The sequence below is a fragment of the Achromobacter sp. SD115 genome, from assembly GCF_017355315.1.
Taxonomy (GTDB): domain Bacteria; phylum Pseudomonadota; class Gammaproteobacteria; order Burkholderiales; family Burkholderiaceae_B; genus Achromobacter; species Achromobacter xylosoxidans_B.
On sequence record NZ_JADIJM010000005.1, the window covers coordinates 1 to 343,373 of the forward strand.

At 66.9% G+C, this 343,373-nt stretch carries 303 protein-coding genes, 1 tRNA gene, 2 pseudogenes and 1 riboswitch; of the genes and pseudogenes, 140 read left to right on the forward strand and 166 right to left on the reverse strand.

Annotation, left to right across the window (positions count from 1 at the left end; genetic code table 11):
* Positions 1 to 18 precede the first annotated feature (18 nt).
* Positions 19 to 633, forward strand: coding sequence for an SCO family protein (locus IPU70_RS08625; protein ID WP_207466979.1), 615 nt, complete (start codon positions 19 to 21; stop codon positions 631 to 633).
* 132 nt (positions 634 to 765) lie between these two features.
* Complete coding sequence (locus tag IPU70_RS08630) at positions 766 to 1,017, forward strand: GlsB/YeaQ/YmgE family stress response membrane protein (protein WP_013393352.1); 252 nt, start codon at positions 766 to 768, stop codon at positions 1,015 to 1,017.
* A 70-nt stretch (positions 1,018 to 1,087) separates the two neighbouring features.
* On the opposite strand, the gene adeC is transcribed toward IPU70_RS08630, so the two are convergent.
* From adeC to IPU70_RS08645, 3 genes are read right to left on the reverse strand one after another with little or no spacing between them, the layout of a single operon-like run.
* Positions 1,088 to 2,554, reverse strand: a complete 1,467-nt coding sequence (gene adeC / locus IPU70_RS08635) for an AdeC/AdeK/OprM family multidrug efflux complex outer membrane factor (RefSeq protein ID WP_305827142.1) — start codon at positions 2,552 to 2,554, stop codon at positions 1,088 to 1,090.
* A complete protein-coding gene (locus IPU70_RS08640; protein ID WP_207466535.1) occupies positions 2,551 to 5,733 on the reverse strand; it encodes an efflux RND transporter permease subunit in 3,183 nt (1,060 codons plus the stop codon). The genes adeC and IPU70_RS08640 overlap by 4 nt, the downstream gene beginning before the upstream one ends.
* Positions 5,734 to 5,746: 13 nt before the next feature.
* Positions 5,747 to 6,931: an efflux RND transporter periplasmic adaptor subunit gene (locus IPU70_RS08645; protein ID WP_207466982.1), complete on the reverse strand. Its 1,185-nt coding sequence runs from the start codon at positions 6,929 to 6,931 to the stop codon at positions 5,747 to 5,749.
* A 272-nt stretch (positions 6,932 to 7,203) separates the two neighbouring features.
* On the opposite strand from IPU70_RS08645, the gene IPU70_RS08650 reads away from it, so the two are divergent.
* On the forward strand, positions 7,204 to 8,109 hold the full coding sequence (locus IPU70_RS08650; protein ID WP_207466984.1) for a LysR family transcriptional regulator: 906 nt from the start codon (positions 7,204 to 7,206) through the stop codon (positions 8,107 to 8,109).
* Between the two features lie 85 nt (positions 8,110 to 8,194).
* On the opposite strand, the gene IPU70_RS08655 is transcribed toward IPU70_RS08650, so the two are convergent.
* The 9 genes from IPU70_RS08655 to IPU70_RS08695 all read right to left on the reverse strand — a co-directional run bounded on the left by IPU70_RS08655 (position 8,195) and on the right by IPU70_RS08695 (position 17,869).
* Positions 8,195 to 8,926, reverse strand: coding sequence for a pseudouridine synthase (locus IPU70_RS08655; protein WP_207466537.1), 732 nt, complete (start codon positions 8,924 to 8,926; stop codon positions 8,195 to 8,197).
* A 37-nt stretch (positions 8,927 to 8,963) separates the two neighbouring features.
* Positions 8,964 to 10,463 carry a M81 family metallopeptidase gene (locus tag IPU70_RS08660; protein WP_207466539.1) on the reverse strand — a complete coding sequence of 500 codons (1,500 nt, stop codon included), beginning with the start codon at positions 10,461 to 10,463 and terminating at the stop codon, positions 8,964 to 8,966.
* A 33-nt stretch (positions 10,464 to 10,496) separates the two neighbouring features.
* A complete protein-coding gene (locus tag IPU70_RS08665; protein ID WP_207466541.1) occupies positions 10,497 to 11,132 on the reverse strand; it encodes an ANTAR domain-containing response regulator in 636 nt (211 codons plus the stop codon).
* Positions 11,133 to 11,134: 2 nt separating this feature from the next.
* Entirely contained in the window at positions 11,135 to 12,298 is a 1,164-nt protein-coding gene (locus IPU70_RS08670) for a transporter substrate-binding domain-containing protein (RefSeq protein WP_207466543.1), read from the reverse strand.
* A 61-nt stretch (positions 12,299 to 12,359) separates the two neighbouring features.
* Positions 12,360 to 13,076, reverse strand: a complete 717-nt coding sequence (locus tag IPU70_RS08675; protein ID WP_207466544.1) for an ABC transporter ATP-binding protein — start codon at positions 13,074 to 13,076, stop codon at positions 12,360 to 12,362.
* Positions 13,073 to 14,893, reverse strand: a complete 1,821-nt coding sequence (locus IPU70_RS08680; protein ID WP_207466546.1) for an ATP-binding cassette domain-containing protein — start codon at positions 14,891 to 14,893, stop codon at positions 13,073 to 13,075. Before IPU70_RS08680 ends, IPU70_RS08675 begins: the two co-directional genes overlap by 4 nt.
* A complete protein-coding gene (locus IPU70_RS08685; protein WP_207466548.1) occupies positions 14,886 to 15,719 on the reverse strand; it encodes a branched-chain amino acid ABC transporter permease in 834 nt (277 codons plus the stop codon). The genes IPU70_RS08680 and IPU70_RS08685 overlap by 8 nt, the downstream gene beginning before the upstream one ends.
* A 53-nt stretch (positions 15,720 to 15,772) precedes the next feature.
* Positions 15,773 to 16,939: a substrate-binding protein gene (locus IPU70_RS08690; RefSeq protein ID WP_207466550.1), complete on the reverse strand. Its 1,167-nt coding sequence runs from the start codon at positions 16,937 to 16,939 to the stop codon at positions 15,773 to 15,775.
* A gap of 39 nt (positions 16,940 to 16,978) precedes the next feature.
* Positions 16,979 to 17,869: a nitrilase family protein gene (locus IPU70_RS08695; RefSeq protein WP_207466552.1), complete on the reverse strand. Its 891-nt coding sequence runs from the start codon at positions 17,867 to 17,869 to the stop codon at positions 16,979 to 16,981.
* A 289-nt stretch (positions 17,870 to 18,158) separates the two neighbouring features.
* On the opposite strand from IPU70_RS08695, the gene IPU70_RS08700 reads away from it, so the two are divergent.
* On the forward strand, positions 18,159 to 18,779 hold the full coding sequence (locus IPU70_RS08700; protein WP_207466554.1) for a chorismate lyase: 621 nt from the start codon (positions 18,159 to 18,161) through the stop codon (positions 18,777 to 18,779).
* Positions 18,780 to 18,789: 10 nt separating this feature from the next.
* Here IPU70_RS08700 and IPU70_RS08705 read toward each other — a convergent pair whose 3' ends face one another.
* The 14 genes and pseudogenes from IPU70_RS08705 to IPU70_RS08770 form a co-directional block, all read right to left on the reverse strand.
* The gene (locus tag IPU70_RS08705) at positions 18,790 to 19,650 is read right to left on the reverse strand and encodes an oxaloacetate decarboxylase (RefSeq protein WP_207466556.1); all 861 of its coding nucleotides are present in this window, start codon (positions 19,648 to 19,650) and stop codon (positions 18,790 to 18,792) included.
* An 8-nt stretch (positions 19,651 to 19,658) separates the two neighbouring features.
* Positions 19,659 to 21,056, reverse strand: coding sequence for an FAD-dependent oxidoreductase (locus IPU70_RS08710; RefSeq protein WP_207466558.1), 1,398 nt, complete (start codon positions 21,054 to 21,056; stop codon positions 19,659 to 19,661).
* A complete protein-coding gene (locus IPU70_RS08715; protein WP_207466560.1) occupies positions 21,053 to 21,661 on the reverse strand; it encodes a cysteine hydrolase family protein in 609 nt (202 codons plus the stop codon). The genes IPU70_RS08710 and IPU70_RS08715 overlap by 4 nt, the downstream gene beginning before the upstream one ends.
* Before the next feature lie 9 nt (positions 21,662 to 21,670).
* On the reverse strand, positions 21,671 to 23,719 hold the full coding sequence (locus IPU70_RS08720) for a hydantoinase/oxoprolinase family protein (protein ID WP_207466561.1): 2,049 nt from the start codon (positions 23,717 to 23,719) through the stop codon (positions 21,671 to 21,673).
* Positions 23,716 to 25,376: pseudogene (locus tag IPU70_RS08725) on the reverse strand (hydantoinase B/oxoprolinase family protein). Before IPU70_RS08725 ends, IPU70_RS08720 begins: the two are co-directional and overlap by 4 nt.
* Positions 25,377 to 25,386: 10 nt before the next feature.
* Positions 25,387 to 25,887 (reverse strand): 3-isopropylmalate dehydratase, encoded by a 501-nt coding sequence (locus IPU70_RS08730; RefSeq protein WP_207466562.1) that lies wholly within the window; start codon positions 25,885 to 25,887, stop codon positions 25,387 to 25,389.
* Entirely contained in the window at positions 25,884 to 27,152 is a 1,269-nt protein-coding gene (locus IPU70_RS08735) for a 3-isopropylmalate dehydratase large subunit (RefSeq protein ID WP_013393331.1), read from the reverse strand. Before IPU70_RS08735 ends, IPU70_RS08730 begins: the two co-directional genes overlap by 4 nt.
* A 2-nt stretch (positions 27,153 to 27,154) precedes the next feature.
* The gene (locus tag IPU70_RS08740) at positions 27,155 to 27,865 is read right to left on the reverse strand and encodes an ABC transporter ATP-binding protein (protein ID WP_013393330.1); all 711 of its coding nucleotides are present in this window, start codon (positions 27,863 to 27,865) and stop codon (positions 27,155 to 27,157) included.
* Positions 27,862 to 28,617: an ABC transporter ATP-binding protein gene (locus tag IPU70_RS08745; protein ID WP_013393329.1), complete on the reverse strand. Its 756-nt coding sequence runs from the start codon at positions 28,615 to 28,617 to the stop codon at positions 27,862 to 27,864. The genes IPU70_RS08740 and IPU70_RS08745 overlap by 4 nt, the downstream gene beginning before the upstream one ends.
* Positions 28,610 to 29,581: a branched-chain amino acid ABC transporter permease gene (locus IPU70_RS08750; protein ID WP_207466563.1), complete on the reverse strand. Its 972-nt coding sequence runs from the start codon at positions 29,579 to 29,581 to the stop codon at positions 28,610 to 28,612. The genes IPU70_RS08745 and IPU70_RS08750 overlap by 8 nt, the downstream gene beginning before the upstream one ends.
* A 2-nt stretch (positions 29,582 to 29,583) precedes the next feature.
* Positions 29,584 to 30,456, reverse strand: coding sequence for a branched-chain amino acid ABC transporter permease (locus IPU70_RS08755; protein WP_059374344.1), 873 nt, complete (start codon positions 30,454 to 30,456; stop codon positions 29,584 to 29,586).
* A 2-nt stretch (positions 30,457 to 30,458) separates the two neighbouring features.
* A complete protein-coding gene (locus IPU70_RS08760) occupies positions 30,459 to 31,664 on the reverse strand; it encodes an ABC transporter substrate-binding protein (RefSeq protein WP_013393326.1) in 1,206 nt (401 codons plus the stop codon).
* 17 nt (positions 31,665 to 31,681) lie between these two features.
* A complete protein-coding gene (locus tag IPU70_RS08765) occupies positions 31,682 to 32,479 on the reverse strand; it encodes a GntR family transcriptional regulator (protein ID WP_207466564.1) in 798 nt (265 codons plus the stop codon).
* A 62-nt stretch (positions 32,480 to 32,541) separates the two neighbouring features.
* Positions 32,542 to 34,254 (reverse strand): sensor domain-containing diguanylate cyclase, encoded by a 1,713-nt coding sequence (locus IPU70_RS08770; protein ID WP_207466565.1) that lies wholly within the window; start codon positions 34,252 to 34,254, stop codon positions 32,542 to 32,544.
* A gap of 117 nt (positions 34,255 to 34,371) precedes the next feature.
* Here IPU70_RS08770 and IPU70_RS08775 point away from each other — a divergent pair, with 117 nt between their 5' ends.
* Positions 34,372 to 35,013, forward strand: coding sequence for a hypothetical protein (locus IPU70_RS08775; protein WP_207466566.1), 642 nt, complete (start codon positions 34,372 to 34,374; stop codon positions 35,011 to 35,013).
* The gene (locus IPU70_RS08780) at positions 35,006 to 36,112 is read left to right on the forward strand and encodes a hypothetical protein (protein ID WP_207466568.1); all 1,107 of its coding nucleotides are present in this window, start codon (positions 35,006 to 35,008) and stop codon (positions 36,110 to 36,112) included. The genes IPU70_RS08775 and IPU70_RS08780 overlap by 8 nt, the downstream gene beginning before the upstream one ends.
* A gap of 13 nt (positions 36,113 to 36,125) precedes the next feature.
* On the opposite strand, the gene IPU70_RS08785 is transcribed toward IPU70_RS08780, so the two are convergent.
* Complete coding sequence (locus IPU70_RS08785; RefSeq protein WP_207466570.1) at positions 36,126 to 36,662, reverse strand: YaeQ family protein; 537 nt, start codon at positions 36,660 to 36,662, stop codon at positions 36,126 to 36,128.
* 151 nt (positions 36,663 to 36,813) lie between these two features.
* Between IPU70_RS08785 and IPU70_RS08790 the strand changes: the two genes are divergently transcribed.
* Entirely contained in the window at positions 36,814 to 37,491 is a 678-nt protein-coding gene (locus IPU70_RS08790; RefSeq protein WP_207466572.1) for a LysE family translocator, read from the forward strand.
* Between the two features lie 80 nt (positions 37,492 to 37,571).
* Here IPU70_RS08790 and IPU70_RS08795 read toward each other — a convergent pair whose 3' ends face one another.
* From IPU70_RS08795 to ggt, 5 genes are all read right to left on the reverse strand, one after another.
* Positions 37,572 to 39,431 (reverse strand): dipeptide ABC transporter ATP-binding protein, encoded by a 1,860-nt coding sequence (locus tag IPU70_RS08795; protein WP_207466986.1) that lies wholly within the window; start codon positions 39,429 to 39,431, stop codon positions 37,572 to 37,574.
* A 17-nt stretch (positions 39,432 to 39,448) separates the two neighbouring features.
* On the reverse strand, positions 39,449 to 40,327 hold the full coding sequence (locus IPU70_RS08800) for an ABC transporter permease (protein WP_013393318.1): 879 nt from the start codon (positions 40,325 to 40,327) through the stop codon (positions 39,449 to 39,451).
* Positions 40,324 to 41,268 (reverse strand): ABC transporter permease, encoded by a 945-nt coding sequence (locus IPU70_RS08805; RefSeq protein WP_013393317.1) that lies wholly within the window; start codon positions 41,266 to 41,268, stop codon positions 40,324 to 40,326. The genes IPU70_RS08800 and IPU70_RS08805 overlap by 4 nt, the downstream gene beginning before the upstream one ends.
* Positions 41,269 to 41,408: 140 nt before the next feature.
* Positions 41,409 to 42,920, reverse strand: a complete 1,512-nt coding sequence (locus IPU70_RS08810) for an ABC transporter substrate-binding protein (protein ID WP_207466574.1) — start codon at positions 42,918 to 42,920, stop codon at positions 41,409 to 41,411.
* 36 nt (positions 42,921 to 42,956) lie between these two features.
* Entirely contained in the window at positions 42,957 to 44,585 is a 1,629-nt protein-coding gene (gene ggt / locus IPU70_RS08815; RefSeq protein ID WP_207466575.1) for a gamma-glutamyltransferase, read from the reverse strand.
* Positions 44,586 to 44,678: 93 nt separating this feature from the next.
* Between ggt and IPU70_RS08820 the strand changes: the two genes are divergently transcribed.
* Complete coding sequence (locus IPU70_RS08820) at positions 44,679 to 45,581, forward strand: LysR family transcriptional regulator (protein WP_207466576.1); 903 nt, start codon at positions 44,679 to 44,681, stop codon at positions 45,579 to 45,581.
* A 3-nt stretch (positions 45,582 to 45,584) separates the two neighbouring features.
* On the opposite strand, the gene IPU70_RS08825 is transcribed toward IPU70_RS08820, so the two are convergent.
* From IPU70_RS08825 to IPU70_RS08840, 4 genes are all read right to left on the reverse strand, one after another.
* The gene (locus IPU70_RS08825) at positions 45,585 to 47,756 is read right to left on the reverse strand and encodes a phosphocholine-specific phospholipase C (RefSeq protein WP_207466577.1); all 2,172 of its coding nucleotides are present in this window, start codon (positions 47,754 to 47,756) and stop codon (positions 45,585 to 45,587) included.
* Between the two features lie 35 nt (positions 47,757 to 47,791).
* Positions 47,792 to 47,974 carry a hypothetical protein gene (locus tag IPU70_RS08830; RefSeq protein WP_013393312.1) on the reverse strand — a complete coding sequence of 61 codons (183 nt, stop codon included), beginning with the start codon at positions 47,972 to 47,974 and terminating at the stop codon, positions 47,792 to 47,794.
* A gap of 18 nt (positions 47,975 to 47,992) precedes the next feature.
* Positions 47,993 to 49,999: an alkaline phosphatase family protein gene (locus IPU70_RS08835; RefSeq protein ID WP_207466578.1), complete on the reverse strand. Its 2,007-nt coding sequence runs from the start codon at positions 49,997 to 49,999 to the stop codon at positions 47,993 to 47,995.
* 186 nt (positions 50,000 to 50,185) lie between these two features.
* Entirely contained in the window at positions 50,186 to 52,132 is a 1,947-nt protein-coding gene (locus IPU70_RS08840) for a PhoX family phosphatase (RefSeq protein WP_207466579.1), read from the reverse strand.
* A 199-nt stretch (positions 52,133 to 52,331) separates the two neighbouring features.
* Between IPU70_RS08840 and IPU70_RS08845 the strand changes: the two genes are divergently transcribed.
* The 11 genes from IPU70_RS08845 to IPU70_RS08895 all read left to right on the forward strand — a co-directional run bounded on the left by IPU70_RS08845 (position 52,332) and on the right by IPU70_RS08895 (position 58,834).
* Positions 52,332 to 52,766, forward strand: a complete 435-nt coding sequence (locus IPU70_RS08845; protein ID WP_207466581.1) for a general secretion pathway protein GspC — start codon at positions 52,332 to 52,334, stop codon at positions 52,764 to 52,766.
* Positions 52,767 to 52,899: 133 nt separating this feature from the next.
* Positions 52,900 to 53,328 carry a type II secretion system major pseudopilin GspG gene (gene gspG / locus IPU70_RS08850; RefSeq protein WP_013393308.1) on the forward strand — a complete coding sequence of 143 codons (429 nt, stop codon included), beginning with the start codon at positions 52,900 to 52,902 and terminating at the stop codon, positions 53,326 to 53,328.
* Positions 53,300 to 53,788, forward strand: a complete 489-nt coding sequence (gene gspH, locus IPU70_RS08855) for a type II secretion system minor pseudopilin GspH (protein WP_207466583.1) — start codon at positions 53,300 to 53,302, stop codon at positions 53,786 to 53,788. Before gspG ends, gspH begins: the two co-directional genes overlap by 29 nt.
* Entirely contained in the window at positions 53,775 to 54,176 is a 402-nt protein-coding gene (gspI, locus tag IPU70_RS08860) for a type II secretion system minor pseudopilin GspI (protein WP_207466584.1), read from the forward strand. The genes gspH and gspI overlap by 14 nt, the downstream gene beginning before the upstream one ends.
* 2 nt (positions 54,177 to 54,178) lie before the next feature.
* Entirely contained in the window at positions 54,179 to 54,784 is a 606-nt protein-coding gene (locus IPU70_RS08865) for a type II secretion system protein J (RefSeq protein WP_207466586.1), read from the forward strand.
* A complete protein-coding gene (gspK, locus tag IPU70_RS08870) occupies positions 54,781 to 55,731 on the forward strand; it encodes a type II secretion system minor pseudopilin GspK (protein ID WP_207466588.1) in 951 nt (316 codons plus the stop codon). Before IPU70_RS08865 ends, gspK begins: the two co-directional genes overlap by 4 nt.
* On the forward strand, positions 55,728 to 56,720 hold the full coding sequence (gene gspL / locus IPU70_RS08875; RefSeq protein ID WP_207466589.1) for a type II secretion system protein GspL: 993 nt from the start codon (positions 55,728 to 55,730) through the stop codon (positions 56,718 to 56,720). Before gspK ends, gspL begins: the two co-directional genes overlap by 4 nt.
* Positions 56,717 to 57,304 (forward strand): type II secretion system protein GspM, encoded by a 588-nt coding sequence (gene gspM / locus IPU70_RS08880; protein WP_207466590.1) that lies wholly within the window; start codon positions 56,717 to 56,719, stop codon positions 57,302 to 57,304. The genes gspL and gspM overlap by 4 nt, the downstream gene beginning before the upstream one ends.
* 1 nt (position 57,305) lies before the next feature.
* Positions 57,306 to 58,058 (forward strand): type II secretion system protein N, encoded by a 753-nt coding sequence (gspN, locus tag IPU70_RS08885; protein ID WP_207466591.1) that lies wholly within the window; start codon positions 57,306 to 57,308, stop codon positions 58,056 to 58,058.
* 70 nt (positions 58,059 to 58,128) lie between these two features.
* Positions 58,129 to 58,431 (forward strand): type II toxin-antitoxin system Phd/YefM family antitoxin, encoded by a 303-nt coding sequence (locus IPU70_RS08890; RefSeq protein WP_013393300.1) that lies wholly within the window; start codon positions 58,129 to 58,131, stop codon positions 58,429 to 58,431.
* Positions 58,432 to 58,447: 16 nt separating this feature from the next.
* Positions 58,448 to 58,834, forward strand: coding sequence for a type II toxin-antitoxin system RelE/ParE family toxin (locus IPU70_RS08895; protein ID WP_207466592.1), 387 nt, complete (start codon positions 58,448 to 58,450; stop codon positions 58,832 to 58,834).
* Positions 58,835 to 58,837: 3 nt separating this feature from the next.
* Here IPU70_RS08895 and gspE read toward each other — a convergent pair whose 3' ends face one another.
* Together gspE and gspD are read right to left on the reverse strand one after the other, a co-directional pair.
* Positions 58,838 to 60,265 (reverse strand): type II secretion system ATPase GspE, encoded by a 1,428-nt coding sequence (gene gspE / locus IPU70_RS08900; RefSeq protein ID WP_207466593.1) that lies wholly within the window; start codon positions 60,263 to 60,265, stop codon positions 58,838 to 58,840.
* Positions 60,262 to 62,634: a type II secretion system secretin GspD gene (gene gspD / locus IPU70_RS08905; RefSeq protein WP_207466594.1), complete on the reverse strand. Its 2,373-nt coding sequence runs from the start codon at positions 62,632 to 62,634 to the stop codon at positions 60,262 to 60,264. Before gspD ends, gspE begins: the two co-directional genes overlap by 4 nt.
* Before the next feature lie 176 nt (positions 62,635 to 62,810).
* Between gspD and gspF the strand changes: the two genes are divergently transcribed.
* On the forward strand, positions 62,811 to 64,016 hold the full coding sequence (gene gspF / locus IPU70_RS08910; RefSeq protein WP_207466595.1) for a type II secretion system inner membrane protein GspF: 1,206 nt from the start codon (positions 62,811 to 62,813) through the stop codon (positions 64,014 to 64,016).
* 128 nt (positions 64,017 to 64,144) lie between these two features.
* Here the strand turns inward: gspF and IPU70_RS08915 are convergent, their stop codons facing one another.
* The 3 genes from IPU70_RS08915 to IPU70_RS08925 form a co-directional block, all read right to left on the reverse strand.
* Positions 64,145 to 64,483, reverse strand: a complete 339-nt coding sequence (locus IPU70_RS08915; protein WP_013393295.1) for a P-II family nitrogen regulator — start codon at positions 64,481 to 64,483, stop codon at positions 64,145 to 64,147.
* A 129-nt stretch (positions 64,484 to 64,612) separates the two neighbouring features.
* On the reverse strand, positions 64,613 to 66,670 hold the full coding sequence (locus tag IPU70_RS08920; protein WP_207466596.1) for an NAD(+) synthase: 2,058 nt from the start codon (positions 66,668 to 66,670) through the stop codon (positions 64,613 to 64,615).
* Positions 66,671 to 66,760: 90 nt separating this feature from the next.
* Positions 66,761 to 68,110, reverse strand: a complete 1,350-nt coding sequence (locus tag IPU70_RS08925) for a mechanosensitive ion channel family protein (protein WP_207466599.1) — start codon at positions 68,108 to 68,110, stop codon at positions 66,761 to 66,763.
* Between the two features lie 126 nt (positions 68,111 to 68,236).
* Between IPU70_RS08925 and argH the strand changes: the two genes are divergently transcribed.
* Entirely contained in the window at positions 68,237 to 69,655 is a 1,419-nt protein-coding gene (argH, locus tag IPU70_RS08930) for an argininosuccinate lyase (protein WP_207466601.1), read from the forward strand.
* 87 nt (positions 69,656 to 69,742) lie between these two features.
* Here argH and IPU70_RS08935 read toward each other — a convergent pair whose 3' ends face one another.
* The 3 genes from IPU70_RS08935 to IPU70_RS08945 all read right to left on the reverse strand — a co-directional run bounded on the left by IPU70_RS08935 (position 69,743) and on the right by IPU70_RS08945 (position 71,496).
* Positions 69,743 to 70,162, reverse strand: a complete 420-nt coding sequence (locus IPU70_RS08935; RefSeq protein WP_207466603.1) for a type II toxin-antitoxin system HicB family antitoxin — start codon at positions 70,160 to 70,162, stop codon at positions 69,743 to 69,745.
* Between the two features lie 76 nt (positions 70,163 to 70,238).
* Positions 70,239 to 70,424 carry a type II toxin-antitoxin system HicA family toxin gene (locus IPU70_RS08940; protein ID WP_119449491.1) on the reverse strand — a complete coding sequence of 62 codons (186 nt, stop codon included), beginning with the start codon at positions 70,422 to 70,424 and terminating at the stop codon, positions 70,239 to 70,241.
* Positions 70,425 to 70,587: 163 nt separating this feature from the next.
* Positions 70,588 to 71,496 carry a LysR family transcriptional regulator gene (locus IPU70_RS08945; RefSeq protein ID WP_207466605.1) on the reverse strand — a complete coding sequence of 303 codons (909 nt, stop codon included), beginning with the start codon at positions 71,494 to 71,496 and terminating at the stop codon, positions 70,588 to 70,590.
* 108 nt (positions 71,497 to 71,604) lie between these two features.
* On the opposite strand from IPU70_RS08945, the gene IPU70_RS08950 reads away from it, so the two are divergent.
* Positions 71,605 to 72,798, forward strand: a complete 1,194-nt coding sequence (locus IPU70_RS08950) for an MFS transporter (RefSeq protein WP_207466607.1) — start codon at positions 71,605 to 71,607, stop codon at positions 72,796 to 72,798.
* 75 nt (positions 72,799 to 72,873) lie between these two features.
* On the opposite strand, the gene IPU70_RS08955 is transcribed toward IPU70_RS08950, so the two are convergent.
* Positions 72,874 to 73,683: a helix-turn-helix transcriptional regulator gene (locus tag IPU70_RS08955; protein WP_207466608.1), complete on the reverse strand. Its 810-nt coding sequence runs from the start codon at positions 73,681 to 73,683 to the stop codon at positions 72,874 to 72,876.
* Positions 73,684 to 73,831: 148 nt separating this feature from the next.
* On the opposite strand from IPU70_RS08955, the gene IPU70_RS08960 reads away from it, so the two are divergent.
* The 8 genes from IPU70_RS08960 (at position 73,832) to IPU70_RS08995 (ending at position 82,088) form a co-directional block, all read left to right on the forward strand.
* Positions 73,832 to 75,532, forward strand: a complete 1,701-nt coding sequence (locus IPU70_RS08960) for an FAD-dependent oxidoreductase (protein ID WP_207466610.1) — start codon at positions 73,832 to 73,834, stop codon at positions 75,530 to 75,532.
* On the forward strand, positions 75,507 to 75,713 hold the full coding sequence (locus tag IPU70_RS08965; protein ID WP_088140018.1) for a DUF2783 domain-containing protein: 207 nt from the start codon (positions 75,507 to 75,509) through the stop codon (positions 75,711 to 75,713). Before IPU70_RS08960 ends, IPU70_RS08965 begins: the two co-directional genes overlap by 26 nt.
* A gap of 17 nt (positions 75,714 to 75,730) precedes the next feature.
* Positions 75,731 to 76,324 (forward strand): VOC family protein, encoded by a 594-nt coding sequence (locus IPU70_RS08970; protein WP_207466987.1) that lies wholly within the window; start codon positions 75,731 to 75,733, stop codon positions 76,322 to 76,324.
* 33 nt (positions 76,325 to 76,357) lie between these two features.
* Complete coding sequence (locus IPU70_RS08975; RefSeq protein ID WP_207466613.1) at positions 76,358 to 77,317, forward strand: MBL fold metallo-hydrolase; 960 nt, start codon at positions 76,358 to 76,360, stop codon at positions 77,315 to 77,317.
* A gap of 67 nt (positions 77,318 to 77,384) precedes the next feature.
* Positions 77,385 to 78,419, forward strand: coding sequence for a fumarylacetoacetate hydrolase family protein (locus tag IPU70_RS08980; RefSeq protein ID WP_207466615.1), 1,035 nt, complete (start codon positions 77,385 to 77,387; stop codon positions 78,417 to 78,419).
* A 12-nt stretch (positions 78,420 to 78,431) separates the two neighbouring features.
* Entirely contained in the window at positions 78,432 to 79,100 is a 669-nt protein-coding gene (gene maiA, locus IPU70_RS08985; protein WP_207466616.1) for a maleylacetoacetate isomerase, read from the forward strand.
* Positions 79,101 to 79,153: 53 nt separating this feature from the next.
* Positions 79,154 to 80,506 (forward strand): MFS transporter, encoded by a 1,353-nt coding sequence (locus tag IPU70_RS08990; protein ID WP_207466618.1) that lies wholly within the window; start codon positions 79,154 to 79,156, stop codon positions 80,504 to 80,506.
* A gap of 28 nt (positions 80,507 to 80,534) precedes the next feature.
* Positions 80,535 to 82,088, forward strand: a complete 1,554-nt coding sequence (locus IPU70_RS08995; protein ID WP_207466620.1) for a fumarate hydratase — start codon at positions 80,535 to 80,537, stop codon at positions 82,086 to 82,088.
* 70 nt (positions 82,089 to 82,158) lie between these two features.
* Here IPU70_RS08995 and IPU70_RS09000 read toward each other — a convergent pair whose 3' ends face one another.
* From IPU70_RS09000 to IPU70_RS09015, 4 genes are all read right to left on the reverse strand, one after another.
* On the reverse strand, positions 82,159 to 82,977 hold the full coding sequence (locus tag IPU70_RS09000; RefSeq protein WP_207466621.1) for a tRNA U-34 5-methylaminomethyl-2-thiouridine biosynthesis protein: 819 nt from the start codon (positions 82,975 to 82,977) through the stop codon (positions 82,159 to 82,161).
* A gap of 19 nt (positions 82,978 to 82,996) precedes the next feature.
* Positions 82,997 to 83,923, reverse strand: a complete 927-nt coding sequence (gene cnbCb, locus IPU70_RS09005; RefSeq protein WP_207466623.1) for a 2-aminophenol 1,6-dioxygenase subunit beta — start codon at positions 83,921 to 83,923, stop codon at positions 82,997 to 82,999.
* A gap of 189 nt (positions 83,924 to 84,112) precedes the next feature.
* Entirely contained in the window at positions 84,113 to 84,577 is a 465-nt protein-coding gene (locus tag IPU70_RS09010) for a MaoC family dehydratase (protein WP_013393278.1), read from the reverse strand.
* 27 nt (positions 84,578 to 84,604) lie between these two features.
* The gene (locus tag IPU70_RS09015) at positions 84,605 to 85,588 is read right to left on the reverse strand and encodes a tripartite tricarboxylate transporter substrate binding protein (RefSeq protein ID WP_207466625.1); all 984 of its coding nucleotides are present in this window, start codon (positions 85,586 to 85,588) and stop codon (positions 84,605 to 84,607) included.
* A gap of 144 nt (positions 85,589 to 85,732) precedes the next feature.
* Here IPU70_RS09015 and IPU70_RS09020 point away from each other — a divergent pair, with 144 nt between their 5' ends.
* The 3 genes from IPU70_RS09020 (at position 85,733) to IPU70_RS09030 (ending at position 90,227) form a co-directional block, all read left to right on the forward strand.
* The gene (locus IPU70_RS09020) at positions 85,733 to 86,635 is read left to right on the forward strand and encodes a LysR family transcriptional regulator (RefSeq protein WP_207466627.1); all 903 of its coding nucleotides are present in this window, start codon (positions 85,733 to 85,735) and stop codon (positions 86,633 to 86,635) included.
* 120 nt (positions 86,636 to 86,755) lie between these two features.
* On the forward strand, positions 86,756 to 87,919 hold the full coding sequence (locus IPU70_RS09025; protein WP_207466629.1) for a CaiB/BaiF CoA-transferase family protein: 1,164 nt from the start codon (positions 86,756 to 86,758) through the stop codon (positions 87,917 to 87,919).
* 298 nt (positions 87,920 to 88,217) lie between these two features.
* Complete coding sequence (locus IPU70_RS09030) at positions 88,218 to 90,227, forward strand: PEP/pyruvate-binding domain-containing protein (protein ID WP_207466631.1); 2,010 nt, start codon at positions 88,218 to 88,220, stop codon at positions 90,225 to 90,227.
* Positions 90,228 to 90,232: 5 nt separating this feature from the next.
* On the opposite strand, the gene IPU70_RS09035 is transcribed toward IPU70_RS09030, so the two are convergent.
* Both IPU70_RS09035 and IPU70_RS09040 read right to left on the reverse strand, forming a co-directional pair.
* Positions 90,233 to 91,210 (reverse strand): tripartite tricarboxylate transporter substrate binding protein, encoded by a 978-nt coding sequence (locus IPU70_RS09035; protein WP_207466633.1) that lies wholly within the window; start codon positions 91,208 to 91,210, stop codon positions 90,233 to 90,235.
* A 1-nt stretch (position 91,211) separates the two neighbouring features.
* Positions 91,212 to 92,495: an amidase gene (locus IPU70_RS09040; RefSeq protein ID WP_207466635.1), complete on the reverse strand. Its 1,284-nt coding sequence runs from the start codon at positions 92,493 to 92,495 to the stop codon at positions 91,212 to 91,214.
* Positions 92,496 to 92,584: 89 nt separating this feature from the next.
* Here IPU70_RS09040 and IPU70_RS09045 point away from each other — a divergent pair, with 89 nt between their 5' ends.
* Complete coding sequence (locus tag IPU70_RS09045; RefSeq protein WP_207466636.1) at positions 92,585 to 93,496, forward strand: LysR substrate-binding domain-containing protein; 912 nt, start codon at positions 92,585 to 92,587, stop codon at positions 93,494 to 93,496.
* A 53-nt stretch (positions 93,497 to 93,549) separates the two neighbouring features.
* On the opposite strand, the gene lpdA is transcribed toward IPU70_RS09045, so the two are convergent.
* Genes lpdA through IPU70_RS09065 form a run of 4 tightly spaced genes read right to left on the reverse strand, consistent with a single transcriptional unit; the run spans position 93,550 to position 98,566 of the window.
* The gene (lpdA, locus tag IPU70_RS09050) at positions 93,550 to 94,953 is read right to left on the reverse strand and encodes a dihydrolipoyl dehydrogenase (protein ID WP_207466638.1); all 1,404 of its coding nucleotides are present in this window, start codon (positions 94,951 to 94,953) and stop codon (positions 93,550 to 93,552) included.
* Positions 94,954 to 94,955: 2 nt separating this feature from the next.
* Positions 94,956 to 96,284, reverse strand: coding sequence for a dihydrolipoamide acetyltransferase family protein (locus IPU70_RS09055; protein WP_207466640.1), 1,329 nt, complete (start codon positions 96,282 to 96,284; stop codon positions 94,956 to 94,958).
* Positions 96,285 to 96,287: 3 nt separating this feature from the next.
* On the reverse strand, positions 96,288 to 97,331 hold the full coding sequence (locus IPU70_RS09060; protein ID WP_088140004.1) for an alpha-ketoacid dehydrogenase subunit beta: 1,044 nt from the start codon (positions 97,329 to 97,331) through the stop codon (positions 96,288 to 96,290).
* Positions 97,332 to 97,333: 2 nt separating this feature from the next.
* The gene (locus tag IPU70_RS09065; protein ID WP_013393267.1) at positions 97,334 to 98,566 is read right to left on the reverse strand and encodes a 3-methyl-2-oxobutanoate dehydrogenase (2-methylpropanoyl-transferring) subunit alpha; all 1,233 of its coding nucleotides are present in this window, start codon (positions 98,564 to 98,566) and stop codon (positions 97,334 to 97,336) included.
* 273 nt (positions 98,567 to 98,839) lie between these two features.
* On the opposite strand from IPU70_RS09065, the gene IPU70_RS09070 reads away from it, so the two are divergent.
* On the forward strand, positions 98,840 to 99,166 hold the full coding sequence (locus IPU70_RS09070) for a hypothetical protein (RefSeq protein WP_207466642.1): 327 nt from the start codon (positions 98,840 to 98,842) through the stop codon (positions 99,164 to 99,166).
* A gap of 57 nt (positions 99,167 to 99,223) precedes the next feature.
* Here IPU70_RS09070 and IPU70_RS09075 read toward each other — a convergent pair whose 3' ends face one another.
* A complete protein-coding gene (locus tag IPU70_RS09075; protein WP_207466644.1) occupies positions 99,224 to 100,102 on the reverse strand; it encodes a LysR family transcriptional regulator in 879 nt (292 codons plus the stop codon).
* A 55-nt stretch (positions 100,103 to 100,157) separates the two neighbouring features.
* Between IPU70_RS09075 and IPU70_RS09080 the strand changes: the two genes are divergently transcribed.
* Entirely contained in the window at positions 100,158 to 100,367 is a 210-nt protein-coding gene (locus IPU70_RS09080) for an NAD(P)-binding domain-containing protein (protein WP_207466646.1), read from the forward strand.
* Complete coding sequence (locus IPU70_RS09085) at positions 100,364 to 101,299, forward strand: DMT family transporter (protein ID WP_371818891.1); 936 nt, start codon at positions 100,364 to 100,366, stop codon at positions 101,297 to 101,299. The genes IPU70_RS09080 and IPU70_RS09085 overlap by 4 nt, the downstream gene beginning before the upstream one ends.
* A 99-nt stretch (positions 101,300 to 101,398) precedes the next feature.
* Here IPU70_RS09085 and IPU70_RS09090 read toward each other — a convergent pair whose 3' ends face one another.
* The 6 genes from IPU70_RS09090 to cadR all read right to left on the reverse strand — a co-directional run bounded on the left by IPU70_RS09090 (position 101,399) and on the right by cadR (position 106,695).
* Entirely contained in the window at positions 101,399 to 101,992 is a 594-nt protein-coding gene (locus IPU70_RS09090; protein ID WP_207466648.1) for a nitroreductase, read from the reverse strand.
* A gap of 86 nt (positions 101,993 to 102,078) precedes the next feature.
* A complete protein-coding gene (locus tag IPU70_RS09095) occupies positions 102,079 to 103,062 on the reverse strand; it encodes a tripartite tricarboxylate transporter substrate binding protein (protein ID WP_207466650.1) in 984 nt (327 codons plus the stop codon).
* 176 nt (positions 103,063 to 103,238) lie between these two features.
* Positions 103,239 to 104,054, reverse strand: a complete 816-nt coding sequence (locus IPU70_RS09100; RefSeq protein WP_207466652.1) for an enoyl-CoA hydratase — start codon at positions 104,052 to 104,054, stop codon at positions 103,239 to 103,241.
* Positions 104,051 to 104,794 (reverse strand): FadR/GntR family transcriptional regulator, encoded by a 744-nt coding sequence (locus IPU70_RS09105; RefSeq protein WP_013393262.1) that lies wholly within the window; start codon positions 104,792 to 104,794, stop codon positions 104,051 to 104,053. Before IPU70_RS09105 ends, IPU70_RS09100 begins: the two co-directional genes overlap by 4 nt.
* 84 nt (positions 104,795 to 104,878) lie before the next feature.
* On the reverse strand, positions 104,879 to 106,060 hold the full coding sequence (locus IPU70_RS09110; RefSeq protein ID WP_207466654.1) for a CaiB/BaiF CoA-transferase family protein: 1,182 nt from the start codon (positions 106,058 to 106,060) through the stop codon (positions 104,879 to 104,881).
* A 200-nt stretch (positions 106,061 to 106,260) separates the two neighbouring features.
* Positions 106,261 to 106,695 (reverse strand): Cd(II)/Pb(II)-responsive transcriptional regulator, encoded by a 435-nt coding sequence (gene cadR, locus IPU70_RS09115; protein ID WP_013393260.1) that lies wholly within the window; start codon positions 106,693 to 106,695, stop codon positions 106,261 to 106,263.
* 100 nt (positions 106,696 to 106,795) lie between these two features.
* Between cadR and IPU70_RS09120 the strand changes: the two genes are divergently transcribed.
* A complete protein-coding gene (locus IPU70_RS09120; RefSeq protein WP_371818892.1) occupies positions 106,796 to 109,258 on the forward strand; it encodes a heavy metal translocating P-type ATPase in 2,463 nt (820 codons plus the stop codon).
* A 12-nt stretch (positions 109,259 to 109,270) separates the two neighbouring features.
* Here the strand turns inward: IPU70_RS09120 and rtcA are convergent, their stop codons facing one another.
* The 4 genes from rtcA to IPU70_RS09140 form a co-directional block, all read right to left on the reverse strand.
* Complete coding sequence (rtcA, locus tag IPU70_RS09125) at positions 109,271 to 110,314, reverse strand: RNA 3'-terminal phosphate cyclase (protein ID WP_207466656.1); 1,044 nt, start codon at positions 110,312 to 110,314, stop codon at positions 109,271 to 109,273.
* A gap of 17 nt (positions 110,315 to 110,331) precedes the next feature.
* Positions 110,332 to 111,150 carry a nucleotidyltransferase domain-containing protein gene (locus IPU70_RS09130; protein ID WP_207466658.1) on the reverse strand — a complete coding sequence of 273 codons (819 nt, stop codon included), beginning with the start codon at positions 111,148 to 111,150 and terminating at the stop codon, positions 110,332 to 110,334.
* A 39-nt stretch (positions 111,151 to 111,189) separates the two neighbouring features.
* Positions 111,190 to 112,413: an RtcB family protein gene (locus IPU70_RS09135; protein WP_059374487.1), complete on the reverse strand. Its 1,224-nt coding sequence runs from the start codon at positions 112,411 to 112,413 to the stop codon at positions 111,190 to 111,192.
* 285 nt (positions 112,414 to 112,698) lie between these two features.
* A complete protein-coding gene (locus IPU70_RS09140) occupies positions 112,699 to 114,261 on the reverse strand; it encodes an RNA-binding protein (protein WP_207466660.1) in 1,563 nt (520 codons plus the stop codon).
* Between the two features lie 207 nt (positions 114,262 to 114,468).
* On the opposite strand from IPU70_RS09140, the gene rtcR reads away from it, so the two are divergent.
* Complete coding sequence (gene rtcR / locus IPU70_RS09145; protein ID WP_207466661.1) at positions 114,469 to 116,082, forward strand: RNA repair transcriptional activator RtcR; 1,614 nt, start codon at positions 114,469 to 114,471, stop codon at positions 116,080 to 116,082.
* Between the two features lie 60 nt (positions 116,083 to 116,142).
* On the opposite strand, the gene speG is transcribed toward rtcR, so the two are convergent.
* On the reverse strand, positions 116,143 to 116,727 hold the full coding sequence (gene speG, locus IPU70_RS09150; protein WP_207466662.1) for a spermidine N1-acetyltransferase: 585 nt from the start codon (positions 116,725 to 116,727) through the stop codon (positions 116,143 to 116,145).
* Between the two features lie 57 nt (positions 116,728 to 116,784).
* Entirely contained in the window at positions 116,785 to 117,699 is a 915-nt protein-coding gene (locus IPU70_RS09155) for a LysR family transcriptional regulator (protein ID WP_207466663.1), read from the reverse strand.
* A gap of 206 nt (positions 117,700 to 117,905) precedes the next feature.
* Between IPU70_RS09155 and IPU70_RS09160 the strand changes: the two genes are divergently transcribed.
* From IPU70_RS09160 to IPU70_RS09170, 3 genes are all read left to right on the forward strand, one after another.
* Complete coding sequence (locus IPU70_RS09160; protein WP_207466664.1) at positions 117,906 to 119,207, forward strand: MFS transporter; 1,302 nt, start codon at positions 117,906 to 117,908, stop codon at positions 119,205 to 119,207.
* Between the two features lie 23 nt (positions 119,208 to 119,230).
* On the forward strand, positions 119,231 to 120,724 hold the full coding sequence (locus IPU70_RS09165; protein ID WP_207466665.1) for a M81 family metallopeptidase: 1,494 nt from the start codon (positions 119,231 to 119,233) through the stop codon (positions 120,722 to 120,724).
* Between the two features lie 63 nt (positions 120,725 to 120,787).
* Positions 120,788 to 121,309, forward strand: coding sequence for a 2'-5' RNA ligase family protein (locus IPU70_RS09170; RefSeq protein WP_207466666.1), 522 nt, complete (start codon positions 120,788 to 120,790; stop codon positions 121,307 to 121,309).
* A 33-nt stretch (positions 121,310 to 121,342) separates the two neighbouring features.
* Here the strand turns inward: IPU70_RS09170 and IPU70_RS09175 are convergent, their stop codons facing one another.
* Together IPU70_RS09175 and IPU70_RS09180 are read right to left on the reverse strand one after the other, a co-directional pair.
* The gene (locus IPU70_RS09175) at positions 121,343 to 122,047 is read right to left on the reverse strand and encodes a riboflavin synthase subunit alpha (RefSeq protein ID WP_207466667.1); all 705 of its coding nucleotides are present in this window, start codon (positions 122,045 to 122,047) and stop codon (positions 121,343 to 121,345) included.
* 92 nt (positions 122,048 to 122,139) lie between these two features.
* Entirely contained in the window at positions 122,140 to 123,576 is a 1,437-nt protein-coding gene (locus IPU70_RS09180; RefSeq protein ID WP_207466993.1) for an aldehyde dehydrogenase family protein, read from the reverse strand.
* A gap of 250 nt (positions 123,577 to 123,826) precedes the next feature.
* Here IPU70_RS09180 and IPU70_RS09185 point away from each other — a divergent pair, with 250 nt between their 5' ends.
* Together IPU70_RS09185 and IPU70_RS09190 are read left to right on the forward strand one after the other, a co-directional pair.
* Complete coding sequence (locus IPU70_RS09185; RefSeq protein WP_013393250.1) at positions 123,827 to 124,630, forward strand: FadR/GntR family transcriptional regulator; 804 nt, start codon at positions 123,827 to 123,829, stop codon at positions 124,628 to 124,630.
* 18 nt (positions 124,631 to 124,648) lie between these two features.
* Complete coding sequence (locus tag IPU70_RS09190; protein ID WP_207466668.1) at positions 124,649 to 125,434, forward strand: 3-oxoacyl-ACP reductase; 786 nt, start codon at positions 124,649 to 124,651, stop codon at positions 125,432 to 125,434.
* A 49-nt stretch (positions 125,435 to 125,483) separates the two neighbouring features.
* Here IPU70_RS09190 and IPU70_RS09195 read toward each other — a convergent pair whose 3' ends face one another.
* The 5 genes from IPU70_RS09195 to IPU70_RS09215 all read right to left on the reverse strand — a co-directional run bounded on the left by IPU70_RS09195 (position 125,484) and on the right by IPU70_RS09215 (position 129,089).
* Positions 125,484 to 125,690, reverse strand: a complete 207-nt coding sequence (locus IPU70_RS09195; protein WP_207466669.1) for a hypothetical protein — start codon at positions 125,688 to 125,690, stop codon at positions 125,484 to 125,486.
* A 29-nt stretch (positions 125,691 to 125,719) separates the two neighbouring features.
* The gene (locus IPU70_RS09200; protein WP_207466671.1) at positions 125,720 to 125,965 is read right to left on the reverse strand and encodes a hypothetical protein; all 246 of its coding nucleotides are present in this window, start codon (positions 125,963 to 125,965) and stop codon (positions 125,720 to 125,722) included.
* Between the two features lie 224 nt (positions 125,966 to 126,189).
* Entirely contained in the window at positions 126,190 to 127,851 is a 1,662-nt protein-coding gene (locus IPU70_RS09205) for a cyclic peptide export ABC transporter (protein WP_207466673.1), read from the reverse strand.
* Between the two features lie 160 nt (positions 127,852 to 128,011).
* A complete protein-coding gene (locus tag IPU70_RS09210; RefSeq protein ID WP_207466675.1) occupies positions 128,012 to 128,530 on the reverse strand; it encodes a penicillin acylase family protein in 519 nt (172 codons plus the stop codon).
* 4 nt (positions 128,531 to 128,534) lie between these two features.
* Positions 128,535 to 129,089, reverse strand: a complete 555-nt coding sequence (locus IPU70_RS09215) for a penicillin acylase family protein (RefSeq protein WP_207466678.1) — start codon at positions 129,087 to 129,089, stop codon at positions 128,535 to 128,537.
* A gap of 22 nt (positions 129,090 to 129,111) precedes the next feature.
* On the opposite strand from IPU70_RS09215, the gene IPU70_RS09220 reads away from it, so the two are divergent.
* The 3 genes from IPU70_RS09220 to IPU70_RS09230 all read left to right on the forward strand — a co-directional run bounded on the left by IPU70_RS09220 (position 129,112) and on the right by IPU70_RS09230 (position 132,190).
* Positions 129,112 to 129,318: a (2Fe-2S)-binding protein gene (locus IPU70_RS09220; protein ID WP_242702398.1), complete on the forward strand. Its 207-nt coding sequence runs from the start codon at positions 129,112 to 129,114 to the stop codon at positions 129,316 to 129,318.
* A gap of 139 nt (positions 129,319 to 129,457) precedes the next feature.
* Positions 129,458 to 130,747 (forward strand): lysine N(6)-hydroxylase/L-ornithine N(5)-oxygenase family protein, encoded by a 1,290-nt coding sequence (locus IPU70_RS09225; RefSeq protein WP_207466682.1) that lies wholly within the window; start codon positions 129,458 to 129,460, stop codon positions 130,745 to 130,747.
* Between the two features lie 15 nt (positions 130,748 to 130,762).
* Entirely contained in the window at positions 130,763 to 132,190 is a 1,428-nt protein-coding gene (locus tag IPU70_RS09230) for an aspartate aminotransferase family protein (RefSeq protein WP_207466684.1), read from the forward strand.
* A 204-nt stretch (positions 132,191 to 132,394) separates the two neighbouring features.
* Here the strand turns inward: IPU70_RS09230 and IPU70_RS09235 are convergent.
* A pseudogene (locus tag IPU70_RS09235) lies at positions 132,395 to 132,802 on the reverse strand (transposase); the annotation flags it as partial.
* Positions 132,803 to 133,370: 568 nt separating this feature from the next.
* On the opposite strand from IPU70_RS09235, the gene IPU70_RS09240 reads away from it, so the two are divergent.
* Positions 133,371 to 135,632: a TonB-dependent siderophore receptor gene (locus IPU70_RS09240; RefSeq protein WP_207466686.1), complete on the forward strand. Its 2,262-nt coding sequence runs from the start codon at positions 133,371 to 133,373 to the stop codon at positions 135,630 to 135,632.
* Between the two features lie 304 nt (positions 135,633 to 135,936).
* Here IPU70_RS09240 and IPU70_RS33075 read toward each other — a convergent pair whose 3' ends face one another.
* The 9 genes from IPU70_RS33075 to IPU70_RS09285 all read right to left on the reverse strand — a co-directional run bounded on the left by IPU70_RS33075 (position 135,937) and on the right by IPU70_RS09285 (position 153,464).
* On the reverse strand, positions 135,937 to 136,422 hold the full coding sequence (locus tag IPU70_RS33075; protein WP_207466687.1) for a condensation domain-containing protein: 486 nt from the start codon (positions 136,420 to 136,422) through the stop codon (positions 135,937 to 135,939).
* The gene (locus tag IPU70_RS09250; RefSeq protein WP_207466688.1) at positions 136,422 to 144,341 is read right to left on the reverse strand and encodes a non-ribosomal peptide synthetase; all 7,920 of its coding nucleotides are present in this window, start codon (positions 144,339 to 144,341) and stop codon (positions 136,422 to 136,424) included. Before IPU70_RS09250 ends, IPU70_RS33075 begins: the two co-directional genes overlap by 1 nt.
* A gap of 4 nt (positions 144,342 to 144,345) precedes the next feature.
* The gene (locus IPU70_RS09255) at positions 144,346 to 149,658 is read right to left on the reverse strand and encodes a non-ribosomal peptide synthetase (RefSeq protein WP_207466689.1); all 5,313 of its coding nucleotides are present in this window, start codon (positions 149,656 to 149,658) and stop codon (positions 144,346 to 144,348) included.
* Between the two features lie 26 nt (positions 149,659 to 149,684).
* Entirely contained in the window at positions 149,685 to 150,662 is a 978-nt protein-coding gene (locus IPU70_RS09260) for a TauD/TfdA family dioxygenase (RefSeq protein ID WP_207466690.1), read from the reverse strand.
* Positions 150,659 to 151,357 carry a 4'-phosphopantetheinyl transferase superfamily protein gene (locus tag IPU70_RS09265; protein WP_207466691.1) on the reverse strand — a complete coding sequence of 233 codons (699 nt, stop codon included), beginning with the start codon at positions 151,355 to 151,357 and terminating at the stop codon, positions 150,659 to 150,661. Before IPU70_RS09265 ends, IPU70_RS09260 begins: the two co-directional genes overlap by 4 nt.
* A complete protein-coding gene (locus IPU70_RS09270; protein ID WP_207466692.1) occupies positions 151,335 to 152,087 on the reverse strand; it encodes a thioesterase II family protein in 753 nt (250 codons plus the stop codon). Before IPU70_RS09270 ends, IPU70_RS09265 begins: the two co-directional genes overlap by 23 nt.
* A complete protein-coding gene (locus tag IPU70_RS09275; RefSeq protein ID WP_207466694.1) occupies positions 152,087 to 152,335 on the reverse strand; it encodes an MbtH family NRPS accessory protein in 249 nt (82 codons plus the stop codon). Before IPU70_RS09275 ends, IPU70_RS09270 begins: the two co-directional genes overlap by 1 nt.
* Before the next feature lie 294 nt (positions 152,336 to 152,629).
* Positions 152,630 to 152,878, reverse strand: coding sequence for a DUF4880 domain-containing protein (locus tag IPU70_RS09280; protein WP_207466695.1), 249 nt, complete (start codon positions 152,876 to 152,878; stop codon positions 152,630 to 152,632).
* Between the two features lie 70 nt (positions 152,879 to 152,948).
* A complete protein-coding gene (locus IPU70_RS09285) occupies positions 152,949 to 153,464 on the reverse strand; it encodes a sigma-70 family RNA polymerase sigma factor (protein WP_371818893.1) in 516 nt (171 codons plus the stop codon).
* Between the two features lie 367 nt (positions 153,465 to 153,831).
* Here IPU70_RS09285 and xth point away from each other — a divergent pair, with 367 nt between their 5' ends.
* Together xth and IPU70_RS09295 are read left to right on the forward strand one after the other, a co-directional pair.
* The gene (gene xth / locus IPU70_RS09290) at positions 153,832 to 154,614 is read left to right on the forward strand and encodes an exodeoxyribonuclease III (RefSeq protein WP_207466700.1); all 783 of its coding nucleotides are present in this window, start codon (positions 153,832 to 153,834) and stop codon (positions 154,612 to 154,614) included.
* A 66-nt stretch (positions 154,615 to 154,680) separates the two neighbouring features.
* Positions 154,681 to 154,756: transfer RNA gene (locus tag IPU70_RS09295), tRNA-Ala, on the forward strand.
* A 103-nt stretch (positions 154,757 to 154,859) separates the two neighbouring features.
* On the opposite strand, the gene IPU70_RS09300 is transcribed toward IPU70_RS09295, so the two are convergent.
* Positions 154,860 to 155,573, reverse strand: coding sequence for an autoinducer binding domain-containing protein (locus IPU70_RS09300; RefSeq protein WP_013393228.1), 714 nt, complete (start codon positions 155,571 to 155,573; stop codon positions 154,860 to 154,862).
* 379 nt (positions 155,574 to 155,952) lie between these two features.
* Positions 155,953 to 156,909 (reverse strand): LysR substrate-binding domain-containing protein, encoded by a 957-nt coding sequence (locus IPU70_RS09305; protein WP_207466702.1) that lies wholly within the window; start codon positions 156,907 to 156,909, stop codon positions 155,953 to 155,955.
* A 122-nt stretch (positions 156,910 to 157,031) separates the two neighbouring features.
* Here IPU70_RS09305 and IPU70_RS09310 point away from each other — a divergent pair, with 122 nt between their 5' ends.
* From IPU70_RS09310 to IPU70_RS09320, 3 genes are read left to right on the forward strand one after another with little or no spacing between them, the layout of a single operon-like run.
* A complete protein-coding gene (locus IPU70_RS09310; protein WP_207466704.1) occupies positions 157,032 to 158,165 on the forward strand; it encodes an ABC transporter substrate-binding protein in 1,134 nt (377 codons plus the stop codon).
* Between the two features lie 26 nt (positions 158,166 to 158,191).
* The gene (locus IPU70_RS09315) at positions 158,192 to 159,406 is read left to right on the forward strand and encodes a thiolase family protein (RefSeq protein WP_207466706.1); all 1,215 of its coding nucleotides are present in this window, start codon (positions 158,192 to 158,194) and stop codon (positions 159,404 to 159,406) included.
* Positions 159,403 to 160,914, forward strand: coding sequence for a class I adenylate-forming enzyme family protein (locus IPU70_RS09320; RefSeq protein ID WP_207466708.1), 1,512 nt, complete (start codon positions 159,403 to 159,405; stop codon positions 160,912 to 160,914). Before IPU70_RS09315 ends, IPU70_RS09320 begins: the two co-directional genes overlap by 4 nt.
* A 47-nt stretch (positions 160,915 to 160,961) precedes the next feature.
* Here the strand turns inward: IPU70_RS09320 and IPU70_RS09325 are convergent, their stop codons facing one another.
* On the reverse strand, positions 160,962 to 162,413 hold the full coding sequence (locus tag IPU70_RS09325) for a sodium:solute symporter family protein (protein WP_207466710.1): 1,452 nt from the start codon (positions 162,411 to 162,413) through the stop codon (positions 160,962 to 160,964).
* A gap of 107 nt (positions 162,414 to 162,520) precedes the next feature.
* Positions 162,521 to 162,627: riboswitch (TPP riboswitch) on the reverse strand.
* A gap of 174 nt (positions 162,628 to 162,801) precedes the next feature.
* Here IPU70_RS09325 and IPU70_RS09330 point away from each other — a divergent pair.
* Positions 162,802 to 164,082 carry an LLM class flavin-dependent oxidoreductase gene (locus IPU70_RS09330; protein WP_207466712.1) on the forward strand — a complete coding sequence of 427 codons (1,281 nt, stop codon included), beginning with the start codon at positions 162,802 to 162,804 and terminating at the stop codon, positions 164,080 to 164,082.
* 47 nt (positions 164,083 to 164,129) lie between these two features.
* Here the strand turns inward: IPU70_RS09330 and IPU70_RS09335 are convergent, their stop codons facing one another.
* Genes IPU70_RS09335 through IPU70_RS09350 form a run of 4 tightly spaced genes read right to left on the reverse strand, consistent with a single transcriptional unit; the run spans position 164,130 to position 167,950 of the window.
* Positions 164,130 to 164,345 carry a hypothetical protein gene (locus IPU70_RS09335; RefSeq protein ID WP_207466714.1) on the reverse strand — a complete coding sequence of 72 codons (216 nt, stop codon included), beginning with the start codon at positions 164,343 to 164,345 and terminating at the stop codon, positions 164,130 to 164,132.
* Positions 164,345 to 166,249: a triacylglycerol lipase gene (locus tag IPU70_RS09340; protein WP_207466716.1), complete on the reverse strand. Its 1,905-nt coding sequence runs from the start codon at positions 166,247 to 166,249 to the stop codon at positions 164,345 to 164,347. Before IPU70_RS09340 ends, IPU70_RS09335 begins: the two co-directional genes overlap by 1 nt.
* Entirely contained in the window at positions 166,246 to 167,280 is a 1,035-nt protein-coding gene (locus IPU70_RS09345; RefSeq protein WP_207466718.1) for a DUF4105 domain-containing protein, read from the reverse strand. Before IPU70_RS09345 ends, IPU70_RS09340 begins: the two co-directional genes overlap by 4 nt.
* Positions 167,267 to 167,950: a MarC family NAAT transporter gene (locus tag IPU70_RS09350; protein WP_305827143.1), complete on the reverse strand. Its 684-nt coding sequence runs from the start codon at positions 167,948 to 167,950 to the stop codon at positions 167,267 to 167,269. Before IPU70_RS09350 ends, IPU70_RS09345 begins: the two co-directional genes overlap by 14 nt.
* A 153-nt stretch (positions 167,951 to 168,103) precedes the next feature.
* On the opposite strand from IPU70_RS09350, the gene IPU70_RS09355 reads away from it, so the two are divergent.
* Positions 168,104 to 168,742, forward strand: a complete 639-nt coding sequence (locus tag IPU70_RS09355; protein WP_207466720.1) for a TetR/AcrR family transcriptional regulator — start codon at positions 168,104 to 168,106, stop codon at positions 168,740 to 168,742.
* Here the strand turns inward: IPU70_RS09355 and IPU70_RS09360 are convergent.
* Positions 168,703 to 169,968, reverse strand: a complete 1,266-nt coding sequence (locus IPU70_RS09360) for an MFS transporter (RefSeq protein ID WP_207466722.1) — start codon at positions 169,966 to 169,968, stop codon at positions 168,703 to 168,705. The genes IPU70_RS09355 and IPU70_RS09360 overlap by 40 nt on opposite strands.
* A gap of 103 nt (positions 169,969 to 170,071) precedes the next feature.
* Between IPU70_RS09360 and IPU70_RS09365 the strand changes: the two genes are divergently transcribed.
* Together IPU70_RS09365 and hutG are read left to right on the forward strand one after the other, a co-directional pair.
* Entirely contained in the window at positions 170,072 to 171,025 is a 954-nt protein-coding gene (locus IPU70_RS09365; RefSeq protein WP_371818894.1) for a LysR family transcriptional regulator, read from the forward strand.
* Positions 171,026 to 171,143: 118 nt separating this feature from the next.
* Positions 171,144 to 171,947 carry an N-formylglutamate deformylase gene (gene hutG / locus IPU70_RS09370; RefSeq protein ID WP_207466725.1) on the forward strand — a complete coding sequence of 268 codons (804 nt, stop codon included), beginning with the start codon at positions 171,144 to 171,146 and terminating at the stop codon, positions 171,945 to 171,947.
* On the opposite strand, the gene IPU70_RS09375 is transcribed toward hutG, so the two are convergent.
* The 3 genes from IPU70_RS09375 to IPU70_RS09385 are packed head-to-tail and all read right to left on the reverse strand — an operon-like array spanning position 171,944 to position 174,629.
* Complete coding sequence (locus tag IPU70_RS09375) at positions 171,944 to 172,372, reverse strand: MaoC family dehydratase (protein WP_207466726.1); 429 nt, start codon at positions 172,370 to 172,372, stop codon at positions 171,944 to 171,946. The genes hutG and IPU70_RS09375 overlap by 4 nt on opposite strands.
* 22 nt (positions 172,373 to 172,394) lie before the next feature.
* Positions 172,395 to 173,639: a CaiB/BaiF CoA-transferase family protein gene (locus tag IPU70_RS09380; protein WP_207466727.1), complete on the reverse strand. Its 1,245-nt coding sequence runs from the start codon at positions 173,637 to 173,639 to the stop codon at positions 172,395 to 172,397.
* Between the two features lie 9 nt (positions 173,640 to 173,648).
* Complete coding sequence (locus IPU70_RS09385; RefSeq protein ID WP_207466728.1) at positions 173,649 to 174,629, reverse strand: tripartite tricarboxylate transporter substrate binding protein; 981 nt, start codon at positions 174,627 to 174,629, stop codon at positions 173,649 to 173,651.
* A 116-nt stretch (positions 174,630 to 174,745) separates the two neighbouring features.
* On the opposite strand from IPU70_RS09385, the gene IPU70_RS09390 reads away from it, so the two are divergent.
* From IPU70_RS09390 to IPU70_RS09430, 9 genes are all read left to right on the forward strand, one after another.
* On the forward strand, positions 174,746 to 175,711 hold the full coding sequence (locus IPU70_RS09390) for a LysR family transcriptional regulator (RefSeq protein ID WP_207466729.1): 966 nt from the start codon (positions 174,746 to 174,748) through the stop codon (positions 175,709 to 175,711).
* Positions 175,712 to 175,877: 166 nt separating this feature from the next.
* Entirely contained in the window at positions 175,878 to 177,059 is a 1,182-nt protein-coding gene (locus tag IPU70_RS09395; RefSeq protein WP_207466730.1) for an ABC transporter substrate-binding protein, read from the forward strand.
* Positions 177,060 to 177,144: 85 nt separating this feature from the next.
* Positions 177,145 to 178,002 carry a branched-chain amino acid ABC transporter permease gene (locus IPU70_RS09400; RefSeq protein ID WP_013393209.1) on the forward strand — a complete coding sequence of 286 codons (858 nt, stop codon included), beginning with the start codon at positions 177,145 to 177,147 and terminating at the stop codon, positions 178,000 to 178,002.
* Positions 177,999 to 179,015, forward strand: coding sequence for a branched-chain amino acid ABC transporter permease (locus tag IPU70_RS09405; RefSeq protein WP_207466732.1), 1,017 nt, complete (start codon positions 177,999 to 178,001; stop codon positions 179,013 to 179,015). Before IPU70_RS09400 ends, IPU70_RS09405 begins: the two co-directional genes overlap by 4 nt.
* Complete coding sequence (locus tag IPU70_RS09410; protein ID WP_207466734.1) at positions 179,012 to 179,767, forward strand: ABC transporter ATP-binding protein; 756 nt, start codon at positions 179,012 to 179,014, stop codon at positions 179,765 to 179,767. Before IPU70_RS09405 ends, IPU70_RS09410 begins: the two co-directional genes overlap by 4 nt.
* A complete protein-coding gene (locus tag IPU70_RS09415) occupies positions 179,764 to 180,471 on the forward strand; it encodes an ABC transporter ATP-binding protein (protein WP_207466736.1) in 708 nt (235 codons plus the stop codon). The genes IPU70_RS09410 and IPU70_RS09415 overlap by 4 nt, the downstream gene beginning before the upstream one ends.
* On the forward strand, positions 180,468 to 181,706 hold the full coding sequence (locus IPU70_RS09420) for a thiolase family protein (RefSeq protein ID WP_207466738.1): 1,239 nt from the start codon (positions 180,468 to 180,470) through the stop codon (positions 181,704 to 181,706). Before IPU70_RS09415 ends, IPU70_RS09420 begins: the two co-directional genes overlap by 4 nt.
* Before the next feature lie 31 nt (positions 181,707 to 181,737).
* Positions 181,738 to 183,267 (forward strand): AMP-binding protein, encoded by a 1,530-nt coding sequence (locus tag IPU70_RS09425; RefSeq protein ID WP_207466740.1) that lies wholly within the window; start codon positions 181,738 to 181,740, stop codon positions 183,265 to 183,267.
* Positions 183,264 to 183,992, forward strand: a complete 729-nt coding sequence (locus IPU70_RS09430; RefSeq protein ID WP_207466741.1) for a GntR family transcriptional regulator — start codon at positions 183,264 to 183,266, stop codon at positions 183,990 to 183,992. Before IPU70_RS09425 ends, IPU70_RS09430 begins: the two co-directional genes overlap by 4 nt.
* Positions 183,993 to 184,015: 23 nt before the next feature.
* Here the strand turns inward: IPU70_RS09430 and IPU70_RS09435 are convergent, their stop codons facing one another.
* The gene (locus IPU70_RS09435) at positions 184,016 to 184,984 is read right to left on the reverse strand and encodes a LysR substrate-binding domain-containing protein (RefSeq protein WP_207466742.1); all 969 of its coding nucleotides are present in this window, start codon (positions 184,982 to 184,984) and stop codon (positions 184,016 to 184,018) included.
* A 92-nt stretch (positions 184,985 to 185,076) separates the two neighbouring features.
* On the opposite strand from IPU70_RS09435, the gene cydC reads away from it, so the two are divergent.
* A complete protein-coding gene (gene cydC / locus IPU70_RS09440; protein ID WP_207466743.1) occupies positions 185,077 to 188,688 on the forward strand; it encodes a thiol reductant ABC exporter subunit CydC in 3,612 nt (1,203 codons plus the stop codon).
* On the opposite strand, the gene IPU70_RS09445 is transcribed toward cydC, so the two are convergent.
* Entirely contained in the window at positions 188,660 to 191,242 is a 2,583-nt protein-coding gene (locus IPU70_RS09445; protein WP_207466744.1) for a penicillin G acylase, read from the reverse strand. The two genes, cydC and IPU70_RS09445, sit on opposite strands and share 29 nt — an antisense overlap.
* A gap of 153 nt (positions 191,243 to 191,395) precedes the next feature.
* On the opposite strand from IPU70_RS09445, the gene IPU70_RS09450 reads away from it, so the two are divergent.
* A complete protein-coding gene (locus IPU70_RS09450; RefSeq protein WP_207466745.1) occupies positions 191,396 to 192,313 on the forward strand; it encodes a LysR family transcriptional regulator in 918 nt (305 codons plus the stop codon).
* A 46-nt stretch (positions 192,314 to 192,359) separates the two neighbouring features.
* Here the strand turns inward: IPU70_RS09450 and IPU70_RS09455 are convergent, their stop codons facing one another.
* Positions 192,360 to 193,787 carry an MFS transporter gene (locus IPU70_RS09455; RefSeq protein WP_207466746.1) on the reverse strand — a complete coding sequence of 476 codons (1,428 nt, stop codon included), beginning with the start codon at positions 193,785 to 193,787 and terminating at the stop codon, positions 192,360 to 192,362.
* A gap of 81 nt (positions 193,788 to 193,868) precedes the next feature.
* Between IPU70_RS09455 and IPU70_RS09460 the strand changes: the two genes are divergently transcribed.
* Positions 193,869 to 194,495 (forward strand): TetR/AcrR family transcriptional regulator, encoded by a 627-nt coding sequence (locus IPU70_RS09460; protein ID WP_207466747.1) that lies wholly within the window; start codon positions 193,869 to 193,871, stop codon positions 194,493 to 194,495.
* Between the two features lie 32 nt (positions 194,496 to 194,527).
* Here the strand turns inward: IPU70_RS09460 and IPU70_RS09465 are convergent, their stop codons facing one another.
* Positions 194,528 to 195,436, reverse strand: a complete 909-nt coding sequence (locus IPU70_RS09465; RefSeq protein WP_207466749.1) for a LysR substrate-binding domain-containing protein — start codon at positions 195,434 to 195,436, stop codon at positions 194,528 to 194,530.
* Positions 195,437 to 195,576: 140 nt separating this feature from the next.
* On the opposite strand from IPU70_RS09465, the gene IPU70_RS09470 reads away from it, so the two are divergent.
* The 6 genes from IPU70_RS09470 (at position 195,577) to IPU70_RS09495 (ending at position 205,223) form a co-directional block, all read left to right on the forward strand.
* On the forward strand, positions 195,577 to 195,972 hold the full coding sequence (locus IPU70_RS09470; protein ID WP_207466751.1) for a RidA family protein: 396 nt from the start codon (positions 195,577 to 195,579) through the stop codon (positions 195,970 to 195,972).
* A gap of 1 nt (position 195,973) precedes the next feature.
* On the forward strand, positions 195,974 to 197,131 hold the full coding sequence (locus IPU70_RS09475) for an NADH:flavin oxidoreductase (protein ID WP_207466753.1): 1,158 nt from the start codon (positions 195,974 to 195,976) through the stop codon (positions 197,129 to 197,131).
* 328 nt (positions 197,132 to 197,459) lie between these two features.
* The gene (locus tag IPU70_RS09480; protein WP_242702399.1) at positions 197,460 to 200,933 is read left to right on the forward strand and encodes a DEAD/DEAH box helicase; all 3,474 of its coding nucleotides are present in this window, start codon (positions 197,460 to 197,462) and stop codon (positions 200,931 to 200,933) included.
* A 202-nt stretch (positions 200,934 to 201,135) separates the two neighbouring features.
* Positions 201,136 to 201,642: a sigma-70 family RNA polymerase sigma factor gene (locus IPU70_RS09485; protein ID WP_207466755.1), complete on the forward strand. Its 507-nt coding sequence runs from the start codon at positions 201,136 to 201,138 to the stop codon at positions 201,640 to 201,642.
* A gap of 37 nt (positions 201,643 to 201,679) precedes the next feature.
* Positions 201,680 to 202,705, forward strand: a complete 1,026-nt coding sequence (locus IPU70_RS09490) for a FecR domain-containing protein (RefSeq protein WP_207466757.1) — start codon at positions 201,680 to 201,682, stop codon at positions 202,703 to 202,705.
* A gap of 115 nt (positions 202,706 to 202,820) precedes the next feature.
* On the forward strand, positions 202,821 to 205,223 hold the full coding sequence (locus tag IPU70_RS09495) for a TonB-dependent siderophore receptor (RefSeq protein ID WP_207466759.1): 2,403 nt from the start codon (positions 202,821 to 202,823) through the stop codon (positions 205,221 to 205,223).
* Here IPU70_RS09495 and IPU70_RS09500 read toward each other — a convergent pair.
* The 14 genes from IPU70_RS09500 to IPU70_RS09565 all read right to left on the reverse strand — a co-directional run bounded on the left by IPU70_RS09500 (position 205,213) and on the right by IPU70_RS09565 (position 216,752).
* The gene (locus IPU70_RS09500) at positions 205,213 to 206,202 is read right to left on the reverse strand and encodes a zinc-dependent alcohol dehydrogenase family protein (RefSeq protein WP_207466761.1); all 990 of its coding nucleotides are present in this window, start codon (positions 206,200 to 206,202) and stop codon (positions 205,213 to 205,215) included. The two genes, IPU70_RS09495 and IPU70_RS09500, sit on opposite strands and share 11 nt — an antisense overlap.
* A 61-nt stretch (positions 206,203 to 206,263) precedes the next feature.
* Positions 206,264 to 206,566 carry a helix-turn-helix transcriptional regulator gene (locus IPU70_RS09505; protein WP_207466762.1) on the reverse strand — a complete coding sequence of 101 codons (303 nt, stop codon included), beginning with the start codon at positions 206,564 to 206,566 and terminating at the stop codon, positions 206,264 to 206,266.
* Positions 206,567 to 206,618: 52 nt separating this feature from the next.
* Complete coding sequence (locus IPU70_RS09510) at positions 206,619 to 207,275, reverse strand: hypothetical protein (RefSeq protein WP_207466763.1); 657 nt, start codon at positions 207,273 to 207,275, stop codon at positions 206,619 to 206,621.
* A gap of 70 nt (positions 207,276 to 207,345) precedes the next feature.
* Positions 207,346 to 207,597, reverse strand: coding sequence for a hypothetical protein (locus IPU70_RS09515; RefSeq protein ID WP_207466764.1), 252 nt, complete (start codon positions 207,595 to 207,597; stop codon positions 207,346 to 207,348).
* Positions 207,598 to 207,693: 96 nt separating this feature from the next.
* On the reverse strand, positions 207,694 to 208,137 hold the full coding sequence (gene aac(6'), locus IPU70_RS09520) for an aminoglycoside 6'-N-acetyltransferase (protein WP_013393175.1): 444 nt from the start codon (positions 208,135 to 208,137) through the stop codon (positions 207,694 to 207,696).
* A 91-nt stretch (positions 208,138 to 208,228) separates the two neighbouring features.
* A complete protein-coding gene (locus IPU70_RS09525) occupies positions 208,229 to 208,999 on the reverse strand; it encodes an SDR family NAD(P)-dependent oxidoreductase (protein WP_207466765.1) in 771 nt (256 codons plus the stop codon).
* A 1-nt stretch (position 209,000) separates the two neighbouring features.
* On the reverse strand, positions 209,001 to 209,699 hold the full coding sequence (locus IPU70_RS09530) for an ABC transporter ATP-binding protein (protein ID WP_207466766.1): 699 nt from the start codon (positions 209,697 to 209,699) through the stop codon (positions 209,001 to 209,003).
* Positions 209,700 to 209,708: 9 nt separating this feature from the next.
* Positions 209,709 to 210,482: an ABC transporter ATP-binding protein gene (locus IPU70_RS09535; RefSeq protein ID WP_207466767.1), complete on the reverse strand. Its 774-nt coding sequence runs from the start codon at positions 210,480 to 210,482 to the stop codon at positions 209,709 to 209,711.
* Entirely contained in the window at positions 210,479 to 211,510 is a 1,032-nt protein-coding gene (locus IPU70_RS09540; protein WP_207466769.1) for a branched-chain amino acid ABC transporter permease, read from the reverse strand. Before IPU70_RS09540 ends, IPU70_RS09535 begins: the two co-directional genes overlap by 4 nt.
* 28 nt (positions 211,511 to 211,538) lie before the next feature.
* On the reverse strand, positions 211,539 to 212,459 hold the full coding sequence (locus IPU70_RS09545; RefSeq protein WP_207466771.1) for a branched-chain amino acid ABC transporter permease: 921 nt from the start codon (positions 212,457 to 212,459) through the stop codon (positions 211,539 to 211,541).
* Between the two features lie 19 nt (positions 212,460 to 212,478).
* Positions 212,479 to 213,654, reverse strand: coding sequence for an ABC transporter substrate-binding protein (locus tag IPU70_RS09550; RefSeq protein ID WP_013393169.1), 1,176 nt, complete (start codon positions 213,652 to 213,654; stop codon positions 212,479 to 212,481).
* A gap of 61 nt (positions 213,655 to 213,715) precedes the next feature.
* A complete protein-coding gene (locus IPU70_RS09555; protein ID WP_207466772.1) occupies positions 213,716 to 215,170 on the reverse strand; it encodes a 2-hydroxymuconic semialdehyde dehydrogenase in 1,455 nt (484 codons plus the stop codon).
* Positions 215,167 to 215,877 carry a class II aldolase/adducin family protein gene (locus IPU70_RS09560; RefSeq protein ID WP_207466999.1) on the reverse strand — a complete coding sequence of 237 codons (711 nt, stop codon included), beginning with the start codon at positions 215,875 to 215,877 and terminating at the stop codon, positions 215,167 to 215,169. Before IPU70_RS09560 ends, IPU70_RS09555 begins: the two co-directional genes overlap by 4 nt.
* An 11-nt stretch (positions 215,878 to 215,888) precedes the next feature.
* Positions 215,889 to 216,752: a VOC family protein gene (locus tag IPU70_RS09565; protein ID WP_207466775.1), complete on the reverse strand. Its 864-nt coding sequence runs from the start codon at positions 216,750 to 216,752 to the stop codon at positions 215,889 to 215,891.
* 138 nt (positions 216,753 to 216,890) lie between these two features.
* Between IPU70_RS09565 and IPU70_RS09570 the strand changes: the two genes are divergently transcribed.
* Together IPU70_RS09570 and IPU70_RS09575 are read left to right on the forward strand one after the other, a co-directional pair.
* Positions 216,891 to 217,604 (forward strand): GntR family transcriptional regulator, encoded by a 714-nt coding sequence (locus IPU70_RS09570; protein WP_207466776.1) that lies wholly within the window; start codon positions 216,891 to 216,893, stop codon positions 217,602 to 217,604.
* Positions 217,605 to 217,969: 365 nt separating this feature from the next.
* Positions 217,970 to 219,856, forward strand: coding sequence for an ABC transporter ATP-binding protein (locus IPU70_RS09575; RefSeq protein ID WP_207466779.1), 1,887 nt, complete (start codon positions 217,970 to 217,972; stop codon positions 219,854 to 219,856).
* 43 nt (positions 219,857 to 219,899) lie between these two features.
* On the opposite strand, the gene IPU70_RS09580 is transcribed toward IPU70_RS09575, so the two are convergent.
* Positions 219,900 to 220,523, reverse strand: a complete 624-nt coding sequence (locus tag IPU70_RS09580) for a LysE family translocator (protein ID WP_242702400.1) — start codon at positions 220,521 to 220,523, stop codon at positions 219,900 to 219,902.
* Positions 220,524 to 220,665: 142 nt separating this feature from the next.
* On the opposite strand from IPU70_RS09580, the gene IPU70_RS09585 reads away from it, so the two are divergent.
* A complete protein-coding gene (locus IPU70_RS09585) occupies positions 220,666 to 221,148 on the forward strand; it encodes an Lrp/AsnC family transcriptional regulator (protein ID WP_207466783.1) in 483 nt (160 codons plus the stop codon).
* Positions 221,149 to 221,178: 30 nt separating this feature from the next.
* Here the strand turns inward: IPU70_RS09585 and IPU70_RS09590 are convergent, their stop codons facing one another.
* The gene (locus IPU70_RS09590) at positions 221,179 to 221,853 is read right to left on the reverse strand and encodes a DJ-1/PfpI family protein (protein ID WP_207466784.1); all 675 of its coding nucleotides are present in this window, start codon (positions 221,851 to 221,853) and stop codon (positions 221,179 to 221,181) included.
* 90 nt (positions 221,854 to 221,943) lie between these two features.
* Between IPU70_RS09590 and IPU70_RS09595 the strand changes: the two genes are divergently transcribed.
* On the forward strand, positions 221,944 to 222,843 hold the full coding sequence (locus tag IPU70_RS09595; RefSeq protein ID WP_207467001.1) for an AraC family transcriptional regulator: 900 nt from the start codon (positions 221,944 to 221,946) through the stop codon (positions 222,841 to 222,843).
* A gap of 23 nt (positions 222,844 to 222,866) precedes the next feature.
* Here IPU70_RS09595 and IPU70_RS09600 read toward each other — a convergent pair whose 3' ends face one another.
* On the reverse strand, positions 222,867 to 223,589 hold the full coding sequence (locus IPU70_RS09600) for an SDR family oxidoreductase (protein WP_207466786.1): 723 nt from the start codon (positions 223,587 to 223,589) through the stop codon (positions 222,867 to 222,869).
* Positions 223,586 to 224,581 carry a tripartite tricarboxylate transporter substrate binding protein gene (locus tag IPU70_RS09605; protein WP_207466788.1) on the reverse strand — a complete coding sequence of 332 codons (996 nt, stop codon included), beginning with the start codon at positions 224,579 to 224,581 and terminating at the stop codon, positions 223,586 to 223,588. The genes IPU70_RS09600 and IPU70_RS09605 overlap by 4 nt, the downstream gene beginning before the upstream one ends.
* A 103-nt stretch (positions 224,582 to 224,684) precedes the next feature.
* Here IPU70_RS09605 and IPU70_RS09610 point away from each other — a divergent pair, with 103 nt between their 5' ends.
* The 4 genes from IPU70_RS09610 (at position 224,685) to IPU70_RS09625 (ending at position 229,454) form a co-directional block, all read left to right on the forward strand.
* Positions 224,685 to 225,725 carry a cyclase family protein gene (locus IPU70_RS09610; protein ID WP_207466790.1) on the forward strand — a complete coding sequence of 347 codons (1,041 nt, stop codon included), beginning with the start codon at positions 224,685 to 224,687 and terminating at the stop codon, positions 225,723 to 225,725.
* Positions 225,726 to 225,728: 3 nt separating this feature from the next.
* Positions 225,729 to 227,345, forward strand: coding sequence for an AMP-binding protein (locus IPU70_RS09615; protein ID WP_207466792.1), 1,617 nt, complete (start codon positions 225,729 to 225,731; stop codon positions 227,343 to 227,345).
* 2 nt (positions 227,346 to 227,347) lie between these two features.
* Positions 227,348 to 228,091 (forward strand): GntR family transcriptional regulator, encoded by a 744-nt coding sequence (locus IPU70_RS09620; protein WP_207466794.1) that lies wholly within the window; start codon positions 227,348 to 227,350, stop codon positions 228,089 to 228,091.
* A gap of 124 nt (positions 228,092 to 228,215) precedes the next feature.
* Entirely contained in the window at positions 228,216 to 229,454 is a 1,239-nt protein-coding gene (locus tag IPU70_RS09625) for an ABC transporter substrate-binding protein (protein WP_207466797.1), read from the forward strand.
* Positions 229,455 to 229,496: 42 nt separating this feature from the next.
* On the opposite strand, the gene IPU70_RS09630 is transcribed toward IPU70_RS09625, so the two are convergent.
* Both IPU70_RS09630 and IPU70_RS09635 read right to left on the reverse strand, forming a co-directional pair.
* A complete protein-coding gene (locus tag IPU70_RS09630) occupies positions 229,497 to 230,759 on the reverse strand; it encodes a Zn-dependent hydrolase (protein ID WP_207466800.1) in 1,263 nt (420 codons plus the stop codon).
* 11 nt (positions 230,760 to 230,770) lie between these two features.
* Positions 230,771 to 232,126 carry a dihydroorotase family protein gene (locus IPU70_RS09635; protein ID WP_207466803.1) on the reverse strand — a complete coding sequence of 452 codons (1,356 nt, stop codon included), beginning with the start codon at positions 232,124 to 232,126 and terminating at the stop codon, positions 230,771 to 230,773.
* A 99-nt stretch (positions 232,127 to 232,225) separates the two neighbouring features.
* On the opposite strand from IPU70_RS09635, the gene IPU70_RS09640 reads away from it, so the two are divergent.
* From IPU70_RS09640 to hutH, 6 genes are all read left to right on the forward strand, one after another.
* A complete protein-coding gene (locus IPU70_RS09640; protein WP_207466805.1) occupies positions 232,226 to 233,116 on the forward strand; it encodes a LysR family transcriptional regulator in 891 nt (296 codons plus the stop codon).
* Between the two features lie 220 nt (positions 233,117 to 233,336).
* Positions 233,337 to 234,428, forward strand: coding sequence for a DUF917 domain-containing protein (locus IPU70_RS09645; protein WP_207466807.1), 1,092 nt, complete (start codon positions 233,337 to 233,339; stop codon positions 234,426 to 234,428).
* Between the two features lie 10 nt (positions 234,429 to 234,438).
* Positions 234,439 to 236,127, forward strand: a complete 1,689-nt coding sequence (locus tag IPU70_RS09650) for a urocanate hydratase (RefSeq protein ID WP_207466809.1) — start codon at positions 234,439 to 234,441, stop codon at positions 236,125 to 236,127.
* Positions 236,124 to 237,464: an MFS transporter gene (locus IPU70_RS09655; protein ID WP_207466811.1), complete on the forward strand. Its 1,341-nt coding sequence runs from the start codon at positions 236,124 to 236,126 to the stop codon at positions 237,462 to 237,464. Before IPU70_RS09650 ends, IPU70_RS09655 begins: the two co-directional genes overlap by 4 nt.
* On the forward strand, positions 237,457 to 238,551 hold the full coding sequence (locus IPU70_RS09660) for an MBL fold metallo-hydrolase (RefSeq protein WP_207466814.1): 1,095 nt from the start codon (positions 237,457 to 237,459) through the stop codon (positions 238,549 to 238,551). The genes IPU70_RS09655 and IPU70_RS09660 overlap by 8 nt, the downstream gene beginning before the upstream one ends.
* Before the next feature lie 98 nt (positions 238,552 to 238,649).
* Positions 238,650 to 240,377: a histidine ammonia-lyase gene (gene hutH / locus IPU70_RS09665; protein WP_207466816.1), complete on the forward strand. Its 1,728-nt coding sequence runs from the start codon at positions 238,650 to 238,652 to the stop codon at positions 240,375 to 240,377.
* A 37-nt stretch (positions 240,378 to 240,414) separates the two neighbouring features.
* On the opposite strand, the gene IPU70_RS09670 is transcribed toward hutH, so the two are convergent.
* From IPU70_RS09670 to IPU70_RS09685, 4 genes are all read right to left on the reverse strand, one after another.
* Entirely contained in the window at positions 240,415 to 241,008 is a 594-nt protein-coding gene (locus IPU70_RS09670) for a 2-hydroxychromene-2-carboxylate isomerase (protein ID WP_207466818.1), read from the reverse strand.
* On the reverse strand, positions 241,005 to 242,342 hold the full coding sequence (locus IPU70_RS09675) for an MFS transporter (protein ID WP_013393141.1): 1,338 nt from the start codon (positions 242,340 to 242,342) through the stop codon (positions 241,005 to 241,007). Before IPU70_RS09675 ends, IPU70_RS09670 begins: the two co-directional genes overlap by 4 nt.
* Positions 242,343 to 242,387: 45 nt before the next feature.
* Positions 242,388 to 243,173: an aldolase gene (locus IPU70_RS09680; protein ID WP_207466820.1), complete on the reverse strand. Its 786-nt coding sequence runs from the start codon at positions 243,171 to 243,173 to the stop codon at positions 242,388 to 242,390.
* 131 nt (positions 243,174 to 243,304) lie between these two features.
* On the reverse strand, positions 243,305 to 244,180 hold the full coding sequence (locus tag IPU70_RS09685; RefSeq protein ID WP_013393139.1) for a LysR family transcriptional regulator: 876 nt from the start codon (positions 244,178 to 244,180) through the stop codon (positions 243,305 to 243,307).
* Positions 244,181 to 244,328: 148 nt separating this feature from the next.
* Between IPU70_RS09685 and IPU70_RS09690 the strand changes: the two genes are divergently transcribed.
* Positions 244,329 to 244,769, forward strand: a complete 441-nt coding sequence (locus IPU70_RS09690; RefSeq protein ID WP_207466822.1) for an NUDIX hydrolase — start codon at positions 244,329 to 244,331, stop codon at positions 244,767 to 244,769.
* A 34-nt stretch (positions 244,770 to 244,803) separates the two neighbouring features.
* Here the strand turns inward: IPU70_RS09690 and gcvA are convergent, their stop codons facing one another.
* On the reverse strand, positions 244,804 to 245,691 hold the full coding sequence (gene gcvA / locus IPU70_RS09695; protein ID WP_207466824.1) for a transcriptional regulator GcvA: 888 nt from the start codon (positions 245,689 to 245,691) through the stop codon (positions 244,804 to 244,806).
* Between the two features lie 123 nt (positions 245,692 to 245,814).
* Between gcvA and IPU70_RS09700 the strand changes: the two genes are divergently transcribed.
* From IPU70_RS09700 to IPU70_RS09715, 4 genes are all read left to right on the forward strand, one after another.
* Positions 245,815 to 247,242, forward strand: coding sequence for an amidase (locus IPU70_RS09700; protein WP_207466826.1), 1,428 nt, complete (start codon positions 245,815 to 245,817; stop codon positions 247,240 to 247,242).
* Positions 247,243 to 247,250: 8 nt separating this feature from the next.
* Positions 247,251 to 248,540, forward strand: coding sequence for an MFS transporter (locus tag IPU70_RS09705; protein ID WP_207466828.1), 1,290 nt, complete (start codon positions 247,251 to 247,253; stop codon positions 248,538 to 248,540).
* Between the two features lie 26 nt (positions 248,541 to 248,566).
* The gene (locus IPU70_RS09710) at positions 248,567 to 249,376 is read left to right on the forward strand and encodes an aminoglycoside phosphotransferase family protein (protein ID WP_207466830.1); all 810 of its coding nucleotides are present in this window, start codon (positions 248,567 to 248,569) and stop codon (positions 249,374 to 249,376) included.
* A 91-nt stretch (positions 249,377 to 249,467) separates the two neighbouring features.
* Complete coding sequence (locus IPU70_RS09715; protein WP_207466832.1) at positions 249,468 to 250,862, forward strand: GntP family permease; 1,395 nt, start codon at positions 249,468 to 249,470, stop codon at positions 250,860 to 250,862.
* On the opposite strand, the gene IPU70_RS09720 is transcribed toward IPU70_RS09715, so the two are convergent.
* Positions 250,841 to 251,752, reverse strand: coding sequence for a LysR family transcriptional regulator (locus IPU70_RS09720; RefSeq protein WP_207466834.1), 912 nt, complete (start codon positions 251,750 to 251,752; stop codon positions 250,841 to 250,843). The two genes, IPU70_RS09715 and IPU70_RS09720, sit on opposite strands and share 22 nt — an antisense overlap.
* Before the next feature lie 115 nt (positions 251,753 to 251,867).
* On the opposite strand from IPU70_RS09720, the gene IPU70_RS09725 reads away from it, so the two are divergent.
* Both IPU70_RS09725 and IPU70_RS09730 read left to right on the forward strand, forming a co-directional pair.
* Positions 251,868 to 252,611, forward strand: a complete 744-nt coding sequence (locus tag IPU70_RS09725) for an SDR family oxidoreductase (RefSeq protein ID WP_207466836.1) — start codon at positions 251,868 to 251,870, stop codon at positions 252,609 to 252,611.
* 346 nt (positions 252,612 to 252,957) lie between these two features.
* Complete coding sequence (locus IPU70_RS09730; RefSeq protein WP_013393130.1) at positions 252,958 to 253,842, forward strand: crotonase/enoyl-CoA hydratase family protein; 885 nt, start codon at positions 252,958 to 252,960, stop codon at positions 253,840 to 253,842.
* 24 nt (positions 253,843 to 253,866) lie between these two features.
* Here the strand turns inward: IPU70_RS09730 and pdeR are convergent, their stop codons facing one another.
* Positions 253,867 to 255,864, reverse strand: coding sequence for a cyclic di-GMP phosphodiesterase (pdeR, locus tag IPU70_RS09735; protein ID WP_207466837.1), 1,998 nt, complete (start codon positions 255,862 to 255,864; stop codon positions 253,867 to 253,869).
* 287 nt (positions 255,865 to 256,151) lie between these two features.
* The gene (locus IPU70_RS09740; protein ID WP_207466839.1) at positions 256,152 to 257,147 is read right to left on the reverse strand and encodes a tripartite tricarboxylate transporter substrate binding protein; all 996 of its coding nucleotides are present in this window, start codon (positions 257,145 to 257,147) and stop codon (positions 256,152 to 256,154) included.
* A 220-nt stretch (positions 257,148 to 257,367) separates the two neighbouring features.
* Here IPU70_RS09740 and IPU70_RS09745 point away from each other — a divergent pair, with 220 nt between their 5' ends.
* The 4 genes from IPU70_RS09745 to IPU70_RS09760 all read left to right on the forward strand — a co-directional run bounded on the left by IPU70_RS09745 (position 257,368) and on the right by IPU70_RS09760 (position 261,860).
* Positions 257,368 to 259,143 (forward strand): IlvD/Edd family dehydratase, encoded by a 1,776-nt coding sequence (locus tag IPU70_RS09745; RefSeq protein ID WP_207466841.1) that lies wholly within the window; start codon positions 257,368 to 257,370, stop codon positions 259,141 to 259,143.
* An 8-nt stretch (positions 259,144 to 259,151) separates the two neighbouring features.
* A complete protein-coding gene (locus IPU70_RS09750; protein WP_207466843.1) occupies positions 259,152 to 259,811 on the forward strand; it encodes a GntR family transcriptional regulator in 660 nt (219 codons plus the stop codon).
* A gap of 123 nt (positions 259,812 to 259,934) precedes the next feature.
* Positions 259,935 to 260,759: a class I SAM-dependent methyltransferase gene (locus tag IPU70_RS09755; RefSeq protein WP_207466845.1), complete on the forward strand. Its 825-nt coding sequence runs from the start codon at positions 259,935 to 259,937 to the stop codon at positions 260,757 to 260,759.
* Between the two features lie 303 nt (positions 260,760 to 261,062).
* A complete protein-coding gene (locus IPU70_RS09760; protein ID WP_207466847.1) occupies positions 261,063 to 261,860 on the forward strand; it encodes a class I SAM-dependent methyltransferase in 798 nt (265 codons plus the stop codon).
* Between the two features lie 34 nt (positions 261,861 to 261,894).
* On the opposite strand, the gene IPU70_RS09765 is transcribed toward IPU70_RS09760, so the two are convergent.
* The 9 genes from IPU70_RS09765 to IPU70_RS09805 form a co-directional block, all read right to left on the reverse strand.
* On the reverse strand, positions 261,895 to 263,553 hold the full coding sequence (locus tag IPU70_RS09765) for a TRAP transporter large permease subunit (RefSeq protein WP_207466848.1): 1,659 nt from the start codon (positions 263,551 to 263,553) through the stop codon (positions 261,895 to 261,897).
* A gap of 2 nt (positions 263,554 to 263,555) precedes the next feature.
* Positions 263,556 to 264,182, reverse strand: coding sequence for a TRAP transporter small permease subunit (locus tag IPU70_RS09770; RefSeq protein ID WP_207466849.1), 627 nt, complete (start codon positions 264,180 to 264,182; stop codon positions 263,556 to 263,558).
* A 74-nt stretch (positions 264,183 to 264,256) separates the two neighbouring features.
* A complete protein-coding gene (locus tag IPU70_RS09775) occupies positions 264,257 to 265,033 on the reverse strand; it encodes an ABC transporter permease (protein ID WP_207466850.1) in 777 nt (258 codons plus the stop codon).
* Positions 265,030 to 265,839: an ABC transporter ATP-binding protein gene (locus IPU70_RS09780; RefSeq protein ID WP_207466851.1), complete on the reverse strand. Its 810-nt coding sequence runs from the start codon at positions 265,837 to 265,839 to the stop codon at positions 265,030 to 265,032. Before IPU70_RS09780 ends, IPU70_RS09775 begins: the two co-directional genes overlap by 4 nt.
* The gene (locus tag IPU70_RS09785) at positions 265,836 to 266,861 is read right to left on the reverse strand and encodes an ABC transporter substrate-binding protein (protein ID WP_207466852.1); all 1,026 of its coding nucleotides are present in this window, start codon (positions 266,859 to 266,861) and stop codon (positions 265,836 to 265,838) included. The genes IPU70_RS09780 and IPU70_RS09785 overlap by 4 nt, the downstream gene beginning before the upstream one ends.
* Before the next feature lie 65 nt (positions 266,862 to 266,926).
* Positions 266,927 to 268,144, reverse strand: a complete 1,218-nt coding sequence (locus IPU70_RS09790) for a 2Fe-2S iron-sulfur cluster-binding protein (protein ID WP_207466853.1) — start codon at positions 268,142 to 268,144, stop codon at positions 266,927 to 266,929.
* Positions 268,145 to 268,149: 5 nt separating this feature from the next.
* Positions 268,150 to 268,977 carry a xanthine dehydrogenase family protein subunit M gene (locus IPU70_RS09795; protein WP_207466855.1) on the reverse strand — a complete coding sequence of 276 codons (828 nt, stop codon included), beginning with the start codon at positions 268,975 to 268,977 and terminating at the stop codon, positions 268,150 to 268,152.
* Complete coding sequence (locus tag IPU70_RS09800) at positions 268,974 to 271,376, reverse strand: xanthine dehydrogenase family protein molybdopterin-binding subunit (protein ID WP_207466857.1); 2,403 nt, start codon at positions 271,374 to 271,376, stop codon at positions 268,974 to 268,976. Before IPU70_RS09800 ends, IPU70_RS09795 begins: the two co-directional genes overlap by 4 nt.
* Before the next feature lie 23 nt (positions 271,377 to 271,399).
* Entirely contained in the window at positions 271,400 to 272,503 is a 1,104-nt protein-coding gene (locus tag IPU70_RS09805) for a TRAP transporter substrate-binding protein (protein ID WP_013393113.1), read from the reverse strand.
* A 403-nt stretch (positions 272,504 to 272,906) separates the two neighbouring features.
* Between IPU70_RS09805 and IPU70_RS09810 the strand changes: the two genes are divergently transcribed.
* Genes IPU70_RS09810 through IPU70_RS09825 form a run of 4 tightly spaced genes read left to right on the forward strand, consistent with a single transcriptional unit; the run spans position 272,907 to position 276,384 of the window.
* Positions 272,907 to 273,221, forward strand: coding sequence for a non-heme iron oxygenase ferredoxin subunit (locus tag IPU70_RS09810; RefSeq protein ID WP_013393112.1), 315 nt, complete (start codon positions 272,907 to 272,909; stop codon positions 273,219 to 273,221).
* A gap of 2 nt (positions 273,222 to 273,223) precedes the next feature.
* Positions 273,224 to 274,522 (forward strand): NAD(P)/FAD-dependent oxidoreductase, encoded by a 1,299-nt coding sequence (locus IPU70_RS09815; protein WP_207466859.1) that lies wholly within the window; start codon positions 273,224 to 273,226, stop codon positions 274,520 to 274,522.
* Positions 274,523 to 274,558: 36 nt separating this feature from the next.
* Positions 274,559 to 275,848: an aromatic ring-hydroxylating dioxygenase subunit alpha gene (locus tag IPU70_RS09820; RefSeq protein ID WP_207466861.1), complete on the forward strand. Its 1,290-nt coding sequence runs from the start codon at positions 274,559 to 274,561 to the stop codon at positions 275,846 to 275,848.
* A gap of 17 nt (positions 275,849 to 275,865) precedes the next feature.
* Positions 275,866 to 276,384: an aromatic-ring-hydroxylating dioxygenase subunit beta gene (locus tag IPU70_RS09825; protein WP_207466863.1), complete on the forward strand. Its 519-nt coding sequence runs from the start codon at positions 275,866 to 275,868 to the stop codon at positions 276,382 to 276,384.
* Positions 276,385 to 276,455: 71 nt separating this feature from the next.
* Here the strand turns inward: IPU70_RS09825 and IPU70_RS09830 are convergent, their stop codons facing one another.
* The 5 genes from IPU70_RS09830 to IPU70_RS09850 form a co-directional block, all read right to left on the reverse strand.
* Positions 276,456 to 277,076, reverse strand: coding sequence for an N-carbamoylsarcosine amidohydrolase (locus IPU70_RS09830; protein ID WP_207466865.1), 621 nt, complete (start codon positions 277,074 to 277,076; stop codon positions 276,456 to 276,458).
* Positions 277,077 to 277,107: 31 nt separating this feature from the next.
* A complete protein-coding gene (locus IPU70_RS09835; RefSeq protein ID WP_207466867.1) occupies positions 277,108 to 278,157 on the reverse strand; it encodes a 2,5-dihydroxypyridine 5,6-dioxygenase in 1,050 nt (349 codons plus the stop codon).
* A 30-nt stretch (positions 278,158 to 278,187) separates the two neighbouring features.
* Complete coding sequence (locus IPU70_RS09840; RefSeq protein ID WP_207466869.1) at positions 278,188 to 279,012, reverse strand: alpha/beta fold hydrolase; 825 nt, start codon at positions 279,010 to 279,012, stop codon at positions 278,188 to 278,190.
* Between the two features lie 20 nt (positions 279,013 to 279,032).
* The gene (locus IPU70_RS09845) at positions 279,033 to 279,995 is read right to left on the reverse strand and encodes an amidohydrolase family protein (RefSeq protein ID WP_207466871.1); all 963 of its coding nucleotides are present in this window, start codon (positions 279,993 to 279,995) and stop codon (positions 279,033 to 279,035) included.
* Positions 279,996 to 280,378: 383 nt separating this feature from the next.
* Positions 280,379 to 281,005 (reverse strand): NTP transferase domain-containing protein, encoded by a 627-nt coding sequence (locus IPU70_RS09850; RefSeq protein WP_207466872.1) that lies wholly within the window; start codon positions 281,003 to 281,005, stop codon positions 280,379 to 280,381.
* Positions 281,006 to 281,066: 61 nt separating this feature from the next.
* Here IPU70_RS09850 and IPU70_RS09855 point away from each other — a divergent pair, with 61 nt between their 5' ends.
* A complete protein-coding gene (locus IPU70_RS09855; RefSeq protein ID WP_207466874.1) occupies positions 281,067 to 282,056 on the forward strand; it encodes an XdhC family protein in 990 nt (329 codons plus the stop codon).
* A 25-nt stretch (positions 282,057 to 282,081) separates the two neighbouring features.
* Here the strand turns inward: IPU70_RS09855 and IPU70_RS09860 are convergent, their stop codons facing one another.
* Positions 282,082 to 282,549, reverse strand: a complete 468-nt coding sequence (locus IPU70_RS09860; RefSeq protein WP_371818898.1) for a MarR family winged helix-turn-helix transcriptional regulator — start codon at positions 282,547 to 282,549, stop codon at positions 282,082 to 282,084.
* 209 nt (positions 282,550 to 282,758) lie between these two features.
* A complete protein-coding gene (locus IPU70_RS09865) occupies positions 282,759 to 283,667 on the reverse strand; it encodes a LysR family transcriptional regulator (RefSeq protein WP_207466876.1) in 909 nt (302 codons plus the stop codon).
* 122 nt (positions 283,668 to 283,789) lie between these two features.
* On the opposite strand from IPU70_RS09865, the gene IPU70_RS09870 reads away from it, so the two are divergent.
* Together IPU70_RS09870 and IPU70_RS09875 are read left to right on the forward strand one after the other, a co-directional pair.
* Positions 283,790 to 284,752 (forward strand): 3-hydroxyacyl-CoA dehydrogenase family protein, encoded by a 963-nt coding sequence (locus IPU70_RS09870; protein ID WP_207466878.1) that lies wholly within the window; start codon positions 283,790 to 283,792, stop codon positions 284,750 to 284,752.
* Complete coding sequence (locus IPU70_RS09875; RefSeq protein ID WP_207466880.1) at positions 284,749 to 285,603, forward strand: 3-keto-5-aminohexanoate cleavage protein; 855 nt, start codon at positions 284,749 to 284,751, stop codon at positions 285,601 to 285,603. Before IPU70_RS09870 ends, IPU70_RS09875 begins: the two co-directional genes overlap by 4 nt.
* Before the next feature lie 16 nt (positions 285,604 to 285,619).
* On the opposite strand, the gene IPU70_RS09880 is transcribed toward IPU70_RS09875, so the two are convergent.
* The gene (locus IPU70_RS09880; protein WP_207466882.1) at positions 285,620 to 286,150 is read right to left on the reverse strand and encodes a hypothetical protein; all 531 of its coding nucleotides are present in this window, start codon (positions 286,148 to 286,150) and stop codon (positions 285,620 to 285,622) included.
* A 71-nt stretch (positions 286,151 to 286,221) separates the two neighbouring features.
* On the reverse strand, positions 286,222 to 291,468 hold the full coding sequence (locus IPU70_RS09885) for a YadA-like family protein (RefSeq protein WP_207466885.1): 5,247 nt from the start codon (positions 291,466 to 291,468) through the stop codon (positions 286,222 to 286,224).
* Between the two features lie 463 nt (positions 291,469 to 291,931).
* On the opposite strand from IPU70_RS09885, the gene IPU70_RS09890 reads away from it, so the two are divergent.
* The 16 genes from IPU70_RS09890 to IPU70_RS09965 all read left to right on the forward strand — a co-directional run bounded on the left by IPU70_RS09890 (position 291,932) and on the right by IPU70_RS09965 (position 305,256).
* On the forward strand, positions 291,932 to 292,840 hold the full coding sequence (locus IPU70_RS09890) for a LysR family transcriptional regulator (protein WP_207466887.1): 909 nt from the start codon (positions 291,932 to 291,934) through the stop codon (positions 292,838 to 292,840).
* 234 nt (positions 292,841 to 293,074) lie between these two features.
* The gene (gene napE / locus IPU70_RS09895; RefSeq protein WP_013393095.1) at positions 293,075 to 293,233 is read left to right on the forward strand and encodes a periplasmic nitrate reductase, NapE protein; all 159 of its coding nucleotides are present in this window, start codon (positions 293,075 to 293,077) and stop codon (positions 293,231 to 293,233) included.
* 23 nt (positions 293,234 to 293,256) lie between these two features.
* Entirely contained in the window at positions 293,257 to 293,574 is a 318-nt protein-coding gene (locus IPU70_RS09900; RefSeq protein WP_207466889.1) for a chaperone NapD, read from the forward strand.
* A complete protein-coding gene (gene napA, locus IPU70_RS09905) occupies positions 293,558 to 296,053 on the forward strand; it encodes a periplasmic nitrate reductase subunit alpha (protein WP_207466892.1) in 2,496 nt (831 codons plus the stop codon). Before IPU70_RS09900 ends, napA begins: the two co-directional genes overlap by 17 nt.
* Before the next feature lie 20 nt (positions 296,054 to 296,073).
* Positions 296,074 to 296,550, forward strand: a complete 477-nt coding sequence (locus IPU70_RS09910; RefSeq protein ID WP_207466894.1) for a nitrate reductase cytochrome c-type subunit — start codon at positions 296,074 to 296,076, stop codon at positions 296,548 to 296,550.
* 16 nt (positions 296,551 to 296,566) lie between these two features.
* Positions 296,567 to 297,205: a cytochrome c3 family protein gene (locus tag IPU70_RS09915; protein WP_207466896.1), complete on the forward strand. Its 639-nt coding sequence runs from the start codon at positions 296,567 to 296,569 to the stop codon at positions 297,203 to 297,205.
* A complete protein-coding gene (gene ccmA, locus IPU70_RS09920) occupies positions 297,192 to 297,866 on the forward strand; it encodes a heme ABC exporter ATP-binding protein CcmA (protein ID WP_207466898.1) in 675 nt (224 codons plus the stop codon). The genes IPU70_RS09915 and ccmA overlap by 14 nt, the downstream gene beginning before the upstream one ends.
* A complete protein-coding gene (gene ccmB, locus IPU70_RS09925) occupies positions 297,832 to 298,497 on the forward strand; it encodes a heme exporter protein CcmB (protein WP_013393089.1) in 666 nt (221 codons plus the stop codon). The genes ccmA and ccmB overlap by 35 nt, the downstream gene beginning before the upstream one ends.
* Before the next feature lie 7 nt (positions 298,498 to 298,504).
* Entirely contained in the window at positions 298,505 to 299,293 is a 789-nt protein-coding gene (gene ccmC / locus IPU70_RS09930; RefSeq protein ID WP_207466900.1) for a heme ABC transporter permease CcmC, read from the forward strand.
* Positions 299,290 to 299,460 carry a heme exporter protein CcmD gene (gene ccmD, locus IPU70_RS09935; RefSeq protein WP_207466903.1) on the forward strand — a complete coding sequence of 57 codons (171 nt, stop codon included), beginning with the start codon at positions 299,290 to 299,292 and terminating at the stop codon, positions 299,458 to 299,460. Before ccmC ends, ccmD begins: the two co-directional genes overlap by 4 nt.
* Complete coding sequence (gene ccmE, locus IPU70_RS09940; RefSeq protein ID WP_207466905.1) at positions 299,457 to 299,912, forward strand: cytochrome c maturation protein CcmE; 456 nt, start codon at positions 299,457 to 299,459, stop codon at positions 299,910 to 299,912. The genes ccmD and ccmE overlap by 4 nt, the downstream gene beginning before the upstream one ends.
* Positions 299,909 to 301,915, forward strand: coding sequence for a heme lyase CcmF/NrfE family subunit (locus IPU70_RS09945; protein ID WP_207466907.1), 2,007 nt, complete (start codon positions 299,909 to 299,911; stop codon positions 301,913 to 301,915). Before ccmE ends, IPU70_RS09945 begins: the two co-directional genes overlap by 4 nt.
* A complete protein-coding gene (locus IPU70_RS09950) occupies positions 301,915 to 302,436 on the forward strand; it encodes a DsbE family thiol:disulfide interchange protein (RefSeq protein ID WP_207466909.1) in 522 nt (173 codons plus the stop codon). Before IPU70_RS09945 ends, IPU70_RS09950 begins: the two co-directional genes overlap by 1 nt.
* Complete coding sequence (locus tag IPU70_RS09955) at positions 302,433 to 302,981, forward strand: cytochrome c-type biogenesis protein (RefSeq protein ID WP_242702402.1); 549 nt, start codon at positions 302,433 to 302,435, stop codon at positions 302,979 to 302,981. The genes IPU70_RS09950 and IPU70_RS09955 overlap by 4 nt, the downstream gene beginning before the upstream one ends.
* A complete protein-coding gene (ccmI, locus tag IPU70_RS09960) occupies positions 302,978 to 304,300 on the forward strand; it encodes a c-type cytochrome biogenesis protein CcmI (RefSeq protein WP_207466911.1) in 1,323 nt (440 codons plus the stop codon). Before IPU70_RS09955 ends, ccmI begins: the two co-directional genes overlap by 4 nt.
* Before the next feature lie 167 nt (positions 304,301 to 304,467).
* Positions 304,468 to 305,256 (forward strand): hypothetical protein, encoded by a 789-nt coding sequence (locus tag IPU70_RS09965; RefSeq protein WP_207466913.1) that lies wholly within the window; start codon positions 304,468 to 304,470, stop codon positions 305,254 to 305,256.
* Between the two features lie 132 nt (positions 305,257 to 305,388).
* Here IPU70_RS09965 and IPU70_RS09970 read toward each other — a convergent pair whose 3' ends face one another.
* The 4 genes from IPU70_RS09970 to IPU70_RS09985 all read right to left on the reverse strand — a co-directional run bounded on the left by IPU70_RS09970 (position 305,389) and on the right by IPU70_RS09985 (position 311,146).
* A complete protein-coding gene (locus tag IPU70_RS09970; RefSeq protein WP_207466915.1) occupies positions 305,389 to 308,571 on the reverse strand; it encodes a tetrathionate reductase subunit A in 3,183 nt (1,060 codons plus the stop codon).
* A gap of 61 nt (positions 308,572 to 308,632) precedes the next feature.
* Positions 308,633 to 309,667 carry an NrfD/PsrC family molybdoenzyme membrane anchor subunit gene (gene nrfD, locus IPU70_RS09975; RefSeq protein WP_207466917.1) on the reverse strand — a complete coding sequence of 345 codons (1,035 nt, stop codon included), beginning with the start codon at positions 309,665 to 309,667 and terminating at the stop codon, positions 308,633 to 308,635.
* Positions 309,668 to 309,686: 19 nt separating this feature from the next.
* Positions 309,687 to 310,457: a sulfate reduction electron transfer complex DsrMKJOP subunit DsrO gene (gene dsrO, locus IPU70_RS09980; protein WP_207466919.1), complete on the reverse strand. Its 771-nt coding sequence runs from the start codon at positions 310,455 to 310,457 to the stop codon at positions 309,687 to 309,689.
* Positions 310,458 to 310,606: 149 nt separating this feature from the next.
* On the reverse strand, positions 310,607 to 311,146 hold the full coding sequence (locus IPU70_RS09985; protein WP_207466921.1) for a DNA-deoxyinosine glycosylase: 540 nt from the start codon (positions 311,144 to 311,146) through the stop codon (positions 310,607 to 310,609).
* A 165-nt stretch (positions 311,147 to 311,311) separates the two neighbouring features.
* Between IPU70_RS09985 and IPU70_RS09990 the strand changes: the two genes are divergently transcribed.
* Positions 311,312 to 312,175, forward strand: coding sequence for a pirin family protein (locus IPU70_RS09990; protein WP_207466924.1), 864 nt, complete (start codon positions 311,312 to 311,314; stop codon positions 312,173 to 312,175).
* 47 nt (positions 312,176 to 312,222) lie between these two features.
* Here the strand turns inward: IPU70_RS09990 and IPU70_RS09995 are convergent, their stop codons facing one another.
* Both IPU70_RS09995 and IPU70_RS10000 read right to left on the reverse strand, forming a co-directional pair.
* A complete protein-coding gene (locus tag IPU70_RS09995) occupies positions 312,223 to 312,681 on the reverse strand; it encodes a hypothetical protein (protein WP_207466926.1) in 459 nt (152 codons plus the stop codon).
* On the reverse strand, positions 312,671 to 313,138 hold the full coding sequence (locus IPU70_RS10000) for a MarR family winged helix-turn-helix transcriptional regulator (RefSeq protein ID WP_207466927.1): 468 nt from the start codon (positions 313,136 to 313,138) through the stop codon (positions 312,671 to 312,673). The genes IPU70_RS09995 and IPU70_RS10000 overlap by 11 nt, the downstream gene beginning before the upstream one ends.
* Before the next feature lie 217 nt (positions 313,139 to 313,355).
* Between IPU70_RS10000 and IPU70_RS10005 the strand changes: the two genes are divergently transcribed.
* A complete protein-coding gene (locus tag IPU70_RS10005; protein ID WP_207466928.1) occupies positions 313,356 to 314,384 on the forward strand; it encodes an AraC family transcriptional regulator in 1,029 nt (342 codons plus the stop codon).
* Between the two features lie 12 nt (positions 314,385 to 314,396).
* On the opposite strand, the gene IPU70_RS10010 is transcribed toward IPU70_RS10005, so the two are convergent.
* The gene (locus tag IPU70_RS10010) at positions 314,397 to 315,005 is read right to left on the reverse strand and encodes a hypothetical protein (protein ID WP_207466929.1); all 609 of its coding nucleotides are present in this window, start codon (positions 315,003 to 315,005) and stop codon (positions 314,397 to 314,399) included.
* A 235-nt stretch (positions 315,006 to 315,240) separates the two neighbouring features.
* On the opposite strand from IPU70_RS10010, the gene IPU70_RS10015 reads away from it, so the two are divergent.
* The gene (locus IPU70_RS10015) at positions 315,241 to 315,870 is read left to right on the forward strand and encodes a hypothetical protein (RefSeq protein ID WP_207466930.1); all 630 of its coding nucleotides are present in this window, start codon (positions 315,241 to 315,243) and stop codon (positions 315,868 to 315,870) included.
* 12 nt (positions 315,871 to 315,882) lie between these two features.
* Here the strand turns inward: IPU70_RS10015 and IPU70_RS10020 are convergent, their stop codons facing one another.
* The 7 genes from IPU70_RS10020 to IPU70_RS10050 form a co-directional block, all read right to left on the reverse strand.
* Positions 315,883 to 316,200, reverse strand: coding sequence for a hypothetical protein (locus IPU70_RS10020; RefSeq protein ID WP_242702403.1), 318 nt, complete (start codon positions 316,198 to 316,200; stop codon positions 315,883 to 315,885).
* A 93-nt stretch (positions 316,201 to 316,293) separates the two neighbouring features.
* Positions 316,294 to 317,190, reverse strand: a complete 897-nt coding sequence (locus tag IPU70_RS10025; RefSeq protein WP_207466932.1) for a transporter — start codon at positions 317,188 to 317,190, stop codon at positions 316,294 to 316,296.
* Positions 317,187 to 318,797, reverse strand: a complete 1,611-nt coding sequence (locus tag IPU70_RS10030) for an NAD(P)/FAD-dependent oxidoreductase (protein ID WP_207466933.1) — start codon at positions 318,795 to 318,797, stop codon at positions 317,187 to 317,189. Before IPU70_RS10030 ends, IPU70_RS10025 begins: the two co-directional genes overlap by 4 nt.
* A gap of 26 nt (positions 318,798 to 318,823) precedes the next feature.
* Positions 318,824 to 319,351 carry a flavin reductase family protein gene (locus tag IPU70_RS10035; RefSeq protein ID WP_207466935.1) on the reverse strand — a complete coding sequence of 176 codons (528 nt, stop codon included), beginning with the start codon at positions 319,349 to 319,351 and terminating at the stop codon, positions 318,824 to 318,826.
* A complete protein-coding gene (locus IPU70_RS10040; RefSeq protein ID WP_207466937.1) occupies positions 319,348 to 320,589 on the reverse strand; it encodes a styrene monooxygenase/indole monooxygenase family protein in 1,242 nt (413 codons plus the stop codon). Before IPU70_RS10040 ends, IPU70_RS10035 begins: the two co-directional genes overlap by 4 nt.
* Positions 320,590 to 320,609: 20 nt before the next feature.
* Entirely contained in the window at positions 320,610 to 321,398 is a 789-nt protein-coding gene (locus IPU70_RS10045) for an SDR family oxidoreductase (RefSeq protein WP_207466939.1), read from the reverse strand.
* A gap of 183 nt (positions 321,399 to 321,581) precedes the next feature.
* Positions 321,582 to 322,502: a LysR family transcriptional regulator gene (locus tag IPU70_RS10050; protein ID WP_207466941.1), complete on the reverse strand. Its 921-nt coding sequence runs from the start codon at positions 322,500 to 322,502 to the stop codon at positions 321,582 to 321,584.
* 125 nt (positions 322,503 to 322,627) lie between these two features.
* Here IPU70_RS10050 and IPU70_RS10055 point away from each other — a divergent pair, with 125 nt between their 5' ends.
* From IPU70_RS10055 to IPU70_RS10065, 3 genes are read left to right on the forward strand one after another with little or no spacing between them, the layout of a single operon-like run.
* Positions 322,628 to 323,536, forward strand: a complete 909-nt coding sequence (locus tag IPU70_RS10055) for an NAD(P)-dependent oxidoreductase (RefSeq protein WP_207466943.1) — start codon at positions 322,628 to 322,630, stop codon at positions 323,534 to 323,536.
* Positions 323,537 to 323,579: 43 nt separating this feature from the next.
* Positions 323,580 to 324,539: a tripartite tricarboxylate transporter substrate binding protein gene (locus IPU70_RS10060; protein ID WP_207466945.1), complete on the forward strand. Its 960-nt coding sequence runs from the start codon at positions 323,580 to 323,582 to the stop codon at positions 324,537 to 324,539.
* A gap of 34 nt (positions 324,540 to 324,573) precedes the next feature.
* The gene (locus IPU70_RS10065; protein ID WP_207466947.1) at positions 324,574 to 325,155 is read left to right on the forward strand and encodes an amino acid synthesis family protein; all 582 of its coding nucleotides are present in this window, start codon (positions 324,574 to 324,576) and stop codon (positions 325,153 to 325,155) included.
* A 69-nt stretch (positions 325,156 to 325,224) separates the two neighbouring features.
* Here the strand turns inward: IPU70_RS10065 and IPU70_RS10070 are convergent, their stop codons facing one another.
* Positions 325,225 to 325,914, reverse strand: a complete 690-nt coding sequence (locus IPU70_RS10070; RefSeq protein ID WP_207466949.1) for a FadR/GntR family transcriptional regulator — start codon at positions 325,912 to 325,914, stop codon at positions 325,225 to 325,227.
* A gap of 174 nt (positions 325,915 to 326,088) precedes the next feature.
* Here IPU70_RS10070 and IPU70_RS10075 point away from each other — a divergent pair, with 174 nt between their 5' ends.
* The 7 genes from IPU70_RS10075 to IPU70_RS10105 all read left to right on the forward strand — a co-directional run bounded on the left by IPU70_RS10075 (position 326,089) and on the right by IPU70_RS10105 (position 333,072).
* On the forward strand, positions 326,089 to 327,657 hold the full coding sequence (locus IPU70_RS10075) for an amidase (RefSeq protein WP_207466951.1): 1,569 nt from the start codon (positions 326,089 to 326,091) through the stop codon (positions 327,655 to 327,657).
* A 188-nt stretch (positions 327,658 to 327,845) separates the two neighbouring features.
* Complete coding sequence (locus tag IPU70_RS10080) at positions 327,846 to 329,054, forward strand: ABC transporter substrate-binding protein (protein ID WP_013393058.1); 1,209 nt, start codon at positions 327,846 to 327,848, stop codon at positions 329,052 to 329,054.
* A 183-nt stretch (positions 329,055 to 329,237) separates the two neighbouring features.
* On the forward strand, positions 329,238 to 330,128 hold the full coding sequence (locus IPU70_RS10085; RefSeq protein ID WP_207466953.1) for a branched-chain amino acid ABC transporter permease: 891 nt from the start codon (positions 329,238 to 329,240) through the stop codon (positions 330,126 to 330,128).
* Positions 330,129 to 330,130: 2 nt separating this feature from the next.
* Positions 330,131 to 331,111: a branched-chain amino acid ABC transporter permease gene (locus tag IPU70_RS10090; protein ID WP_207466956.1), complete on the forward strand. Its 981-nt coding sequence runs from the start codon at positions 330,131 to 330,133 to the stop codon at positions 331,109 to 331,111.
* A complete protein-coding gene (locus IPU70_RS10095; protein ID WP_207466958.1) occupies positions 331,111 to 331,848 on the forward strand; it encodes an ABC transporter ATP-binding protein in 738 nt (245 codons plus the stop codon). Before IPU70_RS10090 ends, IPU70_RS10095 begins: the two co-directional genes overlap by 1 nt.
* Positions 331,841 to 332,575 carry an ABC transporter ATP-binding protein gene (locus tag IPU70_RS10100; RefSeq protein ID WP_013393054.1) on the forward strand — a complete coding sequence of 245 codons (735 nt, stop codon included), beginning with the start codon at positions 331,841 to 331,843 and terminating at the stop codon, positions 332,573 to 332,575. Before IPU70_RS10095 ends, IPU70_RS10100 begins: the two co-directional genes overlap by 8 nt.
* Complete coding sequence (locus IPU70_RS10105) at positions 332,575 to 333,072, forward strand: ureidoglycolate lyase (RefSeq protein WP_207466960.1); 498 nt, start codon at positions 332,575 to 332,577, stop codon at positions 333,070 to 333,072. The genes IPU70_RS10100 and IPU70_RS10105 overlap by 1 nt, the downstream gene beginning before the upstream one ends.
* 47 nt (positions 333,073 to 333,119) lie before the next feature.
* Here the strand turns inward: IPU70_RS10105 and IPU70_RS10110 are convergent, their stop codons facing one another.
* The 3 genes from IPU70_RS10110 to IPU70_RS10120 form a co-directional block, all read right to left on the reverse strand.
* On the reverse strand, positions 333,120 to 333,749 hold the full coding sequence (locus IPU70_RS10110; protein ID WP_207466962.1) for a bifunctional 2-polyprenyl-6-hydroxyphenol methylase/3-demethylubiquinol 3-O-methyltransferase UbiG: 630 nt from the start codon (positions 333,747 to 333,749) through the stop codon (positions 333,120 to 333,122).
* A gap of 151 nt (positions 333,750 to 333,900) precedes the next feature.
* Complete coding sequence (locus IPU70_RS10115) at positions 333,901 to 335,757, reverse strand: phosphoenolpyruvate carboxykinase (GTP) (RefSeq protein ID WP_207466964.1); 1,857 nt, start codon at positions 335,755 to 335,757, stop codon at positions 333,901 to 333,903.
* A gap of 145 nt (positions 335,758 to 335,902) precedes the next feature.
* Entirely contained in the window at positions 335,903 to 337,525 is a 1,623-nt protein-coding gene (locus tag IPU70_RS10120) for an acyl-CoA synthetase (RefSeq protein WP_207466966.1), read from the reverse strand.
* Positions 337,526 to 337,648: 123 nt separating this feature from the next.
* On the opposite strand from IPU70_RS10120, the gene IPU70_RS10125 reads away from it, so the two are divergent.
* The gene (locus tag IPU70_RS10125) at positions 337,649 to 338,374 is read left to right on the forward strand and encodes a TetR/AcrR family transcriptional regulator (protein ID WP_207466967.1); all 726 of its coding nucleotides are present in this window, start codon (positions 337,649 to 337,651) and stop codon (positions 338,372 to 338,374) included.
* On the opposite strand, the gene IPU70_RS10130 is transcribed toward IPU70_RS10125, so the two are convergent.
* Positions 338,338 to 339,249 carry an SDR family oxidoreductase gene (locus tag IPU70_RS10130; RefSeq protein WP_207466969.1) on the reverse strand — a complete coding sequence of 304 codons (912 nt, stop codon included), beginning with the start codon at positions 339,247 to 339,249 and terminating at the stop codon, positions 338,338 to 338,340. The genes IPU70_RS10125 and IPU70_RS10130 overlap by 37 nt on opposite strands.
* Positions 339,250 to 339,385: 136 nt before the next feature.
* Here IPU70_RS10130 and IPU70_RS10135 point away from each other — a divergent pair, with 136 nt between their 5' ends.
* The gene (locus tag IPU70_RS10135) at positions 339,386 to 340,180 is read left to right on the forward strand and encodes an enoyl-CoA hydratase/isomerase family protein (RefSeq protein WP_207466971.1); all 795 of its coding nucleotides are present in this window, start codon (positions 339,386 to 339,388) and stop codon (positions 340,178 to 340,180) included.
* Here IPU70_RS10135 and IPU70_RS10140 read toward each other — a convergent pair.
* Positions 340,177 to 341,055 carry a LysR family transcriptional regulator gene (locus tag IPU70_RS10140; RefSeq protein WP_207466973.1) on the reverse strand — a complete coding sequence of 293 codons (879 nt, stop codon included), beginning with the start codon at positions 341,053 to 341,055 and terminating at the stop codon, positions 340,177 to 340,179. The genes IPU70_RS10135 and IPU70_RS10140 overlap by 4 nt on opposite strands.
* A gap of 119 nt (positions 341,056 to 341,174) precedes the next feature.
* On the opposite strand from IPU70_RS10140, the gene IPU70_RS10145 reads away from it, so the two are divergent.
* Both IPU70_RS10145 and IPU70_RS10150 read left to right on the forward strand, forming a co-directional pair.
* A complete protein-coding gene (locus tag IPU70_RS10145) occupies positions 341,175 to 342,674 on the forward strand; it encodes an MFS transporter (RefSeq protein ID WP_207466975.1) in 1,500 nt (499 codons plus the stop codon).
* 26 nt (positions 342,675 to 342,700) lie between these two features.
* On the forward strand, positions 342,701 to 343,373 hold a 673-nt coding region (locus tag IPU70_RS10150; protein ID WP_207466977.1), incomplete at its 3' end, for a M20/M25/M40 family metallo-hydrolase.

Genomic DNA, 343,373 nt, shown 5'->3' on the forward strand with positions numbered 1-343,373 from the left:
CTACCGGCCCTTGGACTCATGCGACATCTCATTTCCGGCCGCGCCCTGCGCGGCCTGCTGCTGACCCTGTGCGTGTTTCTCGCTGCCTGCGGCGACAGGAACGTCGACTGGACCCTGTACAACGTCAAGGGACACCTGCCCGACCTGAAGTTCTCGCTGCCCGGCGCGGGCGGCAAGACGATCAGCAGCGACGACCTGAAGGGCAAGACGGTGCTGCTGTTCTTCGGCTACGCCAGCTGCCCGGACGTCTGCCCCACCACCATGGCGCAGTTGACGGCCGTGCTGCAGAACCTGGGCGACAAGGCCCGCGATGTGCGCATCCTGTTCGTCAGCGTCGACCCGCACCGCGACACGCCGGACATCCTGCAAGCCTACGTCAACGCCTTCAACAACAACGCGATCGGCGTGACCGGCGATGAAAAGCAGATCGCGGACCTGGCGCGCCGCTATCGCGTGGCCTACCAGATCGAGAAGCCGCGTCCGGGCGACGACGCCGATATGTACGAAGTCACGCACAGCCGCGGCGTGTATATATTCGACAAAGATGGGAAGGCGCGATTGCTGGCTTCGGACACCGACAGCATCGAGGCCATGACCAAGGATGTACGCCAGTTGATCGACCTGACCTCCTGAGCGTCAGCGGGGCGTCGCGCGGCGGAATGTTGCCTGCGCGCCCCATACACCAGTTGTTACAGCCGCTGCGCGCGGGGCATGAGTATCATCTAGCCACACTGCCCCCTTTTACTTCCAGCAAGGAGTACGCGCATGAGCATCATCATCATGATCATCGTCGGGTTCGTCGTGGGCCTGATCGCCCGCGCCATCATGCCCGGAGACCAGAACATGGGGATCATCATGACCACCATCCTGGGTATCGTCGGCTCGGTCGTCGCCGGCTTCCTGGGCCAGTCCCTGGGCTGGTACGCCCCGGGCGAACCCGCAGGCTGGATCGGCTCGGTCGTCGGCGCGATCGTCGTGCTGTTCGTGGTGGGCCTGATCGCCAAGAAGCGCGCCTGACGCCCTGCTGGATCAGGAATGCAAACGGGCCGATCTTTCGATCGGCCCGTTTTTTATTGCCCGCCCGCCCTTACTGCTGGGCCTGGGCGGTCACGGTGCGTTCGGTCCAGCCGCCGCCCAGCACCTTGTACAAGGTGACCAGGTTCGACAGCCTGGCCCGACGCGTATCGACCAGGGCCTGCTGCGCCGTGTACAGCGAGCGCTGCGAATCCAGCACGCTCAGGTAGTCGTCGATGCCTTGGCGGAAACGCTGGTCCGAGGCGTCGTAGGCACGCTGGTTGGCGGCCACCAGGAGCTGCTGCGCCTGGATCTGCTCGTCCAGCGTGCCGCGCCCGGCCAGGGCGTCTGCCACTTCACGGAAGCCGGTCTGGATCGACTTCTCGTACTGCGCGACCTGGATGTTCTTCTGCACCTTGGCCAGATCCAGGCCGGCGAGCAGCGAGCCGCCCGCGAAGATCGGCACCGTAATCTGAGGCACGAAGCTCCAGGCGCCCGAACCGCCTTCGAACAGGCCGCCCAGGCTGGCGCTGGCGGTGCCGGCCGAACCGGTCAGGCTGATGGTCGGGAAGAACGCCGCGCGCGCCGCGCCGATGTTGGCGTTGGCGCCCTTCAATTGGTGCTCGGCCGCGCGGATGTCCGGGCGGCGCGCCAGCAGGTCCGACGGCAGGCCGGCGGGCAGCGTGGTCGGCAGCATGCCGTCGTCCAGCCTGACCGCGTTGTCCAGCGCCGCCGTCATCTCGGGCGACAGCGGCTGGCCCACCAGCAGGACCAGCGCATTGCGGTCCTGCGCGGCCTGGCGCGTGTACTGCGACAGGTTGCGCTCGGCGGTGCGCAGCGACACTTCCGCCTGGCTCAGGTCCAGCGACGTCGACAGGCCCTGGTCATAGCTCTGCTGCGTGAGCTTGAAGGAATCCTGCTGGCTCTTGAGCGTCTCGCGCGTCAGGCTCAGCAGTTCCTGGTCGGCGCGCAGGGTCAGGTAGGCGTTGGCCACTTCGGCGATCAGCGTCAGCTGGGTCGCCGTGCGGGTTTCATCCAGCGCCAGATAGGATTCCAGCGCCTTGTCGCTCAAGCTGCGGATGCGTCCGAACAGGTCCAGCTCCCAGGCCGACATGGCGGCGCCGACCTGGTAGCTATGGCTGGTGGTGGCGCGGCCGCTGGCCGACAGGTCGGCCGGCGAACGCTGGGCCGATTCCTGGCCGGCGATGCCGACGCTGGGCATCAGGTCGGCACGCTGGATGCGGTACTGGGCCCGCGCCGCTTCGACGTTCAAGGCCGCCACGCGCAGGTCGCGGTTGTTCGCCAGCGACTGTTCGATCAGTTGTTGCAGCAGCGGATCCGAGCCGAAGAAATCGCGCCAGCCGATGTCGGCCGTCATCAGGCCGCCCGCGTCGGCGGGCTGAGCCGCCTGGTAGGCCGGGCCCGTGGGATAGGCCGCGTCGACCGGCGCGTCCGGCCGTTCGTAGGTGGGGGCCAGCGAGCAGCCCGCCAGGGCCGCCGCCAGGGAAACAGACAGCAAGGTTCTCATCGGGAATGTCATTGCGGTTGGCCCTCCGTCGAGACGCCCTGCGTGCCATTGGCGCTGGTGTCGTGCTCGTCGACGTTTTCGCTCATGCGCTTGACCTTGAAGACGCGCAGCATGATCACGAAGAAGGCCGGAACGAAGAAGATGGCCAGGAAGGTGCCGGTCAGCATGCCGCCGATCACGCCCGTGCCGATCGCGTTCTGGCTGCCCGAACCCGCGCCCGACGAGATCGCCAGCGGCGTCACGCCCAGGATGAATGCCAGCGACGTCATCAGGATGGGGCGCAGGCGCTGCCGCGCGGCGTGGATGGCCGACTCCGTCAGGCTGGCGCCCTGCTCGTAGTGTTCCTTGGCGAACTCCACGATCAGGATGGCGTTCTTGGCCGCCAGGCCGATGGTAGTCAAGAGGCCCACCTGGAAGTACACGTCGTTGGACAGGCCCCGCGCCAGGGTAGCGAGCAAGGCCCCGATGATCCCCAGCGGCACCACCAGCATCACCGCCGACGGAATCGTCCAGCTTTCGTACAACGCCGCCAGGCACAGGAACACCACGATCAGCGAAATGGCGTAGAGCGCGGGCGCCTGGGCGCCGGACAGGCGTTCCTCGAACGACAGGCCGGTCCATTCAAAGCCCACACCCACCGGCAGCTTGGCCGCCAGGCGTTCCATTTCCTCCATTGCCGCGCCCGAGCTGTAGCCCGGCGCCGCCTGGCCCTGGATGTTGTACGACGGCACGCCGTTGTAGCGGTTCAGCTTCTGCGGACCATAGCTCCAGGTGGCCTTGGCGAATGCCGAGAACGGCACCATGTCGCCGGCGTTATTGCGCACGTACCACTTGTTCAAGTCTTCCGGCAGCATGCGCGAGGAAGCCTCGCCCTGCGCGAACACCTTCTTCACGCGGCCGCGGTCGATGAAGTCGTTGACGTACGACGAACCCCAGGCAGTGGCCAGCGTGCTGTTGATGTCCGAGACGGCCACGCCCAGGGCGCGCGCCTTCTCGCGGTCGATGTCCAGCTGGTACTGCGGCGCGTCTTCGATGCCGTTGGGGCGCACGCCGCGCAGCACCGGACTCTTGCCAGCTTCGCCCAGCAACTGGTTGCGCGCGGCAAGCAGCTTCTCGTGGCCCACGCCGGCGCGGTCCATCAGCTGGAAGTCGAAGCCGGTGACGTTACCCAGTTCCATCACCGAGGGCGGCGGCACCACGAACAATTGCGCGCGGCGTTCGGTCTTGGCGAAGTGCGCGTTGGCGCGCTGCGCCACGGCGCCAGCCTTGAGGCGGGCGTCGCCGCGTTCTTCCCAGTCGCGCAGCTTGATGAACAGGATGGACGCGTTCTGGCCGCGGCCGCCGAAGTTGAAGCCGTTGACCGCGAACACCGAGGTGACGGCGTCCTTTTCCTCGTTCAGCAGGTATTTGGTGGCCTCGTCGATGACGGCCTTGGTGCTTTCGGCCGTGGCGCCGGCGGGCGTCTGGATCTGGGCGAACAGGATGCCCTGGTCCTCGTCCGGCAGGAACGCGGTCGGAATGCGGGTGAACATCCAGCCCATGGCGATGACCAGCGCCAGGTACACCACCATCAGGCGCTTGGTGCGGTTCAGGCCGCGAGCGACGGTGTTGGCATAGCCATGGCTGCTGCGGTCGAACATGCGGTTGAACCAGCCGAAGAAGCCCTTCTTGGAGCCGTGATGGCCCTTGGGAATGGGCTTGAGCAAGGTCGCGCACAAGGCCGGCGTGAACACGATGGCCACGATCACGGACAGCACCATGGAAGACACGATGGTGATGGAGAACTGGCGGTAGATCACGCCCGTGGAGCCGCCGAAGAAGGCCATGGGAATGAACACGGCCGCCAGCACCATGGCGATGCCGATCAGAGCGCCGGTGATCTGCGACATGGACTTGCGGGTGGCCTGCTTGGGCGACAAGCCCTCTTCGGCCATCACGCGCTCGACGTTTTCCACCACCACGATAGCGTCGTCGACCAGCAGGCCGATGGCCAGCACCATGCCGAACATGGTCAGGGTGTTGATGGAATAGCCGAACGCCGCCAGCACGCCAAACGTGCCCAGCAGCACCACCGGCACCGCCAGCGTCGGGATGATGGTGGCGCGGAAGTTCTGCAGGAAGAGGTACATCACCAGGAACACCAGGATGATGGCCTCGATCAGCGTCTTGAACACCTCATGGATCGACAGGCTGACGAAGGGCGTGGTGTCGTATGGGTAGACGACGTCCATGCCCGCCGGGAAGTAGGGCTTCAGGTTGTTGATGGTGTCGCGCACCGCCTGCGCCGTATCCAGCGCGTTGGCGCCCGGCGCCAGCTTGATTGCCAGGCCCGAGGCCGGCTTGCCGTTGTAGAAGCTGTCGATGGCATAGGTCTGCCCGCCCAGCTCGATGGTGGACACGTCGCTCAGGCGCACCTGCGAACCGTCGGCATTGACCTTGAGCAGGATGCGGCCGAAGTCTTCCGGCTTCTCCAGGCGCGACGGCCCGATGATGGTGGCGTTCAGTTGCTGGCCGCGCACGGACGGCAGGCCGCCGAGCTGGCCGGACGACACCTGCACGTTCTGTTCCTTGATCGCCGCCACGACGTCGACCGTGGTCAGGCCGTAGTTGACGAGCTTGGCCGGATCCAGCCAGATGCGCATCGCATATTGCGAGCCGAACAGCTGGAAGTCGCCCACGCCCTGCGTGCGGCTGATGGGATCCTGGACGTAGGAGGCGACGTAGTCGGCCAGGTCGTCCTTGGTCATCGAGCCGTCGGTGGACACGAAGCCCGCCACGATCAGGAAGTTCTTGGTGGCCTTGGTGACGCGGATGCCCTGCTGCTGCACTTCCTGCGGCAAGAGCGGTTGCGCCAGCGACAGCTTGTTCTGCACCTGGACCTGCGCGGTGTCAGGGTTGGTGCCCTGCGTGAAGGTCAGGGTGATGGACATGCTGCCGTCGGAGTTGCTTTCCGAGGAGATGTACTGCAGGCCGTCCAGGCCGTTCATTTGCTGCTCGATCACCTGCACCACGGTGTCCTGCACGGTCTGCGCGGACGCGCCCGGGTAGGTCACCGCGATGCCGATGGCCGGCGGCGCGATGTTCGGATACTGGGAGACCGGCAGCTTCAGGATGGACAGCGCGCCGGCCATCATCAGCACGATCGCGATCACCCATGCGAAGACCGGTCTATCGATAAAAAACTTTGCCATGCAAGGCTCCTGACTACTGCTGCTTGGCCGCCGCGGCGGCTGCTTGCGGCTGCTGCGCCGGTTGCGCGGCTGCGCTGGCTTCGGTGGCGACGACTTCCGCGCCCGGGCGCACCATCTGCAAGCCTTCGACGATGACCTTGTCGCCGGCGGCCAGGCCGTCGGTGACCAGCCACTTGTCGCCGACGGCGCGGTCGGTCTTCAGTTCACGCAATTCGACCTGGTTCTTGGCATTGACCACCAACGCCGTCGGAATGCCGCGCTGGTTGCGCGTCACGCCGCGTTGCGGCACCAGCAGGCCGTCGGCGGCCACGCCGTCGGCCAGGCGGGCGCGCACGAACATGCCCGGCAGCAGGCGGCGGTCCGGGTTGGCGAACACCGCGCGCAAGGTAACCGAGCCCGTGCCCTGGTCCACCGTGACTTCCGAGAACTGCAGCTTGCCCGGCTGGCTGTATTGCGACCCGTCTTCCAGGGTCAGCGTCACCAGCGCGGCCTGCTCGCCATCGGCCTTCTTCAACTGGCCGCTGGCCAGCGCGTTCTGCAGGCGCAGCAGCTGGACGGTGGATTGGGTCACGTCGACGTAGATGGGATCGATTTGTTGCACCGCGGCCAAGGCCGTGGTCTGGTTGGCCGTCACCAGCGCGCCTTCGGTCACCGCGGAACGGCCGATGATGCCGTCGATGGGCGACAGCACCTTGGTGTAGACCAGGTTGATGCGGGCCGTATCCAGCGCCGCCTTGGCCGACAGCACGTCGGCGGCGGCCTGGTCGCGCGCGGCGACGGCGTTGTCGTAGGTCTGCTGACTGACCGCGCGGGTGGCGACCAGCGGCTTGTAACGCTCGGCCAGCAGCGCAGCGGTCTTCTGCTGCGCCTGGGCGCGCGCCAGCGCGGCCTTCTGGCTGTCCAGGCTGGCCTGGTAGAGGGCGGGATCGATCTGGTAGAGCTGTTGGCCCGCCTTGACCTCGCCGCCTTCCGTAAAGAGGCGCTTCTGGACGATGCCGTTGACCTGGGGACGCACTTCGGCCACGCGGAATGGCGAGGTGCGGCCGGGCAGTTCGGTGGTCAGCGAAACGGGCTGCGTGGCGAGCGTCACGACCGTTACCTGGGGTTTGCCCGCCTGGGGAGCGTCTTGCTTCTTGCCGCAAGCGGCCAGCGTGAGAGCCGATGCCGTCAGCGTGACGACCGCCGCGCTGCGCCACATAGCGCTTTTCTTATCCATAGATTGCATTCCCGATTTCAACAAAAAAAAAGCCCGCCCCGGATCGCATGTTTGCGTTCCGCGCGCATCGATTGGGTGGATTTGCCTCGAACACGCAGGCTGGGCTTTGTCGCATTGCTGCATTGCAGAACTCGCATTCTGCGTTATCCCGCCCCAGAAACAAAGGGGCATGAAGAGAAAACATCATTCCAATTATGGGACAATGGCCTCACCATTGAATATGACAAAATTCCGCCATGAAACGCTTGCAAGGCATGGAACTTTTCGTCGAAGTCGCCAAGACGCGCAGCTTCAGCCGCGCCGCCGCGGTGCTCGGCGTGCCGAAATCGACGCTGTCCCGCCAGGTGGCCGAACTGGAGCGCTCGGTCGGCCTGCGGTTGCTCAGCCGCACCACCCGCAAGGTCGAACTGACCGACGCCGGCCGGCTGTACTTCGATCGCTGCCAGCGCATCGTGGCCGAGGCGCAGATCGCCCATGAGGAACTGCAGAAGCTGGTCGATACGCCGGCCGGGCCGCTGCGGGTCAATATGCCCGCGGATTTCGGCACGGACTTCCTGGCTGAATCGTTCATGGAATTTTCCCGCCGCTACCCCGACGTCACGTTTTTCCTGGACCTGGCCAATCCGGACCACGCGCAGCGCGTGTTCCAGACCTGCGATATTTCGATCGAAATCGGCGAACTGCCCGATTCGTCACAGATTGCGAGGCTGCTGGGCATGCTGCCGGCCCATTTATACGCCTCGCGCGAATACCTGGAGAAGCACGGCGAACCGCAGCATCCCAGCGACTTGACCCGCCACGAGTGCATAGAGTTCCGCGCCAAGGGCGCCGGACAGGTGACCCGCTGGCCCTTGACCGACGGCCACCAGCACATCGAATTCACGCCCGGCAACCGCTTTTCCGTCAACGGGGTAGCCATGGCCCGGCGCCTCGCGTTGCTGGGCGCAGGCATCGTGGTCCTGCTGGGCGACCAGTCCGCCGAACAGCAGTCCGGCCAGTTGCAGCGTGTGCTGCCCGATTGGCAACTGGGGCCGTTCCCGGTCTACGCGGTAACGGAGACGCGGCTGCTGCCCGCCAAGACCAGGATCTTCATCGAATTCCTGATGGAGCGCCTGGGAGACAGCGGGCAGGCGAAGAATACTCCTGCTTTCATGCAATAAGCCGGCGTCGGAAACAGACTGAAAAATTTAGGACGACCGACAACACCTGTCGGCAAATCAGGATAATCAGACCGCAGGAAAGCCCCTAGAAGCGCTCGTCCTCGCGCAGATAACGCCACTGCCCCAGCGGCAGGTCGCCCAGCGACACCCGCCCGATGCGCACGCGCTTCAGGCCTATCACCTTCAGGCCGACCAGCTCGCACATGCGGCGGATCTGGCGCTTCTTGCCTTCGCGCAGCACGAAGCGCAGCTGGTCGCTGTTCTGCCAGCGCACCTGGGCCGGCTTGAGCGCCTTGCCGTCCAGGGACAGGCCGTGGTTCAGCAGCGCCAGCCCGTTGTCGGACAGATTTCCCTGTACCCGCACCAGGTATTCCTTGTCCACGCTGGAATCTTCGCCGATCAGCTGCTTGGCGATGCGGCCATCCTGCGTCAGCACCAGCAGGCCTTGCGAGTCGATGTCCAGGCGGCCGGCCACGGCCAGCCCGTCCAGGTGCGCCCGCTCGAAACGCTGCGGCGCGCGATCGCCGGCGTAGCGCGAGCGGGAGTCGATCAGGGCCACGGCGGGCGTGTAGCCCTTTTCGGCCTGCCCCGACACGTAGCCCACCGGCTTGTTGATCAGGATGGTGACGCGCGAGGTCTGGCGCGCCTGCGCGGCGCGCTCCAGCGTGATGACCTGGTCGGGGTAGGCCCGGGCGCCCAGTTCGGACACCACCACGCCATCGACCCGGACCCAGCCGCGTTCAATATAGGTGTCGGCCTCGCGGCGCGAACACAGGCCACGCTCGGACATGAGCTTGGAGATACGTACTTTTTCCATGGCCGGTATTGTATGCGGACGCCATGCTGCCCCTGCCTCAGGCCGCCGGATGGTAGTCCGCAGGCGCCATGGGATCCAGCGGATGGAGCGGTGAGCTGCGGCGCCGATAGGGAAACAGCGCGAAATCCGAGCTCGTGACGCCCTCGCTGGCGCACTCCACCAGCGCCTGGGAGATGGGTTCGAATACCGGCCGGCAATACATGCGCGACTTCACCAGCACAAAGCGGGCCTGGCGTGGATCCAACCCCATGCTCTCGAACACGCCCAGGTCCCAGGGCTCGTGGGTTCTCTCGGTGATCACCAATTGCGCGGCGCCGATATCCAGTACCGCGCTGCGGCCCATGCATGCCGTCTGCCCCGTATAGGTCGGGCCGGTAATGACATATTCGCCATCGGTCACGGCCCGGACCACCCCGCGCAGCAGCACGGGCGCCGCCGGGCGGCCAATGGCGGGAATCGGCCGCTTGTTGCCCACCGGCAGCTCTATTTCACCGCCCTCTCCCGTCGCAGCCAGGGCCTCGACTGCCTCGGGGTCGCAATACAGCCCCGCGATGATGCCTGTCAGGCCGGCGTCGATTGCCTCCATCAGCACCTCCATGGTGTCGCAGGTGCCGCCAGACATGCAGTTGTCGCCATGGTCCAGCAGGAGCACGGGCTTATCCGCGCCGCGGGCCAGTTCCGCCGCGCGCGCCAGTGACTCGCGCAGGGGCTCGCTGTCGTAGAAGTAACCGTCGCGCTCGGCCCAGATGGCCTCTGCCATCTCGCTTGCGACCCGTTCCGCCTGCTCTTTCCCTCCCGAGCCCACCACGACCACGCTCAGGCACGGATAGGGAATGTCGGCCAGGGCGAAGCCCGCCAGCACGGAGACGCCCAGCGAGCCGTCCGCTTCCGCCCGCCGGGCGGCCTGCACCGCATTGCGCATGGCCCCCTGGGCCGTGGCGCTGCGCAGCGTGTGGGTCATCAGCGGCAACCGCCGCCACGCCATGACCGGGCGCGGGCCGCCGTTGAGCCAGTCATACAGGATGCGCCCGGCATGCTCGCCGGTCTCGTACATGTCCACGTGCGGATAGGTCTTGAAGCTGACGATCACGTCGGCGTTGGCCATCATCTTGGCTGTGACGTTGCCGTGCAGGTCCAGCGCCACCGCGATGGGCACATCCGGCGTGCGCCGCCGCAGGCGTTCCAGCAGGTCGCCTTCCCCGTCGTCGGTGGTCTCGGCCACCATCGCGCCGTGCAGATCGAGCAGGATGGCGCCACAGCCCCGCGCGCCGGCCACGATCGCGTCGCACAGCTGGCTATAGGCCTCCGCCGACACCCGGCCGCTGGGATAAGCGGTGGCGGACACCGGCGTGACCACGGTCGCGCCGTTGGCCTCGGCGATATCGATGAAGGCCGACATGGCCGTGCGCTTGCCCTTGTTTTCCGCGTAGGCCTGGGCGCCGAAAGCGGGACCGTCATTGCCGAACGCGGACAGCGGCGTGGGCACCGGCGAGAACGTATTAGTCTCGTGGTTCAGGCGGGCGATCATGACCTTCATTGTCCGGCTCCTCGGCATGCGCATTCAGTGCGTTCAGTTGTTCTGGGGCGGTCCTGGGCGCAAGGCCCCCAGGCCGAGTTTTTCCATGGCCTCGCTGGCCTCGATGATCATCGCGGCCACTTCCGCCACGCTCACGCGCAGGCCCGTCGCCCGGGTCCGCATGTGCTCATAGGCGGCGCGCTCGTCCAGGCGCTGGTGGTCCATCAGCACGCGGATGGCCTTTTCGACAACGCGCCGCGCCTTGATCGTGTTTTCCAGCTTGTTGATCTTGGACTGCTGCCGGCTTTGGAACTGCTTGGCCGAACGCGCCAGCACCAGCGTACTGAGCACGCCCGCCGAGCGGAACGGCCGTGTCAGCACGCCATGCGCGTTGGTCTTGAGCAGCTGTTTCAATGTGGTCGGGGTTTCGTACTCGGACAAGGCGATCAGGGTGGCCTCGACCTCGCTGGCGGTCCAGGCGGCGCTGTTGCGGCCGCACTGCGACACCTGGAAAAAGATGACGTCCACCCCGGCGGGCGGCCCATCCGGAAACGGCCAGTGCAAATGGATGCGGCAACCGATGCGCTTGAGCTGCTCGACCAGCAGATCGCGGTCCTCGCCCGGCGGATACACCACGGCGACGGCCACACTGCGCAAGTCCTCGTAGAGGCGGCGTAGGCTATGGTCCATGGCTATTTCAACCAAAACTCGTCCAACCCGAACGCGGTGAGGTACGGGTCTGGCTTCACCGGTTCGTCGCTTTCCCAGACGATGTCGAAGCGCCCGTCCTCCCGGCACACGCCGATGCGCGGCGTCAGCACGCTGTGATTGTTCTCCGCCAGCACGGACATCTGCCCGTCTGGCGCGTCGAACTGCACCTGGTGCACCGCCTGCACCAGCTTGCGGGTGTCCATGCTGCCCACGCGCTGCAAGGCGCGCGCGAACAGGTGCATCTGGCTGTAGCAGGTCTCCGCATAGACGCTGGCGGGATGATCGCCGAAGCGGGCGCGCCAGCGAGCCAGGAAATGCGCGTTGGCGGGCGTGTCCACCGTGTTGAAATAGGTCGCCGCAGTGATATGGCCGACGCAGCGCTGCGGCCCGATCTCCGCCACCTCCGATTCCGCCATCGTCAAGCTGGCGATGGGGATATGCGAGGCTGCCGTGCCCTCCGCCTGGCAGGCCTCGTGATAGCGCTGGTAGAAGCGCTGCGCGTCGGCGCCGATAAGGGTGGAAAACACCACGTCGGGCTGGATGCGGCGGATGTCCGCGACAACATCGTTGATTTCGCTGTCATCGCAGCCCAACGGCAGATAGGTTTCGTCCAGGATCTCGCCGCCGTGTTCCTCGACGGTTTCGCGCATGATGCGGTTGGTCTCGCGCGGATAGATGTAGTCCGCGCCCACCAGGAAGATGCGCGAACCGCAGTTCTGGATCAGGTAGGCCGCCAACTGCATGCTGCCCTGGTTGGGCGCCGCGCCGGTGTAGATGACGTTGGGCGAGTATTCGAAGCCTTCGTACACCGAGCCATACCACAGCAAGGAATTGCTGCGCTCCACCACCGGCAACATGGCCTTGCGGCAGTGCGAAGTGCAGCCGCCGAAGATGACGCTGACTTCATCGTCCAGCAGCAGGCGCGCCGCCAGGCGGCGGTACTCCTCGGCGTCGCTGCGCGGGTCATACGCCACCGGCGCCAACGGCCGGCCCAGCACGCCGCCCAGTTCGTTGATCTCTTCGACCGCCAGCACCGTGCCGAAGAAGTGCTGCGATTCCGTGGTGCCGGTGACGCCGCTGCGCGAATACAGCACGCCGATGCGCCAGCCTGGCCGGTCCGCGTCCTTGTCATGGAGCGTGCTCATGATGGAATCCTTGGGCAGGTACTACGCGCGTGCATCATGGAAAATTTGGGCCGGATGGCCTTCATACTTTGAGATGAGCAATGATATTGCCCGCAGCCCCGGGCGCGCCAGTCTCGCCTTCGTCGACGATGCTGCCCTGCTTGAGCACCAGGTAGCGGTCGGCCACGTCCAGGGCGAATGCCACGTTCTGCTCCACGATGAACATCGTCGTGCCGTGCCGTTCGCGCTCCCAGTTCAGCGCGCGGCCCAGGCGCTCGATCACCGAGGGCTGCAGCCCTTCCGTGATCTCGTCCAGCAGCAAGAGCGCGGGTCGCTGCATCAGCCCTCGCGCCACCAGCAGCATTTTCTGCTCTCCGCCCGACAAGGTGCCGGCGTGCTGGCGCAAGCGGGTCGTGAATACCGGAAACAGTTCGGCGATCTCGGCAAAGCGTTCATCGAAGAGCTGCTCGCGCGGCAGGCCCAGGCGCAGGTTGTCGCGGATGCTCAGGTCGGGAAACAGCGGCTGCTCCTGGGCCGCGTAGGCCACGCCGCAACGCGCCACTTCGTGCGGCCGCAGCCGGGTCGCGTCCACCCCGCCCACGCTGATGCGGCCCCGCTGCTTGGGCAGATAGCCCATGATCGTCTTGAGCAAGGTGCTCTTGCCCATGCCGTTCTTCCCCAGCAGGGCCACGCAGGTGCCGCGATCGACCGCAAGCGACACGTCGTGCAGCACCATGGCCCTCTTGTAGCCGCTGGACACCTCTTCCAGGCGCAACGCCGGCGCCGCGATGGTCGTCATTGCCCTGCTCCTTGCGCGGCCTGCGCGCTGCCGGCGTAGATGGTGCGCACCAGTTCGGACTCCACGACCTCGCGGAATCCGCCGTCCATGACGATGCGGCCCTGGTGCAGCACCACGATGCGCGTCGCGATTTCCTTGACGAAATCCAGGTCGTGCTCCACCAGCAGGCAGCACAGGCCGTAGCGGTGCGCCAGCGACGACAGCACGTGGCCTATCTGCAGGCGCTCGGCCTTGCTCAGCCCGGCAGTGGGTTCATCCAGCAGCACGATGCCCGGCTCCAGCGCCAGCACCATCGCCAGTTCCAGCGCCTGCTGTTGCCCGTGCGAGAGGTCGCGCGCCACGCTTTCCAGGCACTGGTCCAGGCCAGTCACGCGCAGCGTTTCCAACGCATAGGGCGGCAGATCCAGCGCGGGCGCGCGGCGCCACCACGACGGCCGCTCGCGCAGCGTGGTGGCGATGCGCAGGCTTTCGGCCACGGTCAGCGTGTCGAACACATTGGCGTTCTGGAACTTGCGGCCCAGCCCATGGCGCACGCATTGCTCCGGGCCATCGCGCCGCACCTCGTGGCCGTAGAGTTCCAGCCTGCCCTGCGACCGTTCGGCGCCGTCCGCAATGCAGCGCATCAGCGTGGTCTTGCCGGCGCCGTTGGGGCCGATCAGCCCGACCAGTTCGCCACCGCTGGCTTGCAGGTCTATGCCTTCCAGCACCTTCAGGCTGCCGAAGTGCTTGGACACGCCCGCCAGGCTCAAGGCGCGGGCTGAGCCGCCCGCTTGCCGGGGCGGCACGGCCCGTTCGCCCAGCACGGGCGTGGCCGCCTTCGCTGCCCGTCCGCGCCAGGGCGCCGTCAGCAGGGGCAGGAGCCCGCGCGGCAACAACAGGATCACCAGGACGAAGGTCACGCCCAGCAGCAGTTGCCAGACGAACGGCATGTTGCCGCTGAGATAGGAACCCGCGACATTGATGAGGATGGCTCCCAGCACCGGCCCCCAGATGGTGCCGCGTCCGCCCAGCGCCACCCAGATGATCAGCTCCGTGCCGAAGACGAAGCCCGTGAGCTCGGGCGCCACCACGCCGCTGAACGCGCCGTAGCCAAAGCCCGCAAGGCCGGCCACCGCGCCGCAGGCCACCAGCAGCGCAATGCGCCAGTGCGCGGTGTTCAATCCGAGATAGCTGCAGCGCGCCTCGTTGTCGCGCAGCGCCACCAGAATACGGCCGCCATCGCTGCGCACCACCACCCAGGCCAGCAGCGCCACCACAGACAAGCCGCCCGCCGCGATCACATACCAGGCCTCCAGGGACAGGTCGAAGGTCTCGTAGCCGGTCAGGCCGGACGACGATCCGGTAAAGGTCCCGCCAGATAGCACCAACTGCATCAGCACGATAGGCAGCACCAGCGAGATCACCGTCGCGAAGAACGGCGAAGCGCCGCGGTAGAACGACAGCCAGCCGGTCACCAGCGCCAGCAGCGCCGCGGCGCCCACGGCCGCCAGGGCGGCCAGGGCCGCTATCGCCGGCGAGAATCCGTAGTGCGTAAAAGCCAGACCCGCGGCATAGGCCCCCACGCCGAAAAAGGCGGACTGGCCGAAGGTCAGGTAGCCGGTGTAGCCCCACAACACGTCCACGGTCACCGCCGCCACGGCAAAGAACAGCGCCTTGATCAGCACGTTCAGCATGTAAGTATCGAACAGCCAGGGGCCCGCCGCCGTCAGGACCAGGCACAGCCCGGCCAGGCCCAGCAGGCTGCGGCTGCGCGCAGTCCGCGCCGAATCGGCGGCGCTGCCGGCCAGCGTCTGTTGAGTCAATGCGCGATCAGTCATGGGCGAATCCTTGGGGACGCAGGCGCAGCGTCAGCGCGGCCAGCACGGCGATGGTGACGCCACCCAGGATCGGGCTGACGTAGACGCTCACCAGCACCTGGCAGGCGCCGTAGACCAGGCAGGTCAGCATGAGCGCGGTAATCGAATGACCCGACACCATCACCAGCATGAAGGCGCTGACGAGCCAGGGCAGTCCCATGTTCGGATCGACACTGGACAAAGGCGTGATCAGCGCGCCGGCCAGCGCGCCCAGCCCCGCGCCCAGGCCGAAAGTGGTGAAGCGGATGCGCTCGGCGTTGATGCCCAGGCCGCGCGCCAGGTCCTCGTTCATGATCACCGCCCGGGTCCGCACCCCGAAGCGCGTGCCGCTGAGCAGCAGCGTCATCGCGGCATATATCAGCAGCGCCGCCGGCAACAGGAACAGCCGGTATGCCGAATACTCGATGCCCAGGAAGGACACGGCGCCATGGATGGGCGAATCCGCGAACTTCACTTCGCGCCCGAACGCCATCGTGATGAGCTGGCCGATCACGATGCCCAACCCCCAGGTAGCCAGGATGGCATCCAGCGGCCGCTTGTACAGCGGCTGCACGATCAGGCGCTCCACGCCCATGCCCACCAGCACGCCCACCGCCAGGGCGAACGGCAGCGCCAGCCAGGGATTCAGCCCCAGCTGCGTCACCACCAGGCTGGCGTAACTGCCCAGCGTGAGAATCGCGCCATGCGCGAAGTTGACGATCTTCATCACGCCGAAGATGATCATCAGCCCGGCCGTCACGATGAACAGCATGGCGGCCGTGCTCAGGATGTCCAGCAGCAAACCCATATCGGTCTCCAGCGCCGCCGGCATGGCCGGCGGCGCGTGTCATGACGCAATCGTCACTTCAAGTCGGGGCATTGCGCGCCCGGATCGACTTTGTCGAAGGTCTGCAGGATCTTGATGGAGCCGTCCTGCTGCACCTGGCCCAGGCGCATGGTCAGCGCCGCGTGGCGCTGGCGGTCCATGGTCACGGGGCCGCGCGGGCCGTCGAACGTGACCGCGCTCAGCGCCTGCACCACCTTGGGCGCATCGGTGCCGCCGGCCTTTTCGACCGCCGCCTTGTACAGGTAGAAGGCTTCATACTGCGGTGCGGAGAATTCGTTGGCGGTCTTGGCGTCGTTGCCGAACTTCGCCTTCAGGCCGTCCAGGAATTTGCGGTTCTGAGGCGTATCGATGCTGGTCAGATACGAGGCCGACATATACATGCCCACCGCCGTCTCGCCCATGGTCTTGGCGGTACCCTCGTCGATCGCCAGGTTGCCGTAGGGCATGGACAGGCCCGCCGCCTTGACCTGCTTGGCCAGGCTGACATTGGGGCCGCCGCCGGCTGTCGAACTGATCAGCGCGTCCGGGTTGGCTGAGCGTATCTTGGACACCACCGGCGTCCAGTCGGAGCCGTCGATCGGCAGGTATTCCTCGCCCACCACGCGCCCGCCCTGCTTTTCGATGTATTCCCGCGTGAACTTGAGCATCCCGCGGCCGAAGGCGTAGTCGCTGCCGACCAGGAAGAAGGTCTTGGCCTTGCGGTCCTGCATGAAGTGATCCACTACCGGCGCCACCTGCTGCTCGGGCACCCAGCCGTTCACGTGCAGCCAGCGGTTGCAGGAGCGTCCCTCGTAGAACGAGGTGTAGATATAGGGCACCTTGCCGCGCGACACGATGGGCAGCGCGGCATTGCGCGCCGCGCTGGTTTCCATGGCGATGATGGCGTCGACCTTCTTCTGGAACACCAGCGTGTCGTAGGCCTTCTGCGCGCCGACCGCGCCCGAGGCGTCGTCGGCAATCTCCAGCACGATCTGGCGACCCAGGATGCCGCCGGCCGCGTTGATCTCGTCGGCGGCCAGTTGCGAGGCCTGCACCACGCCAGGCGCGACCACGCTATTGGCGCCGGACAGGCCGACCGGCACGCCGATGCGCAGCGGTTCCGCGGCATGGACGCCGCCCGCGGCGGTAAGCAGTGCGATAAACGACAGGCGGATGCGGCAGCTATTGAATAGGCTCTTCATGGGTTTTCTCCTTGGGGGGAAACGGCCGGGGACCGTCGCTTAGCGTTGCCGCGGATTTGCGGCGGCGCCCAACTGCTCGTCATAGATATCGCGGCGCCTGTCGCGCAGCACGTGGTTGAAATCATTCAGTTGGCGCGCCCGGCGCGAGGCCGGCACGTCTATGGGCGCCAGCAGCACCTCCTCCTGATCGATGCTGGCCGGTCCCGCCGCCATCCAGCCCTGGGAACCCACGATCAGGCTGCGGCCCACGAAGGGCTGACCGCGCTCGGTGCCGACACGGTCGGCGCACACCACCGTCAGGCCGTTGCTGTGGGCGCCGCTCATGGTCAGCGCGTGGGCCATGACGGGTCCGTCGCGCGTCTGTCCCGGCATCGGCACCCAATTGGTCGGCACCGCCACGATGTCCGCGCCGCGCACCGCCAACAGCCGGTAGACCTCGGGAAACCAGCCGTCGTAGCAGATGGCCACGCCGATGCGGCCCAGTTCGGTGTCGAACACCGGCAAGCCCAGGTCGCCGGCCTCGAAGTACAGGTTCTCATCGCCCCACAGATGCAGCTTGCGGTAGGTACCCAGATAGCCCGCCGGCCCCGCGACCAGCGCGGCGTTATAGAGCCGCCCGCCCGCGCGCTCGGCGATGCCCGCCACCAGGTAGATGCCCAGACGCTGCGCCAACGCGATCCACGCCTGCGAGCTGGGGCCTTCCGGCACCGCTTCGGCCAGGGCATGGGCTTCCTCGCGGCTTTCGAACATGTAGCCCGTATTGGCCAGTTCCGGCAGTACCACCAGCCGCGCGCCCTGGGCCACGGCCAGCTCCACCAGTTCGGCGGAACGGGCGACGTTGGCGGCGACTTCACCAATCGCGGGCTCCATCTGCACGCTGGCCACCCAGGTCACGGAGGCGGGGGAACGATGCGGATCCGACGCTTGCATGCGAGCTCCATATTCAGAAATTGAAAACGAAAAAGCCCCCGACCACGCATTGCGTGCAAGTCGGGGGCTTCTATAGCCAAGACTGTATGTTCAGGCAGCAATCATTGCTGCGGGGTACTGCGAGCCGTTCTGGTCAATGTTGACCGTGTGCGAATGATAGGGAGACGCGGGTTCCTGGGACAATAAGTGCTTTCCCGGACGGCGGACAGGCCCGCGGGCCCGCGCCACCTGGCGCTGCGTCATTGCGACGCATTGGGCCGTTCCGCCCGGCTTGGCATAATACGCAGCCATGAGCAAACCCGCAGCACACCATCCCCCTCTTGCCTCAGGCTGGCTGGCCAGCGCGCCGCCCATCCTGCCCCCTGCCCCGCGCCATTGGCTGTTCCGCCCCGGCGCGCTGACCGCCGGTTTGCGCCAGGTCGGCCAGGTGCGGCTGCGCGTGCTGGCCGAGTACGCGGATGGCGCGCCGCCGGACGAAGCCCGGGCGATGGGCATCGCGCCCGGCACGCCAGTGTGGATCCGCGAGGTGCTGATGTCGGTGAACGGCGTGGACAGCGTGCCCGCCCGCAGCCTGACGCCGCTGCGCGCGTCCCACGGCGCCTGGCAAGGCATGCGCCGCCTGCTGACCCGCCCGCTGGCGGACATGCTCTACCACGACAGCACGGTGGTGCGCTCGCCGTTCGCCTGCCGCCGGCTGGCCGCGCCGGTGCCGTTCCATGCCACCGCGCTGGACGTGTTGCCCGCCGCGCAGCGCGATCCGGACGCCGGCCGCATCTGGGCGCGGCGCTCGGTATTCTGGCGCCAGGGCCAGCCGCTGCTGGTGGCCGAATGCTTCCTGCCTGCGTTCTGGCAACTGGTCGCCGACCAACCAGTGCCGCCGCTGGTGCCGCACCAGCGCACGCCGCGCTGAGGCGGCGGCCTCAGCCTTCGTAACGGCGCCCGCGCTCCAGCAGCTCGGGCGTGCCGATCACGGCGTTCAAACCGTCGAAATCCAGCATGCCTTCGCGCCACGGCGCGGTGGTGCCGTGCGCGCGCAGGCTGGCGTAGTAGCCCTGCAAGGTGTGCGCCACGGCGCGCGCCGTGCCGCCCGGGAAGATGACGATGCGGAACCCCAGTGCGGTCAGGGCATCGGCGCTTTGCACCGGGGTCTTGCCCCCCTCCACCATATTGGCCAGCAGCGGCACGCGCTGCGCAAAGCGGCTGCATGCCGCCTGCATCTGTTCGGGCGTGCGCAGCGCCTCGATGAACAGCGCATCGGCGCCGGCTTCCAGATACGATTCCGCCCGGTCCAGCGCGGCCTCCAGCCCTTCCACCGCCAGCGCATCCGTGCGCGCCAGGATCAGTGTCGACGCATCGGTCCTCGCATCCACCGCGGCGCGCAGCTTGCCGCGCATCTCGGCGGCGGGAATCACTGTTTTGCCGTCCAGGTGGCCGCAGCGCTTGGGAAAGGTCTGGTCCTCCAGCTGGATCATGGCGGCGCCGGCGCGCTCCAGGCCGCGCACCGTGCGCTGCGTGTTCAAGGCGTTGCCGAAGCCCGTGTCAGCGTCCACGATGACGGGCGTGGCGACCCGTTCGGTAATGCGGGCCAGCGTGTCCTCGACTTCGCTGTACGTGGTCAGGCCGATGTCCGAGCGGCCCAGCCGCGTGTATGCGATCGACGCGCCGGACAGGTACAGGGCGCCAAAACCCGCCTGTTCGGCGATCAGGGCGGACAAGGCGTCGTAGACGCCGGGAGCCAGCACGGCGCCGCCGGCCAGCTGTGTTTGCAGGTTTTGCTTCATGTCGATTCCTATGCGAGTTCGCGCCCGAGCAGGCTGGCGGCGGTCGCCGCCGCGATATGGCCGCCGGCGACCGCGCTGAGCAGGCCATTGCCGGAGAGATAGCCCGATACCTCATTACCCGAAACGCCGCGCGCCGCGCCGCCCGCGGCCAGCAAGTTAGGCAAGGCATTGCCCGCCTGGTCCAGCACGCGGCAATGCGCATCGATGTCCAGGCCGCCTTGCGTATGGAACAGCGCGCCCGTCACTTTGATGGCGTGGTACGGCGCTTGCAGCGCGCGCTCGAAGCGCCGCCCGTATGCGTCGGCGACGCCGGCCGCCACGCCATCCAGGGTCTGGCTCAACGTCGCTTCGTCGCAGCCGATCAGGGCCGCCAGCGCCGCAAGGTCCGCGCAGGTCTTGAGTGCCCGGCCTGCCTCGGCCTGCACAAAGTCCGGGAAGCTGCGCGCCAGCGCCAGCGTGCGGTCGTCGAATACGTTCCAGGCTAACCCGCCAGGCTGCGCCAGCACATGGACCGCAGCCTCGGAGTAGCCATGCGTCTCGTCGTGGAACCGGCGTCCGGCGCCATTGATCTGCACGCCGCCATCCATCATCACGGCCCAGGAAATCAGCGCGCCCTGGGGCGTGGCCCAGGAACCGTGGCCCTGGTAGCCGCCCAGGTCCGCCAGCCGCGCGCCCAACTGCGCGCCCCACTCGATGGCGCTGCCATCGTTGCCGGCATGGCCGCCGTAGACGGCCCCGCGCATGGCCGGAAGATGCTCGGCCACCATCGCCGCATTGCCGCCAAAGCCGTTGCAGGCCAGGATCAGCACGTCGCAGCCGATCACGTCGATGGAGCCGTCCGGCCGTTCGCAACCTACCGCCGTGATGCGGCCGTCCTCATCCGTCCAGAGCTGCCGCGCCAGGGCGCGGGTCAGCAGATAGGCGCCGGCCCCGGTGGCAGCGCGCTCCAGCGCGGCGACCAGGGCTGCGCCGGTGCGCTCGGGCAAGGTGTGCATGCGACGAGCGGTATGGCCTGGGTACAGGAAGCCATCCAGCACCTCGAACGCCAGACCGTGGCGCGCCAGGTTGTCGACGGCGGCCGCGGACGCGCCCGCGTAGGCGGCAACCAGATGCGGCGCGGCCGTGCCGCCGGTCTTGGCCTGGATGTCGGTGGCGTAGCGTTGCGCGTCGTCCTCGATGCCGGCGGCTCGCTGCGCGGCCGATCCGGCCGCCGGGATGAAGCCGGAAGACAATGCGGTGGAGCCGCTGGGCGCGGCGTCGCGCTCGATCAGCACGGTCTCGATGCCGGCGTCGGCCAACCGCAAGGCGGCGGTCAGGCCGCAGGCGCCGGCGCCGATGATGGCCACCGGCACATGCATCGCATCCGCGCCAGGCGCGGCGCCCCGCAGGACTTGCGGCGCGCTCACGAGGCCAGCCTGTCCAGGAAGTCCTGGCAGGACAGCACATCGGCCACGGTGCGCAGATCCGCCAGCGTGGCATCGTGCATGGCCGGCGTGGGCGCGGCGCAACCGTCGGACAGCACCGCCACGTGGTAGTCGCGCATGTGGGCATCGCGCGCCGTGCTGGCCACGCCGCCATTGGTGACGATGCCCGCGATTACCACGCTGGAGATGCCCGCGCGCCGCAGCACCCAGTCCAGCTGGGTGTTGAAGAAAGCGGAGTACGCCACCTTCCAGACCGACACGTCCACCAGGCCGTCGAGCTCGGCCACGTTGGCCTGCCCCTGGGAACCGGCCACGAAATCGCCCTTGCGCAGGAACGGGCGCAACTGCCGCAGGTGCGGAGAGATCATGGGTTCGCCATGCGCGTCCGGCCACAGCGTGAACTGGCTGGCCGCCACGAACCCGCCTCGCGCCTTGAGCTTGCGAGCCACCGGCGCAACCCGGGCGGGCAAGGCGCGCGCCTGCGGGCTGACGGCGCCTCCGCGGTCGTAGGCGCCGCCTGGCGCGAGGAAATCGTTCTGCAGGTCAATGACGACCAGCGCGGTACTGCGGGGATCAAAAGCGGTCATCGTGCGCTCCTATGCGGCCTGGCGGGCGATCAGCAGATTGCCCAGGGAATCGACCTGGCCGGCAAAGCCGGGCTCGATCCAGATCGTGGTGTCCGGCTGTTCCAGAATGGCGGGCCCCGCCACTTCCGCGCCCACCGGCAGGTCCAGCCGCGCATAGCGCACGGCGTCATGCCATTGCCCGCCGTGGAAGACGGCCTGCGTGCCCAGCGCATCCGGCATCTCGGTACTGGTCGGCGCCAGCAGCGCCAGATCGAACTTGGGCCGCTGGCCGATGCGTGCATAGCGCAGGTTCAGGATGCGCACCGCGATGCCTTCCAGGCTGCGGCCGAAGGCGGCGCGGTAGGCGCGCTCGAAAGCGGCGCCTATGCCCGCGCGGTTCAATTCGTCGCGGCCGATTTCCACCCGCACCGTATGGCTCTGGCCCACGTACAGCATGTCCAGCTCGATGCTCTCGCGGATGCCCTCGAAACCCACGCCGGCGGAATCCAGCCTTTCCTGGCAGGCCAGCGCCAGGCTGTCGATGCGCGCCAGCAGGTCGTCCGCGTCCAGCGCGGCCAGCGCCACGTTCAGGGTCTGCACGCCGTCGTGCCGCATGTCGGCCATGACGCAGCCCAGGGCCGAAGTGACGCCGGGATAGCGCGGCACGATGCCGCGGGCCGCGTCGACCTCGTTCATCATGGCGCAGACGTGCAGCGCGCCGCCGCCGCCGAACGGCATGTAGGCGAACTTGCGCGGATCGTGGCCGCGCTCAATGGAGACGACGCGGATCGCGCCCGCCATCTTGGCATTGGCCACGGTCAGGATCGCCTCGGCCGCGGCATGTACGTCCAGCCCCAGCGGCTTGGCCACATGCGCTTCGATGGCGGCCCGCGCCAGCGCCACATCCATGGTGGCAAGCAGCCCGCCGCCCAGCGGCCGCTCGGCGGCGATGCGACCCAGCAGCACGTTGGCGTCGGTCACGGTGGGCCGGGTGTTGCCCCGGCCGTAGCAGGCCGGGCCCGGCACGCTGCCGGCAGACTCCGGGCCCACTTGCAGCAGACCGCCCGCGTCCACGCTGGCGATCGAACCGCCGCCCGCGCCTATGGTTTCGATCTGGATCATGGGCGCGCGCACCACCATACCGAAGTCGATGGCCGTCTGCGCCGACAACGAGGCCTCGCCGCCCGCCACCAGCGACACGTCGAACGAGGTGCCGCCCATGTCGCCGCTGACCACGTTGGGAAAGCCTGCGGCGCGCGCGATGGCGGCGCAGGCGATGACGCCCGCGGCCGGGCCCGACAGCGCGGTACGCACCGGCACGTCGCAGGCCGTCTGGCGCGACATCACACCGCCGTTGCTCTGCACCACCAGCAGCTCGCCGCCAAAGCCGTTGTCCTTCAGATCCGATTCCAGCCGCGTCAGGTAGCTGCCGACCACCGGCTGCAACGACGCGTTGAGCACGGCCGTGGAGCAGCGCTCGAATTCGCGGATCTCGGGCAGCACCTCGGTGGCGGCGGTGACATTGCCGTTGGGCCAGAGCGCGCGCACGCAGGCCGCAGCCTGCGCCTCATTGACCGGGTTGGCATAGGCATTGACGAAGAACAGACAGACGGCGTCGCAACCCTGCTCCAGCAGTTGCCGGGCCGCGGCCTCGACCTGGGCCAGGTTCACCGGCGTATGCACGGTGCCATCCGCCAGCACCCGCTCCTCGACTTCCAGGCGCAGGTCGCGCGGCACGACCGGTTCGTAGTTGCCGCGCAGGCCCCAGGTCTGGGGCCGGTCGCGCCGGCGCATTTCCAGCACGTCGCGGAAACCCGCCGTGGTGATGATGCCGGTGCGCGCCACCTTGCGCTCCAGCAGCGCGTTGGTGCCTACCGTGGTGCCATGCACGATGGTGGCGATGGCGTTGGCCCCATCCGCCACGCGGGCGATGCCGTTCATGAAGCCGCGCGCTTCCTCGCCGCGCGTGGACGGCACCTTGACCACGCGGGCGCTGCCGCCCGCCTCGTCCAGCACGAATATATCGGTGAACGTGCCGCCCACGTCCACGCCTACGACCAAACCTTGTGCCGCGCTCATGCCGACTGCTCCTTCAGATTTCCACTTACGTAACCCATCTTGCGGTCGTGCTCGCGCGCCGCTTCGGATCGCGCGGCAGGATCGCCGTAGCCGCCGCCGCCGGGCGTTTCCAGGCGCACCCGGTCGCCGCGTTTGAGTTGTATGCCCAGCATCTTCGAACTCATGGGCGGGGTCTGCCAGCCGCCGTCCTGTTGGTAGCGGAAGACATTCAGCGCCGCTTCCTTGCCGCCGGCGATGCCCTTGGGCGCGCTCCTGCCGCGTTCACCGAAGATGAAGGCCTCGGCGCTGTCTTCCAGCAACTCAATTTCATAGATGGCGCCCAGGCCGCCGCGATGCGCGCCGTCGCCCGCCGAATCGGGACGCAGCGCCCATTGCGTGAAGCGCACCGGATAGGCCGCTTCCAGGATTTCCAGCGGTGGAATGGTGGCGGTGGAGATGGGTGCGTTGCCGTGGCTGAGCCCGTCGCCGTCAGAATGGCCGCCATGGCCGCCGCCAAAGAAACTGAACATCACCCAACGCTGGCCGCGCCGGGCTTCATCGCTGCGGTAGCCGGCGATCGACAAGGCATTGATGGTGCCGTAGGCCTGCGCCAGCGCGCGCGCGGGCTCGGCCTGGGCCATGGCGCAGAAGATCACGTCGATCATGCGCAGGATGGTCTCGGTATAGCCGCCGACCGGGCGCGGCCGGTCCGCCGAGATCACCAGGCCGTCCGGCAGCACCACGTCGACCGCGTCCAGCACGCCGGCATTGGCCGGCACGTCCGGGAACAGGTGCTTCAAGGCCACGTAGCAGGCCGCGATCGCGGTGGCGCGCGAGATGTTCACCGGGCCGGCGAGGTGCCCGTGAAATCCAGCGTCAGGCTGTCGCCCTGGATCTTGAGCTTGAGCGCGATGCGCAACGGCTGATCGCGCACGCCATCGTTGTCCAGCATGTCCTCGAAGGCGTACTCGCCGTCGGGCAGGCGCGAGATATGGTCGCGCATCAGGCGGCGGGCGCGTTCGCGCAGCGTGCCCAGGGACTCCAGCACGGTGGCGTCGCCGTATTCGTCGAGCAGGCTGTCCAGCCGGCCCGCGCCCAGATCCAGCGCCGCGAGTTGGCCGTTCAGGTCGCCCCACAGGCTGTCGGGCAAGCGGGTATTGGCCTGCAGGATGGCGAGCACGTCCTGGTCCAGCACGCCCGCGCGCACGATGCGCACCGGCGGAATCTGCACTGCCTCCTGCCAGCACTCGGTGGCGGCCGGGTTGTAGTTGCCCGGCACCGCGCCGCCCACGTCGTGCCAGTGGGCGGCCGACGCCAGGAAGCAGAACAGCTTGCCGCCGCGGAACACCGGCCGCACCAGCTTGAAGTCGTTGGCGTGGGTGCCGCCCTCGTAGGGGTCGTTGAACAGCCAGACGTCGCCGTCGACCATGCCGCCGCGCCCCGCCGCCGCCTTGGCCGCGGCCTTGACGGCAAAGGCCATCGCGCCGACGAACACTGGCAGGCCGGACTTGCCTTGCACCAGGGTGGCGCCCGTAGCCGCGTCGTACATGCCATGGCAGGCGTCGTGGGCCTCGGCGATGATGGGATTGAACGCGCTGCGGTAGAGCGTGGCGTCCATCTCGTCGGCAATCTGTTCCAGGCGGCCCTTCAGGACCGCGAGTGTGACGGGATCAAGCATGATGTGATTCCTAATGAGTCTTGCGCTGTTTCAGCAGATTCAGCAGTCCGCCCGCCTGCACCATTTCCAGCAGGAAGGCGGGCACGGTGTCGCAATGCAGTTCGGCAGGTACGCCCGCGGCGCGGCGGATGCGGCCAGCGACGGGATCCAGGGCGATGCGCTCGCCTTCTTGCAGGGTTTCGGCCTGCGCGCAGGTCAGCAGCAGCAGGCCCACGTTGAACGCGTTGCGGAAGTACAGGCCGTTGAAGGACGGCGCGACCACCGCGGCGATGCCCAGGCGCACCAGCGCAGCCGCGGCCTGCTCGCGCGAGGAGCCGATGCCGAAATTGGGACCGGCCACCAGCACATCGCCCGGCTGCACGTTGCCGGCGAACTCGGGCCGCACCCGCTGCAGGCAATGGCGCGCGATCTCGTCGATGCCGAATTTCATGTAGGCGCCTGGCGCCAGCGCGTCGGTATCGATATCCGCGCCCACGCGCCAGACGCGGTGCGTCACGGACTGCTTGGTCATGCCATGAACTCCCGGGGATCGGCGATGCGGCCGGCCACGGCCGAGGCCGCCACCGTGTAGGGCGAAGCCAGATAGACCTGGGCCGTCTCGGAACCCATGCGCCCCTTGAAATTGCGCGCCGTGGTGGCAATGACGCTGGCGCCGTCGGGTATCGACCCGCCGTAGCCCGCGCAAGCGCCGCAGGAGGTCGCCAGCACCTGCGCGCCAGCATCGCGCAGTACTTGCATCACCCCTTCCTGTTCGGCCTGGCGCTGGTCCTGCTGGCTGGCCGGCGCCACCATCAGGCTCATGCCGGCGGCCAGACTGCGGCCGCGCAACACGCTGGCCGCGGCGCGCAGATCCTCCAGCTTGGCGCCGGTGCAAGCGCCGATATAGGCCACCTGCACCGGCACGTCGCCATACTGGCCGACGTCGCGCGCATTGGCCGGGCTGTGCGGCGCGGCGACCTGCGGCGCCAGCGCCGCGGCATCGAAATCGTGCCACTCCGCCTGCGCCCCCTGGTCGCTGCGCCAGCGCGCCAGGTCGATTTCATCCGTGACGCCCGCCTCGCGCAGATAGGCCACGGTGGTCTCGTCCGGCGCGATCAGGCCGACCTGCGAACCCAGCTCGGCGCTCATGTTGGACAGGGTCATGCGTTCCTGCATCGACAAGGCACGCACCGCCTCGCCGCAGAATTCCACCGCCTGGTAGCGCCCGCCGTTCATGCCGTAGCGGCCTATCATGCGCAGCATCATGTCCTTGGCCGTCACGCCCTGGGACAGTTGGCCGTTCCAGCGCATCATCAGGGTCTGCGGCACCTTCACCCAGATCTGGCCGGTGACGGCCACGCCCAGCATCTCGGTGCTGCCGATGCCGAACATATAGGCGCCGAACGCGCCGCCCGTGGGCGAATGCGAGTCGCCGCCGACGCAGAACATGCCGGGCCGGATATGGCCATGCTGCGGCACCACCACGTGACAGATGCCGAGCGAGTCGTAGACATTGGGCAATCGCTGTTCCGCCGCCCAATCGCGCGCGATGCGCACAATGCGGCGCGACTCGTCGTCGGATTCAGGCACGTAGTGGTCGATGACCAGCACGATCCTCGACGGATCCCACAGCGTGGCGCCCAGCTCCTGCAGCATGGGCTGCAGGCGGCGCGGGCCGCTGGAATCGTGGAACATGGCCAGGTCAACCGCACAGGTGACGATTTCGCCTTCGGCGACGGAAGCACGGCCGCAGGCCGCCGCGATCAGCTTCTGGGCCAGCGTTTGAGGCTCGGCCATGGCTACATCCCAAGATAGGCCCGGCGCACGTCGTCGCTGGCCAGCAGTTCCGGGCAAGCGCCGCTATAGCGCACCGCCCCGTTTTCCAGCACGTAGGCACGCTGCCCCATTTCCAGGGACTGGCCCACGTTCTGCTCCACCAGCAAAATCGCCAGCCCCTCGCCATGCAGACGTCCGATCAGGCCGAACAGCTCTTCGACCATCAACGGCGACAGGCCCAGCGAGGGCTCGTCCAGGATCAGGAGGTGCGGCTCGGCCATCAGGCCGCGGCCGATCGCCAGCATCTGCTGTTCGCCGCCCGACATGGTGCCGGCCAGCTGCGCCAGGCGTTCGCGCAAGCGTGGGAAGATGTGCAGCACCTTCTCCAGGTTGGCCGCGCGACGCTCGCGCGCCCGGGTGAAGGAGCCCAATTCGAGGTTTTCGCGCACGCTCAGGTTGGGAAACACGCGCCGGCCTTCCGGCACCTGGATCAGACCGGCCTTGACCACGTCGCGGTAATGGCGGCCGATCAGATCCTGGCCCTCGAAGCGCACCGAGCCGCCCCAGGGCCGGCACAGGCCGCAGACCGTATTGTTCAGCGTGGACTTGCCGGCGCCGTTGCTGCCCAACAGCACCACGATCTCGCCCTGGTCCACCCGCAGGTCGACGCCGCGCAGCACTTCCATGCGGCCATAGCCCGCACGCAATCCCTGAACTTCCAGCAGCGCGCTCATGCCGGCGCTCCTTGCGCGGCCAGCCTGGCCGCCGCGCCCTGGCCCAGATAGGCCTCGACCACCGCCGCATCGCGGGTGACCTCGCCGGGCGTGCCCGAGGCGATCAGGCGGCCTTGCGCCAGCACCCACACGTGTTCGGCCAGGCTCATCACCGCGCGCATCACGTGTTCGATCATCAGCACGGTCACGCCGTCGTCGGCCAGCTTTTTCACCACCGGTATCATCTCGTCGATCTCGCTGGGGTTGAGCCCCGCCAGTACTTCGTCCAGCAACAGCAGGCGCGGCCGCGTGGCCAGCGCGCGCGCCAGTTCCAGGCGCTTGCGCCCCGCCACCGTCAGGTCCGCCGCCGGCCGGTCCAGCAAGGCGTGCAGGTTTACCCGCGCCGCGACCTCTTCGGCCGCTTCCAGCGCCTCGCGGCGGTTGCCCAGGCGCAGATGCGCGCCCACGGCGATGTTCTGGCGTACGGTCTGCGCGCCGAAGGGCTGCACGATCTGGAAGGTGCGCGTCAGCCCCAGCCGCGCCGATTCGTGCGGCGGACGGCCGGTAATGTCCGTGCCCGCGAAATGCACCGAGCCGGAACCCGGCTTGAGAAAGCCGGACAGCAGGCCGAACAGCGTGGTCTTGCCCGCGCCGTTGGGGCCGACCAGCGCGGTCAGCGAGCCCTGGCGCACGTCCAGGCTGACGTCCTGGACCGCCTTCAGGCCGCCAAAGGTGATGGACAGATTACGCGCTTGCAGCAGGATCTCAGACACGGGCGCGCTCCTTGGCACTGAACAAACGGCCCAGCGCCTGACCGCTGCCGGTGATGCCGCGCGGCAGGAACATGACGATCACGATGAGCACCACGCCGTAGATGACCATGCTGATGCCCGGCAATTCGCCAAACAGGTTGCGCGTCAGGTCGCTCAGGGCATGCAGGGTCACCGCGCCCAGCACCGGCCCCCACAGGGTGCCCAGGCCGCCGACGATGGCGCCGACCAGCGCCTCCACCGACACGGCCGAGCCAAACGCAATGCCCGGGTCGATGTACTGGAACACCTGCACGTAGAAGGCGCCCGCCGCGCTCATGAAGGCCGCCGACAGCGCGATGCCGCCGAGCTTGACCCGCAGCGGATTCACGCCGATGGCGCGCGCCGCGTCCTCGTTGTCGCGCACCGCCTGCAGGTAGGCGCCGAAGCGCGAATGGCGCAGCCATGCCGTGACCACCAGCGCCAGCAGCACAAAGCCCAACAGCAGATAGATGTAGCCGCGGCGCGAGCCGAACTGCATGTTGGCCACGCCTTCCTGCAGCGGCACCATCAGCCCCACCCCGCCCCCGGTGAAGGACACCGACAGCGCCAGGATGCGGAACACCTCGGCGAAGGCCAGCGTCACCAGCGCGAAGTAGGAACCCTTCAGTCCGTAGCGGAACGTCAGCCCGCCCACCGCCAGGCCGACCAGCGCGCCCAGCGCGATGGCCATGGGCAAGACCAGCCAGGGATTGATGCCCAGGTTCAGCTGGCCCAGCGCCTGGGCGTAGGCGCCCACGCCGAAGAACAGCGCGTGGCCGAACGATAGCTGGCCGCCGTAGCCGCCCAGGATGTTCCAGGCCTGCGACAGCAGGGCCGCATACAGCGACATCATCACGAAGGTCAGCGCCACGCCCGAGTTCATCAGTGCGGCGGCGGCGGCCAGCGCCGCGCCGAATAGCGCGATAGTCAAAAGATCCTTGCCCATGCTCAGCCCCTCGCCCCGAACAGCCCCTGCGGGCGAAACAGCAGCACCGCGATGAAGATCGCGAATATGCCCATCTGGCCCAGCGAGTCGCCCAGGAACAGGCCCCCGATGGACTCCACCACCCCGATCAACAGGCCGCCGACCAGCGCACCGACGAAACTGCCCATGCCGCCCAGCACCACGATGGTGAAGGCCACCAGCACGAAGCCGCCACCCACTTGCGGATTGACGTAGTAAGCCGGCAGCAGGAAGCAGGCCGCCGCGCCCAGGCAGGCCATGCCGATGCCGAACGACAGCGCGTAGACCTTTTCCACGTCTATGCCCATCAGCTTGGCGCCCTGCTTTTCCTTGGCCACCGCGCGGATCGCCCTGCCCAGGTCGGTGCTGCGGATGATCCAGAACAGCACCGCCGCCACTGCCAGCGCGCCGCAGAAGGCAATGATCTTGGGCAAGGCAATCATGGCCGGCCCGATCTCCACCGTGGACAGCGTGTAGGCGGTGTCGATGGTGCGCGTGTCCGACTTGAACCACACCAGCGCCAGGTTCTCCAGCACGATGGCCAGCCCCAGCGTCACCAGCAGGATGTTCTCGTCCTTGCCATGGCTGGCGCGGTTGATCACGTAGCGCTGCAAGGCATAGCCCAGCGCGAACATGCCGGCGACCACCAGCGGCAAGGCGGCGTAGGGATCGATGCCGAGGCGGTCCTTCAGCAGGTACACGGCGTACAGCGCCACCATCAGCGCCGCGCCGTGCGCGAAGTTGATGATGTGCAGCACACCGTAGATCAAGGTCAGGCCCAGGGCGATCAGCGCGTACACCGCGCCCGTGGTCAGGCCGTTGAGCACCGAGGAAAAGAGGATGGCGGGATCGAGCACGCTCAGGCCTTCAGCGGGAAGATGGCGTCCGCCTGGCGGTAGTCGGCCGGGATGACGACCTTGATGTCGCCGCCGATCACCTGCGTCAGCAAGGGCTGCGCGCCGGTGTTCTGGCCGTTCACGAACTGGGTCGGGCCGTAAGGCATGATGTGGTTCGAGAAGGTGCTGGAGGCCAGCGCGTCGATGATGGCGGCGCGGTCGGCCGACTTGGCGCGTTCCAGCGCATCGGCCAGCAGCAGCACCGAGGTATAGGTCATGAAGACCTCGTAACTGAAGTAGGCGCCCTTCTCCTCGACACGCGCCTTCAGCGGAGCGACGCGCGCGTCCTTGGGGTTGAACCAATGGTTGCAATCGAGAATGCCATTGGCGATGTCCGGAAATTCCTTCAGGAACTTGTAGCTGGAGGCCGCGCCGCCCAGCACCGAGTAGATCGCCTTGGGCTGCACCTTCTGCTGCTTCATGGCGCGCAGCAGCAAGGCGTATTCGTTGTAGTAGTTGGCCGGGATCACGATGTCCGGATTGAGCGACTTCATGCGCAGCACGATGTTGTTGAAGTCGCGGGTCGGGTTCGGGTGCTTGACCACGTCCTTGACCTCGAAGCCGTGCTGCGGCAGCGCCTTGGACAGCAACGCCGCGGTGCCGGTGCCGAACAGCGAATCCTCGTGCACGATCATCACGGTCTTGGCCGGCTTGCCCGCCGCGTCGTTGAGCGCCGCCAGGTCGGTAATGGCGCGTTCGCTACAGGCGCGGTAGCCCGGACCGAAGCGGAAGGTGTTCTTCAGGCCGCGCTCGACGATCTGGTCGGCCACGCCTACGTCCACCACGTGCGGCAGGTTGTACTTGGCGGCGGTCTGGGTGGTAGCCAGGCAGATCGCCGAGGCGTAGGCGCCGACGATGGCCGACACGCCCGCTTCGTTCATCTTTTCGACTTCGGCCGACCCCGCCTCGGGCCGCGACTGCGCGTCGCCCAGCATGGCTTCCAGCGGCGCGCCGCCCAGCGACTTGATGCCGCCGGCCTTGTTGATGTCCTCGATCGCCAGCAAGGCGCCCAGGCGGCATTGCTGGCCCGAATAGGCCAGCGCGCCCGTCACCGGATGCAGGATCCCGACCTTCACCGGCTTGGCGCCCTGGGCGCGGACCACCCACGGGGCCGACACCATGGCGGCGGCAGCGGCGGATTGATAGAGGAAAGTGCGGCGCGAATTCATGGGCGATCTCCGAGGGTTCAATGGAATTGGGCAGACAGCTCTTCGCTGACCCATACCTTGGCGTCGATGCTGCCGACGCGTGACAGCTGCAACTGATACTGATAACGGTCCGGCCGGTACAGGCCCTGCAAGAGCTGCACGGGCCGTTCGTTCACGTCGCGCACGATGCGCGTCACGGCCAGCAGCGCGGAGCCCACGGCCACGTCCAGATGACGGGCCACCTGGGCGTCGGCCAGGCGCGCCGAAATGGTCTGGGTGGCGCCGCCGAACTCCACGCCGGCCGCTTCCAGCAGCATGAGCAAGGGTTCGCGCTCCAGGTCTGCGCGGGTGAAGTCGGCCACGGCCTGCGGCACGTACGTGGTGATGTGGGACAGCGGCCCGGTCTCGGTGCTGCGCACCCGCAGGCTCTTGTGCACCGGCGCGCCGGGCGCGAGCTCCAGCGCCTCGGCCACCACGGGCGGCGCCGACACCAGGGTGCTGTCCAGCACCTGCACCGAAGTGCGCAGGCCCATGTTGACGATGTTTTCCAGCAGGCCGGTCAGATGCGCCTTCTGCGGCGGATTGGCCTTGGACCCGCTGACGGGATTCGGCGGCGCGCGCAGCGGCCAGGTGCCCAAACCCGGCCGGCGCGACACCAGCCCGTCGGCCACCAGCATCTCCATGGCCTTGCGGATGGTGATGCGGGCCACGTCGAACTGGTCGGCCAGCGCATGTTCGCCGGGTACTCCGTCCTGATCGAAACGCCCCTCCTGCACCTGCTCGCGCAGGACGAGGTAGATCTGGTGGTACTTCGGCAGCGGTAGTGAGGTTCCCATGACGGGAACTCTAGGAGTGTCCTAATGTACCGTCAATGGAACAAATGGCTTTGGCGGTTGTTCTATCGGGAAAACACTGAGGGCGCGGACTCTATGCGGTTGCGCCCGCGCTGCTTGGCGTAATAGAGGGCGCGATCGCTGCGGCTGAGCGCAAGCTCGGCGTCGGCGTCCAGGGTGTGCATGGTGGAGATGCCGATACTGACCGTCAACGGAATATGCCGGTCATCGCCCAACGAAAACGGCGCGGCCGCGATGCGCTGCTGCACCCGCGTGGCGAAGGCGTGGGCGCGTTCGATGTCGGTGTCCGGCAGCACCACGGCGAACTCCTCGCCGCCGATGCGTCCCACCAGGTCGACCGCCCGCAGCTGCGCCCGCAAGGTATTGGCGAAATGCTGCAGCACGCCGTCGCCGATGGCGTGGCCCCAGGTGTCGTTGATGCGCTTGAAATGGTCCAGGTCGCACATCAGCACGGCGGCGCAATCGCTGCCCTGCCGCTTGATCCGGGCCAGTTCCGCCGCGATGCGGGACATGAAGTGGCGGCGGTTCGGCAGCGTGGTCAGGGCGTCGGTGGCGGCGAGTTCACGCAGTTCGAAGTCGGCGCGCTTGCGGTCCGTGATGTCGGTCACGAAGCCGTGCCACACCACGGTGCCGTCGGCCCCCATGCGCGGGCTCGCGTCGCCCTGGCGCCAGCGCAGGCCCTGCTGCGGCAGGCAGACGCGGAACTCCATGTGCCAGGGCGTCTGCGCCGCGGCCGCGGCCTGCAGCGAGGCGTGGTAGGTGGCCAAGTCTTCAGGGTGGACGCGCTGCTCGATCGCCGCCGGGCTGGTGCGGACATCGTAGGGCGTCAGTTCGAACATGTCCCAGATGCCGGCGCTGACGTACAGGAAGCGCGACCCGCCCCCCGGCCGCTGGCCGCACTGGAACACCATGCCGGGCACGGCGTCGGTCAGGTTGACCAGCAGGTCCGCCGTGCGCCGCAGGCGCTCCGACATCGCGCGCATGGCGCTGATGTCGGTGGTGGTGCCCATCATGCGCAAGGCCCGTCCCTGCGCATCGCGGCTGACGACCTTGCCGCGGCTGCAGATCCACTTGTAGCTGCCGTCCTTGCAGAGGATGCGGTGCTCGACCTCGTAGCTTTCGGTCTTGCCCTCGAAATGCGCCTGCATGGCGGTGCGCACATAATCGGCGTCATCCGGGTGCAGACGCTTGTAGGAGTCTTCTATGCGGTTGGTGACCTCGGACTCGGCGTAACCCAACAGGGCCTTCCAGCCCTGCGAATAGGTGATTTCACCGGTGACGACATTGCGGTCCCAGATGCCCGTGCCGCTGCCGGCGATGGCCAGGGACAGGTTGCGCGCCTCGGTGCGCCAGCTGTCTTCCGCCGCCCGCTCCGCCGCCAGCGCCTGGCGTTTCTCGACGGCGGCGACGGCCAGTTCGGCAAAATCCTGCAGGGCGTCGAGGTCCTCATGGCTGAAGTCCCGTGGCTGGCCGTGCAGCAGACGGAACGTGCCCAGCCGGCGGCCATCGGCGGCGCGCAGCGGACTGTCCACCGAAAAAGGGAGGGATCCGGCCTCGGTTCCGGCCGCGGGCAAAGCGCCTGCCTGGGCCTGCCAGACGCCGTCGGCGTCGCTGCAGGCCACCAGCACCATGTCCACGCCGAAATGCCGCTGGGCGAGACGGGCGAGCCGGTCCAGGGGACCGTCGAGCCCGGTTTGCACATTTTCCGCGCCGCCGGCGGGCGCGCATGCAGGGGGAACGTCACCTGTTGCTGGCATGTCTGGACCTGACTCAACACTGGGTTCATCGACATGGCCATGCCGGTGGCCATGACTGACATTTTGTCACGCTCTGCACCAAAATAGCAGCATTTTGAACGATATGATCACCGGCCTATGGAACACCCTATCCCCGTACGCTCCGGCTGGCTGCAAGGCGCCTGGCTTCTGCTGCTGGCCTTCCTGATTACCCTCTACTGCGGCGCCGCCGGCGCCCAGGCGTTCGACCGCCAGGCGGAGAACGCGCGCTACCGGCAATGGCTGGAGGACTTCCGCGCCGACCTGCAGCGCCTGCGGCAATCGCCCGATCCGGCCAATGCCGACATCGACCGCCTGTTCGCGCAGACCATCGTGCCGGGCTCTCGCGCCACCCAGCTGGTCAAGACGCTGGCCGAGGCGCCCGGCGATTCCACCAGCGGCGAGATCCACTACGCCGGCTTCCAGCGCATCTTCCTGGCCGCCCTGGCCGATGCGGTAGTGGCGGGCGACGGCGGCGAATACCCGGAAACGCAGGCCAAGTATCAGAAACAAGTACTACGCGTGCGTTACATGCATGTGGACGGCGGCGGCCGGCTGGAGCCTTTCTTCAAGGACCCGGAAGTCTTCAAGCCCTACCGCCTGCCCGCTCCCGGCACCCTGGAGCGCGACGCCTACCCCTTCCTGCTGTTCGAGGACCATGACGGCAAGCTGCGGCTGGGCGGCGTGTCCAAGGAATTCTGGGATCTGCTGAAGTTCATGGACATGCTGCAATATGCATAAACGACTGGTCCTGATGCTGGCGGCCATTGCGCATGCCGGCCCCGCGCTGGCGGCCTGCGGCCCCGCATCCGTCGATTTCACCGCGCCGGTGGCGCTGAAGGCCGTGCCCGTCGCGGTCGGCCTGGGCGGCGACCGCGTGCTGCTGGGCCGCCAGGGCGAACGCGTTGCCGCCCGCAACCAGCCCGTCTGGGTCGAGGAAACCGGCGATCCGCTGCCTCGGACCTGGATGGACCAGGTCGACTGGTCCGCCTACCGGCTGGACAGCGCCCGACAGGCGCCCGCCAGGCTCTACTTCGACGGCGACGGCCGGCTGTGCCGCGCGGAGTCCTACGACCTCCCCCGGCGCGGCGACGGCGCGCCTTTCCTGTCGGGCGGTTACACGCTGGAGTACGACGGCGCCGGCGCCCTGACGCGCGTGGTCGAGTACGAACAGACCTCGGTCCGCCGGCCCGCCGCCTACGAGGCGAGCCGCCAGACCTGCCTGAAGCGCGACGCGCGGGGCGCGCTGACCGCTTTCATCAATGAGGCTTGCGACGACAAGCAGGAACCGGCCGCCGGCCGCTTCTACGCGCGCGACGCCGCGGGCCGCCTGCTGCGCGCCATCGATACCACCTCGCAGGGCGGCGCGTTCCAGGTCCAGACCTATGATGACCAAGGCCGGCCGCAGCAGCGCTATCTGCGTCGCTATTCCCCCGGGGATGGCGGCAAATCCTACGCCGATGTCGCGCACGCCTCCCGCGACTCCCGCCCTTATCCGCTACGCCGGGAAGAGTTGAACGAGCTGTCCACCGAAGTGCCGGGCAATGACTGGCGCATCGTCAGCATCGCCGATGAGGTGCCGCTGGACGACCCGGACATGCAGTCCTGGAATCCGGATACGCAAACCATCCTGGCCCAGGGTGTAACCGACGCGCAAGGCCGCTCGCCGCTGGCGCCGGACGTTCAGGCGCGCGTCTGGCAGGCCATGCGCGACCGACCCGGCAGGATCTTCTGGTATTCCGACATGATGAGCCGGGTGCTGCTGCTGCCTGCGATGGACGAGGCCCGCTGGCGCGCCTGCGCCGATCCCGCGAATCAGGCCGCCGACGCCTGCGGCTGAGGCGGCCGCTGGCCTAGCGCCAGGTTTCCGGCTCGACGCTGACCTCGCCCTTGTCGGCCGAGAAATACACCACGCCGTCGGAGATGTTGGCGTTCAGGCGCATGGTGCGCTCGGCCAGTTGGGCCAGGGCCCTGGTCTGCTCCGACGGCAGATTGACGACCTTCAGGTTGCGGGTGCGCTCCAGCTTGTTCTTCACGCCGTCCCACCAGATCTTGCTGGCGGAGCCGCCGTAGCAGTACACGATGACCTCGTCGGCGCGGCCGCAGGCGCGCAGGATGCGGCGTTCCTCGGGCTGGCCGACTTCGATCCAGAGCTTGACCGCGCCGGTCAGGTCCTTGATCCACAGGTCGGGCTCGTCGGTGTCGCTCAGGCCCTTGGTGAAGGCCAGTTCCTCGTGCGCATGCAGGGCGTAGGCGACCAGCCGCACCATCATGCGCTCGTCGGTTTCCGAGGGATGGCGGGCGACCGTCAGCGAGTGGCTGCCGTAGTAGTGGCGGTCGGTGTCGGCGACGTTGAGCTCGGCCTTGTAGATGGTGGCGCGCAGGGCCATGGCGTAAATCCGTTGAATGTGGCGAATTGCTGAAGGCCGCCATGATAACGCCTGCGGCGCCGCGACACTGGGACAGACGGCTGCGCGCGCCGCCCAGGCGGCGCTACACTGGCCGCCTGCGCCCTGCCGCGCCCGCCACCGGACCCCGCCCATGACCACCACCGCCGCCCTGCTCGCCTTTACCCTGGCCGCTGCCATCCTGACCGTCACGCCCGGCATGGACAGCGCCCTGGTGCTGCGCACCGCCGCCGTCGAAGGCAGCCGCCGCGCCCTCATGGCCGGCCTGGGCGTGGCCACGGGCTGCCTGGTCTGGGGCGCCGTGGCGGCATTCGGGCTGGGGTCGCTGCTGCTGGTGTCGACCCTGGCCTACGACGCGCTGCGCCTCTGCGCGGCGCTGTACTTGTTCTATCTGGGCGTGAAGCTGCTGTGGGGTACCTGGGCCGGGAAGCAGACCGGCAAACAGGCCGACAAGCAGACCTACAAGCAGGCCGCGCCCGATGCCGCCCGGCCCGCGCCGGCCGCGGCTGCCAGCGCCGGCGCCTGGTTCGTGCGGGGCTGCCTGACCAACGCCCTCAATCCCAAGATCGGGATCTTCTACATCACCTTCCTGCCGCAGTTCATCCCCGCGGGCGAGAATGTGCTGCGCTTCAGCCTGCTGCTGGCAGGCATCCACGCGGTGCTGGGCATACTGTGGTTTGCAGTACTGGTGGCCGCGACGCGGCCGCTGGCGCGCTGGCTGTCGCGCCCGGCCGTGATGCGCGGCCTGGACCGCATGACGGGCGCGGTATTCATCGCCTTCGGCCTGAAGCTGGCACTGGAGAAGCGCTAGCTTCAGCTCCCCGGGGACGCCCCCGCGCGCAGCGGCGCGGATGTTTCCGGTCGCCGGCTGGCCGCCAGCGACCTTGTGCCTCAGTAGCCCCCGATAGGATGGCGGGCCACGAAATGGCCCTCGCCCACCGCGACCAAAGGCTCGACCAGCGGATCGTCGCCCAGCTTGCGCATCGGGCTGGGGATCTCGTCGACCAGCAGCGAGCGCTCGCGATGGCGGCGCTGCGGATCGGCGATGGGCACCGCCGCCATCAGCTTCTTGGTATAGGGATGCTGCGGATTCTCGAAGATGGCCCGGCGCGGCCCGATCTCGACGATCTGCCCCAGGTACATCACCGCCACCCGGTGGCTGACGCGCTCGACCACCGCCATGTCGTGCGAGATGAACAGGAACGACACGCCCAGCTCGCGTTGCAGGTCCAGCAACAGGTTGACGATCTGCGCCTGGATCGAGACGTCCAGCGCCGATACGGATTCGTCGGCGATCACCACCTTGGGGTTCAGCGCCAGCGCGCGCGCAATGCAGATGCGCTGGCGTTGGCCGCCGGAGAATTCGTGCGGATAGCGGTCGATCATTTCCGGCAGCAGGCCGCACTTGTCCATCAGCCAACGCACCCGGTCCTGCGCCGCCTTGCCGCGCGCCACGCCGTGGATCAGCAAGGGCTCCATGATGGAATAGCCCACCGTCATGCGCGGGTCCAGCGAGGCGAACGGATCCTGGAAGATGAACTGGATGTGCTGGCGCAGCGTCTGCATGGCGCTGCCGCGCAGCGCGCCGATGTTCTTGCCGTCGAATTCGATGCTGCCGGCCTTGCTCTTGACCAGTTGCAGCAGCGAGCGCCCGGTGGTGGTCTTGCCGCAGCCGGACTCGCCCACCAGCGACAGCGTCTCGCCGGGATACAGGTCGAAGCTGACTTTTTCCACGGCGTGCACGCGCTTCTGCACCCGGCCCAGGATGCCGCCGGTGATGTCGAAGCTGGTGGTCAGGTCGCGGACCTTCAGCACCGGGCCGTTTTCGCGCCGCACGGTGGACGGCGCCGCGACGGGCGCGGAGGCCGCCTGCGGCGGGGCCTTGGCGTCGTCCACGCGCAGCAGCGGGAACGGCGCGGGCTCGTCCGTGCCATGCATGGCGCCCAGGCGCGGCACCGCCGACAGCAACGCGCGCGTGTAGGCGTGTTGCGGACGGGCGAAGACCTGGTCCGAGCCGCCCTCTTCCACCTTATCGCCGCGGTACATGACCAGCACGCGGTCGGCCACCTCGGCCACCACGCCCATGTCGTGGGTGATGAAGATCACGCCCATGTCCATCTCTTCCTGCAATTGGCGGATCAATTGCAGGATCTGGGCCTGGATGGTCACGTCCAGGGCCGTGGTCGGCTCGTCGGCGATCAGCAGCTGGGGCTTGCACGACAGCGCCATGGCGATCATGACGCGCTGGCGCATGCCGCCCGACAATTGATGCGGGTAGCGGTCCAGGATGGCGCGGGCCTCCGGGATGCGCACGCGCTCCAGCATGCGCAGGGTCTCGGCGCGGGCCGCGGCTGCGTCCAGCCCCTGGTGCAGCTGCAAGGCTTCGGCAATCTGGTTGCCGGCCGTGAAGCTGGGGTTCAGGGACGTCATGGGCTCCTGGAAGATCATGGCCACGTCCGCGCCGCGCACGCGTTGCAGCGTGCTGTCGGGCGCGTTGAGCAGGTCCAGCACGTCGCCATTGCGCCGGCGCAGCAGCATGCCGCCGTTGACGATCCGGCCGCCGCCGTATTCGACCAGGCGCATCAGCGCCAGCGAGGTCACCGATTTGCCGGAGCCGGATTCGCCCACGATGGCCAGGGTCTCGCCGCGGTCGACGTGAAAGGAGACTTTGCGCACCGCTTCCACGGTGCGCTCGGGGGTCTTGAAGCGCACGGTCAGGTCATTGACCTGGACGACGCGCTTGGGGTCCATTGTTGTTGCCATGGTGATTACTTTTCCTGACGCGGATCGAGCGCGTCGCGCAGGCCGTCGCCCAGCAGATTGAAGCCCAGCACCACCAGGAAAATGGCCGATCCGGGGAAGATCGACATCCAGGGCGCCTGGGTCATGAAGTTCTTGGCGGTGTTCAGCATCGAGCCCCAGGACGGGTTCGGCGGCTGCAGCCCCAAGCCCAGGAACGACAGGCTGGCCTCGGCGATGATGGCCGTGGCGATGGTGATGGTGGCCTGCACGATCAGCGGCGGCATGACGTTGGGGAACACGTGCCGGCCGATGATGCGCAGGTCGGACGCGCCCAGGGCGCGCGCGCTCTGTACGTAGTCCTCGTTCTTGACCGCCAGCACCTGCCCGCGCGTCAGACGGATGAACTTGGGCGCGGCCGAGACGCCGATGGCGATCATGGCGTTGGTCAGGCTGGGTCCGAGGAAGGCGGCCAGCGCGATGGCCAGGATCAGGAAGGGAATCGCCAGGAGCGCTTCGGTGGCGCGCGAGATGATGCTGTCAGTCCAGCCGCCGAAGTAGCCGGCGGCAAGACCAAAAGGCACGCCCACCGCCAGCGCGATCAGGACCGACACCAGGCCCGCCATCAGCGAGGCGCGGGCGCCGTAGACCATGCGGCTGAAAATGTCCCGGCCCAGCTCGTCCGTGCCCAGCCAGTAGGACGCCGAAGGCGCCTTGCGGATGGTGGTGAAGCTGGTCTGGAAGGGATCGTGGCTGGCGATCAGCGGCGCCAGGATGGCCAGCAGAACGAAGAACAGCACGATCCCCAGGCCCAGCATGGCGATGTGGTTGCGCTTGAATTTGCCCCAGGCGCGGTTGCGGCTGCGGGGCGGCGTGACGGCTGCGGCCGTTGCAGGAATTGCGCTCATGAGTGCCTCAGGCGGGGATTGACCAGGATGTACAGGATGTCGGCCAGCAGGTTCATGATGATGAAACCCACCGCCACGCAGAGCACCACGCCCTGCACCACCGCGTAATCGCGCGTGAAGACCGCGTCGACCACCAGTTTGCCAAAGCCCGGAATCGTGAAGACCTGCTCGGTCAGCACGGCGCCCGCCAGCAGTTCGCCGAACAGCAGCGTCACCAGCGTGACGATGGGCATCAGCGCATTACGCAAGGCGTGGCGCAGCACCACGCTGCGCGGCGACACGCCCTTGGCGCGCGCGGTGCGCACGTAATCGGCCGACAGCGCTTCCAGCATGGCCGAACGGGTATGGCGCATCAGATAGGCGGCGATGGCCGTGGACAGCACCAGGGACGGCATCAGCATGGTCTTGATCGACAGCCAGAAGTCCTCGGACGGCGACACGTAGCCCGAGGCCGGCAGCAGCTTCCACTGCACCGACACCACCATGATGAGGATGATGCCGAGCCAGAAGTTGGGTATGGACATGCCGGACAGCGCGGCGATGTTGGCGCCCATTTCGATCGGCTTGCCCTTGCGCACCGCGGCCAGGATCCCCATGGGGATGCCGATGATCAGCGCGAAGAACATGGCCATGGCGGCCAGTTGCAGCGTGACCGGCAGCTTCTGTCCGATCAGCGTGGTGACGGGAACGTCGGTGCGCAGCGATTTGCCCAGATCGCCCTGCACCACCTGCGCGGCCCAGGCGGCGTACTGCACGGGCAGCGGATCGTTGAGGCGGTATTTGTCCCGCAGGTAGTCCAGGACGGCCGGATCGCGTTCTTCGCCGGCCAGGGTCAGCACCGGATCGCCGGGCAGGATTTTCTGCAGCATGAAGACGATCATCGACACCAGTATCAGTGTCGGTATCGCGACTAGCACGCGGCGCAAGATGAGTTTAAGCATATGAGAAACCGTAAGACAGGAACGGCGGACGGGGCGCGCGGATCAAACCGCGGGACCCTGCCGCCGCAAACAACAACCGGACGCCAAGGCCTGTAGGCACTGGCGTCCGGCTGGCGCGGCGCGTGACTGCCGCGCCGCGATCACTTCTGCGCGTACGTCACGCCTTTCAGGCGGATCATGCCGTCAGGATAGGGAGTGAAGCCCTTGACCTTCTTGGCCATGGCGAAGGGCCAGGGCTGGTAGTAGTTATACACCCCGGGCAATTCGTCCTGGATGATGGTCTGCGCCTGGTCGTAGACCGCCTTGCGCTTGGTTTCGTCCGGCACGGTGCGGGCTTCGTTCAGCAGTTTGTCCACTTCCGGGTTGCAATAGTGGCCGTCGTTCAGCGCGCCCTTGCAGGTGACGAAAGCGTGGATGTTGCCGTCCGGATCGACCCGGCCCGACCAGCCCAGCATCACGACCTGGAAGTTGCCGCCGGCCGATTCCTTCTGCAGGGCCGCGTACTCGGTCGGGCGCAAGGACAGGTCGAAGCCCGCCTCGGACGCCATGGCCTGCACGATCTCGGCGATCGACGAAGTCGTAGTGTTGTTGCCGAACATGACCTCGGCCTTCACGCGGTCGAAGCCCGCCTGCTTGAGCAGCGCCTTCGCCTTGGCAACGTCGCGCTGGGTCGGCGGGAACTTGTCGCTGTGGTAGGGGCTGGCGGGCGGGAACGGCTGCTGCGCGGGATCGAAGATGCCGCCGCCGGCCACTTCGCTGATGGCCTTGCGGTCGATGGCGTACTGGAACGCCTGGCGCACCAGCTTGTTCTTGAACGGGTTGTCTTCGGCGCGCTTGCCGTTGGCCACGTTGAACATGAATTGCTGGAAGCCCAGGCCGGCAATCGGCGCGAAGGTCAGGCTGGCGTCGCTCTTGACCTGCGGCACGTCGGAGGGATTCAGGCGTTCCAGCATGTCCAGGTCGCCGGCGCGCAGGTTGGACAGGCGCACGGTGGTGTCCGGAATCGGCAGGAAGGTCACGCGCTTGAAGGCGAAGTCCTTGGCGTCGTAGTACTGGTCGAATTTCTCCAGCACGATGCGGTCGTTCTGGATGCGTTCGACGAACTTGTAGGGACCGGAGCAGACCGGCTTGCGGCCCACGGCGGCGACGTCGTCGCTGAAGGTCTTGGGCGACAGCATCATGCCGGCGCGGTCCGACAGTTGCGCCAGCAAGGTGGCGTCGGGTTTCTTGAGCGTCAGCACCAGCGTGGTGGCGTCAGGCGCATCGACCTTCTCCACTGAGGCCAGCTCGCCCTTGCGCAGGCTGTCCGGCAGGGACATGGCGCGTTCCAGGTTGGCCTTGGCCGCGGCGGCGTCGAACTTGGAGCCGTCATGGAACAGCGCGTCCGCGCGCAGCTTGAAGGTCAGCACCTTGTTGTCGGGGCTGAACGACCACGAGGTGGCCAGTTGCGGCACGAAGTGCAGCTTGGGATCGATGTCAACCAGCTTGTCGCACAGCGAGGTGAAGACGATGCGGCCCACATAGGTGCGCGCGCGGTGCGGGTCCAGCACGTCCGGATCTTCCTGCAGGCCGATCCGGATGTTCTGGGCGCTAGCCGCGCCGGCGGCCAGCGCCAGCAAGCTGGCGCCGAAGGTCAAGGTCAAGCGTTTCATTGTGTTTTTTCCCCTTGAGGCTGCAATACTGGGTGTTTAGAAGCCGACCGCCTGACCGTCGCGCCGGCTGTCGCTGGCGGCGACGTAGCCAAGCTCGTTGTCGTTTTCGGACATGCGCCAGATGAACTGGCCCGCGCCGAAATCCATGTACGGATCGTCGACCGACTTCAAAGCATGTCCGAGGTCTTTCAGGCCCGCAATGGTAGAAGCCCTCATATTGGTCTCGATGTCCAGCGTGAAATCGCGGTTGACCTTCCAGCGCGGGGCGCAGCAGGCGGCCTGCGGGTTCTGGTGGTAGTCCAGCATGCGCACCACGGTCTGCATGTGGCCTTGCGGCTGCATGTCGCCACCCATCACGCCAAAGCTCATGACCGGCTTGCCGCCGCGGGTCAGGAAGCCCGGGATGATGGTGTGGAAGGGACGCTTGCCGCCTTCGACCACGTTGGCCGACTTCGGATCCATCGAGAAGCCCACGCCGCGGTTCTGCATGCTGATGCCGGTGCCCGGCACCACCACGCCCGAACCGAAGCCCATGTAGTTGGACTGGATGAACGAGATCATCATGCCGTTCTCGTCGGCGGCGGTCAGGTAGATGGTGCCGCCGGCGTGCGGACGGCCCGCCTCGAAATGGGTGGCGCGGTCCAGGCGGATCAGCTTGGCGCGGCTGTCCAGGTAGGCGTCGGACAGCATCTGCTCCGGCATCACCTGCATGGAGCGCGGGTCGGCCACATACTTGTACAGGTCGGCAAAGGCCAGCTTCATGGCTTCGATCTGGATGTGCTGCGATTGCACCGAGTCCACCGGGATGTCGGCCATGTCGAAGCGTTCGACGATGCCCAGCGCGATCAGCGCGGCGATGCCCTGCCCGTTGGGCGGGATCTCATGCAGCTCGTAGCCGCGGTAGGACTTGGAGATGGGCTTGACCCATTCCGGGCGGTAGTTGCGCAGGTCTTCCAGCGTCATGGCGCCGCCGCATTCCTGGCTGAAGGCGGCGATGCGTTCGGCCAGTTCGCCTTCGTAGAAGTCGCGGCCCTTGGACGCGGCGATGCGGCGCAGCGTGTTGGCGGCGTCCGGGAAGCGGAAGTGTTCGCCGACCTTGGGCGCGCGGCCTTCGGGCAGGAAGGCCTGGGCATAGCCCGGCTGCGATTTCAGTTCCTCGGCCGCGGCGGCCCACTTGTGCGCCACCACCGGCGGCACGGCATAGCCGCGCTCGGCGATCTCGATGGCGGGTTCGAACAGCTGGTCAAACGGCAGTTTGCCCAGTTTTTCATGCAGCGCGGCCCAGCCGGCCACCACGCCCGGCACCGTCACGGCGTCCCAGCCGCGCTTGGGCTGGATCGCCAGGCCGTCGGCGCCCACGCCGTGCTTGCGCTTGAAGTATTCGGTGCTCCAGGCCGCCGGGGCCACGCCCGACGAGTTCAGGCCGTGCAATTCCTTGCCGTCCCAGACGATGGCGAAACAGTCGCCGCCCAGGCCGCAGGACACGGGTTCGACCAGGACGATGGTGGCGGCCGCGGCGATGGCGGCGTCCACGGCGTTACCGCCCTTGAGCAACATGCGCAGCCCCGCCTGCGCCGCCAGCGGATGCGATGTGGACACCACATTGCGGGCGAACAGCGGAATGCGGACGGAAGGATACGGGTTGCCCCAGTCGAAGGATTTCATGGCGCTAGTCTCATAACGGGTAAGCGGCCGAAGTTACTCCCGTGCTTTAATTAAATCAATTTGAAATTTTGTTCCGTCATAAAAGAGATTTTTGTGAGTACCATCCGCTTTCTGCGCACTTTCCTGGCGGTCGCGCACCACGGTTCCTTCTCTGAAGCGGCCGAACAGGTGGCGCTGACCCAGGCCGCCGTCAGCTTCCAGATGCGTTCCCTCGAAGCGGAACTGGGCCGCGAGCTCTTCGACCGTAGCGGCCGGCTCGCCATCCTGAACGCCGCCGGCCGGGAATTGCTTCCGGAAATCAAGCACTTGCTGGATCTTTACGACCGCATGCGGCTGCCGCGCACGGTGCCCGGCGAACTGGCCGGATCGGTCTCCGTGGGCAGCATCGTGTCCTGCATGGGCACCCTGTCCAAGGTCGTGTCCGGCATGAAGAAGCAGCACCCCAAGCTGGACGTGCGCATCCTGTCGGGCAAGGCCAGCGAGCTGGCGGGCAAGGTCGAGGACGGCGAGCTGGACGCGGCCTTCCTGGTGGAAGCCGGACGCAAGATGGCCAGCACGCGCTGGACCGCACTATATGAAGAGCAGCTGGTGGTGATCGCGCCGTGCTCGGCGCCCGGCGCGGACGCGCGCCAGGTGCTGGCGCAGAACCCCTTCCTGCGTTTTGACCGCACCCAGCGCACCGGCCTGCAGATAGACCGGCTGCTGCGGCGGCTGGGCGTGCCGCTGAACGAATTCCTGGAACTCAACGCCATCGAGACGCTGGTCGAGCTGGTGCGCCAGGAGGTGGGCGTGACGCTGCTGCCGTTGATCAACGGCTCCAATTGGCAGCACAGCCCGGAACTGCGGATTCTCACCCTGCCGCAGGACCTGGGGCCGATGTCGCGCGCCATCGGCATGCTGGAGCGGCGCGAGCATGCGCGCCAGGGCATCACGGCGGCGATCTGCGAAGCGTGCGCCCAGGCCTTCCAGGCGCGCGAACCGCAGACCGCCGCCTGAGGCTTACTGCGCCATCGCCGGGTCCGTCACCGAGGCACGGCCGGTTTCGACGCGGCCGGCAAAGCGGCGCAGGTAGGCCGGGTCTTCGGCCAGGCGCACGGTGAAGTCGTACCAGCCCTGGCTACCTTGCAGCGCCCAGTGCTGTTCGACCTGGCCGCCCGCGGGCACCGTGAACTTCCAGCGCTCGTGGTTGGCGTAGTAGGCGTTGGGCGCGACTTCGAAGGTGCAGGGAGCCTTGCCGCCATTGATGAAGCTGACGTAGACGTCGCCCTTGGCGATTTCGTAGCAAACGCGGATCTCCGGCGCCAGCGCCGACGTGCGGGCCAGGGCCAGGTCGCCCGTGAAATGGCGGTGGTAGCCGTTGGGACCCAGCACCCACAGGTCGTACTTGCCGCCGTCGGCCGCTGTGTCCCAGCTGCCTTCCAGCTGCTTGTCCGGCTCCACCGTGTAGCGGCGCGGCAAGCGGTCCAAATGCAGGCGGTCATAGACGTGGAACACCGCCGCCTGCTTGCCCGTGTTGGAAAACACCAGGCGCATGGCGCCCGTGTCGGGCTGGGCGCGGCCGCTGGTGTGCAGTTCGTAGGGCAAGGCGCGGGAATAGCGCACGCCCTGCTCCTGCACCGGCTTGGCCTGGGTGCTGGGATCCGGCAGCGGCACGGCTTTCAGCGCTTCCTGCGCGCTGCGCTCGCTGTCCGAGCCCGCGCGGGTCAGCAGATTCAGGTCGGGCAGCTTCTCGTTGTTGGGCGTGGCGAAGTTGAAGGCCGAGGTCAGGTCGCCCAGCACCGCGCGGCGCCAGGGGCTGATGTTGTCTTCGGCCACGCCGAAGCGGGCTTCCAGGAAACGCAGCACCGAGGTGTGATCGAAGGCCTGGGAATTGACCCAGCCGCCGCGGCTCCAGGGCGACACCACATACATGGGTACGCGCGGGCCGGGACCGTAGACGCGGTCGTCGGCGGCGTCCTGGGCGGAGGCGTGGGTATGGCGCTCCAGATCGGTGTTGACGGTGGAAGCGCCGGCCATGGAACCGTCCGCGTTCAGCGAGGGCGCGGCGGGCGGCGGCAGGTGGTCGAAGTAGCCGTCGTTCTCGTCAAAGTTGATCAGGAGCACGGTCTTGCTCCAGACCTCGGGGTTGGCCGTCAGCGCGTCCAGCGTTTCCTGGATGTACCAGGCGCCCTGGATCGGGCTAGACGGGCCGGGGTGCTCCGAATACGTGGCGGGAGCCACGATCCACGACACCTGCGGCAGCGTGCCGTTGACCGCGTCTTCGCGCAGCGCCTTCAGGAAGCCGCCGTCGGGCATGGTGTTGGCCGTGCCCTTGTACAGCGGGTTGGCGCCGTCCATCGAAGGCGTCCAGGCCGGGTACGGCGCGCCGTTGGCGCTGTTGCCAGCCAGTTCGTTGGCGCGGCGGTACTGCTTGAAGCCGGCCAGCGGGTTGTCGCCGAAGTTCTCGGGCAGGTTCTGGTAGACCTTCCAGCTCACGCCCGCTTCCTGCAGGCGCTCGGGATAGGTCTTCCAGGTCCAGCCGGTGGACGAGGCGCCCAGGCTGTCCCACTGGTTGCGGGTCGAGGGGCCATTGCCCAAGGACAGCGGATCGTTGGTGCCGGTCCAGTGGAACAGGCGGTTGGTGTTGGTGCCGCCGTGGGTGGAGCAGTGGTAGGCATCGCACAGCGTGAAGGCTTCGGCCAGCGCGAACTGGAACTCGACCTCCTTCTTCTTGTAGTAGCCCATGGACTGGTTCTGCTTGTAGCGCGGCCAGTGGTCCATGCGGCCGCCGTCCCAGGCCATCTGCGCGTCCATGTAGTCGTGCGGCGTGCCGGCCACGCGCTGGGCGTTGCCCTGGGTGCTGTCCAGGTGGTACGGCATCACCACGCGGGTGCCGTTGCTCTGCTCCCAGACCGAGCGCTTTTCGGGCAGAGGGATGGTGATGCGGTCGCCGAAGCCGCGCACGCCCTTGAACGTGCCGAAGTACATGTCGAACGAGCGGTTTTCCTGCATCAGGATGACCACGTGCTCGACGTCGTTGATGGTGCCGGTGCGGTTGTTGGCGGGAATGGCCAGCGCGCGGCGGATCGCCGGCGGGAACATCGACAGCGCGGTCAGGCCTGCGGTCGAGGCGGCCGCGTTGCGCAAGAAGCGGCGCTTGCCGGCGTGGACCTGGTCTTTATCGAACGTCACGGATTCTATTCCTATGGATCGGGTGGGAACGCGGCTCACGGCGCGCAACGCAATTCGGGTTTGGTCGGCTCGGGCTTCGGCGTCTCGGGCTGGCCGGTGCCGGGGTCCTTGCCGCCGTCGCTGTCGCCGTCATCGCCGCCGCAGGCGGCCAGCGTGGCGCTCAGCATCAGCACCGCGCCCAGGCGCAGGAAACCGCGCAAGATCATGGACATGCTCATTTTTTTATCCTCGGGACATCAGGGAAACAGTTCGGAAACGGACTTGCCGGACAGGGCGAGCGACTTCACTTCAGCTTCGGTGAGCGCGCGCGACCAGTAGGCCAGGTCGTCGAAATACATCGTGTAGGGACCCTTGGTGCCGGCGCAGCAGACGCCATAGGTGCCGCGTCCGTCTTCATTCAGGCCGATGTGCGGCCCGTAGACGCCGGCGATCTTGGTCAGGTCGACCGAACCGGTGCCGATGGTGCGTTGCGAGAAGCCCAGTTCGCTGTCGTAGACGGAAGCCGTCAGGGTCTTGGCCGTCTTGTTCACGGTCATCGCGACATACACGGGCTTGTTCGGCGTGAACTTGACGTTGTTGATGTCGACCCGCGAGCCGCCGCCGGCCAAGTTGAAGTACAGCACCGGGCCCGCCCATTGGGCGATGGTGATGCCGGGGTTGCCGCCCGAGTTGTAGTCCTTGTTGCCCAGGATGGAACGGTCGTTGGCGGTGCCGTCGGACTGGTACCAGAAGCCGATGGTGAAGGCCTGGGCCGCGTCCAGCATGCCTGCCGGGTAGTCCAGCTTGAAGCCGCCCAGGGCCGCCGCGCTGCGGTCATTCTTGAACATCTTGCCGAACACGCCCGTATCGGCGTAGGCCGGCGCTTGCGTGCCGTCGAACGGCGTGATCGCCCCGCCGCCCGCGGCGACGTCGGTCATATTGCCTTCGAACGGGAACAGCATCGTCAGGCCGGTGCGCAGCGAAGCCAGCAGCGGCAGCGGCTTGGTGTAGGCCACCGTTGTGCGCGCGGCGCTGACCGCGTTGCCCACAGCGACGCTGTAGCTCAGCGTGTGCACGCCTTCGGTCTCGAACTTGAAGCCCTTGTCGACGTACTCGGCGGCCGTGCCGGGCACGCGCGCGATTTCCGCGCCGTCGCGGCTGATCACGATGTCGCCGGCGGGTTCGCCCACGCGCACCCAGCTCAAGGTCACGCTCTTGTTGTCGGTCGAGGTACGGGCGGCGGTGTGGCGCAGCGCCAGCTTGCCGGCCAGCGAGGTGCCCGCCATGTCGTAGTTGGCGGCGGCCGGCAGCGCTTTCAGATGATCCAGCACCGTCGGCGCCACGTCGGCCGCGCTGGGCAGCGCGTACCAGTTGTTGTCCCACAGACCGTCGAACGAAGCGTCGTCGGCGCTGCCGCCCAGCAGCGCGGGCTGGTTCGCGGCCAGCAGGATGGTCTTGTTTGAGGACATGGGACGGCCATCGCTGGCGCCGGTCTTGCCCAGGCCGTGGCTGGAAGCCACGATCACCAGCCACTTTTCGCCCGGATGCTCCGCCTTGCGGTCGGCGATCTGCTTGGCCAGCACGCCGATGGCCGCGTCGGCCTGGCGGATCGCGCCGTCATAGGCCGAGCCGAAGCCGTTCTCCGAGGCCACGCGTTCCGGCGCGCCGAACTGCGCCACCACCACGTCGTAGCCTTCGGTAATGCGGTCGCGCGCCTGGGCGGCGACGCAATCGTCCGCGCCGGCACAGTCGGTCAGCGATTGCAGATAGCCTGCGTCGCGCTGGCCGGCGATGAGCCCGGCCAGCACCGTCGAATTGAAGGCAGCGGCGCTGCGCGCCTCGGGACGCGCCTGCTTGACGCGCTGGAACAGGGTCGGCGTTTGCAGCGTCTCGCCCTGCACGCTGTAGCGCACGCCGTGCTGGTCGGCCCATTGGCCGGTCAACAAGGTCGCCCAGCCCGGCGCCAGCAGCGTCGGCTGCTGCGTGGGCGCGTCCGTCACGCCGCCGGTCCAGGCGCGCGTGGCGTTGAGTTGCGCCATGTTCGGCAGGGACTTGTCGGCCACGCCGCGGCGCATCGCGTCATAGGTCAGGCCGTCGACGCCGATGAACAGCACCTTGTCGGCGGGCGTCGGATCCGGCTGGGTCACCGGCGGCTGGGTCGGCGGGGCTTCGGTGTCGTCGTCATCGTCGCTGCCGCCGCAGCCCGCGAGGGCGCTGGTCGCCAGCAAGGCCGCGCACCATCTTCTCCAATTCAATGCTTGCATGCTTCTCTTCTCTTGTCATGAACAGGGTTTTACGCTGGGGCACATGATGGCCAGCAAAGGTGAAAGCCCCGTGAAGCGAAGAGAAGAAAGCCTGATCGACGGATCAGGATTCTTTTGCGCGGAATGCGCAAAAAAATAGCGGCTGCCCGAAGGAAGCCGCCCCGCAGCCAGAGGCAGGCCGCGAACCTAGGCGCCGATCTTGACACCGGTCAGATAGCCCACCGACGCGCCGAAGCCGTCCTTGTAGTTGGCCTTGACCAGGGGTTCCAGCGTGGGCCGCACCACCGAGTGCACGCTTTGCCAGTCGGCCGCGTGCTGGAAGTTGCTGGTGATGTAGGTCCAGCCGTTGATCTCGTCCACCGCCTGCAAGCCGGTCGATTCCGCGGCCACCGGGCAGGACAGCAGGCGCGACAGCTGCTTGGTGTCGACGTTGTAGGCCCACAGGAAGTTGTTGACGTGGCCGCCGCTGTCCTCGCCCACGAACAGCGTGCGCAGCTTCTCCGAGAACTTGAGGTTGTCGGGGTTGGAGATCTTGTCGGCGGCGTGGGTGTTGCCCAGCGCGTCGCGCGCCGCCAGCACTACGCCTACCAGTTCCGGCACCGCCGCCATGTCCACCGGCACCCAGGCGCTGTCGATCGCCTTGCCCTCGGTGTCGACCTGGCCTTCCTTCATGTGCAGCTGGTAGACCGCGCCGGCCGCCGGGCCTTCCACCTTGAAGCCGGGCGACAAGCCGTCGGTCATCGAGCTGTCCACGCGCGACATCGCGCTGTAGGCGATCTTATCCTTGACGTTGACGGTGGTGCCCTCCATCTTGGAGAAGGCCAGCGTGCCGCCGACCATGGCGGCGTAGCGGTGGGTTTCAAGGAAGGCCCCTGCCACGTTGCGGCCGGGCTGCAGCTTGACCCAGTTGTCCTTGCCGGAATAGCGGATCTTGGTGAAGGCGGCATCCAGCGGATCGGCGGTGCGCACGTCCATGATGTCGGCGGCGCTCAACTGGTCGGCCAGCGCCTGCACTTCGGCGCTGGTGGCGTGGCCCAGCTTGATCCAGCTCAGCGTGCCAGCACCCGGGCCGGCACCCGAAGTCTGCGTCCATTTGGCGACATACAGCGTGCCGGAAGAAAGATCGGCCTTGCGGTCGGCCACGAACATGAACAGGCCGCCGTTGGTGGCGTCGTCGCCCATCAGCGCGGTGCGCTGGTCGGGCATGACCTGCACCAGTTCATGCGAGATGCGGCCCATGCAATAGTGCTTCTTGATGGTGCCGGTGCCGTCCGGGTTGACGGTGACTTCGGGCATGTGGCCGTAGTGGTAAGGATTGGCCTTGGCCGGATCGCCGTAGAGATTCTGGCTGTAGGCCTGGAACGAGGTCGAAGCCTTGGCCGTGGTGGCGTCGGGCTCGTATTCTTCGCTGGACAGGTGGGTGTTCCAGGGCGACAGGCTGGCGCCACAGGTGATCCACAGGCCGTGCACCGACGAGGTGTCCACAGTGTGGTACTTGACCAGGCTGAGCTTGCCCGTGTTGGGGTCCTGCGACAGCGTCAGCACCGCGATCTGCGACGGCAGCAGGCCATACATGTCCTTGCCGGCCTGGTCCATGGACTGGTATTCGAACTGCACCACTGCGTACAGCGCGTTGCCGGCCACGCCAGCCACCTTGGTCGGCTCCGACAAGGACAGCAGCGACATGCCGTCCGGACAATTCGAGAAAAACTGCCGCGCCTTGGCGGGCACCGAGTTGTCGACGATGGGCGCGCCCGCCAGGTTGTAGTAGCCGCCGGCGATGACGTTGCCGCCCTTGCCGTCCGGCACGGGGTCGCCCGTCATGAAGAAAGGCTCGTAGCCCAATTCGACGCTGCGTTTGGAGCCGTCGCTGAAGGTCAGTTCCAGCGCCGAGGCGACCGTGGTGCGCGCCATCAATTCCGGCTGGGACAGCGAAGGCGCGGCCATGGAGGTGAAGGCGGCGGACTTGAAAGTGACCGGCGTGACGGGCGGCGCGCTGTCGTCATCGTCATCATCGCTGGAATTACAGCCGGCCAGCAGCGCGGCCAGGCTGACGCCGCCGATCGGCAGCATCGGCGCGCCTCCCAGCATTTTCAGGAGTCGGCGGCGATTGGCTTGGTTCAGGTCTTGCATGCGGGTGTTCCCTGTTGGAGAGGAGGTCTGCCCGGCTTGGACATCCGGACTTGAGCGCATGCTAGACACGGGGCATGTACGAACGATGACAGGCAGCCGCGGCTGCCGAGGCCTGCGCGGATGCCGCAGGCCATCGCAAGCCTGTCATGTAGCAACGCTATAGTCGGCCGCGTCGCAACCCGCCCTGCCCACTCGTTCCATGCCCCTGTCCCTGCGCCCGACCCTGCCCGCCGCGTTCCGCGTACTTGCCGTGTTGGCCTTGGCCGCCGGCCTGGGCGTGTGGGCGTCGATCCTGCTCGCGCCGAAGGCTGGCGCCTTGCCTCCCGCGGTCTCGGCAGCTGCGCCGCGCGCCGCGGACAACACACCGGTCGCGTTGTGGTTCGGCAAGGACGAGGCCATGCGCACGCAGATCACCGTGCTGGGCGTGATCGCTGCAGGCGCCGACGGCGCCGCCGTGCTCAGCATCGACGGCGGTCCGCCGCTGGCCTGGCGCACGGGCGGCGAAGTGGCCCCCGGCATCGTGCTGCGCGAGGTCGCCGCGGACGCGGTGACGGTGGAACAGGCCGGGCGCGCCAGCCGCCTGCCCGCCCCGGCCGCCCTGCCCGCGCCTGCCGGCATATCGCGCGAAAAATAGGCATCGCCGCGCTCGCGGCGATGCATGCCCTGCGCGCGGTACGCGCCTGCGCGGATTTGGCGGCGCCGTGAGTATTGCTGTCATATTTCATGTCCACAATCCTCCGCTTCTACTGAGAGACCGGAGTCATCAAGTGCGTCAGCTACCGCGCGGGCTTGCCCGCCAGCAAGGTTTCACCCTGATCGAGATCATGGTGGTGATTGTGATCATGGGGATACTTGCGGCGCTGATCGTGCCCCGCGTGTTGGACCGCCCCGACCAGGCGCGCCAGGTCGCCGCGCGCCAGGACATCGCCGGCATCATGCAGGCGCTGAAGCTGTATCGCTTGGACAACGGCCGCTACCCCAACACCGCGCAGGGCTTGCGCGCGCTGGTGCAGAAACCCGACGGCGCGACCAACTGGCGCGGTTACCTGGACAAGTTGCCCAACGATCCCTGGGGCCATCCCTATCAATACCTGAGCCCTGGCGTCAAAGGCGATATCGATGTGTTCTCGTTCGGCGCCGACAACAAGCCCGGCGGAGAAAGCGGCGATGCCGACATCGGTTCCTGGGAACTCTGAGCGCGGCTTCACGCTGGTCGAAGTGCTGGTGGTGCTGGTGATCGTGGCGATCGCGGCCAGCATGGTGAGCCTGTCCGTGGGCCGCGGCGAGAACAGGCTGCGCGGCGACGCCCAGCGCCTGGCCGACGCCTTCACCGTGGCCCAGAGCGAGGCGCGCAGCGACGGCCGCGCCATCCGCTGGCTGGCCAACAGCCAAGGCTGGTCCTTCGAACGCCAGGGACGGCTGCCGGGCCTGAGCGCCGAGGAAGACCGGCCCCTGCCTCCGGACCGGCTGGAACGCGACGAGGTGCTGCGCCCGCAAGCATGGTCGGCTGCGCCGGTAGCGCTGCGGCTCGATCCGGACCGGCCGCTGGTGTTCAACACGGAATGGGTCGCCGCGCCCATCACGCTGACGTTGAGCGCGGGGGATGCCCGCGTCACTTTGCAGCGCGACGCCGCGGGCCGCTATGAAATTCAATGAACCGCCCCGCCCGCCTGATCGGCAGCGCGGATTCACGCTGATCGAAGTGCTGGTGGCCCTGGCCATCATCGCCGTCGCCATGGGCGCCGCCCTGCGCGCGACCGGGATCATGGCGGAGAACAACCGCGCCCTGCAGGACAAGACGCTGGCGCTGCTGGCCGCGCAGAACGCGCTGACCCAGCTGCGGCTGGAGCAGACCCTGCCGCGCGCGGGCACGCGCAGCGCGCCCTGTCCGCAAGGCGGCCGGGCCCTGCAATGCGAGATGGAGTTTACGAATTCGATGAACCGCAGCTTCCGCCAAGTATCGGTCAAGGTGCGCCATGCCGCCGGTCCGCAGGCGGACACCGTACTGCTGCAGCTCGACGGCCTCCTGTCCAGTCTGCGATAGCCATGCGCCGCCCTCCCCGATCCCAAGCCGGCTTCACGCTGATCGAAGTGCTGGTGGCCCTGGCGCTGATGGCGCTGGTCAGCCTGATGGCCTGGCGCGGCCTGGCCAGCGTGTCCGGCGCCCGCGACCGCATTGAGCAACAGGCCGAGGACATCGATGCCATCGTCCGCACGCTGGGCCAGATGGCGCGCGATGTCGAACTGTCCTACACCGGTCCCGGCTTCGACCCGGCCGGCCTGGATGCGCAGGCCTACACCAGCGGCCTGCGCCTGCTGCGGCGCGCCAGCGGCGGCCCGGTGTTCGAGATCCTGCGCCCCGATCCCGACGGCAACGGCCTGTGGCAGCGCGTGCAATGGCAGGTGCGCAAGGACGGCCTGTGGCGCGCCAGCGGGCCGTCGGCGGCGCGCAGTCCGCTGCCGGCCGCGGGCGACGGCATCCTGCTGCTGCCCGGCACGCGGGCCTTGAAGCTGCGCGCCTGGGTGCCAGGGACCGGCTGGGTGGACGGCGAAGCCAGCCTGGCCGCCTCTCCCACCGGCCTGGAGATCGCGCTGGAGCGCGGCTCTCCCGCCGTCCCAGAGCGCTACACCCGCATGCTGGAGCTGCCATGAGCCCGGCTCGCCCCACCGGCCGCGAACGTGGCGCCGCCGTGGTCAGCGCGCTCATCATCGTCGCCATCGTCGCGGCCTTGACCACCGGCCTGTTCCAGCGCCAGACCGCCAGCACGCGGCGCGTGGAAAACGAGATGGCGCGGGTCCAGGCGCGCGCGATGCTGGCGGGCGGCATCGACTGGGCCCGCCTGATCGTGCGCGACCACGGCAAGCGCGAATCGACCACCCGCGGCGACCAGATCTGGGCCACCCCGGTGCTGGACACCCGCATCGAGCGGCCCGGCGACGAGCGCGTCGCCGTGTTCTCCGGCCGGGTGCAGGACGAGCAAGGCAAGTACAACCTCTACAACCTGGCGAACAATGGCGTGCCGCAGCCCGAGCAGGAACTGGTGCTGCGCCGCCTGCTGAGCACCTTGCAACTGCCGGACACGCTGGCCGCGCGCATGGTCGAGATCATGGCGGCCGCGCAGCCCGTGGCGCCCCCGGCGGATGCGCCCTCGGCGCCGCCGGGACGGCCGGCGCCCGACGCCCGCGCGCCCTTGCCGCGCGGCGTCGACGAAGTGGCGGCCCTGCTGGCGCTGGACCCGGCAGTGCGCAGCGAGCTGCGCCGCACGATGACGGTGCTGCCCGTCGCCACCAGCGTCAACGTCAACACCGCGCCCGCCGAGGTGCTTGCGGCGCTGGCGCCCGGCCTGTCGCTCAGCCAGGCCCGCTCGCTGGCTGGCGAGCGCGACCGCGGCAACTGGTTCAACAATGCCGGCGATTTCGCCAACCGCCTGGCCGGCGCGGGCGTCAAGACGCCCCCGCCCACGGTGGTCACCACCAGCGGCTGGTTCCTGGCCAGCGGCATCGTGGCCTACGAGCGCGCGCGCATCTCCATGCAGGCGCTGCTGCGCAGCTCGCCGCCCGCCGCCCCCGACACCCTATGGACTAGAGAAATTCCTTGAAGAACCTACTGCGCATCGCGCTGCCGCCGCTGGACGAGTTCGGCGCCGGCTCTCTCCTACCGTATGCCTGGTTTGACCGGCGCGGCCGCTGCGCGCGCCAGGGCGAACTGACGCTCGAGGCCATCGGCCATGCCTATCCCCATGCCGCCTGCGAAGCCGTGCTGCATCCCGCCGACGTGATCGCGGCCAGCGTGCAGATTCCGGCAGTGGCACGCGCCCGCTACGCGGCCGCGGTGCACAGCGCGCTGGAGCCGCTGGTGCTCAGCGACCTGGATACGCTGGCCATCGGCCACGGCCCGCGCGCCGCGGACGGCACCGTCCCGCTGGCCTGGGCCGCGCGCGAACCCGTGCGCCGCGCCTGGAGCCTGTTGAATGCCCAGGGCTTGCGCGCGCACGCGCTGATCGCGCCGCAAGCCCTGGGCGCCGACAGCGCGGCGCCGCTGCGCGACCCTGCCGACCCGCGCTGGCTGGCGCCCACGCCGTCATGGTCGCTGGCCATGCCCCAGCTGGCGCCGGCCCGCGTCTCGGCCTGGCGCCCCGTCTGGCGCTGGGGTGCGGCCGCGGCGCTGGTGTGGATAGGCGGACTGAACCTGTACGCCTCGCAACTGCAATCGGAAGCCGACGCCTTGCGCAACGGCATGCGCGCGCAGGTGCTGGCTGCCTTTCCCGACCTGCCGGTGGTGCTGGACCCGCCGCGCCAGGCGCAGCAGGGTCTGGACGCGCTGCAGGCCAACCGGGGCGCGGCCAACGCCGCCGACTTTCTGCCCTTGGCGCGCGCTGCGGCCCAAACCCTGCCCTTCGCCGCCGACAAGGTGGCCCGCCTGCGCTACGCCGAGCAGGCGCTGACGCTGCAGCTGGCTGACGCCGGTGAGCAATCGCAACGCGTGGCGGAAACGCCCGCGCTGATCCAGCAAGCCGCCGCACTGGGGCTGAAGCTCGAACGCGGCGATAACGACAACACCTGGCGCATCGTGCGCGCGCAACCATGAAACTCCCGCAAGCCCTGCATGCCGCCAGACAGTCGCTGGCCAAGACCCTCGCGCCCGCCCTGGCACACGCCGGCCGGCGCTACCAGGCGCTGGCGCCGCGCGAACGCCGGCTGGTCACTGCCGCCGGCCTGCTGCTGGGGTCGGCGCTGGTGTTCGTCACGCTGATCGAACCGCCCTTGAACACGCTGCGCAAGCTGCAAGCCGAACTGCCCGCGCTGCGCGGCCAGGCGGCCACGGTTGCCGACCTGACCGCGCAGGCCACGGCCTTGCGGCGCAAGTCCGCCGCCCCGGCGGGCGCCATGCCCAGCGCCGCCGAACTCGCCGCCTCGCTGGAACGCGCCGGGCTGTCGCCGGAACTATGGGCGCTGGGCCAGCCCGAGGGCGGTCCCGGCGTGCTGCTGACCCTGAAGCAGGCGCCGTCCTCGACCTTGCTGCGATGGCTGGATGGGGCGGCGCGCGACTGGGGCCTGGCGGTCAAAGAGGTGGAGCTCAGCCGCGCCACCAATGTCAACGGGCGGCCGCTGCCCGGCCTCGTCAATGGCAAAGTGAGCTTGATGGCGCCGCAAGCGCCGGAGCGCGGCTGAGATGCCTGGCTTCCGGCTTTCCAAACGTTCCGCCGCGCTGCTCCTGGCCGGCGCCGTCTGCGCCGCCGCGGCAGCCGTCACGGTCTTGCCCGCGCGTTGGCTGCTGGCCGTGCTGCCGGACAAAGCGTCGGTCGCGCTGGCCGACGCCAGCGGCACCTTGTGGCGCGGCAGCGCCTGGATCGCGCTGGGTCCCCCCGGCGCGCGCCGCATGCTGCCGCAGCCGGTGCAATGGCAATGGCGCTGGGACGCGCTCGCCCTGGAGATCTCGCATCCCTGGCTGCAAGGCCCCTTGCGCGCCACGCCCGGCTGGAACGGCGTATCCGTGCCGGCCCAATCGCTGCGCGCGCCCGCTTCCATCCTGTCAGCGCTGGGCGCCCCCTGGAACACCATCGCGCCCCAGGGCACGCTGGAAATCCGCTGGCAGCCGCTGCGGCTGGGCGCGGCCCTGCCCCCCGGCCCGGTGGCCGAACTGCGCTGGCGCAACGCCAGCACCGCGCTGACGCCGGTGGCGCCCGTAGGGTCGTATCTGCTGCGGGTGCAAGGCGGCAAGTCCGGCGCCACGCTGGCCTTGAGCACCGAAAGCGGTCTGCTGGACGTCACCGGCCAGGGCAGCGCGGGCGGGCGCGGCGGCCTGAAGTTCCAAGGGCAGGCAACCTACGCCGGCTCCGCGCGCGAAGCGGACCGGGCGGCGCTGGATGGACTGTTGTCGGCGCTGGGCAGGCGTTCGGGGGATGTCACGACCTTCGGGAGCTGATTCCGAAGCATCTCCCACGGCTAAATAATGTACGATATTATGTACAAATATCCAGCCCAGGGAGCCAGCCATGGCCATCTCGTCCGCCGATGTGATTCCGCTGTCCCAAGCCCGGGCCAATCTGTCCGAACTGGCCGATCAGGTCAAGTCCGGGGCTGAGAAAATCATCACCAAGAATGGCGAAAGCTACGTTGCCCTGATCGACGCCGAACGGCTGGACTACTACCACCGGCTGGAGCAGGAACGCATCCACTTGCTGCTGATCGACGACGCCAGCCGGGGCTTGGCCGATGTTTCGGCCGGCAAGGTCAAGGATGCGCTAAGCACAGTGTCCGCCCTCAAGCGCCGCCGCGCGGCCAAGGCCGCCCGCTGAATCACGGCCAGGCATCGTGACCGCCAAACTCGCCGTCAAGCTCACCGCCAACTTCGAACGCCAGCTTGAGGAAATCGAAGCCTTCCTCACCGAGGCCGGGATGCCACGCGCTTTCGACGCCCTGCTGGACGAGCTGGCCGAGGTAATCATCCCGAACCTTTCGGCCTTTCCCGACATGGGGCGCTTGTTCCTTGGCCGGCCCCAGCGCTCGGTGGAGGTCGCCAATGGCGCGGCCCGCCTGGCCAAACAGCTCAGCGCGCTCGGCAAGGATGCTGAGCTGCGCGAGTATGTGTCCGCGCACTACCTGATGCTCTACGCCAGGATCAAGAACCAGGTCTACCTGCTCTCGATCCGGCATCACCGCCAGCTTTCCTTCGATTTTCCGGATCGCTGGCAGGAATAGCACCTAGGCGTCCCGCGTGACCCGCAGGATCTCCTCCGGCGAGGTCTGCCCGCTGTCGACCCAACGCTGCCCGTCCTCGCGCATGGTCCGCATGCCGGACGCGGCGGCCGCGCGCCGCAGTTCCCGTTCGTCGCGCCCTTCGTGGATCAGCCGGCGCGCCTCGTCGTCGACCGTGAAGAGTTCGTGGATGCCGGAGCGCCCGCTGTAGCCCGTATGGTTGCAGGCATCGCAGCCCACGGGATGGAACACGCGCGCACCGTCCTGCATGGCGGGCTTCTTGCAGGCCGGGCAGAGCTTGCGCACCAGGCGCTGCGCCAGCACGCCCAAGAGCGACGACGCCAGCAGGAAGGGTTCCACGCCCATGTCGGTAAGCCGGGTCACGGCGGACACCGAGTCGTTGGTATGCAGCGTGGCCAGCACCAGGTGGCCCGTCAGCGAGGCTTGCACCGCGATCTGCGCGGTCTCCAGGTCGCGGATTTCGCCGATCATGATGACGTCGGGGTCCTGCCGCAGGATGGCGCGCAGGGCCAGCGCGAAGCTCATATCGATCTTGGCGTTGACCTGTGTCTGGCTGATGCCGGACAGGTCGTATTCGATCGGATCCTCGACCGTGAGGATATTGCTGGTGGACGCGTCCAGGCGGCTCAGCGCCGCATACAGCGTGGTGGTCTTGCCGCTGCCGGTCGGCCCCGTTACCAGTACGATGCCGTGCGGCTGGCGGATCAGGCGGTCCAGCTGGGCCAGCACGCCCGCGTCCATGCCCAGCTTCTCCAGCTGCAAGCGCCCGGCCTCCTTGTCCAGCAGGCGCAGCACGGCGCGTTCGCCATGGCCGGTGGGCAAGGTGGACACGCGCACGTCTATCGGCCGCCCGCCCACGCGCAGCGCGATGCGGCCGTCCTGCGGCAGGCGTTTTTCGGCGATGTCCAGGTGCGCCATGATCTTGATGCGCGAGATCAGCGCGGCGTGCAGCGCCTTGCGCGGCGACACCACGTCGCGCAGGGTGCCGTCGACCCGGTAGCGCACCACGGAGTGGGTCTCGAAGGGTTCGATGTGGATGTCGCTGGCGCCGTCGCGCGCCGCCTGCGCAAACAGCGCGTTGATCATGCGGATCACGGGCGCGTCGTCCTGGGCCTCCAGCAGGTCCGCCACTTCGGGCATGTCCTGCATCAGCCGGTCCAGGTCGATCTCGTTCTCGGCCACGCCCATGACCGAGGCCGCGTCTTCCGAATGGCTGTAGGCGGCGGTCAGCAGGGTTTCCAGCGCCTCGTCCTCGATCTGCGCCAGTTCGATGTCGCCGTGGCAGCGCCGGATCTCGCGCACCGCCCATTCCGGCGTGCGCGGGCTGACGGTCAGCCGGGCCTGGCCGCCGCGCAGCGACAGCACCGCGCGCTGCGCCCGGGCCCAGGCATAAGGCAAGGGGTGCGCGCTCATAGCAGCGTATCGGGATCCACGGCCACGCTATGCATCAGCGTGCGCGACACGCGGATGGCCTCGGAAGCGTCGCGCGCAGACTCCGTGCCGGGATACTGGCGCACCGCGAAGGACTGCGCCGTGACCGGCGCCGGCCGGCGCAGCGTTTCGGCCTGCTGTTCCGGGCGGAGGTCATAGGCGTTGTTGGACACCGAAGGCGCGGAGCCCGGTGGCGGCAGCATCGGCGCCTGCATGTCTGGCAGCGCCCAGTGCTGGCCTGGCTGCACGGCCGCCTGCGCGCGGCGCATATAGTCGTAGCGGTCCATGGTGACACCAGCCGTGCGGTTGGCGTCGCGCACCACGTAGGGGCGCAGGAACACCATCAGGTTGGTCTTGGTACGCTTGCGCGAATCGTAGCGGAACAGCGAGCCGATCACTGGCAAGGATCCCAGGAGCGGCACGCTGTTGGTGGAAAGCGTGACGTTGTCTTCCAGCAAGCCGCCCAGCACGATGATCTGGCCGTCGTCGATCAGCACGCTGGTATCGATGGCGCGCTTGTTGGTCACGATGCCGGTGGTGGCGTTGGAGCGGCTTTCGTCGATGCTGCTGACTTCCTGGTAGATGTCCAGCTTGACCGCGCCGCCTTCGGAAATCTGCGGGCGGATGTTCAGCTTCAGGCCCACGTCCTCGCGTTCGATGGTCTGGAACGGATTGGTGCTGCCGTTGCTGCCCGAGGTCACGTACTGCCCGGTCACGAAGGGCACGGTCTTGCCCACCAGGATGCTGGCCGATTGGTTGTCCAGCGTCAGCAGGTTGGGCGTGGACAGGATGTTGGCTTCGCCGGTGTTCTCCATCGCGCGCGCCAGCACGCCCAGGTTGATCACCTTGTTGCCCAGCACGTCGACGGTGCCCTTCACCACCCCCAGGGTCAAGCCGCTGCCGATGCCGTCGATGGTGGTCGGGCCCTTGCCGGTGATGCCGCTGCCGCCCAGGTTGGTGCCGCCGATGAAGCTGGTGCCGTCGCTGTTGATGTTGCCGGCGCCCGTCATCCACTGGATGCCGAACTCCGCCGCCTTGGCCTCGCTGACTTCGACGATCAGGCTTTCCACCAGCACCTGGGCGCGGCGCTGGTCGAGCTGGTCGATGACCTCGCGCAGACTGCGATACAGCGGCTCGGGGGCCGAGATGATGAGCGAGTTGGTGGCCGGATCGGCCTGGATGGTGGCGCCGCCCGCCGAATACGAGACGGCCTGCGTGCTGTTGTCCTCCCGCGAGATGCGTTCCTGCTCGCCCGACAGTCCGCCCTTGTTCGAACCGGACATGCCGGCCATGCCCTGGCCCGCCTGGGCAGCCATGCCCGCCGCCGCGTTCTGCGTGCGCGCGCCGCCCTGGGCGCCCGCGCCGCCGCTGGCGCCGCCCGTGGCGCCCGGCGCGGAATTCGCCTGTCCGGTCAGCAGTCCGCCCAGCACTTCGGCGATGCGCGTGGCCTGCGCGTTGCGCATGTAGACCACGTGCAGGTTGCCGGCGCGGTTCTGCTGCGCGTCCAGCTTCATGATCAGGTCGCGCGCCAGGCGCGTGCGCGCCGGGCTGCCGGAGCGCACCAGCACGCTGTTGCTGCGCGGATCGGCCACCACGGCGATGCGCTGCGTGGGGTCGCTGCTTTGCGTGTCCAGCAGCTGCGAAGCGAGGATGGCGATGTCGGTGGCGATGGCCGAACGCACCGGCACCACGTCCGTGTCGATCGAGCTGGGCACGTCGATGCGGGCGATGACCTGGGCAATGCGCTCCAGGTTGTCGGCGTAGTCGGTGACCACCAGCGTGTTATTGCCGGGATAGGCGTTGATGGGGTTGTTGGGTGGCACCATGGGGCGCAGCACCGGCACCAGATTGGCCGCGTTCTCGTACTTCAGCGGGAACACGCGGGTCAGCATTTCGCCGCTGCTGCCCTTGGCGAATGCGGAGACTGGCACCGGACCACGGCCCGCGCCGCCGGCCGGCGCGCCGCCCACCGCTTGCGCCGGACGGCCATTGCCCACCACCGCGCTGCCCTGCAGCTTGGCGTCGGCCTCGGGCACCACGCGCGTCACGCCGTCCACGTCGACGATGGCGTAGCCCTGCAGGCGCAGCGCGCCCGTCAGCATGGACAGCGCCTGCGCGCTGTCCACCGGCCGGTCCGACACCAGCGTGAGCTTGCCCTTGACGCGCGGATCCACCAGGAAGTTGCGCTGCGTGAACAAGGACAGCGCGCGCAGCACGGCGGGGATGTCGGTGTCGACGAAATTCAGACTGACGCGATTGTCGGTCTGTTGAGCGTGAACCGTGCTGGCCGCGGGTCCGAGCTGGCTTGCGGCAAGCAACACCGCAAGGCTGAATTGCGCAATATGACGCATGACGGGATAGGTGCCTGAAACGTGAATTCGTGTGAAAAAACGTGAAATCGGGTCGGAGTATACGGGGTGACAGTGCAACACTACGGTCATAATCCGCAGGCATCGTAGCGGCCTTGAAACCCTTTAAATTCGGGGCTTTGCGCGTTTTCAAAATGTGCGCGGGCCATGCTTTCCAGATGCCTTCCTTCCGCTACGAAGCCACCGACGCCTTGGGCAAGATCGTGCGCGGCACGATCGACGCCGACAGCGAGCGCGGCGCCCGCAACCAGCTGCGCGGGCGCGGCCTGCTGCCGCTGTCCACGTCCCTGGCGGCGCGCGCCGAAGGGTTCGGCGCCGTGCTGCGCACGCGCCTGTCGGACGCCGATCTGGCCTGGCTCACGCGCCAGCTCGCCAGCCTGCTGGCCGCGAGCCTGCCGCTGGACGCGGCCCTGAGCGCGACGCTGGAACAGGCCGAGAAAAAACACATCGCCGCCGTCCTGGGCGGCGTGCGCGACGACGTGCGCGCGGGCCATAAGCTGTCGACCGCGCTGGCGGCGCGGCCACGGGATTTTCCTGAGATCTACCGGGCGCTGATCGGCGCCGGCGAGGAATCGGGCGATCTTGCGCAAGTGATGGAGAAGCTGGCGGACTACATCGAGGAACGCAACGCCTTGCGCAGCAAGGTGCTGACCGCGTTCATCTATCCGGCGGTGGTGGCCTGCGTCTCGGTGATCATCGTGATCTTCCTGCTGGGCTATGTGGTGCCGCAGGTGGTGTCGGCGTTCAGCCAGGCCAAGCAGGAACTGCCGCTCTTGACGCGCATCATGCTCGCCCTGTCGGACTATGTGCGCGAATGGGGCGTGGCCACTGGCGCCGCGCTGGCGGCCGCGGTCGCGCTGTGGCGCTACGCGCTGCGCGCGCCCGCGGCGCGGCGCGCCTGGCATGCGCGCGTGCTGCGGCTGCCCTTGGCCGGGCGCTTCGTGCTGGGCGTGAACGCCGCGCGCTTCGCGTCCACGCTGGCGATACTTTCAGGCAGCGGCGTGGCGCTGCTGACGGCGCTGGAGGCCGCGCGCCGCACCCTGGGCAACGACGTGCTGCGCCAGGCCGTGGATGAAGCCTCGGCGCGCGTGCGCGAAGGCGCGTCGCTGTCAGCGTCGCTGGGCGCGCAGAAGGTGTTTCCGTCGCTGCTGGTGCATCTGATCGCCAGCGGCGAGAAGACCGGCCGCCTGCCCGAGCTGCTGGACCGCGGCGCGCAGAATCTGTCGCGCGACCTGGAACGGCGCGCCATGGCCATGACGGCCCTGCTGGAGCCGGCGCTGATCCTGCTGATGGGGGGCTTCGTGCTGCTGATCGTGCTGGCGGTGATGAGCCCGATCCTGGAAATGAATCAGCTGATTCGTTAGGCGCGCAAATGATTTGCGGGTGTTGGGGCAGCAAGAACGCTGCTGCCCCAACACCCGCAAAATCAAGCCTGGGCCTCGCGGCTGCCGGCAGGCCCAGCCTGTCCGCTCAGCCGCAATTCCCTTGGAATTTACAGCGCCTCTTCGTCGCTCTCGCCCGTGCGGATACGGATGGCTTGTTCAACCGGCGTGACGAAGATCTTGCCGTCGCCGATCTTGCCGGTGCGGGCGGCCTTGACCACGGCTTCGATGGCGGCTTCGACCTGGCTGTCGGGCAGCACCACTTCGACGCGGATCTTGGGCAGGAAGTCCACCACGTATTCGGCGCCACGGTAGAGCTCGGTATGGCCTTTCTGGCGGCCGAAACCCTTGACTTCAGTAACGGTCAGGCCGCTGACGCCGACTTCGGCCAGCGCTTCGCGGACTTCGTCGAGCTTGAAGGGTTTGATGATGGCGGTGACTTGTTTCACGTTGGTCGTCCTGGGTGTTTGATCTGTTGCGGCACCCTGGCTAGGCATGGCCGCAGGGCGCGTTGGATAAGAGAATACCACCCGCCAGGGAGCCCAAATACCGGGTTCCCCCTTGACGGGAAATCCCGGTCAGGCTTCGTCGGGTATGCGTTCGGCGTCGCGCATCCACACCACCGACTCGGAATCGCTGGGCGCGCGCCAGTCGCCGCGCGGCGACAGCGAACCGCCGGAGCCGACCTTGGGCGCATTGGGCACGCAGCTGCGCTTGAACTGGCTGAGACGGAAGAAGCGGTCCAGGAATATTTTCAGGTTGCGCTTGATGGCCGCCAGATCGTACTGGTTGCGGGCCACGTGGCCGCCCTCGGGCCAGGCGCCGGCGTCGCGGTCGCGCCAGGCCGCCAGCGCCAGGAAGGCGACCTTGGTCGGCGCGAAGCCGTAGCGCAGCGTGTAGTACAGGTTGAAGTCCTGGAGTTCGTAAGGTCCGATGCTGTCTTCGCTTTTCTGCGCCGGCTTGTCGTCCGCGCCGCCAGGCACCAATTCGGGGCTGACGTCGGTGCCCAGCACGTCCAGCAGCACCTCCGCGCCCTCCTCGCCCAGGCGGCCGGATTCGGCCACCCAGCGCACCAGGTGGGTGATGAGCGTCTTGGGCACGCTGGCGTTGACGCTGTAGTGCGACATGTGGTCGCCCACGCCGTAGGTGCACCAGCCCAGCGCCAATTCGCTCAGGTCGCCGGTGCCGATGACGATGGCGTTGTTGAAGTTCGCGATGCGGAACAGGTGGTTGGTGCGTTCGCCGGCCTGCACGTTCTCGAAGGTGATGTCGTAGACCGGCTTGCCGTCCGCATAGGGATGGCCCAGGTCCTTGAGCATCTGCAGGCAGCTGGGCCGGATGTCGATCTCGGAGGCGGTGCATCCCACCACCTCCATCAGCTTGCGCGCCTGCTGCAGCGTGCGCGAGCTGGTGGCGAAGCCCGGCATGGTGACGGCCAGGATATTGGAGCGCGGCAGCTCCAGCGCGTCCATGGCCTTGGCGCAGACCAGCAGCGCATGGGTCGAATCCAGTCCGCCGGAAATACCGATGACGACCTTGGACATGCCGCTGGCCGACAAGCGCTGGACCAGGGCCTGCACCTGGATGCTGTAGACCTCCTTGCAGCGGGCGTCGCGGCGCTGCGGGTCGGCCGGCACATAGGGGAAACGCGCCACGCGCCGCTCCAGCGGCAGTTCGGCGTCTTCCAGCGGCGGGTTCACGGGCACCGCCACGCTGCGGAACTTGCGGACTTCGTCCTGGTGGCGGCGCACCGACTGGCCGAAGGTGGTCTGGCGCATGCGTTCGCGCGACAGGCGTTCCAGGTCCACGTCCGAGAACAGCAGGTGGGAATGGCCGAGGAAGCGCTCCGATTCGCCCAGCAGTTCGCCGTTTTCGTAGATGAGCGCCTGGCCGTCCCAGGCCATGTCGGTAGAGGACTCGCCCCGCCCGGCGGAGGTGTACATATAGGCCGACAGGCAGCGCGCCGACTGCTGCGCGACCAGCTGGTGGCGGTAGTCGGACTTGCCGACCACGATGTTGGAGGCCGACAGGTTCACCAGCACCGTGGCACCCGCCAGCGCGGCGTAGGAGGACGGCGGGATCGGCACCCAGACGTCCTCGCAGATTTCGACGTGGAACTGGAACAGCGGCAGCTTTTCCAGCCGGAAGATCAGCTCGGAGCCGAAAGGCACGTTCTGGCCCAGCAGGCTGATCTCGGAAACGATGGCGCAATCCCCGGCGCTGAACTGGCGCGCTTCGTAGAACTCGCCGTAGTTGGGCAGGTAGCTTTTGGGCACCACGCCCAGCACGCGGCCGCCGGCGGCGACCACGGCGCAGTTGAACAGCTGGTGGGCCACCCGCAGCGGCGCGCCGACGACGACGGCGATGTCCATCTCGGCCGTGGCCGCGACCACCCGCGCCAGCGCTTCCTCGCATTCGTCCAGCAAGGCCTTCTGGTGGAACAGGTCGTCGCAGGTGTAGGCGGACAGGCCCAGCTCGGGAAACGCCGCCAGCACCGCGCCGCCCTGGGCGGCCTGCTGCGCCAGCGCAATGGTCTGGGCGGCATTGAACGCGGGGTCCGCGACCTTGCATTCGGGCACGCCGACGGCGACCCGGGCAAAGCCGTGGGAATACAGGTTGAAGAACGGGTTCGACATCGGGTCTATCGCCTGGGATTTCAACGCCTGGATTATCTCACGGGGCCACCCGCCGGCCCCGCCCGGACGCCCTGCCGCGCCCGCTGTCCGCTAGCGCGGCATCTTGGCGTCGGTCAGGCCGTGCTCCAACGGCGCGGCCAGGCCCGGACGGGCGCCCTCGACGGCCAGCGCCGCCTGCAAGGCGCCTTCGCGCAGATGGGCGCCCATCGCGCCGATATCGGCGCCGGACGGCTGCTGGTACAGGCGCAGGCCCAGTTCGGGCAGGATGGCCAGCAGATGGTCGAAGATGTCGCCCTGGATGCGTTCGTACTCGACCCAGGCGGTGACGGCGGTAAAGCAATAGACCTCGACCGGAATGCCCTCGGCGGTGGGCTCCATCATGCGCACCATCATGGCCATGTCCTGACGGACCTCGGGATTCTGCTTCAGGTAGGCCAGCGCATAGGCCCGCAGGGTACCGATATTGGTCAACCGGCGGCGGTTGGCCGGCACGCTGGCCAGCTCGCCCATGGTCTGGTTGGCCTGGGCGATGTCGTGGGTCTTGGCCTGCAGGTAGTCGTGCAGCAGCCGGAAACGCATCAGCCGCTGCGCTTCGTCGTCGCTCAGGAAGCGCACGCTGGCCGAGTCGATGCGGAGGGTGCGCTTGATGCGGCGCCCGCCCGATTCGAACATGTGGCGGTAGTTGCGGTAGCTTTCCGAGAACAGCTTGTAGGTGGGTACCGTGGTGACGGTGTTGTCCCAGTTCTGCACCTTGACCGTGTGCAGGGCGATGTCCTTGACGAAACCGTCGGCGTTGGACTGCGGCATCTCGATCCAGTCGCCGATGCGCAGCATGTCGTTGCTGGTCAGCTGGGTGCTGGCCACCAGCGACAGCAAGGTGTCCTTGAACACCAGCAACAGCACCGCGGACAGCGCGCCCAGCCCGGAGATCATCCAGAGCGGCGAGCGGTCGATCAGGATGGAAAGCACCAAAACGGTGCATACCGCCATCAGGATCAGCTTGCTGATCTGGATATAGCCCTTGATGGAGCGGGTTTGCGCCCGCGTGGTGGCGGAATAGGTATCCTGCCAGGCGCTCAGCACGCCCGAGAACGCCATGAACACGCAGATCCAGGCGCCGGCGTGCGCCAGCCGCCCGACGATGGTCACGGCCCGCTCCACGTGCGGCACCAGGTCTATGCCCAGCGACACCACCGCGAATGGCACGGCGTACCAAAGGTTCTGGTAGGCGCGGCGGCGCTGCAGGGCCTTGTCCCAATCGCCCCGGCCGCTCAGCACCAACACGCGGTGCGCCAGCAACAGCACGACCCGGGCCACGACCCACTGGACGAACAGCGCGGCCAGGATCAGCGCACCGATCCCGATCAAGGTCTGCGCCCACGCTTCGCGCGGCAGATGGGTATCCAATTGGGTGACCAGCTCTTCCCATTCCAGGGGCATAGGCTCTCTTCCTGCTCTAAGGTCTTGAAACTAATCCAGGATTATCCGACAAAGGCCCGGCCAGAGGGTTCGCCGCCAGCAGGCGCGCCACCCGGCGCCACGCCAGGGCCTATAATTCCGCCCATCATGGCAAACACTCCCTCCCCCGATCAAAACCAGTTCGCCAACAAGGCGCAGGCCTGGTCCGCCCGGTTCTCGGAACCGGTTTCCGAACTCGTCAAGCGCTATACGGCGTCCGTGGATTTCGACAAGCGCCTGGCGCGCTACGACATCCAGGGCTCGCTCGCGCACGCGGACATGCTGGCCGCCCAGGGCATCATCGGCGCCCAGGACCTGGCCGACATCCAGCGCGGCATGACCCAGATCCTGTCCGAAATCGACGCCGGCAGCTTCCAATGGCTGCTCGACCTCGAAGACGTGCACCTGAACATCGAAAAACGCCTGGTGGAACTGGTGGGCGACGCGGGCAAGCGCCTGCACACCGGCCGTTCGCGCAACGACCAGGTCGCCACCGACATCCGCCTGTGGCTGCGCACCGAAATCGACAACCTGCTGGACCTGCTGCGCCAGTTGCGCCGCGCCCTGGCCACGGTGGCGCTGGAACACGCCGGCACCATCATGCCCGGCTTCACGCACCTGCAAGTGGCCCAGCCGGTCACCTTCGGCCACCACCTGCTGGCCTATGCGGAAATGTTCGGCCGCGACGCCGAGCGCCTGGCGGACTGCCGCCGCCGCGTGAACCGTCTGCCGCTGGGCGCCGCCGCCCTGGCCGGCACGTCCTACCCGATCGACCGCGAGCGCGTCGCCAAGACCCTGGGCTTTGACGGCGTCTGCCGCAATTCGCTGGACGCCGTGTCCGACCGCGACTTCGCCATCGAATTCTGCGCCGCCGGCGCGCTGATCATGACGCACGTCTCGCGCCTGTCCGAAGAACTGGTGCTCTGGATGAGCCCGCGCGTGGGCTTCATCGACCTGGCGGACCGCTTCTGCACCGGCAGCTCGATCATGCCGCAGAAAAAGAACCCCGACGTGCCCGAGCTGGCCCGCGGCAAGACCGGCCGCGTCAACGGCCACCTGGTCGCCCTCCTGACCCTGATGAAGGGCCAGCCGCTGGCCTACAACAAGGACAACCAGGAAGACAAGGAAGGCCTGTTCGACACCGTCGACACCGTGCGCGACACGCTGACGATCTTTGCGGACATGGCCGGCGGCATCAAGGTCAAGGCCGACAACATGCGCGCCGCCGCCCTGCAGGGCTTCGCCACCGCCACCGACCTGGCCGACTACCTGGTCAAGCGCGGCGTGCCCTTCCGCGACGCCCACGAAGTCGTGGCCCACGCGGTCCGCGACTGCGAACAGCGCGGCTGCGACTTGGCCGACCTGTCGCTGGACGAGCTCAAGGCCTACCACGCCAGCATCGGCGACGACGTGCACCAGGTCCTGACCCTGGAAGGCTCGGTCGCGGCCCGCAAGCACGTGGGCGGCACCGCCCCCGAGCGCGTGGCCGAGGAAGCGAAGCGCGTGCTGCAGGAAACGGCGGAGTAAGGCTGGTTTTCTCCGATGCAAGATGATCGGCCCCGATTTATCGGGGCCGATTTTCATTGGTACGCGGGACTTGCCCAGATATCAGCCTCAGGCGATCGACACGTCCAGGCGGCGCCCTAGCTGTCCAAGGGCAGATTCGACCTGTTCGATCCGGGACGCATGCCGCACATTCAGCAACCGGTCCACTTGCGGCATATGAACACCCATGCGCCTTGCCAACTCGGCCTTGCGCACTCCCTGCAAAATCATCTCGTTCGACAGAAAGACCTTGCTGGTGATCAAGGCAGACAAGGTTACCGACGCCTGGCCCTTGGCTGGCTTGGAGGGCATGGGAATGGGGCGGCGCGCGTCGAAATAGATCTCCAGCGCCGCCTCGAGCGCCTCTTCGGCATTGATCGCCGCCTCATCGACGTCTTGGCCCACGGAGAGCGCTTCTGGAATATCAGGAAACCGGACTAACCACGTATCGTTGGTGTCGCGAGTCAGGGTGTAGGGATAGGTCAGCATTCAGGTTTCCCGTTTGATGAATGTGCCAGGCAGGACTGTCCGCGTGACGCGCATCCGGTGTGCAGAATGCGCAACGTCATTTCAAACCGAGCTGCTTCTTGATTTCGCTTTCCAGATGCTTGCCCATTTCCTTGGACCCGTGATGTGGAAAGATCGTTGTCACGCCGTTCAAGGTAACCCGATAGTGGCTGCTGCCTGATTTGTGCGGCACGAACACCGCCCCTTGCCGTTCCAGCCATCTCTTGAATTCGCTGTATTTCATGACCGATGGTCGCGGCCTGATCGAGCATAAACAAAAATGTTGAATAAATAAACAGCAGTGTTTACCCCAGCCACTATCCTCCCGCCCATGAGCGTAGAAGGCCGCGGCGCAAGGCGGGGCTCGACTGGCTCTTTCTCAGACCGAGCGATGTTGCGGCTGCCCGCTAGGCGATACTCAGCGCTTCCCCCAGCATCTCCACCACCGCATCCACCTTGGGCAGCAGCTGCTTGCTCAGCGGCCACACCAAATACAGGGGCAAGCCCTCGGCAGCCAGTTGCGGCAGCACTTCGACCACCCGGCCGTCGCGCAAGGCGTCGGCCGCGAGCCAGGTCGCCAACTGCGCGATGCCGAAGCCTGCGGCCACGGCATCGACCTGGGCTTCGGCGCTGTCCAGCACCATGACGCCGTCGATCGGCCGCAAGCTGGCCGGTCCCGCGCCCTGCGCGATCCGCCAGACCGGGGGTTCCCCGTCCGCGCGCCCGTAGGCCACGGCGTCATGCTGGGCCAGATCGTCGGCCGTGAGCGGCGCTCCGCGGCGCGCCAGGTATTGCGGCGAGGCGCAGAAAATCACGCGCTCCGAGCCCAGATAGCGGTGGCCCAGGCCGGGCGCCCACTGCGGCGGCCCGCCGATGCGCACGGCCACGTCTATGCCCTCGTCGGCCAGATCGACGAAACGGTCCGTGAACGACACGCATGGCCGCAACTGCGGATGCCGCTGGGCGAATTGCAACAGCAGCGGCAGCGCCACCCGGCGGCCGAAGGTCGCGGGCAGGTCCACCCGCAGCCGGCCGACGGGCTCTTGGCGCTGCGCCGCCAGCACCGCCTCGGCGTCCTGCAATTCGGCCAGCACGCGCACGCAGGTGCGGTAGTAGGCGCTGCCCGCGTCCGTCAGGGCCAGGCGGCGGGTGCTGCGCTCGAACAGGCGGGTATGCAGGCGGGCTTCCAGCCGGGCGACGCTCTTGCCCACGGCCGAGGCAGTAAGGTGGAGCCGGTCGGCGGCGGCGGTGAAGCTGCCGGCGTCCGCGGTGGTGACGAAGGCTTCGATGCCTTTGAGGCGTTCGGATGGGATCATGGCGGCGATGATTAAGGAATCAGATTCCTTAATTTATGGAAAACATACCTGAGATAAGAAATTCTATCTCCAATATCGTTCAAGACCGTATTCCTCTTGAACCCATCCATGCTCGAATCCTCCCTCGCCTCCCCATCCGTCCCGGCCCGCTCCAGCGCGCTTTCCATCGGCATCCTCGCTGTCGCGGCTTTCGTCATCGTTTCCACGGAATTTTTAATCGTGGGGCTGCTGCCCGAGCTGGCCCGCGACCTGTCCATCTCCGTTTCCGCCGCGGGCCAGCTCGTGACCCTGTTCGCGTTCACGGTGATGCTGTCGGGGCCCTTGCTGACGGCGGCGGTATCGCACCTGGAGCGCAAGCGCCTGTTCGTGGCGATCCTGCTGGTCTTCGCCGCCTCCAACGCGCTGGCCGCGGCCGCGCCCAACATCTGGGTGCTGGCGTTGGCGCGCTTCATTCCGGCGCTGGCGCTGCCGGTGTTCTGGGGCACGGCCAGCGAAGCCGCCGCACAGCTGGCGGGCCCGCGCCACGCCGGGCAGGCGGTGGCGCGCGTGTACCTGGGGATTTCCGCCGCCTTGCTGTTCGGCATTCCGCTGGGCACGCTGGCCGCCACGTCGATAGGCTGGCGCGGCAGCTTCTGGGGGCTGGCCGCGCTGTCGCTGGCGCTGGCCGCGCTGATGCTGGCCTGCATGCCGGCCTTGCCGCGCCCGCCGCGCGTCGGCTTGCGCGAGCAGGCGCGCATTCTGCGGGATCCGCGCATGCTGGCCCATATCGGGCTGTCCGTGGCGGTGTTCACCGCGATGTTCGCTGCCTATACCTATCTGGCCGACGTGCTGGAACGCATCGCCAACGTGCCGCCGGCTCAGGTGGGATGGTGGCTGATGGGCTTTGGCGCGGCGGGGCTGGCCGGCAACTGGCTGGGCGGACTGGCGGCGGACCGCAATCCCCTGGCCGCGACTTTGGCGTTCACCCTGCTGCTGGGCCTGGGCATGATGGCCGCCATACCCCTGGCTTCCTCGCTTGCCGGATTGCTGCCGGCGCTGGCCGCGTGGAGCATCGCCAATACGGCCCTGTATCCGGTGTGCCAGGTGCGTGTGATGAAAGTGGCGCCGCAAGCCCAGGCCATGGCGGGCACGCTCAACGTGTCGGCGGCCAATGCCGGCATTGGCGCCGGCGCCATGCTGGGCGGAGGGGCGATCGCGCAATGGGGACTGGGCAGCGTGGGCTATGTGGCCGGGGCCGTGGCGCTGCTGGCGGCGCTGGCGGTTCCTGCCATCGCCCGCCTGCGGCCATCCGTCACCGCCTGACGCCGGATCGCGCGAGCGGTACCCGGCACCCGGGGACGGGAAACGCAGCAGCAGCCCCCGACGCGGCCCCGATGCTCAGCCGCCGCCAGCCTCCGGCATACAGGCCGGCGCGGCGCACGCGGCCGGCGCCTTGATCAGGAACTCCTTCAGGCTGGCCACGTTGTTCTTCTTGAAGATGCGGTTCTTGTAGGTCACCACGGTGGTGGGCGACAGGCCCAGCTCGCGCCCCACCTCTTTGGCGGTATGGCCCTGGCGCAACAGGTCCGCCACCTGGACTTCGCGCAGCGACAGGCCGCTGCACCAGGAGGCCGCGCGTGTCGGTTCCGTTTCCACGCGGCACAGTTGGTGATGGCGCCGCGCCAGCGCGATCAGCAAGGGCGCGCGCCCGCGCATCAGTTCGGCCGCGTTCGGCGAGTGGGTGCGCGAGAAGTACAGGTTCAGGTAGCTGATGCCCTCGTCGCGGCAGCCGATAAGCGAAATCTTGCTGGCGAAGCCGGGGCGCTCGAACAGCAGGCGGCGGTACTCGTCGTCCGCGATGCGTTCCGGGGACGCCGTCTGCACGACCAGGTCGGGATGATGGCCGGGGCGGCAGGCCATGTCGCGCAGCAGGCCGTAGTTGGGATCGCGCCGGTAGAACTCGTTGTCCACGAACACGTTGGTGGTCCATTCGATCAGGGACTGGTTCAGCAGGCTGGCCGCCGACGAATACTGCACCAGGCCTTCATGGCCGTAGAACACGTGCGACACGTGGTCGGCGGCCACGGTTTCACGCAGCGCCAGCAGCAGCGCGGCGTGGAACATCGGGCCGCCCAGGTCCATGACGGCGGACTCGGCCCAGCGGTCCGGCCCCCCGCCCGCGGGCATTGGGTTGTGTGTCTCTTCCATGGTGTCGTTTTCCCCCGCTTGCGCGTGTTTTCCCGATTCTAAGGTCATCCTCCGTCGCCGCGGTGTCCTCTTCCGTGAGGACATGACGGGCGCGCGCGGCGCTCCTAGAGTGAGGCCTGCAACAAACCACATCGAACTAGGGAAAACGATGAAAGAGCTTCCCATCTACCCATACGTCAGGCCCGATGAAATGGACCGCCCGCGCCGCGAGCCGCATCCGGTGGCCGTCGTGGGGGCCGGGCTGACCGGCCTGACGCTGGCCCTGGATCTGGTGCGGCGCGGCATTCCCGTGGTCGTGCTGGACGACGACAACACCGTCGGCGTGCGCGGCCTGGCTTCGCGCGGCATGGTCTGGGCGCAGCGCACGCTGGACATCTTCGACCGCCTCGGCATGGCTGGCGACGTGGTCGGCAAGGGCGTGCGCTGGAACGTGGGCCGGGTGCTGTGCCGCGACCTGGCGGTGGCGTCCTTCACGCTGCAGGACCAGCCCGACATGCGCCACAACGGCTTCGTCAACCTGCAGCAGTACTACCTGGAAGCCTTCCTGGTGGATGCGCTGATGCGCGAGCCGCTGGCCGAGCTGCGCTGGCTGAACCGCGTCGCCGGCATCGAACCGCAAGCCGCAGGCCCGGCGACCTTGCAAGTGGAGACGCCCGACGGCGCCTACGCCTGCCGCGCGCAATGGGTGGTCGCCTGCGACGGCGCCAAAAGCGCGGTGCGCGGCATGCTGGGCCTGAGCCCGCGCGTCTACGACCAGACCGAGGACCGCTGGATCATCATCGACATCGTGTTGCGCGACACCACCTGGCCGGAGGAACGCTGGACCTGGCTGGACGCGCGCAGCAACCACGGCCGCGCGGTCTGGCGCCACAAGATGGCCGACGACACCTGGCGGCTGGACTTCCAGCTGCGTCCGGACGAAGACCCGGCCGAAGCGGCCACGGACGCGGCCATGCGCCAGCGCGTCTGGGACCTGCTGGGCGAGCGCGTGGAATTCGACATTGCCTGGCATGGCGTCTGGGCCTACCGCCATGAATGCCTGGACAGCCTGCGCCATGATCGGGTGCTGTTCGCGGGCGATTCTGCCCATCTGGTGGCGCCCTTCGGCGCGCGCGGCGGCAACGGCGGCATCCAGGACGCCGACAACCTGGGCTGGAAGCTGGCCCTGCTGCTGCAAGGCCGCGCCGGCGACTCGCTGCTGGATACCTATAGCGTCGAGCGCAAGCACGCGGCAATGGAGAACATCCGCCAGGCGCGCCGCTCCTCGCGCTTCGTTTACCCGGGCGCTGCCCGCTCCGCCGCGCTGTGGCGCGACGCCATCATCGACCTGGCGCCGCGCCACCCCGTCGCCGCCCGCATGATCAACACCGGTCGCCTGTGCATGCCGGCCGTCTATCCCGCATCGGCGCTGGCTTGCGGCGCCCACGCCCTGGCCGGACGCGCGCTGCCCAACGTGGTGCTGCGGCAGGCGGATGGCCTGGCCTTGCACGGCCTGCTCGGCCCCTGGTTCACGGTCCTGGTGTTCGGCGATGCCCTGCCCCCCGGCACGCAGGACGGCGACGGCCTGGTGCGCTGGGTCGCCGTCGGACCGCTATGCGACGAGCGCGGACGCGCCGCCCTGGCGCACCAGCTCGGGCAGACGCTGGACGGAGAGGCCTGGCTGCTGCGGCCCGACCAGCATGTCATGGCGGCCGCCACGCCAGAGACCGGCGATCCCGAGGCCATGCTGGCCTGGGTCGCCGCCGCGCTGGATGCGCCCGGCGCCTGTCCCGAACCCTTGCCCGAGGCCCGCGGCCTCTACCGCTCAACCGGAGGCGCCAACCATGCCGCTATCCCAGCAACAGCTTGACGACCTGCTAGAGCGCCTGATCGCGCTGACCAACGTGCCCGACCCCGCGGCCCAGCGCGACAGCCTGGCCCGGCTGTCGCTGCTGCTCATCGAAGCCGTGGACGACGCGGCCCGCGTGCAGGCGGCGGTCGACGAAATGCTGGCGGCCCAGCCCGGCTCGCCCGCCTTGAACATTCCATGAACCACGGAGACGGCGCCATGACGCTCAACCCATCCCATGCCGCCCCGCCGGGCGCCCCCGCCATCCAGGGCCTGCACCACTTCGCCTGGCGCTGCCGCGATGCCGAGGAAACCCGGCATTTCTATGAAGACATCCTCGGCCTGCCGCTGGTGCACGTGGTCAAGGAGGAACGCGTGCCTTCCACCGGCGAGCACTGCCCCTTCGTGCATCTGTTCTTCGAATTCGCCGACGGTTCGCACATCGCCTTCTTCGACCTGGGCGACAACGGCCAAAGCCAGCCCGACCCCGCCACGCCGCGCTGGGTCAACCACTTCGCCATGGAAATCCGCGGCGAAGCCGAGCTGGAGCGCATGCGCCAACAGCTGCAGTCCCACGGCATCGAGGTAGTGGGGCCGACCGACCACCACTTCATCCGCTCGATCTATTTCTTCGATCCCAACGGCATCCGCCTCGAACTGACCCTGCGCCTGCCCGTGGCCGACTACGTGGCCCGCAAGCGCCGCAGCGCCCATGACGACCTGGCTGCCTGGACCCGCGACAAGGCCGCCGGCCTGATGCCCGGCGCCACCGGCACCAGCAGCCAGCAGCGCAGCCAGGCCCACGCCGGCTGAACCGCCCCACTTTCCATCCATTAAAGGAACACCATGAGCAAACCCTTCGCCTCCCAGGCCGACCTGGCGGAAAAGAGGATCTCCTTCGAACGCCTGTCCGAAAACGCCTACGCCTACGTCGCCGACGGCGACCCCAACTCGGGCGTGATCATCGGCGACGACAGCGTGATGGTGGTCGACGCGACCGCCACGCCGGCCATGGCCCAGGGCCTGATCCGCGCCATCCGCGGCGTCACCGACAAGCCCATCCGCCACGTCGCCCTGACCCACTACCACGCGGTGCGCGTGCTGGGCGCGTCCGCCTTCGCCGCCGAAGGCGCCGCCCACGTGTACGCCAGCCGCGGCACGCATGAACTCATCGTCGAGCGCGGCCAGGCCGACATGGATTCCGAGATCGGCCGCTTCCCGCGCCTGTTCCAGTCCGCCGAAACCATACCGGGGCTGACCTGGCCCACCGTGGTGTTCGAGCGCGAACTGACCGTGTTCCTGGGCAGTCTCGAAGTGCGCATGCTGCATCTGGGCGCGGGCCATACCCGCGGCGATTCCATCGTCTGGATTCCGTCGCAGGGCATCTGTTTCTCCGGCGACCTGGTGGAGTTCAACGCCGGCGTCTACACGGGCGATGCCTATCTGTCCGACTGGCCCGCCACGCTGGACGCGCTGCAGGCGCTGAAACCGCGCCAGATGGTGCCGGGCCGCGGCCCCGCCCTGACCACGCCCGCCGCCTGCCGCGAGGCCATCGGCTACACCCGCAGCTGGGTCGAGACGCTGTACGGCTGCGCCCGCCAGGGCGTGGAGCAAGGCAAGAGCCTGAAGCAGGTCTATGAAGACACGCGCCGCGTGATGGACCCGGAATTCGGCCACGTCGTCATCTACGAACACGCCATTCCCTTCGACGTCTCGCGCGCCTACGACGAGGCCAGCGGCATCACCGATCCGCGCGTCTGGACCGCCGAGCGCGACCGCGACATGTGGGCCGAACTCACCGCCTGATCCCGGCACGCCACCACGCCACGAGGCCCCGCCGCGGGCCTCTCCATCCGATACGGAGCACCTGAACATGAAACTCGCCACCCTGAGCAATGGCGCCCGCGACGGCGCCCTGGCCGTCGTCAGCCGCGACCTGACCCGCACGCGCGCCGTGCCGCACATCGCAGCCACGCTGCAGCAAGCGCTGGACGACTGGGCCCGCGCCGCGCCCCTGCTGCAGGCCGAATACGAAGCGCTGAACGCGGGCGACGGCGCCAGCCAGCCCTTCGATCCGGCGCGCTGCGCCGCGCCCCTGCCGCGCGCCTACCAATGGCTGGACGCGTCCGCCTACCTGAACCACGTGGACCTGACGCGCCGTGCCCGCGGCGGCGAGATGCCGCCCTCGTTCCTGACCGATCCCCTGATGTACCAGGGCGCCTCGGACGACTTCATGGGACCGTGCGAGGACATCACCGCCGCCAGCGAGGACCTGGGCGTGGACCTGGAAGCGGAGATCGTGGTGGTGACCGACGACGTGCCGCTGGGCGTGAACGCGGACACGGCGCTGGAACACGTCGTGCTGCTGGGCCTGGTCAACGACGTGACGCTGCGCAACGTGGTGCTGCCCGAACTGTCCAAGGGCTTCGGCTTCCTGCAAGGCAAGCCGGCCTCGGCGCTGTCGCCGGTGCTGGTCACGCCCGACGAACTGGCGCCCTACTGGCGCGGCGGCAAGCTGCACCGCGCCATGCAGGTGTGGCTCAACGGCCGGCAGATCGGCCAGCCCCAGGCGGGCGAGGAAATGCAATTCCATTTCGGCGAACTGATCGCGCACGCGGCCCGCACCCGCCGCCTGGGCGCCGGCACCCTGGTGGGCAGCGGCACCATTTCGAATGCCAGCGACGCCGCCGGCGTGTGCTGCCTGGTCGAAGCGCGGGTGCGGGAAAAACTGCGCGACGGCGACATGCGCACGCCCTTCCTCAAGCACGGCGACCGCGTGCGCATCGGCATGCGCGACGACGCGGGCCTGAGCCTGTTCGGCGACATCGACCAGCAGGTGCGGATCCCGGGCACGCGGCCCATGCCTGGCGCCGCATCGGCCAGCGTGCCCGCAACCGCCGCCGCCTGACCGGAGACCGCCATGGCCGACACCCCTGCCCTCACCCTGCACAGCTACTGGCGCAGTTCCGCAGCCTACCGGGTCCGCATCGCCCTGGCCTTGAAGGGCCTGCCTTACCGGCAGGTCACCTGGCACATGGTCAAGGGTGAGCACCAGCAACCCGCCTACCGCTCGCTGGCGCCCTTCGGCCTGGTGCCCATGCTGGAGATCGACGGCCTGCGCCTGCAGCAATCGCTGGCCATCATCGAGTATCTGGACGAGCGCCATCCCGGTGCGCCGCTGCTGCCGGCCGATCCGGCGCTGCGGGCGCAGGCCCGCGCGCTGGCGCAACTGATTGCCTGCGAAATGCATCCGCTCAACAACCTGCGCGCGCTCAAGCGCCTGCGCGCCCAGTTCGGCGCGGACGACGAACAGATCCAGGACTGGTACCGCCATTGGTGCGCCGAAGGCTTCCAGGCCTTCGAGGCAGCGCTGCCCCCGGCGCAGGACGGCGGCTACGCGCTGGGCGCCGCGCCCACGCTGGTCGAGTGCTACCTGATCCCGCAGGTCTACAACGCCTTGCGCTACGGCGCGGACCTGGCGCCTTTCGAACGGGTCCGCGCCATTGTCCAGGCCTGTGCCGGCCTGCCTGCGTTTGAAGCCGCCCGCCCGGAAAACCAGCCCGACGCGCCGCAGAGCGCCGCGGCCTAGGCGACGCCCCCTATAAGAAGCTGAACCGCCGCATTCCCCCCAAGGAGACAACCATGCAAACAGAAATCCCCGCCGGCGGCGCCGCCGTCGCATCCGCCCCCCGGTCCGCGTCTGGCCCGCTGGTCAGCGCCGACGACCGCAAGGTCCTGGCCGCCACGCTGGTCGGCTCGGCCATCGAGTGGTACGACTACTTCATCTACGTCCAGGCCGCGGGCCTGGTGCTGGGCTCGCTGTTCTTCGCGCCCTTCGCCAAGGAGAACCCGGAGCTGTCGCTGATCCTGTCGTTCGCGACCGTGGGCGTGGCCTTCCTGTTCCGGCCGCTGGGCGCCATCGTGTGCGGCCACCTGGGCGACCGCTACGGCCGCAAGCGGGTGCTGGCGGCCACGCTGATCCTGATGGGCGTGTCCACCGCGCTGATCGGCGTGCTGCCGACCTACGCGCAGATCGGCATCTGGGCGCCGGTGATGCTGGTGACCTTGCGCGTGCTGCAAGGCTTCTCTGCCGGCGGCGAATGGGGCGGCGCGGCGCTCATGGCGGTCGAGCACGCGCCCCGGGAGCGGCGTTCGCTGTTCGGCGCCTTCCCGCAAATCGGCGTGCCGCTGGGCATGATCGTCGCCACCGGCGTGCTGTGGTGCATCACCGCCCTGGTCGGCGCCGACAACTTCATGGCCTGGGGCTGGCGCGTGTCCTTCCTGCTGTCCATCGCGCTCATCGTGGTCGGCGTCTTCATCCGCCGCGCCGTCGAGGAATCGCCCGTGTTCCTGGCGATGCAGTCGCGCCGCAGCCATTCCTCGGCGCCGCTGGGCACCTTGCTGCGCAAGCATCCGCGCCAGATCCTGCTGACCACGCTGATCTTCGTGGGCAACAGCACGGCGGGCTACCTGCTGGTCGGCTTCTTCATCAGCTACGGCAGCCGGACGCTGCACATGCCGGCGCAGCAGGTACTGATGATCTGCACGCTGGCCGCGGCCTGCTGGCTGGGCACCACGCTGCTGGGCGGCTGGCTGGGCGACCGCATCGGCCGCGTGCGCACCTTCCAGCTCGGCTACGTGCTGCTGGCGCTCTGGGCCATACCGATGTGGTCCTTCATCGAATCCGGCGACGTGATGCAGTTCGCCTTCGCCCTGGCCGTGCTGTCCGTGCCGCTGGGCCTGACCTACGGCCCGCAGGCCGCGCTGTATGCCGAGATGTTCCCGGCCGACGTGCGCTATTCCGGCGTGTCGGCGGGCTATGCGCTGGGCTCCATCCTGGGCGGCGCCTTCGCCGCGATGATCGCGCAGTCCATCATCACCGCCACCGGCCAGTCCTGGCATGTGGGCGTCTACGTCATCGTCATGGCCGTGGTGTCCTTCGTAGCCGTGAGCCTGGTCAAGGACCGCCCCGGCGTCACGCTGCACGCCGAATGAACCTGCAAGCCACCCACCCACGCACGCCATGAGCACAAGCATCCGCCAGGACGACCTGATCGAATCCATCGCCAGCGCGCTCCAGTACATCAGCCACTACCACCCGGCCGACTACATCGCGCATCTGGCCCGCGCCTACCACCGCGAGGCCAGCGCGCCAGCGCGCGACGCCATGGCGCAGATCCTCGCCAGTTCGCGCATGGCCGCCATCGGCCGGCGGCCGATCTGCCAGGACACCGGCATCGTCAACGTCTTCCTGGAGGTCGGCATGGACCTGCGCTGGGCAGGCTTCACCGGCAGCCTGGAGGACGCCGTCAACGCCGGCGTGCGGCGCGCCTACCTGGACCCAGACAATCCGCTGCGCGCCTCGGTGGTGGCGGACCCGCTGTTCAGCCGCGGCAACACCCGCGACAACACGCCCGCCGTCATCAACATGCGGATCGTGCCGGGCGCAAGCCTGGCGGTCACGGTGGCGGCCAAGGGCGGCGGCTCGGAAAACAAGGCGCGTCTCGCCATGCTGAACCCGGCCGACAGCATCGTCGACTGGGTGCTGGCGCAGATTCCGGCCATGGGCGCCGGCTGGTGCCCGCCCGGCATGCTGGGCATAGGCGTGGGCGGCACCGCCGAGAAAGCGATGCTGCTGGCCAAGGAAAGCCTGATGCAGCCGCTGGACATCCACGAACTGCAGGCCCGGGCGCAACGCGGCGAGACCCTGGCGCCCGAGGACGCGCTGCGGCTCGAACTATACGAACGCGTCAACGCGCTGGGTGTAGGCGCGCAAGGCCTGGGCGGCCTTACCACCGTGCTGGACGTGAAGATCAAGACCTACCCCACGCACGCGGCCGCCAAGCCCATCGCACTGATCCCCAATTGCGCGGCCACGCGCCATGCGCGCTTCGTGCTGGACGGCTCCGGCCCCGCGCACCTGGCCCCGCCCTCGCTCGATCTCTGGCCCGACCTGGACGCGGAGCGCGGATCGGGCGGCGGCCGGCGTGTGAACCTGGACACCCTCACCCGCGAGGAAGTCGCGTCCTGGCGCGCCGGTGAAACCCTGCTGCTCAATGGCCGCATGCTGACCGGACGCGATGCCGCGCACCAGCGCATTCGTGAAATGCTGGCGCGGGGCGAGCCTCTGCCCGCCGACTTCCGCGGCCGCGTCATCTACTACGTGGGCCCGGTGGACGCCGTGCGCGACGAGGCCGTCGGCCCCGCCGGCCCCACCACCTCGACCCGCATGGACGGCTACACCGACATGATGCTGGAACGCACGGGCCTGCTGGCCATGGTGGGCAAGGCCGAACGCGGCCCGCAGGCGGTCGAAGCGATCCGGCGCCACCGGGCCGCCTACCTGATCGCGGTGGGCGGCGCGGCCTATCTGGTGTCCCGCGCCATCCGCAGCGCCCGCGTCATCGCCTTCGAGGACCTGGGCATGGAGGCGATCCACGAGTTCGAAGTCCAGGACATGCCCGTGACCGTGGCGGTGGATGCGGAGGGCGGGAACCTACATGTGTCGGGGCCGGCGCGGTGGCGCCGCGCGGCGGGGGCCAGAGAAATACCGGTGGCGATTGCCGGGGCGCTCTGACAAGCGCTGCAGATGCGGGCCGCTCTGACAGGCGGCCCGACACGCGCCGCCTCCAGGGCTGGGCTCGCCTTCAACCCAGCTTGAATTCAACCACCGCCCCGCCGCTGCCGTACAGCGGCGCATACTCCAGCACCTTGCCGCCGCGGAACTGGTCACCCAGCGCGCCCAGCAGCCAGGACATGTGCTTGAAGCCCATCTCGGCCTTGGCCTGCCCGGCATACTCGGGCATCGCCTCGCGCAGTTGCGTGGCATCGCCGCTTTCCAGCAACGCCAGCATGCGACGGTTCCAGTCATCGTCGGCCTGGGAGATCAGGCGGTCGGATTCCAGCGCCACCGGCTCGCGGAACATAGTGTTGGACAGTCCGCCTATGCCTATCACCGCCGCCCTTTTGTTCTGCGCAGCCGCCGCCTGCACGGCGATGCGGCTGAGCTGCTCGGTCTGCGCGTTGTCGTGGTACAGGTTGTTGGCCGCCAGCGTCACGGGCAGTTGGTCGGAGCCAAAGCCCATCAGCGTGCTGACCGTGATGGTGCCCGTGTCGATGGGAAATTGGTCATAGTCCACGCCGCGCGCATGGATGCCGGCGTCGCGGCAGCCTTGCACGCAGGCTTCGGCCAGGCCGGCGTCACTGGCGATGTCGAAGGGCAGCTCGCCGTACTCGTGCCAGTTCTCGTCCACATGCACGCCCGTGCTGCGCCGGCGCGTGATCCACAACTGGTCCAGCACCGCCATCCACTGTGTCGAATACACCAGCACCACGTCGGGCCGGGAAGCCGCCAACGACTTGCCGGCCGCGCGCAGCGCCTGGTTCAGGCGCCCCCAGGGCGCCACGTCGCTGCGCAGCTGCGGCAGCGGGCTGCCGGGGACGAGAAATGCGGAAACGATGGTCATGGCCTGTCTCCCTGGATGGCTAGGCCGCCGCGCCGGCGGGTTGTTCAAGGCGGGAAAGCCCGGCCTCCTGCAGATTCCATTCCATCACCGCGTTGCCGGTGCCGATCACGGTGCCGTAGCCATGGAACTTGCCCGCCAGTTGCGGATAGCCCATGGCGGCATGCATCCAGGTGAAGGCGCCGGATTTCACTTCGGCGAAGGCTTCGTCGATGAACTGGGGCAGCAGTTCGAACACCTCGTCCATCCTGCCCTTGCGCATCAGTTCGATCATGCGGATGTCCCACAGATAGCCGTCGTAGCGCGCCGGATGTTCCTTGGACATGTCCTCGGGCACCTCGGGCTGTTCGTGGAAATGCCAGTGCGACAGCGTATTGCTGGCCAGCAGCACCGCGCGCCGCCCGCTCTTGCGTATCGCTTCGCGCGTGGCGCGGCCCAGCAGGTCCATTTCCCTGAGTCCTTCCTGGGTGTTGAGGTAGTACGGCGTGTTGTTCGCCGACAGCCCCACCACCGGAATGTCCCATTGCGGCCGCACCATGTGCAGCGTGGTGATGGTGCCGTAGTCGACGCGGAACTTGGGGTTGCGCATCATCTTGGTGACCAGGCCCAGCTTGCGGCCTTCCTCGCAACAGGCTTCGGCCAACGCCACGTCGACGTCCATGCCGAAGTCGTAGCGGAACAGGTCGGGAAAGATCGGGTCCACCGAGCGGCCCTCCAGGCGCGGCACGCCCAGGAAATGATGGCCTACCTGGGTGATCCAGTGCGGCGAATGCACCAGCAGCACGTCGGGCTGCAGGCGTTCGATGCTCTCGCGCACGTGGTCGTAGGCCCAACGCAGGCTTTCCCAGCCGCCGCGCGACCGCGGCTCGTTCTGCGGCGGGTTCTCGCCGTACACCAGGTGCGGCGGATGGGGAGCCAGGAATCCGGAAAGAATTTCGCCGTCCTTCATTGCTTACTCCTTTGCGAGAGCAGTAGGAACCGGGTTCGACCGATGCTGCTTGGGCGCGCCATTTTGTACGTATACGTACTGGATTCAAGTATCGATTCGCCGCAGTCCGCTGTCAACGGGCGGCACGCCTTTGGAAGATAGGGAGTTTCCCGAGCAGGCGTTCCGATCCGCCCTCCCGGGAGTTGCCGACTATTGCGCCTGGCCCTTGCGCAACAAGTACTTCTGCACGCCGTCCATCACCACCTCGTCGCGCTGGTTGCGCACCAGGCTGTGCATGACCAGCACCCCGGTCGTGCGTCCGGGCAGCAGTTCCGCCACCGTCAGCGACGAATAAAGCGTGTCACCCACGAACACGGGGTTCAGGAATCGGCTGCTCTGTTCCAGAAAGCCCTTGAGGGAATCCTCCACCATGTGGGGAAACAGTCCCGCGCCCGCTGCGGTCTGGATGGCGACCTGGAAGCCGTGCGCCAGCATGTGGGGCATGCCGTGGGCGCGGCAGTATTCGACGTCGTAATGCACGGGATGATTGTCGCCGCTGGCGAGCTGGAACGCGGCGAACAGGGCATCGGTCATGGTGCGCGACGGCAGCAGGAAGACCTCGCCGACTTCGAAGTCCTCGAAGTAGCGCTGAACGCAGAGTTGGTGCTTGATCATGCAGGGTTCCTTTTGTCTTGACGGGATTCAGTTCGCGGTCATGTGCGCGGCGCGGGCGACCTCGCCCCACTTCTTCAGTTCGCCCTGCAGGAAAGCGCTCAGCGCGGCGGGCGTCGTGTCCGGTTGCAGCACCAGCCCCATGTCGTAGGCGCGGCGCCGCAGCTCCGGATCGGCAAGCGCGGCGCGCAACGTAGCGTTGAGCTTGTCAACGACCGGCGCCGGGGTGCCCGCCGGGGCCAAGACGGCGTTCCAGGTATAGGCCTCGTAGCCCGGCACCGCTTGCGCGATGGGCGGAGTGCCGGGCGTCTGCGGCAGGGGCTGCGCCATCGACGTCGCCAGCAGCCTGACCGTGCCGGCCTGGACCTGCGCCAAGCCCGTGGGCGCGCTATCGATCATGAAGTCCAGGTGTCCGCCGATGACGTCTGCCATCGCCGGCGCGCTGCCGCGGTACGGCACGTGCATGGCGCGCACCCCGGCTAGATGGTTCAGCAATTCGCCGGCCAGGTGCGGCGCGCTGCCGATGCCGGCCGAGCCGTAGTTGACCTTGCCTGGCCTGGCCTTCAGATAGGCCATGAACTCCGGCAAGGTGGTGGCCGGCACGTTCTTGTTGACGACCAGCACCAGCGGCGCCTTGGCCGCCAGGCCGACCGGCGCAAAGTCCTCCACCGTGCGGTACGGCAGGTTGGAATGGATGCTGGGATTGACCGCGTGCGCCACCGTGGTCAGCAGCAAGGTATAGCCGTCGGCCGTGGCTCGAGCCACGGTTTCCGTGCCGACCAGGGTGCCGGCGCCGGTCCGGTTCTCGACCACCAGCGCCGCGCCCAGCTTGCGGCTCCAGGTCTCCGCCAAGGCCCGCGCGAAGGTGTCGGTGGGTCCGCCCGCCGCATACGGCACCACCAGGCGTACCGGCTTGGCCGGATAGTCCTGCGCCGCTACTGCGCCCCCCGCCAGCGCGCCCGCTGCGATCACGGCGGCGCCCGCCAAGGCGCGCCAGGGAAATCCATGTCTCATGCTTGTCTCCGTTGGTCTTTTGTGTGCGGCACAATATAGAGACGAGGCCGGAACCACGAATAGTCGAAAGTTTCTTATCCGGCTTAGAGCCCTTCTAACAGCGGCCCGCCACGGCGCTGCGCCGCCCGAATCCAGGTGCCCTCCTTGCGCTACGAACTGACCGACCTGCGCGTCTTTGTCGCCATTGCCGAAGCCAAGAGCCTCACCGGCGGAGCCTCCGACCTGCACCTGACCGCGCCATCGGCCAGCTACCGCCTGAAGAACCTGGAACAGGCCATGGGCGTGCCGCTGTTCGTGCGCACCCAGAAAGGCATGTCGCTCACCGCCGCCGGCATGACCGTGCTGCGCTATGCGCAGACCATACTGGGCAACGTCGAGCGCCTGCAGGCGGAAATGCGCCGCCACACCGACGGCGTCGAAGGCCATATCCGCGTCTACGCCAACAGCAGCACGCTGAGCAGCCTGCCCAGCGCGCTGAGCCGGTTCCTGGCCGCCTATCCAAACGTCAACGTGGATCTTGAGGAGCATCTCAGCGAAGAAACCGTCAAGGCGGTGCTGGACGGCCGCGCCGACATCGGGCTGGTCGCCGGCGCCATCGAAATGCGTGGGCTGGAATTCATCAGCTACGGCCAGGACGAACTGATCTTCATCATTCCCCCGCGCCACCCGCTCAGCCTGCACCCGCGCGTTTCACTCGAAACCGCGCTGTCGCACGATCTGGTCGCCATCGGCCGCAAGAGCAGCAACTTCCTGTACCTGCAGCAAATGGCCGAACAGATGGGGCTCAAGCCCCGGGTACGCGTCCACGCGCCCAACTTCGACGCCGTGCTGCGCTGCGTCCAGGAAGGCGCAGGCATCTCACTGGTGCCGCGCTCGGTTGCGGCGCCGGCGCTGGCCCAAGGCAGGGTCGAATGCGTGCAGATCGAAGAATCCTGGGCCGTGCGTGAACAGCGCGCGGTGATGCGCAAGCAGGACGCCCTGCCCGGCTATGCGCGCGCCTTCATCAGCTTTGTCACCGAGCCGCGGCCAGCGCTGGACGCCGATTAGAGAATCTCGAATCCCGCTTAAAAAATATCGACTGGCCGCGCGCGCGCCCCGCATTCCATAATGCTCCGCCGCCGCCGGGCCCGGCATGCGCCCCGGCCCACACTCCCCATCCAGGACGATATGACCGCAGCTACCCGCCCCCTAGACGGCATCACCGTCATCGCGCTCGAACACGCCGTCGCCGCCCCTTTCGCCAGCCGCCAGTTGGCGGACCTGGGCGCGCGCGTCATCAAGATCGAACGGCCGGACGCCGGGGACTTTGCGCGGGGCTACGACGACACCGTGCGCGGCCAGTCGTCGTTCTTCGTGTGGGCCAACCGCGGCAAGGAGAGCCTGGCCCTGGACACCAAGGCGCCGGGGGCCGCGCAAGTGCTGCGCCGCCTGCTGGGCCAGGCTGATGTCTTCATCCAAAATCTCGCCCCCGGTGCCGCGCGCCGCATGGGCCTGGACTACGAAACGCTGCGCGTGGACTTCCCCAGGCTGATCGTGTGCGACATTTCCGGCTACGGAGATGACGGCCCCTACCGCGACAAAAAGGCCTATGACCTGCTGATACAAGCGGCTTCGGGACTGATCTCCCTTACCGGCACGCCCGACTCCCCAGCCCGCACGGGCATCTCCATCGCCGACATCGCCGCCGGCATGTATGCCTATTCCGGCATCCTGTCGGCGCTCATACAGCGCGGACGCACCGGCGCGGGCTTACGCGTCGAGGTGACCATGCTGGAGGCGCTGACGGAATGGACTTCCTATGCCTTGAATTTCGCGCACTATGGCGGCTCCCCGCCCGCGCGCAACGGCGTGGCGCATCCCGCGATCGCGCCCTACGGGCAATACCTCGCGGGCGACGGCAAGCCCGTGATATTCGGCCTGCAGAACGACCGCGAATGGCTCAGCTTCTGCACCCATGTGCTGGAGGACCCGGCGCTGGCCGACGACGAGCGCTATGCCACCAACGTCCAGCGCGTGCGGCACCGCGAGGCGCTGGATGCGCGCATTGCGCAGTGCTTTGCCTTGCTGTCGCGCGAACAGGTGCTGGCCAGGCTGGATCGGGGCGGCATCGCCAACTCCGCCTTGAACAACATGCACGAGGTCTGGGAGCACCCGCAGTTTGCCGCGCGCGACCGCTGGCGCGACGTGGCGACGCCAGGCGGTCCCATCCAGGCGTTGCTGCCGCCGGCGACCTTGTCGGGCGCCAGCGCGGCCATAGGCGCCGTGCCCGCCCTGGGGCAGCACACCGCCGCCATCCTGGCGGAGCTGGGGCTGGGCGCCGACACGGCCTGATGGCGCGCGGCGCATGGGCATGCCGAAAAAAAGGAGCAGCGATAGCTGCTCCTTCAAAAGACCCTACGAAGAAACCGCCTCCATCACCGCTGTGCAGAGATGGCCGGTTTCCCGCGGCGCCGGCGGGCGCGATTAAGCCTGGGTGGTATTAAACGACATCCGTAGCCTGAAGCACATCACTGAAATTGGGTATTTTGCGCCCCCGCAGCAACTTCAACGCATGGTTTATCACATCCGGAAACAAACGCCGGCACGGCTCCGATATCATCGCCACTCCCTGCGCCCTGCCCGCCCGTTCATGCGTCCATTGCCCATCCCCCACCGCCTTGCCTGCCGCCGCCCGACCCGCCTGATCGCCCTGGCTGCGCTGACCGCGCTGGCCGCCAGCTTCGGCCCGTCCGTCCAGGCGCAGACCGCCCGCAAGCCTTCGCCCTATGAGAACGTGCGTCCCTTGAGCCCCGACGAGCGCGCGGCGCAGCAAGTGGAAGACGGCAAGAAAGGCGGCCCGGCCTTCCTGAGCCAGATCCGCACGCAGGCCGAGTTCCAGCAACTGGCCCGGGTCTACAACCCCGGCACGCCGCTGGAGATCCCGCACGTGCTGTTCGTGATCGACCGGAAACAGGGCGGCAAGATCTACTACGTAAACACGCCGCGCTACACCCTGCACGAGAACTTCGCGCGCGAGCGGCGCCTGCTGCCCGCCGACGACAAGGCCACGCTGATCGCGCAGTACAAGGATCCGCAGCGGCGCCTGCTATTCGGCACCCTGAGTTGGCAACACGGCCTGCCCGGCTACACCTATGAATTCTGGGAAGGCGACCGGATCAACCCGGAATTGTTGAAGCTAGCCGATGAAAAACTGCAGGCCAGCTTCTACGAACCGGTGCGCTTCAAGGCCAATTCCACGCTGCACGAACAGGTCGCGCAGACCGCCGGTCTGAACGCCGTGACGCAGGAATCCTTGCTGCGCGAACAGACCTTCCTGCCGCTGAACACCGGCGTCGGCCAGGGCCGGCTGCGCATCGTCGCCTCGGTGGACGACACGCCGGACCTGTCGCCGACCGATATCCTGGTGCTGGACGAAGTGCCGGTTGCGCTGCCGCCGGTGGCCGGCCTGGTCACGCAACGGCCCTCCACACTGCTATCCCACGTCAACCTGCTGGCCAAGGGCTGGCGTATTCCCAACGCCTATGTGCGCGACGCCGTGGCGGCGCTGCGCGAGCATGACGGCCAGTGGGTCGAGCTGACCGTCTCCAGCAATGGCTATCAGGTGCAGCGCATCGCCAAACCCGACGTCGCGCCGCCGCCCAAGGCCGCCCTGCCGCTGCCCAAGCCCGACCTGACGGTCAAGGCGATCAAGCCGCTCGCCGGCATGACCACGCGCGACAGCCGCCATTGCGGCGTCAAGGCGGCCAACCTGGGCGCGCTGAAGTCCGCGCTGCCGCCCGCGGCCACCGTGCCAGACGGCTTTTGCATCCCCTTCGCGCAGTACGCGGCCTTCATGGCGCAACTGGGCGTGCCGCAACGCATTGCCGCGCTGGAGCAGCGGCCGGACTTCGCCAGCGACGCCAACGTGCGCCGCGCCGAACTGGCTGCGCTGCGCCGGGACATCATCCAGGCCCAGCCCGATCCCATGCTGGCCGCCGCCTGGCTTGATCGCTGGCAGAAGCAGTTGCAAGGGCGCGGCGTGTTCGTGCGCAGCTCGTCCAATTCCGAGGACCTGCCGGGATTCAGCGGCGCGGGGCTCTACACCACCGTGCCCAACGTCACGCAGGCCGACGCGCTGGCGCAGGCAGTGCAAACCGTGTGGGCCTCGGTCTACAACTATGAAGCGTACGAAGCCCGGCGCGCGGCCGGCATCGGCCAGGACGGCGTGGTGATGGCGGTGCTGGTGCAACAGGCCGCGGCGTCGGAAAGTTCAGGCGTCATGATCACGCGCGATCCCTTCGACGCCTCGCGCCGCTACGTCACCTACATCTCGGCCAAGCGCGGCCTGGGCATCAAGGTGGTGGAAGGCAAGCGCCAGGCCGAACAGCTGATGTACTCCAGCTGGTCCAAGGCGGTGCAGGTGCTGAGCCGTTCCGCCGAGGACACCCAGTTGGTGGCGGACGCGGCGGGCGGCGTCCGCGAAGTGCCGATCGAAGGCACGCGCCAGGTACTGAACGATGCCCTGGTGGCGCGCCTGGCTTCTGTAGCCAGCCAGGTCAAGCAGCGCCTGGGCGGCGTGGACCAGGATATCGAATGGGCCGTACAGGGTGAGAACATCCTGATCCTGCAGGCCCGGCCGTATATCGACGGCAGCCGGTAAAGACCTTAGTCCGGGCTCGCACCCGAGGCCTGCACCACCTGCTTCCACTGCATGAACTCGGCCTGCTGCCGCGCCGCCAGCTCGGCCGGGCCGTCATGCATCATCGTCACCCCCAGCTGGTCGAACTTCTGTTGCAGCGCCTGGTCCGCCAGGACTTTCCGGATGGCCTGGTGCAAGGTATCGATAGACGCGCTGGGCGCTTCCTTGGCGCCATAGAACGCGACCCACAGGTCGCCGCGGAAACCCGGTATGGCTTCGTTGATGGCCGGCACGTCGAGCAGCAGGGCGTTGCGTTTTTCGCTACTGACGCCCAGCGCGCGCAGTTTGCCGGCCTTGATGCCTTCGACCGCCGAAGGCAGGCTGGCGAACAGCATGGGCACCTGGTTGCCCATCACGTCCGCCATGGCCGGCGATACGCCGCGATAGGGAATGTGCTGCATGCGCAGGCCGCCCATCTGGTCCAGCATCACGCCCAGCAGATGGTTCAAGGTCCCCGCGCCGGCCGAGGCGTACTGGTACTTTTCCGGATTGGCCTTGATCAGGGCCATGAATTCCTTCATGTCCTTGGCGGGGAAAGCGGGATTCACGCACAGCACGTTGGGCACTTCACCCACTGCGGCGATCGGCGTGAAGTCCTTGATCGGATCGAATTTCGCCTCCTTGTAGACCCAGGGCACGATCAACTGGTTGCTGTTCGCCGTGAACAGCACGGTGTAGCCGTCCTGCGGCTCGCGCAGGAAGGCCTGCGTGCCCACCACGCCGCCGGCGCCAGGCTTGTTGATGACGACCACGGGCTGGCCGAGTTCGGCGCCGAGCTTTTCCGCCATGATGCGCGCAACGATGTCCACCGTGCCGCCGGCCGCCGTGGGCACGACGACGTTGATGGGACGGTCAGGAAAGGCCGCGTGGGCCTGCCCCAATCCCGTCACGGCCGCGGCGGCGCACAGGGCCAACATGCCCTGCCTCAGTGTCTTGAATCCCATTTCATTCCCCTTGCTGTTTCAGCAGATGATGTAACTTCCGGCCGACGGCGAGCAAGGCTTGGTCCTCGCCCAGATCGCCGACCAATTGCAGGCCCAAAGGCAGTCCCGCGCGGCTGAACCCGGTCGGCAGGTGCAGGCATGGCCACCCCAGCACCGACCAGATCTTGTTATATGAGGCGTCGCCGGTGTGCTCCAGCCCATGCGGCGCGGGAGCCGGCGTGCTGGGCGTAAGCACCAGGTCGGCGCCGCCATAGAGCGCATTCCAGCCGTGACGCAGCTTGGCCTGGACCGCGCGCATCTCCTGGTACTGCCCGGCCCCGATGGCCAGGCCATGCGCCACCGCCTGGCGCAGGGCGCCGCTCAAGGCGTGCCCCTGGCGCTCCAATACCGGCGCCAGGCTGCGCGCGAACTCGTAGTGCATGATCACGTCGTGCGCCTTCAGCAAGAGCGCCGTCTCGTGCTCGGGTTCCACGGTCACGCACCGCAGCCCATGCGCGGCCAGGACTGCGCGGGCGCGCTCGATCTCGGCCCGGCTTTCGGCGCACAGTCCGGCCTTCGGATTGTTCAGCTGCACCGCAATGGTCAGTTGCCGCTGCTCCGCGGCGTCCGCGTCCGCGCCGCCGATGAGCACATCCGCAATGGCCTGGACATCCGCCACGCTGTTCGCGTACCAGCCTATGGTGTCCAGCGATTCGCAAGTGAGCTTCATGCCGTCCCGGAACACGCGGCCAACGCTAGGCTTGAATCCCACCACTCCGCAATACGCGGCCGGGCGGATCATCGAGCCTCCGGTCTGCGTGCCCAGGGCGGCAGGCACCATGCCGGCCGCCACGGCGGCCGCGGAGCCGCTAGAGGAGCCGCCGGGCGTATGCGCCGGCGCATGGGGATTGCGGGTGGGACCCGGCGTCCTGAAGGCGAATTCGGCCGTCACCGTCTTGCCCACGGGGATCGCGCCGGCCGCGCGCAACATGCCCACGCTGCAAGCGTCAAACGCCGCCTTGCCGGCTGTCAACGCGGGCGCTCCGAAGCCGGTGGGCATATCGGCCACGTCGATCACGTCCTTGATGCCGATGGGCACGCCGGCCAGCGCACCGGCGGCATGCCGCGCCGGTTCCATCTGTTCCAGCGCCGCGACGGGCAGCACATGGCTCCAGGCGCGGATCGCCGGCTCTTGGCGGGCGATGGCCGCCAGGCTCTGGCGCGCCGCCGCGAACACCGCCGCCTCGCCGTCCCTCACGCCTTGAGCGATGGCAGTGACTGAAGCGGAATGGGCAGCGAGGGACATAGGTGAAGCCGGCATGCCGGTTGAATGAAGCGATGCGGCATCTTAGGAACTGGACTAATCTATGTCCAATTGGTAATTTCGCCTTGATTATGTCGAAATCAGAATTAATCTTCCTGGACGGCCGGCTGCTGGTCCTGTTCTGCACCTTGGCGGAAGAGCTGCACTTCGCCCGGGCCGCGGCGCGCCTGTTCATGACGCAACCGCCCCTCACGCAGCAGATCAAGCGGCTGGAAGCGATCGTCGGCGTGCCCCTGTTCGTGCGCACCACGCGCTCGGTGAAACTGACGCCCGCTGGCGAAATCATGTACGAGCGGGCGCGCAAGATCGCCGCGGATACCCAGCTCATGCTGCGGCAGGCGCGGCGGACGGCGCGCGGCGAGACCGGCTCGCTGGTGATAGGCATCACGCCCAGCGCCGCGAGTTCGCCGCTGGTGTCGGCGCTCAGCCACTACCGCGATGCGCACCCGGAAGTCCGCATCGATCTGCGCGAGATGAATTCCGTGGACATGGACCCCGCATTGCGGTCCCGCGTGGTCGATGTGGCGCTGATGCGTCCGCATCCGCTGGATGCGGATATCGCGACGCATGTCATCTACGAAGAGCCCCTGCGCGTGGCGCTGCGCCACGATCATGCGCTGGCGAACCAGCGCGATGTCTCGCTGGAAGAACTACTGGAATTTCCGCTGGTCGGTTACCGGCAGGACATCTCGCCGTACTTCCGCAACATGATCCAGGCGCTGTTCGCGCGTGCGCAACTGAAGCCGGAAATCGCCCAGGAAAGCGTCATTCCCACGCTGCTGACGCTGGTGGAGGCCGGCGTCGGGCCTGCACTTGTGCCCCAATCGCTGTCCCGGATGCGTTCGGATTCATTGCGTTTCCTGCCTTTGCGCGATGTGGCGGGAGCCACGGCTCAGGTGGTGTTGGCGGCGTTGCGCGACCAGGGCAATCCTGCGGTGGAGGGATTCAGCGCCGCATTGGCGCAAGCTGTAGCCCGCCCCTGAACTCCGTCCGGGCTTTTGACGGAACGCCGCGCGAACGCGGCGTTCCGCGGCTCCTAGATGTGCAGCGCGTGGCCCAGCGCCTTGAGCGCCGCTTCCTGCACTGCTTCGCCCAATGTCGGATGCGCGTGGATGGTGCCCGCCACGTCTTCCAGCGTGGCGCCCATTTCCAGCGACTGGCCGAAGGCCGTAGACAGTTCCGACACGCCGCGCCCCACCGCCTGCCAGCCCAGAATCAGGTGGTTGTCGCGGCGCGCGACCACGCGCACGAAGCCGTCGGTGGATTCCAGCGTCATCGAGCGCCCATTGGCGGCGAACGGGAACGCCGCCGTCAGGCAATCCAGTCCCGCGCTTTCCGCCTCGTTGGGTGACAGGCCCGCCACCACGACCTCGGGATCGGTGAAGCAGACCGCAGGAATGGATGCCGGCTGGAAATGCCTGCGCTTGCCCGCCACCAGTTCGGCCACCATCTCGCCCTGCGCCATGGCGCGATGCGCCAGCATGGGTTCGCCGGCGATGTCGCCGATGGCCCAGACATCGCGCATGGAGGTACGGCACTGGTCGTCGATGCGCAGCGCATTGCCCTTGCGGTCCAGCTGCAGGCTTTCCAGCCCCCAGTCCTGCGTGCGCGGACGCCGTCCCACCGCAATCAGCACGCGGTCGGCCGGCAACAGGGTTTCGACGCCGGCCGCGTCCTGCACCCGCACCGCGTTGCCGGCGCCGTTCAGGCCCAGCACCTTGCGGCCCAGGTGCAGATCCACGCCCATCTTCGTCAGCGCGGCTGCCACCGGCTTGGTGAGTTCGGCGTCATAGGTCGGCAGGATGCGGTCCTGCGCTTCCACCACCGCCACTTCGGCGCCGAGCTTGCGGTACACGGTGCCGAGTTCCAGGCCGATGTAGCCGCCGCCCACCACCACCAATTGCTTGGGAATGCTGGTGGGCGACAGCGCCTCGGTGGACGACACCACCATGCCGCCAAAAGGCATGGACGGCAGCGGCGTGGGCTCGGAGCCGGCCGCCAGCAACAGGTGTTCGCACTGGATGCGGATGGCGCCGGACTCGCCGGCGTCGACTTCCACGGTCTTGCCGTCCAGCAGCCGGGCCCAGCCGCGCACTACTTCCACGCCGTTCTTCTTCAGCAGCGCGGCCACGCCGCCGGTCAGTTTGCCGACGATGCCGTCCTTCCAGGCCACGGTCTGGGCCAGGTCGATGGCGGGCGCCGACACGGAAATGCCCAGCGCCGACTTGCCCGCGTAGTGGCGCGCCTTGTCGAATTCCTCGGCCGCGTGGATCAGCGCCTTGGAGGGGATGCAGCCGATGTTCAGGCAGGTACCGCCCAACTGTGCGCCTTCGATCAGGATGGTTGGCACGCCCAGCTGGCCAGCGCGGATGGCGGCGACGTAGCCGCCGGGGCCGCCGCCGATCACCAGCAAAGTCGTAGTCTTAGTGATCTGGCTCATGCTTACTCCACGAAAAGCAGCGCGGGTTGTTCCAGCAGCGCGCGCACCGCCTGGATGAAGCGCGCCGCGTCCATGCCGTCCACCACGCGGTGGTCGAAGGACGACGACAGGTTCATCAACTTGCGCGCCACCACGGCGCCATTGCGGATGGCGGGCCGCTCGACGATGCGGTTCACGCCCACGATGCCGACCTCCGGATGGTTGATCACCGGCGTGGTGACGATGCCGCCCAGCGGCCCCAGGCTGGTGATGGTGATGGTGGACCCCGACAGTTCGTCGCGGCTGGCGCTGCCCGCGCGCACCGCCTCGGCCAGGCGGACGATCTCGGCCGCCATGGACCACAGATCGCGCGCCTCGGCGTGGCGCATGACCGGCACCATCAGCCCGCCGTCGCTTTGCGTGGCGATGCCGATGTGGACCGCGCCGTAGCGCGTGACCACGCCGCCTTCGTCGTCGTAGCGCGCGTTGATCTGCGGGAAATCGCGCAACGCCACCACCATGGCGCGCGCCAGCAGCGGCAATAGCGTGAGCTTGCCGCGCGTCGCGCCCCATTTCTGGTTGAGGCTGGCGCGCAGTTCTTCCAGTTCGGTCACGTCGATTTCCTCGACGTAGCTGAAGTGCGGGATGCGGCGCTTGGACTCGGCCATCTTCTGCGCGATCTTGCGGCGCAGGCCGATGACCGGCACGTTTTCCTCATCGTTGCGCTCAGCGTAGGCCACGCCGCCACGGGCTTGAGCCCCCGCCCCCTGCCCTTGCAGGTAGGCGTCCAGGTCTTCGTGCAGGATGCGGCCGGCCGGGCCGCTGCCCTGCACGTAGCGCAGCTCGATGCCCAGGTCCCAGGCGCGCTTGCGCACGGCCGGCGAGGCCAGCGGCTTGTCGCCGGGCTGGCGCGCGACGGCGGCGGGCGCCTGGCGCGCGGGCTGGGCCGGCGACTGCGCGGACGGCTTGACGGGCGCGGCGGCCTCGGCGGCAGCCTTCGGCGCCGGCGCGGGCTGCGGGGCGGGCGCGGCGGCAACAGGCTGCGTCGCAGCGGGAGCCGCGGCAGCCTTGGCCGGCGCTGCATCCGCGCCCGGCTTCAGGTTGCCCTCGCCTTCCACTTCCAGGCGGATCAGCTCGCCGCCCACGGCCATGACCTGACCCACATCCCCGCCCAGCGCGACCACGCGGCCGACCACCGGCGCGGGAATCTCGACCGTGGCCTTGTCGGTCATGACGTCGGCCAACGGCTGGTCCTCGGCCACCATGTCGCCGATCTTCACGTGCCAGGCGACCAGTTCCACTTCCGCGATGCCTTCGCCGATGTCGGGCATCTTGATGACATGAATACCCATCTCTCAACCCTCCATCGCGCGCTTGAACGCTTCGCCAACCCGGCGCGGGCCGGGGAAGTACGCCCATTCCTGTGCGTGGGGATACGGCGTATCCCAGCCGGTCACGCGCTCCACGGGCGCCTCCAGATGATGGAAGCAGTGTTCCTGCACCAGCGAAATCAGCTCGGCGCCGAAGCCGCAGGTGCGCGTGGCCTCGTGCACCACCACGCAACGGCCGGTCTTCTTGACCGAATTAACGATGGCGTCCAGGTCCAGCGGCCACAGGCTGCGCAGGTCGATGACCTCGGCGTCGATGCCGGTTTCCTCGGCGGCCGTCAGCGACACGTGCACGGTGGTGCCGTAGGTCAGCACGGTCAACGCGTTGCCGGGCCGCACGATGGCGGCCGTGTCCAGCGGCACGGTGTAGTAGCCGGTGGGCACCACGCTGCCCGGACGTCCGGTCCAGGGCGTGACGGGCCGGTCGTGGTGGCCGTCGAACGGACCGTTGTAGAGCCGCTTGGGCTCCAGGAAGATGACCGGATCGTCGTTCTCGATGGCCGCGATCAGCAGGCCCTTGGCGTCATAGGGATTGGACGGCATCACGGTGCGCAGCCCGCAGACCTGCGTGAACATGGCTTCGGGGCTCTGGCTGTGCGTCTGTCCGCCGTAGATGCCACCGCCGCAAGGCATGCGGATGGTCATGGGCGCGACAAACTCGTTGACCGAGCGGTAGCGCAGGCGCGCGGCCTCGGACACGATCTGGTCCGAAGCCGGATAGAAATAGTCGGCGAACTGGATTTCGCAGACGGGACGCAGGCCGTAGGCGCCCATGCCCACCGCCACGCCGACGATGCCGCCTTCGGAAATAGGCGTGTCGAACACGCGCGAGCTGCCGTACTTGGTCTGCAGGCCTTCCGTGCAACGGAACACGCCGCCGAAATAGCCCACGTCCTGGCCGAACACCACGACATTGTTGTCGCGCTCCAGCATCACATCCATGGCCGAGCGCAAAGCCTGGATCATGGTCATCGGCGCGGAGGCCGGACCAGCGTTGTTATCGATAGCCATGATCAGACTCCGAGCTGCTGACGCTGCCGGCGCAGATGCTCCGGCATGTCCTTGTAGACGTCTTCAAAGATGCTGGCGGCGCTGGGGACGTGGCCGTCCACCAGGGTGCCGTAGCTTTCCGCTTCCTTCTGCGCCGCCAGGATCTCGGCGTCGAGCTCGGCCTTGACGGCTTCGTGCTCTTCGTCGGACCAGATGCCCAGCAGGATCAGGTGCTTTTTGAAGCGCGCGATCGGATCGCCCAGCGGGAAGTGGCTCCAGTCGTCGCCGGGACGGTACTTGGAGGGATCGTCGGAGGTCGAGTGCGGGCCGGCGCGGTAGGTGACCCATTCGATCAGGGTCGGCCCCAGGTTGCGGCGGGCGCGTTCGGCGGCCCAGCTCGAGGCGGAATAGACCGCCAGGAAATCATTGCCGTCCACCCGCAGCGATGCGATGCCGCAGCCCACGCCGCGGCCCGCGAAGGTCGCGCCTTCGCCGCCGGCGATCGCCTGGAAGGTGGAGATGGCCCACTGGTTGTTGACCACGTTGAGGATGACCGGCGCGCGGTAGACGTGCGCAAAGGTCAGCGCGGTATGGAAATCGGCCTCGGCGGTGGCGCCGTCGCCAATCCAGCCGGAGGCGATGCGGGTATCGCCCTTGATGGCCGAGGCCATGCCCCAGCCCACCGCCTGGATGAACTGCGTGGCCAGGTTGCCCGAAATGCTGAAGAAGCCCCGCTCGCGGTCGGAGTACATGACCGGCAGCTGGCGGCCCTTGAGCGGATCGCGTTCGTTGGACATCAGCTGGCACATCATGGTGACCAGCGAGACGTCGCGCGCCAGCAGGATGCTTTGCTGGCGGTAGGTCGGAAAGCACATGTCGCCCTGCTCCAGCGCCATGGCGTGGGCGGTGCCGATGGCTTCTTCACCCAGGCTCTGCATGTAGAAGGAGATCTTCTTCTTGCGCTGGGCGGTCAGCATGCGCGCATCGAAGAGGCGCGTCTTCAGCATGTTGCGCATGCCGGCGCGCAATTGCTCATGGCTGAGTTCCGGCGCCCAGGGTCCTACGGCGCTGCCGTCGTCCGCGATCACCCGGACCAGGCTGTAGGCCAGTCCACCGGTATCGACCGCGGCAACATCAATGGGGGGTTTGGGCACATCGCCGGGCGGCGACAGGTGCAGATAGGAAAAGTCGGTCTTGCAACCCGGGCGGCCGGTAGGCTCCGGGACGTGCAACTTCAACGGCCCATATTGGCTCATGTATTGTCTCCACGCTTGATCGTGTCATGCGCATTCTTCTTACCAAGACACTGCCCAAGGGGGTGACCTCGGACATTGCCATCGTCGGCCTGTGCAAAGGGATGAACATGCAAGGCCGGGAGCCAGAGTAGCACAGGGCGCGGCCCCGAGACAGGGGCCGCGCCGGGCCTCGCTATCGGCGGTGGCCGAGGGCCGCATGACGCGTGCAGGAATCGCGGCAGCGGCAGCCGGCGACGTCATATACTGCCTGACCCTGATTCCCTGGAAACCGACGTGCCCGGATTGACCGCCTCCAAATGGTTCAGCTGGACCGGCATCGTGTTCGCCGCGCTTTACCTCGCCATCGTCATCCTCTGCATCGCCGGCGCGCTCTCGGCCGACGGTGACGACAAAGGACGATTCGTATTGCTGCAATTGCCGCTGGCGCTGCAACTGGCGCTGCTGCACGAATTGAACCTGGACCGCCTGCTGGGCGAGCTGTCGTGGGTCGGCGGCTATCTGCTGATCGGACTGCCCACGCTGGCGCTCTTCTACTTCGCGGGGTGGTGCCTGGAGCGACTCGTGCGCGCGGCGTTCCGGCCGATCGCGAGCCGCCGGTAGGCAGCCGCCCCTTCATTTGGATATCAAGATTGATCGCACCCTGAAGGGGATACATGCTCAATCTTGAAAACGCCCGTGCACTTTGAGCAGCACTCGTGACAGCGCCAAAATATTGGCCTCCGGCGAATCCTTGCGCCAGACAAGGCGGGTTATGGCTCGGTTTAATCTGGACGGCAGCGGGTGGACACTCAGGCACGAGCGCTCGACGTACGTGCCCAACACGCTGCGCGGCATGAGTGCGATTCCCATGCCCACCGCCACGCAGCCCAGGATCACATGGTACGAACCCACCTCGACGATACGCTGCGGCTTGGTGCGAGAACGCGCGAACCAGTCCTCCAAGCGCTGACGGTGCGGGCAGCCTGGATGAAAAGCCAGTAGGGCTCGGGACGGAACATCCTTGGGTGAGGCAATGGGCGGATGTTTGGCCTCGGCCACGATGACCAGTTCCTCTTCGTAGATCGCCATCGAGTTCAGGCGCTTGTCCGACATGGGATCCGCGATCAGGGCCGTGTCCAGTTCGCCCTTGAGCACCCGCTGGATCAGCTCGCGCGGATCGTCCGAGTACAGCTCCAGCGTCACATCGGGGTACATCTGATGGAACACCCCCAGCGGCTGCGGCAGGCGCACGGCGGCCGTGCTCTCCATCGCCCCGAGCCGCAGCAGGCCCTTGGGCCGCTCATTGCGCGTGGCCTCCGAGGCTTCTTGCGCCAGATCGAGCAGCCGCTCCGCATAGTCCAGCAGCACCTTGCCGGCCGGCGACAGTTGCAGCGAACGCCCCTCGCGGATGAACAGCGCGACCCCCAGCTTTTCTTCCAACTGCTGAACGCGCACCGTGATGCTGGACTGTGCGCGGTGCAGCGTCTCGGCGGCCTTGTTGATGCCTCCCGCCCGCACGACAGCCTGGAACGTGCGCAGCTCCGACAGCTCCAACATATCGGTTTCTCCGAATCGTTTGTTCTCAATAATTCATTTTACGAGATGAATTCAAATGCCTACATTGGCTCAGCAGATGAATCTTGAAGACGGAGTGGCCATGAGAATCAGCGTGATCGGAATCGGCGTCATGGGTGAGCCCATCGCCCGCAATCTACAAAAAGCGGGTATGGCCGTCGCGGTCTATTGCCATACGCCAACCACGCGGCGGGCGTTCGAGGGGAGCGGCATCGTCCAGGCATTGCGCGACAAGGCGGCACCGTGAACACGCCAACGATCACTTCGTACGCACAGCCGCTGAGCAAGAGCTCCATTGGCGTGCTCTGCGGCCTGGCGGTGGCCCTGATCTGGTCAGGCTGGACGGTCGCCACGCGCCTGGCGATGAAGACCACCCTGGCACCCGCTGACGTGACCATGCTGCGCTTCGGCGTATCAGCGCTGTTCCTGTGGCCGATCCTTCTGCGGCAGGGAATGCGGATCGAGGGGCTGCGGCAGATCGGCATCGGCAGGGTCTGCATCATGCTGGTTGGCGCCGGCGTACCCTTCATGATGGCCGCCTCGGTGGGTATGCGCTTTGCCCCGGCCTCGCATGTCGCCACGCTGATGATCGGCTCCATGCCGATCTGGGTGGCGCTGCTGTCCGCGGCCTTGTATGGCGAGCGCTTCAGCCGCATGCAGGTGTGCGGCCTGCTGTCTGTCATTGCCGGTGCGGCCTGCATGGGCGGCTATGCACTGATGGCGCACCGGGCGCAAAACGAATGGCTCGGCGATCTGCTGTTTCTCTGCGGCGGACTACTATTCGCCAGCTACACGGTGACGCAACGACGCTCGGGCATCAGCCCCTGGCAGGCGACGGCGCTGGTCAACGTGGGCTCGGCGCTGATCTTCGCGCCTGTCTACTTCCTGTTCCTGAACCCCGGCATCTTCTCCGCGCCACTGCGCGACGTGCTGTTCCAGGTCGTGGCCCAAGGAATTTTTGTCGCCATTCTTGCCATGTTCTTCTACGCCGAGGCCGTGCGTCGGCTGGGTGCGCCGCGTGCCTCAATCTTCGGCGCGCTGGCTCCGGCGCTGGCGATGCTGATTGAGATACCTGTGCTGGGAGAGTTTCCAAGCGCAGCGACGCTGGCGGGGATCGCGCTGGTGATGGCGGGTGTGGTACTGATGGTCACGGCAGCAAAGAGGCCGAAATCAGCCTGACCGCGCTGCATGTCAATGAGAGAACCTCTCCATGCAACTGGATCAGTTGATCCACCATCGCACCACACCTGGAAATGGGCGCGGGGTACGTCCGCGGCCTCAGACGGGACCGGTCCACTCCGTGACGAACTCGCGGTAGTCCGGGCGGTTGGCCGGCGGCACCGCGCAAGCCGGGGTGCCGATGGCCAAAAAGCCCAGGAAACGGTAGTCCAGCGCGTCCAGGCCCAGCGCGTTCTGCACGTCTTCCACGTAGGTGCCGATGCCGGTGCTCCAGAACGCGCCATAGCCCAGCATGTGCACGGCGTTCAGCAGGTTCATGGTGGCGGCGCCGGTGGCCAGCAGCTGTTCCTGTTCCGGGATCTTGGTATTGTCGTGCGCGATCTTCTGCGCCACCGCGATGAAAAGCGGCACGCCGGCCATCCACTCGCGCACCGACTTTTCCTTTTCCGGCGTCATGCGCGGATCGCCGCTGCGCTTGACCGCGTCCAGCGCCAGATCGGCCAGCTTGCCGATGGCCTCGCCCTGGATCACCACGAAACGCCAGGGACGCAAGGCGCCATGGTCGGGCGCCGACATGGCCGCCTGCAGGATCTGTTCGAGTTCCTCGGGCTTGGGCGCCGGGGCGCGGAGAAACTTGAAGGAACGGCGCGTATTCAGGGCGTGCAGCGGGGTGGCGGTCTGGGTTGTGGTCATCGGATCTGGCGTCAATGAGAAAGAAACACAATTCATATTACGCCACTCCGCTGCCACGGACCGTCATCCCCCCGGACCGCCAGAGGTCATTCGATCTGGATGCCGACTTCCTTGATGACGCTTGCCCAGCGCGCCAGCTCCGCGTTGACGAACTGGCCCAACTCGGCCGGGCTGCTGGTGCCGGGCGTGGCGCCCTCGCCCTTGAAGCGGGTCTGCAAGGCTGGTACGGCCAGCGACCGCGCCACAGCCTTGTTCAGCACCTCCACCACCGCGTCGGGCGTGCCCTTGGGCGCCATCAGCGCATTCCAGGTATTGATTTCGTAGCCCTTGAACATGGGATCCTCGGCCACCGTGGGCACCTCGGGCAGTTCCGCCGAGCGGTCGCGCGTGGTGACGGCCAAGGCGCGCAGGGCGCCGGCGCGGACCTGCGGCAAGGCCGCCGGCAAGGTGGCGAAACTGAACTGGGTTTCACCGCTCATGACCGAGGAATTGGCCAACGATCCGCCGCGGTACGGCACGTGCTGGATCTGCACCTTGGCCTCCGAGGCGAACATGGCCCCGGCCACGTGCACCGGCGAGCCATTGCCGCTGGAGGAATAGTTCAGGTCGCCCGGCTTCTCGCGCGCCAGCTTGACCAGGTCGGCCACCGACGCCACCGGCAGCTTGGGATTGGCCACCAGCACCAGCGGGATCGAGGCAATCATGCTGACCGGCGTGAAGCCGCCCACCGGGTCATAGCCCAGCGACTTCTTGTACACGACGGGGTTAATGCCGTGGCTGGACACGGTGGCCATGAACAGGGTGTAGCCATCGGGCGCGGCCTGCTGCACGGAGGCCGCGGCGATGTTGCCGGCGGCGCCGGCCTTGTTCTCGATGATGACGGGCTGCTTGAGCTCCTTGCTCAACTGCTCGCCCAGCGCCCGCGCCAGGATGTCCGTGGTGCCGCCGGCGGCGTAACCCACCACGATGCGCACCGGCTGACTGGGATAGGCCCCCTGCGCATGCAGCGGCGCCGCGCACAGCCACACTGCCAGGCCCGCCAGGCCTGCCCTCAGATGAACCGCTTTCATGTCTGTCTCCTCGTCGCCGCGCTTGTTGCGCGGTCTATGGCCTGGCCGTCCACGATGGGATCGGTGGCCGGGTTGATCCGGTCCGCGCGCGGATTCCGGACGCAAGCCTCCCCCGACCGCGCCGGCAACGGCGCGGACCTGCAAGCCGCGTAGGGAATCCGGCCCGCGGCCGGAGATCAGGTGCCGGTGAACACCGGCGCTCTCTTTTCCGCGAACGCCTTGCGGCCCTCGCGGTAGTCATTGCTTTCGAAACACGCCAGCACCAGGCGGCGCATGCCTTCCACATCGACCTCCGGCCCCAGTTGCTGGAGCTGGCGGATCATCTTCTTGCCGGCGCGCAGCGTCAGCGGCGCGTTGGCCTGGATCTGGACCAGCATGGTCTCCAGCACCTGCGGCAATTCTTCCACCGGCGCCACCTTGCGGATCAGGCCCAGTTCCTTGGCCTGATGGGCGTCGTAGCGCGCGGCGGTCAGGAATATCTCCAGCGCATTGGCCGGGCCGACCGCGGTCACCAAATTGCGGATCGCGGTCAGACGGTAGCCCAGGCCCAGCTTGCCGGCGGGGATCGCGAAACTGCTGTTGTCGGAAGCGATGCGGATGTCGCAGCACAGGGCGATGTTCAGGCCGCCGCCGATGCAAGAGCCCTGAATGTAGGCGATCGTGGGCTTGTCATAGTCATACAGCGCCAGTTGCGCGGTTTCGGCGACGCGCTCGTATTCGACCACCGCGTCTTCGCCGCTGCGCAACGTATCGAACTGCGAGATGTTCGCGCCGCTGACAAAGGCCTTGCCGCCCGCCCCCTGCAGCACCACCGCGCGGATCTCCGGGTCCTGGCGGAAGGCTTCCAGCACCACCGGCACGGCCTCCCACATGGCGAACGATACGGCGTTGTGCCGCTGCGGATCGTTGAAGGTCAGCCAACCTATCGCGCCGCGCTTCTCGGCCACGATGTTATCGGTGATGTCGCCCTGCAGGATGCGTTGGATGCTCACGGTTGCTTTCCTTGTATGACGGTCTGGTGCCGTTGGATGCCATTGGTCAGGTGCGCGCGCATGGCAAGGCGCGCGGCCTCGCTGTCGCCGGCCACGATGGCGTCGAAGATGCGGTGGTGTTCGCGCTCGATTTCCGGCACGCGCTCGGTGCCGGCGCTGGTGTAGCGCAGCGTGCGCACGGCGCCGCGGAACACGTGGCGCAGGTGCGCCAGCAGGCGCACGAAGTAAGGGTTGTTGGTGGCCTCGCCCACGGCCATGTGGAAGTCCAGCGCATGGTCGGCGCCGGCCTGCCAATCGTTGCCTGCCGCGTCGACCCGTTGCAGGGCCTGGCGCAGGGTTTCGATCTGTTCGGGGGTGCGATGCAAGGCCGCCTGCGCCGCCGCGCCAGACTCCAGTTCCACGCGCAGCTGGAAGATGTGCGCCAGCGGCTCGGGTTGGAGCAGATCTTCGGGCGCGATCTCGAAGTTGCGCGTGCCCACGTCCTGCGCCACGAAGGAACCCACGCCGCGCCGCGTGTCGACATAGCCCGACAGCTTCAGCCGCGCGATCGCCTCGCGCACCACGTTGCGGCTGACGGCGAACATCTGCGCCAGCTCGAATTCCGTGGGCAGGCGCTGGCCTGGCTCGAATTCACGCGCCACGATCTTCTGGCGGATCTGCGAGGCGATCTCGTCCGGCAGGTTATCGGGGCGTCCCAGGCTGGTGAAGACCTGGTCGGCGGTGGTGGGTTGGGCGTTCATGTCTGGGCTGTCTCCGTCTGGGCCGCCGGATACGCGGGCGGCCTTGGCGGCGATATTATGGCTTGGAGCCTGGGCCTGCGGCCCTCAGATGACGCCCTCGCGGGCCAATTGCTGCAAGTCGGCCTGCGCCAGGCCCAGCATGCCGCCATAGACGTCGCCGTTGTGCTGGCCGCGTTCCGGCGCGGGCGCCATCTCTCCAGGCGCCGAGCGGCTCAGGATCATGGGCTGCCCCACCACCGAAATCGGTCCCAACGACGGATGCTGGATCTCGCGGCTCAGCCCCAAGTGCTGCACCTGCGGATCCTGGAAGGTCTGGTCCATGCCCAGGATCGGGCCGCAAGGCACGCCCTCCTTGTTCATCAGCGCAATCCACTCGGCGGTGCGCCGGGTGCTGGTGCGCGCGCCGATGGCCGCGTTCAGCGCGGGGCGGTTGCGCGCCCGCAGCGGCACGGTCAGGAAACGCTCGTCCTCGATCAGTTCCGGCAATTCCAGCACGCGGCACAGGCGCGCGTAGATGTCGTTGCCCATGGCCGCGATATTCATATAGCCGTCGCTGGTGGGGAACACGCCGGTCGGGCTGCTGGTGGGATGGTCGTTGCCGCTCTGCCCAGGCACCTCGCCGTTCATCAGCCAGCGCATCGCCTGGAAATCCATCATCCAGACCTGCGATTGCAGCAGCGAGGTCTGCACCCACTGCCCCTGCCCCGACACCTCGCGCTCCAGCAGTGCGATGAAGATGCCGATGGCGCAGAACAGGCCGGAGGTCAGGTCCGCCACCGGAATCCCGGCCCGCATGGGGCCGCGGCCAGGCTCGCCGGTCACCGACATCAGCCCGCCTATGCCCTGCGCGATCTGGTCCAGTCCCGGCCGCCCGGCGTAGGGACCATCCTGGCCGAAGCCGGAGACGCTGGCGTAGACGATGCGCGGATTCACCTGGCGCAGCGTCTCGTAATCGATGCCCAGCTTGAACTTGACGTTGGGCCGGTAGTTTTCCACCACCACGTCGGCCTGGCGCACCAGGTCCAGGAACAGCGCCCGGCCCTGCGGATGCTTCAAATTCAGCGTGACGCTGCGCTTGTTGCGATGGGTGTTCTGGTAGTCGGCGAACTGGGCCGAGCCGCCCGGCTTGTCGTCCTGCTCGTCGCTCGGCTCCTCGATCTTGATGACGGTGGCGCCCCAGTCCGCGAACTGGCGCACGGCGGCGGGACCCGAGCGCACCCGCGTCAGGTCCAGAACGGTGAATCGGCCCAAGGGCTTGGAATCCATGCTTGTCTGCCTCTCTGTTCGGCGCTGCCGGTCTTGAACCGCGGCTGCCTTGTCTTTATTTGTTGGATGTTGGACATCTTACATGCTGAATTTGAGCGCAACAAGACGCCGCCGCAGTTTTTCGCGGCGGGTTTTCCCTAGCGTCTTGCTTGCACGGGCCGCTATCCGCCCTCAGTCGTATCCAACGGGACGGGCGACGGTCAGCCTAGGTGCGTGTGCCGTTCCTGGCGCTCTTCGACCTGCATTTCACTCAGGCCATGCAGGATGCCGCAGTCTTCCGCATCGGGCCGGGCCGACAGGCAGCGCTGGCGCAGTTCGGTGAGCTGGGTCTTGAGCTGACTCAGTTCGGCGATGCGCTCGTCCACGTGGGAGATGTGCTCGTCGAACAGTTCATTGATGGGGCCGCAACCGCTCTGGTGGTTATCCGCCAGCGACAGGATGGCGCGGATCTCGTCCTGCGTCATGTCCAGCGCACGGCAGTTGCGGATCAGGCGCAACCGTTCCAGGTGCGGCTGGCCATAGCTGCGGTAGTTGTTCAGTCCCCTTTCCGGGGCCGGCAACAGCCCTTCTTTCTCGTAATACCTGACGGTCTCGACCGTGGTTCCGGCCGCCGTGGCCAATTCGCCGATACGCATCACTGCCTCCCGGATCGCATCCGATTGATATAGGGGGTTGACCCTATAGTAACTCCAAGGTGTGGAATAGCGTCACCAGCTTATTTCAAGGCAGAGGACGATGTCTTTACCTCCGGTCAAAAAACCCGAACATATGCCCGCCGGGCAAGGCGGCGGCGGCGGCTGCTGCGCGCACGATGAACACGATGCTCCCGCCCGGAACGCCCGGGCCGCTGCCGGACATGAGCATGCCGGACACGACCACACGGGCCACGGTCACGCGGATCACAGCCACGCGGGCCATGATCACAGCCACGACCATGCCGGCCATGATCACGCCCACGATCACAAACATGACCACAGCCACAAGCACGATCACGGCGGCGACGCCTGCTGCGGCCACGGCGACGGCCAGCCCTTCAGCGTCTCGGGCGCCGGCGCAGCCACGCTTAGCGCCGGCCCGGGCCAGTCGCTGGCGCGCCTGCGCATCGGCCAGATGGACTGCCCCACCGAGGAAACGCTGATCCGCAAGAAGCTGGACAACATGGCCGACGTGCATGCGCTGGACTTCAACCTGATGCAGCGCGTGCTGACGGTGGTGCACGCCGAAGGCGCGCTGGACCGCGTCATGGCCGCCATCAAGTCGCTGGACATGACGCCCGAACCCCTGGCCGACAACGCGCCCGGCACGCCCGCCCCCGCGGCCAAGCCCGTGAACTGGTGGATGATCGGGGGCGCGGGTGTCCTGGCCGCGCTGTCCGAACTGTCGCATTTCGCCGGCTGGCCCCTGGGCGTCACCGCGGCCCTGGCCGTGGCCGCCATCCTGGCCTGCGGCATCACCACCTACCGCAAGGGCTGGATCGCCGTGCGCAACGGCAACCTCAACATCAATGCCCTGATGAGCATCGCCGTCACCGGCGCCGTGCTGATCGGCCAATGGCCCGAAGCAGCCATGGTGATGTTCCTGTTCAACGTGGCCGAGCTGATCGAAGCCCGCTCCCTGGACCGGGCGCGCAACGCGATCCGCGGCCTGCTGGATCTGGCGCCGGAAACCGCCACCGTGCGCCAGGCCAACGGCGCATGGCTGGAAGTGCCCGCCGCCAAACTGCAGGTGGGCGACATCGTGCGCGTGCGTCCCGGCGAACGCATAGCCGCCGACGGCATCATCGTCAGCGGCAGTTCGGCCGTGGACCAGTCGCCCATCACCGGCGAAAGCCTGCCCGTGGAAAAGGCGCAGGACGACCCGGTCTACGCCGCCACCGTGAACGCAGCCGGCTCCTTCGAATACCGCGTCACCGCGGCGGCCGGCAACACCACGCTGGCGCGCATCATCCACGCCGTCGAGCAGGCGCAAGGCGCGCGCGCGCCGACCCAGCGCTTCATCGACCGCTTTTCGCGCATCTATACGCCCGCCGTGGTGGGCATCGCGGTGCTGGTGGCGGTGCTGCCGCCGGTATTCTGGGACCAGCCCTGGTTCGACGCGATCTACCGCGCCCTGGCGCTGCTGATCATCGCCTGCCCCTGCGCGCTGGTCATCTCCACGCCAGTCAGCATCGTCAGCGGCCTGACCGCAGCCTCGCGCCGCGGCATCCTGGTCAAGGGCGGCGTGTACCTCGAAGAAGGCCGCAACCTGAAATGGCTGGCGCTGGACAAGACCGGCACGCTGACCCACGGCAAGCCGGTACAGACCGACATCCAGGATTGGGACATGTCCGACCAGAGCCGCCAGCCTGCAACGCTGGTCGCGGCCAGCCTGGCGGCACGCTCCGACCACCCGGTGTCCCTGGCCGTGGCCAACGCTGCGCGCGAAGCCGGCACGGTCCTGCTGGACGTGCAGGACTTCACCGCCCTGCCCGGCCGCGGCGTCAGCGCGACCTTGGACGGCGTCACCTTCCAACTGGGCAATCGCCGCCTGATGCGCGAACTGGGCGTCTCCAGCCCCAAGCTGGAAGCGCGCCTGGATGAACTGGAACGCCAAGGCAAGAGTGCCATTGCGTTGACCGACGGCAGCCGCGTGCTGGCCGTGGCCGCCGTGGCTGACACGGTCAAGCCGACCAGCGCCACCGCCATCGCGGACCTGCACGCCCTGGGCGTGCGCACGCTGATGCTGACCGGCGACAACGCGCCCACCGCGCAAGCCATCGCGCAGCAGGTCGGCATCGACGAAGCCCGCGGCGACCAATTGCCCGAAGACAAGCTGGCCGCCATCGAAAGCAAGCTGGCGTCGGGCGGCCGCGTCGGCATGGTGGGCGACGGCATCAACGACGCCCCCGCCCTGGCCCGCGCCGACATCGGCTTCGCCATGGGCGCGGCCGGCACCGGCACCGCCATCGAGACGGCCGACGTGGCCCTGATGGACGACGACCTGCGCAAGATCGGCACCTTTCTGCGTCTGTCGCACGCCACGCATCGCGTACTGGTGCAGAACATCGTGCTGGCGCTGGGCATCAAGGCCGTATTCCTGGCCCTGGCCATGACCGGCAACGCCACGCTATGGATGGCGGTGTTCGCCGACGTGGGCGCCAGCCTGCTGGTGGTCGCGAACGGCCTGCGGCTGTTGCGGGCGGCGCCGGCCGCCCACTAGGACCAGCCCGCCCTAGGCGGGCTCGACCGATACGCGCCAGCCCGCGCCTTGCGGGACGGCGGCGAACCTCACCGGCAAAAACTGCTGGATGACCGCAAAGTTGCTGTGCGCATGCGCGGTCAGTTCGGTACAGGTGTAGCGCGCGGGCCGGCCACGGCGCCAGACGGCCAGGGCCAGCGGCAAGGCCCATTGATCCGCCAGGTACGGCCCCAGCGCCGCATCGCTGTCCAGATAGCCGCGCAGGTCCTGCGCCAGTTCCTGCGCAACCTGTTCAGCGCCGACGCCCTTGGCGCCGAAACGGGTGTAAACCTCGCAAACATGCTCGTGCTCCAGCGTCGCCAGCAGCGCGTTGCCCGGCCCCTCGTGCTGGCGCGCGGGCGCGACGCGCAGCTGCTCCGCGGTCCAGCCCAGCGCCTCGCCCAGATGCTCCAATTCGCGCCGCGCGACCGTGCGCGGCAAGGCCGGCGCAAAACACTCGGCGTAGCGCACGCCGGGCGCACCGCGCTCGGTCAGGTCGAACGGCTCCAGCGCGTCGGCAGCAGGCCAGATCGAGACGTCAATCTCGCCGCCGCCGGCGGGGTAGAAGCCCAATCGGCGCAGGTTCAGTTCCGCCCGCGCGCCAAGCCGGCCCAGCAGGGGCGCATAGCTGCGCGCCAGGAAATGGAACGGCGGCGCGGCCGGGTTATGCGTGCCGCCGCCCAGCGACAGGCGGCTCGGCGTGTCCGCCATCATCAGGGCCGGCCAAAGCGTCTGCAGCAGCAGTCCGCAACTGCCCGCCGTGCCCAGATGGAAACGGTAGTCACCCGCCTGCGCTTTGCCTGGCGCGAAGCTCAGCGACTGCGAGTTCAATTCCGCGCCCTGCGTGCAGGCGCCGCTGATCTCGGTTGCGGCGTTGACGCAGCCCAGATGCTGCCGCATCAGCCCGGGCTTGGCCCGCCCGGCCCGGATGCGGGTCATGGCGAACGGCTGGCCCGTGCACATGGACAGCGCCAGCGAGGTCCGCAGGAGTTGGCCGCCGCCCTCTCCGGCGGCCCCGTCGACTTCTATCACTTTCATACGCTTCCAATTCTGTATCACTCGGGTCCGGCATCGAAATACAGGACGGCATCGTGCAGGTACCGATCCAGCCGCGACAGGTTCGGCCTGTCGCCCGCGACTGGAACGTGCGCCTGCGCCGTTTCCAACTCGCGTAGGATGAAGTCGTGCAGACCCGGCCAGCGCGGGCTGGTTGCGGCCTCTCCCGCGCGCATCTTCACCGCCAGCAAGGCGTTGAGTTCATCAAGCAGCGCCTGGTCGGTCAGCGTCGCGCTCGCCAGCTCGGCAAAGCGCATAGGCGGCGCGCCGCGCCCATCCCTGATCCAGCGCGCAGCCAGCAGCGGCCGCAGCACATACAGGTACTTCTTGTAGCGCACGACCTCGCCCAACAGATGCTCGCGCAGATTCTTGCGGGCCATGGACACGTAATGGTGATAGCCGCGTACCAGCGAGAACTCATCTTCTGCCAGCGCCCGCAGGCGCGGCGCCCAGGGCTCGACGGCGCGATAGACGATGGGCGAACGCAGCCATTCCAGCAGCGTGGGATTGGAATCGCGCAGCAGTCCCAGGGTCTTGCGCAGGTCCCAGCCGTTGATGTCCAGGTCGCCACTGATGGGTTGTTCGATGACATCGCGTCCCGGCAGCACGGTCAGGTACCAGGGCAGCCGGTGCACGTAGACGAAACGCACGTCGTAGTCGCTATCGGGCGAGGCGAAACCCCAGCCCCGGCTGCCCGACTCGCAGGCGTACAGTACCGTCACCTGGTGCTGGCGCTCGATGTCGGCGAGTTTCTCGGCGATGAGCGCGCGCATGTCGTCCGACACCGGATGCGCGCTCATGACGCTTTCCTGCTTCATGGTCTTCTCCTTGGGGAACGGGGCCAGCGCCCCGCTCCGTCAACCTTTCACGCACACCACCTGCTTCAGGGTGTGCACCACTTCCACCAGGTCGCGCTGCGCCGCCATGACGGCGTCGATGTCCTTGTAGGCCATCGGGATTTCGTCGATGACGTTGGCGTCCTTGCGGCATTCCACGCCTTCTGTTGCGCGGACCTGGTCTTGCACCGTATACATCTTCTTCGCCTTGGTGCGGCTCATGACGCGGCCCGCGCCGTGGCTGCAGCTCTCGAAGCTCTCGGGGTTGCCCAAGCCGCGCACGATATAGCTGCGCGCGCCCATGCTGCCCGGGATGATGCCCAGTTCACCGCGCTTGGCGCTGACCGCGCCCTTGCGGGTCACGAACACGTCCTCGCCGAAGTGGCGTTCGCGCTGCACGTAATTGTGGTGGCAGTTCACCGCCTCCACGTGCGACTCGAAGGGCTTGGCGATGACCTTGCGCACCGTCGCGATCAGGTTGGCCATCATCACCTCGCGGTTGCGCAATGCAAACTGCTGCGCCCACGACACCGCGCGCACATAGTGGCCGAAATACTGGGCGCCTTCTTCGAAGTAGGCCAGGTTCTCGTCCGGCAGATTGCTCTGATGGCGCTGCGCGTCCTTCTTGGCCAGCTCGATGAAATGCGTGCCGATGGCGTTGCCCACGCCGCGCGAGCCCGAGTGCAGCATGAACCACACGAAACCCGCCTCATCCAGGCAAACCTCGATGAAGTGATTGCCCGTGCCCAGCGTGCCCAGGTGCTTGCGGTTGTTGGTGTTGCGCAGGCGCGGATGCAGCTCGCACAAGGCATCGAACTCGTCTGCCAGCGTGGCCCAGACCTGGTCCACCGACACGGGGGGATTCTCCCAGCTGCCCGTGTCGCGGCGCCCGCGCGGCGCCGAGCCGTGCGGCACGGCCTGCTCGATGGCCGCACGCAGCGGGCCCAGGTTGTCGGGCAGGTCCTCGGCGCGCAGCGTGGTCTTGGCGGCCATCATGCCGCAACCGATGTCCACGCCCACCGCCGCCGGGATGATGGCCTTGACGGTCGGGATCACCGATCCCACGGTCGCGCCGATGCCCAGGTGCACGTCCGGCATGGCCGCGATGTGCTTGAACACGATGGGCAGGCGGGCGGCGTTCGCCAGCTGGCGCTTGGCGTCGTCTTCGACGGGCACGCCCTTGGTCCACATTTTCACCGGCACGCCGCCAGCGATTTCTTCCACGTTGTAGTTCTGATTCGACATGTTGATCTTCTGTTTTTCTATTGGACAATACTGTTGCACAAGGCGAGCAACGGACGACTAGTTGGTGGGCGAGACGGACAATTTGGAATGTAGTCCCGCCCGCATTCGTCCAACCCGCCCCGGAGGAACCTCCTCCGGAGCAAGACAATGCGCGACCAGATTGGCAAGACGTAGCCCGCTCCGGTTTCCCGGCCTGGGGATTTGAACCCCGTGGCATCCGATGTAGTCCTGCCGGCATTCGCGCGTAATCGGTACATCAATTTCCTGCGGCGCAGCCTGCGCCGCCTACTGGACTCCCAGCGACACGGCCTCGATCTCGCCCATCCAGTGCTCGGCGCCCATCCGTCCTTCGGCAAAGCTTGCCACCATCTCGAACACGGTGTCGGAAAAACCGCCCACGTTCAGGATGTCGGAACGCTCCGCCGCCTGCGTGGTCGCCTGCGGCTGAATGTCGATACACACCAACCGCGCGCGCGGATTGCGCTGTTTCAGCGCCTCCCACTGACGCATGGTTTCGGTCGCGCCCTGGCGCCGCGCATCCATCCAGGACTCGTTGTCCGAGACCAGGATCACCAGGTCCACCTTCGCCCGTTCCCGGTTCAGGCAAGCCAGCGGCGCGCTGCAGCTGGTGCCGCCTCCGCCGACTTCAGCCAGCTTCTGGGCGTTGGTCATGACCGAATCGCGCGGGTTCAGCCGCACATCGACCACGTCGCACTCGAACGGCAGCACGCGGGCGCTGCCATTCTTGCGCAGCACAGCGGCTGCCACCAAGGCCGCCACGTCGATGCAACGCACCGCCGACGTCGCCGACCCGGCCCAGCCCGTTACCGCGGACTGCATCGACCCCGATACGTCGGGACACACGACAACGCGGCCGCTGAAACGAGGCACGTTGGCGATCGCCAGCTCCATCGCGTCCTGCAGCGCATCCCGCACCACCGCCGGAACCGCCTCGCCCGTCGCCTTGAAGGCCGACATGAGCTGGTACGGCAACACCCGCGCCTGGGCCACGGCCTGCGGATCGCGCAGCTTGGCGGCAATGGCCTTCGCCATACCCGGCAGTTCGAACACCCCGTGCCGCGCGAAGGTGTTCAGGTTCTGGCGCACCATCTGCCAGGATCCGGCCCGCGCGACCTGCGCCCACTGCGCCGGCCCCATTTCGAGCGAGGTCAGCATCTGGAACGGCACGTCCGGCGGCACGCCCGTGGCATCGCGCTTGTAGCGTTCGAACGCCTGCGTCGCGGGCGGCAGCGCGGCTTCGTCATAAGGCTTGCCGATCAGCCAGGCGAACCAGGCCGCGCGCCATGCCTCGGCAGGCTTGGGATGCACCATCTTCACCACGTCCGCGAGCGACGGCGCATTGCCCACGGCCGCGCTCAGCAACTGCTTTTCCGTGGCTTGCAGCAACCAGCGCTGCACCAGCTTCTTCGGCCGAGTGCCCAGCGACTTGCGGCCCACGGCGCCGCTGCGCAGGATCTGCACGAAGTTGCGCAGCATCTTGCCGTTGTCCACCACCCGCGGGAACACCTGGGCCAGCAGGCTCAGATCGCACATGGCCAGAATTGCGGCCAGCAGCGCCGGCATGTCCTTCATATGGCCGGATTCGCGGGCATGGATCGCCGTCTTGGCCACGAAGGCCGGCTCCACGGCTGCGGCCAGCGCCAGCACGCGATCCAACTGATCCTGCGCCTGGGCGTAGAACGTCTGGCGCAGGCAGCCGGTAGCGGCGAGCTGGGCCAGTTGATGGCGCGGGCCGAATTCATAGGCCGGGGCCTGTTCCTGATTGGCGTCCAAGGCTGCCGGCAGCAGCGCGCCGCGCAGGGATTGGAAGAGTTGCGTGTTGACCATGGAGCGTTCTCCTTCTTTCATGCGATTCGTCGTCTATGCATCTCCATATGCAAAGGGCGTGCCAACTTTGCCAGCCTGCGTGAAAATTCTTCTCAAACCTTTGATTCTTAATAGTTAATTTATTTTTATAACTGAACGAAAGAAAATCCGGCGTCATCATCCTTTGGATTTATATAGAATATAAGCTAGTAATTTATATAAAAAACTATGCACAAGAAGAACGTCGTCATCGGCTTCCTCGGCACCCAGCTTGATGCAGGCCAGGGCGCAGGCCGCTGGGCGAAATGGCGGCCCACGGTGTCGCTGGTCCAGCACGAAGACACCCTGATCCACCGGCTCGAACTGTTCTACCCGACACGCTACAAGGCACTGGCCCAGGTGATCCAGCAGGACATCGCCAACCTGTCGCCCGATACCGTCGTGAACCTGATTCCGATGGACTTCACCGATCCGTGGGATTTTGGCGAGATGTACGCGGCGCTCTACGACTGGACGCGCGGCTATCGTTTCGATCCGGAGCGCGAGCAGTATTGGGCGCACATCACCACCGGCACGCACGTGGCGCAGATCTGCATGTTCCTGATGGTGGAGTCGCGCGCCATTCCTGGCGTGCTGCTGCAGACCGCGCCGCCCAGGAAGCAGGCGGGCGAAGGCCCCGGCAAGTACACGCTGATCGATCTGGACCTGTCGCGCTACGACGTACTGGCCCGCCGCTTCAGTCAGGCGCGCGAGGATGCGCTGCAATTCCTCAAGAGCGGCATTGCCACGCGCAACAAGGCGTTCAATACGCTGATCGAAGAAATAGAACGGGTGGCGGTGCGCTCACAGGCGCCCATCCTGCTGACCGGCCCCACCGGCGCGGGCAAGTCGCACCTGGCGCGCCGCATGTACGAACTGAAGAAGTCCCGCCACCAGGTCCAGGGCGAATTCGTCGAGGTCAATTGCGCCACGCTGCGCGGCGACGGCGCCGCCTCGACGCTGTTCGGCCACAAGAAAGGCGCTTTCACCGGCGCGGCCGCGGACCGGGCCGGCCTGCTGCGCACGGCCCACCAGGGCGTGCTGTTCCTGGACGAAATCGGCGAACTCGGCCTGGACGAACAGGCCATGCTGCTCAAGGCCGTGGAAGAAAAGCGCTTCCTGCCCATGGGCAGCGACCGCGAGACCAGCAGCGACTTCCAGCTGATCGCCGGCACCCACCGCGACCTGCGCGTGGACGTGGCCCAGGGGCGCTTCCGCGAAGACCTGTATGCGCGCATCAACCTGTGGTCCTATGATCTGCCTGGACTGGCGCAGCGGCCCGAGGACATCGAGCCCAACGTCGACCACCTGCTCATGCGGTCCGCCGAGGAAAACGGCGCCGTGGTCCGATTCAACGCCGAAGCGCGCACGCGCTACCTGAAATTCGCCAGATCGTCGGAGGCCAAATGGATCGGCAACTTCCGCGACCTGTCGGCCAGCATCACGCGGCTGGCGACGCTGGCCGACGGCGGCCGGATCCCGCTGGAACTCGTGGAAGCCGAGATCCAGCGCCTGAACTGGCTATGGCAACGTGGCGCTCCCGCGGACCGCGACGGCGACAAGACGCGCCTGGACTCGCTGCTGCCCGCCGGCGCGGCCGACGGCCTGGACCTGTTCGATCGCCTGCAGCTCCAAGCCGTCATCGGCATCTGCCGGGAATCGGACTCGCTGTCCGAGGCGGGGCGCAAGCTGTACAACCGCTCACGCGCGCAACGCACCGTGGTCAACGACGCTGACCGCCTGCGCAAATATCTGCTGAAATTCGGCTTGAACTGGGAAAGCGTCTCGGGCCGGGAAGGCTGAACCTGCCCAGCCCGCGACGAGCAGGCGCTGTCCGGCGTCTTGCTGGCGCCAACGCCAGCCTCAGCCCGCCTGCTCTTCCTGCGGCCAGTCGCGCAACACCGGCGCATCCGGCGCGCCGGGACCGACATCGCGCAGATGGTCGTGCTGCAGCAGCGCCATGCGGTAGGCGTCGCGGTAGCCGCCGTTGGAAAAGAACTCTTCCTTCAACAGGCCTTCGATCTGGAAGCCGCAGCGCTCGTAGATGTGCACGGCGGCGGTGTTGTCCTTGTCCACCACCAGATAGACCTTGTGCAGGTTCAGCACGCGGAAGGCGTAGCCCACCGCGATGCGGGTCGCCGCCTTGGCGTAGCCCCGGCCCTGATAGCTGGGCGCGATGATGATCTGGAATTCGGCGCGGCGGTGGATGTAATCGATTTCCACCAGCTCGACCAGGCCGGCGGGTTGCCCGGTGTCGTGCTCGATGATGAAGCGCCGCTCGTTCTGGTCATGCAAGTGGCGGTCATACAGGGCGACCAGTTCGTCGTAGGCCTCGTAGGGCTCTTCGAACCAATAACGCATGATGACGTCGTTATTGTTGATCTTGTGCACGAAGTGCAGGTCGCCACGCTCCAGGGGGCGTATTTTGATATCGGTTGCGACCGACATGGTGATACCTCCGAAAGTGCGCCCATTGTAAGCGGACGCGGCCCGGCGCGCTGGCGCTCAGCCGCCCGAGAACGCCGGCAGGCGTTGTTCTATGCGGCGCATGACCTCGTTGGCGGCGGACGACAACGGCCGTCCCAGGCGCAGCAGCGCCTGGCATTCGGGCGCGCTCAGGATGGGATGGGCGATGGGTATTGCGACCAGTTCTCCGCTGGCCAGTTCATGATGCACGCCCAGGTTGGGCATCAAGGTCACGCCCGCTCCCGTCATCGCGTACTGCTTCAGCACGCGTAGCGAGTTGGTGGTAAGGCTGGGCGTCAGATGGATGCGCTCGGTGAATTCCAGCAGGTCCACCGCCTGGCGCAGCCCATAGGGCGCGGACATCAGCGCGAACGGGTACGGCAATATGTCGGCAATGGTCAGCGGCCCGCGCCGCGCGGCCAGGGCGTGGCCGCGGCCGGCCAGCAGGCAGACCGGATGCTTGCGGCTGGCGCGGCATCGCAGCCGCGGGTCCACGGGCGGGTTGTAGGCCAGCCCGATGTGGGCGGCATCCGCAGCCACCGCCTCGACCACCTCGTTCACCGAGCCCACATTGACGCTGATATTGATCTGCGGATATTCGATGCAGAACGGCCCGACCACGTGCTCCATCAAGCCGTCGATGAAGCCTTCGCTGATCATCAGTTGCACGTTGCCGCGCTGCATGCCGCGCAACTCCTGCAGTCGCGCGTTCAGGTGTTCCTGCTGGGCGCGGCAGCCGCGGTGGTACTCCAGCAGCATGTCGGCGGCCTCGGTCGGCGTCAGCCCGCGCGAGCGCCGCTCGAACAGCTGTACGCCCAGCTCCTTTTCCAGCAACTGTATCTGCCGGCTGATGACGGAGGCCGCCGTATCGAGCTTGTCCGCCGCGCCCCGGATCGAGCCGCAGGCCATGACCTCGTTGAAGTACTTCAGGCGGACCTGGCTGATTTCCTGCATGGCGCGCATTCCTGGCGCGCTTGATCGCGCCGGTTGAGGGTGATTCCGGAGTTTCCCGTAGTGTTGCCCATAGGGCAACGATAATTTATCACCCTGGTCATTGTTCGGAACGCCACAGTCTTCCAATAATGGCGGCCCGGAAGCCATAGGGCTTCCGGCGCAACCCCAGCCAGCGCGGGCGCCAGACCCGCGCGAGGAGACATGCAATGCCCCATCCGACCACGCCGGGCGCGGACCCGCGCCTGGCCCCCCTGTACCGCAAGATCACGTGGCGCCTGCTGCCCTTCTTGCTGCTCTGTTACGTCTTTGCCTATCTGGACCGCATCAACATCGGCTTCGCCAAGCTGCAGATGCAGCAGGACATCGGCATTTCCGACGCCGTCTACGGCTTGGGTGCCGGCATCTTCTTCCTGGGCTATGTCCTGTTCGAAGTGCCCAGCAACCTGCTGCTGACCCGCATCGGCGCGCGCCGCACGATCAGCCGCATCATGGTGCTGTGGGGCCTGACCTCGGCCTCGATGCTGTTCGTGCAGGGCGAATGGAGCTTCTACATCCTGCGCTTCATGCTGGGGGTGTTCGAAGCCGGCTTCGCGCCCGGCATGATCTTCTATCTGACCTACTGGTATTCGCAGTCGCGCATGGCCGGCGTCATGGCGGTGGTGATGCTGGCCGGCCCCATCGGCGGCATCGTCGGCGGCCCGGTATCGGCCTGGATCATGACGGCGTTCTCGGGTGCGCACGGCCTGGACGGCTGGCAATGGATGTTCCTGCTGGAAGGCCTGCCCTGCGTACTGCTGGGCGTGGTGGCCTACCGCTACCTGGACGACAAGCCGGCCGAGGCCAAGTGGCTCAGCGCCGAGGAAAAGACGCTGCTGGCGGCCGACCTGGAAACGCGCGGCGCGCAGCAGAAGCATGCCTTCAAGCAGGTGCTGCGCGACCCCGCCATCTACGGCATGGCCCTGACGTACTTCTGCCTGATCTGCGGCATCTATGCCGTGAGCTTCTGGCTGCCCACCCTGCTCAAGCTGGCCGGCGTGCAGGACACCATGGAAATCGGCCTGTATTCCGCCATTCCCTACATCGCCGCGGCCGCCTTCATGCTGTGGTTCGCGCGCAGCTCGGACCGCATGCAGGAACGGCGCTGGCACACGCTGATTCCTGCCCTGCTGGCCGGCGTATCGCTGTGCGTGGCCACCGCCGCGCCCACGCAATTCGCGCTATCCCTGACAGCCATCACGCTGGCCACGGGCTTCATGTGGGCCTCCTACACGGTATTCTGGGCAATTCCTTCGCAGTACCTCAAAGGAGAGGCAGCAGCCGGCGGCATCGCGCTCATCAACAGCATCGGACTGCTCGGCGGCTTCCTCAGCCCGTCCATCATCGGCTGGTCCAAGCAGGCCACCGGCACGCTGGCTGGCGGCCTGTACGTGATTTCCGCCTTGCTGGTGGCAGGCGCCCTGCTGCTGCTGGTGAACCGTCCGCCCCGTCCCGCGCCCGCCAGCGTCTGAAGTCCAATCCACAGGAAACGATCATGCATATTCTGGTTGCTGGCTTCCAGCACGAAACCAACACCTTTGCGCCCTCGCTCGCCGCCTACGACAACTTCGTGCGCGGCGAAGGCTTCCCGGCCATGGTGCGCGGCAAGGACATGCTGGCGCTGCGCGAGGTCAACATTCCCGCCGGCGGCTTCATCAACGCGGTGCTGGCCCAGGGCCACACGGTGGAAACCGTGATCTGGGCGGGCGCCAGCCCCTCGGCCCACGTCACGCGCGACGCCTATGAACGGATCGCCGGCGAAATCCTGGAGGCCGCCCGCAACGGCGGCTACGACGCCATCTACCTCGACCTGCACGGCGCCATGGTCGCCGAGCACCTGGACGATGGCGAAGGCGAACTGCTGGCGCGCATGCGCCAGATCGTCGGGCCCGGCGTGCCGGTGATCGCCAGCCTGGACCTGCACGCCAACGTCACCGCGCAAATGCTGCAGGAAGCCGACGGCCTGGCCGCGTTCCGCACCTACCCGCACGTGGACATGGCCGACACCGGCGTACACGCGGCGCGCCTGCTGCAGGCCCGCATCGCAGCCGGCGGTAACTGGAGCCGCAGCGAGCGCCGCCTGCCCTTCCTGATTCCGATCAACGGCATGTGCACGATGCTGCAGCCGTCCAAGGGAGTGTACGAACTGCTGGAAAGCCTGGAGCAGACCCCCGGTGTGGCCTCCATCTCGTTCGCGCCCGGGTTTCCGGCGGCGGACTTCCCTGAGTGCGGCCCGGTGGTCTGGGCCTACGGCACCGACGCAGCGGCGGTCGACCGCGTGACCGAATCCCTCTACCAGCGCGTGCTGGAATTGGAACCGCAATGGTCGCCCGACTTCCTCGAACCGTCCGAGGCCGTGCGCCGCGCGCAAGCCCTGGCGGCGGGCGCATCGCGTCCCGTGGTCATCGCGGATACGCAAGACAACCCGGGCGCGGGCGGCGACGCCAACACCACCGGCATGCTGCGCGCGCTGGTGGACGCCGATGCGCAAAACGCCGCGCTAGGGTTGTTCTGCGACCCTGAAGCCGTGCGCCAGGCCACAGCGGCCGGAATCGGCAGCAAGGTCCGGCTGAGCTTGGGCGGCCAATCCGGCGTGGCCGGCGACTCGGCCTTCGAAGGCGAATTCCTGGTCGAAACCCTGTCGCCCGGCAAGCTGCGCTTTGACGGGCCGATGATGAACGGCATGGATGTGGACCTGGAGGCGGTGGCCGGCCTGCGGATCGGCGGCGTGCGGGTGGTGGTCAGCGCCACCAAGTCGCAAATGCTGGACCGCAACCTGTTCCGCGTGGGCGGCGTGCAGCCCGAGGAGATGGCGATACTGGTGGTGAAGAGTTCCGTGCACTTCCGCGCGGACTTCCAGCCCATCGCCCACGAAGTGCTGGTGGCCAAGGCGCCCGGCCCCATGCAGGCCGATCCGGCCGACCTGCCCTGGACCCGGCTGCAGCCGGGCATCCGCGTGCGTCCGCAAGGCAAGCCGTTCTCCTATTGAGCGCCGCCCCCGCCGCGCGTCGGCGGGGTTTGCTTTCACGCAGCGCAGTGGCAGACTGGCGGCATGAAGAAGCTCTTTACGCTCGCCTATCCCCGCCTCGGCGCGCCGGACTCCGATTTCATCGAGGAGTTCCGGCGCCAGCATGACGGCCAGCACCCGCTGGTGAAGGCGCACTTCACCATGGCGTTCGGCTGCGCGGGCATCGATGAACAAGCCTACCAACTGCACCTCGAAGAGGTCGCCCGCCTGCACGGCCCGATAGACTTCGTCTGCCGCTACGCCATGCTGGGCGCGGATGCGGCGCATGCGTATGTGCACCTGGTCCCCGACGAAGGCCACAGCCAATTGGCGCGCCTGCACGACGCCTTGTACCGCCAGGTGCTGGCGCCGACCTTGCGCCTGGATCTCCCCTATGTGCCGCACATCACCCTGGGGTCGTCCACCAACCGGACGCTGATGAAGTCCCTGTGCGACGAACTGAACCGCAACGGACTCGACATCCGCGGTTCGGTCGACCGCTTGACGATGGCGGTCCTGGAAAACGGCGCCATCACCGACCTTATGTCGGCGCGCCTTTCCGGCTGAAGGGCGGGACCGCGCCCGCCCCTGCGCGGCGGCCTACTTCAGCTTGGCCTGCGGACTGACGAAATCCTCCAGCGTCAGGCCCTTTTCCTTCAAGATGGCTTCCAGCAGCGGTTGCAGCTTGCCCAGGCTTTCCTGCACGGTTTCGCGCACGGTATCGACCACCACCTGGGTGCTGCGCTCGATCTCGATGTTGACGAAATCACCCACCTGCTTGTCCTCGAACACGGTCATGCGGCGGGTTTCCGGAATCAGCCAGACCTCGAACCAGCCTTCGACGCGATTGACTTCGGACACGGTCAGGCTGGCGCCGTTGATGGCGATATAGCCCTTGGCGAAGACGTACTTGCGGAATGCCTCGGGGATGCTGAAGCGCATCAGGCGGTTGGTGTCGGACGACTTCACCATCACGACTTCGGAGGTGAAATCCACGTGTCCGGACAAGGGGTGGCCGCCGATCTCGGCGCCATCCTTGGCGGCCCGCTCGACGTTGGCGCGGCCGCCCTCGTGGTAACTGCCCAGCGTGGTGATGGCCAGGCTTTGCAGCATGACGTCGAAGGTGGCCTGGTTCTCGGACAGGATTTCCGTGACGGTCAGGCAGACGCCATCCGTCGACACGCTGGCGCCGATCGCCAGGTCCTCGCAAAAACCAGGGGGGAAATCCAGCGTGAACGTGCGCAGGCCTTCGCGATCCGCGATCTTGGCGATCTTCGCGGTGCCTTGAACAATACCGGTGAACATACGGATCCTGAATGCGGGGCGGCGCGCCCCTGAAGCAAAACATCAACGTTAACCGATATTTTGCCAGGGGCCCCGCTGCCCGCAAGCCAGGATCAGTGGCGGATGGCGATCGTCTTCAGGGTGGTGAAGCCGTACAGCGCTTCAAAGCCCTTCTCGCGGCCATAGCCCGATTGGCGCGAACCGCCGAAGGGCAGTTCAACGCCCCCGCCCGCGCCGTAGTTATTGATGAACACCTGGCCGGCGCGCAGCTTGCGCGCCAAGCGCAGCTGGCGGCCGCCGTCGCGGGTCCAGACGCCGGCCACCAGGCCATACAGCGTGCCGTTGGCGATTGCCAGCGCCTCTTCCTCGGTGTCGAACACCATGGCGGCCAAAACCGGCCCGAAGACTTCTTCCTGCGCCAGGCGGCTGTTGGGCGGCACGTCGCGGAACAGCACCGGAGGCTGGTAGAAGCCGGCCTCGGGCGTGCCTTCCTTGAGCTGGCCGCGGGCGGCGACCTTCATGCCTTCGGCCTCGGCTTCGGCCAGGAAGCCGCGCACGCGGTCCTGCTGACGCGCGTTGATCAGCGGCCCCACGTCCAGGTCGGCCGCGGCCGGACCGGTCACGGTGGCCGAGAAGGCCTCGGACAGACGCTTGAGCACGGTCTCGTACACGCCGCGCTGGATCAGCACGCGGCTGCCGGCCGAGCAGGTCTGGCCCGCATTCTGGATGATGGCGGCCAGCAGCACCGGCATGGCGGCGTCCAGGTCGGCATCGTCGAACACGATCTGGGGCGACTTGCCTCCCAGTTCCAGCGTGACCGGCACGTGGTTTTCGGCGGCGGCATGCGCCACCATCTTGCCCGTCTGCGGCGAACCCGTGAACGAGATATGGTCGATGCCAGGGTGCGCGGACAGCGCCGCGCCGGCTTCATGGCCGTAGCCCGTGCAAATATTCAGGGCGCCGGCCGGAAGGCCTGCCTCAGCGGCGATTTCCGCCAGCTTCAGCAGCGACAGGCAGGCATCCTCGGCTGGCTTGACCACGCAGGCATTGCCTGCGGCCAAGGCCGCGCCCACGCTGCGGCCGAAGATCTGCAGCGGGTAGTTCCACGGCACGATATGGCCGGTGACGCCATGCGCTTCGCGCACCGTCAGCACGGTGAAACCCGGGGTGTAGGGAATGGTCTCGCCGTGCAGCTTGTCGACCGCACCGGCATAGAACTCGAAGTAGCGCGCCACGGCGGCGGCGTCGGCGCGCGCCTGCTTGATGGGCTTGCCGGTGTCGGCCGATTCCAGCTGCGCCAGCTCTTCCTGGCGGTCCAGCAGCGCGAAGGCAATGCGCATCAAGAGGCGGCTGCGCGCGGCGGGCGCCATCTGGCCCCACTCGCCTTCAAAAGCCTCGCGCGCCGCGGTCACGGCGCGGTCCACGTCCTCGGCGGTCGAACGCGCGATCGCCTCGAAAGGCGCGCCATCGGACGGGTTCAGGACGGGAATGGTTGCGCCGGTGGCGGCTTCCACCCATTGGTTGGCGATAAAGTTCTTCTGAGTCACGATGTGCGGAGTAAAGTAGCGGCCGGACGGCCGGTTGCGGGAAATTGGCGTCGCGCGCGAGTCGCGTTCTGGTTTCGAGCCAAGGTACGGGAGCGGCTCTTAACTTGTCAATTGAATTGACAGCTTTTGTCCCAAGGGTCAGGATATTTTCTGTTCACCTGGGGTAATCCCTAATAATTCAGTGGCTTAACGCCACCCCGGATTTGTCACGGCGACTGACAAGCCCGGGTATATAGATAGAGCAGGAGCGCCCATGAGCAATGTCCGTGATCCGCAGCTTGAATCGCTGCTGGAAGCCGTGAACCGCCCCCGTCCCGAACTGGACGTGCTGGCGGAAGTGGCCTCGGGCCTGGGCTATGTGCGCGCCGAACGCTTTGCCGAGCGCGTCTACGAAAGCCTGTTCTATGCCATCGCCACCGGCAAGATCGCGCCTGGCAGCAAGCTGCCCACGGAACTGGAGCTGGCGGCCCTGTTCGAAGTCTCGCGGCCAGTCGTGCGCCAGGCGCTGGACCGGCTGCGCGAGGACCAGTTGGTGGATTCCATCCGCGGCTCGGGCAGCTATGTGCGCGCCAAGCCCGACCTGATGGGCGGCATGCCCGCAGTGGACCCCGCGCGCCGCGTCGGCCACATCCTGGAAGGCCTGGAACTGCGCATGGTGATCGAGCCCGAATGCGCCTACCTGGCCGCCCTGCGCCGCACCGACGAAGACCTGCGCGACATGGACCGCATGCTGACCGGCTACGAAGAAGCCGACGCCTCCGGCGCCATCGCCCACCACCACGACTACGGATTCCACCGCGCCATTGCCGCAGCCACCAGCAACCAGCGCTTCGTGCAGGTGCTGAAGTCGCTGGAGTACGACGTCAGCCACGCCGTGAACGTCATGCGCCACCTGGTCCACAGCCAGCCCTGGAAGCGCACCCGAGCCGCCATCGAGGAACACCGCCACATCTACCGGCTGATCCAGGAGCAGGACGCCGAAGGCGCGCGCAACGTCATGCGCGCCCATATCGAAAAAGCCCGCAGCCGCATGCTCAACAGCGGCTCGGAACACTAAGCAGGAAGCCTTAACTACATGTCATCGCAGCAACGCCCGTCCCTGGACCTGAACCAGCAGCTCGTCATCGTCACCGGCGCCAGCCGCGGCCTGGGCGCCGCCATTGCGCGCGCCTTCCTGCGCGAAGGCGCCAAGGTCATCGTCAATTATCTGAACAGCGCCGAGCGCGCGCAGGCCCTGGCCGCCAGCGCGCCGGACCGCGCCCTCGCGCTGCAAGCCGACGTGCGCGATCCGGCCGCCGTCGCGGCCATGTTCGCGCAGGCCAGCGCGCATTTCGGCCAGCCCGTGGCCACGGTCGTCAACAACGCCCTGCCCGCCTTCCAGTTCAATGGCGATGCCCGCCCGCATGCCGGCGCGCTCGACTGGGCGCAGATGAACGCGCAGCTGGAAGGCAGCGTGCGCGCCGCGCTCAACACCACCCAGGCGGCCCTGCCCGGCATGCGCGCCGCAGGCGGCGGACGCATCATCAACGTGGGTACCAACCTGGTCCAGAACCCGGTAGTGCCATACCACGACTACACTGCGGCGAAAGCCGCGCTGCTGGCCTTCACCCGCACTTTGTCGCACGAGCTCGGCGCCGACGGCATCACCGTCAACATGGTTTCGGGCGGCTTGCTGCGCACCACCGACGCCTCGGCGGCCACGCCGGACGCGGTCTTCGACATGATTGCCGCCGGCACGCCGCTGCGCGAGGTCACCACGCCTGAGCAATTCGCCGACGCCGTGCTGTTCTTCGCCAGCCCCTGGTCGCGCGCGGTGACGGGGCAGAACCTGATCGTCGACGGCGGACTGGTGAAGGGCTGAGCGATGAGGCGCCTGGCTGGCGCCGCGTCTTTCTGGTGGGCGCGCGGCGCTATGCCTGCAAGCGCCTGGCGCTGATTTCGACGGCCGCGTACTTGATGCCCTTGAGCGCGGCGTCCTCGGTCACGAAGGCGGAATCGCCTACGCCTATCCGCGTCCATGCGCGGCCTGGCGCGGTGCGCACCCAGGCCTCGTAGCCCTGCTGCGCCGCCAGAGGCCTGAGTTCGTATTCGAGTTGGTGGCCATTCAGCCTGATCACGCCGGTTCTCATTGTTTTCTCCCCGCGCCTCAGCGCCGGCCCGCGATGGCGCAGGCGCGCATCACGCTGCGTCCCGGACCCATCTTGGGCGTTCCCTGATAGTCGTGCGCCCGCACCACCTCCGACACACGCCGTCCATCCGCCATCCATTGGCGGGCGACGCTGACGACATCAGTGAACTCGGGTTGCGGCCCATCCAGCAGCCACCCCACGATGGGGGCACCGGGAATGCCAGCCACGCCAGGAGAAATCTGATCCAAATCAAGGGGCTTCATACTCCTCTCCGTTCAGGGAACTGTAGGGAGCGTAGACGCCACATCAGGTCTCAGGCATTAGAAAACCGCAAGAAATAGAACATTTTGTATATCCACCGCTCTCAACCTGGGCCGATCATCCCCGGCAGGCCGCCGCGAGCTTCGCGGAAATAAACATTCACACATAAACTATCTGGGTGATGCGGACGAACGGCCGCATCCGCCGGCCGGCCGCCTCCCACCTCTTATTGCGCGGCGGCCAGCTCGGCGGGTGCCGATTTCACCGGCTTGCATCCAGCCGGAGTTTCGACTGCCACGACCTGACCGTTTTCCATCCGGATCAGGCGATCGGCCAGATGGAAGTAGCGGTCGTCATGCGAGATCACCAGCACCGCCTTGCCGCGAGCCCGCAGCTCCGGCAGCAGCTCGCGGTAGAACACTTCCTTAAACAGCGGATCCTGGTCGGCGGCCCATTCGTCGAACAACAGGAAGGGCCGATCCTCCAGATAGGCCACCACCAGCGCCAGGCGCTTGCGCTGTCCCTGCGACAAGGCCCGCGTGGTGAAGGCGCCGTCGCGCACCTGTGCCTTGTGCTGCAGATGCAGCTTCTCCAACAAGGCGTTGCCTTGCACGTCCAGTTCGGAGGAGGCGGCGTCAAGCATGTGATCGAATAGGTAGAAATCCGAGAAAATCGTCGAGAAGATCTGGCGATAGCGATCACGGTTGGCGTCGTCCACCGGCGCGCCATTGAGCAGGATGGCACCCTGCTCCGGCCGATACAGGCCTGCCAGCAATTTGGCCAGCGTCGTCTTGCCGCTGCCATTGCCCCCGACCAGGTAGGTGATCTGCCCCGGGGAAAAATCCAGGTCCATCGGCCCGAGGGTAAACAGGTCGTCGGTACCTTCGTGGTAGTAGCGGTGGCAAACGCCACGCAGCGTCAGACTGGCCAAATCTTCTGCCGCGACAGGCGCGGCCTCGCCCTCATCGTGTTCGAGCTGCGCCGTGATCTCGTCGATGCGCGCGCCGGATACCTGAGCCAGGTTGGCGCGCGGCAAGGCGATCAGCAAATTTTCCAAGGGCCCCACGATGTAGACGAAGATCAGCGCAAAACCGGTCACGATGCTGGCCCGGTCGGGCACATCGCCCACCAGCGCGAACAGCGTCAGCCCGATGAAACCGTAGAGCAGGAAATTGCCCCAGGCGGATGAGACCAGGAAGATCGACATGCCAAGCACGCGTTCGCGTCGCACCGTCTCGATCGAGCGGCCCAGCACATCGTCCGAGAAGCGGCGGCGCTTGGCGGCATGCAGGCGCAATTCCTTGGCGCCTTCGATCAGCGAACGAAAATGGCCGAACAGGCGATCCTGCTCCTTGGAGGCTACGTCCAGATGCCGGATCGCGCGCAGATGCGCCAGGTGATAGCCCAGCGAACCCAGGCCGATGACCAGCACGGCCGCCAGGAAGACCTGCCAGGACAGCCAGGCCATGTAGGCCAGGCACCCCGCCACGATGATGGCGTTGACCAGGATTGTCGGGAAACTCACGAAGAAGTCGGCCACCCGCGCGCTGTGCTCCGACAAGGCCGATTGCACCTTGGGGCCGCCGATCTCCTCCAGCCGCCGGTAGTCCGCCGCGATCACGCGCGCGGAGATGAAGCGCCGGAGATCGGCGTGCGCACGTTGGTTCAGGCGCTCGAACAGCACCGAAGCCAGCATCTGGCTGAACATGGCCGCCAGCGCAAACGCGGCGAAGCGCCAAGCCAGCGTCGCGCGCTCAGCCGAAGTGGATGCGGTCAAGGCCGCATTGATCTGCGTGAGCAGCAGCACGCTGCACACGCCGTTGGCGACACTGGCCACTGCCGCGGCGGCCAGCAGCTTGCGCGACTGTCGAATCAGGTAGGAAAGCAAGGGGATCGCCTCGGACGGGGATAGGAAGGAATGCGGGCACCATGCACACAGTCCCACATCTAGACGGACCAGCCGTCCATCTTGTTTAGGCAAGCAGGCATGCGGACGACATTGCCGCGATTGATCGCGGCAATGTCGTCCCGTCATCGCCAAGCCGACCTCAAGGAAGCAAGCGCAACCGGTCCAAGGCAGGATCGCGCGCGATCTCCTCCTCCTTGGCCACATAGCGACGCGTTCCCAGCGCCCCATCCAGCGGCCATCCCTTGTCGCTAAACTCCAGCGCCGTTGCTGCCAATGCCTTGGCCGCCGCAGCCAAGCCCGCGCGCAGCCTGCCGGGGGTATCCAGGGGCGCATCGCTGGAAAAGGCCACGCCATAAAGTTCCTCTGCCGGGATCTGTTCCAGTCGGGCCCAGAGCGCCTCCCAAAGCAAGGCGCCGCGATCATTGCCGTCCGCCTTGTTCTGCCAGCGGCGCAGGATGTCGCACGCCCGACCTATATCGACTGTACGCGGTGCCGGTGCCCCCTGCAGCAATCCGTTCGGCCCCGCCTCTGCCGCCAGAGCTTCGGCATCCAGTTCACCCTCCGGCAGGACGCACGCTTGCGTCAGCACCTCATCCTTGAACAACACGGCCGAATAGGCGCGGGGCGTCAACACCTCCCGCATCAGGCGCTTGCTCAAGGCTTCAGCCGACCCCATCCGCGCCTGGATCAAGTCGAGCGCGATGCGGTGCCCACAGCCTTCCCCGCAGCCCCAGCGGCCGGCGCTCGCCGCCGAGCAACGCGGGATATCCCTCCAGCGGCTGGCGGCTATTGCTGAGCCAATAGCTGTCGTTCATATTGGCCACATAGTCTTTGCGCAGCAGCCAGGGCATCGCCGCAACCGGCATGGCCCTCGCCTGCGCCGCGGCCGGATCGAGCCACCAATCGCAATCCGAGCGGCTGCCGTCAAGGACCGGCGTCAGCGGATCCACACTCGCGAAACCCGCCGCCAGCGGCGTCGCGCAAGCCTGGCACAGTTCGTCCGGGACATTGGGTACCGCGCCCACGTCGGCGTACCATACCCGGCCGTCGGCGCCGTGCTCGCCCCGGCCTATGGCCACGGTATTGACCCATGGCACAGCCGCCTCCCGGCGCTGGAGATCGATGAAGTCATCCAGGGACTTCGCCTGATTCCAGTAGAAGAAATTGCGGAAGATGCGAAAGTTGACCGGTAGCGCCGAACACGTCGCCCAGGACAAGCAAATCCTGCTGCAGCTTCCCATGCGTCCGGACGGCAGCCCCAATCCCCTTTTCGGTCGACGGCGCACCTCTCTGCGCGTGGAGAATGGCGCCGCGGCGCCCATCCACCTCCACCGCCAATGTTGCCTGTTCTATCGCTTGCCCGGCCAAAGCTATTGCGACGCTTGTCCCTTGGAGCCAGAACACAGGAGTGCGACGAAGCCGGTCATCAAGACTAATCACCGCTGAAGCCGCGGACCGCTGGCCCAGCTCCTAAACAAACTCCTGCGCTCACCGTCTAGATATCTGCAACCCGGCCTCCTGGTCCGCTTGCCGCCAAACTTGGCCCCCGTGCAGTGCCAGTCCAATCTGAACTAGGAGTGCGTCATTGGCCATTCATGACTTCATCGGTATCGGCTTCGGTCCGTCCAATCTCGCCCTGGCCATCGCCCTGGAGGAACACCGACATGACGGAGCCCCGAGCGTCAGTTCGCTCTTCATCGAACAGCAATCGCAGTTCGCCTGGCACCCGGACATGGCACTCGATCATGCGCACATGCAGGTCTCCTTCCTCAAAGATCTGGTCACCCTGCGCAATCCGACCAGCCGCTACACCTTCGTCAACTATCTGCACGAGAAACGGCGGCTGCAGGATTTCATCAATCTCAAGACCTTCTTCCCAAGCCGCCACGAATTCAACGACTACTTCGCCTGGGCCGCGGCCCAATTTGAAGACCGTTGCGCCTATGGCGAAACCGTGTACGAGGTCCTGCCGGAGAAGCAAGGCGGCGCAGTTCGCCTGCTGCGAGTGCGTTCACGCAACCACGCCGGAGACGTCCACGAACGTCTGGCCCGTAACCTGGTGGTAAGCATAGGCGGGAGCCCCCATATCCCCGAGAGCTTCCGTCGCTTCCGCGACGACCCCCGGCTCTTCCATTCCCACAGTTACCTGGACAGTATCGCCACCAACGCCAACGCCCGCAAAATCGCGGTCATCGGCGCCGGCCAGAGCGCCGCGGAAATATTCATGGACCTCCACGGCCGACCCGGCGCTCCCCAAGTCGATCTGATCATGCGCGCCCGCGCCATCAAACCGTCCGACGACAGCCCCTTCGTCAACGAAATCTTCAACACCGACTTCGTCGACCACATGTATAGCCGAACACCGGCCGAGCGTCAGGAGTTGTTGCGCGAGTTCCGCCATACCAACTATGCCAGCCCGGACCTCGACCTGATCCAGCAGATCTTCAAGGTTGTTTACGAGCAAAAGGTCAAGGCGCAGGCGCGGCACCGGATCCTGCCTCGCCACGAAATCAGGGATGCACGCGCCGATGAAGACGGCGTCCACCTGACTCTCAACGACCTGAATGACAGACAAAGCAGCACCGTTCGCTATGACGCAGTCGTGCTGGCCACCGGCTACGAACGCCAGCAGCACAAGTCCATACTCGCCGCCCTGGCTCCCCAGCTCGGCGATTTCCACGTCGACCGCAAGTACCGTGTCAAGACTTCTCCGGATTTCCATCCTGCCATCTTCTTGCAGGGCGCCAGCGAACTGACACACGGACTGAGCGACACGCTGTTGTCCGTGACGGCAGTGCGCACGGGAGAGATCGGGACTGCCATGCTGGCAAGAACGCAGCCTGCTGAGCATCGGGCAGTAGCTGGCGCACTCTGAACCAGGAACCAGGTGATGCTTACTTCAGTCGCTACCTCAACCCGCAAGCTCCCCACTCCGGATGAAGAGCTTGCGATTCGGCACAACGCCCTGAACCATCCCTATACGTTGGCTTCGAATGCGCTCCTGGAACGGCAGGCCGCCCGCGAATCCAACGCGCGCAGCTACCCCCGCCGCCTGCCACTGGCGCTCAAGCGGGCGCATGGGATCTATGTGGAAGACGTGGACGGCCGGGTATTCATCGATTGCCTGGCCGGCGCCGGAACATTAGCGTTGGGCCACAACCATCCGGTCGTCATTGACGCGATCCATCAGGTGCTGAGGGATGGCCTCCCCCTACACACGTTGGACCTCACCACGCCCGTCAAGGACCGCTTCGTTCAGGACCTCCTCGACACCCTGCCAACCGAGTTCGCGCGCGACGCGAAGGTGCAGTTTTGCGGCCCGTCGGGCTCCGACGCGGTCGAGGCCGCCCTGAAACTCGTGAAAACCGCAACCGGCTCCGGAACGATGCTGGCATTCCACGGCGCCTATCACGGCATGACCCAAGGAACCCTGCACCTGATGGGCAGTCTTGGACCCAAGAAGCCGCTCAACGCGATCCAGCAAGGGGTACAGTTCCTGCCCTACCCCTATGACTACCGCTGCCCATTCGGTTTGGGCGGCGATGCTGGCATCCGGGCCGGCCTGCGCTACATCGAAACGGTGCTGAATGACCCCGAAGGCGGTGTGCCGAAACCGGCGGGCATGATCTTCGAGGCGGTCCAGGGTGAAGGTGGAGTCATCCCCGCGCCTGAAGCCTGGATGCGCGGCATACGAGAGCTCAGCACCAAGGCCAGCGTCCCCCTCATCGTCGACGAAGTCCAATCCGGCTTCGGCCGTACCGGCAAGATGTTCGCCTTCGAGCACGCCGGCATCACCCCGGACGTGTTGGCGCTATCGAAAGCCATCGGCGGGAGCCTGCCCCTGGCCGTGGTCGTCTACCGAAGGGACCTGGACCAGTGGCAACCTGGAGCGCACGCGGGCACGTTCCGCGGCAACCAGATGGCGATGGCTGCCGGCTCCGCGACCATACGCTTCCTGCGTTCCGAGGGGTTGCACGAACACGCCAGCCAGGTCGGAGATCGACTGGCCAACGGACTCAGGCAATTGCAGCATCGTTTCCCTCAAATCGGCGACGTACGCGGCCGCGGCTTGATGATCGGCGTTGAAGTCATCAATCCCGAAGACAACCTGGACTACACAGGAAAACCAGCCGCAGCCCCAACGCTTGCGCGCACCCTCCAGACCGAATGCCTGCGCAGAGGGCTGATCATCGAACTCGGCGGCCGCCACGGCAGCGTCGTCCGCTTCCTGCCCCCGCTCATCATTACCGAGCGCCAGATCGACCATGTGCTCGAGATCTTCGCGGTTGCTCTGCAACACGCAACGACACTCCAGTAGAAAAGGCAAGGTTTGCCGCCCCCTATCCTCCCGATAGGCACAAAGGTCTTCCTACCTAGGCAAACCATCCCAACCATGCCTGCGCCACAAAGAAGCAATCACGCGAGAGAAATCCCTTCCGTACCACTCTCCCCTTCTTCCCAGCCTTCCAGGCCTGCCTGTTCAGCCTCGCAGTCGCAGGAGTCGCCCACGCCGAGGAATCGGCACGCTCATACCTCGGGCGTACATCGCGATGATCCGGTCATCGAACCCGGTGAAGCGCCGTTCGTGCTTGGAAATCAGGATCGGCTAGAAGGAGCCATCCCGGTCGCGGGGAAGCTCGACGCGCACTGGGCCACGCTCGGTCAGTAGGGTCTTGCCGCTGGCGCCGTTGCGTTCGTCGTCTTGGCCTTCAGGCTTATCTCCGCCTGGCCGGTACCCCAGATGAAGGTTCATCTCGGCGGCCATCGTCCGCTCGATCACTGCCTTCTGGAACGACCGGAACAGGTCTTGAACCTCGCTGGGCGTCATCGGTCCTTTGACCAGATGATCCAGCAACTCGGCCGGAACTTCAGGCAACGGCCCACGGGCCGCCGCCTGAGCGGCGGCTGTGCGTTTCTTCTTCATCGGCATATCCATGATCTTCGGTCCTCATCATATGCCCCGGACACAAAATCCCGGATAGATCCCGAAGCTCAGACAGCCAGCCATCCCCTCCCAGCGCCACCGTGTTGCCGCACCGGGAATAGCTAAACAAGCCCACGCTGATTACGTCTAGATACATGCTTGTGGCAGCGTAGCGCCACGAAACATCCCATTCCATTCGACTTCTCGATGAAAGACCACAGACCCCACTCCCCCATAAACAGATGCTTGCCGCCGCATCGCTATTCAAGCACGCCGTCCGGCTTGCCTGGACTACACAGAAGAGCCGGCCATCGCCTCAACGACGGCACGCGTCGTCCAGACCACGTACCTGCGCAGAGGACTGATCAACGAACTCAGCAGCCGCCACGGCAGTAACGCCCGCGTCCTACCCCCGCTCATCCATTACCGAGCGCGAGATCGATCATGCGCTCGATATTTTCACGGCGGCGCTTCAGCACTTCACGAAATTCCAATAGCAAAAGAATCAGGGTCCGGCGCGGGCAACCCGCCGGACAAGCACGACAAGTCCCTTCCAACGCAAGCGATCCCAACCATGCTCACGCCACAAAGAAGCAAACACGCAAGAGAAATCCCGTCCGCGCCACTCTCCCCTTTCTTCCTTGCCCTCCAAGCCAGCCTGTTCGGCCTCGCGGTCGCAGGAGCCGCGCACGCCGAGGAATCGACGGACAAAGAGCCCGGCAGCCGGGCCGTCACCTTGCCCGTGATACAGGTCGACGCCGATGCTGACCTAGAATCGCCGACCGGTCCGATATCCGGCTACGTTGCCCGGCGCAGCATCACCGCTACCAAGACTGATACTCCCCTCATCGAAACACCGCAATCCATCACAGTAATCGGTGCTCAACAAATTGAGGAACAAAAATCGCAGAACATCACGGATGCACTGCGCTACTCCGCAGGCGTATTCAGGTCCGAAGGCATAGACTCGACACGCGACCAGATGCGCGTTCGAGGCTTCGATCTCGATGCGGACTATGGCAGCTATTTCCGCGACGGCCTGAAGTACAGCGTCAACGGCTTCAACGGCCAACAGGAACCGTACGGGCTCGAGCGAATCGAGCTGCTGCGCGGCGCATCATCAGTACTCTACGGTCTGGCCGCGCCCGGCGGCATCGTCAATACCGTCAGCAAGCGCCCCAGCGCGGAACCCTTGCGTGAACTGAACGCCGAGTACGGCGGCTTCAGCCGCAGGCAAATATCCGGAGACTTCGGCGGCGCATTGACGGAAGACGGCGCGTGGTCGTATCGACTGACGGCGCTGAACCGCAAGAGCAACACCTTCATCGACTACATCCCGAACGATCGCACCTACATCGCGCCAGCCCTGAAGTGGCAACCGAACGCCGCAACGTCGTTGACCTTTCTATCGGAGTATCAACACGATCGCGGTACCTATTTCGCCGGGCTCCCGCCATCGGGAACGCTGACCCCGAACATCAATGGCAAGCTCCCCCGCCACCGCTTCCTTGGCGAGCCCGACTTTGATGACTATGACAACACGCGATACTCGGTGGGCTACTTACTCGAGCACACCTTCAATGACGCTCTCAAGATCCGTCACAGTCTGCGCTACTTCCATTCGAAGAACGATCTTGCGAGCACCTACATCGCCGATAACTACCTCGACGCCACTCTTCCCGATGCGGTCCAGCGTTTACTTCCACGTTGGGGCGCTGAAAGACGGCATGACAAGTCCTCATCAGTGACTTCCGATACATCCCTTCAGTATCAATGGAACGCCGGACCGACTGCACACACGACCATGGCAGGGTTGGACTATACACACACGTCCCATCAGACCATGAGGTACCAAACCACGGGCGATTTGGCGCCGATAGACGTCATCGAACCCAACTATGGAACGTCGTTGGGAGATTTCGCGTTCTCCGGCTACTCGGACCGCTTGCGCACCAATCGTCTGGGCCTCTATGCGCAGGACCAGATGAAGGTCAATGAGCGATGGATCTTGATGCTCGGGGCGAGACAGGACTGGACTCGCAACGATCTATGCACCTTCGTCAACCCCATTGGCACCCCAGATCCTTCGACGTGCCTCAGGCAGCGAATCACCGACAAGGCGTTCACGGGCCGTGCCGGCTTCGTCTATCGGGCTGACAACGGTTTGGCGCCATTCGCGAGCTACAGCACCTCCTGGGAACCGACCATGGGCCAGGACGTAAACGGAGATCCGTTCAAACCCATGAAGGGAAAGCAGTATGAAATCGGCATACGTTATCAACCGCCTGGCACGGAAACCTCACTTTCCGCTACGGTTTACCATTTGACGCGCAACAACGTTGCCGTCGCCGACCCGGTGGATGACAACATTCAAATCCAGATCGGTGAGCAGCGATCACGCGGTCTCGAACTCGAAGCTACTACGCGTTTGAGCCGGAACGTCCGCGTCGTCTTGGCCTATGCCTATACCGACGCGAAGACGACCAAGAGCAGTCCCAATTCGTCGCTCGAAATCGCAGAAGGCAGACGCATCGGCGGCGTTCCACGGAATCAGTTTTCAGCCTGGGGGGAATATACGTTTGGAGATTTCGGCCTGACTGGCCTGAAGGCAGGCATCGGCATGCGCTACGTTTCATCAACAATCGGCACCTATGTCGACTTGCAGACGCCTTCCTTCACGCTGCTCGACGCCATGATCAGCTATACCACGGGTCCATGGCGCTTCGCGCTCAATGGCAGCAACATCACCGACAAGAACTACCTCGCAATGTGTTCCGGCTCCTGCTTCTACGGAGAACCTCGCAGCGTGATCGGTTCTGTCAGCTATCGCTGGTGAACTTTCTCTCACGGCTAACAATGAATCAGAACCGGCGTACCGTGATCTGCTTGGGCTTCTTAGGCGGCGTCTACTGTTAGGTGTCGGGCTGTTATGCGCCTCCGGCAAGTTGCCGGAGGCTGTCTTTCCAGGAAAATTGACCTGGAGCTAGATCGTTCAGAGCCATGTGAGGCCGAGTCTCATTGCAGTCTCGACGCCAAGCCTCGATCTCAGACTGCCTCGCAGCATGGTACCCGGTCGCGTTGCACGCCAGAGGAATTTCCGGTTTTCCCCGGTTCGCCGACCAGCGCCAACAACTCGACGATCAGAGACTCGCTCGATCAAGAACATTCGCACCAGCTCCTCGGCCTATCCGTGGGTAGTTGCAGCACCGGATTATCGCCACCCAGCTGGTCCTTGCAGTAGTCGAGCTGCCTCTCCCTCTCGCCCGCCTCCAGCCAACTGCGTTGCCATGCGGCACCACCAGTACGTGCTCCGCAGCGGATAAACGGATCAAGCCCACGCGCAGCAGCGGCCCGCGCGTCAGGTCGAACGACGCATCGCAAAGAATGCGCGCGGCCTCACGCTCCCCTAATGCACGCTCTTTTCCGGGAAGAGCCGCAAGATCGGTCGCGGCAAGATCAATCGAGAAGACGGGCTGGACTATCTGTTCCACCAGCCCATCCCCGTCCGAACGGAAAATTGTCCGCAAAGCTTCATGACGCGCGGCAACCGTGTCAAGGCTAGCCTGTAAAGCCTCACGATCCAGCAACCCGGACAGCCTCAGACCACCGCAGAGATGGGACTCCATCAAGCGGCCGCCAGGGTATCGATAAACGTGTCGAGCGAGCGCAACGAATCAGTATTCCCGCCCTCCGCTTCGATCAATGCAGCGAATTCATGCAGAACCGGAGTGCGGAACAGCGTATCGATCGGGATCGGCACATGCAGACTTGCCCGCAAGCGCGTGGCAACTTGCATCGCCGAGAGCGAATGCCCCCCGATCTCGAAGAAGTGATCATTGCGCCCCACCAGCTCGACGCCAAGTACTTCGGCCCAGACCGCCGCGACCTGGGCCTCGCAATCTCCCTGCGGCGGCACACGGTCTTCCTGTCCTAACCCGAAGTCCGGCGCTTGCAACGCCTTGCGATCAAGCTTTCCGTTGAGTGTCAGTGGAAGCCGCTCCAGCTGCACCCACAGGGCCGGCACCATGTAATCCGGCAATACCGCGCGCAAACTTTGCACCAGGGGTTCCTTCCACGAACTACCGTTCCTGTCGGCGAGCGGTTCGACAAAAATCTCGCGCAACACCACATAGGCGACCAGATGCCTACTCTGCTTGGCATCCTCATGCACGTGGACGGCCGCCTCCCGTATGTTGCCAAGCTGGCCGATCTGTGCCTCGATCTCTCCCAGTTCAATCCGCAAGCCTCGGATCTTGACCTGCTGATCCGTACGGCCAAAGCATTCGAGCACGCCGTCATCGCGATATCGGGCGAGGTCACCAGTCCGGTATAGGCGCTCGCCGGGAACTTTGGGGGCCGGATGGGGCACGAAACGTTCCGCTGTAAGGCCTGGCCGTCCAAGATATCCCCGGCCGACGCCGACACCCGCCACATAGAGCTCACCCGCGACGCCCGCTGGCAACGCAGCGAGGTCACGGTCCAGCACCAGCAGACGTGTGTTGTCGGTCGGCCGGCCCACCGGCAGGAAGTGCCCCGCATCGTCTTCCAACACGTCCAGACGCTGAAGCGACACATCGTCCGCGCATTCCGCCGGACCGTAGGCGTTGACGAGCGGAATCGACGGATAGCGCCCGAACCACTGCCGCGCGAGCTCCGCCGTGGACGCCTCGCCGGTAGGCAACATCCAGCGCAAACTCGGCACCTCAATATACGGCGCGTCGAGCATTGCCCGCATTAACGCTGGGACGCTCTGTAGGACCGTGATGCCGCGGCTGGCGACATGCCCCGGCAATGCCGCCGGATCCCGTGCTATCTTGTCCGGCACGATGTCGACGCAGGCGCCGCACAACAGCCCCGCCAGCGTCTGCCAAACAGAAATATCGAAACTCGGCGAAGCTGTTTGGGCAATCACATCGTGCTCCGTCAGCGAAAGGAACGGAATCTTGCTGAGCTGGTTGTTCAGCATTCCGCGCTGGGTCACAACCACACCCTTTGGCTCGCCGGTGGAGCCCGACGTATAGATGACGTACGCGGCCCCATCCGGATTCGGTTCGATCCCGAGATCGTAGGACGGCCACTTTCCGGACTCGGCGGCGCCACTCACAATGACTCGCACGCTAGGCGGCAGCAGATCGAGCATAGGCTGCAGGTCTTCGGCGTACTCGGCAGCCAACAGAAGCACCTTGGCGCCGCTCGACTCCAGCATACGCGCCATGCGCTGCGGCGGCAGCTTCATGTCAAGTGCAAGATAGGCGGCACCCGCCTTGAGCGTACCGATGATCATCTCGTGCAAGCCGATGCCGCGTTCGGCGCATAGGGCCACCACCGCGTCGAACGCAACGCCGTTTGCGCGCAAGAGATGCCCGATCCGATTGGCCCGTCGGTTCAGGTCCCGATAGCTGATGCGTTGATCCAGGCAACTCACGGCGATGCGGTCGGCGTGGCGAACGGCCTGCGCCTCGAACAACGCGGCATAGCCACTGGCGAAGGGATAGGCAACGGAGTCGCCACTGGTCCTACCCAGCATAGCGCGCGTCATCGCATCCGGCACGACCCCGACAGTGTGCAACGCGTCGTCGGCATGATCGGAGAGTTCCCGCAACGCGTGACTGAAGCACGCGAGCAGCCTCCGCGCCCCGTCCTTCGTAAACTGGCGCGAGTCGCACGTGAGCTGCAGCATGAGCTGTTGGCCTGGAACCACGACGACCGTCAGCGGATAGTTAGTATGCGTGCGGTTGCTGGTCGGCCGGAAGCCGAGCCGCGCGGCGTCAGTCAACAGACTCGCTTCCAGGGGCGCATTCTCAAATACGAATAGGCAGTCGAACAGCGCGCGTCCGCCCCGCATGTCGCCGAGTGCCTGGATCTCGGCCAACGACATATGCTCGTGCTGTCTCATCGCGAGATTCTGCGAAAGCAGCGTCTGAAGCCAAGTATGCACCGGCACATTTCCGTCCGGCATCCTCACACGCATCGGAATGGTGTTAATGAATAGGCCCACCGTCTCCTGAATCCCCTCAAGCTCCAGCGGCCGCCCAGCCACGGTGACACCGAAGAGTACGTCATCGACCTGTCCCAGGCGCGCAAGCGTCAACGCCCAAGCAGCCTGGACGACGGTATTGACAGTAACCTGCCTCTGGCTGGCCGATCTTTGCAGTGCGGCCGTGCCGGACGCGTCAATCCACGTCGTCACATCGACGACCGCCGACAACGCCTCGGATTGGATTAAGGCGTTGCGCCACGGCAAAGGCGTAACCGTGTCAAAGCCAGCCAGCTGCGCACGCCAGTATTCGCGGGCATCGCCGCTATTCTGCCTGCCCAGCCAACCGACAAAGTCGCGATAACGTCGCGGCCGTGGTCGGAGGAATCCAGCGTCGACCGGTCGTGTGCCCGTATACGCTTCATAACGCGCGAAGAAGTCGGTAAGCAGCAACGAGCGGCACCAGGCATCCATCAGAATATGGTGGAAACTCTGAACCAGATGGCAGACGCCATCAGCCAGTTGGATAAGCCGCAACCGCATCAGCGGCGGCCGCGAAAAATCGAACCCCTCAGCCAGTTCTAGCCGGAGCATCTCGTCGAGCTTGCGTTCCGCCTCCGACTTTTCAAGGCCGGACCAATCCAGGGTCTGCACCGGCGACGGCACCGATCGATAAACGATCTGGAGAGGGGTTTTTCCCGCCTGCCACATAAAGCCCGTGCGTAATGCCTCATGACGCTGCACGACATCGTTCCAGGCCCGTTCGAACGCGTCGGCGTCTATCGCAGCGTCGATATGGTATTGATCCTGCATCAAGTACATGCCCGCGCCGGCGTTGATCAACGTGTGTAGTAAGAGGCCTTGCTGCATCGGCGCCAGCGGATAAATGTCCTCAACATTCGCCGGGTCCAAGCACAACGCATCGATCTCGTTTTGGGAAAGGCCGGACAGAGGTACATCGGATGGAGACAAAGCACCCAAGACTACTGCCTCTCCATGCGCAACAATGGCATTCAGTTCGGCGGCGAACCGGTCCACCAAGCCCTGAACTTCCTCCGTTCGGTGTAGGGCAGCGCTGTAGTTCCAGTCGATCACGAGCTCGCCTTGTTCCACGCGGCTGATCACCTCGAACCAGGCCCGGCGCGGACTGTCCTCTGCGCTTTCCACTCCTCTTGGCTCTTTGGCCAGCCGCCATCCGGGTCCATCTTTCCGGTCGACATGCCCGAGGTAGTTGAACGTCAAGCGAGGTTGTGGCGGCTCCAGCGCAGCTTCTTCGCGCAAAAATCGCAGCAGGCCGTATCCGATGCCGCGTTGCGGTACGGCACGCAGGGTCTCTTTCACCGCTAAGAGTGTCCCGCGCAAATCCGCCTGCGGTGTCAGGCGCACAGGATAGAGCGCGGTGAACCAGCCCGCGGTACGGCTCAGGTCGACATCATCAAACAGGTCCTCCCGCCCATGGCTTTCGAGCTCGATGCGCACGCTGTCGTGTCCGGTCCATTCGCACATGACACGTGAAAGTGCGCCGAGCAACAGTTCGTCGACGCGGTTTCGATAGGGCCGCGTGGCTTTTTTCAGCAGCGCCTCAGTGCGGTCGGGAGCGAGACGGACAGTAATTCCGCGCATTGATCCCGCCGTATTCGCGGCATCGGGACCGTGCACAGGCCAAGAGTCTTCCGCCCTGGAATCAGCCAGCCAGAAGTCCAGTTCTTGGCGCAAGGCGTCGCTCCGCGCGTAGGCTTCCAGCCGCTCGGCCCATAGAGAAAAGGGCGAGGAAGCCGGCAAATCGTCTTCGTGATCGCCCAGCGTGCAGAACTGGCGCAAATCATCAACCAGCACCCGCCATGTCACGGCGTCCACCACCAGGTGGTGCCCGATCAGCAGCAGTCGCTGGCCATGCACGCCGCCATCCATCAGAACGGCGTGCAACAGAGGACCGTTCGTCAGATCGAGACTGCGTTGCGCCTGATCTGCCGCCTGTTCCACCGCCAGCGCAAAATCCGGAGCGTCGCGCAGATCTGTGCAGGTCAGCCGCCAGCCCTCGTCGGGGCGCGTACTCAGGGTCTGCCGCCACCCGCCTTCATGCCAGGAGTAGCGCAGGCGCAAGGCGTCGTGTCGCGCAGCCATTGCCTGCATTGCGCCACGTAGCTGGTCGGACTGCAGCCCCACGTCCGGCACAAGCAAAACGGATTGATTCCAATGATTCCGCTGGCGTATTTCTTGGGCAAAGAACCAGCGTTGCACGGGTGTCAAAGGAACCTCCTGACTTGCCGCCGCCACATCGGGCTCCTGCGCTGCCGCGGACGACGCCAGAATTGCGGATGCAACGGCGGCGGGTAGCGTGCCGGCGATGCGCGCAATGGTTTGCTGCTCCATCAATTGCTTCGGAGTTATCTTCAGCCCTTTCTTTCTGGCGCGGGCAATGATCTGCAAACTGAGAATTGAATCGCCACCGAGTTCGAAGAAATTGTCGTTGCGGCCAACAAGGTCTGCCCGCAGCACATCGGCCCAAACGCGTGCAAGAATTTCCTCCGCCTCCCCGACGGGCGCTTCATAAGCCTTTGACTTTGGCAGTTGCGGCGCGGGCAGCGCCTTGCGGTCGAGCTTGCCATTGGGGGTAAGCGGCAGCGCACCCAGCACCGTTATGGTCGCCGGCACCATGTAATCCGGCAAATGCACTTCGAGTTCGCTCTTGAGCCGTGTTGGATCGATTGTGCAATCGCCGCGTGCCGCCAGATAGGCATGCAGCACGGAGCGCCCGTCCTCGGCAGGTAATGCGATGACCCCGGCTTCGCGCACTCCGTCGCGGGCGAGCAAGGCCGCGCGAACCTCGCCGAGTTCGACGCGGTAGCCGCGGATTTTGACCTGATCATCCAGGCGCCCTAGAAACTCCAGGCTGCCGTCCGACAGAAGGCGCACACGGTCGCCGGTCCGATACAGCCGTTCACCCGGCAGACGTGGATGTGCCACGAAGCGCTCCGCAGTCAACCCTGGACGCCGCTCGTATCCGCGCGCAACGCCGGCTCCCCCCAGGTACAGTTCGCCCGTCATACCCGGCGGCACCAGATTCAATCCGGCATCGAGCGCCATGGCCTGGAGGTTCGCCAAGGGGTGGCCAAGCGGCAGCGTGGCCGCGCGCAACGCGTTGCTGGCGGGCTGGACCAGAGCGCCCACGGTGGTTTCGGTCGGGCCGTAGTGATTAAACACGCGGCAAAGCGGTTTCAGATCTTGAATGCGAGTCAGCAATGGCCAGTGCGTAGCCTCGCCCCCAACAATCAGGGCGTGCGTCGGCAGGACGTCGGCGGGCCGACCCGCCTGCAACAGGGCCTGCAGGTGGCCTGGTACGATCTTCAGCACGTCGACACGTTGGGCTGCCATGTAGAGGGCGAAGCGATCTGGGTCGAAGGCGCGGTCGGCATCGACAAGATGCAGTGTGCGTCCACTGCACAGCGCACCGAAGAAGCTGGTATGGCCCAGGTCCGCGGCGACGGTGGAGACCATCGCGATATTGCGCGCGCTGTCGGGCAGGTCCAGACGGGCGAGTACGGCTTGCACATAGTTTGCCAGGGCGCCCCGCCCCACGGCCACGCCTTTGGGCCTGCCAGTAGAGCCGGACGTGTAGATCAGGTATGCGGTCTGTTCCGGATGCACGGGGCGGCGGAGCGGTGCAACGTGCTCCGTATTCTCGCTGCCATCCGCTGCGGCGGCTCCATTCGCCGAGAGAGGAATTACCGGGATGCCCACCGACCACGGCGCTTCTTGATCGGAAAGCAGCCATCTCGCACCACTGTCGCCAAGCTGAAAGGCCAGACGGTCTACCGGCAACCTGGGATCCAATGGCACGTACGCACCGCCGGCTTTCAGCACGGCAAGCACCCCGAGCACAAAGGCGCAAGACCGATCCGCGTGCAAACCTACGCGGGTCTCCGCACCGACCCCGCGGCTCACCAGATGAGCAGCCAGCTGGTTTGCCTTGGCGTCGACCTCGCCATAGGTCATGGTCATGGCCTCGTCCCGTACGGCTGTCCTGCGCGGGTCGCCCGCGACGGCCAGGTCCCAACCATCGAGGACGTCTGCGTGCGGGAAGATAACGGCCGACCCGATTCGCTCCGAGAGCGGTCCTTGCAGCTCAGCGACGAGGGGTGCATAGGGTTGGGCGGTGACTTGCGCCGCAAAATCCTGGAAGGTCGCGGAGAAGCCGGCGATGGTACCTGCATCGAACAGCGACGTCGCATAGCTCAGCACCAGGTCGATTCGATCAGCCCGATCGGTGAAGTCCAGGCTCAGATCAAAATGGGCGCTGCCAGCCGACATTACCTCGACGCGGACTTCCAGGCCCGGCAGATTCCGCAACAACGGAACATCATCCTGCTGCGTGCATTTCACCTGGAACAAGGGATGGACGCCAGCCTGACGCTCGGGCTGCAGAGACTCCACAAGCAAGTCGAACGGGACATCGGGATGCGCGTGCGCATCGAGAACAGTCTCCCTGACGCGCGCGAGGAGATCCACGAAGCTTGAGCAGGTATCGACTTCCGTACGCAAAACCAGGACATTTGTCAGGTACGCCAGCATGCCTCGCGTTTCGGCACGTTGACGGTTGGCTATCGGTGCGCCTACGCGAATGTCGCCCTGGCCGCTCAGTCGGCACAGCATCAGTTTGAACAGCGCGAGCATGACCATAAACAATGAGGCACTGTTTGCACGCGCGAGTATCCGTAGGGTCTTGCTCAGTTCCGCGGACAGGGAAAATCCGTATCGACCCTCCACCGAGTCGTTGACCGTGCCTCTGAGGCGGTCGAACGGCAGCTCCAGCGGGGGATGTTCGCTGCCCAGCCGAGTCTGCCAATACGCGAGTTGGCGGTCCATTTCCCCCGTTTCAAACCAGTTCCGCTGCCAGACGACATAATCCGAAAACTGCACGGGCAGCGGTTCCATTCCTTTTAGCTGCGGTACGCACTCGTCTTGATAAAGGTTCAAAAGTTCGTCTATCAAGATGCCCACGGACGCGCCATCACCGGAAATATGGTGCAGAACGATGCCTAACACATGCTCGCTCTCGCCGACTTGCCACAGTGTGAACCGTACAGGCGGCTCGGCATCCAGACCGAAAGGCATTCGCGCAAAGGCATGCTGCAGTCGATGCAACTCATCGCCATCGGCCGGGCTGGCCTGCGAGCGCAAGTCGACCACCTCTGGCCTGACAGCGTCCACCGGCAGGATTACCTGGACCGGCTCACCATTTTCGGTGACCCGGAATACGGTGCGCAGAGTCTCATGCCGTTCGACCAGACTGCGCAGCGCGACGAGCAGCGCGCCTGTCCGCAAGGTTCCATTGAGGCGCAGCAGTCCTGGCATGTTATACGCAGGACTTGCGGGATCAAGCTGCCAAGTCAGCCACAAGCTGCGCTGCGCGTGAGAGACTGGAATCGGATCATTCCGATCTGCCGGGACTATGGGTAACTCGGTGAAGCTCAGTCCTGCCTCCCGAAGTTTCGCCAGGAAGCTGCGCCGAGCCTGTGGGGGAAGCGCCGCAAAGCGGCGGGCAAGGCTTTTTTCATCCAGTTCCATCGTTTCAGACCTCGAGTTCGCTCATCAGGTTATGCATCTGCGCCAATCGATCCTTGCGCGAGCCTGCGCCGGGCATGCATTCCTCCGATAGGCGCAACGCAAACTCGTACAAGGTTGGAGCCTCGAAGAACAGGCGCACGGGAACCTCGCATGCATAGCGACTCGCCAGGGATGCCGCCATCTGGACCGCCATGAGCGAGTGTCCGCCCAGTTCGAAAAAATTGTCACTTCGACCCACGTTCTGGACTCCGAGTACCTCGGTCCATAGCTGCGCCAACGCCGCCTCAACCTCTCCTTGAGGCGCCTCGAATACCTGCTGGTCCGGCCTCTCCGGATCCGGCAACGCACGGCGGTCCACCTTGCCGTTGGGATTGAGCGGTAAAGACCCCAGCGGAACGATCACGCTGGGCACCATATAGTCCGGCAACACCCGGGCAAGCCGGGTTCGCAGTTCACGCGCATCAAGCGTCCTTCCCGACGATAGCGACACATAGGCGGCCAAGCGGACGTCCTTCTCTACCACCACCGCCTCGCGAACCTCGGACTGGGCCAGCAGCTGGGCCTCAATCTCACCCAGTTCGACACGGAAGCCGCGGATCTTCACTTGGTGATCGACACGCCCCAGGTACTCCAGATTTCCATCGGGGTTCCAACGCACGCGGTCACCGGTACGGTAGAGACGAGTGCCCTCCGACTCGAAAGGATCAGCGACGAAGCGCTCCGCGGAAATTCCCGCCCGGTCCAGGTAGCCACGGGCTAGCAACGGACCGCCAATGAACAACTCGCCAGCCACGCCAACCGGCACCGGGTGCAGATCCGTATCCAGCACACGCAAGCTGCGGCCCGGCAACGGGCGGCCGATAGGCATATGCACAGGCAGAGGCCGCTCGCCGTCTGTGTATGAAGCGCAGTCGAGCACGGAGGCGACAACCACGGCTTCAGTAGGCCCGTAGGTATTGAGCAGCTTCACCCCTCCCAGGCCGGCTTGTCTCCAGACCGGCACCGCTTCGGCGGGCATTGCCTCGCCACCGATGTGAACTTCCCGCAAACTGCCATAGTCCTGGTCGCCGCCATTGGCAAAGGAACGTATCAGCGCAAACCAGTAGGCGGTCGGGAGGTCCACGATACTGATTTGGTGCTCTCGAAGTTCGTGCAGAAACTCTTCCGGATTCCACAACGCCGCCCCGCGCAATACGACGGTGGCCCCAAGGAGAAGGGGTGGGAACAGCTGTTCGATGAAGCCATCGAAATTCAACGTCGCGAACTGGAGCATCCGGTCTTGAGGCGACAGACTGGAGAACGCCGCCGATAGCTGGGCGTGTTCAACAAGCGCGCGGTGCGCGACTGCCACGCCCTTGGGTTTTCCGGTGGAACCGGAGGTGTAGATGACGTAGGCGAGGTTTTCGCCGTGCAGCGCTATCGTGGGCGCATGGTCGGGCTCAAGATCGAGATCGAGCTCGTCCAGCGCCATCACATGCAGCGCTTGTCCGAAGCGAAGCCGCTCGCGGACCCGGCTTTGAGTCAGCACGACGCGGGTTTGGCTATCCTCGGCCATGGAAGCCAACCGGTCGGCCGGATAGTGCGGATCCAGAGGAACGAAAACGCCCCCTGCCTTCAGGATAGCCAGCAGGGCTACGATCATGTCGACCGAACGATCCAGCGCCAGCCCCACCCGCTGCTCGGCAATCACTCCCTGCGCGATCAAGCGGTGTGCCAGTCGATTGGCGCGCTTGTCGAGATCCGAGTAGCTCAACGTCTCTTCACGCAGTATCAGGGCCGTCGCGGCGGGCCTCAGTGCCGCCTGTCGCTCTATCAGGCGGTGGACCGGCTCGGTATCGGGATAACGCTGCGGGTTCCGTGACCAGCGTTCGATCTGGACTCGCTCTTCGTCATTCAATATCGCGACCTCGCCCAAAGATTGCTCAGGCTGCTCCTCCAACGCCCGCAGCAACGCAACGTAATGGAAGGCAAAACGCTCGATGCGTGACGATTCGAACAGGTCGCGCGCATAGGTAAAGTTCGCGCTCACGCGCCCATCGGGGTGCTCGCGGGTGTCCAGCGTCAACTCGAATTGGACTTCCTGGTCGGGCAGAGGCTGCTCCTCCACGGCCAGACCGGTCTGGCGCGCGAACGCTCCCGGATCAGCCTGAAGGTGGTTGAACACCACCTGGAACAGCGGGCTATGGCTCAGACTGCGTTCGGGCTGCAACGCTTCGACGAGCCTTTCGAAGGGAACATCCAGGTTCTCTTGGGCACCCAGCGCAACCTCTCGGACCTGAGCCAGCACTTGCGCGAGACTCGTGCGCCCATCGATCTGAGTGCGCAATACAAGCGTGTTGACGAAGAACCCCACCACCCGCCGGAGTTCGGGACGCCCGCGGTTGGCGACCGGCACGCCGACACGAATGTCGGGCTGGCCGGTGTGGCGATGCAGCAGCGCGTGGAACGCCGCCAGCAGCACGGCAAACAGCGTCGTTCCCTGCGACTCAGCCAACTGGCGCAGACGGCTCAGCAGCGCTGCGGGCAGCTCGAAGCGGTGATGGGCCGCCAGGTAGCGGGCCATTGGTTGGCGGACATGATCGGCGGGTAGGGTGAGGACCGGCTGCTCTTCGCCCGGTGCCACCTCGAGTTGCTTGCGCCAGTAGGACAATTGGCGTTCGTGCGCTTCCTTGTCGGGATGGTCGTGCTCCCATGCGGCGTAGTCCGTGTACTGGAGCTCGGGCAGGGGGAGCGGCAATCCGGCGCCGTCGCCGGCCAGCCCAGCCGCATAGAGCACCGCAAGCTCGTCCACCAGGATCTGCATCGACGCGCCGTCGGAAATGATGTGATGCATCACCAGTGCCAGAACGTGGGTCTCATCCGCCAACCGTACGAGTGCTGCACGCATCAGCGGTCCACGGGTGAGATCGAAAGGCTGTGCGTTGAGCGTACGCAGCGCCTCGACGGCGCGCACCTCCCGCTCGTCGTCCGCCGTATCGCGCAGATCCACGAGTTGGAAATCCACTGGTCCGGCAGGATGGACGATCTGCTCCACTTCGCCGTCCGACCGTGCACGGAACAGCGTGCGCAGTGACTCATGCCGCAAGGTCAGGCCCTCGACGGCTCCGCGCATGGCTTCTGCGTTGATCTGGCCAATGATGCGCAGTGCGCCCTGCACATGATAGGTGATGCTTTGCGTATCGAGCTGCCACAAGAACCACTGTCGCCGCTGCGCCGAAGAGAGCGGTAGGGGCCGGGCGCGATGCTCCGCGGTCAGCGCAGTGATAGCGGATGCTGACGTCCGAACGCCTTTTTTCTGGTTGCGCCGGATCGCTTCGACTTGGGCTTGCAGGCGGGGATGCTCGAACACCAGGCGCGGCGAAAAATCGATCTCCCATTGACGCGCGATAAGCGCCGCTACCTGCACGGCTGCGAGTGAGTTCCCGCCCAGTGCGAAGAAATGCCCATCGCCGCCATATAGCTGCGTCGCATCGTGTTTGAGTACTTCACGCCATATGGACGTTAGCGCCTGCGCCAGTTCATCAAGCGGAGTTGCGCCGGCGCCAGGCCTGTCCTCACCGCCTCCCAGTCCGGCGATGGCGAGCCCCCCCTCGAAGACTGCATAGGCATCGAGCGTCCCCTCCATCCATCCCTTGCTGCAAGCACTGCGCTGCAGCTTGCCGCTCGACGTCTTGGGCAAGGCGCCTGGATTGAGCAGCACGATGACCTGCGGCGCCTCGTCGCACTGCTCACTAGCTACGGCACCCAGCGCGTCGGCCAGGACCTGGGGCGCGATGAGCTTCTGCAGCCCGCGCGACACTTCCGCCGCGATGCCAATCCCCTCCAATCCGTCCCTATCCACCGCAAAGACAGCCACCCTGCCCTTGCGCACCGCCTCGACCTCGGCCTCCACGGCGCGCTCGATATCCTGCGGATAGAGGTTGTGGCCGCGCACAATAATCATGTCCTTGAGGCGGCCTGCCACGAAGAGGTGGCCGTCCTGAACGAAGCCCAGATCGCCGGTGCGCAACCAGCGGTACCCATCACACTCAACGAAGGCTTCCGCCGTTTCCCGCGGCCTTTTCCAATAGCCCGCGGCGATACTGGGTCCGGCGGCCCAGATCTCGCCAATCTCGCCAGTCGCCGACAGGACCCCAGTCTGCGGATCGACGAGCCGGATTTCATGCGCTCCGGGGACTCGTCCGCAACCGACCAGCGATTTCCCGTCCGAGGCAGGCACGGCGTTAAGCCGCGAGAGAGCGTCGGAATCAAAGCGATTCACCGTCATTCCACTACCCCTGCGCCCTCCGGTCACAAACAGCGTCGCCTCGGCCAGGCCATAGCAGGGATACACCGCGCCGGCGCTGAATCCCACGGGCGCAAAGCGATCGACGAACGCTTCCATCGTGTCGTGCCGCACGGGCTCGGCGCCGGCGTAGGCCACACGCCAACTCGAAAGATCCAATCCCCCCGAGCGCACCTCCTTGATCCTGTCCAGGCACAGCCGGTAAGCAAAGTCCGGTCCGCCGCTGATTGTTATTCGATGCCGCGAGATCATTTCGAGCCAACGTACCGGGCGCTCCAGGAAAAAGCGCGGCGAGGACAGTACGCAAGGAATGCCGCTATAAAAGGGCTGCAACAGCCCCCCTATCAGTCCCATGTCATGGAACAGCGGCGACCACACGCCGAACTTGTCGTCGGGGCCGATCGACAGCCCCTCTCGGATGGCCCGCTCGTTGGCCATCAGATTGCCGTGCGTCACCATCACGCCCTTGGGTGCCGAGGTGGATCCCGAGGTGTACTGCAGGAAGGCGACGTCCGCGCTGTCCGGCTGATAAGGCTGCCAGTCAGCCGCGGCAGCGGAATCGACCTCGTCCACGGCCACCACCTCCGAGACGCCGAACTGACCGACGGCGACTCCCATCAAGATGCGCAGTTGGCCCGATGTCAAAACGCCGCGGGCCTGGGCATCCTCGGCAATACCGACGAGTCGGGCCAGATGCTGCGGGCGCGCAGATTCTGGCGGAAACGCCGGCACCGCGATCACGCCGGCATGGAAGCAGGCAAACATGCTGACCGCGTAGTGCTCGTCGTTGTCGAGCAAGATCAGGATGCGGTCACGCTGCTCGAAGCGGTCTTGCAGCACCGAGGCAAGCGCCAGCACCCGCTGTTCGAAGGCGCGATACGTCAAGGTCGTCTCGGCGACCTGATCCCCCGTGCCCGCAACGACTGTCAGCGCGACGCCTTCGGGCCGCTCGGCGGCCAGCTTGCGCAGGCCATCGACAAAATTCTCTGGATGAACAAATATGTCTTCTTGCGGCACGGGCAACGTCGTCATTGGGATTTCCTCGTTCGGCGATGCGTTTAGAACTTGTCCAGGTTGCCGTGGGATTCGGCCATGGCCACGACCACCTTGCGTGCTCCCTTGAAGGGCGAACGCGCATGGGCGACCAGCATGTTGTCCAGCATCGTGACGTCGCCCTGCTCCCACTTGAAGCACACGGTTTCTGCATCCAGCACGGCGCGCACCTCGTCCAGCATCGCGTCCGGGATCGGCGATCCATCCGCGAAGCAGGTATTGCGCGGCACGTTCTCCACGCCCAGCAACTCAACCAGGGACTCGCGCACCTCGGGCTGCAGGTTGGAGATATGAAAGAGATGGGCCTGGTTGAACCAGACCACCTCGCCGGTGACGGGATGGGTCTCGATGGCATGGCAGAGCTGGGTCGTGCGCAGGTCTCCATCGGGCTTCCATTCCCACTGGATACCGTTGTTGCGGCAGAAAGCCTCGACTTCATCGCGGTTGCCGGTGTTGAACACCTGCTGCCATGGCACGTCGAAGTCCCCGTAGTTGCGCACGTAGACGACTCCGGGCGCGAAGCGTTCCCGGATCGAGGCGGGCATGCGCCGGTAGATCGCGCGGCTGTCAGCGATCGGCGTCTCGCCGCCCTCTGCCGCGGGGGTCACGCAATGGAACCAGGCTTTCATCGGCCACTGGCGTGTGTAGGCTTGTTCGTTGTGCAGCGGAATCGATTGGTGGGCCGGATACTCGGTCGCGGTGTAGACTCCGCCGCCCACCGCGGTGCGCGGCGTGGAACCGAACTCGTAGCTCAACAGCGGATGGCCGAAGCGGGCGGCGAACTCCCGGAAGCCCTCGACCGAGGGCACGTCGAAGCCGCGCAGCAACACGCCGCCGACCGTCGCGACCTTGGTCTCGATTTCGTCGCGCAAGCGCGGCAAAGCCTCCAGCAGCGGCTCGCCGCGGCGGGATGGCGTGATCAGCGCAGGCAGATCGGATCCAGGCGGCGCCTGCCGTTCAAATCGGGTCACCAGATCATTCATCGCAATCCTCCCTTGGAGTCCGGCTGCCAGGCCAGGGCGGCGGCATAGCCGGACGGTGAATCGAGACGCAGGACGTCCACGTTTGGACCTTCCAGGTTTTCACGGCGCAGCGCATAGCGGCTTCCCTCGGCGGGCCCGGGTCCAAACACCGACAAGCGCTGCAAGTGCTCCGCCACACCCAGGCCCAAGGCCTTCAGCACGGCTTCCTTGGCCGTCCAGCAGTCGAAGAAGTCGAGTCGCCGTTCGTCGGGCGACTCAAGCTCATGCGCCGATAGCACCAATCGCGACAGGCTGGCGACATCGCAATGCGGATCGCGGCGTTCGATATCGACGCCGACAGGAACGCTGTCCGACAGGGCAATCAGGGCGAAGCCGCCGGCATGGGAAACGTTGAAGTACGGAGCGGGATCGGCCGAGCAGGCCACGTCCAGGCGCGGCTTGCCATGCTTGTTGGCCGCGAACCTCAAGCGCTCCGGATAGCAATCCAGGCGCGCGCCCAGCAACCGCCGCAATGCCGCGCGCGCGCTCACGAAGCGGACCTTGTCGCCATGCCGATGAAAGCGCAGCGCACGCTCGGCTTCTTCCTTACTCAGTAAAGCCTGGTCGCTGTCCTCCAGGGGTGCGGCCAGATCCAGCACAAGCTGGAACACCTGGATGCCGGCCGGCAGCAGATCAGGTAGTTGTCGTGGCAGCATGGCCCACTCCGGAAATCAGGCGAGCCAGCTCGCGCACGATGGCCGCCAGCACTTCCTGCTCCTGCTGGCGGATGAAGAAATGCGCGCCATCGAACCAATCGAATGTGTATGCATGGCGGGTCTCTCGCCGCCAGGCCTCGATGCGTTGAGGTTCGATATCGTCCTGGCGCCCCGCGAAAACGTGCAGCGGCACGGGCAGCGGCTCGGACGGCAGATGACGAAAATTGCCGCAGACACGGTAGTCGGCCCCCAGCGAGTCCAGGGTCAGGCGCAGGAGTTCGGCGTTCTCGAAAACCGCATCCGGCGTGCCACCCTGCTTGCGCAGATCGGCCATCAAGGCGGCGTCGTTGTCCATGCCGGCAAAGCGGTCTGGATCCCGGCTCGAAGGCGCGGGGCTGGCTGACACGAACACGGCCAGAGGCATGGGAAGGGCCAGTGCATGCTGCCTCTGCGCCACAGCATGGGCCAGCAAAGCGCCCATGCTGTGGCCGAACAGAGCGTAAGGGCCTTGCATCGCGGCTTCCTGTTCGTGACAGATCTGCGCCACGAGCCGCGCAAAATCCTCAACGTAAGGCTCGCCCGTCCGAGCGCCCCGCCCCGGCAGTTCCACCGGAACGACGCGGATCCATTCCGGCAGGAGGCGGCGCCAGCGCAGGTACATGGTTGCGCTCGCGCCCGCGCAGGGCAAGGCCAGCAGATTGATGACCGGCATATGCGTGGAGTTGGACATCAGGCCGTCGCGGCGTCGGAACGGACCGCGGCCTGTTCGTCCATCCACTTGCGCAACGACAGCGGACGCATGTCGGTCCAGGTCTTCTCGACGTAGTCGAGAACCGTCTTCTTGTCTCCCTGGACCCCATCGACGGCGCGCCAGCCGCCAGGCACGGCCTTCCAATGAGGCCAGATCGAATACTGCTCTTCGTGGTTGACGAGGACGATGAAGGTCTCATCCTCGCGGTCAAAACAACTGGTCGACATGGGTTGCCTCGCGCATTGAAGATGGTGACCTCACGGTTAGCCGGCCCATTGCCGACTTGCGGGTCACCGCAATCAAAGACGAGTCAGGTGTTCGGTTTGTTTAGCCGCCACGCACCTCAAGGCGGACTCATGAAGAGCAGGAAAGGAGCACGACTCCGCAAAGCGACGGGCGCGCGCGCGCAGGCGTTCCTTGCGGATGCCGCGCCGGGAAACGTCTGTGGCGGGAAGAAGACGCAAGCGCCGCAAGGCAGCATTGCGTTGCGGCGCGTGGCGGTGGCGGAACAGGCCTGCGGGCTAGGCTGGGCCGTCGCGCTCCGTGGAGTCGGGGATGTCGATATCGTTGACTGGAGGAACCAGGCCCACCATCAACCACAGGCGGCCGGCCTTGTCGTAGGCTTGGCGATGGGCTGCATCGGCGGCAAGCCACTGCGCCAGTTCAGCTTTGGCATTTGCGTTGAAGCTCTCGCGCTCGTGCTGGCGCAACACCCAGGACCAGGCGATATCCCAAACCGGATCCTGATTCGGATTCACGTTGTCGCGCATAGGCTGCCTCGTACGGCTGGAAGACCAGGTGGCGCTATGGTATAGCAACTCCGGCCTGTTGACGGCGCCCTCAAACCTCCAGTAGATCCCGGCAGCAGGCCACGGCCTGGGTCGCGTCGCGCAGCATGAAGTTCACAAGCGTGGCCGAGCAGCCCATTTGCCGCGCGACCTCCCGCTGCGTAAAGCCGCCCAGCCTGTAGAGTTCGAAGGCGCGCCGCGTCCTGGTTGGCAAGGTGCCGAGGATCTGGTCGATGGCATCGATCACCTGGCGTTCCTGAAAGCGCCGGTCCGGCACGCAACCGCCGGCAACCTGCGGCAATTCCCCGTCGTCCGTGTAGATGCGGTACGTGGATTCGACGGCCTGGCGACGGCAATGGTCCAGCGCCAGATTGCGGACCACTTGGCAGCAGTAGCTATAGGGCTTGCTCACATCGCGCGCGCATGATCCTTCCATGAGCTTCAAATAGGCATCTTGGGTCACTTCGTCCGCGATTTCCGGAGTGCCGACGATTCTTTGCGCGATACGGCGGAGTTGCGCCCGATGTGCAATGAAAACATCTCCAAGCCCCGCTCCTTGCGTACTCATGGACATCGAAGTGCCTCCGCATACAGATTTATGGTGACTTGTAATAACTCAATTTATTGCGAACAATTATCATTAATGAAAATACCTATGTCCATCGCCACAGCGCCTGCGAGGCCCTACCCTGGCGCTTTTTATAGGGATTCGACGCAACGGCCAGGAGCTTGGTGCGAGGTTGTCCCGAAAGCCTCGGATCCGGCTTCAGCGCGGATCGCGCCGCCGACTCAGGCGGCGCAGCCACGGTATCATCTGCCTCTATCCCCGGCGGCCGCCAACCCCGCCCCGGACCTGTAGCCAGACAAGTCGCCAAGACGAGTTTTTGACTAGCAGCATCCCAGAGAACCACATCAACAAACGGTCTACGCGAAACATGAAATTAGCCACCTGGAACGTGAACTCCCTGAACGTGCGCCTGCCGCAGGTGCTGGACTGGCTGGCCGCCAATCCGGTCGACGTCCTGTGCATCCAGGAACTCAAGCTCACGGACGACAAGTTCCCCGAGGCCGCCTTCACCGAAGCCGGCTACCACGCCGTCTGGGCCGGCCAGAAAACCTATAACGGCGTTGCCATCGTCTCGCGCGTGCCTGGCACGTCGATGGTGCGCAACATCCCGGGCTATGAGGATCCGCAGCAGCGCGTCCTGGCGTTGACCTTTCCCGGCCCCGAAGGCGACGTGCGCGTGGTCTGCGCCTACTGTCCCAACGGCCAGTCCGTGGGCTCGGACAAGTACGCCTACAAACTGGACTGGTTCGAGGCCATGCGCGCCTGGCTTGCCGACGAAATCAAGCAGTACCCCCGGCTGGCGGTGCTGGGCGACTACAACGTCGCGCCGGCCGACGAAGACGTGCACAACCCCGAGAAATGGGAAGGCCAGGTGCTGGTGTCCGAGCCGGAACGCAAGGCTTTCAGCGCCCTGCTCGACCTGGGGCTGGCGGATTCCTTCCGCCTCTTCGAACAGCCGGAGAAATCCTTCAGCTGGTGGGACTACCGCCAGTTCGCGTTCCGCCGTAACGCCGGTCTGCGCATCGATCATGTCCTGTTGTCCGCCCCGCTGGTCAAGCGTTGCATCGCCTGCGCCATCGACAAGGAGCCGCGCCGCAACGAGCAGCCGTCCGATCACGCCCCGGTCATTGCGACCTTGGAATTCGCCTGATTTTTTGTTTGGCGGCATGTTGCGCAGGCCAGGAATGTTCCTGTATAGTCTTGCTCTTGCTTCATTGGGGCGGTAGCTCAGCTGGGAGAGCGTCGCGTTCGCAATGCGAAGGTCGGGAGTTCGATCCTCCTCCGCTCCACCAAGATTCCAGACAAGGCAGGGCACTACATTTAGCGATGTAGTGCCCTGTTTTGCTTTATGACCCGGCCTTGGCGTCTGCGGAACCTCGATCGCGCATGCAAGAGTCAACTCAATAGTCCTAGCAGCGCAGCGCGAGCGACGGCTGCTGTCCGATTTCGCGCACCGAGCTTGGAAATCGCGTTCTTCGTATGGAATCTGACCGTCGACTCGGCAATTGCCAGTATTTCGGACACGTCGCTGCTGGTCTTTCCATCCGCCGCCCATTTTAGAATTTCGGTCTCGCGACGAGTCAGCGGCACATTGGGCGCCAATTTGAATCGCGGCAGCAATACCTTGCTGAATGCCAAGTGCGCCGCCGTCACCAGCCATCGCATCCGCAATTCCTTGCTGAGCAGTTCCGCATCGGAGAGCTGCTCCTTCTGCCTGGCCAGCGTCAGCATGCCCCCGGTTCCGTATGCGTCAAGGTTCGACTGAGACCATCCTACGCAGAGTCCAACCGCCTGTGCCTCGTCCCAAAGTTCGGGCGTTTCGGCAAACACCCTGTCCGACCATACGATAGGTATCGAGGAGCGGCTGCAATGTTTCACGGTGGGATCGATTTCCAGGTAGCGCGCCTGTGCGTAGCGTTCCTGCCATGCGATCGGATAATCGCTGATCATTACGAACTGAGGGTTGGTAAACGGCAGGGCAGCCCGCAAACCATATGCGCAATAAGAAAACCCCAGCTCTTGCGCTACTGCCGCCACCTTGGTGAAAACGGCTTGCTCCGAGGTAGCGCTATTCGTTGTCAATAGAAGGTCTTGTGCCCACGACTTCATTCCAAATTCCGTCCCCGTGCATTTGCATCGCTATTACTTGAAAGGTGCACGGCTGAAAAATCAAAAAATGAGCGCCGCTGTCACAATATAGTTAAACCCATGAAATATTTCAAAATATAATAAAATGTGATTACCACTTCACTTTTTATATAGTCCTCGGTGACGGCGAGAAAATGGAGTTTCCAGCTTTTTAATAATATTTTTCCGGTCACCGAACTCTAAAAATGACGGCCGGCGATGCGGGATTGGAAATGGCCCGGGAGAAACAGAATGCCGCCGAAATCCATCGGCGCGGAACGATCCCGGGCGAGACCCCGATCCCGTCAAACCCTGATGGGTCTGCGCGGCTGGCCAGGACGGCCTGAAAGACTGGCGGTTTTCAGGCGCTTGCGTCGGCGCGCATCATGGTGGCCGCGTCTCGCAAGGCATTCAGGAATAGCGAGGCGGCGGCGGCGGCGCGCGCATCGCGCCGCGTCATGATGCCCACGGGGTGCAGCCGCGCCTGCAAGGCCAGCGGCAGGATCGCCAACTGCCCGTTTTCTGCCAAGGCCCGCGCCACGCGCAGCGGAATCGCCGACAGCAGCGAGGTCCGCTGCAATAACGAGACGATGGTCAGAATGGCACTGGATTCGATGGCGACCTGCGGAAAACCCGCGCCACGCGCCGAGACGGCGGCGGCGACCATGCTGTAGAGCGCCGCATTGCGCGATGGCAGCACCCAGCGGCAACGGTCCAGCGCCGCGCCGCTCAGGCGGCGACGCGCAGCCAGCGGATGCGCCGGGCCGCAGACGACGGCGGTGGCCTCGTCGTACAGGATCTCGCATTGCAGGTCGGCGTCCGCGCCCTCCACCCCCAACCGCCCCACGACGCAGTCCAGTTCGCCTGCGCGCAATGCCGGCAGCAGCTGTTTCTCCAGGCCTTCGGACAACTCGATGCGCAAGGCGGGATGTGTCTCTTGCAGGCGCTGCACCGCAAGCGGAACCAGCAGATGCGCCACTACCGGAAAAATGCCCGCCCGCACCTTGCCGGTCGCGCCGTTGGCCGCGGCCGCGAGTTCGGCGTGCGTTGCGTCCAGTTCGTTGAGCAGCAGGCGCGCGCGGTCGATCATCAAGAGGCCCAGCACGGTCGGCGCGACGCCATGGTGCGAACGTTCGAACAAGGGCTGGCCGGCCAGCGCTTCGGCCTCGCCCAATAGCTTGCTCAATGCAGGTTGGCTGAGGTGCATCGCTTCGGCCGCCCGATGCAGATTGCCCACCCGCCCCAGCTCGTCCAGCAGGACCAGGTGGCGGATGCGCAGGCGCGACCGCAGCTGCAGCAAGGTGGGGGTTTCCGACATGGATTTGGCCCGGAAAGTTGGTTATCGATTGATAAGGAATTGCAATTATCCAGTTATCGCCAACACGCCCATACTGGGGTCATCCCGCTAGCCGGGCCATATCCAGAAAAAGGGGAATAGCCATGTATCGTCGTCTTGCCGCGCTGGCCTTGGCCTGCGCCCTGGCGCCTTGCGCCGCAGTCGCTGACATCCGCATCGGCGTGATCGCCAGCAGCACCGGGCCAGGTGCTTCGATGGGCTCGCTATATCGCAGCACCGTGCCGCTGCTGCCCAAGACGCTAGGCGGGCAGCCGGTGGAATACATCGCGCTGGACGACGCGACCGATCCGTCATCGGCGGTCAAGACGGCGCGCAAACTGGTCACCGAGAACAAGGTCGACGCCATCATCGGCCCGAGCAATGTGCCGACTTCGATGGCCGTCACGGAAGTCGCCCGCGAAGCGCGCACGCCGCAGTTGTCGCTGGCGCCCATCGTGGTCAGCCCCGACCGCGCCGAATGGATCTTCGTGGTGGCCCACGGCATCGACCTGATGGTGGACTCGCTGACTGCCGACATGGCCAAGCGCGGCGTGAAAACCGTGGCGTACATCGGTTTCTCGGACGCCTGGGGCGATGCTGTCTACCGCGCGCTGCAGGAATCGGCTGCCAAGCGCGGCATCAAGGTGCTCAGCAACGAACGCTACGCACGCACCGACAACTCGGTCACGGCCCAGGTGCTGAAGATCGTCTCGCTCAACCCGGGCGCCGTGCTGGTCGGCGGTTCTGGCACGCTGGGCGCCCTGCCTCATCTCTCGCTGCGCGAGCGCGGCTACCAGGGCGTGCAATACAACACGCATGGCGTCATCAACAAGGATTTCCTGAAACTCGGCGGCAAGGGCGTGGATGGCGTGATCGTGCCCAGCGGTCCGGTACAGGTGGTGGAACAGCTGCCGGCCGACAGCCCGATCAAACCGGTCGCCACGCGTTACGCCCAGCAGTATGAATCGACCTACGGCGCGGACTCGCGCAACGCCTTCGCGCCCTACACCTACGACGCCTATCTGTTGCTGGACGCGGCCGTCGCCAAGATCCCGGCTGGCACCCAGCCCGGCACCCCGGCCTTCCGGCAGGCGCTGCGCGACGCGCTGGAGAGCCTGCAGGGCACCGTCGGCACCCAAGGCATCTACATGATGTCTCCCACCAACCACAACGGCCTGGACGAGCGCGGCGTCGTGCTGATGCAGGCCCGTTCGGGCGCCTGGCAGTTCCTGCCCTGAGCCGCCCTTTTGCAGCAGGAGTCCGCATGACCGGCGTACACATTCCTTATGGCGTGTATTGGAGCACCCCTTTTTCGCGTTGGCAGGGCAGCCTGTCGCGCCTGCACAGCCTGCGCTTCGCGGCCTGGACCGCGCGCCGCGAACTGGAACGCCGCGGCATCGCCCCCACGGCGCTGCAAAGCGCGGTGCTGGGCTGCTCGGTGCCGCAGCAGGGTTCGTTCTACGGCCTGCCCTGGGTGGCCGGCATGCTGGGCGCGCCCCATCTGGCGGGACCGGTGGTCTCTCAGGCCTGCGCCACCTCGGTGCGCGGCCTGGCCACGGCCGCGGCCGAGCTCATGCTCGGCCACGCCGAGACCTCGCTGGTCCTGATGGCTGACCGCGTATCCAACGGCCCGCAGCTCTATCATCCCGATCCTGCCGGCCCTGGCGGCTCCGGCTCGCACGAAAACTGGGTGCTGGACAATTTCTCGCACGATCCCTGGAGCGGCCTGTCGATGCTGCAGACCGGGGAGCGCGTGGCCGAGCGCCATGGCATCTCCGCGGACGAACAGAATGCCGTCACCCTGCGCCGCTACGAGCAATACGCGCAGGCCTGCGCCGAAGGCCGCCGCTTCCAGCAGCGCTACATGACGCTACCGTTCGAGGTGCCCGACGCGCGCTATGCGAAAACCGCAGCGGTGCTGGAAGGCGACGAAGGTATCCACGCCACCACGGCGGAGGGCCTGGCGCGCCTGTCGCCGGTGCTGCCCGGCGGCACCATCACCTATGGCGGCCAGACCCATCCGGCGGACGGCAACGCGGGCATGATCCTGGCGACCGCCGGGCGCGCCCGTGAATTGTCGCGCCGGCCCGAGATCGGCATCGAGATCCTGGCCTTCGGCCAGTCGCGCACCGAAAAGGGCTACATGCCGCAGGCGCCCATCGAAGCCGCCGGCAGTGCGCTGCAACGCGCCGGCCTGGCGATGACCGACCTGCACGCGGTGAAGACGCACAATCCCTTTGTGGTTTCCGACATCGCGCTGGCGCGGGCCACGGGGTTCGACGTGATGGCCATGAACCAGTACGGCTGCTCGCTGGTGTGGGGCCACCCTCAAAGTCCGACCGGGCTTCGGTCCGTCATCGAACTCATCGAGGAACTGGCCGAGCGCGGCGGCGGCCTCGGCCTGTTCACGGGTTGCGCGGCCGGCGATAGCGCCATGGCGGTGGTATTGCGCGTGGACGCTGCCGGAGCAGCACGATGAGCGACCTGGGTCTGGAGGGAGTTCCGCGTATTCCCGCGCTGCTGGCCCGCGCGGCGCGCGACTATCCCGAACGCACAGCCCTGGTCTGCGGCACACGCCGCATCGACTACCGGCGCTACGCCGCCGAAGTCTGGGCGACCGCCCGCCATCTGCGCACCCACACCGCCCCGGGCTCGCGGATCGCAACCCTGCTGGGCAACTCGGACCTGGCCTGCGTGGTGACGCTGGCGCTGCAATGCTCGGGCAACCAGCACGTGCCCCTGAATCCACTCTACACGGCGCGCGAGCTGGAGTTCATCCTGCGCGACGCGCAACCCGCGCTGCTGATCGCCGATGCGGCGTCGGCCGCCGTCGCGGCACCCCTGGCTGCGACGCTAGGTATCCGGCTGGTCACGGAGGACGAGGCCCGTGCGTGGATGGAGCCCGCGCGCGGCGACGAGGACTCTCCGCAGGACGACGCCGATGCCCAGGCGCCGGCCTTATTGCAGTACACCGGCGGCACGACCGGGCAGCCCAAGGGCGTGATCCTCGGGCGCGACGCCATCGCCACCAATGTGCTGCAGCGGGAGCTGGCCCTGCCCACCCGCTACGGCGCCGACAGCGTGCTTTGCGCCATGCCGTTGTTCCATTCCTACGGCATGGCCATGGGACTGTTCCTGGCCGCCAGCGCCGCGGCGACGCTGGTGCTGTTGCCGCGCTATCGGCCCGACGACGTCTGCGACGCGGTGGAGCGCGAGCGCATCACGCTGTTCCCCGGCAGCCCCACCATCTATACCGGCCTGCTGTCGCACCCACGCTTTGCCGGCACCGACTGGTCCAGCGTGCGCGCCTGCTATTCGGGATCCGCGCCGCTGGCCGAAGAGGTGCACCGGCGCTGGGAGGCCGCCGTGGGCGCGCCGATCTACGAGGGCTATGGCCAGACCGAGGCCGGCCCCATCCTCACCTACAACGGTCCGGCCGGAACCCGGCATGGCTCGGTCGGCACGCCCGTCGCGAACACCGAAGTGCAGGTGGTCGATCTGGAAACGGGGACGGTCGTGCTGCCGCCCGGCCAGCGCGGCGAAATCCGCGCGCGCGGGCCGCAGATCATGCAAGGCTATCTGGCCAGGCCCGACGCCACCGCCGAAACCCTGCGCGAGGGATGGCTGTATACGGGCGACATCGGCGAGTACGCGGAAGACGGTTTCCTGTACATCCGCGACCGCAAGAAGGACCTGGTGATTTCCGGCGGCTACAACGTGTATCCCCGCGAGATCGACGAGGTGCTGTACCTGCATCCGGACGTGGCCGAAGCCGCTGCAGTGGGCTGGCCGGACAGCTACCGCGGCGAGGTCATCCGCGCCTTCGTGGTCCTGCGGGCGGGCGCGGCCGTCGATGAGGCCGGGCTGATCGCGCATTGCCAATCCAATCTGGCGCGCTACAAGGTGCCGGCCGTGATCAGCATCCTGGACGCCCTGCCCTACACGGGCGCCAACAAGGTGGACAAGAAAGCGCTACGCGCGCCATAGTGGCGACGCGGCGCCCACCATGGGGCGCCGCGCTGCGGGACAGCCGCTCAGACCGGATCCTGATCCAGCCGGCGCACCGCCGAGCTCAAGGTCGAGAAATCGAATTCCTTGCGGCCGCGCAGCAGGCAGCGCATCAGCACCGTGGTCGCTACCGGCACCACCGCGGCCAGCAGGAAGGACTCCAGCAGGAACGAGGGCTTGTCGCCCGGCGCCGGAAAGAAAAACAAGCCAGCCACGAGGCCGGAGATGGTGGCGACGGTTGCGGTGAGGCCGTCGTGCTTGCGGCTGAACAGGCCATAGAAGACCGGGAACGCGGCGGCGGAACAAAGCAGGTCGGCCAGCAGGAACAGGTACAGCACGCTATAGCCCTGCGAGGCCACGATCATGACCGGGATGGCCATCAGCAGCACCAGCCAGCGCGCCAGGCGCTTCATGGTCATGGACTTGGCGTTGGGCATCAGGCGGCGCATGTCGACCGCGATGATGCTGGAGACGGCGCTGATCGCCGTGTCGGCGGTGCTCATGACCAAGGACAGCCCCAGCGGAATCAGGGCGATCACGAACCAAGCGGGCGCGTGCGGCATGATGACGCTGAAAAGCGCGATGGAGCTGTCGCCCTGGGGCGCCAGGCCAACGAAGGCCAGTCCGAACAGTCCCATGAGGAAGATGAAGGGCGCGACCAGCAAGCCGCCCAGCAGGAAGCCGTTGCGCATCGAGCGCGCGTCGCGCGCGGCGTAGATGCGTTGCCAGTTGCCCTGGTGGAAGATGCCGGTCAGCAGGATGGCAACGAAGAAGGTCAGGCCGGCCTTGATGCCCACCGGATCGGTCAGGTCCAGCAGCTGCGGCGCCTTGGCCTGCAGCGCTTCGATGGTGGGCATGGCGCCGCCCGCGGCCTGCCAGCCGACCAGGCACAGGATCACCAGCAAGGGCACGATCACCATCATCTGCACCTGGTCCGTGAAGATCGACGAGCGCAGCCCGCCGTAGGTGGTGTAGAGCAAGGTGGTGCCCATCACGATGGCGGCGGTGGCCCACAGCGGCACGGGCGCCAGCATGGTGACCAGCTTGGCGATCGCCGTGACTTCGGCCGACAGCGCGATGAAGAGATAGAACAGCATGATGAACAGCGCCAGGCCGTACATGGGCCGGCCGTAGCGCGCCATCAGGAATTCCGTCAGGGTGTGCCCATGCGGGATCAGTTCGCGCATGCGCCGCCCCAGCGGAATCATTACCAGGCGCGGCGACATCGATCCCAGGGCGTAGCCGATCACCGCCGCCAGGCCTCCCCAGGTCGCCGCTTGCGCGGGCGAGAACAGGATCCAGGCACCCAGCGTCGAGGCCATCAGCGTCAGGATGGTGCCGAAGGCGCCCTGGCTGTTGCGGGCAACGATATAGTCCTCCAGCGTGCCGCGCTTGCGCCGCGTGTACAGCACGCTGGCCAAGGCGAAGCCGCCAGAAAACAGCAGCAGCCACATCAGGGCGCTTGATTGGGTCAACATGGTATCGGTCCTCCCGCTGCCGGCTGGCAGCCGGACGCGCAACGCGGCGGCCCCGCCACGCTGGGTGCGCAGGCCGCAAGATGAATGAAAGTCTAGGGAGGGCGCGCGGACTGCGCGATGTCCTTCCCTTCGCCGGCATTACCCGGATCAGGTTCAAAGGGTTACCGCGATAGCGCGGAATCTCAGCCCTTGCAGGGCTCCCCCAGGAATTGCCGCAAGATTAGGAGAGCGGCACGGCAATGTCAACGCGTCTGGCGTGGAGACCCGCCCGCAACTTTTGTGCTAAGTTCGCCCGCGTGCGGCGGCCGTTTGTATGTCCGCCGCTGCAATCGTAGAGCCTGACCATGCCTATCGCGCCTTTTACCGCCCCTGTTTGGGCCGGATCGCCATGCTGCATCTGAACCTGTTCATCTTCGGCTGCGGCCACCACCGCGCCGCCTGGCGCCACCCCGATTCCGCCGCCGAGCGCCTGGGGGACATCTCCTACTACGAGGAACTTGCGCGCACCGCCGAACGCGGCAAGCTGGACGCCATCTTCTTCGCCGACGGGCAATCGGTGGACAACATCGGCGATGGCCCGCGCTGGTACCTGGAGCCGCTGACCGCCATGGCCGCGATCGCGCGCGCCACCTCCCGCATCGGCCTGATCAGCACGGTTTCCAGCACCTTTTTCACGCCCTTCCACGCGGCCCGCATGGTGGCGTCGCTGGACCATATCTCGGGCGGACGCATGGGCTGGAACGTGGTCACGTCCATGTTCGACGCGGAGGCGCGCAACCACGGTTACGAGTCCATGCCGGGACACGACTGGCGCTACGCGCGCGCCGAGGAATTCGTCGACGTCGCGCTCAAGCTGTTCGACTCCTGGGACCAGGATGCCCTGGCCGTGGACCGCGCCGGCGACTACGGCGTGCCCGCGCGCGTGCGCAAGATCGGACACCACGGCGAACATTTCCTGGTCGACGGCCCGCTGACGGTGCCGCGTCCGCCGCAGGGCCGGCCGGTGCTGTTCCAGGCTGGCGCCTCGGACCAAGGCCGCGACCTCGCCGCCAGGCGCGCCGAAGCGATCTACGCGGTCGCCTACGACCTGCCCGCGGCGCAAGCCTACTACCGCGACATCAAGCGGCGCGTGCTGGCCGCCGGCCGCCAGGATTTCGTGCCCATCATGCCGGGCCTGGTCACCTACGTCGGTTCGACCGAGGCCGAAGCCCGCGCCAAGCAGCGCGAACTGGACGTGCTGCTGCCCAGCGACGCCTCGCTGCGTCAACTTGGCACCTTCGTGCTGCAGGATTGTTCCACCTGGGAGCTGGACGCGCCCGTGCCCGCGCTGCCGCCCTTGTCCGAATTCACCGGTCCCAAGGGCCGCTACGCGACCATCCTGCGCATCATCGAGACCGAAAAACCCACGGTGCGCCAGTTGCTCGGACGGCTGGCGGCCGGCGGCGGCCATTGCACGATGGTGGGCACGCCGGAGCAGATCGCCGACAAGATGGAGCACTGGTACCGGAACGAAGGGGCCGACGGCTTCAACCTGATGCCGCCGTCCCTGCCCGGGGGCATCGACGATTTCGTCGAGCACGTGATTCCGGTGCTGCAACGCCGCGGGCTGTTCCGCAGCGAATACCAGCACAGCACGCTGCGCGGACACCTGGGGCTGGAATCCAGGTAAGGCGGCGCGATGCTCCCTGGCAGGCCCTGTCAAGCTGGCGGCGGCGCTTATCCGGCGAGGGTGGCGGGCTGACTGCGCTTGGCCTGACCGGCTTCGCGCGCCGCCGCCTCATGGATGGCGACTGGCTGCTGGCGGACGGCGCCCCGCCGCCTGTTTGCCCGCGTCGCGATCCAGTCGTAAAGCAGCACGCCCGGCTGGCGCAACAGTGCGGCAGTGAGCGCACAGGCGGCGATGAGGAGCAGGCCAAGCAATAAGCCGTGCATCAGCGCGCCCCCTGCTCCAGCTGCAGCCGCAAAATGCGCCTGAGCTCCAGGATCGCTTCCGGCGTTTCTTGCACACTGTGCGAGAAGCTGATGATTTTCTCGGATTCGGCGCCGTCCAGGTGCGCGCTGCGGTACGGCACCAGGCCGTCGTCCGACTCCGCCAGCGGCACGCCGGGCGTGTTGTTCGCAATGATGCTGTGGTAGCGCACCGCCGGCGAAATCGGCATGGAAGCGGTCAATCTCACAAATCGGTCCTTTTCGCTCAGGTTGTCCACGCCGTTGGGCACCCGGATCGAGGATTCGGGCCGGGGTGGCCCATCGGCGTCGGCCAGGCGGTTGAGCTTGGCGAACTGCCTGACCACCGTCACGGGTAGCGTGATCAGATTGGACAGCCAACGCGACAAAGTGTTCTCGGCAAACGGCGTGCCCCGGTGCGGCGCCGCGATGAACACCGCGCGCGATATGCCGGGAAAGGCGTCAAAAGTCAGCACCGGGTCGAATTCGGCGCGGGCCTGGGCCAGCTGGGTATCGTCGAGCTTGGCGTGGTCGCGCAGCGCGTCCCACAACACGGTGCCGGACGAGGATACTAGCAGCCGGCTCAGCACGCCACCCATGCTGTGCCCGATGATGACGGTATCGCGCGAGGCCTGCGCGGCGCCCATGGGGTCGAAATGTTCGATGGTCTGCCGCAGCGCGTCGCGGATGGCTCGGTTGTTCAGCGCCAGCGGCGCGTTGGTCGGGTAGTAGACCTGCCAGATCTGGTAATGCTGACGCAGGGTTTCGTCGCCCAGGACCTCGTTGGCGACGTTGATCCAGGCTTCCGGGCTGCTGGCCAGGCCGTGCAGCATGATGACGGTGCGCCGGTCGGGGTCATAGGGCTGTAACAAGTAGACGTGCGGCGCGTCGATGCCCTCTTCCTTGCCCAGCACGTTGCGCAGCGCCTGGGTGGCGAAGCCCGAGCGCGCCAGCCACAGGCCGTAGCCCGAGGTGAAGTTGGCCGCCAGGGGCACCGTGGTGCCGGCCAGTTCCACCGTGTCCCGCTTGTAGGGGTCGTAGGCCGCCAGGGTCGCTTCCCGCGAGACCATGACCTGCTCCAGCGTGTCGCCGGGAAAGCCCATGATGACGGTCACGGCGGGAAAAGGCGTTTCGCTGTACGGCGTCTTGAAGGTGTCGGCATCATTCACGCGGCGCGCGGTGACCGCCACGAGTTCCGCACCGAAGCCGTCGCGCCGGTACATGCTGCGCAGTCCCCGGAAGGTCAAGGTCGACGCAGGAACCAGTTCGTGCGGGAACTGCTTGCCGCCGGGCAGCTTGACGTCGGACATCTCGCCCTGCACCTGCCAGGCGCCTGCCGTCATCTTCGTGCCGGGTTCCGGCGGACGGCCGCGATACTGCTCGAACAGGCGCGTGACGGCCTGCTGCACGGCGTAGTTGTAATAGTCGCGCACCTGCGTCTGGCGGTCTTCGAAGGCGCGGTCGCTGGGCGAACGCGGCGTGAAGAACAAATAGGCGTAGGCGGCCCGCGCCGTCTGCAGGTAAGCGTCCAGCAGCTCGTCCTGATCGGCCTGAGTCGCGGGGCGCTGCTTTTCCGTGGCCAGCGCCTCCATCAGCCAGACTTCGGACAGCGTGGCCAGGCGCCGTTCGCTGTCCAGCCCTTCCATGGTGGCCAGCGACTGGGTGCAGGCGTCGCGGTCCTTGCGGCAGTCCTGCGCGTTCAGGCCCAGCACGGCCATGGACTCGCGCGCGGAGGCGCTGAGCTGACCGGTAGTGAGTACATCGCCGCGGCGCTGGGCGATGTAATCCTGCGTGCTGACCGAGGACACCTTGACGCCCGCGCAACCCGCGCACGCCAGCAGGCCCAGGATCGCGCAGCCCTTCGCGCCGGCATGCCAGAACCCGATCATTGCGCGGCCCCCGCTTTCGCCGGCTGGCGGATGGCCCGCGAAAACTCGACCGGATCCGGACCAGGCAAGGCAGGCCTGCCGAGGTAGGCCTGTTGGCGCAGCGTGTCCAGGGATTTGCCTGTGTCCAGCCCGCCCTGTTCGTAGAGGTATTCCGGCAGATAGCCGGATAGCAGGATGCGGTAGTCCATGGGCAGGCCCGGCACGATCGCCCGCACCATGGCGTAGACCAGCGTGGTGCAGTTGGCCGTCACCGTGTGATAGAAGCGCGGCCGGTCGGCCAGTTCATTCGCGGTGCGCACATAGGACAAGAACAATTCGCGCATGGCGGGCACCGGCATGTCGACCGGATACCGATACACGCGCTCGGCGCGCGGCCCGGCACGCACGTAGAGGATGTCGCGTTCCTGGGCGGCGATCACGCTCAGTTCGAACTGCTTGAAGAAGCCGCCGATCTCCGAGAACTGTTCGCCGCGCTCCTTGCGGATCTCGACCGAGAACACGACGTGGCGGCCGTCGCTGAAGCCAAAGGAAACCAGCGTGTGGGCGATGGCCGGGCTGCCCCAGTACGACAGCACCATGTCCACCGAGGTCAGCTCGTTCAAGTTGTATTGCTGGCTTTCCCAGCGCGCCGTGTAGCGCGTATCGGTATCGGCCTGCCAATCGAAGTTGCGCACGCTGTCCAAGGTGACGATGGATCCGGAAACGCTGCCGCGCAGCGTGCGCGCCACGTCGTCTGCCCAGATCCGGTCGTTGGAGGGCGCCAGCGTCTGCCACCACACACACAACGCGGCCATGCCAAACAGCCAGGTCCAGATGGCGCGCCGCGTGCGTCCACGCCACAGCGCGACGACCGCATACAGGCATAGCGCGGCCCAGGCCAGCGCCGCCGCGCCTTGCGCGACCTGCCCGCCCGGCACGCGATAAGCCAACGCCAGGCAGCCCCACAGGCCGGAAAAAATCAGCGCCAGGCTGAAGGCGATGCGCCCGGTGGTGGCCAACCAGCCGCGCCGGACAGGATTAGATGCCGCCATGCTGCTGCACGATTTCCAGAACGCCGTTGATCACGAACTGCACCGCCATGCACACCAACAGGAAGCCCATGATGCGGGAAATGGCCTCCACCCCGCCCTGGCCAATCACCGCCACGATGCGCCCGGCCGAACGCAGGCAGATCCAGAACAGCAGGCCCAACAGGGAGAACACGAGGATGGGCGTCACCGCCAGCACCCAGGGCGCGTAGGTCTGCGACACCGACGCGTCGAGGGTCGCCGCGCCGCTGATGATCATGGCGATCGTGCCCGGCCCGGCCGTCCCCGGCATCGCCAACGGCACGAAGGCGATGTTGGGGGTCTGGCGGTTGGCCTGGGCGTCCGCCACGTCGGCTTCGGACGCGGTGGACGGCGCGGACGGGAACAGCATGCTGAAACCGATGCTGGCCACGATCAGGCCGCCGGCGATACGCAGCCCCGGGATCGAGATGCCGAAGGTATGCATGATCCAGGCGCCGGCGTAGTAGGTCACCACCATGATGCCGACCACATAGAACGCCGCCTGCTGGACCTGGCGTTCGCGCTCTTTGTAGGGGATCTGCTGGCCCAGGGACAGCAGCAGCGTCATGGAGGTCAGGGGATTGGCCAGCGGCAGCATCAGGGCCAGCCCCAGGCTGACGAGTTTTCCCAGTTGAAGCAGGTCGTCGATCATAGCGATGTGCGCCGCGAGCGCCGTTGTTGCAGGGCGTCACAGCTATTTGGATGATGTTGCGTCAGCGTAATGTACTATACATTACACAATTTCAGCCAGACACGCCGCCGGACATAGGGAGTCCGCGGCCGATTACGGCCACGGGGGAACGAAGTGCACACCATTCCAGACGATACGGCGCCGCGCGCGCTGACCAGCCGGGGCGAAGCGCGCCGCGAGCGCCTGCTCGAAGCCGCCACGCAGTCATTGCTGGAACACGGCTACGCGCAAACGTCCATCCAGCGCATCGTGCGCCAGGCGGGCGGATCCGCGGCCACCGCTTATCAGTTGTTCGGCAACAAGGAAGGCCTGCTGGTTGCGGTGCTGGAACATGAATTGAACGGCATGCGCGCAGCGGTGTTTGCGGATGCCATGCTGGACCAGCCCGTAGGCCCGGCCCTGCACGAACTGGCGCGACGTCTCCTGAGCTACTCCGTGCAGCCCAAATCGGTCGCGCTCTACCGCCTGGTCATCTCGGAATCGCATCGCCTGCCGCAACTGGCCGAGTCCCTGCGCCTGGCGGTGGAAATGCAGCTCCACGCCCCCCTGGAGCAATGCCTGCAACGGGCTTGCGAGCGCGGCGAATTGCACATCGACGATCCGCGCCTGGCGGCGCGCACCCTGGGCAACCTGATCAACGGCATCGCCTCGCTTGCCCGGCTGACCGGCGGCCGCGCCGAGGGCCCGGACGAGGACCATCTGGCGACCTGCCGCTACGGCGTGGACACGCTGTTGCGCGCCTTCCGCGCGTAAGCGCCACGCAATTCGCCCCACCCTGCCCGCGCCAGCATCAGCGCCGGCCACAGCATGCAGGCAGCGGCCAGCCACAGATTGGCCCGCAGCCCCAGCGCGTCCACGCTGGGCACGCCCAGCAGCGAACCGGCCGCGATGCCGAGGTTGAACACTGCGACGAACAGCGCCGTGGCGGCCTCGACCGCGTCCGGCGCCGCCTTCATCATCCAGGTTTGCAGCGACACCGACACCGCGCCGTAGGCCAGACCCCACAGCAACAGCAAGGCGGCCGCCGCCGGGCGTAGCTGGCCCAGCACGGCCAGCAACAGCAAGATCAGCAACAGGCTGGCCGCGATCGCAAGCAGGGTCGCGGCGGGACGTTTCGCAGCCGCCGCTCCACCAACGAAGTTGCCCACCACGCCCGCCGTGCCATAGGCAAAGAGCAGCGGCCCGATCCAGCTTTCCCCGAACGCCGCGTGGATCTGCAGCAAGGGACGGACAAAGGTGTAGGCCATGAAATGGCCGGCGACCAGGAACAGCGTGATCAGGAGGCCCTGCCGCAGGCCCGGATTGGCCAGCTGCGACAGCAGTTGGCGCGGCCGCAGCGAGCGCGTCGCGGGCAGCGGCGGCAAGCTCAGCAGATTCATGAGCAGTACGCCGGCGCACAGCGCCGCCATGGCGCCAAAGGCCGCGCGCCAGCCGGCCAGCTCGCCGATGAAGGCGCCCAACGGCACACCCAGCACGGACGCTACCGCGACTCCGCCGAAGATGATGGAGGTGGCCAGTCCCACGGCGCCCGGCCCGACCAGCCTGCCCGCCAGTCCGCCCGCGACCGCCCAGATGCCGCCGATGCAGAAGCCCACCAGGACCCGCGCCGCCAGGAACCACGGCATGCTGGGTGCCCAGGCGCTGGCCGCGTTGGCACAGACCAGCAGCGCCAGCAGGCCGCACAAGATCGCCCGGCGGTCGGCGTCCTTCGCGCCGATGACGACCAGCGGCGCGAACAGCGCCGCCAGGATGGCGGGCACGAACAGCATGTAGCCGCCCATACCCACCGAGACGTCGAGCGTTGCCGTGATGGGAATGAACAGCCCCACCGGCAGCATTTCGGTGGTGACCACGCAGAAGGTCGCCATGCCCACGGCGATGACGCCCAGCCACGCGCGCCATCCGGTGCTTTCGGCCGGCGGTGAGGCGCTTGGAGAGCCAGGAGTGAGCAAGTCGTGCAACGAGGTGCCGCGGGTCATGATGGGGTTCCAGATAAGACCCTAGCCGGGCCGACTCCTAGGCAGTCTACTGTTTCCATTTCGCTGATAAAGTAGGCCAATGAATAAACAAAAGGGACGAATCGTGCACAATTCACCCTACCCAGCCGCCCGCCTGGACCACATTGGCGACCTGCTCGCGTTCGTGCGCGTGGCCGACACGCAGAGCTTCACCGCTGCGGCCGAAAAGCTGGGCCTGTCGCGTTCGGCCATCGGCAAGTGCATCGCGCGCCTGGAGCTCGGCCTGGGCGCGCGCTTGCTTCACCGCAGCACCCGCAGCGTCAGTCTCAGCGACGAAGGCCGCGTCTTTTACGAACACGCGCAGCGCATCCTGTCCGAGGTGGACAATGCCACCGACGCCATGGCCAGCCGCAAGCAGGCGCCGCGCGGCCGGCTGCGCATCGACCTGCCGGTGTCGCTGGGGCGCTTGCACATCATGCCGCTGCTGCGCGACTACCTGCGGGACTGGCCCGAAGTCGAGGCGGACGTCAGCTTTTCCGACGACTACATCGACCTGGTGCGCGACGGCGTGGACGTGGCCATCCGCATCGGCGGCGAAACCGACAGCCGGCTGGTGCGGCGGGTGTTGGCGCCGCACCGCCTGATCGCCTGCGCTGCGCCCGGCTACCTGGACCGCCACGGCGCGCCGGCCAGCCCGGATGACCTGGCCAGCCATCAGACCCTGGCCTACACCCACGCCGGCGCGCTGGTGCCCTGGCGTTTTGCCGTCAACGGCCAGGGACGCGCCGTGCACGTGGCCGGCCGCCTGCGGCTGGGCAACACGGAGGCGCTGCGCGACGCCGCGCTGGCGGGCGAAGGCATCGCCCAGCTGGGCGCCTTCCTGGTGGGCGAGGACCTGCGCGCCGGCCGGCTGGCGCCGGTGCTGGAATCCGTGGCGCCTGCCGGTGCGCCGGTCTGCGCGGTCTATCCGCACCGCCGCCATCTGGCGCCCAAGGTGCGGGTCCTGATCGACGCCATCGCCCGCAAATGGAGCGGCGGCCCGCCCTGGGCCAGCGACGCAGCGCCGCCGCGGACGTAGGCATGCGCCCGATCCACTATGATTGCCGGCATTGCCCCAAACGGCGCAATACCGGATACCCAGGGACGCTGCCAGGCATGCCCTTGCCTGCGCCCCGCCATTTCCCCCGGAGTTTTACTTGAGCGACATCTATCAATTCAGCCGCGGCACGGCGCCGCTGCTGATCTCCATTCCCCACCTGGGCAGCATGATTCCCGATGCGCAGCGCGCGCAGATGACGCCGCTGGGCCTGCAATCGGGCGATACCGACTGGCATCTGGACACGCTGTACCAGTTCGCCCAGGCGCTGGGCGCGTCGGTCATCGGCGCGCGCTATTCGCGCTACGTGGTGGACCTGAACCGCCCCCCGAATGATGAAAGCCTGTATCCCGGCCAGGCCAAGACCGGCCTGTGCCCGACCCAGACCTTTCGCGGCGACGCCCTCTACCGCAACGAGGCCGTCCTGACGGAAGCCGAACGCGAGCACCGGTTGCAGGCCTATTGGAAGCCCTACCACGCCAAGCTGTGCGAGGAAATCGACCGCATCAAGGCCGAGCACGGCACCGTGCTGCTGTGGGAAGCGCACTCGATCGCCAGCGTGCTGCCGCGCCTGTTCGAGGGCAAGCTGCCCGACCTGAACATCGGCACCGCCGACGGCGCGGCCTGCGCACCCGACATCCTGGCGACGGTCGAAGGCCGCCTGCGCGACAACTCCGCCTACACCTGGGCGGTGAACGGCCGCTTCAAGGGCGGCTACATCACGCGCCACTACGGCAAGCCCGCGGACAACGTCCACGCGATCCAGCTGGAAATGTGCCAGTCCACCTACATGGACGAAACCCATCCCTACGCCTATCGCCCCGAACTGGCGGACAAGGTCATCCCGTTGGTCGAAAGCATGGTGCAGTCGGCATTGACGCAGGCTACGGCGCGCCAGCGCTAAAGGCGGCTTCCCGCCAAAGCCACGCGTATCTTGAAATCGAGCATCAGCACCTTTTGCTGGTCCGCATCGATGCAATAGCCCTGGTACCGGCCGCCGGTGAACGGCGTGCCGGCGACCGTCGCGCTTTCAAGCAGTTCAAGTTCCAGTCCCAGCGCATCTCCTGGGTATGCCGGACGCATGAATTTCGTTTCCACCTTCAGCAGCAGCATGGGGTTGCCGGCAAACTGGCGCGTGAAGGCCGCCATGGCCGCGCCCAATACATGGATGCCGGCCAGCGGCACGTCCGCAAAGCCAGATTGCCGTGCCAGGTCCCGCGAGCTATGCACTGGATGGCCGCCACCGACCGCCTGGAGGTAGCCGTCGTGCAGCGCATTCGAAAGCGTGAAGGCGCCGCTGAAGCGCGGCGGCAGCAATGGAATCGTCATATCGTCCTCCCTGCGCGCTGTCCTAGATGATGTTGCGCTCGCGCAGGTCTGCCTGCTGCGCCCGCGACAGGCCCAGTTCCTGCCCATAGATCTCGTCGTTGTGCTGACCGACGCCAGGCCCGGTTCGCCAGATCCGGCCCGGCGTCGCCGAGAACCGGGGCACCACGTTCTGCATGCTGACGCAGCCCAGTTCCTCGTCCTCGACGCGCACCAGGACCTGGCGCTCGATGAAATGCGGGTCCGCCACGATGTCGGCGATGTCGTAGATGGGACTGAAGCTGACCTCGTGCCGCATCAGGATGTCCGACGCCTCGCCGAGCGCATGCGCGCGGAACCAGTTTTCCATGATGGCCTCGATCTCGGCGCGGTTCTGGATGCGCGCGGTATTGGTGCTGAACAAGGGATCATCCAGCAGATCGGCGCGCCCGATGGCGTGGGCCAGCCGCCGGAACACGGTGGGCGCGCTGACGGCCAGCACCACCCATTTGTCATCGCGGGTCTTGTACACGCTGCTGGGCGCCGAATAGGCATTGAGATTTCCCTGGCGCGAACGCGCTACGCCAAGCTGGTCATATTCGATCGGCATGAAATCCAGCACCCGCAGCATCGCCTCCGTGGCGGAAAGATCGATTTCCTGCCCTTCCCCGTGCTTCTGCCGGTGCAGCAGCGCAGCCGTGATGGCGTAGGCGCCGAACACGCCGGTCAAGGCGTCGGACACCGGGAAGCCCGGATATAGCGGCGGGCCGTCCTTTTCGCCGCACAGGTTCACGAAGCCCGACATGGCCTCGAAGATCCGGGCAAAGCCGGGCCGCGACCGGTAGGGCCCGGTCTGGCCGAAGCCGGTCACGCGCAGCACGATCAGGTCGGGCCGCAAGGCGCGCAAACGCGCCATGTCCAGGCCCCATCGGTCCAGCGTGCCCGGCCGGAAGTTCTCCACCAGCACATCGTAACGGGGCAACAGGCGCTCGAGTATCGCCAAACCTTCGGGCTGGCGCAGATCCAGCGTGATGCCGCGTTTGTTGCGGTTCGCGACTTTGGACCAGAGCGCCACGCCGCTTTTGTGCGGCGGCAACTGGCGTATGTGGTCGCCGTCGCCCGGCAGCTCGATCTTCAGGACTTCGGCTCCCAGGTCCGCCATCAGCGTGGCCGAAAACGGGCCCGCCACCACCGTGGAAATATCCAGCACCCGCACGCCCGCCAACGGCCCCGCGCCCGGGCCTGGAGCGGCCTGATCCGCGTCCGGCTTTTTCGCTTGCTCGGCATTCATCGTCTTTCCTCAGTCCATCGAAACATTGGCTTGCCTGGCCACTTCGCCCCAGGTCCGGATCTCGGCCTGGATGAAGCCGGCAAAATCCGCGGCCGTGCCACCCACAGGGATAGACCCCTCGGACAACAGGCGCCGGTTGATTTCCGGACTTTGCAGCGCCTGGTTCACGGCGGCATTGATTTTTTCGACGATGGCCTGGGGCGTGCCGCGAGGCGCAAACAGACCGTTCCATCCGGACGCGACGAAACCCTTTGCGCCGGCTTCGGCCATGGTCGGCACGTTGGGCAGGGTCTGCGATCGTTTGCCGCTGGTCACGGCAAGCGGCACCAGCTTCCCTGCAGCGATATAGGGCGCCGTGGTCAGGATCACGTCGAAGGCCAGATCGACCTGTCCGCCCAGCAGGTCCGCCATGGCCGGACCCGCCCCCTTGTAAGGAACCCCCAGCATCGATGTCCCCGTGTCCGACTGCAGCTTCTCGAACAGCATGTGCGCAGCGGTACCCACCCCGGCGGTGGCCACGGAAATCTGGCCGGGCCTTTCCTTGGCCTGCCTGAGCAGATCCGCCAGCGAGGTGATTTTCTTGGAAGGATGGGCGACCAACACGTAGGGCTGGTCGACCACGTGCACGACGGGTTCGAAATCGGCCACCGCGTCGTAAGCGAGATTCTTGTAGATGTTCGGACCGATGCCATGCGTGGCGACGGTCCCCCACAACAAGGTATATCCGTCGTTGCGCGCCCGGGCAACTTGATACGTGCCGATGGTGCCGCCCGCGCCTGCCTTGTTTTCCACCACGACGGGACGGCCGATGGCGGCCTCGATGCGCGGGGCGAACAGCCGGGCCATCACGTCGGTGGCGCCGCCAGGCGGGAACGGCACAATGATGGTGACCGGCTTGGCGGGCCAGGCCGCTTCGGCCCGCACGGCGCCGCACAAGGCGCCCAGCATCAACATCGCGGCCAGGGGCGCGAACAGATTCTTGAGTTTCATGGTGGTCTCCTCCGGTGCTGTGGCTTTTTTGCTTCCACTGCTGGCCATAGGATAAGGAGACGACGATTAACTGATAACTGAAATAAACTCAAATGGTGATAACTTTTGGGTAAGCCATGGTCGCCGATCCGCAGCCTCAAGGCAGTTCCAAGCTCCTGGGCCGCCTGCGCCTGAAGCAGTTCGAACTGATCAAGGGCGTCTCGGAAGGACTGTCGTTTCGCCAACTGGCGGACCAGATGGCCCTGTCCCAGCCGGCCATCAGCAAAATGGCCCGGGAAATGGAAGACACCCTGGGCGCCGCCGTCTTCGAACGGCGGCGCGACGGAGTCTCGTTGACCCCCTTCGGGGAATCGCTGACGCATGACGCCAGGCTGATCGTCAACAAGCTGACGCGACTGGAATCGGAGCTGTCAGAACTGCGCCGCAACCCCATCCGCACGCTGCGGGCCGGGGCCCCGTCCTACACCGGCATGTCCCTGCTGTCCCGCCCGGTGGCCCTGATCGCGGCGCGGCACCAGCAGGCGCACGTGGAAATCATCGACGGCATTGCCGTCAGGCTGTTCGACATGCTGATGGCCGGAGAACTGGATTTCGTCATCGGCAGCCTGCCGGGCAGGAATCTCAGGGATGACGAAGCGGCCTTGCTGCATGTGGAGGTTCTCTATCCGGATGAGCTGAGTTTCGTCGCCCACCCGGACACGATCCAGGGAGGCAGGCAGGTCCCCATCGAAGAGCTGTTGCAATACTCCTGGGTCATGCCGTCGAAAGACTCCCTGGTGCGCAATGCCTTGCGCACCGCCCTGCTCAAGCTGCGGCTACCGGTGCCGCCCGCGACGGTCGAATCCAGCCCGCCGTTCATCGGCGCGGTGGTGGCGGAACAGCCCGGCTTCATCGGCCTGCTGCGGTCGGACTCTGCCGCTTATCTGGCCCAACGCCTGAACCTGACGCTGCTGGACGTCAGCCCCCGCATCCCGCTTCCGCCGGTGGCCATCTTCCGACTGCGGGATTCCGAACCGTCCGACCTGGCGGTCGAGTTGTTCGCGCTGGTGCGCGAAAGCGTCCAGACGCTGTTCCCGGATTAGGGCCTTTCGACCAACCCCGCCCCAGCGCCCTACGGCCCTGGGGCTTTTTTTCGCCCTTGTGCCTCGGGTATACCCCAATTTTTCACATCACAATCTCAATCGTAGTATTTCAACTGAGCTACGTAAAACATTACGAGCCATAATGAAAAATACGTGGAGACAAGAAATGAAGACATGGAGTCACGCCGCCAGCGGCGCGCTGGCGTTGTGCGCCCTGTTCACGACAGGGGCGCACGCCGCCGATCCCGACACGTTCAAGATCGGCGGCGTGGTATCGCTGTCGGGCACCTACGGCATCTTTGGCGAAGACATGCGCAAAGGCGTCACCATCGCCATCGAACAGCGCGGCGGCAAAGTGCTGGGCAAGCCCATCCAGGTCACCTGGGAGGACGACGAAACCAAGCCGCAGCCCGCAGTGCAGAAAACCACCCGGCTCATCTCCGACGGATCGCAGATGATCTTCGGCGCGGTCAGCTCGGCCAGCACGCTGGCGATCATGAACATCGCCAAGCAGCGCAAGACTCCCCACCTGGTCACCATGTCGGCCGACGACAAGATCACGGTGCCGGGCGGCTCGCGCTATACCTTCCGCACCTCCAACACCCTGGGCATGGAGCAGCGTATGGCGTTGGCCTACTCCAAGGAGCAGAAGCTCAAGCGGGTCTATGGCGTGACGGCCGACTACCAGGCCACACGCGACAGCTGGGACTGGTACCGGCGCGAGGCCGAGAAGGCCGGCATCGAGATCGTGGGCGCCGACTTCCCGCCGCTGGGCAACCGCGACTATTCCTCCATCGCCGACAAGATCGCGCGCTCCAACGCCGATGGCGTGGCGCTGTTCATGACGGGCTCGGACGCCGTCACCATGGTCAAGCAGGCCGGCCAGATCGAACTGGGCAAGACGCGCAAGATCTTCGGCCCGGTCATCGCCGATGAAACCATGGCGGCCGGCGTTGGGCCCACCGCGGTCGGCGTGCAGTCGGGCGTGAGATATCACTTCACTGTCGAGAACGACGCCAACAAGGCCTTCGTCGAGGCTTTCCGCAAGAAATACAACGAGTTCCCCTCCGCCGCCGCGGGCGAAGCCTACGACGGCATGAGCTGGTGGCTGGATGTGGTCGACAAGACCGGCACCTGGGACAAGGAAAAGTGGGTCGAGGCGTTTGCGGCCAGCGAGCGCGACAACTCGGTGGAAGGCAAGAAGACCATGCGCGCTTGCGACCACCAGGCCATGCAGAACGGCCTGTGGGGCGTGGTGGACACGGGCAAACCGCCGCAGCCGGCCTACGTCATGGACATCGTCAAGGTGTTTCCGCCGGACCAGGTGTTCGAACCCTGCGCGGGCTGAAGCCGCCCCGCCATGCACCCACCGGTCCCTCGCGGACCGGTCTTCCACCCGGCGCGCTGGGCGCGCCGCCTGACGGATTTCTGCCATGTCCACCGTGATCATCGGCCTGAGCCTGGGAATGCTGCTGTTCCTGCTGGCATCCGGCCTTACGCTTATCTTCGGCATGCTGGGCGTCATCAACTTCGCCCATGGCGCGCTGTACATGCTGGGGGCCTACCTGGCCTTCGACATCCAGCTACGCACCGGTTCCTTCATTGCCGGCCTGGTCGTGGCGACGGTGGGCGTCGGCCTGGTCGGCGTGGCGATGGAACGGCTGGCCCTGCGGCCGCTGTACAACCGCCCGCATTTCTATCAACTGATCCTGACCTTCGGCTTCATCCTCGTCATCAGCGAGGCCGTGAAGTTCGTCTGGGGCCTGGGCTACCAGGAAACGCCGATGCCGGCGCTGCTGGCCGGCACGGTCGAACTAGCCGGCAGCACCATCCCCGTCTACCGTTTGTTCGTCATCGCCTTCGGCCTGGCGGTATCGGCGGCGCTGTTCTTCGTGCTGGAAAAAAGCACCTTCGGCATGCTGGTGCGCGCCGCCAGCAGCGACGGCGAGATGGTGCGCATCCTGGGCCTGCCCGCCGCCGCCATCCGCAGCGCGGTGTTCGGCGTGGGCGCGGCGCTGGCCGGGCTGGCCGGCGCCATCTCCGCGCCGCTGTTCCCCATCGAACTGGGCATGGCCACCAACACCATCATCGACTGCTTCATCGTGGTGATCCTGGGCGGACTGGGCAACATCCGCGGCGTGGTCGCCGCGTCGCTCTTGATCGGCATGGTGCGCGCGGTGGGCTACACCTTCATGCCCAGCTGGGTCGACATCCTGACGTTCGCCATGCTGATCGCCACCCTGCTCACCCGTCCGCAAGGACTGTTCTCCCGCCAAGCGAGGCTGGCATGACGACTTCCCGCCAAGACGCCGCCATCGCGGCCGGCGTGGCCGCCGCGGTGATCGCGGTGCCCTTCTGCACGCAAAACGATTTCCTCTTGAACCTGAGCATCCTGATCATGGTGTGGTCCATCTTCGCCGTGGGCTTCGACCTGGTGTTCGGCCTGCTGGGCATGGTGTCCTTCGGCCATGCGGCCTTCCTGGGCACGGGCGGCTACGCGCTGGCGCTGGCCACCCAACGCTACGGCCTGCCATTCGAGGCGGGCCTGGCGCTCGCCATCGTGGCAGGAGCCGCGTGCGCCTGGATCTTCAGCGTGTTCGCGCTGCGCGTCTCGGGGATCTTCTTCGCGCTGGTCACGCTGGCGCTGTCGCAGCTCATGTACATCCTGGCCGACAGCAAGCTGCGCGAATGGACCGGCGGCGCCGACGGCCTGCCGGGCATCGGCCGGCCGGAACTCGCGGGCATCGACTTCTTCGATACCGTGAACTTCTATTGGTACGTTGCCGCCGTGTTCGCCCTGGTGATGGCGCTGATGGCGATGCTGCGCGCCTCGCCCTTCGGCCGCGCGGTCGCGGGCGTGCGCCAGAACGAGATCCGCGCCGCCCAGCTGGGCTACAACGTGCAGCGCCTGAAGCAGATCACCTTTCTGGTTTCCGGCGCGGTCGGCGGCCTGGCGGGCGGACTGCTGGCCGCGGTGCTGATGTACATGAACCCGCAGATGCTGCACTGGACCACCTCCGGCGACGTCATCATCATGACCTTGCTGGGCGGAGCGGGCACGCTGTGGGGACCGGTGGCCGGCGTGCTGCTGTTCGAAGCCCTGAAGGAATGGCTCAGCGGCTGGACGCCCTATTGGTACGGCATCCTGGGCCTGGTCTTCATCCTGGCCACGCTGTATTTCCCGCAAGGGGTGCTGGGCGCGCTGCAGGCCCGCTGGGGCCGCCAGCGCCCTGCGGCGCCCGCCCCCGCCAGTCCGGCCGCGCCCAGCGTGCCGCTGGCCCCGCGCGAAGGGAGCCCGTCATGAGCGACATCGCCTTGCAATGCGAACGGGTCAGCGTCACCTTCGGCGCGCTGCGCGCCATCGAGGACTTCAGCTACGCCTTTGAAACCGGCCGCGTCTACGGCCTGATCGGTCCCAACGGCGCCGGCAAGACCACCTTGCTCAACGTGCTGTCGGGCAACCTGCCCGGCCATGGCGGCCGCATCCTGTGCCACGGCGCGGACATCTCGCGCCTGCGGGCCCACGAACGCGCCCGGCACGGCATCGGCCGCAGCTTCCAGATCACCAAGATCTTTCCCGAGATGACGGTGTTGGAGAACCTGCGCATCGCCGCGCAGATCAGCCACTCCCGCCTGCTGCCGTTCTGGCTGGCGCCGCGCTATGACCGCCGGCTGGCATCCACCATCGACGCCATGCTGGAACTGACCGACCTGACGGCCTGGCGCGACACCGTGGCTGGCACCTTGTCGTATGGCTTGCAGCGCGCGCTGGAACTGGGCCTGACCCTGTTGCCCAATCCGCGCATTTTGCTGCTGGATGAACCGCTGGCCGGCGTCGGCCACCATGAAATCACCGCCGCCACCCGCCTCATCCGCCATGCGGCCGCCGGTCGCACGGTGCTGCTGATCGAACACAACATGGACGTGATCATGACGCTGTCCGAACACATCGTGGTGCTGTCCAACGGCCGCAAGGTGGCCGAGGGGCCGCCGGCCGCCATCCGCGACGACGCCACCGTGCGCGCTGTCTACCTGGGCGAGGAGGTGGCGGCATGATCGAACTGCAACATGCCAGCGTGCACTACGGCCAGGCGCTGGCGCTCAAGAACATTGGTCTGCGCGCGGCCCAGGACGAAATCGTCGCCATCGTCGGGCGCAACGGCGCCGGCAAGTCCACGGTACTCAAGACATTGATCGGTCTATTGCCGCTGTCGTCGGGCAACCGCCTGATCGCCGGCCAGGACGCCACGCGCCGCGCCGTCGAACAGATCAGCCGCGACGGCATCGCCCTGGTGCCCGACACGCGCCGCATCTTCCCCAACCTGACGGTGCGGGAAAACCTGCGCATGGGCGCGCTGGCGCACCAGCCCGGCTACTGGACGCAGGACCGCGTGCTGCAGGTCTTTCCGCGGCTGGGCGAGCGCATAGGCTTCCATGGCGACCAGTTGTCCGGCGGCGAACAGCAGATGCTGGCGATCGCCCGCGCCCTGCTGGGCAATCCGCGCGTCCTGCTGCTGGACGAGCCGACCGAAGGGCTGGCGCCGCGCATCGTCAACGAACTGATAGCCGTATTCGCCGAAGTCCACCGCCAGGGCACCGGCATCGTGCTGGTCGAGCAGAACCTGAAGGTACCCGCCCGCCTGGCGCACCGCCAGTACGTGCTGGACCACGGCGAAATCGCCTGGAGCGGGTCGGCCGCGGACGTCGAGGCCGACCGCCACATCATCGAATCCATCCTCACCACGGGCATCCAAGCATGAGCAACGACACCACCTACATCGCGGGCGTGGGCATCACCCGCTTCGACAAGCAGCCGGCCAAAAGCGTCAAGGACCTGGTGCGCGACGCGGTCACGCAGGCGCTGGCCGACGCCGGCTGCGACGCCGCCGACCTGCGGGCGGCCTACTTCGCCACCGCCGGCCAGGGCTCCATCGAAGGCCAATACATGGTGGCCGGCCAGGTCGCGCTGAAGGCCATGGGCATCGCCGGCATCCCCGTCACCAACGTGGAGAACGCCTGCGCCAGCTCCAGCACCGCGCTGAACGCCGCGCACCTGTATGTGGCCTCGGGCGCGGGCGACATCTGCCTGGCGGTGGGCGTGGACAAGCTGTTTTCCGAGGACAAGGCCAAGAGCTTCGCCGTGTTCGACGGCGCCTGGGACGTGCACGACGCGCCGGCGCAGATGGCGCGGCTGATGGCGCTGGCGCCCGACGTGACGCCCCCGCCCGGCTTCGAGGAACCCGGCAAGCGCAGCGTGTTCATGGACATCTACGCCAGCCTGGCGCGACTGCACATGAAGACCTTCGGCACCACCCAGCGCCAGCTGGCCGCCGTGGCCGCCAAAAACCACATGCATTCCACCCGCAATCCGCTGGCGCAGTTCCAGTACCCCATGACGATAGACGAGGCCCTGGCCGCCCGGCCCGTGTCCTGGCCGCTGACCTTGCCCATGTGCGCGCCCATCAGCGACGGCGCGGCGGCCGCTATCGTCTGCAACGCCCAAGGACTGAAGCGCCTGCAGCGCGCCCGCGCCGTGCGCCTGTACGCCAGCGTGCTGCGCACCGCCACGGACCGCCCGGCCGACCGCTACGACCAACACCTGTGCCATCTGGCCGCGCTGGAAGCCTATGAACGCGCCGGCGTCGGTCCGCAGGACATGTCACTGGCGGAAGTCCACGACGCCACCGCATTCGCAGAAATCCAGCAGACCGAGGCGCTGGGTTTCTGCGCCTTCGGCGAAGGCGGACCGATGGCCGAATCCGGCGCCACCAGCCTGGGCGGCCGCATCCCCATCAACGTGTCCGGCGGCCTGTTGTCGCGCGGCCACCCCATAGGCGCGACCGGACTGGCGCAAGTTCATGAAATGGTGATCCAGCTGCGCGGCGAGGCCGGCGCCCGCCAGGTCGAAGGCGCGCGCTTCGCCATTGCCGAGAACGGCGGCGGCTTCAACGGCGTGGAAGAGGCGGTGACCTGCATCACCCTGCTCGGCCGCTGATCCGCGCGCCCCATCAACCCCAGAGACCGCCATGCATCTCAGCTCTCTCTTTCACCGCAGCGCCACCACCCACGCCGACCAGCCCGCCCTGGCCGCAGGCACCCGCGACCCGCTTACCTACGCCCAGCTCCAGGCCCGCGTGCAAGCGCTGGCCGGCTGGCTGCGCGGGCCCATGGGCTTGCAGCCCGGCGAGCGCGTCATGCTGGCGCTGCCCAACCATCCCGCCTATATCGAATCGATGCTTGCCGTCTGGCATGCCGGCCTGTGCGCCGTTCCCGTCAACGCCAAGCTGCACGCCAACGAACTGGACTACATGCTGCGCGACAGCAGCGCCCGCCTCTGCCTGTCGCGCGGCGCCGTGCATGAGGGGCTGGCGCCCGTCGTGCGCGGGCTGGACGGCGTGCAGCTGGTGGACGTGGATTCGGCCCGCTACGCCAGCGCCACCGCCGGTACTGCGCTGCCGCTGGAGCGGCGCAAGCCGCAGGAACTGGCCTGGCTGTTCTACACCAGCGGCACCACGGGCAAGCCCAAGGGCGTCATGCTCAGCCACGCCAACATGGTGGGCATGTGCCTGAATTTCTACGCCGACGTGCAATCGGTGCAGCCCGGCGACGCCATCGTGCATGTCGCACCGCTGTCGCATGGCGCCGGCCTCTACAGCATTCCTTACTGGCTGCATGGCGCCTTGCAGATCATCCCCGACAGCGGCGGGCTGGATGAAGACGAACTGTCCGCGCTGCTGACGCACTACCGCAATGTCAGCCTGTTCGCCTCGCCCACCATCGTGCAGCGCATGGTGCGCCATGCCCGCCAGGCCAACGGGCCGCAGCCGGGCCTGCGCACCTTGATCGTGGGCGGCGCGCCGTTCTATGTCGAAGACATCAAGGACGCGGTCGCCTGCTACGGCGCGCGCGTGGCGCAGATCTACGGACAGGGCGAAAGCCCGATGTCGATATCCGCCCTGTCGGCAACCCAGATCGCCGACGCGGTGGCCAGCAACGATGACACCCTGCTGGGATCGGTGGGCTACGTCCAGGCCTCCATGGAGGTCGAGGTACGCGCAGCATCCGGCCAACCGGCCGCCGCTGGCGAATTGGGTGAAGTCGTGGTCAGCGGGCCGACGGTGATGCAAGGCTACTGGAACAATCCGCGCGCCAGCGCCGACACCCTGGCGGACGGCTGGCTCCATACCGGCGATATCGGCATCCTGGACGAACGCGGCCTGCTGCATCTGAAGGACCGCTCCAAGGACGTCATCATCAGCGGCGGCACCAATATCTATCCGCGCGAGGTGGAAGAAGCGCTGATGCGCCACGATGCCGTGCAGGAAGTGTCGGTGGTCGGCAGCCCCGACCCCGAATGGGGCGAGTCGGTGCTGGCCTTCGTGGTGCTCAAGCCGGACGCCCAGGCCACGGAGCAGGACCTGGACCGGCTCTGCCTGGCATCCATCGCACGCTTCAAACGGCCCAAGCGCTATGTGTTCCTGGATGAGTTGCCCAAGAACAGCACCGGCAAAGTGTTAAAACGCGAACTTCAACAACGCGCGCTTCCGACTCCATGACCCAGTCCGCCCCCCTCTTTGTCCGCACGGCCGTCAGCCAGACCGAAAAGGCCTATTGCGCCCTCGAGGAAATGATCGTCACCGGCGAACTGCCGCCGGGCAGTCAATGGTCGGAAACCACCCTGAGCGAGCGCGTCGGCATCGGCCGCTCGCCGGTGCGCGACGCGCTGCAGAAACTGGCGTTCCAGCGCCTGGTGGAAATCGCCCCGCGCCAGGGCATCTTCATTTCCGAGATCGACTACCAGGGACAGCTGAAGATCATCCAGGCGCGGCGCGAGATCGAACGGCTGATCGTGGCGCAGGCGGCGCAATGGGCCGACGATGGAGAGCGCGCCGAACTGGCGCGCCTGGCCCGTGAACTCGAAGACCTCAAGGCCGTCAACGACATGCGCATGTACATGCGCCTGCATTTCACCCTGACCAGCCAGATCGGCGCCGCCTCGCGCAACAGCTACGCGGCCGAGTTCCACGCCATGCTGCAGACGCTGGCGCGGCGCTTCCTGTACTTCCATCAGAAGCGCCATCCGGACCTGGTGCAGATCTGCGAGCTGCACATCCAGCAGATCAACGCCATCGTTGAAGGCTCGGTGGAACGCGCCATCGCCACGGCGGAGGCGCGCAACGACTATGCCGAAAACCTGGCGCGCAACATCCTGATGGAGCTGATCGTCACCTCGGCGGTCACCATCAGCTCCCCGCCGCGCGGCAGGAGCGGCGCGGACTGAAGCGCAAGCGCGGCCCCCGGGCCTCAGCGCCCGGCGTCCGCCAGGCTCTGCCAGGCGCCGGTGCTGCGCCCCTCTTCCGCCAGGAACTCCACCAGCGTCGGCAGGGCCGCGTCCATCGGCCGGTTGGCCTGGATCCGCATCACATAGCCCCAGGACCCCGGCATGCGCAGCTGCGGCACCAGGGGCACCAGCCGGCCGCTGGCCAGTTCCTCGTCAATCAGCGGCGCGCGCCCCAGGGCGATGCCGACTCCGGCCGCAGCGGCTGCGGCGACTGTGCTCAAGCCGCTCAGCACCATGGGCTCCTGCCAGTCGGCTTCGGCCAGCCCCAGCCGCGGGCTCCAGGTGCGCCAGTCGGTCTCGGGGCTGTCCACGTGCTTTTCCTCCAGCCAGCGATGGCGCAGGAAAACGCCGGGATCTCCACGCTCGGCCGGATCGACCAGCGACGGGCTGCAGACCGGCACCACGGTCTCGGTCATGAGCGGAATGTCGCCGGGCTCGGCGATATGCGGCCCCATCGCGCGCACGTGCAGGAACGCCAGGTCGATGTCCTGGCTTTTCCAGGCCGGGTCCTGACTGGCATGCAGATAGACCTGGATATCGATGCCGGGATGCAGTTCGATGAAGCGCCCGATGCGCGGCGCCAGCCACATGGCGGCCAGCGAGGGGTTGGCGGAAACGTTCAGGGTATTGCGCCGTTTGCCGCGGGCCGAGGCCCGCACGTTGCGGCAGGCGGTCTCCAGCAGGGTCAAGGCCTGTTGCACGGACGCCAGCAGGTCCGCGCCCGCTGCGGTGGTTTCGGCGCGGCGCACGGTGCCGCCGCGGCGTAGCAGGGCCACGCCCAGATCAGCCTCCAGCGCCCGCAACTGATGGCTGACGGCGCTCTTGGTGACGTGGAGTTCGGCGGCGGCGCGGCTCAGGCTGCCCAGGCGGGCGACGGCCTCGAAGGCGCGCAGTGCCGCCAGCGGCGGCGTGTGGTTGGGTAGATCGGCCATGGGTCAAGTCTAGCTCAACCCTAGATTGAAAAACTATCGCTTTCGCCGGGGCGCGGGATCAGTGACCATGCAAGCACTGAAAGGAGTTTGCTATGTATTTCGATTCGCGCCTTTGGCAGTTGACGGCGGGCTTGCGCGCCGGCATGGCGGGCGGCATCTTGCTGGGGCTGCTGGCCTTGGCGGCCGGCATCGCCCGCTACGTGTTCCTGGGGCAGCTGCTGGCCCGCGTATTCGACGGCGCGGCCTGGCAAGACTGGCTTACGCCCGCGCTGTGCGCCGCCGCCATGGTGCTGCTGCGTGCCTTCCTGGACCATAGGCGCACCGTGCAGGCCAACCGCTGCGCCGCCACCGTGCAGCATGCGCTGCGCGCCCGGCTCTATGACCGCATCGTCTCCCTGGGCCCGGCCTGGTTCGCCAACCAGCGCACCGGCGGCGTGATGCTGACGGTGGTGGACGGGGTCGAACAGTTGCAAGCCTTCTTCGGCCAATACCTGCCGCAGGTCGCGATCGCCGCCGCAGCGCCCTTCGCCATTTTCGCCGTGATCGCGTTCTGGGACGTGCCCACCGCGCTGGTGTTCCTGGCAGCCGCCTTGTTCGCGCTGTTCGGACCGATGGCGGTGCACATGCTGGACCGCCGCGCCAGCCTGGCGCGCAGCAAGTCGCTGAACGATTTCGGCGAGGATTTCCTGGACGCGGTGCAGGGCCTGCCCACCCTGAAGTCCTATGGCCAGGGCAAGGCCTGGGGCCAGCGCCTGGCCGCCCGCGCCCGCAGCCTGTCGGACAATACCTTCTGGGTGCTGTCGGTCAGCCTGCTGACGCGCGGCATCAGCGACCTAGGCGTGGCGCTGGGCGCGGCGCTGGCGCTGACGTTGGGCGCCTGGCGCGTGGCCCACGGCGACATGAGCGTGGAAGCCCTGCTGATCGTGCTGATGGCCGGCACCGAGATCTTCCGTCCGCTGCGCGACCTGCGCTCGGTGCTGCACCGGGGCATGCTGGGCCAGTCGGCCGCCGCCAGCATCCATGCGCTGACGGACGCCCAGCCCCTGACGCCCGCGCCCGCCGCCGGCGGCAAGACGCCCGGCCGGCTGGCGCCCACCATCGAGTTCGATAACGTCGCGTTCTCCTACACGCCCGAGCGCCGCGCCCACCAGGGCCTGAGCTTCCGTATCGCGGCGGGCGAACGGGTCGGCGTGGTCGGCCCCAGCGGCGCCGGCAAATCCACCATCGTGCGCCTGCTGTTGCGCGAATGCGTGCCCCAGTCCGGCCGCATCCGCATCGGCGACCATGACGTGAACGAACTGGATACGCAGGCGCTGCTGTCGCACATCGCACTGGTGAGCCAGGACATCACCCTGTTCCACGGCACCATCGACGACAACCTGCGGCTGGGACGCCCCGACGCCACCCACGAACAGGTGCGCGCCGCCGCCCGCGCCGCCAATATCGACGACTTCATCATGGCGCTGCCCGAGGGTTACGCCACCCGCATCGGCGAACGCGGCCTGCAATTGTCCGGCGGCCAGCGCCAGCGCGTGGCGATCGCCCGCGCGCTGTTGCGCGACGCGCCCATCCTGATCCTGGACGAAGCGCTGTCGTCGGTGGATACCGAAAACGAAGCGCTGATCCAGCAGGCGCTGGACCGCCTGATGGCCGGGCGCACCACACTGATCCTGGCGCACCGCCTGGCCAGCGTCATCGGCGCCGACCGCTGCCTGGTGCTGGACCAGGGCCGGGTCGCGGAGGAAGGACCGCATGCGGAACTGATGCGGCAAGGCGGCCTGTACTACCGCCTGATGCATGAGCAGGCCGCCGCGCACCGCAATCCGTCGGCGGGATCCGCCGCCTCGGCCATGGCCGCCCCCACGCGCGCCGCGGACCGCGATGCCTCCGGCCAGGAATCCGGCGCGCAAGGCCCGGCCCTGCGCTCGCTGGACGCGGACGCGGTGCAGGTCGGCTGGCGCGCCACGCTCGGCACCTTGCTGTCGGTGGTGCGGCCGTGGCGCGGCACGCTGACCGCCACGATCCTGCTGGGCGTGGCGCGGGTCGCGGCCTACATCGGCGTGGGCGTGTTCAGCGCGCTGATCGTCGCCGCCATCCGCGACGGCCGCGACTACTCGGCCCTGATCGCGGGCCTGCTGATCGCGGCGCCCCTGGCCGCGCTGTTTCACTGGCTGGAGTCCTGGCTGGCTCACGCCATGGCGTACCAGCTGCTGGCCGACATGCGGGTCAAGCTCTACGACAAGCTTGAGCGCCTGGCGCCGGCCTACCTGTTGCAGCGCCGCTCCGGCGACCTGGTGGCGCTGGCCACCCAGGACGTGGAAATGGTGGAGTACTTCTATGCCCACACCATCGCCCCCGCCATCGTTTCGGTGCTGGTGCCGCTATCGGTGCTGGGTTTCCTGGGCGTCTACAGCTGGCCGGTGGCGCTGGCGCTGCTGCCCTTCCTGGCCTATGCGCTGGTGTCGCCGGTGCGCGGCCGCCGCAAGGTCGACGCCCTGGGCGACAAGGCGCGCGAGGCGCTGGGCGAGATGAGCGCCCACACCACCGACACCATCCAGGGCCTGGCCGACCTGACCGCCTTCCAGGCCACCGCCCGCCGGCGCGATGAATTCCTGCGCGTGGCGGACCGTTACCGGACCCGCCGGCTGGACATCATGGATGACCTGTCCCGGCAGACCGCGGGCTTTGAGATCGCGATGGGCCTGGGCGGCGTGGCCGTGGCGGTCGTGGGCGCGTTGCAGGTATCGGCCGGCGCACTCTCGGCCGGCATGCTGCCCCTGCTGGTGCTGATCGCCCTGGCCACCTTCCTGCCGGTGTCCGAGATCTCGCAGGTCAGCCGGCAACTGGCCGACACCATCGCCGCCACCCGCCGCCTGCACGTAGTCGCCAACGAGCCCGAGCCGGTGACCGACGGGCCGCTGCCTGCGCCTGTCTCTGCCCATGGCCTGTCGCTGGCCTTCGACCATGTCAGCTTCGCCTATCCCGGCAAACAGGAAGACACCCTGCGCGACCTGAGCTTCAAGGTGCCGGCCGGCGCCACCGTGGCGGTGGTGGGCGCGTCCGGCGCGGGCAAGAGCACGGTCGCCAGCCTGCTGCTGCGCTTCTGGGACCCGCGCGCGGGCCAGGTCAAGCTGGACGGCGTGGACCTGCGCGAACTGCAACTGGACGGCCTGCGCGAACGCGTGGCGCTGGTGACGCAAGATACCTATCTGTTCAACGACACGCTGGAAGGCAACATCCGGCTGGCGCGGCCCGAAGCCAGCCGCGAGGACCTGGCGCGCGCGCTGGAACAGGCCGCGTTGTCGGACTTCGTGCGCGCCTTGCCAGAGGGGCTGGCGACGCGCGTGGGCGAACGCGGCATGCAGCTGTCCGGCGGCCAGCGCCAGCGCATCTCGATTGCCCGCGCCTTCCTGAAGAACGCGCCCGTGCTGATCCTGGACGAAGCCACCTCGCACCTGGACACTTTGTCCGAAATGCAGGTGCGCGGCGCCCTGGACGTGCTGATGCAGTACCGGACCACGCTGGTCATCGCGCATCGCCTGTCGACGATCCGCGATGCCGACCTGATCCTGGTGCTGGAGCGCGGCACCCTGGCCGAGGCCGGCACGCACGACCAATTGCTCAAGCGGCAAGGGGTCTATGCGCGGCTGGCCAACCACCAGGGCGGCTACGCCGTCAGTAGCGCAACGTCTCTACCGACTTAGCATTGGCGCGCACTTCCGCATCCGTGAACCACACCGGCTTGTTGCCGAAGCCGGTGTACAGGTCGAACTGGTCGCGGGTGTGGACCGACGGCGTGCCGTCCGGGGCGACGAAACCGCTCTGCCCCGGCGCCACCACGTCCACCGCGCGCACGCCGCGGCCGTCGAACACGGTCATGTTGTTCTCGGTGCCGCGGTTCTGCGTGGCCGGGAAGCTCAGCACCGCCTTCTCGTCCGCTTGCGGCACGCCCAGGAAGTTCTTGGGCGCGAACACCATGGGCGGCGCGGGGATGCGCCAGCTTGCAGGATCCTCACCGTAGGCCTTCTGCAAAGCCGCCAGCGCATCGTCCAGCGCGGCCAGCGTTACATCCTGCGGCCGCTGGCCATTGAAGAAGTCGTACTGCTGCGGCACGCCCGCGTCGCGGCCGGCCAGCGCGTTGAACAGCACCTTCACCCCCACCGTCAGGTTGACCGAACCGGTGGCAGGCGCCGCCTGCGTCGGATAGCCGGTGGCGCTGTACCACTTGAAGAAATCGGCAGGCATCTCGTCGGCCAGCGTGCGCTTGAGCATGGCGCGCAGCCAGGCGTCCATCACGGCCGGACCGGCGTTGTCGTAGATGCCGGACTGCTTGTCGCTGGTGCCCATGCCATCCCAGGACGCCAGCCCCGCCACCAGCCGCGCCCGCGCGTCGCCGGCCGGCAGCCCTTGCACCGCCTGCTGCAGGAACGGCAGGAAGTGGCGGCGGTTCACGTCGGCATAGCTGGTGGTGCGGATCAGGTCCCACATCTGCTGCGCGCTGACCTTGCCGCCGTGGGCCGTCAAGGCTTTCAAGCGGGCCTCGATCTCGGCATAGCGGTCCGCCTGGCCCCACACGATGGCGAACAGGTCGGTCGACGGATAGCCACGCATGGGCTGGTTGTTCCAGTTGGCGATGAAGCCCTGGCGCGGGTTGTAGACCTGCGGGTTGGTCGAGAACGGCAGCATGCCTAGCCAATCCATCTCGCCGGTACCGGGCACGGGCAGGCGCGGATCGTGGCCCGGACGGCGCTTGGGATAGAAGCCCGTGTGCGCGTAGCCGATGTTGCCCTTGTCGTCCGCGTAATACCAGTTGATGGTCAGCGCGTGGCGCGCCGCCTGCTGCTTCCATTGGTCCCAGTTGCGCGACTGCGCCTTGTGGGTCCAGGCCATCAGCGATTGCAGTTCATAGCCTTCCCAGGCGCGCGCCTTGGCGTAGGCCACATGCTGCTTGTCGTCGAACTTGGTGACGATGCCGTGGACCGTGCGATACACCTCCATCACCACCGGCTGCGCGTCCTTGACCTCGATGAGTTCCGTGCGCTTTTCCATCGTCTTCCAGACGCCGTCGTGGAAGTAGCGGGTACGGTCGTTCGGATCGAGCTTTTCGGCATAGATGTCCACGTCGTCGCCAAAGCCCGCGGTCGAGCCCCAGGTCACATGCGCGTTGTGGCCGAACAGGATGCTGGGATAGGCGAACGGCGTGTTGCCGACCACGTCGAAGCCCGCGCCGTGCAGGCCGATGCCGTAGGTGTAGGCTGGATTCCACCAGCCGAACTGCGGCCCGTTCAGCAGGATGGAGCGGGCGTCCTTGGCGTGGTCACGGCCCACGATCCACATATTGCTGGTGGTCGGAAAGCCGGCGATTCCCGGCTGCCCCGATTCCGCGAACTGCGCCAGCAGCCGCGCCGGCACGGCCGCGGGCGCCTCGTCCAGCACGCCACGCGTCTGCGGATCACGCGCCACGCGCTCCAGCATGGGCGGCGTGCCGTCGTAGCGCGGCAGCGCATAGGACAGCTTGGCGGGCGGCTCGGCGCCATCGGGCCGGTACACGCCCTCTTCCTCGGGCACGGTGGTGGGCGCGCGGCTGTCGGTCATCCAGCGCAGTTGGTTGAAGATCTGCATGGCGCGCGCGTCGCCGTGCTGGTCCTTCAGGGCGGTCAGCAGCGCCAAGTTGTCGATCTCGCTGTTGGCGTCGGAGAAGCGGTTGGCCATGGTGCCCACGAACACCATCGCCACGTCATACGCGGTCCAGTCCGCGGGCTGGAAGCGCAGGTCATTGAAATCCTTGGGCATCAGGCTGCCGGGCTCGGCGCGCACCCGCGCGATCCAGGCGTTCATGCCGGCCGCGTAGCCGTCCAGGATCTGACGCTCGGCTGCCGGCAGCGCGGCCAGCTGGCGCTGGATGCGCTCGGGCGAGAAATTGCCGCGGATGGACTTGTCGAACGCCACCATGGGCTGGCCCAGCACCTCGGCCACGCGGCCCTGGGTACTGCGCCGCGCCATCTCCATCTGGAACAGGCGGTCCTGCGCCACCGCATAGCCGTAGCCATAGAAAATGCCGTACACGGTGTTGGCGTACACATGGGGCATGCCATAGCCGTCGCGCCGGATCGTGACCTGGCCGCTGGCCGCGCCCGCCGGACGCGCCGCGGCCCCGGCCTGCTTCTGGGAATTTTGCTGGACGTCCTGGGCCTGGGCCTGGGCGCCCATGGCTGCGCAGGCCGCCAGGATGGCGGCCGACAACAAGTGCTGCTTCATTCGAATCTGTCTCCGTATTGGTCGAGCCGCGCCACGGTGCGAGTCCCGGGCGCGGTTTGCGGCGCCTCTGCGGGCGCCGTCTGCGGACCATCATACGAATCGGGCTTCTATAATTCCAATGCATTTATTTCATAGTATTTATGCGTCTTGAACATGGATTTCCAGAAACTCAAACACCTGCTGGCGGTGGTCGAGCACGGCACCTATTCGCGCGCCGCCCAGGCGGTCAACTTGTCGCAACCGGCGCTCAGCCGCAGCATCCAGGCGCTCGAAGCCGAACTGGGCCTGCCGCTGCTGGACCGCGGCACCCGCCGCGTGCGCCTGACGCCCTACGGCGCCTGCGTGGCCGAACGCGCGCGCCGCATGCGCTTCGAGGAAGCGGAACTGCAGCGCGAACTGAAAACCTTGCACAGCGGCGAATCCGGCACCCTGTCCATCGGGCTGAGTCCGGCGCCCGCGTCCCTGCTGCTGTCGCCCTTCCTGGCCCACATGGCTGAACGCCATCCTCAGGTGCGCGTGGGCGTCGAGTTGGGCGCCACCGCCGCCTTGCTGGAAATGCTGCGCGCCGAACGCCTCCACGCCATGGTCTGCGATGCCCGCATGCTGTATGACGCAGCCGACCTGGAAACCCGTCCCCTGCCCCCCTTGCGGGCCGGTCTGGTCTGCCGCAAGGGCCATCCCATCCTTGCCCACAGGCGACCAGGCATAGAACAAGTGCGCCAGTACCCGGTGGCCTCCAGCACGCTCAGCCCCGAGGTCTCGCTGCGGCTGGCGGAAACGCTGGGACCGGGCGGCGCGCCCGAACAGATGGTCACCCACCGCTGCGAAAACCTGGACGCGCTGGTCGAGCTGGCGCTGCGCTCGGACGCGCTGCTGCTGGGCGTGATCTGCGTCACGCGCAGGCAGCAGGAAGCCGGGTTGCTGGTCGAAGTGCCGATCCCGTCCGATCCGCAACGCCAAGGCCACTTTGCGCTGGCCCGGCTGGCGGGGCGCACGCCCTTGACGGCACAGGACGCGCTGTATGACTTCACGCGCGAGTGTTGGGACGGGTTTGCGGCATTCAGGGCGTAGGCCCTGGCCCGGAGCGGTTGATCCAGGCGGTGTTCAAGCGCCCGGGCTATCGGCGCGTCGCCATCCTGAAAAAGACCAGGCTGAGCAGCGCGGCGGCAAGGTTGTAGAACATGGCCGCCGCCAGCGCCCGCCCATAGAGCCATGCGCCATCGCCGGCGGACCCGCTCCCCGCGGCCTCAAGCATCGTGAATACCACGCCGCCCACCACCGCGACGCCGGTGGAGGTCCCGACGACTTGCAAGGTGCTGAGCATCCCGGAGGCCATGCCGGCTTGTTCCTCTTGCACCGAGCCAAGAATGGCGTTGAATGCCAGCGGGATCACCAGTCCTTGTCCCGCGCCGTTCAGCAGCAGCGATATCACCAGCAGCGTCAGGTTCTGGGGTTGCGTCGCGGCGGTGATCGCGGACAGCCCCAAGCCCGCGGCGAAAACCAGCACGCCGCACAGCAGCGCCGCGCGTCCATGGCGCGCCGCGAGCTTGGGACCAGCAAGCGAAGCGCCAAAGAATGCCAGTGCCGAAGGCGTGAACACTGCGCCCGCCATCAGCGGCGCCAATCCCAGCCCGAACTGCAACAGCAGCGTCAGCGCGAAGAAGAACGAGCTGATTGCCGAGAAAAAGAAAAACACCGCGCCTATGCCTGCCACGAATGCCCGGTTGGCAAACAGCCGCATATCCAGCACAGGCACGCCACCGTGCCGGGCCAGCGTCTTTTCATAGTGGACGAAGTACGCCAACACCCCCAGGGCCAGCACAGGCCCGGCAAGCGACCACCAGGGCCAGCCGTGCTCTCGTCCCTCCATCACTGGCACCAGAATCAAGGCCAGCCCGACAGCGCCCGCCAGCGCGCCGCGCAGGTCCACCTGCGCCGGCACCGGCGCCCGCCATTCGGGCAGCGCCCGCCGCCCCGCCATCAACGCGGCGATGCCGATGGGCACGTTGATGAGAAACACCAGCCGCCAGCCCAAATCCAGCGGATTCAGCGTGATGAGCATTCCGCCCAACAGCTGCGAGAGGCTGGCCGCCACGCCCTGCACGGCGCCCATGATCCCGAACGCGCGCCTGCGCGCCTCTCCCTCGAACACGACCCTGATCGAAGCGAGCACCTGCGGCATCAAGACGCCCGCCCCCACGCCTTGCAGGGCGCGCGCCAGGATCAACTGCCATGGCGTGAGCGCCAGCCCGCACAGGGCCGAGGCCAGGGTGAACAGGCCCATGCCGGCAAGGAACAAACGCCGTCGCCCGAAAAGATCGCCCAGGCGCGCGCCATTTATCAGGCACAAGCCATAAGCCAATGCGTAGGCCACCACGACCAGCTGCAAGTCGGTATCGCTGGCCGACAAGCCGCTCTGGATACTGGGCAATGCGACATTGACGATGAATAGATCCAGGATCGTCACGAAGTTGCCCGTCAACAGCACCGCAAGGGCGCGGCCGGGACGGTTCTTTTCAGCTTGCAGCGCAAATGCCGGGTTCATTTTTCACATTTATATATATACGATCGTATTTATAGTATCGTGAAAGCGTCGAACTCGTGCAAGTAAAAAGAACAGACTCCCATGAACCCGTTGCCTCCCTCCTCCCCGCCCGATGGCCGCCGGCTGCGCGGCGAGCGCGCGCGCGCCCGCGTGCTGGACGAAGCCGTGAAACTCCTCTCCGTCGAAGGACTGGGCGGCCTGACCTTCGGCCAGGTGGCCGAACGGGCTGAAGTGGGGAAAAGCAATCTCCAGGTTCTGTTCGGCGACAAGGAAAACCTGCAATTGGCTGCCTTGGCCCATGCTATCGGCCTGTACCAGACCCAGGTCATTGAACCGGCCATGCGCAAGCGCACCCCGCTGGCGCGGCTGCGCGCCTTGATGAGCGGCTGGTTCGACTTCGTGGAGACCCGCCAGCTTCCGGGCGGCTGTGTCATCACTGCGGTAAGCAGCGAATACCGCGCGCGCCCCGGCCCCTTGCGCGACGCGATCCAGCAATACCGCGAGGCAGGCCGCGAACGCCTGTACGGCTTGATCCGCGAAGCCAAGGCACAGGGGCAAATGGCAGCCGACGCCGACGAGGCGAAACTCGTCATGGAGCTGCTCGCCTATCAGGCATTTGCCAATGTTGCCGCGTCGATGGACGACCATGCGGAATTCGGCCGCGCCAAGGCCGCAGTCGCCGATCTGCTTGCAGCAGCGGCGCGCTGACAGCAGCGCGCCAGGCGCCCCAACCTGCACGCCTAAGCTTTCAGCGGGTCTGGCTCTTGCGTCGCCGCCTGCGCACTCAACCACTGCGCAACCGCCTGCACAGGCGCCGAGGGCGGCCGCTCCGCGAGCGTGGCCAGGTAGTAGGTGTGCCCGGCTATCGCCGGGCCGAAGGGCTGAATCAGATGGCCTGCTTCCAATTCTTCGGCGATCAACGGCAGGCTGACCAGCGCCACGCCATGGCCCGCGACCGCCGCCTGTATGGCATGGCCTTCATCGGAAAAGCGCAGCTGGCTCGCCTGCCGTGGCAGGGAACGCTGCGCGACGTCGAACCAGCGCTCCCAGGTCGGATTTTCCGGGTGAGACCACTTCCAGTTGAAACGGATCAATGGCACGCGGGCCAGATCGTCCGGCGATGAGACCCCCAGGCGCGGATTCGCCACGGGCGCGAAACGGTCGGTGAACAGCGGCTGGGCAACCAGGCCCGGATACGGCCCGCGGCCATAGCGGATCGCGATGTCGACCGCAGCCGATCGCAGGTCCACCACGTCATCGCTGGCCTGCAACTGCAGATCGATGCCGGGATGCCGGCTGCGGAAATCGGCCATGCGCGGCACCAGCCACTTCACGGTAAATGCATTGGTCGCGGAGATGGTCACCTGCGTCCGCGCACGCTGCTGCGTCAAGCGCGCCAGCGTCGCCTCGAAGGCATCGAAGCCTTCGCGCAGCACGGGATAGAGCTGCGCGCCCGTTTCGGTCAGCGACACCCTGCGCACATGGCGGTCGAACAGCGCCAGCCCGGTCTGCGCCTCCAGCGCGCGGATCTGGTGGCTGACAGCGGTCGGCGTGACGGCCAGTTCCTGGGCGGCGGCCTTGAAACTGCCCAGGCGCGCGGCGGCTTCGAACACGCGCAGTCCGGAAAGAGGGAGAGATCGGCGTTGCATGGCAATAGATGAGATTTTCTCACCTTATAGCTGACAAATGAACCTTTGTCACCAAAGGCGCGCATCCCTACATTGGAGGCATGGATCGGCGGGCTGCACGCTGATTCACCCTACCAACCATAAGTGAAGGAAATCGCACCATGCTACAGCGCGTCATTACCCAGCCCGACAACTACGAACCCTTCCTGCTGTCGCAGGGCATCCAGTTCGGCAATCTGCTGTTCATCTCCGGCCAGGCAGGCGCCAGCGATGACGGCAAGATCGTCGAAGGAGGCTTTCTGGCCCAGGGCGAACAAGCCTTCCTGAACTTGCGCCGCGCGCTGGAAGCCGGCGGTTCCAGCCTGAAGGACGTCATCAAGGTCACCATCTTCGTCACCGACATGGGGCATTTCCAGGACGTGGTCACGCTGCGCCGCCGCTTCTTCTCTGCCCCCTACCCGGCCGACACCATCGCCGAGATCAAGGCGCTCTACGATCCCGCCGCCATGATCGAAATCGAGGCCATCGCGGCCGTGCGTCCGCAGGAGGGCCGTTGACATGAACGCGCTCGACCATCGCCCGAACGGCGCCGCGCAGGCCGGACTGTTCACCCCGCTGCGGCTGGACAGAGGGCTGACCCTGGCCAATCGTCTCGTCGTCGCGCCCATGACCCGCGTCAGCGCGACGGAAGATGGCCGCGCCACGCCGCAAATGGCCGACTACTACGCGGCCTTTGCGGCCGGCGGCTTCGGGCTGGTGATCACCGAAGGCATTTACACCGACCGGGCGCATGCGCAGGGCTACCTGTTCCAGCCCGGCCTGACCGACGACGCCCAGCGCGACGCCTGGCGCACCGTGGTGGACCGCGTGCATGCGCACGGCGGCCGCATCATTGCGCAACTCATGCATGCGGGCGCTTTGTCGCAGGGCAATCGCCATCGCGGCGCGGCGAAGGGGCCGTCGGCCGTACTGCCCAAGGGACAGCAAATGACGTTCTATCGGGGAGACGGGCCGTACCTGATGCCTGAAGCCATGTCGGACGAGGACATCGCAGAGGCCATCGACGGCTTTGCGCAGGCGGCACGCAGAGCGCAGGAGGCGGGCTTCGACGGCGTCGAGATACATGGCGCCAACGGCTACCTGCTGGATCAGTTCCTGACCGCCCACACCAATCTGCGCACCGACCGCTATGGCGGCAGCCTGGAAAACCGGCTGCGCCTGACCGTGGAGGTCATCGACGCCGTGCGCCGCGCGACGGGGCAGCGCTTTATCGTGGGCGTGCGCAGTTCGCAGGGCAAGGTCAACGACTTCACCCACAAGTGGGAAGGCGGCGAGACGGATGCGGCGCAGATCTACCGGACGTTGGGTGGGCAGGCCATCGACTACCTGCACACGACCGAGTTCGAGGCTTGGCGTCCGGCTTTTGGCGAACAGGGTTCCAGCCTCGCGGCATTGGCGCGCCAGCACGTTTCGGTCCCGGTGTTGGCCAACGGATCGCTGCATGACCCGATCGCGGCCGACGGAATGATGGCGCGGCAGGAAGCGGACTTTGTTTCGCTCGGACGTGGCGCGCTGACGCACGCAGATTGGCCTGCAAGACTGCGTGCCGGCGCAGAGTTCGAGGCCTTTGATCGAGGGTTGTTGGCGCCCATTGCCGACCTTGCCAACGCGATGCGGCATCGCGAGGAACGCTTGGCTCCTAAGTTTGGGCAATAGTGCGACGACAAAGCGCGGGAACCTCCTCACGCATCAGCTACCGGTGGAGGTGACTGCCAAGCATTTCGACAGCGCCATTCTCTTGGGAAAAATTCCATGTCACAACTTCCAGGATCATTAAGGTCTTGAGGGTTATAGGCGCCAAACGCTTACCGCATAAAGGCAGCCGACCGACTACGTGGCGAAAGCGCCTTAGAATCATTGATAATGTCTGCCAGACTATGACAGGGCAGCGGTCACCCTCATTGCCGGGCCTTTTTAGTCAGTTCATATAGAGAAAAGGCAAATAGAGGTAGATACGTTGGCGACAACGCGACCATATTTCAGCTTGAGCATTGGGAATCTGGAATCCATCCTTGATCAGGCCCAGGGCAACCCGGAAATCTTGGAGCTACTCCAGGACGAACTCTCGCATCGGAAAACTGAGCGGGCAACACAATTAGCGAACCGCATCCGGGGGGAAATGCCGCCTCAACCTGAGAGAGAGCAGCCCCCCATGCCTGCAAGCCGGCCGGCCCCGTCTGCTGCCGCTGCTCGGCCGGCCGTTGGTACGCCACCTTCGACGAAAAAAATCACCCCAGTTGCCAGACGCGCGGATGATCCCATCTCGATCATCGAGGCTTGGACAGCGATGGAAGCACTTTCTCCGCAGACCTATCGCCAGCCGGCGGATTTGGCGAGCGGCGATGCGCGCTGCATCGCACAACTCGATCACGACTTATTGCCTTGGCAGCACGGCGAAAAATCTCGCCCGAACTATCAACTGTTTTATCAGATAGTGCTTGGCGCCATCGATATGAAGGTCGCCACTGACGCACTGGTCAAGACTTATGGAGAAGAAGAGGAAAGAAACGCGCGCGCACAGGAAAAGGCCGTCATTGCAGCAGCACTGATAGATCGCGACGGCCATCTAGTCCAGGAAAATGGCGTCGCCATATCCAGCTTCGCCTGGGCACTGCCTGTTGCCTTGGAAGGGGATCTCACCCACTTGGGTCGCTGGGTTGATCTGGAAGAACGCCTAGTCAAAGATCTTACCGAACGCCTGGTAGAGCGTGACGAGAATGGCGAGTCTGTGCCAGTGAACCGGCGATTGATCGATGAAGCCTTTAAATGGCTGATCGAGAAATTGCGGATTCCCGCAGGCTTTTACCAGGCTCCGAAGTTCTCGGTCAGGGTCCACCGCTATTACAAGGCCAAGAATCCACCCGACGTTTCCTTACTAAACTCGTTCTACCTGAATGATCTGGCGAGGATCCGGCAATTGGTGACCGCCAACAATGTCACGCCACCCCTTGCCCGCTATATTGGTCTGCAGAGAGTTGAGCGTAGCCAGGACCTGCTAGGTAATCACGGTTTAGTCGAGGAACTCATCGCCCCCAAGGGCTTCCCCCAAGCCCGTTGGCCCGCGCCTGGGGGGCACTCGCTTGTGACGCTGCAGCAGGCCGCTGTAAATGCGACACGCAGCGTCATTGGTCAAACGCCAGGCATCGCGGCGGTGAATGGCCCACCCGGAACCGGAAAAACAACACTGCTGCGCGATATTGTCGCTGCCTGCGTACTGGACCGTGCAATGGCCATGGCCAAGTTCGACGATCCCAGTCGCGCCTTTGAAACCACTGGGATCAAGATTCCGGCCGGTGATCGCGCATTCTTCCATTTATATCGGGTAGACCCGTCGCTCAAAGGCCATGAAATCATTGTTGCCTCAAGCAACAATAAGGCCGTCGAGAACATCAGCCGCGAACTGCCATCCGCTAATGCGATGGGCCGCAATTTCCAGTATTTCAAGACTATTTCCAACCGGCTCAACGCAGCTCGCGCCGGACAGGGTACAAGTCCTTCTGAAGAAGCCACCTGGGGCCTGATTGCTGCCGTCCTCGGAAATGCGGAGAACCGGAGTGCCTTCCAGCAGGCAGTCTGGTTCGACCCCGATTACAGCCTGCGCATCTATCTAAAGGCCGCCAAAGGCGATTCGGTAATTCGTGAAATTGTTGATGACGCCGGCAAACTCATCCGGCGTGAAACGCCGGCCGTCGTAACAAAAGAAGCGCCACCGTCGCCCGAGCAAGCCAAAACAGAATGGGCGAAGACGCGCCGCCGCTTCCAGGCTTTGAAAAATGAACTGGACGAGGAACTGCGCCGCCTGGAAGAAATCCGGCAAGAAGGCCTAAGGTTGCCCGGAGCCCGTCACGCCGTCGCTGTGGCCGAGCAACAGCATCAACGCGATCAGACTGAGTATGAGCGCCTTGCGGCGCTCTTGGAAGAGCTTCAATCCCAGCTAACACTCGCCGAACGGACCTTACGAGACATTGAAGCCGGTGAGCAGCGCGCACGCCACTCCAAACCATGGTGGCTGCATCAGATATTCAATACTCGTCGATATAGAGACTGGCAAGCGCAATATGCCCCTCTTGCGGAGAATGCGCGAAACCTCCGCCGCACTGTTGCGCAGTCAAGAAGAGATTTCCTGGCTGCACAAAGCGCTCGCGATGAAGCAAAACGTACGCGCGCGCGCGCTCAGCAGTTCCTTCAGACAAGCATGTCCGAGCTGGAGACGCTGGAACTGGCGATAGCAGGCCATAGAGAGATCCTCGGCAAGCACTTGGTTGGAGAAGATTTCTTCTCCCGCGGTCATGAAGCGTGGAATCTGTCCACGCCCTGGATAACGCCGGCGATTCAACGCAAGCGGGAGGATCTCTTTGAAGCCTCAATGGCTCTGCATCGCGCCTTCATCGACGTCAACGCTCAACGGATTTCCCATAACTTCGGCGCCCTTATGGACGCCATGCAAGCCGGCGCGTTCCAGGATCCAGCCAAGCTGGCGCTATTAGGTGATCTCTGGACCACGCTATTTCTGATCTGCCCAGTAGTATCGACGACTTTTGCGTCGGTAGACCGCATGTTGGGCGACTTGCCTCCCGCGTCCTTTGGCTGGTTGCTGCTGGATGAAGCCGGCCAGGCAACGCCGCAGGCAGCGGCTGGCGCCATCATGCGCGCTAAGCGTGCGGTTGTTGTGGGCGATCCTCTGCAAATCCCTCCTGTCGTATCGCTGCCCCAAAAGCTGACCGCACAAATCGCCAAGCACTTCAACATCGATAAACTGCGCTGGTTGGCCCCGGAAGCGTCGGCCCAGACTCTGGCAGACGAAGCCTCTTATCACCGCGCCGAGTTCCAGGCCAGCGCAGGCACACGTGAAGTCGGCCTACCTCTGCTGGTGCATCGGCGCTGTCAGGATCCGATGTTTCGCATTGCCAACGATATTGCCTATGACGGGCAAATGGTACATGCCGCCGGCAGTCCTTCGATCAGCAGGATTGTCGATATCTTGGGTGGCCCGCGATGGCTGGATGTGGATGGCACGGCAGATTCCAAGTGGTGTCCAGCCGAAGGCAATCTCATGCTAGACCTGCTACGCCAGCTGTCCGAGGGGGGCGTGACTTCTCCTGATATCTACATCATTACGCCGTTCCGTATTGTTGCTAATGAGCTTCGGAAGCTGCTTCGCCAGGAAGAAGCGCTTTTCAGGGCCTTTAACGTGGACATGAATGATTGGATCAACGAGCGAGTCGGCACCATTCATACCTTCCAAGGAAAAGAGGCCGAAGCAGTCATCGCGATTTTGGGAGCGCCAACGAAGGCCCAACAAGGTGCCAGATCGTGGGCAACGAGTACGCCCAACATTCTGAATGTGATGGTATCGCGCGCTAAACGGACCATGTACGTGATTGGTTCCAGAACATCTTGGTCTACGTCAGGACACGGCCGGACGATGGCCAAGCTCCTGAACAGCCACGAGAACTGAAATGTCTTCTATCGGCCATGGACATATAAGCGATTCAACCGCCCCCTCCCCGGCAGCACGCCCCTGACGGTGCGCCGGGCGATCTGAGAGCGCGGCAGGGCCGGCCTCTTGTCGCCACGTCGCGACTCACTTTAGAATGCGGATGATTCTCATTTTTCACGGCGCCGGTTTCCTCCAGGCCCGCGACAAGCCGGAGGGCCGCATGTCCGCGACCGAGTTTGCAGTGCCGTCCCAGGGCATCGATGTCCTGTACGCGAATCACCACGGCTGGCTGAAGGGGTGGCTGCGGCGCCGGTTGGGCAATTCCTCGGACGCCGCCGATCTCGCCCATGACACGTTCATGCGTCTGCTGGTCCGCGGCGAGACTATCGCGGTGCGCGAACCGCGCGCGCTGCTGACCACGGTGGCCCAAGGCGTGGTGTCCAATTTCATGCGGCGCCGCCGGATCGAAGAGGCCTATCTGGCCAGTCTGGCCGACCTGCCGGAGCGCGAAGCGCCCGGTCCCGAAACCCGCGCCATCCTGCTTGAGACGCTGATCGAGCTGGACCGGCGCCTGGATACGCTGGCCGCCCCCGTACGCCAGGCATTCCTGCTCTCGCAGCTTGAAGGCATGAAGCAAGCGGACATCGCCACGACGCTGAACGTGTCGCTCGCCACTGTGCAGCGCTATATCGCAAAGGCGGCGCACCTGTGCTTTTTCGGCGTCTGATGATCGCCCCCGACCAGCCGCCGCGACCGACACCGCCATGCCCATTTCGCCCGCGGACCCGAGCCTGACGGCGTTTCCTCAACTGAACGGCCCACCGCTGCCCGCAAGCGTCAGCCTGCGCGCCGTGGAGTGGCTGGTCGCCCTGCAAGCAGCCGATGCCAGCGACGCCACGCGCGCAGCCTGCCTGCGCTGGCGGGCGGAACACCCCGACCATGAGCGCGCCTGGCGCCACATCGAGTCCTTCGGCCAGCAATTGCGCGGATTGAACACGCCGCTCGTACGCGGCACGCTGACACATGAAGACCGCAACGGCCGGACACGCCGCCGGGCCATCAAGACCCTGGCCCTGGCCCTCTTCGCCGGCGGCGGCGCCTGGCTCGCGCGCGACAGCCTGTGGCACGGCTGGCAGGACTGGCAGTCCGACCACCACACGGATACCGGCGAGCGCCTGGGCGTCACGCTGGCCGACGCCAGCCGCATCGACCTGGACACCGCAAGCGCCATCGATGTGCGCTTCGACAACGCGCAGCGCCTGGTCCGGCTGCTGCGCGGCCGGATCCTCGTCACCACCGCGCCCGACCCGGTCTCCCCGATCGGGCGCCCTTTCCTGGTCGAAACGGCCCAAGGCCGCGTGCGCGCGCTTGGCACCCGCTACAGCGTGCACCAGTTCCCAGGCCGCAGCCAGGTCGCGGTGTTCGAGGGCGCAGTAGAAATCCGTCCCGACCTCCACGCGGACGCGCCGCGGCTTATCCACGCTGGCGAACAGGCCTCGTTCACCCGCGAGGCCGTTGATCAGCCCCGGCCCGCCGAGCCGGGCGATGCCTCATGGTCCGTGGGCATGCTGGTCGCGCAGGACATGCCGCTCTCCGACTTCGTCGCCGAACTTGCGCGGTACGTGCCTGGCCGGCTGGCCTGCGCCCCCGATGCCAGCCACCTGAAGGTTTCTGGCATCTATCCATTGGACGACGCCGATCGGGTGCTGGACATGCTGCGCCGGACGCATCCGGTCGAAGTCGACCGGATGACGCGCTATTGGATCACCGTGCGCCTGCGCGGCGCCTAGCGCGACGGCGCGCAAACCATCCGCCTGTTTTTTTCGGACAAACGTGAGGGGTTTCCGGTTTTCAAGTGGCAAACCTAATAGAAGCCACATTTTTTCACCGGAAACCGGACCCCTCATGGACTACCGCCTGCCTCGGCGCGCCGCGCGCCTCATCACATGCAATACCTTGGCGCTGGCCGCAAGCCGCACCTTCTGGGTCACGGCGACAGGCATCGCCTTGAGCGCCGGCGCGAACGCCGTCCAGGCCCAGGTCGCTGCCCGAACCTACGCGATCCCCGCCGGCACGCTGGAAAGCGCGCTGACCCGCTATGCGCTCGAAAGCGGATTGATGTTGTCCTATTCCGCCAGCGATATCGCGGGCAAGCGCAGTACCGGCCTGCAAGGCAGTTTCGAGGCGCCCGAGGCCCTGGCCAGGCTGCTGGCCGGCACGGGACTGGCGGCCCGGCTGCAACCCAACGGCGGCTACGTGCTGCGGCCGCTGCCCGGCGGACAACCGGGCCAGGAGTCCGCGCAGACCTTGCCCGCGGTCACGGTCACGGGCCTCCATGAATCCGCCTCCGGCCCGGTGCAAGGCTTCGTCGCCCACCGCAGCGCAACCGCGACCAAGACCGACACGGCGCTGCACGAAACGCCCCAGTCCGTCTCGGTGGTTCCGCGCGACCAGGTGGTCGCGCAGGCGGCGGACTCGCTGGACCAGGCGCTCGGCTACACCGCCAGCGTCATGTCGCTGGAAGGCGGAGCGCTCAGGCACATCGGTACCCGCTTCACGGTCCGCGGCTTCAACATCACGGGCGCGGCCCCGCTGTATCTGAACGGCACCAAGTTCCCCATTAACTCGCTCAGCGGCGCGATCGAGCCCTACAACTTCGAACGCATCGAACTGCTCAAGGGGCCGGCCTCGATCCTGTACGGCCAGGCCGCGCCGGGCGGGATCATCAACCTGGTCAGCAAGCGCCCCACGGCGGAGCCCCTGCGCGAGCTCGAACTGCAGACGGGCAGCTGGAACAAGAAACAGATCGCCATGGACCTGGGCGGCCCGGTGACGGAGGACGGGAATGTGCGCTACCGCCTCACCGGCCTGGCGCGCGACAGCGACACCATGATCGATTACATCAACAATGACCGCCAGTCGCTGGCCGGCGCGCTGGAGTGGCAGATCAGCGATGCCACCCTGATCACCCTGCTGGCCAGCTACAGCCGGACCGACAGTCCCTACGATTCAGGCAAACCGCTGGAAGGCACGCTGCTATCCAATCCCAACGGCTCCATATCGCGTTCACGCTTCGTCGGCGAACCGGGCTTCGACCGGTATGTCGTGAAGGGTTCCACCCTGGGCTACCTGCTCGAACACAGGCTGAACGACGATTGGCAGGTCAGGCAGAACCTGCTGGCCTATGAACACAAGGCCGACAACCAGTACGCCGCAGTGAATGCGCGCGTGAGCCCGTCGAACCCTGCCTTGGGCACGCGCTATGCCATCACCCGATACGACACCGACAAGGGACTCGCCGTGGACAACCAGCTGCTGGGCAAGCTGCGCCACGGCGGGGTCGAACACACGCTGTTGTTCGGCATCGACTGGAGCAAGAGCGAATTCACGCGTTCCCAGGAGTTCGGCGCCATTGCGCCGATCGATCTGTACAAGCCCGTCTATGGCGCCCGGCCCAATCTCGGCGCCCCCAACTATTCCGAAAACGCCGTGCGCCAGCTGGGCTTCTACGGGCAAGACCAGATCAAGTTCAACGACCGCTGGATCGTGCTGCTGGGCGGCCGCTACGATTCCGTCCGCACCGACTCGACGCCGGGCTCGGGAAGCCAGAACTCCCATGCCTTCACGCCGCGCGCCGGCCTGATGTACCTGTTCGACAACGGCCTGGCCCCCTACTACAGCTACAGCAAGTCCTTCCAGCCCACCCCTGGTTTGGACTTCAGCGCCAATCCCTTCAAGCCCACCACCGGCGTACAGCACGAGATCGGCTTGAAGTACGAACCCAAGGGCGTGGACGCGTCGATCACCGTGGCGCTCTACGAAATCACGCAGCGCAATGTCCTCACCAGCGATCCCGCCCACATGGGCTACCTGGTCCAGACCGGCGAAGTCCGCTCGAAAGGCGCCGAGATCGAGGCCCGGGCAAGCCTGAACCGGCAACTGGATCTGGTGGCCGCCCTGGCGACGACGGATGCGCGCGTCACCAAGAGCAATCTGGGCAATGAAGGCTCGCGGCCCGCCTCGGTCCCGCGCAACATGGCTTCGCTCTGGATGGACTACCGGTTCTCGTCCGTGCCGGGCCTGAGCGCGGGCGTCGGCGTGCGCTACGTGGGCCGCCAGGAGATCTATGACCTGCCGGTGCCCTCCTACACCACGTACGACGCCGCGCTGCGCTATCAATGGGACAAGTGGCAATTCGCCCTGAACGTCAAGAATCTGGCCAACAAGACCTATGTGGCCGCGTGCCCGGGCACCTGCTTCTATGGCGACGAGCGCAACATCACGCTGACGGCGCGCATCAACTGGTAAGCAGCGATTCGTGGGCCGAGGACGCGACGGCAATCGCGATCTTTCCCTGGAGGCCGTTGCTGGGACTCTCCAGCCGCGCATGAGCCAGCGCTATATCGGCAAGCGCATAGACCGCGCCCACGTGCGGCCGCAACTGGCCGCGCGCGACCAGTGCGCTCAACTCATCGAGCTTGCCGCGGTTTTGCCGCGTGAACACGAAGTGGTAACTCGCGTTCTTGCCCCAGGCCTGGATCAGGTTTTGCGGCTGGGCGATATCCACGATCGAAACGACCCGCCCCAGTTGCGCAAGCGCATCGGGGCTGCGCGCCAGGGTGTTGCCGCCGATGGTGTCGAACACGACGTCGACGCCGCGCCCGCCCGTCTCCCGCATGATGGCTTCGACGTAGTCTTCCTTTTCATAGTCGATGGTCACATCGGCGCCCATGCTGCGCGCGAACTCGGCGTTGGCTGCGCGCACGGTCGTGTATACCCGTGCTCCGATGGCTTTCGCCAGTTGGATCGCCACATGCCCGACGCCGCCCGCGCCGCCATGCACCAGGATGCTCTCCCCAACTCTCAGGCCGGCGCGCACCACCAGCGCTTCCCACGCCGTCCCGCCGACCAAGGTCAGGCTGGCCGCCTCGAGATGGCTCAGCGAGGGGGGCTTCCTCCCGATGATGCTCTCCGCGGCGACGTGGTACTCGGCGTAGCTGCCCGGCCCGTCAAATATCTGCGGGGTGTACCAGACTTCATCGCCAGGAGCGAAGGCCGTCACGCCCAGCCCCACGGCTTCGACCACGCCGGAGACATCGTGCCCGGTAATGGCCGGTAGCGGCACCAGGTCGGGATAGTCGCCGCGCCGGACTTGATAGTCCAGGGGATTGATCGACGTTGCATGCACCCGGACCAGGACTTGTCCCGCCTGCGGCACAGGCACGGGCAGGTCGCGGAGTTCGAACGATTCCGGGCCGCCAAATGATTGGAGTGTCATCGCCTTCATGGTTTTCCTTGCTTCGATAAATAGGGATATCGGGAATTTCCGATATTTACCAGTAAAAAAATTACAGCTCTTTCCCGATCAGCGCGGCAAGAGCGCGTATGGTTGCTTCGTTCCGCTTGTAGTAGGTCCACTGACCGATGCGCCTGACTTCCACCAGGCCCGCGCGTTGCAGCGTCGCCAGGTAGTCGGACACCGTGGACTGCGACAGCCCGACGCCTTCCTGGATGCTGCTGACGCAGACGCCCACCGTATGAACATCGCCCTCGTCCTGAGGCGGGAAGTTCTTGGCGGGGTCCTTCAGTCCTTTCAGGATCTCAAGGCGGGTACGGTTGGAGAGGGCTTTGAATATTTCGAGCAGATCCATGGGCGGATTGTATCGAGATTTCCCGATATGTCAATGAACCGAGCTCGCACCCTTACTTGTCGACCGACCGCATATCGCAAGTCGTCTCCGAAGACGAGCAGACGCCGCGGAACCACGCCCGCCCTCGCGTGCGGTCCTTGGGCGCCAGTGGCTCGAACGTCTCGGTGTTGCGCATCTCGTAGTCGAGCAACAGCCATTCGCCCTCGCAGGCAACGATGCCGCGCAGCGAGGCTCTCTCAGTCAGCCAGTCGCCTCCCAGGTCCAGCAGCCGCTCGCTGCTGGCATCCGGACGGGCGTAGCCCCGCGCCGACTGGATACCGACCTGCGCATCCCCGGCCTCGATCCAGCCCTCGCCCCGATACACGGGCCGCGGCTTGCTCTGTTGGTCGCCGGTCTTGTCGTCGCTGGCGTTCCTGATCTTGAGCCAGCCGTCGCGCGCCTCGATCACGTCGAAGGTGACGCTGTAGTAGTCGATATTGGGATCGGCGCCTTCGCCGCGAGTGGTCGGCAGGCTGCCCGCCACCGCGGCCTGGGCGGACGCCGCCGCGCGCACCTGGATGGCTGGCTTCTCGTCGGTCGTCCATCCCGAGAAGCTGCACGTCGTCGGGCCCGGCGGGGTCCAGGCGGCGAGCTTGGACGCAGCCTCGGCATGGAGCGCGGGCGATAAGGTCAGCGCGGTTAGCACCAGGAGAATCCGTCGAACAGTCATGGGATTGAACGCTTCGTCGATTGCGGGCCGGCAAAGCGTAGCATGGCGAGCCGCGTCGATCGGACCCCCATCAATTACTGTTGATCCATTCCTGCGTATCCCGCACGAACCAGGGCAGATTCAAGCGCTCGCCTTCGCCGGACTGTATGGTCAAGCGCTGATCCGAGGAGCCAGGAGTCGTGTTCTTGCCCTGCCCCGTGGAAGGAGACCGGCTGCGGTAGTCCAGCTCGGTTTGCTGAGGAGGTTGGTCCGCGCAGGCGGCGATCAACGCGCACGCGAGCGCAACGAGGACAAGCCGCAGTGCCGGACGAAGGGTCTTCATGATGTACTCGTTCCTGCTGAGGGCACGGGCCAAAGTGCCGGAAAATCAGGGCCTACAGCCCATACCTTACTCGCAATGCAAGACCTGCGTGGCCTGTCACAGCGGCATATTGAAATAGACGACCCGCTGAGTCTCTTTGAACCCCAGGCGCGAGTGGGCGGCCTGGCTTACCAGATTGTCCAGCGCGGTATCCGAGGCCAGCTCCTTGCATCCCCTATCCAGCGCCCACTCCCGAACGGCGGCGACCAGGGCCCTGGCCGCACCCCGCTGCCTGGCTTCGGGAATGACGTACAACCCTTCCAGGAACGCCACGGGGCTGGAGTCCGTGCCATTGACGTAGTCCGTTCTGATGGAAGCTTCGGCAAGACCCAAGGCCTGCCCGCCATCGGAACTCACCAGAAACTGGGCGTACCTGTCCGGCGAAGACACCTGGTCGTCCATATCCTGCTGGTGCTCGGCGGCCGACGCATCAGGCCAGAGCGCCATGCGCAATTGGAGCCATGCGGCATTCCGGGAAGAAGTGATTGCGGTGGTTTTCATGGGCAGGATTGGTTCTCCAGGTGACGCGCAAAAATTTATCACCCTGTCCTGCCCGCTGTCGAAGCGCATCCGCGCAGCTGCATGCGCCGCCCTACTCCTGCACCGGCACCGTATAGTTCAGCGCCAGCCGGCCGCCGTCCGCATACACCGTCTGCCCGGTCACATAGCTGGCGTCGTCGCTGGCCAGGAACAACGCCACCTTGGCGACTTCATCCGTCGATCCCAACCGCTGCATGGGAATGCGCGACAGCACGGTCCTGCGGGCTTCGGGATTGCTGGTGATCGTGGCCAGGATCTCGGTATCGATGCTGCCGGGGCCGATGGCGTTGACCCGTATGCCATGCGGCGCCAGGGACAGCGCCATCGATTTGGTCATCTGCCGCACCGCGCCCTTGCTGGCGCCGTAGGCCAGCTGGTCCGGCATGGCCAGCTCCGCCGTCATCGAGGACAGGGTCACGATGGCGCCGTTGCCGCGTCCGCCCGCCACCATGGCGCGCGCGGCGGCCTGCGCCACCAGGAAGGTGCCGCGCACGTTGACGTTCATGACCGCGTCCAGGTCTTCCAGCTTCAGGTCCAGGAAATCCGCGGCGCGGATCACACCGGCGTTGCAGACGCAGATATCCAGGCCGCCCCAGCGCCGCACGCACTCGTCGGCCAGCCGCTGGGCGTCGGCCGGATCGGTCACGTCCGCCAGCGCCGCGGCGGCGCGTTCTCCCAGCGAGCGGACCGCCGCCATCAGTTCGGCCTCCTTGCGATCGGCCAACAGCACGTATGCGCCCTCGGCCACGAAGCGCCGCGCGATCGCCAATCCGATGCCCCCGGCCGCGCCGGTGACCAGCGCCACCTTGTCCTGCAATCTCATCTCAGACTCCCACGTAGGCGGCCACCAGGTCGGGCCGTTCGGACAATTCCGCCGAGCTGCCGCGCCACACCGTCACCCCCTTGTCGAGGATGACGTTGCGGTCCGACAGGCGCAGCAAGGCCGTGGTGTTCTTGTCCACCACGATCATCGACAAACCTTCGGCCTTCAATTGGGCCAGCACGCGCCAGATTTCGGCGCGCACCACCGGCGCCAGCCCTTCGGTCGCTTCGTCCAGCACCAGCAGGCTGGGGTTGGTCATGAGCGCCCGGCCCAGCGCCAGCATCTGCTGCTCACCGCCGGACAGCTGGGTGCCCAGGTTGGCGCGCCGTTCGCGCAGGCGCGGAAACAGTTCATACACGCGTTCCAGCGTCCAGCTGCGGGCGCCGCCGCGGACGATGGCCGTGGCGACCAGGTTCTCTTCCACCGTCAGGGTCGGGAAGATCTGGCGCCCCTCGGGCACCAGCGACAGCCCCATCCGGCCGATCCGGTACGGCGCCAGCCCGCGCAGGGAACGGTCGGCGTAACGGATGCTGCCCTGGCTGGCCGGCAGCAGGCCGAACAGGCACTTGATGACGGTGCTGCGGCCCATGCCGTTGCGCCCGATCAGGCCGAGAACCTCGCCCTGGCCCACGTCCAGGTCTACGCCGAACAGCGCCTGGCAATGCCCATAGGCCGCCGTCAATCCACTGATGCTCAACATGGCGGCTCCTTATGCGTCGGCGTCGTCGCCCAGATAGGCGCGGCGCACGTCGGGATGGTTGCGTATCTGGTCCGCGCTGCCGGTGGCAATGATCTTGCCGTAGACCAGCACGCTGATGCGGTCGGCCAGCGCGAACACGGCGTTCATGTCGTGTTCGACCAGCACGATGGTGTAGCGGCCCTTCAGGCTTTGCAGCAAGGCGATCACGCCCGCGCTTTCTGCCGCGCTCATGCCGGCCATGGGTTCGTCCAGCAACAGCACCGACGGCTCGCCCGCCAGCGCCATGGCGATCTCCAGCTGGCGGCGCTGGCCGTAGGCCAGGCTGTCCACCTGCGCCTCGGCCACGTCCTCCAGCTTGCAGGCCCGCAGCGCCTGCCGGGCGGCGTCCACCACGTCGGCGCAATCGCGCAAGGCAGTCCAGGCCGACAGGCGCCGGCGGCGCTTGCGCAAGGCGGCCAGGCAAGCGTTGTCCAGCACCGTGTAGCTGTCGAATACCGAGGTCACCTGATAGGAGCGCAGCATGCCCTGCGCCACGCGTTCCTGCACCGTGGCACGGGAAACGTCGGCGGCGCCCAGGCGCACGGCGCCGCCATCGGGGCGCAATTCGCCGGAAAGCAGATTGATCAGGGTGGTCTTGCCCGCGCCGTTGGGCCCGATCAGCGCGTGCAGTTCGCCCGGGGCCACGTCCAGCGACACGCCGTCGGTCGCCTTCAGGCCGCCGAAGCGGCGCACCAGGTCCTGCGTCGACAAACCCACGGGCGCGGCGGCGGTTTCCATGTTCATGCCGAGGCCTCCTTGGCGAGCGCGTCCGGCGGACGGCGGTCCTTCTGCCCGTCCGCGGCCGGCGGCTGGGCCGTCGGCGCGGCGGGCGGCGGACGCCGCAGCCAGGCCAGGGAATTGGCATAGCCGCCCTTGGCCACCATGGCGATGATCACCACCGCCGGCCCCATCAGCAGCATCCAGTGCTGCGTCATGCTCTTGAAGGCTTCTTCCATCAGCAGATAGGCGACCGCGCCGACGATCGGGCCCAGCACATTGCCCAGCCCGCCTATCACCACCATGACGATGAGCTCGCCCGACACCGGCCAGGACATGTAGCTGGGCGAGGCAAAGGCGGTCAGGTTGGCCAGCAGCAGCCCGGCCACGCCGGTCAGCACGCCGGAGGCCACGTAGGCCGTCAGGCGCACGCCGAACACCGAATAGCCCAACGCGTCCACGCGCCGCGGATTGGCGTGGGTGGCGCGCAGGATCATGCCGAAGGGGGAGCGGCGCAGGCGCACCATCGCCAGGCTGGAGACCAGCAGCACGGCCCAGGCCGCCCAGTACACGGGCTGACTGCCGCCCAGGTCGAACAGGCCGAAGGAACTGGCTTCGTAGATGTTCAGGCCGTCGTCGCCGCCGTACTCGCGCAGGCTGACCGCCAGGAAATAGAACATCTGCGCGAAGGCCAGCGTGATCATGATGAAGCCTATGCCCGACGTGCGCAGGCAGACCGTGCCGACGATCAGCGCCACCAGCGCGCACACGGCGATGCACACGGCCAGCTGCAGCCAGCCGTTGCCGAAGCCGTAATAGCTGAGGATGCCCACGGCATAGCAGCCCAGGCCCAGGAACATGGCGTGGCCGAAGCTCACCAGCCCGGCAAAGCCCAGTACCAGGTTCAGCGCCAGCGCGGCCAGCGCGTAGATCAGGATGCGCGCGCCCAGCGTCACGTAGAACGGTTCGCCCAGCCATTGCGCCACAAAGGGCACGGCGGCCAGGACCAGGAACAGCAAGGGCAGCGCCCAGCGCCGGTGTTTGTGTTCTTGCATGATGATCGAATCCCAGGACAGGCGCGCGTCAACGCCGCGCCGAGAAGACCAGGCCTTGCGGCCGGAACGCCAGCACCACGGCCATCAGCACGTAGATGAGCATGGAGGCCAGCGCAGGTCCGACCGCGTTGGCGACGGACGCGTCGAACACGGCGCGCAGCATGTCGGGCAGGAAGGCGCGGCCCAGCGTGTCTATCATGGCGATCAGCAGCGCCGCGACCAGCGTGCCGCGCACCGAGCCGATGCCGCCCACCACGATCACCACCAGCGCCAGGATCAGCACGGGCTCGCCCATGCCGGACTGCACCGAGAGGATCGGCCCCGCCAGCGCGCCGGCCACGCCGGCCAGCACCGCCCCCAACAGGAATAGCAGGGTCTTCTGCAGGTCCACGTTGGCGCCCAGCACGCTGGCCATGGGGGCATTGCTGGCGCCGGCGCGGATCAGCATGCCGAAGCGGGTGCGCTGGATCAGGAACCAGGCGCCCAGCGCCACCAGCGCGCCCACGCCGATGATCATCAATCGATACACCGGATAGTCATTGCCGAACAGGCTGACGGCGCCCTCCAGCCCCTGCGGCACGGCGGCGTAATACGGCCGGCTGCCCCAGATGACGGAGGCCAGTTCGTTGAAGAACATCATCAGCCCGAAAGTGGCCAGCACCTGATAGAGGTGGTCGTGCTTGTACAGGGGCCGGGCGATCAGGCGTTCCAGCGCCACGCCCACCAGGCCGCTGCCCGCCACCGCCGCCAGGATGGCGAAGGCGAACGAGCCGCTGGCGTTGTAGGCGGTGGCGCCCAGGAAGGCGCCGATCATGTACAGCGACCCGTGCGCCAGGTTGATGAAGTTCATGATGCCGAAGATCAGGGTCAGCCCCGAGGACAGCAGAAACAGCAAGGCGCCGAGCTGCAGGCCATTGAGCATCTGCGACAACAGCAAGGATCCGTTCATGGGGCGTCTCCCGGGACGGTTACTTCAGCGGGCAGTCCGCCACATAGGCGTCCTGGTGGTCGGTGAACACCTTGGCCAGCTGCTTCAGGCCCACGCCGTCGCCCTCCTTCACGACCTGGTAGGCATACAGGTCCTGCACCGGCATGTTGTTGCTGTTGAAGCGGAACTTGCCGCGCACCGTGGGGAAGTTGGCGCCGGCCGCCTTGACCGCCGCGGCCAGGGCCTTGCTGTCGCCGACCTTGCCGCCCTGCTGCTTGATGGCGGTGTCCAGCAGAAAGGCCGCGTCGTAGCCGCCCACCGCGTACTCGGACGGCAGGCGTCCGTACTTGGCCTTGAAGGCTTCGACGAATTTGCGGTTCGGCGGGTTGTCCAGCGTGGTGGCCCAGGGCGTGCCGTAGATCGCGCCCACCGCCTGCTCCTTCAGCGCCGTCAGCGTGTTGGAGTCGATCAGGCTTTCCGAGAAGAACGGCAGCTTTTCCATCAGGCCAGCCTGGCGCAATTGGCGCACGAAGTTCACGCCCACCCCGCCGGTGTAGAACACGAACAGCGCATCGGGCGAGGCCGACTGCATGCGCGAGATCTCGGCCGAGTAATCGAGCTGCCCCAGTTGGGTATAGATTTCGTCGGACGGCGCTGCGCCATAGAAGCGCTTGAAGCCCGCCAGCTTGTCCTTGCCGGCCTGGTAGTTGGACGACATCAGGTAGGCGCGCTTGTAGCCCTGGTCCTTGACGTACTTGCCCATGGCTTCCGACATGCTGTCGTTCTGCCAGCCCAGCACGAACAGATTCGGCAGGCACATGCGGCCGGCAATCGGCGCGGGCCCGGCGTTGGTGGACAGCGCCACCACGCCCGACTCCTTGATGCGCCGCAGCTCCGCCATCAGCACATTGGAGAAGCCCAGGCCGACGATCACGTCGACCTTATCCTTCTCGATGAACTTCTGCACGATCTGCGCGCCCACGTCGGGCTTGAGCTGGTCGTCGTCGCGGATCACCACGGCCTTCTGGCCGCCCAGGCTGCCGCCCAGTTGCTCGATGCCCAGCATCAGGCCGTCGTACTGGTCCTGGCCCAATGCCGCCTGGGGTCCGGACAGCACCCCGGTAAAGCCGATGCGGATGTCCGCCATTGCGGCGTTGGCCGCGGTCAGGGCCGCGACCGCGGCCAGCGCGGACAGCCCGCGTGCGTATGCTTGCATGCTTAATCTCCTTGGGGGATGGGCGGCGGCGCCGTTCTGCGCGGCGCCTGCCGTATTGACGTCAGAGCTTTACGCAGACATTGCGCAGCTCCGTGTAGAACTCGAGCGAATGCACGCCGCCTTCGCGGCCGATGCCGGACTGCTTGGACCCGCCGAAGGCCGTGCGCAGATCGCGCAGGAACCAGGAATTGATCCAGCAGATGCCCACTTCCAGGGCCTGTCCCATGCGATGGGCGGTCCCCACGTTGCTGGTCCATACCGAGGCCGCCAGACCGTAGGGGGTGGCGTTGGCCAGGGCCACGGCTTCTTCTTCCGTGTCGAAGGGCGCGATATGGCAGCAGGGTCCGAAGATCTCCTGCTGGATCACGGCCGAGGTTTCCGGCAGGCCGGTCCACACGGTGGGCTGGATCCACGCGCCGCCGGCCAGTTCGTCCGGCATGTCCGGCACGCCACCGCCCGCCACCACCGTGGCGCCGTCTTCGCGGGCGCGGGCATAGTAGCCCAGCACCTTGTCGCGGTGGCGCTGCGAAATCAGCGGGCCCAGGTTGACGCCGGGATCCTTCGGGCGACCCAGCTTGAAGCCGCGGGCGCGCTCGCCCAGCGCCGCCACGAAGCGGTCGAAGATCGGCCGCTGCACGTAGACGCGCTCGGTGCCCAGGCAGACCTGCCCGGTGTTGTCGAAAGCAGCGCGGGCGATGCCGGCCACCGCCTTGTCGAAATCCGCGTCGGCGAACACGATGCCCGCGTTCTTGCCGCCCAGTTCAAAAGACACGGGCCGCACGCCCACCGCTGCCGCCTGCATGATGGCTTCGCCGGTACGGGTCTCGCCAGTGAAGGTGATTCCGTCGACCAGCGGATGGCGCGTGAGCTTTTCGCCGGCCGAACCGGGGCCGCGGCCATGCACCACGTTGTACACGCCGGGCGGCACGCCGACCTCGTTCATGACCTCGCCCAGCAGCGTGGCCGTGGCCGGGGTGTCTTCGGAAGGTTTGACCACCACCGTATTGCCGCAGGCCAGCGCCGGCCCCACCTTCCAGGTCATCAGCAGCAGCGGCAGGTTCCACGGGCAGATCACGCCGATCACGCCGCGCGGCACGCGCACGCCGTAGTTCAGGGCATGGCCGCCGTCCGGCGTTTCCAGGTCGAAGGTCTCGTTGGGGATATTGCGCACCAGGTCGGCGAAGATCTTGAAGTTCGCCGCCCCGCGCGGAATGTCCAGATGGCTGGCCAGGTCATAAGGCTTGCCGGTGTCCGCGATCTCGGCGTCGACGAAGTCGTCAAAGCGCCGGATGATGCCGTCGGCCACCGCGTGCAGCAGTTCCACGCGCTGCTGCGTCTTGAGCTTGGCCCAGGGGCCGCGCAACGCCGCCTTGGCGGCCCGCACCGCGGCGTCGACCTCGGCGTCGCCGGCCTCATGGATGCGCCCGATCAGGCGGTTGTCGACGGGATCGCGGTTGTCGAACGTCTTGCCCGTGGCGACCCATTCGCCGTTGATGAAATTGCGGAAATCGGTCATTGCGTCCTCGGTTGTGACAGGTCTGCCAGCGCCGCTTCAGGGTCGCCGGCGGTCAGGTATTCCCACATGCGCTCGTAGATGCGGCCCGTGCCCACGGCGCGGGTCGCCGCCTCGTCGGGAGAGAGCGTGGGCGCGCCTTCGGCCAGGCCGGCCGAACGCAGTTGCCATTCGATGCGCGCGGCATCCTCCAGATACCAGGTCAGCACCACGGCATGCATGAGGGACTCGGCCGCCACCACCGCGCCATTGCCGCGCATGGCCACGGCGCGCGCCGCGCCCAGGGCCTGCGCCACGCCGCGCGCCTGGGCGTCGCTGCGCACCAGCTGCGGATCGTCCCAAAGCGGCACCGCCGGAGAAAAATACGAGCCCATGCCATGGCGCGCCTGCGGCGTCACGCGGGCCGACGACAGCGTCATGACCGTGGGCGGCATGGACCGCACCACCCCGCCCACTTCGGGACGCATGCGGTAGATGTGCTGATGGATGCGGACTTCGCCCAGCACGCCCTCGGGCAGTTCGCCGTGCACCGGCACCACCGTGCCCGCCTCGCCCGGCTCGATCAGGCCCATGGGCCGCGCCGCGCACACCAGGAAGTAGTCGGCGTCGAGCCGGCTGCTGCAATGGCCGTAGGCGTGGACCAGTCCGGCGCGGGCCAGGCCGCGCGCCGCCACCCGCACCAGGGCTTCCTGACCGGCATCAACCTTCATCGGCGCGGCGCTCACGTCTTGAACTCCGGGATGTCAGGCTTGGCGCCCCACATGCAGAACGAGGACGGCACGGCGGGGAAGCTGCGCGGGCGGTAGGTCTTTTCGTCTTCGGCGGTGATCAGGCGCACGCCGGTGGAGTATTCGTAGATCATGCCGTCGGGGCCGTCGAAGTACAGGAACATCGCCCCCGAGGTCGGATGCCGCCCCGGGCCGAAGCGGATCGGCACGTTCCATTCCTTCAGCTGATACCAGGCGCGCATGATGTCGTCGATGCTCTCGACCTGGTGGTTGATGTGCTGCACGCCCGGATAGCTGGAGGGGAACAGCGCGATCTTGTGATGCACTTCGTCGATGCGCAGCAGCGGCGCTTCGCCGATGCGGTCGCTGACCCGGGCCGACAGCAAACCGGTCCAGAAGGCCTCGTCGCGCCGTGCGTCCAGCGTGCGCAGGCCAATATGCGAAAAACCCGTCACGCCGGCATCGCGGCTGGGGAAATAGCGGCGGCCGCTATGGTGCGGCGCGTGCACCAGTTCGATGCGGTTGCCGGACGGGTCGATGAAGCTGAGGAAATCGCGCACGTAGCGCTGCTCTGCGTCCTCGCGCTTGCCTGCGGCGACCTGGTAGCCGCTACGCTCCAGCACCGCGCCGGCATGCTCCAGTTCCTCGGTCGTGTCGACTTCGAACGCCGTGGTGTGGTCGCGCGGATCGCCTTCGAAGTAGCACAGGGTGTGGTCGCGGGAGTCGGACTTGAAATAGACCGCGCCGTGCTCCTTGCGCGCCACTTCCAGCCCCAGCACCGCGGTCGCGTATCGGACCGCGGATTCCAGGTCGCGGGTACCCAGCCGGACATACCGGATGTCGTGTAGCCGTATCACTGCTTGTCTCCAGGTTGCGTCTGCCGCCGGCTTCATGCCGGTCGTCGTCTCGACGCTTTTTTCTACGATAAGCAGCATAAATCTCGGCGTCAATAATTTTTATCGAGATTTTTTGAACACGGTGATAAAGTAGCTTCCATGTCAGACGGCGCCACCCTCCCCCCGCTCGCCCATTCTGCCTCGGCCAACACCCTGGTCGGCGCGGCCTATGTCAACCTGCGCCGCGACATCATCCAGGGCGTGCATCCGCCAGGCTCACGGCTTCGGGTCGAACACCTGAAGGACGATTACGGCGTGGGCGCGGGCACGCTGCGCGAAGCGCTGGCGCTGCTGGTGTCGGACGCGCTGGTCATCGCGCAGGGACAGCGCGGCTTTCACGTCACGCCGATTTCGCTGGAAGACTTCCGCGACATCACCGAAAACCGCGTGCTGCTCGAAACCCAGGCCCTGCGCCAGTCCATCGCCCTGGGCGACGACGACTGGGAAAGCGCCGTGCTCGCGGCCTTCCACCGCTTGAGCAAGGCCGAACAGCGCCTGGCCGCCGACCCCGACACCCGCTTTGAAGAGTGGGAGCAGCGCAATCGCGAGTTCCACCGCGAACTGATCCGCGCCTGCCCCTCGCGCTGGCTGCATCATTTCCTGGGCATCCTGTACCAGCAGGCCGAGCGCTACCGCCGCCTGACCGTCACGCGCAAACCTATCGCCCGCAATCTGGACGACGAACATAAAGGCATTCTGGACGCCACGCTGGCCCGCGACGCCGACCGCGCCTGTGACCTGCTGGCCGCCCACATCCGCCTGACCTACGACGCCGTGGCCCGCCTGCCGCCGGACCTGTTCACGCCGGATTGAAAACCACGCCGTGAAAGCCACGCCAGTTGAAAAAAACCCACACTGGCGCGCGCTTACCCGTTGATTCGCCTACACCACTTCTATAGAATCTTCAATTCGGGCCTCTGCCCATTCCTTTTTCCCCACATCTCACACCACTGGGAGGCGCAAGATGATGAATCCGCATACCGCCATCCCGCGCGTGTCTCCGCGACGCCATTAAGTCGTCGCCCGCGCGGACCCATCGCTGGATGCCTATCTAGCGACTGGTCCTCCGTGCCCGCCCCAAAAACCTAAACGCAATCGCCCGCGCCTACCTGCGCAGGCCGTTCCTTCCTCTTTCCACACAAGGACACCCGGCGTCCTGGTGCCGCCGGGCCATTGCAATGGCCAGAAAAAAAATCGATCTACGAGGACAGACCTTCAAGGAAGTCCTGGGCTTTACCTTCCGCCATTGGCGCGCGCAACCCTGGCGCACCTCCGGCATCATCGTGCTCGCCCTGCTGTCGGCGGTGACCGACGTGCTGACGCCGCTGTACGCGGGCAAACTGGTCGACGCCGTGGCCTCGGGCGCGGCCGGCGACGAAATCGTCTGGAGCGCGGCCCTCACCGCCTTCTGGCTGCTGCTCGCGCTGGGCATCGGCGGCACGCTGCTGCGCCAGGCCGTGTTCCAGAACATCATCACCTTCACGCTGAAGATGATGAACGGCATCGTGTCCAGCGCGTTCTACCGCGTGCAGCGTTTCTCCACGGACTGGCACGCCAATAGTTTCGCCGGCTCCACGGTGCGCAAGATCACGCGCGGCATGTGGGCGGTGGACATCCTGAACGACACGCTGCTGATCGCGCTGCTGCCCTCGGTCGTGATGCTGGTGGGCGCCACCGCCCTGCTGGGCGTGCACTGGCCGATCATGGGCCTGGTGGTGGGCCTGGGCTCGGTGCTGTACATCGCCGTGACCGCGGCGCTGTCGCTGGGCTATGTGGCGCCGGCGGCGCGACTGGGCAACGCCTGGGACACCCGCATGGGCGGCGCCCTGGCCGACGCCGTCAGCTGCAATGCGGTCGTCAAGGCCTTCGGCGCCGAAGAACGCGAAGAAGTCAGGCTGGACCGCGTCGTCGACAAATGGCGCCGCCGCACCCGCCGCACCTGGATCCGCGGCACCATCAATGGCGGTATCCAGGGCGCCATGCTGGTCGCCATGCAGGCGGGCATCCTGGGCGCGTCGCTGCTGCTGTGGTCGCGCGGCCAGGCCAGCGTGGGCGACATCACTTTCGCCCTGACGATGTTCTTCATGCTGCAGGGCTACCTGCGCGACGTGGGCATGCACATCCGCAACCTGCAACGCTCGGTCAACGACATGGAAGAACTGGTCGCGCTGGAAAAGCAGCCGCTGGGCGTGGACGACAGGCCCGGCGCGGGCGAGCTGCGCGTCACGGCTGGCGAGATCCGCTTCGAAGACGTGACGTTCCGCTATGGCGCGCACGACAAGGCGCTGTACGACCAGTTCTCGGTGCGCATCGCGCCGGGCGAGCGGGTCGGCCTGGTTGGCCATTCGGGCTCGGGCAAGACCACGTTCATCAAGCTGATCCAGCGCCTGTATGACGTGAACGACGGCCGCATCACGATCGACGGGCAGGACATCGCCCAGGCACTGCAGGCGTCCTTGCGCAGCCAGATCGCCATCGTGCAGCAGGAACCCGTACTGTTCCACCGCACGCTGGCGGAGAACATCGCCTATGCCCGTCCCGGCGCCACGCAGGCCGAGATCGAGCAGGCGGCGCGGCTGGCCAGCGCCCATGACTTCATCATGGCGCTGCCCAAGGGCTACGACACGCTGGTCGGCGAACGCGGCGTCAAGCTGTCGGGCGGCGAGCGCCAGCGCGTGGCCCTGGCCCGGGCCTTCCTGGCCGATGCGCCCATCCTGATCCTGGACGAAGCCACGTCCAGCCTGGATAGCGAAAGCGAAGTGCTGATCCAGCAGGCCATGGACCGCCTGATGGTGGGCCGCACCACGCTCGTCGTGGCGCACCGCCTGTCCACGGTGCGGGCGCTGGACCGCCTGCTGGTGATGGACCGCGGCCGCATCATCGAGGAAGGCAGCCACGACGCGCTGATCCGCCTGAAGGGCGGCCTGTACCGGCGCCTGTTCGAGCGCCAGGCGCTGGAGCTGACCAAGGGGCTGACGCAGTCGGAGCTGCTGGAGGACGGCGCCGTCCCGCCGCGGCCGAAGGACGAGGAAGCCGACGAGTCCTCGTACGCTTACGCCAAGTAAGCGTGACCGCCGGCCTCGCAGCGCCAACCGCAGGGCCGGCGCTTCAGGCCGGACGCTGGGCGACGGTCAGGCGCAGGCCGAAGCCGATCAGCGCCAGTCCGAACACCCGGCTCTGGATCTTCTGCGCCCGGGGGCTGGCCGACATCCAGCGCCCCACCACCCCACCCGCCAGCGCGCACAACACGTCCAGGACGAGGCCCAGGCTGACCAGGATCACGCCCAGCACGGCGAATTGCTGGCCTATCGGGCCCTGGGCGGGCGATACGAACTGGGGCAGCAGCACCGAGCAGAACAACAAGGCCTTGGGATTGAGCACATTGGTCAGCACGCCGCTCAGGAGCGCCGGCCCCAGCCCCGCGCGCTTCGCAGGCGCCTGTCCGGCGGCGTCGTAGGAAACCGGTCCCGCGCGCAACAGCCGCACTCCCAACCAGACCAGATAGCAGCCGCCCACCGTGCGCGCCGCATCGAAGGCCCAGGGGTGAGTCTTGAACAGCGCCGCGAGTCCCAGCGCGGCCAGGGTCACGTGCGCGGCCCGCGCGATGGCCAGCCCCACGGCCACCGCCAGCGCCTGCCCCCTGCCGCGCAGCACGCCGGTCTCCAGCAGCAGGATCATGTCGGGTCCTGGCACGACATAGACGATCAGCAAAGCCCCCAGAAACATCGCCATATCCGTCATTTTCCTGCTCCTTTTCGTCCAGTCCCAGGCGACCATTCTAGGAAAACCGGGCTGGCATGTGCGTTCTATTCATGCCAGTGGATTTATGATGATTGGCATATTCCACCAATCCATAAATCCTGAATTCAATTTCATGCCAAAACGTGAACTGGACGCCTACGACCGCCGGATCCTCGAAGCCCTGCAGCAGAACGGCCGGCTGACCAATGTCGAACTCGCCGAACAGATCGGCCTGTCCCCCTCCCCCTGCCTGCGGCGGGTGCGGCTGCTGGAAGAAGCCGGCGTCATCCAGGGATACGAGGCCCGCCTGGCGCCGGACGAGGTCGGCCTGGGCCTGACCGTCTTCGTCGGCATCAAGGTGGAACGGCACCACGAAAAGGACTCGGCCTTGTTCCGCAAGGAAGTCAGCACCTTGCCGGAAGTCATCGCAGCCCACCTGGTGTCGGGCGAATCCGACTTCCTGCTGCAGGTCGTGGTGCCCGACCTGCGCGCCTATGAGCGCTTCCTATTGGGCACGCTATTGAAGCTGCCCGGCGTCAAGGACATCCGCAGCAACTTCGCCATCCAGACCGTCAAACCGCAAAGCCCGCTGCCGCTGGATCATCTGGGGAAATAGGCGCGCCCACTCCCGTGCACGAGGACGGGTTCAAACCATCGCCGCCGCGGCCCGGTCCACCGCTTGCGTGCGGCGCTCGAAGCGCGCCTGCGATATCTCCAGATAACGCTGCACCACGGCCGGCTCGGAGGTCTTGGGCGTCCCCCCGGGGAACGGCGGCTGGGGGTCGTACTCGATCTGCAGCTGGATCAGCTTGGCCACGTCCTCGCCGCACAGCAGCGCCACCACTTTCAGCCCCATGTCGATGCCCGACGTCACGCCGCCGGCGGTGAACAGATTGCCGTCCACGCACATGCGTTCGTCGCTGGGTATGGCGCCGAAGCGCGACAGCAGTTCACGCGCGCGCCAATGACTGGAGGCGCGCTTGCCGCGCAGCAGCCCCGCCGCGCCCAGCAACAGCGAACCGGTGCAGATGCCGAACACATAGCGCGCCGCCAGCCCCTGCGCACGCGTGAACGCTACCCAGTCGGCGTCGACAATGGCATCATCCGTGCCCGGCCCGCCCGGCACCACCAGCAGATCGCAGGGCGGCGCCGACGCGATGGTCTGCGTAGGCACGAAACACAGCCCGCGATCGCTGCGCACCGGGTCGCGCGTTTTTGCGACAAAATCCACGGTGAAGCCCGGCGCGCCGGCCAGCACTTCGTACGGTCCGGTCATATCCAGCTGGGTCAGCCCCTCGAACAAGAGAAAATTCACATGCATGACGATGCTCCGTTAGAAACGACGACTTCCAGCATAGGCGGACGCGCCAGGACGCGCGCGCCAAATTCAGCGCCGGATGCGCCATTGCGCGTGCTGTTCGTCCTGTACGACGGTTTCCAGCCGCTGGACCTGGCCGGCCCCTGGCAAGCCTTCAGTTCGGCCAACGAGGAAGCTGGCCGCAAGCTCTACCGCCTGGGCACCATCGCCGCCACGCCGCTGGTCGCCACCTGGGAACAGGGCCTGCGCATGCAGGTGGATGGCACCTTTGCCGACGATGGCGACGAGCCCCTGGACATGGTGTTCGTACCCGGCGGCCCCGGCGCGGATTTCGCAGGAGCCCATGGCGAGACGCGGGCCTGGCTGCGCCGCCGCGACGCGGATGCCAAGCGCACGTGCAGCGTCTGCACCGGCGCCTTCGTGCTGGCCGCGGCCGGCCTGCTGGACGGCCGCGCCGTCACCACCCACTGGCGCTCGGCCGACCGCCTGCGCCAACTCCACCCCGCCCTGCGCGTCGAGGACGACCGCATCTACATCGAAAGCGGCAAGTACTGGACCTCGGCCGGCGTCACTGCCGGCATCGACTTGGCGTTGGCGCTGATCGAACGCGACTTCGGCGCGGACCTGTCACAGCGGGTCGCACGCCGGCTGGTGGTCTTCATGCGGCGCAACGGCGACCAGCGCCAATACAGCCAGGCGCTGCGCTTGCAGGACCGCGTGGCCGCGCCGTTCCGGGAGCTGGTGGAAAGAATCGAGGCGCAGCTCTCGGCGCGCTGGTCGGTCGACGACATGGCCGACGCCTGCCAGATGTCGCGCCGCACCTTCCAGCGCAAGTTCGCCGCGCATTTCGGCGTGGCACCCACGGAAGTGCTCAAGCGCCTGCGCCTGGAACGGGCGCAGGCGCTGGCGGCGTCCGGCAAGCTGTCCAGGAAGGAAATGGCGCGCGAGTTCGCGATACACGCGACGCCACCAGGGACGGCGCCGGAGGCCTGAGCCATTACACAAACAGTGAGCGGCTAGGCTGCAAGCCCCACCGACACGCCGCCGCACACATACAGCATCTGCCCCGTCATGAAACCCGCGCGCGGGTCCATGAACATGGACACCGCATGCGCGACCTCTTCGGGCCGGCCCACGCGACCCACAGGAATCGAAGCCTCCAGCGCCAAGGTCTGCGGCGCTCCGGGCGGATTGGACTGGTTGAACAGCTCCGTCGCGATGGGTCCGGGCGCCACGGTGTTCACTGTGATGCCGCTGCCCGCCAGCTCCAGCGCCCAGGTCCGGGTCATGCCCGCAAGCGCCGCCTTGGACGCGCCGTAGACGGTGCGTCCATCTTTGCCCAGCGCGGCGCGGCTGCCGATGTTCACCACCCGCCCATGGCCCGCCGCCCGCATGCCGGGCAGCAGGGCCTGCAGCAGCAGGACCGGCGCCGTGACGTTCAGCGCCATGATCCGCGCCATCTGCTCCTGGGTCACGTCACCGATGCGCGCAACCTGGATCATGCCGGCGTTGTTGACCAGGTGCAGGACCTGGCGCTGCGCCGCCAGCTCCTGCGCGGCTGCGATGGTGGCCGACGCGTCGCCCAGGTCGACCGACCGGAACGTCTCGCCACGCAGCAGCGCCTCCGGCGCGCCGCGGCTGAAATTGACGACTTCAAAGCCATCTTCGATCAGGCGCGCGATGATGGCGCGGCCTATGCCCCGGCTGCCGCCGGTGACCAGTGCAGTGGGCGTGTTCATTGCGCGGTGATTCCCTTGTCCTTGATGAGTCCGCCCCATTTCTTGCGCTCTGCCGCCTCGAAGGCCCCCAGGTCCGCGCCGAAGAGCGTTCCGGGCTTGGCGCCCATGCCGGCGAAGTTGGCCGCGACAGCCGGACTCTTCAGGCCGCTGCGCGCCGCGTCGATCAATTGCTGAACCACCGGCTCAGGCGTGTTGCGCGGGGCGTACAGCGCAAACCAGGCGGTGACGTCGAAGCCCGGCAGGCCGGACTCCGCGACGGTGGGCAGGTTGGGCACCGAGGCATCGCGCGCGGAGGACGTGACGGCCACGCCCCGTATCAGATTGCCGTCCTTGATCTGCGCCAGCGCGCCCGGCAGATTGTCGAACAACAGGTCGACCTGCCCGCCCGCCACGGCCGGCAACGATGCCGACGTGCCCTTGAACGGCACGTGCAGCATGGTCACGCCGGCCATGGCTTCGAAGTAGGCGCCGGTCAGGTGCACCGAGGAACCGATGCCGGGCGACGCATAGGTCAGCTTCTTGTCCTTGGACTGCTGCGCCGCCTTGATCACGTCGGCCACCGTCTTGTAGGGCGACTTGGCGCTGACGGCAATGACGTTGGGCGTGGTGGACACCAGCGCGATGGGCACCAGGTCGCGCTCGGGGTCGAACGCCATGTTGCTGTAGAGAAACTGGTTGATGGTCTGGGTACCGATGGTGCCCAGGCCCAGCGTGTAGCCATCGGGCTTGGCGCGCGCCACGTAGGCCATGCCGATATTGCCGCCCGCGCCCGGCTTGTTCTCGACCAGCACGGTCTGCTTCAGGCCCGGCTCCAGCGCGTGGGCGATGGCACGGCCGAAGATGTCGGCGCCGCCGCCCGGCGGATAAGGCACGACGACGGTGACGGGGTGGTCGGGGTAGCCGGCGGCGTGCGCCGCAGGAAACGTCAGGAAGGCCAGCGCGGCCAGGGCCGGCGCAGTGAGCGCCAACCTGCGATGCAGGAATTGCGTCATGGGCTTGTCTCCTCTCGAACCCGCTGATTGCGGATTTCTTTTTAAAGTACGTAAATACGTACTATATTCATAAGAACATAGAAAACATCCTGGAGACAAGCAGATGAAACGCTGGACCCAACGCCCCGAAGGCTCCACCTGGGGCGACTTCGGCCCGGATGACGAGATCGGCCGCCTGAACCTGCTGACCCAGGAAAAGGTGCTGCAGGCGGTGCGGGAAGTGCGCACGGGCAAGGTGTTCTGCCTGTCCTTGCCGCTGGACCTGCCGGGCGGCAATGTGCTGAATCCGCGCCGCCACGCGCCGGTGCTCAAGCCCACCTTCCGCGAAGGCACGCCTTACCTGAACTTCCAGATGTCCCAGGTGCAGCCAGAAGCCGTGGACGTACTGTCCGACGACCAGGTCACGCTGTCCATGCAGTACTCCACCCAATGGGACGGCCTCTGCCACGTGGGCGCGCTATTCGACATCCAGGGCGACGGCGAGGCGCGCCGCGTCTACTACAACGGCTACGCGGCCGGCGTGGACGTGTTCGGCGGCGCCGATCCCGACAACTCGCCCGACGCCTGCTGCCCACCTGGCGGCTCCTACGCGCGCAAGCTCGGCATCAGCCGCTACGCCGAGAAAGGCATGCAGGGCCGCGGGGTGCTGGTGGACCTGGCGCGCGCCTTCGGCCCCGGCCGCACCGTCGTCGACCACGCCCGTTTGCAGGAAGCCATGCAGGCCCAAAAGGTCTCTGTCGAAAGCGGCGACATGCTGGTGTTGCGCACCGGCTTCGCCGAAGCGATCGTGGCGATGAACGGCCAGCCCGACCCGCACAAACTGGAGCAGACCGGCGCCGTGCTGGACGGCTCCGATCCGGCGCTGCTGGAATGGATCACCCAGTCCGGCATCGCCGCGATCTGCGCCGACAACTACGCGGTCGAAGCCTACCCGGCTCGCACGTCCGGCCCCGGCCACTCGATCCTGCCGCTGCACCACCATTGCCTCTTCAAGCTGGGCGTGCCGCTGGCCGAACTCTGGTACCTGAAAGACCTGGCCGACTGGCTGCACGCGCAGGGCCGCAACCGCTTCCTGCTGACCGCCCCGCCCTTGCGCATGCCTGGCGCGGTCGGTTCTCCCGTGACGCCCATCGCCACGGTGTAAGCCATGAACCTGCCGTACTCGACCTTCTCCGAACACCTGGACGCACTGGCCACCCGCCAACCGGGCGCGCCGCTCCTGATCGACCAGGACCAGCCTATCAGCGCCGAACAGCTGCGGGCGCAGAGCCGCGCGCTAGCCGCCGGTCTCGCACGCCTGGGCGTGCGCCCCGGCCAGCGCGTGGCGGTCTGGCTGCCCAATTGCGCCGCGTGGGTGCAATCCTTCCTGGCCTGCGCGCACCTGGGCGCGCTGGTGCTGGCGGTCAACACGCGCTTCCGGGCGCTGGAGCTGGCCGACATCCTGGGCCGCGGCAAGGCGGATTGGCTGGTGTTCTGGCCGGGGTTCAAGGGCATAGACTTCCAGGGCATCCTGGGCGAGGTCGCGCCAGAGCATCTGTCGCGCCTGCAAGGCGTGGTCGCGCTGGCCGGCGCCGATGAAGCGCAGCCCGCCTCCCTGCATGGCAAACCGGCGCACCGCTACCAGGATCTGCTGGCCTGCGCCGAGCCCGCGCCCGCGGCCCAGCCCAATGCGGGCGTGCTGTGCTTCACCACGTCCGGCACCACCTCCAAACCCAAGTTCGTGCTGCATGACCAGCGCACCTTGCTGCACCACGGCGCGGCCGTGGCCCGGGCCTATGGCTATGACGACCAGAGCTGCGTGCTGGCCAGCGCGCCGTTCTGCGGCGCCTTCGGTTTCGCGACCCTGGCCGGCGCCCTGGCGCAAGGCGCGCCCGTGGTCTGCGCGCCCGTGTTCGACGCGGCGCAATCCGCCGCCGCGGTGCGCCGCCACGCGGTGACGCACACCTACGCCAACAACGAAGCCCTGGTCGGCATGATGCGGGCCGCGGCCCCGGGCGACTTCGCCTCGGCCCGGCTGTTCGGCTTCGCCAGCTTCACGCCGGCGCTGGACAATATGCTGGACCTGGCTCGCGAAGCCGGCGTACCGCTTACCGGCCTGTACGGATCCAGCGAGTTGGTGGCGCTGGTCGCTGGCCAGCCGCGCGATCCGGCCGAGGGCGACGTGTCCGTGCGCTACCAGCCGGGCGGCACCCTGATCTATCCCGAAGCCCGCGTACGCGCCCGCGATCCCGCCACGGGCGAAGTCCTGCCCCAAGGACAGTCCGGCGAACTCGAAATCCTCTCGCCCAGCCTGATGCAGGGCTATCTGGACAATCCGGAGGCCACCCGCAACGCCTTGACCGACGACGGCTACTTCAAGACCGGCGATCTCGGCTACGCGCTGAACCCGCGCCAGTTCGTGTTCCAGACCCGCATGGGCGATTCGCTGCGCCTGTCCGGCTTCCTGGTCAATCCGGTGGAAATCGAGCAGGTAGTCGAAACCCTGCCTGGCGTGCGCGCCTGCCAGGTGGTAGGCGCCACCCACAAGGGCAAGACCGTACCCTACGCCTTCGTGCTGCTGCACGCAGGCGCGGCGGCGGACCCGGCAGGCTGGACCGCCGCGTGCAAGGCCGCGATGGCGGGTTTCAAGGCGCCGGCGGGCTTTAGCGTGCTGGACGAATTCCCTTCGGTGGAAAGCGCCAATTCGGTCAAGATCCAGAAGCACCGTCTGCGCGAGATGGCCGATGCCATACTCGCGGCTCCGCCCCTGACGCCTTCTGCCTGAACATGCCCGACCCCAAGCTCTTCTCGCGCAGCCCCCAGCCGCTGTATCTGCAGGCGGCGGCGCTGTTTCGCAGCAATATCCAGAACCGCACCTGGCGGCCCGGCCAGCAGATTCCGCCGCTGGAATCGCTGATGGCCACCTATGGCATCTCGCGCGCCACCATCCGACAGGCGTTCGGCCTGCTGGAAGACGATGGCCTGATCCGCCGCTCGCGCGGATCGGGCACCTTCGTCAACGCCGAACTGCCCGAGACGCCCACCCTGCTGATCCCCAAGACCTGGGCCGAAACCGTGGAACTGAGCAACCAGCTGGGCACAGTATCGCTGGTGGAATCCAGCGCCGATTCGCCCCTGCCCGACACGCTGGGCATGCCTTGCGGCGCGGACCGCAGCGGCAGCTTCCAGTATTTGCGGCGGATACACACCACCGATGGCGATCCCTTCTGCTATAGCGAGGTCTTCCTGGACAGCGTGCTGTTCCGCAAGCACCGCGCCCGCATCCGCAAGAGCACCGTGGCGCCGGTGCTGGACCAGTTCTACGGCGCGCGCATCAGCGAAGCGCGCCAGGTGCTGAACGTGATCGAGGCCGGCCAGGAATCCGCCGAGTCGCTGCAAATCCCCGTGTCCTCTCCGGTTGCGGAGTTGCGCCGCTATGCCTGCATCGACGGCCGCGTGGTGTATTTCGCGCGGCTGGAATTCCCGTTCCGCAAGGTGCGGATGGAATTCGACCTGCTGTCCCACCGCTAGACCGCTTTCACCACAAGGAGCTTCCCCACCGCGACCCGTCAGCTCAAGGCCAGAACAGAGCGCCGCAGCAGATCCCCAAGCGCCAGCAGTATCCGAACAAGATCCGGCATAAAGGAGACTAACCATGAAATGCCGTAGAACCCCCCGGATTTCCCTGAAGTTGCGCAGCACGCTAGCCCTGCTGTCCGCCTTCGCCGCCGCGCCCTGCGCCATGGCGCAGGCGATCTCCGATGACGTGGTCCGCCTGGGCCTGATCCTGGACATGAGCGGCGTGTATGCCGACGTCACGGGCAAAGGCAGCGCGACCGCCGCCGAAATGGCCATCGCCGACTTCGGTGGCACGGTGCTGGGCAAGAAGGTCGACCTGATGGTGGTGGATCACCAGAACAAGGCCGACATCGCCGCCGCCAAGGCGCGCGAGTGGTACGACACCCAGAAGGTCGACGCCATCATGGACGTGGCGGGCTCCGCCCCCGCGCTGGCCGTGCTGGAAGTGGCCCGCGAGAAAAAGAAGATCGTGGTGTTCAGCGGACCCGGCACCGAACGCATCACCAACGACCTGTGCTCGCCCTATTCCGTGCACTACACCTACGACACCTGGTCGCTGGCCAACACCACGGCGCGCGCCACGGTCGAGCAAGGCGGCAAGAGCTGGTACTTCCTGACGGCCGACTACGCCTTCGGTCACACCTTGCAAGCCTCCGCCACCGAAGTCGTCAAGGCCAACGGCGGCACCGTGCTGGGCGCATCGCGCCACCCGCTGGGCTCCAGCGATTTCGCCTCCTACCTGCTGCAGGCCCAGGCCAGCCGCGCGCAGATCGTGGGCCTGGCCAACGCCGGCGGCGACACGGTCAACGCCATCAAGGCGGCCAGCGAATTCGGGTTGACCAAGGGCGGCCAGAAGATGGCCGGACTGCTGCTGTACATCAACGACATCCACGCCATCGGCCTGGAAGCCGCCGCCGGCCTGACGCTGACGGAAGCCTTCTACTGGGACATGAACGACCAGACCCGGGCCTGGTCGCAGCGCTACTACGACAAGCTGAAGAAAATGCCCAACATGAGCCAGGCCGGCACGTATTCGTCGGTGATGCACTACCTGAAGGCGGTGCAGGCAGCCGGCACCGACGAGCCCACGGCGGTGATGAAGCAGATGAAGTCCATGCCCATCAACGACTTCTTCGCCACCAACGGCCGCATCCGCGAGGACGGGCGCATGGTGCACGACATGTACCTGTTCGAGGTGAAGAAGCCGTCCGAGTCCAAGCGGCCCTGGGACTACTACAAGCTGGTCGCCACCCTGCCTGGCGACCAGGCCTTCATGCCGCTGTCGCGCTCGTCCTGCCCGCTGGTGAAGAAGTAGCGGCAGCGCGAACGGCGGGCGCCTTCTAGGGCGCCCGCTCCACTATGCCCGCAACTTCCGGTCCAGTTCCAGCACGGACTGGTACAGCACGCGGGTGCCGCCCAGCAGCTGAGAGGATTCGATCCACTCTTCCGGGCAGTGGCTGCGGCCGTTCAGGCAGGGGATGAAGATCATGCCGATGGGACCCGTGGGCGCCATGTAGACCGCGTCGTGGCCCGCGCCGCTGGGCAGGCGCATCGAGGCATAGCCCAACAGGTCCGCGGCGGCCTGCACCGCATCCATCACCAGCGGCGTGCAGTCGGTGGGCCGGGCGCGGCTCAGCTGCGTGAAGCTGGCGGTCAGGCGCAGCGCCTTGAGGTCGCCCGTCACGCCAGCCATCAAGGTTTCCGGAAACGCATCCAGCACGGCATCGCTGTCGCTGCGCATTTCCAGCGTCAGTTCGACGCGCCCCGGCACCGCGTTGGCGGCATTGGGCGTCATGGACAGGCGGCCCACGGTGGCGACCACGTAATGCGGATTGCCGCTGGCGGCGCTGGCCTGGCGATTTGCGGCATCGATGATGCGGGCCGCGCCCACCAGGGCGTCGCGGCGGATGTCCATGGGCGTGGTGCCGGCATGGTCGGGCTGGCCTGCCACCGTGATCTGCACGCGGCGGATGCCGACGATGTTGGTGACCACGCCGATGGGCAGGCCGCGGCTTTCCAGCACCGGGCCTTGTTCGATATGCAGTTCGACGAAGGCGGCAGTGCCGCCCGGGCCGCGCAGCGGCGCGCCCAGCGCCGAGGGGTCGCCGCCGATGCGGGCAATGCCGGCCGCCAGCGTTTCGCCATCGGGGTTGCGGGCCTGCAGCATGTCGGGCGTCAACTGGCCGCAGAGGGCGCGGCTGCCGACGCAGGAGATGCCGTAGTCACTGGGCTCCTCGGACAGGAAGTCGATGACCTCGAAGGGGTGCTCCAGTTGAACGCCATGCTCGCGCAGGCTGTGGGCCACCTCGATGCCCGCCAGCACGCCGATGATGCCGTCGAATCGGCCGCCGGCCATGACGGTGTCGCAGTGCGAGCCGGTGGCGATGGGCTTGCGCGCCGGATCGCGCCCGGCCAGCGTGCCGACCAGGTTGCCGCCGGCGTCCAGGCGGGTCGAGAGGCCGGCGGCTTCGAATTCGCCGCGCAGCCAGGCGCGGGCTTCATCGAACAGCGGCGAGAACGCGCGGCGGGTCCAGGGGACGTCCGGCAGGGTATATCGGGAGAGAGTTTCGACGCGGGCCCAGAGGCGCTCGGCGTTAAGGGGGGGAAACTGCACAGACATTGCCGTGTCCCTCAAGCCTGGCGCGGGCGCAGGAAGCGGCCGTTGCCCTTCTGGTTGACGATGCGCTGTCCGTCATAGACCTGCTGGCCGCGGCACCAGGTGCCCGAGACGCGAACGCTGAACTCGCGGCCCTCGAACGAGCTCCACTGCACCGCCGACAGGCTGGTCGACGGATCGAAGGCATAGCGTTCCGGCTTGAGAATGACGATGTCGGCGTCCTTGCCCACGTCCAGCGTGCCCTTGCGGTCATCCAGCAGGAAGTGCTGCGCGGGGTTGCGGCTCAGTTGGCGCACCACCATGGACGGCGCGATGCCATGCTCTTCGCAGCCGGTCCAGAAGGCAGGCAGCAGCGTCTCCAGGCCGGGGCCGCCGGACGAGTTCTTGAACACGTTCGGATTCTGCTTGCGCTCCAGGCCCCAGCTGACATGGTCCGACGACACGAAGGTGCATTCGTCGTTGGCAATATGGGTCCAGAGCAGGTCGACCTCGGCCTTGGGCCGGATCGGCGGATAGTGCTTGGTCTTCGCGCCGAAGCGGCGGGTGTGCTCTTCGTGGTTCAGCATCAGATACTGGATGCAGGTTTCAATACTGGCGCGATGACCGCTGCGGCGGTACATATTGCAGATCTCAAAGCCGCGCGAGGTCGACACATGCACCGCGTGGGCGCGGGCGCCGGTTTCGGCGCCGATCTCATAGATCAGCGCCGTGGCCAGGTTCTCGATCAGCGGCGTGTGCGCCCGCATGAAGGCGTCCCAGCCCGTGTCCTCGGCCTCGACCAGGCGCGCGATGTTCTTGCGGGTCAGTTCCTGCATCTGGTTGTGCACGCCGCAAACCAGTCCGGACGGGGCAATCAGGCGGAAGGCTTCGTACAGGTCGTCTTCCTCGATGCGGGGAAACCGGCCCGGCGTGGCTTCGAAGGTAGAGAACTTGAACGCGCAGACCCCGCCTTCGATCAGGCCGGCCGCCGCCGCCAGGCCGTGCTGGGTGTTCAGGGTGCCGAACAGCGCCACGTCCACGTGGCAGTCGCGCTCGACTTCGGCGATCTTGGCCTCCAGTTGCGGGCGCGAGGCCACGGGTTCCGGATCGTCGTAAGGCATGTCGACCATGACCGTTACCCCGCCCGCCGCCGCCGCGCGCGACGCCCAGCCCAATCCCTCCTGGTTCAGCTGGCTGCCCGAGTGCACCTGGCCGTCGACCACGCCGGGCACGATCCACTGGCCGCGCGCATCCACGCTGTCGCGGGCCGCGGGAGGCTGACCAACGCCGCGCGCCGCGATCTTGCCGTCCCTCACCGCCAGCCAGCCGTCCATCGCCACGCCATCCGGGTCGACGATATTGCCGCGCACCACCAAATCGAAATCGCTCATGACCGCTTCCATCCTGGGTTGAATGCAGGCAGTGTAGGAGCCCCCTCCCAAAACGTCTTATGCTTATATGTGCGTGAGAATTAACATCAGGTTAAGCATATGAAATTGAATCTACGGCAGATCGAGGTCTTCCGGGCCATCATGCTCAGCGGTTCCATCAGTGGCGCGTCCAAGCTGCTTTTTGTCTCGCAGCCCGCGGTCAGCCGGCTGATCTCCTATACGGAACAACGCCTGGGCCTGATGCTGTTCCAGCGCATCAAGGGCCGGCTGTACCCCACGCCGGAAGCCCACCGGCTGTTCGTGGAGGTCACGGCGCTCTACCAGAACGTGCAGCGGGTCAACGAAGTGGCGGACAACCTGGCGGAAAACCGCGAAGGCCAGTTGCGGCTGTCCTGCAGCCCCAGCCTCGGCCAATCCCTGCTGCCGCGCGCGATCGCGCAGTTCCGGCGGCAATTCCCGGAAGTGCGCATCGTGCTGCAGACCCTGATCCCCGCAGTGATGCTGCAATCGCTGCTGACGCAGCAGGTGGAACTGGGCGTGGCCTACATGCCCGTGGACCACCCCAGCCTGGCATGGCAGCCGCTGTATGAAAACCAGATCGTGGCGGTACTGCCCAAAGGCCATCCGCTGGCGGCGCGCGGCCGCGTAACGGTGCACGATCTGGCCGAAGAGCCTCTGATCGGCTATAGCGCCGACATTCCCTTCGGCATGTTGATCAACAAACTGTTCGGCGGCGAGAACGAGCAGCCCGAACCGCGCATCGAGGTTCAGCAAGCCCACGTCGCCTGCGCGCTGGTGCAAGCCGGCGCCGGGGTGGCGCTGGTGGACGAGATCACGGTCGCCGGGCCGATCTGGTCGGAAGTGGTGACCCTGCCCATCATCGGCACCGTGAATGCGCCGGTCAATGTGTTCCACGTCCAGCTCCAGCCGCTATCCCGGCTGGCATTGGCCTTTATCGACGTGCTGCACAAGCTCGACCAGCGCGCCTAGCGCGGCTGCGCACCTTGCCCCGCGCCTAGGGGATATCCCTCAGGCCATGCGGCGGGCGCCCTATCGCTCCGCTATGAGCGCGCCCAGCAATTAACATGATGTTATGTACAAAGCATAAAAGGTAATACGACATTATCAAGCTTGCTTCCTATGATCCCCCCGTCCATCCCGCACAAGCGCTGCGGGATCGTTGAAAACAGCAATCGGGAGGAATGGGGTCATGGGAAGAATCTTGACGATGCAGGACGTCGAAGCCGCGGTTCGCGGCGGCTCGGTATTCGCCTGCGGCGGCGGCGGCTGGGCCGAGCATGGGCGCGAACTGGGCTCGCTGGCCGTAACCATCGGCCGCCCTGAACTGGTGACCATGGACGAGGTGCCGGACGACGCATGGATCGCCACCGCGGCCGCCATCGGCGCGCCGGGCGGACTCACCGACTGGCAGATGCTGGGCATCGACTACGTCAAGGCCGCGCAGCGGCTGCAGGACGCGCTCGGAGAACGGGTCTATGGACTGATCATCGGCCAGAACGGCATGTCCAGCACCTTGAACGGCTGGCTGCCTTCGGCGGTGCTGGGCACCAAGGTGGTCGACGCCGTGGGCGACATCCGCGCCCACCCCACCGGCGACATGGGTTCGTTGGGATTGGCGGGCAGCCCTGAACCGATGATCCAGTGCGCGGTGGGCGGCAACCGCTCCAGCAACTCCTATATGGAGCTGACCGTCCACGGCGCCACCGGCAAGGTCTCGCCGGTGCTGCGCAAGGCGGCCGACATGGCGGGCGGCTTCATCGCCAGCTGCCGCAACCCCATACGCGCATCCTACGTGCGCCGCCACGCCGCGCTGGGCGGCATCAGCAAGGCGCTGGCGCTGGGCGAGGCCATCATCGCGGCGCAGCCGCGCGGCGGCAGCGCGGTCATCGATGCGATCTGCAAGGCCACGCAGGGCGAGATCATCGCTTCCGGCAAGGTGGTGCGCAACACGCTGCGCTACACCGAAGAAGCCTTCGACATCGGCACCGTCGAAATCGGTGAAGGCGCCGCCAAGCGCGTCATCCATGTGATGAACGAGCACATGGCGGTGACCGACAACCACGGAGAACGGGTCGCCTGCTACCCGGACGTGATCACCACGCTGGACAGCGATGGCAACCCGGTCAGCGCGGGCAAGCTGCGCGAGGGCCTGCAGGTCAGCGTCCTGCACGTGCGCAAGCAACACATCCCCCTCTCCTCCAGCGTGACGGACCCGTCGGTCTACCCCATCGTGGAAAAGGCGCTGGGCATGAACTTCACCGACTACGCATTGGCATCCTGAGGTAAATGGCGTGAAACGAGAATTCAATATCCCCGGCGGCAACACCCTGCGCTGCAAAGGCTGGCGCCAGGAAGCGCTGCTGCGCCTGCTGGAAAACGTGCTGGCGGTGGGCGAAGACCCGGCCAACCTGGTGGTCTATGCGGCGCTGGGCCGCGCCGCGCGCGACTGGCCCGCGCATGACGCCATGGTCAAAGCCCTGATGGAACTGGAGGAAGATCAGACGCTCATCGTGCAATCGGGCAAGCCCATCGGCGTGCTGCGCACGCATCCGCAAGCGCCGATCGTGATCATGGCGAACTGCAACATGGTCGGTCAGTGGGCGCACGCCGAGAACTTCTACCAGCTGGAACGCGACAACCTGATCTGCTGGGGCGGACTGACAGCGGGCGACTGGCAGTACATCGGCTCGCAAGGCGTGATCCAGGGCACCTACGAGATCTTCTCGCGCATCGCCGAACGCCATTTCGACAACGATCTGCGCGGACGCTTCATCCTGACGGCGGGCATGGGCGGCATGGGCGGCGCGCAGCCGCTGGCAGGCCGCATGGCGAATGCCGCCATCCTCACGGTGGAGATCAACCCCGAGCGCATCGAAAAGCGCATCAAGGCGGGCTTCCTCGAACGGCGCGCCGACTCCCTGGACGAAGCCCTGGATCTGATCTGCCAGGCACAGGCCCGCCGCGAACCCATTTCGGTCGGTCTGCTGGGCAACGCCGCAGACGTCTACCCCGAAATCCTGGCTCGCGGCATCGTGCCCGACATTGTCACCGACCAGACCTCGGCGCACGACCTGGTCTATGGCTACATCCCCGCTGGCCATACGCTGGAACAAGTGGCGGAAATGCGCCGCAGCGACGTGTCTGGACTGATGGACGCCAGCCGCGCCTCGATCGTCCGGCATGTCACCGCCATGCTCGGGTTCCAGGACCGCGGCTCGGTTGTGTTCGACAACGGCAACCTCATCCGCACCCACGCCAAACAGGGCGGCGTCGAACGCGCCTTCGAGATCCCGGTTTTCACCGAAGCCTTCCTTCGGCCCCTGTTCGCCCGCGCCATCGGTCCATTCCGCTGGATCGCGCTGTCGAACGACGCCGACGACATCCGCAAGATCGACGACTTCCTGCTGCAACGCTTTCCGGACAACTTCATCGTGTCCAACTGGATCCGCCTGGCGCGTAAGGAAGTACCGTTCGAGGGCTTGCCCGCGCGCATCGCCTGGCTTGGGCACGGCGAGCGCACCGAGCTGGCGCTGGAAGTCAACCGGATGGTGCGCGAAGGCGTGCTCAGCGCGCCCGTGGCCTTCACGCGCGACCACTTGGACGCCGGCGCCATGGCCCATCCGAACATCATGACGGAAAACATGCGCGACGGCTCCGACGCCATCGCCGACTGGCCGTTGCTCAATGCCATGATCAATTGCTCGTCCAGCGCCGATCTGGTGGCGATCCATTCCGGCGGCGGCGGATACAGCGGCTACATGACCAGCGCCGGCGTCACGGTGGTGGCTGACGGCACCGCGGCCGCCGACCAGCGGCTGCGCCTGTCGATGACCAACGACACCGCCAGCGGCGTGCTGCGCTATGCCGACGCCGGCTACGAAGAGGCGCTGGACGAAGTGCAGAAAAAGGGCATCGCCCGCATCGACACCGCACGACAAGGGCATGACAGCCCTGGACGTGATCTCAGGGGAAAGCAATGAAAGACATCACGATCAATCCGGGAGTCGGGGCTCCACCCGGCCGTCCGGCACATCAGACTTCGGCGCACGAGCGCAGCGGCCGCAAGGCGGTGATTGCGGCATCGGCAGGCAATGCCCTCGAATGGTATGACTTCACCGTCTATGCCTTGTTCGCCGTCTATATCGGGCAGAACTTTTTCCATAACGCCGACCCGACCGTGCAATTGATGGCCTCGTTCCTGGCCTTCGGCCTGGGCTTCGTGGTGCGGCCCCTGGGCGCGCTGGTGCTGGGTTCCTATGGCGACCGCGCCGGGCGCAAGGCGGCGCTGACACTGACCATCATGCTGATGGCCGTGGGCACGCTGCTGATCGCGGCGGCGCCGCCTTATGCCGCGATCGGCGTGGGCGCTCCGCTGCTGATCGTCTGCGGCCGCGTGCTGCAGGGTTTCTCTGCCGGCGGCGAGGTCGGCGGCGCCACCGCCTTCCTGGTCGAGCATGCGCCAGAAGGCAAGCGCGGCCAGTACGCCTCGTGGCTGCAGGCCAGCATGGGGATCTCCAACCTGCTGGGCGCGCTGGTGGCGACCCTGGTCACCACGCTGCTGACCGAACAGCAGGTGGGCGAATGGGGCTGGCGCGTGCCCTTCATCATCGGCCTCGCAATCGCCCCGGTGGGTCTGTGGATGCGTCGGGCGCTGGACGAAACGCCGCATTTCCGCGAGGAACAGGCACGCCAGGCGCGCCAGGGTGACCACGTCAAGGCGCCGCTGCTGGCGGTCGTTCGGGACTATCCCAAGGAGCTGCTGACCGGCCTGTGCATGTCGGTGCTGTGGGCCGTCGGACCCTATGCTCTCATCATTTTCATGCCCATCTATGTGCAGAAATCGCTGGGCTTCAGCAGTTCGCAGGCCTTCCTGGCGGCGCTGGTGGGCAATCTGTTCCTGATCGGCGGCTGCGTATTTTCCGGCACGCTATCGGATCGCTACGGCCGCCGCAATGTGCTGCGCGCGGCGGCGCTGATCCTGCTGATCGCCGTCTACCCGCTGATGATGTGGCTGAAGGCAACGCATACCCAGGGCGCGCTCATCGTGGTGCAGTCGCTGTTCTGCCTGATGGTGGCCATGTACGTGGGCGTCGCCCCCGCAGCGCTGTCGGAAGTGTTTCCCACCAGCGTGCGCTCTTCGGGCATGTCCCTGTCGTACAACACGGCAGTCACCGTCCTGGGCGGATTCGCGCCGGCCATTCTTACGTGGATCACCTACACCACCGGGGTGGCGTTCGCGCCCGCGCTGTACGTAATGGGCGCCTGCGTGGTCGCGCTGGTGGCCTTGACGATTCTGCCGCAGGGCCGCCATGTCTAAAGTCCGCAATTCATTGATCGCCACCGCCGCGTTCGCGCTGGCCGGCTTGTGCTCGGCGCCGCTTGCGGCTTCTGAACCGCCGCGCGCGGCCGAACTGGTGCTGCTGGGCGTGGCGGGGGGGCCAACCTGGTACGGCGACGATTCGCCGCATGGAATCTCTTCCGCGGTGCTGGTCGACGGACGGGCATACATCGTCGACCTGGGCTCGGGCGCGTACCGCCAGTTGCGCCGCGCCGGCGTCAAGCCCGGCTCGGAACAGGCTGTCTTCCTGACGCACCTGCATACCGACCACATCATCGACTTGGCCAACCTGCTGATGTATGACCCCAGCGCCCGGCGCCGCGCCAAGGCATCGATGCAGATTTACGGACCCGGCCGGCGCGGCGCCCTACCGCCGCTTGCGCCAGGCATGAAGGACGACCCCGTGATCCACGCGGAGAATCCTTCCGCGGGTACTCGCGACCTGGTCGAATCGGTCATCGCCGGCATGTCGGCCGATCTGAACATACGGGTGCGCAGCGAAGGCGTGCCGGATATCCGGCAGTTCTTCCAGGCTCACGACATCGAGGTTCCGGCCGGCGTGGTCAAGGATCCCAACACCGAACCGGCCCCACCGATGGAGCCGTTCTCCGTCTGGCAGGACGAACGCGTCAAGGTCAGCGCCATCCTGGTGCCGCACGGACTGGTGTATCCCAACTTCGCCTACCGTTTCGACACCAAGGCTGGCTCGGTGGTGTTCTCCGGCGATACAGCGGTCAGCGAAAACCTGATCAAGCTGGCACGCGGCGCGGACATCCTGGTGCATGAGGCGATCGACCCGGCCTGGGTCGACCACATCGTCGGCGCCAAGCCCTGGGATGCGCGCCAGCAGGCGCTGGCCAAGCAACTGCTGGAGGCCCACACCACACCGCAGCAGGTGGGCGAGGTAGCCACCCGCGCCGGCGTCAAGACGCTGGTGCTGTCGCACCTGGTGCCGGGCGACGCCCCCGCGGAGCATTGGCTGCAGGCGCGGCAGACTTTCCGCGGACCCGTCGTGCTGGGTCAGGACCTGCTGCGCCTGCCCCTGGACGCCCCGCGCCAGCCCTAGCGGCCCGGCGTTCTTTCCAGCTGTGCTTCGTCACTGCCGGCCGCCTGGCGGTCGGCAGTGACGCCGCGCCTGTTTCTTCCATCCTGCCCGGAGTCGCTATGCCTATGCAGAACTCGCCGTCCGCCCCTGTCCGTCTGCGCGGAGCGGCCATCCGCCTGTCCCTTGCCGTCGCCGCGCTGCTGGGGATCCATGCGGCACCCGTGGCCGCCGCTTGTGCAGCCGTCAATCTGGACGGACGCTCGCTCACCCTGGCGCAGATCGAATCCGTCGCCAGACTAGGCTGCGGCGTGGCGCTGGCCGATGAAGCCATGCAGCGCGCGGAACGCTCCTACGACCTGCTGCTGGCCTACGCGCGCCTGGACCGGCCTGTGTACGGCTTGAACCGGGGCGTGGGGCTGAACAAGGACCAGACCATTTTCAAGGGCGGAGAGATTTCGCCCGAAGTCCGCAAATTGTCGGAGCAGTTCAACCGCAACCTGCTGCGCTCGCACAGCGCCGCCTATGGCGCGGAAGCGCCTCAGGAAGTCACCCGGGCGGCGATGCTGATCCGGCTGAATACCGCGCTGTTCGGCGGTTCCGGCTTGCAGCCGGCCGTGTTGCGCCAGTACGCCCAATTCCTCAATCGCGGCGTCACCCCGGTCATGTTCGGCGAGGGCTCGGTCGGACAGGCCGACATCACGATTCTTCCGCAGATCGGACTGGCGATGATGGGCGAAGGCCAGGCCTATTACCGCGGCCAGCGCTTGCCCGCCGCGCAGGCGCTGCGTCAGGCAGGCCTTGAGCCAGTGCAGCCCTTCGGCAAGGACGCCCTGGCCATCGTCAGTTCCAACGCCTATGGCGCCGCCATCGCATCGCTGGCGGCCCTGGACGCGGCCAGGCTGCTGTCCCAAGCCGATGCGGTCGCCGCGCTGTCGCTCGAGGGGCTGGACGGCAACCTGGCACCGGTACTGTCCGCGTCACAGGCCCAACGGCCCTATGACGGACAAGTGAACACGGCTGAACACATCCGCGTCCTGTTGCGCGGCAGCTCCCTGTGGCAGCGAGATACGCAACGCGCGCTACAGGATCCGTTGAGCTTTCGCACCGTGAGCCAGGCGCACGGCGCGGCGCGCGACATGCTGGCGCTGCTGCAGCGGCAATTGCTGCTGCAGATCAACAGTTCCGACGACAACCCGACCGTGGCGCTGGACGCGCAGCCGGCGGAAAATGCTCCTTCGTACGAGCTGCAGTTCTACGTGACGGAAGGTCCGGTCCGCGGCGCCGTACTGCCAAACGCCGGCTTCGATCCCAGCGCGTGGGCGCTGCCTTTGCAGGGCATGGGCATCGCCTTGTCCCAGGTGGCGCAGCTGTCGGCCCAGCGCACGCTGCGACTGACCGACACCGCGTTCACCGGACTCCCCCGGTTTCTCAGCCCGGGCAACGGCGCAATTGGCTACGGCCCTATCCAGAAGACGGTGTCGTCGCTGGCGACGGAGATAAGAGTGCTGGCGCTGCCGGTGATGACCGACGTTCAGCCCCAGGCCGGCAACATCGAAGACGTCGGCACCAACGCGCCGACCACGGCCCGCCGGATGGCGGCCCAGATCGATCGGTTGACGATGCTGCTGGCCGTGGAGTTGATGCACGCCGCCCAAGCCGTGGATCTGCGCGTGGCCCAGCGTCCCGGCTTCATGGTCGGAGCGGGAACCGGCGACCTGTGGCGCGATTTCCGCAAGCAGGTCCCCTATATGGCCGAAGACCGCCGCAACGATGAGGACATCGTCCGCGCCAGCGATTTTCTCGTGCGGCAGCGGCAACAGCCGGCAGGGGCTGGCGTGGCGCCCTGACCACCTGCCATGCCGCGCCCCTGCCAGCCGTGGCCGCCTACGCGGCCACGGCCTCCTCCAGCATCTCCAACCGGTCCTGGCCCCAGAACACCTCGCCCCGGTACACATAGGCGGGCGAGCCGAACACCCCGGCCGCGACCGCGTCGTCGGTATTGCGGCGGTAGGTGGTCTCGATGCCGGGCTCGGCCGCCGCAGCCAGCAGCGCCGGCGCATCCAGCCCCTGGCGCAGCAGGATGACGCGCAAGGTGGCCTCGTCAGAAATGTCCTGCTCGTCGCACCACTCGGCCTTGAGGATCGCCTTGTACAGCGCCGCCACTGGCAGGCCGGCCTGATCCGCCGCGATGACAAGACGCGAGGCCAGGCCCGCATCCGGACACATATATGCCGGCTGCGCGTTGACATGGATATCCAGCTTGCGGCACCAGCGCGCCAGCTCCGTCACCCGGTAGGCCTGGCGCTCGGGCGAACGCAGGCCCAGCAGGATGCCGCCGGTGCGGGCGTAGACCTCGGGCAGGTCCACCGGCAGGTAGCGGATCCGGGCTTGCTGGCGCGCGGCCAGCGCCTCCAGCCTGTCGGCGCCCAGATAGGCCCAGTCGGAGTTCATCCAGAAGTAATAGTCGATGGTCTTCATGGCGTCCTCAAATCGGCGCGGGCAGGCACCCGCAAGGCGGCCACCGCGGGGGCCTCGCTGCGCATCAGCCAGGCGCTGAACAAAGCGATCACCCCCAGGATGCTCAGGTACCACACCACATACCGGGGATCGCCCCCGCCCTTGGCCAGCAGCCAGGTCGCCACGATCGGCGCCAAGCCGCCGCCGATGGCGCCGGATACCTGTACCGCCAGCGAAATGCCGGTGTAGCGCACCTCGGCCGGGAACTGGCTGGAGAACAAGGTGCCTTCCGGCCCGTACAGGCAAGCGTAGACCAGGCCGACCGCCAGGCATACCGCAAGGATGATCCACGAGGTGTCGCGGGTGCCCAGCAAATGGAAGAAGACCGGCGCGCAAGCCAGGATGCCCAGGGTGCCGACCATGAAGACCCATTTATGGCCGATCTTGTCGCCCAGCATGCCGAACAGCGGCATGGTGAACAGCGCAACAGCCGCGCCCCAGATCGTGGCGTCCAGCATGACCGAGCGCGCGATGCCCAGGGTGCCCGTGGCGTAGGCCAGCGAAAAGGTCACCACGGTGTAGAACCAGGTCACTTCCGCCAGCCTGGCGCCCACCACCACCAGCAGGGCGCGGCGATGGTGCTTCAATACCTCGGCCACCGGCACCTCGACCTTGGCGCCCTTCTCCTTCATCTGCTCGAAGTCGGGCGATTCGGCCACCTTGACCCGGATGAACCAGCCCACCAGCAGCAGTATCACGCTGGCCAGGAACGGCAGCCGCCAGCCCCAGGCCAGCATGTCGGCTTCGGGCAAGCTGGCGACCGCGCCCATCGCCAACGACGACAGGATCAGGCCCGGCGCGACCCCGGCCTGCGGCAGGCTGCCGAAAAAGCCCTTCTTGCCGTCCGGCGCATGTTCCACCGCCATCAGCACCGCTCCACCCCATTCGCCGCCCACCGCAATGCCTTGCAGGAAGCGCATCAGCACCAGCAGCACGGCGGCCCAGTAGCCGATCTGCTCATAGGACGGGATCAACCCGATCAGGATGGTGGGCACGCCCATCAGCAGCAAGGTGATCAGCAGCATGGATTTGCGGCCGATCTTGTCGCCGTAATGGCCGAAGATCACGCCGCCCAGGGGCCGCGCGAAGAAGCCCACGGAATAGGTGGCGAACGCGGCCAGCGTGCCGGTCAGCGGATCGAAGGATGGAAAGAAGATTTTGTTGAAGATCAGCGCGGCAGCGGTGCCGTACAGGAAAAAGTCGTACCACTCGATGGTGGTGCCCATCATGCTGGCCAGTCCGGCCGTCACGTAATCGCGGCGCGAGCGCGCAGCCGCAGGCTTGGTCGTCATCATCATGACTCCCCAAAAAAAGTTCTGGAAGAATGTGGCTGCGCGGTATCAGGCGGCAGGCAGCGGCAAAGGCGCAATGCCGTGCGTCTGGCGGGCCCAGTAGTTGAACGTCGCGTTGACGATCGAGGGCTTGAGCAGATAGTCGTGCGCTTCGCGCGCCAGCGCGTCGTCCACCGGCGTCAGCGGTCCGAACGCCTGCGCGCGGATCTGCATGCGCGCCGCGCGTTCCAGGTACACCGACAGGTAGGTCGCCTCTTCGCAGGTCACGCCGGCAGTCAGGTAGCCGTGATGCGCCAGGATGATGGCGCGCTTTTTACCCAGCGCGCCGGAAATGATCACGCCTTCCTGGTCGGCGATCGGCACCCCGGGCCATTCGCCCAGGAACGCGCAGTCGTCGTGCAGCGGCGTCATGTCCATCTGCGAGATCACCAGCGGCTGGCGCGCCGCGGCCAGCGCCGAGGCCCAGGGCGAATGAGTGTGGATGATGGACTGCACGTCGGGCCGCGCCTCGTACACCCACAGGTGAAAGCGGGTGGCCGGGTTAGCCATGCCCTCGCCCGTCAGCGTGTGCAGGTCGCGGTCCACTTCGATGAAGTCGGCCGGCGTGGCTTCGTCGAAGCCCAGCCCGAAGCGCAGGGTCCAATAGGCCCCCGGCCGCTGCGAGCGCACGCTGATCTGGCCCGCCAGCCCCGCTTCCTGCTCGGTCATGGCCAGGATGCGACAGGCATAGGCCATGGTTTCCTGGATGCTGCGCGGCACGGCGTGCAGATGGCGCGCCATTTCCTGCGTGGCGCGGGTGTCGAAATAGGATTTCTCTCGTAATGCGGTGCTCATGTCTTCCCCTGTGTATTGCCCGCGTCATCAGCGCCACCGGACGCCGCGCGAGGTATGCACAGTATGGAAAGCAAGCCGCGATACAGCCATGCAGCCAGGGTCATAGCTGCTATTCGAGTCCGCCGGGACGGCTAGCGCGCCGCGATGCGGTGCGCGACGGCCAGCAAATCGCGCACCAGCGGCAGGGGCTGGCGGTTGGCCAGGGTGATCGCGACCACGCGGCGCCGCAAGATGGGGCTACGGACCCGGACCTTGCGCAGGCCGTACTCGGTCAGCAGCTTGTCCGGAATGCGGGACGGAAGAATGCAGGCGCCCACGCCGGAGGACACCAGCTTGAGCATGGCGTCTATGGTTTCGGCCTCGGCCGCGAACTCGGGCTCCAGCCCTGCGCTGTGGATCATCTTGCGCAGCGCGTAATGCGGCGGGAAGCCCACCAGCCGCAGATCCATGCCGGCCAGGTCGACGTCGTCCGGCAGCGGCACGTCGCCGCGCACGATCAGGCACATATCGTCATCGAACAGTGTGGCCGACGCCAGGTTGTCAGACGCCACCGCCGCGTCATAGACGAAGCCCACGTCGGCCTTGCCGCTTTCCACCAGCGCCACCACCTCGGGCGAACTGCGACCCATCACGGACAGGTTCACGTGTTCATGGCTACTGACGAAACTGGCCACCACCTCGGCCATGAAGTAGTAGCTGAGCGTGTGCACGGTGGCGAGCCGGACCGTCCCCTGCGTCACGCCCTCGCGCTGGCGCACGGCCTCCAGCACCCGGTCTATGTTGCGGTAGGCGGGCTGGATGCCATCCAACAGGCGCGCGCCCGCCTCGGTCAGCTCCACGCCGCGTCCGGTGCGGGTGAACAGCGGCTTGCCCACGTGGGCCTCCAGCGCCGCCAGCTGCCGGCTCAGCCCGGACTGGGTCTGATCCAGGTCCTCCGCCGCGCGCGATAGCGATTTGAGTTCCGCGATGCGCAAGAAATAACGCAACTGCCGGTCCGGTGTATCCATGCTGCCCTCCCGCCCCCTATTCGATGCGCTCATGCCGGCGCGGCTGACAGTGTGCACCAGGGACCGGTCCGGCACTACGGGGATTTGCGCTAAGCCCGGGTTGGCGTACCCTGACATACCCAGACCGCAGCCAGAGAAAGGAACCCGCATGACCGCGCCCCCACCCCAGCGTCCCATCGCCGCCACCATTGCCGCGGTCGTGCGCGAAGGACACGTGCTGCTGGTGCAACGCGCCAATCCGCCGGACCAGGGTCGCTGGGCCTTTCCCGGCGGCAAGATCGACGCGGGCGAAGGCGTGCTTGCCGCCGCCGCGCGCGAGCTGCTGGAAGAAACCGGCGTGCGCGCCGAATCGCTGCATGTATTCGACGCCGTCGACGTCTACGACCGCGACGACACGGGCGCGCTGCGCCGCCACTTCATCCTGATCGCCGTGCTGTGCCGCTGGCAAGCCGGCGAACCGGTAGCGGGCGACGACGCCGCCGACGCCCGCTGGGTATCGCTGGAAGAACTAGACGCGCACTCGCTGGCGACCAGCTTCGGCGTGGCGGAACTGGCGCACAAGGCGGCTGCGCTGTCGGCCGCGCTCTGAAGCCTCGGTATGCCGGCCGCGGATCCGGCTTTCCTCAAACCGCCACGCTTTCCAACAACCAGTCGCGGAACGCCTTCATCTTGCCTGACATGGCCCCCCTGCCCGGCCACACCAGGTAATAGCCGAATTCTTCCAGCCAGGCGTCGCCGGCCAGTCTGACCAGACGTCCCGCCGCCAGTTCGTCCTGCACCATCGCCAGCGGCAGCAGGCCCGCGCCCTGGCCCGCGGCCACCGCCTGCAGCAGCAGGCTGCCATCGTCGAAGGCAGGCCCCCGCGGCGTGCCCGCGTCCTCCACGCCCTGCGCCGCGAACCACAGTTGCCAGCCGCCGCGCGTCTCGTCATGGACGCGCGGCCAGCCCAGCAAATCCTGCGCCGCAGCCGGCATGCCCAGCTTTGTCACCAGACCGGCCGACGCCACCGGCACGACTTCGACCGTCAACACATGTACGCTTTGCAGTCCCGCGTAGCGGCCCAGTCCGTGGCGGATGGCGAGGTCCGCGCCGTCCCGGCCGAATGCGGCCAGCGCGTTGCTGGTGACGATCTGCAGATCGATCTGCGGATGGCGGGCGTGGAAGTCATGCAGCCGGGGAACCAGCCAGGCCGACGCGAAGAACGCAGTGGTGCTGACCGTGAGCACGCGGCTCTCTGACGGCAAGGCAATACGAGCGGATGCGGCCAGGATCTGGCGGAAGGCGTTGCGCACCGGCGGCAGAAAGCCGTGGCCAGCATCCGTCAGCTGAATGCCGCGGTTCACGCGCAGGAACAGGGCCACGCCCAGATGCTGCTCCAGCGACTTGATCATCTGGCTGACCGCGCCGGGCGTCACGCACAGTTCCCGTGCCGCATCCTTCACGGAAAGATGGCGGGCCGCGGCCTCGAAGGCGCGCAGCGCGTTAAGCGGGGGGAGTCGCGGAGCGGTCATGGCGCTGGCAATGAATTATTTAGTTTTTCTAATCTATTCAAGATAGAAATCGTGGTTTGTCTTGCCGTCTTATAGGAATTAACTTGAACACTTCCTATTGGATCCAAGCTCTATAAAGAATAGATGAACTATACGAAAAATATCAAGGAAACAGCCGGCCTGCACCACCTGGACCTGCTCGCGGTCGCCGCCCTGATCCGGTCCGGCGAGGTCTCGCCGGTAGAGATCGCGCGCGCGCAGCTGCACCGGATCGAGGCTCTGGACGGCGAGCTGCGCAGCTATGCCTGCGTGACGGCGGCGTCCGCGCTGCAAGAGGCGCAGGCCGCGGAAACCGAGATACGCCAAGGACACTATCGCGGCCCCCTGCATGGCGTGCCCATCGGACTGAAAGACCTGTTCCGCCGCAAAGGCGTACCGACCGCCGCCGGCACCGCCATCCACCGCGACACGCCCGCGGATCACGACGCCACCGTAGTCCGCCGCCTGCGCGACGCGGGCGCGGTGCTGCTGGGGCAGTTGCAGATGACCGAAGGCGCGTACTCCGATCACCACCCGAGCGTCGCGCCGCCGCGCAACCCATGGAACGCGGATTACTGGACCGGCATCTCATCCAGCGGATCGGCGGTGGCGACGGCTGCGGGCCTGTGCTTTGGTGCGACCGCGTCGGACACCGGCGGCTCCATACGCTGGCCCTGCGCCGCCACCGGGCTGACCGGCATCAAGCCCACCTGGGGCCGCGTCAGCCGCCACGGCGTATTCGAACTTGCGACGTCCCTGGATCATGCCGGCGTCATCGCGCGCAGCGCGCAGGACGCCGCGGTACTGCTGGAGGCGATCGCCGGCCCCGACCCGGCGGATCCAACGGCACTGCAGGCGCCCGTCCCGCGCTACGCGCAGGAAGCCGAAACCCCGGTCGGCGGCTTGCGGATCGGCGTGGATCCGGACTGGAACGCCAGCGAGGTCGATCCGCAGACTCAGCGCATGATGGCGGCGGCCATGCAGGTTTTCGAACAGCTGGGCGCGACCCTGGTGCCGCTGCGCTTCCCCTCTGATGACGCCGCGCAGGCCGTGCGCGATTGGGCGCCGCTCTGCGCGGTGGAAGCGGCCCTTGCGCACGCCGCCACCTATCCCTCGCGCAAGGCGGAATACGGACCGGTGCTGGCCGGCGTGATCGAGGCGGGCCACGCGCTGTCGGGCCCGGCCTACCAGCGCATCCTGTTGCGCCGCATGGCCATGCGCGGCCAGGTCGACGCACTGTTCGCCAAGGTCGACGCGCTGCTGACGCCGGTACAGCCCATGCCGCCGCTGACCCTGGGCGCCATCAGCGTGCTGGGCCAGCAGCCCGGACTGGTCGAAGCGCTGCAGCGCTATACCTGCGTGTTCGACATGACGGGCCATCCCTGCCTGACGCTGCCCGCCGGCCAGTGCCAGGCCGGCATGCCGATGGGGCTGCAACTGGTGGCGGCGCATCTGGGCGAGCCTGTGCTGTTCCGGCTGGGCGCGGCATTCCAGGCGGCCACGGGCTGGCACCTGCGCCGGCCAGCGACGTGAGGCCGACGATGAACATGCGTGCGCAACACGACGCTGCCCCAGCCTCCGCCGGCCGGATCTTCCACGGCTGGCGGGTAGTGGCGGCGGCCTTCGTCATTACTTTGCTGGGCTTCGGCAGCGCCTATTCCTTCAGCGCCTTCGTCGAAGCCTTGCAGCGCGACTTCGCCGCCACGCGCGGCGCGGTGTCGCTGGTGTTCTCGCTGGCGGGCTGCCTCTACTTCGGTTTCGGCGTGGTCAGCGGCCCCCTGGCGGACCGCTACGGTTCGCGCCGCATGGCATGGATAGGCATGCTGCTGGTGGCGCTGGGCCTGGCGCTCGCCAGCGCCGCGCAGAACATGATGCAGATCTACCTCGCCTACGGCCTGGGCGTCGGGCTGGGCGTAGGCTGCGCCTACGTGCCGGTGATAGGCGCGGTACAGCGCTGGTTCCTGCGCCGGCGCGGACTGGCCTCGGGGCTGGCCGTCAGCGGCATAGGCGTGGGCACGCTGCTGGTGCCGCCGCTGGCTTCCGCGCTGATAGCGCTGTGGGGTTGGCGCGCCGCCTATCTGGTGCTGGCGGCCGTGGTGGCGGTCCTGGGCTGCGCAGCGGCCTTCTGGGTGGAGAACTCGCCGCAGGATCGCGGCCTGCGACCCGACGGCGACGCCGCGCCTGCCTGCGCAACAGCGGCATCCGCGCCGCCCGGCATGCCGGTGCGCGCCGCCATCCGCAGCAAGGCCTTCGTCCTGCTGTACCTGGCTAGCATGGCCGGCGCCTTCGGCGTCTTCGTACCCTTCGTGCATCTCATTCCATACGCGCTGGATCATGGCATCGCGCCCGGACTGGCGGTGTTGCTGCTGGGCATGGTGGGCGTGGGCAGCACGGCGGGCCGGTTCCTGCTGGGCACGCTGGCCGACCGCCTGGGCCGGCGCGCCTCGCTCGCCGCGATGTATGCCGGCATGGCCGCAACGCTGGCGCTGTGGGGCGTTTGCGGCCAGTTCTGGACGCTGGCGCTGTTCGCCCTGGTATTCGGCGCGTTCTACGGCGGCTGGGTCGCGTTGATGCCGGCGGTGGTCATGGATTACTTCGGCGGCCGCCATGTCAGCGGCATCATCGGCGCGCTTTACACCAGCGTGGCGTTCGGCACCCTGATCGGGCCGGTGGCGGCTGGCTATGCCTATGACCTCAGCGGTTCCTACCTGCTGCCCATCATCGCCAGCGCGGCGGGCAACGGGGTAGCGGCGGCGGTCACCGCCCTGCTGCCACGCCAAGGCGCTACGCAGGCCAGGCCGGCGGAGGACGCGCGCCGGGCACTACTATAGAAGCCTCCGAAGCGCTTCACGCCCCCATGTTCGAGACCTACCTCTCCCGCTGGCAACTGCTGCCCGACGGCGCCCCCATCGTCACCCGCGCGGCCCAGCTGCTGCCGGTGCGGCATCGCGGCCAGCCCGCCATGCTCAAGGTCTCGCACGAAGAAGACGAGAAACAAGGCGGCGTGCTGATGCGCTGGTGGGACGGCCAGGGCGCCGCGCGCGTGCTGGCCCATGACGGCGAGGCCATCCTGCTGGAGCGGGCCACCGGCACGCGCTCGCTGGCCGAATACGCCCGCAACGGGCGCGACGACGAGGCCACCCGCATCATCTGCGGCGTGCTGAAGGATCTGCATGCGCCGCGCGCCCGGCCCCTGCCCGGGCTGCGCCCGCTGGAGGAATGGTTCGAGGAACTATGGCCCATGGCCCGGGCGCAAGGCGGCATCCTGGCGCACAGCGCCCGCCACGCCCGCACCCTGCTCGACAGTCCGCGCGACCTGACGGTGCTGCACGGCGACGTGCACCACGACAACATCCTGGACTTCGGCGAGCGTGGCTGGCTGGTCATCGACCCCAAGCGCCTGCATGGCGAGCGCGCCTTCGACTACGCCAACATCTTCTGCAACCCGGATCTGGCGGATCCGGTTCCACCCGTGGCGATCGCGCCCGGGCGCTTCGAACGGCGGCTGGAGTTGGTCGTTGCGCAGTCGGGCCTGGAGCGCCGCCGGCTGCTGCAGTGGATCCTGGCCTGGTGCGGACTGTCTGCCGCCTGGTTTATGGGCGGCGGCGAGGATGCCGCGATCGACCTGGACATCGCGCGCCAGGCGCAGGCGCTGCTGGAACGCTGAATCCCGGCCGCTGCAAGCAAGACATCCGGTTTCATGCGGTAAGGTGTAGGCCCTGTTCCCACCCCTTATCTCTTCATTCCTGGAGTATCGAATGACCGGATTGTTCATCGTGGTGGCGGCGCTGGCATTTCTGATGCTGGCGGCGTATCGCGGCTACAGCGTGATTCTGTGCGCGCCCATCGCGGCCATGGGCGCGGTGCTGCTGACCGACCCGTCGGCGCTGGCGCCCGTGTTCTCGGGCATCTTCATGGAGCGCATGGCGGGCTTCGCCAAGCTCTACTTCCCCGTGTTCCTGCTGGGCGCCGTGTTCGGCAAGCTGATCGAACTGTCGGGCTTCTCGCGCGCCATCGTGCAGGCGGTGCTGCGGCTGATCGGCGCCGAACGCGCCATCATGGCCATCGTGCTGGTCTGCGCGGTGCTGACCTACGGCGGCGTGTCGCTGTTCGTGGTGGTGTTCGCGGTGTACCCGTTCGCGGCCGAGATGTTCCGCCAGGGCGGCATTCCGAAGCGGCTGATGCCGGGCGCGATCGCCCTGGGCGCGTTCACTTTCACCATGACCGCCCTGCCCGGCACGCCGCAGATCCAGAACATCATCCCCACCACCTTCTTCGAAACCACCACCTGGGCCGCGCCCTGGCTGGGCCTGATCGGCGCCTGCTTCACGCTGACCGCCGGCATCGCCTATCTGGAATGGCGGCGCAAGCGCGCGGCCGCCGCCGGCGAGACCTACGGCACCGAGCTGCGCAACGAACCGGTCACGCCGCCCAATGAACGCGAACACCATCCGCTGATCGCGCTGCTGCCGCTGGTGGTGGTGGGCGTCGCCAACTACCTGCTCACGCGCTGGATTCCGGGCTGGTATCCGGCCGGCTCCGAAGTCGCGCTGCCTGGCCTGCCCAAGCCCATGCCTGTCAACGCCGAAGACCAGGTGGCGCTGTGGGCGGTGATGGGCGCGCTGATCGCGGGCATCGTCACCATCCTGCTGTTCTCGTTCCGGGGCATCAAGGCGCACTTCGCCGAAGGCAGCAAGAACGCGGTGTCCGGCGCCCTGCTGGCTTCGATGAACACGGCGGCGGAATACGGCTTTGGCGGCGTCATCGCCGCCCTGCCCGGTTTCCTGCTGGTCGCCGACGCGCTCAAGGCCATCCCCGATCCGCTGGTGGGCGAAGCGGTGGCCGTGACCTCGCTGGCCGGCATCACCGGCTCGGCCTCTGGCGGCATGAGCATTGCGCTGGCGGCGATGGCGCAGACCTTCATCGATAGCGCCCACGCGGCGGGCATCCCGATGGAAGTGCTGCACCGGATCGCCGCCATGGCCAGCGGCGGCATGGACACGCTGCCGCACAACGGCGCGGTCATCACCCTGCTGGCGGTCACGGGCCTGACGCACCGCCAATCCTATGGCGACATCTTCGCCATCACCTTGATATCGACCACCTCGGTCTTCCTGGCGATCGCGGTGTACTACCTGACCGGCATCGTCTGAGCCAGGCCGGCGGCGATGATCTCCGCCAGCCATTGCGTGAAGACGCGCACCCGCGCCGATACCTGGCGGTTCTGCGGATACAGCACCGACACGGGCATGGGCGCGGGCGGCGCGTCGGGCAGCACGATCTTCAATTCACCCGCCGCCAGTTCGCGCGCGACGCGGTAGCGCGGCACCTGCACCAGGCCCAGGCCGGCCAGCGCCGCGCCGGTATAGAGTTCCGCGCCGGTGACGCTGACCACGGCCCTGGGCCGCATCTGCACGTTGCGCCCAGCGACCATGAAATCCAGCGGCAGGCTGCGTCCCGTGGCGCTGGACAGATAGTCCACCGCGCAATGGCCTTCCAGGTCTTCCAGCCGCCGGGGCTCGCCGAAGCGCGCCAGATAGGCCGGGCTGGCCACCGTCACCTGAGGCATCAGCGCGATCTGGCGCCCCACCAGCGACGAGTCCTGCAGCGCGCCGGTGCGCAGCACGCAGTCCACTCCTTCGCGCACCAGATCCACCAGGCGGTCGTCCTCGCCCAACTGCAGCACGATGTCGGGGTAGCGTTCCAGGAACGCGGGCAGGCCCGGCATGACGAAGAACCGGGCCAGCGTGCCCTGCGCATTGACCCGCAGCAGGCCCTTGGGCGAGGTATCCAGAAAGGCCCCATCGGCCTCCTCCAGATCCGCCAGCAGCCGCACGCAGCGCCGGTAATGGGCCTCGCCATCGTGCGTGAGCCGCACCTGGCGCGTGGTCCGTTCGAGCAGCCGGGCCCCCAGGCGCGCTTCCATCCGCTTGACCAGATTGGTGACCGTGGGACGGGGGATCTGCAGGTCCTCGGCGGCCTTGGAAAAGCTGCGCCTTTCGGCGATGCGCACGAACACCTGCATTTCCTGGAACCGGTCCATGCCCTGCCGCCTATTATTAATACAAATGAAATTATGTTAGCGAATATAGAGTAATTATCTTTCTTCTGGAATAGTTCAAGATACGCCTCACCCCCTATCCAATCGGAGACACCACATGAACACCCTGGCCACGCAACGCATTGCGCTCGTCACCGGCGGGTCGCGCGGCATAGGCGCCGCCATCGTCCGCCGCCTGGCGCGCGACGGCCACGCCGTCGCCATCAACTACGCCTCCAGCGCCGCCGAAGCCGAGGCCCTGGCCTATGAAATCCGCGCGGCTGGCGGCCGCGCCCTGGCCGTGCGCGCCGACGTGTCGCAGGCCGCCGAGGTGCGCGCCATGTTCGACCAGGTCGAAGCCGGCCTCGGCCGCATCGACGTGCTGGTCAACAGCGCCGGCATCCTGAAGATGGTGCCGCTGGCCGAAACCAGCGACGAACTCTACGAACAGACCTTCGGCATCAATACCCGCGGCACCTTCAACACGCTGCGCGAAGCCGCCACCCGGCTGGCCGATGGCGGCAGCATCGTCAACGTGTCCAGCACCACCATCGCGCTCAACCTGCCGAACTACTCCGTCTACATCGCCAGCAAGGCAGCGGTGGAAAGCCTCACCCAGGTACTGGCCAAGGAACTGCGCGGACGCCGCATCACCGTCAATGCCGTGGCGCCCGGTCCCGTCGCCACCGAACTCTTCCTCAACGGCAAGAGCCCCGAGCTGATCGAGCACTACGCCAAGATGCCGCCGCTGGAACGGCTGGGCCAGCCCGAGGACATCTCCAATGTGGTGTCGTTCCTGGCAGGCCCCGACGCCGGCTGGGTCAACGGCCAGATCCTGCGCGCCAACGGCGGCGTCGCCTGAACCGGCGCATTCCCAAACCGCAGAACGCAAGCCCGCGCGCGGCCGTCCGGCCGCGCCATCCCTCATCCCTACGCATGAGCGCGCAGCCGCAGGCGCGCGCGCGGCGCATCGCCCGGATCGCCGCGAATTTGCGTGTATCCCTCATCCGTTTTACCCATACCGCCATCGCCTGATGGGTTGAGCGGCCGCGCGCGCTGAATGCTTTTCTCCACTGATCACTCGGGCCTTTGACTTACGGACAAGTCTGGCCAGCTGGACGAGGTTTGCATGAGACGGAAGCCGGAAGGTCTGTATTAGGCTGACCCCGTAGTACTCCGACTCACCTTGATCAATTGGACGAAAGTAAATGAATCAACTCATTCATCCGGATTGCCACCCCTTCACCGCCGCGGGCAACCTGAAGCAGCTCTCGGCGTTTTATGAGGAGGGACGCCGGGTCATGTGGATGATGCTTCGCGCTCAACCGCGTCCGTGCTTCAACCATGAACTGATCGACGAGATCATGACCCTGGCGCGCGCCGCCAAGGACTCCGGCCTGCCCATCGACTTCTGGGTCACCGGCTCGCTCGTCCCTCAGATCTACAACGTGGGCGGCGATCTGAATTTCTTCGCGGAAGCCATACGCACCGGCAAGCGCGAAGCGCTGCGGGCGTACGCCCGGGCTTGCGTGGATTGCGTGCATGCCGCCACCCGCGGCTTCGACACCGGCGCGATCTCGCTGGCGATGATCGAAGGCACCGCCCTGGGCGGCGGCTTCGAGGCTGCGCTGGCCCACCACTTCGTGCTGGCGCAGAACACCGCCCGCATGGGCTTTCCTGAAATGGCGTTCAACCTCTTCCCCGGCATGGGCGGCTACTCGTTGGTGGCGCGGCGCTCGGGCATGAAGCTGGCGGAAGAACTGATCAGCACGGGCGAATCGCACACCGCCGAATGGTTCCATGGCAGGGGCCTGGTCGATGTGCTGTTCGAGCCGGGCGATGCCTACAAGGCCACCCGCACCTTCATCGACGTGATGCGGCCCAAGCTCAACGGCATGCGCGCCATGCTGCGCGCGCGCCAGCGCGTGCTGAGCCTGCCGCGTTCGGAGCTGATGGACATTACCGAGGATTGGGTCGAAGCCGCGTTCTCGATCGACCCGAAGGACCGCGCCTACATGGAGCGCCTGGTGATGGCGCAGAACCGCCGCAGTTCTTCCAGCGCGGAGTCCGCGCTGGAAGCCACCATGCATTGACGCGCTAGCGTGAAGCCGGCTGCCTCAGGCGATGAGATGCAGCCGGCGACGCTGGGCCAGCCAGGCGCTGAGTTCCGCCGCCGGCATGGGCTTGGCGTACAGGTAGCCCTGCTTCGCGTCCACGCCCAGGGTGTCCACGAAAACCGCCTCTTCGGTGGTTTCCACGCCCTCGGCAATCACCTTCAGTTCCAGCGTGCGCGCCACGGCGACGATGGCGCGCGCCAGCGCCTGCGACACCGGGTTCTCGTTGACGCCGCGCACGAAGCTGGCGTCCAGCTTGATCGCGTCCAGCGGAATGCGGGCGAGCTGCGACAACGACGAATAGCCGGTGCCGAAATCGTCCAGATGGACGCGCGCGCCCAACTGGCGGAATTGCTTGATCAGTTCGATGGCGGCGCCCTCGTCGTCGATCAGGCAGCTTTCCGTCAATTCGATGTCCAGCAGGCAGGGATCCAGGCTGGCGTCGTTGATGGCGCGCATGAAGTCGCTGACCACGCCCTTGTCGTTCAACTGTCGCGCGGACACGTTGATGGCAATGCGGATGTTCAGGCCGTCGCGCTTCCAGGCCGCGGCCTGCCTGGCCGCTTCACGCATGACCCACACGCCCAGCGGCGAGATCAGGCCCGATTCCTCGGCATAGGGAATGAAGACGTTGGGGCCGACCATGCCGCGCTCCGGCGAGCGCCAGCGCACCAGGGCTTCGACCCCGTCGACCTCGCCGTTGCGCCCCGCCAGCTTGGGCTGGTAGTACAGCATCAGATGGTCTTCGGCCAGGGCCTTGCGCAGATTGGTGTCCAGCCACACGTAGTCCGCGTTGCGACGGTCCATCTCGGGCTGGAACACGCGGTAAGTATGGCGCCCCGCTTCCTTGGCCACATACATGGCGATGTCGGCGCTGCGCACCACGCTGTCCAGGTCGGCGCCGTGCTCGGGATACATGGCGATGCCGATGGAGCAGCTGGTGTAGACCTCGATCAGCCCCTGGCGGAAAGGCTCGCGCAGGCGCTCGATGATGCGCTGCGCGGTGGCCTCCAGTTCCCAGGTCTGGGCGGCTTCGTGCAGCACGATGAATTCGTCGCCGCCCAGCCGCGCCAGGGTCTGGCCTTCGGACAGGCAGGAGGAAATCGCCACCGCCACCGACTTCAACAGGCGGTCGCCGAAGCCGTGGCCATAGTGGTCGTTGATGCGCTTGAAATTGTCCAGGTCCAGGAACAGCACGCCGCCCCGCCCGTCCTGGCCCGCCGCCAGCGCCGTCTTCAAGCGTGTCGTGATCGCGTGGCGGTTGGGCAGGTTGGTCAGCATGTCGGTGTTGGCCAACACCCGCAGGCGCTCCTGCGCCTGGCGTTCCTCGGTGATGTCGGTGCCCGAGCAGATCAGGTAGACGCGCTTTTCGCCGCTGCCGCTGGTGACGAACTTGTTGCGGAACAGGAAGAGGCGCGGCCCCTTGACCGTATTGATGAGGCGCTCGGCCTCGTAGGACTGGCCGCGCTTGTAGAACTCGGCGATATTGCGGCGCGAGGCGATCGCCTCTTCGCGCGTCATGAACATTTCGAAGACGCTGCGGCCGATGATGTCCTGCTCGCGCTTGCCGGTGTATTCCTCGCTGAGCTTGTTGAAACGCTGCACGCGGCCGTTCTGGTCGACGATGACGATGACCGAGTTGGCCTCGGACACCACCGTCTCGGCGAAGGACAGGCCCTCGACCAGATCCTTGGCCACGGATTCGGTATCGGAATGCGCGGATGCGGTGCCCGCCCATTCATTCGGATTGATCTTGCGGCCCACCAGATGGAGCCGCAGCATGTCGCCGTACAGCGAGATGTCGATGCGCACGCTGGAAGTGATGCCGGTCAGGCTGCGTATCGTCTCGGCCTGTTCCGGGCGCAGCGCCATCGCGATGTTGGCCGCGCCCTTGACCGCTGCGAGTTCGAACGCGTCGCTATCGGCGGACAGGCGCCAATAAGGACTGTGCGTTCCAAAATGCGTGTACAGAATCGACTTTTCGTCCTGGTCGTCTGTCATTGTTATCCCCCTTCTGCCGCCCTGGGAAGGCCCGCAAAGTACATTACGGCCTAGTCTATTCGGGGTCAACCACTGTATACAATCTCGCGCAGCCTTTGTTGCGGTTTATTGCGTCCCCATTGGTGGTTCATAGCGCAAATCTTTGCATGTGCAGTTTTTTCAATGCGTCTTCTACGCCAGGCACGCAAGCCTTGTTGCGTCTTTCTCGACCGTGCGCGCAAACAAAATCGCCGGGAGTTCCAAGCGGAACTTCCGGCGTATGACGTAAAGCCGCAACCTTGGGAGGTTTAGTCCCCCTTCACGCCCGCTTCATCGATGACTTTGGTCCAGCGAGCCAGCTCGGCCGAGACGCGAGCGCTGGCGTCGGCCGGCGTGGTCCAGGTGGCGATCGCGCCCTGGTTCAGCAGCGAGGCCTTGACCTCGGGCTTGGCCAGGATCTTCTTCAGCTCGCCGTTGAGACGCTCGATCACGGGCGCCGGGGTGTTGGCGGGCGCCACGATGCCGAACATCGAACTGACCTCGAAATCCTTCAGGCCCGCCTCGGCCGCCGTCGGCACATCCGGCAGCGCGTCCACGCGCGCAGCCGACGTCACCGCCAGCGCGCGCAGCTTGCCGGCCTTGATGCTGCCCTGCGCCGCGGGCACGGTTTCGATCATGCTGAGCACCTGCCCGCCCATCAGGTCGGTCATGGCCGGACCGCTACCCTTGTAAGGCACGTGCAGCACTTCCACGCCGGCGGTGCGCTTGAACATTTCGGCGGCCAGATGCTGGGGCGAACCGTTGCCGGCCGAACCCATGGTGATGTAGCCGGGCTTGGACTTGGCCAGCGCGATGAATTCGGCCAGCGTTTTGGCCTGCACCGACGGGTTCACCACGAACACCAGCGGCACCGTGCCGACGATGGAAACCGGCGCGAAGCTCTTCTCCACGTCGTAGGTGACGCGGCCGCGGTACAGCGCGGCGTTGATGGAATGGCTGGTCAACGCGCCCATCAGCAGCGTGTAGCCGTCGGGCTGTGCCTTGGCCACCTGATCGGCGCCGATGTTGCCGGCGGCGCCGGCGCGGTTCTCCACGATCACCGACTGCCCCAAAGCGCCGGTCAGTTCCTGCGCCAGCACGCGGCCGATCACGTCGGTCGCGCCGCCAGGCGGGTACGGCACGATCATGCGGATGGGCTTGTCGGGGTAGGCGCCGGCGGCCAGGGCGGGAGCGGATACGCCAGCGCACAAGGCCAGCAGGGAAAACAACACGGCGCGGCGCGGCCGCAGACGCAGGTCTGACATGTAGGTCTCCTGCCGGGATGGGTATAGGAATGAAACGGACGCCCGGCTCGTCAACCGCGCCAGTGTAGGTGCCGAAACTTGATTGAAGAAGCAGAATTTTTCTATCGACTGATCAATAAAAAAGATCAATCAAACAGCGCTGATAAATCACTTGCCGCCGCTTTCAAAGGCTGGATATGATGCCGCCATCAGATTATCAATAATATTATCGAGATCAAAAATGAAGGACGAGACCAACAACGGCGCACCCGCAGCAGGCCCTTTCGACAGTGCGGGCGCGGCCGCGCGCGGCGTGGCCCGCGGGCTCACCAACTACGGCGACACCGGCTTTTCGCTGTTCCTGCGCAAGGCATTCATCAAGGGCGCGGGCTATACCGACGACGCCCTGTCGCGCCCCATCATCGGCATCGTCAACACGGGCAGCAGCTATAACCCCTGCCACGGCAACGCCCCGCAACTGATCGAGGCGGTCAAGCGCGGCGTCATGCTGGCAGGCGGCCTGCCCATGGACTTCCCCACCATTTCGGTGCACGAGAGCTTCTCCCAGCCCACCAGCATGTACCTGCGCAACCTCATGTCCATGGACACCGAGGAGATGATCCGCGCCCAGCCCATGGACGCCGTGGTGCTGATCGGCGGCTGCGACAAGACCGTGCCGGCCCAGCTGATGGGCGCCGCTTCGGCCGGCGTGCCCGCCATCCAGTTGGTCACGGGTTCGATGCTGACCGGCTCGCACCGCGGCGAGCGCGTGGGCGCCTGCACCGACTGCCGCCGCTACTGGGGCCGCTACCGCGCCGACGAGATCGACGCGGCCGAGATCGCGGACGTGAACAACCAGCTGGTCGCCAGCGTGGGCACCTGTTCCGTGATGGGCACGGCCAGCACCATGGCCTGCATCACCGAAGCCCTGGGCATGATGGTGGCCGGCGGCGCCTCGGCCCCGGCCGTCACCGCCGACCGCGTGCGCGTCGCCGAGAAAACGGGCGCCACGGCGGTCGCCATGGCCGCTGCACGCCTGACGCCGGACCGCATCCTCACCGGCAAATCCATCGAGAACGCCTTGCGCGTGCTGCTGGCCATCGGCGGCTCCACCAACGGCATCGTGCACCTGACGGCCATCGCCGGCCGCCTGGGCATAGACATAGACCTGGCCGGCCTGGACCGCATCAGCCGCGAGACACCCGTGCTGGTGGACCTGAAGCCCTCGGGCCAGCACTACATGGAAGACTTCCACCACGCTGGCGGCATGCCGGCGCTGTTGCGCGAACTGCGCCCCTACCTGCACCTGGACGCGCTGACCGTGTCGGGCCGCACGCTGGGCGAGGAACTGGACGATGCCCCTGCCGCCTTCCCGCAGGACGTGATCCGCACCGCGGCCTCGCCCATCTACCCCGTGGGCGGCCTGGCCGTGCTGCGCGGCAATCTGGCCCCGGGCGGCGCCATCATCAAGCAATCCGCCGCCAACCCCAAGCTGATGGAACACGAAGGCCGCGCGGTAGTGTTCGAGGACGCCGAGGATATGGCGCAGCGCATCGACGACGAGGCGCTGGACGTCACCGCCGACGACATTCTGGTGCTCAAGCGCATCGGCCCGACCGGCGCGCCCGGCATGCCCGAAGCCGGCTACATGCCCATCCCCAAGAAACTGGCGCGCGCCGGCGTGAAAGACATGGTGCGCATCTCCGACGGCCGCATGAGCGGCACCGCGGCCGGCACCATCGTGCTGCACGTCACGCCCGAAGCCGCCATCGGCGGCCCGCTGGCCTACGTGCAGAACGGCGACCGCATCCGCCTGTCGGTGGCCAAGCGCGAGATCGCGCTGCTGGTGGACGACGCCGAACTGGCGCGCCGCGCCGCGGCCCGGCCCATGGTCCGCCCCACGGCCGAACGCGGCTACCGCAAGCTGTTCCTGCAGACCGTGACCCAGGCCGACCAGGGCGTGGACTTCGACTTCCTGCGCGCCGGCGTCACCCACGACACCGTGCCGAAGAAGTAGGCAGGCCCATGGATGCCATCACGCCCGACGCCGCGCAGGCCGCGGTCGCCATCCTGGAAGAAGACATCGTCTTCGGCCGGTTGCACCCGCGCCAGCGCCTGACCGAAGACGAACTGATGGAGCGCTTCGCCCTGAAGCGCCACGTGGTGCGCCAGGTCCTCGCGGACCTGGAGACACTGGGCGTGGTGGAGAAAAAGCGCAACGTCGGCGCAGTGGTGCGCGCGTACTCGGTGCGCGAAGTCATGGAGCTGTATGCGCTGCGCCAGGTATTGGAAGTGCATGCCGCCAGCCAGATCCCGTTGCCCGTGCCGCAAACGCGGCTGGCGGCGCTGGTGGCCGTGCAACGCGAACACGATGCGGCGGTCGCCGACGGCGACGCGCGCCGCGTGTTCCGCAGCAACCAGCGCTTTCACCGCGAGTTCTTCGGCCTGCTGGACAACGCGGTGCTGGGCCAGGCCATCCAGGAATACGCCCGCCGCACCCATCCCATCCGCTTTGGCTCGCTGGCCGCCGCCGGCTACCGCGAACGCGCACGCCAGGAACACTGGGCCATGATCCACGCGCTGCGGGATGGCGACCGGGAGGGGTTGATGGCGCTGTGCCGGGAACACCTGCTGCCGTCGCGGGATGCGTATCTGGCGGCGGAACAGGCGCGATTGGGGGCATAGGTCCATGCCGAGCGTCTGTCGCCAGGCGGTCTCGCCACGCCTAAAATAGAGTTTCCCAGCCGCCGGACGCGGCTGCGTTCAGTCTGAAGACCGCCCCGCGCGGCCGCTTTGGAGTCGAACATCATGAACACCTCCCCTGGCGATCGAGTCTTCTCCGGATCCATCCCCCAGTTCTATCAGCGGTACATGGTTCCCCTCATCTTCGAACCCTATGCCATAGACCTCGCCCGCCGAGCGGCGGCGCTGCGTCCCGCGGCCGTCCTGGAAATCGCCGCAGGCACGGGCGCGGTGACGCGCCAGCTCGCAGAGCAGTTGCCCGCCGCCTCGGCCATCGTCGCGACCGACCTCAACCAAGCCATGCTGGAGCAGGCCCAGGGCCTGGGCGCCAGCCGCGCCGTGAGCTGGCGCCAGGCCGACGCCTTGCAGCTGCCTTTCGAGGACCAGTCCTTCAATGCCGTGGTGTGCCAGTTCGGCTACATGTTCCTGCCGGACAAGGCGGCGGCCTTTGCCGAGGCGCGCCGGGTCTTGCGGCCGGGCGGCGCCTTCCTGTTCAACGTCTGGGACCGCATCGAGGACAACGCGTTTGCCGATACGGTGGAACAGGCACTGGCTCGGCTGTTCCCCGGCGATCCTCCCAGGTTCATGAGCCGGATTCCGCATGGCTATTACGACGCGGCCGTCATCAAAGCCGACCTGGCCCGCGCCGGATTCACCGGCCGGCAGACGCTGGAAACCGTTGCCTTCGAGAGTCGCGCGGACACGCCCCAGACGGCTGCCATCGCCTATTGCCAAGGCACGCCGCTGCGCAACGAGATCGAGGCCCGGGGCGCGGGCATGCTGGAGCAGGCCGTCAATGTCGCGACCGAAGCGCTGCGCGCGCGCCACGGCGCGGGACCCATCGCCGGAAAGATCCAGGCGCATGTGATCACGGCGCAACGCAGCGCATAACAGCGCGACGGTCATGCAACGAACCGCGGCGGGCAGCCATTTGTCCTCGCCGCGCCGTCCGGGTTAAGCTTGCAACCCTCTCCCACATCCACCGGAGCACTCAGAGTGAACAAGTAAATGCCGGGATGCCCATGCGCATCTTGCCTCCCCTCGCTGCCTGGCGCGCGAGCCGCATTGCTTGTTCCATTCTGATCTCATGCAGGACCCGGCCGCTATCGGCGCGCCGCGGATTGCCCCCTGCAAGGCTCAGGCTCGCGGATTCCGCGCATCGGCAGTTTTCCCCCTCCACAGAAGGAAAGCACAATGCCTGCGACCGATACCATCGATATCTATCACCACAACCGCGCCGCCTGGGACCGCCAGGCCGCGCAGCAATGCGCCTGGTCGCAACCGGTAAGCGCCGAAACCATCCAGGCCGCGCGCCGCGGCGACTGGCAGGTGCACATCACGCCGCGCGCCCTGCCCGCGGATTGGCTGCCGGCCATGAACCCGGCACCGCGCATCCTGTGCCTGGCCTCGGCCGGCGGCCAGCAGGCGCCCGTGCTGGCCGCCGCCGGCGCCGAGGTGACCGTGTTCGACGCGTCGCCGCTACAGCTGGCCCAGGATGAAATGGTTGCGCGCCGCGATCGCTTGGCGCTCACGGCCGTGCAGGGCGATATGCGCGACCTCTCGGCATTCGCCGACGCGTCCTTCGACTGCATCGTGCATCCGATCTCGAACCTGTATGTGCCCGACGTGCGGCCCGTGTGGCGCGAGTGCTTCAGGGTGCTCAAGCATGGCGGCAGGCTGCTCAGCAGCTTCTACAACCCGGTCGTGTTCGTCGGCGACCGCGCGCCGGAACTGGCGGAACAAGGCTTGATCCGCCCACGCTTCAAGCTGCCCTACTCCGATGTGCGCGATCTGACTGCGCCGGAGTTGGCGCAGAAGCAAGGCCAGGGCGAGGCCCTGGTGTTCGGACACAGCCTGGGCGAACAGATCGGCGGCCAGCTGGACGCCGGGTTCCTGCTCAAAGGGTTCTATGAGGATGAACAGCCCCAACCGCGCTTCCTGATCGACCGGTTCCTGCCGACCTTCCTGGCGACGCACGCGGTCAAGCCCTGAGGATCAAGGGGCGCCGCCTGGCGCCCCTTATGCCTCACTTGAACGGGTTGGAATCCGTGCCGTAGGCGCTGGCGCCGTAGCCGCTGCCCCCAACCTCCAGCGACACCGAACTCGGATCGACGACCGCGGCCGTTCCCTTGTAATGCATCACCATGCCGGGGAAGGCCATCACCGCGGCGACCATCAGCAGCTGGATCACGATGAACGGCACCGAGCCCCAGTAGATCTGTCCGGTGGTGACCGGTTCGATCATCTTGCCCGTGACCCTGTCCTTGTAGCGGTCCCGCGGCGCCACGGACCGCAGATAGAACAGCGCAAAGCCGAACGGCGGGTGCATGAACGAGGTCTGCATGTTGACGGCCAGGATCACGCCGAACCAGATCAAGTCTATGCCCAGCTTGTCGGCCACCGGTCCCAGCAGCGGCACGATGATGAACGCCAGTTCGAAGAAGTCCAGGAAAAAGGCCAGGACGAAGGTCAGGACGCTGACCACGATCAGAAAGCCCCACTGCCCGCCCGGCAGGCCGGTCAGCAGATGCTCGACCCACAGGTCGCCGTTGACGGCGCGGAAGGTCAGACCGAACACGGTGGAGCCCACCAGGATGAACACCACGAAGCAGGACAGCTTGGTGGTCGTGTCCATGGCCTGCTTGAGCAGGTCCAGCGACAGGCGGCGGCGCGCCACCGCCATCAGGATGGCGCCCACCGCGCCCATGGCCCCACCCTCGGTCGGCGTGGCCACGCCGATGAAGATGGTACCCAGCACCAGGAAGATCAGCGCCAGCGGCGGAATCATCACGAAGGTCACGCGCTCGGCCAGGGCCGACAGCAGGCCCAGGCCCAGCGCCTTGTTCACCAGGGCGATGACGAAGGCGGTTGCGCCCCAGAACAGCAGCGCCACCACGATGCGCTCGTCCATCGGCGCCGTGTTGTTCTCGACCCAGAGGCCCAGGAAGTAGGCTGACACGGCGGAAATCGTCATCAGCACCAGCAGCGAACGCCCGCCGCGGCCGCCGTTCGGCTCCTGGAAGCGGCGCGCCTCTTCCGGCAGCGCGGGTGCCGAATCTGGCTTCAGCAGGCTCATGATGACAACGTAGACGATGTACAGGCCGGCCAGGATGAAGCCCGGCACCATGGCGGCGCGGTAGATGTCGCCGATGGAACGCCCGAGCTGGTCCGCCAGGATGATCAGCACCAGCGAAGGCGGAATGATCTGCGACAGCGTGCCCGACGCCGCGATCACGCCGCTGGCCAGCTTGCGGTCATAGCCGTTGCGCAGCATGATGGGCAGCGAGATCAGGCCCATGGAGATGACTGAGGCCGACACCACGCCCGTGGTCGCGGCCAGCATCGCGCCGACGAAGACCACCGCGATGGCCAGGCCGCCGCGAATCGAGCCGAACAGCTGGCCTATGGTCTCCAGCAGGTCCTCGGCCATGCCGGACCGCTCCAGCACCAGTCCCATCAATGTGAAGAATGGCACCGCCAACAGCGTGTCGTTGGAAATGATACCGAACACCCGTTGCGGCAGCGCCTGGAACAACGAGGAAGTGAGCAGGCCCAGCTCCATGCCGACCAGGCCGAACAGGATGCCGTTGGCTGCCAGCGCGAACGCCACCGGAAAGCCCAGCAGCAGAAAGATGATGAGCGTCGCGAACATGATCGGCGCCAGATTGGCAATGAGAAACTCCATGATCAGCGGCCCTTGTTGTTCAGTTCGTTCTGCGCGGCCGCTTCGCGCGCCTGCGCCTCGCGGGCGATTTCTTCTGCCAGTTCCTCTTCGGCGCTCCTGGCGCCTTCGCGTTCGCGCGGATCGCGGCAGCGTCCCATCAGGAAACCCACGCACTTGATCAGGTGCGACACGCCGGCCAGCACCAGCAGCGCAAAGCCCACCGGAATCAGCAGCTTGACCGGCCAGCGGATCAGCCCGCCCGAGTTGGAGGAATGCTCATTGCTGAGGTACGAATCCATGAACACCGGCCAGGACAGGTACATGATCAGCAGGCAGGCCGGCAGCAGGAAGAACAGCACGCCGAAGATCTCGATCCCGATCTGGGCGCGGCGCGACAGCCGCGAGGAAATAATGTCCACCCTGACGTGATCATTCTTCAGCAGGGTGTAGCCCGCCGTCAGCAGGAACATGGCGCCGAACATGTACCACTGCAGTTCCAGCCAGGCGTTGGAGCTGTCGTGGAATATCTTGCGCATGATGGCGTTGCCGGCGCTGACCAGCACGACCAGCAGCGTGACCCAGGACACAGCCCGGCCCATGCGCAGATTGATCGCGTCTATGCCACGCGACAAGGCAAGTAGTGCTTGCATCTGTTTTCCCCAGAATCGTTTTTAATCACGCACCTGCCCCACACGCAGCCCGTGGTGCGCCGGGCTTGAACCTGTCAATCGTCTTCGCGGTGGTGCCGCAACCAGGGCGTCAGCCGCCGCTCCAGCCACACCAGCAAGGCGAACAGCAGCATGCCCATCAGGGCCAGCACGAAGATCGCGGCGAACACCCGCACCGTGTCGAAAGTGCCCTGGGCGCTCATGATCACGTAGCCCAATCCGCGCTGCGAGGACACGAACTCGCCGACGATGGCGCCCACCAGCGCCAGCGAGATCGAGACCTTCATGCCCGCCAGGATCGAGGGCAGCGCGCTGGGCAGCCGCACCTTGAAGAAGAAATCGCGGCGTGACGCCTTCAGCACGCGGCCCAAGTCCAGCACGTCCTGCGGCACCGAGCGCAGGCCGTGGACGGTGTCCACGATCATCGCGAACACGGCGATCAGGAATGCGATGGCGATCTTGGGCTCTGCGCCCGTACCCATCCAGATCACGAACAAGGGCGCGATGGCGACCTTAGGCACGCTGTTCAGGGCCACGATCAAGGGATAGACGAAACGTTCGAACCAGCGCGAGCCCACCAGCATGACGGCGATCGCCACGCCGGCCGCCACCGCCAGCGCAAAGCCGGCCAGCGTGGTCATCAGCGTGTAGGCGGCATGGCCGGCGTACCAACTCCACTCCGCCGCCAGTTCCAGGGCCACCTGTCCCGGCAGCGGCAGCATGATGGCGCGCACCTGGAAGATCCGGGCCGCAGCCTCCCACAGCAGCAGGAACACCAGCACCGACAGCAGCCCCGCCATGCGCCGGCCCGCCCCTTTCAAGAGCGCGCTCATTGGACCGACTCCAGGCCGGATGCGGCGCGGGCGCCTTCATCTATCAGGCCCATGCTCTCGAACATGCCGCGGATGTGCCGCACGTATTCGCCAAATTGCGGCGTTTCGCGCAGCGCCAGCGGCCGGGGCCGCGGCAGGTCGATCTCTATGGTTTCGAGGATGCGGCCCGGGCGCGGCGAGAACACCATCACCACATCGCCCAGAAACACCGCCTCGGCGATGCCGTGCGTCACGAACAGCACAGTGTTGCGCGTCTCCATCCAGATCCGCTGCAGTTCGACGTTCATCTGATCGCGCGTCAGCGCGTCCAGCGCGCCGAAGGGCTCGTCCATCAGCAGCAGCTTGGGGTCGTCCACCAACGCCCGGCAGATCGCCGCGCGCTGGCGCATGCCGCCGGACAGTTCGCGCGGATAGCTATCGGCAAACTTCTCCAGGCCCGTCAGGGCCAGCAAGGCCTGTACCTTGTCGGCATAGGCTGCCACCGGCTTGTGTGCGAGCTCGACCGGCAGCAGGATATTGCGGCGCACGCTGCGCCATTCCAGCAGCGCGTCGCGCTGGAACACCATGCCCGTGCCGGCGGGCGGCCCCTGCACCGGCACGCCTTCCACCCGCAAGTCACCGCTGGAGACAGTCTCCAGGCCGGCTACGCAGCGCAGGAAAGTGCTTTTGCCGCAGCCGCTGGGCCCCAGAATGCTGACGAAGCGGCCACGCGGCACGTCGACCGACACCGACGCCAGCGCCTCCACGCCCGCTGCGCCCGGATAGCGCTTGCGCACGTCTGTTGCGGCCACGGCCCACTGCGTCATGGCTGCACCAGGCTGTCGTAGCGTTCCGGATGCACCAGATCGGGCGCATAGAACGAGGAGGCCTGGGCGTTGGCGCTGATCAGCCCGACGGTCGACAGGGTGGCGACGGCTTGGGTCCAGTCCTGCGGCACGATCGTGCCCAGGCGCGCGCCCGCCGCCGGCTGGCCGAAATACGGCTGCAAGGCGTCGATCTGGCCGCGCAGCACCTTCTTGTCCAGCCGCGCCTGCGGCCGCTGCGCCAGGATGGCGGCGACCGCCTCGTCCTGGTGACCCGCGTAGATGTATTCCCAAGCACGCGCGCTGACGCTGGCGAAGCGCGCGATGGCGTCGCGCCGCTGCGCCAGTTTGGATTCATTGGCGAACAGGCCGAAGCTGGGCATGTTCAAGCCGAAGTCGGCGAAGCGCACCGCGCTGGAGGGGCGGTTCTGCGACACCACGGGCAGGAAGAACGGGATGGTGGAAAACGCCGCGTCGGCCCTGCCCACCGCATAGGTCGACGCCTTGCTGGCGGCGTCCACGTTGATCAGTTCAAGATCGCTTTTCTTGAGCTTGCCCGCAGCCAGGAAAGCGTCGATGAATGGCGCTTCCAGCGAACCCGCCGTATAGGCCACCTTCTTGCCCTTGAGCTGCGCGGGTCCGGTGATGCCGGCGTCGGACGGGACCAACAGGCCTATGTCACTCTGCCTGGCGAACACCGCCACCGCCTTCACCGGCATGCCTTTCTCGCGAGCGATCATGGCCGAGGCCAGCGCGGCATGCCCCAGGTCGAAGCTGTCGCCGGCGCCGACGATCTGCACCGTCGTCACCGAACCGTTGCCGTCCTCCAGCGACACGTCCAGGCCGGCCTGTTTGTACCAGCCCTTCTGCTGCGCCAGATGGAAAGCGCCGTGCACGCCCCAGGGCGTCCAGTCCAGCCGGACCTTCAAGGGCTCCAGGGTCTGCGACCAGGCGGGCGCGCTCAGCGCAACAGCAGCCAGGCCCAACAATGCGTTGCGCCAATTCCTTGCGAATACCGCGAGCATGATATTCCCCGTTTTGAGTCGACATGGGCGGCCGCTCACGCGGCCACCGGCACTACCTGGCGCGTTCAGCCGCCGAGGCCGAACCACCGCTTGATGCGCGCCCACAGCACGCTGAAGAACATGGCCGTGGGATTGAAACTGGCCTGGGCCGGCGCCTCGCCCGCCGCGGCGGGCCGGCGCAGCCGGGCGGTGACGTTGTTGCCGAAGTCCGCGATCATCCGGCGCACGAAGTCCTGTACCAGGCCGGAGCGCGAGAACTGCGCCAGCGGCCCCTGCAGCGAATACAGCAGGTTCACGTGGACCTGCGTCTCGGTGGGCGACAGCGCTTCCAGGCGATAGGTGATGTCGCCGTTGGCGCGCGACTGGCTGAGCGAGTCCTGCCCTGCCCCGCGGAACACCGCCTGCATGGCGGCGTCGTCGCGTTCCAGGCGGGCCGCGCCGTTGAAGGCGGCGGACATGGGTCCGAACTTGATGGCGATCTTGCCCTTGACCCGGTCGCCCTCGTGTTCCTCGATCGAGGCTCCCGGCAGGCAACTGGCCAACGCCGGCAGATCCACCATGAAGGCCCAGACCTCGGCGGCCGGGAACGGCACCTTGAAGCCACCGTCGATCTGGCTGCCGCGGCCTTCCTTCTTGCCCGCCGCGGCGGCGGGCGCGGCCGCCGGAGTCGGCGCCGCAGCCGCGCTCGTAGCGGGCTGGCTGGCCGCCGCCGGCGTGAAACCCGCGAAAGCCACTGGCTTTTCTGCTGCGGGCGCGGCGCCGCGCCCTTGCGCCTGGGCGGCGCGCAGCGCCTGCACCGCGGGGTCGGGCTGGTCCCGGAGTTCGGCCAGCACCGACATGACGGCGGCGACAATGCCCATGTAGCCGGTGCAGCGGCACAGATTGCCGGACAGCTCCACCCGCACCCGGCTCTCGTCCGCATCCGGCAAGCGCAGCACGATATCGCGCGAGGTCGCCAGCATGCCCGGGGTGCAATAGCCGCATTGCAAGGCGTGGTGCTTGGTAAAGGCGGCGCGCAGCCGCTGCATCACCGGATCGGCGTCATAGCCCTCGATGGTGGTCACCTGCCGCCCTTCGCAGGCCACCGCGAACGAGATACAGGAGCGCACCGGCGCCCCGTCCACCAGCACCGTGCAGGCGCCGCAGACGCCATGCTCGCAGCCAAGATGGGTGCCGGTCAGGCGCGCCTGATCCCGCAGGAAATCCCCCAGATGCATGCGCGCGGGCGCCTCGTGCGACACGCGCTTGCCGTTTACTTCCAATGTCACCTGAACCATGGTCATTCCTGTCAACCCAGAGCCTGCGCCAGGCAGCGCGTCACCGCGGTCCCGTGCAGCTTGCGATGGTGTTCGTCCTTGTCCTGCATGACGCCGGCCAGCTCGCTGGCCAGCAGCGTCTCGTCCAGGCCCGCCAGTCCCTGCTGCGCGATGCGCGCGGCCAGTTGGGGCAGTAGTCTGGGCGCGCCGTCCAGGGCCCCCACCGCGATGCGCGCCGTCTTCGCAGACGGATCGAACCAGGCGGCGCAACTGGCCTCGGCGAACTCACCGGTCTTGCGGCAGAACTTGTAATAGCCCCAGCGCGCCTGCGGCCCGCCTTCCGGTATGTGCACGGCGGCGATCAGCTCGTCTTCGCGCAGCCCGGTGGTGTAGGCGCCCTGCATGTAGTCTTCCGCCGGCAGCATGCGTACGCCGTCGAGCCCCGCGATCTCCAGCGTCGCGCCCAGACCGACCACGGTCAGCACCCAGTCGGCCGCCGGATCGGCATGCGCCAGGCTGCCGCCCAGCGTGCCGCGGTTGCGGATGGCGCGATAGGCGATGCCCGGCGCCACTTGTTGCAAGGGTGTTCCGCGCAGCAGTTCGTGCACGCCGTCCTCGATCTCGGCATGGGTCACGGCCGCGCCCACGCGCAGCTTGCCGTCCTTGCGCGAGACCGTGCGCAGCTCGGACAGGCCGGAAATGTCGATGACGACCGGCGGACGCGCCAGGCGCAGGTTCAGCATCGGCCCCAGCGATTGGCCGCCGGCCATGAGCTTGGCGCGGCCTTCATGCCCGCGCAGCGCCCGCAAGGCGTCCTGCAGCGTGTCCGGACGGGTGTATTCGAATGCGGCCGCCTTCATGCCGTCACCTCCGCGACAACGGTTGCGGTCTTGCGGCTGCCCTCTGCAATGGCGGCCAGCACCCGGGTCGGCGACAGCGGCGTGCGCAGCAGTTCGACCGCGCCCAGCGGACGCAAGGCGTCGTTGACCGCGTTGAACAGCACTGCCGGCGGCGCGATGGCGCCGCCCTCGCCCATGCCCTTGGCGCCGAATTCCGTATGCGGCGACGGCGTCTCGAAATGGTGCAGGCGCATGTTGGGAACTTCGGTGGCGCCCGGCAGCATGTAGTCCGCCAGGGTCGAGGCCAGCGGCTGGCCGTTGTCGTCGTAAGGCGTTTCTTCGTAGAAGGCGGTGCCTATGCCCTGGGCCACGCCGCCTATGGTCTGGCCTTCGACCACCATGGGGTTGATCATGGTCCCGCAGTCCTCCACCACCACATAATCCAGGATCTCCACGCCGCCCGTGCCCGGATCCACCGCCACCACCGCCGCATGGGTGGCGTAGGTGAAACAGCCGGTGTCGACCTTGGGCTTGTAGCCCACGGTGACTTCCAGGCCGCTGGGGTCCACGTCGGACGGCAACAATTGCGGCCGCAGATACCAGGCGTCGGCCACGTCCTTGACCGACACCGACTTGCCGCCCGCTTCCAGGCGGTCGCCGTTCCAGGCCACGCTGGCCGGATCGGCCTGCAACAAATGCGCGCCGATATGCGTGAGCCGCGGCAGCAGGCGCTTGCAGGCCTGCGACACGGCGCCGCCGGACATCACCAGCGAACGCGAAGCGTAGGTCCCGGTGGAGAATGGCGTCTGCCCGGTATCGCCGTGCAGCAGCTTGATGCTGGCCACGTCCACGCCCAGGATCTCGTTGGCGATCTGGGCGAAAGTGGTTTCCATGCCCTGTCCGTGCGAATGCACGCCGACCCGCAGCTCCAGCCCGCCGTCCGGGGTGACCCGCGCCGTGGCCTGGTCGAAGCCCGGAATCACGGGCGTGCCCCAGGCCGCGAACACCGAAGTGCCGTGAGCGGCCTGCTCGGTGTACGTCGCCAGGCCCACGCCGATGAGGCGGCCGTCGGCCTCGCCCTGACGCTGGCGCTGGCGGATGGCGTCCACGCCTATCATGTCCATGGCCTGCTGCAGGCTGGCGGGATAGTCGCCGCTGTCCAGATGCTTGCCAGTGACGTTGACATAGGGCATCTGCTCGCCCTGCACCAGGTTCTCCTGGCGGACTTCCCAAGGTTCGCGCCCGACCTCGCGGGCGATCGCGTCCATCGTCAGTTCGATGGCGAAGCACACGCCGGTGCGCGCCACGCCGCGATAGGGCACGAAGCCCGGCTTGTTGGTGGCCACCGCCCGCGTCACGCAGCGATAGCCCTTGAAGGCGTACGGCCCCGGCAGGTTGCCGATGGCCTGGCCCGGTTCCAGGCCGATGGTGAACGGCCAGACCGAATAGGCCCCGCCGTCGATGGTGATCTTGGCGTCCAGCGCCAGCAGCTTGCCGCGGCGGTCGGCGTAGGCCACCATCTCGTAATGGTGTTCGCGCGAATTCGCGCCCGCGGTCAGGTGCTCGCGGCGGTCTTCAATGAAGCGGAACGGTTTCTTGAAGGTCTTGGCCAGCCAGGCCACGCACAGTTCTTCCTGCTGCAGCACGCACTTGTAGCCGAATGCCCCGCCCACGTCCGGCGACACTACCCGCACCCGGCCCTGCTCCAGGTCCAGGCACTGGGCCAGCACGCTGCGGATCATGTGCGGCACCTGGGTGGCGCTGACCACCACCAGCTGGTCGGCCTGATGGTCCCAGTAGGCCAGAACCGCCTTGCCTTCCATCGGCACCATGCACTGGCGCGACAGGTCGATCTTGCGGCGCACGACCACATCCGCCTGCGCCGCCAGTTCATCGAACTGCTTGTCGACGTTGAGCGTGACGAAGACGTTGTCGCGCCATTGCTCGTGCACGAAATCGCCCTGAGCGGCCTGAGCGCTGACCACGTCCGCATACACCGGCAGGTCGTCATAGTCGACCTCGATCAGCTCGGCGTAGTCCTCGGCTTCGGCCCGGGTCGGCGCGAACACCATGGCGATGGGCTCTCCCACGAAGCGCACCTTGCCCGAGGCCAGCGGCGGCTGGGCCGAGACCTGGTAGCTGGGCAGCGTGGAATCCGCCACGATGTCGCGCGCGTCGGCCATGGCCTGACGCACAAACGCCTTGTCCGCGATCTGCCCGGCCACGCGCACCGCGGTGATGCGCGCATGCGCCAGCGGACTGCGCAGGAAGGCCACCTCGCTAAGCCCGGGCATGGCCATGTCGGCCACGAAATTGCCCTTGCCGTGCAGATGGCGCGCGTCCTCCTTGCGCGGCACCCGCGCGCCCACTCCCTGCGGCTTGCCTGGCCGGCCGTGCGTATCGGCGTTTGCTGTCGTCATGACTACCCTTTGTCTCCTGCTTGTTACTTGGCCTGGGCCTTCGCCACGGCGGCGAAGGTGTAGTTGTCCAGTGGGCTTTCAGCCACGCGGAACCAGCCCGCCTGCTCGGCCTGGAATTTCTTCCAGTCGGGGAAGATCGCGGCGAAATCGGGGTTCTTGGCCGAGAGCTCCGTCCACAGCTCCTGCGAGGCGTTGTACGCCGCGTCCATCACTTCCTTGGGGAAGAAGCTGACCTTGGCGCCGCCGGCGATCAGCTTGCGCAGCGCCAGCGGATTGCGCGCGTCATAGTGGGCCAGCATGCGCATGGTCTGTTCGCCGGCCGCTGCCTCGAACGCCGCCTGGTAGGCCGGGGGCAAGGCTTCCCAGGCCTTGTCATGCACCATGCTGGTGATGGACGCGCTGCCTTCGAACCAGCCCGGCGAGTAGTAGTACGGCGCCACCTTGTTGAAGCCCAGCTTCTCGTCGTCGTAGGGACCGATCCATTCGGCTGCGTCGATGGTGCCCTTTTCCAGCGCCGGATAGATGTCGCCCGGCGGAATCTGCTGCGGCACCGCGCCCAGCTTGGACAGCACCATGCCGCCGATGCCGCCGATGCGCATGTTCAGGCCCTTCAGGTCGGCAACCGACTTGATCTCCTTGCGGTACCAGCCGCCCATCTGCACACCGACGTTGCCACAGACGTGGTTGACGATGTTGTACTTCTTATAGAGGGCGCGCAGCATCGCCAGGCCGCCGCCGTAGTGAATCCAGGCGTTGTGCTGGCGGGCGCTCAGGCCGAAGGACAGGCCGGTGTCGAAGGTCAGCGCGGTGTTCTTGCCGATGTAGGCCGTGCTCAGCACGTGATTGCATTCCACCGTGCCGTTGCTGACCGCGTCCATGTTCTGCGCGGCCGGCACCAGTTCACCGCCGGGAAAGGCGCGGATCTCGAACTTGCCTTCGGTCAGTTGCGCCACGCGCTTGCAGAGATCCTCGGCCGAGCCGTAGATGGTGTCCAAGCTCTTGGGCCAGCTGGTGGACATGCGCCAGCGCACCGACGGCGCGGATTGCGCGATGGCAGGCATGCCGACGGTGGCGAGGCCCGCGCCGGCTGCGCCGGCGGCTTGTGCGAGGAAACGGCGTCGTTGCATTCATTGCTCCCGATCTGGTTCGATTGAGTCCCCTTGGACCCGCCTCAACTCATGCCAACGCCACTCGCGTACATCCGAAAAAAACGTTAGCACACTGAATTGTTGATCAGCATACTGACAGTAATTTTGAGTGTCAACAAGGTAAATCCCCACTGCCGACACCCGCGTAACGCCTGGGTTTCCACTCATTTCGACAAAACTTTTCCATTGGCCAGACGGCTGTTTGGGGGTACTCCTTACATATAGCGGCCGGCCACAGTCGCGGGCCGCAAGCGGCGTGCATAATAGGCCCGCTCCGCCGCCTTCCGACCTGCCACCTGTCGGGGAAATCCCTAGCTCCTGACTTGTTTTTTTAGGCAGTACACTGACGACAATTACTCAGCATACTGACGAGCGAGTTGATATGAACTGGATCCGCATTGCCTCTACCGACCAATTGACCGACGACGACGAGGTGATCCCCGTCGCGGCCGGCGAAAAGCAGCTTGCGCTGTATCGCAGCGAAGGCGAGTTCTACGCCTCCGACAACGTCTGTACGCACGCCTACGCGCTGCTGTCCGACGGCTATCTGGAAGACGGCTGCATCGAATGCCCGCTGCACCAGGCCAGGTTCGACATCCGCACGGGCCAGGCCATGTGCGCACCCGCCACCAGCGGCATCCGCGTCTATCCGGTCAAGGTCGAAGGCCAGGATATCTACGCCAATCTGCAAGGCTGACCATGACCGACGCAGATCCGATCCTCATCATCGGCGCCGGCCAGACCGGCGCGGTGGCGGCCGCCACGCTGCGCGACCTGGGCCACGACGGCCCCATCACGCTGATCGGCCAGGAAGCGCATGCGCCCTACGAGCGCCCGCCGCTGTCCAAGGCCGTGCTGCAAGCGGCCGACGCGCACGGCCAGACGGCGGTGCATGCCGGCGACTTCTACGTACAGCAACGCATCACCCTGCTGACCGGCACCGAAGCACAGGCCATCGACGCCGCCCGCCGCCTGGTCCGGCTGGCCGATGGCAGCGCCCTCCCCTACAGCCGCTGCCTGCTCGCCACCGGCGGCCGCGCGCGCGAACTGCCCAGCCTGCCGCGCGGCACGCCGGGCGTGCACTACATCAGGACGCTGGATGACGCCGCCGCGCTACGCGCCGGCCTCACGCCGCAGGCGCGCGTCGCCGTCATTGGCGGCGGCTTCCTCGGCCTGGAGGTGGCGTCCACCGCGCGCGCCCTGGGCGCCGCGGTCACCGTCCTGGAAAGCGCGCCGCGCCTGCTGGAACGGGTGCTGCCGCCGGCGCTGTCCGATTGGCTGGCCGAACGCGCCCGCCATGCCGGCGTGGACCTGCGCCTGGGCGCGCGGATCGCCCGCAGCGACTGGCAGCCTCATGCGGACGACGCGGTCCGACATCAGGCGCGCTTCACGATAGAACTGCAGGACGCCTCCCCGATAGAGGCCGACGTCGTGGTGGTGGCCATCGGCCTGGTGCCGGAAGTCTCGCTGGCCGCCCAGGCCGGCCTGACACTGGACCCGGCCAACGGCGGCATCGCGGTGGACGCCGCCTGCCGCAGCAGCGATCCCTATATTTACGCTGCCGGCGATTGCGCCAGCCAGCACCGCCGCCACCTGAACATGGCGCTGCGGCTGGAGTCCTGGCAGAACGCCAATGAGCAGGCGCGCGCGGCCGCGGCCGGCATGCTGGACCGGCCCGCGCCCGCCGAACCCTATCCCTGGTTCTGGACCGACCAATACGGCTGCAACGTGCAGATGCTGGGCCTGCCCCAGCCGGACCTGGTCTACGCCTGCCGCGGCGTTCCCCAGGTCCAGGCCGAGGCGCCCAAGTTCATCTGGCTGGGCCACCGCGACGGCGTGCCGGTGCACGCCATCGCCATCAATGCCGGCGGCGACCTGCGCCAGCTGCGCGTGCTGTTCGAACAAGGCATAGCCATCGACCCGCAGCGCTATGCCGACGAATCCGTGGCGCTCAAGCCATTGGTGAAGGCCTGCCAGCAAAGCGCCGCCACGTCCTGAAACGTAATACCGCCCCCGCATCGACAGGAGCTTTTCATGTATCAATCACAAACCGTCATCGGCCTCACGGTGGCGTCCAAGGACGCCGCCCTGGCTGACTGTGTCTGGCCGGAAGACGCGCTGCACTACATTCCGGACTGGGTCTACACCAGCCGCGCCGTCTACGACCAGGAAGTGGAGAAGATCTTCCGCGGCAAGACCTGGAACTACGTAGCCCTGGAAGCCGAACTGCCGAATCCGGGCGACTACAAGCGGTCCTACGTCGGCCCGACCCCGGTAGTGGTGTCGCGCGCCGAGGACGGCTCGGTCAATGTCTTCGAAAACCGCTGCGCCCACCGCGGCGCGGAGTTCTGCCGCAACAGCCAGGGCAACGCCAAGGAATTCGTCTGCCCGTATCACCAGTGGTCCTACGACCTGAAGGGCAATCTGCAGGGCATCCCGTTCAAGCGCGGCGTGAACCGCGAGGGCGGCATGCCCAAGGACTTCAAGAACGAAGAGCACGGCCTGCGCAAGCTGCGCGTCACCACGCGCAACGGCGTCATCTTCGCGTCCTACAGCGATGAGGTCGAACCGATCGAGGAATACCTGACGCCCGAGATCCTGGCCGACTTCGACACCGTCTTCCCGGGCAAGAAGCTCAAGATCCACGGCTACTACCGCAACGAGCTGCCGTGCAACTGGAAGATGTACCACGAGAACCTGAAGGACCCGTACCACGCGACCCTGCTGCATTCTTTCCTGGTGGTGTTCGGCCTGTTGGTGGCCGGCAACAAGTCCGCCATGCTGGTCGATCCGGTGCACGGCCGCCACGGCACCATGGCCTCGGCCAAGAGCGAGGACAAGTACGCCAGCGTCAGCGAAGAGAACAAGAAGGAAATGCGCTCCTTCCATGACGGCCTGCACCTGCAGGACGACCGCTTCCTGGAATTCGTCAAGGAGTTCGATTCGCCCTGGTCGGTCACCATGCAGACGGTATGGCCCAACCTGATCGTGCAGCGCGAAATGAACACCTTGGGCGTGCGCCAGATCGTGCCCAACGGCCCCGACAGCATGATCATGCAATGGACCATGTTCGGCTACGAAGACGACACGCCCGAGATGGAGCGCCACCGCCTGCGCCAGGGCAATCTGATGGGCCCGGCCGGGTTCCTCGGCCTGGAAGACAACGAAGCCATGAAGTTCGTGCAGGAAGGCGTGCGCCGCGCCAGCACCGACGTCAACGTGCTGAAGCTGGAATCCGGCAAGCAAGGCACCTCCAACACGCTGATCTCGGAAGCCGCGATCCGCTCCATGTATAGCTATTACCGCGGCGTGATGGGCTTCTGAGGCAGGAACCAGGAAACATGAGAACCCGATTCGAATACTCCCCCCGCAAGATCGACCCCGCGCGCGCCATCGCGCTACGCCAGGAAATCGAGGAATTCCACGCCGACTACTGCGCCGCCCTGGACGCGGGCCAGGTCGAGGCCTGGCCGGACTTCTTCACCGAGGACGGCCTGTACCGCGTCACCGCGCGCGAGAATGCCGAGCTGGGCCTGCCCGTCGGCCTGGTGTACTCCGAGGGCCGGGCCATGATGCACGACCGCGCCGTGGCCATCTCGCGCACCCAGATGTTCGCCCCGCGCTACATGCTGCACCTGGTCAGCAATACCCGCGTCATCAGCGAATCCGCCGACGGCGAGATCGAGTCCCAGGCTGCGTTCATGCTGATGCAGACCCTGGTCGAAGGTCCCACCACGCTGCACCTGGCCGGCACCTACTACGACCGCCACACGCGGCAGGACGGCGTGCTCAAGCTGAAGGAACGGCAGGTGGTGTACGACACTACCATCCTGGCCAACGATCTGGTCTACCCCGTTTAGCAAGCGCGAGGTCGATAAAAAAGGGTTGCACCGCGAGGCGCAACCCTTTTTTTCCCGCAGGCGAAACCAGTTCAAGCCTGCGTGGCGCGCACGGCCTCGTCGCGCGTCAACACGGTGGCGTACTTCTGCTGCATGTCGAAGAGATTGGCGTCATGCGGGCCGATGGCGCGGTCGCCCACGCAGTCCGACACCACCAGCGGCCGGAAGCCGTACTGCATGGCGTCCACCACGCTGGCCCGCACGCAGCCGCTGGTGACCGCGCCCGCCACCAGCAGCGTCTGCACGCCGCGCTGCGACAGCCAGGCCGCCAGGCTGGTGCCGAAGAACGCCGAGGGCACCGTCTTGCGCACCACCAGTTCGCCGGCCGCCGGCGTGAGCTGCGGCACAATGGCGCTGTTGTGATCCGCTTCCTTCAGGGTCAGCATCCCCGGTACCTTCAAGGTGAAGATATTGTGGTCCGCGTCGTCGTCGGCGAACACGATGCGGCTGTGCGCCACCGGCCAGCCCTGCTTGCGCGCATGTGCCAGCAGGCCCGTCGTCTGCTCGATGGCCTGGGGGATATTGCCGCCGCCGAACACCGCCGGATCGGCAAAGCCGTTGACCAGGTCCACGATCAGCAGGCCATAGGGCGGCTTGGGCGCCATGGCCGCGCCGAAGCCCTGGCGTTCGTAGGCGGAGATATCGTCATTCATGGTTGGAACTCCTTGAGCAGTGATTGCGTGCTTAAGCCTGGGGGCCGCCGCCGTCCAGCACCTTGCCCTGGCGCACCACGTCTTCCCCGTCCAGCCGCACCGTGCAGGCGCGCAGCGGAATGTCGATGTGGCAGGTGGTGGTCCGGTTGCCGCCAGCCTCGTTGTTGGGTCCGAGCGAGAACAGGAAGTTGCCCTCGTAGGCCCGCGCGTCCATGCCTATGGTGGCTTCGCGGTCGTACAGGCCCAGCGTGGTCCAGTGCGCGCGCGGCTGCAGGCCCCAGCCTATGTGCGAAATCGCGTAGGCTTCCGGGTCCTTGAACGAGGCCACGTACTCGCGCAGCAGTTCCGCGTCCACGCCGCCGTCGATGCGCGTGGCATAGCCGTTTTCGACCGTCAGTTCGATGGCCGAGCGCACGTAGAGCTTCTGCGGCAACAGGATGTCGCCCACGTCGATCACGATCTTGCCGTGGGCGCCACCTTCGTTCGGCCAGGTCAGCACGAAACCGCTAGGCCAATGGTCCCAGCGGCCCGGCTCGTCGACGAAGCCGTATTCGCTGATGGCCGGGAATTCGCCCAGCGGGCAGCGCAGGTCCGTGCCCGCATCCGATACCACGCTCATCTCGCGCGCCGCACCAATGCGCGCGGCCGCCGCCTTGACCCGGGCGCGGTCAGCCTCGGTCGGCACCAGGCGCGCCAGCACTTCCGGCGGCTCCACCGCCAGCAGGATCTTGGTACCCGTGGCCAGGATCTCGTGCTGTTCCGGCGAGAACAGCAGCGTCATCAGGTCCAGCACCAGGTCGCTTTCCTTCAGCGCCGCGATCGCGGCCTTGTTGCCGGTCAGCGGCGTGGTGCCCAGGTAGGCCAGCGAATCCCGGCTCAGCGCCCGCTCGCCGTTGATGGGCGGCAGGTCCAGGCGGTTCACAATGGCGCCCATGGCTTGCGTCGCAATCAGCGCCGTGGCCAGGGTTTGCGGGTGGGTCGCCGCGCTGGTCAGCACCGTGACGGTCTGCCCCGCTTGCAGCTTGGACAGGGTCAGCACCTGCTGCCAGGCCTTCACCATTTCATAATCGCTTATAGGCATGATGCCCTCCTTGCTAGACGGGGCCGCTCTTTAGGTACGCGCCAACGGCGCGCCCAGGAAGTCGCCGAAGGCCGCATAGAAGCCTTCCTCGTTGTCCCACGGAATCATGTGGCCCGCTGCGGGCACGCGGTGATGCTGCGTGCCGGGCGCCAGCCGCTGGATCTCGGCCACGTCGGCGTCCAGCACCACATCGCCCCGCTCCGCCGTGATCAGCAGGACCGGTACGTCCAGCAGCGACAGGTCGGCGTGGATGTCGTCGCTCTGGAACGCCTCGAAGCTCTGGATGATGGCGCGCTCGTCGCAGGTGTGCAGCCATTCGGCGCGCAGCTGGCGCTGCTCCTCGGTCCAGGTCGGGCAGAACGCGCGCATGGCTTCGGCGTCCATGCCCAGGCGCGCCTGCGCCATGGAGTCGACGTACCAGGGCAGCTTGGCGGGATACGGCCGGCGGCCGGGTCCCGACACCGGCGGATCCACCAGGACCAGACGGCTCAGGCCGGCAGGCTTGCCGCGTCCGGCGCGCACGCCGATGCGGCCTCCCATCGAATGGCCGACCACGCTGTAGCGCGCCAGGCCCAGCGCCTCGGCAAAGGCCAGCACGTCGGCGGCCTGCGCATCCAGGCTGTAGTCCAGCTCCGCGCCGGCTTCCGACAGGCCGCGGCCGCGCACGTCCAGCACGTAGGTGTCGAAGGACTGGCCGAAGCGCTCGCCCACGAAGCCCCAGGTGACCGCCGGGCTGGTGATGCCCGGCACGATGATGACCGGATCGCGCCCCGCGCCGCGTTCGCCGCCGTAGCGCAGGTAATGCTGGCGGATGCCGTTGGCGTGGACGTTGCCACCGTACAGGAAGTTGCTCATGTCAGTCTCCCAGGCTGGGCTCAGAGTTTGAACAGGCGCCGCGCGTTGCCGTTGCAGATCAGTTCGCGGGTCGCATCGTCCATCGGCGTCTGCTCGATGAATTCCACCGCCAGCGCGGTCGATTCATAGGGATAGTCCACCGAGAACATCACCGCCTCGCGACCCATTTCGGCAATGGCGGCCATCAGCGTGGGAGGCGAACAGACGCCCGAGGTGGTGATGAGGATGTTGCTGCCCAGGTATTCGGAGGGCGCGCGCGCCAGCTTGATGCCGTGCGAATACACCGCGAAGCGGCTGTCGAAGCGCCAGCGCAGGAACGGCAGGCCCTCGCCCATGTGGCCGAGGATCAGCTTGACGCCGGGGTAGCGGTCGAACACGCCGCCGAACAGCAGCCGCAACGCATGGGTGGCGGTTTCGACGCCCCAGCCCCAGCACGCGCCCACCAGTTCGGGATGGCCCGAGTAGGCCTGCGGAACGACGTAGGGGTCCGACGGGTGCAGATAGACAGGCACGTCCAGTTCCTGCACTTTTTCCCAGAACGGATCGTAGGCGCGACCGTCGTAGTACACGCCATTGGTGTGGCCGTTGATCAGGGCGCCCTTGAAGCCCAGTTGCTTGACGCAGCGTTCCAGTTCGGCGGCGGCGACCAGCGGATCGTGCATGGGCACGGTAGCGAAGGCGCCATAGCGCGTCGGGTGCCGGGCGACCTGCTCGACCAGGAAATCGTTGTTTTCCTTGGCGCGGCGCAACGCGACGGCGGCATCGGCTTCGGCCTGCACGCCCGGTCCGGTCTGCGACAGGATGACGTAATCGATACCGCCGCGGTCCATTTCACCCAGCCGGACCTCGTCGAAGTCCACCAGGCGCGCGGCCAGGTCGGCCAGCACGGCGGGATCGATGTGCTGCGCGAAGCTCTTCGAATAGTCTTTGAATCCGACCGCGGTGTAGTGCTCCTCAAACGCGATCTTGCGTACTTTGCTCATTCCCCTACTCCCAGTTTGATGGCCCGGACCCTGTCCTGCCACGGCGCGTCAGCATTGTTTATCAGTACACTGACTATTACAGCGGAAATACCGGAATCGCGCGCAGCCGCTTTCCCATTGGGAACAGCCCTGCGAGGGCTTCCGAATTTACGTCAGTATACTGACTTTATAGTCAGCGTACTGACAAATAAGGGAAATCCCGAGGGGCGAAAAAAAGGTTCTCGGAGTACTGCCGGGAACGTTTCGGGGAATTGCCTCGCCAGACGCGGCGGGTGACGGAATAAAGCGGCATCGGACGCAGGGCGCCACGCCGCGCCGGGCGTCTCAAGAACCCAAAGACCGCAAAAAAAGGCCGCCAAAGCGGCCTTGCCAGCAGGCGGCGCTCAGCCGGCGCCGTCCAGATCGGCTGGCGTGTCGACGTCGCGCAACACGCCGGGATCATCCACCTCTACCAGGCGCAGACCAGGCTGTTTGAGCAGCCGCCGCGCGCCCTCGTCGCCGCTCAAGGCTGCCAGCTGCGGCAGCAGTTCCGCGCGGAATGCCACCGGGTGGCCACGCTGCCCCTGGTATGAAGGCGCGGCCATCGGCGCGTGGCGCAGCGCGTCCAGCACGCCCTCCAGGCTGGCGCTTCGGATCCACGGCATGTCGGCCAGCGCTACCAGCACGGCTTCGGGCGTCCCGGGCAAACCCTGCAGATACTGCGCCGCGGCGGCCAGGCTGGCCCCCATGCCTTCGCCCGCCCGGTCCGTCTCCAACACCTGGCAATCTTCCGCCCGCAGCAATCCGGTCAAGGCAGCGCTGCCGGGACGCACCACGGCCACGACCAGGTCCACCGCCGCGCGTAGCGCCCGGGCGCTGGCCACGGCCACGCACATGCCTTGCGGCAAGGGCGCCAGCAGCTTGTCGGCGCCCGGCCGCTGCGCGGCATAGCGCGAGCCCTGCCCTGCGGCCAGCAGGATGCCGACCCGCAAAGGACCCTGGTAGGGATAGACACTAGAGACATTCGCCATAATGATCAGTATAGTGAATATAAGCCGTGACAGCGTCGCGGCCTTTTCCTGTGAGAAGCCGATGAACGCTCTGGATCTGGACGTATTGCAACATGCCCGGGACTGGGTGGCCGCGGGCAGCCGCGTGCACCTGGTGACCGTGGTGCAAACCTGGGGCTCGGCCCCGCGCCAGGCCGGCGCCATGCTGGCCCTGCGCGAGGATGGCCGCATGGTCGGTTCGGTTTCCGGCGGCTGCATCGAGGACGACCTGATTTGCCGCGCCCGCGAAGGCTCGTTGGAAGACGCTCCCGCCCGCCTGACCTATGGCGTCACCCGCGACGAGGCCGCACGCTTCGGCCTGCCTTGCGGCGGCACGCTGCGCCTGATCAGCGAACCGCTGCGCGACACGCAATGGCTGGACGTGGTGCTGGAAGCCATACGCGGCCATCGCCTGATCCAGCGCACCGTGGATCTGCACGACGGCAGCAGCTCGGTATCTGCCGCCGGCCCGGCCGACGGCCCGGACTTCGACGGCCGCATCTTCCGCAGCGTGTACGGCCCCCGCTGGCGGCTGCTCATCATCGGCGCCAACCAGACCGCCCAGGTGCTGGCCAACGTGGCCGCCACACTGGATTTCCACGTCACGGTCTGCGACCCGCGCGAGGAGTTCTCCGGCGAATGGAACCTGTCCCGGACCACCCTGCTCACCAGCATGCCCGACGACGCGGTGCTGGAGATTGGCACCGACGAACGCACCGCCATCGTGGCGGTCACCCACGACCCCAAGCTCGATGACATGGCCTTGTTGGAAGCGCTGAAATCCCCGGCGTTCTACGTGGGCGCGCTGGGCTCGCGCGCCAACCAGCAGAAGCGCCGCGAACGGCTGCGGCTGTTCGACCTGGACGACAGCCAGATCGCACGCCTGCACGGCCCGGTGGGTCTGCGCATCGCCAGCAAGACGCCGGCCGAGATCGCCGTGGCTATCGCTGCGGAACTGATCTGGGTCCGCAACACGCTGGGCGACGGCCAGGCCGCCCGCAGCGCGCCGCAAGCGAGCGCGCTGCAAGGCTGAGCCAGGACCGCAGCCGGCCCCTGCCCTACATGGGCTTGAGCGTGGTGCGGCTGTACTGGTTGTTGGCTTCCACCAGCGTGGAAAGCAGCTTCATGAAGATTTCCTGATTGCGCGTGGACAGCGGTTCCAGCAGACGCTGCTGGGCGCGCGCCATGCCTTCCTGCAAGATGCCCATGATGCGCAGGCCTTCCTGGGTGATGACGGCCTGGCGCGAGCGCTTATCGTTGGGATTGACGCGCCGTTCCACCAGGCCGCGCTCCTGCAAACGCTTGACCACGTCCGCGGTGGTGGTGCGGTCCAGTCCCAGTTCCATGCCGATCGCGGTCTGGTCCAGCCAGGGGCTGAGCGACAGCGCCGTCAGCACGCCATATTGCACCGGCGTCACGTTCTGCGTCTTGCACTCCTCGTAGAACATGGCGTAGTGGATCTGGTTCAGGCGCCGCACCAGATAGCCGGGACGCGACCAAAGCACCTGCTTGGCCGGATCGAAAATCTTGGTGTCCATCTTATGAGTTGCGACGCGCTTCTGGGACGTCGTCTTTTTCTGTACATCCGGCACGTTGAGGCAGCTCCAATTTAGTTAGTGCACTGAGGATAATACCACCGGGCGCTTCCTGTCGAGCGACACGCTGCAAGCGCTTGCCTGAAATCAAAACCGCAGCGTTCAGAAGCGCGCGACGGGTCGAAAATCCGCCGCGAAACCTAACGCGACTGCTCCGCCAGATACTCCTTCAACGTCTGCACCAACGCCGCCGCGGCCGGCGACAGGCTGCGGTTGCGCGCCGTCACCAAGCCGATGGAACGCTCGGCCACCGGGCCGGTCAACGGACGCTGCACGATGCCATTTTGCGCCACCGCGCCGGCGGCGATTTCAGGCAATGCCGCGACGCCGAAGCCGCATTCGACCATGGCGACGATGGTGGTCAGGTGCTCGGCCTCGAACGCCGGCGTGAAGCGGATCCGGTTCTGCAGAAAGGCCCATTCGGTGTATTGCCGCACGCTGCTGGGCTGCACCATCGACACGTGCGCCGCATCGGCGGTATCGGCCCAGCGCAGCGGGCCGCGGGCGCGCGCCAGCGGATGAGCTTCGGGAATCAGCAGCAGGAAGCTGTCGGACATCAGCGGCACGTAGTGCAGGTCGGCATGCTGCGGATCGGCGGCAGTCAGGGCGAAGTCGACCTCCCCCGCGCGCACCAGGTCGAAGGCCGGCCCCGACAAGGTATCGCGCACCTTCAGGGCGACCTGCGGGTGGGCCTGGCGGTAGGCCATCAGCACCCGCGGCAACAGACGGGCGGCGATCGAAGGCAAGGCCGCCACCGACACCTGGCCCTGCTCCGCGTTGACGATGCCGCTGACGGCAGCGATGGCGTCGCGGAAGGCCACTTGCAGGGCGGCAGCCTGCTGCATGAAGACCTCGCCTGCAGCCGTGAGGCGCACGGTGCGCGTGGTGCGGTCGAACAGCCGCACGCCCAGAGCATCCTCGATGCGCTGGATCTGCGTGGACAGGGCCGATTGCGACAGGTGCAGCTGCGCGGCCGCCTGGCGGAAGTTGAGCGTGCGGCCCAGCACCAATGTCGTGTCGATATCGCGCATCGAAAGATTGATCTGCATGCTGGGAGCGGCCCCGTTATTGATCTAAATTAGAGATCATTCTATCCAAAAAATCTGATTCATCAATCAAACTCGCTTCTCTACACTCGCCTCCAGCGAAATTACAGATGAAGGAGCAAACCATGCAGACGGACGCGATGGCGCTGCCCAATCCGGGCGCGGCGCATGCGGTGGTGGTGGGCGGCGGCACCATGGGAGCCGACGTGGCCGTGGTGTTGACCCGCGCGGCCTGCCGCACGACGGTAATCGAATCAAATACCGAACGCGCGTCGGGCTTGCCCGCCCGCGTCGCGGAAAACCTCAAGACCATAGACAGGGAAGCGAACGCCGCCCTGCTATCCACCGCCTCCAGCCTGGACGAGGTGGACTGGTCCAGCGTGAACCTGGTCATCGAGTGCATCCCCGAACGCCTGGACATCAAACAGGCGCTGTTCGCGGATCTGGCACGGCGCGCCCGGCCCGACGCCATCCTGGCCAGCAACAGTTCCAGCTTCCCGATCAGCGCCATCAGCCAGGGTCTGGACACCCGCGGCCGCATGCTGGGCCTGCACTTCTTCATGCCCGCGCACCTGGTGCCGCTGGTCGAAGTGGTGCTGGGCGAGGCCAGCGACGATGCCTGCGCGGATACCCTGATCGAATTCATGCGGCGCTGCGGCAGCGTGCCGGTGAAGGTGCGGCAGGACCTGCCAGGCTTTCTGGCCAACCGCCTGCAGCACGCGCTGTCGCGCGAGGCCTTCGACCTGATCGACCGCGGCATCGCCTCGCCGGAAGACGTGGACGCGGCGGTGCGCTTCGGCTTCGGCTTCCGCTTCCTGGCGGCGGGCCCCGTGATGCAGCGCGACCATGCCGGCATCGACGTGCATGCCGCGGCCGGCGCCACCATGTATCCCACCTTCTGCAACGCCAGCCAGCCTGCGCGCTGCCTGACCGAACGCGCCCAGGACGGCCGCCACGGCATGAAGACGGGCGAAGGCTTCTACGCCTGGACGCCCGAGACCATCGCCGCCGAACGCGCGCGCTACGACCGCCTGCTGCGCGCGGGGCTGGATCTGATTGCGCCCGAACTGCCGGAGATCAAGCCATGAGCAACACCCCCCTGCCCCGCGCCGCCCTGGCCGACTCGCCCGTCATCATTACGGTGGCGCCCAATGGCGCCTACAAAAAAACCGCCGACCACCCGGCCGTGCCGCTCACGGCCGAGGCCCTGGCGCGTGAAGCGCGCGCCTGCCTGGATGCCGGCGCGGCCATGATGCACATGCATGTGCGCAAACCCGACGGCAGCCACCTGCTGGACGCACAGGCCTACCGCGACGCCCTGGCCGCCGTGCATGGCGCCGTCGGCGACGAACTGCTGGTGCAGGTGACCAGCGAAGCCGCCGGCGTCTACAAGGCGGCTGAGCAGATCGCCCTGGTGCGCGAGCTGCAGCCGGAGGCCGTGTCCATCGGGCTGCGCGAGATCGCCGTGCCGGAGATTCCGGAAAGCGAGTTGGCGGATTTCCTGGCCTGGATCGCCGAACGCCGCATCATGACGCAGATCATCCTGTACGACGAAGGCGACGTGCTCCGCTGGCTGTCGCTGCGCGCGCGCGGCCTGGTGCCGCCAGGAGCGTGGTCGGTGCTGTTCGTGCTGGGCCGCTACAGCGCGGGTCAGACCTCCTCGGCCTATGACCTGCTGCCCTTCCTGGCCGCGTACGACCAGTCCCTGCCCTGGGCTGTCTGCGCCTTCGGCCCCGAAGAGAACGCCTGCGTTACCACGGCGGCGGCGTTCGGCGGCCATATGCGCGTGGGCTTCGAAAACAATCTGAAGCTGCGCGACGGCAGCACCGCGCCCGGCAATTCGGCGCTGGTGCTGCAAGCCGCGCAAGGCGCGCAGGCGCTGGGCCGACCGCTGGCCACGGCCGCCGACGCGCGCCGCATCTACGGGGCGGTCGGCTGACGCGGCCACGGCGGCGCTAGCGCGCCGCTCCCAGGATCGCTTGCGCGACGTTGATCGCCTGCTCTTCCGAATTCATCGTCAGGTTCAGGATGCCCTCATCCATGGAACCTGCGATGCGCGGCACGCCCACCAGCCTGCCGTCTATGGTGAAGACCAGCCACTTGCCCGGATACTGGCGACCGATCTGCGCCAGCTTGCGCGCGCCCGGCGGCGTGAAGCGCAAGCTCACGAAAGGCTGCCCCTCACGGCTCTTCATCGGCGTGGCGGCATTCAGGTCGGCGCGGGTAATCGCGGGCGCCGGCAAGAAGTAGTAGGTCTTGTCGGCCATGCGCAGCTCGCGCAGATCGGCGCCCGGCCGGTCCTGCGCCAGGCGGAACTCGACCGCAGGCGCGGCGGTTCGCGTCTGCATGGCGGCGTCTTGCCCCGCCGGCGCAGGCTGGGCGGCGCGAGGCGCGGCATTGGCGTCCTTCCGCGCCGCCATGGGCTGGCAAGCAGCCAGCAGCGCGCTCGTTGCGATCAAGGCGGGAAAAATGATGCGACGTGTCATGGCTGTGTACCTCTCTTGAATCACCGAGGATGCGGCGGCTGGCCGCGTGCCTGCGTTCGTGCTGCACCTGCTCACCATTGATACCCGACTCCCACGCTCGCGCCGTAATCGCCGCGCGAACTGCTGCTGGCCAGGCCCTTCACCACCCATTTGCCGCTGTCGGACACCGTCGACAGCCCCATGGCGAAGCCGCTTTCGCCGCGCCACGTGCCGCCTCCCATGCTGAACATGCTCCTGCCAGGCAGGTAGGCCTGGGGCAGCGCGGACATGGCCATGGCGGAGGCGACGCCGGCACTCAACCGGTTGTCCAGTCCTTGCACGTCCTTGCGCAAACCCGCCACCTGGTTGGTCAAGCCGCTCTCGATTTCCCTCAGCTGGTTCACGTTGACGGCGTCCGTTCCCGCCGTACCGCGGGCCACGTACGCGATCTGGCGCTCCGCCCCTTCGGCGCCAACCGACGCGGTGTTGTCGCGGTCGGCAACGGAGCCCGCGCCCAGGGCCACCGCGTTGCTGCCCGATGCCTTGCTGCCGTTGCCCAGCGCCGTCGCCCCGGCGCCAGACGCCTGCGCGCCGTTGCCGATCGCGGTGCTGTTCTTGCCTGAAGCCACGGCGCCCGCGCCGCCCGCCGCCGAGTTTCTGCCGCTGGCCTTGGGCGGCTTGGCCGCCTTTTCCTCCTGGCTGGTCTGGAACATGCCGGCGGCGCCATTGCTGATGTTCGTCACATCGCCTGCGACGCCAGCCACGCGCTCATCCAGCGCGGTGAGCTGGTCGCCGACCTGGAGCACATTGCCCGCAACGTCCTGCAAGCGCTTGTCGGTGTAGTCGTTGGCCTGCTTGAGCGCGCCGTCCAGCTGCCGCAGGTTCACGGCGTCCGTGGCCTCGCGGCCGTCGGCCAGATTGCTGAGCGTGCGCTCCGCGCCCGACGCGCCTACCGACACCGTGCCCGCCGACTGGTTTTGCACCTCCGAGTACTTGCCGGTGTAGCTCTCGGCGCCCCGGTCCGCGACAGCGCCTGCGCCCAGCGCCACATCGCCCTCCTTGCCGGCGGCCGCGCCATTGCCCAAGGCCACCGAGTTGGCGCCGTTGGCCGCCGCGGCCGGGCCCATTGCGATACTGCCGAGACCGTTGGCCAGGGAATCCGGCAGGACCGCCGACGCCCCGCCATTGGCGTGGAAGTACTTGATCCCAGCCCCGCCCTGGGTGAAGGTGTCGATCGTATCGCCTATCGACTTGAGGTACTGATTGGTCTCGAACAGCTGCGAGCCGTTGACTGCGTCAGTACTCTCTGCCGACAGGGCGCCCCGCGCCACGTTCCTCAGCACCGTTGCCGCGCTGCCAGGGTTCAAGGTCACCATGCCGTAATTGATGGTGCCGTCCTGATTGCGGTCGTATTTCACGCCCCCTGCTTCGAGGCCAGTCACGTTCGAGGCCAGCGCTTTCAACTGGCTGACGTTCACCGCGTCGGAATCCACCGTCCCCGCCGCCACTCCGGTGATCTGCCGGTAGTTGCCAGCGTCGACGTCACCCACGGAAAGCGCCGCCAACTTGCTGCGCGTGGCGTTCACAGCCGCGCCATCGCCGCCCAGGGGCACGTATCCATCCGCCCCGGCCACCACCTTGGCGATCGACCCGGCGCCCAGCGCTACGCCACCCCCCGTGATGACTCTGCTGCCCGCGCCCAGAGCCACCCCCTGAACCGCGTCAGCCAAGGCCTGCGTTCCCGCCGCGATGCCATCCGCGGACGTCGTGCGCGCCTGCTGCCCCAGGGCGATACCGCCGGGCGCGCTCTGATCCACCACAGCCCGCTCGCCGATTCCCAGGCCGCGGTCGCCGTTGACCACCGTCTGCGGTCCGATGGCGATCGACTCCACACCTGTCGCCAGTGAATCGGATGCCGCCGAGTTGGCGTGGAAGTACTGAGTGCCAGTGGCCGTCAAGGATCCGATCGCGCCGGTCAACTGACGCAAGGTCACCGCGTCATGCGCTTCGGTACCGTCCGCCACGTTGGTAATCTGGCGATACGCGCCGTCGTGGCCAACGGACACAGCCCCCAGCAAGGTGAGATCCGCCGTGTTGAACGGCACCAAGGCGCCGCCGCTGCCTATCGCCAGGCTGCCCGTGGTCGACACCAACGCCCGGTCGGATACGGAACCGGCACCCAGCGCCACGCTCCCTTCCTGACCCGCCACGGCGTCGTGGCCCAGCGCCAGCGCGTTGCCGGCCGTGGCTCGCGCGGTGTAGCCCAGCGCCGTGCTGCCCACGCCCTGCGCGTACGCATCATCTTCCGCCATCCCCGATTCGTTGGTCCGCGCATAGCGCAGGCCAAGCCCCTTGTCGGCCTTGCTGATCAGATTGTTGTCTCCCGCCAGGTTCGTGAACGTATCGCCCATGGTCGTCAGCGTGTCGCCCATCCGCAGCACGTCCTGATTGATGTCGTAGAGCTGCGAACCGTTCACCGCATCGGTGCTGGCGACCGACACGGCCCCGCGCGCCAGGTTGGTGAGCTTGGTGCCGCCCGTCGCGCCGCCATCCGCCGACACCGCACCGGCCAGGGTGATCAGGCTCTTGGGATCTCCCAACTTGCCGTCGTAGGTCACCGCCCGGTCACCCAGGCTGCCGAGGTTGTCGGCCACGGACTTCAGCTGACTCACGTTCACCGCGTCCGTGTCGGACGCGCCCGCGGCCAGGTTGGTGAGGCGCCGTTCCGCGCCTGCCGAGCCTATGCTCACCTCGCCCACCGGCGCTGCGCCAGCCACCGCCGCCGTGCCCGACCGGTACGCCGTCGCGGCCAGCGTCGCGCCATTGGCGACCGCGTTGGCGCCCAGCGCCACGCTGCCCGCATGGCTGGCCTGGGCATCGCGGCCCAGCGCCAGCGCGTTGTCGGCCGTGGCCCGCGCGTTGTAGCCCAGCGCCGTGCTGCCGGGGTTCTGGGCGTAGGCATCGCTGGACGCCAGCCCGCGTTCATTGGTGCGCGCGTAACGGATGCCCTGGCCGTTGGCGTCCGTGTATGCCACGCTCGTGTCGCCGGTCAGGTTCGCCAAGGTGCCGCCGAGACTCGTGAGCGTGTCACCCAGCGTGGTCACCGTGCCTCCCATGTTCGTCACCGTGTCGCCGAGGTTCGTCACGGTGTCGCTCAGGTTGCTAACCGTATCGCCCATGGTCGTCACCCGGTCGCCCATCCGCAGCACGTCCTGGTTCGTCTCGTGCAGCTGCGAACCGTTCACCGCATCGGTGCTGGTGGCCGACAGTTCTGCGCGCGCCAGATTGATGAGCTTGGTCCCGCCCGTCATGCCTCCATCCGACGACACGGAGCCGGCCAAGGTGATCAGGCTCCTGGGATCCCCCGACTGGCCGTCATAGGTCACCGCCCGGTCGCCCAGGCTGCCGACGTTGTCGGCCACGGACTTGAGTTGGCTCACGTTCACCGCGTCCGTGTCGGCCGCGCCCGCGGCCAGGTTGGTGAGGCGCCGTTCGGCGCCCGCCGAGCCTATGCTCACCTCGCCCACCGGCGCGGCGCCAGCCACCGCCGCCGTGCCCGACCGGTATGCAGACGCGGCCAGCGTCGCGCCATTGGCGACCGCGTTGGCGCCCAGCGCCACGCTGCCCGCATGGCTGGCCTGGGCATCGCGGCCCAGCGCCAGCGCATTGTCGGCCGTGGCCCGCGCGTTGTAGCCCAGCGCCGTGCTGCCGGGGTTCTGGGCGTAGGCATCGCTGGGCGCCAGCCCGCGTTCATTGGTGCGCGCGTAACGGATGCCCTGGCCGTTGGCGTCCGTGTATGCCACGCTCGTGTCACCCGTCAGGTTCGCCAAGGTGCCGCCGAGGCTCGTGAGCGTGTCACCCAGTGTGGTCACGGTGCCTCCCATGCTCGTCACCGTGTCGCCGAGGTTCGTCACGGTGTCGCCCATGCTTGTCACCGTGTTGCCCAGATTCGTCACGGTGTTGCCCAGGTTGCCAACCGTATCACCCATGGTCGTCACTCTGTCGCCCACGCGCTGCACGTCCTGGTTCGTTTCGTGCAGCTGTGCGCCGTTCACCGCATCGGTGCTGCCGGCCGACACGGCCCCGCGCGCGAGGTTGGTCAGCTTGGTGCCGCCCGTCGCGCCGCCGTCCGTGGATGCAGGTCCAGCCAGGGTGATCAGACCCTTGGGCTCACCGTCGTCGCCGTCATAGGTCACCGCCCAGTCGCCCAATGCGTTCACCGCCTGATTCGTGGCGTGGAGCTGCGAGCCGTTGATGGCATCCGTGCTGAGAGCGCCGAGCCGCCCTGCCGCGACATTCGTGATGGAGCGCTCCGCGCCTGTGCTGCCCACGCTGATCGTGCTGGTGGGCGCCGATCCGGCGAACGAATAGGATCGCCCCGCGATTGCGGCGCCGGAGGTGCCGACGGCTGCCGCGGTCGCGGATCCCGCCCCCAGCGCGACGTCGCCCGAGTTTGTCGCAACCGAGTCGAACCCCAACGCCATGCTCCGCGCCGCCAGCGCGTTGGCATCGTTGCCAATGGCCAAGGCCGCCGCACCCGTAGCCGCCGAGCTATTGCCCAGTGCGACGGCCCCTGCTCCGGTGGCCCGATTGGCATTGCCGAACGCCACCGAGTTTTCACCGATAGCCGAACTGTCGCGGCCGATGGCCACCGCGGAGAAGTTCCCTGTGGAGCCATCAGCCACGCTGCCGATGCCGATGGCCACGTCGCCATCGCGCTGCGCCTGCGCCCGCGTGCCGAGAGCGACGGAGTCAGAGCCCATGGCGCGCGACTCTCCGGCAATCGCCACGGCGCCAGCACCAGACGCTTGCGCGCCCGCAGCTGCCGTGTTGGAAGACGTATTGCCGCCGATGGCAATGCTGCCGACCGCCGTGGCGCGGGCCCATTGGCCAAGCGCGGTGGCGCCCGCCGCCAGGGCGCTGGCCTGCATGCCCACGGCGGTGCTCCGGATTGCCGCGGTCGCGGCAAAACCCAGGGCGGTCGCGCCGTTGCCTGTCGCCGTGGCATTGAAGCCAAAGACCTGCACGCCGGTGTAGCCGCCGCCGTCGGCATCGCAGCCGAGCACGTTGGACCACAGGCCGGACCCGTCCTTCGGATTCTTGCCCGCGGGATAGGCCATGCCGTCCGGCCCCGTCCCTTTGGGAGAGTTGCAGCCATTCGGGTTGTACGTTGCTGCGTGAGCCTGCGGACCCACGCCCGCCAAGCCCGCGAAGAGCGCAAGCCCCGCCACGATGGGCGCCAAGCGCAGGTCCTGCTTCAAATGCTTCCTAGCGGACTGCCCGCGTACCGTCGCGTGTTCATCCGCATCGATCCATGCGTTCCCGAGTATCTTGTTCATGAATGGGTGCTCCAGTTCAAAAACTCAATGGAACCTCTCATCTCCGCGGCCTTTCCCCGCACCCATGACAGGGACCGGGAACAAGCTGCGGCTACTCTCGCCCCCTGCTTCGCAAGCGCTCTGGCCGGAGCAGGAATGTCGCCAACCGCGTCAAACCAGCGGCCGATCTATTGATGACGATGGAAAAGGAAATGAGCCGAGATCTACGCGGGGTGCCTCGCTTGCCGGCGCAGGCATCCCGCAGCGACTGCATCGGGTGATGCATTGAGGCCAAGACTACGGCGCGCGATTGCAATCGCACATTGCATTCGGGCCTATGGGGCGTATCGGCCTGGACTACCTATACCGGCATGCCGCTAGCGAGTAGCACATGGAGTTAAGACTCCCGGCGCCCTGCCGTTAGTAAACAAATGGACCGCTCAATCGTCCTAGGGTCGGCATGGGTTTCATGAGGAGCGGCTCCATGGATTTGCTGGCAACAATACGCATCTTTCTCCGCGTGGTGGAACGCGGAACGATCTCTGGCGCGGCGCGCGATCTCGACATGAGCCAACCGTCAGTCAGCGAACGCATCGAAAAGCTGGAACGTTTCCTCAGCGCCCGCCTGTTGGTGCGCAGTTCTCGCAAACTGACCTGTACCGCTGAGGGCCGGACATTCTACGAACAGGGCAAGCACCTGTTGGATACGGCCGAAATGACGATAAATTCAGTAACATTAAGCGATGGACAGATACAAGGGAACTTGAGGCTCGCCGCGCCGCAATGCCTGGGCGAGATCGTCGTGCCCAAAGCCTTGATGAGCGTGCGCGCAGCCCATCCTGAGCTGCACGTGGACCTCACCCTGAGCGACGCCATTTCCGATCCGGTCACCGAGGGGGTCGACATCTCGCTGCGGCTGGGCCGTCTCAACGAAAACGGGGGCTATATCGCTTTTCCGCTCGGATGGGTGGGCCGCAAGCTGGTCGCGGCCCCCTCCTACCTGGCGGCCCGCGGTCCGGTGGAAACGCCGGCTGACCTGGCCTGCCACCCATTCATCCGCGTGAAGGCCGCTTTCATGAACGACCAGGTGCCGCTGATGCGCGAGAACGGGCCGGTGGTCCAAACGCGAATCAAGACCGCCATGACGGTCAGCCACTGGCGTCCCATGTACGACCTGATCCTCTCGGGCGGCGGCATCGGCGTCCTGCAGCATCCCGCATGCGCCAGGGCGCTGGCGCAAGGACGCCTCGTGGAACTGCTGGATGGCTATCGGGTTCCGCCTCTTCCGCTCAATGCCCTGATTCCACCCTTGCGGCCGTTGCCATTGCGCGTGCGGGCGGTGCTTGACCTGCTGAAGCGGGACATTCCGGCGTTCCTGCAGCCCGCCGTTTGAACTGGCCCAAGGCCTATGCGCCATCAGGAATGAACGCCGATTGCCCGTGCGCCACTGAGCCGTTCAACGGCGACACTTTTCATCATTTCCCTGCCCGTTTTGCGTCTCGCTATACAGCGCCGGCGCGGATTGTTACGCCGTGGTGCAACATTGACGCCTTTCAAAGCCATCTGCTAAAAGCTTCGGTATCCGCACGTTAAACGCAATGCCCCAACTGTCGTAGTGAGGTGGTGTGTGCAAAACGAGTCCGATGGCTACACCAAGCCTCAGGAACTGCGCAGTTTCCTGTTCCTGACGGCTGTCATGGCCCCCGTCCTGTCGGTCATCATCGTGGCAGGCTACGGTTTCCTGGTCTGGTTCTATCAGCTGATCGCCGGCCCCCCCGGTAGCTGATGCAACGCGACGGAACCCCTCCCATGTCCGCGCTCCCCCATTCCGCGCCGCCTGCGGCGCCGCCAGAGCTGCACATCGCCAGCATGGTGGTGCACGCCGCGCCGCGCCGTTTGCCCGAGGTCCGCCTGGCGATTCTTGCGATCACCGGCGCGGAAATCCATGGCGCTTCCGACACCGGGAAACTGGTGGTCACCCTGGAAGCCCCCTCCACCGACGACATGATGGCCCGGATCTCCGAGATCCAGCGCCTGGATGGCGTGCTGGCTTCGGCGCTGGTCTACCAGCACGCCGACTCGCTGGACGCGATGAACGAGGAGATTGACGATGGCAATGGCTCGTAGAGACTTCATCAAGCAATCCGCCGCCGCTGCGGCCGCGACGGTGGCCGGCATTCCCATCGTCGGCTACACGCAGAACATCGTCACCGAATCCGAGGCCGCCAAACTCAAGTGGTCCAAGGCGCCCTGTAGGTTCTGCGGGACCGGCTGCGGCGTGAACGTCGCCGTGAAGGACAATCAGGTCGTGGCCACGCACGGCGATTTCAACGCCGAGGTGAACAAGGGCCTGAATTGCGTCAAGGGCTATTTCCTGTCCAAGATCATGTACGGCAACGACCGGCTGACCACGCCGCTCTTGCGCATGAAGGACGGCAAGTACGCGAAGGACGGTGAATTTGCGCCGGTGTCCTGGGACCAGGCCTTCGACGTCATGGCCGAACAGTTCAAGCGGGTGCTGAAGGACAAGGGTCCCGAGGCCGTGGGCATGTTCGGCTCGGGCCAATGGACCGTCTGGGAAGGCTACGCCGCGCTCAAGCTGATGAAGGCGGGCTTTCGCAGCAACAACCTGGATCCGAACGCGCGTCACTGCATGGCTTCGGCGGCGGTGGGCTTCATGCGCACCTTCGGCGCCGACGAGCCCATGGGCTGCTACGACGACATCGAGAATGCCGACGCGTTCGTGCTGTGGGGCTCCAACATGGCGGAGATGCACCCCATCCTGTGGACCCGCGTGACCGACCGCCGTCTGTCCGCGCCCAAGACCAAGGTGGTCGTGCTGTCGACCTTCGAGCACCGTTCTTACGAGCTGGCCGACATCGCGCTGACCTTCACGCCGCAGACGGACCTGGCGATCCTGAACTACATCGCCAACCACATCATCCAGACCAAGCGCGTGAACCGGGATTTCGTGGACAAGCACACGACCTTCCGCGAAGGCAATACCGACATCGGCTACGGCTTGCGGCCCGACCATCCCCTGCAGAAAGCGGCCAAAAACGCGGGCGACGCCGGTGGCTCCAAGCCCATTACTTTCGACGACTTCGCCAAATTCGTCTCCAAGTACGACCTGGATTACACCGCCAAGCTGAGCGGCCTGCCCAAGAAGCAGCTGGAGGAGCTGGCCGAACTCTATGCCGACCCGAAAGTGCGCGTCACCTCTTTCTGGACCATGGGGTTCAATCAGCACACCCGTGGCGTGTGGGCCAACAACATGGTCTACAACATCCACTTGCTCACCGGCAAGATCTCCACGCCGGGCAACAGTCCCTTCTCGCTGACCGGCCAGCCCTCGGCCTGTGGTACCGCCCGCGAAGTGGGCACCTTCTCGCACCGCCTGCCGGCCGACCTGGTGGTGACCAATCCCAAGCACCGCGCGCACGCCGAGGAAATCTGGCAGTTGCCCGACGGCACCATCCCCAGCAAGGTGGGCGCGCATGCAGTGTTGCAGAACCGCATGCTGAAGGACGGCAAGATCAACGCCTACTGGGTGATGGTCAACAACAACATGCAGGCCGCCGCCAACCTGATGAACGAAGGCTTGCCCGGCTACCGCAACCCCGACAACTTCATCGTGGTGTCGGACGCCTACCCCACCGTCACCACCATCTCGGCCGACCTGATCCTGCCGGCGGCCATGTGGGTCGAAAAGGAAGGCGCCTACGGCAATGCCGAAAGACGCACCCAGTTCTGGCACCAGCTGGTCAACGCGCCGGGCGACGCCCGCTCCGACCTGTGGCAGCTGATGGAGTTTTCCAAGCGCTTCAAGGTCGAGGAGGTCTGGCCGGCCGACCTGCTGGCCAAGAAGCCGGAATACCGCGGCAAGACGCTGTTCGACGTGCTGTTCGCCAATGGCAAGGTCAACCGCTATCCCAACACCGAGCGCGCCAAGGACTACGCCAACCAGGAGGCCGAGGCTTTCGGCTTCTATGCGCAGAAGGGGCTGTTCGAGGAATACGCCGAATTCGGCCGCGGCCACGGCCACGACCTGGCGCCCTTCGACACTTACCATGAAGTGCGCGGCCTGCGCTGGCCGGTGGTCAAGGGCAAGGAAACGCTGTGGCGCTACCGCGAAGGCAGCGACCCCTACGTGAAGGCGGGCGCGGGCTTCGAGTTCTACGGCAACGCGGATGGCCGCGCGGTGATCTATGCCCTGCCTTATGAACCGCCCGCGGAATCGCCGGACAAGGAATACCCGTTCTGGCTGTCCACCGGGCGCGTGCTGGAACACTGGCATTCGGGTTCGATGACGCGGCGGGTGCCGGAGCTGTACCGCGCCTTTCCCAACGCGGTCTGTTTCATGCACCCCGACGACGCCCAGGAAATGGGCCTGCGGCGCGGCGTCGAAGTCGAGGTCGTGTCGCGCCGCGGCAAGATGCGCACGCGCCTGGAAACCCGCGGCCGCGACAAGCCGCCGCGCGGCCTGGTCTTCGTGCCCTGGTTCGACGCCGGCCAGCTGATCAACAAGGTCACGCTGGACGCCACCGATCCGATCTCGTTCCAGACCGACTTCAAGAAGTGCGCGGTCAAGATCGTCAAGGTCTGAAAGGCGAACCGGAGACAGCCATGAACCTACGCGCCCTTACTCTCGCGACGTGCGTCATCCTCGGTTCGGCCGCTTGGGCGGCGCCGCCGCTGGAGGTCGAAGACCCGATGCGCGGCCCCACCCCGATCGCGCAGGAAGCCGACCCGCCCCTCATCAGTCCGGTCGAGAACAAGGACATCAAGCGGATGCGCACGTATTCCATGCAGCCGCCCACCATTCCGCACAAGATCGACGGCTACCAGATCGACAAGGACTTCAACCGGTGCCTGGCCTGTCACGCGCGCGTGAACACAGAGGAAACCCAGGCGCCGCCCCTGAGCGTGACCCACTACATGGACCGCGACAGCAACGTGCTGGCGGAAGTGTCGCCGCGCCGCTACTTCTGTGTGCAATGCCACGTGCCGCAAACGGAGGCCAAGCCGCTGGTGTCCAATACCTACCAGGACATCGACGTGATCCTCAAGCGCCTGACCGCCCCGGCGCCCGCCAAGAAGTAAGCGACCGGAGGCAGCCATGCTCGCACTCATCAAGCGCTACTGGAACATCATCCGACGGCCCAGCGTGCATTTCAGCCTGGGCTTCCTGACGGTCGGCGGATTCATCGGCGGCATCCTGTTCTGGGGCGCCTTCAACACCGCCATGGAACTCACCAACACCGAGAAGTTCTGCACCGGCTGCCACGAGATGCGCGACAACGTGTACGCCGAATTGAAGGGCACGATCCACTTCACCAACCGTTCCGGCGTGCGGGCGCTGTGCTCCGACTGCCACGTGCCGCATAACTGGACCGACAAGATTGCGCGCAAGATGCAGGCGTCCAAGGAAGTTTGGGGCAAGATCTTCGGCACCATCGACACGCGCGAAAAGTTCGTGGAAAAGCGCCTGGAACTGGCCCAGCACGAGTGGGCGCGCTTCAAGGCCAACGACTCGCTGGAATGCCGCAACTGCCACAACTACGAGTACATGGACTTCACGCGCCAGAGCCCGCGCGCGCAGAACATGCATTCCACCTATCTGGCGGACAAGAGCAAGACCTGCATCGACTGCCACAAGGGCATCGCCCACAAGCTGCCCAATATGGGCCCGGGCCCGACCTCGATGGCGCCGGAGCCGGCCAGCCCGGCCAAGGAAGTGGCGCATGCGGCCCGCTGACGCGCCGCTGCCCCTGCTGTGCGCGCGCGGCCTCGCCAGCCGCCGCGGCCATTGCGCGCCCGTGGATTTCGAACTGCATGGCGGCCAGCTGCTGCACCTGCGCGGCGCCAATGGCAGCGGCAAGACCAGCCTGTTGCGCATGCTGGCCGGCCTGTTGCGGCCGCTGGCGGGCAGCGTGCTGTGGCGCGACAGCGACGCGCGCCGCGATCCTGCAAGCTACCGCGCCTGCATGGCCTTCCTGGGACATGGCAATGGCCTGTGCGGCGAGCTGAGCGCCGCCGAGAACCTGCGCTACGCCCTGCATATCGCCGGCACCCCGCAGACGGAAACCCGCCTATCGGACGCCTTGCGCGCATGGCGCCTGGAGTTCTGCGCCGACGTTCCCGCGCGGCGCCTGTCCCAAGGCCAGGGCCGCCGGCTGGCGCTGGCTGCCGTGGTGCTCGGCGGCAAACCCTTGTGGCTGCTGGACGAGCCCGATGCGGGCCTGGATTCCGCCAGCCTGGAGCAGTTGCGCCTGGCGCTGGCGGCCCATCTGGCAGCCGGCGGCGCCGCTGTGCTCGCCTCGCACCGCGAGCCGGGCACCGCCGCCGCACACACCCAAACCCTGGACATGGATGACTACGCGGATGCTGGCTACGCTGTCGCAGTTGGCGTTGCGTGAAATCCGCCTGGCCTGGAGACGGCCCGCGGACACGCTGGGCGCCACCCTGTTTTTCATCGTGGCCGGCACGCTGTTCCCCCTGGCGGTCGGTCCCGACCCCGCGCTGCTGCTGGCCATCGGGCCGGGCGTGCTGTGGGTCTGCGCCCTGCTGGGCATCCTGCTGACGCTCAACCGCCCCTTCGCCCAGGACTACGATAACGGCGCGCTGGAACAACTGCTGGTATCGCCGCATCCGCTGCCGCTGCTGGTGGGCGCGAAGCTGGCGGCGCACTGGTTCAGCAGTTGCCTGCCCTTGATCCTGGCCAGCCCGGTGCTGGCCTTGCAGTTCGGCCTGTCGCCGCAGGCCATCGGCATCCTGGTCCTGTCGCTGCTGCTGGGTACGCCGACGCTGGCGCTGGTGGGCGGACTGGGCGCGGCGCTGACGCTGGGCCTGCGCGGCGGCGCCCTGCTGCCGCTGCTGGTGCTGCCGCTGTACGTGCCGGTGCTGATCTTCGGCGCGGGCGCGGTGTCGGCCTCGCACGCCGGCATGGGCGCCGGGCCGCAATTGTCGCTGCTGGGCGCATGCCTGTGCCTGGCCATCCTGTTATGCCCCTGGAGCGCCTCGGCGGCGCTGCGCGTGGCGCTGGACTGAGGACGCCATGCACAAGCACCCTGCCCTGGACGCGTATCCGCCCGCCGCCGCCGCGGGCGCGGGCTGGCTGCGATACGCCTCGCCCGCCGCCTTCTATCCGCTGGCCGGCCGGATGATTCCATGGCTGGCGTTGGGCGCCGCGCTGTTCGCGGCTGCGGGCCTGTACGTGGGACTGGCCGTGGCGCCCGCCGACAGCCAACAGGGCGAGGTCTACCGCATTCTGTTCATCCACGTCGGGGCGGCGTGGATGTCGATGTTCCTGTACCTGGTCATGGCGCTGTACGCCGCGCTGGGGCTGGTCTTCAATACCCGGCTGTCGTTCATGATGATGCGGGCGCTGGCGCCCACCGGCGCGCTGTTCACCTTCCTGACCCTGTGGACCGGCGCGCTCTGGGGCAAGCCCACCTGGGGCGCTTGGTGGGTATGGGACGCGCGGCTCACCTCCGAACTGATACTGCTGTTCCTGTACCTGGGCTTCATGGCCTTGCAGGCGGCCGCCGACGACGACACGCAGCGGGCCGACCGCGGCGGCGCCATCCTGGTGCTGGCCGGCGTGATCAACGTGCCCATCATTTACTTCTCGGTGCGCTGGTGGAGCACCCTGCACCAGGGCGCGTCGATCAATCTCACCACCGCGCCCAGCATGGCCCGCATCATGGTGACGGCGATGATGCTGATGGTGGCGGCGTTCTGGCTCTATAGCGCGGCGGCGGCGCTGGCGCGCGTGCGCGGCATCATCGCCGAACGCGAGCCGGGCGCCGTCCGCGCGGGCCGCGCGCGGCGGGAGGCGCCATGAGCTGGGAAGCGCTGTTTTCGCTGCAGGGCCATAGTCCCTACCTGCTGGGCGCCTATGGCGTGACGCTGGCCCTGATCGGCCTGGAAGCCGCGCTGTTGTGGCGCCGCAGCCGCGCCCGGCGCGCGGCGCAGCAAACCGCCAGGCACGCGGACGGGGCTGCGCCATGAGCCCGCGCAAGCGCCGCGCGCTGGCCATCGTCGGCGGCCTGGGGCTGCTGGCCGCGGCCGCCGCGCTGGTGCTCAATGCCCTGCAATCCAATCTGGTGTTTTTCTTCAGCCCCACGCAAGTGGTGGCCAGGGAAGCGCCGGCCAGCGGCAGCTTCCGCGTGGGCGGCCTGGTGGAGCAAGGTTCGCTGCGCCGCGAGGCCGACGGCCTGACGCTGCGCTTCGTGGTGACGGACACCGCTCACACGGTACCGGTGAGCTACCAGGGCCTGCTGCCCGACCTGTTCCGGGAAGGCAAGGGTGTGGTTGTGGCCGGCAAGCTGGGGCCGGACGGCGTGTTCCGCGCGACCGAGGTGCTGGCCAAGCACGACGAGAACTACATGCCGCCCGAGGCCGCCGACGCGCTCAAGCGCGCGGGCGCCGGGACCGGCGCCATGCGGGCGGAGGCGCAATGATTCCCGAGATCGGACTGTTCAGCCTGATCCTGGCGCTGCTGGTGGCGCTGGCGCAAGGCGTGCTGCCGCTGGTGGGCGCCGCCACCGGCTGGCAGGCGGGGCTGCGGGTGGCGCGGCCCACCGCCGTCGGCCAATTCGGCCTGACCACCGTGGCCATCGGCTGCCTGGCCTGGGCCTTCGTGGACAACGATTTTTCCGTGCTGTACGTGGCTGCCAATTCGCATGCGGACCTGCCGGCCGCCTACCGCTTCGCCGCAGTCTGGGGCGGACATGAAGGCTCGCTGCTGCTGTGGCTGTATCTGCTGACTGCGTGGACCCTGGCGGTGGCGCTGTGCAGCCGCCGCCTGCCCCTGCCCTTCGTCGGCCGCGTGCTGGCGGTGATGGGCTGGGTCAGCGTGGGCTTCCTGCTGTTCCTGCTGTTCCTGTCCAATCCCTTCGAACGCCTGATGCCACCCGCCATGGCCGGCCGCGACCTGAATCCGCTATTGCAGGATCCGGGCATGATCGTGCATCCGCCGATGCTGTACATGGGCTACGTGGGTTTCTCCGTGGCCTTCGCCTTCGCGATCGCGGCGCTGCTGTCGGGCGAGCTGGATGCCATGTGGGCGCGCTGGGTGCGGCCCTGGACGCTGGCCGCCTGGACTTTCCTGACCATAGGCATCCTGCTGGGCAGCGCCTGGGCCTATTACGTGCTGGGCTGGGGCGGCTGGTGGTTCTGGGATCCGGTGGAGAACGCCTCGTTCATGCCCTGGCTGGCGGGGACCGCCCTGATTCATTCGCTGATCGTGACCGAGAGGCGCGGCGCCTTCCGCAGCTGGACCGTGCTGCTGGCGATCTGCACCTTCTCGCTCAGCATCCTGGGGACTTTCCTGGTGCGCTCGGGCGTGCTGACTTCCGTGCATGCCTTCGCGGTGGACCCGGGACGCGGCCTGTACATCCTGGGATTCATGCTGGTGATCGTGGGCGGATCGCTGGCGCTCTATGCCTGGCGCGCGCCCAAGGTGGGCCTGGGCGGCGGATTCTCGCTGCTGTCGCGCGAGTCCCTGCTGCTGTCCAACAATGTGATGCTGACGGTGGCGGCCGGCTCGGTGCTACTGGGCACGCTCTACCCCGTGGTGCTGGACGTGCTGGAGTGGGGCAAGATCTCCATCGGCCCGCCCTATTTCGAAGCGGTGTTCGTGCCGCTGATGACGCCCGCGATCTTCCTGATGGGAGTCGGCCCGGTGGCGCGCTGGAAGCAGGCGGAACTGCCCGACCTGGGCCGCCGCCTGCGCATCGCCTTCGCGGTCAGCGTGGCGACCGCGCTGCTGCTGCCGCTGGCCATGCCGGGCCCGGCGCGCCTGGGTTCGCCCATGGTGATGCTGGGCCTGTGGCTGGCGGCGTGGTCGGTCGCCAGCGCCGCCACGCACGCCTGGCAGCGCCTGACGGACGGCGACGGCCACTGGCTGCGCCGATTGGGCCGTCAGCCGCGCTCCTGGTACGGCATGCTGCTGGCGCATGCGGGCATGGGCATCTTCATCGCCGGGGTCACGCTGGCCAATGGCTACGAGGTCAAGCAGGAGCTGCGGATGGAGATAGGCTCCACCCAGGAGGCCGGCGGCTACGCATTCACCTTCGCCAGCATCGGCCCGGCCGCCGGCCCCAACTACAGCGCGCAGCGCGCCGTGTTCCCGGTGACCCGCGACGGCAAGCCGGTGCTGACCCTCTACCCGGAAAAGCGTCTCTACACGGTGCAGGACATGGCCTTGAGCCAGGCCGACATCGACAGCGGCTTTACCCGCGACCTGTTCGTGGCGCTGGGCGACCCCGTGGGCGACAAGGCTTGGACGGTGCGCCTGCAGGTCAAGCCCTTCATGACCTGGATCTGGACGGGCTGCATCCTGATGGCGCTGGGCGGCCTGCTGGCGGCCGGCGACAAGCGCTACCGCCGCGCGCAGGAACAGGCCCGCGCGCCGCAGCCGGCCATGGCCGGCGCCGCGCGGCCCACGCGGGAGGGTGTCTGATGCTGCGCTACCTGGTGCCGCTGGCGGCCTTCCTGGCGATGGCTGTGTTTCTGGCGATGGGCCTGTCGCGCGACCCGCGGGCAGTGCCCTCGGCCATGATAGACAAACCCGCCCCCGCCATCGGCCTGCCGGTGCTGCTGACGCCCGGCCAGAAGCTGGAGGTGCAGTCGCTGCGCGGCCAGGTCTGGCTGCTGAACGTATGGGCGTCCTGGTGCGGACCGTGCAAGGACGAACTGCCCGTGCTGCGCGAGGCCGCCCGCCGCCACGGCATTCCGCTGTATGGCTTGAACTACAAGGACAAACCAGAAGACGCCGAAGCCTGGCTGGCGCGCAACGGCAATCCCTACATCGCGTCCGCCAGCGACGTCGACGGCCGGGTCGGCATCGAGTATGGCGTTTACGGCGTGCCCGAGACCTTCGTGATCGACCGCGACGGCCGCATCCGCTACAAGCAGCTGGGCCTGATCACACCCGAGATCTGGCGCGACCGGATCCAGCCCGCGATAGAGGCGCTGCGATGAAGCCGCAGCCCGTCCTGCTTGGCAGCCTGCTTGGCGGCCTGTTCCACGCTCCGTGCCGCGCCTGGATCTGCCCCCTGTTCCGCGCCGGGCTGTGCGCCCTGCTACTGGCCCTGGCCCTGGCTTTGCCCGGCGCCGCGCGCGCCCAGGTCCACGCCGCCGCCGCGCAGCCGTTGCCGCCTGTCCTGGAACAACGTGCCGACAAGCTGGCCCACGGGCTGCGCTGCCTGGTATGCCAGAACCAGACCCTGGCCGAGTCGAACGCGCCATTGGCCCAGGACATGCGCAAGCTGATCCGCGACCAATTGGCCGCTGGCCGCAGCGACGCGCAGATCATGCGTTTCTTCGAAGACCGCTATGGCGACTTCGTACGCTATGACCCGCCCTTCAAACCCATCACCTGGTTGCTGTGGCTGGGGCCGTTCGCGCTGCTGGCGCTGGGCTTCTTCGTGCTGGTGCGCACCTTGAAGCGCCGCGCCGGCGCGCGCGCGCCGCTGACCGCCGACGAACGCGAGCGCGCCGCCCGCTTCCTGGATACCGGATCATGACGTCGCTCTGGCTCATCGTGCTGCTCTTGCTGCTGGCGACACTGCTCTGCCTGATCCCGCCCCTGCTGCGCCGCGCGCCAGCCGCGGAACCCGCATCCGAAGCCAACATGCGCGATTTCTATCTGGCGCAGCGCGAGCAATTGCGGCGCGACTTGAACAACGGCAGCCTTAGCGCCGCCGCCATCGTGCGCGCGGAAGAAGAGCTGCAGCGCGACCTGCTGCAGGACCTGGAATTGCGGCGCACCCGCAGCGCGCCCTGGGCCGGGCAACGCGCAGGCGTCGCGGCCGCCTGCCTGCTGACCGTGCTGATTCCGGTGGCGGCCGTGCTGCTATACGGCCATCTGGGCAATCCGCGCGCGGCGGCCAGCGCCGGGGTGGGCCAGCAGGCCGAACCGCATGCCGCGGAAACCGCCAATGACATGACACAAGCCATCAATGCGCTGGCCCTACGGCTGCGGACGGCGCCAGATGACGCCGACGGCTGGTACGTGCTGGCGCGCTCGTATGAAACCCTGGGGCGCTATACCGATGCGGTGGCCGCCTATCAACAAGTGCTGCGCCTGGTGCCGGGACAGCCCGCAGTCCTGGCCGACCTGGCCGACGCGCTGCTTTCCGCCAACCAGGGCAACCCCGACGAAGCTTCCATCGCGGCGGTAGCACAAGCGCTGGCCGCGCAGCCGGACCAGCCCAAGGCCCTGGCCTTGGCCGGCATGATGGCGCTGCGCCGTGGCGACGCGGCCGAGGCGCTGGCGCATTGGGAACGCCTGCAGGCTCAGTTGCCGCCGGACTCGGAAGCGGCGCGGCAGATCCAATCGAATATCGCGCAAGCGCGCGCCATGGCTGCCGCGCCTGCTGGAACATCCGCTGCGAAGTCTGCCGTTGCTTCATCCGGGACGTCCGCAGCGACATCCGCACGCTCGGCGCCAGCTTCGGCCTCACCGCCCCCCGCCGCCAGCCCGACACCCTCGCCTACCGCCGCCCGCATCAGCGGACGCGCCAGCATCGCCGACGCGTTGCGCGGCCGGGTCCAGCCCTCCGATACCGTGTTCATCCTGGCGCGGCCCGAGCAAGGGTCGCGCATGCCGCTGGCCATCCTGCGCATGCAGGTGTCCGACCTGCCCCGGGACTTCGTGTTGGACGACAGCAGCGCCATGTCGCCCGACGCGACCTTGTCGCAAGCCGGCAAGGTGCGGGTGGAGATCCGGATCAGCCGGTCCGGCACGGCGGCGGCCCGGCCGGGCGACCTGGGCGGCATGCTATCCGGCGTCGGCGTCCATGCCAGCGGGCTGGAACTGGTAGCCGACGCCGTCGTGCCCTAGGCTGGGCCGTGATTCGGGACAGGCCAACCGCGCACTTTCATGCCCGGTGAAATGGCGGACTTGGCCGCCATTTTGCACGTCGATGCAAACTGACGCATGGTATAAGACTCGCGCCACTTCAGCGACGCCGATAAGCATGAGAATGCCAGGAATCAAGCCTAGATAATATGAATCTCTTTAGTGAAGTTTTTTTCTTCGTGCCCTATTCCTGGGAGGTTCTATTTGGCACGTTGGCCGCCCTGCTGCTTGCAAGCCTATGCGGCGCCAAACTGGTCAAGCAGATACGGCGCGCGGAAACGCAAACCAGCGACGATGTGCGCATGGTGCTGGGCGCGACCCTCACCCTGCTGGGGCTTGCAGTCGGCTTCTCATTCTCCATGGCGATCAGCGGATACAACGCCCGGCAGACCAGTGAATCGGCGGAGGCGGCGGCCATCGGTTCGGCCTACGCCAAGGCTGACCTGCTGCCCGCGCAGACCACGGAGAAAATGAAGCAAGTCCTTGCGGAGTACGTTGCGCAACGCATCCGGTTCTACACGGCAAGATCGGAAGATGCACGCCAGGCCGAAGAACGCCAGGCGGCTACGCTGCGGCGAGATGCCTGGCAAATTGCCGTCCAAGGCTCGCTATCCCAGCCCAACTCCCTGACGGCCCTGGCGGTGGCGACGGTTGGAGATCTGCAGAAGTCCTACGAAACCACAAGCTCCACCTGGCGCAAGCAGATACCGTCCGCGGCCTGGGGGCTCATTTTCATACTCGCAGTGTTTTGCAATGTCCTGGTCGGATACAGTGCCGGGGCGCGCGGGCATCGCGGGCTGCTGATCGTGTTCCCGCTGGTTATTGCCATTTCCCTTGCCCTGATCAACGACATCGATGTCCCGGGCCATGGCCTGATCCATGTCAGTCCGGTCAATCTTGAGCGCATGGCAAGTGAACTGGCGGTTCCCTTGAAATGACCGATCGGCGTCAGGCATTTCGAGCGCTCCGGCAAGGCTGCTAGCGCTTCACCGCAGCAGTGGCGAGAGCGCGCCATCCGACCATGCCGAAGACACGGGGCAAGGCTGGATCGCTCCAGCCCGCCCCTCGGCTCAGACCCGTTCGATCCGCGCCGGCAACCCCTGGCGCACCGCCGCGCCCGACACCCAATCGATCCAGACGTTGGCGTGCTCGCCACGCGTGGCGTCGCTGAATCCCAGATCGTTCAGGTTCACGCCCGCAGCCAGCGCCGGGTCGTGCGGCATGGACTTGCCGTCGATGACGTGGGCGCGCGCGCCCAGCTCAGTGTGGCCGTAGCCGTGCTCGATGCCCACCGCACCCGGCTGGATACCGTCTCGCAGCAGCGCCAGCCCGGTCACCGCGCCGCCCGGCGTCACGATGCGCACCGCGTCGCCGTTGCGGATGCCCAGGCGTTCGCCGTCCTGCCGGTTGATCGACACCGGGTTGTGCGGATGCACCTGGCGCAAACGATTCACGCCGATGGACATGGAGCTCATCAGGTTGGACTTGAAGGAGCTGAGCAGGAACGGCCAGTCCTGCTGCGCGTATTGCGCCCGCATGTCGCGGCCGTCCGCCAAGCGCGTCGGATACCAGGTCGGACAGCCGCTATAGCGCTCGCCCGTCATGGAATGGCGAAAGCCCGCCAGTTCCTCGCTCCAGACTTGCAAGGGCTTGGCGTAGGCGGCGCGCGTCTGGCGCGTTCCGCCTCCTTCCACCCAGGCGTCCTGCATCTTGTCGAAACGCCCGCCCCGGCTCATCACCATGGCAACCTGGCGCCATTCGCCCGGCTTCAACTTCTGCTGCAGCAACGCGCCATAGCGGTCCACGCCCGTCAGCGCCATGTCGTCATCGCTGGCCTCCGGCACGGGCTTGCCGGCCGCGAAAGCGATGTTGGCCATGCCGCGCAGGAAGAAATCCTCCGGCGTGTCCAGCGCGTACTTGGCGCCGTCCTTGTCCGAGATCGCGCCGGCGCCGAAGCCCGGCATGTCCAGCCGCTTGGCGCAGGCGATCAGGAAGGTTTCCAGGCAGACCGGCTCGTCCGTGGCCGTGCGCGCCACCCGCGGCTGCACGGCGGGCCAGCGCACGGTGGAGGCCTTCGCGACCACGTCGGCCCAGGGCGCCGAGACGCCCCAGCTTTCGTACGTGACCGTGTCCGGCACGATGTAGTCGGCCAGCGCGTTGGTCTCGTTGATGAAGGGGTTGATCGACACCGACAGCGGTAGCAAGCCCGGATCCTTCATCTTGTCGATGATGACGCTCTTCAAGCCGGCAATGCCGTAGATCGGGTTGCTCATGTGATTGAACCAGACCTTGGCGCGGTACGGATAGCCCGCCAGCGCCGACGCCAGCATCTCCGAGCTGAGGCCACCCGTGGCCGGATACCAGGGCGCCGCGGCCGGATAGGCCGGCTGGCCCGCCGCCTTCTTGCGCTTGAACTCGCTGGACTTCTCGTACGGGAAGCGGTTGCGCGACAGGCCCACGCCCTTGGGCGTGGCACGGTTGGCAAAGCCGGCGATGTTGTAGCGCGGCCCCTGTCCGTAGGGCGGGAACGGGCCGGCATCCAGCACCAGGCCGCCTTCGACGTTGAGGTTGCCCACCAGCGTGTTCAGCATGGCGATGGCATAGGCGGTATAGAAGCCCGAGCCGCTCATCGTGCCGCCGTGCGCATCGGCCACGGCCCGCTTGCCATAGCTGGTGAAGCGTTCGGCCAGCTCTGCGATCTTGGCGGCGGGCACGCCGCTCAGCGCCGCGTATTCGTCCAGCGTCTTGCGGCGCGCTTCCTCGCGCAACAGCGACAGCGAACTGCGCATGCGCAGGGCTTCGGGCGCGGCCACCGTCTCGTCCACGAACAGCGTGGCCGGCGCGGCCGTGGTGTGCGGCGCCAGCGTGCCGTCTTCCAGGCGCACCACATATACGTCTTCCCACTTCTCGCCGGCATCGGCCGGACGCGGCCAACCCAGGTCGGCGCCGCGCAGGAAGCTGCCCAGGCGCGGATGGCCGGGCTCGGCCACCACCAGATGGGTGGCGTTGGTCCAGGCCGCCTCGCCCGCAGCCTTCATGGCCTCGGGACCGGGTTGGGCCAGCGCGCGGGCGTCGTAGCGTTCGTTATCCAGGATCCAGCGGATCAGGCCCATGGCCAGGCCCAGGTCGCCGGCCGGATTGACGGCGACCCACTCATTGCCCGATCCGGCCGACAGGCTGGACGAAGCCGGCAGCATGGGCGACACGACCACATAGGTGAAGCCGGTCTCTTCCGGCCGCACGCGGGCCTCGGCCAACTGGCGGGCTTGGCGCTGGAACGGGTTGCCGGCCTGCGCCGGGGCCGCGCCGATGAACAGGCCGAAGCGGGCATTGTCCCAATCCGGCTTGCCGTGCGGCATGCCCTTCAAGTCGCCCAGCGCGGCGCCCGCGCCCACGCGGAAACTCTGGCCGCAATAGGAGCCATGGTTGCTGAAGTTGACGGTGCCGAACGATTGCCCGGCAAAGCGCTGGATCAGCGGGGTGCGGCCTTCGTTGGACGCGTCGGTGAAGAGGAACTGGTTGACCTTGGCGCCGTACTCGGGGTTCTGCGGGTCCAGCGGCGTCTCGCGGTCGAAGATGGCGCGCAGGCCGTCCACCTGGCCTTCGCCGAACAGATCGCCGCCTTCGCAGACTTCCTGCACCAGTTGTTCGAACGAGATGGTCTGCCACTTGCCCTCGCCGCGCTTGCCCACGCGCTTGAGCGGCTGCAGCACGCGGAAGGGGCTGTTCATCTGTTCCAGCATGGCCGAGCCGCGGGCGCAGGAGGTGGCGCGCCCTTCCAGGCCGTTGTCGCCGCCCAGTTGCGCGTAGACCTCGCGCACCGGCGCTTCCATGGCGGCCGGCCGGGTCGTGGCCAGCGGATGGTAGGGATTGCCGGCCACGCGCAGGATGCGGTTTTCCTTCGTGTCCACGCGCAGGCGCACGCCGCACTGGGTCCAGCAGCCCAGGCAGCTGGAGGGGCTGACCGTCTGGCCCGGCTGGGCGCTGAGCACGCCGGTCAAGGGATCGATGCGGAACTCCGGCGTCAGCGAATTGCCGCGTACCGCGTGCGCCGTGGGCACGCCGGCCGTCCCTTGCGCCAGGCCCTTCACGGCCCGGACCACGGTTTCGCCGTAACCCGCCGCAAAAGCCGCCATGCCGCCGGCGACCACGCCGCCGCGCACCATCAGCTTGCGCCGCGCCTCATCGCGCGGCTGGCCCGGAGCCTCGTCCGGCGGGGCGCCGCGCTTGTCGTCTTCGTATTGCTTGTCCATTGCTTTCATTCCATGTTCTTTCGTCCAGGACCCGTTCACAGGCAGGTCCACGCGGCGGCGCTCAGGCCGCCAGGCCTCGCGCGCGCGCCGGGAACAGCTCCAGGGCGTAGGTCACGGCGGCGATCAGCGCCACGCACAGGCCCAGCACGCCCAGCATGCCCAGCAAGCCATCGCTGCCCCAGGGCATCTCGTACAGATAGAGTCCCGCGCCATACTTCGGCACGCCCTGCACGCTCATGAAGACCACCCAGCGGAAGATCCACGCGGCCGCCAGCATGGTCAGCGCCAACGCGGCCGAGGGCAGCGGCGCGGCCAAGGTGCGCGCGGGACGCTGCAGCAGCGCGACCATGCAGAAGCCGGTCGCCACCGCGCCCGCCAGGCTGACGCGCCAGATCGGGAACTCCGCGAACAGACGCAGCGCGGCGTCGAACGACGGGTCCAGGCCCAGCAGGCCCAGCAGCGTCCAGGCGCCGGCGCCCAGCGCCATCATCACCACCGCGGTCAGGCTGAGGCTGCGCAACAGCTCCACCGGCATGGCCTGCGTACCGCCGCGCAGCCAGCGACCCACCAGGAACATGGCGCCCAGCGCGCCCAGCCAGGCGGTCAGCGCAAAGTTCACCGGCAGGAACACCGTGTGCCACAAGGGCCGCGAGCGCAGCACCATGACTTCGGCGCCGGTGTAGACCAGGATGGACAGCGCCGACACCGCCAGCGCCATGCCCAGCACGCGTACCCAGCCGATGCGGCCCCACCACCAGGCAGCGCAGAACAGCAGCGCCAGGGTCACGAACACCGGCAGCAACAAGGCGCCCAGCCACATCCACGACCAGGGCGTGAAATGCGCGTAGAAATGCCAGAAGCGGCCCGGCTGGTGCAGGTCCGCCAGCAAGGACACGGGCGCGGCGATGGCGCTGACCAGCAGCACCGTCACCGCCGCGGGCAGCAGCCGGCGCGCGGGCGAGCCTGCGCTGCCGAAAGCCGCGAAGGCGGCGGTCAGCGCGGTGGTGGCGCTGATGCCGATGAGGAAGAAGTACTGCACGGCCCACGGCAGCCAGGCGGCGTCGTAGACCGGCGTCAACAATTCAGAGATCTGCATGCTCATCCCCTTCGATGGCTCAATGGCCGCCAGCCAGCCGCACGCCGGCCTGGCCGTCGACCTGATGGACGAACGCATCGGGCAGGCCGATGTAATAGACATGGGGATCGGTCTTCATCTCGGGCTTGAGCACCTTGATGTCCGCCTTGTGCTCGACCAACAGCTGGGAAATGGCGCTGTCGGGATCGTTCAGGTCGCCGATGACGCGCGCGCCACCCACGCAGCTTTCCACGCAGGCCGGCAGCAGCCCCGCCTCCAGGCGGTGCTCGCAGAAGGTGCATTTGTCGGCAGTCTGCGTTTCGTGGTTGATGAAGCGGGCGTCGTAGGGACAAGCCTGCACGCAATAGGCGCAGCCCACGCAGCGTTCGTTGTCGACCAGCACGATGCCGTCTTCGCGCTGGAAGGTCGCCTGCACCGGGCAGACCGGCACGCAAGGGGGGTTGTCGCAGTGGTTGCACAGGCGCGGCAGCATCACCATGGAGGCCGGGCCGCCAGAGTCGGGCAGGACTTCGTATTGCAGGACGGTGGTGCGGAACTGCCCTATCGGAGGCAGGTTCTCCATCGAACAGCTGACCGTACAGGACTGGCAGCCGATGCACTTGCGCATGTCGACCACCATGCCATAGCGCTTGCCGGCCATGCCAGGACGGCGCGGCGGCTGGCCGTTGATGCCCGTAGCGTCGGCGCGGATGGGAATGACGGTGGCCGCGGCCCCCAACCCCAGTAAGCCTTTTAGAAAGCCTCGTTTACCCGGGAGTGGCGGTTCCGGGGGGCTGGCGCGGGTACTCATGGTGCTTCTCCAAGCGTTAATTCCGTTACAGGAATTAACTTATCACTTGGAGTTATATAGAGGCTTGATAAGAATCAAAGCGGGGACGGATAAGAAGAAAATCAGGGACAGGCCAATACCGTCCGGGCTCGGCCCGGGTTCGCGAACCGTCAATCCTGGATCTTGAGCGCCCCGCTCCAGGCCGCCAGCTTGCGCTCGAACGACGCCGCCGCGTGCGCCGGGCTGGTCGACGGCAGGTCCACATATTCCAGCGGCAGGGCCAGCCCGGGCAGCACATGGCGGCGGTACAGCGCCGCGGCCTTGGCGCCGTTGAAACAGACCCGGACGATGGCCGGGTACCGTTCCAGGAATGCGGCGAAATCGTTGGCGACCAGAGTGTCGCCGCGGATGTCGGCGTCCAGGCTGCCGGGGCGTTCGCAGGCTTGCAGCACGTCCCACAGGGCGACGCCTGCGGCTTGCAGGGCATGCAGGCGCTGCGCGTAGTCCAGACCGGGATCGAAGCCGAAGACGCTGGCCGCGATGGGCCAGAAGGCGTTGCGGGGATGGGCGTAATAGCGGCCTTGCCTGAGCGACGCCACGCCCGGCATGGAGCCCAGCACCAGCACGCGCGCGCCGGGCGCGGCAACCGGGGCAAAGCCCTGGACCTGATCGTTGCACCCCGTCTGGGCCGTGGTCTCGCTGTGTTCCATTCCCGAAGGATACGCGAGCCGTCTACCTGCCGAGTTCCCGCCGTACCGTCCGATGAATGGAACAGTGCTTATCAATATAGGGGGCTACCGCCAGCAGCGTTGCGCCCTTATCTTCTTAACTATGACGAACGGCCCCGCTGGGGCCGCGCAACAGGAAATACGACCATGAAGAAGATTCTCGGATTGCATGCCAGCCCCCGTCCCCACTGGGTGGGCGACGGCTTCCCGGTGCGCTCCATGTTCTCCTATAACGACAAAGGCAAGAACACCAGCCCGTTCCTGCTGCTGGATTACGCCGGCCCGGCGCAGTTCGAGCCGGCCGAGCATCCGCGCGGCGTCGGGCAGCATCCGCACCGCGGCTTTGAAACCGTGACCATCGTCTACAGCGGCGAAGTCGAGCACCGCGATTCCACCGGCAACGGCGGCATCATCGGTCCCGGCGACGTGCAATGGATGACGGCGGCCTCGGGCATCCTGCACGAGGAATTCCATTCCCACGACTTCACCCGCAAGGGTGGAGAACTGGAAATGGTGCAGCTCTGGGTCAACCTGCCGGCCAAGGACAAGATGGCGCCGGCCGGCTACCAGGGCATCCTCAACGCGGACATCCCGGCGGTGGAATTGCCGGACGGTGCGGGCACGCTGCGTGTGATCGCGGGCAACTACGCGGGCCACGCGGGGCCGGCGCGCACCTTCACGCCGATGGACGTGTGGGACGTCAGGCTGGCCGCCGGCAAGTCGGCGACCTTCCCCGTCGCCGCGGGCCGCAACAGCATGCTGGTGGTGCTGCGCGGCACGGTGCTGGTCAACGGCGAAACCGTGGCGCGCGACGCGCAGCTGGCGCTGTTCTCACTGGAAGGCGAGGACATCACCGTCGAAGCCAACAACGACGCGATGTTCCTGGTGTTGAGCGGCGAGCCCATCGACGAGCCGGTGGTCGGCTACGGCCCCTTCGTGATGAACACGCAGGCGGAAATCGTCGAGGCCATCCAGGACTTCAACGCCGGACGCTACGGCAAGATGCACTGAGGCCACAGGGCCGGCTGCCATGCCGCCCCGCAACGCGGGGCGGCATGCTAAGCCAAGACCCGCCCCTGCGGGCCCCGCCGCAGGCGCCCAAGCCTGATGCCGTCGCGGATGTTCAAACCGATCAGCGCAAGATTGACGGCGCCCGCCGCCAACTCCAGCGCCTGCACCCCGTAAAACACCCCGTCGAACAGCCCTGCCTGCGCCCGCAGCGCCAGGAACAGCGCCGCGGGCACAAGAATCAACAATCCATTGGCCGCGATAAAGGGCATGCGCCTGCGCTTGGCAAGCAGCAACGGATGCCTGCCCTTGCCGCCCATCATGAAGCCGCTGGCGGCGGTAAGCATCATGAGCGGCACGAAGCCCAGCAAGGCATAGGCAATGGCCAGCTTGACCTGCGCCACCGCGGATGCGGCCAGGAACAGTTCGGACACCGCCGTCGATATCCAGAATGCCGCCAGAAACAGCAGCGTCAGCACGGCGGCCGTCGCGTGGATTCTATGTTTCATGATCTTGCTCCCCTGGCGCGGGAACGTGCGCGGCCAACAAGCCGGTCAGCACCCTCCCCGCCGTTTCCAGTTCGGCCGCGCTGAAACCGCCGGCCAGTTGCCGCGCGCGCTCCTTCCAGCGCGCGTCGATGGCGCCATACACGCGCCGGCCTTCGTCGGTCAGCCGATACAGCGGCGAACGCTTGTGCTGCGGATTGACGCGGACCTCCACCAGACGCGCTTCGGACAGCAGATTGAGCTGCTTCTGCGCGCCCTGGCGGGTCACGCCCATGGCGGCCGCAAGCTGCGGCGCGCTCAGGGGCTGGCCCGCCAGCGCCAGGGCGCCCAGCATCTGCCAGCGCGCGCTGGTCAGCGCCTCGGGCGCGACGAAGGCATCGCCCCAGTCGAGCAGCGCGCCGTTCAACTGGAACAAGGTCAGGATCACCCCGGTGAGCCGTTCTTCCTTGGTCGGATTCATGCGTGGTCTCCTTGGTAGTCCGTTATATTGACAACCAGTTTCCATTAATGGAAACCGGTTGTCAATATCAATTTGCCTTGGTTTTCTGCGCTCCGTGGACACCCGCCGCAAAAAGCGGATAGAACTCCCCGTCCCTGGACGGGTTTTCCACCAGTCCGCCCGGTCCGGCGCAGCTTTACTATCAAAGCCTTCAAGACCCCGGCAGTGGAGTCCCCCCATGCTCGACACGACACAGTCCGCCACCAGCACATCTTGGCCGCCGGCCGGACCGCGGATCGAGTCGGTCCTGGGCCTGCCGGCGCAGCAGCTGTTCGCCTCCGGCGATCTGGACGAAGCCCGCTCCATGGTCGGCCGCGTAATGCGTCCGCACCACCTGGGCGTGGTCGGCGCGCTGCAGCGCCTGGACGCGCGCATGCACCACCAGCCGCTGGGCGAAGTCTCGCTGAACCGCCTGCGCTACGGCGCCAACGTCGAAATCCGGCCCGGCCCGTTGGAAGACTTTTTCCTGGTGCAAATGCCGCTATCGGGCTGTGCCCGCATCAGCAGCGGCCCGCAGCAAGTAGATTCGACGCCCGATGTCGCCTCGGTCGTCAGCCCGGACGACGACCTGGCCATGCGCTGGGCCGAGGACAACGACCAGTTCATGCTGCGCGTGGGCCGCTCGCTGCTGGAACGCACCCTGGTGGGCCATCTGGGCTGTGCGCTGGACCGGCCACTGCGCTTCCAGCTGGGATTCCGCTGGCGCGAATGCGCGGCCTGGCGCTGCCTGATGAGCTATCTGCTGGACTGCTCCACGCAGCACGCGAACCTGGCCCAGCACAAACTCATCGTGCATCAGATGGAACAGCTGGTCGCCGCCACCCTGCTATCTGCCCAGCCCCACAACTACACCGGCGCGCTGCCGGGCCGCCGCGGCGCGGTACTGCCGCGCCACGTGCGCAGCGTTCAGGATTATCTGCAGGCGCACGCGCACGAATCCGTCAGCGCCGAACAGCTGGCGCGCATCGCCGGCGTCAGCGTGCGCAGCCTGTACGCGGGATTCAAGGAATTCCTGGGCGTGAGTCCCATGCACTACCTGCGCGACCTGCGCATGGAACGCGCGCATGCCGAGCTGGTCTCGGGTGAAAGCCGCAATATTGCCGGCGTGGCGCTGCGCTGGGGCTTCGCGCACATGGGACGCTTCAGCGCCGGCTACAAGGAACGCTACGGCGTAAGCCCCAGCCAGAGCCTGCGGCGGCGCGGCTGAGGCGGCGCCGCTTCAGGGCCTGGCTGGCGCAGCCGGCTTTGCCTTGGCAGAGGAATCCTGCGCCATGACCTCACGCGCAAGCTGATTGATCTTGGGAGCCGCTTTCATGGCGCCGTCCTTGTGCTGCGTCAGGAACTGACGCGCATAGTACCGCTCGAGTTCGCAGGGATTCGGATTCTTGCCCGTAAAACCCACGGAGGCCGCTATCAATTTGTCGGCATGCGCCTGCTCGGCCAGCACGCGCTTGCGCATCGCCTGGATTTTTTCCGCCGCGTCCTTGCGCCCTTCCTGGGAGTTCAGGCGCTGGGCGAGCTTGGCGCGCAGCGCAGCCGGGTCTGTCGGCGCGCGCGCCAGGTCCACGCCCAGGGTCGCTTGCGCCAGGGCCATGGCCACCAGCCCCTGCACCTCCGGCCCGTCGGCCGGGTACAGCTTGCAGGCGGCAATGAAACCCATGTGGGCGACGGCCCTGTCACCCAGCCACTCCTGGCCGCTGTCGCTACCCATCGCAAAACCCAACGAATTGCGCATCGGTTCCTGCACTTCAAAGCTGCTGCTCGTGTTCTGCGCCGCGGCAAGTCCGCTGCACAAGAAAAGCGCCAGCGCCGAAATTGTTCTTTTCATCGTGTTCCCCGTGAGCGCTCGCCGGCGCCGATATCTCCACGCCGGATGCTATTCCAGCATCAGCCAGAATGGTGAGCGAGGTCTCAAAACGCCCGCGAGAGCAGGCCTACAGTTGCATCCGAACAACGCCTGCTTTCCTCATCCGTTGGCCGCTATGGCATGGAAGGTGGATTTCCACGAAACTCGCGCAACAGGGGGCCCCGCAGGTCTGGCGCAGCCCAGGGAAGGACACTCGATGAAAACACTACAAAGCAGCCTTCTTCTTTGCGCGTCGTTGTCCATCGGGACGGCAGGCGCTTCGGACGATATCGACATGCAGGCGTTCGAGGCTTCGAGCCAGGCCTTGCGCTCGGCCGATGCGAAGGCCGAAGCCAGGCGCGCAGCCGTCGCCGCGCTTTCACCGCGCCTGCAGAAAATCCCGCTCGGCGAGCGGGCCGGCGCGCACATCGCCGCCGCCGGCGCTTGCGCCATCGACGTTCCCATCGACGACATCAATAAACTGTCATCGCTGGCCGTGGCGGAAGCGGTCCTTGGCAAGCCGCTTGCCCAAGTCCCCTATGAGTCCAAAGCAATTTTGAAAGCGACCACAGACGCAATCCGAACGCCGGAAGCGGTCGCGGCGGCAACCAAGCGCCAGCAGCGACTGCAAAAATTGGCTCAGGCCGAGCGCGACTGGGTTTCCCGAGTACGGGTCGCGGTAAAAAAGATCAATCCCAAAGGCGAACCCAGCGACTGCCGGTATCTGCGTGGACAGATCGAGGACCTGCTGGACAATGCGGACCGCGACAACTCCCTCAACAAGGCCGAGCTGGTTCTATTTGCCGTCCAGGAGCTTCAAGGCCAAGGCAAGCCGTCGTCCCGCTGAGCGGCCCCGCGCCTAGGGCTGTTCGACCCAGGGCGCCGCGGCCTCGGCCCGGCTCCAGAGACGCCAGCCGTGCCGGTAGGCATGCTGCAGATAAGGCCCGCGCAAGATGCGCGGCTGGCTATCGGTGGCCTGTTCCGTGCCCAGCAGATGCAGGACCTGGGTCCAGTCTGCCAGTTCGCCACGGGCGCCGCGCAATGCCGCATCCGCGAGCTGGCCGGCCTGCTCCACCGACCCGGCCCGCACCAGAAAGCAGGTATCCGCCCCGTTCGGGCCGCCGGTGTAGGGGTCTTCGGATTCGTTGCCCCAGCGTATCGCTTCGTACAGATTCATGTCCCTGCCCCGTCCAATCGACAGCGGAACGATACCAGCAGACACGCCCCGCAAAGTGGCGGCGGGCAGGGCCTGCCCGGAGGAACGCCCGACCTAGAACGGAATCCCCAGCTTCACATACAGCTGCGCGCCTTCGGGCCGGTTCTTGACCTTGAAGTCCTGCTGCCACTTCGCCGTGAACAGCCAGCCTTTTTCATTCATGTAGCGTACCGAAGGGCCGAAGCCGAAAGCCCGGGCGCGGCCGGCGGCGCTGTTGGGGCCGCTGTCGTCGGTGACCTGCTGGAAGGCGTAGCCGCCCACCCCCAGCACCCAGCCCTTGCCCACGCCCCAGCCCAGCGCATAATCGGCGTGCAGCGCCTGGCCCGAACGCGTATCGGTGGCGGAGTTGGTGAAGTTGAAGTCGTACATGACTTTCAGGTCGGCATTGAAGCCGTCCGGACTGATGCGGCTCAGCGCGAACACTGGCTGCGCGGTCCAGTAGTTCTTGCCCAGGCTGGACGGGTCCTTGCGATCGTATTCGCCGGTGGGCGCGTACATGTCCAGCCCGACCACGTAGTGCAGGCTTTCGGACGGGTGATAGCCCAGCGCCACGCCCAGCGTCATGTCGCCCAGCCCGGTGCTGCGGTTGCGCTGGCCGGCAGCCTTGGCGGTCACGTCCAGCAACGGCGCGATGGCGTGAAAAGCCAGCTGTCCGCCCATGACCTGCTGCTGCGTGACCCAGATCAGGCGCGGCGCCAGCACGTTGACGTCGACCTTGAAACCAGGCACCGGCACACGCTCGCCGTCGTTGCCGCGCAGCGTGTCGTAGCGCGCGCCGCCGGCGTAGACCAGCATGTGCACGCCGGGTGGCGGCAGCGCGCCCGACATGAAGTTCTCCAGGCCGTCCGGGTAGATGCCCAGGCCGCCGCCCTCGGTGGCCTGGGCCCCCGCGCTGGCCAACGCCAATGCCGTGGCGCTGGCCAGCCGCCGGAGTTTCAGGTGTCCGCTCATGTTCCCCTCCTGCCTAGTTGTTGTGCGACGAGATAGCCGGAGCCGCCGCCCAGGCCGGGACCCGGGTGGGTGGCAGCGCCGATGTGAAAGAGATTGCGCAGCGGCGTGCGGTGGCCGCGCGCGCCATGGCCGCCGGCAAAGGGCCGCAGCCAGAAGAACTGGTCGGGCGAACACACGCCCGAATAGGGATCGCCCCCGACCAGGTTGCAGTTCAGGCCTTCCAGGTCCGCCGGCGAGTAGGCGCGGCGGCCGACGACGCGACGCGCCAATCCCGGCATCACTCGCTCCATGCGCGCCTGCACCCGGTCGGCCATCGCCTCGCGCACCGCCTCGTTCCAGCGGCCGTCGGCGGGCGCCGCGATCTCGCCCGCGGCGTCGCCCTTGATCCGCGCCGGCAGTTCCTGCATCTGCACCCACAGGATCCAACCGCCTGGCGGCGCGCGCGTGGCATCGACCGCGACCGGCTGGCCGATGGCCAGTGTGGGACGCGCCGGCAACAAGCCGTTGTTCGCCTCGGTGACCGAGGCGCAGACCTGCTCCATGCTCTCGGTCAGATGCACCAGCGGCACATGGCGCAGCTCCGGCGTGAGCCAGTCCGGCGGCGCGTCCAGCGCGAAATGGATCTGCATGCCGCCGCGGCCGTAGCGGTAATTGGCGGCGCGTTCGCGCACGGCAGGCGGCGCATCGGGCAGCAACTGCCCGTACAACTGGCCCGGCGCCACGTTGCAGACCACCGCCTCGGTGGCGCGGTACTCGCGTCCCGTCGCCACCACGCCCACGGCCCGGCGGCGCCTGCCCTCGCCGCGCGTGACGATGCGTTCGACGTGCGCGCTGGTCTGCAAACGGCCGCCGTGCCGTTCGATGACGGCAGCCAGCGCATCCACCACGCCACTGCCGCCGCCCTTGACCACCGGCATGCCGCCGGCCACTACCGCGGCGAAGGTCAGCTTGCCGATCAGCGCGGAACAAGCGCCGTCCGGACCCAGCCCGGTATGCAGCACCCAGGGCGCAATCAGGGCGCGCGCGGCATCCGACTGCAGCGCGCGCTCGGACCAGCGGCGAAAGCTCTCCATCGAATCGGCGGCGAAGGCGGCCAGGCCGTCCATGCCGCGCTTGCGCCATTCGCCGAACAGCAGCTTGAGCATGCCGGCGCCGTAGGGGTTCTGGCCCAGCAGGCCGAAAGTCAGCGCGGCGTCCGCGCCGAACAGGCGCTGGGCCATGGCGGCGAAGGCCGCGCCGTCGCCGGGCGCCCAGGCGTCCAGCCGCCGCGCGCTGTCCGCCACGTCCTGCTTGAGCGCCAAGCCCGAACCGTCCGGCAACACCAGCCCGGTGGCGTACTCACCCTGCATGAATTCCAGTCCGGCCTCGCGCAACGCCGGCTTGAGCGCCGCATAGGCGGGGCTGCCCATGAACAGCGGATACCAGCAGGACAGCACGTCGTGGCGATAGCCGGGGAACAGTTCCTCGGTGCGGATGCAGCCGCCCAGCCTGTCGTTGCGTTCCAACACGAGCACCGACTTGCCGCGCTGCGCCAGCAAGGCCGCGCAGACCAGCGAGTTCATGCCGCTGCCGACGATGATGACCTGCGCCTCGGACTCCAAGGACATGATGCGCTCCAATGAGTAGTAGGCCGCTACGCGGCGGTCAGCGCGGTGAAGCGCCCGGCATGGAACACCAGCGGGGTGGCCGCCACGCTGGCCACGCGCAGCACCCTGCCGAACAGCAGCAGATGGTCGCCCGCGGGGCTTTGCTGGTCGTTGGCGCAGACCAGCGTGGCGACGGCCCCCGCGATGGCGGGCACGCCTTCTGGCACGTCGTGCACCGGCGCGCCCGCGAACTTGTCCGGTACCGAGGAGCTGGCGAAACGCATGGCCAGTTCTTCCTGGCCGCAGGCCAGCACGCTGATGGTGAAGTGGCTGCAATCGCGGAACGCCGCCAGGTTGGGCGAATGGTTCACCAGGCTCCACAACACCAGCGGCGGATCCAGCGACAGCGAGGCGAAGGAATTGATGGTGAGGCCCACCTGGCGGCCGTCCGGACAGCGTGTGGCGACGATGGCCACGCCCGTCGGATAGCTGCCCAGCACGCCGCGCAGGACCTTGGGATGCAGATCGGTGCAGCCCCAGTCCAGAGGCAGGCCCGCTGCGCAGCCCGTCGTCATGCCGCCGCCCGTGCCGGTTGCGCCGCGATGAAGGCCTCGCAGGCCGTGGCGTCGCCCCACCAGGGGTACAGCGACGGCGGATGGTTGAAGCCGTTGGCGATGGCGCTGGCGATCGCAGGCGTGTGATCCGCGGCCTGCAACAGCTTGAGCAGGTGCGGCGCCGGCGGCAGCAGCATGGAGTTGGTCCATTCCACCACCGCGCCGCCGTAGTCCCAGAAGCGCTCGAAGGTGCGCTGCATCCATTCGGCCGTAAAGCTCGCATCGCCATGCGCCAGGATCGCGTCCAGGTAGACGGCGCAGGCCTTGGTGGCGTTGTTCGAGCCCTGCCCCGTGATCGGGTCGTTGGTCACCACCGCGTCGCCCAGGCCGAACACCAGCCGGCCCGACGGCAGGGTCAGCACCGGCTTGCGCACCGTGGGCGCGAAACTGCCGGCCAGGATGCCGTTGGCGTCGGTCAGTTCCACCGAGCCGCAACGGTCGGCCTCCCAGGGCAGGTAGGTGTGCAGGATGTGCAGGCTTTGCGCCAGGTGCTCTTGCGGCGACTTGATGTCGCGCCAGCAATCCATCGGACCGCCGGGCACGCCTTCGAACACCATGATCTCGCAGGGGCCGCTGGCGGTCAGCGCCGGGAACACGAAGTACTCGCCCACGCCCGGAATCAGATTGAAGGCGACCCGCGAATGATCCGGCGCGGGGCGCATGCCGTGCACGTAGGTCAGCGCCAGCGCGCGCTGCGGCCGGTCGAAGCGCGAGCGCAGCGCGTCGCGCTCGAACAGCTTGACCACTTCACCCTTGCCGGCGGCCAACAGCACCAGGTCGTGCGAGGCCGCCAGCAATTCCAGCTCGGCCACGCCGCCGTCCTGGATCAGCAGCCTGCCGCCGCGCGCGGCGAACAGTTCCATCCAGGCCGGCATCTTGATGCGCTGGTCCACCGCCTGCGCCGGCCGGTCCAGGCGCGCAACCCAATCGATCAGCTTGTGACCGGGCCGTTCCGGATGCGGCAGCGCCAGGCCGATGCCGTCCACCGTAGGGCATTCGGCTTCCCACTGGTTCAGGCCCAGGTCGCGCTCGACTTGCAGCGAGGCATCGAACATGCACTGGCTGGACATCACTTTGCCGTGACGGATATGGTCCGGCTCGCGGTTGGTGACCACGGTCACCTCATAGCCTTTGTCCAGCAGTCCCAGCGCCAGGGGCAAGCCCGCCTGTCCGCCACCCACGATTGCGATTCGACGCATGATTGCTCTCCTTTGTATGTCTAGGCGGCCAGGCGCGGAATCGCGGGCTTGGCCTGTTCGGGACCCATGGCCGAGTAGCCGCCATCCACCGCGTAATCGGCGCCGGTGACGAAACTGGCATGGTCTGAAAGCAGGAAGGCGACCACCTCGGCCACTTCGGCCGGATCGCCGGCGCGTCCCAGCAGGTGGTAGTCCGCGGCCACGCGGTCGGTCTTGGCGCGGTCGCCCTGCGTCAGCTCGTCCATCACGCGCGACCAGGTCCAGCCCGGCGACACGGAGTTGACGCGTATGCCGTCGGCGGCATAGTCCATCGCCATGTTGCGGGTCACTTGCAGCAGCGCCGCCTTGGAAACCGGATACAGCCAGCGGCCGGTCTGCGCCACGCGCGACGAGATACTGGTGAAATTGACGATGGCCCCGCCGCCGGCCGCGCGCAGATGAGGATGGACCGCGCGCGCGGCCATCACGGCGCTGACCAGGTTGACGTCCAGCGCGCGCAGCCAGTCGGCGCGACCCGATGCGGCGCCATCGTCCAGGTAGGTGGCCGCCAGATTGACCAGGAAATCGATGCGGCCGAAATGCGCAGCCGCGTCGGCCACGCCGCGCCCCAGCTGCGCATCATCCGCGATGTCCACCGGCCAGAAGCGCGTGCCGGCCGGATCGGCGGCGGCCACGCGTTCGCCGCCGGCGGCATCGATGTCGAACAGCGCCACGCGCACACCCTTGGCCCGCAGCGCCGCAACCACGCCCGCGCCGATCAGCGTGGCGCCGCCGGTCACGATGGCCACCTTGTTGTCCAGACCCTTCATCGCATCACCTCACCGTTAGCTGATTGAGTGAGGCGAATACTGGCGCCGCGCGCCGGGGCCGCGTTAGCCGGATCCGGCCGACGCTATCCGCAAACTGCGTTTATTCGGGGGAAAGTTGCGCCAGGTCCAATGGGCGTGTCCGGAAACTGCAGCGCCTGTCCGTTGCGTGCGGACGCGGCGGGACTATGGCGCCGGCCGGGCGCGGCCGGTCTTGCGCGAGGTCCGCGCATGTTCCTTGATCAGGCGCACGAAGCGCTGCACCTGGCGGCTGGGGCGGTCGAAGCGCGAACGCACCAGGCTCAGCGACAACGGTATCGACTCGCGCAGCGGCCGCGTCACCACGCCGGGCCAGCCCTGCTGCCCGACCGAGAACTCATCGACGATGGCCACGCCCGCGCCCACCCGCACCAGCGCGCAGGCCAGTTCGGCGCGCACGATTTCCACTGCCGGATTCCAGCTGACACCGGCGCGCTGGAAGGCCGCGGCCACCAGTTGCCCGAACGGGATGTTGCGGTTGTAGAGGATCAGCCTGCACTCGGCCAGTTCGGCCAGGCTCACCGCCCGCTGCGAGGCCAGGGGATGGCCTTGCGGCAGGATGCAGACCATCTCGCCGGTGGCCAACGGCTCCACCACCAGGTTGGGATGATCGATGGGCAGCACGGACACCGCCAGTTCCGCCTTGCGCCCCAGCAGTTCGTGCGCCATGTCGGACAGCAGCGTGGTGTGAAACTTGAGCCTGACCTTGGGGTAGAGCTCCAGGTACTGCGCGATCACGGGCGGCACGAAGTTCAGCGCCAGGCTGGGGCTGGAACACAGGGTCAACGCGCCCTCGGGCCGTTCGGCCAGGTCGCGCGCCAGTTCATCGATGCGCAGGGCCTCGTCGAACAACGGGCCCACCTCCTCGAACAGGCGCTGCGCTTCCGGGGTGGGCGTGAGCTTGCCCTTGTCGCGTTCGAAGAGCGGCAGGCCCAGGCTCTGCTCGGTGTGGGCGATGAGGCGGCTGATGGCCGGCTGCGACACGAACAGCAGCTTGGCCGCGCCGTTCATGGAACCGGTCAGCATCACCGCCCGGAACACTTCCATCTGCCTGAGCTTGAAACGCATGGCTGATCCGATAATCGTTTGTTATAACCCCTGGCCAACTTAGCATAAGCGCTGCTATCACGCATTCATTAGCATTCCAGATGGCTCCTGGCACGTAATCCGGGGCGATTCGATAAAGGGAATGCATGACACTGACAGTAGGATTCGTGGGCCTGGGCATGATGGGCCTGCCCATGCTGGAAAACCTCGCCGGCGGCGAAGAAGTCTTCAACATCCTGGCGTATGACCGCGACCCCGCGCGCCTGGAGCGCCTGGCCGGGCATCCCGCATGGAACCGGACGCTCAAGCCGGCCGCCAGCCTGCAAGCCCTGGCCGCTTGCGACGTGGTCATCACCATGCTGCCCGACAGCGCCATCACCAATGCGGTCATCGAAGGCGAGCACGGACTGGCGGACGCGATGCGTCCCGGCTCCGTGCTGCTGGACATGGGCTCATCCAATCCGGCCGAAACGCTGCGGCTGGCGCCGCGGCTGCGCGAGGCCGGCATCACGCTGATCGACGCGCCCGTGTCGGGCGCGGTGGCCAAGGCCGCCGCCGGCACGCTGGCCATCATGGTGGGCGCCGACGCGGACGGACTGGAACGCGTTCGTCCGCTGCTCTCGCGCATGGGCGCTTCGCTCATCCACACCGGGGCGGTGGGCTCCGCGCACGCCATGAAGGCGCTAAACAATTATGTCTATGCGGCCGGCCTGCTGGCGGCCAGCGAGGCGCTGCTGATCGCGCAAGGCATGGGCCTGGACCTGGAGGTGTTCACCGACGTGCTCAACGCCTCCAGCGGCCGCAACGTCGCCACCGAAACCAAACTGCGCCAGTTCATCGTGCCCGGCACCTACAACGGCGGCTTCGCCCTGGCCTTGATGGCCAAGGACCTGCGCACCGCCGACGCGCTGCAGGCGCTGGCCGGCGTTCCGGCCACGCAACTGTCGCTGTGCACGGAACTGTGGCAGCGCGCGCTGGCGGACATGCCCGCTGGCGTGGACAACACCCAGATCCACCGCTACCTGGAACGCCTGCAAGCCCGCGCGCCGGCCTGATCCCGCGCCGCCCCAACAATAAAGACATCCACAGGAGACAAGCATGAAACGATCCGCCGCCACGCTGGCGCTGGTGCTGGGCGCGCCGCTGGCGCCCGCCGGCGCCGCGGGCTATCCCGACCACCCCATCCGCATGGTCGTGCCCTTCCCGCCAGGCAGCATCACCGACGTGGTGGCCCGCAGCCTGGGTAAAGCCATGGCCGACGATTTGGGCCAGCCAGTGGTGGTGGAGAACAAGCCTGGCGCCAACGGCATCATCGGCACCCACGACGTGGCCCGCGCCAAGCCTGACGGCTACACCCTGGTGGTGGTGGGCGTGTCCACGGCGGCCAGCGGCGTGAGCCTGTTCAAGGACCTGCCCTACAACCCCGCCACCGACCTCGCGCCCATCGGTGCCGTCGCCGAAACGCCTTATCTGCTGGTGGGCTCGCCGCGCATGCCGGGCACCCAGGTCTCCGATCTGTTCGCCTATGGCGCCCAGCATCCCGGCAAGCTGACCTATGCCTACGGCTCGGGCAGCGCGCAGGTGTTCGGCGCCAAGCTGGCGGCCATGGGCAAGATCAACGTCACGCCGGTGCCCTACCGCGGCGGTCCGCAGGCCCTCACCGACGTCATCGGCGGCACCGTCGACCTGACCTTCACCGACCTGGCCAACGGCCTGCAGCAGGCGCGCGCCGGCAAGGTCAAGACCTACGGTGTCAGCACGCCGGAACGCTTTCCGCTGGCGCCGGACATCCCCACGCTCAACGAAACCGGCGCCCCCGGCTTCGACCTGACCGTGTGGTTCGGCCTGATGGGTCCGGCCGGCTTGCCCGCGCCCGTGGTCGAGCGCCTGTCGCAATCGCTGGGCAAGGCCCTGGCCAATGGCGAACTCAAGCAGACCTATGAACGCCAGGGCCTGACGGTCAAGCAGCAGACCCCGGCCGAATTCGGCGGCTTCGTGCGCGCCGAGATCGACAAATGGGCGGCCATCGTCAAGGAAACCGGCATTCCGCCGCAATGAACGCCCTCTTCAACCGCAACCAGGAATTCACCGCATGTCGCTGATCGATATCCGCAAACGCTGCCTCATCGTCGAGACCACCTACCACGAGAACGGCCCGGCGCCCGAGCGGCCGCTCAAGCTTGCCGCCGCCTGCGCCGTCATCCGCAATCCCTATGCCGGCCGCTACGAACCGGACCTGATGCCCTTCATGGCCGAACTGCGCAGCCTGGGCACGCTGCTGGCGACCGAGTTGGTGGACACGCTGGGCGGCAAGGACCAGATCGAGGTCTACAGCAAGGCCGCCATCGTTGGCCTGGACGGCGAAATGGAGCATGGCGCGGTCTGGCACGAGGCCGGCGGCTGGGCCATGCGCAGCGTGCTGGGCGAACCCCGCGCCATGGTGCCCGCCGTCAAGGCCGTGGCCGTGGCCGGCTACCGCATGATGGTGCCGGTGCACTACATCCACGCTTCCTACGTGCGCAGCCACTTCAACAGCATCGAGATCGGCATCCAGGACGCGCCGCGCGCCAATGAGATCCTGTTCGCCCTGGTCATGGGCACGGGCGGCCGCGTGCATTCGCGGCTGGGCGGGTTGACCAAGGAAGCCGTGGCGGTGCACGACGGACAACGGTAGCGGCTGTGCCGCTCGATGCGCGCAGAGCACAGGCAGAAGCCCCGGAACCCATGCCAGCCTGAACAGGCCCTAGGCGCCCGGGATCGTCAGCGACAGGCCCGCGCGGTCGGCCACATTGCATATGTGGGCGCGCATGGCGCGGCGCGCGGCGTCGGCCGAACCCGTCGCCAGGGCATCGATGATGGCCGCATGTTCGTATATCGGCTCGCGCACGCGCGCGGGGTCGGCGAACGCCACCTGCCGGCTGCCGTCGACCACATCGGCGATGCTCTCGGCCAGGTCCAGCAGCATGGGGCTGCCGGCGATCTCGTACAGGCAGGCGTGAAAGGCGCTGTCGCCTTCCGACATCGCCACCAGGTCGCCGGCGTCGGCGGCCTGTTCCATGTGCGTGATGGTGGCGCGCAGGCGGGCCAGCCCCGCCTGGGTGACGACGCCGGCGGCCAGGCCCGCCGCCAGTTCCTCCAGCTGGTTGCGCACCAGATAGACGTCGCGCAAGGCGTAACGGCCCTGGAAGCGCCAGCGGCCGTAGGCGCTGCCCAGGCCTTTCTCGCCGGGCCGGGCGATGAACACGCCACGCCCCGCTTCGCTGCGCAGCAGCCCCAGTCCTTCCAGCATGGTGATGGCCTCGCGCAGCGAGGCGCGGCTCACGCCCAGCTCCTCGGCCAGTTGACGCTGCCCGGGCAGCTTGCCGGCCTCGGCCCAATCGCGCTGGCGGATACGGGCCTGCAACTGCTGGGCTATATGTTCGACGGTGTTCATCGCGGAATTCTCAAGGCGTGGGCGCGAGGCGGCCGCCCGGTTTGGCGTTGACAGCCATATACTGCCTGGGCATTATGACATTCAACTGGTCTGACCGGTTAGGATAAAGCCGTACTGCAAAGCGCCCCGGCATGGCCGCGGGCCCCACGCCCTTTCTTGTTCATAGCGCCGCTTATGACCGACCTCTACGACCGATTTGCCCGCGCCGTCGACGCGATGGCCCGACTGGCTGACTACCCTTATTCCGAACGCCGCCAGGCCTGGCTGGACCGGCTGCGCATCAACCTGCCCGAGCTGACCGTGCTGGACTCGCTGGCGCCGGAAGCCGAGCTGGGCTACCTGGCGCCGCCTGCCGCGCCGGCCGATAAGCTGCCTGCCGCGCAGGCCGGCCGCGGCGTCGCAGTGTCGCGCCACGCGCGCGGCATCGCCGCCATTGCCCGCGAATGCCGCGACGATCCGGCGCGCGCGGCCGAGGCCGCCAAGGCCGCGCTGGCCGCGGCCCGCCAGCTGGCTGACCTGAATGCCTTCATCAGCCTGTCCGACACCCCAGCCCTGGATGGCGCAGCGGCCGCGGCCGCACGCAAGCTGCGCGAAGGCGCTGCCATGCCGCTGATGGGCGTGCCGATAGCCGTCAAGGATCTGATGCAGGTCGCGGGCTTTCCCCAGACCAACGGCAGCGGCGGCCTGAAGCCGCCGCCCGCCCTGCGCGACGCGCTGGCGGTGGCGCGGCTGCGCGAGGCCGGCGCGCTGGTGGTGGGCACCACCAACCTGCACGAACTGGCCTACGGCATCACCAGCGAAAACCCGCACTACGGCTGGGTCGGCAATCCCCGCGGGGCGGGCTATACCGCAGGCGGCTCCAGTGGCGGCTCGGCCGCGGCAGTGGCTGCCGGCATCGTCCGCCTGGCCATAGGCACGGACACGGCCGGCTCGATCCGCATCCCTGCCGCCTGCTGCGGCGTGGTCGGGTTCAAGCCCACCTTCGACGCCATTTCGCGCGAGGGTGCGCAGGCCCTGGGCGCCAGCCTGGACCATCTGGGCCCGATCGCCGCCAGCGTGGCGGACGCCGCCCTGGCCTATTCCATCATGTCGGGCCAGGCCGAACGCACCGTCAGCGCGGGCGCGCTGACCGGCCTGCGCGTGGGCGTGCCGCGCAACTACTTCTACGACCCGCTGGCCGAGGACGTGGCGCAGGCGGTCAACCATGCGCTGGCGCTGATGCAGGCCGACGGCGCCATCCTGGTGCCGCTGGACCTGCCGGGCGTCGAGCACAGCGCGGCGCTGCAGTTCGCCACGCTGTGCAGCGAAGCCACCGACATCCACTGGCGCCGTCTGGTCGACCAGCCCGAGACCCTGGGCGACGACGTGCGGGTGCGCCTGGAGATCGGCCAGTTCCTGCCCGCCACCTGGTACACGCGGGCGCAGCGCGGCCGCGCCGCGCTGGCGCAGATGTTCGACCAGGCAATGCAGTCGGTGGACGTGCTGGTCACTCCCACCCTGCGCATCGAGCCGCCGCGCTCGGGCGCGGGCGCAGTCACGATCGCCGGCCGCGAAGTGCCGCTGCACACCGCCGTCACGGGGCTGACCATGCCTTTCAACCTGACCGGCATGCCGGCGCTGACCTTGCCCTGCGGCAGCGGCCGCAATGGCCTGCCACTGGGACTGCAGATCGCCGGGGCGCGCGGCGCCGACTGGCGCGTGCTGAACACGGCCGCGCGCGTGGAAAACCTGCTGGCGGCCTGACGCCACGGTAATGGCCGGCGCCCTCGCTGGCGCCAGCCATCATGCTGACAAGCTCAAACTGCTGGTAAGCCCTAACTGGTCAGACCGGTACTACAGGATTAAAAAACAAGCAGAATTCCCGCCCGCCGACACCGTTCGCCCGCGCGAATGGCGGCATCGCCGTACCTCCTTTCCAAAAGGAAACCACGATGAAACTGCTCCGCCTCGCCGCAGCCGTATCCGCGGTCGTACTCGCCTCTGCCGCCCATGGCGCCGATCCCGTGGTCATCGGCGTCAGCATCGCGCAATCCCCGCCCGGCTCGGTGGTGCAAGGCACCCAGGTCAAGGACGGCGTGGAAATCATCGCCAAGATGATCAACGACAAGGGCGGCGTGCTGGGCCGGCCGCTGAAGATCATCTACGAAGACAACCAGGGCATCCCGGAAAAGGGCCGCGCGGCGGCCGAAAAGCTGATCTCGCGCGACAAGGTCGTGGCGGTGACGGGCGGCCACCAGAGCTCGGTCTGCCTGGCCGAGATCGAAGTCGCGCACCGCTACAAGGTGCCCTACGTCAACACCAATTGCTGGTCCGACGACGTGCGCGCCAAGGGCTATCCGGAAGTCTTCAATCCGGCCAACTACAACACCCGCGTCTCCAGCGCCATGGCCGACACCATTGCCGCGCTGAAGGTCAAGAGCGTGGTCGCCTTCGCCGAGAACACCGACTACGGCATCGGCCAGGCCAAGCTGCTGGGCGAATTCCTCAAGAAGGCCGCGCCGCAGACCCAGTACAAGTACATCGCGCTGGACCGCGCCGGCAAGGACTTCACGCCCGCCGTGCTGCCGCTGCGCGCCAGTCCGCCCGACCTGGTGGTCAACATCATGCTGCCGCCGGCCGCCTACATCCTGATGAACCAGTTGTATGAACAGGGCGTGGCGCCCAGCGCCAAGACCTGGTTCTATGACGGCGCCGGCATCGCCGACTATCCCGATTTCTGGAAGAACGTGAAGGAAGCCGGCAAGTACATGCTGGCCTTCGGCCTGTACCACCCGCAGATGCCCATGCCGCAGATCGGCATGGACGTGGCCGCCACTTACCAGAAGCAGGCCAAGACCGAACCCAACCGCCTGATCTTCCAGGCCGCGGACTCGGTGCTGCTGATCGCCCGCGCGATCGAAGAGGCCAAGTCCACCGACAGCGCCGCCATTATCAAGGCGCTGCAAGGCATGCAGTTCGAAGGCGTACGCGGCAAGTTCGGCTTCTCGCAGCAGCCGGGCTACACCTACCAGCAATGGGTCGACATTCCCTACGTCACCTATCAGCTGACCGAGGTGGACCAGCCGCTGAGCAAGACCACGCTGATCCAGGCCACCGGCCAGCCGCTGCAGGTCGACAAGCTGGTCAAGCCGGCGAAGTGATTGTGTCCCGCTAGGGGGGAGCGCTTTTGCCTTCGGCCCGCCCGACGGCAAAATTGCCCCCCCAACGCTGTGCCTCAGGCGGGTTCCCCCAAAGGGGCGCGGCCCGACGGCCAAATGGCCGGACCGCCTCGCCATCGGAACCGCAACACGCCGGGGCCCCGCCCCGGCGCCAGGGAGAATCGAGTGCTGGCATTGGACCTGTTCGTCAACGGCCTGATCATCGGCCTGTACTACGCGCTGATGGCGGTCGGCCTGACCATGATCTTCGGCATCCTGAAGGTCGTGAACTTCGCCCATGGCGAGTTCTACATGATAGGCGCCTACACCTACACCATGGTGTCGCTGGCCCTGGGCGTGCCGCCCTGGCTGGCGCTGCCCATCGCGGCCGCCGCCGGCGCGCTGCTGGGCTGGGCCACGGAACGCTGGCTGATGCGCCCGCTGTACGCCGGCTACGGTTCATGGGGGTTGATGAAAGACGAGTACGCGGTGGTCGTCACCTTCGGCCTGTCGCTGCTGCTGATCAACCTGGTGGACAAGGTTGTGGGCCCCTACCCCATGCGCGGCCCGTCGCTGTCGGACGTGACCCGCATGGCCGTCGGCCCTTTCATGATGAGCGGCCAGAAGCTGATCACCGCGGGCCTGTCCATCGTGCTGCTGATCGGGCTGGCGCTGTTCATCAAGCGCTCGCTATGGGGCCGGCAGGTACAGGCGGTGGCGCAGAACCGGTTGGGCGCGTCCATCGCCGGCATCGACACGGCGCGCGCCAGCAGCATCATCTTCATGGCCTCCGGCGTGCTGGCGGCGCTGGCCGGCGCGCTGCTGGCGCCGGTCATCAATCCGGCGCCGGACGTGGGCGCGTTCCCGGCCATCAAGTCCTATGTGATCGTGGTGATCGGCGGCATGGGCTCCATTCCCGGCAGCATCGTGGCGGCGCTGGCGCTGGGCGTGCTGGAGAGCTTCGGCGCGGTCTACCTGTCCTATGACTACCGCGACACCTTCGGGCTGGCGCTGTTGATCCTGATCCTGCTGTTCCGGCCCAAGGGCCTGTTCGGCGAACGCGCGCGGGAGGTCTGAACATGGAACCGCTGGCCCATCCCAATCTGCTGCGCAACAAGCTGAGCCAGGAAATGCGGCTGTCGCTGCTGTTCCTGGCGGTGCTGGCGCTCTTGCCGCTGGGCGTGTCCTCGCCCTACTGGCTGGGCGTGCTGATCGTCAGCATGTACTTCGCCATGCTGGCCTGCGGCTGGAACCTGCTGGCGGGCTACGCCGGCCAGTTCTCGCTGGCGCCGGCCGCCTTCGCCATGCTGGGCGGCTACACCACCGGCCTCCTGGCCTATCACTGGAAGGTGCCGTTGTGGCTGGGCCTGCCGCTGTCGGCGGTGGTGCCGGGGCTGGTCGGCCTGGTGCTCGGCCGCATCGTGCTACGGCTGTCAGGCCCCTACCTGGCGCTGACCACGCTGTCCTTCGCCGAGATCGTGCGCCTGGTGATCTACAACTCCATCGACTTCACCCGCGGCGACCAGGGGCTGCACGTGCCGGCGCTGCTGGAAAGCCGGGTCGGCAATTACTACCTGTTCCTGGCCGCGCTGGCGGCGGTGACCTTGCTGATCTTCCTGTTGCTGCGGGCGCGTCCTGGACGCTTCCTGCAAGCGATCCGCGACGACGAGATCGGCGCGGCCAGCCGTGGCATAGACGTGGTGCGCTACAAGACGCTGGCCTTCCTGGTCAGCTGCGCCATCTGCGGCTTCGCGGGCGGCCTGTACGGCACCTTCGCGCAACTGGTCAGCCCGGAACTCGGCATCGTGACGCAGACCGGCATGGTGATCGCCATGGTCGTGATCGGCGGCATGGGCACGCTGGTCGGGCCGCTCTTGGGCGCGGTGCTGGTGTACGTCGCGTCGGAACTGCTGCGCGACGTGGGCAACATCCAGATGATCGTGTTCGCGCTGCTGGTCATCATCTTTGCGCGCTTCTTCCGTGAAGGGCTGTGGGGTCTGGCGCGCCGCGCCTTCCTGCGCCGCTCCGGCGGCGCCCGCGCCAGCGCCAGGGGGGCCTGATGCCACTACTGCAGATATCCGGAATACAAAAACGTTTCGGCGGCCTGCTGGCCGTGAACGGCGCGGGCATGGACGTCGCCGACGGCGAACTGCTGGGGCTGATCGGCCCCAACGGTTCCGGCAAGACCACCCTGCTCAACGTGCTGTCCGGCCACCTGGCGGCGGACGCGGGCCAAGTGCGCCTGGACGGCCGCAGCGTGATGGGGCTGAATCCCACTCAGCTGACGCGCCTGGGCGTGCTGCGCATGTTCCAGATGACCCGGGTCTTCAACCGGGTCAGCGCCTACGACAACCTGATCGTGTGCGGGCTGGCCATGGGCCTGGACGAAGCGGCCGCCAGCCGGCGCGCGCTCGAGCTGCTGGCAGAGCTGAAGCTGATGCACGTCATGCACCTGGACGCCGGCCAGCTGTCGGGCGGGCAGAAGAAGCTGCTAGAGTTCGGCGCCTGCTTCATGGCGCCGCCGCGCATCGCCTTGCTGGATGAGCCCTTCGCCGCCGTGCACCCGGTCATGAAGGAAACCATGTCGGAGTTCATCCGCCGCCGCAACCAGAGCGGCCAGACCTTCATCCTGGTCAGCCACGACATGCCGGTGGTGGTGGACCTGTGCCCGCGCTCGGTGTGCATGAACGCCGGCCGGGTGCTGGCCGACGGCCCCACGCAGCAGGTGCTGCGCGAACCCGCGGTGATCGAGGCCTATCTGGGCGAACAGGGACAAGAGGAGCAGGACCATGCCTGACACGCTGCTCGCCATGGAAGGCGTGACCGCGGGCTATATGGGCGACATCGACGTGCTGCGCAACGTCTCGCTCACGGTGCAGGCCGGCCGCATCAGCGGCCTGATCGGCCTGAACGGCGCGGGCAAATCCACGCTGATGAAGGCCATCTGCGGTTTTCTGCGGCCCAAGTCCGGCCGCGTCACCCGCGCCGGGCGCGACATCTCGGGCCAGCCGCCGCACCGCATGATCGACGACGGCCTCTGGTACATCCCGCAGGAATCCAGCCTGTTCCCTTATCTGACGGTGGAGGAGAACCTGCGCCTGCCGCTGGAAGGCCGGCGCAAGCGCTATGGCGACGTGCTGGAGCCGCGCTTCACGGAAACGCTGGAGCGCTTTCCGGTGCTGAAGGAAAAGCTCAAGGACCAGGCCGGTAACCTGTCCGGCGGCCAGCAGAAGTCGCTGGAATTCGCCAAGGCCTATATGGTGCAGCCGCAGGTCTGCCTGATCGACGAGCCCAGCATCGGGTTGGCGCCGCGCGTCGCGGCCGAAGTGTTCCAATGGATCCGCGCCTTCGCCGACGCCGGCATGGGCATCCTGCTGGTGGACCACAACGTACGCCGGGTGGTGGCCATGTCCAATCACATCTATGTGCTGAGCCTGGGCGAGATCACCGCATCCGGCTCGCCCGAGGATTTCGCCGGCGACCTGCACGAGCAGGTGCGCGAATGGCTGGGGATCAACTTCTGATGGCCGCCCGGACTCTCACCGCGCAGCCCCTGTCCGCCGCCGCCTTCGCGCCCTACGGCGAGGTCGTCAGCAGCGCGGACCGCGCCGGCCGTTCCATCAACGCCGGCACCTCGCTGCGGGTGGAAATGGGCGAACCCGATCTGCTGGACGCGGGCGGCCGGCCGTCGCTGTCGGTATTCCGCGCGCAAGCGATCGCCCTGCCCTTTGCCGCGCGCATGCTGGAGCGCCACCGTCTGGGCAGCCAGACCTTCCTGCCGCTTGCTGGCACGCCGTATGTGGTGCTGGTGGCGCTGGGCGCGGACGCGCCGGACCCGGCCACCTTGCGCGCCTTCATCGCTGGCGCGGGCGTGGGCGTCACGCTGCGCCGGGATGTCTGGCATCACCCGCTGATGGCGTTGGCCGACGGCGAATTCGCCGTGCTGGAGCGCGCCGGCCCTGTGGTGGATTGCGAGTTGGCGGACCTGCCGGATGCGCCCTGGACGATCCGGGCCGCTTGAGTCCAAGCCAGGCTCCGTCCGCGGCTCCCTTTGGTATCGGCCGGCGGCTAGCCCGCCCGCCGCCAGACGCTGGCCAGCCAGGGCTGCTCTTCGCGCGGCAGGCCCTGCGGCCGGTAGTAGTGTTCAAGTTCCTCGAAGCCCGCCGCCGTCATCAGGGCGCTCCAGCCTTCCAGGTCATGGTAGGCGCCATAGCGTCCGCGATTCCAGCCTTCCTGGTTGCCGCCGCGCGGGTTCGAGCTGAACAGCACGCCGCGCGGCTTGAGCGCGCCATGCAAGGCCTGCAACACCTGCGGCAACTCCTGGCCAGGCACATGGAACAAGGCGGCATTGGCGAATATGCCGTCGAAGCGGCCCGGCGGCAGCGCCAGGCGCAGGAAGTCCTGCTGCCAGACCTCGCAGCCGGTCGCCTGCCGCGCCATTTCCACGAAGCGCGGCGTGCCGTCCAGGCCGACCGCGCGGTGGCCCAGGGCGGCGAACGTTTTCAGGTCGCGCCCCGGCCCGCAGCCGAAGTCCAGGATGTCGTAGGGAGGATCGCCTTCAATGTGGCGCAAGAGCGCCGCGATGTTCTGGCTGACGTCGTGGTCGCGCGTGCCGGCCTCGAACGAGTCGGCATTCTCTTGATAGTGCGCGACGGTCAGGGAACTGATTTTGGCGAGGTCTTCGGCGTCGAGTTTCATGAGGCCATTGTGCCGCAAAAGCGGCATGCAGCCGAAGTCGGAAAGCTGATCTGCCTGGGTGACTGGCACGCCGGCAGATCAGGTTTCCCATGAAGGGGCAGGCACTTGGCGGGCGCCGGTGCCTGACAGCCTTACAACGCGTCGCCGGGCCTCAGGCCGCCAGCCGGCCTTCGATCTTGGCCTTGGCGGCCGGCAGATCCTCGGGCAGGCCCTGCGCCAACTGGGTGAACAGTTCGTCATGCAGCGCCAGTTCGTCGCGCCAGGCGCCGGCGTCCACCGACATGACTTGCTCGAACTTGTCCGGGCTGAACTCCAGACCGGTCCAGTCGATGTCCTGGTAGCTGGGCGAAATGCCGAACACCTGGTCCACGCCCTTGGACTGGCCGTCGATGCGGCCCAGCATCCAGCGCAGCACGCGCATGTTGTCGCCGAAACCGGGCCAGACGAACTTGCCGTCCGGACCCTTGCGGAACCAATTGACGCAGTAGATGCGCGGCAAGGTGGCGCCGGCGGCTTCCAGCTGCTTGCCCAGCTTCAGCCAGTGGCTGAAGTAGTCGCTCATGTTGTAGCCGCAGAACGGCAGCATGGCGAAGGGATCGCGGCGCACCACGCCCTGCTGGCCGGCGGCCGCAGCGGTGGTTTCCGAACCCATGGTGGCGGCCATGTAGACGCCTTCGACCCAGTTGCGGGCTTCGGTGACCAGCGGCACGGTGGTGGAGCGGCGGCCGCCGAAGATGAAGGCGTCGATGACCACGCCTTCGGGGTTTTCCCATTCGGGGTCGATGGACGGGCATTGCGCGGCCGGCGCGGTGAAGCGCGCATTCGGGTGTGCCGCCTTGCGGCCGGTTTCACGCGCGATGGCGGGCGTCCAGTCCTGGCCCTGCCAGTCGATCAGGTGCGCCGGCGGCGTGTCCGTCATGCCTTCCCACCAGACGTCGCCGTCATCGGTGAGCGCCACGTTGGTGAAGATGACGTTGGCCTTGAGCGTGGCCATGGCGTTGAAGTTGGTCTGCTCGCTGGTGCCCGGGGCCACGCCGAAATAGCCGGCTTCCGGGTTGATGGCGTGCAGGCGGCCATCCTTGCCCGGCTTGATCCAGGCGATGTCGTCGCCGATGGTGGTGACCTTCCAGCCGTCCATGCCTTGCGGCGGGATCAGCATGGCGAAGTTGGTCTTGCCGCAGGCCGACGGGAAGGCCGCGGCCACGTGGTACTTGCGGCCCTTGGGCGAGGTCACGCCCAGGATCAGCATGTGTTCGGCCAGCCAGCCCTGGTCGCGGCCCATGGTGGAGGCGATGCGCAGCGCGAAGCACTTCTTGCCCAGCAGCGCGTTGCCGCCGTAGCCCGAGCCGAAGCTCCAGATTTCGCGGGTCTTGGGGAAATGGACGATGTACTTGGTCGGGTTGCAGGGCCAGGCCACGTCGGCCTCGCCCGCGGCCAGAGGCTTGCCCACGGAATGCACACAGGGCACGAAGTCGCCGTCGGCGCCAAGCACGTCGTAGACCTGCTTGCCCATGCGCGTCATGATGCGCATGTTCACCGCCACGTAGGGGCTGTCGGACAGTTCCACGCCGATGTGGGCGATGTCCGAACCCAGCGGGCCCATCGAGAACGGCACCACGTACAGCGTGCGGCCGCGCATGGCGCCGTCGAACAGGCCGTTGAGCGTGTCGCGCATGGCGGCGGGCTCGGCCCAGTTGTTGGTCGGGCCGGCGTCTTCGGCGCGGTCGGAACAAATAAAGGTGCGGTCCTCCACGCGGGCGACGTCGGAAGGATCCGAGCACGCCAGGAAGGAATTAGGCCGCTTGGCGGGGTTCAGCCTGCGCATGGTGCCCGCTTGGACCATCTGCTCGCACAGCCGGTCATATTCTTCCTGGGAACCGTCGCACCACACGACCTGATCCGGCTTGGCCAGGGCAACAAAGCTGGCGACCCAGTCGATCAGGCCGCGGTGCTTCACGTAGGCAGGCACGTTCAAGGCTGCCAATCCCCCATCCAAAGGCTTATTCATCGGGGTTTCTCTCCATACTAGTAAGGCTAATGGTGATACGGCCCCAATTGGCATGGGGCCGTAGCAATTTGCGCCATCATACTTGCAGCGGCAGGTTGCCCGTCAACCCATCCTCTTGGACGACATTGTCACCGGTTGAGACGGGTCAGGAGTAGCTGCCGTCGCGCAACTCGCGGCGGATGATCTTGCCGGTGGCAGTGGTCGGCAAACTGGTTACAAATCGGATCGCGCGCGGATACTCGTGGGCCGCCAGGCGCTTGCGCACATGGGCCTGCAGGTCCTTCACCAGCGCGTCATTGCCCTCGTAGCCTTCGTTCAGCACCACATAGGCCATCACGATCTCGGTGCGCTGGGCGTCGGGCACGCCCACCACCGCCGCCATGCGCACCGCGGGATGGCCGATCAGGCAGTCCTCGATGGGACCGGGGCCGATGCGGTAGCCGGCGCTGGTGATGACATCGTCGTTGCGGCCGACGAAGCGGATGAAGCCCCCGGCGTCGCGCACGCCCTGGTCGCCGGTCAGCAGATAGTCGCCGGCGAACTTTTCGGCGGTGGCCTCGGGGTTGTTCCAGTAGCCCAGGAACATCACCGGGTCCGGGCGCAATACGCCGATATTGCCCTCCTGTCCATCCGCCACTTCGATGCCACTGTCATCCACAATAGCGACGCGGTGGCCCGGCGCCGCGCGGCCGATGGCGCCGATGCAGGGGTCGAACAGGGACGAGCAGGAAGACACCAGCATGTTGCATTCGGTCTGGCCGTAGAACTCGTTGATGGTCACGTCCAGCACGCGCCGCCCCCAGTCTATGAGTTCCGCCCCCAGCGACTCGCCGCCGCTGGCGACCGAGCGCAGCGCCAGCGCGCCGGCCCCGGCGGGAAGCTCGGTGCCGCGCATCATCTTCAGCGCGGTCGGCGGCAGGAAGGTGTGGGTCACGCCGTGGCGCGCCATCAGCTCGAAGGCGCTGGCGCCGTCGAATTTCTCGAAGCGGCGCGCCAGCACCGGCACGCCGTGATGCCAGGACGGCAACAACACGTCCAGCAGGCCGCCGATCCAGGCCCAGTCGGCCGGCGTCCACATGAGCGCGGCGTTTTCCGGGAAGAACTCGTGCGACATCTCCACGCCCGGCAGATGGCCCAGCAGCACCCGGTGCGCATGCAGCGCGCCCTTGGGCTTGCCGGTGGTGCCCGAGGTATAGATGATGACGGCCGGGTCGTCGGCCGCGGTCGCCGCCGGCGTGTAATCGTCGGATTCGGCCACCAGCGCGGCATGGAACGGCACGGCGTCGTCCGGGCAGTCCTGGTCGATGCAATAGACCACCTTCAGGTCCGGCAGGCTGGCGCGGATCTCGCGCAGCTTGCGGCAGCCTTCGGCGTCGGTCACCAGCGCCGCCGCGCCGCTGTTGGCCAGGCGGTACTGGATCGCGTCCACGCCGAACAGCGTGAACAGCGGCACCGCCACCGCGCCCATCTTGTAGACGGCGATATGGGTCACCGCGGTTTCCGGGGCCTGCGGCAGGTAGACGGCGACGCGGTCGCCGCGCTTGACGCCATGGCGTTCCAGGCTGTGCGCCAGGCGGTTGGACAGCGCCTTGATCTGATCGAAGGTGTAGCGCGATTGCGCGCCGTCGCTCTTCTCGTAGATCAGCGCCAGGCGGCCGCTGCCGTCGGCCCATTTATCGCAGGCGTCGACGCCGATGTTGTAGGCCGCCGGCACCTGCCATTGGAACTGGGACGCAAGCTGCGTGTAGGAATCGGCTCTGGACAGCATGGTTTGTCTCTGATGTTGTTGTCGAACGCGCCGGCGCCAGGCGCCGGCGATGTAACGTCTTGCCTCAAACTTGACCCTGGCTCAATAATAAGCCCCGCCCACCCGCAGCCCCTTCTCCAACGCATGGAAAAAGCCGCCACCGTCCCGATGCGCCGCCCGCCGGCCAGCGCCAAATCCGAACAGCGCATCCGCGACATCCTGCGCGTCGCCCGCCAGGTCTTTTCCGAAGCCGGCTTCCAGGCCGCCACCACCACCGAGATCGCGCAGCGCCTGGGCGTGTCCGAGGCCACGGTGTTCACCTATTTCGGCGGCAAGCGCGAACTCTGCGTGCGCGTGATCAGCGACTGGTACGACGAAATCATCGCCAAGGTCGAGGACAACCTGCCCCATGTGCATGGCGCGCGGGCCCAGCTGCATTACCTGGTGCATGCGCACCTGCGCCACCTGCTGGCCGAAGGCACCGGCCTGTGCGCCTTCATCCTGTCCGAGGGGCGCGCGCGCAACGACGATTTCGGCGAGGTCTACGCGCAATTGCAGCGCCGCTACACCGCGCCGCTGATGCGCATCCTGGCGCAGGGCCAGGCCGACGGCGACATCCGCCGCGACATGCCGCTGCGGCTGCTGCGGTCGGCCGTCTACGGGCCGATGGAGCATGTGCTGTGGGACGCCATCCTGCGCGGCGCGCGGGTGGACGTGGCCGCCACCGCCGACCAGCTGGTCGGCTTTCTGTGGCAGGCGCTGCAGCCGCCCGCGCAGGACGCGCTGGCGCTGGCGCAGTTCCGCGGCGAGGTGCGCGATGCCCTGCACAGGCTTCAATCGTCGGAAAACAAGGACGGCGGCTCGTACTGAGGAAAGCCGTTGTAGGCCTCGCCCCGCTCGGCGGGCGCCAGGGTCCAGGAGTGGCGGGCATTGGGCACGCCGCCATCCACCCGGATGACGCTGCCGTTGATAAAGGCCGCGGCCGGCGACAGCAGGAACACCACCGCCGCCGCCAGCTCGGCCTCGGTGCCGAAGCGCTGCAGCGGCACCTTGGTGCGCAGTTCGCGCAGCACGGCGCGGTAATCCTCGTCGTAGCTGTCCATGCCGCTGGAGGCGATCCAGCCTGGCGCCACCGCGTTGACGCGCACGCCGGCATGAGCCCATTCGCAGGCGGCGGTTTCGGTCAGGTTCCAGACGCCGGCGCGCGCCGCGCCCGAATGCCCCATGCCCGGCATGCCGCCCCAGATGTCGGCCAACATATTGACGATGGCGCCGCCGTGCTGGCGCATGTGCTGGGTATAGACCTCGCGCGACATCAGGAAGGTGCCGTGCAGATTGTTCTGCACCACCGCGTTCCAGCCGTTGTAGCTGATGCGTTCCAGCGGCGCGGGGAACTGCCCGCCCGCGCAATTGAACAGGCCGTCGATGGCGCCGTGGCGCGCCAGCACATCAGAAACCGCGCCGCGCACGCCGGCTTCGTCGCGGATGTCGCAGGCGTGCAGGCTGATGCGGCCGGCGGCCTCGGGGTAGATGCGGGAGATCTCGTCCTGCGCCGCCTGCAGCTTGTCCAGCTTGCGTCCCACCAGCGCCAGGCTGGCGCCCAGCGAGGCCAGCTCGTGCGCGGTACAGCGGCCCAGGCCGCTGCCTGCGCCCGTCACGACGATGGTCTTGCCCTGGTAGAGGCCCGGCCGGAATACCGATGCGTAGCGCTGGCCGGCGGCCGCGCCGCCTGCGTTCTGGCTCATGTCTCGCTCCATTATTTTTTTGAGGATAACTCAATATTTATCCCGATTCGATGGCTGCCGCGGAAATTTCAACCTAGAATCGAACGCTAGTCCCGTTGCTTTATTGAGCCTGAATCAAGAAAACTGGAGACCAGGAATGACCACGCCCGCCCCGCTGGAGATCGCCCACGACGGCCCCATCGCCCGGCTGACGCTGAACCGCCCCGAGATGCGCAACGCGTTCGACGACACGCTGATCGCCGCCCTGACCGGCGCCGTGCAGGCGGCGGTGGACGATCCCGCCGTGCGCGTGCTGCTGCTGACCGGTGCGGGCAAGGCCTTCTGCGCCGGCGGCGACCTGAACTGGATGCGCAAGATGGCCACGCTGACCGACGCCGAGAACCGCGCCGACGCCGCCAAGCTGGCGCGCATGCTGCACGCGATCTGGTCCTGCCCCAAGCCGGTGGTGGCCTGCGTCAACGGCGACGCCTATGCCGGCGGCATGGGCCTGGTGTCGGCCTGCGACATCGCCATCGCCGCGGACAGCGCGCACTTCTGCCTGTCGGAAACCCGGCTGGGGCTGCTGCCCGCCACCATCAGCCCCTATGTGCTGCGCGCCATGGGCGAGCGCGCGGCCAACCGCTACTTCCTGACCGCCGAACGCTTCGACGCGGCGACCGCGTTCCGGCTGGGCCTGGTGCACGACATCGCGCCCCTGGCCGAGCTGCCCAAGCGCGCCGAGGCGCTGTGCCTCGCCCTGTGCGACAACGGCCCCGGCGCGGTGCAGGCCAGCAAGCGGCTGGTGCGCGACTTCGCCGGCCAGGACATCGACGCCGCGCTCATCGCCGACACGGTGGAACGCATCGCGGCCGTGCGCAGCACGGACGAAGCGCGCGAAGGCGTCAGCGCCTTCCTGGAAAAGCGCGAACCCGCCTGGCGCGCAAGGCGCTAGGCGCCCAGCCGCTCGGCCATGAAATCGACGAAGGCCCGCAGCTTGGGCAGCGGATGCCTGCTGTCCGGCCACAGCACGGAAAAGCGGCCGCCGGCATCGAGACAGTCGTCCAGCACGGTGGCAAGACGGCCTTCGTCCAAGGCCGCCCGCAGCGCGAAATCGGGCAGATAGGCCAGGCCCAGCCCGGCTTGGGCCGCGCCGATCAACGCCTCCACGCTGTTGAAGCTCAGCGCCGCCGGCGCGGGTGCGACAGGGCCGTCGCGGAACTGCCATGGCTGCGCCTGGCCCGTGCCCGGATAGCGATAGGCCAGCCTGGCATGTCCGTCCAGCTCGCCCGGCGCTCGCGGCGTGCCACGGGCGGCCAGATAGGCGGGCGCGCCCGCCACCACGAAGCGGTAAGGCCGCAGCGGCCGCGCCCTCAAGCGCGAATCCGCAAAGTCGCCGCTGCGTATCACCGCGTCCAGGCCCTCGCCGATCACATCGACGATGCGGTCGTTGAAATCCAGTTCCAGCTCGATCTCGGGATAGCGGCGGGTGAACTCGGGCAGCAATGGCAGCAGCAGGCGGTAGCCGATGGCCGGCACGCTGACCCGCAGCCGGCCGCGCGGCGCCTCGCGGCCCCGCGTCACCTCGGCTTCCGCTTCATCCAGTTCGTTCACGATGCGCAGGCAGCGCTCCAGGTAGAGCGCGCCCTCCTCGGTCAGGCTGATGCGCCGCGTGCTGCGGTTGAGCAGGCGCACGCCCAGTCTGTCCTCCAGCCGCGCCACGCTCTTGCCCACGGCCGAGGCCGACAGGCCCAGATGCTCGGCGGCCGCGACGTAGCTGCCGCGCTGCGCGGCGTGGACGAAGGCATGTATTCCGCTCAGGCTGTCCATTTCCGTTCCATTAAGGAATATTTATCCGCTCATAAAGGATATTGGCGGTATTTTTGTTTCATTGACGCAATTTTATCCTTCATCGACGCCCATCCCGGCAATTCCAACCTGATTCGTCGATGCCTTCCTCTGCCTCTGTTCCCGTTTCCCCGGGCTGGACCGTGCTTGCCGTCTGCACGGCCGCCCTCATCCTGCCCTTGAGCTTTTCCGGCGGCGCCGTCGCCACCCCCGCCATCGGCCGCGACCTGGGCGGAAGCGCCCAGGCGCTCGGTTGGATCACCAACGCCTTCATGCTGAGCTTCGGCAGCCTGCTGATGGCGGCCGGCACGCTGGCCGACGCCTATGGCCGCAAGCGTTTGTTCGTGGCCGGCGTGGCTTTGTTCGCGCTGGTATCGGTTGCGCTGGCGTTCGCGCCCACGGTGGCCTGGCTGGACGGCCTGCGCGCGCTGCAAGGCGCGGGCGCCGCCGCGGCCCTGGCCGGCGGCTCGGCGTCCCTGGCGCACGCCTGCCCTGGTCCCGCGCGCACCCGCGCCTTCGCCCTGCTCGGCGCCAGTTTCGGCGCGGGCCTGGCGCTGGGGCCGATGCTGGCCGGACTGCTGATCGACAGCCTGGGCTGGCGCTCGGTCTTCTTGTCCAGCGCCGCAGTCGGCGCGCTGGCGCTGGCCGTCGCCCTGCCTCGGATGCGGGAATCGCGGGACCCGCAAGCGGGCCCGCTGGACTGGGCCGGCAGCCTGGCCTTCACCTGCGCGCTGGCGCTATTGACCTGGGGCATCCTGGAAACGCCCGCCGCGCGCGGCGCGTCCGCGCTCGCCTGGAAGCTACTGGCCGCCGCGGCGCTGTGCCTGCTGGCCTTCGTGGCGATCGAGCGGCGCGTGCGCCGGCCGATGCTGGACCTGGCACTGTTGCGCTATCCGCGCTTTGTCGGCGTGCAGATGCTGCCCGTGGCCACCTGCTATTGCTATGTGGTGCTGCTGGTGCTGCTGCCGATCCGTTTCATCGGCATTGAGGGGCGCGGCGAAGCCGGCGCTGGACTGGCGATGGCGGCCCTGTCCGCGCCGCTGCTCTTCATGCCGGCGGTCGCCGTCTGGACCACGCGCTGGATGAACGCGGGCCGCAGCTGCGCGCTGGGCCTGCTTGCCGCCGCCCTGGGCCTGTATTGGCTCAGCCGCATCGGCGTCGCGCAGCCGGCCCAGGCCGCGCTCTGGCCCATGCTGCTGATCGGCGCCGGCACCGGCCTGCCCTGGGGCCTGATGGACGGCCTCTCGATGAGCGTCGCGCCGCCCGAGCGCGCGGGCATGGCCGCCGGCATTTTCAGCACCACCCGCGTGGCCGGAGAAGGCATCGCGCTGGCCAGCGTCAACGCCTTGCTGAGCTTATTGATCTCCCACCGGCTCGGCGCGGATCCCGGCGCCGCCGCGCAATACCTCGTGGCCGGCGACATGGCGCAGGCCCTGGCCCACCTGCCCGGCGCGGGCCCGGCGCTGCTGCGCCAGGCTTATGACGACGCCTTCCGCCAACTGCTGCACGCGCTGATCGCAATCACCCTGGCCTGCGCTGCGGTGGTGGCGCTGTTCCTGGATGCGCCGCGCAGCCAGACGCTGCAGGCACGCATGCCATAATTCCAGGCGCAATTTCAGGAAGTCTCATGCCACACGCTTTTCCTCCCCTGAACGCCGAGCGCCTCTGGGCCCGCGTCGAAACCCTTTCCCGATACACGCTGCCGGACGTCCCCTGGACGCGCCGCGCGTTCTCGCCGCTGTTCGATGAAGCCCGCGCCTGGCTGCGCGGCGAATTCGAAGCCGCCGGCCTCTCGACCCGCCTGGACGCCGGCGGCAACCTGGTCGGCACGCTGGCCGGGCGCGATCCGGCGCGCAAGCCCATCGCCACCGGTTCGCACTGCGACACCGTCATGGCCGGCGGCCGTTTCGACGGCATCATCGGCGTGCTGGCCGGCATCGAAGTGGCCCACACCCTGCGCGAGCAAGGCGTGCAGCTGGAGCACCCTTTCGAGGTCATCGACTTCCTGTCCGAAGAGCCCAGCGACTACGGCATTTCCTGCGTCGGCAGCCGCGCGCTGTGCGGCCAGTTGACGCCCGACATGCTGCAGGCCCGCAACCCCGAAGGCGAAACGCTGGCGGCCGGCATTGCCCGCATCGGCGGCGATCCCTCGGCGCTGGGCGCGCCGCTGCGTGGCCCGGGCGGCACTGCCGCCTTCGTCGAACTGCATATCGAACAAGGCCCGGTGCTGGAAAGCCGCGGCCTGCCCATCGGCGTGGTCACCAACATCGTCGGCATCCGCCGCGTGCAGATCACGGTGG

Coding starts and splice junctions, on each gene's coding strand:
- IPU70_RS08625 (WP_207466979.1), top strand. CDS start 19: ATGCGACATCTCATTTCCGGCCGCGCCCTGCGCGGCCTGCTGCTGACC.
- IPU70_RS08630 (WP_013393352.1), top strand. CDS start 766: ATGAGCATCATCATCATGATCATCGTCGGGTTCGTCGTGGGCCTGATC.
- adeC (WP_305827142.1), bottom strand. CDS start 2,554: ATGACATTCCCGATGAGAACCTTGCTGTCTGTTTCCCTGGCGGCGGCC.
- IPU70_RS08640 (WP_207466535.1), bottom strand. CDS start 5,733: ATGGCAAAGTTTTTTATCGATAGACCGGTCTTCGCATGGGTGATCGCG.
- IPU70_RS08645 (WP_207466982.1), bottom strand. CDS start 6,931: ATGTGGCGCAGCGCGGCGGTCGTCACGCTGACGGCATCGGCTCTCACG.
- IPU70_RS08650 (WP_207466984.1), top strand. CDS start 7,204: ATGGAACTTTTCGTCGAAGTCGCCAAGACGCGCAGCTTCAGCCGCGCC.
- IPU70_RS08655 (WP_207466537.1), bottom strand. CDS start 8,926: ATGGAAAAAGTACGTATCTCCAAGCTCATGTCCGAGCGTGGCCTGTGT.
- IPU70_RS08660 (WP_207466539.1), bottom strand. CDS start 10,463: ATGAAGGTCATGATCGCCCGCCTGAACCACGAGACTAATACGTTCTCG.
- IPU70_RS08665 (WP_207466541.1), bottom strand. CDS start 11,132: ATGGACCATAGCCTACGCCGCCTCTACGAGGACTTGCGCAGTGTGGCC.
- IPU70_RS08670 (WP_207466543.1), bottom strand. CDS start 12,298: ATGAGCACGCTCCATGACAAGGACGCGGACCGGCCAGGCTGGCGCATC.
- IPU70_RS08675 (WP_207466544.1), bottom strand. CDS start 13,076: ATGACGACCATCGCGGCGCCGGCGTTGCGCCTGGAAGAGGTGTCCAGC.
- IPU70_RS08680 (WP_207466546.1), bottom strand. CDS start 14,893: ATGACTGATCGCGCATTGACTCAACAGACGCTGGCCGGCAGCGCCGCC.
- IPU70_RS08685 (WP_207466548.1), bottom strand. CDS start 15,719: ATGGGTTTGCTGCTGGACATCCTGAGCACGGCCGCCATGCTGTTCATC.
- IPU70_RS08690 (WP_207466550.1), bottom strand. CDS start 16,939: ATGAAGAGCCTATTCAATAGCTGCCGCATCCGCCTGTCGTTTATCGCA.
- IPU70_RS08695 (WP_207466552.1), bottom strand. CDS start 17,869: ATGCAAGCGTCGGATCCGCATCGTTCCCCCGCCTCCGTGACCTGGGTG.
- IPU70_RS08700 (WP_207466554.1), top strand. CDS start 18,159: ATGAGCAAACCCGCAGCACACCATCCCCCTCTTGCCTCAGGCTGGCTG.
- IPU70_RS08705 (WP_207466556.1), bottom strand. CDS start 19,650: ATGAAGCAAAACCTGCAAACACAGCTGGCCGGCGGCGCCGTGCTGGCT.
- IPU70_RS08715 (WP_207466560.1), bottom strand. CDS start 21,661: ATGACCGCTTTTGATCCCCGCAGTACCGCGCTGGTCGTCATTGACCTG.
- IPU70_RS08720 (WP_207466561.1), bottom strand. CDS start 23,719: ATGAGCGCGGCACAAGGTTTGGTCGTAGGCGTGGACGTGGGCGGCACG.
- IPU70_RS08730 (WP_207466562.1), bottom strand. CDS start 25,887: ATGACCAAGCAGTCCGTGACGCACCGCGTCTGGCGCGTGGGCGCGGAT.
- IPU70_RS08735 (WP_013393331.1), bottom strand. CDS start 27,152: ATGGCCGAGCCTCAAACGCTGGCCCAGAAGCTGATCGCGGCGGCCTGC.
- IPU70_RS08740 (WP_013393330.1), bottom strand. CDS start 27,865: ATGAGCGCGCTGCTGGAAGTTCAGGGATTGCGTGCGGGCTATGGCCGC.
- IPU70_RS08750 (WP_207466563.1), bottom strand. CDS start 29,581: ATGGGCAAGGATCTTTTGACTATCGCGCTATTCGGCGCGGCGCTGGCC.
- IPU70_RS08760 (WP_013393326.1), bottom strand. CDS start 31,664: ATGAATTCGCGCCGCACTTTCCTCTATCAATCCGCCGCTGCCGCCGCC.
- IPU70_RS08765 (WP_207466564.1), bottom strand. CDS start 32,479: ATGGGAACCTCACTACCGCTGCCGAAGTACCACCAGATCTACCTCGTC.
- IPU70_RS08770 (WP_207466565.1), bottom strand. CDS start 34,254: ATGCCAGCAACAGGTGACGTTCCCCCTGCATGCGCGCCCGCCGGCGGC.
- IPU70_RS08775 (WP_207466566.1), top strand. CDS start 34,372: ATGGAACACCCTATCCCCGTACGCTCCGGCTGGCTGCAAGGCGCCTGG.
- IPU70_RS08780 (WP_207466568.1), top strand. CDS start 35,006: ATGCATAAACGACTGGTCCTGATGCTGGCGGCCATTGCGCATGCCGGC.
- IPU70_RS08785 (WP_207466570.1), bottom strand. CDS start 36,662: ATGGCCCTGCGCGCCACCATCTACAAGGCCGAGCTCAACGTCGCCGAC.
- IPU70_RS08790 (WP_207466572.1), top strand. CDS start 36,814: ATGACCACCACCGCCGCCCTGCTCGCCTTTACCCTGGCCGCTGCCATC.
- IPU70_RS08795 (WP_207466986.1), bottom strand. CDS start 39,431: ATGGACCCCAAGCGCGTCGTCCAGGTCAATGACCTGACCGTGCGCTTC.
- IPU70_RS08800 (WP_013393318.1), bottom strand. CDS start 40,327: ATGAGCGCAATTCCTGCAACGGCCGCAGCCGTCACGCCGCCCCGCAGC.
- IPU70_RS08805 (WP_013393317.1), bottom strand. CDS start 41,268: ATGCTTAAACTCATCTTGCGCCGCGTGCTAGTCGCGATACCGACACTG.
- IPU70_RS08810 (WP_207466574.1), bottom strand. CDS start 42,920: ATGAAACGCTTGACCTTGACCTTCGGCGCCAGCTTGCTGGCGCTGGCC.
- ggt (WP_207466575.1), bottom strand. CDS start 44,585: ATGAAATCCTTCGACTGGGGCAACCCGTATCCTTCCGTCCGCATTCCG.
- IPU70_RS08830 (WP_013393312.1), bottom strand. CDS start 47,974: ATGAGCATGTCCATGATCTTGCGCGGTTTCCTGCGCCTGGGCGCGGTG.
- IPU70_RS08835 (WP_207466578.1), bottom strand. CDS start 49,999: ATGCAAGCATTGAATTGGAGAAGATGGTGCGCGGCCTTGCTGGCGACC.
- IPU70_RS08840 (WP_207466579.1), bottom strand. CDS start 52,132: ATGCAAGACCTGAACCAAGCCAATCGCCGCCGACTCCTGAAAATGCTG.
- IPU70_RS08845 (WP_207466581.1), top strand. CDS start 52,332: ATGCCCCTGTCCCTGCGCCCGACCCTGCCCGCCGCGTTCCGCGTACTT.
- gspH (WP_207466583.1), top strand. CDS start 53,300: ATGCCGACATCGGTTCCTGGGAACTCTGAGCGCGGCTTCACGCTGGTC.
- gspI (WP_207466584.1), top strand. CDS start 53,775: ATGAAATTCAATGAACCGCCCCGCCCGCCTGATCGGCAGCGCGGATTC.
- IPU70_RS08865 (WP_207466586.1), top strand. CDS start 54,179: ATGCGCCGCCCTCCCCGATCCCAAGCCGGCTTCACGCTGATCGAAGTG.
- gspK (WP_207466588.1), top strand. CDS start 54,781: ATGAGCCCGGCTCGCCCCACCGGCCGCGAACGTGGCGCCGCCGTGGTC.
- gspM (WP_207466590.1), top strand. CDS start 56,717: ATGAAACTCCCGCAAGCCCTGCATGCCGCCAGACAGTCGCTGGCCAAG.
- gspN (WP_207466591.1), top strand. CDS start 57,306: ATGCCTGGCTTCCGGCTTTCCAAACGTTCCGCCGCGCTGCTCCTGGCC.
- IPU70_RS08890 (WP_013393300.1), top strand. CDS start 58,129: ATGGCCATCTCGTCCGCCGATGTGATTCCGCTGTCCCAAGCCCGGGCC.
- gspE (WP_207466593.1), bottom strand. CDS start 60,265: ATGAGCGCGCACCCCTTGCCTTATGCCTGGGCCCGGGCGCAGCGCGCG.
- gspD (WP_207466594.1), bottom strand. CDS start 62,634: ATGCGTCATATTGCGCAATTCAGCCTTGCGGTGTTGCTTGCCGCAAGC.
- gspF (WP_207466595.1), top strand. CDS start 62,811: ATGCCTTCCTTCCGCTACGAAGCCACCGACGCCTTGGGCAAGATCGTG.
- IPU70_RS08920 (WP_207466596.1), bottom strand. CDS start 66,670: ATGTCGAACCCGTTCTTCAACCTGTATTCCCACGGCTTTGCCCGGGTC.
- IPU70_RS08925 (WP_207466599.1), bottom strand. CDS start 68,110: ATGCCCCTGGAATGGGAAGAGCTGGTCACCCAATTGGATACCCATCTG.
- argH (WP_207466601.1), top strand. CDS start 68,237: ATGGCAAACACTCCCTCCCCCGATCAAAACCAGTTCGCCAACAAGGCG.
- IPU70_RS08935 (WP_207466603.1), bottom strand. CDS start 70,162: ATGCTGACCTATCCCTACACCCTGACTCGCGACACCAACGATACGTGG.
- IPU70_RS08940 (WP_119449491.1), bottom strand. CDS start 70,424: ATGAAATACAGCGAATTCAAGAGATGGCTGGAACGGCAAGGGGCGGTG.
- IPU70_RS08945 (WP_207466605.1), bottom strand. CDS start 71,496: ATGATCCCATCCGAACGCCTCAAAGGCATCGAAGCCTTCGTCACCACC.
- IPU70_RS08950 (WP_207466607.1), top strand. CDS start 71,605: ATGCTCGAATCCTCCCTCGCCTCCCCATCCGTCCCGGCCCGCTCCAGC.
- IPU70_RS08955 (WP_207466608.1), bottom strand. CDS start 73,683: ATGGAAGAGACACACAACCCAATGCCCGCGGGCGGGGGGCCGGACCGC.
- IPU70_RS08960 (WP_207466610.1), top strand. CDS start 73,832: ATGAAAGAGCTTCCCATCTACCCATACGTCAGGCCCGATGAAATGGAC.
- IPU70_RS08965 (WP_088140018.1), top strand. CDS start 75,507: ATGCCGCTATCCCAGCAACAGCTTGACGACCTGCTAGAGCGCCTGATC.
- IPU70_RS08970 (WP_207466987.1), top strand. CDS start 75,731: ATGACGCTCAACCCATCCCATGCCGCCCCGCCGGGCGCCCCCGCCATC.
- IPU70_RS08975 (WP_207466613.1), top strand. CDS start 76,358: ATGAGCAAACCCTTCGCCTCCCAGGCCGACCTGGCGGAAAAGAGGATC.
- IPU70_RS08980 (WP_207466615.1), top strand. CDS start 77,385: ATGAAACTCGCCACCCTGAGCAATGGCGCCCGCGACGGCGCCCTGGCC.
- maiA (WP_207466616.1), top strand. CDS start 78,432: ATGGCCGACACCCCTGCCCTCACCCTGCACAGCTACTGGCGCAGTTCC.
- IPU70_RS08990 (WP_207466618.1), top strand. CDS start 79,154: ATGCAAACAGAAATCCCCGCCGGCGGCGCCGCCGTCGCATCCGCCCCC.
- IPU70_RS08995 (WP_207466620.1), top strand. CDS start 80,535: ATGAGCACAAGCATCCGCCAGGACGACCTGATCGAATCCATCGCCAGC.
- IPU70_RS09000 (WP_207466621.1), bottom strand. CDS start 82,977: ATGACCATCGTTTCCGCATTTCTCGTCCCCGGCAGCCCGCTGCCGCAG.
- cnbCb (WP_207466623.1), bottom strand. CDS start 83,923: ATGAAGGACGGCGAAATTCTTTCCGGATTCCTGGCTCCCCATCCGCCG.
- IPU70_RS09010 (WP_013393278.1), bottom strand. CDS start 84,577: ATGATCAAGCACCAACTCTGCGTTCAGCGCTACTTCGAGGACTTCGAA.
- IPU70_RS09015 (WP_207466625.1), bottom strand. CDS start 85,588: ATGAGACATGGATTTCCCTGGCGCGCCTTGGCGGGCGCCGCCGTGATC.
- IPU70_RS09025 (WP_207466629.1), top strand. CDS start 86,756: ATGACCGCAGCTACCCGCCCCCTAGACGGCATCACCGTCATCGCGCTC.
- IPU70_RS09030 (WP_207466631.1), top strand. CDS start 88,218: ATGCGTCCATTGCCCATCCCCCACCGCCTTGCCTGCCGCCGCCCGACC.
- IPU70_RS09035 (WP_207466633.1), bottom strand. CDS start 91,210: ATGGGATTCAAGACACTGAGGCAGGGCATGTTGGCCCTGTGCGCCGCC.
- IPU70_RS09040 (WP_207466635.1), bottom strand. CDS start 92,495: ATGTCCCTCGCTGCCCATTCCGCTTCAGTCACTGCCATCGCTCAAGGC.
- IPU70_RS09045 (WP_207466636.1), top strand. CDS start 92,585: ATGTCGAAATCAGAATTAATCTTCCTGGACGGCCGGCTGCTGGTCCTG.
- lpdA (WP_207466638.1), bottom strand. CDS start 94,953: ATGAGCCAGATCACTAAGACTACGACTTTGCTGGTGATCGGCGGCGGC.
- IPU70_RS09055 (WP_207466640.1), bottom strand. CDS start 96,284: ATGGGTATTCATGTCATCAAGATGCCCGACATCGGCGAAGGCATCGCG.
- IPU70_RS09060 (WP_088140004.1), bottom strand. CDS start 97,331: ATGGCTATCGATAACAACGCTGGTCCGGCCTCCGCGCCGATGACCATG.
- IPU70_RS09065 (WP_013393267.1), bottom strand. CDS start 98,566: ATGAGCCAATATGGGCCGTTGAAGTTGCACGTCCCGGAGCCTACCGGC.
- IPU70_RS09075 (WP_207466644.1), bottom strand. CDS start 100,102: ATGTTGGAGCTGTCGGAGCTGCGCACGTTCCAGGCTGTCGTGCGGGCG.
- IPU70_RS09080 (WP_207466646.1), top strand. CDS start 100,158: ATGCCTACATTGGCTCAGCAGATGAATCTTGAAGACGGAGTGGCCATG.
- IPU70_RS09090 (WP_207466648.1), bottom strand. CDS start 101,992: ATGACCACAACCCAGACCGCCACCCCGCTGCACGCCCTGAATACGCGC.
- IPU70_RS09095 (WP_207466650.1), bottom strand. CDS start 103,062: ATGAAAGCGGTTCATCTGAGGGCAGGCCTGGCGGGCCTGGCAGTGTGG.
- IPU70_RS09105 (WP_013393262.1), bottom strand. CDS start 104,794: ATGAACGCCCAACCCACCACCGCCGACCAGGTCTTCACCAGCCTGGGA.
- IPU70_RS09110 (WP_207466654.1), bottom strand. CDS start 106,060: ATGGATTCCAAGCCCTTGGGCCGATTCACCGTTCTGGACCTGACGCGG.
- cadR (WP_013393260.1), bottom strand. CDS start 106,695: ATGCGTATCGGCGAATTGGCCACGGCGGCCGGAACCACGGTCGAGACC.
- IPU70_RS09120 (WP_371818892.1), top strand. CDS start 106,796: ATGTCTTTACCTCCGGTCAAAAAACCCGAACATATGCCCGCCGGGCAA.
- rtcA (WP_207466656.1), bottom strand. CDS start 110,314: ATGAAAGTGATAGAAGTCGACGGGGCCGCCGGAGAGGGCGGCGGCCAA.
- IPU70_RS09130 (WP_207466658.1), bottom strand. CDS start 111,150: ATGAAGCAGGAAAGCGTCATGAGCGCGCATCCGGTGTCGGACGACATG.
- IPU70_RS09135 (WP_059374487.1), bottom strand. CDS start 112,413: ATGTCGAATCAGAACTACAACGTGGAAGAAATCGCTGGCGGCGTGCCG.
- IPU70_RS09140 (WP_207466660.1), bottom strand. CDS start 114,261: ATGGTCAACACGCAACTCTTCCAATCCCTGCGCGGCGCGCTGCTGCCG.
- rtcR (WP_207466661.1), top strand. CDS start 114,469: ATGCACAAGAAGAACGTCGTCATCGGCTTCCTCGGCACCCAGCTTGAT.
- speG (WP_207466662.1), bottom strand. CDS start 116,727: ATGTCGGTCGCAACCGATATCAAAATACGCCCCCTGGAGCGTGGCGAC.
- IPU70_RS09155 (WP_207466663.1), bottom strand. CDS start 117,699: ATGCAGGAAATCAGCCAGGTCCGCCTGAAGTACTTCAACGAGGTCATG.
- IPU70_RS09160 (WP_207466664.1), top strand. CDS start 117,906: ATGCCCCATCCGACCACGCCGGGCGCGGACCCGCGCCTGGCCCCCCTG.
- IPU70_RS09165 (WP_207466665.1), top strand. CDS start 119,231: ATGCATATTCTGGTTGCTGGCTTCCAGCACGAAACCAACACCTTTGCG.
- IPU70_RS09170 (WP_207466666.1), top strand. CDS start 120,788: ATGAAGAAGCTCTTTACGCTCGCCTATCCCCGCCTCGGCGCGCCGGAC.
- IPU70_RS09175 (WP_207466667.1), bottom strand. CDS start 122,047: ATGTTCACCGGTATTGTTCAAGGCACCGCGAAGATCGCCAAGATCGCG.
- IPU70_RS09185 (WP_013393250.1), top strand. CDS start 123,827: ATGAGCAATGTCCGTGATCCGCAGCTTGAATCGCTGCTGGAAGCCGTG.
- IPU70_RS09190 (WP_207466668.1), top strand. CDS start 124,649: ATGTCATCGCAGCAACGCCCGTCCCTGGACCTGAACCAGCAGCTCGTC.
- IPU70_RS09200 (WP_207466671.1), bottom strand. CDS start 125,965: ATGAAGCCCCTTGATTTGGATCAGATTTCTCCTGGCGTGGCTGGCATT.
- IPU70_RS09220 (WP_242702398.1), top strand. CDS start 129,112: ATGCGTCCGGACGGCAGCCCCAATCCCCTTTTCGGTCGACGGCGCACC.
- IPU70_RS09230 (WP_207466684.1), top strand. CDS start 130,763: ATGCTTACTTCAGTCGCTACCTCAACCCGCAAGCTCCCCACTCCGGAT.
- IPU70_RS09240 (WP_207466686.1), top strand. CDS start 133,371: ATGCTCACGCCACAAAGAAGCAAACACGCAAGAGAAATCCCGTCCGCG.
- IPU70_RS33075 (WP_207466687.1), bottom strand. CDS start 136,422: ATGGAGTCCCATCTCTGCGGTGGTCTGAGGCTGTCCGGGTTGCTGGAT.
- IPU70_RS09250 (WP_207466688.1), bottom strand. CDS start 144,341: ATGGAACTGGATGAAAAAAGCCTTGCCCGCCGCTTTGCGGCGCTTCCC.
- IPU70_RS09255 (WP_207466689.1), bottom strand. CDS start 149,658: ATGACGACGTTGCCCGTGCCGCAAGAAGACATATTTGTTCATCCAGAG.
- IPU70_RS09260 (WP_207466690.1), bottom strand. CDS start 150,662: ATGAATGATCTGGTGACCCGATTTGAACGGCAGGCGCCGCCTGGATCC.
- IPU70_RS09265 (WP_207466691.1), bottom strand. CDS start 151,357: ATGCTGCCACGACAACTACCTGATCTGCTGCCGGCCGGCATCCAGGTG.
- IPU70_RS09270 (WP_207466692.1), bottom strand. CDS start 152,087: ATGTCCAACTCCACGCATATGCCGGTCATCAATCTGCTGGCCTTGCCC.
- IPU70_RS09275 (WP_207466694.1), bottom strand. CDS start 152,335: ATGTCGACCAGTTGTTTTGACCGCGAGGATGAGACCTTCATCGTCCTC.
- IPU70_RS09280 (WP_207466695.1), bottom strand. CDS start 152,878: ATGCGCGACAACGTGAATCCGAATCAGGATCCGGTTTGGGATATCGCC.
- IPU70_RS09285 (WP_371818893.1), bottom strand. CDS start 153,464: ATGAGTACGCAAGGAGCGGGGCTTGGAGATGTTTTCATTGCACATCGG.
- xth (WP_207466700.1), top strand. CDS start 153,832: ATGAAATTAGCCACCTGGAACGTGAACTCCCTGAACGTGCGCCTGCCG.
- IPU70_RS09300 (WP_013393228.1), bottom strand. CDS start 155,573: ATGAAGTCGTGGGCACAAGACCTTCTATTGACAACGAATAGCGCTACC.
- IPU70_RS09305 (WP_207466702.1), bottom strand. CDS start 156,909: ATGTCGGAAACCCCCACCTTGCTGCAGCTGCGGTCGCGCCTGCGCATC.
- IPU70_RS09310 (WP_207466704.1), top strand. CDS start 157,032: ATGTATCGTCGTCTTGCCGCGCTGGCCTTGGCCTGCGCCCTGGCGCCT.
- IPU70_RS09315 (WP_207466706.1), top strand. CDS start 158,192: ATGACCGGCGTACACATTCCTTATGGCGTGTATTGGAGCACCCCTTTT.
- IPU70_RS09320 (WP_207466708.1), top strand. CDS start 159,403: ATGAGCGACCTGGGTCTGGAGGGAGTTCCGCGTATTCCCGCGCTGCTG.
- IPU70_RS09325 (WP_207466710.1), bottom strand. CDS start 162,413: ATGTTGACCCAATCAAGCGCCCTGATGTGGCTGCTGCTGTTTTCTGGC.
- IPU70_RS09330 (WP_207466712.1), top strand. CDS start 162,802: ATGCTGCATCTGAACCTGTTCATCTTCGGCTGCGGCCACCACCGCGCC.
- IPU70_RS09335 (WP_207466714.1), bottom strand. CDS start 164,345: ATGCACGGCTTATTGCTTGGCCTGCTCCTCATCGCCGCCTGTGCGCTC.
- IPU70_RS09340 (WP_207466716.1), bottom strand. CDS start 166,249: ATGATCGGGTTCTGGCATGCCGGCGCGAAGGGCTGCGCGATCCTGGGC.
- IPU70_RS09345 (WP_207466718.1), bottom strand. CDS start 167,280: ATGGCGGCATCTAATCCTGTCCGGCGCGGCTGGTTGGCCACCACCGGG.
- IPU70_RS09350 (WP_305827143.1), bottom strand. CDS start 167,950: ATGATCGACGACCTGCTTCAACTGGGAAAACTCGTCAGCCTGGGGCTG.
- IPU70_RS09360 (WP_207466722.1), bottom strand. CDS start 169,968: ATGACCCGCGGCACCTCGTTGCACGACTTGCTCACTCCTGGCTCTCCA.
- IPU70_RS09375 (WP_207466726.1), bottom strand. CDS start 172,372: ATGACGATTCCATTGCTGCCGCCGCGCTTCAGCGGCGCCTTCACGCTT.
- IPU70_RS09380 (WP_207466727.1), bottom strand. CDS start 173,639: ATGAATGCCGAGCAAGCGAAAAAGCCGGACGCGGATCAGGCCGCTCCA.
- IPU70_RS09385 (WP_207466728.1), bottom strand. CDS start 174,629: ATGAAACTCAAGAATCTGTTCGCGCCCCTGGCCGCGATGTTGATGCTG.
- IPU70_RS09390 (WP_207466729.1), top strand. CDS start 174,746: ATGGTCGCCGATCCGCAGCCTCAAGGCAGTTCCAAGCTCCTGGGCCGC.
- IPU70_RS09395 (WP_207466730.1), top strand. CDS start 175,878: ATGAAGACATGGAGTCACGCCGCCAGCGGCGCGCTGGCGTTGTGCGCC.
- IPU70_RS09400 (WP_013393209.1), top strand. CDS start 177,145: ATGTCCACCGTGATCATCGGCCTGAGCCTGGGAATGCTGCTGTTCCTG.
- IPU70_RS09405 (WP_207466732.1), top strand. CDS start 177,999: ATGACGACTTCCCGCCAAGACGCCGCCATCGCGGCCGGCGTGGCCGCC.
- IPU70_RS09410 (WP_207466734.1), top strand. CDS start 179,012: ATGAGCGACATCGCCTTGCAATGCGAACGGGTCAGCGTCACCTTCGGC.
- IPU70_RS09415 (WP_207466736.1), top strand. CDS start 179,764: ATGATCGAACTGCAACATGCCAGCGTGCACTACGGCCAGGCGCTGGCG.
- IPU70_RS09420 (WP_207466738.1), top strand. CDS start 180,468: ATGAGCAACGACACCACCTACATCGCGGGCGTGGGCATCACCCGCTTC.
- IPU70_RS09425 (WP_207466740.1), top strand. CDS start 181,738: ATGCATCTCAGCTCTCTCTTTCACCGCAGCGCCACCACCCACGCCGAC.
- IPU70_RS09430 (WP_207466741.1), top strand. CDS start 183,264: ATGACCCAGTCCGCCCCCCTCTTTGTCCGCACGGCCGTCAGCCAGACC.
- IPU70_RS09435 (WP_207466742.1), bottom strand. CDS start 184,984: ATGGCCGATCTACCCAACCACACGCCGCCGCTGGCGGCACTGCGCGCC.
- cydC (WP_207466743.1), top strand. CDS start 185,077: ATGTATTTCGATTCGCGCCTTTGGCAGTTGACGGCGGGCTTGCGCGCC.
- IPU70_RS09445 (WP_207466744.1), bottom strand. CDS start 191,242: ATGAAGCAGCACTTGTTGTCGGCCGCCATCCTGGCGGCCTGCGCAGCC.
- IPU70_RS09450 (WP_207466745.1), top strand. CDS start 191,396: ATGGATTTCCAGAAACTCAAACACCTGCTGGCGGTGGTCGAGCACGGC.
- IPU70_RS09455 (WP_207466746.1), bottom strand. CDS start 193,787: ATGAACCCGGCATTTGCGCTGCAAGCTGAAAAGAACCGTCCCGGCCGC.
- IPU70_RS09460 (WP_207466747.1), top strand. CDS start 193,869: ATGAACCCGTTGCCTCCCTCCTCCCCGCCCGATGGCCGCCGGCTGCGC.
- IPU70_RS09465 (WP_207466749.1), bottom strand. CDS start 195,436: ATGCAACGCCGATCTCTCCCTCTTTCCGGACTGCGCGTGTTCGAAGCC.
- IPU70_RS09470 (WP_207466751.1), top strand. CDS start 195,577: ATGCTACAGCGCGTCATTACCCAGCCCGACAACTACGAACCCTTCCTG.
- IPU70_RS09475 (WP_207466753.1), top strand. CDS start 195,974: ATGAACGCGCTCGACCATCGCCCGAACGGCGCCGCGCAGGCCGGACTG.
- IPU70_RS09485 (WP_207466755.1), top strand. CDS start 201,136: ATGTCCGCGACCGAGTTTGCAGTGCCGTCCCAGGGCATCGATGTCCTG.
- IPU70_RS09490 (WP_207466757.1), top strand. CDS start 201,680: ATGCCCATTTCGCCCGCGGACCCGAGCCTGACGGCGTTTCCTCAACTG.
- IPU70_RS09495 (WP_207466759.1), top strand. CDS start 202,821: ATGGACTACCGCCTGCCTCGGCGCGCCGCGCGCCTCATCACATGCAAT.
- IPU70_RS09500 (WP_207466761.1), bottom strand. CDS start 206,202: ATGAAGGCGATGACACTCCAATCATTTGGCGGCCCGGAATCGTTCGAA.
- IPU70_RS09505 (WP_207466762.1), bottom strand. CDS start 206,566: ATGGATCTGCTCGAAATATTCAAAGCCCTCTCCAACCGTACCCGCCTT.
- IPU70_RS09510 (WP_207466763.1), bottom strand. CDS start 207,275: ATGACTGTTCGACGGATTCTCCTGGTGCTAACCGCGCTGACCTTATCG.
- IPU70_RS09515 (WP_207466764.1), bottom strand. CDS start 207,597: ATGAAGACCCTTCGTCCGGCACTGCGGCTTGTCCTCGTTGCGCTCGCG.
- IPU70_RS09525 (WP_207466765.1), bottom strand. CDS start 208,999: ATGAGATTGCAGGACAAGGTGGCGCTGGTCACCGGCGCGGCCGGGGGC.
- IPU70_RS09530 (WP_207466766.1), bottom strand. CDS start 209,699: ATGTTGAGCATCAGTGGATTGACGGCGGCCTATGGGCATTGCCAGGCG.
- IPU70_RS09535 (WP_207466767.1), bottom strand. CDS start 210,482: ATGAACATGGAAACCGCCGCCGCGCCCGTGGGTTTGTCGACGCAGGAC.
- IPU70_RS09540 (WP_207466769.1), bottom strand. CDS start 211,510: ATGCAAGAACACAAACACCGGCGCTGGGCGCTGCCCTTGCTGTTCCTG.
- IPU70_RS09545 (WP_207466771.1), bottom strand. CDS start 212,459: ATGAACGGATCCTTGCTGTTGTCGCAGATGCTCAATGGCCTGCAGCTC.
- IPU70_RS09550 (WP_013393169.1), bottom strand. CDS start 213,654: ATGCAAGCATACGCACGCGGGCTGTCCGCGCTGGCCGCGGTCGCGGCC.
- IPU70_RS09555 (WP_207466772.1), bottom strand. CDS start 215,170: ATGACCGATTTCCGCAATTTCATCAACGGCGAATGGGTCGCCACGGGC.
- IPU70_RS09560 (WP_207466999.1), bottom strand. CDS start 215,877: ATGAAGGTTGATGCCGGTCAGGAAGCCCTGGTGCGGGTGGCGGCGCGC.
- IPU70_RS09570 (WP_207466776.1), top strand. CDS start 216,891: ATGTCAGACGGCGCCACCCTCCCCCCGCTCGCCCATTCTGCCTCGGCC.
- IPU70_RS09575 (WP_207466779.1), top strand. CDS start 217,970: ATGGCCAGAAAAAAAATCGATCTACGAGGACAGACCTTCAAGGAAGTC.
- IPU70_RS09580 (WP_242702400.1), bottom strand. CDS start 220,523: ATGGCGATGTTTCTGGGGGCTTTGCTGATCGTCTATGTCGTGCCAGGA.
- IPU70_RS09585 (WP_207466783.1), top strand. CDS start 220,666: ATGCCAAAACGTGAACTGGACGCCTACGACCGCCGGATCCTCGAAGCC.
- IPU70_RS09590 (WP_207466784.1), bottom strand. CDS start 221,853: ATGCATGTGAATTTTCTCTTGTTCGAGGGGCTGACCCAGCTGGATATG.
- IPU70_RS09600 (WP_207466786.1), bottom strand. CDS start 223,589: ATGAACACGCCCACTGCACTGGTCACCGGCGGCAGCCGGGGCATAGGC.
- IPU70_RS09605 (WP_207466788.1), bottom strand. CDS start 224,581: ATGACGCAATTCCTGCATCGCAGGTTGGCGCTCACTGCGCCGGCCCTG.
- IPU70_RS09610 (WP_207466790.1), top strand. CDS start 224,685: ATGAAACGCTGGACCCAACGCCCCGAAGGCTCCACCTGGGGCGACTTC.
- IPU70_RS09615 (WP_207466792.1), top strand. CDS start 225,729: ATGAACCTGCCGTACTCGACCTTCTCCGAACACCTGGACGCACTGGCC.
- IPU70_RS09620 (WP_207466794.1), top strand. CDS start 227,348: ATGCCCGACCCCAAGCTCTTCTCGCGCAGCCCCCAGCCGCTGTATCTG.
- IPU70_RS09625 (WP_207466797.1), top strand. CDS start 228,216: ATGAAATGCCGTAGAACCCCCCGGATTTCCCTGAAGTTGCGCAGCACG.
- IPU70_RS09630 (WP_207466800.1), bottom strand. CDS start 230,759: ATGTCTGTGCAGTTTCCCCCCCTTAACGCCGAGCGCCTCTGGGCCCGC.
- IPU70_RS09635 (WP_207466803.1), bottom strand. CDS start 232,126: ATGAGCGATTTCGATTTGGTGGTGCGCGGCAATATCGTCGACCCGGAT.
- IPU70_RS09640 (WP_207466805.1), top strand. CDS start 232,226: ATGAAATTGAATCTACGGCAGATCGAGGTCTTCCGGGCCATCATGCTC.
- IPU70_RS09645 (WP_207466807.1), top strand. CDS start 233,337: ATGGGAAGAATCTTGACGATGCAGGACGTCGAAGCCGCGGTTCGCGGC.
- IPU70_RS09655 (WP_207466811.1), top strand. CDS start 236,124: ATGAAAGACATCACGATCAATCCGGGAGTCGGGGCTCCACCCGGCCGT.
- IPU70_RS09660 (WP_207466814.1), top strand. CDS start 237,457: ATGTCTAAAGTCCGCAATTCATTGATCGCCACCGCCGCGTTCGCGCTG.
- hutH (WP_207466816.1), top strand. CDS start 238,650: ATGCCTATGCAGAACTCGCCGTCCGCCCCTGTCCGTCTGCGCGGAGCG.
- IPU70_RS09670 (WP_207466818.1), bottom strand. CDS start 241,008: ATGAAGACCATCGACTATTACTTCTGGATGAACTCCGACTGGGCCTAT.
- IPU70_RS09675 (WP_013393141.1), bottom strand. CDS start 242,342: ATGATGACGACCAAGCCTGCGGCTGCGCGCTCGCGCCGCGATTACGTG.
- IPU70_RS09680 (WP_207466820.1), bottom strand. CDS start 243,173: ATGAGCACCGCATTACGAGAGAAATCCTATTTCGACACCCGCGCCACG.
- IPU70_RS09685 (WP_013393139.1), bottom strand. CDS start 244,180: ATGGATACACCGGACCGGCAGTTGCGTTATTTCTTGCGCATCGCGGAA.
- IPU70_RS09690 (WP_207466822.1), top strand. CDS start 244,329: ATGACCGCGCCCCCACCCCAGCGTCCCATCGCCGCCACCATTGCCGCG.
- gcvA (WP_207466824.1), bottom strand. CDS start 245,691: ATGACCGCTCCGCGACTCCCCCCGCTTAACGCGCTGCGCGCCTTCGAG.
- IPU70_RS09700 (WP_207466826.1), top strand. CDS start 245,815: ATGAACTATACGAAAAATATCAAGGAAACAGCCGGCCTGCACCACCTG.
- IPU70_RS09705 (WP_207466828.1), top strand. CDS start 247,251: ATGAACATGCGTGCGCAACACGACGCTGCCCCAGCCTCCGCCGGCCGG.
- IPU70_RS09710 (WP_207466830.1), top strand. CDS start 248,567: ATGTTCGAGACCTACCTCTCCCGCTGGCAACTGCTGCCCGACGGCGCC.
- IPU70_RS09715 (WP_207466832.1), top strand. CDS start 249,468: ATGACCGGATTGTTCATCGTGGTGGCGGCGCTGGCATTTCTGATGCTG.
- IPU70_RS09720 (WP_207466834.1), bottom strand. CDS start 251,752: ATGGACCGGTTCCAGGAAATGCAGGTGTTCGTGCGCATCGCCGAAAGG.
- IPU70_RS09725 (WP_207466836.1), top strand. CDS start 251,868: ATGAACACCCTGGCCACGCAACGCATTGCGCTCGTCACCGGCGGGTCG.
- IPU70_RS09730 (WP_013393130.1), top strand. CDS start 252,958: ATGAATCAACTCATTCATCCGGATTGCCACCCCTTCACCGCCGCGGGC.
- pdeR (WP_207466837.1), bottom strand. CDS start 255,864: ATGACAGACGACCAGGACGAAAAGTCGATTCTGTACACGCATTTTGGA.
- IPU70_RS09740 (WP_207466839.1), bottom strand. CDS start 257,147: ATGTCAGACCTGCGTCTGCGGCCGCGCCGCGCCGTGTTGTTTTCCCTG.
- IPU70_RS09745 (WP_207466841.1), top strand. CDS start 257,368: ATGAAGGACGAGACCAACAACGGCGCACCCGCAGCAGGCCCTTTCGAC.
- IPU70_RS09750 (WP_207466843.1), top strand. CDS start 259,152: ATGGATGCCATCACGCCCGACGCCGCGCAGGCCGCGGTCGCCATCCTG.
- IPU70_RS09755 (WP_207466845.1), top strand. CDS start 259,935: ATGAACACCTCCCCTGGCGATCGAGTCTTCTCCGGATCCATCCCCCAG.
- IPU70_RS09760 (WP_207466847.1), top strand. CDS start 261,063: ATGCCTGCGACCGATACCATCGATATCTATCACCACAACCGCGCCGCC.
- IPU70_RS09765 (WP_207466848.1), bottom strand. CDS start 263,553: ATGGAGTTTCTCATTGCCAATCTGGCGCCGATCATGTTCGCGACGCTC.
- IPU70_RS09770 (WP_207466849.1), bottom strand. CDS start 264,182: ATGCAAGCACTACTTGCCTTGTCGCGTGGCATAGACGCGATCAATCTG.
- IPU70_RS09775 (WP_207466850.1), bottom strand. CDS start 265,033: ATGAGCGCGCTCTTGAAAGGGGCGGGCCGGCGCATGGCGGGGCTGCTG.
- IPU70_RS09780 (WP_207466851.1), bottom strand. CDS start 265,839: ATGACGCAGTGGGCCGTGGCCGCAACAGACGTGCGCAAGCGCTATCCG.
- IPU70_RS09785 (WP_207466852.1), bottom strand. CDS start 266,861: ATGCTCGCGGTATTCGCAAGGAATTGGCGCAACGCATTGTTGGGCCTG.
- IPU70_RS09790 (WP_207466853.1), bottom strand. CDS start 268,144: ATGACCATGGTTCAGGTGACATTGGAAGTAAACGGCAAGCGCGTGTCG.
- IPU70_RS09795 (WP_207466855.1), bottom strand. CDS start 268,977: ATGAAGGCGGCCGCATTCGAATACACCCGTCCGGACACGCTGCAGGAC.
- IPU70_RS09800 (WP_207466857.1), bottom strand. CDS start 271,376: ATGACGACAGCAAACGCCGATACGCACGGCCGGCCAGGCAAGCCGCAG.
- IPU70_RS09805 (WP_013393113.1), bottom strand. CDS start 272,503: ATGCAACGACGCCGTTTCCTCGCACAAGCCGCCGGCGCAGCCGGCGCG.
- IPU70_RS09810 (WP_013393112.1), top strand. CDS start 272,907: ATGAACTGGATCCGCATTGCCTCTACCGACCAATTGACCGACGACGAC.
- IPU70_RS09815 (WP_207466859.1), top strand. CDS start 273,224: ATGACCGACGCAGATCCGATCCTCATCATCGGCGCCGGCCAGACCGGC.
- IPU70_RS09820 (WP_207466861.1), top strand. CDS start 274,559: ATGTATCAATCACAAACCGTCATCGGCCTCACGGTGGCGTCCAAGGAC.
- IPU70_RS09825 (WP_207466863.1), top strand. CDS start 275,866: ATGAGAACCCGATTCGAATACTCCCCCCGCAAGATCGACCCCGCGCGC.
- IPU70_RS09830 (WP_207466865.1), bottom strand. CDS start 277,076: ATGAATGACGATATCTCCGCCTACGAACGCCAGGGCTTCGGCGCGGCC.
- IPU70_RS09835 (WP_207466867.1), bottom strand. CDS start 278,157: ATGCCTATAAGCGATTATGAAATGGTGAAGGCCTGGCAGCAGGTGCTG.
- IPU70_RS09840 (WP_207466869.1), bottom strand. CDS start 279,012: ATGAGCAACTTCCTGTACGGTGGCAACGTCCACGCCAACGGCATCCGC.
- IPU70_RS09845 (WP_207466871.1), bottom strand. CDS start 279,995: ATGAGCAAAGTACGCAAGATCGCGTTTGAGGAGCACTACACCGCGGTC.
- IPU70_RS09850 (WP_207466872.1), bottom strand. CDS start 281,005: ATGGCGAATGTCTCTAGTGTCTATCCCTACCAGGGTCCTTTGCGGGTC.
- IPU70_RS09855 (WP_207466874.1), top strand. CDS start 281,067: ATGAACGCTCTGGATCTGGACGTATTGCAACATGCCCGGGACTGGGTG.
- IPU70_RS09865 (WP_207466876.1), bottom strand. CDS start 283,667: ATGCAGATCAATCTTTCGATGCGCGATATCGACACGACATTGGTGCTG.
- IPU70_RS09870 (WP_207466878.1), top strand. CDS start 283,790: ATGCAGACGGACGCGATGGCGCTGCCCAATCCGGGCGCGGCGCATGCG.
- IPU70_RS09875 (WP_207466880.1), top strand. CDS start 284,749: ATGAGCAACACCCCCCTGCCCCGCGCCGCCCTGGCCGACTCGCCCGTC.
- IPU70_RS09880 (WP_207466882.1), bottom strand. CDS start 286,150: ATGACACGTCGCATCATTTTTCCCGCCTTGATCGCAACGAGCGCGCTG.
- IPU70_RS09885 (WP_207466885.1), bottom strand. CDS start 291,468: ATGAACAAGATACTCGGGAACGCATGGATCGATGCGGATGAACACGCG.
- IPU70_RS09890 (WP_207466887.1), top strand. CDS start 291,932: ATGGATTTGCTGGCAACAATACGCATCTTTCTCCGCGTGGTGGAACGC.
- IPU70_RS09900 (WP_207466889.1), top strand. CDS start 293,257: ATGTCCGCGCTCCCCCATTCCGCGCCGCCTGCGGCGCCGCCAGAGCTG.
- napA (WP_207466892.1), top strand. CDS start 293,558: ATGGCAATGGCTCGTAGAGACTTCATCAAGCAATCCGCCGCCGCTGCG.
- IPU70_RS09910 (WP_207466894.1), top strand. CDS start 296,074: ATGAACCTACGCGCCCTTACTCTCGCGACGTGCGTCATCCTCGGTTCG.
- IPU70_RS09915 (WP_207466896.1), top strand. CDS start 296,567: ATGCTCGCACTCATCAAGCGCTACTGGAACATCATCCGACGGCCCAGC.
- ccmA (WP_207466898.1), top strand. CDS start 297,192: ATGCGGCCCGCTGACGCGCCGCTGCCCCTGCTGTGCGCGCGCGGCCTC.
- ccmB (WP_013393089.1), top strand. CDS start 297,832: ATGCTGGCTACGCTGTCGCAGTTGGCGTTGCGTGAAATCCGCCTGGCC.
- ccmC (WP_207466900.1), top strand. CDS start 298,505: ATGCACAAGCACCCTGCCCTGGACGCGTATCCGCCCGCCGCCGCCGCG.
- ccmD (WP_207466903.1), top strand. CDS start 299,290: ATGAGCTGGGAAGCGCTGTTTTCGCTGCAGGGCCATAGTCCCTACCTG.
- ccmE (WP_207466905.1), top strand. CDS start 299,457: ATGAGCCCGCGCAAGCGCCGCGCGCTGGCCATCGTCGGCGGCCTGGGG.
- IPU70_RS09945 (WP_207466907.1), top strand. CDS start 299,909: ATGATTCCCGAGATCGGACTGTTCAGCCTGATCCTGGCGCTGCTGGTG.
- IPU70_RS09950 (WP_207466909.1), top strand. CDS start 301,915: ATGCTGCGCTACCTGGTGCCGCTGGCGGCCTTCCTGGCGATGGCTGTG.
- IPU70_RS09955 (WP_242702402.1), top strand. CDS start 302,433: ATGAAGCCGCAGCCCGTCCTGCTTGGCAGCCTGCTTGGCGGCCTGTTC.
- ccmI (WP_207466911.1), top strand. CDS start 302,978: ATGACGTCGCTCTGGCTCATCGTGCTGCTCTTGCTGCTGGCGACACTG.
- IPU70_RS09965 (WP_207466913.1), top strand. CDS start 304,468: ATGAATCTCTTTAGTGAAGTTTTTTTCTTCGTGCCCTATTCCTGGGAG.
- IPU70_RS09970 (WP_207466915.1), bottom strand. CDS start 308,571: ATGGACAAGCAATACGAAGACGACAAGCGCGGCGCCCCGCCGGACGAG.
- nrfD (WP_207466917.1), bottom strand. CDS start 309,667: ATGCAGATCTCTGAATTGTTGACGCCGGTCTACGACGCCGCCTGGCTG.
- dsrO (WP_207466919.1), bottom strand. CDS start 310,457: ATGAGTACCCGCGCCAGCCCCCCGGAACCGCCACTCCCGGGTAAACGA.
- IPU70_RS09985 (WP_207466921.1), bottom strand. CDS start 311,146: ATGGAACACAGCGAGACCACGGCCCAGACGGGGTGCAACGATCAGGTC.
- IPU70_RS09990 (WP_207466924.1), top strand. CDS start 311,312: ATGAAGAAGATTCTCGGATTGCATGCCAGCCCCCGTCCCCACTGGGTG.
- IPU70_RS09995 (WP_207466926.1), bottom strand. CDS start 312,681: ATGAAACATAGAATCCACGCGACGGCCGCCGTGCTGACGCTGCTGTTT.
- IPU70_RS10000 (WP_207466927.1), bottom strand. CDS start 313,138: ATGAATCCGACCAAGGAAGAACGGCTCACCGGGGTGATCCTGACCTTG.
- IPU70_RS10005 (WP_207466928.1), top strand. CDS start 313,356: ATGCTCGACACGACACAGTCCGCCACCAGCACATCTTGGCCGCCGGCC.
- IPU70_RS10010 (WP_207466929.1), bottom strand. CDS start 315,005: ATGAAAAGAACAATTTCGGCGCTGGCGCTTTTCTTGTGCAGCGGACTT.
- IPU70_RS10015 (WP_207466930.1), top strand. CDS start 315,241: ATGAAAACACTACAAAGCAGCCTTCTTCTTTGCGCGTCGTTGTCCATC.
- IPU70_RS10020 (WP_242702403.1), bottom strand. CDS start 316,200: ATGAATCTGTACGAAGCGATACGCTGGGGCAACGAATCCGAAGACCCC.
- IPU70_RS10025 (WP_207466932.1), bottom strand. CDS start 317,190: ATGAGCGGACACCTGAAACTCCGGCGGCTGGCCAGCGCCACGGCATTG.
- IPU70_RS10030 (WP_207466933.1), bottom strand. CDS start 318,797: ATGTCCTTGGAGTCCGAGGCGCAGGTCATCATCGTCGGCAGCGGCATG.
- IPU70_RS10035 (WP_207466935.1), bottom strand. CDS start 319,351: ATGACGACGGGCTGCGCAGCGGGCCTGCCTCTGGACTGGGGCTGCACC.
- IPU70_RS10040 (WP_207466937.1), bottom strand. CDS start 320,589: ATGCGTCGAATCGCAATCGTGGGTGGCGGACAGGCGGGCTTGCCCCTG.
- IPU70_RS10045 (WP_207466939.1), bottom strand. CDS start 321,398: ATGAAGGGTCTGGACAACAAGGTGGCCATCGTGACCGGCGGCGCCACG.
- IPU70_RS10050 (WP_207466941.1), bottom strand. CDS start 322,502: ATGCGTTTCAAGCTCAGGCAGATGGAAGTGTTCCGGGCGGTGATGCTG.
- IPU70_RS10055 (WP_207466943.1), top strand. CDS start 322,628: ATGACACTGACAGTAGGATTCGTGGGCCTGGGCATGATGGGCCTGCCC.
- IPU70_RS10060 (WP_207466945.1), top strand. CDS start 323,580: ATGAAACGATCCGCCGCCACGCTGGCGCTGGTGCTGGGCGCGCCGCTG.
- IPU70_RS10065 (WP_207466947.1), top strand. CDS start 324,574: ATGTCGCTGATCGATATCCGCAAACGCTGCCTCATCGTCGAGACCACC.
- IPU70_RS10070 (WP_207466949.1), bottom strand. CDS start 325,914: ATGAACACCGTCGAACATATAGCCCAGCAGTTGCAGGCCCGTATCCGC.
- IPU70_RS10075 (WP_207466951.1), top strand. CDS start 326,089: ATGACCGACCTCTACGACCGATTTGCCCGCGCCGTCGACGCGATGGCC.
- IPU70_RS10080 (WP_013393058.1), top strand. CDS start 327,846: ATGAAACTGCTCCGCCTCGCCGCAGCCGTATCCGCGGTCGTACTCGCC.
- IPU70_RS10090 (WP_207466956.1), top strand. CDS start 330,131: ATGGAACCGCTGGCCCATCCCAATCTGCTGCGCAACAAGCTGAGCCAG.
- IPU70_RS10095 (WP_207466958.1), top strand. CDS start 331,111: ATGCCACTACTGCAGATATCCGGAATACAAAAACGTTTCGGCGGCCTG.
- IPU70_RS10100 (WP_013393054.1), top strand. CDS start 331,841: ATGCCTGACACGCTGCTCGCCATGGAAGGCGTGACCGCGGGCTATATG.
- IPU70_RS10105 (WP_207466960.1), top strand. CDS start 332,575: ATGGCCGCCCGGACTCTCACCGCGCAGCCCCTGTCCGCCGCCGCCTTC.
- IPU70_RS10110 (WP_207466962.1), bottom strand. CDS start 333,749: ATGAAACTCGACGCCGAAGACCTCGCCAAAATCAGTTCCCTGACCGTC.
- IPU70_RS10115 (WP_207466964.1), bottom strand. CDS start 335,757: ATGAATAAGCCTTTGGATGGGGGATTGGCAGCCTTGAACGTGCCTGCC.
- IPU70_RS10120 (WP_207466966.1), bottom strand. CDS start 337,525: ATGCTGTCCAGAGCCGATTCCTACACGCAGCTTGCGTCCCAGTTCCAA.
- IPU70_RS10125 (WP_207466967.1), top strand. CDS start 337,649: ATGGAAAAAGCCGCCACCGTCCCGATGCGCCGCCCGCCGGCCAGCGCC.
- IPU70_RS10130 (WP_207466969.1), bottom strand. CDS start 339,249: ATGAGCCAGAACGCAGGCGGCGCGGCCGCCGGCCAGCGCTACGCATCG.
- IPU70_RS10135 (WP_207466971.1), top strand. CDS start 339,386: ATGACCACGCCCGCCCCGCTGGAGATCGCCCACGACGGCCCCATCGCC.
- IPU70_RS10140 (WP_207466973.1), bottom strand. CDS start 341,055: ATGGACAGCCTGAGCGGAATACATGCCTTCGTCCACGCCGCGCAGCGC.
- IPU70_RS10145 (WP_207466975.1), top strand. CDS start 341,175: ATGCCTTCCTCTGCCTCTGTTCCCGTTTCCCCGGGCTGGACCGTGCTT.